Source organism: Serratia sp. NA_13 (genome assembly GCF_052691735.1).
The window spans coordinates 171,860-633,232 of record NZ_JBQZFV010000001.1 but is presented as its reverse complement, the minus strand read 5'-3'; the positions used below and the strand labels follow the sequence as shown (position 1 = coordinate 633,232).

The 461,373-nt window shown below is 53.9% G+C and carries 404 protein-coding genes, 5 tRNA genes, 2 other RNA genes, 12 pseudogenes, 1 riboswitch and 1 other annotated feature (2 of these 425 only partly in view); of the genes and pseudogenes, 213 read left to right on the top strand and 210 right to left on the bottom strand.

Features of this window, described 5'->3' with window-relative positions; translation table 11 throughout:
- From ACUTSU_RS02900 to ACUTSU_RS02880, 5 genes are all read right to left on the bottom strand, one after another.
- Nucleotides 1-74, bottom strand: a tRNA-Tyr gene (locus ACUTSU_RS02900); it reaches 11 nt to the left of the window's first position.
- Between the two features lie 96 nt (nt 75-170).
- Nucleotides 171-297: non-coding RNA, RtT sRNA (locus tag ACUTSU_RS02895), on the bottom strand.
- Between the two features lie 41 nt (nt 298-338).
- Nucleotides 339-423, bottom strand: a tRNA-Tyr gene (locus ACUTSU_RS02890).
- A 158-nt stretch (nt 424-581) separates the two neighbouring features.
- Entirely contained in the window at nt 582-1,430 is an 849-nt protein-coding gene (gene purU, locus ACUTSU_RS02885) for a formyltetrahydrofolate deformylase (RefSeq protein ID WP_012145438.1), read from the bottom strand.
- A gap of 126 nt (nt 1,431-1,556) precedes the next feature.
- Entirely contained in the window at nt 1,557-2,021 is a 465-nt protein-coding gene (locus tag ACUTSU_RS02880) for a YchJ family protein (protein ID WP_445650697.1), read from the bottom strand.
- Between the two features lie 140 nt (nt 2,022-2,161).
- On the opposite strand from ACUTSU_RS02880, the gene rssA reads away from it, so the two are divergent.
- From rssA to ACUTSU_RS02855, 5 genes are all read left to right on the top strand, one after another.
- The gene (gene rssA / locus ACUTSU_RS02875; protein ID WP_445650698.1) at nt 2,162-3,067 is read left to right on the top strand and encodes a patatin-like phospholipase RssA; all 906 of its coding nucleotides are present in this window, start codon (nt 2,162-2,164) and stop codon (nt 3,065-3,067) included.
- Between the two features lie 105 nt (nt 3,068-3,172).
- Nucleotides 3,173-4,186, top strand: a complete 1,014-nt coding sequence (rssB, locus tag ACUTSU_RS02870; RefSeq protein WP_445650699.1) for a two-component system response regulator RssB — start codon at nt 3,173-3,175, stop codon at nt 4,184-4,186.
- A gap of 199 nt (nt 4,187-4,385) precedes the next feature.
- Nucleotides 4,386-5,303 carry a UTP--glucose-1-phosphate uridylyltransferase GalU gene (gene galU, locus ACUTSU_RS02865; protein WP_445650700.1) on the top strand — a complete coding sequence of 306 codons (918 nt, stop codon included), beginning with the start codon at nt 4,386-4,388 and terminating at the stop codon, nt 5,301-5,303.
- Between the two features lie 43 nt (nt 5,304-5,346).
- On the top strand, nt 5,347-6,690 hold the full coding sequence (locus tag ACUTSU_RS02860) for a UDP-glucose dehydrogenase family protein (protein ID WP_445650701.1): 1,344 nt from the start codon (nt 5,347-5,349) through the stop codon (nt 6,688-6,690).
- Between the two features lie 9 nt (nt 6,691-6,699).
- Nucleotides 6,700-7,710 carry an NAD-dependent epimerase gene (locus ACUTSU_RS02855; protein WP_445650702.1) on the top strand — a complete coding sequence of 337 codons (1,011 nt, stop codon included), beginning with the start codon at nt 6,700-6,702 and terminating at the stop codon, nt 7,708-7,710.
- Between the two features lie 217 nt (nt 7,711-7,927).
- Here ACUTSU_RS02855 and hns read toward each other — a convergent pair whose 3' ends face one another.
- Complete coding sequence (gene hns, locus ACUTSU_RS02850; protein WP_006321188.1) at nt 7,928-8,335, bottom strand: histone-like nucleoid-structuring protein H-NS; 408 nt, start codon at nt 8,333-8,335, stop codon at nt 7,928-7,930.
- A 720-nt stretch (nt 8,336-9,055) separates the two neighbouring features.
- On the opposite strand from hns, the gene ACUTSU_RS02845 reads away from it, so the two are divergent.
- A complete protein-coding gene (locus ACUTSU_RS02845) occupies nt 9,056-9,640 on the top strand; it encodes a thymidine kinase (protein WP_445650703.1) in 585 nt (194 codons plus the stop codon).
- A gap of 129 nt (nt 9,641-9,769) precedes the next feature.
- Here the strand turns inward: ACUTSU_RS02845 and ACUTSU_RS02840 are convergent.
- The 3 genes and pseudogenes from ACUTSU_RS02840 to adhE all read right to left on the bottom strand — a co-directional run.
- Nucleotides 9,770-10,456: pseudogene (locus tag ACUTSU_RS02840) on the bottom strand (IS3 family transposase); the annotation flags it as partial.
- Nucleotides 10,429-10,611 (bottom strand): helix-turn-helix domain-containing protein, encoded by a 183-nt coding sequence (locus tag ACUTSU_RS02835; RefSeq protein ID WP_445653742.1) that lies wholly within the window; start codon nt 10,609-10,611, stop codon nt 10,429-10,431. The pseudogene ACUTSU_RS02840 and the gene ACUTSU_RS02835, both read right to left, overlap by 28 nt.
- An 84-nt stretch (nt 10,612-10,695) precedes the next feature.
- Nucleotides 10,696-13,368 carry a bifunctional acetaldehyde-CoA/alcohol dehydrogenase gene (adhE, locus tag ACUTSU_RS02830; protein WP_445653741.1) on the bottom strand — a complete coding sequence of 891 codons (2,673 nt, stop codon included), beginning with the start codon at nt 13,366-13,368 and terminating at the stop codon, nt 10,696-10,698.
- A 524-nt stretch (nt 13,369-13,892) separates the two neighbouring features.
- On the opposite strand from adhE, the gene ACUTSU_RS02825 reads away from it, so the two are divergent.
- The 7 genes from ACUTSU_RS02825 (at nt 13,893) to oppF (ending at nt 22,655) form a co-directional block, all read left to right on the top strand.
- Nucleotides 13,893-14,537, top strand: a complete 645-nt coding sequence (locus ACUTSU_RS02825; protein WP_012145429.1) for a YchE family NAAT transporter — start codon at nt 13,893-13,895, stop codon at nt 14,535-14,537.
- Between the two features lie 690 nt (nt 14,538-15,227).
- The gene (locus ACUTSU_RS02820) at nt 15,228-16,865 is read left to right on the top strand and encodes an ABC transporter substrate-binding protein (RefSeq protein ID WP_445653740.1); all 1,638 of its coding nucleotides are present in this window, start codon (nt 15,228-15,230) and stop codon (nt 16,863-16,865) included.
- A gap of 153 nt (nt 16,866-17,018) precedes the next feature.
- Nucleotides 17,019-18,656 carry an oligopeptide ABC transporter substrate-binding protein OppA gene (gene oppA / locus ACUTSU_RS02815; RefSeq protein ID WP_445650707.1) on the top strand — a complete coding sequence of 546 codons (1,638 nt, stop codon included), beginning with the start codon at nt 17,019-17,021 and terminating at the stop codon, nt 18,654-18,656.
- A gap of 129 nt (nt 18,657-18,785) precedes the next feature.
- Nucleotides 18,786-19,706: an oligopeptide ABC transporter permease OppB gene (gene oppB, locus ACUTSU_RS02810; protein WP_445653739.1), complete on the top strand. Its 921-nt coding sequence runs from the start codon at nt 18,786-18,788 to the stop codon at nt 19,704-19,706.
- 14 nt (nt 19,707-19,720) lie between these two features.
- Nucleotides 19,721-20,629 (top strand): oligopeptide ABC transporter permease OppC, encoded by a 909-nt coding sequence (oppC, locus tag ACUTSU_RS02805; protein WP_020827184.1) that lies wholly within the window; start codon nt 19,721-19,723, stop codon nt 20,627-20,629.
- Between the two features lie 11 nt (nt 20,630-20,640).
- Nucleotides 20,641-21,657, top strand: a complete 1,017-nt coding sequence (locus ACUTSU_RS02800; RefSeq protein ID WP_445650709.1) for an ABC transporter ATP-binding protein — start codon at nt 20,641-20,643, stop codon at nt 21,655-21,657.
- Nucleotides 21,654-22,655, top strand: a complete 1,002-nt coding sequence (oppF, locus tag ACUTSU_RS02795) for a murein tripeptide/oligopeptide ABC transporter ATP binding protein OppF (protein ID WP_012145423.1) — start codon at nt 21,654-21,656, stop codon at nt 22,653-22,655. The genes ACUTSU_RS02800 and oppF overlap by 4 nt, the downstream gene beginning before the upstream one ends.
- 65 nt (nt 22,656-22,720) lie before the next feature.
- Here the strand turns inward: oppF and ACUTSU_RS02790 are convergent, their stop codons facing one another.
- Nucleotides 22,721-23,044, bottom strand: a complete 324-nt coding sequence (locus tag ACUTSU_RS02790) for an HI1450 family dsDNA-mimic protein (protein WP_004945300.1) — start codon at nt 23,042-23,044, stop codon at nt 22,721-22,723.
- Nucleotides 23,045-23,100: 56 nt separating this feature from the next.
- Nucleotides 23,101-24,561: a cardiolipin synthase gene (cls, locus tag ACUTSU_RS02785; protein ID WP_012145416.1), complete on the bottom strand. Its 1,461-nt coding sequence runs from the start codon at nt 24,559-24,561 to the stop codon at nt 23,101-23,103.
- A 252-nt stretch (nt 24,562-24,813) separates the two neighbouring features.
- Here cls and ACUTSU_RS02780 point away from each other — a divergent pair, with 252 nt between their 5' ends.
- Entirely contained in the window at nt 24,814-24,990 is a 177-nt protein-coding gene (locus ACUTSU_RS02780; protein ID WP_071593055.1) for a YciY family protein, read from the top strand.
- A 158-nt stretch (nt 24,991-25,148) separates the two neighbouring features.
- Here the strand turns inward: ACUTSU_RS02780 and ACUTSU_RS02775 are convergent, their stop codons facing one another.
- Nucleotides 25,149-25,640, bottom strand: coding sequence for a Dps family protein (locus ACUTSU_RS02775; RefSeq protein ID WP_445650710.1), 492 nt, complete (start codon nt 25,638-25,640; stop codon nt 25,149-25,151).
- 196 nt (nt 25,641-25,836) lie between these two features.
- A complete protein-coding gene (locus ACUTSU_RS02770) occupies nt 25,837-27,309 on the bottom strand; it encodes an MFS transporter (RefSeq protein WP_445653738.1) in 1,473 nt (490 codons plus the stop codon).
- 122 nt (nt 27,310-27,431) lie between these two features.
- Between ACUTSU_RS02770 and ACUTSU_RS02765 the strand changes: the two genes are divergently transcribed.
- Nucleotides 27,432-27,977 (top strand): TetR family transcriptional regulator, encoded by a 546-nt coding sequence (locus ACUTSU_RS02765; RefSeq protein ID WP_445650712.1) that lies wholly within the window; start codon nt 27,432-27,434, stop codon nt 27,975-27,977.
- A 164-nt stretch (nt 27,978-28,141) separates the two neighbouring features.
- Here the strand turns inward: ACUTSU_RS02765 and ACUTSU_RS02760 are convergent, their stop codons facing one another.
- On the bottom strand, nt 28,142-28,438 hold the full coding sequence (locus ACUTSU_RS02760; RefSeq protein WP_445650713.1) for a YciI family protein: 297 nt from the start codon (nt 28,436-28,438) through the stop codon (nt 28,142-28,144).
- 181 nt (nt 28,439-28,619) lie between these two features.
- Here ACUTSU_RS02760 and ACUTSU_RS02755 point away from each other — a divergent pair, with 181 nt between their 5' ends.
- Complete coding sequence (locus ACUTSU_RS02755; RefSeq protein ID WP_445650714.1) at nt 28,620-29,273, top strand: epoxyqueuosine reductase QueH; 654 nt, start codon at nt 28,620-28,622, stop codon at nt 29,271-29,273.
- A 394-nt stretch (nt 29,274-29,667) separates the two neighbouring features.
- Nucleotides 29,668-30,408: a TonB system transport protein TonB gene (tonB, locus tag ACUTSU_RS02750; protein ID WP_445650716.1), complete on the top strand. Its 741-nt coding sequence runs from the start codon at nt 29,668-29,670 to the stop codon at nt 30,406-30,408.
- Nucleotides 30,409-30,476: 68 nt separating this feature from the next.
- On the opposite strand, the gene yciA is transcribed toward tonB, so the two are convergent.
- Both yciA and ACUTSU_RS02740 read right to left on the bottom strand, forming a co-directional pair.
- Nucleotides 30,477-30,905 carry an acyl-CoA thioester hydrolase YciA gene (gene yciA, locus ACUTSU_RS02745; RefSeq protein ID WP_445650717.1) on the bottom strand — a complete coding sequence of 143 codons (429 nt, stop codon included), beginning with the start codon at nt 30,903-30,905 and terminating at the stop codon, nt 30,477-30,479.
- A gap of 75 nt (nt 30,906-30,980) precedes the next feature.
- Nucleotides 30,981-31,520, bottom strand: a complete 540-nt coding sequence (locus ACUTSU_RS02740; protein ID WP_135316807.1) for a septation protein A — start codon at nt 31,518-31,520, stop codon at nt 30,981-30,983.
- Between the two features lie 234 nt (nt 31,521-31,754).
- Here ACUTSU_RS02740 and ACUTSU_RS02735 point away from each other — a divergent pair, with 234 nt between their 5' ends.
- The gene (locus tag ACUTSU_RS02735; RefSeq protein ID WP_445653737.1) at nt 31,755-33,458 is read left to right on the top strand and encodes a SulP family inorganic anion transporter; all 1,704 of its coding nucleotides are present in this window, start codon (nt 31,755-31,757) and stop codon (nt 33,456-33,458) included.
- 46 nt (nt 33,459-33,504) lie between these two features.
- Here ACUTSU_RS02735 and ACUTSU_RS02730 read toward each other — a convergent pair whose 3' ends face one another.
- The gene (locus tag ACUTSU_RS02730; RefSeq protein WP_012145402.1) at nt 33,505-34,257 is read right to left on the bottom strand and encodes a YciC family protein; all 753 of its coding nucleotides are present in this window, start codon (nt 34,255-34,257) and stop codon (nt 33,505-33,507) included.
- A gap of 355 nt (nt 34,258-34,612) precedes the next feature.
- On the opposite strand from ACUTSU_RS02730, the gene ompW reads away from it, so the two are divergent.
- A complete protein-coding gene (ompW, locus tag ACUTSU_RS02725; RefSeq protein ID WP_445650719.1) occupies nt 34,613-35,257 on the top strand; it encodes an outer membrane protein OmpW in 645 nt (214 codons plus the stop codon).
- A gap of 47 nt (nt 35,258-35,304) precedes the next feature.
- Here ompW and ACUTSU_RS02720 read toward each other — a convergent pair whose 3' ends face one another.
- The 6 genes and pseudogenes from ACUTSU_RS02720 to ACUTSU_RS02695 form a co-directional block, all read right to left on the bottom strand.
- The gene (locus tag ACUTSU_RS02720) at nt 35,305-35,619 is read right to left on the bottom strand and encodes a BON domain-containing protein (RefSeq protein WP_445650720.1); all 315 of its coding nucleotides are present in this window, start codon (nt 35,617-35,619) and stop codon (nt 35,305-35,307) included.
- Nucleotides 35,620-35,838: 219 nt separating this feature from the next.
- Nucleotides 35,839-36,645 carry a tryptophan synthase subunit alpha gene (gene trpA, locus ACUTSU_RS02715; protein WP_445650721.1) on the bottom strand — a complete coding sequence of 269 codons (807 nt, stop codon included), beginning with the start codon at nt 36,643-36,645 and terminating at the stop codon, nt 35,839-35,841.
- Complete coding sequence (trpB, locus tag ACUTSU_RS02710; RefSeq protein WP_445650746.1) at nt 36,645-37,838, bottom strand: tryptophan synthase subunit beta; 1,194 nt, start codon at nt 37,836-37,838, stop codon at nt 36,645-36,647. Before trpB ends, trpA begins: the two co-directional genes overlap by 1 nt.
- Before the next feature lie 28 nt (nt 37,839-37,866).
- The gene (gene trpCF, locus ACUTSU_RS02705) at nt 37,867-39,228 is read right to left on the bottom strand and encodes a bifunctional indole-3-glycerol-phosphate synthase TrpC/phosphoribosylanthranilate isomerase TrpF (RefSeq protein ID WP_445650747.1); all 1,362 of its coding nucleotides are present in this window, start codon (nt 39,226-39,228) and stop codon (nt 37,867-37,869) included.
- Nucleotides 39,229-39,231: 3 nt separating this feature from the next.
- Nucleotides 39,232-40,827 (bottom strand): annotated as a pseudogene (trpD, locus tag ACUTSU_RS02700) (bifunctional anthranilate synthase glutamate amidotransferase component TrpG/anthranilate phosphoribosyltransferase TrpD).
- Nucleotides 40,827-42,389, bottom strand: coding sequence for an anthranilate synthase component 1 (locus tag ACUTSU_RS02695; RefSeq protein WP_445650722.1), 1,563 nt, complete (start codon nt 42,387-42,389; stop codon nt 40,827-40,829). Before ACUTSU_RS02695 ends, trpD begins: the two are co-directional and overlap by 1 nt.
- 25 nt (nt 42,390-42,414) lie before the next feature.
- Nucleotides 42,415-42,518: a sequence feature (Trp leader region), on the bottom strand.
- Between the two features lie 243 nt (nt 42,519-42,761).
- On the opposite strand from ACUTSU_RS02695, the gene rnm reads away from it, so the two are divergent.
- The 5 genes from rnm to rluB all read left to right on the top strand — a co-directional run bounded on the left by rnm (nt 42,762) and on the right by rluB (nt 46,371).
- Nucleotides 42,762-43,649 carry an RNase RNM gene (gene rnm, locus ACUTSU_RS02690; protein ID WP_445650723.1) on the top strand — a complete coding sequence of 296 codons (888 nt, stop codon included), beginning with the start codon at nt 42,762-42,764 and terminating at the stop codon, nt 43,647-43,649.
- A gap of 48 nt (nt 43,650-43,697) precedes the next feature.
- Complete coding sequence (locus tag ACUTSU_RS02685; protein WP_445650724.1) at nt 43,698-44,318, top strand: L-threonylcarbamoyladenylate synthase; 621 nt, start codon at nt 43,698-43,700, stop codon at nt 44,316-44,318.
- Nucleotides 44,319-44,433: 115 nt separating this feature from the next.
- Entirely contained in the window at nt 44,434-44,793 is a 360-nt protein-coding gene (locus tag ACUTSU_RS02680) for a Rap1a/Tai family immunity protein (protein ID WP_135316798.1), read from the top strand.
- Between the two features lie 261 nt (nt 44,794-45,054).
- The gene (locus ACUTSU_RS02675; RefSeq protein ID WP_445653736.1) at nt 45,055-45,258 is read left to right on the top strand and encodes a hypothetical protein; all 204 of its coding nucleotides are present in this window, start codon (nt 45,055-45,057) and stop codon (nt 45,256-45,258) included.
- 216 nt (nt 45,259-45,474) lie between these two features.
- A complete protein-coding gene (rluB, locus tag ACUTSU_RS02670) occupies nt 45,475-46,371 on the top strand; it encodes a 23S rRNA pseudouridine(2605) synthase RluB (RefSeq protein WP_135316797.1) in 897 nt (298 codons plus the stop codon).
- 44 nt (nt 46,372-46,415) lie between these two features.
- On the opposite strand, the gene cobO is transcribed toward rluB, so the two are convergent.
- Both cobO and ACUTSU_RS02660 read right to left on the bottom strand, forming a co-directional pair.
- Complete coding sequence (cobO, locus tag ACUTSU_RS02665; RefSeq protein ID WP_445650726.1) at nt 46,416-47,006, bottom strand: cob(I)yrinic acid a,c-diamide adenosyltransferase; 591 nt, start codon at nt 47,004-47,006, stop codon at nt 46,416-46,418.
- Nucleotides 47,007-47,019: 13 nt separating this feature from the next.
- Nucleotides 47,020-47,781 carry a YciK family oxidoreductase gene (locus ACUTSU_RS02660; RefSeq protein ID WP_445650727.1) on the bottom strand — a complete coding sequence of 254 codons (762 nt, stop codon included), beginning with the start codon at nt 47,779-47,781 and terminating at the stop codon, nt 47,020-47,022.
- Nucleotides 47,782-48,140: 359 nt separating this feature from the next.
- Between ACUTSU_RS02660 and sohB the strand changes: the two genes are divergently transcribed.
- Nucleotides 48,141-49,187: a protease SohB gene (sohB, locus tag ACUTSU_RS02655; protein ID WP_445650728.1), complete on the top strand. Its 1,047-nt coding sequence runs from the start codon at nt 48,141-48,143 to the stop codon at nt 49,185-49,187.
- A gap of 47 nt (nt 49,188-49,234) precedes the next feature.
- On the opposite strand, the gene ACUTSU_RS02650 is transcribed toward sohB, so the two are convergent.
- Entirely contained in the window at nt 49,235-49,486 is a 252-nt protein-coding gene (locus ACUTSU_RS02650; RefSeq protein WP_135316794.1) for a YciN family protein, read from the bottom strand.
- 426 nt (nt 49,487-49,912) lie between these two features.
- On the opposite strand from ACUTSU_RS02650, the gene topA reads away from it, so the two are divergent.
- From topA to acnA, 4 genes are all read left to right on the top strand, one after another.
- Nucleotides 49,913-52,510: a type I DNA topoisomerase gene (topA, locus tag ACUTSU_RS02645; RefSeq protein WP_445650729.1), complete on the top strand. Its 2,598-nt coding sequence runs from the start codon at nt 49,913-49,915 to the stop codon at nt 52,508-52,510.
- Nucleotides 52,511-52,870: 360 nt separating this feature from the next.
- Nucleotides 52,871-53,845 (top strand): HTH-type transcriptional regulator CysB, encoded by a 975-nt coding sequence (cysB, locus tag ACUTSU_RS02640; protein WP_012145383.1) that lies wholly within the window; start codon nt 52,871-52,873, stop codon nt 53,843-53,845.
- Nucleotides 53,846-53,991: 146 nt separating this feature from the next.
- A complete protein-coding gene (locus ACUTSU_RS02635; protein WP_445653735.1) occupies nt 53,992-54,306 on the top strand; it encodes a tyrosine-type recombinase/integrase in 315 nt (104 codons plus the stop codon).
- A gap of 263 nt (nt 54,307-54,569) precedes the next feature.
- On the top strand, nt 54,570-57,242 hold the full coding sequence (acnA, locus tag ACUTSU_RS02630) for an aconitate hydratase AcnA (protein WP_445650730.1): 2,673 nt from the start codon (nt 54,570-54,572) through the stop codon (nt 57,240-57,242).
- Here the strand turns inward: acnA and ACUTSU_RS02625 are convergent.
- Both ACUTSU_RS02625 and ribA read right to left on the bottom strand, forming a co-directional pair.
- Complete coding sequence (locus tag ACUTSU_RS02625; RefSeq protein ID WP_445653773.1) at nt 57,226-57,423, bottom strand: hypothetical protein; 198 nt, start codon at nt 57,421-57,423, stop codon at nt 57,226-57,228. The two genes, acnA and ACUTSU_RS02625, sit on opposite strands and share 17 nt — an antisense overlap.
- 28 nt (nt 57,424-57,451) lie before the next feature.
- Nucleotides 57,452-58,045 (bottom strand): GTP cyclohydrolase II, encoded by a 594-nt coding sequence (ribA, locus tag ACUTSU_RS02620; protein ID WP_012145380.1) that lies wholly within the window; start codon nt 58,043-58,045, stop codon nt 57,452-57,454.
- A gap of 277 nt (nt 58,046-58,322) precedes the next feature.
- On the opposite strand from ribA, the gene pgpB reads away from it, so the two are divergent.
- The 3 genes from pgpB to lapB all read left to right on the top strand — a co-directional run bounded on the left by pgpB (nt 58,323) and on the right by lapB (nt 60,859).
- Nucleotides 58,323-59,096 carry a phosphatidylglycerophosphatase B gene (gene pgpB / locus ACUTSU_RS02615; protein WP_445653734.1) on the top strand — a complete coding sequence of 258 codons (774 nt, stop codon included), beginning with the start codon at nt 58,323-58,325 and terminating at the stop codon, nt 59,094-59,096.
- 284 nt (nt 59,097-59,380) lie between these two features.
- Entirely contained in the window at nt 59,381-59,683 is a 303-nt protein-coding gene (locus ACUTSU_RS02610) for a LapA family protein (protein WP_261093700.1), read from the top strand.
- Between the two features lie 6 nt (nt 59,684-59,689).
- Nucleotides 59,690-60,859: a lipopolysaccharide assembly protein LapB gene (lapB, locus tag ACUTSU_RS02605; RefSeq protein ID WP_112362439.1), complete on the top strand. Its 1,170-nt coding sequence runs from the start codon at nt 59,690-59,692 to the stop codon at nt 60,857-60,859.
- Nucleotides 60,860-60,910: 51 nt separating this feature from the next.
- On the opposite strand, the gene ACUTSU_RS02600 is transcribed toward lapB, so the two are convergent.
- Nucleotides 60,911-61,207, bottom strand: coding sequence for an Arc family DNA-binding protein (locus ACUTSU_RS02600; protein WP_445653733.1), 297 nt, complete (start codon nt 61,205-61,207; stop codon nt 60,911-60,913).
- Nucleotides 61,208-61,374: 167 nt separating this feature from the next.
- Nucleotides 61,375-61,635: a multiple stress resistance protein BhsA gene (gene bhsA, locus ACUTSU_RS02595; RefSeq protein WP_445651678.1), complete on the bottom strand. Its 261-nt coding sequence runs from the start codon at nt 61,633-61,635 to the stop codon at nt 61,375-61,377.
- A gap of 328 nt (nt 61,636-61,963) precedes the next feature.
- Here bhsA and pyrF point away from each other — a divergent pair, with 328 nt between their 5' ends.
- Nucleotides 61,964-62,692: an orotidine-5'-phosphate decarboxylase gene (pyrF, locus tag ACUTSU_RS02590; protein ID WP_445651677.1), complete on the top strand. Its 729-nt coding sequence runs from the start codon at nt 61,964-61,966 to the stop codon at nt 62,690-62,692.
- A gap of 10 nt (nt 62,693-62,702) precedes the next feature.
- A complete protein-coding gene (yciH, locus tag ACUTSU_RS02585; RefSeq protein WP_445651676.1) occupies nt 62,703-63,029 on the top strand; it encodes a stress response translation initiation inhibitor YciH in 327 nt (108 codons plus the stop codon).
- Nucleotides 63,030-63,218: 189 nt separating this feature from the next.
- Here yciH and osmB (ACUTSU_RS02580) read toward each other — a convergent pair whose 3' ends face one another.
- Entirely contained in the window at nt 63,219-63,437 is a 219-nt protein-coding gene (gene osmB, locus ACUTSU_RS02580) for an osmotically-inducible lipoprotein OsmB (protein ID WP_445651675.1), read from the bottom strand.
- A gap of 363 nt (nt 63,438-63,800) precedes the next feature.
- Here osmB (ACUTSU_RS02580) and araD point away from each other — a divergent pair, with 363 nt between their 5' ends.
- On the top strand, nt 63,801-64,496 hold the full coding sequence (gene araD / locus ACUTSU_RS02575) for an L-ribulose-5-phosphate 4-epimerase (protein ID WP_445651674.1): 696 nt from the start codon (nt 63,801-63,803) through the stop codon (nt 64,494-64,496).
- Between the two features lie 48 nt (nt 64,497-64,544).
- Here the strand turns inward: araD and ACUTSU_RS02570 are convergent, their stop codons facing one another.
- Genes ACUTSU_RS02570 through ACUTSU_RS02560 form a run of 3 tightly spaced genes read right to left on the bottom strand, consistent with a single transcriptional unit; the run spans nt 64,545 to nt 68,676 of the window.
- Nucleotides 64,545-65,291, bottom strand: a complete 747-nt coding sequence (locus ACUTSU_RS02570) for a DeoR/GlpR family DNA-binding transcription regulator (protein WP_012145371.1) — start codon at nt 65,289-65,291, stop codon at nt 64,545-64,547.
- 48 nt (nt 65,292-65,339) lie between these two features.
- Nucleotides 65,340-67,772 (bottom strand): formate C-acetyltransferase/glycerol dehydratase family glycyl radical enzyme, encoded by a 2,433-nt coding sequence (locus tag ACUTSU_RS02565; RefSeq protein ID WP_445653732.1) that lies wholly within the window; start codon nt 67,770-67,772, stop codon nt 65,340-65,342.
- Nucleotides 67,773-67,776: 4 nt separating this feature from the next.
- The gene (locus tag ACUTSU_RS02560; RefSeq protein WP_445653731.1) at nt 67,777-68,676 is read right to left on the bottom strand and encodes a glycyl-radical enzyme activating protein; all 900 of its coding nucleotides are present in this window, start codon (nt 68,674-68,676) and stop codon (nt 67,777-67,779) included.
- A 146-nt stretch (nt 68,677-68,822) separates the two neighbouring features.
- On the opposite strand from ACUTSU_RS02560, the gene fsa reads away from it, so the two are divergent.
- A complete protein-coding gene (fsa, locus tag ACUTSU_RS02555) occupies nt 68,823-69,488 on the top strand; it encodes a fructose-6-phosphate aldolase (RefSeq protein ID WP_174352078.1) in 666 nt (221 codons plus the stop codon).
- 243 nt (nt 69,489-69,731) lie between these two features.
- On the opposite strand, the gene ACUTSU_RS02550 is transcribed toward fsa, so the two are convergent.
- From ACUTSU_RS02550 to ACUTSU_RS02540, 3 genes are all read right to left on the bottom strand, one after another.
- Nucleotides 69,732-71,789 carry a carbon starvation CstA family protein gene (locus ACUTSU_RS02550; protein ID WP_445653730.1) on the bottom strand — a complete coding sequence of 686 codons (2,058 nt, stop codon included), beginning with the start codon at nt 71,787-71,789 and terminating at the stop codon, nt 69,732-69,734.
- A gap of 274 nt (nt 71,790-72,063) precedes the next feature.
- Nucleotides 72,064-73,998, bottom strand: a complete 1,935-nt coding sequence (locus tag ACUTSU_RS02545) for an exoribonuclease II (protein ID WP_445653729.1) — start codon at nt 73,996-73,998, stop codon at nt 72,064-72,066.
- A 208-nt stretch (nt 73,999-74,206) separates the two neighbouring features.
- The gene (locus ACUTSU_RS02540; RefSeq protein WP_445651669.1) at nt 74,207-76,513 is read right to left on the bottom strand and encodes an FdhF/YdeP family oxidoreductase; all 2,307 of its coding nucleotides are present in this window, start codon (nt 76,511-76,513) and stop codon (nt 74,207-74,209) included.
- 347 nt (nt 76,514-76,860) lie between these two features.
- Between ACUTSU_RS02540 and ACUTSU_RS02535 the strand changes: the two genes are divergently transcribed.
- A complete protein-coding gene (locus ACUTSU_RS02535) occupies nt 76,861-77,541 on the top strand; it encodes a hypothetical protein (protein ID WP_445653728.1) in 681 nt (226 codons plus the stop codon).
- Nucleotides 77,542-77,621: 80 nt separating this feature from the next.
- Nucleotides 77,622-78,518, top strand: coding sequence for a LysR family transcriptional regulator (locus tag ACUTSU_RS02530; protein WP_445651667.1), 897 nt, complete (start codon nt 77,622-77,624; stop codon nt 78,516-78,518).
- On the opposite strand, the gene ACUTSU_RS02525 is transcribed toward ACUTSU_RS02530, so the two are convergent.
- From ACUTSU_RS02525 to sapA, 6 genes are all read right to left on the bottom strand, one after another.
- A complete protein-coding gene (locus ACUTSU_RS02525) occupies nt 78,519-79,709 on the bottom strand; it encodes a CMD domain-containing protein (protein WP_445653727.1) in 1,191 nt (396 codons plus the stop codon).
- 483 nt (nt 79,710-80,192) lie between these two features.
- Complete coding sequence (gene sapF, locus ACUTSU_RS02520; protein ID WP_099062884.1) at nt 80,193-81,005, bottom strand: putrescine export ABC transporter ATP-binding protein SapF; 813 nt, start codon at nt 81,003-81,005, stop codon at nt 80,193-80,195.
- 1 nt (nt 81,006) lies between these two features.
- Nucleotides 81,007-81,999, bottom strand: coding sequence for a putrescine export ABC transporter ATP-binding protein SapD (sapD, locus tag ACUTSU_RS02515; protein WP_012145360.1), 993 nt, complete (start codon nt 81,997-81,999; stop codon nt 81,007-81,009).
- Nucleotides 81,999-82,889: a putrescine export ABC transporter permease SapC gene (gene sapC / locus ACUTSU_RS02510; RefSeq protein WP_445651664.1), complete on the bottom strand. Its 891-nt coding sequence runs from the start codon at nt 82,887-82,889 to the stop codon at nt 81,999-82,001. Before sapC ends, sapD begins: the two co-directional genes overlap by 1 nt.
- Nucleotides 82,876-83,841 (bottom strand): putrescine export ABC transporter permease SapB, encoded by a 966-nt coding sequence (gene sapB, locus ACUTSU_RS02505; protein WP_445651663.1) that lies wholly within the window; start codon nt 83,839-83,841, stop codon nt 82,876-82,878. Before sapB ends, sapC begins: the two co-directional genes overlap by 14 nt.
- Nucleotides 83,838-85,490 carry an ABC transporter substrate-binding protein SapA gene (gene sapA, locus ACUTSU_RS02500; RefSeq protein ID WP_445651662.1) on the bottom strand — a complete coding sequence of 551 codons (1,653 nt, stop codon included), beginning with the start codon at nt 85,488-85,490 and terminating at the stop codon, nt 83,838-83,840. Before sapA ends, sapB begins: the two co-directional genes overlap by 4 nt.
- Before the next feature lie 205 nt (nt 85,491-85,695).
- Here sapA and folE2 point away from each other — a divergent pair, with 205 nt between their 5' ends.
- From folE2 to zigA, 3 genes are read left to right on the top strand one after another with little or no spacing between them, the layout of a single operon-like run.
- Nucleotides 85,696-86,625: a GTP cyclohydrolase FolE2 gene (folE2, locus tag ACUTSU_RS02495; protein WP_445653726.1), complete on the top strand. Its 930-nt coding sequence runs from the start codon at nt 85,696-85,698 to the stop codon at nt 86,623-86,625.
- Nucleotides 86,615-87,175, top strand: a complete 561-nt coding sequence (locus ACUTSU_RS02490) for a carbonate dehydratase (protein ID WP_445651660.1) — start codon at nt 86,615-86,617, stop codon at nt 87,173-87,175. The genes folE2 and ACUTSU_RS02490 overlap by 11 nt, the downstream gene beginning before the upstream one ends.
- A 12-nt stretch (nt 87,176-87,187) precedes the next feature.
- Nucleotides 87,188-88,375 carry a zinc metallochaperone GTPase ZigA gene (gene zigA, locus ACUTSU_RS02485; RefSeq protein WP_445653725.1) on the top strand — a complete coding sequence of 396 codons (1,188 nt, stop codon included), beginning with the start codon at nt 87,188-87,190 and terminating at the stop codon, nt 88,373-88,375.
- 192 nt (nt 88,376-88,567) lie between these two features.
- Here the strand turns inward: zigA and pspF are convergent, their stop codons facing one another.
- Nucleotides 88,568-89,575 (bottom strand): phage shock protein operon transcriptional activator, encoded by a 1,008-nt coding sequence (pspF, locus tag ACUTSU_RS02480; RefSeq protein ID WP_445651658.1) that lies wholly within the window; start codon nt 89,573-89,575, stop codon nt 88,568-88,570.
- 183 nt (nt 89,576-89,758) lie between these two features.
- Between pspF and pspA the strand changes: the two genes are divergently transcribed.
- From pspA to tyrR, 7 genes are all read left to right on the top strand, one after another.
- Nucleotides 89,759-90,424 (top strand): phage shock protein PspA, encoded by a 666-nt coding sequence (gene pspA, locus ACUTSU_RS02475; RefSeq protein WP_261122262.1) that lies wholly within the window; start codon nt 89,759-89,761, stop codon nt 90,422-90,424.
- A gap of 57 nt (nt 90,425-90,481) precedes the next feature.
- On the top strand, nt 90,482-90,709 hold the full coding sequence (gene pspB / locus ACUTSU_RS02470) for an envelope stress response membrane protein PspB (RefSeq protein ID WP_012145351.1): 228 nt from the start codon (nt 90,482-90,484) through the stop codon (nt 90,707-90,709).
- Nucleotides 90,709-91,068: an envelope stress response membrane protein PspC gene (pspC, locus tag ACUTSU_RS02465; RefSeq protein WP_445651656.1), complete on the top strand. Its 360-nt coding sequence runs from the start codon at nt 90,709-90,711 to the stop codon at nt 91,066-91,068. The genes pspB and pspC overlap by 1 nt, the downstream gene beginning before the upstream one ends.
- A 97-nt stretch (nt 91,069-91,165) precedes the next feature.
- Nucleotides 91,166-91,432 (top strand): phage shock protein PspD, encoded by a 267-nt coding sequence (pspD, locus tag ACUTSU_RS02460; RefSeq protein WP_445651655.1) that lies wholly within the window; start codon nt 91,166-91,168, stop codon nt 91,430-91,432.
- A complete protein-coding gene (locus ACUTSU_RS02455; RefSeq protein WP_445651654.1) occupies nt 91,413-92,810 on the top strand; it encodes a YcjX family protein in 1,398 nt (465 codons plus the stop codon). Before pspD ends, ACUTSU_RS02455 begins: the two co-directional genes overlap by 20 nt.
- The gene (locus tag ACUTSU_RS02450) at nt 92,807-93,868 is read left to right on the top strand and encodes a TIGR01620 family protein (protein ID WP_445651653.1); all 1,062 of its coding nucleotides are present in this window, start codon (nt 92,807-92,809) and stop codon (nt 93,866-93,868) included. The genes ACUTSU_RS02455 and ACUTSU_RS02450 overlap by 4 nt, the downstream gene beginning before the upstream one ends.
- A gap of 330 nt (nt 93,869-94,198) precedes the next feature.
- Nucleotides 94,199-95,770, top strand: a complete 1,572-nt coding sequence (tyrR, locus tag ACUTSU_RS02445) for a transcriptional regulator TyrR (RefSeq protein WP_445651652.1) — start codon at nt 94,199-94,201, stop codon at nt 95,768-95,770.
- A 64-nt stretch (nt 95,771-95,834) separates the two neighbouring features.
- Here tyrR and tpx read toward each other — a convergent pair whose 3' ends face one another.
- A complete protein-coding gene (gene tpx, locus ACUTSU_RS02440) occupies nt 95,835-96,338 on the bottom strand; it encodes a thiol peroxidase (RefSeq protein ID WP_445651651.1) in 504 nt (167 codons plus the stop codon).
- Nucleotides 96,339-96,560: 222 nt separating this feature from the next.
- Here tpx and ycjG point away from each other — a divergent pair, with 222 nt between their 5' ends.
- Nucleotides 96,561-97,532 carry an L-Ala-D/L-Glu epimerase gene (ycjG, locus tag ACUTSU_RS02435; RefSeq protein WP_445651650.1) on the top strand — a complete coding sequence of 324 codons (972 nt, stop codon included), beginning with the start codon at nt 96,561-96,563 and terminating at the stop codon, nt 97,530-97,532.
- A 5-nt stretch (nt 97,533-97,537) separates the two neighbouring features.
- Here the strand turns inward: ycjG and mpaA are convergent, their stop codons facing one another.
- Nucleotides 97,538-98,245, bottom strand: a complete 708-nt coding sequence (mpaA, locus tag ACUTSU_RS02430) for a murein tripeptide amidase MpaA (protein WP_445651649.1) — start codon at nt 98,243-98,245, stop codon at nt 97,538-97,540.
- A gap of 198 nt (nt 98,246-98,443) precedes the next feature.
- Here mpaA and ACUTSU_RS02425 point away from each other — a divergent pair, with 198 nt between their 5' ends.
- On the top strand, nt 98,444-98,794 hold the full coding sequence (locus tag ACUTSU_RS02425; protein ID WP_445651648.1) for a hypothetical protein: 351 nt from the start codon (nt 98,444-98,446) through the stop codon (nt 98,792-98,794).
- A gap of 160 nt (nt 98,795-98,954) precedes the next feature.
- The gene (locus ACUTSU_RS02420) at nt 98,955-100,589 is read left to right on the top strand and encodes a peptide ABC transporter substrate-binding protein (protein ID WP_445651647.1); all 1,635 of its coding nucleotides are present in this window, start codon (nt 98,955-98,957) and stop codon (nt 100,587-100,589) included.
- Nucleotides 100,590-100,657: 68 nt separating this feature from the next.
- Here ACUTSU_RS02420 and ACUTSU_RS02415 read toward each other — a convergent pair whose 3' ends face one another.
- The gene (locus tag ACUTSU_RS02415; RefSeq protein WP_445651646.1) at nt 100,658-101,734 is read right to left on the bottom strand and encodes a hypothetical protein; all 1,077 of its coding nucleotides are present in this window, start codon (nt 101,732-101,734) and stop codon (nt 100,658-100,660) included.
- Nucleotides 101,735-101,879: 145 nt separating this feature from the next.
- Between ACUTSU_RS02415 and zntB the strand changes: the two genes are divergently transcribed.
- Entirely contained in the window at nt 101,880-102,863 is a 984-nt protein-coding gene (gene zntB / locus ACUTSU_RS02410; protein ID WP_445651645.1) for a zinc transporter ZntB, read from the top strand.
- A 218-nt stretch (nt 102,864-103,081) separates the two neighbouring features.
- Here the strand turns inward: zntB and ACUTSU_RS02405 are convergent, their stop codons facing one another.
- The 4 genes from ACUTSU_RS02405 to umuD all read right to left on the bottom strand — a co-directional run bounded on the left by ACUTSU_RS02405 (nt 103,082) and on the right by umuD (nt 106,369).
- Nucleotides 103,082-103,480, bottom strand: coding sequence for a VOC family protein (locus ACUTSU_RS02405; protein WP_445651644.1), 399 nt, complete (start codon nt 103,478-103,480; stop codon nt 103,082-103,084).
- 139 nt (nt 103,481-103,619) lie between these two features.
- Nucleotides 103,620-104,552: a tRNA 2-thiocytidine(32) synthetase TtcA gene (gene ttcA, locus ACUTSU_RS02400; protein ID WP_012145335.1), complete on the bottom strand. Its 933-nt coding sequence runs from the start codon at nt 104,550-104,552 to the stop codon at nt 103,620-103,622.
- A gap of 126 nt (nt 104,553-104,678) precedes the next feature.
- The gene (gene umuC / locus ACUTSU_RS02395; RefSeq protein ID WP_445651643.1) at nt 104,679-105,947 is read right to left on the bottom strand and encodes a translesion error-prone DNA polymerase V subunit UmuC; all 1,269 of its coding nucleotides are present in this window, start codon (nt 105,945-105,947) and stop codon (nt 104,679-104,681) included.
- Nucleotides 105,947-106,369 carry a translesion error-prone DNA polymerase V autoproteolytic subunit gene (gene umuD / locus ACUTSU_RS02390; RefSeq protein WP_445651642.1) on the bottom strand — a complete coding sequence of 141 codons (423 nt, stop codon included), beginning with the start codon at nt 106,367-106,369 and terminating at the stop codon, nt 105,947-105,949. Before umuD ends, umuC begins: the two co-directional genes overlap by 1 nt.
- 306 nt (nt 106,370-106,675) lie before the next feature.
- On the opposite strand from umuD, the pseudogene ACUTSU_RS02385 reads away from it, so the two are divergent.
- Nucleotides 106,676-106,987: pseudogene (locus ACUTSU_RS02385) on the top strand (alginate lyase family protein); the annotation flags it as partial.
- 25 nt (nt 106,988-107,012) lie between these two features.
- Here the strand turns inward: ACUTSU_RS02385 and nifJ are convergent.
- Nucleotides 107,013-110,546: a pyruvate:ferredoxin (flavodoxin) oxidoreductase gene (gene nifJ / locus ACUTSU_RS02380; protein ID WP_445651641.1), complete on the bottom strand. Its 3,534-nt coding sequence runs from the start codon at nt 110,544-110,546 to the stop codon at nt 107,013-107,015.
- 251 nt (nt 110,547-110,797) lie between these two features.
- Between nifJ and ACUTSU_RS02375 the strand changes: the two genes are divergently transcribed.
- A complete protein-coding gene (locus ACUTSU_RS02375; RefSeq protein WP_445651640.1) occupies nt 110,798-111,130 on the top strand; it encodes an SMR family transporter in 333 nt (110 codons plus the stop codon).
- An 84-nt stretch (nt 111,131-111,214) separates the two neighbouring features.
- Here the strand turns inward: ACUTSU_RS02375 and ACUTSU_RS02370 are convergent, their stop codons facing one another.
- Nucleotides 111,215-111,430 (bottom strand): hypothetical protein, encoded by a 216-nt coding sequence (locus tag ACUTSU_RS02370; RefSeq protein WP_445651639.1) that lies wholly within the window; start codon nt 111,428-111,430, stop codon nt 111,215-111,217.
- Between the two features lie 311 nt (nt 111,431-111,741).
- Here ACUTSU_RS02370 and ACUTSU_RS02365 point away from each other — a divergent pair, with 311 nt between their 5' ends.
- Nucleotides 111,742-112,002 (top strand): DUF333 domain-containing protein, encoded by a 261-nt coding sequence (locus ACUTSU_RS02365; protein ID WP_445651638.1) that lies wholly within the window; start codon nt 111,742-111,744, stop codon nt 112,000-112,002.
- A 43-nt stretch (nt 112,003-112,045) separates the two neighbouring features.
- Here ACUTSU_RS02365 and hslJ read toward each other — a convergent pair whose 3' ends face one another.
- Nucleotides 112,046-112,474, bottom strand: a complete 429-nt coding sequence (hslJ, locus tag ACUTSU_RS02360; protein WP_445651637.1) for a heat shock protein HslJ — start codon at nt 112,472-112,474, stop codon at nt 112,046-112,048.
- A 21-nt stretch (nt 112,475-112,495) separates the two neighbouring features.
- Nucleotides 112,496-113,488: a 2-hydroxyacid dehydrogenase gene (locus tag ACUTSU_RS02355; RefSeq protein ID WP_445651636.1), complete on the bottom strand. Its 993-nt coding sequence runs from the start codon at nt 113,486-113,488 to the stop codon at nt 112,496-112,498.
- 548 nt (nt 113,489-114,036) lie between these two features.
- On the opposite strand from ACUTSU_RS02355, the gene ACUTSU_RS02350 reads away from it, so the two are divergent.
- From ACUTSU_RS02350 to ACUTSU_RS02340, 3 genes are read left to right on the top strand one after another with little or no spacing between them, the layout of a single operon-like run.
- The gene (locus ACUTSU_RS02350) at nt 114,037-116,649 is read left to right on the top strand and encodes a YdbH family protein (protein WP_445651635.1); all 2,613 of its coding nucleotides are present in this window, start codon (nt 114,037-114,039) and stop codon (nt 116,647-116,649) included.
- Complete coding sequence (locus ACUTSU_RS02345) at nt 116,646-116,843, top strand: YnbE family lipoprotein (protein WP_012145326.1); 198 nt, start codon at nt 116,646-116,648, stop codon at nt 116,841-116,843. Before ACUTSU_RS02350 ends, ACUTSU_RS02345 begins: the two co-directional genes overlap by 4 nt.
- Before the next feature lie 8 nt (nt 116,844-116,851).
- Entirely contained in the window at nt 116,852-117,175 is a 324-nt protein-coding gene (locus tag ACUTSU_RS02340) for a YdbL family protein (protein ID WP_445651634.1), read from the top strand.
- Nucleotides 117,176-117,299: 124 nt separating this feature from the next.
- Here ACUTSU_RS02340 and ACUTSU_RS02335 read toward each other — a convergent pair whose 3' ends face one another.
- Nucleotides 117,300-117,905: an FMN-dependent NADH-azoreductase gene (locus ACUTSU_RS02335; protein ID WP_445651633.1), complete on the bottom strand. Its 606-nt coding sequence runs from the start codon at nt 117,903-117,905 to the stop codon at nt 117,300-117,302.
- 269 nt (nt 117,906-118,174) lie between these two features.
- Between ACUTSU_RS02335 and hrpA the strand changes: the two genes are divergently transcribed.
- Nucleotides 118,175-122,062 (top strand): ATP-dependent RNA helicase HrpA, encoded by a 3,888-nt coding sequence (gene hrpA, locus ACUTSU_RS02330; RefSeq protein WP_445651632.1) that lies wholly within the window; start codon nt 118,175-118,177, stop codon nt 122,060-122,062.
- On the opposite strand, the gene ACUTSU_RS02325 is transcribed toward hrpA, so the two are convergent.
- Entirely contained in the window at nt 122,040-123,188 is a 1,149-nt protein-coding gene (locus ACUTSU_RS02325) for an MFS transporter (RefSeq protein ID WP_445651631.1), read from the bottom strand. The two genes, hrpA and ACUTSU_RS02325, sit on opposite strands and share 23 nt — an antisense overlap.
- Before the next feature lie 102 nt (nt 123,189-123,290).
- On the opposite strand from ACUTSU_RS02325, the gene ACUTSU_RS02320 reads away from it, so the two are divergent.
- Complete coding sequence (locus ACUTSU_RS02320) at nt 123,291-124,109, top strand: AraC family transcriptional regulator (protein ID WP_445651630.1); 819 nt, start codon at nt 123,291-123,293, stop codon at nt 124,107-124,109.
- Between the two features lie 4 nt (nt 124,110-124,113).
- On the opposite strand, the gene ACUTSU_RS02315 is transcribed toward ACUTSU_RS02320, so the two are convergent.
- From ACUTSU_RS02315 to folM, 6 genes are all read right to left on the bottom strand, one after another.
- The gene (locus tag ACUTSU_RS02315; protein WP_445651629.1) at nt 124,114-124,935 is read right to left on the bottom strand and encodes a trypsin-like serine peptidase; all 822 of its coding nucleotides are present in this window, start codon (nt 124,933-124,935) and stop codon (nt 124,114-124,116) included.
- Nucleotides 124,936-125,235: 300 nt separating this feature from the next.
- Nucleotides 125,236-125,493 (bottom strand): acid resistance repetitive basic protein Asr, encoded by a 258-nt coding sequence (gene asr, locus ACUTSU_RS02310; protein WP_445651628.1) that lies wholly within the window; start codon nt 125,491-125,493, stop codon nt 125,236-125,238.
- A 309-nt stretch (nt 125,494-125,802) separates the two neighbouring features.
- Entirely contained in the window at nt 125,803-127,299 is a 1,497-nt protein-coding gene (locus tag ACUTSU_RS02305; RefSeq protein WP_445651627.1) for a carboxypeptidase M32, read from the bottom strand.
- A 66-nt stretch (nt 127,300-127,365) separates the two neighbouring features.
- A complete protein-coding gene (rstB, locus tag ACUTSU_RS02300) occupies nt 127,366-128,670 on the bottom strand; it encodes a two-component system sensor histidine kinase RstB (RefSeq protein WP_445651626.1) in 1,305 nt (434 codons plus the stop codon).
- On the bottom strand, nt 128,667-129,392 hold the full coding sequence (gene rstA, locus ACUTSU_RS02295; RefSeq protein ID WP_445651688.1) for a two-component system response regulator RstA: 726 nt from the start codon (nt 129,390-129,392) through the stop codon (nt 128,667-128,669). The genes rstB and rstA overlap by 4 nt, the downstream gene beginning before the upstream one ends.
- A 74-nt stretch (nt 129,393-129,466) precedes the next feature.
- The gene (gene folM, locus ACUTSU_RS02290; RefSeq protein ID WP_445651625.1) at nt 129,467-130,189 is read right to left on the bottom strand and encodes a dihydromonapterin reductase; all 723 of its coding nucleotides are present in this window, start codon (nt 130,187-130,189) and stop codon (nt 129,467-129,469) included.
- 125 nt (nt 130,190-130,314) lie between these two features.
- Between folM and ACUTSU_RS02285 the strand changes: the two genes are divergently transcribed.
- The gene (locus tag ACUTSU_RS02285; RefSeq protein ID WP_445651624.1) at nt 130,315-130,731 is read left to right on the top strand and encodes a hypothetical protein; all 417 of its coding nucleotides are present in this window, start codon (nt 130,315-130,317) and stop codon (nt 130,729-130,731) included.
- A 29-nt stretch (nt 130,732-130,760) separates the two neighbouring features.
- Here ACUTSU_RS02285 and ACUTSU_RS02280 read toward each other — a convergent pair whose 3' ends face one another.
- Nucleotides 130,761-132,152, bottom strand: coding sequence for an amino acid permease (locus ACUTSU_RS02280; RefSeq protein ID WP_445651623.1), 1,392 nt, complete (start codon nt 132,150-132,152; stop codon nt 130,761-130,763).
- A gap of 243 nt (nt 132,153-132,395) precedes the next feature.
- Nucleotides 132,396-133,346, bottom strand: coding sequence for a DUF1471 family protein YdgH (ydgH, locus tag ACUTSU_RS02275; RefSeq protein ID WP_445651622.1), 951 nt, complete (start codon nt 133,344-133,346; stop codon nt 132,396-132,398).
- Between the two features lie 538 nt (nt 133,347-133,884).
- On the opposite strand from ydgH, the gene pntA reads away from it, so the two are divergent.
- Nucleotides 133,885-135,414 carry a Re/Si-specific NAD(P)(+) transhydrogenase subunit alpha gene (pntA, locus tag ACUTSU_RS02270; RefSeq protein WP_445651621.1) on the top strand — a complete coding sequence of 510 codons (1,530 nt, stop codon included), beginning with the start codon at nt 133,885-133,887 and terminating at the stop codon, nt 135,412-135,414.
- Between the two features lie 10 nt (nt 135,415-135,424).
- Nucleotides 135,425-136,819 (top strand): Re/Si-specific NAD(P)(+) transhydrogenase subunit beta, encoded by a 1,395-nt coding sequence (gene pntB / locus ACUTSU_RS02265; protein ID WP_445651620.1) that lies wholly within the window; start codon nt 135,425-135,427, stop codon nt 136,817-136,819.
- A 211-nt stretch (nt 136,820-137,030) separates the two neighbouring features.
- Here pntB and uspE read toward each other — a convergent pair whose 3' ends face one another.
- The 13 genes from uspE to ACUTSU_RS02200 all read right to left on the bottom strand — a co-directional run bounded on the left by uspE (nt 137,031) and on the right by ACUTSU_RS02200 (nt 150,116).
- A complete protein-coding gene (gene uspE / locus ACUTSU_RS02260; RefSeq protein ID WP_445651619.1) occupies nt 137,031-137,993 on the bottom strand; it encodes a universal stress protein UspE in 963 nt (320 codons plus the stop codon).
- Nucleotides 137,994-138,120: 127 nt separating this feature from the next.
- Nucleotides 138,121-138,885 carry an FNR family transcription factor gene (locus ACUTSU_RS02255; protein WP_012145310.1) on the bottom strand — a complete coding sequence of 255 codons (765 nt, stop codon included), beginning with the start codon at nt 138,883-138,885 and terminating at the stop codon, nt 138,121-138,123.
- A gap of 237 nt (nt 138,886-139,122) precedes the next feature.
- Entirely contained in the window at nt 139,123-139,641 is a 519-nt protein-coding gene (gene ogt / locus ACUTSU_RS02250; protein ID WP_445651618.1) for a methylated-DNA--[protein]-cysteine S-methyltransferase, read from the bottom strand.
- A 231-nt stretch (nt 139,642-139,872) separates the two neighbouring features.
- On the bottom strand, nt 139,873-140,163 hold the full coding sequence (locus ACUTSU_RS02245; protein WP_445651617.1) for a hypothetical protein: 291 nt from the start codon (nt 140,161-140,163) through the stop codon (nt 139,873-139,875).
- Between the two features lie 324 nt (nt 140,164-140,487).
- Nucleotides 140,488-141,342, bottom strand: coding sequence for a tagatose bisphosphate family class II aldolase (locus ACUTSU_RS02240; RefSeq protein WP_445651616.1), 855 nt, complete (start codon nt 141,340-141,342; stop codon nt 140,488-140,490).
- Nucleotides 141,343-141,351: 9 nt separating this feature from the next.
- Complete coding sequence (locus ACUTSU_RS02235) at nt 141,352-142,518, bottom strand: SIS domain-containing protein (RefSeq protein WP_445651615.1); 1,167 nt, start codon at nt 142,516-142,518, stop codon at nt 141,352-141,354.
- Nucleotides 142,519-142,542: 24 nt separating this feature from the next.
- Nucleotides 142,543-143,313 (bottom strand): transcriptional repressor AgaR, encoded by a 771-nt coding sequence (gene agaR, locus ACUTSU_RS02230; RefSeq protein WP_445651614.1) that lies wholly within the window; start codon nt 143,311-143,313, stop codon nt 142,543-142,545.
- Between the two features lie 332 nt (nt 143,314-143,645).
- Nucleotides 143,646-144,554, bottom strand: a complete 909-nt coding sequence (locus tag ACUTSU_RS02225) for an ROK family protein (RefSeq protein WP_445651687.1) — start codon at nt 144,552-144,554, stop codon at nt 143,646-143,648.
- 19 nt (nt 144,555-144,573) lie between these two features.
- Entirely contained in the window at nt 144,574-145,857 is a 1,284-nt protein-coding gene (locus ACUTSU_RS02220; RefSeq protein ID WP_445651613.1) for a Gfo/Idh/MocA family protein, read from the bottom strand.
- A 19-nt stretch (nt 145,858-145,876) separates the two neighbouring features.
- A complete protein-coding gene (locus ACUTSU_RS02215; RefSeq protein ID WP_445651612.1) occupies nt 145,877-146,989 on the bottom strand; it encodes an ABC transporter ATP-binding protein in 1,113 nt (370 codons plus the stop codon).
- Nucleotides 146,990-147,011: 22 nt separating this feature from the next.
- On the bottom strand, nt 147,012-147,830 hold the full coding sequence (locus tag ACUTSU_RS02210; protein ID WP_445651611.1) for a carbohydrate ABC transporter permease: 819 nt from the start codon (nt 147,828-147,830) through the stop codon (nt 147,012-147,014).
- Nucleotides 147,831-147,842: 12 nt separating this feature from the next.
- Entirely contained in the window at nt 147,843-148,781 is a 939-nt protein-coding gene (locus tag ACUTSU_RS02205; RefSeq protein ID WP_445651610.1) for a carbohydrate ABC transporter permease, read from the bottom strand.
- Nucleotides 148,782-148,862: 81 nt separating this feature from the next.
- Entirely contained in the window at nt 148,863-150,116 is a 1,254-nt protein-coding gene (locus ACUTSU_RS02200) for an ABC transporter substrate-binding protein (protein WP_445651609.1), read from the bottom strand.
- A 464-nt stretch (nt 150,117-150,580) separates the two neighbouring features.
- On the opposite strand from ACUTSU_RS02200, the gene ACUTSU_RS02195 reads away from it, so the two are divergent.
- The 9 genes and pseudogenes from ACUTSU_RS02195 to ACUTSU_RS02155 all read left to right on the top strand — a co-directional run bounded on the left by ACUTSU_RS02195 (nt 150,581) and on the right by ACUTSU_RS02155 (nt 162,611).
- The gene (locus tag ACUTSU_RS02195) at nt 150,581-152,251 is read left to right on the top strand and encodes a DUF4091 domain-containing protein (RefSeq protein ID WP_445651608.1); all 1,671 of its coding nucleotides are present in this window, start codon (nt 150,581-150,583) and stop codon (nt 152,249-152,251) included.
- Between the two features lie 159 nt (nt 152,252-152,410).
- Nucleotides 152,411-154,132 carry an ornithine lipid synthase OlsF gene (olsF, locus tag ACUTSU_RS02190; RefSeq protein ID WP_445651607.1) on the top strand — a complete coding sequence of 574 codons (1,722 nt, stop codon included), beginning with the start codon at nt 152,411-152,413 and terminating at the stop codon, nt 154,130-154,132.
- Nucleotides 154,133-154,231: 99 nt separating this feature from the next.
- Complete coding sequence (locus ACUTSU_RS02185; protein WP_445651606.1) at nt 154,232-155,014, top strand: N-formylglutamate amidohydrolase; 783 nt, start codon at nt 154,232-154,234, stop codon at nt 155,012-155,014.
- A 74-nt stretch (nt 155,015-155,088) separates the two neighbouring features.
- Nucleotides 155,089-155,802 carry a flagellar brake protein gene (locus ACUTSU_RS02180; protein ID WP_445651605.1) on the top strand — a complete coding sequence of 238 codons (714 nt, stop codon included), beginning with the start codon at nt 155,089-155,091 and terminating at the stop codon, nt 155,800-155,802.
- A 201-nt stretch (nt 155,803-156,003) separates the two neighbouring features.
- On the top strand, nt 156,004-156,456 hold the full coding sequence (locus ACUTSU_RS02175; RefSeq protein WP_445651604.1) for a DcrB-related protein: 453 nt from the start codon (nt 156,004-156,006) through the stop codon (nt 156,454-156,456).
- A gap of 9 nt (nt 156,457-156,465) precedes the next feature.
- The gene (locus ACUTSU_RS02170; protein WP_445651603.1) at nt 156,466-160,704 is read left to right on the top strand and encodes an RHS repeat-associated core domain-containing protein; all 4,239 of its coding nucleotides are present in this window, start codon (nt 156,466-156,468) and stop codon (nt 160,702-160,704) included.
- Between the two features lie 16 nt (nt 160,705-160,720).
- Complete coding sequence (locus ACUTSU_RS02165; RefSeq protein WP_445651602.1) at nt 160,721-161,251, top strand: imm11 family protein; 531 nt, start codon at nt 160,721-160,723, stop codon at nt 161,249-161,251.
- 103 nt (nt 161,252-161,354) lie between these two features.
- Nucleotides 161,355-162,261, top strand: a pseudogene (locus ACUTSU_RS02160) (RHS repeat-associated core domain-containing protein); the annotation flags it as partial.
- A complete protein-coding gene (locus ACUTSU_RS02155) occupies nt 162,261-162,611 on the top strand; it encodes a DUF7716 domain-containing protein (protein ID WP_445651601.1) in 351 nt (116 codons plus the stop codon). The pseudogene ACUTSU_RS02160 and the gene ACUTSU_RS02155, both read left to right, overlap by 1 nt.
- Before the next feature lie 133 nt (nt 162,612-162,744).
- On the opposite strand, the gene pdxY (ACUTSU_RS02150) is transcribed toward ACUTSU_RS02155, so the two are convergent.
- From pdxY (ACUTSU_RS02150) to pbpG, 4 genes and pseudogenes are all read right to left on the bottom strand, one after another.
- Nucleotides 162,745-163,584 carry a pyridoxal kinase gene (gene pdxY / locus ACUTSU_RS02150; RefSeq protein ID WP_445651600.1) on the bottom strand — a complete coding sequence of 280 codons (840 nt, stop codon included), beginning with the start codon at nt 163,582-163,584 and terminating at the stop codon, nt 162,745-162,747.
- Nucleotides 163,585-164,096 (bottom strand): annotated as a pseudogene (locus ACUTSU_RS02145) (glutamine amidotransferase-related protein); the annotation flags it as partial. It abuts the gene before it with no gap.
- A 35-nt stretch (nt 164,097-164,131) separates the two neighbouring features.
- Entirely contained in the window at nt 164,132-165,103 is a 972-nt protein-coding gene (locus tag ACUTSU_RS02140; RefSeq protein WP_445651599.1) for an LLM class flavin-dependent oxidoreductase, read from the bottom strand.
- Nucleotides 165,104-165,255: 152 nt separating this feature from the next.
- Nucleotides 165,256-166,089: a D-alanyl-D-alanine endopeptidase gene (gene pbpG, locus ACUTSU_RS02135; RefSeq protein ID WP_445651598.1), complete on the bottom strand. Its 834-nt coding sequence runs from the start codon at nt 166,087-166,089 to the stop codon at nt 165,256-165,258.
- A 146-nt stretch (nt 166,090-166,235) separates the two neighbouring features.
- Here pbpG and ACUTSU_RS02130 point away from each other — a divergent pair.
- Nucleotides 166,236-166,420, top strand: a pseudogene (locus ACUTSU_RS02130) (CorA family divalent cation transporter); the annotation flags it as partial.
- 6 nt (nt 166,421-166,426) lie between these two features.
- Here ACUTSU_RS02130 and ACUTSU_RS02125 read toward each other — a convergent pair.
- Nucleotides 166,427-166,960, bottom strand: a complete 534-nt coding sequence (locus ACUTSU_RS02125; RefSeq protein WP_261109361.1) for an SRPBCC family protein — start codon at nt 166,958-166,960, stop codon at nt 166,427-166,429.
- Nucleotides 166,961-166,963: 3 nt separating this feature from the next.
- Nucleotides 166,964-167,311, bottom strand: a complete 348-nt coding sequence (locus ACUTSU_RS02120; protein WP_012145284.1) for an ArsR/SmtB family transcription factor — start codon at nt 167,309-167,311, stop codon at nt 166,964-166,966.
- A gap of 726 nt (nt 167,312-168,037) precedes the next feature.
- On the opposite strand from ACUTSU_RS02120, the gene ACUTSU_RS02115 reads away from it, so the two are divergent.
- The 3 genes and pseudogenes from ACUTSU_RS02115 to ACUTSU_RS02105 form a co-directional block, all read left to right on the top strand.
- Nucleotides 168,038-171,217, top strand: a complete 3,180-nt coding sequence (locus ACUTSU_RS02115) for an autotransporter outer membrane beta-barrel domain-containing protein (RefSeq protein ID WP_445651597.1) — start codon at nt 168,038-168,040, stop codon at nt 171,215-171,217.
- Nucleotides 171,218-171,331: 114 nt separating this feature from the next.
- Nucleotides 171,332-171,442 (top strand): annotated as a pseudogene (locus tag ACUTSU_RS02110) (sugar phosphate isomerase/epimerase); the annotation flags it as partial.
- Nucleotides 171,443-171,562 (top strand): annotated as a pseudogene (locus ACUTSU_RS02105) (alpha/beta hydrolase fold domain-containing protein); the annotation flags it as partial.
- Between the two features lie 40 nt (nt 171,563-171,602).
- Here ACUTSU_RS02105 and ACUTSU_RS02100 read toward each other — a convergent pair.
- Complete coding sequence (locus ACUTSU_RS02100; RefSeq protein WP_445651596.1) at nt 171,603-173,036, bottom strand: NAD-dependent succinate-semialdehyde dehydrogenase; 1,434 nt, start codon at nt 173,034-173,036, stop codon at nt 171,603-171,605.
- A 213-nt stretch (nt 173,037-173,249) separates the two neighbouring features.
- Here ACUTSU_RS02100 and ACUTSU_RS02095 point away from each other — a divergent pair, with 213 nt between their 5' ends.
- From ACUTSU_RS02095 to ACUTSU_RS02085, 3 genes are all read left to right on the top strand, one after another.
- The gene (locus ACUTSU_RS02095; protein ID WP_445653772.1) at nt 173,250-174,077 is read left to right on the top strand and encodes an AraC family transcriptional regulator; all 828 of its coding nucleotides are present in this window, start codon (nt 173,250-173,252) and stop codon (nt 174,075-174,077) included.
- Nucleotides 174,078-174,453: 376 nt separating this feature from the next.
- Nucleotides 174,454-175,560, top strand: a complete 1,107-nt coding sequence (locus ACUTSU_RS02090) for an ABC transporter substrate-binding protein (RefSeq protein ID WP_445653724.1) — start codon at nt 174,454-174,456, stop codon at nt 175,558-175,560.
- Between the two features lie 179 nt (nt 175,561-175,739).
- Entirely contained in the window at nt 175,740-176,705 is a 966-nt protein-coding gene (locus ACUTSU_RS02085; protein WP_445651594.1) for a DMT family transporter, read from the top strand.
- A 31-nt stretch (nt 176,706-176,736) separates the two neighbouring features.
- Here ACUTSU_RS02085 and fusA read toward each other — a convergent pair whose 3' ends face one another.
- The 4 genes from fusA to ACUTSU_RS02065 form a co-directional block, all read right to left on the bottom strand.
- Nucleotides 176,737-178,842 carry an elongation factor G gene (gene fusA, locus ACUTSU_RS02080; protein WP_445651593.1) on the bottom strand — a complete coding sequence of 702 codons (2,106 nt, stop codon included), beginning with the start codon at nt 178,840-178,842 and terminating at the stop codon, nt 176,737-176,739.
- A gap of 243 nt (nt 178,843-179,085) precedes the next feature.
- Nucleotides 179,086-180,123: an ABC transporter ATP-binding protein gene (locus tag ACUTSU_RS02075; RefSeq protein WP_445653723.1), complete on the bottom strand. Its 1,038-nt coding sequence runs from the start codon at nt 180,121-180,123 to the stop codon at nt 179,086-179,088.
- A complete protein-coding gene (locus ACUTSU_RS02070) occupies nt 180,120-181,703 on the bottom strand; it encodes an ABC transporter permease (protein WP_445651591.1) in 1,584 nt (527 codons plus the stop codon). The genes ACUTSU_RS02075 and ACUTSU_RS02070 overlap by 4 nt, the downstream gene beginning before the upstream one ends.
- A 33-nt stretch (nt 181,704-181,736) precedes the next feature.
- Nucleotides 181,737-182,753 (bottom strand): iron ABC transporter substrate-binding protein, encoded by a 1,017-nt coding sequence (locus tag ACUTSU_RS02065; RefSeq protein ID WP_445651590.1) that lies wholly within the window; start codon nt 182,751-182,753, stop codon nt 181,737-181,739.
- Between the two features lie 583 nt (nt 182,754-183,336).
- Nucleotides 183,337-183,510: riboswitch (M-box (ykoK) riboswitch) on the top strand.
- 30 nt (nt 183,511-183,540) lie between these two features.
- Here ACUTSU_RS02065 and ACUTSU_RS02060 point away from each other — a divergent pair.
- The 4 genes from ACUTSU_RS02060 to ACUTSU_RS02045 all read left to right on the top strand — a co-directional run bounded on the left by ACUTSU_RS02060 (nt 183,541) and on the right by ACUTSU_RS02045 (nt 186,540).
- A complete protein-coding gene (locus tag ACUTSU_RS02060) occupies nt 183,541-184,605 on the top strand; it encodes a magnesium transporter (protein WP_445651589.1) in 1,065 nt (354 codons plus the stop codon).
- 142 nt (nt 184,606-184,747) lie between these two features.
- Nucleotides 184,748-184,840 carry a protein MgtS gene (gene mgtS / locus ACUTSU_RS02055; RefSeq protein ID WP_013813036.1) on the top strand — a complete coding sequence of 31 codons (93 nt, stop codon included), beginning with the start codon at nt 184,748-184,750 and terminating at the stop codon, nt 184,838-184,840.
- A gap of 110 nt (nt 184,841-184,950) precedes the next feature.
- Nucleotides 184,951-185,130 carry a hypothetical protein gene (locus tag ACUTSU_RS02050; protein WP_315902500.1) on the top strand — a complete coding sequence of 60 codons (180 nt, stop codon included), beginning with the start codon at nt 184,951-184,953 and terminating at the stop codon, nt 185,128-185,130.
- A 27-nt stretch (nt 185,131-185,157) separates the two neighbouring features.
- Nucleotides 185,158-186,540 (top strand): cation diffusion facilitator family transporter, encoded by a 1,383-nt coding sequence (locus ACUTSU_RS02045; protein ID WP_445653722.1) that lies wholly within the window; start codon nt 185,158-185,160, stop codon nt 186,538-186,540.
- 51 nt (nt 186,541-186,591) lie between these two features.
- Here the strand turns inward: ACUTSU_RS02045 and ACUTSU_RS02040 are convergent, their stop codons facing one another.
- Entirely contained in the window at nt 186,592-188,319 is a 1,728-nt protein-coding gene (locus ACUTSU_RS02040; RefSeq protein ID WP_445653721.1) for an ABC-F family ATP-binding cassette domain-containing protein, read from the bottom strand.
- A gap of 491 nt (nt 188,320-188,810) precedes the next feature.
- On the opposite strand from ACUTSU_RS02040, the gene ACUTSU_RS02035 reads away from it, so the two are divergent.
- Nucleotides 188,811-191,237 carry a DUF3772 domain-containing protein gene (locus ACUTSU_RS02035; protein ID WP_445651585.1) on the top strand — a complete coding sequence of 809 codons (2,427 nt, stop codon included), beginning with the start codon at nt 188,811-188,813 and terminating at the stop codon, nt 191,235-191,237.
- A gap of 54 nt (nt 191,238-191,291) precedes the next feature.
- On the opposite strand, the gene ACUTSU_RS02030 is transcribed toward ACUTSU_RS02035, so the two are convergent.
- Nucleotides 191,292-191,465, bottom strand: coding sequence for a hypothetical protein (locus tag ACUTSU_RS02030; protein ID WP_445651584.1), 174 nt, complete (start codon nt 191,463-191,465; stop codon nt 191,292-191,294).
- A gap of 830 nt (nt 191,466-192,295) precedes the next feature.
- Between ACUTSU_RS02030 and ACUTSU_RS02025 the strand changes: the two genes are divergently transcribed.
- The 5 genes from ACUTSU_RS02025 to ACUTSU_RS02005 all read left to right on the top strand — a co-directional run bounded on the left by ACUTSU_RS02025 (nt 192,296) and on the right by ACUTSU_RS02005 (nt 197,259).
- Entirely contained in the window at nt 192,296-193,573 is a 1,278-nt protein-coding gene (locus ACUTSU_RS02025) for a lysine N(6)-hydroxylase/L-ornithine N(5)-oxygenase family protein (protein ID WP_445651583.1), read from the top strand.
- A gap of 78 nt (nt 193,574-193,651) precedes the next feature.
- On the top strand, nt 193,652-194,530 hold the full coding sequence (locus tag ACUTSU_RS02020; RefSeq protein ID WP_445653720.1) for an ATP-grasp fold amidoligase family protein: 879 nt from the start codon (nt 193,652-193,654) through the stop codon (nt 194,528-194,530).
- Nucleotides 194,531-194,872: 342 nt separating this feature from the next.
- The gene (locus tag ACUTSU_RS02015) at nt 194,873-195,226 is read left to right on the top strand and encodes a DUF1428 domain-containing protein (RefSeq protein ID WP_445651581.1); all 354 of its coding nucleotides are present in this window, start codon (nt 194,873-194,875) and stop codon (nt 195,224-195,226) included.
- A gap of 12 nt (nt 195,227-195,238) precedes the next feature.
- Nucleotides 195,239-195,709 (top strand): VOC family protein, encoded by a 471-nt coding sequence (locus ACUTSU_RS02010; RefSeq protein ID WP_445651580.1) that lies wholly within the window; start codon nt 195,239-195,241, stop codon nt 195,707-195,709.
- A gap of 212 nt (nt 195,710-195,921) precedes the next feature.
- A complete protein-coding gene (locus tag ACUTSU_RS02005) occupies nt 195,922-197,259 on the top strand; it encodes a D-serine ammonia-lyase (protein WP_445653719.1) in 1,338 nt (445 codons plus the stop codon).
- Between the two features lie 29 nt (nt 197,260-197,288).
- Here ACUTSU_RS02005 and ACUTSU_RS02000 read toward each other — a convergent pair.
- Nucleotides 197,289-197,749 (bottom strand): annotated as a pseudogene (locus ACUTSU_RS02000) (helix-turn-helix domain-containing protein); the annotation flags it as partial.
- A gap of 23 nt (nt 197,750-197,772) precedes the next feature.
- The gene (locus ACUTSU_RS01995; protein ID WP_445651685.1) at nt 197,773-198,417 is read right to left on the bottom strand and encodes a TetR family transcriptional regulator; all 645 of its coding nucleotides are present in this window, start codon (nt 198,415-198,417) and stop codon (nt 197,773-197,775) included.
- 194 nt (nt 198,418-198,611) lie between these two features.
- Between ACUTSU_RS01995 and ACUTSU_RS01990 the strand changes: the two genes are divergently transcribed.
- Complete coding sequence (locus ACUTSU_RS01990) at nt 198,612-198,902, top strand: FAD-dependent monooxygenase (protein ID WP_445653718.1); 291 nt, start codon at nt 198,612-198,614, stop codon at nt 198,900-198,902.
- An 81-nt stretch (nt 198,903-198,983) separates the two neighbouring features.
- Here the strand turns inward: ACUTSU_RS01990 and ACUTSU_RS01985 are convergent, their stop codons facing one another.
- From ACUTSU_RS01985 to ACUTSU_RS01975, 3 genes are all read right to left on the bottom strand, one after another.
- Nucleotides 198,984-200,420 carry a 6-phospho-beta-glucosidase gene (locus ACUTSU_RS01985; protein WP_445651577.1) on the bottom strand — a complete coding sequence of 479 codons (1,437 nt, stop codon included), beginning with the start codon at nt 200,418-200,420 and terminating at the stop codon, nt 198,984-198,986.
- 123 nt (nt 200,421-200,543) lie between these two features.
- A complete protein-coding gene (locus tag ACUTSU_RS01980; RefSeq protein WP_445653717.1) occupies nt 200,544-201,278 on the bottom strand; it encodes a MurR/RpiR family transcriptional regulator in 735 nt (244 codons plus the stop codon).
- Between the two features lie 147 nt (nt 201,279-201,425).
- Complete coding sequence (locus ACUTSU_RS01975; RefSeq protein WP_445651575.1) at nt 201,426-201,752, bottom strand: DUF1493 family protein; 327 nt, start codon at nt 201,750-201,752, stop codon at nt 201,426-201,428.
- Nucleotides 201,753-202,041: 289 nt separating this feature from the next.
- On the opposite strand from ACUTSU_RS01975, the gene ACUTSU_RS01970 reads away from it, so the two are divergent.
- Genes ACUTSU_RS01970 through ACUTSU_RS01960 form a run of 3 tightly spaced genes read left to right on the top strand, consistent with a single transcriptional unit; the run spans nt 202,042 to nt 206,092 of the window.
- Nucleotides 202,042-202,515 (top strand): (2Fe-2S)-binding protein, encoded by a 474-nt coding sequence (locus ACUTSU_RS01970; RefSeq protein WP_445651574.1) that lies wholly within the window; start codon nt 202,042-202,044, stop codon nt 202,513-202,515.
- Entirely contained in the window at nt 202,512-204,797 is a 2,286-nt protein-coding gene (locus tag ACUTSU_RS01965; protein WP_445653716.1) for a molybdopterin cofactor-binding domain-containing protein, read from the top strand. Before ACUTSU_RS01970 ends, ACUTSU_RS01965 begins: the two co-directional genes overlap by 4 nt.
- Nucleotides 204,794-206,092, top strand: a complete 1,299-nt coding sequence (locus ACUTSU_RS01960) for a c-type cytochrome (RefSeq protein WP_445653715.1) — start codon at nt 204,794-204,796, stop codon at nt 206,090-206,092. Before ACUTSU_RS01965 ends, ACUTSU_RS01960 begins: the two co-directional genes overlap by 4 nt.
- Before the next feature lie 86 nt (nt 206,093-206,178).
- Here the strand turns inward: ACUTSU_RS01960 and ACUTSU_RS01955 are convergent, their stop codons facing one another.
- On the bottom strand, nt 206,179-207,084 hold the full coding sequence (locus ACUTSU_RS01955; protein ID WP_445651571.1) for a DMT family transporter: 906 nt from the start codon (nt 207,082-207,084) through the stop codon (nt 206,179-206,181).
- Between the two features lie 129 nt (nt 207,085-207,213).
- Here ACUTSU_RS01955 and ACUTSU_RS01950 point away from each other — a divergent pair, with 129 nt between their 5' ends.
- Nucleotides 207,214-207,783: a helix-turn-helix domain-containing protein gene (locus ACUTSU_RS01950; RefSeq protein ID WP_445653714.1), complete on the top strand. Its 570-nt coding sequence runs from the start codon at nt 207,214-207,216 to the stop codon at nt 207,781-207,783.
- Nucleotides 207,784-207,801: 18 nt separating this feature from the next.
- On the opposite strand, the gene ACUTSU_RS01945 is transcribed toward ACUTSU_RS01950, so the two are convergent.
- Nucleotides 207,802-208,359 (bottom strand): GNAT family N-acetyltransferase, encoded by a 558-nt coding sequence (locus ACUTSU_RS01945; RefSeq protein WP_445653713.1) that lies wholly within the window; start codon nt 208,357-208,359, stop codon nt 207,802-207,804.
- 194 nt (nt 208,360-208,553) lie between these two features.
- On the opposite strand from ACUTSU_RS01945, the gene ACUTSU_RS01940 reads away from it, so the two are divergent.
- Nucleotides 208,554-210,497 carry a DUF3857 domain-containing protein gene (locus tag ACUTSU_RS01940; RefSeq protein ID WP_445653712.1) on the top strand — a complete coding sequence of 648 codons (1,944 nt, stop codon included), beginning with the start codon at nt 208,554-208,556 and terminating at the stop codon, nt 210,495-210,497.
- 46 nt (nt 210,498-210,543) lie between these two features.
- On the opposite strand, the gene ggt is transcribed toward ACUTSU_RS01940, so the two are convergent.
- Both ggt and ACUTSU_RS01930 read right to left on the bottom strand, forming a co-directional pair.
- Nucleotides 210,544-212,217, bottom strand: a complete 1,674-nt coding sequence (ggt, locus tag ACUTSU_RS01935; RefSeq protein ID WP_445651567.1) for a gamma-glutamyltransferase — start codon at nt 212,215-212,217, stop codon at nt 210,544-210,546.
- A 152-nt stretch (nt 212,218-212,369) separates the two neighbouring features.
- A complete protein-coding gene (locus tag ACUTSU_RS01930; protein ID WP_445653711.1) occupies nt 212,370-213,233 on the bottom strand; it encodes a LysR family transcriptional regulator in 864 nt (287 codons plus the stop codon).
- A gap of 148 nt (nt 213,234-213,381) precedes the next feature.
- Between ACUTSU_RS01930 and ACUTSU_RS01925 the strand changes: the two genes are divergently transcribed.
- Complete coding sequence (locus tag ACUTSU_RS01925; protein WP_445651565.1) at nt 213,382-214,509, top strand: agmatine deiminase family protein; 1,128 nt, start codon at nt 213,382-213,384, stop codon at nt 214,507-214,509.
- A 156-nt stretch (nt 214,510-214,665) separates the two neighbouring features.
- On the opposite strand, the gene ACUTSU_RS01920 is transcribed toward ACUTSU_RS01925, so the two are convergent.
- Nucleotides 214,666-215,235, bottom strand: coding sequence for a DJ-1/PfpI family protein (locus ACUTSU_RS01920; RefSeq protein WP_017892877.1), 570 nt, complete (start codon nt 215,233-215,235; stop codon nt 214,666-214,668).
- A 214-nt stretch (nt 215,236-215,449) separates the two neighbouring features.
- Between ACUTSU_RS01920 and ACUTSU_RS01915 the strand changes: the two genes are divergently transcribed.
- Nucleotides 215,450-216,988, top strand: coding sequence for a long-chain-fatty-acid--CoA ligase (locus ACUTSU_RS01915; RefSeq protein ID WP_445653710.1), 1,539 nt, complete (start codon nt 215,450-215,452; stop codon nt 216,986-216,988).
- 56 nt (nt 216,989-217,044) lie between these two features.
- On the opposite strand, the gene ACUTSU_RS01910 is transcribed toward ACUTSU_RS01915, so the two are convergent.
- Complete coding sequence (locus ACUTSU_RS01910) at nt 217,045-218,319, bottom strand: Glu/Leu/Phe/Val family dehydrogenase (protein WP_445651563.1); 1,275 nt, start codon at nt 218,317-218,319, stop codon at nt 217,045-217,047.
- A gap of 618 nt (nt 218,320-218,937) precedes the next feature.
- On the opposite strand from ACUTSU_RS01910, the gene ACUTSU_RS01905 reads away from it, so the two are divergent.
- On the top strand, nt 218,938-220,395 hold the full coding sequence (locus tag ACUTSU_RS01905; protein WP_445651562.1) for an amino acid permease: 1,458 nt from the start codon (nt 218,938-218,940) through the stop codon (nt 220,393-220,395).
- Between the two features lie 90 nt (nt 220,396-220,485).
- Nucleotides 220,486-221,223 (top strand): thiamine pyrophosphate-binding protein, encoded by a 738-nt coding sequence (locus tag ACUTSU_RS01900; RefSeq protein WP_445653709.1) that lies wholly within the window; start codon nt 220,486-220,488, stop codon nt 221,221-221,223.
- Between the two features lie 118 nt (nt 221,224-221,341).
- On the opposite strand, the gene ACUTSU_RS01895 is transcribed toward ACUTSU_RS01900, so the two are convergent.
- The 4 genes from ACUTSU_RS01895 to ACUTSU_RS01880 all read right to left on the bottom strand — a co-directional run bounded on the left by ACUTSU_RS01895 (nt 221,342) and on the right by ACUTSU_RS01880 (nt 225,884).
- Nucleotides 221,342-223,375 (bottom strand): TonB-dependent copper receptor, encoded by a 2,034-nt coding sequence (locus ACUTSU_RS01895; RefSeq protein ID WP_445651560.1) that lies wholly within the window; start codon nt 223,373-223,375, stop codon nt 221,342-221,344.
- 243 nt (nt 223,376-223,618) lie between these two features.
- Nucleotides 223,619-224,086 carry a DUF2946 domain-containing protein gene (locus tag ACUTSU_RS01890; RefSeq protein ID WP_445653708.1) on the bottom strand — a complete coding sequence of 156 codons (468 nt, stop codon included), beginning with the start codon at nt 224,084-224,086 and terminating at the stop codon, nt 223,619-223,621.
- Between the two features lie 777 nt (nt 224,087-224,863).
- The gene (locus ACUTSU_RS01885) at nt 224,864-225,253 is read right to left on the bottom strand and encodes a nuclear transport factor 2 family protein (protein ID WP_445653707.1); all 390 of its coding nucleotides are present in this window, start codon (nt 225,251-225,253) and stop codon (nt 224,864-224,866) included.
- 313 nt (nt 225,254-225,566) lie between these two features.
- Nucleotides 225,567-225,884 (bottom strand): cupin domain-containing protein, encoded by a 318-nt coding sequence (locus ACUTSU_RS01880; protein ID WP_012145173.1) that lies wholly within the window; start codon nt 225,882-225,884, stop codon nt 225,567-225,569.
- Between the two features lie 628 nt (nt 225,885-226,512).
- Here ACUTSU_RS01880 and ACUTSU_RS01875 point away from each other — a divergent pair.
- Nucleotides 226,513-227,019 carry a hypothetical protein gene (locus ACUTSU_RS01875; protein ID WP_445651557.1) on the top strand — a complete coding sequence of 169 codons (507 nt, stop codon included), beginning with the start codon at nt 226,513-226,515 and terminating at the stop codon, nt 227,017-227,019.
- Nucleotides 227,020-227,096: 77 nt separating this feature from the next.
- On the opposite strand, the gene ACUTSU_RS01870 is transcribed toward ACUTSU_RS01875, so the two are convergent.
- Nucleotides 227,097-228,971 (bottom strand): PAS domain S-box protein, encoded by a 1,875-nt coding sequence (locus tag ACUTSU_RS01870; RefSeq protein WP_445653706.1) that lies wholly within the window; start codon nt 228,969-228,971, stop codon nt 227,097-227,099.
- 610 nt (nt 228,972-229,581) lie between these two features.
- Between ACUTSU_RS01870 and ACUTSU_RS01865 the strand changes: the two genes are divergently transcribed.
- Together ACUTSU_RS01865 and ACUTSU_RS01860 are read left to right on the top strand one after the other, a co-directional pair.
- Entirely contained in the window at nt 229,582-230,973 is a 1,392-nt protein-coding gene (locus tag ACUTSU_RS01865; protein WP_445651684.1) for a diaminobutyrate--2-oxoglutarate transaminase, read from the top strand.
- A gap of 5 nt (nt 230,974-230,978) precedes the next feature.
- The gene (locus ACUTSU_RS01860; RefSeq protein ID WP_445651555.1) at nt 230,979-232,451 is read left to right on the top strand and encodes a pyridoxal phosphate-dependent decarboxylase family protein; all 1,473 of its coding nucleotides are present in this window, start codon (nt 230,979-230,981) and stop codon (nt 232,449-232,451) included.
- A gap of 113 nt (nt 232,452-232,564) precedes the next feature.
- Here ACUTSU_RS01860 and ACUTSU_RS01855 read toward each other — a convergent pair.
- A pseudogene (locus ACUTSU_RS01855) lies at nt 232,565-232,657 on the bottom strand (phenazine biosynthesis protein PhzF family); the annotation flags it as partial.
- A 91-nt stretch (nt 232,658-232,748) separates the two neighbouring features.
- On the opposite strand from ACUTSU_RS01855, the gene ACUTSU_RS01850 reads away from it, so the two are divergent.
- The 5 genes from ACUTSU_RS01850 (at nt 232,749) to ACUTSU_RS01830 (ending at nt 242,586) form a co-directional block, all read left to right on the top strand.
- On the top strand, nt 232,749-233,681 hold the full coding sequence (locus tag ACUTSU_RS01850; protein ID WP_445653705.1) for a LysR family transcriptional regulator: 933 nt from the start codon (nt 232,749-232,751) through the stop codon (nt 233,679-233,681).
- A 356-nt stretch (nt 233,682-234,037) separates the two neighbouring features.
- Nucleotides 234,038-236,473, top strand: coding sequence for a glucose/quinate/shikimate family membrane-bound PQQ-dependent dehydrogenase (locus ACUTSU_RS01845; RefSeq protein WP_445651553.1), 2,436 nt, complete (start codon nt 234,038-234,040; stop codon nt 236,471-236,473).
- A gap of 281 nt (nt 236,474-236,754) precedes the next feature.
- The gene (locus ACUTSU_RS01840; protein ID WP_445653704.1) at nt 236,755-238,848 is read left to right on the top strand and encodes a bifunctional diguanylate cyclase/phosphodiesterase; all 2,094 of its coding nucleotides are present in this window, start codon (nt 236,755-236,757) and stop codon (nt 238,846-238,848) included.
- Nucleotides 238,849-238,908: 60 nt separating this feature from the next.
- Entirely contained in the window at nt 238,909-241,443 is a 2,535-nt protein-coding gene (locus ACUTSU_RS01835; protein WP_445653703.1) for a heavy metal translocating P-type ATPase, read from the top strand.
- A 216-nt stretch (nt 241,444-241,659) separates the two neighbouring features.
- Nucleotides 241,660-242,586, top strand: a complete 927-nt coding sequence (locus tag ACUTSU_RS01830) for an ABC transporter substrate-binding protein (protein ID WP_445651550.1) — start codon at nt 241,660-241,662, stop codon at nt 242,584-242,586.
- A gap of 44 nt (nt 242,587-242,630) precedes the next feature.
- Here ACUTSU_RS01830 and ACUTSU_RS01825 read toward each other — a convergent pair whose 3' ends face one another.
- Entirely contained in the window at nt 242,631-244,427 is a 1,797-nt protein-coding gene (locus ACUTSU_RS01825; RefSeq protein WP_445653702.1) for a sigma-54-dependent Fis family transcriptional regulator, read from the bottom strand.
- Between the two features lie 280 nt (nt 244,428-244,707).
- Between ACUTSU_RS01825 and exaC the strand changes: the two genes are divergently transcribed.
- The gene (exaC, locus tag ACUTSU_RS01820; protein WP_445653701.1) at nt 244,708-246,228 is read left to right on the top strand and encodes an acetaldehyde dehydrogenase ExaC; all 1,521 of its coding nucleotides are present in this window, start codon (nt 244,708-244,710) and stop codon (nt 246,226-246,228) included.
- A 93-nt stretch (nt 246,229-246,321) separates the two neighbouring features.
- Here the strand turns inward: exaC and adhP are convergent, their stop codons facing one another.
- From adhP to ACUTSU_RS01805, 3 genes and pseudogenes are all read right to left on the bottom strand, one after another.
- Nucleotides 246,322-247,335 (bottom strand): alcohol dehydrogenase AdhP, encoded by a 1,014-nt coding sequence (gene adhP, locus ACUTSU_RS01815; protein WP_445651547.1) that lies wholly within the window; start codon nt 247,333-247,335, stop codon nt 246,322-246,324.
- A 153-nt stretch (nt 247,336-247,488) separates the two neighbouring features.
- Entirely contained in the window at nt 247,489-247,689 is a 201-nt protein-coding gene (locus tag ACUTSU_RS01810) for a hypothetical protein (RefSeq protein ID WP_445651546.1), read from the bottom strand.
- 355 nt (nt 247,690-248,044) lie between these two features.
- Nucleotides 248,045-248,221 (bottom strand): annotated as a pseudogene (locus ACUTSU_RS01805) (succinylglutamate desuccinylase/aspartoacylase family protein); the annotation flags it as partial.
- Between the two features lie 14 nt (nt 248,222-248,235).
- Here ACUTSU_RS01805 and ACUTSU_RS01800 point away from each other — a divergent pair.
- The gene (locus ACUTSU_RS01800) at nt 248,236-248,691 is read left to right on the top strand and encodes an Lrp/AsnC family transcriptional regulator (protein WP_085116755.1); all 456 of its coding nucleotides are present in this window, start codon (nt 248,236-248,238) and stop codon (nt 248,689-248,691) included.
- Nucleotides 248,692-248,697: 6 nt separating this feature from the next.
- On the opposite strand, the gene ACUTSU_RS01795 is transcribed toward ACUTSU_RS01800, so the two are convergent.
- The 6 genes and pseudogenes from ACUTSU_RS01795 to arsH all read right to left on the bottom strand — a co-directional run bounded on the left by ACUTSU_RS01795 (nt 248,698) and on the right by arsH (nt 252,852).
- A complete protein-coding gene (locus ACUTSU_RS01795) occupies nt 248,698-249,420 on the bottom strand; it encodes an ABC transporter permease (protein WP_445653700.1) in 723 nt (240 codons plus the stop codon).
- A complete protein-coding gene (locus tag ACUTSU_RS01790) occupies nt 249,420-250,118 on the bottom strand; it encodes an ABC transporter permease (RefSeq protein WP_445653699.1) in 699 nt (232 codons plus the stop codon). Before ACUTSU_RS01790 ends, ACUTSU_RS01795 begins: the two co-directional genes overlap by 1 nt.
- A gap of 36 nt (nt 250,119-250,154) precedes the next feature.
- Nucleotides 250,155-250,928 carry an ABC transporter substrate-binding protein gene (locus ACUTSU_RS01785; protein ID WP_261094860.1) on the bottom strand — a complete coding sequence of 258 codons (774 nt, stop codon included), beginning with the start codon at nt 250,926-250,928 and terminating at the stop codon, nt 250,155-250,157.
- A gap of 27 nt (nt 250,929-250,955) precedes the next feature.
- A complete protein-coding gene (locus ACUTSU_RS01780) occupies nt 250,956-251,717 on the bottom strand; it encodes a dimethylarginine dimethylaminohydrolase family protein (protein ID WP_445651544.1) in 762 nt (253 codons plus the stop codon).
- Nucleotides 251,718-251,854: 137 nt separating this feature from the next.
- A pseudogene (locus ACUTSU_RS01775) lies at nt 251,855-251,956 on the bottom strand (hypothetical protein); the annotation flags it as partial.
- Nucleotides 251,957-252,153: 197 nt separating this feature from the next.
- Nucleotides 252,154-252,852: an arsenical resistance protein ArsH gene (arsH, locus tag ACUTSU_RS01770; RefSeq protein ID WP_445653698.1), complete on the bottom strand. Its 699-nt coding sequence runs from the start codon at nt 252,850-252,852 to the stop codon at nt 252,154-252,156.
- A gap of 88 nt (nt 252,853-252,940) precedes the next feature.
- On the opposite strand from arsH, the gene ACUTSU_RS01765 reads away from it, so the two are divergent.
- The 3 genes from ACUTSU_RS01765 to arsC are packed head-to-tail and all read left to right on the top strand — an operon-like array spanning nt 252,941 to nt 255,040.
- A complete protein-coding gene (locus ACUTSU_RS01765; RefSeq protein ID WP_445651542.1) occupies nt 252,941-253,261 on the top strand; it encodes a transcriptional regulator in 321 nt (106 codons plus the stop codon).
- A 45-nt stretch (nt 253,262-253,306) separates the two neighbouring features.
- Nucleotides 253,307-254,596 carry an arsenic transporter gene (locus ACUTSU_RS01760; protein WP_445653697.1) on the top strand — a complete coding sequence of 430 codons (1,290 nt, stop codon included), beginning with the start codon at nt 253,307-253,309 and terminating at the stop codon, nt 254,594-254,596.
- Between the two features lie 12 nt (nt 254,597-254,608).
- Entirely contained in the window at nt 254,609-255,040 is a 432-nt protein-coding gene (gene arsC / locus ACUTSU_RS01755; protein ID WP_445651540.1) for a glutaredoxin-dependent arsenate reductase, read from the top strand.
- Between the two features lie 40 nt (nt 255,041-255,080).
- Here arsC and ACUTSU_RS01750 read toward each other — a convergent pair whose 3' ends face one another.
- Nucleotides 255,081-256,553, bottom strand: coding sequence for a serralysin family metalloprotease (locus tag ACUTSU_RS01750; RefSeq protein ID WP_445651539.1), 1,473 nt, complete (start codon nt 256,551-256,553; stop codon nt 255,081-255,083).
- 312 nt (nt 256,554-256,865) lie between these two features.
- Between ACUTSU_RS01750 and ACUTSU_RS01745 the strand changes: the two genes are divergently transcribed.
- From ACUTSU_RS01745 to ACUTSU_RS01730, 4 genes are all read left to right on the top strand, one after another.
- Nucleotides 256,866-257,360: a TIGR00645 family protein gene (locus ACUTSU_RS01745; protein WP_012145114.1), complete on the top strand. Its 495-nt coding sequence runs from the start codon at nt 256,866-256,868 to the stop codon at nt 257,358-257,360.
- A gap of 251 nt (nt 257,361-257,611) precedes the next feature.
- On the top strand, nt 257,612-258,067 hold the full coding sequence (gene fabZ, locus ACUTSU_RS01740; RefSeq protein WP_153860461.1) for a 3-hydroxyacyl-ACP dehydratase FabZ: 456 nt from the start codon (nt 257,612-257,614) through the stop codon (nt 258,065-258,067).
- A gap of 38 nt (nt 258,068-258,105) precedes the next feature.
- Entirely contained in the window at nt 258,106-258,894 is a 789-nt protein-coding gene (locus ACUTSU_RS01735; protein WP_445653696.1) for a spermidine synthase, read from the top strand.
- A gap of 56 nt (nt 258,895-258,950) precedes the next feature.
- A complete protein-coding gene (locus ACUTSU_RS01730; protein ID WP_012145111.1) occupies nt 258,951-259,145 on the top strand; it encodes a ribbon-helix-helix protein, CopG family in 195 nt (64 codons plus the stop codon).
- A 45-nt stretch (nt 259,146-259,190) separates the two neighbouring features.
- Here the strand turns inward: ACUTSU_RS01730 and ACUTSU_RS01725 are convergent, their stop codons facing one another.
- Entirely contained in the window at nt 259,191-259,571 is a 381-nt protein-coding gene (locus ACUTSU_RS01725; protein ID WP_445653695.1) for a hypothetical protein, read from the bottom strand.
- 488 nt (nt 259,572-260,059) lie between these two features.
- On the opposite strand from ACUTSU_RS01725, the gene ACUTSU_RS01720 reads away from it, so the two are divergent.
- From ACUTSU_RS01720 to ACUTSU_RS01680, 9 genes are all read left to right on the top strand, one after another.
- A complete protein-coding gene (locus ACUTSU_RS01720) occupies nt 260,060-260,584 on the top strand; it encodes a hypothetical protein (protein WP_445653694.1) in 525 nt (174 codons plus the stop codon).
- Nucleotides 260,585-260,673: 89 nt separating this feature from the next.
- Nucleotides 260,674-262,275 (top strand): Hint domain-containing protein, encoded by a 1,602-nt coding sequence (locus ACUTSU_RS01715; protein ID WP_445653693.1) that lies wholly within the window; start codon nt 260,674-260,676, stop codon nt 262,273-262,275.
- A 3-nt stretch (nt 262,276-262,278) separates the two neighbouring features.
- Nucleotides 262,279-264,030 carry a hypothetical protein gene (locus ACUTSU_RS01710; RefSeq protein WP_445651534.1) on the top strand — a complete coding sequence of 584 codons (1,752 nt, stop codon included), beginning with the start codon at nt 262,279-262,281 and terminating at the stop codon, nt 264,028-264,030.
- Nucleotides 264,027-265,451 carry a hypothetical protein gene (locus ACUTSU_RS01705; protein ID WP_445653692.1) on the top strand — a complete coding sequence of 475 codons (1,425 nt, stop codon included), beginning with the start codon at nt 264,027-264,029 and terminating at the stop codon, nt 265,449-265,451. Before ACUTSU_RS01710 ends, ACUTSU_RS01705 begins: the two co-directional genes overlap by 4 nt.
- A gap of 21 nt (nt 265,452-265,472) precedes the next feature.
- On the top strand, nt 265,473-267,614 hold the full coding sequence (locus ACUTSU_RS01700) for a hypothetical protein (RefSeq protein WP_445651532.1): 2,142 nt from the start codon (nt 265,473-265,475) through the stop codon (nt 267,612-267,614).
- A gap of 66 nt (nt 267,615-267,680) precedes the next feature.
- Nucleotides 267,681-269,516, top strand: coding sequence for a hypothetical protein (locus ACUTSU_RS01695; RefSeq protein WP_445651531.1), 1,836 nt, complete (start codon nt 267,681-267,683; stop codon nt 269,514-269,516).
- Nucleotides 269,517-269,525: 9 nt separating this feature from the next.
- A complete protein-coding gene (locus ACUTSU_RS01690) occupies nt 269,526-271,178 on the top strand; it encodes a hypothetical protein (RefSeq protein WP_445653691.1) in 1,653 nt (550 codons plus the stop codon).
- 10 nt (nt 271,179-271,188) lie between these two features.
- The gene (locus ACUTSU_RS01685; RefSeq protein ID WP_445653690.1) at nt 271,189-273,105 is read left to right on the top strand and encodes a hypothetical protein; all 1,917 of its coding nucleotides are present in this window, start codon (nt 271,189-271,191) and stop codon (nt 273,103-273,105) included.
- Nucleotides 273,086-274,507 (top strand): hypothetical protein, encoded by a 1,422-nt coding sequence (locus tag ACUTSU_RS01680; RefSeq protein ID WP_445651528.1) that lies wholly within the window; start codon nt 273,086-273,088, stop codon nt 274,505-274,507. Before ACUTSU_RS01685 ends, ACUTSU_RS01680 begins: the two co-directional genes overlap by 20 nt.
- Nucleotides 274,508-274,789: 282 nt before the next feature.
- Here the strand turns inward: ACUTSU_RS01680 and ACUTSU_RS01675 are convergent, their stop codons facing one another.
- Nucleotides 274,790-276,217, bottom strand: coding sequence for an MFS transporter (locus ACUTSU_RS01675; RefSeq protein WP_445653689.1), 1,428 nt, complete (start codon nt 276,215-276,217; stop codon nt 274,790-274,792).
- Nucleotides 276,218-276,317: 100 nt separating this feature from the next.
- Here ACUTSU_RS01675 and ACUTSU_RS01670 point away from each other — a divergent pair, with 100 nt between their 5' ends.
- Nucleotides 276,318-276,467, top strand: a complete 150-nt coding sequence (locus ACUTSU_RS01670) for a hypothetical protein (protein ID WP_445653688.1) — start codon at nt 276,318-276,320, stop codon at nt 276,465-276,467.
- A 37-nt stretch (nt 276,468-276,504) separates the two neighbouring features.
- Here the strand turns inward: ACUTSU_RS01670 and ACUTSU_RS01665 are convergent, their stop codons facing one another.
- Nucleotides 276,505-276,639, bottom strand: coding sequence for an AcrZ family multidrug efflux pump-associated protein (locus tag ACUTSU_RS01665; RefSeq protein WP_017892788.1), 135 nt, complete (start codon nt 276,637-276,639; stop codon nt 276,505-276,507).
- A gap of 597 nt (nt 276,640-277,236) precedes the next feature.
- On the opposite strand from ACUTSU_RS01665, the gene osmB (ACUTSU_RS01660) reads away from it, so the two are divergent.
- Entirely contained in the window at nt 277,237-277,449 is a 213-nt protein-coding gene (gene osmB / locus ACUTSU_RS01660; protein ID WP_017892786.1) for an osmotically-inducible lipoprotein OsmB, read from the top strand.
- A gap of 433 nt (nt 277,450-277,882) precedes the next feature.
- Entirely contained in the window at nt 277,883-279,121 is a 1,239-nt protein-coding gene (locus tag ACUTSU_RS01655; protein WP_445653687.1) for a hypothetical protein, read from the top strand.
- Nucleotides 279,122-279,155: 34 nt separating this feature from the next.
- On the opposite strand, the gene ACUTSU_RS01650 is transcribed toward ACUTSU_RS01655, so the two are convergent.
- Entirely contained in the window at nt 279,156-280,874 is a 1,719-nt protein-coding gene (locus ACUTSU_RS01650) for a penicillin-binding transpeptidase domain-containing protein (RefSeq protein ID WP_445651524.1), read from the bottom strand.
- A 102-nt stretch (nt 280,875-280,976) separates the two neighbouring features.
- The gene (gene mrdA / locus ACUTSU_RS01645) at nt 280,977-282,902 is read right to left on the bottom strand and encodes a penicillin-binding protein 2 (RefSeq protein ID WP_445653686.1); all 1,926 of its coding nucleotides are present in this window, start codon (nt 282,900-282,902) and stop codon (nt 280,977-280,979) included.
- Between the two features lie 283 nt (nt 282,903-283,185).
- Between mrdA and ACUTSU_RS01640 the strand changes: the two genes are divergently transcribed.
- Nucleotides 283,186-283,467 (top strand): YjcB family protein, encoded by a 282-nt coding sequence (locus tag ACUTSU_RS01640; protein ID WP_445651522.1) that lies wholly within the window; start codon nt 283,186-283,188, stop codon nt 283,465-283,467.
- Nucleotides 283,468-283,566: 99 nt separating this feature from the next.
- On the opposite strand, the gene ACUTSU_RS01635 is transcribed toward ACUTSU_RS01640, so the two are convergent.
- From ACUTSU_RS01635 to ACUTSU_RS01625, 3 genes are all read right to left on the bottom strand, one after another.
- The gene (locus ACUTSU_RS01635; protein WP_445653685.1) at nt 283,567-284,430 is read right to left on the bottom strand and encodes a GNAT family N-acetyltransferase; all 864 of its coding nucleotides are present in this window, start codon (nt 284,428-284,430) and stop codon (nt 283,567-283,569) included.
- 99 nt (nt 284,431-284,529) lie between these two features.
- The gene (locus ACUTSU_RS01630; protein WP_445653684.1) at nt 284,530-284,967 is read right to left on the bottom strand and encodes a glyoxalase; all 438 of its coding nucleotides are present in this window, start codon (nt 284,965-284,967) and stop codon (nt 284,530-284,532) included.
- Nucleotides 284,968-284,982: 15 nt separating this feature from the next.
- Nucleotides 284,983-285,852: a helix-turn-helix domain-containing protein gene (locus ACUTSU_RS01625; RefSeq protein ID WP_445651683.1), complete on the bottom strand. Its 870-nt coding sequence runs from the start codon at nt 285,850-285,852 to the stop codon at nt 284,983-284,985.
- A 180-nt stretch (nt 285,853-286,032) separates the two neighbouring features.
- Between ACUTSU_RS01625 and ACUTSU_RS01620 the strand changes: the two genes are divergently transcribed.
- On the top strand, nt 286,033-286,938 hold the full coding sequence (locus ACUTSU_RS01620; protein ID WP_445651519.1) for a DMT family transporter: 906 nt from the start codon (nt 286,033-286,035) through the stop codon (nt 286,936-286,938).
- 337 nt (nt 286,939-287,275) lie between these two features.
- On the opposite strand, the gene ACUTSU_RS01615 is transcribed toward ACUTSU_RS01620, so the two are convergent.
- Genes ACUTSU_RS01615 through ACUTSU_RS01605 form a run of 3 tightly spaced genes read right to left on the bottom strand, consistent with a single transcriptional unit; the run spans nt 287,276 to nt 290,506 of the window.
- Nucleotides 287,276-288,649, bottom strand: coding sequence for an FAD-binding oxidoreductase (locus ACUTSU_RS01615; protein WP_445651518.1), 1,374 nt, complete (start codon nt 288,647-288,649; stop codon nt 287,276-287,278).
- Between the two features lie 40 nt (nt 288,650-288,689).
- Nucleotides 288,690-289,730 carry a GNAT family N-acetyltransferase gene (locus ACUTSU_RS01610; protein WP_445651517.1) on the bottom strand — a complete coding sequence of 347 codons (1,041 nt, stop codon included), beginning with the start codon at nt 289,728-289,730 and terminating at the stop codon, nt 288,690-288,692.
- A gap of 38 nt (nt 289,731-289,768) precedes the next feature.
- On the bottom strand, nt 289,769-290,506 hold the full coding sequence (locus ACUTSU_RS01605) for a class I SAM-dependent methyltransferase (RefSeq protein ID WP_445653683.1): 738 nt from the start codon (nt 290,504-290,506) through the stop codon (nt 289,769-289,771).
- 366 nt (nt 290,507-290,872) lie between these two features.
- Here ACUTSU_RS01605 and ACUTSU_RS01600 point away from each other — a divergent pair, with 366 nt between their 5' ends.
- Together ACUTSU_RS01600 and ACUTSU_RS01595 are read left to right on the top strand one after the other, a co-directional pair.
- Nucleotides 290,873-291,235, top strand: a complete 363-nt coding sequence (locus ACUTSU_RS01600) for a GNAT family N-acetyltransferase (RefSeq protein ID WP_445651515.1) — start codon at nt 290,873-290,875, stop codon at nt 291,233-291,235.
- Between the two features lie 141 nt (nt 291,236-291,376).
- Complete coding sequence (locus ACUTSU_RS01595) at nt 291,377-291,736, top strand: AprI/Inh family metalloprotease inhibitor (protein WP_445653682.1); 360 nt, start codon at nt 291,377-291,379, stop codon at nt 291,734-291,736.
- Nucleotides 291,737-291,775: 39 nt separating this feature from the next.
- Here the strand turns inward: ACUTSU_RS01595 and ACUTSU_RS01590 are convergent, their stop codons facing one another.
- A complete protein-coding gene (locus ACUTSU_RS01590) occupies nt 291,776-292,297 on the bottom strand; it encodes a chromate transporter (protein WP_445653681.1) in 522 nt (173 codons plus the stop codon).
- Nucleotides 292,294-292,866 (bottom strand): chromate transporter, encoded by a 573-nt coding sequence (locus ACUTSU_RS01585; protein ID WP_445651512.1) that lies wholly within the window; start codon nt 292,864-292,866, stop codon nt 292,294-292,296. Before ACUTSU_RS01585 ends, ACUTSU_RS01590 begins: the two co-directional genes overlap by 4 nt.
- Nucleotides 292,867-292,965: 99 nt before the next feature.
- Between ACUTSU_RS01585 and ACUTSU_RS01580 the strand changes: the two genes are divergently transcribed.
- The gene (locus ACUTSU_RS01580) at nt 292,966-293,886 is read left to right on the top strand and encodes a LysR family transcriptional regulator (RefSeq protein WP_445653680.1); all 921 of its coding nucleotides are present in this window, start codon (nt 292,966-292,968) and stop codon (nt 293,884-293,886) included.
- A gap of 3 nt (nt 293,887-293,889) precedes the next feature.
- Here ACUTSU_RS01580 and ACUTSU_RS01575 read toward each other — a convergent pair whose 3' ends face one another.
- Nucleotides 293,890-294,015, bottom strand: a complete 126-nt coding sequence (locus tag ACUTSU_RS01575; RefSeq protein ID WP_445651689.1) for a hypothetical protein — start codon at nt 294,013-294,015, stop codon at nt 293,890-293,892.
- A gap of 339 nt (nt 294,016-294,354) precedes the next feature.
- Between ACUTSU_RS01575 and ACUTSU_RS01570 the strand changes: the two genes are divergently transcribed.
- Nucleotides 294,355-295,524, top strand: coding sequence for a cupin domain-containing protein (locus tag ACUTSU_RS01570; protein WP_445653679.1), 1,170 nt, complete (start codon nt 294,355-294,357; stop codon nt 295,522-295,524).
- 36 nt (nt 295,525-295,560) lie between these two features.
- Here ACUTSU_RS01570 and ACUTSU_RS01565 read toward each other — a convergent pair whose 3' ends face one another.
- The 3 genes from ACUTSU_RS01565 to ACUTSU_RS01555 are packed head-to-tail and all read right to left on the bottom strand — an operon-like array spanning nt 295,561 to nt 299,556.
- Complete coding sequence (locus tag ACUTSU_RS01565) at nt 295,561-296,865, bottom strand: c-type cytochrome (protein ID WP_445651510.1); 1,305 nt, start codon at nt 296,863-296,865, stop codon at nt 295,561-295,563.
- 11 nt (nt 296,866-296,876) lie between these two features.
- Entirely contained in the window at nt 296,877-297,335 is a 459-nt protein-coding gene (locus ACUTSU_RS01560) for a (2Fe-2S)-binding protein (protein WP_020826797.1), read from the bottom strand.
- A gap of 13 nt (nt 297,336-297,348) precedes the next feature.
- Nucleotides 297,349-299,556 carry a molybdopterin cofactor-binding domain-containing protein gene (locus ACUTSU_RS01555; RefSeq protein ID WP_445651509.1) on the bottom strand — a complete coding sequence of 736 codons (2,208 nt, stop codon included), beginning with the start codon at nt 299,554-299,556 and terminating at the stop codon, nt 297,349-297,351.
- 320 nt (nt 299,557-299,876) lie between these two features.
- On the opposite strand from ACUTSU_RS01555, the gene hpxO reads away from it, so the two are divergent.
- The gene (gene hpxO, locus ACUTSU_RS01550) at nt 299,877-301,034 is read left to right on the top strand and encodes an FAD-dependent urate hydroxylase HpxO (protein ID WP_445651508.1); all 1,158 of its coding nucleotides are present in this window, start codon (nt 299,877-299,879) and stop codon (nt 301,032-301,034) included.
- A gap of 102 nt (nt 301,035-301,136) precedes the next feature.
- Here hpxO and dcp read toward each other — a convergent pair whose 3' ends face one another.
- The 6 genes from dcp to ACUTSU_RS01520 all read right to left on the bottom strand — a co-directional run bounded on the left by dcp (nt 301,137) and on the right by ACUTSU_RS01520 (nt 310,866).
- On the bottom strand, nt 301,137-303,338 hold the full coding sequence (gene dcp / locus ACUTSU_RS01545; RefSeq protein ID WP_445653678.1) for a peptidyl-dipeptidase Dcp: 2,202 nt from the start codon (nt 303,336-303,338) through the stop codon (nt 301,137-301,139).
- A gap of 140 nt (nt 303,339-303,478) precedes the next feature.
- Nucleotides 303,479-304,243 carry a xanthine dehydrogenase accessory protein XdhC gene (gene xdhC / locus ACUTSU_RS01540; RefSeq protein WP_445651506.1) on the bottom strand — a complete coding sequence of 255 codons (765 nt, stop codon included), beginning with the start codon at nt 304,241-304,243 and terminating at the stop codon, nt 303,479-303,481.
- Nucleotides 304,227-306,629, bottom strand: coding sequence for a xanthine dehydrogenase molybdopterin binding subunit (gene xdhB, locus ACUTSU_RS01535; RefSeq protein WP_445651505.1), 2,403 nt, complete (start codon nt 306,627-306,629; stop codon nt 304,227-304,229). Before xdhB ends, xdhC begins: the two co-directional genes overlap by 17 nt.
- A complete protein-coding gene (gene xdhA / locus ACUTSU_RS01530) occupies nt 306,622-308,052 on the bottom strand; it encodes a xanthine dehydrogenase small subunit (RefSeq protein WP_445651504.1) in 1,431 nt (476 codons plus the stop codon). The genes xdhB and xdhA overlap by 8 nt, the downstream gene beginning before the upstream one ends.
- Nucleotides 308,049-309,380 (bottom strand): guanine deaminase, encoded by a 1,332-nt coding sequence (guaD, locus tag ACUTSU_RS01525; protein ID WP_445651503.1) that lies wholly within the window; start codon nt 309,378-309,380, stop codon nt 308,049-308,051. Before guaD ends, xdhA begins: the two co-directional genes overlap by 4 nt.
- Nucleotides 309,381-309,693: 313 nt before the next feature.
- Entirely contained in the window at nt 309,694-310,866 is a 1,173-nt protein-coding gene (locus ACUTSU_RS01520; protein ID WP_445651502.1) for an ROK family transcriptional regulator, read from the bottom strand.
- A 100-nt stretch (nt 310,867-310,966) separates the two neighbouring features.
- Between ACUTSU_RS01520 and ACUTSU_RS01515 the strand changes: the two genes are divergently transcribed.
- From ACUTSU_RS01515 to ydfG, 8 genes are all read left to right on the top strand, one after another.
- The gene (locus ACUTSU_RS01515) at nt 310,967-312,217 is read left to right on the top strand and encodes an extracellular solute-binding protein (protein ID WP_445653677.1); all 1,251 of its coding nucleotides are present in this window, start codon (nt 310,967-310,969) and stop codon (nt 312,215-312,217) included.
- Between the two features lie 9 nt (nt 312,218-312,226).
- On the top strand, nt 312,227-313,135 hold the full coding sequence (locus tag ACUTSU_RS01510) for a carbohydrate ABC transporter permease (protein WP_445651500.1): 909 nt from the start codon (nt 312,227-312,229) through the stop codon (nt 313,133-313,135).
- The gene (locus ACUTSU_RS01505) at nt 313,125-313,964 is read left to right on the top strand and encodes a carbohydrate ABC transporter permease (RefSeq protein ID WP_445651499.1); all 840 of its coding nucleotides are present in this window, start codon (nt 313,125-313,127) and stop codon (nt 313,962-313,964) included. The genes ACUTSU_RS01510 and ACUTSU_RS01505 overlap by 11 nt, the downstream gene beginning before the upstream one ends.
- Nucleotides 313,965-313,984: 20 nt before the next feature.
- The gene (locus ACUTSU_RS01500; RefSeq protein ID WP_445651498.1) at nt 313,985-314,938 is read left to right on the top strand and encodes a carbohydrate kinase family protein; all 954 of its coding nucleotides are present in this window, start codon (nt 313,985-313,987) and stop codon (nt 314,936-314,938) included.
- Nucleotides 314,938-316,017, top strand: a complete 1,080-nt coding sequence (locus tag ACUTSU_RS01495; RefSeq protein WP_445653676.1) for an ABC transporter ATP-binding protein — start codon at nt 314,938-314,940, stop codon at nt 316,015-316,017. Before ACUTSU_RS01500 ends, ACUTSU_RS01495 begins: the two co-directional genes overlap by 1 nt.
- Before the next feature lie 177 nt (nt 316,018-316,194).
- Complete coding sequence (locus tag ACUTSU_RS01490) at nt 316,195-317,634, top strand: MFS transporter (protein ID WP_445651496.1); 1,440 nt, start codon at nt 316,195-316,197, stop codon at nt 317,632-317,634.
- Between the two features lie 97 nt (nt 317,635-317,731).
- The gene (locus ACUTSU_RS01485) at nt 317,732-318,253 is read left to right on the top strand and encodes a GNAT family N-acetyltransferase (protein WP_445651495.1); all 522 of its coding nucleotides are present in this window, start codon (nt 317,732-317,734) and stop codon (nt 318,251-318,253) included.
- Nucleotides 318,254-318,442: 189 nt separating this feature from the next.
- A complete protein-coding gene (gene ydfG / locus ACUTSU_RS01480) occupies nt 318,443-319,192 on the top strand; it encodes a bifunctional NADP-dependent 3-hydroxy acid dehydrogenase/3-hydroxypropionate dehydrogenase YdfG (protein ID WP_012145018.1) in 750 nt (249 codons plus the stop codon).
- 35 nt (nt 319,193-319,227) lie between these two features.
- Here ydfG and ACUTSU_RS01475 read toward each other — a convergent pair whose 3' ends face one another.
- Complete coding sequence (locus ACUTSU_RS01475) at nt 319,228-319,554, bottom strand: YnfA family protein (RefSeq protein ID WP_012145017.1); 327 nt, start codon at nt 319,552-319,554, stop codon at nt 319,228-319,230.
- A 148-nt stretch (nt 319,555-319,702) separates the two neighbouring features.
- Between ACUTSU_RS01475 and ACUTSU_RS01470 the strand changes: the two genes are divergently transcribed.
- Together ACUTSU_RS01470 and ACUTSU_RS01465 are read left to right on the top strand one after the other, a co-directional pair.
- Nucleotides 319,703-320,071, top strand: a complete 369-nt coding sequence (locus tag ACUTSU_RS01470) for a DUF1283 family protein (protein ID WP_012145016.1) — start codon at nt 319,703-319,705, stop codon at nt 320,069-320,071.
- Between the two features lie 90 nt (nt 320,072-320,161).
- Nucleotides 320,162-320,461 carry a DUF1161 domain-containing protein gene (locus tag ACUTSU_RS01465; RefSeq protein ID WP_445651492.1) on the top strand — a complete coding sequence of 100 codons (300 nt, stop codon included), beginning with the start codon at nt 320,162-320,164 and terminating at the stop codon, nt 320,459-320,461.
- 34 nt (nt 320,462-320,495) lie between these two features.
- Here ACUTSU_RS01465 and ACUTSU_RS01460 read toward each other — a convergent pair whose 3' ends face one another.
- The gene (locus ACUTSU_RS01460) at nt 320,496-321,983 is read right to left on the bottom strand and encodes an MDR family MFS transporter (RefSeq protein WP_445651491.1); all 1,488 of its coding nucleotides are present in this window, start codon (nt 321,981-321,983) and stop codon (nt 320,496-320,498) included.
- 275 nt (nt 321,984-322,258) lie between these two features.
- Here ACUTSU_RS01460 and clcB point away from each other — a divergent pair, with 275 nt between their 5' ends.
- Entirely contained in the window at nt 322,259-323,539 is a 1,281-nt protein-coding gene (clcB, locus tag ACUTSU_RS01455; protein ID WP_445651490.1) for a voltage-gated ClC-type chloride channel ClcB, read from the top strand.
- Here the strand turns inward: clcB and bioD are convergent.
- The 3 genes from bioD to ACUTSU_RS01440 all read right to left on the bottom strand — a co-directional run bounded on the left by bioD (nt 323,536) and on the right by ACUTSU_RS01440 (nt 326,757).
- Complete coding sequence (gene bioD, locus ACUTSU_RS01450; protein WP_445653675.1) at nt 323,536-324,207, bottom strand: dethiobiotin synthase; 672 nt, start codon at nt 324,205-324,207, stop codon at nt 323,536-323,538. The genes clcB and bioD overlap by 4 nt on opposite strands.
- Before the next feature lie 283 nt (nt 324,208-324,490).
- Entirely contained in the window at nt 324,491-325,708 is a 1,218-nt protein-coding gene (gene mlc / locus ACUTSU_RS01445; RefSeq protein ID WP_445651488.1) for a sugar metabolism global transcriptional regulator Mlc, read from the bottom strand.
- Between the two features lie 158 nt (nt 325,709-325,866).
- Nucleotides 325,867-326,757: a LysR substrate-binding domain-containing protein gene (locus ACUTSU_RS01440; protein ID WP_445653674.1), complete on the bottom strand. Its 891-nt coding sequence runs from the start codon at nt 326,755-326,757 to the stop codon at nt 325,867-325,869.
- A gap of 146 nt (nt 326,758-326,903) precedes the next feature.
- Here ACUTSU_RS01440 and ACUTSU_RS01435 point away from each other — a divergent pair, with 146 nt between their 5' ends.
- Nucleotides 326,904-328,169 carry an MFS transporter gene (locus tag ACUTSU_RS01435; RefSeq protein ID WP_445653771.1) on the top strand — a complete coding sequence of 422 codons (1,266 nt, stop codon included), beginning with the start codon at nt 326,904-326,906 and terminating at the stop codon, nt 328,167-328,169.
- 155 nt (nt 328,170-328,324) lie between these two features.
- Nucleotides 328,325-329,263 (top strand): DNA replication terminus site-binding protein, encoded by a 939-nt coding sequence (gene tus / locus ACUTSU_RS01430; RefSeq protein ID WP_445653673.1) that lies wholly within the window; start codon nt 328,325-328,327, stop codon nt 329,261-329,263.
- Here tus and ACUTSU_RS01425 read toward each other — a convergent pair.
- From ACUTSU_RS01425 to ACUTSU_RS01410, 4 genes are all read right to left on the bottom strand, one after another.
- Nucleotides 329,253-329,621 (bottom strand): VOC family protein, encoded by a 369-nt coding sequence (locus tag ACUTSU_RS01425; protein ID WP_445653672.1) that lies wholly within the window; start codon nt 329,619-329,621, stop codon nt 329,253-329,255. The two genes, tus and ACUTSU_RS01425, sit on opposite strands and share 11 nt — an antisense overlap.
- 91 nt (nt 329,622-329,712) lie before the next feature.
- The gene (locus ACUTSU_RS01420; protein WP_445653671.1) at nt 329,713-330,402 is read right to left on the bottom strand and encodes a helix-turn-helix transcriptional regulator; all 690 of its coding nucleotides are present in this window, start codon (nt 330,400-330,402) and stop codon (nt 329,713-329,715) included.
- A 179-nt stretch (nt 330,403-330,581) separates the two neighbouring features.
- The gene (gene fumC, locus ACUTSU_RS01415; RefSeq protein ID WP_445653670.1) at nt 330,582-331,979 is read right to left on the bottom strand and encodes a class II fumarate hydratase; all 1,398 of its coding nucleotides are present in this window, start codon (nt 331,977-331,979) and stop codon (nt 330,582-330,584) included.
- 375 nt (nt 331,980-332,354) lie between these two features.
- A complete protein-coding gene (locus ACUTSU_RS01410; protein ID WP_445651482.1) occupies nt 332,355-332,534 on the bottom strand; it encodes a hypothetical protein in 180 nt (59 codons plus the stop codon).
- 450 nt (nt 332,535-332,984) lie between these two features.
- Between ACUTSU_RS01410 and manA the strand changes: the two genes are divergently transcribed.
- On the top strand, nt 332,985-334,163 hold the full coding sequence (manA, locus tag ACUTSU_RS01405; RefSeq protein WP_445651481.1) for a mannose-6-phosphate isomerase: 1,179 nt from the start codon (nt 332,985-332,987) through the stop codon (nt 334,161-334,163).
- 141 nt (nt 334,164-334,304) lie between these two features.
- Nucleotides 334,305-335,834 carry a YdgA family protein gene (locus ACUTSU_RS01400; RefSeq protein ID WP_445651480.1) on the top strand — a complete coding sequence of 510 codons (1,530 nt, stop codon included), beginning with the start codon at nt 334,305-334,307 and terminating at the stop codon, nt 335,832-335,834.
- 36 nt (nt 335,835-335,870) lie between these two features.
- Here ACUTSU_RS01400 and ACUTSU_RS01395 read toward each other — a convergent pair whose 3' ends face one another.
- A complete protein-coding gene (locus ACUTSU_RS01395; protein WP_445653669.1) occupies nt 335,871-337,028 on the bottom strand; it encodes a serine hydrolase domain-containing protein in 1,158 nt (385 codons plus the stop codon).
- 102 nt (nt 337,029-337,130) lie between these two features.
- On the opposite strand from ACUTSU_RS01395, the gene ACUTSU_RS01390 reads away from it, so the two are divergent.
- Entirely contained in the window at nt 337,131-338,060 is a 930-nt protein-coding gene (locus ACUTSU_RS01390) for a LysR family transcriptional regulator (protein ID WP_445653668.1), read from the top strand.
- Nucleotides 338,061-338,071: 11 nt separating this feature from the next.
- Here ACUTSU_RS01390 and ampC read toward each other — a convergent pair whose 3' ends face one another.
- On the bottom strand, nt 338,072-339,208 hold the full coding sequence (gene ampC / locus ACUTSU_RS01385; RefSeq protein WP_445653667.1) for a class C beta-lactamase: 1,137 nt from the start codon (nt 339,206-339,208) through the stop codon (nt 338,072-338,074).
- Between the two features lie 191 nt (nt 339,209-339,399).
- On the opposite strand from ampC, the gene ACUTSU_RS01380 reads away from it, so the two are divergent.
- Complete coding sequence (locus ACUTSU_RS01380) at nt 339,400-340,287, top strand: LysR substrate-binding domain-containing protein (RefSeq protein ID WP_445651476.1); 888 nt, start codon at nt 339,400-339,402, stop codon at nt 340,285-340,287.
- Nucleotides 340,288-340,302: 15 nt separating this feature from the next.
- Here ACUTSU_RS01380 and ACUTSU_RS01375 read toward each other — a convergent pair whose 3' ends face one another.
- A complete protein-coding gene (locus ACUTSU_RS01375) occupies nt 340,303-341,334 on the bottom strand; it encodes a Mal regulon transcriptional regulator MalI (protein ID WP_445651475.1) in 1,032 nt (343 codons plus the stop codon).
- A 225-nt stretch (nt 341,335-341,559) separates the two neighbouring features.
- Between ACUTSU_RS01375 and malX the strand changes: the two genes are divergently transcribed.
- Nucleotides 341,560-343,179, top strand: a complete 1,620-nt coding sequence (malX, locus tag ACUTSU_RS01370) for a maltose/glucose-specific PTS transporter subunit IIBC (protein ID WP_445651474.1) — start codon at nt 341,560-341,562, stop codon at nt 343,177-343,179.
- Entirely contained in the window at nt 343,172-344,353 is a 1,182-nt protein-coding gene (locus tag ACUTSU_RS01365) for a MalY/PatB family protein (protein ID WP_445653666.1), read from the top strand. Before malX ends, ACUTSU_RS01365 begins: the two co-directional genes overlap by 8 nt.
- Before the next feature lie 205 nt (nt 344,354-344,558).
- Here the strand turns inward: ACUTSU_RS01365 and ACUTSU_RS01360 are convergent, their stop codons facing one another.
- Nucleotides 344,559-344,789 (bottom strand): hypothetical protein, encoded by a 231-nt coding sequence (locus ACUTSU_RS01360; RefSeq protein WP_445651140.1) that lies wholly within the window; start codon nt 344,787-344,789, stop codon nt 344,559-344,561.
- Between the two features lie 54 nt (nt 344,790-344,843).
- Between ACUTSU_RS01360 and add the strand changes: the two genes are divergently transcribed.
- On the top strand, nt 344,844-345,842 hold the full coding sequence (gene add / locus ACUTSU_RS01355) for an adenosine deaminase (protein ID WP_445651139.1): 999 nt from the start codon (nt 344,844-344,846) through the stop codon (nt 345,840-345,842).
- Nucleotides 345,843-345,879: 37 nt separating this feature from the next.
- On the opposite strand, the gene ACUTSU_RS01350 is transcribed toward add, so the two are convergent.
- From ACUTSU_RS01350 to ACUTSU_RS01325, 6 genes are all read right to left on the bottom strand, one after another.
- On the bottom strand, nt 345,880-346,878 hold the full coding sequence (locus ACUTSU_RS01350) for a bile acid:sodium symporter family protein (protein WP_445651138.1): 999 nt from the start codon (nt 346,876-346,878) through the stop codon (nt 345,880-345,882).
- Between the two features lie 66 nt (nt 346,879-346,944).
- Nucleotides 346,945-347,985, bottom strand: coding sequence for an oxidoreductase (locus ACUTSU_RS01345; RefSeq protein ID WP_445651137.1), 1,041 nt, complete (start codon nt 347,983-347,985; stop codon nt 346,945-346,947).
- An 81-nt stretch (nt 347,986-348,066) separates the two neighbouring features.
- Nucleotides 348,067-348,984 carry an arabinose operon transcriptional regulator AraC gene (gene araC, locus ACUTSU_RS01340; RefSeq protein ID WP_445651136.1) on the bottom strand — a complete coding sequence of 306 codons (918 nt, stop codon included), beginning with the start codon at nt 348,982-348,984 and terminating at the stop codon, nt 348,067-348,069.
- Nucleotides 348,985-349,082: 98 nt separating this feature from the next.
- Complete coding sequence (gene araH / locus ACUTSU_RS01335; protein ID WP_445651135.1) at nt 349,083-350,066, bottom strand: L-arabinose ABC transporter permease AraH; 984 nt, start codon at nt 350,064-350,066, stop codon at nt 349,083-349,085.
- Between the two features lie 17 nt (nt 350,067-350,083).
- A complete protein-coding gene (gene araG, locus ACUTSU_RS01330) occupies nt 350,084-351,619 on the bottom strand; it encodes an L-arabinose ABC transporter ATP-binding protein AraG (RefSeq protein ID WP_445651134.1) in 1,536 nt (511 codons plus the stop codon).
- 60 nt (nt 351,620-351,679) lie between these two features.
- Complete coding sequence (locus ACUTSU_RS01325; protein WP_261430446.1) at nt 351,680-352,663, bottom strand: arabinose ABC transporter substrate-binding protein; 984 nt, start codon at nt 352,661-352,663, stop codon at nt 351,680-351,682.
- A gap of 361 nt (nt 352,664-353,024) precedes the next feature.
- Between ACUTSU_RS01325 and ACUTSU_RS01320 the strand changes: the two genes are divergently transcribed.
- The 6 genes from ACUTSU_RS01320 to rsxC all read left to right on the top strand — a co-directional run bounded on the left by ACUTSU_RS01320 (nt 353,025) and on the right by rsxC (nt 360,726).
- Nucleotides 353,025-354,698, top strand: coding sequence for a ribulokinase (locus ACUTSU_RS01320; RefSeq protein ID WP_445653665.1), 1,674 nt, complete (start codon nt 353,025-353,027; stop codon nt 354,696-354,698).
- A gap of 167 nt (nt 354,699-354,865) precedes the next feature.
- Entirely contained in the window at nt 354,866-356,371 is a 1,506-nt protein-coding gene (araA, locus tag ACUTSU_RS01315) for an L-arabinose isomerase (protein ID WP_445653664.1), read from the top strand.
- A 394-nt stretch (nt 356,372-356,765) separates the two neighbouring features.
- The gene (locus ACUTSU_RS01310; RefSeq protein WP_445651131.1) at nt 356,766-357,206 is read left to right on the top strand and encodes a DUF2569 domain-containing protein; all 441 of its coding nucleotides are present in this window, start codon (nt 356,766-356,768) and stop codon (nt 357,204-357,206) included.
- Nucleotides 357,207-357,351: 145 nt separating this feature from the next.
- Nucleotides 357,352-357,933 (top strand): electron transport complex subunit RsxA, encoded by a 582-nt coding sequence (gene rsxA / locus ACUTSU_RS01305; RefSeq protein WP_004938443.1) that lies wholly within the window; start codon nt 357,352-357,354, stop codon nt 357,931-357,933.
- Nucleotides 357,933-358,505 (top strand): electron transport complex subunit RsxB, encoded by a 573-nt coding sequence (gene rsxB, locus ACUTSU_RS01300; protein WP_445653663.1) that lies wholly within the window; start codon nt 357,933-357,935, stop codon nt 358,503-358,505. The genes rsxA and rsxB overlap by 1 nt, the downstream gene beginning before the upstream one ends.
- Nucleotides 358,498-360,726 (top strand): electron transport complex subunit RsxC, encoded by a 2,229-nt coding sequence (rsxC, locus tag ACUTSU_RS01295; protein ID WP_445653662.1) that lies wholly within the window; start codon nt 358,498-358,500, stop codon nt 360,724-360,726. Before rsxB ends, rsxC begins: the two co-directional genes overlap by 8 nt.
- 302 nt (nt 360,727-361,028) lie before the next feature.
- Here the strand turns inward: rsxC and ACUTSU_RS01290 are convergent, their stop codons facing one another.
- On the bottom strand, nt 361,029-361,922 hold the full coding sequence (locus ACUTSU_RS01290) for a helix-turn-helix domain-containing protein (RefSeq protein WP_445651129.1): 894 nt from the start codon (nt 361,920-361,922) through the stop codon (nt 361,029-361,031).
- 381 nt (nt 361,923-362,303) lie between these two features.
- Here ACUTSU_RS01290 and rsxD point away from each other — a divergent pair, with 381 nt between their 5' ends.
- The 5 genes from rsxD (at nt 362,304) to dtpA (ending at nt 367,483) form a co-directional block, all read left to right on the top strand.
- Nucleotides 362,304-363,389: an electron transport complex subunit RsxD gene (gene rsxD / locus ACUTSU_RS01285; RefSeq protein ID WP_445651128.1), complete on the top strand. Its 1,086-nt coding sequence runs from the start codon at nt 362,304-362,306 to the stop codon at nt 363,387-363,389.
- Between the two features lie 9 nt (nt 363,390-363,398).
- The gene (gene rsxG / locus ACUTSU_RS01280) at nt 363,399-364,028 is read left to right on the top strand and encodes an electron transport complex subunit RsxG (protein ID WP_445653770.1); all 630 of its coding nucleotides are present in this window, start codon (nt 363,399-363,401) and stop codon (nt 364,026-364,028) included.
- A complete protein-coding gene (locus tag ACUTSU_RS01275; RefSeq protein WP_017892693.1) occupies nt 364,025-364,723 on the top strand; it encodes an electron transport complex subunit E in 699 nt (232 codons plus the stop codon). The genes rsxG and ACUTSU_RS01275 overlap by 4 nt, the downstream gene beginning before the upstream one ends.
- Nucleotides 364,723-365,364: an endonuclease III gene (gene nth, locus ACUTSU_RS01270; RefSeq protein WP_445651126.1), complete on the top strand. Its 642-nt coding sequence runs from the start codon at nt 364,723-364,725 to the stop codon at nt 365,362-365,364. The genes ACUTSU_RS01275 and nth overlap by 1 nt, the downstream gene beginning before the upstream one ends.
- 598 nt (nt 365,365-365,962) lie before the next feature.
- Nucleotides 365,963-367,483: a dipeptide/tripeptide permease DtpA gene (dtpA, locus tag ACUTSU_RS01265; RefSeq protein WP_445651125.1), complete on the top strand. Its 1,521-nt coding sequence runs from the start codon at nt 365,963-365,965 to the stop codon at nt 367,481-367,483.
- A gap of 234 nt (nt 367,484-367,717) precedes the next feature.
- Here the strand turns inward: dtpA and ACUTSU_RS01260 are convergent, their stop codons facing one another.
- Nucleotides 367,718-369,808, bottom strand: a complete 2,091-nt coding sequence (locus tag ACUTSU_RS01260; RefSeq protein WP_445651124.1) for a prolyl oligopeptidase family serine peptidase — start codon at nt 369,806-369,808, stop codon at nt 367,718-367,720.
- 164 nt (nt 369,809-369,972) lie between these two features.
- Entirely contained in the window at nt 369,973-370,536 is a 564-nt protein-coding gene (locus ACUTSU_RS01255; protein WP_445653661.1) for a helix-turn-helix domain-containing protein, read from the bottom strand.
- A 113-nt stretch (nt 370,537-370,649) separates the two neighbouring features.
- Between ACUTSU_RS01255 and ACUTSU_RS01250 the strand changes: the two genes are divergently transcribed.
- From ACUTSU_RS01250 to ACUTSU_RS01240, 3 genes are all read left to right on the top strand, one after another.
- Nucleotides 370,650-371,843: a benzoate/H(+) symporter BenE family transporter gene (locus ACUTSU_RS01250; RefSeq protein ID WP_445653660.1), complete on the top strand. Its 1,194-nt coding sequence runs from the start codon at nt 370,650-370,652 to the stop codon at nt 371,841-371,843.
- Between the two features lie 104 nt (nt 371,844-371,947).
- Complete coding sequence (locus tag ACUTSU_RS01245) at nt 371,948-372,427, top strand: MEKHLA domain-containing protein (RefSeq protein ID WP_445651121.1); 480 nt, start codon at nt 371,948-371,950, stop codon at nt 372,425-372,427.
- Nucleotides 372,428-372,503: 76 nt separating this feature from the next.
- Nucleotides 372,504-373,007 (top strand): cupin domain-containing protein, encoded by a 504-nt coding sequence (locus ACUTSU_RS01240; RefSeq protein WP_445651120.1) that lies wholly within the window; start codon nt 372,504-372,506, stop codon nt 373,005-373,007.
- On the opposite strand, the gene ACUTSU_RS01235 is transcribed toward ACUTSU_RS01240, so the two are convergent.
- Nucleotides 372,972-373,826 (bottom strand): aminoglycoside phosphotransferase family protein, encoded by an 855-nt coding sequence (locus ACUTSU_RS01235; RefSeq protein WP_445653659.1) that lies wholly within the window; start codon nt 373,824-373,826, stop codon nt 372,972-372,974. The two genes, ACUTSU_RS01240 and ACUTSU_RS01235, sit on opposite strands and share 36 nt — an antisense overlap.
- 143 nt (nt 373,827-373,969) lie before the next feature.
- Here ACUTSU_RS01235 and ACUTSU_RS01230 point away from each other — a divergent pair, with 143 nt between their 5' ends.
- Together ACUTSU_RS01230 and ACUTSU_RS01225 are read left to right on the top strand one after the other, a co-directional pair.
- Nucleotides 373,970-374,347, top strand: coding sequence for a RidA family protein (locus ACUTSU_RS01230; protein WP_445651118.1), 378 nt, complete (start codon nt 373,970-373,972; stop codon nt 374,345-374,347).
- Nucleotides 374,348-374,460: 113 nt separating this feature from the next.
- The gene (locus tag ACUTSU_RS01225) at nt 374,461-374,730 is read left to right on the top strand and encodes a hypothetical protein (RefSeq protein WP_445651117.1); all 270 of its coding nucleotides are present in this window, start codon (nt 374,461-374,463) and stop codon (nt 374,728-374,730) included.
- Here the strand turns inward: ACUTSU_RS01225 and ACUTSU_RS01220 are convergent.
- Entirely contained in the window at nt 374,727-375,122 is a 396-nt protein-coding gene (locus ACUTSU_RS01220) for a nuclear transport factor 2 family protein (RefSeq protein WP_445651116.1), read from the bottom strand. The genes ACUTSU_RS01225 and ACUTSU_RS01220 overlap by 4 nt on opposite strands.
- 233 nt (nt 375,123-375,355) lie before the next feature.
- On the opposite strand from ACUTSU_RS01220, the gene ACUTSU_RS01215 reads away from it, so the two are divergent.
- From ACUTSU_RS01215 to gstA, 4 genes are all read left to right on the top strand, one after another.
- A complete protein-coding gene (locus tag ACUTSU_RS01215; protein WP_445651115.1) occupies nt 375,356-376,021 on the top strand; it encodes an HD domain-containing protein in 666 nt (221 codons plus the stop codon).
- Nucleotides 376,022-376,122: 101 nt separating this feature from the next.
- Entirely contained in the window at nt 376,123-376,389 is a 267-nt protein-coding gene (locus ACUTSU_RS01210) for a DUF3811 domain-containing protein (protein ID WP_445651114.1), read from the top strand.
- A 201-nt stretch (nt 376,390-376,590) separates the two neighbouring features.
- Nucleotides 376,591-377,475 carry a 4-hydroxy-tetrahydrodipicolinate synthase gene (gene dapA, locus ACUTSU_RS01205; protein WP_445653658.1) on the top strand — a complete coding sequence of 295 codons (885 nt, stop codon included), beginning with the start codon at nt 376,591-376,593 and terminating at the stop codon, nt 377,473-377,475.
- Between the two features lie 92 nt (nt 377,476-377,567).
- Complete coding sequence (gene gstA, locus ACUTSU_RS01200) at nt 377,568-378,173, top strand: glutathione transferase GstA (protein WP_445651112.1); 606 nt, start codon at nt 377,568-377,570, stop codon at nt 378,171-378,173.
- 48 nt (nt 378,174-378,221) lie between these two features.
- Here the strand turns inward: gstA and pdxY (ACUTSU_RS01195) are convergent, their stop codons facing one another.
- Complete coding sequence (gene pdxY, locus ACUTSU_RS01195) at nt 378,222-379,082, bottom strand: pyridoxal kinase PdxY (protein ID WP_445651111.1); 861 nt, start codon at nt 379,080-379,082, stop codon at nt 378,222-378,224.
- Between the two features lie 229 nt (nt 379,083-379,311).
- On the opposite strand from pdxY (ACUTSU_RS01195), the gene ACUTSU_RS01190 reads away from it, so the two are divergent.
- Both ACUTSU_RS01190 and ACUTSU_RS01185 read left to right on the top strand, forming a co-directional pair.
- Entirely contained in the window at nt 379,312-379,599 is a 288-nt protein-coding gene (locus ACUTSU_RS01190; RefSeq protein WP_445651110.1) for a hypothetical protein, read from the top strand.
- Between the two features lie 148 nt (nt 379,600-379,747).
- A complete protein-coding gene (locus ACUTSU_RS01185) occupies nt 379,748-382,843 on the top strand; it encodes a DUF4214 domain-containing protein (protein WP_445653657.1) in 3,096 nt (1,031 codons plus the stop codon).
- 97 nt (nt 382,844-382,940) lie between these two features.
- Here ACUTSU_RS01185 and tyrS read toward each other — a convergent pair whose 3' ends face one another.
- The 4 genes from tyrS to anmK all read right to left on the bottom strand — a co-directional run bounded on the left by tyrS (nt 382,941) and on the right by anmK (nt 386,565).
- On the bottom strand, nt 382,941-384,215 hold the full coding sequence (gene tyrS / locus ACUTSU_RS01180) for a tyrosine--tRNA ligase (RefSeq protein ID WP_115184778.1): 1,275 nt from the start codon (nt 384,213-384,215) through the stop codon (nt 382,941-382,943).
- Nucleotides 384,216-384,354: 139 nt separating this feature from the next.
- Nucleotides 384,355-385,008, bottom strand: coding sequence for a pyridoxamine 5'-phosphate oxidase (pdxH, locus tag ACUTSU_RS01175; protein ID WP_445653656.1), 654 nt, complete (start codon nt 385,006-385,008; stop codon nt 384,355-384,357).
- Nucleotides 385,009-385,095: 87 nt separating this feature from the next.
- The gene (locus ACUTSU_RS01170) at nt 385,096-385,398 is read right to left on the bottom strand and encodes an MliC family protein (RefSeq protein ID WP_017892676.1); all 303 of its coding nucleotides are present in this window, start codon (nt 385,396-385,398) and stop codon (nt 385,096-385,098) included.
- 45 nt (nt 385,399-385,443) lie between these two features.
- On the bottom strand, nt 385,444-386,565 hold the full coding sequence (gene anmK / locus ACUTSU_RS01165; RefSeq protein ID WP_445653655.1) for an anhydro-N-acetylmuramic acid kinase: 1,122 nt from the start codon (nt 386,563-386,565) through the stop codon (nt 385,444-385,446).
- Nucleotides 386,566-386,933: 368 nt separating this feature from the next.
- Here anmK and ACUTSU_RS01160 point away from each other — a divergent pair, with 368 nt between their 5' ends.
- Nucleotides 386,934-387,398, top strand: coding sequence for an outer membrane lipoprotein (locus ACUTSU_RS01160; protein ID WP_445651106.1), 465 nt, complete (start codon nt 386,934-386,936; stop codon nt 387,396-387,398).
- 87 nt (nt 387,399-387,485) lie between these two features.
- On the opposite strand, the gene slyA is transcribed toward ACUTSU_RS01160, so the two are convergent.
- Nucleotides 387,486-387,920 carry a transcriptional regulator SlyA gene (gene slyA, locus ACUTSU_RS01155; RefSeq protein WP_445651105.1) on the bottom strand — a complete coding sequence of 145 codons (435 nt, stop codon included), beginning with the start codon at nt 387,918-387,920 and terminating at the stop codon, nt 387,486-387,488.
- 180 nt (nt 387,921-388,100) lie between these two features.
- Here slyA and ACUTSU_RS01150 point away from each other — a divergent pair, with 180 nt between their 5' ends.
- The 3 genes from ACUTSU_RS01150 to ACUTSU_RS01140 are packed head-to-tail and all read left to right on the top strand — an operon-like array spanning nt 388,101 to nt 391,235.
- A complete protein-coding gene (locus tag ACUTSU_RS01150) occupies nt 388,101-388,337 on the top strand; it encodes a DUF1656 domain-containing protein (protein WP_445651104.1) in 237 nt (78 codons plus the stop codon).
- A gap of 3 nt (nt 388,338-388,340) precedes the next feature.
- The gene (locus ACUTSU_RS01145; RefSeq protein ID WP_445651103.1) at nt 388,341-389,198 is read left to right on the top strand and encodes an efflux RND transporter periplasmic adaptor subunit; all 858 of its coding nucleotides are present in this window, start codon (nt 388,341-388,343) and stop codon (nt 389,196-389,198) included.
- 9 nt (nt 389,199-389,207) lie between these two features.
- Nucleotides 389,208-391,235, top strand: a complete 2,028-nt coding sequence (locus ACUTSU_RS01140) for an FUSC family protein (protein ID WP_445651102.1) — start codon at nt 389,208-389,210, stop codon at nt 391,233-391,235.
- Nucleotides 391,236-391,244: 9 nt separating this feature from the next.
- Here the strand turns inward: ACUTSU_RS01140 and sodC are convergent, their stop codons facing one another.
- Complete coding sequence (gene sodC, locus ACUTSU_RS01135; RefSeq protein WP_445651101.1) at nt 391,245-391,766, bottom strand: superoxide dismutase [Cu-Zn] SodC; 522 nt, start codon at nt 391,764-391,766, stop codon at nt 391,245-391,247.
- A gap of 240 nt (nt 391,767-392,006) precedes the next feature.
- On the opposite strand from sodC, the gene ACUTSU_RS01130 reads away from it, so the two are divergent.
- The gene (locus tag ACUTSU_RS01130; protein ID WP_445653654.1) at nt 392,007-393,857 is read left to right on the top strand and encodes a polyurethane esterase; all 1,851 of its coding nucleotides are present in this window, start codon (nt 392,007-392,009) and stop codon (nt 393,855-393,857) included.
- A gap of 67 nt (nt 393,858-393,924) precedes the next feature.
- Here ACUTSU_RS01130 and ACUTSU_RS01125 read toward each other — a convergent pair whose 3' ends face one another.
- The 3 genes from ACUTSU_RS01125 to ACUTSU_RS01115 form a co-directional block, all read right to left on the bottom strand.
- Nucleotides 393,925-394,821: an aldo/keto reductase gene (locus tag ACUTSU_RS01125; protein ID WP_445651099.1), complete on the bottom strand. Its 897-nt coding sequence runs from the start codon at nt 394,819-394,821 to the stop codon at nt 393,925-393,927.
- A 99-nt stretch (nt 394,822-394,920) separates the two neighbouring features.
- The gene (locus tag ACUTSU_RS01120; RefSeq protein WP_174352483.1) at nt 394,921-395,160 is read right to left on the bottom strand and encodes a DUF1289 domain-containing protein; all 240 of its coding nucleotides are present in this window, start codon (nt 395,158-395,160) and stop codon (nt 394,921-394,923) included.
- A gap of 21 nt (nt 395,161-395,181) precedes the next feature.
- Nucleotides 395,182-396,111: a LysR substrate-binding domain-containing protein gene (locus ACUTSU_RS01115; RefSeq protein ID WP_445653653.1), complete on the bottom strand. Its 930-nt coding sequence runs from the start codon at nt 396,109-396,111 to the stop codon at nt 395,182-395,184.
- A 123-nt stretch (nt 396,112-396,234) separates the two neighbouring features.
- Here ACUTSU_RS01115 and ACUTSU_RS01110 point away from each other — a divergent pair, with 123 nt between their 5' ends.
- The 4 genes from ACUTSU_RS01110 (at nt 396,235) to ACUTSU_RS01095 (ending at nt 400,702) form a co-directional block, all read left to right on the top strand.
- A complete protein-coding gene (locus ACUTSU_RS01110) occupies nt 396,235-396,876 on the top strand; it encodes an NAD(P)-dependent oxidoreductase (protein WP_445651097.1) in 642 nt (213 codons plus the stop codon).
- Between the two features lie 156 nt (nt 396,877-397,032).
- A complete protein-coding gene (gene eptA, locus ACUTSU_RS01105) occupies nt 397,033-398,670 on the top strand; it encodes a phosphoethanolamine transferase EptA (RefSeq protein ID WP_445651096.1) in 1,638 nt (545 codons plus the stop codon).
- 226 nt (nt 398,671-398,896) lie between these two features.
- The gene (locus ACUTSU_RS01100; RefSeq protein ID WP_012144934.1) at nt 398,897-399,517 is read left to right on the top strand and encodes a TetR/AcrR family transcriptional regulator; all 621 of its coding nucleotides are present in this window, start codon (nt 398,897-398,899) and stop codon (nt 399,515-399,517) included.
- An 87-nt stretch (nt 399,518-399,604) separates the two neighbouring features.
- A complete protein-coding gene (locus tag ACUTSU_RS01095; protein WP_445651095.1) occupies nt 399,605-400,702 on the top strand; it encodes an alkene reductase in 1,098 nt (365 codons plus the stop codon).
- Between the two features lie 69 nt (nt 400,703-400,771).
- Here the strand turns inward: ACUTSU_RS01095 and idi are convergent, their stop codons facing one another.
- Nucleotides 400,772-401,311: an isopentenyl-diphosphate Delta-isomerase gene (gene idi / locus ACUTSU_RS01090; RefSeq protein ID WP_445651094.1), complete on the bottom strand. Its 540-nt coding sequence runs from the start codon at nt 401,309-401,311 to the stop codon at nt 400,772-400,774.
- A 338-nt stretch (nt 401,312-401,649) separates the two neighbouring features.
- Between idi and gloA the strand changes: the two genes are divergently transcribed.
- Together gloA and rnt are read left to right on the top strand one after the other, a co-directional pair.
- Nucleotides 401,650-402,057, top strand: a complete 408-nt coding sequence (gloA, locus tag ACUTSU_RS01085) for a lactoylglutathione lyase (RefSeq protein WP_153860638.1) — start codon at nt 401,650-401,652, stop codon at nt 402,055-402,057.
- Nucleotides 402,058-402,135: 78 nt separating this feature from the next.
- Complete coding sequence (rnt, locus tag ACUTSU_RS01080) at nt 402,136-402,816, top strand: ribonuclease T (RefSeq protein WP_135316354.1); 681 nt, start codon at nt 402,136-402,138, stop codon at nt 402,814-402,816.
- A gap of 70 nt (nt 402,817-402,886) precedes the next feature.
- Here rnt and ACUTSU_RS01075 read toward each other — a convergent pair whose 3' ends face one another.
- Nucleotides 402,887-403,234 (bottom strand): Grx4 family monothiol glutaredoxin, encoded by a 348-nt coding sequence (locus ACUTSU_RS01075; RefSeq protein WP_012144929.1) that lies wholly within the window; start codon nt 403,232-403,234, stop codon nt 402,887-402,889.
- 414 nt (nt 403,235-403,648) lie between these two features.
- On the opposite strand from ACUTSU_RS01075, the gene ACUTSU_RS01070 reads away from it, so the two are divergent.
- Together ACUTSU_RS01070 and sodB are read left to right on the top strand one after the other, a co-directional pair.
- The gene (locus tag ACUTSU_RS01070) at nt 403,649-404,470 is read left to right on the top strand and encodes a C40 family peptidase (protein WP_445651093.1); all 822 of its coding nucleotides are present in this window, start codon (nt 403,649-403,651) and stop codon (nt 404,468-404,470) included.
- 192 nt (nt 404,471-404,662) lie between these two features.
- On the top strand, nt 404,663-405,241 hold the full coding sequence (sodB, locus tag ACUTSU_RS01065) for a superoxide dismutase [Fe] (RefSeq protein WP_445651092.1): 579 nt from the start codon (nt 404,663-404,665) through the stop codon (nt 405,239-405,241).
- Nucleotides 405,242-405,294: 53 nt separating this feature from the next.
- On the opposite strand, the gene cydH is transcribed toward sodB, so the two are convergent.
- The gene (gene cydH, locus ACUTSU_RS01060; protein WP_004943739.1) at nt 405,295-405,384 is read right to left on the bottom strand and encodes a cytochrome bd-I oxidase subunit CydH; all 90 of its coding nucleotides are present in this window, start codon (nt 405,382-405,384) and stop codon (nt 405,295-405,297) included.
- Between the two features lie 323 nt (nt 405,385-405,707).
- Here cydH and purR point away from each other — a divergent pair, with 323 nt between their 5' ends.
- Complete coding sequence (gene purR / locus ACUTSU_RS01055) at nt 405,708-406,733, top strand: HTH-type transcriptional repressor PurR (protein WP_135316351.1); 1,026 nt, start codon at nt 405,708-405,710, stop codon at nt 406,731-406,733.
- Here the strand turns inward: purR and punR are convergent.
- Complete coding sequence (punR, locus tag ACUTSU_RS01050) at nt 406,730-407,674, bottom strand: DNA-binding transcriptional activator PunR (protein ID WP_445651091.1); 945 nt, start codon at nt 407,672-407,674, stop codon at nt 406,730-406,732. The two genes, purR and punR, sit on opposite strands and share 4 nt — an antisense overlap.
- Before the next feature lie 123 nt (nt 407,675-407,797).
- Between punR and punC the strand changes: the two genes are divergently transcribed.
- Nucleotides 407,798-409,006: a purine nucleoside transporter PunC gene (gene punC / locus ACUTSU_RS01045; RefSeq protein ID WP_445653652.1), complete on the top strand. Its 1,209-nt coding sequence runs from the start codon at nt 407,798-407,800 to the stop codon at nt 409,004-409,006.
- Between the two features lie 340 nt (nt 409,007-409,346).
- On the top strand, nt 409,347-410,498 hold the full coding sequence (gene cfa, locus ACUTSU_RS01040; protein WP_445653651.1) for a cyclopropane fatty acyl phospholipid synthase: 1,152 nt from the start codon (nt 409,347-409,349) through the stop codon (nt 410,496-410,498).
- 225 nt (nt 410,499-410,723) lie between these two features.
- Here the strand turns inward: cfa and ACUTSU_RS01035 are convergent, their stop codons facing one another.
- Entirely contained in the window at nt 410,724-411,020 is a 297-nt protein-coding gene (locus tag ACUTSU_RS01035) for an I78 family peptidase inhibitor (RefSeq protein WP_174352494.1), read from the bottom strand.
- 29 nt (nt 411,021-411,049) lie between these two features.
- A complete protein-coding gene (locus ACUTSU_RS01030; protein ID WP_135316347.1) occupies nt 411,050-411,700 on the bottom strand; it encodes a riboflavin synthase subunit alpha in 651 nt (216 codons plus the stop codon).
- 242 nt (nt 411,701-411,942) lie between these two features.
- On the opposite strand from ACUTSU_RS01030, the gene ACUTSU_RS01025 reads away from it, so the two are divergent.
- From ACUTSU_RS01025 to ACUTSU_RS00995, 7 genes are all read left to right on the top strand, one after another.
- Nucleotides 411,943-413,319, top strand: a complete 1,377-nt coding sequence (locus ACUTSU_RS01025; protein ID WP_445651088.1) for an MATE family efflux transporter — start codon at nt 411,943-411,945, stop codon at nt 413,317-413,319.
- Between the two features lie 193 nt (nt 413,320-413,512).
- Nucleotides 413,513-413,589: transfer RNA gene (locus tag ACUTSU_RS01020), tRNA-Val, on the top strand.
- 21 nt (nt 413,590-413,610) lie between these two features.
- A tRNA-Val gene (locus tag ACUTSU_RS01015) sits at nt 413,611-413,687 on the top strand.
- A gap of 21 nt (nt 413,688-413,708) precedes the next feature.
- Nucleotides 413,709-413,785, top strand: a tRNA-Val gene (locus tag ACUTSU_RS01010).
- A gap of 140 nt (nt 413,786-413,925) precedes the next feature.
- Nucleotides 413,926-414,231, top strand: coding sequence for a cupin (locus ACUTSU_RS01005; RefSeq protein WP_445651087.1), 306 nt, complete (start codon nt 413,926-413,928; stop codon nt 414,229-414,231).
- A gap of 401 nt (nt 414,232-414,632) precedes the next feature.
- Nucleotides 414,633-416,045, top strand: coding sequence for a pyruvate kinase PykF (gene pykF / locus ACUTSU_RS01000; RefSeq protein WP_445651086.1), 1,413 nt, complete (start codon nt 414,633-414,635; stop codon nt 416,043-416,045).
- A 307-nt stretch (nt 416,046-416,352) separates the two neighbouring features.
- Complete coding sequence (locus tag ACUTSU_RS00995; protein WP_005165631.1) at nt 416,353-416,589, top strand: major outer membrane lipoprotein; 237 nt, start codon at nt 416,353-416,355, stop codon at nt 416,587-416,589.
- Between the two features lie 147 nt (nt 416,590-416,736).
- Here the strand turns inward: ACUTSU_RS00995 and ACUTSU_RS00990 are convergent, their stop codons facing one another.
- The 7 genes from ACUTSU_RS00990 to sufA form a co-directional block, all read right to left on the bottom strand.
- Complete coding sequence (locus ACUTSU_RS00990; RefSeq protein ID WP_445651085.1) at nt 416,737-417,750, bottom strand: L,D-transpeptidase family protein; 1,014 nt, start codon at nt 417,748-417,750, stop codon at nt 416,737-416,739.
- A 294-nt stretch (nt 417,751-418,044) separates the two neighbouring features.
- A complete protein-coding gene (sufE, locus tag ACUTSU_RS00985) occupies nt 418,045-418,458 on the bottom strand; it encodes a cysteine desulfuration protein SufE (protein WP_445653650.1) in 414 nt (137 codons plus the stop codon).
- 95 nt (nt 418,459-418,553) lie between these two features.
- A complete protein-coding gene (sufS, locus tag ACUTSU_RS00980) occupies nt 418,554-419,774 on the bottom strand; it encodes a cysteine desulfurase SufS (protein WP_445653649.1) in 1,221 nt (406 codons plus the stop codon).
- Nucleotides 419,771-421,057: a Fe-S cluster assembly protein SufD gene (sufD, locus tag ACUTSU_RS00975; RefSeq protein WP_445653648.1), complete on the bottom strand. Its 1,287-nt coding sequence runs from the start codon at nt 421,055-421,057 to the stop codon at nt 419,771-419,773. Before sufD ends, sufS begins: the two co-directional genes overlap by 4 nt.
- Entirely contained in the window at nt 421,032-421,778 is a 747-nt protein-coding gene (gene sufC, locus ACUTSU_RS00970) for a Fe-S cluster assembly ATPase SufC (RefSeq protein WP_115184789.1), read from the bottom strand. Before sufC ends, sufD begins: the two co-directional genes overlap by 26 nt.
- Nucleotides 421,779-421,820: 42 nt before the next feature.
- Nucleotides 421,821-423,317 carry a Fe-S cluster assembly protein SufB gene (gene sufB, locus ACUTSU_RS00965; RefSeq protein ID WP_026142350.1) on the bottom strand — a complete coding sequence of 499 codons (1,497 nt, stop codon included), beginning with the start codon at nt 423,315-423,317 and terminating at the stop codon, nt 421,821-421,823.
- 14 nt (nt 423,318-423,331) lie between these two features.
- Nucleotides 423,332-423,703 carry a Fe-S cluster assembly scaffold SufA gene (sufA, locus tag ACUTSU_RS00960; RefSeq protein ID WP_174352502.1) on the bottom strand — a complete coding sequence of 124 codons (372 nt, stop codon included), beginning with the start codon at nt 423,701-423,703 and terminating at the stop codon, nt 423,332-423,334.
- Between the two features lie 50 nt (nt 423,704-423,753).
- Between sufA and ACUTSU_RS00955 the strand changes: the two genes are divergently transcribed.
- Both ACUTSU_RS00955 and ACUTSU_RS00950 read left to right on the top strand, forming a co-directional pair.
- Nucleotides 423,754-424,113 carry a hypothetical protein gene (locus ACUTSU_RS00955; protein WP_445651080.1) on the top strand — a complete coding sequence of 120 codons (360 nt, stop codon included), beginning with the start codon at nt 423,754-423,756 and terminating at the stop codon, nt 424,111-424,113.
- Between the two features lie 145 nt (nt 424,114-424,258).
- Nucleotides 424,259-424,663, top strand: coding sequence for a hypothetical protein (locus ACUTSU_RS00950; RefSeq protein ID WP_445651079.1), 405 nt, complete (start codon nt 424,259-424,261; stop codon nt 424,661-424,663).
- A gap of 52 nt (nt 424,664-424,715) precedes the next feature.
- Here ACUTSU_RS00950 and menI read toward each other — a convergent pair whose 3' ends face one another.
- A complete protein-coding gene (menI, locus tag ACUTSU_RS00945) occupies nt 424,716-425,132 on the bottom strand; it encodes a 1,4-dihydroxy-2-naphthoyl-CoA hydrolase (RefSeq protein WP_445651078.1) in 417 nt (138 codons plus the stop codon).
- On the bottom strand, nt 425,129-428,185 hold the full coding sequence (gene ydiJ / locus ACUTSU_RS00940) for a D-2-hydroxyglutarate dehydrogenase YdiJ (RefSeq protein WP_445653647.1): 3,057 nt from the start codon (nt 428,183-428,185) through the stop codon (nt 425,129-425,131). The genes menI and ydiJ overlap by 4 nt, the downstream gene beginning before the upstream one ends.
- A gap of 293 nt (nt 428,186-428,478) precedes the next feature.
- Here ydiJ and ydiK point away from each other — a divergent pair, with 293 nt between their 5' ends.
- Nucleotides 428,479-429,579 carry an AI-2E family transporter YdiK gene (gene ydiK / locus ACUTSU_RS00935; RefSeq protein WP_445651076.1) on the top strand — a complete coding sequence of 367 codons (1,101 nt, stop codon included), beginning with the start codon at nt 428,479-428,481 and terminating at the stop codon, nt 429,577-429,579.
- Nucleotides 429,580-429,831: 252 nt separating this feature from the next.
- Nucleotides 429,832-429,942, top strand: an RNA gene (gene rprA / locus ACUTSU_RS00930) — antisense sRNA RprA.
- A 111-nt stretch (nt 429,943-430,053) separates the two neighbouring features.
- Here rprA and ppsA read toward each other — a convergent pair.
- Nucleotides 430,054-432,432: a phosphoenolpyruvate synthase gene (gene ppsA, locus ACUTSU_RS00925; protein WP_445651075.1), complete on the bottom strand. Its 2,379-nt coding sequence runs from the start codon at nt 432,430-432,432 to the stop codon at nt 430,054-430,056.
- Between the two features lie 533 nt (nt 432,433-432,965).
- On the opposite strand from ppsA, the gene ppsR reads away from it, so the two are divergent.
- From ppsR to ACUTSU_RS00880, 9 genes are all read left to right on the top strand, one after another.
- On the top strand, nt 432,966-433,787 hold the full coding sequence (gene ppsR, locus ACUTSU_RS00920; RefSeq protein WP_445651074.1) for a posphoenolpyruvate synthetase regulatory kinase/phosphorylase PpsR: 822 nt from the start codon (nt 432,966-432,968) through the stop codon (nt 433,785-433,787).
- A gap of 196 nt (nt 433,788-433,983) precedes the next feature.
- On the top strand, nt 433,984-435,030 hold the full coding sequence (locus tag ACUTSU_RS00915; protein WP_445653646.1) for a 3-deoxy-7-phosphoheptulonate synthase: 1,047 nt from the start codon (nt 433,984-433,986) through the stop codon (nt 435,028-435,030).
- A gap of 103 nt (nt 435,031-435,133) precedes the next feature.
- On the top strand, nt 435,134-435,619 hold the full coding sequence (locus ACUTSU_RS00910) for a glutathione peroxidase (RefSeq protein ID WP_445651072.1): 486 nt from the start codon (nt 435,134-435,136) through the stop codon (nt 435,617-435,619).
- Between the two features lie 168 nt (nt 435,620-435,787).
- A complete protein-coding gene (hemP, locus tag ACUTSU_RS00905; protein ID WP_445651071.1) occupies nt 435,788-435,973 on the top strand; it encodes a hemin uptake protein HemP in 186 nt (61 codons plus the stop codon).
- A 93-nt stretch (nt 435,974-436,066) separates the two neighbouring features.
- On the top strand, nt 436,067-438,112 hold the full coding sequence (locus tag ACUTSU_RS00900) for a TonB-dependent hemoglobin/transferrin/lactoferrin family receptor (RefSeq protein WP_445653645.1): 2,046 nt from the start codon (nt 436,067-436,069) through the stop codon (nt 438,110-438,112).
- Between the two features lie 63 nt (nt 438,113-438,175).
- Nucleotides 438,176-439,210, top strand: a complete 1,035-nt coding sequence (locus tag ACUTSU_RS00895) for a hemin-degrading factor (protein ID WP_445653644.1) — start codon at nt 438,176-438,178, stop codon at nt 439,208-439,210.
- A complete protein-coding gene (locus ACUTSU_RS00890; protein ID WP_445653643.1) occupies nt 439,207-440,037 on the top strand; it encodes a heme/hemin ABC transporter substrate-binding protein in 831 nt (276 codons plus the stop codon). The genes ACUTSU_RS00895 and ACUTSU_RS00890 overlap by 4 nt, the downstream gene beginning before the upstream one ends.
- A complete protein-coding gene (locus ACUTSU_RS00885; RefSeq protein WP_445651067.1) occupies nt 440,037-441,041 on the top strand; it encodes a FecCD family ABC transporter permease in 1,005 nt (334 codons plus the stop codon). Before ACUTSU_RS00890 ends, ACUTSU_RS00885 begins: the two co-directional genes overlap by 1 nt.
- On the top strand, nt 441,034-441,819 hold the full coding sequence (locus ACUTSU_RS00880) for a heme ABC transporter ATP-binding protein (RefSeq protein WP_445653642.1): 786 nt from the start codon (nt 441,034-441,036) through the stop codon (nt 441,817-441,819). Before ACUTSU_RS00885 ends, ACUTSU_RS00880 begins: the two co-directional genes overlap by 8 nt.
- Nucleotides 441,820-441,868: 49 nt before the next feature.
- On the opposite strand, the gene ACUTSU_RS00875 is transcribed toward ACUTSU_RS00880, so the two are convergent.
- The 18 genes from ACUTSU_RS00875 to pheS form a co-directional block, all read right to left on the bottom strand.
- A complete protein-coding gene (locus ACUTSU_RS00875) occupies nt 441,869-443,311 on the bottom strand; it encodes a protein adenylyltransferase SelO (RefSeq protein WP_445653641.1) in 1,443 nt (480 codons plus the stop codon).
- A gap of 253 nt (nt 443,312-443,564) precedes the next feature.
- Nucleotides 443,565-444,302, bottom strand: coding sequence for an EAL domain-containing protein (locus tag ACUTSU_RS00870; protein WP_445651064.1), 738 nt, complete (start codon nt 444,300-444,302; stop codon nt 443,565-443,567).
- Nucleotides 444,303-444,855: 553 nt separating this feature from the next.
- Complete coding sequence (locus ACUTSU_RS00865; RefSeq protein WP_445653640.1) at nt 444,856-445,869, bottom strand: lipoate--protein ligase A; 1,014 nt, start codon at nt 445,867-445,869, stop codon at nt 444,856-444,858.
- Between the two features lie 57 nt (nt 445,870-445,926).
- Nucleotides 445,927-446,391, bottom strand: a complete 465-nt coding sequence (locus tag ACUTSU_RS00860) for an NlpC/P60 family protein (RefSeq protein ID WP_012144893.1) — start codon at nt 446,389-446,391, stop codon at nt 445,927-445,929.
- 170 nt (nt 446,392-446,561) lie between these two features.
- Nucleotides 446,562-446,954 carry a 4-amino-4-deoxy-L-arabinose-phosphoundecaprenol flippase subunit ArnF gene (gene arnF, locus ACUTSU_RS00855; RefSeq protein WP_445651062.1) on the bottom strand — a complete coding sequence of 131 codons (393 nt, stop codon included), beginning with the start codon at nt 446,952-446,954 and terminating at the stop codon, nt 446,562-446,564.
- Nucleotides 446,951-447,298, bottom strand: a complete 348-nt coding sequence (gene arnE / locus ACUTSU_RS00850; RefSeq protein ID WP_445651061.1) for a 4-amino-4-deoxy-L-arabinose-phosphoundecaprenol flippase subunit ArnE — start codon at nt 447,296-447,298, stop codon at nt 446,951-446,953. Before arnE ends, arnF begins: the two co-directional genes overlap by 4 nt.
- On the bottom strand, nt 447,295-448,962 hold the full coding sequence (arnT, locus tag ACUTSU_RS00845) for a lipid IV(A) 4-amino-4-deoxy-L-arabinosyltransferase (RefSeq protein WP_445651060.1): 1,668 nt from the start codon (nt 448,960-448,962) through the stop codon (nt 447,295-447,297). Before arnT ends, arnE begins: the two co-directional genes overlap by 4 nt.
- Nucleotides 448,959-449,864 carry a 4-deoxy-4-formamido-L-arabinose-phosphoundecaprenol deformylase gene (gene arnD, locus ACUTSU_RS00840; protein ID WP_445651059.1) on the bottom strand — a complete coding sequence of 302 codons (906 nt, stop codon included), beginning with the start codon at nt 449,862-449,864 and terminating at the stop codon, nt 448,959-448,961. The genes arnT and arnD overlap by 4 nt, the downstream gene beginning before the upstream one ends.
- Nucleotides 449,861-451,843, bottom strand: coding sequence for a bifunctional UDP-4-amino-4-deoxy-L-arabinose formyltransferase/UDP-glucuronic acid oxidase ArnA (arnA, locus tag ACUTSU_RS00835; RefSeq protein ID WP_445653639.1), 1,983 nt, complete (start codon nt 451,841-451,843; stop codon nt 449,861-449,863). Before arnA ends, arnD begins: the two co-directional genes overlap by 4 nt.
- Nucleotides 451,843-452,823 (bottom strand): undecaprenyl-phosphate 4-deoxy-4-formamido-L-arabinose transferase, encoded by a 981-nt coding sequence (arnC, locus tag ACUTSU_RS00830; protein ID WP_445651057.1) that lies wholly within the window; start codon nt 452,821-452,823, stop codon nt 451,843-451,845. The genes arnA and arnC overlap by 1 nt, the downstream gene beginning before the upstream one ends.
- Nucleotides 452,810-453,964 carry a UDP-4-amino-4-deoxy-L-arabinose aminotransferase gene (gene arnB, locus ACUTSU_RS00825; protein WP_445651056.1) on the bottom strand — a complete coding sequence of 385 codons (1,155 nt, stop codon included), beginning with the start codon at nt 453,962-453,964 and terminating at the stop codon, nt 452,810-452,812. The genes arnC and arnB overlap by 14 nt, the downstream gene beginning before the upstream one ends.
- Nucleotides 453,965-454,361: 397 nt before the next feature.
- Nucleotides 454,362-455,117, bottom strand: coding sequence for a vitamin B12 ABC transporter ATP-binding protein BtuD (btuD, locus tag ACUTSU_RS00820; RefSeq protein ID WP_445651055.1), 756 nt, complete (start codon nt 455,115-455,117; stop codon nt 454,362-454,364).
- Nucleotides 455,118-455,145: 28 nt separating this feature from the next.
- Nucleotides 455,146-455,697: a glutathione peroxidase gene (locus ACUTSU_RS00815; RefSeq protein ID WP_445651054.1), complete on the bottom strand. Its 552-nt coding sequence runs from the start codon at nt 455,695-455,697 to the stop codon at nt 455,146-455,148.
- A 41-nt stretch (nt 455,698-455,738) separates the two neighbouring features.
- Complete coding sequence (btuC, locus tag ACUTSU_RS00810; RefSeq protein WP_445651053.1) at nt 455,739-456,746, bottom strand: vitamin B12 ABC transporter permease BtuC; 1,008 nt, start codon at nt 456,744-456,746, stop codon at nt 455,739-455,741.
- Between the two features lie 175 nt (nt 456,747-456,921).
- Nucleotides 456,922-457,347 (bottom strand): DUF2502 domain-containing protein, encoded by a 426-nt coding sequence (locus ACUTSU_RS00805; RefSeq protein ID WP_445653638.1) that lies wholly within the window; start codon nt 457,345-457,347, stop codon nt 456,922-456,924.
- Between the two features lie 572 nt (nt 457,348-457,919).
- Nucleotides 457,920-458,216 carry an integration host factor subunit alpha gene (gene ihfA / locus ACUTSU_RS00800; RefSeq protein ID WP_004943604.1) on the bottom strand — a complete coding sequence of 99 codons (297 nt, stop codon included), beginning with the start codon at nt 458,214-458,216 and terminating at the stop codon, nt 457,920-457,922.
- 4 nt (nt 458,217-458,220) lie between these two features.
- Entirely contained in the window at nt 458,221-460,608 is a 2,388-nt protein-coding gene (gene pheT, locus ACUTSU_RS00795; protein ID WP_445653637.1) for a phenylalanine--tRNA ligase subunit beta, read from the bottom strand.
- A gap of 14 nt (nt 460,609-460,622) precedes the next feature.
- A protein-coding gene (pheS, locus tag ACUTSU_RS00790; RefSeq protein WP_012144881.1) for a phenylalanine--tRNA ligase subunit alpha crosses the window boundary here: on the bottom strand, nt 460,623-461,373 show its 3' portion. Its footprint extends 233 nt past the window's final position; the window shows 751 of its 984 coding nt (coding positions 234-984); its start codon lies off the right edge, out of view; the stop codon is at nt 460,623-460,625.

Below are 461,373 nucleotides of genomic sequence, written 5' to 3'. Positions count from 1 at the left end.
GAAGGATTCGAACCTTCGAAGTCTGTGACGGCAGATTTACAGTCTGCTCCCTTTGGCCGCTCGGGAACCCCACCATGGTATTCATGGTTTTACAAATTGTAGTTCCGGTTTTATCCGGAAGAAACCTGGCCGGTTCCTTTACTGCGTCTTCACTCGTTGCAGAGAGAAGATGGTGGTGGGGGAAGGATTATTCGTCACTTCGCTCCTCACCCTGCGGGCCGCGCTAAAGCGCGTTGTCTCACTGCGTGAGACTCGAACCTTGGCGAAGCTTCTCATCCTCCCCCTCAGTGTTTTATGTAGTTTCAGCTTTCGCTGTGCTTTCATCAACAGAGAGAAGATGGTGGTGGGGGAAGGATTCGAACCTTCGAAGTCTGTGACGGCAGATTTACAGTCTGCTCCCTTTGGCCGCTCGGGAACCCCACCACTGGCCTTGCTTGCGAAACGTCTGTCTCGGTAAGCGGGGCGCATCATATCAAATGAAACGAGCGTGTAAAGCATTGAAATGCAGAAAATGAATCGTTTGCCGATTTTTTACTCGTGGCGGCGCATCCCTGAACGAAAGGCACCGCTTTATTGAGCAATTACAGGATAACCGTCCGGTTGCCGTAGACAAATACCCGTTGTGCCAACACATGATACAGCGCCCGGCTAAGTGCATTTTTCTCGACGTCTCTCCCGGCACGCATCATATCTTCAGCCGAATAGGTGTGATCAACATGAATCACGTCCTGCATGATGATTGGGCCTTCGTCCAGATTATCGTTAACGTAATGGGCAGTAGCGCCGATGATTTTCACCCCACGTTCGTAAGCCTGGTGGTAAGGGCGTGCACCGATAAAGGCCGGCAGGAACGAGTGGTGGATATTGATCACCTGGTTTGGATAGTGCTGTACGAATGCTGGTGTCAGCACGCGCATGTATTTGGCCAGCACTACGTAATCCGGCTGATACTGATCGATCTGGGCCATCATTTTCTGATCGTGTTGATCGCGTGTCAGGCCTTCATGGCTGACCAGATGGAACGGGATATCAAAACGCTCTACCAGCGTTTGCAGCGTATCGTGGTTACCGATAACTGCCGCAATCTCCACATCAAGACCGCCGTAGGCGCTTTTCATCAGCAAGTCGCCAAGGCAATGCGCTTCTTTGGTCACCAGCACCACAATACGACGACGGCCAGAGTTATGCAGTTCGCGAACAGAACCCACCGGCAGTGCACTGTCGAGATCCGCCAGCAAGGTAGTATCGTTAAAAATGCCTTCCAGTTCGGTACGCATAAAGAAGCGGCCGGTGCGGTGATCAACGAATTCATTGTTCTGAACAATGTTGAGTTCATGCTTGTAACAAATATTGGTGATCTTGGCGATCAGTCCTTTGGCATCAGGACAAATGGTGCGCAAAACTTTTCTTTGTACATTTTGGTGTGGCATGGGAGTGAGGATCCTGTCTGATACTGAACGTCCTGTCTTTGCAGGCGAGAGTTTTTATCATCTATATCTTCAAGCGGCGACTCGATAGTGAGCCGCTTGAAGTCTTTTGGTTACTTTGAGCCTCGGCTAGCGTCCGCAGCATTTTTTATATTTTTTCCCTGAGCCGCAGGGACAAATTGCATTTCTGCCGGGTTGGGGTTTGGTTCCGTCAATATAATACCAGCGTTGGTCAAGCTGAAGGAAGCGTGAACGCTCGTGCATCGCCTGGTGCTGACCGGTGTTGCCGTCGACGAATCGGGCAATGAACTCGACAAAACCTTCCCCGGCCTCATGGCCCTGTTTTTCTTCAACCACCGTCAGACCCAGCCATTCGGTATGCTTGAAACTGTCGACGATCGCGTTACGCCATTCCGATGCATGACAGTCGGGATGCCAGGTAGCAATCAGATAGTCCACATTGTGTTTTACGTAAGCGCTAAAGCGTGAACGCATTAATTGTCCGGGTGTGGCCGGCGTTTGAGTGCCGTTAACGTAGGGTTCGCAGCATGCGCTATACTCCAGTCCGCTACCGCAGGGGCATAATTCGGGCAAGGTGACTCCTAAAATGGCCGGAACGAAATGAACGGGCCGATGCCGAAAGTGATTTAGCGCATATGTTACCTAACATCATTCGACCCTGACAATCTACGCTGACGACAGGATCGAAACAATTCACCGAAAAGGCGGTAATTATGCGGAAAATCAAGGTTGGATTGGCATTGGGGGCAGGGGCGGCTAAAGGCTGGGCACATATTGGCGTAATCAATGCACTAAAGAGGTTGGGTGTTGAAGTCGAGATAGTAGCCGGTTGTTCGGTTGGCGCATTGGTGGGGGCTGCTTTTGCCAGCCATCGTCTGCCAGCCATGGAAACCTGGGTGCGTTCATTCAGTTATTGGGATGTGATCCGTTTGATGGATTTGTCCTGGCAACGCGGTGGGCTGCTGCGTGGTGAGCGGGTATTTAATGCAGTAGGGCAGTTGTTGAAAATTGATGACATCGCCGAGTGTTCATTGAAGTTTGGTGCCGTGGCGACCAATCTGAGTACCGGACGGGAACTGTGGCTGACCGAAGGTGACATTCATCAGGCGGTGCGAGCGTCGTGCAGCATGCCCGGCCTGTTGGCGCCGGTGTGGTTTGACGGTTATTGGCTGGTGGACGGCGCCGTGGTGAATCCGGTACCTATCTCATTGACACGGGCGTTGGGGGCCGACATTGTTATTGCCGTTGACTTGCAACACGATGCCCATCTGATGCAACAGGATTTGTTCTCGGTACGCAGTCCTGATATGGAGGCGGCAAAAGATCTCCCTGCCCGTAACTGGCGAGGACGATTAAGGGAACGCATCAGCAAAATGACCACCAGAAAACCTAATTTCACGCCAACGGCGATGGAAATTATGGGAACCTCTATTCAGGTACTGGAAAATCGATTGAAACGCAACCGCATGGCAGGCGATCCGCCGGATGTGCTGATACAACCCTATTGTCCGCAGATTTCAACGTTGGATTTCCATCGCGCCGAAGAGGCGATTGAAGCCGGCAGGCTGGCAGTTGAAAAACAGCTGGATAAACTGTTGCCCTTGATAAAAAACAAATAATTTACGGTTCTTGACTGTATAACCTGCGATGGGAGCAATTTCCGACAGGCATAAAAGGTCTTTTTGAGCCACTATTACACTATGAAAAGGGAAGAGGCTCGGCTGATGGCATTACCATTGACTCACAAGCGCATTTTGGTCGTTGAGGACGAACTGGTTTTTCGCTCCGTGCTTGTTGGCTATTTGAAATCGTTGGGGGCGGAAACCAGTGAGGCCCCTAATGGTTTGCAGGCGTTGAGTCTGGTGGATGATGTGCATCCCGATTTAATCCTGTGCGATCTGGCGATGCCGGAAATGGATGGGATTGAGTTTGTCGAACATCTGCGGCTGCAAGGTGTGCAAACTCCGGTGTTGGTGATTTCGGCTACCGATAAAATGGCGGATATCGCCAAGATGTTGCGGTTAGGCGTTCAGGACGTGTTGCTAAAACCGGTGACCGACCTTAATCGTTTACGTGAAGCGGTGCTGGGCTGTCTGTACCCCAATATGTTCACTTCTCCGGCCATTGAGGAGGTGGAACTGTTCCAGGACTGGGATGCGCTGAGTAAAAATCCTTCCGAAGCGGTGAAGTTGCTCAAACAGTTACAACCCCCTGTTCAGCAGACCGTGGCTAATTGCCGGATTAATTATCGGCAATTAACCACTAGCGAGAACCCGGGATTGGTGCTGGATATTGCGGCACTGTCGGATAAAGACCTGGCGTTCTATTGTCTGGATGTAACCCGCGCAGGAGATAATGGCGTAATGGCGGCCCTGCTGCTGCGTGCATTATTTAATGGATTGTTGCAAGACCATTTAGCTAATCAGCGTCATCGGCTACCGCAAATGACCGCATTGTTAAAGCAGGTTAATCAATTATTACGTCAAGGCAAGCTGGAAGGGCAATTTCCGCTGCTGGTCGGTTATTATCACACCGAATATAAAAACCTGATCCTGGTCTCCGCCGGCCTGCATGCCAATGTAAATACCGGTGATAATCAAATTCAACTGAGCAACGGTGTGCCACTGGGAACGCTAGGGGCGACCTACATGAATCAAATCAGCCAGCACTGTGCTGCCTGGCAGTGCCAGGTTTGGGGCTCGGGTGGTAGGCTACGCTTGATGCTCAGTGCTGAATAATTCTCCTGGGTCAAAATAGTATTTGAAATTTATATATTTGAGATGCTTATTTTTACCTCAGTTAGTCAATTGGGTAATTGTCCTAAAGTTTTTCTATTTGTGCCGCGGTTAATGCCAGTCAGTCATAAGCTGGTATACTCCGAGGGTTTTTGTATGGCGGATGAAGCTCATAAACTGAGCGCTATTAAGAGAGGAAATAATGCCTGCTGTAAATCGTAAAGTCAGAAAGGCTGTGATCCCGGTTGCAGGCTTGGGAACACGGATGTTACCGGCGACAAAAGCCATTCCTAAAGAAATGCTGCCGTTGGTTGACAAACCCTTGATCCAATACGTTGTCAATGAGTGTATTGCGGCAGGGATTAACGAAATTGTGTTGGTTACCCATTCCTCCAAGAATTCGATCGAAAACCATTTCGATACCAGTTTTGAACTGGAAGCGATGCTGGAAAAACGCGTTAAGCGTCAGTTGCTCGATGAAGTGCAGTCTATCTGTCCCAAGGGCGTTACCGTGATGCAGGTGCGTCAGGGGGTGGCTAAAGGGCTGGGGCACGCGATTATGTGTGCCTATCCACTGGTGGGGGACGAACCGGTGGCGGTGATTTTGCCGGACGTGATCCTCGATGAGTACAGCTCCGATCTGAAAAAAGACAATTTGCACGAAATGCTGCAGCGTTTTGAACAAACGGGTATCAGCCAGATTATGGTTGAACCTGTGCCGCATAAAGATGTTGGCAACTATGGCGTGGCCGATTGCAAAGGTTATGAACTGCAGCCGGGCGAAAGCGCCCCGATGGTCAGCGTAGTCGAGAAACCTTCGCCGGATGAAGCCCCTTCCAACCTGGCCATTGTTGGCCGCTATGTACTCTCTGCCGATATCTGGCCGCTGCTTTCGAAAACCCCTCCGGGCGCGGGTGGTGAAATCCAACTGACCGACAGCATTGAAATGCTGATGCAGCAAGAGACGGTAGAGGCGTATCACCTGAAAGGGATCAGCCATGATTGCGGCAACAAGCTGGGTTATATGCAGGCATTTGTCGAATATGGTATGCGCCATGCAGGGCTGGGCCAAGAGTTCACTCAGTGGTTGAAACAGTTACTGACCGTTGATAAGAAATAATTTATTTATCTTTCGTCTTAAATTGAAAAACTAGGATTTTCCCATGAAAGTAACAGTTTTTGGTATTGGCTATGTTGGCTTGGTGCAGGCTGCGGTGTTGGCTGAAGTCGGCCACGACGTTATGTGTATTGATATAGACGAGCGTAAAGTCGAAAACCTGAAGAAAGGAAATATCCCTATTTTTGAGCCAGGCCTGACGCCGTTGGTACAGCAAAACTATGAAGCAGGTCGCCTGCAGTTCACCACCGATGCTAAAGCCGGCGTTGAACATGGCACCATTCAGTTCATCGCCGTGGGGACGCCACCGGATGAAGACGGCTCTGCCGACCTGAAGTATGTGACGGCCGTAGCTCGTACCATCGCAGAACATATGACCGATCATAAAGTAGTGATCGATAAATCTACTGTGCCGGTCGGCACCGCAGATAAAGTTCGTCAGGTTATGGAAGAAACGCTGCGCAAACGCGGCAGCCAGATTCCTTTCGATGTGGTTTCCAACCCCGAATTCCTGAAGGAAGGCGCGGCAGTAGCAGACTGCATGCGTCCTGAGCGCATTGTTATCGGTACCGATAACAAAGATGTGGTTGAACCTATTCGCGAGCTGTATGAGCCGTTCAACCGCAACCACGATCGCATGATCATGATGGATATTCGTAGTGCTGAACTGACCAAATATGCTGCCAACTGTATGCTGGCGACCAAAATCAGCTTTATGAATGAAATGTCTAATCTGGCCGAAATGCTGGGTGCAGACATTGAGAAAGTGCGTCAGGGGATCGGTTCTGATTCCCGTATTGGCTATCACTTTATCTACCCAGGCTGTGGTTATGGTGGCTCCTGTTTCCCGAAAGACGTTCAGGCTTTGATCCGCACCGCTGAACATATCGGCTACCAGCCAAAACTGTTACAAGCCGTAGAGCAGGTTAACTATCAGCAAAAATTTAAGCTGACCAAGTTCATCAAACATCACTTTGGTGAAGGTCTGAAAGGTAAAACCTTTGCGCTTTGGGGGCTGGCATTCAAGCCGAATACCGACGACATGCGTGAGGCTTCCAGCCGGGTGCTGATGGAGCAACTGTGGGAAGCGGGCGCTACCGTTCAGGCGTACGACCCTGAAGCCATGAACGAAGTTCAGCGCATCTACGGTCAGCGTGACGATCTGAAGCTGGTAGGTACCAAGGAAGCTGCGCTGCAGGGTGCTGACGCACTGGTTATCTGTACCGAATGGCAGAACTTCCGCGCACCAGATTTCGACGTGATTAAAGGTTCGTTAAAGCAACCGGTGATCTTTGATGGTCGTAACCTGTTTGATCCTGAACGTTTGGAAAGTCGTGGCTTTACCTATTATGCTATTGGCCGCGGTGCGTCCATTCAGCCGGTTATTTAAGGGATAAATATGAAATTCCTGGTTACAGGCGCGGCAGGGTTTATTGGTTACTACACCGCTGAGCGTCTGTTGGCCGCTGGGCATCAGGTTATCGGTATCGACAACCTGAATGATTATTACGATGTGAGCCTGAAAATGGCGCGCCTTGAGCTGCTGGCGGATAAACCTGCTTTCCGGTTTATCAAGCTGGATTTGGCCGACCGTGAGGGCATGGCGCAGCTGTTTGCCGAGCATAAGTTTCAACGGGTGGTTCATCTTGGTGCGCAAGCCGGGGTGCGTTATTCATTGGACAACCCGCTGGCGTATGCAGACTCGAATCTTATCGGGCATTTGAATGTGCTGGAAGGGTGCCGACATAATAAAGTCGAGCATTTATTATATGCATCTTCCAGTTCGGTATATGGTCTAAATCGTAAGTTACCCTTTGCGACCGAAGATTCTGTTGATCACCCGATATCTTTGTATGCGGCAACCAAGAAAGCCAATGAGCTGATGTCGCACAGTTACTCCCATTTATATGGTCTGCCTACCACCGGTCTGCGTTTCTTTACCGTTTATGGCCCGTGGGGGCGTCCGGATATGGCGCTGTTTAAATTTACCAAGGCCATATTGGCAGGTGAGAACATCGATGTATATAACCACGGGGAGATGCACCGTGACTTTACTTACATTGACGATATCGCAGAGGCTATTGTGCGGTTGCAGGCGGTTATTCCGCAACCGAATGCAGCCTGGACGGTGGAACAGGGGTCTCCGGCAAGTAGCTCTGCGCCGTACCATGTCTATAATATCGGCAACAGCAATCCGGTGAAGTTGATGGAATACATCAGCGCATTGGAGCAGGCTCTGGGGATTGAGGCGCATAAGAATATGTTGCCGATGCAACCTGGCGACGTGTTGGATACTAGTTCCGATACTGCGGAGCTTTATCGCGTGATTGGCTTCAAGCCTGAAACCGGCGTGGAAGAAGGTGTAAAACGCTTTGTTGAATGGTATAAGTCTTTTTATAAAGTTCAGTAATTGAGCTTTACGTAAATGCTATAAGGGGCCACGGCCCCTTTTTTTATGCTTTGCTAAAGTCAGAAAAGGCCAGATAGCCGAGAGGCAAGACCAATGAGGTAGAAGGTTACCTACATAGGATAATTACGCATAGCCTGACTTGGGTTCTACTACTTCTTAAAATAAGCGTAACAAAAAGGCTCCCAAGGGAGCCTTTTTAACTTGCAGCGGAATGCTATTACAGCAGGAAATCGTCCAGAGATTTACCTTGCTCTTCGATAGCTTTCTTAATCACTGCTGGGGTACGGCCCTGGCCAGTCCAGGTTTTCAGTTCGCCGTTTTCGTCTTTATATTGGTATTTAGCCGGACGTGCTGCACGTTTAGCTTTACCAGCGGCTTTAGTTGCAGCCATAGTTTGCAGCAGTTCATTAGGATCAATACCGTCAGCAATCAGCATTTCACGATATTGCTGCAGTTTACGGGTGCGTTCTTCAACTTCTGCTTGAGCCTGGCTGTCTTCTTCGCGACGTTCGTTCACAACAACTTCCAGTTTTTCAAGCATTTCTTCCAGCGTTTCCAGGCTGCATTCTCTTGCCTGTGCGCGTAGAGTACGGATGTTGTTCAAAATCTTTAATGCTTCGCTCATTGTCCTAGTCTCAAATTATATTGGTGGGGGCGTCGGGGTAATAATAGAGTGCTCTTTTCTTTTCTGCAATAGCCAAATTGAAAAGGAAGGCTCAAATTTACCTTTTAAAACACAAAACCAGAACACTCTGGCTAATATAGGCAGGGGAGATAAGTATTACAACCGTCATTTTTAAGTCAAATTTTCAACAGTGACGGTATGTTTGCTATGCCGAAATGGCTTTCATGGTTAAGTTATAATTGTGTTTTATATCAATATTACGTCGAATTATGTGGGTTAAAGCACGCGACCAAGTATGCAAACACTGTAAACAATGGGGGTATACGAGTAAAGATAACGTCAAGAACTGTACCCAGGCTGTTTTCTGTCATTAAATACTCTGGCATGGTGCCAAGTGGTGTTAATAGCTTTAATTCCTCCCGGCTCGGACCTGTTGGGGCTTTACTGTGTTGGCATAACCATTAATGCAGGGTGTTGGCATAACCATTAATGCCGCGTGCTAATCATTAGCCGTAATTAAATGTGATGTCAGACTGAAGTCATCCTGTAAATAGATGTAAAAGTACGTTGTACAGAAAACGGAATGTTTCACTTGAAAGTTGGCATTCGTTTTGCGGGATGTTGATTAACCCAGAGGCGTGAGCAGGTCGGCAGGTTATGGTACACTTTACCTCTGAATCAACCTTCGAATATTTCTTATACCATTGGAGTTGCGGGCCCATGGCTCAACTTTATTTTTATTACTCTGCTATGAACGCAGGGAAATCTACTGCGTTGTTGCAATCTTCATATAATTATCAAGAGCGTGGTATGCGTACGCTGGTGTTTACCGCCGAAATAGATCATCGTTTTGGTGTCGGCAAGGTCAGCTCGCGGATCGGGCTGTCGTCACAGGCGCAGCTCTATAATAATGAGTCGATGATCTATGCGATGATTGCACAGGAACATCAACAGCAACCGGTACATTGCGTGTTGTTGGATGAAAGTCAGTTCCTGACGAAACAGCAGGTTGAGCAATTGTGTGATGTCGTCGACCAACTGGATATTCCGGTTTTGTGTTATGGCTTGCGCACCGACTTCCTGGGAGAGCTGTTCATTGGCAGCCAATACTTGCTGGCTTGGGCAGACAAACTGGTAGAGCTGAAAACTATCTGTCATTGCGGACGCAAGGCTAATATGGTGTTACGGCTGGATGAGAACGGACAGGCGATGCATGCTGGTGAGCAGGTCGTGATAGGGGGGAATGAGAGCTACGTCTCCGTTTGCCGCAAGCATTACAAGGAAGCCATACAGGCACTGGAGTAGCGTTTAGAACGTTACAGGGAGCCTTGTGGCGTGTTTAAACGCTATTGCGCACTCAGGTAAATACTGGTCAACGTACTGCATAAAAAAACCGCCTTTCTGAACTGACCCCATAGAGTTGGACGGTTTACATCAGGCGGCTATTTGGGCCTGGGTTCGGTACTCTACCTGACTCAGGCCTTTCAGTTTCTGTTTTATTCTTTCATGGTTGTAATAGTAGATATATTTGTCGATTGCTGTTCGTAACTCACTAATATTACTGTAGTCACCCAGATACAGGCACTCCGATCTCAGCGTGCCGAAGAAGCTTTCTATCACCGCATTGTCATAACAGTTTCCCTTTCGTGACATGCTTTGTTTCAGCCCTGCTTCCTTAAGCCGCTTCTGATAATGCGCCATCTGATACTGCCAGCCCTGATCTGAATGCAGTAACGGATATTCACCTTCATTCAGCGCTGACAGTGCCTTAGTCAGCATTTCGTCCACCATCGACAGGCGCGGATGAGGTTCCATATGATACGCGACGATTTCACCGTTATACAGCTCAAGGACCGGCGATAAATACAGTTTTTCCCCACTAATTTTAAATTCCGTCACGTCCGTTACCCACTTCTGGTTCGGTTTGTCCGCGCTGAACCGACGGTTCAGTACATTACCCGCGGCTTTTCCGTATCGGCCTTTGTAAAAGGCATATTTCTTCCTTCTGATACAGGAAGTTAACTCCATTTTCTGCATCAGACTCTGAACCGTTTTATGATTCAACTGACTTCCTTCCCGGCGAATGGCAAGCGCTATCCTGCGGTATCCATACCGGCCTTTAACCCTGCGTCGCCATGAAGCCTCCAGGCTGCAGACCACTTACGAACGGCGCTGTGATCGATACCAAAACGCTTTGCCGTCACCTTCTGACCTTCCCGGCTGGAAAGATAGTTCTGCACGACCTTAAGCTTGAAGCTGAGAGAATACTTGCTCATAAAAAACTGCACCTTACTCAGTTGGGTATCCAACTTTTGGGGTGCAGTTCATTTCGGCGGTTTTTTTATTGGTTCAATGAACCGTTATTTTTTGGACTTTTTTTCTGCTTTGGCCGCCGCTGGAGCTACCAAAACTTCTTCATCTTCCGCTTCACTAAACTTACGGCCGTAGAAGGTATCCAGCATGATTTGCTTCAGTTCGGCAATCAGCGGATAACGCGGGTTGGCACCGGTACATTGGTCGTCAAAGGCGTCTTCAGACAGTTTGTCGACTTTCGCCAGGAAATCGGCTTCTGTTACACCGGCTTCACGGATTGATGCCGGGATACCCAGTTCAGCTTTGATCTCATCGAGCCAGGTCAGCAACTTCTCGATTTTCTGCGCGGTACGGTCGCCTGGTGCGCCCAGACCGAGGTGGTCAGCGATTTCAGCGTAGCGGCGACGAGCCTGTGGGCGGTCGTACTGGCTGAAGGCCGTTTGCTTGGTTGGGTTGTCGTTCGCGTTATAACGAATAACGTTGGAGATCAGCATGGCGTTGGCCAGACCGTGCGGGATGTGGAACTCAGAACCCAGTTTGTGGGCCATTGAGTGGCAAACCCCCAGGAAGGCGTTGGCGAACGCGATGCCGGCGATGGTCGCTGCATTGTGCACGCGTTCACGGGCGACCGGGTTCTTGGCACCTTCTTTATAGCTGGCTGGCAGATACTCTTTCAGCAGTTTCAACGCTTGCAGCGCCTGACCATCAGAGTATTCGTTCGCCAGTACTGAAACGTAAGCTTCCAGTGCGTGTGTCACAGCATCCAGGCCGCCAAAGGCGCACAGGGATTTTGGCATGTTCATCACCAGGTTGGCGTCAACAATGGCCATATCCGGAGTCAGAGCGTAATCCGCCAATGGGTATTTCTGGCCGGTCACGTCGTCGGTCACTACTGCAAACGGGGTCACTTCTGAACCGGTACCTGAGGTGGTGGTCACGGCGATCATTTTCGCTTTGACGCCCATTTTCGGGAACTTGTAGATACGCTTACGGATATCCATAAAGCGTAGCGCCAGGTCTTCGAAATGGGTTTCAGGATGTTCGTACAGCACCCACATGATTTTCGCCGCGTCCATCGGTGAACCACCGCCCAGCGCGATAATCACGTCTGGTTTAAAGGAATTCATCTGCTCAGCGCCTTTACGCACGATGGACAGCGTTGGGTCTGCTTCAACTTCAAAGAACACTTCTGTTTCAATGCCGTGAGACTTCAGAACGGAAGTGATCTGGTCAGCATAACCGTTATTGAACAGGTAGCGGTCGGTCACAATGAAGGCGCGTTTTGCCCCGTCGGTCGCTACTTCTTCCAGCGCGATAGGCAGTGAGCCACGGCGGAAGTAGATTGATTTCGGAAGTTTATGCCACAACATGTTTTCTGCTCGCTTCGCTACCGTTTTCTTGTTGATCAGGTGTTTTGGACCGACGTTTTCAGAGATGGAGTTACCGCCCCAGGAACCGCAGCCCAGCGTCAGAGACGGAGCGAGTTTAAAGTTGTACAGGTCACCGATACCCCCCTGAGACGCTGGGGTGTTAATCAGGATACGTGCGGTTTTCATCTTGTCGCCGAAGAAGGCAACGCGTTCTGGTTGGTTATCCTGGTCGGTATACAGGCAAGAGGTATGGCCGATACCCCCCATGGCAACCAGTTTTTCCGCTTTGCTGACGGCGTCGGCAAAATCTTTGGCGCGGTACATGGCAAGCGTAGGAGACAGCTTTTCGTGAGCGAAAGGCTCGGTTTCATCAACCAGTTTCACTTCACCGATCAGTACCTTGGTGCTTGCCGGTACTGTGATGCCTGCTATTTCAGCGATTTTCGGTGCAGGCTGGCCAACGATAGCCGCGTTCAGGCCGCCGTTTTTCAGGATAATGTCCTGTACGGCTTTCAGTTCTTTACCCTGCAGCATGTAGCCGCCGTGGGTAGCGAAACGTTCACGAACTGCATCATAGATGGAGTCAACCACGATGACCGACTGCTCAGAGGCGCAAATCACACCGCTGTCGAAGGTTTTAGACATCAGAATTGAGGCGACAACGCGTTTGATATCCGCAGTTTCGTCAACCACAACCGGGGTGTTACCTGCGCCAACGCCGATAGCCGGTTTACCGGAGCTGTAGGCGGCTTTAACCATGCCTGGGCCACCGGTCGCAAGGATCAGGTTGATGTCAGGGTGATGCATTAACTGGTTGGACAGTTCAACGGTAGGTTGGTCGATCCAGCCGACGATGTCTTTCGGTGCACCGGCGGCAATCGCGGCCTGCAATACAATATCCGCTGCCCTGTTGGTAGCGTTTTTCGCACGTGGGTGCGGAGAGAAGATAATGCCGTTACGGGTTTTCAGACTGATTAACGCTTTGAAAATGGCCGTAGATGTTGGGTTGGTGGTAGGCACGATACCGCAAATCAGGCCAATAGGCTCTGCAATGGTGATGGTACCGAAAGTATGGTCTTCGGCCAGGATGCCGCAGGTTTTTTCATCTTTATAAGCGTTGTAGATAAACTCTGATGCGAAGTGGTTCTTGATCACTTTATCTTCAACGATCCCCATACCTGACTCTTCAACGGCCAGTTTGGCCAGAGGAATACGGGCATCGGCAGCGGCGAGGGCAGCAGCGCGGAAAATCTTGTCAACTTGTTCTTGGGTGAAGTTGGCATATTCGTGCTGGGCTTTTTTGACACGTGCAACTAGCTCGTTCAGTTCAGCGACATTTGTTACAGCCATAATGCTCTCCTGATAATGTTAAACTCTTTCAGTAAATCAGTCGTGCGAGCAAGTAGTATAGACAGACCGATGGGCAATGCCGTTTAAAAAACAAAGGCTTTCCGCCATTTTTTGTCGCATGCTGCTGATTTGCTTAAAGAGCTTTACCCGATGCTTCAGCAGGAGAAGACAGCGGGCCGAACAGAGATGCCACTTTTTCCTTAACCTGTTCTACTCCCTGACTACGACTAAGAGCTTAACTACTATTGGTTAGCTATTTTGTGATTTAAATCATAAAAAATGCAAGCTGACACCATTCAGCCATGGTTTTTGAGAATCATTCTTGATAACTGCGATGTAGGCACTTTTCTCAACATAAAAAATCATAAACCGTACATTGCTATTAACAATAGAGAATTGTCTTATCGAAGTGGATGTAAATAGAGATAAATCTCGCCCATGAACAATGGATTACCCGTGGCAATTCTATTACATTAGCGCGCGAAGGCAGTGTCACTTTTAGAGCTATTAAAGCGGAGTCATTTGTGGGCCAATCTCTGTTGGATTTTTCCGGCTTCATTAAGTTTTTTGTCGGCCTGTTTGCATTGGTAAACCCGGTGGGTATTTTGCCGGTATTTATCAGCATGACCAGCTACCAGGCGGCGGCTGGACGTAATAAAACCAACCTGACCGCCAACCTGTCAGTTGCCATCATCCTGTGGACCTCGTTGTTTTTGGGGGAAGGGATTTTGCGCATGTTCGGTATCTCTATTGACTCGTTCCGCATTGCCGGCGGTATCCTGGTGGTCAGCATTGCCATGTCGATGATCAGCGGCAAACTGGGTGAGGACAAACAGAACAAACAGGAAAAATCAGAGAGCGCGATCCGTGAGAGCATTGGGGTCGTGCCATTGGCATTGCCGCTGATGGCCGGACCGGGCGCTATCAGTTCCACCATTGTCTGGAGTTCCCGTTACCATAGCTGGCAGAATCTGCTGGGGTTTAGCCTGGCTATCGCGTTGTTTGCCTTTTGCTGCTGGTTGTTGTTCCGGGCAGCACCTTTACTGGTACGTTTGTTGGGGCAAACCGGCATTAACGTCATCACCCGTATCATGGGGTTGCTGCTGATGGCGTTGGGTATCGAGTTTATCGTGACTGGCATCAAGGCGATATTCCCCGGCTTGTTGTAATCAGCCGAATGAGTCGCGAATAGGATGATTCGCGACTCAAATTAATTTTAAAAATAAAAACTATTATTAACTCGCATTAATATAGTGCGAAATATGAATGAATTTTCTTCACTTGCACCATAATGTGGCATAAATCTCAACTTGTTGCTCAATAAAAGCTCTAAGCGTTGTTTTTACCCCTTATCTTCCTCACTTTCTGCCCTTTTTTGCCTCCCGGATATCAAATTTGTTGTTAATTTAATCACATCATTCTGTAGGGCTTGTCTCGCTTTCATCCAGGTGTTATTAGTGATTAACCGCACATAAGCAGGTGTTTGTTCTTTGAACGACGTCTTTGTTAAATGAATGTTTCTTTATCTGGTGTGTGGGTTCGCTGCGTACGGCTTTGATAGTGCCAATTTCAATTTTAATGATTAAAATCAATTGGTTGATTTGAGGATTCGTTACCCCTTCGTCAGGGGGACAAAACCCGCCTGGTGCAATAAAAGAGAATTGCTTAACATTTCTGTAAAAATTATTGGCTATGGAAATTGCCTTCTGCTAATTTCCGAGCAACTTTCTACGCGTAATTAATGGTCTCGCGTCGACAAAGTGGGAATGATTTTTGCTGGTGTCTGTTTATTTAGAATTCTTATAAATACTTCACGAATATCGATAAGCAATGCTTGTTGGTGAAAAGGAGCCTCGACCATGCAGCAAACCCTAAAGTACACTCCATTGGCTATGTTGATTGCCGGCTTGCTGAGTATCAGCGCTGTTTATTCTGTTCAGGCGGCTGATGTTCCGACCGGGGTGCAATTGGCAGAGCAGCAGAAAATTGTCATTAACAACGGCTCGGAAGTGGCTTCATTGGATCCGCACAAGGTTGAAGGCATACCGGAAAGCAATATTATTCTGAACCTGCTGGAAGGACTGGTCAGCACTGACGCTAATGGCCACGTGGTCGCGGCTGCGGCGATCAATTGGGAAAACCAGGATTTTATAACCTGGACTTTCCACCTACGTCCCGACGCAGTTTGGAGTGACGGATCGCCAGTTACCGCGCAGGATTTTGTCTACAGTTGGCAGCGCCTGGCCGATCCGAAAATTGGCTCACCTTATGCCAGCTACCTGCAGTACGCCAAAGTTGAAAATATCGACGCCATTCTGACAGGCAAGCAAAGCCCGCAAACGCTCGGGATTAAAGCTGTCGATGATAAAACGTTGCAGGTCACGCTGAGCGAGCCGGTGCCGTATTTTATCAGTATGCTGAGCCACACTTCATTGAAACCGGTAAAACGCTCGGTGGTTGAGAAGTTTGGTGACAAGTGGACGCTGCCGGCAAACTATGTCGGTAATGGTGCCTATCGCTTGAAAGATTGGGTGGTGAATGAGCGCATTGTGCTTGAACGCAGCCCGAGTTACTGGAACAACAAGAAAACGGTTATCGATCAGGCCACTTTCCTGCCGATTTCCTCAGAGGTCAGTGACGTCAACCGCTTCCGCAGCGGTGAAATCGATATCACCAACAGCGCCATCCCGCCGAACCTGTTTGCGAAAATGAAAAGCGAGATCCCTGAGCAATTGCACGTTAACCCTTACCTGTGCACCTTTTATTACGAGATTAACAACCAGCGCGCACCTTTTACCGATGCCCGAGTGCGAGCTGCAGTGAAACTGACGTTGGATCGCGACATCATTGCCAACAAGATCATGGGGCAGGGGCAGATCCCGGCCTACAGCTTTACCCCGAGCTTTACCGAAGGTGCCAAATTCACGACGCCGGAATGGGCAGGGTGGAGCCAGGAGCAACGCAATGCCGAGGCGAAAAAACTGTTGGCCGAGGCAGGCTTCAGCGCGACTAAACCGCTGAAGTTTACATTGCTGTACAACACTTCAGATCAAAATAAACAACAGGCGATCGCTGCCGCGTCAATGTGGAAGAAAAACCTCGGCGCGGATGTCACGCTGCGCAATCAGGAGTGGAAAACCTCGCTGGAAAGCCGCCATCAGGGGCAGTACGACGTGGCACGGGCCACCTGGTGCGGGGACTATAACGAGCCCAGCGCTTTCCTGAATCTGGTTGTCTCCAATAGCAGTATCAATACCATTTTCTACAAGAGCCCGGCGTTTGACTCCCTGATGGCCAGCACGCTAAAAGCGCCGGACGAGGCTGCGCGTGCTGCCCTTTATCAGCAGGCGGAGGCTCAGTTGGATAAAGACTCGGCGTTAATCCCGGTGTATTACCGCGTCAGTGCACGCCTGATCAAACCGTCGGTGGGGGGCTTCACCGGTAAAGACCCTCTGGATTACACCGATGTGAAAAACCTGTACATCATCAAGCAGTAACGAGGGGTATTACGCCACGCCAACAGGGGTGAGTAATACAAGGGAGTCCGCCTGCCGTATTCGTTCAACGGCAGCCGGTATAACAAGGTCCGCTCACGGGGCAACACAGGCTCTTTGATGAGCCTGTGATAATAAAAACTGGAGTATACACACATGACCAACATCACGAAAAAAACCATCCTTGCGGCCGGCATCATTGCCGCGCTGGGTATCACAGCAACCGGAAGTGCTTTTGCGGCCGTTGTGCCGGCGGGCGTACAACTGGCAGAGAAGCAAGTGCTGGTACGAAACAACGGTGCAGAAGTGCAGTCGTTGGATCCACATAAAATTGAAGGGGTGCCAGAGTCCAATGTTTCGCGTGACTTGCTCGAAGGCCTGACCATCAACGATCAAAACGGTGCTATCGTCCCTGGCGTGGCAGAAAGCTGGGATAACAAAGATTTCAAAGTCTGGACCTTCCACCTGCGTAAAAATGCCAAGTGGTCGAATGGCGATCCGGTAACGGCGCAAGATTTCGTGTATAGCTGGCAGCGCCTGGCAGATCCTAAAACGGCATCGCCTTATGCCAGCTATGTACAATATGCACATATCACCAATATCGATGACATCATCGTCGGTAAACAAAAACCTGATGCCCTCGGCGTGAAAGCGATTGATGATCATACCTTCGAAGTGACGCTCAGCGAGCCGGTACCTTACCTGCCGAAACTGTTGGCACACCCATCCATGTCGCCGGTAAATAAAACCGCAGTAGAAAAATTTGGCGAGAAATGGACCCAGCCGCAGAACTTCGTGGCTAATGGTGCTTACAAATTGAAAGGTTGGACGGTGAACGAACGTATTGTCCTGGAGCGTAACCCGGAATACTGGGATAACGCGAAAACCATCATTAATCAGGTGTCCTACCTGCCAATCTCTTCGGAAGTGACTGACGTTAACCGTTACCGCACCGGCGAAATCGACATGACCTATAACAACATGCCGATCGAGCTGTTCCAGAAACTGAAGAAAGAGATCCCGACTGAAGTTCATGTCGACCCGTATCTGTGTACCTATTACTACGAAATCAACAACCAGAAATCACCGTTGACTGATGTGCGTGTGCGTACCGCCCTGAAATTGGGCATGGACCGCGACATTATCGTCAATAAAGTGAAAAACCAGGGCGACCTCGCGGCCTACGGTTACACCCCACCTTATACCGATGGTGCCAAACTGACGCCGCCAGAGTGGTTTGGCTGGACACAGGACAAACGTAACGAAGAAGCGAAGAAACTGCTGACCGAAGCGGGTTATGGCCCAGGTAAGCCGTTGACACTGAACCTGCTGTACAACACTTCGGATCTGCATAAGAAGCTGGCGATCGCCGCTGCCTCTATCTGGAAGAAAAATCTGGGTGTGGATGTGAAACTGGTGAATCAAGAGTGGAAAACCTTCTTGGATACCCGCCACCAAGGTAACTTTGATATCGCGCGTGCCGGCTGGTGTGCGGATTATAACGAACCTTCCTCTTTCCTGAACACTATGCTGTCCGACAGCAGCAACAATACTGCACACTATAAGAGCGCAGAATTCGACAAGCTGATCGGCGATACGCTGAAAGCCAAAACTGACGAAGAACGTGCAGCCCTGTACCAAAAGGCCGAAGTGCAACTGGATAAAGATTCAGCCATCGTACCGGTTTATTACTATGTGAACGCTCGTCTGGTGAAACCTTACGTTGGCGGTTATACCGGTAAAGACCCGCTGGATAATATCCACGTTAAAGATCTTTATATTATCAAACATTGATTTTAATGGCGGGGCGCTGCGGCGCTTCGTCACTGATCGACTGATAATGATAAAGCTGATGTAAAGGCTAGAAATCTGTCGCCGATGTGTATATCGACGGCCAGCAGATTCATGGAACAGGTACGGGCAATGTTAAAATTTATTCTACGCCGCTGTCTGGAAGCGATTCCGACGCTGTTTATTCTGATCACCATTTCATTCTTTATGATGCGCTTGGCACCGGGCAGTCCATTTACCGGCGAGCGTGCATTACCGCCTGAAGTGATGGCCAACATTGAGGCGAAGTATCACCTCAACGATCCTATCTACAAACAATACTTCAATTATTTGGGGCAGCTTGCGCAGGGCGATTTCGGCCCGTCGTTCAAATACAAGGATTACTCGGTTAACGATCTGGTCGCCGCTTCATTCCCGGTATCCGCCAAACTCGGCCTTGCCGCATTCTTGTTGGCGGTCGTCTTGGGGGTTAGTGCCGGGGTAGTGGCTGCACTGAATCAAAATACCAAATGGGATTATACGGTGATGGGCTTTGCCATGACCGGGGTGGTGATACCCAGTTTCGTGGTGGCGCCGTTACTGGTATTGATTTTCGCCATCACGCTGAAATGGTTACCTGGCGGTGGTTGGAACGGTGGCGCGCCGAAGTTTATTATCTTGCCGATGGTGGCGTTGTCACTGGCCTATATCGCCAGTATCGCCCGTATCACGCGTGGCTCGATGATTGAAGTGCTGCATTCAAACTTTATCCGTACCGCGCGCGCCAAGGGTTTGCCTATGCGCCGCATTATATTGCGCCATGCGTTGAAGCCTGCGTTATTGCCCGTGCTTTCCTATATGGGCCCGGCGTTTGTCGGCATCATCACGGGGTCAATGGTTATCGAAACCATTTACGGCCTGCCGGGTATCGGCCAGCTGTTTGTTAACGGCGCGCTTAACCGCGACTACTCTTTGGTATTGAGTCTGACCATTCTGGTTGGCGCTCTGACTATCCTGTTTAACGCGATCGTCGACGTGCTGTACGCCGTTATCGATCCAAAAATTCGTTATTAAGCTGGAGCACGCAAATGATGTTGACGAAAAAGAACAGCGAGGCTCTGGAGAACTTCAGCGAGAAGCTCGAAGTGGAAGGACGCAGCCTGTGGCAGGATGCCCGTCGCCGCTTTGTGCACAACCGGGCGGCGCTCAGCAGCCTGTTCGTATTGGCTTTGATTACTCTGTTTGTGATTGCGGCGCCGTGGCTGTCGCAGTTTGCCTATGACGATACCGATTGGGCGATGATGTCGGCCGCGCCAAGTCTCGAATCGGCGCACTACTTCGGCACGGACTCATCGGGGCGCGATCTGTTGGTGCGCGTGGCAATTGGCGGGCGTATCTCGTTGATGGTTGGCGTTTCCGCTGCGCTGGTGGCGGTCATCGTCGGCACCCTGTACGGTGCAATGTCGGGTTATCTGGGCGGTAAAATTGACTCGGTCATGATGCGCTTGCTGGAGATCCTCAACTCCTTCCCGTTTATGTTCTTCGTGATCCTGCTGGTGACCTTCTTTGGTCAAAACATTCTGCTGATCTTTGTGGCGATCGGCATGGTGTCCTGGCTCGACATGGCGCGTATCGTGCGTGGCCAAACCCTGAGCCTGAAACGCAAAGAGTTTATCGAAGCGGCGTTGGTATGCGGGGTTTCCAGCCGCAATATCGTACTGCGTCACATCGTGCCGAACGTGCTCGGCGTGGTGGTGGTATACGCTTCATTACTGGTGCCGAGCATGATCCTGTTCGAATCCTTCCTTAGCTTCCTGGGGTTGGGTACCCAGGAGCCGTTAAGCAGCTGGGGTGCATTGCTGAGCGATGGCGCCAACTCGATGGAAGTTTCACCGTGGTTGCTGCTGTTCCCGGCGGGTTTCCTGGTTGTCACTCTGTTTTGTTTCAACTTTATCGGCGATGGTCTGCGTGACGCCCTCGACCCGAAAGATCGTTAAGGAGTGCAATCATGAGCACCATTGAAAATCCGCAGTTGCAAACCAGCACCGCCGCTAAATCGCCGTTGTTGCTGGATGTCAAAGATTTGCGCGTGACCTTCGGTACTCCGGACGGTGATGTGACGGCCGTTAACGACCTGAACTTTGACCTGCGCGCCGGCGAAACGCTGGGGATCGTGGGGGAATCTGGCTCCGGTAAATCCCAGACCGCTTTCGCGCTGATGGGGCTGTTGGCCAGCAATGGCCGTATTGGCGGCTCAGCCAAATTTAATGGCCGTGAAATCCTCAACCTGCCGGAAAAACAGCTCAACAAGCTGCGGGCAGAAGAGATTTCGATGATCTTCCAGGACCCAATGACTTCGCTCAACCCTTATATGCGCGTTGGCGAGCAGTTAATGGAAGTGCTGATGCAGCACAAGAAAATGAGCAAAGGCGAAGCCTTTGAAGAGTCGGTTCGCATGCTCGATGCGGTTAAAATGCCGGAAGCGCGTAAACGCATGCGTATGTACCCGCATGAGTTTTCCGGCGGTATGCGCCAGCGTGTAATGATTGCCATGGCGCTGCTATGCCGGCCGAAGCTGCTGATTGCTGATGAGCCTACCACTGCATTGGACGTGACGGTTCAGGCGCAGATTATGACGTTGCTCAATGAGCTTAAGCGCGAGTTCAATACGGCCATTATTATGATCACTCACGACCTGGGTGTTGTGGCCGGTATCTGTAACAAAGTGCTGGTGATGTACGCCGGGCGTACCATGGAATACGGCAGCGCGCGTGACGTGTTCTATCACCCAAGCCATCCTTATTCCATCGGTTTGCTGAGTGCGGTACCGCGCCTGGACGCCGAAGGTGAGGCGCTGATGACCATTCCAGGTAACCCGCCGAACCTGTTGCGCCTGCCGAAAGGCTGCCCGTTCCAGCCGCGTTGTGCGTACGCAATGCCGCAATGTTCTAGCGCTCCGCCATTGGAGCAGTTTGGTGAAGGGCGCTTGCGTGCCTGCTTTAAACCGGTGGAGGCGTTGGTATGAGTACGGTAACCGACAAGAAAGTTCTGCTTGAAGTGGCCGATTTGAAAGTGCACTTTGACATTCATGATGACAAGCAGTGGTTCTGGCAGCCGCCGAAAACGCTGAAGGCCGTTGACGGCGTGACGTTGCGCTTGTTCGAAGGGGAAACTCTGGGTGTGGTGGGTGAGTCTGGTTGTGGTAAGTCAACCTTCGCCCGCGCCATCATCGGTTTGGTGAAGGCCACCAGCGGGCGCGTCGCCTGGCTGGGTAAAGACCTACTCGGTATGAGTGACGTTGACTGGCGCAAAACCCGTAGTGATATCCAGATGATCTTCCAGGATCCGTTGGCTTCGCTGAACCCGCGCATGACCATTGGTGAAATCATTGCCGAGCCACTGCGCACCTATTACCCAAAAATGCCGCGTCAGGAAGTGAAGGACAAGGTCAAGGCGATGATGCTGAAGGTTGGCCTGCTGCCAAACCTGATCAACCGCTATCCGCATGAGTTCTCCGGCGGTCAGTGTCAGCGCATCGGCATTGCCCGTGCCCTGATCCTGGAGCCGAAACTGGTGATTTGCGATGAACCGGTTTCGGCACTGGACGTGTCGATTCAGGCTCAGGTGGTGAACCTGTTGCAGCAACTGCAGCGCGAAATGGGCCTGTCGCTGATATTTATCGCCCATGACCTGGCGGTGGTAAAACATATTTCTGACCGCGTGCTGGTGATGTATTTGGGTCATGCGGTGGAATTGGGCACCTATGACGAGGTGTATCACAACCCTCAGCACCCTTATACCAAAGCGTTGATGTCAGCGGTGCCAATCCCGGATCCGGATAAGGAAAAGGACAAACAGATCCAACTGCTGGAAGGGGAACTGCCTTCGCCAATTAACCCGCCATCCGGCTGCGTGTTCCGCACCCGTTGCCCGATTGCCGGGCCGGAATGTGCCAAGACGCGTCCGTTGCTGGAGGGCAGCTTCCGCCATGCGGTTTCTTGTCTGAAGGTCGATCCGCTGTAACCGGTGTTTTTCGCCAACAAAAAACCCGCCAAAAATTGGCGGGTTTTTTTATGCCTTACGGCCGCTTACTCTTTCCACAGAATGTGGCAAAGCTTGTGGTCTTTCTCACGGCACAACAACACGCGGGCAAACACGTCGTTGATCGGTTCTCCATCGCTATCCGCCAGGCCAATCACCACTTCGGCGAAAAAGTCAGGGTTCAGGTCAAAGTCCACATGTTCCGACCAGTCTTCCGCCGGGTCATACAACTCTGCGCCGCCACGCTCCTCAAACTGCAGGTTGAACAGCAGAATATCCGCCGGATCCAGATTGTCGCCAGCCAACTCCAAAAAGATGTCGTAAGCCTGTTCCAGCGTTTCGTCTTCAGTAAGGCGGTTATTCAAATCCATAATTAAATCCCGATAACAAATGATTTGGCATTATTAAAGCATGCTCGCTACGGCATTTATAGCAGCGGGCTGAAAAAGTAGAACAGGCGCTCAACAATACGGTGCCAGAACGGCCGTTTCTGCCACTCTGCGGCATTCAGTAACTGCGAACGAGCAATATAGTCGTCCTGCACGCAGGCCAGATCGCTGCCGAAACCGTCATCGTCGATCACCAGAGTTATTTCAAAGTTCAGCCACAGGCTGCGCATGTCCAGATTCACCGTGCCGACCAGGCTGAGCTGGCCATCAACCAGTACGCTTTTGGTATGCAGCAGGCCGTCTTCAAACTGATAGATGCGCACGCCAGCCTCCAGAAGTTCGGAGAAGAATGAGCGGCTGGCCCAACGGACCATGGTTGAATCGTTGTCACGCGGGACAATGATGCTGACTTCAACCCCGCGCAGGGCGGCGGTACAAATCGCATGCAGCAAATCGTCGCTGGGTACGAAGTAGGGGGTAGTCATGATCAGCTGTTCACGTGCTGAGTAAACCGCGGTCAGCAACGCCTGGTGGATCATTTCTTCCGGGAAACCCGGGCCTGAGGCGATAACCTGGATGGTGTGGCCGCTTTCCTGTTCAAACGGCATGATATTGACGTCCGGCGGCGGCGGCAGGATCCGTTTACCGGTTTCAATCTCCCAGTCACAGGCATATACGATGCCCATGGTACTGGCGACCGGGCCTTCCATGCGGGCCATCAGGTCGATCCACTGACCGACACCGGCGTCCTGTTTGAAATAACGTGGGTCAACCATGTTCATACTGCCGGTGTAGGCAATATAGTTGTCAATCAGCACCACTTTACGGTGCTGACGCAAATCCATTCGGCGCAGGAATACGCGGAACAGATTTACCTTGAGCGCCTCCACCACCTCGATACCCGCATTGCGCATCATGCCAGGATAGGGGCTACGGAAGAATTGCAAACTACCGGCAGAGTCCAGCATCAGGCGGCAATGTACGCCACGGCGCGCAGCGGCCATCAGCGATTCGGCCACCTGATCGACCAACCCGCCGGGCTGCCAGATGTAAAACACCATCTCAATATTATGACGTGCCAGCTCAATATCACGGATCAGCGCTTTCAGCGTTGCGTCGGTAGTAGTGAGCAATTGAAGTTGGTTGCCCTTAACGCCATCGATGCCCTGACGGCGATCGCACAGTTGGAACAGGGGTCTGGCGACCTCGCTGTAATCGGTGGCGAAGATGCGCTGGCTCTCTTTTAATTCGCTCAGCCAGCGTGCGGTAGAAGGCCACATTGCCTTGGCGCGTTCGGCCCGGCGTTTGCCCAGATGCAATTCACCAAAAGATAAATAAGCCACAATACCGAACAGCGGCAGGATATAGATCACCAGCAGCCAGGCCATAGCGGAAGGTACGGCGCGGCGTTTCATCAGAATACGCAATGTCACACCAGCGATAAGCAGCCAGTAACCGAACACCATGAGCCAACTGATTACGGTATAAAATGTTGTCATAAAGGCGAAAAATCCCGTTCGCAAACCACCAACGATGAGTGTACGCACAGAACGCTAAAGGGGAAACCTTTTCTCGGCGCTTATGTTGCAAAAATATGATTGGCTTAAGGCACTTGCTGTAAACAAAAAAACATTTTGGCTGGGAGAGAAGGTCGCCCAGTCTGATTAAAATAGACGGCACTGTGGCTTGGATCCTGTAATGAAAGGACTATAATGCCCGCCGTTGGCATTTGACGAATGAGTGACAAAACGATGAGACGCAGTAGAAACGAGGTGGGTCGCTGGCGGATGCTGCGGCAGAGTCAGCGCCGCAGGCATCGCTGGTTGGAACGCCAGTCTTGCAGCAATCGGCATATTATTCGGGTGCGCCGTCGCCTGGATGACCAGCACCGGCGTTCATTGCTGTTTGTGGTGGCCTACGAGTGGTAAAACAAAAACAGTCCCCAAGGGGACTGTTTCAGACTGATGACAAACCTCATTCCTGCCCAGAGCGAGTAGAGGCCGATAAACAAAAATCAGGAAAATCAATTTATTGATTTTCGGCTGCTCACCACAAAGAAGGAAAACCCGGCTTTGGCTGCAGGGGGTTATTTCCCCAGATAGGCGTTAAGCATCCACACCTGTTTTTCCTGCTCTTTGATGTAGTCACTCATCAGGGAAGCGGTGCCTTCGTCCCCCGCATCGGCGGCCAGAGTCAACAGGTCACGCTGCTGTTGCAGCAGCACCGAATAGCCGTGCAGCAAACCACCCAGCGTGCCTTTATCGTTGGTGACATTAGTGTCTTCCTTGATATCCGAAGTTTTCAGATAATCGCTAAAGGCATGACGCGGTTGCGACCCCAGAGTCAGAATACGTTCTGCCAACTCATCAACCTTGGTTAACAGATCGTTATAGGTTTCTTCAAATTTGACGTGCAGTTCAAAGAAATGCGGGCCGGAAATGTTCCAGTGGTAGCCGCGCACATTCATATACAACACCTGATAATTTGCCAGCAGCGCATTCAACGCTTCCGATAGTTTTGCCGCTTGTTTGCTGTCCAGGCCGATATGGTTTTTCGCTGTTTTCTTCGTCGTTGCCATAATAATCTTCTCCTGATTATTTGATTCGATGATTTACACAATATCCATAACAAACACAGTAACCGGATTTATCGCAGGGTTAAAGACGTTCCAAAGCATCAATGCAATCGCTGAAACCAATAACGATAAATCCGATAAGCAAATTGCCCATTAAGTTTAAGCACAATGCGTTAACAACAACAGCGGCTTGGTATCATTACTTGCGTAAGACCATTTTTGCCACGCCGGCACTTAGCGTCATCAGTAATGCCGCCGCAATCAGCACCACGATAAATGCGCGGTCGAAAGCCAGCCGGGCGAGTTGCCTCATTTGTTCAGCCTGATCGACAGCCAGATTGGCGGCCAGCCGTAGGGCTTCATCAATGCTGTCGTAGGCGACGTTGCCCGCCGGCAGACTGTCAGGTAACACCAGGCTGTGGCTATAGATAGCGGTCATCAACCCACCCAGCAAGGTAATACCGAGCACGCCACCCAGCTCATAGGACACGTCCTCGATCGAGGCAGCCATACCGGATTTTTCTTCCGGAGCATTGAGCATGATGGCGGTCGACGCGGCGGTTATGGCACCACCGATGCCAAAACCGGCGATAAACAGACAAACCAACTGCGACATCAGGCTGTTCTGGTAAAGCAGGGCCAGCCCGGCGATGCCCAGGCCGGTCAGGAACAATCCACCGAATATCATTTTGCGCTCGCCGTAGCGCGGCAGCAGTAAACCGGCCAGCGGGCCAGCCAGTGCGGACGCCACCGGAATTGGCAGAATAAACAGCGCGGCCTGTAATGGACTCAACCCAAGCACCAGTTGCAGGCGTTGAGTCAGTACCAGCTCCACACCGACTAGCACAATCATCGACACCAGCGCCACGCCGACACCGCCGGCAAACAACCGATTCTGGAATAACGAGAAGTCGATCATCGGGTAGCGCGCCTGACGCTGTCGACGAACAAACAACCAGAGCGACAAAACGCCGATGGCGGCGGCGATCACCAGCGCAGAAAGGGAGGGCATTGCCTTGCTCAGCTCTTTCAGTGCATAGATACTGCCCACCAGACCGGCCATGATCTGCACTGACCCGATGATATCGTAAGGGCTTTTATTTTCCCCACCGCAGTGTGGTATCAATCGCCAGGCCAGCGGCAGCACCACCATGACGACAGGGACGTTGATCAAAAATACCGATCCCCACCAGAAATACTCCAGCAAGACTCCACCGACCACCGGGCCGATAGCGGCACCACCGGAAGCGACCGCAGCCCAAATGCCAATCGCCAGGGCGCGTTCGCGTTCGTCAGTAAACACATGGCGGACAATGGACAGGGTAGCCGGCATCATCATCGCCGCACCTACCGCGAGAAATACGCGGGCGGCGATCAGCCATTGGGCTGAAGGAGAAAAGGCCGCACAAAGGGACGCGACGGCAAACACCGGTAATCCGGCCATAAACAGCCGTTTATGACCAATGCGATCGCTCAGCATACCCGCACCGGGCAGTAAACCGGCGACCACTAGCGGGTAGGCATTCACAATCCATAATTTTTGTGAGGCGCTGGCGTCCAGCGCCTGGGTCAGCCGTGGCAATGCGGTGTATAGCACCGTCATATCGATAATGATCAAAAATAGCGCGCTGGAGATCATTGCCAGGATCAACCAGCGGTTGTTTGCGTGCATAATATTATTCCAAAAAAGCAGGCGACGCGGATGCGTTGCTATAAGGTCACCCCCCGAACGTGCCGGGTGGTATACTGGTGTAATATATATCCATACGTATGTATTTAAAAGAGGGTTTCTCAATGGGACGGCAACGGAGCATCGATCGCGACAAGGTTCTGGATATGGCCGAGGAGATTGTCGCCAGGCAGGGTGCGGCCGGGTTGACCATTGATTCTGTCGCCAAGGCGATGGGGATTTCCAAGGGCGGGGTGCAGTATTGCTTTGGCAGCAAAGACGCGTTAATTGATGCGATGTTCGAACGCTGGGGTAAGGTCTATGACCGGGTATTTGATGCTATTGCCGGGGAAACCCCCTCGGCCACAACGACAGTGCAGGCACATATGCAGGCCACCCGAAGCTCCGATCAGGCATCCAGCGCCAAGGCTGCAGGGCTGATGGCAACCTTGATCCAAACGCCAGAGCATCTGGACAGCACGCGAGAGTGGTACCACAGTCGGATCGCCGGTCTGGATTTAACCACCGAGGAGGGCAAACGGGCGCGGTTGGCTTTTCTGGCTACCGAAGGGGCATTTATGTTGCGTTTCTTTGGCCTGATGGAGATAAATCAAGCGGAATGGGATGCCATGTTTGCGGATATGCAGACGCTGATTCTGGCGAAAAAATAGTTCACCTATCACAGCGATAGCTGGCAGACCGGCAAGCGAAGAGTGTAACTTTATCTAACAATATATGCCCTCGAAGAACCCTTTGGCCAGCCTCTCCGTGCTGGCTTTTTTTGTCTGGAATTAGCGGGAAGGTAACAATGCCTTACCCGCGTGTCGTGATTGAATTACAGCACTTGCTTAAAGGGTTTGATCGTCACCTCAGCATAAACGCCGGCGGCGACGTAGGGATCCTGCTCGGCCCAGGCTTGGGCCTCCGCCAATGAAGCGAACTCCGCAATCACCGTAGAACCACTGAATCCCGCACTGCCTGGGTCGTTGCTGTCGATGGCCGGATTGGGGCCTGCAATGACCAGGCGGCCTTCATCACGCAGTGCCTGCAAGCGTGCCAGGTGTGCCGGGCGTACCGACAGGCGATTTTCCAATGAATTGGGTACGTCTTGTGCGTAGATAAGATAAAGCATGTTTCACCTTTAAAATCATTGCTATAGAACGGTAAATCTAAAGTAGCGCAAAAGGGGATTCATGGGAATGCCTGGCCGCTGGAATTTGCCTGCGGCTGGCGCTTATACCTTGAAGCGACTAGCTTTTATTCGTATAGTGCGGCCGCGTGATTTAATGGGAAAAGGATTCAGCGGTGAGGAAATGACGGAACTGGTTAGAGATAAACTCGCGTTGCCTGAGGGCAAAAGCAAACTGCTGCTGCACTCTTGCTGTGCGCCCTGTTCCGGAGAGGTGATGGAAGCTATTCAGGCTTCTGGCATCGAATACGCCATTTTCTTCTATAACCCGAACATTCATCCGCAAAAAGAATATCTGCTGCGCAAGGATGAGAACATCCGTTTTGCCGAGCAGCATGGGGTGCCTATCATCGATGCCGATTACGATACCGATAACTGGTTTGCCCGTGCCAAAGGCATGGAGCACGAACCTGAGCGTGGGATCCGTTGCACCATGTGCTTCGACATGCGTTTTGAACGCACCGCGCTGTACGCGCATGAGCATGGCTACGACACCATATCCAGTTCGCTGGGAATTTCCCGCTGGAAGAATATGCAGCAAATCACCGACTGTGGCGTGCGCGCAGCGGAAAAATATCCAGATTTGGAGTATTGGGATTACAACTGGCGCAAAAAGGGCGGTGCCTCGCGGATGATTGAAATCAGTAAGCGTGAACGCTTTTATCAGCAGGAGTACTGCGGCTGCGTCTATTCGCTGCGTGACACTAATTTGCATCGTAAGGCGCAGGGCCGGCCGCTGATCAAACTGGGCGTGTTGTATTACGGCGATGAAGAATAATGCTGCATTGGTCAAAGATAACCCGCTACGGCGGGTTTAGGTTGCTGACAAAGCAGGAAAAAGCGTGGTTTTTCCTGCTTTGTGGTGAGCAGCCGAAAATCAATAAATTGATTTTCCTGATTTTTGTTTATCGGCCTCTACTCGCTCTGGGCAGGAATGAAGTTTGTCATCAGTCTGAACCCGCTACGGCGGGTTTTTTCGTTTTGGCCAGGTAAATCAAGTTAATGAAGCGTGTGAATGCTTCAGTAAATAGGCAAACGAAAGGTTAATATCACCATGAGCTTGCAGGTTTTAGCGATGAATAATGACGATTAGAGCGATAGTTTGCCATTCGTTATTGAATATGATTGCTATTTGCATTTAAACTTGGCGAACCAGAGGAAGCAGAATCATTATGTCGCTAAAAAAGATGTTCCTTAATCGCCGTTTGTCCGTGCCAATTATCCTGTCTGTTGGCTTACATAGCGCCCTGGTGGCGGGTCTGCTCTATGCTTCTGTCAAGGAGGTGATGGAGTTGCCGAAACCTGAAGATGCGCCGATCAGCGTCATGATGGTTAATACCGCCGCGATGGCAGAGCCGCCTCCTCCAGCACCGGCCGAACCTGAGCCAGAGCCGCAGGTAGAGCCAGAACCCGAGCCAGAACCGCTCCCAGAGCCACCGCCGAAGGCGATACTAAAACCTGAGCCGGTAAAACCCAAGCCCAAGCCAAAACCGAAACCGAAGGTCGAAAAAACGGTTAAGCGTGAACCACAGAAAACCGAGCCGCGTGAGCCGTCACCGTTTGAAAATAACCAGCCGGCCAAGCCTGTCGATAGGGCTCCGGTGAAGCAGGCGCCGTCAGCACCGGTTGCGGGCAATTCGCGAGATGTGACGCCGAGAGCGCTCAGCCGTCCCGACCCGATTTATCCGCCGCGTGCCAGGGCATTGCAGATTGAAGGCAATGTGCGGGTGCAGTTTGATGTCGACAGCGATGGTCGTGTGAGTAATGTGCGTATTCTGGCTGCAGAACCACGCAATATGTTCGAGCGAGAAGTGAAGCAGGCAATGCGTAAGTGGCGTTATGAAGCGAAGGAAGGGAAGAATCTCACCATGAATATCCGCTTTAAAATTAACGGTACCACTGAAATGAACTGATTGAAATCATTGCCAATAAAAAGGGTCGTCATTGATTAGGCGACCCTTTTTGCTGTTTGCATTCCGGCTTATTCTTCAAAACCCACGCGGAAGTTCATCTTGCCATCGGGCAGGGCGCGTGCATTACCTTCATCATCCACTGCAACATAGGTAAACACCGCTTCGGTTGCGCGGTAGCGCTGGCCGATAGGGGCCGAAGACACTTTTTTGACCCACACTTCAATATTGATGGTGATTGAGCTGCGCCCGGTGCGAATACAGTGCGCGTAGCAACATACCACGTCACCCACCGCGACCGGTTTCAGGAAGGTCATACCGTCCACTCGCACGGTGACGACGCGGCCTTCGGCAATTTCTTTCGCCTGAATAGCGCCGCCAATATCCATCTGCGACATCAGCCAGCCGCCAAAAATATCGCCGTTGGCGTTGGTATCTGCCGGCATCGCCAGCGTTCGCAGCACCATTTCGCCACTGGGTAAAGGTCGTTGTTGAGTCATAGATGTCTGCTTATCAAAGAAGGGATTTCACTATACTGCCCGTAGCAAAGGCTACGGGCATTAACAATTTTGTAACTATTTTTTCTGTTCTTCCGGCATGTGCCGATAAATATAAACGCCGCTGAGCAGGGTAAATACTAGCGTCAGCGCGGTCAGACCGAAGACTTTAAAGTTAACCCAAACGCTCTGGGGCAACCAGAAGGCAACGTAAATATTCGCCAGACCACAGGCCAGGAAAAATACTGCCCAGGCCAGGTTGAGGTTATTCCAGACTTTATCCGGCAACGTCAGCTCTTTGCCCAGCATGCGTTGAACCAACGGCTTTTTTAGCACCAGTTGGCTAATCAGCAGCGCCAGCGCGAACAGGCAGTAAATGATGGTCACTTTCCATTTGATAAACAAATCGTTATGGAACACCAGCGTCAAAGTGCCGAACACCAGCACCATCAGGAAGGTGATCAACGTCATCTTCTCAATTTTGCGGTATTTGAACCAGGTGAACACCAGCGCCAGCGCGGTAGCAACAATCAATGCGCCAGAGGCAACATAGATATCGTAAAGCTTATAAAAAGCGAAAAAGACAATTAACGGGAGGAAATCAAGAAACTGCTTCATAAATCAATCCATCATCTGTTCATCGGCCGACTATACCGGATTTGGCGGGCTCTGTGTACCGCTGGCAACTGCTGATTATCGGCGTTTGGCCGCCGGATTTCCGCCATGAAAGTAGGAATTTGCATAAACTTACGATTGAGATCCCCAGTTCGCGGCGGGCAGATTGCCAGCACGGCATTGGCATCGCATGATATGCGCAATAATAGCCGGATAATTTATAACGGAAAACAGTTTATGCAGTGGAAATCTCTCCTGGCGCTTACGCCCGGTTTGACGCATTTATTAGGGTATCAACGCAGCTGGCTCAAACCGGACATCCGCGCCGGGCTTTCTGTCGCCGCCGTGGCATTGCCGGTAGCGATTGCCTACGCCGAATTGGCCGGAGTCAGTCCGATAGTGGGGTTATATTCCTGTATTCTGCCAATGGTAGCCTACGCATTTTTTGGCTCATCACGCCAACTGATTGTGGGCCCGGATGCGGCGACCTGCGCGGTCATTGCCGCCGTCGTGACCCCATTGGCAGCGGGTAATATGGAACGCCATTGGCAATTGACCATTATGATGACTGCGATGATGGGCGCCTGGTGTCTGTTGGCCAGCCGCTTCAAGCTGGGTGCACTGGCTGACTTACTCTCACGGCCGATACTCAGCGGTTTACTGAATGGTGTGGCGATTACCATCATGGTCGATCAGATTGGCAAGGTGTTCGGATTTGGTGTGCATCCGGCGCAGTTGATCGAGCGTATTTATGCGTTGCCTGGCAACCTGATGCACAGTGATTGGCTGACGATGGCGGTCTCCTTACTGGCGCTGGTTACGCTGATCGGGTTTAAAAAATGGCGGCCCAACTGGCCGGCACCTTTATTTGCCATTGTTCTGGTCACTTTTGTTACCTGGGCTGGTGGGTTGCAACAGCATGGTGTGGTGACGGTCGGCGGGTTTAGTGATGTGTTGCCGATAGTGCAGTGGCCGGATTTTCAACCGGGTTTGCTGCGTGACATGGTGATCCCGGCGCTTAACTTGGCCGTGGTCAGCTTTGTCAGCATGATGCTGACCGCCCGAAGCTTTGCGGCGAAAAACGGCTATGAGGTGAATGCGGATGCCGAATTTCGTGCGCTCGGCCTGGCGAATATCGTCTCGGCGCTGTCGCAGGGGTTCGCCATCAGCGGGGCAGATTCGCGCACTGCGGTCAATGATGCCAACGGCGGCAAGAGCCAATTGGTGTCGATCATTGCGGCGGCGGTGATTGCCTTCGTACTGTTGTTCCTGATGGCACCGCTACAGTTTATTCCAGTCGCGGGGTTGGGCGTAGTGCTGATGTATGCCGCCTGGTCGCTGCTGGATATTCGTGGCATCTGGCTCATGCGGCGTCGCAATGCTCAAGCCTTCCGTCTGGCGATGTTTACCTTCCTTAGCGTACTGCTGGTGGGGGTGATCAGCGGTATTGGCCTGGCGGTTTTACTGGGCCTGATGCAGTTCCTGCGCACGGTGTTCCGCCCAACGGAACAACTGCTGGGCGTTAATGACGAAGGCATGATCCATTCGATGGGCAACAATAACGGCATTAAAGCGGTACCCGGTGTGATGATGTATCGCTTCAATTCGCCTCTGACCTATTTCAATGTGGCGTATTTCAAACGGCGGATCCTGAACCTGGTGGACAGCACACCGTTCCAGCCGCGTTGGGTAGTGGTGGACGCCGTTGCCAGCTTTACCCATGCTGATATCAGCGTACTGGCGGCCATCGATGAATTGAAACGTGATTTGTTACAGCGTAACGTGAAGTTGGTACTGGCAGGACGGCGAACCGAGCTGACGCGCTGGTTCCGCATCAATAGGTTGGGGCGCGATCGGGAGTTGATACTGGTGCCGGACTTGTACCTGGCGCTGAAGCTGATTCAAAGTAAGGAGCAGGCGGAACCTGCTGTGGCTCAATAAGCAAAAGGCACGCCGAAGCGTGCCTTTTGGATTTCTACCGCAAGATTTAGCTGCGCAGCAGCATATACAAACGGAACAGGTAAATCAGCAACAAGGCCGAAACCAGGTTGCTCAGGGCGGTCAGCACCACGCTGGCGACGTTCGGGGTAAGCACCGAAAGATGGCTCACCATAAACAGCACCAGCAGCTTGGCTGCCAGCCACAACATCATCGCCGGAACAATCACCCGCGCATTGGCGAACGCCAACTTGCAGCTCAGCTTAATCGAGGCGAACACGCCTTTCTTGTCGGTAGCGGTAATCACCGGTGCCAACGAGAAGGCGATCGCCATGATCACGCCCGGCACCACAAACAGCGTCAGGCCCAGCTGGATCAACAGCGTGCAGATAAACAGCAGCAGCAGTAAACGCGGCAGTTCCGGCGCGGAAGCACCGATAGCGCGCAGGGCGCTAATGCGCTGCCCCTGAGAAACCAGACGAATCAATGTCAGCATCCCGCCAACCAGCAACACGTTGCCCACTAATGCGGAAAAGGTGGCGGCGGCTGAAACCTTCAATAACACCATCTGTTGCTCAGGCGTCATTTGTTGAATGATTTCCTGGATCCCCATACCGGCGGATGCAGCAAAGTCACCTTCCGTTGCGCTCAGGATCTTCAACTGTTCGACGTCAGGGCTGAAAGCCTGGTTGAGCAGCACAGAAATGAACGCGGTCAACAGCGCCAGCATCAGGATACTGGTCAGTTGGTTACGGAAAAAATTAAAACTGTCACGGTACAACGTGTTGGCCGTGATAGGCATGCAGACTCCTTGGCATTGAGAAACAGAGATAAAGCAAAATCAGTGGGCGATTGTACCCTGTTCCAGGCCGCTGTGGCACCCCGCGAAGTGCACTGTGACGATTTCTTCTGCAATCGGCTTTATCGCCATCCTTTGCCACCTTTCAAGCTGTGTTCTTGAGCCTGAACATGCAGATAATTTGCAACAAAAGGCATTTTTTGATTCAGATCAATCCTTGATTTATTAGCCTCTTAGGTAGTCTTGTTTTTAGTAGAAATTAAAACTTTTACACATAAGATGTGATCTCGATGGGATCATAAACACCCGTAAGTAGGTATATTCCCTCTGGATGATAACCATACAAATGGAATGGATAATGAAAAAGACAACTCTGGTGGTATTGGCGGCAATGATGACGCCTATGTTGGCAAGTGCGCATCAGGCAGGTGATTTTCTGTTCCGCGCAGGTGCTGCTACTGTGCGGCCAAATGCCGGATCGGACGACGTGTTGGGGCAAGGCTCATTCAGTGCCGACAATAATACTCAGCTTGGTCTGACCTTCGGCTATATGGTAACGGACAATATTGGCGTCGAACTGCTGGCCGCAACGCCGTTCCGTCACAAGGTAGGACTGAACGGTTCCGCGGTGAACGGGAATATCGCGACGGTACGCCACCTGCCACCGAGCTTGATGGCGCAATATTATTTTGGCGACAAGCAGGACAAACTGCGTCCGTACCTGGGGCTTGGCGTTAACTACACCACCTTCTTCGATGAAAAATTTAACGATAACGGCAAAAGCGCCGGGCTGAGCAACCTGAGTTTGAAAGACTCCTGGGGCGTAGCCGCGCAGGCGGGCCTGGATTACAACCTGGATGAGCACTGGATGCTGAATATGTCAGTGTGGTGGATGAACATCGAAACCAAAGCTCGTTTTGACGATGCGGACGGTAATCATCACAGCATTGATACGCGTTTGGATCCGTGGGTGTTTATGTTCGGGGCAGGGTATCGCTTCTGACAGGGATGAAACAGGGAGGCGCATGCAGCGCCTCCGTTTTATTTTTACTACTTGATATTCATGACGTTTTCAACGGATTTTACACCCGCGATGCCACGAGTCACCTGCACTGCGCGGTTGGCATCGGCGCTTGAACTGACAAAGCCGCTCAGTTGCACACGACCTTTAAAGGTCTCGACACTGATTTCGGTGGACTTGATGGTTTTATCCGCCAGCAGCGCTGACTTCACCTTGGTGGTCACTACCGTATCGTCAATATAACCACCAGTCCCTTCAGATTTCGCTGTTGGCGCGCAGGCACTCACTGCGAATGCCACAACGGCTGCCATGCATAAGACCGAAAGAGTTTTAAATAGCTTCATAAATTACTCTCCATGCAATGTTATTGTTGAAACTATATTCGGGTTTTCACCTGAAAACGTAGCGCATTTCCCCAAATAAAGAAATGCCCGACGCGCAGGGTTAATTGTGAGACAAGAATCAGGTTTGTTCAAATCGAAGGTGTAAAAAAATAGCACAACTTTGAAGAGAAACAATATGTTAACAACGGGCGTAGATTATCTATGCCCGTTGCTGGTCAATCATGCCCGGGTTGCGGCTTTCATTTCACTGACGAAGGTCGCCAATTGCGCCAGCATTTCGGCCGGTTGCGTATGGTTTTGTTCGATAATCTTGACGATCGCGGAACCGGATATCGCCCCTGCAGCCCCTGCCTGCAGCGCATCACGCACCTGGGCCGGCTCAGAGATACCAAAGCCTTGCAGCGGTGGTGCAGCATGGTATTCACGCAGTTTGTTCACCAGATGATGCAGCGGCAGCTGGGCACGGCTTTCGGTTCCGGTTACGCCTGCACGTGACAGCAGGTAGGTGTAGCCCCGGCCATGTGAGGAGATTTCACGCAGTAAATCGTCGTCTGCATTTGGCGGGCAGATAAAGATTGGCGCGATACCATGACGGATAGCGGCGGCGCGGAAGGGCGCTGACTCTTCATACGGCACGTCGGCAATCAGCACTGAGTCTACGCCCACTTCGGCACAGCGTTGGTAAAACGCATCGATACCTTTATGGAATACCAGGTTGGCGTACATCAGCAGACCGATAGGAATGCCGGGGTGTTTCTGGCGGATGGCGGCCAGCATTTCGAAACACTGAGTCGGCGTGACGCCAGAGGCGAATGCGCGCAGCGCCGCACTTTGAATGGTTGGGCCGTCAGCCAGTGGATCGGAGAAGGGGATACCTAGCTCCAGTGCGTCGGCACCGGCTTCAACCAGAGTATCGATGATTTGTAATGACAGTGCCGGGTTAGGATCGCCGAGAGTCACGAACGGGACGAAGGCGCCTTCCTTGTTGCTTGCCAGGCGGTCGAACAGTTGCTGGTAACGTTCCATCAGATTTCTCCCCGTGCTTTCAGAATGTCGTGAACGGTAAATATGTCTTTGTCGCCGCGGCCGGACAGGTTAACCACCAGGATCTGTTCCTTTTGCGGCGTTTCACGGATCATTTTCAGCGCATGAGCCAGGGCGTGTGAAGATTCGAGCGCCGGGATAATCCCTTCGCTACGTGACAGCGCTTTGAATGCGTCCAGCGCTTCGTCATCGGTAATCGACACGTACTCGGCGCGACCGATACTGTTCAGGTAGGCGTGCTGCGGCCCAACGGAAGGGAAATCCAGCCCGGCGGAAATGGAATAGGACTCTTCAATCTGGCCTTCGGAAGTCTGCATCATCGGTGCTTTCATGCCGAAATAGATACCGACGTGGCCGTGTTTCAACGGCGCACCGTGTTGGCCGGTTTCGATACCGAGGCCGGCAGGCTCAACGCCGATCAGCCCTACGTTGGTATCATCGATAAAGTCGGCAAACATACCTATGGCGTTGGAGCCGCCACCGACGCAGGCCAGTACCGCATCCGGCAGGCGGCCTTCACGTTCCAGCATCTGCGCTTTGGTTTCTTCACCGATCATACGTTGGAATTCACGCACGATAGTAGGGTACGGGTGTGGGCCGGCAGCGGTGCCTAACATATAGTGGGCGGTTTCGTAGCTGCCGGACCAGTCGCGCAGCGCTTCATTACAGGCGTCTTTCAGCGTAGAAGAACCGCTGTGCACCGGGATCACTTCCGCCCCCATCAGGCGCATGCGGAATACGTTTGGTGACTGGCGCTCAATATCTTTGGCACCCATATAGATGCGGCATTTCAGACCGAGCAAGGCGCAGGCCAGGGCCGAGGCCACGCCATGCTGACCTGCACCGGTTTCGGCGATGATTTCGGTTTTACCCATGCGTTTGGCCAACAATGCCTGACCCAACACCTGGTTGGTTTTGTGCGCGCCGCCGTGCAGCAAGTCTTCACGTTTCAGATACAGCTTGGTTTTGGTACCGGCAGTGAGGTTTCTGCACAGCGTCAGCGCCGTTGGACGACCGGCGTAATTTTTCAGCAGGTCGATAAATTCAGCCTGAAACTCTGGATCGCGCTGAGCGCTGACAAAGGCTTCTTCCAGTTGTTTTAAGGCCGGCATCAGAATCTGCGGCACATATTGGCCACCAAATTCGCCGAAGTAGGGGTTAAGCAGCGTCATTATAGTTCCCGTTATTATCCGTTAATGATTTTCAGTAAGCGCGCAGGGTTTGGAACACCGCCGACAGGCGGGCAGGATCCTTAATGCCGGGCTGGCTCTCAACGCCGGAGTTAAAGTCCAGACCGGCACAGCCAAGTTTGGCCGCGTCAACACAGTTATCCGCGCCCAGGCCACCGGCCAGCATTACGTTTTCAAGGTTTTCGCCGTGCAGTACCGACCAGTCGAAGCGCTGCCCGGTACCGCCCGCGCCGTTATCCAGCAGGTAGCGGTCAACGTGCTGCAAATCGCGCTTTGGCAAATGGTCTTTCACGCTCAGCGCCTTCCAAATTTGGCAGTCGGTCGGCAGTACGGCACGCAAGGCGGTGATATAGGCCTGATCTTCTGCACCGTGCAGCTGCACTGCCTTCAGACCCAGGCGCTCGACGGTCTGAACTACCGTTTCTACCAGTGCGTCACAGAACACGCCGACGTATTTTAGTGGTGCACCGGAAATCACTTCGCGGGCACGATTGATATCAACATAGCGCGGCGAGCGTCCGACAAAAATCAAACCACCGTAGACGGCACCGGCCTGATAAGCCGCGGCAGCATCCTGCGGACGGGTCAATCCGCAAACTTTATTGTCGCCGAGTATCACTCTGCGTACGGCAGCACGCAGGTCGGTTTCCGACATTAATGCGCTGCCAATCAGGAAACCGTTGGCAAAGTGGCTCAATTCGCGGATCTGACCGTAATTGTTGATGCCGGACTCGCTGATCACCGTCACGCCGTGTGGCACACGTGGCGCCAACTGACGAGTGCGCTCCAGGTCGATACTAAGGTCGCGCAGGTCACGGTTATTGATGCCCACCACGCGTGCTTCCAGAGCAATGGCCCGTTGCAGTTCTTCAAAACTTATCACTTCAGTCAAAACGCCCATATTCAGGCTATGGGCCACTGCGGCTAACTGGCGGTATTGATCGTCATTAACCACCGACAGCATCAGCAGGATGGCATCGGCCTGATAGAAGCGCGCCAGGTAAATCTGATACGGATCGATAATGAAATCTTTACACAGCACCGGCTGTGTCACCGTTTTACTGACCAGCGGCAGAAAATCGAAGCTGCCCTGGAAATATTTTTCGTCGGTCAGCACCGAAATTGCCGAGGCAAAATCCTTGTAGACCGAAGCTATTTCTACCGGATCGAAGTTTTCGCGGATCAGCCCTTTGGAAGGGGATGCCTTTTTACATTCAAGAATAAACGCCGTTCTGGCTCCCTCTAGCGCGTGGTAAAAACCGCGTTCACTTGGGACGATTTCATTTTGAAAACTGGCCAGTGGCTGTTGTTGCTGTCGTGCTGCGACCCATTGCGCTTTATCACGAACAATCTTGTTGAGCACGGTTTCCTGCATCATTTATCCTCTTACTGCCAGTGCGGTGACACGCTCGTAAGCCTGCCCGCTGTGAATCATGTCCAGTGCCTGCTGCGCATTTTGGCGCAGGTCTTCTTGCCCGAATAACTTCAACAGCAGCGCCACATTAGCGGCTACCGCAGCGGCGTGCGCCGGGTCACCTTTACCTTGTAACAACCTTGCCAGAATGTCACGATTTTCTTCTGGCGTGCCGCCCAGCAGGGCTTCCAGCGGATAGCTTTGCAGCCCGAAGGACTGTGGCGTCAACTGATAGCTTTCAATTTCGCCGTTGTTCAGCTCGGCCACGTGGGTTGCCGCGTGGATCGCCACTTCGTCCATACCGCCACCGTGTACCACCGCCGCCCGCTGATAACCGAGTACGCGCAGGGTTTCAGCAATCGGCAGCACCAGTTCCGGGCTGTAAACGCCGATCAGCGCCAGAGGTGGACGCGCCGGGTTGATCAACGGGCCGAGCACGTTGAACACCGTGCGGGTTTTCAACTGCTGACGAACCGGCATCGCATGGCGGAATCCGGTGTGGTACTGCGGGGCGAACAGGAAGCACACGCCCAGTTCGTCCAGTGCCTTACGCGCTTCGTCTGCCGGTAAATCCAGACGAATACCAAATGCTGCCAGCAGATCCGATGACCCCGACCGGCTGGATACGCTACGGTTGCCGTGTTTGGCTACTTTTGCGCCGCACGCCGCCGCTACAAAGGCGCTGGCGGTGGAGATATTAATGCTGTTGGTACCGTCACCCCCAGTGCCGACGATATCGGCAAACGGGTAGTCCGGGCGCGGGAACGGCAGGGCATCGGCCAGCAATGCCTTGGCCGCACCGGCGATCTCTTCCGGGTGTTCGCCGCGGATTTTCATGCTGATCAGCGCGGCGGCCAATTGGCTTGGCTCCAGTTCACCACGCACGATGGCGCTGAATAACTGCTGGCTTTCCTGCTGGTTCATCGATTCTGAACGGTACAGTTTTTCAAGAATAGTTTGCATCGTCGTTTCCCCTCATTGTTTCGCCAGCGCCCAGGCCAGAGTTTGCTCAAGCAAACGTGCGCCATGGGTGGTCAGGATCGATTCCGGATGGAACTGGAAACCGCATACGCGATGCTGGTCATGACGGACTGCCATCACCATTTCGCCAAACTGGGCGTTAACGGTGAGCTCGGCCGGGATATTGCTGCCAACCAGTGAGTGGTAGCGTGCCACCGGCAGGGGATTCACCATACCGGCAAACATGCCTTCGCCATCGTGGCTGATGGCCGAGGCCTTGCCGTGCAAGATCTCACCGGCCGGGCCGACGTGACCACCGTAGGCTCCGACAATCGCCTGATGCCCCAGACAGATGCCGATAATCGGCAACTGTCCGCGCAGGCGCTGCAACAGTTCCGGCATGCAGCCGGCCTCGGACGGGGTGCCTGGACCCGGTGACAGCATCAACACCGGCTGTTCCAACTGATGCAGGCGTTCGATAATCACGTCGGCAGAGATCTGGTTACGGTAAATCACTACCTGATGACCGCTGGCGCGCAGTTGATCGACCAGGTTGTAAGTAAAGGAATCGACGTTATCGAGCAGCAAGATATCGGCCATCAGAACACCTCCTTGGCATGGTGCGCGCTGGCAATGGCACGTAGCACGGCACGTGCCTTATTACGGGTTTCATCGGCTTCCGCCTGAGGAACAGAATCCAGCACCACGCCAGCGCCGGCTTGCACGGTAGCAATGCCGTCTTCAACATACGCGGAGCGGATGACAATACAGGTATCCAAATCGCCGGTGGCGGTGAAATAACCGACCGCACCGCCGTAGCTGCCACGACGGGTGCCTTCAGAGGCGGCGATTAACTGCATGGCGCGCACTTTGGGGGCGCCGCTCAGGGTGCCCATATTCATACAGGCCTGATAGGCGTGCAGCACGTCGAGGTCGGCGCGCAGGGTGCCGATCACACGAGAAACCAGGTGCATCACGAAAGAGTAGCGGTCCACTTTGGTCAGATCGGCCACGTAGCGACTACCGGCCTGACAGATGCGCGCCAGATCGTTACGCGCCAGATCGACCAGCATCAGATGCTCGGCCAGTTCTTTATGGTCGGTCCGCATTTCCAGTTCGATACGGCTGTCGAGATCCAGATCCAGTGACCCGTCGGCATGACGGCCGCGAGGACGGGTACCGGCAATCGGGTAGATCTCGATCTGGCGGTTGCCGGCGTCGTATTTCAGCGCGCTTTCCGGCGAAGCACCGAACAGGGTGAATTCGTCATCCTGCATAAAGAACATGTATGGGCTTGGGTTGTTGTCTTTCAGCGTCTGGTAAGCGGCCAACGGGGCCGGGCACGGCAGTGAGAAACGGCGTGACGGCACCACCTGGAAGATTTCGCCCTGACGGATGGCCTGTTGCAATTCGCTAACCACCGCACCGTATTCTTCGTCGGTCTGGTTACAGCTCAGTTGCATATCTTCCAGCTTCTGGTGCGGGATAGGCTGCGGTGTCTGTTTCAATTGCACACGTAGCTGTTCCAGGCGCTGTTGCAGGCGCTGTTCTTCCGCCATATCGGCCGTGAAAACGCTGGCCTGCAGACGGGCAACGCCGCGCTGATGATCCAGCACCAGCAGGGTTTCCGCCAGATAGAAGCAGAAGTCCGGGCAGCGGCTTTCCTGGCGCAGTGCCGGCAGTTCTTCGAACCCGGCGACCAGATCGTAGGCAAACAGGCCGCCAAGCATCACCGCTTCACGTTCGTCAGCCGGGGAATCAACCAAGGTTAACAAGGTGCGTAGTGCGTCAAACACTGACAGCGAACGCAGGCGGGCATCTTCATCCTGAATGGCGTCAATCACCGGGAAGGTCAGTTCTCGTCCATTAGGGCGCACCTGGATCTGGACTTCTGCCGGCAGGGCCTCATCCAGCAGTGTCAGCATCGCCGCGCCGTTGGCGGTCAGCGCCTGTAGCGTCACGGTGCGGCCCAGTGCGGTGATGCGCAGAGCGCTGTCGAGCACCAACAGACTTTGCAGGTTTTGCTTGCTGTTGATCTCAGCCGATTCCAGCAGCAGGGTAGCCGGACGAGCGCCACACAACTGGTGGAAAATAGTGGTTGGATCGCCCCGGTAACTGGCCTCCGCCTTCAGTAATTTGAGTTGTGGTTTGATGTTCATCATTGGTGGTTCCAGTTAAAATTTGTCCATAAAAAAGCCCGCGTTACCAGCGAGCTTAGGAAATCTGCAGTGTCAGATGACAGGTATGCGTGATTACTCCGCCCGAGAAAGGGAGTGGCGCCACCAACTAAGAAGAGAAGTTTGCTTATTCATTTCTGTGCTCTCTTATTTATCATCCAACCAGGGAACTGCCCTGAACTTGTGTACTAGTTAACTGGTTCGCAGGAACAAAGTCAACCCTCTTTTCGCACAATGTTTTAGCACCAGGCGTGAATTGTTTTCATCAAGGGGAAGGGGCCGTGACCCAGAATAGATTTCCGTCCGGTGGGCGATCGCGGGTATGATAGAAGGCCAAGCCATTGCCGGATATTCCTTTTGACAGACAGCAGCCCCCAGCCCTCCGCCTTTACTCTCTACGACTTACACAGCCACACCACTGCCTCTGACGGCTATTTGACGCCGACGCAGTTGGTGCAGCGAGCGGTTGAAATGCGGGTGGGTGTATTGGCGATTACCGATCATGACACCACCTCCGGCCTGGCCGCTGCGGCCGCCACCATTGCTGAATTGTCGCTGCCGTTGCAGCTGGTTAACGGGGTGGAGATCTCCACGCTGTGGGAAAATCACGAGATTCATATCGTGGGCCTCGGGATTGAGGCCGAACACCCGGCGATGGTGCAACTGTTGGCCGAACAGACCGAACGCCGTAACTTGCGTGCTCAGGAAATAGGCGTGCGGCTGGCTAAAGCGCGTATCGACGGTGCTTTTGAAGGTGCGCAAAAGCTGGCGGACGGTGGTGCAGTGACCCGTGGCCACTTTGCCCGTTATCTGGTGCAGATCGGCATGGCCGATAATATGGCTCAGGTGTTCAAGAAATACCTGGCCAAAGGCAAAACCGGTTACGTTCCGCCACAGTGGTGTACAATAGAACAAGCCATTGATGTGATTCATCAATCCGGTGGCCAGGCGGTGATCGCTCATCCGGGTCGTTACGATCTGACGGCCAAATGGCTGAAGCGGTTGCTGGCGCACTTTGCTGAACATGGCGGTGATGCCATGGAAGTTGCGCAGTGTCAGCAGGCACCGCATGAGCGCTCGCAACTGGCAAAGTATGCGCAAGAATATCAATTACTGGCATCGCAGGGTTCTGATTTCCATCAACCCTGCTCGTGGATCGAACTGGGCCGCAAACTGTGGTTACCCGGTGGTGTTGAACCCGTGTGGCGTGACTGGCCGCAGCCACAACTGGCCAAGATCGATTGATTTAACGTGGGTGACGCCGCCCGCGTGCATCATTTTTAGGAGCAAGTCATGAGTCAGCTTTTTTATATTCATCCCGACAATCCGCAACCGCGCCTGGTTAATCAGGCTGTGGATGTGCTGCGTAAGGGCGGGGTGATCGTCTATCCCACAGATTCAGGTTACGCACTGGGTTGCAAGCTGGAAGAGAAGTCGGCAATGGAACGTATCTGCCGCATCCGTCAATTGGACGGCAATCATAACTTTACGCTGATGTGTCGCGACCTGTCCGAGCTGTCGACCTACGCTTATGTCGACAATACCGCGTTCAGACTGATCAAGAACAACACCCCCGGCAACTACACTTTCATTCTGAAAGCGACCAAAGAAGTGCCGCGTCGTTTGATGAACGACAAACGTAAAACCATAGGGTTGCGTGTGCCGTCTAACCCGATTGCGTTGGCGTTACTGGAAGTCTTAAACGAGCCGATGATGTCGACCACGTTGATGTTGCCGGGCAATGATTTTGCCGAATCCGATCCGGAAGAGATTAGCGATCATCTGGGTAAGCAGGTGGATCTGGTGATCCACGGCGGCTTCCTGGGCCAGCAGCCAACTACAGTCATCGATCTGACCGAATCCGCGCCGGAAGTAGTGCGCGAGGGCGCGGGCGATCCAGCGCCTTTTCGCTGATTCATTGCCGGGATTTTTGCTCATTATTCTGAAAAGTGGCTGAGACAGCGTCATTTAGGGTTAAAGCAGCTATTCTACAATATCAAAAATTGATAATCAGGCAGGATGCATAGCGATGATTAAACGCGTTTCTCTTTTAGCCGCCATATTGTTTTCCTCTGCGGCCAGTGCAGGTTTTTATTCTGGCAGCGCCTTGCTGTCTGAGACCAGCGGCTATGTGAAAAATAAAGATGGGGCAGCCACCGTTGCCGAAGCGCTCGATGGCGGGTTGTTTATGGGCTATGTGGCTGGAGTATTCGATACCTTTACGATGCAAGGCAACCGCAATATTTGCCCGGATGCCGGTATGAGCGTTGGCATGGCATCGGATGCGGTCATGCAGTATTTAAATGAACACCCGGAACAACTGCACTATTCAGCACCTTCGGTGATTATGCTGGCGTTAACCTCCGCCTATCCATGCGAACGTCATTAAAATTGTTCGTTTAGTGCGTATTATTTCATTAGGTGCGAAGCCTGTTTGTTAGCACCATTTTCCATAGATGAGCTCGATAAACGCTGTCATTTTACCCCTAGCACACAAGCCCCTGTTTGATTTAGGGGCAGGACGTTTAGGAGACAAAATGACAGCGTTTCGCCATGGCACTCTTTCTCTCGATTATCACGATTCCGGTTCAGGCCCACTGACGTTGCTATTGAACAAGCCTATCGGCAATATTCCTCGCCGCTTAACCGGTTGAGCGAATTAAGCTCCCCTCCAGCTTGTCGGCATATTTATTCACTGGATCGTGACGAAGATAACCTGCGTCAACAACAGGCATTTGCTGCTAACCATCCTTTCTTCTCGGTGGCGCGGCTGGAGCATGCTCGTACCCATCTTGGTATTCTCGAACAGCCGGAGGTGGTGTATCGCGAGGTCGTCAATTTCCTCGATAATTAATCGACCGCGGTTATTAATCTAAACGGCTCCGTGCCTGTTTTACCCTCGCGTGCTGATATTTCGATAATCGACCCGCAATAAAGTGGGTTTCAACCCCATAGAAAGCCTGTATAATGTGCGGTTCGATCTATGTAAACGTATTGTTACTGCTGTGGCGCCTGACGCCGCAGCAGTCATCCCCCCGACGCCTGTGAAGGCGACACTAGAGGTTGCTCAATGAGCGAGAAGTTACAGAAAGTTTTAGCGCGCGCCGGCCATGGTTCGCGTCGTGAAATCGAAACCATTATTGAAGCCGGCCGCGTCAGCGTCGACGGTAAAGTCGCCAAACTAGGTGATCGCGTTGAAGTGACCGCTTCAATGAAAATCCGTTTGGATGGTCACGTTGTCTCGATTAAAGAATCCGAGGAAGAAGTTTGCCGTGTGCTGGCGTATTACAAGCCGGAAGGTGAACTCTGCACCCGTAGCGATCCTGAAGGCCGCCCGACGGTGTTTGACCGCCTGCCTAAGCTGCGTGGCTCACGCTGGGTGGCAGTAGGGCGCCTGGACGTCAATACCTCAGGCTTGCTGCTGTTCACCACCGACGGTGAACTGGCGAACCGCCTGATGCACCCAAGCCGTGAAGTTGAGCGTGAATATGCGGTGCGTGTTTTTGGTCAGATTGATGACGAAAAAATCAAGCAACTGAGCAAGGGCGTTCAACTGGAAGACGGCCCGGCCGCTTTCCGCACCATCAGCTTCCAGGGTGGCGAAGGCATCAACCAGTGGTACAACGTGACCCTGACCGAAGGGCGTAACCGTGAAGTTCGTCGTCTTTGGGAAGCGGTTGGCGTTCAGGTTAGTCGCCTGATCCGTGTACGCTACGGTGATATCGATCTGCCAAAAGGCCTGCCGCGTGGTGGCTGGACTGAACTGGATTTGCCGGCGATTAACTATCTGCGTGAACTGGTTGAATTGAAGCCGGAAACCGTTAGCAAGATGCCGATTGAGCGCGAACGTCGCCGCGTGAAAGCCAATCAGATCCGCCGTGCCGTCAAGCGCCATACCCAGGTTGCCGGCAGCGGTCGCCGCAGCACGGCAGGCAGCAAGCCTGGTAAACCAAGCAAGCGCAGTTAATCATCACGCCGCAACCCTCTTCGGGCTGCGGCGTTTTCGTCCTGTTACCAGTCAATTCCCTGCTGTGCCTTGATACCTGCGTCAAACGCATGTTTCACCGGCCGCATTTCCGTGACCGTATCCGCCAGTTCCAACAGCTCCCGATGGCATCCTCGCCCGGTGATAATCACCGTTTGGTGCGCGGGACGTTGTTGTAATGCCTCCAGCAGCTCATCCAGCTCAAGATAGCCGTAGCTGACCATATAGGTCAGTTCGTCCAGCAGCACCAGATGCAGGCTGCTGTCGGCCAGCATGCGCTTGCCGTGTTGCCATACGCTCTGACAAGCTGCGGTATCGCTGGCTTTATCCTGGGTTTCCCAGGTAAATCCGGTAGCCATTACCTGAAATTCAACGCCATGTTGCTGCAACAGGTTTTTTTCCCCGTTTGGCCATTCACCCTTGATAAATTGAATAACGGCGGCTTTCATTCCGTGGCCGACGGCGCGAGTAACGGTGCCAAATGCGGCGGTGGTTTTGCCCTTGCCATTGCCGGTGAAGACCAGCAGCAAACCCCGTGCGTCCTGGGCGGCAGCGATACGGGCATCGACCTGTTCTTTCAGGCGCTGCTGACGTTGTTGGTGGCGATCTTCAGCCATGGTAAAGCCCCTTTTATTCGGCGGCGCCGGGTTTACGGTTTGGCTGGGCGTCGAAGCTCATGCCGGTTTTACGGCGGCTGTCATCGCCCATCAGATAGAGGTAAAGCGGCATAATATCCGTCGGGGTTTTCAGCTTGCTTTTGTCTTCATGCGGGAATGCAGTTGCGCGCATTTGAGTGCGCGTTCCACCAGGATTGATGCAATTTACCCGAAGATTGCGACTTTTATATTCATCGGCCAACACCTGCATCATGCCCTCTGTGGCGAACTTGGACACCGCATAGGCCCCCCAGTTAGCGCGCCCACTACGGCCTACGCTGGAGCTGGTAAATACCAGCGATCCGGCATTGGATTTCAATAGCAGCGGCAACAGCGCCTGGGTGAGCATCAAGGTCGCGTTGACGTTCACCTGCATCACCTCGTTCCACATCTCCATCGACAGTTCGGCCATCGGGGCGATATCGCCCAGCAGTCCGGCATTATGCAGCACACCGTCGAGGCGGGGGACATGAGTAGCCAATTTATCGGCTACCTGTTGGCATTGTTCCTGAGTGGTATGCAGCAGATCCAGCGTGATGATGTAGGTTGGCGCACTGCTGAGTTTGGCGATTTCGGCTTGCACCGCCTGCAGTTTGCTTTCGGTTCGGCCTAACAGCACCAGTTGCGCGCCGAACTTGGCGTAAGTGAGTGCCGCTTCGCGACCGATGCCATCACCGGCACCTGTGACCAAAATAATACGTTTTTCCAGCAAATCTTGTTTAGGTTGGTAATGCACAATAATTCCTCGCGCCTTGGTGGCTGGTCTCCCGCTTGTATCGGGGAGCGGAGTGGGTTGAGAGGCCATAACAGGAGCTAAGGCTCGACCGCATGCAGGCCCCACAGCGAATTTGGCTCATCATGTTGATGAATAATCCGTGTTATATGCCTTAAATGGATCGTATTTTCAATGATTAGGCTGCAGAATCGGCATTCTTTTGTAACAAAAATGGAACAGCAGCAGCTTGGTTAAGCCCCAGTGCGCCCACATAGTAAAGAGGTATCACAAGGAATTTTTATTTAGCCGCGACAGCCACTGCGTCGGTTGGCTAGAATGAATGAGATCATACTAACAACCTGTTAATAAAGGCGGAATCTGTGGAGTTTATATCTGTTTACGGCCTGTTTTTGGCCAAAGTCGCGACGGTAGTGATTGCCATCGCCGCGCTGGCGTTGCTGGCGGTCAGCCTGGGGCAACGTAAGAACCGCCAGAAAGGGGAACTGCAGCTGACAGACCTCGGCGAGCAGTATCGGGACATGCAGCGTGATATGCGCCTGGCGCGCATGGGCGATGCGGAACAAAAGGCCTGGAACAAGCAGTTTAAAAAACAGACCAAGGCCGACGATAAACTGAAGAAACAACGCGCTAAAGCCGGTGCGGTTGAAGCCACCAAGCCTTGCTTGTACGTGCTGGATTTCAAAGGCAGCATGGATGCCCATGAGGTGGCCTCTCTGCGTGAGGAAATCTCGGCGGTGCTGGCGGTGGCGACGCCGCAAGACGAAGTGTTGCTGCGGTTGGAAAGCCCGGGTGGGGTGGTACACGGTTACGGCCTGGCGTCATCGCAACTGGCACGTTTACGCACCGGCGGTATTCGCCTGACGGTAGCGGTAGACAAAGTGGCGGCCAGCGGGGGCTATATGATGGCCTGCGTGGCGGATCGCATTGTTGCGGCTCCCTTTGCCATCATCGGCTCAATCGGCGTCGTGGCGCAAATCCCCAACTTTCACCGCCTGCTGAAAAAGAACGATATTGATGTAGAGCTGCACACTGCCGGTGAGTTCAAACGCACGCTGACGTTGTTTGGTGAAAATACTGAGCAGGGGCGTGAGAAATTCCGTGAAGATCTGAACGACACCCATGAGTTGTTTAAACAGTTTGTGCATCAGCAACGTCCATCGCTGGATATCGACAGCGTGGCGACCGGTGAACATTGGTTCGGTACCCAGGCAAAAGAGAAAGGACTGATTGACGCCATTGGCACCAGTGATGATTTACTGATCGCTGAAATGGAGAATCACGAGGTGGTCGGGGTGCGCTATGCACGTCGCAAACGCATGATGGATCGTTTTACCGGCAGTGCGGCAGAAAGTGTCGATCGTCTGCTGTTACGCTGGTGGCAGCGTGGTGAAAAGCCACTGTTTTAAACCGGATGATTAAACATCAAGGGGGGCTAACACCCCCTTTTTAATGCTTAGTCGACTAAATGATATTTATCAGAAAACACGTGGGCCAAGTGTTTAAACATATTAAATACTGCGGTAGTTTTTATTGTTGGCAATCCATCCGGATCCAAAAAGAATTCACCGCGGAAAACTAAAACGCTGCCTTTTTGTTCAACATCTGTGGCAACCATACCTTGCAGATAATCATCATGCTGACGAATTAGATTATTGGCTTCTTCCAGCAGGGCTTCACGGGCAATAGGTGAGGTTTCAGTGCGCATTTATTACACTCCAATGAAAAATTCTGCACATATTCTAACGCCAGTTCGCATTTATCCGCAAACAGACTAAGGGTTATTTGCCGTCTGGATGGCCAGCACAATCTGCCGATTGGCGAAATCTGCCTTTCCGTGCTAATTAGGTTGCGTGACGCTTTTTATCAGGTACAGTGTGGGATTTTGCGGCGTCGGGTGGAAGGTTTTGTTTACGCCATAAATGAGTTTCACACAGCCATACTTCTGGGGCATGGGTGAATAGCGGCCAGGATCAACAACTTGCGTTCAGGTTGAGCAGTTAAGCAGCCAATAGAAAAAAACATGTTGATCTCTTGCCAGAGTGCCGCAATATAAAAAAGAGATACGAATCGCTGCGGCAAGGCGAGATAAATGACTTCTTTTTAGAAGAAATAAAATTAGGTAAAGGTAAATATGGGTAAAGCTCTCGTAATAGTTGAGTCCCCGGCAAAAGCCAAAACTATTAATAAATATTTAGGTAATGACTACGTGGTGAAGTCCAGCGTCGGTCATATCCGTGATTTGCCGACCAGTGGCTCAGCCGGCAAAAAGAGCGCTGACTCAACCGAAGACAAAGCCAAGAAGAAAGTTAAAAAAGATCCAACGACGGCGCTGGTAAATCGTATGGGCGTCGATCCTTACCATGGCTGGAAAGCACATTACGAAATCCTGCCGGGTAAAGAAAAAGTTGTTGCCGAGTTAAAGTCGTTAGCGGAAAACGCCGACCATATTTATCTCGCAACCGACCTTGACCGCGAAGGGGAAGCCATTGCCTGGCACCTGCGGGAAGTTATCGGTGGTGACGACAAACGCTTTAGCCGCGTAGTGTTTAACGAAATTACCAAGAACGCGATCCAAAACGCGTTCAAACAGCCCGGCGAACTGAATATCGACCGTGTCAACGCACAGCAGGCGCGTCGCTTTATGGACCGCGTTGTGGGTTACATGGTCTCGCCACTGCTGTGGAAAAAAATTGCCCGTGGCTTGTCCGCTGGGCGGGTGCAATCCGTTGCGGTTCGACTGGTGGTGGAGCGTGAGCGCGACATCAAAGCCTTCGTGCCGGAAGAATACTGGGAGTTACACGCCGATCTGTTGGCGAAGGGTGATACCGCGCTGCAGATGGAAGTGACGCATGTCCACGACAAACCCTTCAAACCGGTTAACCGTGAGCAGACTCACGCCGCACTCAAAGTGCTGGAAAAAGCCCGTTATACGGTACTGGATCGCGAAGACAAGCCGACCAGCAGCAAGCCGGGTGCACCTTATATTACTTCTACGTTGCAGCAGGCGGCCAGTACCCGTCTGAGCTTTGGCGTGAAGAAAACCATGATGATGGCTCAGCGCCTGTATGAAGCTGGTCACATCACCTATATGCGTACCGACTCCACCAACCTGAGCCAGGATGCGCTCGAGATGGTGCGTGGTTACATCGGTGACAACTTCGGCGACAAGTACCTGCCGAAAGCACCGAATCAGTACAGCAGCAAAGAAAACTCGCAGGAAGCTCACGAAGCCATCCGTCCGTCGGATGTCAACGTGCTGGCCGAGCAGTTGAAAGATATGGAAGCGGATGCGCAAAAACTGTATCAGCTGATTTGGCGACAGTTTGTTGCCTGTCAGATGACGCCGGCGCAGTACGACTCCACCACGCTGTCGGTGAAAGCCGCTGATTACCAGCTGCGTGCCAAAGGCCGTACGCTGCGTTTCGATGGCTGGACCAAAGTGATGCCTGCTCTGCGTAAGGGTGATGAAGACCGCACCTTGCCGTATGTTGAAGTAGGCAGCGATCTGGAACTGCAGAAGCTGATCCCAAGTCAGCACTTTACCAAGCCGCCAGCGCGTTTTAGTGAAGCGTCATTGGTAAAAGAGCTGGAAAAACGGGGTATCGGGCGTCCATCGACCTACGCTTCGATCATTTCCACCATTCAGGATCGTGGTTATGTGAGAGTCGAAAGCCGCCGTTTCTACGCTGAAAAAATGGGTGAGATCGTTACCGATCGTCTGGAAGAAAATTTCCGCGAGCTGATGAACTATGACTTCACCGCACGCATGGAAAACGGTCTGGACCAGGTAGCCAACAACCAGGCTGAGTGGAAAGCGGTGCTGGATGAGTTCTTTGCCGAGTTCAGCGAACAGCTGGAAACTGCCGAGAAAGAGCCGGAAGAAGGCGGTATGCGCCCGAATCAGATGGTGATGACCAGCATCGATTGCCCAACCTGCGGTCGTAAGATGGGTATCCGTACTGCCAGCACCGGCGTTTTCCTGGGTTGCTCCGGCTATGCATTGCCGCCGAAGGAACGTTGTAAAACCACCATTAACCTGGTGCCGGAAACGGAAGTGCTCAACATTCTCGAAGGGGATGACGCGGAAACCAACGCGTTGCGTGCTCGGCGTCGCTGCCAGAAATGCGGCACGGCGATGGACAGCTACCTGATCGATAACCAGCGCAAACTGCACGTGTGCGGTAACAACCCGGCGTGCGACGGCTATGAGATCGAAGAGGGTGAATTCCGCCTGAAAGGGTACGACGGTCCTGTTGTTGAGTGCGATAAGTGCGGCTCTGAAATGCACCTGAAAATGGGGCGCTTCGGCAAGTACATGGGTTGCACCAACGAGAGCTGCAAAAATACCCGTAAGATCCTGCGTAATGGTGATGTTGCACCGCCGAAGGAAGATCCGGTTCCATTGCCGGAACTGCCATGCGAAAAGTCGGACGCTTACTTTGTCCTGCGTGACGGCGCTGCCGGTGTGTTCCTGGCGGCCAATACCTTCCCTAAATCGCGTGAAACCCGTGCGCCCTTGGTGGAAGAATTGGCCCGCTTCAAGGACCGTCTGCCTGAAAAACTGCGTTATCTGGCCGATGCGCCGGTGGCAGATGCAGAAGGTAACAAAACGCTGGTGCGTTTCAGCCGCAAGACCAAGCAGCAATACGTCTCTGCAGAGAAAGACGGCAAAGCCACCGGCTGGTCCGCTTTCTACATCGATGGCAAATGGGTTGAAGGCAAAAAGTAAATTTGCAGCCTGCATGCAACATTAAAAACCAGCCCATGTGGCTGGTTTTTTTATTGGCCAAAGAGGGCTAACGGATCTATTCTTGGCTGTTTTTTTCCTCCTGGGGCCAGGGTTCCATTTTGATCGCAATGCAAAATAATCGTTACCACAGTGTGACGTGGATCTATACTTGAAGCTGTAGCGTGATATAGTGGTTATATAAAATTTTTTTTTATGATTAAAGCTTATTAACAACGGCGGTTTCTTCAGCGTCTGGGTGAAACGCGGGGTTTAGGGCTTGTTACTTTTCAGCATACCGGGGCGACACCGATATACCTGGCTGCGGCTCAACGCAGTGTTTAACCTAGGATGGTATAAGATATGAAATTGCAGCAGCTTCGTTACATCGTGGAAGTGGTTAACCACAACCTGAATGTCTCCTCGACGGCCGAAGGGCTTTACACTTCACAACCCGGTATCAGCAAGCAGGTGCGGATGCTGGAAGATGAACTGGGCATCCAGATTTTCGCCCGTAGCGGTAAGCACCTGACTCAGGTGACTCCGGCAGGCCTGGAAATCATCCGGATCGCCCGTGAAGTCCTGTCCAAAGTAGATGCCATCAAAGCCGTTGCCGGCGAGCACACCTACCCGGACAAAGGCTCACTGTATGTAGCCACTACCCACACCCAGGCACGTTACGCGCTACCTAACGTGATTAAAGGCTTCATTGAGCGTTATCCGCGTGTTTCGCTGCATATGCATCAGGGGTCGCCGACGCAAATCGCCGAAGCCGTATCAAAAGGTACCGCAGACTTTGCCATTGCCACTGAAGCGCTGCACCTCTACGACGATTTAATCATGCTGCCGTGCTACCACTGGAATCGCGCGGTGGTAGTAAAGCCCGATCATCCATTAGCCGGTAAAAGCCACATCACCATTGAAGAGTTGGCGGCTTACCCGATCGTCACCTATACCTTCGGTTTCACTGGCCGTTCCGAGTTGGATACTGCGTTTAACCGCGCCGGTCTGACGCCACGCATCGTGTTCACCGCGACCGACGCCGATGTTATTAAAACTTACGTGCGCCTGGGGCTTGGTGTGGGGGTGATTGCCAGCATGGCTGTGGATCCGGTTCAGGATCCAGATTTGGTGACGGTGGATGCGCGTGATATCTTCACCTACAGCACCACCAAAATCGGTTTCCGCCGTAGCACCTTCCTGCGCAGTTATATGTACGATTTCATCCAGCGCTTCGCTCCGCATCTGACGCGCGATGTGGTCGATAGCGCCGTTGCGCTGCGTTCCAACGAAGAGATTGAAGCGATGTTTAAAGACATCAAGCTGCCGGAGAAATAATCCGATAAACCAATTACTTACCGAAGGTTTCGATTCTCTGGTGTTCGCTCACCTGTTTGTGTCCTGTTTCGATCCTGTTGATCTAAACAGGCGGTGAGCTTGCCTCAACGGGAAGGGGAATTCAACCCTTCCCATTTCGCTTATCGTTGGAGCACAGTGCTACGGCGTTGTCGACACGTTACCCATCTAGCTACACATTCCCTCCAAAGCTCCAAAGCTCCAAAGCTCCAAAGCTCCAAAGCTCCAAAGCTCCAAAGCTCCAAAGCTCCACAGGCAAGCCGGTGAGCCGTTCTAAACTACATGAGGAGATTAGTCACGCGGGGTATAAGCTGGGGCTGAACCTGTCCACTCACAGCATGCGGAAATCTAAACCTACAATCGGATATGAAGATGGGGCGGATATCGCTGTAATCAGTAAGGCGTTGGGCCATAAATCGTTATCGTCTAATGCTGCACGGTAAGTCGCAAGTTGTTCATCGAACGGCTGGAAAGGAACCTTAACAGATAGCTATCGACGCGGGAACATGACTCCCTTGCTTTTCTGTGCTCAGTGCAGACCATGTCTAACTCGTTGGGAAAAAACGACTTCTCCATTCTTGATTACTTCTGCCTATCGTTATGATCAAAACGAGTTGTTATCAAAACGTTACATCATCTTTGTGTTATCTTTAAGTAAGACCTCAGTGATTACCCTGTTTTATGCATAATAAGAAATGGAGGAGCTATGTCGTCCGATCTTCGTGAAACGAGTATGGATAAGCTGGTTGCGCTCAATAGTGAGTATCACTATTACAGTCTGCCACTGGCCGCGAGACAGCTGGGTGATATCGACCGGCTGCCAAAATCAATGAAAGTTCTGTTGGAAAACCTGTTACGCCATGTGGATGGCGACACCGTGCAGATTGACGACCTGAAAGCTATCGTTGACTGGTTACAGACCGGCCATGCCGACCGCGAGATTGCCTACCGCCCGGCCCGCGTACTGATGCAGGACTTTACCGGCGTGCCTGCGGTGGTGGACCTGGCCGCGATGCGTGAAGCAGTGCAGCGATTGGGCGGCAATGTTGACCAGGTTAACCCGCTGTCACCGGTCGATCTGGTGATTGACCACTCGGTCACCGTTGATGAGTTCGGTGATGATGAAGCGTTTGAAGAAAACGTGCGTATCGAAATGGAGCGCAACCACGAGCGCTATACCTTCCTGCGTTGGGGGCAGAAAGCTTTCAACCGTTTCCGCGTAGTGCCGCCGGGCACCGGTATTTGTCACCAGGTTAACCTGGAATATCTTGGCCAAACGGTGTGGCACACCGACGAAAACGGTCAGCGCATTGCCTATCCGGATACGCTGGTGGGCACCGACTCCCACACTACCATGATTAACGGCCTGGGCATTCTTGGTTGGGGCGTGGGTGGTATCGAAGCAGAAGCGGCGATGCTTGGCCAGCCAGTGTCGATGCTGATCCCGGACGTGGTGGGCTTTAAACTCACCGGTAAGCTCAGTGAGGGCATTACCGCTACCGACCTGGTGTTGACCGTCACCCAGATGCTGCGTAAGCACGGAGTCGTGGGCAAGTTTGTCGAGTTTTATGGGGATGGCCTGGCGGATTTGCCGCTGGCTGACCGAGCGACCATTGCCAACATGTCGCCGGAGTTTGGCGCGACCTGCGGCTTCTTCCCGGTGGACGAAGTGACGCTGGGCTATATGAAACTGAGTGGCCGCAGCGATGAGCAGATCGCGCTAGTGGAAGCCTACGCCAAAGTGCAGGGCATGTGGCGTAATCCTGGCGACGAACCGGTGTTTACCAGTACCCTGGCACTGGATATGTCGACGGTGGTCGCCAGCCTGGCAGGGCCGAAGCGCCCGCAGGATCGCGTGGCGCTGCCAGAGGTGCCCAAGGCATTCAATGCCGCTACCGAACTGGAGATCAGCAATCAGCAACGAAAATCCGAATTCAAGCCCTTCACCCTTAATGGGCAGCAGCACGACCTGCATAACGGCGCTGTGGTGATCGCCGCCATTACCTCCTGTACCAACACTTCCAACCCCAGCGTAATGATGGCAGCCGGCCTGCTGGCGAAAAATGCGGTGAAAAAAGGGCTGCGAACCAAACCCTGGGTGAAAACCTCGTTGGCGCCGGGATCCAAAGTGGTAACCGACTATTTCGACAGCGCCAAGCTGACGCCCTACCTGGAAGAACTTGGGTTTAACCTGGTGGGTTACGGCTGCACCACCTGTATCGGTAACTCTGGGCCATTGCCTGAGCCTATTGAGCAGGCGATTAAAGAGGGCGATCTGACCGTAGGTGCGGTGTTGTCAGGCAACCGTAACTTCGAGGGCCGAATTCATCCGCTGGTGAAGACCAACTGGCTGGCCTCGCCACCGCTGGTGGTTGCCTATGCACTGGCCGGCAGTATGAAGATTGATCTGACCAAAGAGCCGTTGGGTGAAGGCCGTGACGGCCAGCCGGTTTATCTGAAGGATATTTGGCCGAGCAGCCAGGACATTGCCCTGGCAGTCGAGGAAGTGCGTACCGAGATGTTCCATAAGGAATACGGCGCGGTATTTGACGGTGACGCCAACTGGCAGTCGATTCAGGTTGCCGGTTCGGCCACCTATCCATGGCAGGCGGAGTCTACCTATATTCGCCATCCACCGTTCTTCAGCAGCATGAAAGTGCAGCCGGATCCGGTGCAGGACATCAAGGACGCCCGCATCCTGGCAATTCTGGCCGACTCGGTGACCACCGACCATATCTCACCGGCAGGGAACATCAAACGCGACAGCCCGGCAGGCCGCTATTTGAGCGATCACGGCGTTGCGGCGCTGGATTTCAACTCCTACGGTTCACGCCGTGGTAACCATGAAGTCATGATGCGTGGCACCTTTGCCAACATCCGCATCCGTAACGAAATGGTGCCGGGAGTTGAAGGGGGTTATACCCGCCATATCCCGTCACAGAATCAGTTGTCGATCTACGATGCTGCGATGCAGTATCAGCAGGAGCAGGTACCGCTGGCGGTGATAGCCGGTAAAGAATACGGTTCCGGTTCCAGCCGTGACTGGGCTGCGAAAGGGCCACGTCTGTTGGGGGTTCGCGTGGTGATTGCCGAGTCCTTCGAGCGTATTCATCGTTCCAACCTGATTGGTATGGGCATTTTGCCGCTGGAGTTCCCGGCAGGTGTGACGCGCAAAACCCTGGGGCTGAGTGGTGATGAGCAGATCAGCGTCAGCGGGTTACAAACGCTGAAACCAGGGCAAGTGGTGCCTGTGCTGATCACTTATGCCGATGGGCGTAAGGAAGTGGTTAATACCCGTTGCCGTATCGATACCGGCAATGAGCTGACCTACTATGAAAATGACGGCATCCTGCACTACGTGATCAGGAAAATGCTGTAATAAAAAGGGCGCCTTTCATGGCGCCCTCAGACTGATGACAAACCTCATTCCTGCCCAGAGCGAGTAGAGGCCGATAAACAAAAATCAGGAAAATCAATTTATTGATTTTCGGCTGCTCACCACAAAGCAGGAAAAACCACGCTTTTTCCTGCTTTGTCAGCAACCTAAGGGCGCCTTTCATGGCACCCTGATTCTTCCCCGCAAGGAAATTACTCTTGGTCCAGCAAATGGCCCATTTTTGCAGCCTTGGTGGCCAGGTAACGCTCGTTCTTCGGGTTGCGACCGACGATCAGTGGTACACGCTCGGTAATGTTGATACCGGCTTCGGTCAGGATCTCGACCTTTTTCGGGTTGTTGGTCAGTAAACGCACCGCATCCACGCCCAGCAGTTTGAACATATCCGCACACAAGGTGAAATCACGTTCATCCGCAGCAAAACCCAACTGGTGGTTGGCTTCTACCGTATCAGCGCCCTTGTCCTGCAGGGCATAAGCGCGGATCTTGTTCAGTAAACCGATATTACGACCTTCCTGGCGATGGTAGAGCAGGATACCGCGACCTTCTTCCGCGATATGCTCCAGTGCGGCTTCCAACTGAAAACCGCAGTCGCAGCGCAGGCTGAATAAGGCATCACCGGTCAGACACTCAGAATGTACCCGTGAGAGTACCGGTGTTGCACCAGAAATATCCCCGAACACCAGTGCCAGATGATCGTGCCCGGTCGCCAGTTCTTCGAATCCTACCATCAGGAAATCGCCCCAAGGTGTTGGCAATTTGGCCTCTGCCACCCGTTTAAGCTGCATGTTGCTCTCCACAAATACTTCCGATTCAATCATGGTTGCGCATCCTACTTCCGGGTCAGTTAGCTGACCAGTATTAAATGCGCAACGATGATCGGCATTTCATTAATTATCGGCTATTTTGCCATAACTTCTTGCCCTGAGGTGCTTAGCAAATCAGCATCCGGCGTTTTCAGCCAACTATTATTGCAATAGGCCGTTTATCTGTTTAATTTTTCGAGTGTTATCAATATTGCAAGATTGTTACACTGCAAATTGGCTTATGCAAAGGACTATGGGAATGTTTGAGATGGCAAAACGTACGGCGGCAGGCGCACTAGTGCTGTTGCTGATGCCGCTGGCGGTATGGATTTCCGGCTGGCAATGGCAACCGGGTGGCGACGGCAAACTGCTGAAAGGTCTGTACTGGCTGACTGAAACAGTCACTTCGCCCTGGGGGATCCTCACCAGTATTATTCTTGGTGCCTGGTTTTTGTGGTGTCTGCGTTTTCGTATCAGACCGGCCATTGGATTGTTGGTGCTGCTCAGCGCATCGATTCTGATCGGACAGGGCGTGAAGTCGTTGATCAAGGATCGCGTGCAGGAGCCACGGCCATTTGTGCTGTGGTTGGAGTCGGCCCACCAGATTGATGAAAAGTACTTTTATTCGCTCAAACGTAAAGAGCGGGGTGCATTGGTGAAAGAGCAACTTCAGGATCAAGCGCTGGTACCGGTATGGTTACGTGAGCACTGGCAGTTTGAGACCGGCTTTGCGTTCCCTTCCGGCCACACGATGTTTGCCGCCAGTTGGGCGCTATTGGGCGTAGGGCTGTTGTGGCCAAGACGCCACTACAAGACCGTAGCGGTCTTGATGGTGTGGGCAATCGGTGTCATGGGCAGCCGCTTAATGCTGGGCATGCATTGGCCACGGGATCTGGCTGTGGCGACCTTGCTCAGTTGGCTGTTGGTGACGATAGCTTGCTGGTTGGTCCAACGCTGGTTTGGCCCTTTAACGCCACCGCCGCAAGAGCAGCAGGAAATAGCGGAAAGAACCTCGGAAGATAAAACCAGGTGACGCCGTCACTTAATGCGGTGTCGCTATGGCACCGCATTAACCGCTTACATTTCCTGTCATTGCAATTCTTATTAATGCCCCCACATCCTTATTAATCTATTATTTTGAGAAGCTTTCTCATTAATTTGGTCGGGAGCGTCGTTTACTGTCGAATATGCCAGCAGATATGTGGTTTTATCGTGCAGCAGGGTTTCCCTGCCACGATGGGAAATGCTAACTTAAAGGTTAGGGAAGCCACGTATTGGCATAATTCATCCGATTAACTCGGCATCGCGGGAAAGAATGTGAAATATTTGCTGATTTTTTTGTTGGTTCTGGTGATTTTCGTGATTTCTGTCACGTTGGGCGCGCATAACGATCAGGTCGTAAGTTTTAACTATCTGGTTGCGCAGGGCGACTATCGCGTATCGACCCTGTTGGCGGCGTTGTTTGGCGCCGGTTTTGTTATCGGCTGGGTCATTTGTGGCCTGTTTTATCTGCGTACCCGCATTGCGTTGGGGCGAGCCGAACGCAAAATCAAAAGGTTGGAACTGCAGCTTGAACAACCTGCTGAATCGGCAGTTCCGTCCGTTGTCAGCAAGGAATAACCTTCTATGTTAGAGCTGCTGTTTCTGTTGTTGCCCGTGGCTGCCGCGTACGGCTGGTACATGGGGCGCAGAAGTGCTCAACAGGACAAACAACAGGAAGCCAACCGTCTGTCGCGTGAGTATGTGGCCGGGGTTAACTTCCTGCTTTCCAACCAGCAGGATAAAGCGGTCGATCTCTTCCTTGATATGCTGAAAGAGGACAGCAATACCGTAGAAGCCCACCTGACGCTGGGTAACCTGTTCCGTTCGCGCGGCGAAGTAGACCGCGCAATCCGCATCCATCAGGCACTGATGGAAAGCGCCTCCCTGACCTTCGAGCAACGTCTGCTTGCCGTGCAGCAGCTGGGCCGCGATTATATGGCCGCCGGCATGTACGACCGCGCCGAAGATATGTTTGGCCAGTTAATCGGCGAAGAAGATTTCCGCATTTCCGCGTTGCAGCAACTGTTGGTGATCCACCAGGCCACCAGCGATTGGCAAAAAGCCATCGATGTGGCGGAAAAACTGGTCAAATTGGGTAAAGATAAACAACGTATCGAGATCGCCCATTTCTACTGCGAACTGGCATTGCAGGCGATGGGCAGTGACGATCTCGATAAGGCGATGGGCTTGCTGAAAAAAGCGGCCTCGGCAGATAAACAGTGCGCCCGGGTGTCTATAATGGTGGGCCGAATTTATATGGCGCAGGGTGAATACGCCAAGGCGGTTGAATCGCTAACGCGTGTGCTGAACCAGGATAAAGAGCTGGTGAGCGAAACCTTGCCGATGCTGCATGAGTGTTACCAGCATCTGGAACAGCAACAGGATTGGGCGGATTTCCTCAAACGCTGTGTTGAAGAAAATACCGGTGCCACCGCAGAGCTGATGCTGGCGGAAATTATTGAGCAGAATGAAGGGCGTGACGTGGTGCAGGTGTATATCAACCGCCAGCTCCAGCGCCACCCGACGATGCGGGTATTCTATCGCCTGATGGATTATCACTTGGCAGATGCGGAAGATGGGCGTGCGAAAGAAAGCCTGTTGTTACTGCGTGATATGGTCGGTGAACAGATACGTACCAAACCGCGTTATCGCTGCCATAAGTGCGGATTTACCGCACACTCGCTGTATTGGCATTGCCCGTCATGCCGGGCATGGTCATCGGTTAAACCGATCCGAGGGCTGGATGGCCAATAATCTGCAATAAAAACGGGGCTAAAATAGTCCCGTTTTTATTATGTTAGCGCTTTATTTTTTCTTGCCGGCTTTGACGCCGCCTTTCAGCAGCTGACGCAGCTTCTTCAATTCTTTCTGGTTCAGCGGCTGCTCGATTTCTTCTTCAATTCCCTGATTGTCAATTTCACCGTGATGCAATTCCGCCGATTTTTTAGCGGTTTTGTCCCCCTTGGCCGGTAAGTCGAAGCTATTTTCAAGACGTTGACAGACCTCGGCGCTCAGAGAAAGTTGGTTATCGGCGGCAATGGCACGAATTTTCTCTTTGAGTTCCAGAGGGATTTTAATCGTTAGTGTAGATATCTCGCTCATTTTGAAGCCTTTCTGCGGGAAGATTGTCTTCAAGCTAAGCCAGTCGTGAGTGAGAGTCCAGTGTGTAATAAAAATTTAATATTTCCGTAACATTAGCGAGGGGTAATGAACGACAAGACGGGGGAATTGAGGGAGAGCCCGGCGTGCCGGGCTCTATACCAGAGTGCTTATTTGTAGATGACGGCGGTGCCACTTAGCATGTTATTACCACCGGCAGAGATAATGCGGTAGCTGCTGGCGCCCTGGGCTTTGGCTTTGGCAGCCAGTTTGGCTTCCAGGCTGCTCAGAGTGGTGGCATGGCCTGCAGAGACGACACCGGATGCGGTCAGGCTGGTGGCCTGCTGCAGGTCTACCGGCTCAGCGGCGAAGGTAGCAAAAGAGGTCATGGCGATAGCGGCTGCTGCTGCAAAATATTTGATGTTTTTCATAAGAAACTCCAGTCTATTTATTTAGGTTGGAAGTCGTTCGATTCCGATGTGTTGAATAATAAAGCACCCATATAGATTTAAAATCTGATAATGCTGAATATCTAATTCAAAATATTTGATTAACAATTTACGCATCTTTACGGCGCTTTACGCAGCCAGGGTTAATGGCATCGGGGCTATATTGACGCTTGATGACGAACCTGGGGATAACATTACTTAACTGCAGGCTGCGCTGCGGCTGGGATTTCTGTCGGCTGGCATGTAGAATGCGGCGGTCAGTTTGGCGGGTTGTTACCTGGTTATGTCCATTTTACAGAAGGTAGAAGAAATGAAGTCTGAAAATAACATTAATAACAATGACTTAAAATCATCTCCGATCATCGTTGCGCTTGATTACGCAGATATTGGCGCAGCATTGGCATTTGCCGATCGTATTGATCCGCAAGACTGCCGGCTAAAAGTGGGTAAGGAAATGTTCACCCTGTTTGGACCGCAACTGGTGCGCGACTTGCACGCCCGCGGGTTCGACGTATTCCTGGATTTGAAATTCCACGATATTCCCAACACCACCGCTCGTGCGGTCGCGGCGGCGGCTGAACTGGGCGTGTGGATGGTTAACGTCCACGCCAGCGGAGGTGCGCGTATGATGACCGCCGCCAAAGAGGCGTTGCTGCCTTATGGCGCGCAGGCGCCGTTGTTGATCGCCGTGACCGTGCTTACAAGCATGGAGGCGGAGGATTTGCAGGCTATCGGCATCGACCTTTCTCCGGCCGATCAGGCGGAACGTCTGGCGCGTCTGACCCGCGATTGTGGACTGGACGGCGTGGTCTGTTCTGCGCATGAGGCCGAGCGCCTGAAAGCAGCCTGTGGCCAACAGTTCCAACTGGTTACGCCGGGTATCCGTCCTGAAGGCAGCGATGCCGGCGATCAGCGCCGCATCATGACGCCGGTACAGGCACAGGCGGTGGGTGTTGACTACATGGTGATTGGGCGCCCGATCACCCAATCTGCCGATCCTGCCGCTACGCTGAGCGCCATTCGCGCTTCACTGGCCTGAGGAGATACTGATGAAGGACGATAACAGCCGTCTGGTTTATTCCACCGACAGCGGGCGTATCAAGCAGGAAGAAGTTAAGCCACAGCGCGACAAGGGTGATGGCATCGTGCGTATTCAACGCCAGACCAGTGGGCGCAAGGGGAAGGGCGTTTGTCTGATCTCTGGTGTTGATCTCGATGATGCGGGGCTGGAAAAACTGGCGGCTGAACTGAAGAAGAAGTGTGGCTGTGGCGGTTCGCTCAAGGACGGCGTGATTGAGATCCAGGGTGATAAGCGTGATTTGCTAAAACAGCTGCTGGAAGCCAAAGGGATGAAGGTCAAACTGGCGGGCGGTTAATCACTAGGGAAATTGCCATGCCGCGGTGTAATGCTGCGGCATGGCAGTGGGTGATGCTGCCGGGCGTTGACCCGTTAATGGCAATGATGCCATTGACTAAAAGTAAAACAGACCTGAAATATTCTTTATTATGGTTAATACGTCAAAGCGTAAACGCTTTTGCCAGCCTGTCGGCTAGTGGCGGTCAGGTTATTTACCTACCTGATGACCAATGATGCCCCCAACGGCGGCTCCGCCGAGCGTACCCAGTGCGCTACCATCGGTTAACACCGCGCCGCCCACAGCCCCAGCACCGGCACCGATAGCGGTGTTACGGTCACGTTTGGACATGTTGGAACAAGCGCTGAGTGAAAACGCCAGCGCAAGCGCCAGAGCGGCAGTGGCGAAACGTTTATTGATAATCATCATAGTGACTTCTCCTTAGCATTGGCTTATGGGAGTGCCCTATAAGTATAGGCATGAACCCTAAATTTGGCCTGCTCTTGGCTCCCAAAGCGTATCGATATAAAAAATGGCATTTTTTGTTAAAGGCAGAACAATTGAAAAGCTAAAGGCGCTCTCTCTGCCAATATCCACTATAAGCCTCTGCTTGACGATAAATAGGTAAATAGTCCTAAAGTCCATTTTCCCGCCTTTTGCAGGCTATTTCCTCTGTGCCCCACAGTTCTCGGTTTCCAGCCGAAGGCTACGCGGTCTTTAGCGATTTACGCCATACCCTCTAAGGGACAGCCTACCGACAATATTCCCAACAGTCTTAACCGGGAAAGACAAATGCTTAACGATCTCAAGCAGCAGGTATTAGAGGCCAATCTGGCCTTGCCACGCCATCATCTGGTGACATTCACCTGGGGTAACGTCAGTGCTGTTGCTCGCCGCGAGGGGGTGATGGTGATCAAGCCGTCGGGGGTAGAGTATGCATTGATGACCCGTGACGATATGGTGGTGGTGGAGCTGGAAAGCGGCAAAGTGGTGGAGGGGAATAAAAAGCCGTCATCGGACAGCGATACCCACCGGGCGCTGTACCTGGAGTTTGCCGCTGCCGGGGGGATTGTTCACACTCATTCGCGGCATGCCACCATCTGGGCACAGGCGGGGCTGGATATTCCTGCCTGGGGCACCACCCACGCCGATTATTTTTATGGTGACATCCCCTGTACCCGCCAGATGCACAATGCGGAAATCAATGGCCGCTACGAGTGGGAAACCGGCCGGGTGATCGTCGAAACTTTTGCAGAACGCCAGTTGGATCCGGCGGCGATACCGGCGGTGCTGGTGCACTCACACGGACCCTTTACCTGGGGAAAGGATGCGGAAAACGCAGTGCACAATGCGGTGGTGCTGGAAGAGATTGCCTACATGGGGATTTTTTCGAGCCAACTGACACCGGGGCTGGCGAACATGCAGCAGATGCTGTTGGATAAACATTACCTGCGCAAGCACGGTAAAAATGCCTATTATGGTCAGTAACCCTCAGGTAGGCCGTCGTGTGACGGCCACCACTTTCTCGCCTGACACCTAGTCGTTTACTATATCCAACTGAATTCCCTGGCGTTTTAATTGGTGCTGATAGTCCAGCGACAGCCGGGAATCGGTGATCACCCGATGCACTTTCCCCTGCTGAGTCAGCGGATTGGGTTGGATTTGTCCAAACTTGGACGAGTCGGTCAGGACAATATTTTCTACGCCTTTTGCCAGTACGGCATTAACCACATCGGCGCGCATCATATCGCGACCGGTAAAGCCGGTGTCCGCATGGTAGCCGTCAATGCCGATAAACGCCTTGCTGAAATGCACCTGCTGAATGCACTGTCGCGTTAACGGCCCGACCACGGTTTCGCTTTTTTTCTGATACAGGCCGCCCAGCACGATCACTTCGCAGTCGGTCTCTTTCAGCAGGTTGGCGATATAGTGGCTGACGGTGATCAGCGTGATGCGCTTGCGTTCGGCAATGTAGCGAGCCAAAAGCGCGTTGGCACTGCCGCTTTCGATAAAGATGGTTTCATCGTCGTTAACCAGCGATGCGGCATATTGCGCCAGCTTTTGCTTGAGAGTGAAGTTGGACATCATGCGTGCATCGACGTCGTCACTTTCCAGCGCCAGTGCGGAACCATGCACCCGCTTCAAGTAACTGCGCTTCTCCAGCAGGTTCAAATCCTGACGGATTGTCACCTCAGAAACGCCGGTAGCAGCAGCTAAATCGCTGACGCTGATGCGCCGACGGTCGTTAACCAATTGCAATATTGTCTGTTGTCTTGAATTCATATCAACCTGATGTGCGGCCACCAAGGTGCGGCCGCTAATATTTGTTGTTTAAATAGTATGTTCTGTTCGCGCAATAATATCATCCTGCGCGTCAGGGGATAATGCGGTAAAGAACGCGGAATATCCAGCAACACGAACCACTAAATCACGATACTGGTCAGGATGTTGCTTCGCTTCCAGCAGGGTTTCTCGCGGCACAATGTTGTACTGTACGTGCCAGCCCTGATAGTCCTCAAAGAAGGTGCGCAGCATCAGCATCAGCTTTTCACGATCGACCGGGTTTTCCAGAGTGGCCGGGTTGAGTTTCTGGTTCAGCAGCACGCCACCGAGGATTGAGGCGGTAGGTAACTTTGACAGTGAATTAAACACGGCAGTCGGCCCCAGGTGGTCGGTACCTGATGCCGGGCTGGCACCTTCCGCCAGCGGCGTATGCGCTTTACGCCCATCCGGTGTTGCCAGGGTAGCCGCGCCAAAGGGGACGTTAGCCGAAATGGACGAAGTACCGGCGTAGTAAGTGCCGCCGATCGGGCCACGACCAAAGCGGGTATTGTGGTACTGCCCGAGTTCGTCAATGTAGGTTTGATAAGCGCGCACCAGTAATTGGTCGACCTCATCCACGTCATTGCCGTATTTTGGCGCGGCGTTGAGCAGCCGCTGACGTAACTGCTCACCGCTTAACCCGTCAAAGTCATTGGCCAGCGCTGCTGCCAACTGCTGCTGGCCGATCGCACCCTGATCGAACACCAGTTTACGCACTGCTGCCAGACTGTTGCCCAGGTTGGCAATACCGACCTGTAGGCCCGAAACCCAGTCGTATTTTGCACCACCTTGCTTAATGCTTTTACCGCGTTCAATGCAGTCGTCCACCAATGCTGAGCACAGAATGTCGTGAGCATTTTCTTCCAGCACGCTATCGACCACGCACTCAATTTCAATCGACTTACGGGTGTAGTAGCGGATCTGGCTGTCCCAGGCGTCAAGCACCTGATCGAAATGGCTGAAGTTGCCTCGCGACAACGCCAACTCCTGGTGCAGGAACACCTTGCCAGAGGTGGCATCACGCCCTTGATCCAGCGCCGCCAGCAATACTCGGGCGAAGTTGATAAAACTCATGCCGGTGCAGCGATAACCCCATTTCCCGCCAACGGCGGTTTCGATACAGCCAATCGCCGCATAATCATAGGCATCCTGTACCTCCACCCCCAGCTTGATAAATTCGGGAATGACGATCTCATCGTTGTTGAAGGCCGGCATGCCGAAGCCACAACGGATCACCTGCACGCAGGCATCGAGAAAATCGCTGCTCATCCCGGCATGGTAACGAACGCTGAGGTTAGGTTGGGTTGAGCGCAGACGGCCACAGGACTCCAGAATGGTATAGGATAAAGGATTCACCGCGTCGCAGGGTTGGCCATCGATCAGCTTCTGTCCGCCAAGAGTGACGTTCTGATACAGCGGGCTGCCTGCCGAGGCTTTGGAGTGCGAACCAGAACGGATCTTGTTGATCTCCAAAAGTTTCAGCCAGCAGCTGTGCAGCATTTCAATCGCACGCTCACGCGGCAGAGTCTGCTCCAGCTCGACATCGCGGCGATACCAGGGGTACAGGTATTGGTCGAGACGGCCAAAGGACACCGAATGGCCGTTGGACTCAATTTGTAACGTTAACTGAATGAAGTAACACAGTTGCAGCGCCTGCCAGAAGGTCTGCGGTGGGCGGTGAGCGATTAACTCGCAGTTTTCCGTGATGGCCAGCAGCTCTTCACTCCGCCAGTGGCGACTTTCCGCCAGTGCCATGTTGCGGGACAGTTCGGCAAAGCGCAGGATATGGGCGCTCAGTGCCTCCAGAGTCAGGTCGATAGCCTTCAGGAATTGTTCCTGCTGTAACTCTTGCCAGTCGGTGAGGCGAAGGCGGCTGCGGCGCTCGTCCACCTTGTCGCGTAGCCCGTCCAGGCCTTTTTCCAGCAGCAGTGGGAAATTTACCGCCAGGTGGGCATCTCCCGAAGTCATATTGCCTTCGGCCTTGATGATGCCGGTGGCCAGCAGCGCCTGTTGTTCATCGGTGAACATGCCGTAGCAGCGGTCTTGTACCGTCTGGCCGCGCCACCACGGGCATATCCGGTGCAGGATGGCCTTATTCTCTTCGCTGATGGAAAAACCGGCGCCTGGGCGGCCGGCCAATTGGTCAATCTCGTCTTCTATCCAACTGACGGTATATTCCGGGAAGATCGGCGCGGCGCGCAATTCGCTGGCCTGGTTGCCGATAATCAGCTCATCGTTGTCGATTCTCAGGGTGCGTTTGGCCAGATGGTTAGTTAATGCCAGCGCCCGACGCACCGGCAAGGGTTTGTCCAGGTGTTGCTGATAGGCTTCGGTATAGTGCTGTGCGCGTTCGGTGCAAACCGGCGGTTTGACGATATGGATCAGCGCTTTCTTGTGGGCCAGGGTGCGTGCAGTCAGGGTGGTCAAGTCCAGCGTGGTCATGATGTTATCCTCGCAAAATAGCGGTTAGCCCTTTGGTTTTGGCGTACTGCTCGGCATAGGCCAGCAGTTCGGGTGTATCCAGTGGGGTACGGGCTGCGTGATAGGGTTCGCCGAGCAGGTGGTATTTGTTGATGCCCAGTGTGTGATACGGCAAAAAATGAATCTCTTTGGCACCGGCTTCATCGGCGGCGAAATCGACAATCGTGCGGACAGAGTGGTGATCGGCGTTAAACTCCGGGATCAGCGGCACGCGCACAATGGTTTGGGTGCCGCGCTCAGCCAGCCGACGAAAATTGTCCATTACCCGTTTGGCGGATCCGCCGGTCCACTGTTTGAAACGCCGTTCATCGACGTGCTTCAGATCCGCCAGCATCAGGTCAAGCCAGGGCAGTGAAGGGACGATGTACGACCACGGGGTATGGAGGCATGACTCCACTGCGGTATGAATTCCAGCCTCACGACTGCGGCGCAGTAGTTCTGCCGCCACGGTCGGTTGCATAAAGGGTTCGCCGCCGGACAGCGTCAGGCCACCGCCGGTCCTTAGATAAAAGGGGCGATCGCGCAGGACCTCGGCCATGATTGCGTCGATATTTATCGCGCTGCCGCACAGGCTGAGCGCGCCAGTTGGGCAACGGGCAGCCAATGCGGCATAATCTTCATGGCTGAGTAAATCGCGCTGGATCACCAGATTATCGTCTATCCGCCGGACAGCCTGCGGATCCTCTTCGCTGCATAGCGTGCAGCCGCCAAGACACAGGCGTGGGTCGAACAACAGGTCTGCCTTTCGCGCCCGGCTTTCCGGGTTTTGGCACCAGCGGCAGCCGAGCGAGCAGCCCTTCAGAAACACTACGCTGCGAATACCTGGGCCATCATGGGTGGAATAGCGCTGCAGATTGAAGATCACGAGTCACCTGTCATTCGATTGCTTTTCTGTTTTTATTAAATTTGTTTCGAATGAAAGTTGATTTGATTTCGATCACATATAAACGTATTGCATGTCCTACTATGCTCAGAGTTTGAATTCGCCCACAGAAGATTCAGGAGTCCGTAATGGAGCTATATCTCGATACCGCTGATGTGAACGCCGTGAAACGCCTGGCGCGCATCCTTCCGTTGCATGGCGTGACCACTAATCCAAGTATTGTTGCCAAAGAGGGGAAGCCGATTTGGGAGGTGTTGCCGGCTCTGCGTGATGCGATGGGGGGCACCGGCAAGCTGTTTGCTCAGGTGATGGCCAACGATGCCGAACTTATGGTGGCTGAAGCGGCGCTGCTTCATCAGCGAGTGCCAGGGCTGGTGGTGAAGGTGCCGGCGACCGCTGAAGGGCTGGCAGCAATTAAGAAACTGAAAACGATGTCGATCCCGACCTTGGGGACGGCGGTCTACGGCGCGGGTCAGGGATTGCTGGCGGCGTTGGCCGGGGCAGAGTATGTTGCCCCTTACATAAACCGTCTGGATGCGCAGGGCGGCGACGGCATCAAGATGGTGCAGGAGCTGCAACAGTTGTTGACGCTGCATGCACCAGGAGCCAGAGTGCTGGCCGCCAGTTTTAAAACGCCGCGTCAGGCACTGGAGTGTTTACTGGCAGGTTGCCAGGCCATCACCTTGCCGGTCGACGTTGCCGAGCAGTTCCTTGCCGCACCTGCGGTACAGGCGGCGGTAGAGAAGTTCGAACAGGATTGGCAGGGGGCCTTTGGGACTAACTTATTGAACTGAGCTGTAAACAAAGAAAAGGGCACTGATCAAGTGCCCGCAGACTGATGACAAACCTCATTCCTGCCCAGAGCGAGTTGAGGTCGATAAATAAAAATCAGGAAAATAAATTTATTGATTTTCGGCTGTTCACCACAAAGCAGGAAAAACCACGCTTTTTCCTGCTTTGTCAGCAACCTAAGGGCACTGATCAAGTGCCCGGTTGTTTAGAAGTAGGGGCGCTGCATGCCGCGTCTAATCGCAGGTTTAGCTATTCTCACGCAGGACGATCGGTGACTCCTGCGCCGTAGGCTGGCTGGAGTTCAGCGCACGGCGGATCACAAAGAAGGCGGAGACCAGCATGGTAACCGCCACCAACATAAAGAAAGCACAGAGTGCGGCGTTAATCTGGTTGCTGAACACGATGGTTTCCATATCCTTTAAGGTCTTGGCCGGTGCGATTAACGTACCTTGCTCAATACCGGTAGAGAATTTCTTCGCCTGTGCCAGGAAGCCGATACTCGGTTTTTCATGGAAGATCTTCTGCCAACCGGCGGTCATTGAGGTGATAAACAACCAGACGGTGGGGAGAATAGTCACCCAGGCGTAGCGCTGTTTTTTCATTTTGAACAGCACCACGGTGCCGAGGATCAGCGCCATTGACGCCAGCATCTGGTTACCGATACCGAACAGCGGCCACAGAGTGTTGATGCCGCCGAGTGGGTCGACCACCCCCTGATAGACAAAGAACCCCCAGCCGGCGACCGCCACCGTCGTTCCCGCCAGATTACCGAACCACGAACGGTTGTTGGCCAACCGAGGGATCGCCACGCCAACTAAATCCTGCACCATAAAGCGGCAGGCGCGGGTCCCGGCATCGACGGCGGTCAGAATAAACAGGGCTTCGAACAAAATGGCGAAATGATACCAAAACGCCATCATCGCGCGGCTGTTAAACACCTCGGTAATGATGTGCGCCATACCTACCGCAAAGGTCGGTGCGCCACCGGCCCGCGACAGAATCGAGTGCTCTCCGACGTCTTTGGCAATCATCGTCAGGGTTTCCGGGGTGATCATAAAGCCCCAACCGTTAATCACCTGCGAGGCATTTTCCACCGTGGTGCCGATCAGCGCCGCCGGTGAGTTCATGGCGAAGTAAACGCCCGGATCGATAACCGAGGCGCAGATCAGTGCCATGATGGCCACGAAGGACTCCATCAACATGGCGCCATAGCCGATAAAGCGGATATGGCTTTCACGCTCCACCAGTTTCGGTGTTGTACCGCTGGATACCAACGCATGGAAGCCGGAAATTGAGCCGCAGGCGATGGTAATAAACAGGAACGGGAACAGCGAGCCGGCGAACACCGGGCCACTACCGTCGATAAAGCGCGACACCGCTGGCATTTTCATTTCCGGCATGGCAAAGACGATGCCAATCGCCAGCCCGATAATGACGCCAATCTTCATAAAGGTGGACAGATAGTCACGCGGCGCCAACAGCAGCCACACCGGCAGTACCGAGGCGACAAAGCCATAGACCACCAGCACCCAGGTCAGCGTAGTACCGTGCAGCGTGAAGAACGGGCCCCAGTAGGGGTCTTGTGCCACATTGCCGCCGTAAATAATCGCCAGCAGCATCAGGGCAAAACCCACCACCGAAATTTCGGCGATTTTACCCGGCCGAATAAAACGCATATACACGCCCATAAACAGCGCGATAGGAATGGTAGCGGCGATAGTGAACAGGCCCCATGGGCTGTCGGCCAAAGCTTTTACCACCACCAGCGCCAGCGCAGAGAGAATGATAATCATCACCCCCAGCGCACCCAGCATGGTGATCACCCCGGCGAAGGCGCCCAGTTCCTGCTTGGCCATTTCACCCAGCGAACGGCCGTCACGGCGAGTGGAGATAAACAGGATCAGGAAGTCCTGCACGGCACCGGCCAGCATCACCCCAACCAGGATCCAGATGGTGCCGGGCAGAAAGCCCATTTGTGCAGCCAGGATCGGGCCAACCAACGGCCCGGCACCAGCAATAGCGGCAAAGTGGTGACCAAACAGCACCCATTTGTTGGTGGGCACGTAGTCCAATCCGTCGTTGCGACGTTCCGCCGGCGTCATGCGGCGATCGTCGAGCTCAAAGACTTTCCTGGCAATAAACAGGCTGTAGAAGCGGTAAGCGATGCTGTAGCAGGCGACCGCCGCTACCACTAGCCAAACCGCATTAACATGCTCCCCACGGCTTAGCGCCAGCATGGCGAAGGCAAATGCGCCCACCAACGCCACCGCCAGCCAGACGATCCCGGACTTGACGTTTTTCATGATCAACAACTCCTTGGTGTGCAGAAATAAAAAAGAGAAGCTCTTATTGGAGAATGGATACAAATTAAAAGTAGGAGTTTTGTGCGTGAAAAACAGCAGGTCGGATGAGAAATGTGAAGCTGGTTGAGTAATAGCGTAAAAACAATGTGATGGTGTTGTAGCGTTCTCTCTCTTTTATGACGCAAAGACATCGGCGTTGTTATTCAATCGACGAAAAAAAACACCGGAGGTTAACCCGTCCGGTGTTTGTCTGACCTCAGTGAATCTTGCGAGCTTAGGCCGCCGGTCTGGCGATCACGCTGCGGGTTTCCATACGCACTTCGGCGATGGTGACCTGCAGGTTATCACCCTGGCGATAGACGACTTCGCCTTTGATCTGAACGGTGCCGGTCTCCTGGCTGCAGACCATTTCATCACGCACCGCGTGAATAAAGGGAGCCGGGATAAAGGCCACTGCGCCGTTGTCCAGCAGGCGTACACGCAGGCCGCCGCGGGTCACGTCGATGATCTCTGCATTGAAGCGCTCATCGGTGCCGGCTTTATCTTTCAGGTAGCGGGCATACAACCAGTCGCTCACGTCGCGCTCTGCCATGCGGTTCAGACGACGGCGCTCTGCCAACTGGACGGTAACTTCGTCCTGCGGCTTCTCCGCGGACTGCTCGGCGATAATGGCTTTCAGCAGACGGTGGTTAACCATATCGCCGTATTTACGGATCGGTGAGGTCCAGGTGGCGTAGGCTTCCAGCCCCAGGCCATAATGCGGGCCCGGTGTGGTGCTGATCTCGGCATAGGTCTGGGAACGACGGATGCGGCTGTCGAGGAACTGGGTCGGCTGTGAATCCAGGTGACGGCGCAATTCGCAGAACCCTTCCAGCGTCAGCAGTTTCTCGGCATCGGCTTCCACGCCGTTGGCCTGCAGCACGGTAACCGCCTGTTCAACCAGCAGCGGATCGAAACCGGTATGCACGTTGTAAATGCCGAAGCCGAGATGGTCGCGCAGCACGATAGCGGCGCAAACGTTGGAAGCAATCATGCACTCTTCAACGATACGGTTGGCCGTGCGGCGTTGCTCGGTGACGATCTCCAGCACTTCGCCTTTTTCGCCCAGAACAAAGCGGTAGTCAGGGCGATCTTTAAATACCAGAGCGTGCTGGTGGCGCCAGGAGTTACGCACATCGCACACGCGATTGAGCAGGGTGATTTGCTGTGCAATGTCGCCACTTGGCGGTTGCCAGCCAGCAATGTCTTCCAGCCAGTCGGACACTTCGTCATAAACCAGTTTGGCTTTTGACTCGATCTCGGCGGCGAAGAAGCGAATGTCGTCAGCCAGGGCGCCGTCGGCACCGATGGTCACGCGGCAGGCCAATACCGGACGGCGTTGGTTCGGGCGCAGTGAACACAGGTTGTCTGACAGATCGCGTGGCAACATAGGGATGTTGAAGCCTGGCAGGTAGTTGGTGAAGGCGCGCTTGCGGGCGATTTCATCCAATGGGCTACCTTGCTCGACGTAGGCGGTCGGATCGGCAATGGCGATGGTCAATTGCAGTGAGCCGTCGCCGTTGTCCTGTACGAACAACGCATCGTCCATATCTTCGGTGCTGGCACTGTCAATGGTGACAAAATTCAGCGCAGTCAGGTCTTCACGCGGCAGTGAAGCATCCGGCTCGCTGATGGCGATCATCTCCGGAGCTTCTTTTTCCAGATTATGACGGGCCAGCGTGACCCACCATGGCGCCAGGTGATCTTCACCATCGGTAATAAATTGGGTCAAATCGGCGTTGAAACCGCGGTCGCCTTTCAGCGGGTGGCGACACATTTCTGCCACTGCCCAGTCACCGGCCTGGAAATTGTGGTTCAGACCACGCGCGGGACGACACTGAATCGCGTCTTTCAGCAACGGATGATCGGGCACGATCGACAAACGGTCATCGCGCTTTTGCACTCGGCCAACAAAGCGCGACAGGAATGGCTCGATCAGCGTTTCCGGTTCGGCGATTTCGCGCTCTTTTTCGGTATGCAGAGTCGCGCTCACACGGTCGCCGTGCATGACTTTCTTCATGTACGGTGGCGGAATGAAATAACTTTTTTGACCGTCTACTTCAAGAAAGCCAAAGCCTTTCTCAGTCCCTTTTACTACGCCTTCAACGCGCGGGGTCTGAGAGTGAAGTTGCTGTTTAAGCTGCGCCAGCAGCGGGTTATCTTGAAACATATCGTCCAGTGAATGGGTTGTGAGTGGCAAGATTTGCGGCTGACAGTTTTACGCGAATCACCCGCTGCGGGCAAGCCAAACGTCACGGTTTTACCGTGTTAGCGCGTGAATTTAGGGAATATTCAAAAAACAAAAGTCGTCACGGAGCAAAGTGGTACGGAAGGCGATTGAAATATTAGCGCGCCCGGCGTAAACCGGGCGCTGCAGGTCAGGCGATACGCAGCGTTGACTGTGCGATGCAGCGGCGTATTTCTACCGGTATCGATTTGGAGGTCGGCGTGCCAGTGCCATCACCAAAGCTGGCCAGTGGCACCAGTGGGTTGGTCTCGGGATAATAAGCCGCCAGATTGCCGCGTGGGATATCGTAGCTCACCAGTTTGAAACCGCTCACCTTGCGGGTGATGCCGTCATTCCACAGGGTTTCGATCTCTACCAATTCGCCGTCCTGCATATCCAGAACGGCCAGATCTTCCGGATTTATAAACAGCACTTCTCGTTGGCCATATACGCCACGGTAACGGTCATCCAGCCCGTAGATGGTGGTGTTGTACTGATCGTGCGAGCGCAAGGTCTGCAGTGTGAAGGGGGCCTGGCGACCGTCTAACTGCGGGAACAGGCTGTCTGGCAACGGGGCCGCGCCGAATTCCGCTTTGCCGCTGGGGGTCGCGAAGCGTAGTTCAGCGGCGGCGTTACCCAGATAGAAACCACCCGGTTGCTCGCAACGACGGTTGAAATCCTCGAAGCCGGGAATGGTGGCGGCGATGTGATTGCGGATCAACGAATAGTCATCTGCCAATTCCAGCCAGTCGAGTTGTTGGCTGCCCAGTACTGCATCGGCAATTCCGCAGACAATGGCGGTTTCCGAGCGCTGGGTATCCGCCAGGGGTTTCCCGACGCCTTCAGATGCATGCACCATACTGAACGAGTCTTCCACCGTGATGTACTGCGGGCCGCTGGCCTGCAAGTCCTGTTCGGTTCGGCCGAGGGTCGGCAGGATCAACGCGTCCTTGCCGGTCACCAGATGGCTACGGTTAAGCTTGGTACTGATATGCACCGTCAGGTCGCAGCAGCGCAGGGCGCGGGCGGTGCGTTCGGTGTCCGGTGCGGCGGCGGCCAGGTTACCGCCCAGTGCCAGCAACACCTTCACTTCGCCACGCAGCATGGCTTCAATCGCCTTTACGGTGTTATGGCCCGGCTCGCGTCGCGGTGAGAAGTTAAAATGTTGTTCCAGGCTGTCGAGCAGCGCCTTGGGCGACTTCTCATCGATCCCCATGGTGCGGTTGCCCTGCACGTTGCTGTGGCCGCGTACCGGGCACAGACCGGCCCCCGGTTTGCCTAACTGACCGAACAGCAGTTGCAGGTTGGTGATTTCACGTACCGTCGGCACCGAGTGTTTATGTTGGGTCACGCCCATTGCCCAGGTGCAGATCACGCGTTCGGCACCCTGATAAATGGCCGCCGCCTGGCGTAGTTGCGCTTCGCTGAGGCCGGACTGCTGGGTGATTTGCTCCCAGGAGGTGGCATCCACCTGGGCCAGATAGTTCTCCACGCCGACGCTGTGCTGTTCAATAAAAGCCAGATCGAACAGGCCTGGCTCACCGGCAGCCAGGCACTGACGGTGGCCTTCTAGCAAGGCTTTCACCATACCGCGTACCGCGGCCATATCTCCGCCGAGGTTGGGTTGGAAATAGGACGAACTGATCGGTGATGACTTGGGCGTCAGCATTTGAATCGGGCTTTGCGGATCGGCAAAGCGCTCCAGCCCACGTTCGCGCAGGGTGTTAAAGCTGACGATACGTGCACCACGGCTGGCAGCGTTTTTCAGGCTGTGCAGCATGCGCGGGTGGTTGGTGCCGGGGTTCTGACCAAATACGAAGATGGCGTCGGCCTTTTCAAAGTCATCCATACGGATGGTGCCTTTACCCACGCCGATACTTTGTTTCAGCCCGACGCCGCTGGCTTCGTGGCACATGTTGGAGCAGTCAGGAAAGTTACTGGTGCCGAGCATGCGACCAAACAGTTGATACAGATAGGAGGCTTCGTTACTGGCGCGTCCCGAGGTATACAACTCGATCTGGTTCGGATTATCCATTTGCCTGATGTGCTGGGCAATCAACGCCAGCGCGTCTGGCCAACCGATCGGCTCATAGTGGTCGGTTTCGGCGTTATAGCGCATCGGGTGGGTGAGGCGGCCCTGATATTCAAGAAAGTAATCGCTTTGTTGCTGCAGAGTGCTGACGCTGTGGGCGGCAAAAAATTCCGGTTCGACCGCATTACGCGTGGCTTCCCAACTGACCGCTTTGGCACCGTTTTCGCAGAAGCTGAAGGTGCTGTGATTATCATCGCCCCAGGCACAGCCCGGGCAGTCGAAACCGCGGGCCTTATTTACGCGCATCAGGTTACGCAGGTTTTTCAGCGTCTGTTTGCTGTCGAGCACATAGCGAGTGGTGGCTTCGAGTGAACCCCAGCCGCCCGCCGCACCGGTATAAGGCTTTATTGACGGTTTAAATTTCATCTTGGTCTTCGCAGGTGGTTGTAGCTAAAAAGTGAACGCTTTTTTAAGCGCTTTCAGTATTTATGTCACAAGTTTAGGAGGGCGCGGCTTCAGCGTCTAATCGAATGGGGCTATGGCGGCATAGAGCCGGTTTATCGCATGCGCGGAGCGGGCAAACAAATGGTTGCATAATGACATGGGCTGAAAAAGAGTAATGATTCCGCTTTCGTCACAACTAATGCATTCTATACCTATGATTATATTGGTATTTTATTTTACCCGTAGAGCCTGAGGAACAGCAATTGAAGCGTTCAGTATTGGTGGTGATAACCGGAATTTTGCTGCCTTCGGCGGTATAGGCGGCAGATGTGCCACTCAACTTTCCCCTCATGACACCACCGGCGATAGACGCCGCCTCTTACGTGCTGATGGGTTACACCACCGGCCAGGTATTGGCACAGGAAAATGCCGATCAAAGGCGTAATCCGGCCAGCCTGACCAAGCTGATGACCGGGTTGGTGATTGATCACGCGCTCGATCACAAGATAGGTCTGGATGATGTGGTACCGGTGGGGAAAGATGCCTGGGCTGAAGGTAATCCGGTATTCAAAGGGTCATCGTTGATGTTTTTAAAACCCGGTGACAGGGTCACGGTTCGTGACCTCAGCCGTGGCATTATTATTGCCTCCGCGACCGAAGGCGACCGTCGGCTGATTGCTGTGGTGATGGGCGGCAAAAGTTCGAAAGGGCGCAAAGAACAGGCGCGTAAACTACTGACCTGGGGTCTGCGTGATTTCGTTACCCTGCATTTGTTCAGTGCCGGGCAAAGCCTGGGGCAGGAGAAAGTGTGGGACGGCGATCGCCATGAGGTTGCGGTGGGCAGCCGGCAGGATCAATATCTCAGTCTGCCGAAAAGCGAAGCGGACAAACTGAAGGCGCAATATGTGATCAAGATGCCGCGTCTTGATGCCCCGCTGGCTCAGGGGCAGCCGGTCAAGCAGGGCGGCATGTTCTCGAGCCTGATGGACTATGTGAAGTTGAAAGTCTAACCCTCGGGGCGCAGTGCTCTGCGCCCGAAATCCTGCAGCGATGATATACTCAGGCCAGTGATGACTTGTTGAGCCGTTTTATGGATATTAAGCAACTGATCTACCTGTGTAATCTCGAGCGTGAGCGCCATTTCGGGCGTGCGGCGCAAGTTAGCTTTGTCAGCCAGCCAACGCTATCCATGAGGCTGAAAAATCTGGAAAAAGAGCTGGGTGTCTCGTTGATCAATCGCGGTAACAATTTCGAAGGTTTTACCGCCGAAGGTGAACGAGTGCTGTCGTGGGCGCGTGAGATTGTCTCAGTCTATCAGGGGCTGAAGCTGGAGGTGGAGTCACTTAAGCACGGCCTTAACGGTACGCTGCGCATCGGTGCCGTTCCTCAATGCAGCATTTCGTTGGCTCAAATGTTAAAGGCGGTCAGCGAGCGTTTTCCGCAGTTGGACTACCGGGTGTCAGTGTTGAGCGCCGATCAGCTGCTGGAGGCGTTGACGGCGCATACTGTGGATATCGGCATCGGCTTCTTTGAGCTTTCCACATTGCAGGAGCTGCATTTCCAGTCGCAGCCATTGGCGGACGCCGGCGTTGAATTGGTATTCCACCCTGAGTACTTCCCCGAACTAACAGGGGATGCACCAATGACGCTGGAGGAGGTGGCCGCACTGCCGCTGTGCCTGGCGGAACCGACGCGCTACTTCCGCCGCTACCTTGATCAAAACTTCCGTGAAGCGGGTTTGACGCTGCATGTACGTATGGAAACCACCTCGATATTCCAATTGCTGCAGGGTATTTTTGTTGGCCTGGGCTGCGGATTGTTTCCGCCAGGCAACCTGTTGCCGTCGATGATGCCGGAGCTGCAACACCGGCCGATTACCATCGCAGCCATGTCACGCCATGCCGCCGTGGTCACCGCCGAACCGGGGCGTGCATCGCCATTGGCGCAGCACTTTTTTGATGCCGCACGCGGTTGGCTGTTGCGGTAACTATTCCGCCTGGTTTTCGCTGAGGTGCTGTGTGTCCCCCAGGGTTTGGCGTAAGCGGTTCTCCCAGGCGTAGAGTGCCCCGGTGAGGATCACGTCCAGCGCCTGAGCCTGATTCATCCCACTGTTAAACAACGGCTGCACGCTACGCGGAGTAAATTTTTCCGGCGTGCGGGTCAGATCTGCAGCTACGCGGATCACCGCCTGATGAACCGGGTTATCGGTGCTCTCCAGCCCATGATCAATATTGTCGAACAGGGCACAGACCAATACATCATGCTCAATATCCTGCGCTACGGTGGAGGCACAGTAGCGGCTGCCGTTAATGCGGGAAACCGCTAGCGTCGCCAGTGCCTTCAGCCGCGCGGAAAGGCCATAGCCATCGGCGTTGATGCTGTTAAATACGCCGTTGCGTTCGCGTAGCGCGGGGGCATCGTGGGCCAGTAGCAGATAATAAGACTCGCTGCGGGCGTCGGGGTGGCTTTGATCCAGTACGTCAAGCTGTTCAGCGCATGCCTCTTCCAGCACCACCGATGACAGCCGTGCTTGCCATGCCAGTTCTTCCGTCGTGAAGGCCACACTTTCAGCCTCCGCTATATTCGGGAAACCGGGCACCACGCCAGTGGGCCGCCCGGCTAATGCGGCCACGCCGGCCACCACCCGTGCCTGATAGCTGACAAAGCCGATAATCTGCGAAAACGTCACAATATCCGCCGGGCTGAGCCCGACGTCGCTGAGCTGCTGCAATGCTTTCGGGCAAATCAGGGTCGGCTGACCGGCAAGCTGGCGGGCATATTGGGTGATTTGCGCCAGGCGGATATTGCTTTCACGTGAGGCATCAGGGCTGTGCAGCGGGGCGAGGCGGGCAGCGTAATGACTACAGAGGGATTGCACGCCGGTCACCTGTGCCACCGTCAGCGCAGTGCTGAGACGGTCGTAAGGTGACAATGTCACTAATCGCGTTAATTCTACCCGATCTGGGAACAGTACGTGGTAACTGGCCAGCGAGGCGTTAAACACCCCGGCGCGTGCAGTCAGTGCTGTATTCAGCGCTTCGTCGGCAAAAGCGCCCAGCCCCAGCAGGAAGCGATCGCGGATACCGGCCACCTGGGGTTCCAGCGGTTGGTCACCGCGCACGCTGCTTTGGGTTTCGTGATACCACTGGGCATTATGTTGTCGACGTAGTAGTTCCATAGGGGATAGTCCTTAATCAAGCACAATAGCCACCGCTGCAAAAGGCAACGGCGGCAAGATAAAAAGGCAATCTGCCCGCAGAGAGGCGCGGCATGGCAGGATCAACGCTGACCGTCGCAACATAGTGCTTGGCCATAAACAGAGAAACCTGCGGCTAAAGCGAGCAAAAACTGCGCGAGTTGGCGATGGCGAGGGCTGTTCATCAGTGTGATATCCTGTCGTTTAAGAAGCTCAACGTAGGGGATATCCTCACCGATTCAATTGACGAGATAAAATAATGTTAAGTGCTAATCAATAACTGAATGGAATAAAATATAATGAGATATAACAAAAATGTAATTTGTATTTGAGGATATTGGCTAAGCCATGCCGGGTAGATCAACAAGTCTGTCCGGCATGGCTTAAGCGGACGTCACCCTCTCCAGGGGGAGAGGGCTGGGGTGAGGGGCTCATGCATCGCAGGCGTTCAGGATAACCGAAGGATCAGAACCTGCCGCCATCGCGCCGCCAGGCGTCCGCGGTGAGGGCTTCCCCAAAGTGGCTGGCGATCAGGCGTTTGGTCAGTTCGTGCAGAGGGGAAGCCAGTACTTCAGCGGTACTACCACGTTCGACAATTTCCCCTTCGTGCATCACCATCACCTGATCGCTGATATGCTTCATCATCCCCAAATGCTGGGTCACGTAGATATAGGAGATGCCGTGTTTCTCCTGCAGCTCCAACATCAGGTTGATGATCTGCGAGCGCATCGACATATCCAGGGAGGCCAGTGCCTCATCGGCAACGATCACCTTGGGTTGCAGGATCAGCGCACGGGCCAGCGCAACTCGCTGTTTCTGTCCAGAGGCCAGCATGTGCGGGTAATAATTGGCGTGGTCCGGCAACATACCTACCTGGCGTAGCGTCTGGTTGATGTGTTGCTCGCGCTCCGGGGCCGCCATTTCAGTATTTAGCCGCAGCGGAGCATCCAGCAGTTGGCCAATCCGCTGGCGCGGATTGAGCGAAGTGCTCGGATCCTGAAATATCATGCGAATGCGCTGGCTACGATAGCGATAGTCACCATAGTTGAGTCGATGATCGTCGATCAGCAGTTCACCGGATGAAGGCTCAACCATGCCGGATAACATCTTGGCCAACGTCGATTTGCCGGAGCCGTTCTCGCCTATGATGGCCAGCGTTTGTCGCTCACGCAGGGTAAAGCTGACCGATTTCACCGCCTCAACGTGCTGGCGGCGAAACAGCCCGGTGCGGTAGCGGTAGGTTTTGCTCAGATTACGCACTTCCAACAGCGTTTCCATGTTATTGCTCCTCCATGTTCAGCGGGAAGTGGCAGGCGAACAGGTGGTTTTTTACCGGGCGCAGGCGGGGTGTTTCAATGCACTTTTTCTGGGCATAAGGGCAACGCGGCCCCAGGCGGCAACCGATAGGTAAATGCTCCAGCGACGGAATGGCACCCGGTAGAGTGTTGAGACGGCTTTTATGCGGCAATGCGCGGCCGAAGTCCGGCATTGAGCGGATCAGTGCCTGGGTGTAAGGATGGTGCGGTGCGGCCAGCAGGTCTTCGCACTGAGCGCTTTCCACCGTTTGGCCGCAGTACAGTACGTTGACCCGATCTGCCCATTTACTCATCATTTGCAAATCGTGGCTGATCAGCAAAATGGTGGTGTTATTGTTTTGGTTCAGGCGCGCCAGCAGGCGGAAAATCTGGGCCTGGGTGGTCGGCTCCATGGCGTTGGTGGGTTCGTCTGCAATCAGCAGGCGTGGTTGGTTGGCCAGGGCGATGGCGATCATCACTTTCTGGCATTCGCCGTCGGTCAGCTCATAGGGGAAGCTGCCCATAATGTCCTTGTGATCCTTGATACCCACGCGGTGCAGTAGCTCAATGGCGCGGCGTTTACGCCAGTTAAAACGTTGCCACCAACGACCTTTATAGGTCCAGCCAGGGATCGCCTGCGCCAACTGGCGGCCAATGCTCTCGGACGGATCCAGACAAGACTGCGGCTCCTGGAAGATCATCGAAACGTTATGCCCGACCAGTTTGCGCCGTTCACGCGGGGTCAGTTGCAGCAGATCGATATCGTCAAAACGGAAACGGTCGGCGGTAACGCGCCAGTTGTCTTTGGTGACGCCGCAAATTGCCTTGGCGATCAGGCTCTTGCCTGAACCGGATTCGCCCACCAAACCACGGACTTCTCCTTCGCTCAACGTCATGCTGACACGGTCAACCGCTTTGACCGGCCCTTCGGCCGTCATAAATTCAATCGTCAGGTTGCGGATATCAAGTAATGGCATTATTCCACCCCCGTATTGATTGCGCGGCGCATACCATCGCCCAACAGGTTAACCAGCAGCACGCTGATCAGGATCGCGGCACCGGGCAGCATCACCGTCCAGGGTGCAACATACACTAGCTCCAGTGAGTCGCCGAGCATGGCTCCCCATTCCGGAGACGGGAGTTGTGCACCGAGATCGAGGAAGCCGAGTGCGGCAATATCCAGGATCGCCATCGACAGCGCTCGGGTGAATTCAGTCACCAGCACCGCCACAATATTGGGCATTACGGCATACCACAGGATTTGCAGCGTAGAGGCGCCATCCAGACGCACCGCAACCACGTATTCTTTCTCCAACTCGTCATGTACTGCGCTGTAGATAGTGCGCACCATGCGTGGCAATAACGCCAGCCAAACGGCCAGCATGGCGTGTTCGAGTTTGGGGCCGAGGAACGCCACTACCACAATCGCCAGCAGCAGCGAAGGGATCGAGAGCAAGGTGTCGAGAATATGATTGAGCACCGCAGAGCGAAAACCACGGGTTACGCCGGCAAATACCCCCAGGATCACCCCGACAAAGGATGCGGCCACGGTGACCAGTAGTGCGGCACCGTAAGTGGCGGCGGTACCGGTCAGCAGACGGCTGAGAATATCGCGGCCCAGGTCGTCAGTACCCAGGAAGAAGGAAACGTTGCCGTAACGCGACCAGGAGGGTGGTAGCAGCTGATAGCCCAGGAACTGTTGATCGAGCGCATAAGGCGCCAGCAGGCTGCCGAACAGGGAAAGCAGCAACAGCGCTATCACGCCGTAAAAGCCAATCATCGCCAGTGCATCACTGTAAAAAATCCGCCAGGTGTAGAGCAGCGGACTCGGCATTTTCTTTTCGCGGTATACGTTATCTAAGGGCATACCATTCCTTATGTTTCAATGGGTTGGTGGCCGCGCCCAAGATATCGGCCAGCACGTTAATGGTGATCACCAGCGTGCCCACCACCATGACGCCGGCGGAAATCGCCGCGTAATCCTGCTGGCGGATGGCGTTAATCATCCAGCGCCCGAGGCCCGGCCAACTGAACACAACTTCGGTGATCATCGCCAGCGTCAGCATGGTGGAGAACTGCAGGCCCAGTTTGGGCACGATCGGCGGCAGTGCATTATGCAGCACGTGGCGGCGGATAATGGTAAAACGGGACAGCCCACGGGTAGCGGCGGCCTTAATGTAGTTCTGGTTGAGCACGTCGTCGGTGCTGATACGCATCAGGCGCACTACCTCGGTGGTCGGTGCCACCGCCAGTGCGGCAATCGGCAGGATCATATGACGTAGCGCGCTGCCAACCATTTCGCTGCGATAGGGCGAATCAGATAGCCAGGCGTCAATCAGGGCAAAGCCGGTGATCGGTTTAACCTGATACAGCAGATCGAAACGGCCGGAAACCGGTAGCCAACCGAGGTGCAGTGAGAAAAACAGCATCAGTAGCAGCGCCAGCCAGAACACCGGCATCGAGAAACCGAGCAGCGCAAAGGTACTGATGGCGGTGTCCTGCCATTTGCCGCGCATCACGCCGGCAATAATCCCCAGGGGAATGCCAATAAATAACGCCAGGGTGAAAGCCAGAATGCACAGCTCCATGGTCGCCGGGAACACTTCACGAAGTTGTTCGCTGATGGCCTGACCGTTAATGCTGGAGACGCCAAAATCCCAGTGCAACAGGCTGACAAAGTAAAACTGATAGGCATCCAGCAGGGCGGCGCCGTTCAGCGGAGCACGCGGTGTGAAATAGCTCAGGCTAAAGCTGACCAGCGTCAGGAAGAACAGCGTGATCAGCAGCAGCAGGCAACGGCGTAAGGTAAAGATAATCACTTTTTCTGCCCCTGGGCAGATTCACGGAACACGCCGGCAAATGACGCATTGCCGAACGGGCTCAGAACCAGTCCCTTGATGTCGTAACGATAGGCCTGCAGGCGCAATGAAGACGCCAGCGGCAACACTGGCAGTTGTTGTTCGAGAATTTTCTGCGCCTTCTGATAGTTTTCGATTCGCTGCGCCAACTGCTGCGACAGCAGGGCATTTTGCAGCACTTCGTCAAACCCCGGGTCACACCAATGAGCATAGTTGGTTTGTGAGCGGATTGCCGCGCAGCTCAGCAGCGGCCGGAAGAAGCTGTCCGGGTCGTTACTGTCGGTGGCCCAGCCGGTCAGGGTCAGGTCGTGATTCATCTCCATCAGCCGGGCTTCTTGGAAGCGACCTTCAACCGGCACTATGGTGACTTTGATCCCCACCTGGGCCAAATCGGCCTGGATCAGCTCGGCGGTCTTCAGCGGGCTGGGGTTGTAGGATTGCGACGCGGTAGGTACCCACAAGCGCAGGTTGAGTGACTCAGCGCCTGCCTGTTTCAGCATTTCTCGTGATTTGGCCGGGTCAAACTCGGTGATGTGCGCATCATTGTCGTACGCCCACGAAGCGCGCGGCAAAATCGAAGCGGCGGTTTCTGCCGTGCCGTAGTAAATCGACTGCATCAGACGCTGGTTATTGATTGCCAGTGAAATTGCCTGGCGGACTTTCAGGTTGTCCAGCGGCGGTTTGCGGGTGTTAAACGCCAGGTAAGCGATGTTCATCCCCGGACGCAGCGTCAGGCGCAGGCGTGGGTCATCACGTAAAATAGAAAGCTGGCTGGCGGCTGGATAGGCCAGCACATCACACTCGCCGGTCAGCAGCTTCGACAACCGACCGGTGCCACCGGCACCCAGATCGATCACCACCTGCGGCATACGTGGTTTACCTTTCCAGTACAGGTCGTTGCGAGCCAGACGAATATATTGCCCGGAGCGATATTCATTCAGCAGGAAGGGACCGCTACCGACAGGTTCACGGTCGATCATCTCCTGACGGCCTTCACGCGTCAGGTTGTCAGCATATTCCGCCGACAGCACCGGCGCATAGTGGGTCGCGATATGCCACAGGAAGGAGGCGTCCGGTACCTGCAGGCGGATCTCAACCGTGTACTCGTCGAGCTTTTTCACGCTTTGCACCGAGTCGCCGAACTGAAGACTGTCGAAGTACGGATACTCGCCACCGTTGACGTCATGGTATGGGTGCTTCTGGTTAAACACGCGCTCAAAGCTGAATACCACGTCGTCGGCGTTCATCTTACGGGTCGGCGTGAACCAGGCGGTGGCCTGAAAGGGCACATCTTTTCGCAGATGGAAGCGGTAGGTCGCGCCGTTATCCAGCACTTCCCAGCTTTGCGCCAGTTCGGGGATCAACCGATAAGTGTAGGGGTCAACATCCAGCAGACGGTCGTACAGCTGTGCGGCCAGGGTATCGACCGTCAGGCCGCTGCTGGCCATCTGCGGGTTAAAGGTGTTCAGTATGCCGCTGACACAATAGACAAAGCCGCTTTGGCGGATGTCCGGCAGCGGGGAGTCCACGGCGGGCGCAGGAGGTGTTGAGGCCAGGGCGGTGCTCGCCAGGCAACTCAGCGACAAAATCCAAAGGGGTAAACCACGCATAGAGGCTTCATGGGTTAATAAGCAATAGCCTTAGTGTATCGCACTCTGACGAACAGCCCAATCCATTGAGCAAAATGGCTGAGTTTTCTGCTACTTGATTGAACAATTCGCCGTCACGGGCAAAAATAACTAAATTGATATGTTATAACATAACAAAATAATGTTACCTTTCTCTGGCAATGTATCAATAATCGCAAGGGGATGTATGAACAAGGTTGCACTTCCGCCAACCCAGCCGCTGCCGGATGCACAGGCCTGGCAGGGGGCCATGAGTGATGTCGGACTCGATTGGGTAGGGATGCAAGGGATCGCGCTGCCGCTGGAGTTGGTGGGCAAGCCGCTAATGGCAAAGGTTAATGCCGGGCTCAATCTGCGTGCCAGTCGCTATGGCGCGCGTGGAATACATATGTCGCGTCTGTACCTGATGCTGGATGAATTGACTCAGGGCGAACTGACGCCACAACGTATTGCTGACACGCTGCGGGCTTTTCTGGCGTCGCAGCCGGAACACAGTGACAGTGCCGGCCTGAGTATCAATGGCGAATTGTTGTTGTCGCGTCCGGCGCTGCTGTCGGCACATCGCGGCTGGAAAGCTTATCCACTGAAAATTGACGCCAGGCTAAGCGCCGGGTTAACCCTGTCGCTGACGGTGGGCGTGCCCTATTCCTCTACCTGTCCGAGTTCGGCAGCGCTAAGCCGTCAACTGGCGCAGCAGCAGTTTCAGTTTGATTTCGAACAGACCGCGGACAAAGTCTATCAACAGCAGGTTATTGATTGGCTGGGTGAACAGGGCATGCCTGGCACGCCGCATAGCCAGCGCAGTTGGGCCTGGGTGACGGTCACGCTCAATGAGGGCGAAACCGAATTGCCGGTGGTCAATTTAATCGATCGCATCGAGCATGCGCTGGGCACACCGCTACAGACGCTGGTGAAACGTCAGGACGAGCAGGCATTTGCCTTGGCTAATGGCCAGAACCTGATGTTCTGCGAGGATGCTGCGCGCCGCTTGTATCGGATGCTGCGCAGTCAGTGCAATCACCGAGCTTTTTCATTGCGTGTGGAGCATCAGGAAAGCCTGCACGCCCACAATGCGGTGGCGGAGTTAAGCTGGCAGGAGGCTGAAAATGTTGCGTAAAAACCCCAGTGGTCATCTGCCCCAGGTTTCATCGAAAGCCTACATCGATCCTACCGCCATTATTTGCGGCCGGGTGATTGTCGAAGATTTTGTCTACGTCGGCCCCTATGCCGTGATCCGTGCGGACGAACTGAATGCGGCCGGAGACATGGAGCCGATCATTATCGGTTCCCATTCCAATATTCAGGACGGCGTGGTGATCCACTCGAAAAGCGGCGCCGCGGTCACCATCGGCCGCTTCAGTTCAATCGCCCATCGCGCCATTGTCCATGGCCCGTGCCGCATTGAAGATCGGGTGTTTATCGGCTTTAACAGCGTGCTGTTTAACTGCCATATCGGCTCCGGCTGCGTGGTGCGCTACAACGCGGTGGTAGACGGCGTGACGTTGCCGGAAAATCGGTATATCCCGTCAACCGAGCGTGTCGGTGCCGACAGCGATCTGTCGCTTTACCCGCAGGTCGATCGCGGCGCACTGCAATTTTCTGAAGAAGTGGCCGCTACCAACGTTGAACTGGTGCGCGGTTACCAGGCATTACGCAATGAGTTTTGAATGAGGCCCTCCATGAATCCATTACCCGTAACCGTGCTTTCCGGCTTTCTCGGCGCCGGTAAAACCACGGTGCTGAACCATATTTTAAATAATCGCCAGGGTATGCGCGTGGCGGTGATCGTCAACGACATGAGTGAAGTGAACATCGATGCCGCGCTGGTCGAGAACGAAGTCCAGCTCGACCGCCAGCAGGAAAAGCTGGTGGAGATGAGCAATGGCTGCATCTGCTGCACGCTGCGTGAAGACCTGTTGATTTCGGTACGCGAACTGGCGCAGGCCGGCCGCTTTGATTATCTGCTGATCGAGTCCAGCGGTATCTCCGAACCCTTACCGGTAGCGGAGACCTTCATCTTTGAGGATGAGCAGGGCGAAAGCCTGTCGCACTTTGCTCGTCTGGATACCCTGGTCACTGTGGTGGACGGGGTCAACTTTATCCAACAGTACCAGCAGGCGCAGTCGCTGCAGGAGGTGGGGCAAAGCCTGGGCGAGGATGATTTGCGTAGCGTGGCCGATCTGTTGATCGAACAGATTGAGTTCTGCGACGTGATGCTGGTAAGTAAAACTGATTTGCTGACCCCGGAACAACAGGGCGAAGTGATGGCGCTGCTTGCCAGCCTGAACCCGGATGCCAAAATCATCGCTATCTCTCCCGGCAAACTGCCGCTGGAGGCGGTATTAAACACCGGCAGTTTCAGCTTTGACAAAGCGCAGCAGGCGCCAGGCTGGCTTAAGGAACTGCGTGGTGAGCACCTGCCTGAAACGGAGAACTATGGCATCAGTAGTTTTGTTTATCGGGCGCGTCGACCTTTTGCACCGGATAAATTCTATCGGGTGATCAACGGAGACTGGGGCGGTGGCAAGCTGCTACGCTCCAAAGGGTTCTACTGGTTGGCGACGCGTCCGCGTCAGGCCGGGCAGTGGAGCCAGGCCGGTGGCATCGCCCATTATGGGTTGGCAGGGACTTTCTGGCGTGCTATCGCGCAGGAAAACTGGCCGCAGGATGAAGAGACCCAGGCACAGATTATGGAGAAGTGGGTGGAGCCTTTTGGCGATATGCGCCAGGAACTGGTGTTTATCGGGCAGAACCTGCCGCAGGCCGAAATAACCCGTTTGCTGGATGCCTGCCTGCTGAACGACGAGGAAATGGCGGCGGGTGTCGGCTACTGGCATGAGATGGCCGATCCCTTCCCTGAGTGGTAATTGCACAATGACAGTGTGGTAATGAGAAAAATTCTCAACAAAGTGCTTTACAGGTGATACTGATAACTATTATCATCGCCAGGCAGTTCACGGAAGGCTACAGCTTGTGGCTCTGCTGTGAAAGGCACGACATTGCTCACATTGCTTCCAGTGTTTTTTAAGCCAGCTCGGGTGCTGGCTTTTTTTTGCCCGTTATTCCTCCTCTGCCTCGCCATTTTGCAACAGCGCGTGCTTTTTCAGCATGCCGCGCAACTGGTGATAGGTCAGCCCCAGCAGCTCCGCCGCCTTACGCTGATTAAATCTTCCTTGTTGCAGCGCGGCCTCGATTAGCGATTTTTCCTGCGCCAACTGCCAGGCTTTTAAATCCAGCGGCAGGGCTGGTCGCTCCGCGAGCGTTTCGCGCTCCATGGGCAATGGCATAGTTTCCCTCTGGGCGAAGGGGTTGATGATTATCTGATCCAACGCGCTGTCACTGGTACCGTGCCGATACACCGAACGCTCCACTACATTTTTCAGTTCACGTACGTTGCCCGGCCAGTGATAGCCGAGCAGGGTGTCTCTGGCACGTTCGGTAAAGCCAGGGAACAGCGGCAGCGACAACTCGCGGCACATCTGAATCGCAAAGTGCTCTGCCAGCAACATGATGTCTTGCTGTCGCTGGCGCAGTGGCGGTAACTGCACCACGTCGAATGCCAGTCGATCCAACAGGTCGGCGCGGAATTTGCCCACCGTCGCCAATGCGGGCAGATCGTCGTTGGTGGCACACACCAGCCGCACGTCAACCTGCAGCGGCTGGCTGCCACCGACGCGCTCCAGGTGGCCGTATTCAATCACCCGCAGCAGTTTTTCCTGCACCAGCATGGGTGCAGTGGCCAGTTCGTCGAGAAACAGCGTGCCGCCGTCGGCCCGTTCAAAGCGGCCCAGATGGCGCTTCTGCGCGCCGGTAAAGGCCCCGGCCTCGTGACCGAACAGCTCGGAATCCAGCAGGTTTTCATTCAGGGCCGCGCAGTTAAGTGAGATAAACGGCCCCTGCCAACGGTTGGACAGGTAATGCAACCGGTGGGCAATCAGTTCTTTACCGGTGCCGCGCTCACCGATCACCAACACCGGTTTGTTCAACTTTGCCAGTTGTGAGACTTGCTCCAATACTTCGACAAAGGCATTCGCTTCGCCCAACAGGTTTTCTAACTGTTCGCTCATGATGAAATTCGCCAATGTTTGGTGAAAATAATCACTCTACAGTAAGCTCATAGAGAGTCAAAAATAAATAAGCTTTGTTATTCAATGAAGTAAAAGTTGGCACGGGTTTTGATTAACTATTAAGGAAATCTGTATGACCAACGCGGCGCTTCAGACGCCATCAGAACCAAGAGGAAGTGAATTATGGGTATTTTTTCTCGTTTTGCCGACATCGTGAACGCCAACATTAATACGCTGCTGGATAAGGCGGAAGATCCGCAAAAGCTGGTGCGTTTGATGATCCAGGAAATGGAAGACACGCTGGTTGAAGTCCGTTCTACCTCAGCGCGTGCGCTGGCGGAGAAAAAACAGTTACTGCGTCGTATCGAGCAGGGTGAAAACCAGCTTAGCGATTGGCAGGACAAAGCTGAACTGGCACTGCGTAAAGAGAAAGAAGATCTAGCCCGTGCGGCATTGATCGAAAAACAAAAAGTGGCCGACCTGATCACTACGCTGACGCATGAAGTGTCCGTCGTAGAAGAAACGTTGGCACGTATGAAAAGCGAAATCGGCGAGCTGGAAAACAAGCTGACCGAAACCCGCGCTCGTCAGCAGGCGTTGACCTTGCGTCACCAGGCGGCATCCTCTTCCCGTGACGTGCGCCGTCAGCTCGACAGCGGCAAGCTGGATGAGGCGATGGCGCGTTTCGAGCAGTTCGAACGCCGTATCGACCATATGGAAGCCGAAGCGGAAAGCGTTATCATCGGTAAAAAGAAATCTCTGGATCAAGAGTTTGCCGAGCTGAAAGCCGACGACGCCATCAGTGAGCAACTGGCTGCGCTGAAAGCCAAAATGAACCGCTCTGAGTAAGGCGACAGCGGCCACGGTGGGTGGCCGCCCACCAAGACGCATTAAGAAGGAAAAGAAATGAGTGCTCTATTACTTGCCATTCCGTTGACAATCTTTGTGTTGTTTGTCGCACCGATTTGGCTTTGGCTGCATTATAGCAATCGGCAACAAAACGGCATTCAACTGAGCCATCAGGAGATGCAGCGACTGGCGCAACTGGCCGAAGATGCCAAGCGCATGCGTGAACGTATTCAGGCGCTGGAAGAGATCCTTGATGCAGAACACCCGAACTGGAGACAGTCTTGATGAACAACACTCTGGGCAGTAAAAAGCTTTATCGCGTTCCTGAAGAAGGCATGCTGAAGGGCGTCTGCGCCGGTCTGGCCCATTATTTTGACGTGCCGGTACGCCTGATCCGAGTGATCGTGGTGTTGTCGATGTTCTTCGGACTGTTCTTCTTCACCCTGATCGCTTATTTCGCACTGGTATTTGTGCTGGATGAAGCACCGGCCAGCCGATTTGAGGGCGAGCAGCAAAAAACACCGCGCCAATGGCTCGACCAGTTAGAGTACGAACTGGGCAGCGGTGAACAGCAACTGCGACAGGTTGAACGTTATGTTACGTCGGACACTTTCGGCGTACAGAGTCGCTTCCGCAAGTTGTAATCCCCGCCTTTGCGCGTAATGACCTGCGCTCGGCGCAGGTCAGGCATCGGACCTGACATCATCCTTTTGAACCAAACCGTGCCGGAGGGCTTTGATAATGAAAAAAACCTATGCCGTAAATGCCGTTAAATCCGATGGATTTAAACAAGGGGCAGGTGCAATGTTGAAGACATTGTCTAAAGTCATCATCATAGCGCTACTCAATTACGGCCCGGCTGGGGCGGCCGGCTGGCTGCTGCGCACCGTCGGTCGCAAACCGCTTCGCTTTGTCCTGGCGCTGGTGCTGGAACCGCTGTTCCGCAAAGGGCTGAACAAGGTATTTGGGCGTTATGCCAAGGAGAACAATGAAACGACTGCAAAATGAGTTAACGTCTCTGGTCAACCGCGGGATGGATCGCCATCTGCGTCTGGCGGTGACCGGCCTGAGCCGCAGCGGCAAAACCGCCTTTATCACCGCTTTCGTCAACCAATTGCTGCATGTTCACAGCGGTGCCCGCATGCCGCTGTTCTCGCCGGTGCGTGAAGAACGTCTGCTGGGCGTGAAGCGCATTCCACAGCGCGATCTCGGTATTCAGCGTTTTACCTATGATGAAGGGCTGGCACAGCTTTATGGCACTCCGCCGAGCTGGCCGACCCCGACACGTGGCGTCAGTGAAATTCGCCTGGCGTTGCGTTATCGTTCCAACGATTCACTGCTGCGTCATTTCAAAGACACTTCAACGCTGTATCTGGAGATTGTCGATTACCCCGGCGAATGGTTGTTGGACTTGCCGATGCTGGAACAGGACTATCTGGCCTGGTCGCGACAAATGGCCGGTTTGCTGCAGGGCGATCGCGCCGAGTGGGCTAGGCCTTGGCTGGAACTGTGCAAAAGCTGCGATCCGCTGGCACCCGCCGATGAAAATAAACTGGCGGCCATCGCCCAGGCCTATACCGATTATCTGCTGCGCTGCAAAAGTGAAGGGCTGCATTTTATTCAGCCGGGCCGCTTTGTGTTGCCGGGCGATCTGGCCGGTGCGCCAGCATTGCAATTCTTCCCGTGGCCAAACGTCGACAGCCTTGGTGAATCCAAGCTGGCGCAGGCGGATAAACACAGCAACATCGGCATGCTGCGTGCGCGTTTTAACTATTACTGTCAGACCATCGTTAAAAACTTTTATAAAGAACACTTTGTCCGTTTCGATCGCCAGATTGTGCTGGTGGATTGCCTGCAGCCTCTTAACAGCGGCCCACAGGCATTCAACGATATGCGACTGGCGCTGACCCAACTGATGCAGAGTTTCCACTATGGGAAGCGCACACTATTCCGCCGCTTATTTTCACCAACCATCGATAAACTGATGTTTGCCGCCACCAAGGCCGATCACATCACCGCCGATCAACATGCCAATTTAGTGTCGTTGCTGCAGCAACTGGTGCAGGAAGCCTGGCAGAACGCGGCGTTTGAGGGCATCAGCATGGACTGCGTCGGACTGGCCTCGGTGCAGGCGACCGAGAGCGGTATCGTCGACCATCAGGGGCAGCGCATCCCGGCGCTGAAAGGCAATCGTCTGGACGACGGCGCACCGCTAACGGTGTTCCCCGGCGAAGTGCCGGCCCGTTTGCCGGGGCCGGCGTTCTGGCAAAATCAGGGCTTCCATTTTGATGAGTTCCGTCCAAGAGCGATGAGTGTGGACAGTCCATTACCGCATATCCGTCTGGACGCGGTGATGGATTTTTTACTGGGGGATAAATTGCGATGAGCGAGCCGATAAAACCACGTATCGATTTCGAACAACCGTTGGAGCTGCCGCAGGAGCCGGTGCTGCGTGCCAACGTTGCTTTTGACGAACAGCAGGCGGAACACTTTTTCCCGGCGGCACCGGAGCTGCAGCAGGAAGAGGAAGAAGGGCGTGCCGAAGGCATTATCAATGCAGCCCTGAAACCCAAACGCAGTCTGTGGCGCAAAATGGTTACTGCGGGGTTGACGCTGTTCGGTGTCAGCGTGGTGGCGCAGGGCGTGCAGTGGGTGCATACCGCCTGGGTACAGCAGGATTGGATCGCCATGGGCGGTGGCGTGGCGGGTGGGTTGATTGTTTTCGCTGGGGTAGGTTCGGTAGTGACCGAATGGCGTCGCCTATACCGTCTGCGTCAGCGTGCAGAAGAACGAGATGTGGCACGCGAGCTGTTACACAGCCACGGATTGGGCAAAGGGCGTGAATTCTGCGAAAAACTGGCGCGCCAGGCCGGTCTCGATCAGGGGCATCCGGCGTTGCAACGCTGGCAGGCTTCACTGCATGAAACTCAGAACGATCGCGAAGTGGTAGCGCTGTACGCCAAGCTGGTGCAACCGGTGCTGGATAACCAGGCGCGGCGTGAAATCAGCCGTTCGGCGGCGGAGTCTACCTTAATGATCGCCGTCAGCCCGTTGGCGGTGGTGGATATGGCGTTTATCGCCTGGCGTAATATCCGGCTGATCAACCGTATCGCCGCGCTGTATGGCATTGAACTGGGTTACTTCAGCCGTCTGCGCTTGTTCCGCCTGGTGCTGTTGAATATCGCCTTTGCCGGAGCCTCTGAACTGGTACGCGAAGTGGGCATGGACTGGATGTCGCAAGACCTAGCCGCCCGACTGTCCGCCCGAGCGGCGCAGGGCATCGGTGCCGGTTTGCTGACCGCCCGACTCGGTATCAAGGCGATGGAGCTGTGCCGTCCGCTGCCCTGGCTGGAAGGGGAAAAACCGAAGCTGGGTGATTTCCGCAGCCAACTGATTGGCCAGTTGAAAGACACCATGAAAAAGAGCGATAACAAAGCCAAATAATCTGCCCACGGCGTCTATTCAGGCGCCGTGGTTATTTTTACCGCAATGACTTTCCCCGCTAACGCCGATACGTAACCCGCACTTGACGGAAGACGATCCCCCTGTAAATACATTATATTTATCTGCAAATTTACTGGCGGTTATGATAAATCTCTACTGATAAGCTAAAATGACGCCGATGGTGTTATTCACTTGCGTTTAAAATCATCAACAACAGCGATAAATCAGAGTTCTGTCAACTTTTGCTGACAGATTGCTTCTACCGCTTGGGGTGAGAGAGTATCATCATCTTCAGTCATCCCCGCACCTGCAGAGATAAGGCCAATACTGATGCGTTTGGAAGTTTTTTGCGAAGACCGGATCGGTCTGACTCGAGAGTTACTCGATCTTTTGGTATTGCGCAGCATAGATTTACGTGGCATCGAAATCGATCCCATCGGCCGCATTTACCTCAATTTTTCCCAACTGGATTTTGACACCTTCCGCGCGCTGATGGTGGAAATCCGCCGCATTGCCGGCGTGACCGATGTGCGCACCGTGAATTTCATGCCGTCTGAACGCGAACATCGCGCACTGCGCGCGCTGTTGGAGTCTATGCCTGAGCCGGTGTTCTCGATCGATATGAAAGGCAAAGTCGAACTGGCCAACCCGGCAGCGCAGGCGCTGTTTGGGCTTAGCGAAGACAAAATCCGCAACCAGACGGCCACCGCATTGATTGGCGGTTATAACTTCAATCGGTGGCTGGAGAGCGAACAGACGGCGCCACAATCGGAGCGGGTGGTGATCCGCAGTCAGGACTTCCTGATGGATATCACGCCAATCTACCTGGAAGACGAAAACCAGCAGAATGCCGCCGTAGGTGCGGTAGTGATGCTGAAGTCCACGGCCCGGATGGGGCGTCAGTTACAGAATCTGTCGGTGAACGACGATACCGAGTTTGATCATATCGTTGCCGCCAGCCCGAAAATGCGCCACGTGCTGGAGCAGGCGCGCAAGTTGGCGATGCTGGATGCGCCACTGTTGATTGTCGGCGACACCGGCACTGGCAAAGATATTCTGGCCCGGGCCTGCCATTTGCGCAGCCCGCGTGGCAAGCAGCCGTTCCTGGCGTTAAACTGCGCCGCATTGCCGGATGATGTAGCGGAAAGTGAGCTGTTCGGCCATGCGCCGGGAGCTTACCCGAATGCGCTGGAAGGCAAGAAGGGCTTCTTCGAACAGGCGAATGGCGGTTCGGTGTTGCTCGATGAAATCGGTGAGATGTCGCCGCGCATGCAGACCAAACTGCTGCGTTTCATTAACGACGGTAATTTCCGCCGCGTGGGTGAAGAACACGAAGTCCATGTGGATGTGCGGGTGATTTGCGCGACGCAGAAAAACCTGACCGAACTGGTACAGCGTGGTGAGTTCCGCGAGGATCTCTATTATCGCCTTAACGTTTTGACCATCACCATTCCGCCGCTGCGTGAGCGTCCGCAGGACATCATGCCGCTGACCGAACTGTTTGTGGCGCGTTTTGCCGATGAGCAGGGCGTAGCGCGGCCAAAGCTGGCGGGCGATCTGGGTAGTTTCCTCAGCAAATATGGCTGGCCTGGCAACGTGCGACAGTTAAAGAACGCCATTTACCGGGCATTGACGCAAACCGAAGGTTTCGAACTTCGTCCGCAGGACATTGTACTGCCGGAGTTCGAGGTTGAAATGTCGCTGGGCGATGAGGTGATGGACGGCTCGCTTGATGATATCAGCAAACGTTTTGAGCGTTCGGTGCTGACCCGTTTGTACCGTACTTATCCAAGTACCAGAAAACTGGCAAAACGCCTGGGCGTTTCACATACCGCGATTGCCAATAAGTTGCGCGAATATGGGCTCAGTAGCCGTAAGCCTTCCGGGGAAAACGAAGAATAAAAAAACGGGCGCCATAAGCGCCCGTTTCAACGTTTAGAGGCCGGCAATCGTCGGCCTTCTGGCATTACTTCAATGCAGCCAGCGCCGCATCGTAGTTCGGCTCGGTGGTAATTTCATTTACCAGCTCGCTGTACAGCACGTTGTCCTGGCCATCCAATACCACAATCGCACGTGCGGTCAGGCCTGCCAGCGGGCCTTCAGCGATTTCAACGCCGTAAGCCTGTTTGAATTCTGCGCCACGCAGCGTGGAAAGGGTGACTACATTGTTCAGGCCTTCTGCACCGCAGAAACGTGATTGGGCGAACGGCAGGTCGGCCGAGATGCACAGCACCACGGTGTTATCCAGGCCGCTGGCCAACTGATTGAATGTACGTACCGAAGTTGCGCAAACGCCGGTATCAATACTTGGGAAAATGTTCAGAACTTTACGTTGACCCGCGAAGCTGCTCAGCGCCACGTCCGACAAGTCTTTGGCAACCAGTGAGAAGGCTTTGGCTTGTTCGCCGGTTTGTGGCAGGTGGCCTGCAACGCTAATCGGGTTGCCTTGAAAATGTACTGTCTGAGTCATTAGCTTGATTCCTTTTACAGGTGTTTATACAAAGGGCATGAACCTAATAAAAGGGCTTTATGGCCACTTTTAACATTAGGTTCACACCCTGGCATCAGTTTATGTCAACAATTGTGGGTTGGATAGATAAAGTTTGCTAAATAGTTGTATATATTAGAATGTGTCCAAAAAAAAACCACGCGTTTGCCCGATTTTATGCGCAATTTCCGTTCAGGAGCCATTATGAGAAGCATGCGTTTTTACCCAGAAGCCTGGCCGTTGCATACCGCCTTTGTTATTGCCCGTGGCAGCCGCACTGAAGCCAAAGTAGTGGTGGTCGAAATTGAGCAGCAGGGCGTGCGGGGTATTGGTGAATGCACACCTTATCCGCGTTATGGTGAAAGTGAGACTTCGGTGATGGAGCTTCTGGCCGAAGTGGCTACGGCTGTCGAGCAGGGCGTGACGCGCCAGCAACTGCAGCAGCTAATACCGGCCGGCGCGGCACGTAATGCGGTGGATTCCGCCTTATGGGATTTGGAGTGTCAACTGAGCGGTCAGAGCCGCTGGCAACGCAGCGCTGTTGCCGAGCCGGAACGCATTCTGATGGCGCAAACCGTCAGCATAGGTTCGCCAGAAGCCATGGCCTTTGCCGCGCGTGAACTTGATCAGCAAGGGGCACGCGTGCTGAAAATCAAACTGGACAATCATCTGATCAGCGAACGGCTGGTGGCGATCCGTGCGGCGGTGCCGGATGCCACGTTGATTGTTGATGCCAACGAGTCCTGGCAGGCGGAAGGGCTGGCGGCGCGCTGCCAACTGTTGGCAGATCTGGGTGTGGCGATGCTGGAGCAACCGCTGCCGGCGACGGATGACAGCGCACTGGAGAACTTTATTCACCCGTTGCCCATTTGCGCCGATGAAAGCTGCCACACCCGTAGTGATTTACCCAAGCTGGCCGGTCGTTATCAGATGGTCAATATCAAGCTGGATAAAACCGGCGGCCTGACCGAAGGACTGGCGCTAGCGCAGGAAGCGCGGCAGCAAGGGTTCGCTATTATGCTTGGTTGCATGTTATGCACTTCGCGGGCGATAAACGCCGCATTGCCGCTGGCACCGGGCGCGCGATTCGTCGATTTGGACGGCCCGACCTGGCTGGCTAATGACGTTGAACCGGGGTTGAATTTTGAATGTGGGGCGATTAATCTCGCCCCATAGCCGATTTAGCCTGGGTAAGTCAGCAATTCTACCATCGCGTTAAGGTATTTTTCGCTGGCGGCATCGGCCGAGATCGGCGGGAACTCTGCGGTAATGCAAGGCAGTGACAAATCGGCGCACCAACTGCCGAAAGATCCCGGCGTTTCGTAACCGACGCTGGTGACCAGCGGCAGGGCAAACTTATGCGAAAGCCAGACGCCGAGCTGGGAACTGGCCGGGTCTTCAATACAGGCCAACGGCTCGTGGAACGACACCACCCAGTGTGGTTTCAACCGATGGATCAGATGACACAATCCCTGGGTTTCCGGTTCGGAGCCTGGGCGGCCACCGGTGGAGAGTTTTACATCCCGCGCTTGCGCCGCACTGTTCCAACGATAAACCGTATCCCCGGATCGCCAGTTGGCTGCCGGGAAGTTACGGTTCAAATCGACCCCGTTAGCGTTGGCGCGCAGCCCGAGCTGGCAACCGTCGGGATTGACTGCCAGTACCACATGGTGACGCAACTGGTTGGGTGCAATGCTGCGCAGTGCGCAGGATAGGGTAACGATAGCGGCGCTCTCATCACCGTGGGTGCCGGCAATAATCAGCCCGGTTTCCGGGCCGTTAACGGCCGCCGGGAAATAGAGCAGCGGTGCACCTAACAGCGAACTGCCGTAATTCTCTCCTGCAACGGCCAATTGGCCACGTTCACTGCGCGGTCGATGCTGGATCATGATGTAGTCCCTGATTTAAAGGTCGAGAGTGATTATCATTTTATTCAGTGTATTACGCTTTCACTTAACTTTCCCAGAGCAATTGTTCGCTATTGCTTGATATATGAACTGTGCGTTAGCGCAGGTAACAATAAAACCCCGCCATCTATTTCGCTGTTGTTATACTATCGGCAAAGCTAACCAAACAGGGGATTTAACATGCCAGTAGCCAGAATAGTTGCCAGCTATAGCGAAAATGATAAGGATACCATCACGCTGCTGTGCGGCGTGGACGAGGAAAACCAGATCCGTCAGGGTGAATGGTTTGGCGTGGTGAAGAATGACGACGGGCGTGGCGATGAGTCCAACTATCCGTTTACCTTGCACGTCGATTACCAGAAAAACAGCTTCTATCTCGACTATGGTTTTGACGATGCCGAGTCGCGCCAGATGCAGAAAACCGATATTCATGCCAAGCCATTGACCGAGAAAGGCTTCTTCACCATTTTTGATGAAGAAGAGGGTGAAGAATTTAGCTACCGCATCAATAGCATTCACCTTTACGACTAATAAAGCCGACTAACAGAAAATGCCCGTATCGACATCGTCGTACGGGCATTTTTATTGCCTGGCCCCCAGTTTTTACATCTTGTCCGCCGGGAACTCTAGGTGAGACTAATCTTGTGCTATAAGATAAAAAATTCAGATGGTTAACGGGGGATGAATCAGAATGACGAGAAAAAAAATTCAACAGGGTTTTCGTTTGGCGCTGTGTGCCGTGGCGATTGGCGCAGGATTGAGCAGTGCAATGGCGGCTCAGGTTCCCCCAGGTACTACGCTGGCGGAGAAACAGGAAATAGTTCGCCATATCAAAGATGAGCCGGCCTCACTCGATCCGATCAAAGCGGTTGGTCTGCCGGAAGCGCAATTGGCGCGCGATCTGTTTGAAGGGCTGGTGAACCAGGATGCCAACGGCAAGGTGATCCCCGGCGTCGCCACCCGCTGGCAAACCACCGATAACCAAACCTATATTTTCACCCTGCGTAAAGATGCGCGCTGGTCTAACGGTGACCCTGTCACGGCGAAAGACTTCGTTTACAGTTGGCAGCGGCTGGTTGAGCCGAAGAACTTGTCACCTTTTGCCTGGTTTGCCCAGTTGGCCGGCATCCAAAACGCCGATGAGATCATTACCGGCAAGCTGCCCGCCGATAAGCTGGGCGTCACTGCGCTGGATGATTACACCTTCAAAGTGCAATTGAACAAACCGGTGCCGTATTTTGTCAGCCTGACGGCTAACTTCAGCCTGTTCCCAGTCAACAAGGCAGTGGTAGAGAAATTTGGCAACGACTGGACCAAGGTTGGTAATTTGGTCGGTAACGGCGCGTTTAAACTGCAGGAGCGGGTCGTTAACGAGAAGCTGGTACTGACGCCAAACGATTACTATTGGGATCATGCGCACACGGTATTGACCAAAGTGACCTTTGTACCGATCAACCAGGAATCCAACGCCACCAAGCGTTATCTGGCCGGCGATATTGACATCACCGAGTCCTTCCCGAAAAACATGTACCAAAAGCTGCTGAAAGATATTCCGGACCAGGTCTATACCCCGGATCAGCTCGGCACCTATTATTATGCTTTTAATACCCAACGCGCGCCGACTAACGATGTGCGGGTGCGCAAGGCATTGTCTTACGCTATCGATCGCAAAATTATCGCCGAAAAAGTGTTGGGGACCGGTGAAAAACCGGCTTACCACTTCACTCCGGATGTCACCGCCGGGTTTAAGCCGGAAGTGAGCCTGTTACAGCAGCAATCACAGACGGAGCTGGATGCCCAGGCCAAGGCGTTGATGCAGGCGGCCGGCTATGGCCCGAACCATCCGCTGAAGCTGACGCTGCTATACAACACTTCGGAAAGCCATCAGAAAATTGCGATTGCCGTGGCTTCCATGTGGAAGAAAACGCTCGGTATTGACGTTAAGCTGCAAAACCAGGAATGGAAAACCTATATCGATAGCCGTAACACCGGCAATTTCGACGTAGTGCGTGCTTCCTGGGTCGGCGATTACAATGAAGCCTCGACCTTCCTGTCGCTGTTAAGCTCTACTCATAGCGGTAATATCGCCAAATTCAAGAGTGCGGATTACGACAAACTGCTAGCGCAGGCCAGCCGCGAAACCAGTCCGGCAGCCTTGACCACAGACTACAACAAACTTGAGCAGATCATCGCCGAGCAGGCACCGATCGCGCCAATTTATCAGTACACCAACGGCCGACTGATCAAACCCTGGGTGAAAGGCTACCCGATCACCAATCCGGAAGACGTGGCTTACAGCCAGACGATGTATATTTTGAAGCATTGATTTTGCGCTAGTCCCATGTGTTGCCATAAAACCCCGCATTAGCGGGGTTTTTAACTTAGGTGGCAGGATTATGGGGCATCAAACAATGCGCTGCGGCCAGTCGCCGAAGAAAATACGCAGGTGACGTCGTGGGCACAGTCGGAAACTATCAGTAAATCACGTTTGGCGTGCGGCGCAATAAAGCGACGGTCGTAAGCGGCATAGGCGATAGCGCGCTGCAGTCGGTAGGGGCCTTGCGCCTGAGCTGCGCAAGATTTATCGAGTATTTTGTAAAAGGTACCGGGCGTGCTGCCGGTATCTTTCTCGCCTTCAAGATAGGTGATATCCGCCGTTGCATAGCGCTGGCGCACCCTTGCACGATTTTGCCCGAGAAAGACCGGAACCGCTTCAATGCCGTATTTCCAACGATCGACGTTCGGGCAGGTATCGTTCCTGATCTTAACCCAATCAAAGCTACAGTCGCCTTGTTGGTTACAGTCGCGCCAGTCGGCAGGGTGACCATTCTTTACCGGCTGCGGTCGTCGGCTATCGAAATAGAGCCAACTGCCGGGGGCGGCGATAACGTAACGCAGCTTCACGCCGGACGGCGGATGGGCGAACCCGATATAGTGCTGCACAAACTGTGCTCCGGCGGAAAAGCCGGCGATAGTAACCGACTGCACTGTTGGCCATTTTGTTTTCAGCTCGGCAAGCAGACTATCCAATGCAGTAAATGAGCTGGTATTTCCCTGGTTGTCCAGACCCCCTTCGAGCCAGGAACTGCAACTCCAAAGTGCGTCACCTGGCTGTGCGGGGGGCACTCCGGGGGAATGACAGTGTGCGGCCTGCGCATTGCTAACCGGAAACAGCGGGGCGACCAGCAGCCGGTGATCGGCTTTGGCTGTGCGCTGGGCCGCCGTTAAGGCAGCGAGCAGCGTTTTGCCTACATCTCTGGGGTGCCCGTGCAGTACGATTAACGCGCTGTATGGTGTGGGGCCATGAGATTTCGCCACGAAGTAAGGCAGCTCACCCGCTGAGTCAGCTAATTTGACCCGGTATGCATCAGCGATAGTGTTGAGTGAATTATCTGCGGCAAACATCGGATGAAACAACGCGGGAGCAAACGCCAAAACCGAGGCTAACAAAAATGTCGAAGTGGATTTCATTGGATGTCCGGCCGCGCGTTGTGCGTTATTTATCCATATTAGCGCATAAGACTCTTCCTGGTGCAGCATTCGCACGGCTTCATCTTTGATCCGTTTGGCTTTAACGCTAGACTCTGGAATAACTGAAAAGCAGAGGGTATGAGGAATGGAAGTCATTGAGGGGCGCGAGTTACAGGTTCCTGACGCAGTGTATGCCTACCAGCTCGATGGCAAGGGCGGTGTAACATCGATTGATTACGATGATAAAGCCACCTGCAATGAGCCTTGCTGGCTGCATCTCGATTATGCGCACCCTGCAAGCGCTGAATGGCTGGCCACCACACCGCTGCTGCCGGATGCGGTCAGAGAGGCGCTGTCCGGAGAGAGTTCACGGCCACGCGTCAGTAAGGTGGGCGATGGCACCATGATTACACTGCGCAGCATTAACTTTAACGCCAATTCGCGGCCGGATCAGCTGGTGACAATTCGTGTCTACATGACGGATAAACTGATCGTTTCCACCCGCCATCGCAAGGTTTATTCCATCGACCAGGTGGTGAACGATCTGCAAAGCGGCAGCGGGCCGACCAACAGCGGTAACTGGCTGGTGGAAATTTCGGATGCGTTGACCGATCACGCCAGCGAGTTTATCGAGGATCTGCATGACAAGATCATCGATCTGGAAGATTCGCTGTTGGAGCAGCAGGTTCCTGAACGCGGGCAACTGGCGCTGATCCGCAAACAGCTGATCGTACTGCGCCGCTATATGGCACCGCAGCGAGATGTATTCTCCCGGCTGGCTAGCGATCGTCTGCCCTGGATGAATGATGACGACCGTCGTCGCATGCAGGATATTGCCGATCGGTTAGGGCGCGGCCTGGATGATTTGGATGGCAGCATTGCCCGTACCGCGATCCTTTCTGACGAAATCACCACCGTAATGGCCGATGCCATGAACCGCCGCACCTACACCATGTCATTATTGGCGATGGTGTTTTTGCCGACGACCTTTTTGACCGGGTTGTTCGGCGTCAACCTGGGCGGTATTCCCGGCGGCGGTAATCCTTTTGGTTTTGCTACGTTTTGCCTGACGCTGACCGGATTGGTGTTTGGTCTGGGCTGGTGGCTGAAGAGACGCCGCTGGCTGTAGCCAAAAAAACGTTGATAACCCGGTTAACATTGAGCGATATCAACTTTTGCCGGGGGGAAATGGGGCATGATCTATCTCGCAGGTGAATGCAACGTCAAGCGATGGGCGTTGTGCTCCATAATTGTCTTACTTTCTTATATTTAGAATTACTGTATAGCATATTGATTCATACGATGCCGGTTTAATCACCGGCATTTTTTTGTCTGTAATTTGCCCCATCAGACTGCACTCTCATCCCAGAAACTGGCCTCGATCTTATGTCCGTCCAGATCCCGAACAAAGCAGCCATAATAGGCTTCGCCATAGTGTGGTCGTGAACCGGGGGCGCCTTCATCTGTCGCACCGGCCTGCAGCGCCTGACGGTAAAAATCATCGACCTGCTGTTTGCTGGTGGCGAAAAAACCCACGTGCACACCATTGCCGGTAGTGGCCGGTTTACCGTCGATTGGCGCCTGTAACCAGAACTCCGGATAGTCACGTCCATAGCCAATGGCACCAGGGTGTTCCAACACCCGTCGGCAACCTAATGCGGCAAGAGTGCGATCGTAGAAGTCGGCTGCGGCGTCAAAATGATTGCTGCCGAGCGAAACGTGAGACAAGCAAGGGGTGATGTTCATCGGTAATCTCCAGTGACTGTATAAAAACACAGTACAGGATAAAAACGGCACTGTCCGATGAATTCTGCTGAAATTGCGAGCGGGATCAAAAACTGATGAAGGGAAATTTCCGCCCACCACGTGTGGGCGGAATAACGAGTTACTTGATTTCGAGTACGTCCAAACGTACCGGGGCGGCGTCATCTGCATCCTCCGGTTGCCAGCCGATCGGCTGCATCGGAATATCTTCACGGTCAAAGGCCAGATCGCCACCGTCCACCACTTCGCTGCCGTGGTGAATTCCTTTGAAATCAAAAAGGTTGTAGTCGCTCAGGTGCGAAGGCACTACGTTTTGCATCGCGCTGAACATGGTTTCCAGACGGCCCGGGTAACGTTTATCCCAGTCGCGCAGCATGTCGCCAATGACCTGACGTTGCAGGTTAGGCTGCGAGCCGCACAGGTTGCACGGAATAATCGGGAAGCCTTTGGCAACCGAGAAACGCTCAATGTCTTTTTCACGGCAATAAGCCAGCGGGCGAATAACCACGTGTTTGCCATCGTCGCTCATCAGCTTGGGTGGCATGCCTTTCAGCTTGCCGCCGTAGAACATGTTGAGGAACAGCGTCTGCAGAATGTCATCACGGTGGTGACCAAGGGCAATTTTGGTAGCCCCCAGCTCGGTAGCGGTGCGGTAAAGGATACCGCGGCGCAGGCGTGAACACAGTGAGCAGGTGGTTTTACCCTCAGGGATCTTGTCCTTGACGATGCTGTAGGTGTTTTCCTCAACAATCTGGTATTCCACCCCCAGGCTTTCCAGATAGGCCGGCAGAATATGCTCGGGGAAACCGGGCTGTTTCTGATCGAGGTTGACCGCAACCAGCGAGAAATTGACCGGGGCGCTTTGCTGCAGGTTGCGCAAAATCTCCAGCATGGTGTAGCTGTCTTTGCCGCCGGACAGGCAAACCATGATGCGGTCGCCTTCCTCAATCATGTTGAAATCGGCGATCGCCTGGCCCACGTTACGACGCAGGCGCTTTTGCAATTTGTTCAGATTGTATTGCTCTTTTTGACTAACTGTTTGTTGTTCTGACATTTAAATCGTGCTCGTTCTCAATTGGGGGCACTATGGGCATAAAGTTTTAGGCAGCGAGTTTAGCATTCTATGGACTGCTTGGGTATTTCATCCATTCGCCCGGAGAGCAAAGGCGGTTTGTTTACCTCAGTACACGCGGGCACGCGGCAAATCTGCCACCCGCGTGGTGTAAGCAGGAGAGAGAAACTCACGTTTCATTGACCATGTCTGTTGGTTTCCTTGCCCGGCAAACCAGACCCCGGCATGCCTGGACTGATTGATTTTATCCAACGCGGCCATCAAGCGTTCGCTGTTGGGGCGTGGCTGATACTCATCGAACAGGTCTGGCTGAGCAACGCCTTGCGAGTAAAAGTCCTGCAGCATAATGCCGGCTTTTAGATAGCGGTGACCGGGTTGCCAAATCTTGTCAAGACATCGAGTCGCGGCGGCGATGATGTCGCGCGTATCCTGCGTTGGGGTACTGAGCCTGATGCTCGCGGTGTTGCCGTAATATTTTTCGTTGACCGAAAAGGGGCTGGTTTTAACCCATGCATTGATATTCCGACAATACTGATGTTCTGCACGCAGTTTCTCTGCCGCTCGGGATGCGTGCATACAGATCGCCTGATGCATATCCTGGTATTCAGTGACGCGTTCGCCAAATGATCTGCTGCAAATGATCTGCTGTTTGGTTGGGGCAAACTCCTCGAGTGACAAGCAGGGTTCACCACGCAGTTCACGCACTGTGCGCTCAATCACCACGCTGAAATGCTTGCGGATCATCGTGGTACTTGCGTCCGCCAGCTGCAGGGCGCTTTCGATCCCCATATTTTGCAGCTCTTTGGTTATGCGGCGTCCGATACCCCAGACTTCTGCCGCCGGTACTCTCTCCATTAATTTTCGCTGCCGCTCCTGGTTGGAAAGGTCAACCACGCCTTGGGTCTGACTCCATTTTTTCGCCGCGTAGTTCGCCAGCTTTGCCAGCGTCTTGGTCTGGGCAATACCGACGCCGACGGTGAGGCCAGTGCATTGTAAAACGCGGGCGCGAACCTGGTGCCCAAACGTGGCCAAATCGACACAGTTTTGTACCCCGGCAAGCTCAAGGAAGCTTTCGTCGATAGAGTAAATTTCGGTCCGGGGCGCCATTTCTTCGAGCACGGCCATCACTCGCATCGACATATCGGCGTACAGCTCGTAGTTGCTGCTGAATGCGATACCCCCGGCACGCTCAAAGCTGTGTTTTATCTTGAAATAGGGCGCGCCTGTTTTCAGGCCCAGGGCCTTCGCCTCTTTGCTCTGTGCCACCACGCAGCCGTCGTTGTTCGACAGCACAACTATCGGCCGACCACGCAGGTCCGGACGCCACAGCGTTTCACAACTTGCATAGAAGTTGTTTACATCGGCCAGGGCGTACATTATTTCAGCCTGGTGATGGTTGAAACCACCACGCCGACGATGTCCAATTCTGCACCATCATCCGAGAGTGGTATCGGCCTGAATGTCGGGTTCATCGGCTCAAGCTGTTTGACAGGACGAAGACACAGTCGCTTAACCGTGAACTCGCCTGCGATGCTGGCAATCACGATATCGCCGTGACAGGCACCAATGCTTCGATCGACCACCAGCATGGATCCATCGGTGATCCCGGCTTCGATCATGCTTTCACCTGAGGCGATCAGGAAGTAAGTTGCCGAAGGGTGGCTAATGCAGTACTCATTGAGGTCGATCCGCGCGTGTATGTAGTCTTGTGCGGGGCTGGGAAAGCCCGCCGGGACGTTATCGGCGTAAAGCGGAATGAACTGTTTCTCTGGGGTTGGCGTGGGGAAAAAGTGTTTCATGGCGCATTTCTCTTTACTGTTTTTATATACAGTATAATCGAGTTTTAGCCATTACAACCATAAAGAAAGTCAGGGGCGAGATGATCCACAGCTATCCCCTTGTTGGGCAAGATGATCCTCTCGGAAAATTTTTAGGGTGTGGTTTGCAGAGCCGAATGTAGCGGTGTTTTTACGCTCGGAAACGTTTTTTATCAGCCGGGAAACACAAAACCGGGCAGGATAATCTCAATCACCTCTGATGATAATGGGGAACCCGTTTGATGATCCGCATCTGCCTGCAGGCTGGCCTGTTGTTTTGCCTGACGTCGCTGGCCGCCGAGCGGAGGCAAGCATGACTATCTGAGCTTGGGGGCTTATTGGTGGCCGGATGCGAGCAAAGCCAACGGGCTGCCCTGGGTCCGCCGCGATGGACAGGTGAATCCGGCCAGTAAGAATGAGCAAAGTGACGATGTGCGTTTGGCGGAGTTCACCCAGTGGGTTCAGAGGCTGGCACTGGCGGGATATTTCTCCGGTCAACGGCGCTATAGCGATCGGGCGATGGAATTGATCCGTACCTGGTTTATTAACCCATCAACGCAGATGAATCCTAACCTCAACGACGCTCAGGGCATCCCGGGGCGCGAACCAGTCGCGCCCCGATGACTTACTCGGCGGAGGATTTTTCCCCTTTGCCGGCCAGCAGGCTGAGGAAGTCGTACTTCTCTTTCAGCTCTTTCTCTGCGGCCTGATACAGCGCGCTGGCCATCTCCGGCTGCTGTGAGTTCAGGCGGCGGAAGCGCTGTTCTTTCAGCAGCGTTTCGGTCAGGTTGCTGTTTGGCGGCCGGGAGTCCAGCGCCAGCGCAGGTTTGCCCTCATCGGTGCGGCGTGGATCGAAGCGGTACAGCGGCCAGAAACCGGTGGCGGTCAACTGCTTCATCTGGTCGTGACTGAGCGCCAGATCGTAACCGTGCTCTTCGCAGGGGCTGTAGGCGATAATCAGTGATGGACCCGGATAGGCCTCGGCTTCCTGAATCGCTTTCACCGTCTGATTGAGCTGGGCACCCAGCGAGATTTGCGCCACGTACACATGGCCGTACATCATCATGCTGACGCCCAGATCCTTACGCGCCTTGCGCTTGCCGTGTTCACCGAACTTGGTGACAGCGCCCAGCGGGGTAGCTTTCGACTGTTGGCCACCGGTGTTGGAGTAACATTGAGTATCCAGCACCAGTACGTTGACGTTCTCGGTCAGACTGAGGACGTGATCCAACCCACCAAACCCAATGTCGTAAGCCCAGCCATCGCCGCCAATCAGCCAGATGGACTTATCCACCAGATAATCGGCGTCGGTTGCCAGTTGGCGTGCATCGCTGCCTTCGATTTTTTCCAACAGGCCGCGCAGTTCAGCGATCTGCAGGCGGCGCGGTTCCGGTGCAATATCTTCCATTTTCAGGGCATTAACCAATGGTGTCGGCAACTGCGGTGCCAGCGTGTTCAACAGGCGTAATACGCGGCTGCGGTGTTGGTCGACAGTCAGGCGGAAGCCCAGACCGAATTCGGCGTTGTCCTCAAACAGCGAGTTGGCCCAGGCCGGGCCGCGCCCTTCGGCATTGGTGGTGTAAGGTGTGGTGGGCAGGTTGCCGCCGTAAATGGATGAGCAACCCGTGGCATTGGCAATCAGCAGCCGGTCGCCATAAAGCTGGGTCAACAGTTTGATATACGGCGTTTCGCCGCAGCCGGAACAGGCGCCGGAGTATTCGAACAACGGTGAAATCAACTGTGAGGTACGAATATCGATCCGCTCGAGCTGTGCCGGGTCGATCTCCGGCAGTTGCAGGAAGAAGTCGTAGTGCTCTTTTTCCACTGCCAGATGCTCCAGCCGTGGCGCCATGTTGATGGCCTTGATGTCCGGATCCTGGCGGTCTTTCGCCGGACACACCTCAACGCACAGGTTGCAACCGGTACAGTCTTCCGGCGCCACCTGCAGCACATATTTCTGACCGCGCATATCTCGCGCTTTTACATCCAGCGATTGCAGCGAGGCAGGGGCATGTTCCATCGCATCCGGCTGAACCACTTTGGCGCGAATGGCGGAATGCGGACAAGCGGCAACGCAGTGGTTGCACTGGGTGCACAGATCCGGCTGCCAGATGGGGACCGCTTCGGCGATATTGCGTTTTTCCCACTGAGTGGTGCCCACTGGCCAGGTGCCGTCCGGCGGGAAGGCGGACACTGGCAATGCATCGCCCAATCCGGCCAGCATCGTAGCGGTGACGGTTTTGACAAAGTCAGGCGCGGCGTCGGACACCACCGGCGGTCGCATTGGGCTGCTGTCGTCTATCGGCTGCAGTGGGATCTCAATCAGTGCATCGAGCGTAGCGGCCAGTGCCTGCCAGTTGCGTTCAACAATATCCTGCCCCTTGCTGCTGTAGCTGCGGGCAATGGCGTCTCGCAATTGCTGCAGGGCCACATCGCCCGGCAGGATCTGGGTCAGGTGGAAAAACGCCATCTGCATCACGGTATTGATGCGCGCGCCAAGTCGGCATTCACGCGCCAGTTTGGCGGCGTTGATGATGTAAAATCGTGCCTGGCGCTGTTGCAGCACCGCCTGCACTTCCTGCGGCAGTCGCGACCAGGCCTCTTCAGCACCGTACGGGGTATTGAGCAGGAAAATGCCGCCGGGTTTCAGGCGCTCCGCCATCTGGTAGGTATCGATAAACTGCAATTGGTGACAGCCGACAAAGTCAGCGCGACTGACCAGATAGGCCGAGTTAATCGGCTGCTCACTGACGCGCAGATGCGACACCGTCAGGCCACCGGCCTTTTTCGAGTCGTAGACAAAATAGCCCTGTGCGTACAGCGGCGTGCTGTTGCCGATGATTTTGATGTTGTTTTTGGTGGCGGAAACCGACCCGTCGCTGCCCAAACCGTAGAATAACGCCTCCAGTGAGGCACGCTGTGGGAGGGTCTCTTCACTGAGGGGCAGGGAAAGGCCGGTCACATCGTCAAAAATACCGACGGTAAAACGCGGACGCGGTTTGTCCAGCGTCAGTTCTTTAAATACCGCCAACGCGCAGTCTGGCCCAAATTCTTTTGAGGACAACCCATAACGGCCACCGATCACCTTTGGCATGCTGGCGCGTTCACCCCGGCTGAAGGCTTCGGCCAGCGCGGTCATCACGTCCAGATACAGCGGTTCCGCCAGCGCGCCTGGCTCCTTGGTGCGATCCAATACGGCGATTTTGGTTGCGCTTTCCGGCAGTACGCTGAGCAGGTGTTGCGCGGAAAATGGCCGGAACAGCCGTACTTTCAGCACACCGACTTTTTCGCCGCGAGTCAGCAGGGCGTCGATCGCTTCTTCGCAGGTCCCGATAGCGGACCCCATAAGGATCACTACGCGTTCGGCTTGCGGATGGCCATAATATTCAAAAGGCTGATATGCCCGGCCGGTGATCTGGGCAAACTTGTCCATCGCATCAATCACGTGCTGGCCGGCACCGTCGTACCAGGGATTGGTGGCTTCACGCGATTGGAAGTAGGTATCCGGGTTGGCGGAGGTACCGCGCACCACGGGATGGTCTGGCGACAACGCGCGGCTGCGGTGCGCATCAATTGCCTCCTGCGGTAGCATCTGGCGCAGGGCATCATCACTCAGCGGGACGATTTTGTTGATTTCATGCGAGGTGCGGAAACCATCAAAAAAGTGAATAAACGGCAGGCGACTGTTGAGGCTTGCCGTTTGAGAAATCAACGCAAAGTCCTGCGCTTCCTGCACGTTACTGGCGCACAGCATGGCGCAGCCGGTCTGGCGGACTGCCATCACGTCGGAATGGTCGCCGAAAATCGACAGCGCGTGCGTGGCGATGGTACGTGCGGCGACGTGCAGGACAAACGGCGTCAGTTCGCCGGCCAGTTTGTACAGCGTCGGGATCATCAACAGCAGGCCCTGCGACGAGGTAAATGAGGTCGACAGTGCGCCGGTTTGCAATGCACCGTGCACCGTGGCGATGGCACCGCCTTCCGACTGCATTTCCACCACCCGCGGTACGTCGCCCCAGATATTCTGACGGCCATCGCCGGACCAGGCATCGGCCTGTTCCGCCATGGTCGAACTGGGGGTAATCGGGTAGATGGCAATCACTTCGCTGGCGCGATAGGCGACGGAAGCGACTGCGTTATTACCATCTGTAGTAATCATCGACTTTACCTTTCATTGCTCAAAAAACCGCAAAAGTCATTTCTTGCAGTAATTAACAAAGTCTAGCAGAGGGATATATTGGCCCTTTATCGCATTTGTGTGGCGGTGGAAAAATCGACCAAAGTTACTGTAAATTGATATTTCCCGCATTAAAATCACGCCGCGAAGACGAATTGTCATGGTTGTTTAACGACAATTTATTTCCAGCGCGTCATACTGTCGAACAGGTGAACTTACGGAAGAAAAAAACGATGAGCGGATTTATGTATTTAACCATGGCGATTGTGGCGGAAGTGGTCGCCACCACCATGTTGAAAGCCTCTGAGGGCTTTACCCGCCTGTGGCCGTCGCTGGTGGTAGTGGTCGGTTACGCGGTCGCTTTTTGGGGACTGTCGCTGGTGGTTAAAACTATGCCTCTGGGCATTGTCTACGCTATTTGGTCAGGGATGGGCATTGTGCTGGTGTCCATTGCGGCAGTATTTGTTTATCAGCAAAAACTGGATCTACCGGCAGTTTTCGGGATGGGGTTAATTATTGCCGGCGTATTGGTGATTAATTTACTGTCGAAAACAGCGGCGCACTAATTGTTATTTTAAGGTAAAAATAGTCAGCGTGACATTCAGTGACGCTGGCTGAAAACCTCAGTGATAATAACTGAAAATAATGAATCAGGTATATTCATCCAGTAACAAAATCAACGCTATTTTTTTACTATTGTCTGACAATTCCCAGTCCGTCCATTGCTCCCAAACCCCTCCTTCAAACCTGTCATCGCTCTTGTCGCCCAGAGCGCTCGGTGGCTGCTCCTTGAACCGCGTGAAAGCCCCGGTGACCATAAGAATGATAACAGCGTGCAAATAAACGCCAAATAATTGCAGGAACATATTTTCATTATTTATATATCAGGCTAGATTAAATAGGTTTGCATCAAAGATAACAAAACGTGTCCGTATAAAGTGACGCGAGTTATACCCTTTGGATTTCGAGTTGGCCGCTCTAGCGCGTCCATGCGCTCGCGGCATTTGTACATCCCTGTACAGCACCGCTAGGCGACCAGCTTGCTCATCCCCAGGTGCTTACTTGAGTAAGCAACTGGGGTGAGTGAGTGCAGGTAACAACGCTGCGGCTTGAAAGACGACGGGTATATCGGCAATGGCGATTTTACACAGCGTAGTCCGGGTTCAGGAGTGGAATAATGACAACATCAAAATGGTTGCTGGCCGGTGCCGTATTGCTTTTGGCCGCATGCAGCAGCAAAAATGAAGAGCCAGTACAGCAGGGCAACAGTGCCAGAATCAATACCTTACAGACCAGCGCGAACTGCGCCAGCGTGGGCGGTATCACTACCGTGACGCACAATTTAAACGGCGAGGCGGTAAGAATGTGCCAAATGCCGAATGGCAAGCAATGCGAAGAATGGACTCTGGGTCAGGGGGCCTGTTCAACCGCCGGTTAAGCAGGAAAGCACACCAGGCCACCAGGGCCTGGTGTATCGGGGGTTACTGCACCCAGTCTCGCTGGGTATAGACCAGGACGTGGCCGCTGCCGCTCAGTGTTAATTGTTGAGCGCTAAGGGTGACTTTTGCCCCTTTGCCCAGCACGTCGCCAATCAGCCGATCCCACTGGTTGAGCTGCGGATCTGAGCAGAGCATGCGGGTCGAAGCCAGCCCTGGCACCGTCAACACGCCGTCCTGCAACTGGCCACCACCAAAGAAGTGGTTACACATGGCGCCGGAAACGTGCATTTTCTCACCGAACTCAAGGTTGGGCCCGTTACCGGGGCGTGATTTCACCGCCACGCCATCGACGCTCTGCAACGCAAAATTGTGATGCAACAGATCGCTTTCTGTCACCGTTTTACCGTTCTGGCTCATTCCACACCCCGCTAACATCAGCGCCGTTAACGCCACTGAGATGGACTTTTTCATCGGCTTTCCTTGTTAAAAATATCAGGTATTGAGCTGATTAGGGCAGTTCTCACCCTGTTCCAACTGGTGAAGGTTTTTCAACGTGGTTTCCGAGATGCTGGTCAGCGCCTCTTCGGTCAGGAAAGCCTGATGGCCGGTAAACAGCACGTTGTGGCAGGCTGACAGGCGGCGGAAGATATCGTCCTGGATCACGTCATTGGATTTGTCTTCAAAGAACAGGTCGCGTTCATTTTCATACACATCCATACCCAGTGCGCCGATTTTCTGCTGTTTCAAGGCATCAATCGCCGCCGAGGAGTCAATCAGGGCACCACGGCTGGTGTTGATAATCATCACGCCATTTTTCATCAGGGTGAATGCATCACTGTCCAGCAGATGGTGGTTTTCCGGCGTCAACGGGCAGTGCAGGGTGATCACGTCGGACTGGGCGTACAGCGTTTTCAGATCGACATATTCGGCACCCATCTCCAGTGCTTGCTCGCTTGGGTAGGGATCATAAGCCAATAGCTTCATGCCAAACCCTTTCAGGATCCGCATGGTGGCGATGCCAATTTTACCGGTGCCAATTACCCCGGCGGTGCGGTTATGCATATTGAAGCCGATTAACCCCTCGAGCGAAAAGTTGGCATCGCGGGTACGCTGATAGGCGCGGTGAATACGACGATTCAGGCACATCATCATACCCACGGCGTGTTCAGCGACCGCTTCCGGTGAATAGGCCGGTACGCGTACCACTTTGATGCCCAATTCTTTGGCGGCGTCCAGATCCACGTTATTGAAACCGGCACAGCGCAGAGCCAGGATTTCAACCCCCAGCGCCGCCAGTTCTTCAAGGACTTCACGGCTGCCGTCGTCATTAACGAAGATACAGATGGCTTTGCAACCGGCGGCGTTTTTGGCGGTTCTTTTACTGAGCAGGAAGTCGAAAAATTCCAGTTCGTAGCCAAACTGCTGATTCACCAGCTCGAGATATTTACGGTCATACTGTTTAGTGCTGTATATCGCCAATTTCATCGTGGTTTCTCCAGCGTCATTTTTGTGATCAATTTAACAGATTTTAGTAAATTCTACAATTGGTTAGCCGGTTTCGGTAACGCTAAAAAGGGGTAACGACTATCGCTCGAAGCGATATCAATTAAGGGTAGCTGGCGATGCCGGAGCATGGCGGATATTCGTGGTGGGCGGACTGGAAAGGTAATGGGGGGCAAGGCTCTCGACCAGAGCAAAAAAAATCCCCACGGGGGGGTGGGGAATGGCTTCTCTAGTATAGTTAGCTAGCAGCTGACTTTTGTTAGAATGCTTGCAAGACTATTAATGATCAAATGTAACGACAATAACAAAAGTCTGAAATAGGTCATATTCATGTGATGAATGTGTAACTAAAACTTACAGCATCCGCAACAATGGCTATAAAAGCCCCGGTACAAGGCATCTTCTTCGGTCTCAGCTTCACCCTATGTCAAATTCATGCCATCATTATTGCCAATTCAGGCATAGACTTAGCCTAAATGGCCTTTGGCCCGACTAAAGGGCGCCTAACTCAGGAATGAAGCAATCATTTAATGACTAAGCGATTGAAAGTATTCATAGGGATTGTGGTGAGTGTGCTGCTCCTGCTAGTGGCGCTGTGGCAAACTCTGCCGCGCTGGCTGCCGCGTGTGCTCTCGCACTGGTTACCGCAGGGCAGCCAGTTGGTTTTACAGGGCAAACTACAGTGGCGGCAAGGTGCTTTGCAGCTGGATGGCGCCCGCTTTTTAGCGCAAGACTGCCTGCTTGCCAGCGCCGGCCCAACCCGATTGGCTTATCAGCAGGGCCGCTGGCAACTGATCGGCGAAAAGTTGCATGTCGATACGGCCTGCCTATCAAAATTGCGTGCCGGTGAGGCTAACAGTGCCCCACTGGCGCTCGACCAATTGCAAAAACAACTGCCGCTGCTGGATATCACCATCAAGGATCTCTCGGTGCTGCCGTGGCAATTCTATGCCGGTAAACTGCAGATACACGCCACGCCAGAAGGCCAGAGCCTGCAATATCAAGGTCCCAACATCAGCGTTGACGCGCTGCTGGATCAACATCAGCAACTGACGCTGAACAGCCTGACGCTCAAGGCGCCAAACAGCCCGCAGCCGCTGCATCTGACCGGCAAGATTAGCATTCCGCTGGATTTGGACAGTATGCCGACGCAAGGCGCACTACAGGGTGAACTGCAGACCGCTTATCTGGAAAAACCTTTGCTGGTGGATATGCGCTGGCAACAGCAGCAGGGGGTGATGACGCTGACGGAAAAGGGGGCAGAGAAACCTTTGGCCACCTTGCCGTGGGAAATCAATTCGCAGCAGGTCAGTATCAAGCAGGGCGAGTGGCGCTGGCCCTACAGTCAGCAACCGCTTAACGGCGGATTGAGCATCGCGCTGCATGACTGGAGTAAAGGCTTTGATGAAGCCCAAATCAGTGCCCGTTTAAATGTGATCACCGACGGCCACAACGGCAAAGGCAACGCGGTGTTGACGCTGGGGCCGGGTAAGGTCGGGCTGATCGACAGCGACTTAAGCTTCCAACTGACCGGTCAGGCAAATATGACCGATTTTTCCATGACTGCTTCCATCCCAGGTATCATCAGCGGCACTATTCTTAACCCGACGCTGATGTTGCAGTCCGGGTCACTGCTGCGTTTGTGGGGCAATGCCACACCGGAAATGAAACTGGAAGAGGCGCGGTTGCCGCTGGCCGGCGTGAAGGTCACCGCGGGGGGGATTACTGGCCGCCTGCAGGCGATCATTAATGCCAGCGACAGTTACTGGGGCCGTTTTAAACTGCATCTGGACGGCAAGGCCCAGGATTTTTGGCCGGATCACGGTAACTGGCAATGGCGCTACTGGGGTAACGGCCAGTTGCCGCCGCTACAGGCTGCCTGGGACGTCGCCGGCAGCGGCAGTTGGCAGGACAGTACCTTGGTGCTCGATCGTCTCTCTACCGGCTTTGATCAGTTGAAGTACAGCATGGTGAGGGTAGACGCACCGCGCCTCAGCCTTAGCCAACCGCTGCGTTGGCAGCGTGACCAGCAGGCCCCGGCATTCAATGGTGAACTGCAACTGGTTTCCGGCAAGGTTAGCTTCACCAATGGGGGTTACCTGCCGGCGCCGGTGCTAGCGCTGCAGCTCAAGGGCAAGGCGCCGGACAGCTTCCAGTTACAGGGTAAACTGCAGGCGGAACAGATTGGGCCGATAGCGCTGTGGGGCCGCTGGGACGGTGAGCGTTTGCGCGGGGAAGGCTGGTGGCCGAAGCAGTCGCTGAAAGTGTTCCAACCCTTGATCTCACCCGATCTGAATATCAAACTGCGCGACGGCGAATTTTATGCCCAGTCGGCCTTCTCTGCTGCCCGGGAACAGGGCTTTGAAGCCGGTGGTCACTGGGTGGTGAAAAATGGCGGCATGTGGCTGAAAGACGGCGAGATGAGCGGCCTGGATTTTGTGATGTCCTACCGACTGAAAAATCATCTCTGGCAGTTGGGGGCCAAAAAGCCGGTGATGTTACGCATCAAATCGTTTAGCAACCTGTTTGAAATGCAGAATATTACCGCCGATTTGCAGGGGACTTACCCTTACAGCGAACAGGCACCGCTGACGCTGAGCAACGTTGGAATGGATGCATTAAACGGCCATATCAGCCTGTCGGCGCTGCGCATGCCACAGCATGACGCCGCCGTGTTGAAACTGGATAAAGTCGATCTCAGTGCCTTGTTTACCGCGCTGAAACCAAAACAGTTTGCCATGTCCGGGCGGGTGGATGGCGAACTGCCGTTGTATCTAAATCATCCCAAATGGCTGGTACGCAACGGTTGGATCGCCAACTCGGGCATGCTGACGCTGCGGCTGGACAAGGATATGGCCGATGCCATCGGCAGCAATAATCTGGCGACCGGCGCGGCGATCGACTGGCTGCGCTATATGGAGATTAACCGCTCGAAAGCCAGGGTTGATCTCGACAACCTCGGTGAGTTGACGCTAAAGGCGCGCATTGACGGGGTTAATCCGCAAAAAAGTGCCAAACGAGAAGTTATCCTGAACTATAGCCATCAGGAAAACGTGTTTCAGCTGTGGCGCAGTCTGCGCTTTGGCGACAATTTACAGGAGTGGCTGGAACAGGCCCTCTCAAAACCTGGGGAACAACCATGAAAATCATCAGCGGGCCATTGCTGGTCGCCGTGCTGGGCACGTTTTTGCTGAGCGGTTGCGTGCCGCGCATCGAGGTCGCAACGCCTAAAGATCCGATCACCATCAACATGAACGTGAAGATCGAGCATGAGATCCACATCAAGGTGGATAAGGACGTCGATAATCTGCTGAAAACCCAAAGCGGCCTTTTCTAGGAGCCAACATGAAGAAACGTTATTTAGGTTTGATGGCCGTCGCCTGGATGTTCAGCAGCATGGCGATGGCGCTGACGCTTGATGAGGCCAAACAGCAGGGCCGAGTGGGGGAAACGCTCAGCGGTTATATCGCGCCGGTGAAGCAGGATGCCGAAACCTTGACGCTGGTGAAAAACATTAATGCCGGGCGCACCGAAAAATACCAGCAAGTGGCAGACAGCAATCATATCGCCATCGACGATGTGGCACGTATGGCGGGGCAGAAGCTGGTAACGCGAGCCCCGGCTGGGGAATACGTGCGAGGTATTAACGGCCAGTGGCTGAAGAAATAAAAAAACGCGCCGTTGGGCGCGCAATAAAATACAGCATTGGATTTTTATGAGGGTAGTGCAGGTGTGACAGGACTTTAGTCATACGGTGGTGACTTCGCGGGGCATTACGTCCCCGCGAGTGATATCAGGCGGCAACCACATGAGTCAGTAAGGTCTTGGCGTCGGTCTGCGCTTTGGTCGCGACGTCCGGGCCGTAAGCGATGCCTTCTGCGAACACGAATTCAACGTCGGTGATACCGATAAAGCCCAGGAATAGACGCAGGTAAGGTTCTACCAGGTCAGTCGGGGTGCCTTTATGAATGCCGCCGCGGCTGGTCAGGATGATGGCGCGTTTGCCTTTCACCAGGCCTTCAGGGCCGTTTTCGGTGTAACGGAAGGTCACGCCGGCGCGGGCAATCAGGTCGAAATAGTTTTTCAACTGGGTCGGGATGCTGAAGTTGTACATCGGTGCCGCCATAACGATGGTGTCATTGGCCTGCAGTTCAGCGATCAGTTCATCGGACAAGGCCAGTGCTTCGGTCTGACGTGGGGTCAGCGGCGTATCGGAAGGGCGCAGTGCACCAACCAGCTCACCGTCCAGTACCGGAATTGGCTGGGCAGCCAGGTCACGCACGGTAATGGTGTCGTTGCCATGAGTGTTTGCCCATTGCTCAACGAAGAAATCGGCCAATTGGTTAGACTGAGAGTAGCCCGCCAGGATGCTTGATTTAAGAACCAATACTTTGCTCATCGGTAATTCCTTAGGTTAAGACAGTGACATCAGGACGGTGCGTCCCTTGCATGCAGTACACTGTATTCACATTTTACCGGCAGTGATAGCGCAATATTTCGAGACTTTTGTTCGATTTTATTGAATAACATTTTCGGCCTTAAGCGGCGGGATTATGGGGAAAAAGCGGCTTGTGCTATTCTTCGCGTCCAAAGCTAAAAACTGGCTAATTCATTACCAAACCGTTGCTGATGCTTGATACAGCAGCGATGAAACAAGGAATACCGAACGTGAAATCTCCGCTCGCGGCATTGTCTGCCCAACTGGGCGAGCTGATGCTCCGTGATCAACAGCGCCTGCAACGTCGGCTGCAGGGCGCACGAAAAATCAAAAATTCCGATGCTCAATTGGCGGCTGCCGTTGAAATCGAAAGTGACATGGCGCTGGCGTTGCGTAAGGTGCAATCCCGCGCTGCAACCTGCCCGAAAATAACCTATCCTGAAAGCCTGCCGGTCAGTCAGAAAAAACAGGATATTCTGCAGGCGATCCGTGACCATCAGGTGGTGATTGTTGCCGGTGAAACCGGTTCGGGGAAAACCACCCAGCTACCGAAAATCTGCCTGGAATTGGGGCGTGGGGTCAAAGGTCTGATCGGCCACACCCAACCCCGGCGTCTGGCTGCGCGCACAGTGGCCAACCGCATTGCTGACGAACTGGAAACTCCATTGGGCGGCAGCGTCGGTTATAAGGTGCGTTTTAACGATCAGGTTGGGGAAAATACCCTGGTCAAGCTGATGACCGACGGCATCCTGCTGGCGGAAATCCAGCAGGATCGGCTATTGATGCAGTACGATACGCTGATCATCGATGAAGCGCATGAGCGTAGCCTGAATATCGACTTTATCCTCGGCTACCTGCGCGAACTGCTACCCAAGCGCCCGGATCTGAAAGTCATCATCACCTCGGCAACCATAGATCCGCAGCGGTTTTCGCGTCACTTCAACAACGCGCCGATTATCGAAGTTTCCGGCCGCACTTATCCGGTGGAAGTTCGTTATCGCCCGGTGGTGGACGATGCTGACGATACCGACCGCGATCAACTGCAGGCGATTTTCGATGCGGTGGATGAACTTGGCCGCGAAGGGCCGGGGGATATCCTGATCTTTATGAGCGGTGAGCGCGAAATCCGTGATACCGCCGATGCATTGAACCGTCTTAATCTGCCGCATACCGAAGTCTTGCCGCTGTATGCCCGGCTTTCCAACAGCGAACAGAACCGGGTATTCCAGTCGCACCATGGTCGGCGCATTGTGCTGGCAACCAACGTGGCGGAAACCTCATTAACCGTCCCGGGCATCAAATATGTGATTGATCCGGGGACGGCGCGCATCAGCCGCTACAGCTTCCGTACCAAGGTCCAGCGCCTGCCGATTGAGCCGGTGTCTCAGGCCTCGGCCAATCAGCGTAAGGGCCGCTGCGGCCGCGTGTCGGACGGTATTTGTATTCGTCTGTATGCGGAACAGGATTTCCTGTCGCGACCGGAGTTTACCGATCCGGAGATCCTGCGCACCAACCTGGCGTCGGTGATTTTGCAGATGACCTCGCTGGGGCTGGGGGATATCGCCGCTTTCCCGTTCGTCGAGGCGCCGGACAAGCGCAATATTCTGGACGGCGTACGCCTGCTGGAAGAGCTGGGGGCGATTAAAACGGCAGAAAATGGCCATTACCAGCTTACTTCGCAGGGCCGTCAATTGGCACAGTTGCCGATCGACCCACGCCTGGCGCGTATGGTGCTGGAAGCGCAGAAGAGCGGTAGCGTGCGCGAGGTGATGATTATCACCGCGGCGTTGTCGATCCAGGATCCGCGTGAACGGCCAATGGACAAACAGCAGGCGTCGGATGAAAAGCACCGTCGCTTCGCGGATAAAGACTCGGACTTCCTGGCCTACGTGAACCTGTGGGACTGGCTGAAAGAGCAGCAAAAAGAGCATTCCTCCAGCCAGTTCCGTCGGCTGTGTCGCAATGATTTTCTGAACTACCTGCGGGTGCGCGAATGGCAGGATATTTACACCCAACTGCGCCAGGTGGTGAAAGAGCTGGGGCTGCCGGTTAACAGCGAACCCTCTGATTACCGCAGCGTACATACCGCGCTGCTGACCGGGTTGCTGTCGCACATCGGCCAGAAAGATGCCGACAAACAGGAATTCACTGGTGCCCGCAACGCGCGCTTCTCCATTTTCCCGGGGTCCGGCCTGTTCAAGAAGCCGCCGAAGTGGACCATGGTGGCCGAACTGGTGGAAACCAGCCGCCTGTGGGGGCGCATTGCCGCACGTATCGAGCCGGAGTGGATAGAACCGCTGGCTCAGCATCTGGTGAAGCACAGCTACAGCGAGCCTCACTGGTCTAAATCCCAGGGGGCGGTGATGGCCAGCGAAAAAGTGACGCTGTTCGGGCTGCCGATTGTTGCCGCGCGCTCGGTCAATTACAGCACCATTGATCCGCTGCTGTGCCGTGAGCTGTTTATTCGCCATGCGTTGGTGGAAGGTGACTGGCAGACGCGACATGCGTTCTTTGCCGCAAACCTGAAACTGCGTGCCGAAGTGGAAGAGCTGGAACATAAATCGCGCCGCCGTGACATTTTGGTGGACGACGAAACCCTGTTTGCTTTCTACGATCAGCGCATTCCAAACGATGTGGTGTCCGGACGCCATTTCGATAACTGGTGGAAAAACGCCGGTAAGCAAAATTCAGACCTGCTCAGTTTTGAAAAAGAAATGCTGATCAAAGACGGTGCCAATCAGGTCAGTGCGCTGGACTACCCAAACACCTGGTACCAGGGCAACCTCAAACTGCGCCTGACTTACCAGTTTGAACCGGGCACTGACGCCGATGGCGTTACGGTACACATTCCGCTGCCTATTCTTAATCAGGTTGAACAACAGGGCTTCGAATGGCAGATCCCGGGCATTCGTCGGGAACTGATCATTGCCCTGATCAAGTCATTGCCGAAGCCGGTACGCCGCAACTTTGTACCGGCGCCGAACTACGCCGAAGCTTTCCTGGGGCGGGCGACGCCGTTGGAAATGCCGCTGTTGGATTCGCTGGAGCGCGAACTGCGCCGTATGACCGGCGTGACGGTGTCACGTGAAGACTGGCAATGGGATCAGGTGCCCGATCACCTCAAGATGACATTCCGGGTGGTGGGGGAAAAACACAAAACCCTGCGTGAAGGCAAAGATCTGACGGCATTGAAGCTCAAGCTGAAGGATAAGGTGCAGGAAACGCTGTCGGCAGTGGCGGACGATGGGCTGGAACAAAGCAATCTGCATATCTGGAGCTTTGGCAAACTGCCAGAGTTTTATGAGCAGAAGCGCGGTGGCTACTCGATGAAGGCTTACCCGGCGCTGGTGGACGAAAAAGACAGCGTGGCGATCCGCCTGTTCGACAGCGAGCAAGAGCAGCGACAGGCGATGTGGCAGGGCACGCGTCGCCTGCTGCTGTTGAATATTCCTTCGCCTATCAAATATCTGCATGAAAAGCTGCCGAACAAGGCCAAACTGGGGCTGTACTTTAACCCTTACGGCAGAGTGCTGGATCTGATCGACGATTGTATCTCGTGCGGCATCGACAAACTGATCGCAGAACACGGCGGGCCGGTGTGGCAGGAGGAAAACTTTGCCCGTCTGCAGGAACTGGTGCGCGGCGAACTGAATGAAACGGTGGTGGGCGTGGCCAAACAGGTCGAACAAATCCTGACTGCGGTGTTTAACATCAACAAGCGCCTGAAAGGCCGGGTTGATATCTCGTTGGCGCTGGCGCTGTCGGATATTAAAACTCAGCTCGGCGCTCTGGTTTATCGTGGGTTCGTCACCAACAACGGCTGGAAACGCCTGCCGGATACCTTACGTTATCTGCAGGCGATTGAACGTCGGCTGGAGAAGCTGGCCATCGATCCGCACCGTGACCGCGCGCAAATGATACGGGTGGAGCAGGTGCAGCAGGCCTGGCAGCAGTGGCTGAACAAGCTGCCGCCGAAACGCCTGCAGGATGACGAGGTGAAAGAGGTGCGCTGGATGATTGAGGAGCTGCGCGTCAGTCTGTTCGCCCAGCAACTGGGCACACCTTATCCGATCTCAGACAAGCGTATCCTGCAGACTATCGAGCAGCTTTCGGGTTAGGCGGCGCACGCAGGCAGCCTGCACAGCTCAGGCACAGCAGGCTGCACAGTAACAGCGTTGCAGTCAGACTTTGTCCAATGGCGGCCAGAGACAGCCCCGCGCCAATCAACAGATAGTAAAGCAGGCCAAAGACGGCCCCGGCGGTGCCCAGGCGCTGCCGGTAGCGGTTCAGCGCCTGGCTCAACACGTTGGGGATAGCCAATCCGAAAGCCAGAGTGATCAGCATGCAGGGCAATAGCATCATCAGGCTGTGCTGCCAGTAACTTAACGCCAGCGCGGCACCGAGTGCCAGCAGGCTACCCAACAGAATCTGGGTTTTGGCGCAGACGCCTCTGGTCAACAGATAACGGTTCAACAGTGATCCAAGTAAGCTACCCAGTGCTAATACGATGCCGGAATAACCAAACTGCTGGCTACTTAACCCCAGTTGTTCGAAAATGAACGGTGCCAGGCTGAAGTAGCTGAAGACCATGATATTAAAGCCCGCGACCAATAACGCGGAATACCAGATTTGTCGATCGCACAGAATATCCCAGCCGCTGCCTGTGGCGGTTGCAGCCACTGCTACGGTTACCGGCCGCGTTTCCGGCAGGACCCGCCAGCACCAAATCAATAGAACTAGCGCCAGTAGCCACTGGGCGGCAAATATCGCCATACTGCCGCCCCAGGCGACTAACACCCCACCGGTCAACATGCCCAGCACTGGGCTGAGCGACAAGGCGATGCCGAGGATCGAAAAGACTTTTCCCAGCGCCTGTCCCTGATAGACATCACGCAGCATGGTTTGCGTCACTATGGAGCCGACCGCAGCGCCGAACGCGATGCTCGCGCGAGCTATCAGCAACAGCGTGAAGTGCTGACTCAGCAGCGCCATCACGGCCCCGATGAGATAGACCGCCAGACCCGCCAGCATGGTTATCCTGCGGCCCAGGCGATCGCATATTACCCCCCAGAATGCGACACCCAGGGCAAAAGCGAAGAAATAGACTGACAGAGTTTGGCTGGCCTGAGCCGCACTGACGTTGAAGTCGCTACGTATCGCCGTGAGTGCCGGGCTGTAGAGGGTTTCGAGCACCTGGGGCGCCATAATGGTGGCCACCATCAACGGCAGGGGTAAACGTGACATGAGAATTAACCTTTACGGGTGAAGAATCGCGCCAGTATAGGGAAATACTCAGTGTTCAATTACAATCATCAGGACAAAGAATAACGAAAAAAGGACATTGTGATGGCATGGCTCTCCCAACAAGATAGCTTTGATCCGGACGTCTGGTCAGCGCCGGTGTTGGGCATGGCTGCCGAGTTAGTCGGAGGGCATGATTCTGCTGAGCATAGGCATCGCCGTGCACAATTACTCTATGCCCCTCGCGGTTGTATGACGGTGACCCTTACCGATCGCTGGTTGATCCTGCCGCCAACGCGCTGCCTGTGGATCCCTGGTGGCATCCGACACCGGGTGCAACTCCGGGGGCAGGTGGCTTATCGTTCCGTCTGGCTGGACCCTGAGTTGACATCCGTTATGCCGCAAGAATGCGCGGTGCTGGCGGTAAATCCCTTGTTGGCGGCGGTGGTTGAACGTATCGCCTATTGGCCATTCAATCAGGCTGTCAATTGCCCGGCTGCGCGTGATTTGCTGCCCGTATTGGTCAATGAGCTACATGCGGCAAGGTTGGAGAGTACCGGCCTGATATTACCGCGAGATCGGCGGTTGGTTCACTGGCTGGAGGGGCTTGATCGGCGAGATGAACTGCCGGGATTGGCGGTTTTGGCGCAGAGCCTGAACCTACATGCCAAAACGCTGACGCGCATTTTCCAGCGCGAGAGCGGGCTGAGTTACCAGCAATGGAGCCAGCAATGGCGGCTGATGCGGGCAATTGAATTGTTGGCAGAGCTGCCTTCAGTCAGCTCAGTCGCCCAACGCCTGAGTTTTTCCAGTGACAGCGCCTTTATTGCGTTTTTCCGTCAGTTCACCGGTACCACGCCCAGGCGCTTTATGATGGGGGATTTGCCTACGGAGACCGGCGAGGAACCCCACGCCGGTACATGACTGTTTACTTTCCTGCCGCCAGCGCGTCCAGCGCATCGCGAATGCCGGTCACTGCCAGCGCACGGTTATCGGCGCGGTAACGATCTTTGGCTGCCGGTGCAGAACTTTGAATGGCAATCAGCCGCCAGCCGTCGGCAGTTTTCAGTAGTAACGGCGAACCGCTATCGCCGGGCAGGGTATCGCACTGGTGTGACAGGACGCCTTGTTGCGCCCAGCCGGTCACTTTGCAGTTCAGGTGGCTGTAGAGATCGTCCAGATGATCCTCCGGATATCCCGCCTGGGTAATCAGCCGTTTGGCTTGTTTCATTGCCTGGGTCAGCGCCTTGCTGTCGCCTTGCCACAACGGCAACGGCTTAATCGGCAAGGTTTGTTTATCCTTCAGACGGATCAGGGCAAAGTCATAGGCCGCCGCCGCAGGTGGTACAATCCAGCCTTCACCGTCAGGTTTGAGTTTTTTGCCCAGTTTGCGATCAACCAGCGTCTCAAGATTGTCGGTTTGGTATTTCCAGGTCTTATTGCCGGCCACAAAACGTAGCGCAATGGCTTTGTCCAGTTGGCCCGGTGGTGCCAGCACGCAGTGGCCTGCGGTGAGCGCCAGATGCGGAGAGATTAACGTAGCGGTGCACAAATTACCGCTGGCGGTTTCCACCTGTCCAATTGCCTGCCACGGCCAACCGTCGGTTTCCGTCACTTTTATGCGTTCATCCTTGCCAAAAAATAAGCGGGTTTGCTCAGCAGTCGACGCATCGGAAGGGCTGTCGGCCCGTGCTGAGAGGGAGAGTGCGAGCGGGAATGAGCACAGCAACAGCAAAACGGTTATGCGCATAGGTTTCTTGCCTGGAAAATACGGATCATCCATAAACACACGGAATGGTAACTATAGACTGATTTAGTCGCCGTGTGGATGGACAGTGATTGATTTTTCAATAATTTTCAATCCAGAGGGCTGTGCGGCTACAGATAAAAAAAGGCGGCAATCAGTCCGCAGAGGATAAGCGTGGTCAAAATTATTTCAAATAAGTAGCGGCGCAGCATGATGAGAACCCCCGATGAAAAAACACCCGGCGAACCGGGTGTTGGATAACTCAAGCCTGAACGGGTGAGGGGAGCCTCACGTTAGTTGCTGTTATGCCGCTTTTTTGTGGTGTTTTTTAGTTGCCTGGGCTTTCTGAGCAGGTGCTTTTTTGTGGTGTTTTTTGGCTGTCTGAGCTTTTTGAACCGGCGCTTTCTTCACGTGATGTTTTTTCACGTGAGTGGTCTTGGCTGGTGCAGCCGTGGTGGCGGTCGCCGTCGCCGCTGGTGCGGTAGTGGCAGCGTCAGCAGCGAAGGCAACAGAAGACAGACCCATTGCAGCGGCAACAACCAGAGCTAATACTTTTTTCATTGTTGATTCCTCAAATTACTCATCATGTATCAAGCCCACTGCGGGGCCGGTGATAAGATAGTAGGCAAACTGCGGAATGCTTTCCGTAAGTGATTGGTTTCGGCGTGTAACCTAATGTACATCTCGAAAACGGGTGGCTTGACTAACCGGGTACATCGTTCTTTTTGATCCATTTTAGTTACAACATACTTTAAGTGGATAGCCAACCCGCACTCTGCGGCCTGGGTGTCTTGGATAGGGGCCGTACACTATGGAATACTCATGGCAAAGCAGGGGAAAAAGGCACGGGGTTAGCCGTGCCAGGGGATCTTACAGGTAACGGCTTTCCAGATGCTTACGGAAATAGTCTGGGTTCAGGCTCTCACCTGTCGCATTGGCGATCAGGGTATTGGTAGGGAAACGGCTACCGTGCCGCCAGATATTCTGTTTCAGCCAATGGAACAACGGGGTCAGGTTGCCTTCGGCAATGTCACGGTCCAGTGTTGGCAGAGCTTTGCGTACGCTGTGGAACAGTTGTGCAGCATACATGGCACCCAGGGTGTAAGTCGGGAAGTAACCGAAGGCACCGTCGGTCCAGTGAATATCCTGCATACAGCCGTTACGGTAGTTGCCGATAGTATCGAGGCTCAGGTAGCCGTGCATTTTCTCGCCCCATAGCGCCGGGATATCTTCTACCTCGATCTCGCCTTCGACCAGAGCCTTCTCGATTTCATAGCGTAGTATCACGTGCGCTGGGTAGCTCACTTCGTCAGCGTCTACACGGATCAGACCTGGCTTCACGCGTTGATTTAGTCGGATGAAGTTACTTTCTTCCAGCGCCGGTTGCTCGCCGAATTTTTTGACCACCAGTGGACGCAAGATCTTCAGGAAATCGCTGCCGCGTGCCAGTTGCATTTCAAACAGCAGGCTTTGTGACTCATGGATAGCGGTAGAACGTGCCTGGGCTACCGGCTGACCCAACCATTCGCGTGGCAGATTTTGTTCGTAACGAGCATGGCCGGTCTCATGCACGATACCGAGCAACGCGGTCAGGAATTCTTTATCGTTGTAGCGGGTGGTAATACGAACATCTTCCGGTACGCCGCCGCAGAATGGGTGGGCGCTGACGTCCACGCGACCGCTGTCGAAGTTAAAACCGAGCAGTTTCATCACGCTCAGGCTAAGTTGACGTTGAGTTTCCACATTGAACGGCCCCTGCGGAACCAGACAAGGCTCCTGAGCCTGTTTAGCCACTACCTTTTGCAGCAGGTCGGGTAGCCAGGTTTTCAAATCGCCAAAGATGCGGTCAATATCGCGGCTGCGCATCCCCGGTTCGTAAAGGTTCAACAGGGCATCATAGCGACTGCTACCTACCGCTTCGGCACGGATCTGCGCTTCCTGACGGCTCAGCTTGACCACTTCACGCAGATTTTCCGCGAAGCCTTCCCAGTCGTTGGCAGGGCGTTGGGAGCGCCAGGCGTGCTCGCAGCGTGCGCCAGCCAGGGATTTAGCTTCGACCAATGATTCTGGTACCAGCACGGCGTTGTCGTAATGTCGACGCATTTCCAGCAAATTAGCCTGGTCCATGTCGTCCAGCGTTTCTTGCTGCGCGCGTTCAAACAGACGACCGGTTTTATCCGAGGTTAAAATCTGATGTTGCAATACGCTTAGCTCAGCCAGTGCCTCTGAGCGTGCTTTGCTGCCGCCCGGTGGCATCATGGTCTGCATGTCCCAGCCGGCAATGGCGGAGAGGTGACCGAAGCGTGACAGGCGGGTGAAAATGGTACGCAGTTCGTCGTAGGAAGAAGGGGAATGTGCAGATGTCATCGTTTAGCTCCATTTTTTGTAAACCGGATAACTCTTTCGCGTGTTTATGCTGCCACCTAAACGGGGTTACACCGGGTCTGCTTTTAAATTGAAAGTGGGCTTTAGCGGCCAACAGAAGCGGAAGCTGGCACCGCCCAGAGGACTGGCGTCAACGTAGACCTGGCCCTGATAGGCCACGGAAATGGAATGAACAATCGCCAGACCCAGCCCGCAGCCGCCAGTAGCGCGATCGCGGCTGGGATCGAGACGTACAAAGGGCTCGAATACCCGCTCACGTTCTTCCGGTGGAATGCCTGGCCCATCGTCCTCTACCTGCAGGCAGGCGTTGTCACCGTCAAACCACAGGCCGATGCGCAAGCGTTGCTCACTATAACGCAGCGCATTATTCACCAGATTATCCAGCACCCGTTCCATTAGCCGTAAATCGACGCCGCCAAAATCACCGACGTGCGGGATGTTCAATTCGATTTCACGTTCCGGGTGGATCAGGCGCAGGTCGTCAGCCTTGTCTTCCAACCATTTGGGTAAATCCAGCGGTTCTATATTGAGTGTTACCTGCGGACGGTCCAATCGTGCATAGGTCAGCAGTTCGTCAATCAGTGACTCCAACTGACCGATATCGCGATTCAGCGCCTGCTGTTCACTGTCGGAAAGGTTATCGCTCATCGCCAGACGGTAACGTAGCCGTACCAGCGGGGTGCGCAGTTCATGGGCGATACCGTCTATCAACTGTTTCTTGCTGGCGATCAGCGTATTGACGTTATCCGCCATCTGGTTAAAGGCCACGCCAAGCCGGTTTAGGCTGGAGGTAGGGTCGAAATGGGTTCGCTCATCCAGATGCCCGGCCCCCAGACGTTGAGCCGCGTTTTCCAACTTCAGCATGTCCTGCCAGTGCGGACGCATCCACAGAAATACCGGCAGTGCCAGAGACATGCCGATAAACACCAGCAGCGCCAAATCCAACAGCCGCATTTGGTGCAGGTAGAACAGATAAGGGATCGGGCCGACTACCAGCACGTAGTGGCTACGTGGGATGCGCTGCATAAAGGTGTATTGGTCGTCAAGCGCGATGATTTCCCCAAGACGCAGCCGTTTTTTTAAATCTTCACTCAAATCCTGTTTACCGAGCGGCTCGATATGCAGTTTAAACGACAGATTTAAGTCCAGCGTGGCGATGGTCTTGTTCCAGTCTTTCAGCGGAATTTCCCGCAGTTCGCTGCGCATCAGGTACAGCGAGCTTTTCATCAGGTCGTCCATCGACTGGCGGCCTGCGCGTTCGGCGGTGACTTTGTACACCAGACCCACCAGCATCGCCATCACCAGGAAACACACGAAAAGCAGCAGAAAGAACTGCACAAAGAGCTTTCTCATTGCTGCACGAACTCCCAGGCATTTGGAGCGAACAGGTAGCCTTTATTACGGACGGTTTTGACGCGGAAGGGTTCCAGGGCATTGTCGTACAGCTTGCGGCGCAGGCGGGAAATAGCCACGTCGATACTGCGATCCAGGCCGTCGTAACTCACGCCACGCAGGTTTTGCAGCAGGGCTTCTCGATCCATTATTTGCCCGGCGTGGGTGGCCAGTTCCCACAGCAGATCAAAGTCTGAGGTGGAAAGGGTGATGACCTCTTCACCCAGTGTCACCTGCCGGTTGACCGGGTCGATGCATAACAAGCCAAAGTGCAGGGCGTTGTGTTGCGTGAGCGGTTGCGTTGACTCTTCCTTTGGCTGGCCGCCATGCTGACGCAGGTGTAAACGCAGTCGCGCGAGTAACACTGCCGGTGGCGTGGTCTTCAGGATGTAATCGTTAGCGCCCATTTCCAGCGAAAGAATATGGTTCATATCGCTGTCGAGTGAGGTGAGCAGCACGATCGGGCCGGGGAAGGTTGGACGCAAATCACGGCACAGCGTCATACCGTCCTTACCGGGCAACATAATATCCAGCATTACCAGATCCGGCTGCTCCAGCTCGATGCGCGCCTGTGCACTGTCGCCGCGTGGCTCAATCAACACTTCAATGTCGTGCTTGCCCAGATAGGCGGCAATCAGTTTGCCGACTTCGGGATCGTCTTCTACAAAAACAATTTTATGCATATTCAGCGGTTTTATCAGAATAACGAAGTTCAGCATAACGCGGGGTTCCGCGATACGCCATGCAGATCCTGGTGTTAGCGCAGTGGACGTCCGCCGTCGACACCATGGGTGCGGCCGGTGACATAGCGGCTGTCCAGCAGATAGTTCACCAGATTAACCACTTCGCTCTCGCCTGGGGCGATTTTCATCAGTGATTTTGCCAATGCCTGTTGCCGATAATGCTCGTCGTCACCCGGATTGAAAATAATCAGCGCCGGTGCGATGGCATTGACTTTCACTTCGGGTGCCAGCTTGCGGGCAAACGAACGGGTCATATTGTCCAGCGCAGCCTTGCTGGCAGCATAGGCAATGTGTTTGTCGCTGCCTTTCTCCACCACATAGTCGGTCAGATGGATGATATCCGCGCCGGCTTGCCCCTGGCCCAACAGACAAGATTCCAGCAGTTGATTGAGCAGATAAGGCGTATAAACGTGAATTTGCAGCATGGCCGCCATCACTTGCTCCGGCGGCACTTCCGGTGATTCGGCCTGCCAGGCGCTGGCGTTGTGGATCACCGCGCGCAGTTTGGGGGCAGCCAGGCGAACCTGCTCGGCGAAATGATAGATACCGTCGTGCGTTGAGAAATCGCACTGAATGCAGGTTGCTCCCAGTCTTTTCAGTTCGCTCAGCGCCGGGTAGTCGCTGCGATAGGCAATGATCACGGGAATATCGCGTTGCAAGAATGACCTGGCCAAGGCTAGTCCAATCCGGCGTGCGCCGCCCGTAATCAGCACCGGTGCAGAGTTGTGAAGTTCCATCGATTAAAGCTCCTGGACAGACTGGCAAACAATAGGGGAATTATGCCATTATACGGCGGAAATTCGTTAAAGCTTCGCATCGATTATCCATTTCAGGATGTAATACACGGCAATGAGAGGAAGGGATGAACAGCAGTCACCTTGCACCCGTCGCCCGCAGTGAGAAAATCTGTTTTGATTACATGGATTTTCTGTCCGCATCGTGCAAGAAGCACTGGCGCTTTGTTGATGCAATTTATGGCGTGATGCCATTTTTTGGCATGGTATTGAAATCACAGGCTTCCGCTTCGCAAACACGGAAAGAGCAGTTGAAAGCGTTGGCGCTGCAGGTGGTTTCCACCCAGGTTAGCGATGAAACCAACATCGTGCGCCTGATCGATCTGGCCCAGCAGCAGGGGCTGGCAGTATTCGACATTAAGCTGCCTTACGCTTTGGACACGCAGCAGTTGGCGACCATTCAACAAGAGTGCGTTGAGGGAGTGATTATCTCTCAGGTTGGGGAACGCATGACCATCAGTCTGCGCACATCTCAACGTAACTGACCGGGTGATCCCACCCGGCCATTCTTCACTTACTGCAGCATAAACCAGCCGGCCGGGATCGTGGCCATCAACAGCAGAAAGATACTGCTTTTTTCCAGCCGATTCAGCAATTTGACGTCATTATGTCCGCTTCGGGCATAGATAAACACCAGCAGCCCCGGTGCATACAGCAACACCGACATCAGCAGATGCATTAACCCAGAAGCGTAGAGCAGCCAAATACCGTACAGGCAGGCACCTGTGGCGGCGAACATCAGCCGTTTGTCCTGACGACGGATCGCCACCTTAAACAGGAAGGCACCGACCAGGAAATAAGGCACCAGGATCATTTCCGAGGCGATGGTCAGCAGAGAATTATAATTGCTGCCGGTCAGCCAGATCAGCACCAGGGCGAACTGCACGGCAATATTGGTCAGCCAAAGTGAAGCCGAAGGAGCGTGATTCTTGTTCTGCTTGCAGAAAATTTTTGGGAAGGCGCCGTGTTGTGCCGCCAGCAGCGGGACTTCGGCGGCCATAATCGTCCAGCTCAGATAGGCCCCGCAGACCGAAACAATCAGCCCGGCAGCGATAATCACGTCACCCCAGGGGCCAATCAGGTCGACCATCAGCACCGCCATTGAAGGATTGCGCATTTCGGCCAGTTCGCTGCGCGGCACCACCCCCAGGGACAACAAAGTCACCAGCAGGTAAACCGCCAGTGCGGAGATCACCGCCAGCATGGTGGCACGGCCGACATCCTTTTTATGACGCGCCCGTGCTGAAACTACCACTGCGCCTTCCACACCGATAAATACCCACAGGGTAATCAGCATGGTGTTTTTTACCTGTTCCCACACCGGCTTACCGAGAGCGACGCCGTGGAAATCCAGCGTAAAGACGTCCATGTTGAACGCCATTGCCGCCAACACGGCAAACATCCCCAGCGGTAACAGCTTGGCCAGGGTCGCCACCAGATTGATGCTGGCTGCGGTTTGCACGCCACGTAACACCAGCGCGTGGACGATCCACAGCAATACGGACTCCGCCAGCAGCGCCTGCCAGGTATTGCCATCACCCAGAATGACGTTACCGCCGCGGTCGGTGAATAAACTCAGTGCGGCGAACACGATCACCAGATAAGAGACATTGGCGATCACTGCGCACAGCCAGTAACCCCAGGCGGAACAGAATCCCACCAGTTCACCAAAGCCTTCTTTCGCATAGGTAAAGATGCCGCCGTCCAGATCGGGACGCAGGCGGGTAAGCAACAGCATGGCAAAAGCCAGAAACAGGATGCCGACGCCGGTGATCGCCCAACCCAATAGCAGGGCCGCCGGGCTGGCAACCTGCGCCATGTTTTGTGGCAGGCTGAAAACCCCGGCGCCCAGCATTGAGCTCAGCACCAATGCGGTTAACGCGGTAAGACCTAGTTTTTTTTCCAATGACGGATCCTGAACGCAGAATAAACAACTGGAAGGGAACTGCTTGGCAGTAATAACCTAATGACAATTACTGAACGAATAGACAATAGCCCTAAAAATTGGCGCAAATTCTACGGCTGGATGCGTGTGGATGCAATGATTAACTATGCGTGATTTACAAAAAACTATTCAACTGGCAGGGCGGTGGACGACAAAAAAACGGGCAGCTCAATGGCTGCCCGATGGTAAACCGCAAATTGAAACTTATTTGAACAGGTCAGCGCTGACGGTTAGGTTGCCGCCGCTCTTGTTCTGCCACTGGCGGGTCACGTGATAATATTTGGCGCCTTTCTCGGCCGCACGTTTGGCAACTTCGCTAGAGACATCAGTCATGCTGTTGAAGTGGCCAGTGAAGGTCACGGAATCAAACGGCACCATCTGCGCGGCTGTCACATTGTTCACTTCCTGAATCTGAGTACCGTTCGGTAAAGTGACAGTATAACGTTTTCCGGTAGAAGACTGGGTTTCGAAGAAACGGCCTACGTCACGACTTGGTGAGCCAGAAGAGGCAACACCCGGAATTTCAACCTTGGCAGCAGCAGCGCCACCGGCAGCCAGTGCGGCCTTACCGGCTTCAGAGTCGGCTGGAATGGCATCCGGGCTCTGAACGGTACGTTTAGGGGCATCGGCTTTATAGATATAGGCGGTAATGAACTGGTTACCCCCCTGGTTGGCATCAACCTGACGCACGATAAAGTAGGAGGCTGCACCTTTCTTTTTCGCTTCTTTAGTGATGGCATCGTTGATGTCCGGCTGGCTGCGGTAGAAACCGCTGATGCTCACCGTGTCGTACGGCTCCAGCAGGAAGGCCTGTTCCTTCGGCAGCTCGGTCACCCCGTTAATCACGCGGTATTTCGGTTCTTTGCTCACTTCCGGCGCATCTTTATGATAAAGATCTGCGGTGACGCGCCAGTTGCCGCCATTGTTACTGTTGTTGCTGTCCTGGATATAGAAGGAGTCTGCACCCAGTTTGTCTGCACGGCGGGATACGGCATCAACGGCTTCATTGATGGCATTAAAGCGGCCGGTAATCGTGATGCGATCAAACGGCTTCAGCGCCGCTGCTTTTTCAGGAGTTAACTCTTGTGCCGCCTGAGCAGACAGCGCAGTGAGTGATAACAAGGCTGATGCGATGATCGTGTTCTTCAGCTTCATAAAAAATCCTTTCGCCTAGCGCATTAACGTTTATAACGTGCTGAACTGTTTAGGTGTAATTCAGCCGCCGATTATTACATGTAATCTCGGCAGGTGTCTCAGCATTTTATGTCATCGCATGAGACAAATCCCATGAAGGATTGTTTACGTCATTTGCCGTGTCATCGCCATAAGTTTCAATAATAAAGCCTTTGATGGCATAAGTGTTAATTATTCACAATTTTATAACTTCCATTCATTTTTACCGCGCAGGGCCAGATTTCTCCAGGTAAGCGCCCGTCACAATTCTGCAGCAAAAACGGTGTTGTATACGGCTTTTTGACTTTAAATTGCGATTTGTCATGTCGTTGTTTGAATTTTTATGTAAAAACAGACCTGAATGCGTAAGCAATTATGGATCATCGACCATATTTTCAGTAGGTTATAGATGGTGCCTTAATTCGTTGCCGACAAGGTTAATAAAAACCTGTCGGCCGGGGCCATCGCTATGGGTAGGAAGATAATAAACATCATCATAGACAGGTGAGAAGGGAACATTATGCGTATTGGTGTACCAAGAGAACGGTTGGCCAATGAAGCCCGGGTCGCAGCAACGCCGAAAACGGTGGAACAACTGCTGAAGTTGGGCTTTACCGTCGCGATTGAAAGCGGGGCGGGTAAACTGGCAAGTTTTGACGATAGCGCTTATGAAGCCGCTGGGGCAACAATCAACGACACCGCTGATGTCTGGCAGTCGGATCTGATTTTAAAAGTAAACGCACCGCTTGAGGACGAGATTGCGTTAATGCGCGAGGGCAGCACCCTGGTCAGCTTTATCTGGCCGGCGCAAAACCCGGAGCTGATCGCGCAGCTGGCCGCTCGCAACGTCACTGCGATGGCGATGGATTCTGTACCGCGTATCTCTCGCGCACAATCCATGGACGCACTGAGCTCAATGGCCAACATCGCCGGTTACCGTGCAATTGTTGAGGCCGCGCATGAGTTTGGCCGCTTCTTCACCGGGCAAATCACCGCTGCCGGCAAGGTTCCCCCCGCCAAGGTTATGATTATTGGTGCCGGCGTAGCGGGCCTGGCGGCCATCGGTGCTGCAGGCAGCCTGGGGGCGATTGTTCGCGCCTTCGACACCCGTCCGGAAGTCAAAGAGCAAGTACAGAGTATGGGCGCGGAATTCCTCGAGCTGGATTTTGAGGAAGAAGCGGGCAGCGGCGATGGCTATGCCAAAGTGATGTCCGAAGCCTTTATCAAGGCCGAGATGGCGCTGTTCGCCGCCCAGGCGGCCGAGGTCGACATTATTGTCACCACCGCGTTGATCCCGGGCAAACCCGCACCGAAGCTTATCACCAAAGAGATGGTAGCCTCGATGAAACCGGGTAGCGTGATCGTCGACCTGGCGGCGCAAAACGGCGGCAACTGTGAACTGACCGTGGCCGACCGCGTGACCGTTACCGACAACGGCGTGAAAATCATTGGCTATACCGATTTGCCAAGCCGCCTGCCGACGCAATCCTCACAGCTTTACGGTACCAACCTGGTTAACCTGCTGAAACTGCTGTCGAAAGAGAAAAACGGCGAAATTGACGTTGATTTTGAAGATACCGTCATCCGCGGCGTTACCGTGGTACGCAGTGGTGAAGTCACTTGGCCGGCACCGCCAATCCAGGTTTCTGCCCAGCCTAAACTGACGCAGGCCGCAGCACCGGTTGTCAAACCGGCAGCAAAACCGGTTTCACCCTGGCTGAAATATGGCCTGATGGCGCTGGCCATTATCCTGTTTGGTTGGTTGGCCAACGCCGCACCCAAAGAGTTTCTGTCTCACTTTACCGTGTTTGCGCTGGCCTGCGTGGTGGGTTACTACGTGGTATGGAACGTCAGCCATGCATTGCACACCCCGTTGATGTCGGTCACCAATGCGATCTCAGGGATTATCGTGGTCGGTGCGTTATTGCAGATTGGCCATGGCGGCTGGGTGAGTTTCCTCTCCTTTATCGCCGTGCTGATCGCCAGCATCAACATTTTTGGTGGATTCACCGTCACTCAGCGCATGCTGAAGATGTTCCGCAAGAACTAAGGGGTAGCATATGTCTGGAGGATTAGTTACAGCTGCATACATTGTTGCCGCTATCCTGTTTATCTGTAGTCTGGCTGGCCTGTCGCGTCACGAAACGTCAAAGCGGGGCAATCTGTTTGGCGTTGCCGGGATGGCCATTGCGCTGATCGCAACCATCCTCGGACCGGATTCCGGCAACGTGGGCTGGATCATCATCGCGATGATTATCGGGGGCTCCATCGGGGTTTACCTGGCGAAAAAGGTCGAAATGACCGAAATGCCAGAGCTGGTGGCGGTGCTGCACAGCTTTGTTGGCCTGGCAGCGGTGCTGGTGGGGTTAAACAGTTACCTGGATCACGGTGCGCCAATGGAGCCGGTGATGGAGAATATCCATCTGACCGAAGTGTTCCTCGGCATCTTTATCGGTGCGGTCACCTTTACCGGTTCGATTGTCGCGTTCGGCAAGCTGCGTGGCATCATCTCTTCCAAACCGCTGGCACTGCCAAATCGTCACAAAATGAACTTGGCGGCACTGGTAGTCTCCTTCCTGCTGCTGGTGGTGTTTGTTCGCGCCGACAGCGTGGGTTGGCAGACAGTGGCGCTGGTGCTGATGACCGTTATCGCGCTGGCGTTTGGTTGGCATCTGGTGGCCTCCATCGGCGGTGCCGATATGCCGGTAGTGGTGTCGATGCTCAACTCCTATTCGGGTTGGGCGGCAGCGGCAGCAGGCTTTATGTTGAGCAACGATCTGCTGATCGTGACCGGTGCGTTGGTGGGTTCTTCGGGGGCCATCCTGTCTTACATTATGTGTAAGGCGATGAACCGTTCGTTTATCAGTGTGATCGCCGGTGGCTTCGGTACCGATGGATCTTCGACCGGTAATGCGGAAGAAATGGGCGAATATCGCGAAACCACCGCGGAAGAAGTTGCTGAGCAGTTGAAGAACTCCACTTCGGTGATCATCGCCCCAGGCTACGGCATGGCGGTAGCGCAGGCGCAGTATCCGGTGGCAGAAATCACCGAGAAACTGCGCGCTCGTGGCATCAAGGTGCGTTTCGGCATTCATCCGGTTGCCGGGCGTCTACCGGGCCACATGAACGTGTTGCTGGCCGAAGCCAAGGTGCCATATGACGTGGTGCTGGAGATGGACGAAATCAATGACGATTTCGCGGATACCGACACCGTTCTGGTGATCGGTGCCAACGATACGGTGAACCCGGCTGCACTGGAAGATCCGCGCAGCCCAATCGCCGGAATGCCAGTGCTGGAAGTGTGGAAAGCGCAGAACGTCGTTGCCTTTAAGCGTTCAATGAATACCGGCTATGCTGGCGTGCAGAACCCGCTGTTCTTTAAAGAGAACACCCAGATGCTGTTTGGCGATGCCAAAGAGAGTGTGGAAGCGATACTGCGTGCGTTGCAGGCGTAATGCTAAGAAATAAAAACGGGCCTTTTTGGCCCGTTAGGTTGCTGACAAAGCAGGAAAAAACGTGGTTTTTCCTGCTTTGTGGTGAGCAGCCGAAAATCAATAAATTGATTTTCCTGATTTTTATTTATCGGCATCTACTCGTTCTGGACAGGAATGAGTTTTGTCATCAGTCTGACGGGCCTTTTTGGCCCGTTTTTTTATGCGTCAATCATCAATCCTCGTCGTCATGCTCATCGTCTTCGTCGGCTTCGATCGGGCAATTGAAGTTTTCGGGCTTAATCACCAGTAGGTCACATTTCAGATGGTCGATCACATGTTCTGCCGTGTTGCCGATAAACGCTGCCGAAATGCCGGTACGACCGAGCGTGCCCAATACCACCACACCCGCTTGCAAGTGCTCGGCCAAATCGGGGATTACTTCTTCGGGCAGGCCTTTTTCAACGTGGGTAAATTCTTCTTTAATGCAGAACTTTTGCCTTAACGCCTTCATGGCGATCAGGTGCTGCCCGCGAATGGCGTCGTTGTAGACGCTGGGGTCAAAGTCCGGTAGTTCGATAGCAATATTGATGGGGGTAACGGGGTAGGCACCAACCAGGTGAACTTCAGTTTGGTTGACGTTTTGCGCTAGTTCAACGGTTTCCTGCACCAGCTTGATGTTCAATGGGTCATGGTAAGGTTCTTCGCTGGCAAGATTGACCGCCACCACCGCTTTGCTGCCTTCCTGCCAGGGTTGGTCTTTGACCATCCACACCGGGCAAGGGCATTTTCGTAACAGATGCCAATCGGTTGGGGTGAAAATAACGGATTCGAGGCGGTCGTGTTGATGGGCCATTTTTAGCAGCAGGTCGTGCTTGCCGGCGATCACTTCCAGAATAATCGCTTCATAAGGGCGGTTATGCCAAACCACTTTGATTTCAATAGGAACGCCTTCGTCGAGGTAAAAACGGCATTGCTCGTTGATCCATGCGGCACGTTGGCTGATAACGCCTTGTCGCATCGCCGTCCTTTCATCCGGGGAGAGCAAGGTCGTCATCTCGTAAGAGAAGTCGTAAATAGGGAGGAAGGCCTTAATGCGCCCGCCATTTCGTTTAATCAGGTACACCGCCCGGCGCAGCGCCGGCTGGTCATCCTGGTTGGGGTCAATAGCCACCAGAAGATTCTGATACTTCGCCATAGGGCCTCCTTACAGCTGAAAATCAAACAGTCTGTCAATTTACAGAGTAACCCAACATTGAAAAACAGAACAGCAGCAGAGATGTGCCGGGTCAATAATTCTGTTGAATTACTAACCCAGCTTGGGATCAGGCGTTTACGGTCACGTTAATGCGTGGCGTACCGGCCAGCACCGACAGGGCGTCGACGTTTTCGATAGTGATGTATTTGCCTTTAACGCTGAGGATTTCGCTTTTCTGGAAGCGGCCCAGCAGACGGCTGATGGTTTCTACCGTCAGGCCAAGGTAGTTGCCGATGTCGCCACGAGTCATGGTCAGGCGGAACTCACGTGGTGAGAAACCGCGTTCTGCAAAACGGCGCGACAGGTTATAGACGAAGGCGGCCAGGCGCTCTTCGGCATTTTTCTTCGACAACAGCAGGATCATGTCCTGATCGCCTTTAATCTCGCCGCTCATCAGACGCATGATTTGCTGGCGCAGGTTAGGCATTTTACCGGACAGGTCATCCAGAGTTTCGAACGGGATCTCGCACACCATGGAGGTTTCCAGCGCCTGGGCGAAACTTGGATGCTTCAGGCCGCCAATGGCATCAAAACCGACCAGATCGCCCGCCAAGTGAAAACCGGTGATCTGCTCATCGCCTTGCTCGGTGATGGTATAACTTTTGATGGTCCCGGAGCGGATAGCGTACAGCGATTTCAGTTCATCGCCAGCCTTGAACAGGGTCTGGCCCTTCTGGATAGGTTTTTTCCTTTCGATAATGTTGTCGAGCTGGTCCAACTCATGAGCATTAAGGGTAAAAGGAATACACAGTTGGCTGATACTGCAATCCTGACAATGGATCGCACAACCACCAGACTGGATACGACGAATCACGCGTTTTTCCGGGATCATAGATTACGCTCATTCAATAATTGATATGCGTCAATTTTAACATCTTTTGCGGCAGGTGATAAGGGTAGCATTAATAACAACGGGGGAATTCTGTGCGAATTACACGCAACCATACCGCAGTATATTCTGTGGTTTCCTGAAATGTTTTATTTCTTTGGTAGTTATATCAATGTGTAACGCTTACCGCAGTTGGGGTGTTTTGCGATGTCCCGGCTGCGGTGCGATTTGCGATTAAAGCTATTCGTTCTGCAAATAGCCTTCATGCTTTAACAGCCACTGTTTGCGCTGAACCCCGCCGGCATAGCCGGTCAAGGCGCCTTGCGAGCCAATCACCCGGTGACAGGGCACCACGATGCTGATGGGGTTGGAGCCGTTGGCCATACCGACCGCGCGTGAGGCCGTCGGGCGACCTATGCGTTTTGCGAGTTCGCCATAGGTAATGATCTCCCCACAAGGGATCTGGCGTAGTTGCTGCCACACGCTACGTTGGAATTCGGTACCGGCAGTCATCACCGGCAATTGGTCAATAACATCCAGTTCACCTGAAAAATAGCGCTGCATGGCATCGGTCAGACCGCCAGGGTTGGATGTGTCTACCAGTTGGAAGCGATCGGCACGGTAGTGGGTATTCAGCAGTTTCATCAGGCGTACTTCATGCTCAGTCCAGTCGATAGCGCGTAACCGGTCCTGTTCATCGGCAATCAGTACCAGTTCACCTACTGGTGTCGCCATACGGTCAATAAAAAAAGTTTGCATATGATTACTCCTTTCGTTTGATGAGGGGATTATTACACGAAATGCGGGGGAGCGATGGCGGATTCCGGACATGAAGATGGGGCGATAAGAAAGTTCGCCCCATCTCAAGGTATGTTTCGTTCAGCTCGGGATGAACACCATTAATGAATCTGCGGATTGATAAAATAACACTGTATTTCTTCTTGGCTATATTAACACTTATTATCTGCTTTCAAGAATGTGATTTCGTGGTTAATTATAACTTACGGTCACTCTCTTAAGTGATGAGTTATTATTAACGAGTTCGGTAGTTGCGGAGGAAACTAATTCTGATGACATCATCTCTAAAGGCCTTGTGATAAAGCCAAAGGTTTCATCACTGATTTCACGGTAACAGGATGAGATGAGTTTTCCATTATTGTGGCTTATTTCACAGGTGGGGGCGGCTATCTTCCCGGTGAAATGGATCGTCCCGCCCTGTACTGCCTGCAGGGGGGCGGGGAGGAAAGCCAAAAGAGCCAATGCCATGAGAGAGTAGAACATTATTAATTCCCTTTTTAAATGAAGTGATAAAATAAGTATTTCCAATTAAACAAACTTTAAACACCTGTGTGGCGGATATCTATACTCGAAAGTTTTCCGAATGTCCGTGTTAAATGGTTTATATACTATTCTTAATTTTTATTGCCGAAAGACTTGATAATAGAGAGGGAGAGGGAAAAAACTATGATTTAGATCATGGTGACGGTGGCTTAATGATTAGCCGGCGAATGTAGCGGATATACTGTGAACTACGTCACGTTAAAAAAATGGTTATGGCCGCAGTTGAGTCTGAAATGGCGGCCAGGTCTGGTGCTTTATCCTGAGTTACAGCATGCCACTGCTGCCACAGATGCGGATTTTCTCGGCTACCACTTCTTTCATCGCCAGTTTTCCGGGCACGATATACTTGCGCGGGTCGTTAGCGTCCGGGTGCTGAGAGAAATAGCTTTTTACCGCATCGGCAAAGGCGATTTTTAGCTCGGTAGCCACGTTGACCTTGCAAACGCCCAGTGAAATGGCGCGTTTGACCATGGCTTCAGGAATACCGGAAGCGCCGTGCAGTACCAGCGGAATATCGACCTGTTCGCGGATTAGCGCCAGACGTTCAAAATCCAGTTTGGGTTCGCCGTGGTACAGTCCGTGGGCGGAACCAATCGCCACTGCCAGTGAATCGATACCGGTCGCGTTAACAAATTCTCGTGCGGCGGCCGGATCGGTAAAGAAGCTGTCGGTAGAATCGACAATCAGGTCATCCTCCTGGCCGCCGAGCCGGCCCAGTTCCGCCTCCACGCTGGCACCGTAGCGGTGGCACAGCGCCACGGCCTCGGCAACCTTGGCAATATTTTGCGCGAATGGCAGGTGTGAACCGTCGATCATCACCGAGCGGATACCGCTTTTGACTTTATATTCGATGTCATCCATTTCTTCGTGATGGTCCAGGTGCAGCGCCAATGGTAGATCGTAACGATGGGCGGCGGCCTGGCAGATGCCGATCAAATAGTCGGTGCCGGCATAGCTAAAGGTGCCGGGCGTACCCGCCATAATCACCGGTGAGCCCAGTTCGGCGGCGGTTTCTGCCACCACCTGTACGGTTTCCAGATTATGGACGTTGAACGCCGGCACGGCATAACCCTGGCGCTGCGCTTTTAACAGCATTTCGCGGTTGGATATCAGGTACATAGAGACTCCTCACGCCACAGAAGACGGGTAACGGTAAATGGTAACGCCTTTCACCACCCGGTTAACTTCACCGGTCGGGCACGGATTATCCGGCGTCAGGCCAAGTGCCAGCGAACTTTCAAATGCCAGCATCTGGGTGAATAACAGGTAAGGGAACAACAACCAGACGTCATCTTCGGCGTGGTGCAGGTTCAGCATTTGTTCGCACAGCGCCTGAGTACTGCCAGTCAGGCCGACCATCTGCATTGCCAGGCCGTCGCGTTGCAGCTCGTTCCACAGATCGCGATCGTACTGACGGGCATAACCGCCGCTGGAGAACATCAGCAGTACCAGCGTTTGGTTATCGACCATAAATTTTGGCCCATGACGCAGGCCGAGCGGCGAGTCGTAGCGGGTGACAATCTGCCCGGCCGTCAGCTCCAGCATCTTCAGCGAAGCCTCTTCCGCCAGACCGGTAAAACAGCTACCACCCAGTGTGATATAACGCCGGAAACCGTTGGCCGCCAACGCCTTCACCTGAGGTTGCAGACTGTCACGCAGCTCATGGCAGCGCGCTACCATTGCCGTCAGTGGCCGTTGGGCTTCGGCGAGAGAATAGGGGCCGAGCAACAACGCGGCGGACATCATCATGCAGCTAAAGCTGGAGGTCATGGCGAAGCTTTGATCGTTGGAACCCTGTGGCATCACAAGCGAACAGACGTTATCGCGTTGGTGGGCATATTGCGCCAACTGGCTGTCCGGGTTGCATACCAGCATCAGGTGATAGCTTTCCGGCAGCAATTGATCGGCCAGTTCCACCGTCGCCACGCTTTCCGGGCTGTTGCCGGAGCGAGCGAAAGACACCAGCAGCGTAGGGCGAGTGAGGTCGAGATATTGGTGCGGGTTGGCGACAATATCGGTGGTGCCGTAGGCCACTACGTCACGGCCGGTTTTCTCACGCAGCCAGGGGGCCAATGCACGGCCGGCGAAGGCAGAGCTGCCTGCGCCGCACAGCACAATCTGCAGGCGCGGATTAGCCAGCAATGGGGCCAGGAAAGGCTGCCACAGCGTTTGTTGCTCCTGCAATTGCCGGTGCAGGGCGGCCCATAAGTCCGGCTGCTGCCAGATCTCACGTGCGGTATGCAGTGCATGTCGTTGTTCCAGCCAGCCCGCATCGTAAGCAAAATAACCGTTCATGTTGAAACTCCTTAAAAACCGCGGTTAACGGTCGGCGATAATCACGTCGACCCCTAAATGGTTCAGCGCATGCAGGTAGCTTTCCGGGATGCGGCTGTCGGTGACCAAACGCTGGATTTGGCCGATTTCACGGATCATGCAAAAGCTGGTGCGCCCGAATTTGCTGGCGTCCGCTACGGCGATCACTTCACGCGCTACGTCGCACATGGCACGGTTGAGTTGTGCTTCACCGGGATCCGGCGTGGTGATGCCGCTTTGCAAATCAAAACCGTCGACGCCGAGAAACAGCTTGTCGAAGCGGAACTGACGCATGTGCTGCTCGGCGACCGGGCCATACAGTGACCAGGATTTACGTCGTACGCTGCCGCCAACCACCATCAGATCAACCTGTTCGTTATTGGCCAGTTCGAAAGCGATATTCAACGCATTGGTCATCACCACCAGATCCTTTTTACCGACCAGTTGCTGCGCCATTTGGCTGGTGGTCGAGCCGGAGTCGAGAATGATGGCATCACCGTCGTTGACCAGTCCCGCAGCCGCGCAGGCAATGGCGTATTTCACGTCGCGATTGAGACGTCCCTTGTCCTGTAACGGGCGATCGAAGGCGAACTGTTTATTGAGCATCGCGCCGCCATAGGCACGGACTGCACAGCCGTTTTTTTCCAGTTGGCGCAGGTCGCTGCGGATAGTGACGCTGGAAACCGAAAACTGGGCACTGAGTTGCTCGACGCGCACTGAGCCTTCGCGACAAAGCTGGTCGATAATTAATTCCCGTCTTTTTAGGGTATTGATCATTAACGCGTGACTCCTGATTTAGCTGTAGCCATACCCGGCCGCGGCGCAATGCGTCGCAGTTAATCTGGCAGGAGTGCTTTCAGTTGTTCGTGGCGAATTACAGCAAACGAAACAGTGAAATGCAATCGGTTATTTTATTAAAATATATATTTATCAAATGTTTATGTTGTTGTTTTCTTTCGGTTGGCTCCCAACCGAAAGCGACCAGGGAATAAAGTGAAAAGCCGTAATCCGTTATTTATCAGGCGACAACTTGCCGCCTGGGTTAATTTGTCAAAAGCAGGATGAAAGCTGCGCCACTGATTTTTTCCTGGTGATCTTTGCACTATTTTTTATTGCCAATTTGGGCGTAATAACGCAGCTCCTCGTACACCGCTGCTGTCGCCATGCACCGGTGGGTAGATTGCTGCCGGTTCGGTTCCGGGTAACAACCAATGGCTCATGGCTGGGGGCAGCAGTGAATACAGTTCGCCAATGTTGGACAGCCCGCCACCCAGTACGAAAGCATCTACATCCAACAACAGTTGCAGGCTGGCCAGTGCGCTGGCCAGAATATCGACGTACATGGCCATCAGCCGCAGCGCCAGCGGGTCGCCCTGTCGATAACTGGCGATCAACGCCGGTACGTGGTCGGCGTGATGGCCGAAATGGCGGCTTAATGCCAGCAGACCGCTGCCGGAAACGTAGCGTTCAAAACAGCCAGTCAGCCCGCAATTGCAGGTGAATAACGGTAAGTCGTAGCGCTGCGCCAACTGGGCGGAGATCGGCGTGTGTCCCCATTCTCCGGCCAGCCCATTGCGGCCCTTATGCAGCTGCTTGTTCATCACCAGGCCCCCGCCGGCCCCGGTGCCGATAATGGCGCCGAACACCAACGCCAGATGCTCGGTTTGCGGTGTACTGGCCTCGGAAAGGGCAAAGCAGCGGCAGTCATTTTCAATTTCAACCGGTCGCGCCAACTCTTGTGCCAAATCGTCAGCCAGACAGTGGCCGGTGAGGCAGGGGACGTTAACCGCCAATTGCCGGCGGCTGCGTGGATCCGTCACGCCCGGTAAACCGATGCCGATACTGCCCCGGGTGTGCAATTGGTTGTCGGCACTGTCGACCAATTGATGGAGGCAGGACAAGAACTCGCGGTAATCGCCGGTGGGGGTGCTGATCCGCTGGCACAGTACCTGTTTGAACTGCCGGTCGTAGGCCGCCATCTCGATCTTGGTGCCACCGATATCGAAACCGTAGCGTATTTGTGATATTTCCACGTTTTCAGGCTCCACTCAGGGTGATCACCGCAGACTCGCGGCGTGCGCGTTCCGCCGCAAACACCATCAGGTGGCTTTCCAGCGTTTCTGCCGGGCCGGACAGCACCTGTGAAGGATCGTTGGTGCGAATGGCGTCGATAAAATGCTGCATCAGATAGTAATCGCCACCGCCGTGGCCGGACATGGCGTGCAGATCTTCTGCCTCATCGACGTCGTAGACCTTTTCACTGTCGTCGACGAATGAGGTAATGCGAATGTGGCGTCCGTCTCCCTCGAGACAGCCATGACTGCCGAAAATGCGAGTCTGACGATCTTCCAATCGGGTAAAGGCGGTCATGGTGAATGAAGCAGTGCGGCCACCGGCAAATTGCATGTTGACCACCTGATGATCGACCACGTTATTGTCGCAACGATAGACGCAGCGGCCATATTGACCGTAACGCAACGCTGCCTGTAGATGCGGCTGGCTGACTTCTGGGGTTAGCACCCGCAGGAAGCCCGGTGTCGCCTTGTGGTCGTCTCCCAGGTAGATGCGTTTGGCAGAGTAGGGGCAACTGGCTTCCACCGCGCAGTCCAGGCAGTTATCCGCTGCTCCGGCCGGTTGATTTTCCTGGCGAAAATGGCGTAGGCCACCGAATGAGCTGATCTGCTCGCACGGTAATTCCATGATGTAGCGGATCCAGTCGATGTCGTGACAGGACTTCTGCAGCAGCATAAAGGCGGCTTCGCCGTCGTTGCGCCAGTTGCCGCGGACGAAAGAGTGAGCCTGGTGCCAGTAGCCCACCGGTTCCAGATGCTGCAGGCTGACGATGTCGCCAATCACGTTATTGCGCAGCAGCTGTTTCAGCTTTTGTGTATAGCGCGTATAGCGCAGTACGTGGCCGACAGAGAAAATCAGCTTCTGGCGTACCACTTCCTCGACGATGATGCGGCATTCACTGGCGTCCGGCGACAGCGGTTTTTCCAGCAGCATGGCATAACCCTGTTTGGCGAAGGCCAGTGCCGGTTCGAGGTGCAAAGTATCCTGGGTGCAGATCAGCACGGCATCGGCCAATTTGCCGGTTTCGGCGGCCTGCCGCCAGTCGGTGAACACCTTATCTGCCGCGATGGCATGCTGTTCGACAAATTGCTGACGGTAGACATCGCGCGGCTCGGCTACCGCCACAACCTGCATTAAATCCGGGTGTGCCAACGCGTAGCGCGAATAAATTTCTCCACGTGCCCCGGCACCAATCACCAATACCCGAACCGGGCGACCGGCAAAACCATTTTGTTGAGCTGACGACATTGCAGATTCTCCGATCTAATTATTTGAGGTTTTGGCCGCTGATCTGGTCGAACAGGTGGGCACGGGACAGATCGAAAGCCAGGTGGATCTGTTCCCCCAGCCGTGGTTCCCAGTCGGGCTGCGACGCCATGCGCAAAACAAAGCGCAGTCCAGCCAGTTCGCAGTGCAGCAACTCTTCATTGCCCATGCGTTCGATGGTGACAATCTTCGCCGGGAAGCAGTTATTGCTGCCGGGCGCACACAGCCGCAGGGACTCCGGGCGAATGCCAAGGCACACGCGTGGGTGCGGGTAATTTTCCAACTGCTCTTGCAGCGTCGCCGGTAGTTCCAGTGGATGTTCGTCGCCAATGCGTAGCCCGATACCCTGCGTGTTGCGGGTAATCGCCATATCGTGCAGGTTCATCGACGGGCTGCCGATAAATTCGGCGACAAAGCGGTTGGCCGGTTGATGGTAGAGATTGATCGGTTTATCCACCTGCATAATGGCACCCCGGTTCATCACGCAGATGCGATCGCCCATGGTCATTGCCTCTACCTGATCGTGGGTGACGTAGACCATGGTGGCGGCAGCACCTTCCTGCTTGAGTTGGTTGTGCAGTTCAATCAGTTGAACGCGCATCGAGACCCGCAGCTTGGCATCAAGGTTGGACAGCGGTTCATCGAACAGAAACACCTTGGGCTTGCGCACAATGGCGCGGCCGACCGCTACGCGCTGGCACTGGCCACCGGATAACTGGCCTGGTTTGCGCTGCAGCAGATTGGTGATTTCCAGTTTTTCGGCTGCATCCCGCACCCGGCGGTCAATTTCGGCTTTGCTTTCCTTGCCGATCAGGCCAAACGCCATGTTTTTGTAGACCGTCATGTGCGGATACAGCGCGTAGTTCTGGAACACCATAGCGATGCCGCGATCTTTCGGCATAGTGTCGTTGACGCAGCGGTCATGGATTAATATCTGACCTTCACTGACGCTCTCCAGTCCGGCGATCATCCGCAGCAGGGTGGATTTGGCGCAGCCTGATGGCCCGACAAACACCATAAACTCGCCGTCTTTAATATCCAGATCGATCCCGTGCAATGCATTGAATCCGTTGGGATAAACTTTCTTCACACTGTTTAACTGTATACCGGCCATATTATTTACCTTGTGTACGCGGTTAGCCTTTTACCCCAGCGCTGGCGATGCCCTGGATGAAGTAGCGTTGGAAAAGAATGAACAGCATCAGCATCGGGATCACCGCCATCAGTGCACCGGCCATCAGCAGCGGGTATTCCACCCCGGCACGGCTCGATAGCGATGCCAACCCGACCGGCAGCGTCAGTTTCTCGGTGGTGGTGTTGACGATCAGCGGCCACATCAGGTTGTTCCAGCTCCACAGACCGTTGATGATGATGCAGGCGATAATGCCGGGACGGATCAGCGGCAGCATGATGCGCCAGAAGATAGCGAAGTAGCTGTAGCCGTCGATCAGCGCCGCTTCTTCCATCTCTTTTGGCACCGCCAGGAAGAACTGGCGCAGCAGGAAGGTGGCATAAATACTGAAGATGCCCGGCAACACCAGCCCGGTGATGCTGTTCACCAGCCCCAACTTTTGCACCACCAAAAATTGCGGGATCAAAAAGGCTTGCCCGGGCACCATCAGGATGGAAATGCACACCAGAAACACCGCATCACGGCCGCGAAAATGCAGTCGCGAGAAACCGTAGGCGGCCATGGTGGCGATCACCATTTGCAGGGTAACGGTGAAAAAAGTGGCCAACAGCGAGTTCAGGTAAAAATCGGCAAAGGGGATTTCGCGCATGATCTTACCGTAGGCCTGCAGGCTGGGGTGGCCCGGCAGCAGCGTCAGCGGGATCTGGATACTCTCGGCCTGAGTTTTCAGCGAGGTGACCAGCATCCAGATAAACGGCACGACCGAAGCCAACGCCGCCAACACCATAAACAGATACACCAGCGTTCTTTTACTTATGCTCATCGTCGCGGCTCCTCAGCTGACTTTCAGGCGTTTGCCAATCATCATTTGAATCAGGGTGATCAGCAGGGTGACGGCGAACAGCACCACGGTGATGGCGGAGGCGTAACCTTTCTCCTGCAGGTAAAAGGCATACTTGTAGAACAGGTTGGTGACGGTCATCACGTCGCTTTCCACCAGCGCGCGGTCGAACATCAGGAACACCACGTCGAATATTTGCAGGATCTCGATAAAGCTCATCACCGAAACGAAGAACAGCGTTGGCACCATCATCGGCAGGGTGATGCAAAAGAAGCGGCGCAGGGTGCTGATACCGTCAATGTCGGCTGCCTCATACAGTTGACGTGGAATACTTTGTAGCCCGGCCAGCAAAATGATGATCTTCAATGCCAGCGACGACCAGATAATGATGATGGAAACGCTGATGCGCACCACGTCCGGATCGGACAGCCAGGCCACCGGCGAAATCCCCAGCAGGCCAATCGCCTGGTTGATCAGACCGAAATCCTTGTTGAACAACCATTGCCAGACCATCGCCACTGCGGCAGGCATGGTGACTGCCGGCAAGAACAGCAGGGTGCGCAACAGCGCCTTGCCACGGATATTTTGGTTGAGGCCAATGGCCAGCAGTAGCGACAGGCTCAGGCTGACCGGTACACACACCACCACATAGAACAGGGTGTTGCCGGCGGCGGTGTAGAAATCGTCATCTTCAAACAGATTGACGTAGTTATCGACGCTGAGGGTGCTCCAGCGCATAAACTGATTGAGGTCGGTAAAGCTGTAAAAGATGTTCTGCAAAAAAGGGATGAAGTAAAACACCGTCAACCCAATCAACAGCGGTAAAATCATCACCCAACCCCAAAAACGCTCGGCGCGCTCCAGGCGGTTGAGTACCGGGCGTGGGACACTTTTTTGTTGTAGGGGGACCCTGGTTGTTTCTGCCAGCGACATGTTGCCTTTCCTCACCGGTAACTGCTCTGCGGTATTCCGCAGCCGGTGCGCCTTCGGGCAGGCGCTACCGGCTCGGGGTGATTACTGCTCCATCACGCGTTCGATCTTCTTGACCGATTTGTCCATCTCGGCTTTGGCGTCTGCGCCCATAAAGATTTTCTTCAGGCTGGCAATCCACATGTTTTGCCATTTCGGCGTATTGGTACCGGCCGTGGGGTAGGCTTCGGTCACGTTGAGGGTGTCGATATAAGGCGTAACATCGACCTTCTTGATCTCCGCCGCCCAGGCTTTGGCCGCCAGTTTGTTGGCCGGGATCACCGCTTTTGCCAACTCGGTTTGCGAGGTTTCGGAGCTCATAAACTCGATGTATTTCCAAGCTTCCTGCTTGTGGGCACTGTTGGCGGACATGGCAAAGGCCAGGCTGTGTGCCACGCCGGACTGGCGCTCGATTTTCGGCATCATGACCACGCCGATGTGATCGTTGATCAGCGGATTGTTGGCGAAGGGAGCCGCCAACCATGAACCGGCATACACCATCGCCGCGCGGTTGGACTGGAAGATGTTTTCGGTTTTGACTTCGCTCATCTGTTGGGCGCTTGGCATCAAGCCATCTTTCATCATGGATTGCAGCTGTTGATAGACCCAGATGGATTTATCGTTAGCGATGTCGGTGGGTTGACCGTCTTTCGGGACTATGTGGTTGCCGCTCTGGATCAGCAGGTTCATATAGCTGTCCTGACCGTCAATGCTCAGATCCATCACCAGCGGGAAGGCACTGCCTTTCAAGCCGGTTTTCAGCGCGGTGGCTTTGTTTTTCAGATCATCCCAGCTCCAATCGCTGGTCGGGTAGCTGACGCCGGCCTGGTCGAACAGTTTTTTGTTGTACCACACGGCGATCGAGTCAACGTCGCGCGGGATGGCCATCTGTTGGCCGTCATACTGATAGGCTTTTACCGAACTGGCGACCACGTCATTTAGCTTGACGCTGCTGCCGCTAATATAAGGTGTTAAAGGTTGCATAATGCCGTTTTTGGCATATTGAACAAAATAAGGCATATTTATCCAGAATATATCTGGCGCTACGCCTCCGGCTGCGGCGGAATCCAATTTAACGAAGTATTGTGCCGACGGCGTTAATTCTATGGCTATTTTAATGTTTGGGTTTTCTTTTTCAAAGCGCTTGGCGATTTCCTGCTCGGCCGGTAATTGATTCCTGTCCCATACGGCATAGCGCAAAGTTATTTGATCTGCGGCATATAACATGGTCGGCAATAATAATGCCGTCGCAATGGCAGAATGCACCAGAAAACGGCCGGTATTTTTTATCGGTGACATTGCTTTCCCCTCGGTGAACGACGAATAAATATTTTCGTAACGTGAATTCTTTCTATCCCTTAACTTTCAATGTGTCAATACGCCCCGATCTGCCCAAAAAAGGGGCAGGAATGTTTCGTTATTGTTAAAATCGAAAGGGTTGAAGCCTAAAGCGAAAGCGTTCCTTGTTCACAATTTGTTAACCTGCTGGGCCGGTTTTGGCCCTGCCGTCCAGCAACTCCGGGCTGCTGGGGGCATAGGAATAAATGATAACCCTTGCACCATAATGGGGATTAAAAACATTTTTATTGTGCATGCCGGATTATCTTTCATTTTTGTGATGCAAATAAACAAAAAAAACGTATAGGGCAGCCTTTGTCACAGCGTATTGCCGATTTTTGATTGGACTCTATTGTTTACATCGATAAAAGGGTTTAGCCTGAAAATCACTCGCCGGTATTTACCAATAAAAGAGATCTCACCCTATGCGTCTTTCATTGACCTTTACCCATTGTCTGGAAAAGATATTCCACAGCCATAATTCGCCGCAGATTGATCAAATAAATAAGTTGATTGGCCTGAGCAATGAAATGATTTCCTGGCAGGGGGTTTATTGCCTTCACCGGGCAGATAACGAAACTCGACGTGAATTAAGCTACCGTCTTGAGGGATCACTGGCAGAGTATATCAGCGTGCGGCAGGTGCAATCGGTACCCAGCCACTTCCCCTGTTATGCCGAGACCGACGAGAACTATCTGCGCACCGAACCGGGGTTATTTCCCGATCCGCTGATGCCCCTGGTCGATTGGCGTTTCTTTGTCGCCAACAATTATTACGGCTGCCTTTGGCTGACCTATACACCGCCGTCGACGCCTGTGGCAGGCGGGGATTACCCGCTGAACCTGATCTTGTTTGATGTTAGTAGCGGCGAAGCCCTGGCCAGCGCCGCCCTGACGCTACATATTGTCCCGGTCGAACTGCCGCCGCAAACCCTGTTGCACACCGAATGGATGCATACCGATTGTCTGGCGGATTATTACCGCGTGCCGGTGTTCAGTCCCGAATACTGGCTGGCGGTGCGCAACTTTGTTCGCTGTGCGGTCAACAGTGGAGTCAACATGCTGCTGACGCCGATCTTCACGCCACCGCTGGATACCGCCGTCGGCGGCGAGCGCACCACGGTACAGTTGATTGGCGTACAGCGTTCCGCGCAGGGTTATCGGTTTGATTTCCAGCGGCTGGCCCAGTGGGTGGATATGGCGCAGGAAGAGGGGATTGAACATTTTGAGATTGCCCCGTTGTTCACCCAGTGGGGAGCGGCGCATGCGCCAAAAATTCTGGTGGAGATCGAGGGCGCACTTTGCCCGTTGTTCGGTTGGCACACTGACGCCCACGCGCAGGAGTATCAACAGTTTTTGCAGGCGCTGTTGCCGGCGTTGACCGGCTGGTTCCGCGAGCGGCAGTTGCAACAGCGAGTGTGGTTTCATCTCTCTGACGAGCCGACGCTGGAGAACATCGCCGTTTATCAGCGTGCCAGCGCCGCCTTGCGCCCACTGCTGGTCGGTTTTCATACTTTTGATGCGCTATCTGATTATGCATTTTACCAGCAGGGGCTGGTGGAAACGCCGGTGGCTGCCACCGATCATATCGAGCCATTTATTGAAAATCGGGTGCCAGGCCTGTGGGCCTACTACTGCTGCGTACAAAAAACCGAGGTGGCCAACCGCTTCTTCGCCCAGCCTTCGGCGCGCAACCGAATTTTGGGCATCCAACTTTATCTGTACCACATCACCGGCTTTCTGCATTGGGGCTTCAATTTCTATAACAGCGGCCATTCGCGGGAGCGGCTCAACCCCTACGCGGTGACGGATTGTCGCAATGCCTTTCCCTCCGGCGATGCTTTCGTGGTCTATCCCGGTGAGAATCTGACGCCGGTGGAGTCCCTGCGATTGAGGGTACTGCACCAGGGACTGCAGGACATGCGAGCCTTACAGTTGCTGGAAAGCCTGACTGACCGCGCGACGGTAGAGGCTTTGATTGAACAACAGTTGGGGATGAACATCACTTTTAAACGTTATCCACATCAGGCGGAGCCGCTATTGCGGTTACGGGAAGTGGTGAATCAGCGCATCGAAAGTTTAATTTCGGTGGCATAAAATGTGGCGTTGGTGGCGATAGGGGTCACTTCGTCACCAAATTTTCAATAATTTGCTATACCTGATAGTTGAGGGATTTCATTTTTCTGTCATGTTTCTGACATGTTAGGGTCATAGCGCTGGCTTAAGTTTGCAGCGACTAAGCCAGGAGATAACGCGATGTTTAGCTTGGACTCTCTTTTGCATGATGCATTTCCGCACCGCAAGACCCCTGCCTGGCAGCGTAGCCTGCTGAGAACTTTACTCTTCGAAAAAGAATTCAAACAATTTGCCGCCGACTATCCACACCTGAAGGGACTGGATTTGATAGAGCAGGTGGTGGACTACTTTAACCTCAGCTGTGAGTTGGTCGATGGCGACCTGGAAAATATTCCGAGCCAGGGGCCGGTGGTGCTGGTAGCCAACCACCCGATTGGCTCGCTGGACGGACTGGTGCTGCTGCGTGCCGTGGCGGCAGTGCGCCCGGATGTCAAAGTGGTCGCCAGTCAACTGTTGACCTATATAGAACCGTTGCGCAATCTGTTTGTGCCAGTGGACAACGTCGGTAACAAGACCAACCGCAAGCAAATTGAAGGCATGCAGGCCCAGTTGAATAAGCAGGGTGCCCTGATCCTGTTTCCCGCCGGAGAGGTGTCGCGGATGAGCCCGAAAGGCATTCGTGACGGCCATTGGCATACCGGCTTCTTGCGGCTGGCGGCCAAGGCCCGAGCGCCAATCGTGCCGATCCACATCAGTGCGCGTAACAGCAACCTGTTCTATTTCACCTCGCTGGTTTACCGACCGCTGTCCACACTCTTACTGGTACGGGAAATGTTCCAGCAGCAGGGCGGTCGTATCAAAATCCGCGTGGGCGGCCGTATTCCGTTTAGCAGTTGGCACGATGGCCACACCAGCGCCAAAGATTTGGCCGAGCGTTTCCGCCGTCACGTCTACCGTCTGGGTCAGGGCAAAGAAGGACTGTTTTCCAGTGAGTCACCCATCGCCTTACCAGAGGATCGGTTGGAACTGAAGAAGGCGCTGGCAAACTGTGAGCGTCTTGGGGTGACGCCGGACGGGAAAATTATTTTCCTGTATCGCCGTCAGGGTGAGGCGCGAGCGCCTATTTTGCGCGAACTTGGTCGCCTGCGTGAGATTGCCTTCCGCGCTGTGGGCGAAGGTTCCGGTCGCCGTCGTGATTTGGACAGCTATGACGACGACTATTACCACCTGGTGCTGTGGGATGCAGATGAGCTGGAGATTGTGGGTGCTTACCGCTTTATTCCGACGGCCGAGCAGTTGGAACAGAAGGGCCTGGAAAGCATCTACAGCAACAGCCTTTTCCATTATGACCGCGATATGGCACCGATTTTGGCGCAGGGCATCGAACTGGGGCGTAGCTTTATTCAGCCGGCCTATTGGGGTAAACGCGGTCTGGATTACCTGTGGCTGGGGATTGGCGCTTACCTGGCAAAATATCCGCAGTACCGCTATCTGTTTGGCCCGGTTTCCATCTCTGGCGGCATGCCGGTGACGGCGCGTGATCTGTTGATTGCCTTCTACCGACTGTACTTCTCGCCTAATCATGCCCTGGCGCAGTCTCGTAAGCCTTATCCTGCTTCGTTGCCGCAGGTATTGGCACAGTTTTCCGGCGATAACTATCAGGAAGATCTGGTCAGGCTGAAAAGCCTGCTGAGCAACATCGGCTGTTCGATACCCACGCTGTATAAACAATATACCGAGTTGTGTGAGCCTGGCGGGGTGCAGTTTATTGATTTCGGTACCGATCCTGCCTTCAACAACTGTATTGATGGCTTGGTACTGGTCGATCTTTCCCGGCTTAAACCGGCGCGGTTCCAGCGTTATATTGCGGTGCATCAACCACAGGACGCCTGTATAGAGTAATTGGCATGCGCTTCATGCTTTTTTGATCTAACCCGAAACTTGGCAACGGTGGTGGGGTATAGCCTAAGATAAGGCTTTGTTCCGCCACCGGAGTTGTTCATGCCACAGTCGTTCGTCTCGTCTTTGTTATCCGCTGAAGATCCCGCCGCCGTGGCGATTGAAACGCCCAACGGTGTCGCGCCCTTTTTATTGCTTTGCGATCACGCCGGCCGGGCGATACCCCGGCAGTTGGGCGACCTCGGCCTGCCGCCCGGAGAAATCGACCGTCATATCGGCTGGGATATCGGCGCATTAAAGGTTTCACGCCATCTTGGCCGCCAGTTGGACAGTACGTTGATTCATCAGCGTTACTCACGTTTGGTGATTGACTGTAACCGCACGCCTGGCATCAATAGTTCTATCCCGCCGCTGTCGGAATTGACACCGATTCCCGGAAATATCGGCATTGATGATAATCATGCTCAGGCACGCGAACACGCCATTTTCAGGCCTTATCATCAGGCAATAACCGACCATCTGGATGAGCGGCAGCGCAGCGGGTTGCCAACGGCGGTTATCGCTATGCACAGCTTCACGCCGGTATTTAAAGGCAACGAGCGGCCGTGGCAGGTGGGGCTGCTGTTTAACCGTCAACCGGAGTTTGCGTTACTGCTGGCAGAGCTGCTGCGAGAGGAAGGGGATTTACAGGTCGGTGTCAACGAGCCTTATGCCATGACTGACGCAACGGATTACACCCTGCCGGTGCATGCGGAACGCCGCCAACTGCCTTACGTTGGCATTGAGATCCGTCAGGATTTAATCGCCGACCAACAGGGACAGCAAGCCTGGGCCAAACGCTTCGCCAGGCTGCTGCCACAGGCCTGGCATCGCTGGCAAATTTGACTTTAGGAATATTCCCAGTGATGATAACTGTAAGGAACCTGTAAAGCGTCATTGGGAAGAGTCAGGAGCGACGAGTGGAGCAGAATGATTACGGATTGTTTATCAAACAGGAGCGTTTTGAGGTACTGGCGATACTGCGTGAAATTTGTAAACAGCGCACGCCACTGAAGGTGATCAACGATCAGCAGCAGTTTCAAAGTCTGTTGTTGAGCGTCGGGCCGGATAATATTGTGTTCAGCAGCAATGGGGCGGACACAACGCTCGATGGCGAATGTACCATTGTAATTGAAAGCCACGACGCAAAGATCGAATTCTCCGTAGGTCAGGCCGAGTTTACCGAGCATCGAGGGGTTAACGCCTGTTCAACTCGATTACCGAAAGAACTGGTTTACATCCAGCGCCGTCGTCAATTTCGTGTCACTACGCCCCACTGGCGTGAGTTTCTTTGCAGCGGCGAATATGCCGATGGCAGTGAGTACCAGTTGAGGATCCACGACCTGTCTGCCGGTGGCGTTGGTTTGCGTGTTGACGGCCCACTGCCGGAAAACCTCCAGCCCGGTTTCCAGTTTAAAAAGGCCTTGTTGGATCTGGGCAGCTACGGCAGTTTCAAGGTCAATATGGAACTGGTGGTGATCAACGAAGCTCACGAACTCGGTGATGACGACAACATGGTGCACTTCTCGCGCCTGTCGTGCCGTTTTTTGAATCTGGGCCTGGCAATGGAAAGAAAAATTCAGAGCGCAGTGTTTGCTTTCGAATTGGATTTCAATAAAAAGAAAAAACGCTGATAGGCGGCGTCGCGTTTGCCATCTCCTTTCATTGAAACGCATTATTCAGAGGGGTTCCGATGCCCAGACGCGTCTGGCATAGTGCGGAACCTCATCCTCTCCCCCTCCATTAAAATTAATCATACCGATTAATTTTGAATTTTCATTTGTCCTTTTGTTATGCAATGCTTAAGACTTCGTTAAGAAAAAGGATTCTGCGTGATGCCTGACTGTTCCCGTTGTACCTTTACCGAAGGCAGCGTTGCTCTGCCGGAAGGCTACAGCGATCGCACCGTCAACGTGCTGTTGGCCGGTGATGATATCTCCCCCTCTCTAAATATTTCCCGTGATGCATTGCAACCTGATGAAACCCTGAACGGTTACATTACGCGTCAGCTTGAAACCCTGTCCCTCAGCCTGAAAGGCTGGGTGCTGAAGGGGCGGGAGTCTGTGACTTTAGGCCGCAATGGCTTGCCAGGGGAGTCTGTGCACGCCAGCTATCTGCGTGATGGCAAACGTATCTGGCAACGACAGGCGGTGTTCGCGCTGATGGATGGGCGTGTACTGGTATTTACCCTTGCGCAACCACGTAAACTGGCTCCTCAAGATGAAACCTTATTGCTCCAGGTTTTGGACAGCTATCAGCAGATACCGGACGTAAGTGGTCAGCGATAAGGAACATTTATGAGTGAAGCGGCACGCGTCGGCGATACCATCGGGCATTCCCATGCCCTGGCCGGTATGATTGGCGGCACAATAGTCGGTGGCCTGATCGCGGCCGCCGGAGCGGTAGCGGCCGGGGCCCTGTTCGTCGCCGGGCTGGCCGCATCCTGTATCGGAGTCGGTGTGTTGCTGATTGGTGCCAGCCTGGCGGTGGGTTATCTCACCGGGGAGGCGGCCACCGCAGCCCGAGACGGCATTGCCGATGCCGGTGCCGGCAGCCTGTCGCCGACAGGCAAGATCGTTACCGGTTCCCCCAATGTATTTATCAACAGTAAACCTGCCGCAATCGCTACCCTTAGTCAGGTCGCCTGCAGCGATGACGGCCCGAGCATGCAGATGGCACAGGGCTCCGACAAAGTCAGCATCAACGACCAGCCTGCTTCCCGCGTGGGTGACAAAACCAACTGCGACGCGCAGGTGATGGAGGGGGCGCCCAATGTGTTGATCGGTGGTGGAACCGTCACCACATTGCCGATTAAACCCGAAGTGCCGGACTGGCTGTACAAAGCCTCTGACCTGACGCTGTTGTTCGCCGGCTTGGTCGGTGGCGTCGGCGGTGCAGCAAGCAAATTGGGCGCACTGGGTAAAATGCTGAGCAAGCTGCCCGGCATCAACAAACTGGGGCGGATCGCCTGCCGTTTTGGCACCTTGATGACCGCCACGGCCGCCGCAGGCATCATTGCCCGCCCGGTGGATATCATCAGTGGCCAGAAGTTTTTATCCGGCGATGACGAACTGGATTTTGTGTTGCCATCACGTCTGCCGGTAGCCTGGCAACGTTACTGGCGCAGTGGCAACCCCGGTGACAGCGTATTGGGTCGCGGTTGGAACCTTTTCTGGGAGAGCAGTTTGCAGCCGTACCAGGACGGCCTGGTGTGGCGCGCGCCGTCCGGTGATTATGTTTCCTTCCCGATGGTACCCCGTGGTCACAAAACCTATTGCGAAGCCGAAAAATGCTGGCTGATGCACAACCCCGACGGCAGTTGGCAACTGTTCGATGTTGGCGAGCAAAGCTACCACTACCCGCGCCTGGACGGTGAACAGCCGAGCCGGTTATCTATGCTGACCGATGCCACCGGCAACACCACTTCGCTGTTTTATGATGACCACGGCCAACTGATTGAGTTGGTCGACAGTGCCGGCCAGCGCTTAACCTGCCGCTATTTGACTACCGTTAACGGTCTGCTGCGCCTCAGCGGCGTATTGCTGCATGCCCCAAACGGTGAACGGCCGTTGGTCAGCTACGGCTACGACGATGAAGGACAACTGATCACAGTGACCAATGGTTCCGGCGAAATCTGCCGGCGCTTTAGCTGGCGTGATGGGCTGATGGCCAGCCATCAGGATCAAAATGGGTTGCTCAATGAATACCTGTGGCAGGAGATTGAAGGATTACCCCGGGTCAGCGCCTGGCGTCACAGTGCCGGCGAAGAACTGACGTTGCACTACGATTTTGTCGGTGGTGTGCGGCGAGCTGTGCGGGATGACGGTAAACAGGCGTTGTGGCAACTTGATGACGACAACAACGTGGCGCAGTTTACGGATTTTGACGGCCGTAAATCGGCATTTATCTATGAGCGAGGTGAGTTGTGTGGCGTGGTATTGCCGGGCGGCGCTCAGAGATACAGCGAATGGGATAACTATGGTCGCTTGCTGAGTGAAACCGACCCGCTGGGCCGTAAAACGACCTACCAGTATTCCCGCAACAGCGGCCGCTTGTTCTCTGTGACCTCCCCAGACGGCAGCCAGACGTTTCAGCATTGGGATACCCAGGGGCGGCTAACCAGACAGATTGATGCGCTGGAGAATACAACTTCCTACGACTACCCTGATACGGAAGAGAGTTTGCCGGTGCGCATCACCGACGCTCTGGGGGGCGTGGTGAGACTTGACTGGAACAGTCAGGGGCTGTTGACGCGTTATACCGACTGTTCCGGCAGCGTCACCGCCTATGCGTATGACGTGCTCGGCCAGTTGATACAGCGTACCGACGCGGAAGGCCACCTGACCCAATATCGTTGGGATGCTGCCGGTCGCCTGCAAGCGTTGCTTCATCCGGACGGCAGCGAAGAGCGGTTCGTCTGGAATGCGCAAGGCCAGTTGGCTCGCCATCAGGACTCGCTCGGTAGCGAAACCCGCTGGGTGTATAACCTGCTTGGCCAACCTGTCAGCATCACTGACCGCATCAACCGGACGCGCCACTACCATTACAATAACCGGGGCTGGTTGACGAACATTGAGAACGGCAACGGTGGGAGCTATCACTTCAGCCACGATGCCGTCGGCCGGATAATGGGTGAGAGGCGTCCAGACAATACCGACCACTTTTATCGTTATGGCCCCGATGGCCAACTGACCGAGCATCGGGAAACCGGGCCGCTGGATACCTCGGTATCTCCAGCTCAGCGCCTGCATCAATTCCGTTATGACGAAGCGGGTCAACTGGTCTGGCGCGGGAATGACTGCGCCCAATGGCAGTATTGCTATGATGCTGCGGGCAGGCTGAATACGCTGACGCGTACGCCAACAGCCGTTGGCGCGGCGTTGGGTATTGAAACCGACTGCGTGCAATTGCAATACGATGCCGCCGGCAATCTGCTGACGGAACAGGGCGTAAACGGTGAGTTGCGTTATCAGTGGGATGCGCTGGCCAACCTGCAGGCGCTGACGTTGCCGCAAGGGGATCGTTTACAGTGGCTGTACTATGGCTCCGGCCACGCCAGTGCCGCAAAGTTTAACCAGCAGCTGGTGAGTGAATTCACCCGTGACCGCCTGCACCGGGAAACCGGCCGCACGCAGGGCGCGTTGCAGCAACAGCGTCAGTATGATGCGCTCGGGCGCAGAACTTGGCAGAGCAGCACCTTCAGCCATGGGCAGATAGCCAAACCTGAAGATGGTGTGTTGTGGCGGGTATTCCGTTATACCGATCGGGGTGAGATTGAGGGCGTCAGTGATGCGCTGCGCGGCGAGGTACACTACGGTTATGATGCCGAAGGGCGTCTGTTGCAGCACCGGGAGCAGAGCCTCGGCAAGCCAGGTAACCGGCTGGTGTATGACGCCGCCGATAATTTGTTGGGTGAGAAAGGCCCGGACAGTGACGTCGAAAGGTATTTACCGCTGGCCTCCATCGTCAGCAACCGCCTGACACACTGGCAGCAGTTATTCTACCGTTACGACGCCTGGGGCAATCTGGTCAGTCGGCGCAACGGGATGTATGAACAACATTATCGTTACGATGCCGACAACCGGCTGATACAGGCCCATGGTCGTGGCCCGCAGGGAGAGTTTGAGGCGCAGTACCATTACGACGCGCTGGGCCGTCGCAGCCGTAAGCAGGTGCGCTACAAAGGTAAACCGGAACAAACCACGTGTTTCCTGTGGCAGGGGTATCGCTTGCTGCAAGAGCAGCGCGACAACGGCACGCGCCGGACATGGAGTTACGATCCCGCCAGCCCATGGACACCGCTGGCGGCGCTAGAACAGGCCGGCAGCAGCCCGCAAGCGGACATCTACTGGCTGCATACCGATCTCAACAGCGCACCACTGGAAGTGACCGACGGCGCTGGCAATTTGCGCTGGTCTGGGCAGTACGATACTTTCGGTAAGTTGCAGGGCCAGACGGTTGCCGGTGCGGAACGCCGCAAAGAGGCTGTCTACGACCAGCCGCTGCGCTATGCGGGGCAATATCAGGATGATGAAAGTGGATTACACTATAATCTGTTCCGTTACTACGAGCCGGAGGTCGGCAGATTCACCACACAGGATCCGATTGGCCTGAGTGGTGGGATGAACCTGTACCAGTACGCACCTAATCCTTATGGTTGGGTGGATCCACTGGGTTTAGATCGCTTCCCTTCGTGGATGGATACCACTCAAGGGTACCAACGTCAGCATTTAATTCCTTACTCACTTAGGAATCATCCTGTTTTTGTGCAATCAGGGATGAGTATTAATGGTGCATCAAATATGATGCGGCTTCCTGTTGCAAAAGGAATAGATCCTAATCCAGACTTGGGACTTCATCGTGGCTGGACAAAAGAGCATGCAATATATAATGAAATGATGAAGTCAAAACTAGATGCTTTGGAGAGAGTTGCAAATAAAGAAAAATGGGATTATCGCCGAATACAAAATGAAGTGTTGAGCCTACAGCATGAGGCTCGTAAAGGATTCAAAACAGGAAAACTTACATGTGCTTGATTACGAGGATAATGGCATGAACATCTATACTATTAGTAGTTTCTCATTGGGCAATGGTGTTATTGACTTCTCAGACCCAAAGTCAAGATTGTCAAATTTTTTCATTTGGAATGAAGGGGATGGTAAGTTTCTCTCATATTCACTACCAAAAGGTAAGGTACAAAGCACTATGCGGAGTGATAAACTGATGGTTTCAGATTATTTTCCTGCCAATATCGGAGTTCCAGTTTTTTCGCAGAGAGCGAATTCTATATTTGAACGTAGAATTTCCTCTGAAATGTCCTTCTATAAGTGTACTGTGGAAAATACTAGTGAAACGATGTTTTTATGTAAAGTGAACAATTACCTTCCAATTATTGATGAGGAGAGAACAATATTTAGAGAGCTTATTGATGGTGCTAAAATAATCGATGTTCCCGTTTACAAATGTGATAAAGATTTCTTTATAGCGAGAGATGGTGTCTTTTGTGAGCGAATGATTGTCTCTCAATTATTTGTCGATTTATGTAATGAAGAAGGATTGAATATTGAATTTTTACAATGTTAATGAAGTATCTGGTTTCTAATGGAAAATGGTTTTTTTAAATTGAGAAAAATAAGGAGGGTTTAAAGAAAAAATCAGATTACGAGACACGCTCTTTAAAAATAAGAATGAACTGGTCTATACAACCCCCCAGAGCGACATCGACGCGCACCTGGCACCGATCGTCGATAACCGGCTGACGCACTGGCAAAAACTGTTTTACCGTTACGATGCCGACAACCAGCTGATACAGGCCCATGGCCGTGGCCCGCAGGGTGAGTTTGAGGCGCAGTATCATTACGATGCGCTGGGCCGTCGCAGTCGCAAACAGGTGCGCTACAAAGGTAAACCAGAACAAACCACCTGTTTCCTGTGGCAGGGATATCGCTTGCTGCAAGAGCAGCGCGACAACGGCACGCGCCGGACCTGGAGTTACGATCCTGCCAGCCCATGGACACCGCTGGCGGCGCTCGAACAATCTGTTCCGTTACTACGAGCCGGAGGTCGGCAGATTCACCACACAGGATCCGATTGGCCTGAGTGGTGGGATGAACCTGTACCAGTATGCGCCGAACCCGCTGATGTGGGTGGATCCGCTGGGTTTGGCCAATCGACCAGCTAACGGCAAATATCATATATTCCAAGAGCACACTATTGCTCCTGGGAATATTTACTCCAGTGATGCGGTTCAATTTAACCGCGCAAACACAGAGTTTATTGCAAGAATGGATGCTGATCCTTCTTTCAGACGGGATATGTTGGGCCGATATCCGGAATTGGGGGAATGGATGAAAAGCCCGAATAAAGCCTCAAGTCCACCAATATTAACTTGGCATCATCATGAAGATGTAGGTCGTTTGGTGTTGGTTGATCGCGTAGATCATGCAGATAATCACGCTCTTTACCATCCTACGGGTAAAGGCGGACGCGAAATGTGGGGTGGTGGAGAGCCCGGAAGACGAGGTAAGCTGGATGGTGCCACGGGTAATCCTAAGCCCGCCAGAGCCAGGAGTAGAACCGGAGGGGGATGTTAATGAAAGAGCTAGAGTACATGACGCCTTACAGCCTAGAGAACCTGATGACTAAAATCGTTCAAGAGGGTTATACAAAGGATAATTTCTGCCTTTATACCAAAGAGTACGAGGCCACTGCTGCACCCGGACTGACATGCTATCTTGAGCGTTATCCACAAGTCAGTGATGATGATGAAGAAGTGTATCCTGACTATGTAGTACAAAATGAGTTGGAGCTGTTTTTTTATGGTGATCAGTTCATGGATGTGCTCAGAAGCGCGCTGAATCAAAAGCCAAACGCAACTATGGAAGAGCTGATATCGGGGTTGAATTATTACCTGGAGAATGATGCTTTTATTACGTATTCATAGGCATAAAAATCTTCGTACTTCAGTAAAGTCTCCTTTACTGCCTTCTGAGCTATCCGTAGCACCCTGTGTGGAGCCTATCCACGCAGGGTGAATGATACTCATCTACTGATGTCGGTATATCCGTGACTACGGCCTATTTCAAGGCACGCAGGCTGCCGATTTCCTCCAAACCGAAATGCTGCGCTTCAGTCAGCACATCGCAGACCTCACCGCTGGCGGTCAGTATCGCCTCATAGAGGCTTTTACCGTGCAACAAATGGCTGACCAGCAACGCGGCGAACATGTCACCGGTGCCTTTAACCTTCGACTGGATCCTGGGATGGGTATAGCTTTGCACCTTGTCGTGGCTGACCAACAGTAAGCCAATCTGCTCGTCATTTTCCGCCACGCCCGGTGCACTGGTCACCAGCACCCACTCGGTGGTGTCATTCAATAACGCCTGTGCGGCATGCTGCGTTTGCTCTAGGCTGGTCAGCGGATGCCCGCAAAGCTGCTCCAGTTCGAAACCGTTGGGGGTGAGGCCATTAGCCAGTTGCAGGAAAGGGGAGCGATAACAACTGACGATACGTTCATCCACGTAAACGCCTTCACCGTAATCGCCCATCACCGGGTCGATATAGATTTTTATCTGTGGATTGATAGCGCGCACGCGCTGTAGCCAGGTATGCAGGAAATGGCATTGGCCGACGTCGCCCAGATAACCGACGATCACCGCCCGGGTGCGTTTCATCACGCCACGGGTCAGTAAATCCTCGAGAAAACCGCTGAACCACTCGGCCGGTATCACGCCACCGCTGGGCGCGCCATAATAGGGCGGGCAACCGAACAGCACGCTGGGCACCTGTAGCGCTTCCAGCCCCTTTTTCAGCAGGGTGCGATAGGCGATACCGTTGCCGACGCTGCCGTACACTACCTGCGATTGAATACTGATCACATCAATCTGTGGGGGTTGTAATTGAGAAACCTGTTGCATCTATAACATCCTTGGTTCGATTTTACCCAGCCACCGCGTAAATACCTGACGGGCGCGCTGTTCTAATTTTGTACCGTAGCGAGCGGCCTGTTGACGCAAGCGTTGTGGCAGAATACCGGCCAACTCAAGCTCACAGGCATGGCCCACCAGCCAGCGTTCCAGGTCCTGATGTTCGGCTTCCAGATGGAACTGCAGACCAAGGGCGAAGTCCTGATATTCAAATGCCTGATTAGGGACGATTTCAGTACTTGCCAGACAAGTCGCCCCCCGGGATCATAAACATATCTCCATGCCAGTGTAACACCGGCGTGGTTGCCAGAGGTGCCAGCACCGAGCCTTCATGTTCTGCCAATGTTAAGGGTTCGAAGCCGATCTCTTTCACGTCGAGCGAAACCACGTCGGCCCCCAGGGCATGAGCCATCACCTGTGCGCCGAGACAGACGCCCAACGTAGGCCGTTTTGGTTACCAGTGCTAATTCATCGGTGAGAAATGCATAGTGCTGCTGGCCTGCTGGTGCGGGCGCCGTAGTGAACTGATTGGGCAGGCTCAGGCCTGCGCCAACAGTTGCAAAGAGGTCAAACGGGCGACAGGTTCGCTGATCGGCGTGTCTATCACAAACTCTTCCACGCCATATTGCTGCTGCAATTGATCCAACTGACTCCGTACCTGCCGGGCAGTGCCGAGCAGGATGTGGCTTTCGCGCGGCTCAATACGGTAATCGGTAGCTCCGGCCTGCTGAACATAACTCTCTGCCTGCTCAAGGCTGCCGACCGTCACGCTTTGTCCGCCGGTCACATGCACCCGGTATTGCTGGAACCCGGCGGCCAACGCCTGAGCCTGCTCGGGGGCGTTGGCAACGATCACCGCGACGGCCAGCAGGGCTTTGCGTCCACCGCTTTGTTCGGCGTAATGAGCCAGCGCGCTCTGAATATCGGCCGGGTTACCATTGAGCTGCGCGGCAAAGACAAAGGCCCAGCCGTGTTCTGCAGCCAGTTGAGCACTTTCTTTGCTGGCGCCCAGCAGGAAGCGTTGTGCGGGCTGCGACGGTTGCGGTGTGGCACTCAGGCCGGGTTGCGCGTCATCATTGAGGTAGGCGTTGAGCTGGGCAAGCTGCTGCGGAAAGTCCGGTTTATTCTGCTGATCGTGGGCGGCTTGCAACGCCTGGGTAGAGAGCGGTAGGCCGCCGGGGGCTTTACCCACCCCCAAATCGACCCGCCCCGGTGCCAGAGTCGCCAGCAGATTGAAGTTTTCTGCCACTTTATAGGCGCTGTAATGTTGCAGCATGACCCCGCCGGACCCAATGCGGATGCGGGACGTTTGCCCGAGTAAATAAGCGATCAGCACTTCGGGGGAAGGGCAAGCGAGCTGCGCGGTATTGTGATGCTCGGCCAGCCAAAAACGACGGTAGCCCCAGATTTCCGCCTGCTGCGCCAAATGCAGCGTGCGCGTCAGCGCCTGGGCGGCGCTCTCTCCTTCGGCAATCGGACTTTTTTCCAACACGCTCAGGGCATAAGCCATTTTCCTGCTCCTTTATCATCATTTATTGATGACAAATACCATGCCCGGTCCCACAGGCTTAATATTGATTGGAGATAGGATATTCCATTGATAAAAAAAGGATTTAGATATGCACAGAACGGTAAAGAGGCACGTGATTAACGCGGCCCAAATCAGGATTCAAGCCAGGCTTTCAGGCGAATGGCGTCTTTATAGTGGCCGTAGCGTTGCTTCGAACCGAGCAGGATGATCACCACCGGTTGCCCTTTAATCAGGGTACGCATCACCAGACAGTGCCCGGCTTCGTCGGTGAAACCGGTCTTTTGTAACTGGACTTTCCAGGCGGGATTGTTGATCAGTCCATTGGAGCTACGGTAGACCAATTGACCCCGGCCAGGACGCACGATTTGCTGTTTGTCGGTACTGAAACGGCGAATGGTCTGATAACGGTAGGCGTGATTAACCATTTTCAGCAGGTCATTGGCACTGGCGACATTGCGCGGTGTCAGCCCGGTCGGATCGTAGAAGCGAGCGTGTTTCATGCCAATGGTGCGCGCTTTCTGATTCATTTTCGCCACGAAGGCTTTACGACCACCAGGATAGTTGCGGCTCAGTGCCGAAGCGGCGCGATTTTCCGACGACATCAGCGCGATATGCAACATGTCACGGCGGCTGAGAGTAGAGCCGATCGTCAGGCGTGAGTGGGTTTTCTTCAACAAATCACGGTCGGCGGCGGTGACCATCATCCTGTTGCCCAGCGGGCGCTTACTGTCCAGCGTGACCATGGCAGTCATCAATTTGGTTAGTGAGGCAATGGGCTGCACCCGATTGGCTTGTTTCTGATACAGGGTTTTCCCGGTTCGTTGATTGACCACCAATACCGATTTCGAGTATAGCGCCAGCGGCGCAGCGGCTTGTGCCGCGGGCAGAATGAACAGCAGAGTGAGAACCAAAATGGCGCCTAAGCGGCGTGCGGGAAAACGGATGAGGGAATTAAATAAAGACATGGCAGACGTGACTATGATCCTGAAAGGTGAATGAATATCAGCAAGAGTCTGCACGGCAAATGTGGAGAAAATAGGGGGGGGTTGTAACGGGATGATAATCCGGCAGAGGCCAGGGTTGACGAAATTCGTCACGGTTCCCATACCACACGCTGTACGTCCTGACGGTGATCACCGTATTGGCATTGCCGATCAATATCGCTGCCGGTTTCTTCGGTATGAATGTGGGCGGGATCCCGCTGGCCAGCAATCACCACGGTTTTATCCTGTTGGTGTTGCTGGTCGGTGGTTTACGCTGGTGACCGGCTATCTGGCATTCAGACGCCGGGATGAAGGGCGATCAGAGTCTGGCCCGGTACTCCTCTTCCAGCCTGGCGTGGGTACTCCAGAAGGGTTGAGGTTGCCGGTCATGCAGACGGTCGACCAGAATATCCAGATGGGTATGCCAGCCGCCGGCCACGCTGAGCATTTCGTCACGGTTGGCCAGGCGACGATGGGTCACCGTCAACAGCACCGCGTTCCCCTGTTCGGTCAACTCGAAGGTCACTTCGGAAGGACGGTTTTGCCCCTGTTCCGCCCAGGTAAAGCTCAGCAGCCGCGGCGGGAACAGGCAGGTGATATGGCCGACGTTGCTGACGCTGCAACCGAGGTTTTTATATTTGGCCGGCGCGGGTTCATGCTCACCGGTCAGGTCGGAATTGCGGAACACCAGCTCAACCTGGGCACCGTTTTCCAGCTTCATATCGCCAGCGGCCAGCCAGGTGGCGCGTTTGTCGGATTCCGTCAGATAAGCCCAGACCCGTTCGATCGGGCCGGGCAGCAGCCGCTGAATGCGCAGCGTGCCGGTTTCAATAATCATGCCGTAGTCGTTCATAGTTCACTCCTTGGGAGGATTCGGTTCGGGCTGCAGCAGCGCTATTTCCAGCGCGTCCAGCCGCTCTGTCCAGAAATGCTCGTATGTTTTCAGCCATTGCATGGCCTGTGCCATTGGTTCGGGTTCAAGCCGGCAGATATGGTTTCTTCCCTGCACGGTACGCTGCACCAGCCCAGCAAGCTCCAGTGCCTTGATATGCTTGGATGCGCCGGCAAACGACATCTGCAGCGGCGCGGCCAGTTCACCAATGCTGTGCTCACCGCCGGCCAACGCACGCAGTATGGCGCGCCGCGTTGGGTCGGAAAGTGCACGAAAAATGGCGTCCAGCTGTGAGGAAGATAATTTAACCATATGGTTGAATATAGAACAGGTGGGCTAATATTCAACCAGTTTGTTGAATATTTTTTTCCAGGCCCCGGGTGAACCAGCGGGGCAACGGGGTCACGCACGGGTCTCAACCAGTCAGCAATCTCTCGATATTCAGATCAGGGTGCTCAAAGATGCGGGCGTGAAAGCCAATCGTATTTTTACCCACAAGGCATCGGGCGGTTCAACCGATCGGGAAGGTCGGGGGGCATCAGAATATCCCGGCAGCTTAACAGTGCCCACTCAACTGTTTATAAAATATAGAAGGTGATGATACGTAATAGAGATATTTATTCAGAGCACCTTTTGCAAAATACTACTCTCCTCGAATAAACTATTTAACTAAAACTTTTGTAGTGTGATAATGAAGGGGGGGGTATTAATGGTTGGCATCATTATTTTAAAGATAAGGTGAATATTTTAGTTGTTATGAATTCCATTTTATTTAACCCTCTCCCCGGCAGGGAAGCATTAATACAAACCAATCAATTGTTAGCAATGTTAAAGTTAAGTTGGTTTTTTATTGTAATAGTTAATAAGGTGTTGGTTGGATTTTTTATTTAAAATACCATCGTGCATTAATAAACAAATTACTTAAATCATATAAAAACCTTAAATTACATGTGGTTACTTTATTTGATAAAAGTAACTATTTTTTTAATGGCAAATAGTGTGTTAAAGTTTGTTTTATTTAAAGGGATGTGACTATTGATGAAGAACACACCGAAATTAATGATACCATTATTCTTTCTGAGTTGCTCAGTGGAATCAGCCCCATTATATTTTAACTCTACAGAAGTAGTTGAGACTGGCACTTGGGACTGGAAAAGCAAAGGATATATCATAGGTGGAGGAGATGGTAATTATGGTAATCTTACATTAAAAGGTTCATCTGGTTATAATCACTCATTCAATGTTGGTGTTGATGGCGGAAATGGTTTTTTAACTATATCTGAATCCACTAAAAACTTGGAAAAAAACACCTATTTTTCAACAGGGACTGTATCAAATGGTAATAATTCAGTTAGTAATACAAAAGGAACGATTAATATTATAGGCTCAGAAACTGGGCCTATAACTACACTTGACCTAAGTGTAGGGAGTAGTGGCCTTATGGACTGGAATACACAGCGCAATAGTCAGGTGACAGGTTCGCTAAACATTTTAGACGGTGCAGTTCTAAATGTTGGTGAGTCTGAAAATTTCTCAAACAATAGAGCTTATATAGGGTTTGGAAATACCAGTAATACGGGAGTGATTAACGTTTCGGGTTCTGGAAGTGAACTTAATTTAATAAATAACGCTCCGTATCTTGGGGATTCTGCAGAGAATGGTTCATTATACCTTGGATTTATTGGTTCAGGCATCCTTAATATAACCGAAGGCGGTATGCTGTCGGCAGGAAGAATAAGTGCTTCAACTACACTTGTTCAGGATGATTCAGTTTCTGCACTGAAGCCTCCTTCAGCTGAAATCAATGTTTCCGGTGCGAACAGTCAACTCATCGTCCGGAGCCAGATGTCACTTGCAGCAGATGCCCTTGATACCCTCCAGGCGATTGACGTTCATTATTCCCAAAAAGGTGCCGGCTCAGCCGTTCTCAATGTAGATAACTACGCTGACGTAATATTTGAGGGCAAGGCTAACACCGATCTGGATGGTTTCGAAAATCCCGTCTCAGGCCTTTTTATGGCCAGTGGTGTAGAAACATCTGCAACTGTTAATCTTAATCAAAATGGTTACATGACGATTGCAAACAGTAACTTGTCGCCTGAAGAAGATGCTATCGTTGCAGGTGATGGCACATATGCTTTTAATTTGAACGGCGGCACCCTTCGTGTTAATGATTGTAAATATTGCGATAACCGATTATCCACAAAAATTAATATGAACGTTCTCTCTGAATCTGTTCTTGAAGCCGGTGACGCGAAAGAGATGTATCTTAACGGCTCATTATCGGGTAAAGGGGGGATAGTAAAATCAGGCGAAGGTCTGGTGGCGTTATCCGGAATGAATAGCTATTCGGGTGGAACCCGGATTGAAAGTGGGGAACTACGTTCAGATGGTGAAGGCGCATTCGTTAATAATACCTCCTATACAGTGAATGCAGGGAAGCTGAATCTCAATAATCATAATTTAATTATGTCACTGCTTTCTGGTAAAGGAGGGGTTGTCGATGTAACAGAAGCTAGCCTTATTATCGATCAGAATGTCGATAGCCTTTATGTTGGTTCATTTGCAGGAACCGGTCAGTCTGAAAAAAAAGGAACATCAACATTATATCTTAGCGGTGACAGCAAAAATTACAATGGAGATTTCTCTGTCACCGGAGGAGGTGTAGACTCATCAGTAGCCCTGGGGGGAAATATCTTTGTTCGTAATGGAGGTATATTATCTGCTGAGGGGTATCTTGGGAATACTGATGTTAAAGAGGGCGGTGTATTAAGAGTGGGTAGTTATTATTCTGAAAAATTCAATCCATCTCGGCTTGTTATCGATAATAAAATTATAAATGACGGGAGCATTATCCTGGGCAAGAGCGGGAATATATCAAAAGAACACGTCGGTAACGAACTTATTGTATCTGGTGATTATAAGGGTAATCAGGGACATATCTATTTCAATACTGTACTGGGTGATGATTCCTCACCGACTGATAGGATGAAAATCGGTGGTGATACATACGGGACAACTTATGTGCATGTGAATAACGTTGGTGGGTCAGGGGATTATACAACTCGGGGAATCGAACTTATAAGTGTTGGCGGTCAGTCCAAAGGAGTTTTCTTGCAGAAAGACCGTATTGTCGGGGGGGCCTATGAGTATTTCTTAAGTCGGGGCAAAGATGCTGACTACAGTAACTGGTATCTTGTAAATACCAAACCAGAGCCGAAGCCTAATCCAGAGCCTAACCCTCCAATAATTCGCCCGGAAGGAAGCGAGTATGCAGCAAATCTTCTGGCCGTAAATACGTTATTTGTTCACAGATTACATGATCGACTGGGCGAAACTCATTATGTTGACGCGCTGACCGGTGAACAGAAAGTAACCAGTATGTGGTTACGAAATATCGGTGGACACACCCGGTTTAAGGACAGTACTGGTCAGTTGAAAACTCAGGCAAATCGATATGTTATGCAATTGGGAGGGGACGTTGCCCAGTGGAGCAGTAATGCTAACAATCGCTTTCATTTTGGTGTTATGGGTGGATACGCTAATCAACAAAGCAATACCCGTAGTAGTTACAGTGGTTACAGGGCTGATGGGAGCGTCAGCGGTTATAGTGTTGGCATGTACGGGACCTGGCTTCAGGATAACCAAGAAAAAACGGGGGGGTATGTTGATTCCTGGATGCTCTATAACTGGTTTAACAATTCTGTGAGTGGCGAGAAACTAGCGTCAGAAAGTTATAAATCAAAAGGGATAACTGCATCTGTTGAAGCAGGTTATACCTGGAAGACCGGTGAGAAAAATACTCGAGAAAGTTATTACGTTCAACCTGTGGCACAACTGACATGGATGGGAGTAAAAGCTGATGACCACCATGAATCTAACGGAACTTTGGTGAGTGGTAAAGGGAACGGAAATATTCAATCCCGACTAGGTGTAAGAGCCTTCATTAAAGGACATAGCGTTATTGATGAAGGTAAAAACAGAGTATTCGAACCCTTTGTGGAAATTAACTGGCTGCATAATACAAAAACTTTTAGTACGCAAATGGATGGTGTCGAGGTTAAACTGGCCGGGACCCGAAATATTGGTGAGATTAAAACGGGTGTTGAAGGGCAGCTCAGTCCAAATGTTAATCTGTGGGGTAATATTGCCCAGCAGCTCGGCGATAAGGGGTACAGCGACACACAAGCTATCATAGGTATAAAGTATATTTATTGATATGCGAAAAAGAGCCTGTCAGTAATTCTGTATAACTGCCAATATATTAAAGGTGATCGCTCAGGCGGTCACCGAACTCGATAATAAAACGGCTCATTGCTAACCTCCAGTTTTGAGCGCATTGGGGCATATCCGCGCTGCCAGCTCCTGTTCGATCCGAGCCACTTCGTGCTGCAGCAACTGAACTCTCTGGATTACATCGATATTTACAAGGACTTCATCCGCACGTTACGACAGTTGCCACCGGCGACCATTCTGAGTTGTGAGTACGATCCGTTGCGCGATGAGGCCGAGCATTATGCCCTGCGTCTGCGGGAGGATGGGGGCACGGTGCGCTGTGAGCGGAAAGAGACAGAACCCTCTCCCAAAGGAGAGGGACTGTTAATTAGCGCCCGGCAACGGTGACAAAGCGGGTTTCCAGATAGGACTCGATGGCTTCGCTGCCGCCTTCGGTACCGTGGCCAGAGTCTTTAACCCCGCCAAACGGCGTTTCCGGCAGGCCGAAACCGATATGGTTGATGCTGAGCATGCCGCTTTCCACATCCCGGCCCAACGCCGTCACCGTAGCGATACTCCGGCTGTAGGCATAGGCCGCCAGACCGTAAGGAAGGCGATTGGCTTCGGCAATGGCTTCCTCATAGCTGGCGAACGGGCGCAGCAGGGCGATCGGGCCAAAGGGTTCTTCAGACATCGCTCGCGCACTCAGTGGCACGTCGCGCAATACCGTCGGTTCGAAGAAGTTGCCGGGGCCGGCCACGCGCTTGCCACCGGTGGTGGCTTTGGCGCCTTCGGCGATGGCATCCTTCACGAAGGCCTCAATGGCGTCCACGCTGCGTTGCAGCACCATCGGCCCCATAGTCACACCGTCCTGCAACCCATTGCCCATTTTGATTTCACGCACCGCAGCGGTGAACTTCTCGACAAAGGCCTCATAAACGCCTTGCTGGATCAGGAAGCGGGTTGGGGCGATGCACACCTGGCCAGCATTACGGAACTTGGCCTGCGCCAGTTCTTTCGCAGCCGTATCAAGATCGGCATCGTCAAAAATCAGCACCGGTGCATGACCGCCCAGCTCCATGGTGGCTTTTTTCATATGCTGCCCGGCCAGTGCCGCCAAATGCTTGCCCACGCGGGTTGAACCGGTGAACGAGATTTTGCGAATGGTCGGATGCGGGATCAGGTACTCGGAGATTTCAGCCGGGGTACCGTACACCAGTGCGATCACACCGGCAGGAATGCCCGCGTCGGCAAAGGCTCTGATCAGTTCCGCCGGCGAAGCCGGGGTTTCTTCCGGGCCTTTAATGATGATGGAACAACCTGCGGCCAATGCGGCAGAGAGTTTGCGGACGATCTGGTTGATCGGGAAGTTCCATGGGGTAAACGCGGCAACCGGCCCCACCGGCAGCTTCAGGGTTTGCTGCTGAACGTCCTGGCTGCGGGACGGGATTATCTGGCCGTAGGTGCGGCTGGCTTCTCCGGCAAACCAGTCAATCACGTCCGCCGAGTTAAGAATTTCCACCTTGGCCTGCGCCACAGGTTTGCCTTGTTCCTGGCTCATGATTGCGGCAATTTTATCTGCACGCTCACGAAACAGTGCCGCGGCTTTACGCATCAGATTGGCCCGCTGGTAAGCGGAAGTTTCGCGCCAGACTTTAAAACCGCGTTCGGTTGCGGCCAGCGCCAGATCGAGGTCGGCTGTGGTGGCGTGTGCCACGCTGCCAATCACCTCATCGGTAGCGGGGTTGGTGACCTGCGTGGTTTTACCGGCGACTGCGTTGCGCCATTGTCCGTCGATATAGAGTTGAGTATCTGGATACATTGTTGCCTCTTACTTTCAGGGGGTTAAAGACTGGTTTCCCACTCTGCGGCAGGATAATCAAGGCGTCGATGCTGACTGGCAGGCATTGAACATCGGATAAAACACCCTACGCGTAATGAACCGCAGCGTCCAGCGCACCGCGTGCGCCACTACTCAAACTATGCCGCTTTGACTATCATACAGCCATCAATGGCATTGAAGCAGGGCGGTACGGTGCAGGGTGTTCCAGAGCAGTTTCCCTTTGAAAAGGACAGTGCGCAGTTCCGGCAGTTATCGCAGGTGCCGGGCGTGGAGCTTTATCACGCCCATATAGAACGCTATGCCTTTGAACCCCATAGCCATAATGCTTTTGCTATAGGTACCGTCGATTTTGGTGCCGAGCGTTTCCGCTATCGTGGCGCGCAGCACCGGGCGGCACCAGGTTCGCTGGTGTTGATGAACCCGGACGAACTGCATACCGGTGAAGCCGAAACCCCTGGTGGCTGGAACTACCGCATGCTTTATCTGGAACCGGATACGCTGGAGTTGCTGTCGGGTGAACAGGGATTCTGGTTCACCGATGCGGTGCGCCAGGACGTGCAGGCGGCACAACAATTGTCCGCCACGCTGGTCGCACTATGGCAGGCCAACGATCCGCTGACCATTGATCATTTGCTGGCGCAGGTGGTAGACATCATCCGCCCGCATATCCAAGTGGCGCGCCCATTAAAGGCAGAAGCGGCGCACCGTTTTGATATCGTCAAAAGTTACCTGCAGGATAACTTCTCTGCCGTAATTACTCTGGATCAGTTGGCGGCACTGGTTTCCCTCAGCCCTTATCATTTTTTGCGTAAGTTCAAAGCCCAATATCATGTTTCCCCTCAGCAAATGCTGATGGCGATCCGCCTGTCGCAGGCCAAGCAGATGCTGGCGCACGGTATGCCTGCGGCACAGGTGGCGGCGGCGGCGGGGTTAACCGATCAGGCGCATTTGACCCGTGCTTTTGCTAGTCGTTACGGTGTCACGCCAGTGCGTTATCAAAAACAGGTCAGGAATCCTTGAAAAGATGGGCCAGCGGAAGCACCACCTGAAGGGTGCCAAACAACCTGCAATAATTTAAGGCCAATTAGTGGCCTTATATTGTTTCCGCCTTTACTGTCAAAGTTGACCTAAGTATGTGACTGCTGATTGTTCTCTCTCCAGGATGTATTTGTCGTTAACGTTATAATTCTTTTTTATGCTGCATTAGCAAAATTATCTGGCAACTCATGCTGGAGTGTTTGCTATGCACAGAATTTTAACTTTAGCCGTGGATAGTCTCTGAAATTTTAGTTGATATAAATCTTAATGGAAATTATTATCATTTGCGTTTTTGCATTCAGAATAATGAAATGAAAAATGATTAAGAACACTCCCAACTCCTGAGGATCTCCATTTTATGGGCGCTCGAAATTTTAGAACCTTTATGATGCTCGCCATTTTTTTAATCATGCCTGGTATCACCAGCGCGGCCACGACCACATTAACCGATGTTCTGGGGCGGCAGGTTACGCTTGATACCCCCGTCAAAAGGGCGGTTTTGGGGTTTTACTTTGAAGACTACATGGCCGTGGGTGGGGAGGCGGCATACGAGCGTGTCATCGGCATTTCTCGTGAAGCCTGGCGGGGAAAGGTGCCCGCAAATTGGAATATGTATGTTAAACACCAGCCATCACTGGCTCGTATCGCTGACATTGGCGAGGTAGATCTCCATAATATCTCTCTTGAGAATATAATATCATTGAAACCGGACGTCATTATTTTGGCTGAATGGCAATACGTTGCTTTGAAACATGAGGTCTCACGCCTGGAGGAATTAAAAATCCCAGTGGTCGTGGTAGATTACAACGCACAAACTGTCGAAAGGCATGTCAGCTCTACAAAAATATTCGGCATACTCACGGGGCAAGAAAAACGTGCTCAGGAATTATCAGAATTTTACGCCAACAACATTGCTGACGTGCAGCGTAGAGTTAATGCATCAGGATTAAAGAAACCCAAGGTTTATATTGAGTTTGGGAATAAAGGGCCTGGCGATTATTCGTTCACCTACGGTAAGAATATGTGGGGGGCGATGTTGAAGCTTGCCGGAGCAGACAATATTGCCGAACCCTTTTTTGAGTGGTGGGGTGTGATTAACCCAGAACAGCTTCTGTTTGCCAAGCCTGATGCTATTTTTATCTCCGGCAGAGAAAACAATCAGGTTTCGTCAGCGCTATCAATGGGGGTGGGAGTTGATAAAAATAAGGCTGTTCAACAGCTTATGGGTTTTTCCACTCGTAATGGCTGGAGTTCATTGCCGGCGATAAAAAACAAGCAATTATTCGGTGTTTACCAGGGCGCATCAAGAACGCTTTCCGACTTCGCCATGATTCAGTTTATTGCAAAATCACTTTATCCAGAACAATTTAAAGATGTTGACCCGGTCGAGAATTACCTGGATTACTACGGAAAATATTTACCGGTAAAACCGGAGGGGACATTTGCTGTTGCCGCATGGGAATAAAGTCATCCGACCCCATGATGAGATGAGACCTGCAAATATTCAGTTCGATTTGCGAAGTGTTTACCAGACCGACTAAAACAGCAATTTGCTACAATATTCCTCTGCACGAGCAGGTTAGGCTGGCGCCAGATTTAATTCATGGGGCCAGCCTGCTGCGCCTGGTCGTTGATGGAGTCACTATGTTTATTGGCGTGTTATTTGCCCTGTCTGCAGGGTTGATGTGGGGATTGATTTTTGTCGGTCCGGTTATGATCCCTGAATATCCGGCGGCGTTGCAGTCTACCGGGCGTTATTTGGCCTTTGGGTTGATCGCTTTGCCGCTGGCGTGGTTTGATCGTCAGCGTCTAAAAAAGTTACAACGTAACGATTGGTTGGAAGCGTTGAAACTGACGGCGATCGGTAACCTGTTGTATTACCTGTGCCTTGCCAGCGCCATTCAGCGCACCGGGGCGCCCATGTCCACCATGATTATCGGGACGCTGCCGGTGGTGATCTCGGTGACCGCCAACCTGTTTTACAGCCGGCACGACGGGCGACTTTCGTGGCGTAAACTGACACCGGCGCTGGTATTGATCGCCTGCGGGTTGGCGTTGGTTAACCTTGCCGAGTTGCGGGGTAATACGGCACCGATGGATGTCTGGCGTTATATCAGTGGGTTTGGGCTGGCATTGCTGGCGGTGGCTTGCTGGACCTGGTTCCCGCTGCGCAATGCCCGCTGGCTGCGAAACAACCCGAGCCAAAGGCCTGCCACCTGGGCGACCGCGCAAGGGCTGGTCACCTTACCGCTGGCGTTGGTGGGCTATCTATTGGTTTGCGGGCAATTGGCTTTAACCCAGCCGACGTTTGCGCTGCCGTTTGGGCCAAAGCCGGAAGTGTTTGTTCCCTTGATGATCACCATTGGCATACTGTGCTCGTGGATTGGTGCCCTGTGCTGGAATGAGGCGAGTCAACGCTTGCCGACGGTATTGGTGGGGCCGCTGATCGTCTTCGAAATACTGGCCGGACTGGCTTACACCTTTATGTTGCGTCAGGCCTGGCCACCGCTGTTGACGCTGGGCGGTATCAGTTGCCTGATTATCGGCGTGATTTATGCGATGCGGATTAAGCCGCAGCCAGTGGTGGTGGCTCTGGCCACCAAAGAGTGAAGCCTGCCGCTGGCAGCGGCAGGCAGTCAACTCAAGATTTCCGGTGATGAATGATCTCTTCGGCCACGTTGCGCGGTGCCTCTGCGTAGTGGCTGAACTCCATGGTGTAGGTGGCGCGTCCCTGTGACATGGAACGCAGCGTGGTTGAATAGCCAAACATCTCGGATAACGGCACCTTGGCGTGGATCCCCTTACCGCCGCCGCCCGGAATGTCCTCCATGCCTTGCACCAGACCGCGCCGCGATGACAGGTCGCCCATGACGCTACCGGCGTAATCCTCGGGTGTTTCCACTTCTACCAACATGATCGGCTCAAGGATAACCGGGTCGGCCTGGCGACAAGCTTCTTTAAAGCCGAAGATCGCCGCCATGCGGAAAGCCTGTTCCGAAGAGTCGACGTCGTGGTAAGAGCCGAAGGTCAGATGTACCTTGACATCCACCACCTGATAACCGGCCAGTACGCCGGTATTTAGCGCTTCCAGCACGCCTTTTTTCACCGCCGGGATAAACTCGCCTGGGATCACGCCGCCCTTGATCTCATCGAAAAACTCGAAGCCCTTGCCAGGCTCATTGGGTTCCACGGTAAACACCACGTGGCCGTACTGGCCTTTACCTCCGGACTGGCGCACGAACTTGCCTTCTACATCGGCCACGCGCTTGCGGATGGTTTCGCGGTAAGACACCTGCGGTTTGCCGGTGGTGGTCGCCACGCCAAACTCACGCCGCATGCGGTCGACGATGATTTCCAGGTGCAGTTCACCCATGCCGTAAATAATGGTCTGGCCAGAATCCTCGTCCGTGCGAACGCGGAACGACGGATCTTCCGAAGAGAGGCGTTGCAGGGCGATCCCCATCCTTTCCTGGTCGGCCTTGGTTTTAGGCTCAATCGCCTGAGCGATCACCGGTTCAGGGAACACCATTTTTTCCAGCGTGATAATGGCGTTAGGGTCACACAGCGTGTCGCCGGTGGTGACGTCTTTTAGTCCCACGCAGGCGGCGATATCACCGGCATGCAGTTCTTCGACATCTTTACGGTCATTGGCGTGCATTTGTACGATACGGCCAATGCGTTCTTTCTTGTCTTTCACCGGGTTATAGACGCTGCTGCCTTTGGTCAGCACGCCGGAATAGACCCGCACGAAGGTCAGTTGGCCGACGAAGGGGTCGGTCATCAGCTTGAAGGCCAGCGCCGAGAATTTTTCGTCGTCGGCAGCCCGGCGAATGACAATCTTGTCTCGCTCGTCATGGCCTTCCATCGGTGGAACATCGAGCGGCGAAGGCATCAGTTCAATCACCGCATCCAGCATGCGCTGAACGCCCTTGTTACGGAAGGCCGAACCACACAGCATCGGCTGGATTTCGCCGGCCACGGTGCGCAAGCGCAGGCCACGGACGATCTCTTCTTCGCTCAACGGCACCTGATTGAGGTATTTGTCCATCAGCTCTTCCGAGCCTTCGGCGGCGGCTTCGATCATTTTATCCCGCCACTCCTGCGCGGAGTCGCGCAATTCTGCCGGGATCTCTTCAAAGCTGAAGCTCATGCCTTGCGTTGCCTCATCCCACAGGATGGCCTTCATGCGCACCAAATCCACCACGCCGGTGAAATGGTCTTCGGCGCCAATCGGGATAACGATTGGCACCGGGTTGGCTTTCAGCCGTTCAATCATCATTTTGCGCACGCGGAAAAAGTCGGCACCCACGCGGTCCATTTTATTGACGAACGCCAGCCGCGGAACCTTGTATTTATTGGCCTGACGCCAGACCGTCTCCGATTGCGGCTGTACGCCGCCCACAGAGTCATAGACCATTACCGCGCCGTCCAGCACGCGCATGGAACGTTCGACCTCTATGGTGAAATCCACGTGCCCTGGGGTGTCGATAATATTGATGCGATGCTGCGGATAATTATGCTGCATGCCGTTCCAGAAACAGGTGGTCGCCGCCGAAGTAATGGTGATGCCGCGTTCCTGCTCCTGTGCCATCCAGTCCATGGTGGCGGCGCCGTCGTGCACTTCGCCCAGCTTGTGACTGACCCCGGTGTAAAACAGAATCCGCTCGGTAGTAGTGGTTTTTCCGGCATCGATGTGCGCCGAGATGCCGATATTGCGGTAGCGTTCAAGGGGGGTAGTACGTGCCATAATTAACCTTTCTTAGCCGCGATAAACCGCTGCGGCTCAAACAGTATGAATAATTATGATAATCCTCTGTGGGTTATCTCCGGACGGGTGAATGTTTACACCGATCACAGACTAATCGTAGTTGATGAAAGGGGTTTTGGTATTCGATAGCTGCGATAGGTTTTTCATTCGGACGTGCGGATAATAAAGCGCGAACGGGATCAAAATTCGAAAATGACAGGGGCACCAAGGCACCCCTGAGTTTTATTCGGCAAAGATATGCGCCTGGCCAATGATATTCAGATTGACGTGTGAACCGGGGCGGAGACCTTCGCGGCTGATGGTTTTAATCTCTATCGCGGTATTACTGCCGGTCATATGCAGATTTAAGGTCGAGACGAAACCGGCAAAATCAATACCGGTCACCACCGCCTGGCTCTGTTGCTGTGGCTCGGACTGGTTAATCTGGATCTGCTCAGGGCGAAGCATGATGCGAGCCGGGCCACGGCGCTGACGATCGTCAACGGCAATCCGTCCTAATGCGCAATCGGCCCAGCCTTGTTCCAGCTCAGCGGAAAGCACCAGTGTTTCGCCTAAAAAAGTGGCGGTCGGTTCGTCCACCGGCCTTAGGTAAAGATCTTGCGGCGGCCCGATCTGCGCCAATCGGCCATTGCGCATTACGGCCACCTGATCGGCAAACGACAAGGCTTCGGTTTGATCGTGGGTCACCAGAATCGACGCGACTTTGGCTTCGGCCAGCAGTTCCGCCACCGCTTTGCGGGTCGCGGCCCGCAGGCCGGTATCCAGCGCGGAGAAGGGTTCGTCCAGCAACATCAACTTGGGTTGCTGAGACAGCGCACGGGCCAGCGCCACCCGCTGTTGTTGACCACCGGAAAGCTCATGCGGCCACAGCGCCCCCAGGCGGCGATCCAGCGCCACCATCTCCATCAGGGCATCAATACGCAATTGCTTGTCACGCTTGCTGCCTTTCAGGCCGAAACCGATATTGCCGGCCACGGTAAAGTGCGGAAATAATGCGCCGTCCTGGGGGACAAAACCAATGCCGCGCAGGTGTGCCGGTACCCAGCCGCTGCCGTTGGCCATCGTTTGCCCTTGCAGCATCACCTGGCCGCTGTCCGGTATTTCAAAACCGGCAATAATACGCAACAGGGTGGTTTTCCCCGAACCGGAAGGGCCGACAATCGCTGTACGACTGCCTGGTACCACGTTTAAATCAACATGCTCCAGCACCTTGACCGAGTTATAGGATTTACCGATGCCTTGCAGTTCAAGCGTGCTCATAATCCCGCCGTACGTTTGGATTGAGAATAAAGAAGCCAGGTCAGTGGCAATGACAACACCACCATAATCAGGGCGTAGGGTGCGGCCGCCACATAGTCGATCTCGCTGGTCAGCGCCCAGAAGCCGGTGGCCAGTGTGCGGGTACCATTGGGAGCCAGCAGCAGCGTGGCGGTCAGCTCATTGACGATCGCAAGAAACACCAAGGCGGCACCAGCGGCCGCACCGGGGGCTGCCAGACGCAGCGTGGTGCTCCATAATGCTGCCGCCGGCGAACGCCCGAGGCTACGGGCCACGTTTTCCAGCTCGACCGGTGCCTGGGCAATACCCGCGCGCAGATTGATCAACGCCCGTGGCATAAACATCAGCAAGTAGGCCAGCAGCAGGGTGATTTCAGTCTGATAAATCGGCCGGAAGCTGTGAATGGTGATGGTCACCAGCGCCAGTGCTACCACAATGCCGGGCAGTGAACTGGTGATGTAATTACAACCTTCCAATACCCGATATATCCGTGCCGGGTAGCGTACCGACAGCCAGGCCATAGGGATGGCGCACAGCGTGATCAGCAGCGCACCACTGGCGGCCAGTGACAGTGTTTGCAGCAAGGCAGGTAGCAATTCGCTGTTGCGCCACACTTCAAGGCCACCCAAGGTCAACCAACGAGTCAAGGTGATGAAAGGCACACCCAGCGCCAACGCGGTGAGGCTCAGGGGAAGCAGCAGGCTGAACAGGGTGGTGATAGGCCCAAGGCGATAAGCCGTTTGACTGCGAGCGCTGCCGGAACCGACGCGGGCATAACGTGCCCGCCCACGGCTGATGGCTTCCAACATCAATAATCCCAGGCAGCACAGTACCAGCACCCCTGCCAGCATATTGGCCGCCGGGCCGTTAAATGTGGACTGGAACTGGTCGAAAATAGCGGTGGTGAAGGTGTCAAAGCGGATCATGGCATACAGACCGTACTCGGCCAGCAGGTGCAGCGCGATCAGCAGCGAACCGCCCCAAACCGCCAGCTTTAGCTGTGGCAGCACCACGCGGAAAAACACGGCCAGCGGACGTGTACCGAGCGAAGTGGCGACGTCTTCAATACCGGGATCCAACCGGCGTAATACCGCAGCGGTCGGCAGATAAATAAAGGGGAAGTAGGCGATGACCGAAATAAACACCCCGGCCCCCAACCCATGCATCGAAGGTACCAGGCTGATCCAGGCGTAGCTTTGCACGAAAGCCGGCACCGCCAGCGGCGCGGTGGCCAATAATGACCAAACGCGACGGCCTGGCAGCGTAGTGCGTTCGGTTAGCCAGGCCAGCGCTACCCCCAGAATGGCGCAAATCGGCAGGGTGAACACCACCAACAGCAGAGTGTTCAGCAGCAGTTCGGCCACCCGGGGGCGAAATACCAGAGCTTTTACCGTTGGCCAACCGGTTTCAAACGCCACGCTAATGACAAACCCCAGCGGCAATAGCGCCAGCAGAGAGAGTAAAATGGCGACAGCCACGATAAACAACCCGGGCCGTTGATGGCGGCGGGCCGAAGTATACCGTGGCTTTAAGCTGGCGGCGTTGAAACCTGTATTCGACATAGGGCTAAAAACTCTCTGTACCAATCAACCGGTTTACATCAGCCCGGCTTGAGTCATCAGTTCGACCACTTTTTTACCGTTCAATGCAGAAGCGTCAACTTTTGGCGCGTCCAGTTCTTTCAGCGGAACCAGTTTCGGATTAGAAGCTGCGTTGACGCCAACTGCATATTCAAAGGCATTGTTGGTGCGCAGGATCTCTTGGCCGTTTTTACCTGTGATCCACTTGATGAATTCTTGTGCCTGCTTTTGGTGCTTGCTGGAGGCCAGCACGCCACCGCCGGAGATGCTGACGAACGCACCCGGATCCTGATGTTTAAAGTAATACAGTTTAATATTTTTACTGTTCTCGCCAGTCTTGGCACCATCGACGAACGGATAATAATGGTAGATCACGCCGCTGTCGATTTGGCCGGCATTAACCGCTTTCATGACGGTGCTATTGCCTTTATAAGCGGTGAAGTTGGTTTTCATCGCCTTCAGCCACTCCAGCGTGGCTTTTTCGCCTTTCAGCTCCAGCAGTGCGCTGACAATTGCCTGGAAATCTGCCCCTGAAGGTGAGGCGGCCCAGCGGCCTTTCCATTCTGGCTTGGCCAGATCCAGCAGTGACTTGGGCAACTGTGCCTCGGTCAGCTTCGCCGGGTTGTAGACGAATACCGTTGAGCGGGCGGCAATGCCAATCCAGCGACCGTGTTGCGGACGGTACTGAGGTTCAACCTGTGCCAGCGTCGCAGCATCCAGCGGCGCAAACAGCTTGGCGTTATCCACCAATACCATCGACGGGGAGTTTTCCGTTAAAAAAACGTCGGCAGGGGATGCGCTGCCTTCTTGCACCAGTTGGTTGCCCAACTCGCTGTCGCCGCCGTTACGTAGGGTCACTTTAATGCCGGTGTCTTTGGTAAAACCGTCCACCCAAGATTTCACCAGGTTTTCGTGTTGGGCGTTATAAATAATAATGCCTTCATCCGGGGACGCCCCATTGGCCGAGAAGGCCAGCATCATGGACGATGCCAACAGGGCAATCGGGCCGAGAGAAGAGAAACGCAGCTTCATACAGTCATCCTTTTTAGAGAGTGCAAAGAAGAAGAAAAACCTAATGTGCCTAACGGGCGTTGGGCTGCCCCGATTGTATATAAGAACATTAATAATGATAGTGAAAACGATTCGTATTAGTTTATTTTTGGTTTTAGCTCCAATAATCATCTCGTCTTAAGGAAAAATTAAGCTTCTCGGATATGACTGAGTCTGTCACCTAATTTCATAAGTATTTATAATGTATGAAAAATAGCTAAAGGCAGGCTGGAGTAAGGGTTTCGGCAGCCCAGCCACACGGCAGGGGCAACAACCTTGCCAACAGGCCGAAGATTGGTTGGGGAAAAGCTACTCTGGAGGCTTCGGTTGACGACAAAACCAAAGCTACGCGGTCAAACCCTATGCGAAGGGCATCGACTTTACCCGCCAGGGGCCGCTGTACGATAAAAACGTGTATATCATCGCGCACTGACGATTTAATAATGCGGTTTAGGAGGAATCCGGCCCGCTGTTAATAGTTTTTTCTAAATGTTTCATAAACGGTCAACCATATTTTTACCCGAAAATAAAAAACCGCGCCTATACTGCCCCCCGTAGTTTATATGCAGTATCTCGTTTGGCGAGGCTCCTATACAAACACAGGTTACTGATCTGACGACATCGAGAGATGCCCAAGGTTAAGACAGGCTTTATCGGATTAAGGTTCAGCCCAAGGTAACTTCTGATGAATACATCAGATACGTTGTATAGTGCTAAAACCTGGACGCGGAGATAGGCTGTCTGCACTCCCTCTGTGGTTAACGCCCCTATGCGATTCGCTGTTGAAGTTCAAACAGAAATAGGGACTAACATAATGAAGTCACATCACAACACACCATCCCCGGCGCTGATCTCAGCTGAAACTCTTGATGAGTCTTCGGTGGCAGGCTATATGAACGCCGATTTCATTACCATTCCTGGTAATATGACGGTCAATAAGGCAAAAGAATATTTTCTTTCGCAACTTAAAACCGACGAAATTCCGACTCAACTGTTTGTTACCGCCGACGATTATCATTTGCGCGGCACACTTTCGGTAAAAAAATTACTGCAATGCGAAGATAACGATAAAGCCGTTGGCGTAATGATCAACCACAGCTATTTTCAGGTTTCACCCGATGATGACCGCAACGATGTTGCGCATTTATTGGGTAAGGGCGGGCTGGACGTGGTGCCGGTGGTGGTCAATAAAACCCTGGTAGGCGTGTTGGGTGAAAAAGAAATTGCCCGGCTGATTGAAGACGAAAATACCGAGGATGCACAGCGCCAGGGTGCCAGTCTGCCGCTGGATAAACCTTATCTGGAAACCAGCCCTTGGGCATTATGGCGCAAGCGTTCGGTATGGTTACTGATGTTGTTTGTCGCCGAAGCCTACACAGGGAATGTGCTAAAGGCATTTGAAGAACAGTTGGAAGCGGCGATCGCGCTGGCGTTCTTTATTCCCTTGTTGATCGGCACTGGCGGCAACAGCGGAACCCAGATTACCTCCACGCTGGTTCGCGCCATGGCTCTGGGTGAGGTCAGTCTGCGTAACCTGGGCGCGGTGATCCGCAAAGAGGTTTCTACCTCCTTATTGATCGCGGTCACCATCGGTGTCGCCGCCTGGGTCCGCGCCTGGATCATGGGGGTGGGCATGGACGTGACGATGGTGGTCAGCCTGTCGCTGGTGGCGATCACCGTCTGGAGCGCCATTGTCTCCTCGATTATCCCAATGCTGCTCAAGAGGCTGGGGATTGATCCGGCAGTGGTGTCGGCCCCCTTTATCGCCACCTTTATTGATGGCACTGGCCTGATTATTTACTTCAAGATAGCTCAGTATATTCTGGGGATTTAAACCGCCATCCGCTCCGTGTCGTAGCCGGGGCGGGTATTTTATCTCACTGAAAAGGAGGAACGTAAATACTCATGAGTAATGACAATCCCCGTTTTTTAATTAAAGGGGCTTCTATCGATAATAGTTAACCGAGGAAAAAATAATGGGAAATATGACAATTTTTGTAGGATTCCTGAGCATTATCAGCTCACTGGGCTTGTTAGCGGCCTATATGAGCACTAAATGGGATGATTAATGAACGCTAAAGATCCGCCTGGATGCATCCTCCCCGAAGGTTTTATTTACTACGGGGAGGATGCGATTAAACTCTGACCGCCCAATGGGGACTTTGGGAGTATAACCACCATGATCCTTCTTATTCTTGGCTTACTTTATGCCATTTTGATGATCTCTGTCGGTGTGAATGAGATTTATTTTTATTCAACCGGAAAATCAGAATTCCTGTCTAGTTTAATACTGACATTCTCGGGTACTATGCTGCTGGTTGCTTTTGTCTGGCAATGGTCGACTAAAATAAAAAAATGAAATACCTATTTGAATGTGAGCCGTAAAATGCAAAACGAAAAAGAGTCCGTTGCCAGAAATTCCATGATAGCCAGCGGGCTATTGGCAGCCGGTAAATTTATTGCCGGTATTTTTACCGGCAGTATTGGACTTATTTCCGAAGGGATCCACTCGCTTACCGATTTTGTTGCCACCAGCATTACCTGGCTGGCGGTGCGTATCAGCGACAAACCGGCCGATGATGACCACCATTTTGGCCATGGCAAAGTCGAAAACCTGGCGGCGTTGTTTGAAGTGCTGCTGCTGTTGGGGGCGGCGGGCTGGATTGTTTATGAGGCCGGTAAAAGTCTGTTGGGGGAGGCCCATGAAATTGTCGCCGCTCCGGTGGTGATTGTCGTGCTGTTGATCTCGATTGTGGTCGACTTTTTCCGCGTCAGGGCGCTTAATCGCGTAGCTAAGGCTACCGACAGTGCGGCGCTGGAAGCCGATGCACTGCATTTCTTCTCCGATATGCTTGCCTCTGTCGTGGTGCTGTTAGGCATGGTGTTTGTGATGCTAGGCTTCACCCGCGCAGATGCCATCGCCGCGCTAATCGTCGCGGGTTTTATCGTAGTGGCGGCGGTGAAATTGGGTAAGCGCTCGTTTGATTCGCTAATGGACACGGCACCGGCCGGCACCAAGGAAGAGATCGGTGTCTTGCTAGAGTCCTTCCCGGCGATACTGGCCACGGAAAATATCCGCATTCGTAACGCCGGTGCCATCTTGTTTATTGAGGTTACCGTCGCTGTCTGTCGCACTTTACCGCTGGAGCGCATCAACGCGTTGAAGCAGTCAATTGCCGAACGGCTGGAACAGCAATATGCCAATGCTGAAGCCACGGTAATCGCTAATCCACAAACCCGTAGTGACGAAGACATGGCGACGCGCATCCGGGTGATCGCCGCCAACCACGGCGCGGTTGTGCAAAATCTGGCGTTGCAGCAACTACCAGAACGCATGTCGATAAGCATGGATCTAGCCGTGCCGGCCAGTGCCAACGTGGCGCAGGCGCATGAAATTGCCAGTGAGATTGAAACGCTGTTACGGCAGGCGATTGGTGAGGATACGGAGATCGAAACCCACCTGGAACCCCAGACAAATCACTGGATCGCCAGCGAGGATGTCGCGCCGGAGCAACTGGCGAGCATTCGTCAGATATTGGAAACGGTGGTGGAAAAAGGCGAAATGGTGCAGGACGTTCATAACATCCGCGCACGTAAAACCGCTGGCGGTATTATCGTCAATTTCCATTGTCGGGTTTCCCCGGCGGTTTCCATCGCGTCAGCGCATGCGGCGGTAGACAGCATAGAGCGCCAGTTACGGGCGCTTTACCCGAGCATTTCGCGGGCGGTGGGACATGTAGAACCGATTAAACCCAAATCGGTTGTTTGAATCCGGTACCGCAGCTTCCTGGAAAGGCCGCCCGCAGGCGGCCTGGAAAAGTTAGTCCAGATTCAGTCGTGCAGTAAGGGTGGAAATCTCACGGCGCCATTGCTGCTGCAACTGCGTTTTTTGATGTTTTGGCTTGCGAGCCAAATCCTCCTGTAGTTTGCTTTCCAGTTCAAACAGCGCGGCCAACAGCCGTTCCTCGTCATCGTGCTGCAACGGACGATTGACGGTATCCTGACTTGGGACAGTCATAGTGACAGCGTCACGTTCTTCTGCCAGGCGGGCGTAAACAGGTTCCAGATCCTGCCACTCTTCCAGCCGCTGATGGTCAATCAACCAGAAACGGTTGCAGCTATTTTCGATCAGCATTCGGTCATGAGTGACCAATATGACTGCGCCGTCAAACTGGCGTAAAGTCTCCGCCAACTCCTCCTTGCCTTCCATATCCAGATGGTTGGTGGGTTCGTCGAGTAACAACAGCGAATGGTTAGCCAGCGTCAGGCCGACAAACAGCAGGCGTGAACGCTCTCCGCCGCTCAGGGTGCTGATGCGTTGCTGATGACGCAGATAGGGGAAACCGGCACCAATCAACGCCATCTTCCGCTGCTCTTCGGTCAACGCTGCAAAGTGGGTTAATGCTCCACTCAGCGTGTCGTCATCGTGCAGTTGCTGCAGGCTTTGATCGTAATACCCAATGCGTACCCGCGGGTGGAACACCGTTTCCCGCAGGGTTACGTCCTGATATTCCCGCCACAGATGATGCAGCAGGGAAGATTTTCCACAGCCGTTGCGTCCGACGATGGCGATGCGGTCACCGCTTTTGACCCGCAATGGGTCGAGGCGGAACAGCACCGGTGCGTCAACTGCCGGGCGAACTTCCATGGGTGGCAGGGCCAGCAGGCGATCGGCATCCAGCGCTTCACCTTTTAGCCTGAGCCGCCACTGGCTGCCTGCGCTCAGCGTGGTTTGCTCCTCCTTGAGTCGGTCAACGCGCTTTTCCATTTGCTTGGCCTTGCGGGCCAGATCTTCGTTGTCGTAAACCTTGCCCCAAATGGCCAGCCGATGGGCGCTTTTCGCCACCCGATCGATCTCTTTTTGCTCCGCCTGACGGCGATGGGCATCCGCCGCATCCTGTTCCTCCAGCGCCTTGCGTGCAGCAGTGCAGGGTAAGCGGAAGAATTGCAGGGTCTTGTCGCGTAAAATCCAGGTGCAGTTAGTGACCTGATCCAGTAGATAGCGATCGTGGGACACCAGCACAAAGCTGCCGGGCCAGCTTTGCAGGAACCGCTCCAGCCACAGCAAAGTAGGAAGATCCAGATGGTTGCTGGGCTCATCCAGCAGTAGCAGGTCCGGTTGACAGATTAATGCTCGTGCCAGCAGCAGACGCGTGTGCTGGCCGCCACTCAGGGTACCTGCGGTCAGCGTCCATGACGGTGGCGCAAAACCCAGGCTGGAAAGCAGAACCTCAGCCTGCCAACTTTCACTGATACGCTGATTTTCAGGCAGCCGTGCCAGTACCGCATCCAGCAGGGTACGGTCGTGCAGGGCTTCAGGTAGGTGCTGTTCTACCCGTGCCATCAGACACTGGTGGGAAGGGGTGACGCTGCCGGTACCGGCACGCAGATCGCCGCTGAGGATTTTAAGCAGGGTGCTTTTGCCACAGCCGTTATGGCCGATTAAACCGATGCGGTCACCTTTCTTCAGGCTGAAGGAAACCTCAACCAGCAGAGGGCCGAAATTGTTGTCGTAACCGACAGATTGTGCAGATAGTAATGTGGTCATTGCTTACTCAAGAGTTACAGGCATGCAGATGCCTATCGTCAAACATCGCTGACGACAACCCGGTAAGCCGGAGGGAAGGAACTTCAGATTTTAGTCAGCTTCGCTCAAGCCTGGGTTATCGCAGCACGATACCGGTAATGCTTGAGCAGCAGCGATTACTATAGAAGTGTGAGTAAAAAAACAATTCACACATCGGCATAGTAATCCTCCTTTTATTTCGTTGGTTAATGAGTGAGCTGAGTATAGAGTGCTTTGACCGCTTACGCCACTGTAAATCCTTCAGGTTATCAGTGTAGTAAGCGGAACACTCTGTCGGGAATATGCAGACAGAGGCGACGGTGCGGATAATCATGCTGAATGGGAGTAATACTGATATTTAAGCGCAGATTAAGCAGTTATCATAATCACAGTTTATGATTAGCCAAGCTTGACGGTAAATACCGGCCAGCTTGTTTCGTCTGTCTATCATGCAAACGCTGAGCACCGAATTTATGTTAAAGCCCCGTCAGATTATTCTTTTCCTGTTCCTGCTGTTTGGCTTGCAGTTAGCGCCGTTGGTCAGCGTCGCTGCACAAGATGGTGCCCCAGTGGCAGAGAGCCCGCCGGACCCTGCGACCGCACTGAAGAGTTATCAAAAGCAGTTGGACAGCATCAAGCAGCAGGTCTCCAAAGCCGATAACGATAACCAGCTTAGTAAACTGAAGCTGGCTACCGACGATCTGGCCGCAGGGCTTGATAAACTGGCAACTGCTCTGCAACCGGCACAAGAGAAACTGCAGGGGCAACTTGACGTATTAGGCCCGCAACCGGCCGCCGGTTCGATGGCTGAAACCACCGCCGTGGTGCAGCAGCGTAATACATTGAACAACAGTAAAAAACAGTTGGACGATGCGGTGAAACGCGCAGAGGCCATGCGGGCTGGCGCGATTGACCTGGGCCAACAAATCAGTGATTTGCGTCGCGTGGCTTTCAAAACCCAATTGGCATTGAATACCGGTAGCGTGCTTGGCAGCAAGTTTTGGTCGCCGGTGGTGCAACCTGCTGCCAGTGACGTGCAGCGATTGGACGAGTTTAATACGGCCATGAAACAGGCCTGGGATACCAGTTGGCAGGAAGAGTGGCGCTACGGTACCCTCACTCTGTTGGTATTGGCGGTGGTTATCTGGTCATGGGGCCGTTATTTCTCCGAGCGTTTTCTGGCCTGGGTGAGTATTCGTTTTCTGCCGGACGGGCGTTTACGTCGCAGCTTTATGGCGATGATGACCGTCACTGTTACGGTTATCACCACCAGTATTGCGCTGAATCTGCTGTATTTCACTTTTACCCGCGTGCAGCCTTTGTCGGGAATGTTGGAAGACTTCGCCGAAGGCTTTTATCGGTTGGGGATCTTCTGCGCACTGATTGCCGGTCTGGGCCGAGCGACGCTGTCCCTTAACCGTCCGTCATGGCGTCTGGGCACCATGGATGACGCGGTAGCCACGGGTTTACGTTATTTCTCGCCGCTGCTGGCCGGGTTAGCTTTGGCGTTTGGCTCGATTGAGCTGATCAACAACGTGGTGAGTGCCAGCCTGGGCACGACCATTTTCGGCAACGGTCTGGTTGCCGGATTAATCGGTATGGTGTTGTTGGCGATGCCGTTGCGTTCCCAGCGCATTCGTCGCCAACTGGAACAGCAGGGTGAGCACGTAGAGAAGCGCTCTACCCTCAGTGGCGTGTTGCACATGAGCACCCTGGTGTGCTCGGTGATAATCCTGTTTTCACTGCTGGTGGGGTATATCGCATTCGCCCGCTTCCTGACCTACCAGGTGATCTGGATCGCCCTGGTACTGATGGCGTTTTATTTTCTGCTGATGTTTGCCACCGATCTGTGCGGTGCGATATTTTCTTCGCAGACCGCCAGCGGCAAGATGCTTAAAAAGTCCTTCAACTTCAAAGACCGTCACCTGGAGCAAATGGCGATAATCTTCACCGCCATTGCCAAATGCTCTCTGTTGCTATTAATGATTGTCTCGCTGTTTAACGGCTCGTTCGGCACCACCACGCCCAACTCGTTGCTGGACAAGATCATTGCCATCCTCAGCGGTGAAGGGCTGCAACGACTGAATATTGTGCCGGGCAACCTGATTAACGCGGTTATTTGTCTGGCGATTGGTATCTATATTCTGCGGGTGACCCAGCGCTGGCTCAGCCAGGAACTGCTGCCGAAAACCATTTCAGACATTGGTATTCGTGCATCACTGGTCACGCTGTTCAGCAATGTGGGATACGTGCTGCTGATCCTGATCACCCTGGCGGCGCTGGGTATCCAGTGGAACAATCTGGCGTGGATCGTCAGTGCGTTGTCGGTGGGTATCGGTTTTGGTCTGCAGGAGATTGTGAAGAACTTCATTTCAGGCTTGATCCTGCTGACCGAACGCCCGGTAAAAGTGGGCGATATGATCGGTATTGGCGGTGTGGAAGGGGATGTGCGCCGTATTAACGTGCGCGCCACCGAGATCCAGCTCAGTGACCGTTCGACCATGATCGTACCCAACTCGCAGCTAATTTCTCAAAACGTGCGTAATGCCACCATGGGCAATGCACAGGGTGTGGTGACCATCGCGCTGACCTTCCCGACGGATATCGATCCGGAGCAGGTACGTAATATCTTGCTGAGTGCTTACCAGGAGTATGAAGCCATTCAGGAAACGCCTGCGCCTTATGTTCGTTTTAGCCAGCTCGGCCCGGACGGCATTATTCTTAGCGTGACCGGTTATGTAGCCAGCCCGCGCATGGTGGGTTCTACCAAAAGCGAATTGCTGTTCAATATCCTCAAGCTGCTTCGCGCGCAACGGGTCAATATGTCCAGTCCGCAAGAAGTGGTGTTTATGAAGCAACAGGCGAAAAATCTTACCAACGACGAAGAACAATCTTCGTAATAATACCCTCTCCCACAGGAGAGGGGGCTAACGACACTGAGGTGCAGAGCAAACTCAGTGCATCGGTGGTACCACGGACTGCGAGCAGCCGCTGTTGGCACTGGCGGAAGTGTTATTGCAGGTTTGTGGATCGTTATGTACGGGCGGTGGCGGTACATCCTGTGGGCCGCCTCTACCCATACAGCCGGAAAGCATCAGCATCAACAGCACAGGGAGCATTGTTTTCATCGCAGTTGTCTCCATCCTGAACACTCCCTTAAGTATAGCCATGTATCAGCGGCGATAATCTTGCCAGATGTTCCTCCTCAGGAATTTCCCCGGATTTGTGAATATGTGGGACCACGGAATGCCCGGCGCCATTCGCTTGGACTGACGCTGAAAGTAGAAGAAATATCGCAATAGATTGAGCCAGGCCCTAAATTAATTTCTACGGGAAGTTATTTTAAATTGTCAACTTTCCCAGTTAATGCATTCCCAGAAGAATTGCAAAAATACTGTTTGATCCACTAAGGCGTATGGGATGTCTTAAATGGTCAGAAACCATACAGACTTTTGTTTGATTCCTCACTTTATCGTCGTGGAATTTATTAATTCATTGATACTTAATGTATTTTATCTATTTCATTTCTGAGTTGAGGGCATTTCACGGGCTGTGTCCCAACCCTAACACCATCTAAACCAAGGTGAAATTTTATGATTTCACTTTTAATTTCACATTAACAACCCGTGTCTTGGCCTTAATGTTATTTTTTTTCACATGCCAGCGTGCAACTTTAGCGCTACTCTGACCAGGCCGTGTCTAATTAAGGAAGATGCCATGTGGAATATGCAAACTAACATAGGGATATGTTATAAATTCCTCTGTTGCCCCATTGAGATTCTTTCCCAAAGCACGCCTTTTTCATGATTCTGCGATAATACTACTGGCTTAAGGATTAATGGGTCTTTAATTATCGGGGTAACAATAATAATATCATTTCGTGATTATTATTTAATTATTCTTTTCCCGACCCGATAAATCTCTCTGTCAGCCTATTTATTCAATCAGGAGTACACTAATGAACCCGTGTTTGGACTTTATCGGTATTGGTATCGGTCCGTCCAACCTCAGTATTGCTGCGCTTGGCAGCGAAATCGAAGGTTTTAATTGCAAATTCCTCGAGCGCAAACCGAAGTTTTCCTGGCATCCAGGCATGATCCTGGCGGAATGCAGCATGCAGACCAGCTTTTTGAAGGATTTGGTGACCGCCGTCTCGCCAACTAACCCTTATAGTTTCCTCAACTATCTGGTGAAAAGGAAAAAATTCTACCGTTTCCTGACAACGGAACAACGCACGGTGTCACGTGAAGAGTTTGCCGATTACCTCAACTGGGCTGCTACGGGTCTGGATTCGCTGGTTTTCAACCAGGACGTTCAGCGCGTAGAGTTTGATAGCCAACAGCGGCAGTATGTTGTTACCACCCAGAACAAGGTGTTTTACGCTAAACACGTCTGCGTGGGCATTGGCAAGAAAGTCAAACTGCCGGACTGCGTGACGGAACAAAATGATCGGTGTTTTCACGCCAGCGAAATGATGTTTCGCCAGTCAAACCTTAGCGGAAAACGCGTGGCTATTGTGGGCGGCGGTCAAAGCGGAGCCGACCTGTTCCTTAATATTTTTCAGGGCGAGTGGGGCCAGCCAGAGCAACTGAGTTGGATCTCCCGACGTAACAACTACAACGCTCTTGATGAAGCGGCATTTGCTAACGAGTATTTTACGCCTGATTATGTCGACGACTTCTACACGCTCAGTAACACGGCCAAACAACAGATGTTACGCGAACAAAAAATGACCTCCGATGGCATCACCAGCGAGTCTCTTTTGGCTATTTATCGCGCCATGTATCACCGCTTCGATGTTCTGCAAGAAAAACGCTGGGTACGCTTGTTACCCAGCCGCTCCGTGACTGCCCTTAATAGCCAGGATGATTATTATCGGTTGGAAACACAGCATCATCTTGATCGTGGGCGTGAGACCCTGGATGCTGATGTGGTTATCTTTGCTACCGGTTATGAACAGGCTCAACCGGCTTTTCTTGCCTCCCTGACGGACCGGGTGTTAACCGATGCCGATGGGCAATATCGTCTTGCCGCTGATTTTACTCTTGAGCGCGAGGCGGGGGGTGAGAATGCTCTGTTTGCCGTCAATGCCAGCATGCACCATCACGGGATTGCCGATCCTCAGCTCAGTCTGGTGGCCTGGCGATCGGCCCGCATCCTCAATCGGGTTCTGGGCGAGAATAAATTTGATCTGAGTACCGCCCCGGCGATGATTCAATGGCGCAGTGAGCAATAACAGCCAATAGCCTTAAACCTCCTTTGGTTCCTTTCGGGAGCCGTTTTAATACTTTTTTCAAGTTATGAGACAGGTTGTATGAAAAAGAATATTAATAAATTTATCATGAACCAATTGGCTACATTCACACCGACTTTTAAAACCAGGTTAATATATAAAAAAGCGTTTGGTAAAAGAATAAATCTTAACCCGCCAGTGACCTGGAACGAAAAGATAAACTATCTAAAACTTAACGATTACAGCAACAATACGCTGGTTACGCAATGTGCGGATAAATACGCAGTCAGAGAGTATTTGAAAGCGAAAGGGTGTGAGGAAATTCTCAATGAACTTTACTTCGTATGCGATTCAGTCGCTGAGATCCCTTGGGGTTCCTTGCCAGATAAGTTTGTGATTAAGGGTAACCATGGTTCAGGTTACAACCTGATTTGTCAGGATAAAATGTCTCTGGACGTTACCCACGCCACTAAAACCATTGATAACTGGATGAAAGAGGACTACTGGAAGGTCTATGCAGAGCTGAACTATAAGCAGATAAATAAAAAAATAATAGGTGAAAAATTTATAGAGTCATCCAGTGGGCATGGCCCTGATGATTATAAAATATACTGTTTTCATGGCGTCCCTTACTGCACATTACTTTGTGTTGGCAGAGAGACAGGTATGCCGAAATATTACTTTTTTGATAAAGACTTCAAGTTTCTTTGCTACAGCCAGGATTGTTTAGCACTTAGTCAGCAGGAGATAAATGCTTTTGTGAAACCTGAGGGTTATGATGCTCTCTTCGAGTACGCCAGTAAATTATCTTCACCTTTTGAATTTGTCCGTGTTGATTTCTATATTACCAACGGCAAACCCATTTTCGGCGAATTAACCTTTACGCCCTCCGCAGGTATCGATACGGATATGCTCGAATCAACCGATATTTTGCTCGGGAAGATGCTGAAACTGAAATAGCGGCACGCCGCAGACAACGATTGTAACTGTCTTTCCTGCTGGTTCACTCTGGCATGACAGTTGACCTCTCGACACCCTGTGAACACTCCTGGGTGTCTTTAATTTGCTTACAGATAACCCCATAACGGATGTCAGGCCCACAAAAAGTAGCAATAATATCAGCCTGGCTGCGGCCGTAACCGTGTCGCTACGCCAGAATTCCTGCCGCATCATTCCCCCGAAATCTAAAACCCGGCCGCCCTCGTTAATGGTTGACCCTGCTAATGGGGTCTAAAATGGAAGAGGGCACAGGCAGTTCCGCCAGTGCCAACCCGACTGTCTAATCGACAAGAGGAAACTCCGATGAAATATGTTGATGGTTTTGTCGTGGCGGTTCCGGCCGCCAATAAGGAGGCGTATCAAAAACTGGCCGCCGCAGCTGCACCACTGTTTAAAGAGTTTGGGGCTACGCGGGTCGTCGAATGTTGGGGCAATGATGTTCCCGACGGAAAACTCACCGACTTTCGCGGTGCGGTTAAGGCTGAAGCCGGCGAAGTAGTGGTGTTCAGTTGGATTGAATATCCGTCAAAAGAGGTTCGCGATGACGCCAACCAGAAGATGATGGCCGACCCGCGCATGAAAGCGCTCGGCGATCAAATGCCGTTTGACGGCAAACGTATGATCTTCGGCGGCTTTGAACCTATTCTGGACCAATAGCGGAGGGATATCGTGAACATCACCCAACACCTGTGGTTTGAGAAGGATATGGAAGCGGCGCTGCGTTGCTATATCGCCTTGATTCCCGGCTCTTCTCTGACCTGGCAATCCACCTTGCCGGCCGATACTCCCAGCGGCCCAGCCGGCAGCGTAAAACTGGCATCTTTTACCCTTGGCGACCAGCGCTATGCCGCGATTGAGGCCGGCCCGTTGGATCCCTTCAATCACAGTTTTTCCATTATGGTCGAATGTGCCGATCAGACAGAGGTAGACCGGCTTTGGCAAGCGCTGAGTGACGGTGGCCAAGTTGAGCAATGCGGCTGGCTGCGCGATCGCTGGGGGCTGAGCTGGCAGATAGTTCCCAAGCGGTTGGCCGAGCTGATGAGTGATCCCGACAATGCGAAGGTGCGCAGAGTCACCGAAGCAATGCTGCAGATGGTCAAATTGGATATCGCCGGCCTGGAGGCGGCGGCACGCGGATAAGATTACCCGGGTTGATGCCCCGCAGTTTCTTCCTGGCTGCGGGGCGCTTAGGGTGACGCAGTATCACTCAAGGCGTTAATGTATGTGACAAATTGAAGTAAATCATCTTTTTGCATCAATCCTGCTCATGCAAGGCTCAAATTTTATCATTTGTCAGCCTGGGAAAATCGCTGCACCCTAGGGCATAACCTTATGCAGCGCAGAGAACAACCATGGAAAAGACACAGATTCAGCAGTTGGTTAAGCAATTCCCGCTGGTGCAGGAACTGATCGAACTAAAACCGGTAACCTGGTTCAACCCACGAGCGACCAGTTTACAGGTAGGCCTGCCGTTTGTTGGGCTGGACGCCGCAGACGTGGCCGACGCAGAACAGCGTTTGGCGCGTTTCGCCCCTTATCTGAGTGCCGCCTTCCCGGAAACCCGAGCCGCAAATGGCGTGATTGAATCCGCCGTGGTCGCGATGTCCGCCATGCAAACTGCGCTCGACCAACGTTACGGCTTGCCGCTAGCCGGTCGTTTGTTGTTGAAAAAGGACAGCCATCTGCCAATTTCCGGCTCGATCAAGGCCCGTGGCGGTATCTACGAAGTGCTGGCGCATGCGGAAAAACTGGCGCTGGCAGCCGGGCTGCTGCAGTTGACTGACGATTATGCCAAGCTGTTCTCGGCGGAATTTCGCGAATTCTTTGGCGGATACCGCATTGCCGTCGGTTCGACGGGTAATCTGGGAATGTCGATTGGCATCATCAGCGCCCGGCTGGGGTTTAGCGTCAGCGTGCATATGTCAGCAGATGCCCGTGAATGGAAAAAACAGAAGCTGCGTGACAATGGCGTCAACGTGGTGGAGTACGAACAGGACTATGGCGTTGCCGTTGAACAGGGCCGTTTGCAGGCGGCGAGCGATCCGCGCTGTTTCTTTATCGATGACGAGAACTCCCAGACGCTGTTTCTGGGCTATGCCGTGGCCGGTGGCCGCCTGAAGCGTCAGTTTGCCGAAAGTGGTGTTCAGGTTGATGCTCAGCACCCGTTGTTTGTTTATTTGCCTTGTGGCGTTGGCGGTGGCCCGGGTGGCGTGGCCTTTGGGCTGAAACTGGCCTTTGGCGACCACGTACACTGTATCTTTGCTGAACCGACGCATTCGCCTTGCATGCTGCTTGGCGTGCATACCGGCCTGCACGATGGTATCTCGGTACAGGATCTGGGCATTGATAACCAAACCGCGGCGGACGGGCTAGCGGTTGGGCGCGCATCCGGTTTTGTCGGCCGTGCTATGGAGCGTCTGCTCTCCGGTTTTTATACCCTTAGCGACCGCGAGATGTTTGCACTGTTGGGGCTGTTGGACAGCCATGAGCATATTCAGCTTGAACCATCCGCCTTGGCGGGTATGCCGGGGCCGTGGCGCGTAACGGCTGACACTGAGTGGCTGGCGAGCCAGGGGCTGAATGCACAACAGATGAACAATGCCACCCACCTGGTGTGGGCGACCGGTGGCGGCATGGTGCCGGAGGCGGAAATGGCCAAGTACCTGGCCAGCGCGCGTCAGTCGGTCTAATGGGTTAACAGCGAAAGCTCCTGCGCGCCTTCGAGCAGGATCGGCAGGGTGCGTTCGGCAGAGGCATGGGCAATATACAAAATATTGTCGCCGTCCAGCGTGGCGATAGAGCAGGACTCATTCAACAGCTGGCTGATGTGCTTCAGCACCGGCTGGGTGGCTTTAGCCAGCGGCGTGGCACCGAGATAGGTATGCGCCAGCGTCAGGATCCGCGGGCGCAGTTCAAAGTTTTGCCGCCCTGTGCGTAAACAAACCCCAGTTTTTTCAGGGTATACAGGCAACGACGCACCGCAGCGCGTGGAATGCCGGTTTTCTGGCTGATTTGTGAAATCGACATCAGACGACGCTGCGGAGTAAAAGCCTGGATCACCTCAAGGCCCTGGGCCAGCGAGGCCATAAAATTGGGGACGCCCTTAAAGGGATCGCCGCTGGCGGCGGACACGAAACTATCAGGTGCAGTCTTCTCTTCACCAACTGAGGTCTTGGTCATCTCAATCTCCCGAAAAGCCGTGTTTACAGTGCCAGATAGCGCAGAGTCGCCGCGACGGCCAACTGACGAATATGGCGAACCTGTTCTTGCGGTGTTTCATGACTTTCAAACAGGGTATTAAAGGTGTACTGGTTGGCAACGTAGTGGAAACACAGGCTGCTGATCAAGCGATGCACGTCGGCGGCGCTGGCATCCGGGGTGAACAGTTTTTCTTGCTTGCCGCGCAGCAATATATCTTCCAGCAGGGTTAAGGCAATTTGATTCAGCGCCTTAATGCGTGATGACTGGCGGATATACTGGCCACGCATCATGTTTTCCATGCAGATCACCCGGATAAAATCGGGGTGCTCCGCATGGTAGTTGAAGCTTTCTTCTACTAAACGAGTCATGGCGGCTATGGGGGGTAATGCTTGTAGATCCAACCCGGTTTCGTGTGCACGGATATGCTGATACACGTGTTCCAGCACCTCCAGATACAGTGATTCCTTGGTCTTGAAATGATAAACCACCATGCGTTTGGTGGTAGCCGCGTGCTCGGCAATGTTTTCCATGCGGGCACCTTTCAAACCGGCCTCGGCGAACTCGGCCAGAGCCGCAGCGAAAATGCGCTGTTTCAGACCAACGGGGTCATTTTTGCGTTTTGTCACGGGGATATCATCATTGTTCAAAACATCAGTCACTTATCTTGGAGGAACACCAGTTAAGAGTAACTGGGGTGACCCGGTAATACAATCCGCGTCAGGTTATCAATAATCTCCTTTGCCGAGCCGCACGGGAGTTCTGACAGTAGACGCCAGAATATTTAATATCGGTTCGATTATCGAACATTTGCATTTATTGGCGTCTGTACCAAGGAAAAATTGTGGCTTCAAACGAAATTGATGTTCGAACGCTGATCAACGATCGCCCGATATGCGGTTACCAAAAACTGATTATTCTGCTCTACGCCCGCCACCCGCGAGGATTGGCGCTGATCAGCATCTGTTCACCTGGCGTTCAGCGGATGTATTTCCAGTGCGATCCGGCGGAAGATGTCGATCAATGGTCTGACGCTCGCATCTGGAACGAACTGGAGAGCCGGCAAGAGAAAAGGGCCGCATATTCCAGAAAAACGTGGTCGGCACGCGCAGCTTTGTTACCGAACTTTACATAACCTTAGGTTATGTAATGGGAGGCTATCTGGATAAAAATGAGCCACAAGGATGTGGCTCATAATGGATTATTGGGCAGATGATTAAAGCTGTTCGCCGTTGCTGGCGATCACGACGCGGTACCAGTCGAAGCTCTTCTTGCGTGAACGCTCCAGCGTGCCGGTGCCGTCGTCGTGTTTGTCGACGTAGATAAAGCCATAGCGCTTGCCGTATTCACCGGTGGTGAAGGAAACACAGTCGATACAGCCCCATGGGGTGTAGCCGATCAGATCCACGCCGTCTTCGATCACCGCTTTTTTCATCTGTTCGATATGCGCACTCAGGTAATCGATGCGGTAGTCATCGTTAATTTGACCGTCGGCCTCTACCTGGTCGAAGGCACCAAAGCCATTTTCAACGATAAACAGCGGTTTCTGATAGCGCTCGTACAGCACGTTTAACGAATAACGCAGGCCAACCGGGTCAATCTGCCAACCCCAGTCGGAGGCTTTAACATGCGGGTTAGGCACATTGCCGGGGAAACCGAACATCGGGTCGCTGCTGCTCACCGCATCGGCCTGCAGGGCATTACTCATGTAGTAGCTGAAACCGATGTAATCCGCGCAGCCTTCACGCAGGGTTTGCTCGTCCTGTGGCTGCATTTCAATCTGGAAGCCTTTGCGCTGCCAGTCACGCAGCAGGTACGACGGATAGTAACCGCGCACCTGAACGTCGGTGTAGAGATAACGCTGGTGCATGGCTTCGACGCTGTACATCACGTCGTCCGGCTTGCAGGAGAACGGGTAGAAGGGCACGCAGGCCAGCATGCAGCCGATTTTGAACTCCGCGTTAATCTGGTGGCCCAGTTTCACCACCTGGGCGCTGGCGACAAACTGATGGTGCAATACCTGATACAGCGTTTGTTCCGGGTTTTGTTCTTCGCTATAGACCACGCCGGAGCAGCAGTAGCCGAACAGCGGATATTGATAGTTGCTCTGGTTGTTGATCTCGTTAAAGGTCATCCAGTATTTAACTTTGTGCTGATAACGGCGCATTACCACTTCACTGAAACGCACAAAGAAATCGACCACCTGACGGTTTTTCCAGCCGCCATACTCTTTCACCAGGTGATAAGGCATTTCAAAGTGGGAAAGGGTGATCACCGGCTGGATATTGTATTTCAGCAGTTCATCGAACAGATCGTCATAGAATTGCAGACCGGCTTCGTTTGGCTCAAGTTCATCACCATTAGGGAAGATGCGCGTCCAGGCAATAGAGGTACGGAAGCATTTGAAGCCCATCTCGGCGAACAACGCGATATCCTGCTTGTAGCGACCATAGAAATCCACGGCCTCATGGTTAGGATAGCGATAACCCTCCAGTACGCCATCGGTCATTACGCGATCCACGCCGTGCGCGCCACCAGACAGCACGTCAGCAATGCTTGGACCTTTGCCGCCCTGATCCCAGCCGCCTTCAACCTGGTGTGCGGCAACCGCGCCACCCCACAGAAAATCTTTCGGTAACTGTTGCTGTTTCATCGTTGGTTTCTCATTCGCTTATTAATGAAAGGTAATGAGAAGATATTAGCAAGCCGGAAGTGAATGTCACGATATAACAAAATAGGGCTCAGGTAACTTGTCACATTGAAAAAACAGCCTGTTTTATTTGGCGGCGTTAATATGGCCCAACCGCTTGCCGATGGTTTCGATAATGTAAATAACCGGGATCTGGGTGGTGATATTATGTTGCCCGGCGATCAGTTGTGGAGGAACGTGATAGGAGAGGTTAAAGTCTGCCATACGCGCCAGCGACGAGGTTTCGTTGTTGGTGATGCTGACGATTTTGCAGTGGTGCAGGCTGAACTGGCTGGCGAGGCGCAAGATCTCTTCGGTCTCACCGGAAACCGAAAGTATAATCGCCACCGCGCTTTTATACATGTCGCTATTGATTGGATAATAAGGATCATCAATATGGGTGCTGAATTTCCCCACGTTGGAAAAGAAACGTGCGCCATATTTACCTAAGGTTCCTGAAGTGCTGACACCGACGAAAATAATGCGTTCGGCGGCGGCAATATGCTGCACCGCCTGGTCAATCAGCAGATTAAATTCGTCGTTGTTAATGCTCTTAAAGAAACTGATTATTTCGTTGGTGCCAAAATCTACCGGCGGCGCTTCATTTTGCTCTAGATATAACTTAAAGCGAATACGGAATTCGGAATAACCCGCGCAGCCCATTTTCTTGCAAAAACGCAGCACGGTAGTAGTGGACACCCCGGCGGCCTCGGCCAGCTCGCGGATGGTCATATACATCACCGCGTTTTTGTTTTTGATGACGTAGTTATAAATCATCAACTCCAGCGAATTGAGTTCGGCAATGGCTTTATGGGTAAACATAGACCTATCCGGCGAGTAACAACAGACCTTAAGCAGAGCAGGTAAACATAGCAAATTTTACCGTTGCCCGCTTGTGGTTTTCGTTGTTATTGGGGTTTTGTGCACATTTGCCCGGGAAGTGCCATTTGAAAAGCTCCTTGCTTATGTTTAGTCATATAACCAGCGCCGGACTTTTGCTGATTCGATCAGCATACTGATAGTGAAATCAGGTACAGGTATAGGCGGGGATTTTTTGAATGGATTCCATGAGAAAGGTTCGGCAGGATAGTAAGTTTCAATCTTGAAATTACCCCGTCCAACATTGAATTTTTCGAAAAAGTCATTCATCAGATCTTCAACTTCAAGCTCATCAATGCTCAGATCAGTATCCAGGTCAGTTTCAGGCGTTAACTCCACCTTCTTTAAGTTAAACAGATATGTGCCAGCATAAGGCCGCACAAGCTCATAAACTCTCTGCTCGATACTGTCTACCATAACTTATCGTTGCCTCGTGCTTATCCGTAGTGTGCTAGACGGGGAAAATGCGGTAACAGCAAGCCGTAACATGCCGGAACGAAAGGTAAAACTTTCGTATTCGGATTGGTGAATACGATTACGGACATCTATCAGAATTTAATAATAAATACACACTTTTCGGTAAAGCAATTTGTGCTACATCACCTTAACATTGCTAAGTCTTTCAATGATTATAATTAGTATGCTTTGAATTATTCATCGCAGTGATATTACGGAGAAATCCGTTTGGCTAAGGATATATTTCACCATGGAAATCAAAATAAACGGCCGGATGGTCGCCCTTGACGACGTCTCGCCCGAGACGCCTTTACTCTACGTGTTACGCAACGATCTTGGCCTAAACGGTCCCAAATACGGCTGTGGTCTGGGGGAGTGCGGTGCCTGTACGGTGCTGATCGATGGCGTTGCTGCCCGTTCTTGTTCCATCCCTCTGAGTGGTACGCTCAATAAATCCATTACCACGCTGGAAGGCCTCAGCGAAGCAGGACAACTGCATCCGGTTCAACAGGGGTTTATCGATGAACAGGCCGCGCAGTGCGGTTATTGCACCAACGGCATGATCATGACCCTGGTGGCGCTGTTTGAGCGCAACCCGCAGGCTGATGAGCAACAAATCAAAAGCGAACTGGCCTATAACCTGTGTCGCTGCGGCACCCATATTGAGATTTTGCGTGCCGCCGCCAAAGCCCGACAGCTGTTGGCTGAAAGGGGGCAGGCATGAGTCACCTGGAAATAACCCGCCGCCGTTTGTTACAGGCCGGCGGCGTGGTGATGGTCAGCAGCCTGTTGCCCGTTTCGCTTAATACCTTTGCCGCAGAGCCTGCCACCCCGGGCAGCCTGCCGCTTGATCGCGTGGACAGCTTTATCGGCCTGACCGCCGACGGCCGGGTTACTGCCTTTAACGGCCATGTGGATCTCGGTACCGGCATTCGCACGGCGTTGGCGCAAATCGTTGCCGATGAAATCAGTGTCCCTTTTGACTATGTTACGGTCATTCTGGGCGATACCCAGCGCACGCCGGATCAGGGCCCCACCATCGCCAGCGCCACCATTCAGGTGACCTCGATACCGCTGCGTCAGGCGGCGGCGCAGGTGCGGCAATTGCTGTTGGGGTTGGCCGCTCGCGCATTCGCGTTGCCGCTGGACAGGCTGCGTGCAGAAAATGGTCGGGTGTTCGCGGTGGATGAACCTCACGTCAGCCTGAGTTATGGCGATCTGGCCAGCGGACAAAACTTACAGGTGGCCCTGGATAAAACGATCAGGCTGAAAAGCGTGGCGGAGAGTCACTACGTCGGCAAAGCGGTACCACGGGTGGATATCCCGGCCAAGGTTACCGGCCAACTGACCTATGTGCACGATCTTCGCCTGCCGGGCATGCTGCACGGCAGAGTTGTGCGGCCGCCTTATATCGGGGCCGACAGCAGTGCGCCTCTGGGCAATGGGCTGCTGTCGGTGGACAAAGCTTCCATTGCGCATTTGCCAGGCATCGTAAAACTGGTAGTGATTAACGATTTTATCGGCATCGTGGCCGAGCGTGAAGAGCAGGCGATCGACGCCATGCGCCAATTGAAGACCGTGTGGCGCCCATGGTCCGGGCTGCCGGATCTCTCGGGGGATGGCCTGCATGCGGCGTTGGTGGCTAACCCGAAAACCGATCGTGTACTGCGTGACGATGCCGGGTTCGATGCCGCGTTGGGGTCGTTGCACACCGAGGTTAATGCCGATTACGTCTGGCCCTATCATCAGCATGCTTCCATCGGGCCTTCCTGCGCGGTGGCCGATGTCACCAGTGAACACGCAGAAATCTGGTCGGGCACGCAAAACCCTCATGACCTGCGTAAAGACATTGCCCATTTGCTCAACTGGCAGCCGGAGCAGGTGCACATCAACCGTATGGAGGCCTCCGGCTGTTATGGCCGCAACTGCGCCGATGACGTCTCTGCAGATGCCGCGCTGTTATCGCAGGCCACCGGAAAACCGGTCAGGGTGCAGTTGATGCGCGAGCAGGAGTCGGGCTGGGAGCCCAAGGGCACCGGGCAGTTGATACGGGTGCGCGGTGGGCTGGATCAGCACCGGCAGGTGGCGGCCTATGAGTTGAAAACCAGTTATCCCTCCAATAATGCCGTGACATTGTCACTGGTATTGACCGGCAAGGTGGCCAATCGGGCCGACGTACAGCAGATGGGCGACAGAACCGCCATTCCGCAGTATGAATATCCGAATATGCGGGTGATTTGTCAGGATGCTGCGCCGATCGTTCGGGCTTCTTGGATGCGCGGGGTTTCGGCGCTGCCCAACGTGTTCGCTCACGAGTCGTGGATTGATGAACTGGCATGGCATGCAGGGCAGGATCCGATCGCTTTCCGCCTGCAATACCTGAAAGACCCGCGCGCGGTCGCGTTAATCAATGCACTGAAGAAACAGGCTAACTGGCTGGAGGGTCCTTCGCATCGCAACCCGGCACCGGATACGCAGGCGTGGGTCAGTGGACGTGGCTTTGCCTATGCACGTTACATCCACAGCAAATTCCCCGGTTTCGGCGCTGCCTGGGCGGCTTGGGTGTGTGACCTTAGCGTCAATCGCCTCAGCGGCCAGATCAAGCTTGATAAAATCTTCGTTGCCCATGACTGCGGACGCATCATCAACCCGGCCGGAGTGCGCCATCAGGTGCATGGCAATATTCTGCAGTCCGCCAGCCGGGTGCTGAAAGAGTTCGTCACCTTTGACGCTTCGGCGGTGACGTCGCTGGACTGGGGCGGCTACCCGATCCTGCGTTTTGACGAGTTGCCGCAGGTGGATGTTCAACTGCTGGACTATCCGGATGAGCCGCCGATGGGGGCGGGAGAATCGGCTTCGGTGCCGAGTGCGGCTGCCATCGCCAATGCGTTATTTGATGCGCTGGGGGTGCGCCTTCGGGAAGTGCCATTTACTCCCGAGCAGGTGCTGAAAGCGTTAAAACAGCAGGCTCCCGGCAACGCAGCAACCAGGGGTAAGGCATTATGAGCAAATTAAAGAAAGCCGCCGGATGGGGCAGCCTGGCCGTCATCGCCGTAGTGGTCGCTGGTGCCATAGTCAGCTGGCAGCCGGAAATTGCGCCACGTGACGCCAATGAGAGCCACGTTTTTAGTCAGCAACAGATTGCGCGTGGCAAAATGCTGGCCGATCTCGGCGACTGTTCGGTTTGCCATACCCGGCCGGGCGGTAAACGCAACACCGGCGGACTGGCGATGGAGATCCCCTTTGGAACTATCTACACCACCAACATTACGCCGGATAACGAAACCGGCATTGGCAAATGGTCGTATGCTGCTTTTGAACGGGCAATGCGTCATGGGGTCGATCGCCAGGGGCGCTATCTCTATCCTGCCTTCCCCTATACCGCCTTTACCCGTACCAGTGACGAAGATCTGCAGGCGTTATACGCCTATCTGATGTCACAACCGGCGGTGAACTACCAGCCACCCGTTACCGCATTGAGTTTTCCGTTTAACATTCGCCAGGGCATAGTGACCTGGAACTGGCTGTTCCTGAAGCCGGGCGCGATGAAAACCAACCCTGAGCAAAGCGCCGAATGGAACCGGGGAGCTTATCTTACCGAAGGCCTCGGTCATTGCAGCGCCTGTCACTCACCGCGCAATTTGATGTTTGGCGAAAAAGGCGGCAGTGCGCACTTGACCGGCGGCGTGGCGGAGGCCTGGACGGCACCGTCGCTGACAGGCAGTTCTGCGGCACCGCTGGATTGGACCCGGCAGGATTTGCTCAACTTTATGCGCAGCGGATATTCGGCGAATCACGGCGTAGCGGCAGGGCCGATGGCTCCGGTAATTGAAGAGGGGCTGTCACGCCTGCCGGAGCAAGACTTGCAGGCCATCGCTACTTATCTTCGCAGCTATCACCCGCAGCAACCCAGGGCCGCAGAGGCTAAACGGCTGAACGACTGGGCCGAATTAAAAACGGAGCCGTTAACCACCGAAGGGGCACGTATTTTCTCCGGTGCCTGCATGGCTTGCCATGCTCAGGAAAAGGGGGCACAAATGGCTGGTGTCAGGCCTTCACTGGCGCTGAACACCAATCTGTTTGCCGATACGCCAGACAATGCGATTCGGGTGGTGCTGGACGGGATCCAGCGGCCGGCCAATATCAATCTGGGATATATGCCGGCATTCCGCCATAACCTGAGCGATGGGCAGATTGCGGCGTTGCTTGATTTCCTGCGGCAACGTTACGCCGGAAAAGCGCCGTGGCCTGACCTGCGGGCGCAAGTCAGCCGCATACGCAGCGAAACTGAAGATAGATAGGATTGTTAAGTAGACAGGATTACTAAATTAGTGGGGGTCATTGCAGGCCCCCGATTTAGTGAGTCACGCACAGCTCATTAAAGCGTTTAGATCTCGTCTGCCAGACAGGACTTTTTCTTTGCCCGCATCAGCCGCCAACCAAAGTTCATACCCGCCGCCGCCAGCAAGATGGCCGCAGCGCCCAACAGCTGCATCAGGCTCAGGCGGTGGCTGAACACCGCCCAGTCGACGATAATTGCCACCAAGGGATAGATAAACGACAAGGCACCCACCAGGCTGGTCGGGATTTTCTGGATCGCGCTGTACAACAGCGAGGACATCAACCCGGTATGCACCAGGCCAAGGGTCGCCAGCAGCAGCCAGGCATTGGCCGTTGAAGGCAGGGCACCCAGCCCGGCGAAGGGGGCCAACAGCACCACGCCAACGGTGAGCTGAATCAACACAATCAGATGCGGCGGCACCCCTTTCAACTGTTTGACGATTGCTGCCGCCACCGCATACATAAAAGCAGCGCCCAGCGCCAGCATCACACCGGTAAAGTAATGGGAACCGGGAGCGCCGCCGTTAGGTTTGCCGGTAATGATCAGCAGCATGCCACCAAAGGCCAGCAACAGCCATCCGATTTTATTCGCCGTCAATTTTTCACCAAAGAACAACATGCCCAGTCCGACTAACATAAAGGGCTGCACGTGGTAAGTGACCGTTGCCACGGCGATAGAGGCGTAAGAATAGGCAGCGAATAGCAGCGTCCAGTTCAACACCAGCGCGACCCCACCCAGTACCGCTATTGCGGCCTGTCGCCGGGTTAACCGGCCCTTTTTCAGCAGGCCGAGCAGAGCGCAGGCAACCAGCATCGCCAGCGCGCCAAAGGCACAACGCCAAAAGACCACCGTGGTTGCCGGTTGCCCCAGCATCACCACCGGCCAGCCTACGGTGCCGGAAATTATCATGGCGAGCGTCATCTGCCATACGCCGCTGGTTTTCACTTTCATTCACCTTCTCCCCGTTTGTGCTCAATGCTTGCCGGTGTCGGCAGTTACCATTAAAATGAACAACTGAGCATTATGATGAACATGCCGCAATCGTTCGTCAAGTCGAACAATCGGATGATATGGTGAACAATGAGCGATAATACCAGCAGTAACGTCACCCCCATTGGCCTGCTTTCCAGCGCTATTCGTCGCGAACGCGAACGACTTGGGCTGTCGGTTACCGAGTTGGCGCGGCGGGCGGGTATAGCAAAATCGACGCTTTCACAGCTGGAAACCGGCAACGGCAACCCCAGTCTGGAAACGCTGTGGGCGTTGGCAATGGCGCTGGATGTGCCGGTCAGCCGGTTAATTTCTCAGCCGCGTCAGCATGTTCAGGTGATCCGCGCCAATGAAGGGGTGACCACCGTTTCCGAGCAGGCCAACTACGCCGCAACCTTGTTGGCAACCTGTCCGCCGGGAGCGCAGCGCGATATTTATCGCCTGAGCGTGCAACCCGGCGAAGTCCGCATTTCGCGTCCGCATATGCCGGGCACCATTGAGCATGTGATTATCAGTAGTGGCAAGGCGCTAGTCGGGCCGAAAGACCAGACGGTGGAGTTGAGTCCGGGGGATTACATCAGCTACTCCGCCGATCGGGAGCACATTTTCGAAGCCCTGGCCGCGGATACCACGGCGGTGATGCTGATAGAGCAAGGCTAGGGCGCAAGAGCCATTGGGTCACTCAAGCGGAGGTTCGGTGTAAAAGGTCATCTTTTGATAATGGTCGTTAAGCAGATTAACTTCCGCCGTCACGTTGAACCCCAGCGTTTGATACATTCTGCCCAGATAGGGTTTACTCTTGTCGGCCAGCAAGCCAACCTTTTTGAAACCCTGTTTTCTGGCCTCAAGCGTCACCTGATTTACCAAACGTTTCGCAATTCCCTTACCCCGACATTCCGGTAACACCGACAAAGAATCAATATAGATTTCATCCGGATCAGACTCATTTTCCATCTCGGGCAGAGATTCGGTTATGGCCTGAAAACCAGACTCATCTTCACCGCGAAAGTAGAGGATACAACCCAGAATCCCGCTGTTGCTTCTGGCGACAAAGATGTTTCTGTAACTGAAGTAGATGTCATCACGACTGAAATTTATTTCATACTGATGGAGGGCATCGTTAATATCATCCTTACCGGAAAGCGCCAGTACGGCATCTTTATCTGCCAGGGAGATGAGCCTTACAATTTCTGCGGCATCGGTTTTTTTCGCTTTTTCGATAATGATATTTTCCATAAATAACCTTCCTTTTAAAACGTGGCCTTTGTATTTTGAAACTTGCTGCCCTGAATGATACCTCGGATCCCGTCAGGCGAATCGGTATTTTATTGAAAGCGCTTCTCATTTACACTACTGTGCCCGCCCGTTGTGACGGTGAACCTCGCCTGATTAAGGCCATCGTCTGGTTTAAAAACCTTCAAGGAATGAAGATGAAAATTGTTATTCCCTCAATACTGTTGCTTGCCGGCCTGACTGCTGCGCAACCGGCAACGCTGCTGGCCGCAGAGGCCACGACGGCTACCGCGCAAGAAAACGCTGCCCGTAATGACTTTAGCTTTGTGCGTTATCGCGCCGATTATCAAGTGCGGGCCAATGCCAGCAATGTGAAAACCGAGAGCTACGAAGTCCTGCTCAAAACCAAAGCCGCAGTCGAAAAATTCAGCCAAATTCGCCTGAGTTACAGCGAGAAAATGGAAACGCTGGAGGTAGTCTCCGCCTATACGCTGACTGCCGATGGCCAGCGCCATGATGTGGCCCCCGATCGTATCTATACCCAGGAAAGTTATTCCAGTGCCTCGGCTCCCTTGTATGCCGATCGCAAGGTGCGGGTCATCGTCTTCTCTAACCTGGCACCGGGTTCGCGCGTGGTGTATGAACTGCGTCGCACGCAAAACACGCCGTATTTCCCGGACTACTTCGGCCTGTGGGAAACCTTCAGCGTATTCGATCAATTTGATGATGCGGAAGTTAACCTGCAGGCGCCGGCAGATTTGCCAATGCATGTGTTTACCCGTGGCGTGGAAGGTGGCAATGCACCGCAGGTGCGTGATGGTCAGGCACACTGGCGTTGGCATTATCAGCGCAGCGAACCGCTGAAGGCCCAGAACTGGTCGGCGAACAGCTGGACGTTCAGTCCAACCATCATGGCCAGCACCTACCGCGAATGGCCACAGTTGGCCAAAGCCTACCAACTAAAGGCCAGCCAGGCGGCGAAAGTCACCCCGGCAGTGCAAACCCTGGCGGACAAAATCACCAGCGGTATCAGCGATCGTCGTGAGCAGACGGCGGCGATCTACCGCTGGGTGGCACAAAATATTCGCTACGTTGCCGTGTATTTGGGCAACGGCGGGCTGGAGCCCAATACGGCACAGAGCATCCTTGATAACCATTACGGGGACTGCAAGGATCACGTAGTGCTGCTGGAGGCATTGTTGGCGGCCAAGGGCATCGTCAGTTCGCCGGTGCTGATCGGCATGGATGAAGGGCCAACTCTGCCAACGGTGCCGCTGTTGGGGCGCTTCAACCACGCGATCACCTACGTGCCGGAATTCAAGCTGTATCTGGATTCCACCAATCCCTGGGCCCGTTTTGGTCAACTACCGGGGGCTGACCTCGGGGCGCCGGTGCTGATCACGCGCGAAGCGAAATTAGCGCGTACTCCGGATAATGACGAACTGCGCAATAACACGTCACTCAACGTGGACTTTGTTTTCGACAAAGCGGGCAATATGCGTGGGCAGACGGAGCGCAAACTGGGTGAGGTGGATGAGATTGACCTGAGGGGCTATTTTTCCCAACTCAACCAACAAAACCAGGCGCGGGTAGAAGAAACCATTATGGCTTCCTCCGGTATTGATGGCCGTGGGGAAATTGCGTTACACGGCGATCCTTTCGATCTCAAAAAGCAGTTTGGTTACAGCTATCGTTTCAAGGCCGAGGATTATGTCGATTTTGGCGTGGTAGGCGGGATGACGGTGCCAACGCCGCCAGGGGGTAAATCTTTCCGTACCCTTTACTCCACGACGTCGGCAACGACCAACGAAACGCCGTTCTATTGCACCGCACAGCGCTATGACGAAACCTATCGACTGAATTTACCCGCTGGCGTGCCGATCATTGCGGTTCCAAAGAACCAGCAGTTCAATAATGCCGCCGGTGAATACCGGGTGACATGGCAATTGGACGAGCGCCAGGTGGTGGTTAACCATCGGCTGCAGATGAATGCCATTCGCGGCAAGGATGCACTCTGTCAGCCGCAGGACTATCCGGCATTCCGCGAGCTGTTCCAGCAGGTACGTCGCGGTTTTCGTGGCCAGGTGGTTTATGGTGAGTTGACTCCAGGGGCCGTTAACGCCGTTACTGCAGAGAAGTAATAAAGCCAACCGGGCGAGCTTATTGCGAAGCCGCCCGGTTTTATCGTTATTTTTTCACTACCAAACCCATCCCGCGGCCACGAGGATCAGACGCCGTCTCTGGCGTATCGCCATTGACGCGGATCACCTGAATATCCCCCATAGACCAGCCCTGATCTTCCAGCTTATAGCCCATGGCTTTCAGTTGTTCCGCCACTTTACCGGTCAGTGGGGCAACGCTGTCAAAGAAGATGGTGTCTTTAGGCAGCAATTGGTGATGGACGCGCTGGGCGGCTACGGCCTTGTCCAATGGCAGTTGATAATCATAGATGTTGTTTATCACCTGAAAAATCGAGGTGAAAATACGCGAGCCGCCGGGGGTACCAATCACCAGGCTGACGTTACCGTCACGGGTGATAATGGTCGGGCTCATGGATGAAAGCATGCGTTTGCCCGGTTCAATGGCATTAGCATCGCTGCCGACCACGCCAAAAGCGTTGGCCACGCCCGGTTTGGCGCTGAAGTCATCCATTTCGTCGTTCAGCAGGAAGCCGGCACCTTTCACCACCACGCCGCTGCCAAAGTCCCAGTTCAGCGTATAAGTGTTGCTGACCGCATTGCCCTGGGCGTCAACAATCGAGAAATGGGTCGTCTGGTGCGGTTCCAAACCAGGCCGCACTTTTTCGGTTGGCGAAATGGCGGTGGGGTTGATCTCCGCAGCACGTTTTTGCAGATAGTCCGGTGCGACCAGTTGAGCTACCGGAACCTTGGCAAAGTCCGGATCGCCGAGGTAATCGGCGCGATCGGCAAACACGCGTTTCTCAATTTCCGACAGCAGGTGAATATAACGTGCAGAATTGAGTTCTACGCCTTTGAAGTCGGCGGCGCGGTTTTCTTTTATGCCAAGCAACTGCGCCAACGCGATGCCGCCAGAGCTGGGCAGCGGGGCGGTGTAAAGGGTGTTGCCGCGCCAGGAGATTTGCATTGGGTCACGCCATTTCACCCGATAGTCAGTGAGATCGGCCTGGGTAATCAGGCCACTATCGCGCTGCATCTGGGCCACCAGCAATTTGGCCGTTTCCCCCTGATAGAAGTCTTCGGCACCTTTATTGGCGATGCGCTCCAGCGTTTTGGCCAGCTCCGGTTGCTTAAACACCGCACCGGGTTTCATGCTGCCAAAATAATCGCCAAAGTTGGTTTTTCCGGCGAACAGCTTGTTGGCGTCTTCACGGTACTGATATTGCTGATCGGCCACCTTAAAACCCTGCTGTGCGTAACCGATGGCCGGGGTCAACAATTCCGACCAGGGTAATTTACCAAAGCGTTTATGGGCCTCCCACAGCCCCAGTACCGTGCCTGGCACACCGGCGGCTTTGGTTCCCACCAGGCTGAGGTTTTCAATCACTTCGCCTTTTTCGTTCAGGTACATGGTTTTGGTGGCGGCTTTGGGGGCGATTTCACGGTAGTCGAGGAAATAGGGTTTACCGTCGACGTACAGCGTCATAAAGCCGCCGCCGCCAATGTTACCGGCTTCTGGGTAGGTTACAGCCAGGGTAAAAGCGGTGGCGACTGCCGCATCGACGGCGTTACCTCCGGCCTGCAAAATTTGTGCGGCCACTTTGGCACCGTATTGATCCGGTGCCGCTACGGCGCCGGCATTCAGATTTGCGGCCAACACCGAGGGGCTAAGGGTAGCAAGTGCCACGCTGAGTGCTAAGGTTTTTAATAAGCCAGAATGCATAGCGGTTCCTTTTCGAATTGAACGATGGCAGGTGACTTCAATCTCAACAATTACTTAGCGCCATTGTGTACAGGTTTTCGGGCGCCTGATTGAAGGTAGCATTGCTCAATCCTCACTGCTTTATCCGCGGTACGGATCCGTGAGCTGGAACATTAAACGGTGGACGGTAACTGGGTTAGCAACCACTCACAAAACTGCCGAGTATGCGGGCTATGTTCGCTGTCGCGGTGGACAAGCCAGGCCCAGTTGGGCCCGCGGACGCTTTGTTCCGTCAGCGGTTGCAACACGCCTTTTGCCTGTGCCTGCCGTGCCAGCAATTGGCTGACCAGCGCGATACCCAGACCATCGCAGGCGGCGTCCAGTAACAGGCCAGGATCTGAGAAATTCAGCCCTTGGCTGTTTTGGCCGACATTGACGCCGCCCTGAACGGCCCAATGGCTCCAATCCATCTCACGTTCACCGTGCAGAGTGGTTCGTTGCTCTGCGTCCAGTTTCAGGACATCAGGATGGCAAGCCGGATAGAGTCGGTCCTGATGTAATACCCGGAGGCTGCATTCGGCTTGTGCACCGAGATCGTCACGGATCGCCAGATCGACGGTTTCCGTCGCCATCTCCGGCGGTTCGAAGGTGGTGAACAGCCAAAGGTCGATATCCGGATGCTGCCGATTAAAGCTCTTCAGGTTCGGCACCAGCCAGTGGCGGGCAAACGCCGGGGTGGTATTGACGATCAGTTGGTTGGGTTTGCGGTACTGATCCAGACGGCGGATGCCGACCGCCAGTTGTTGCAGCATCACCTGGGCGGTGCTGTAGAGATCGTGCCCGGCATCGGTCAGGCTGACGCTACGACCACTGCGGAAAAACAACGGTTGTTCCAGATAGGCTTCCAGGCTGCGTATTTGTTGACTGATTGCCGACTGGGTGAGGTGCAGCTCATCGGCGGCCTGGTGGAAACTGCCCAAGCGGGCAGCGGCTTCAAAACCACGTAATGCGTTCATCGGAGGCCAGTGTTTTAGCATTATTGATAAGCCTATCTAATCAGGTGTCTGCTAAATCTATCCTTTGTTATGGCAGCAATGGAAGCTTTAAAATGTATTAAATCGGAATCACGCCGTCTTTCACTGAACAGAATATCTTATTTCAATGACGGCAATACAGGAGCAAACCATGTCAACGCGTCGTGAATTTATTAAGCAGGCATCCCTGATTGCCGGTATGAGCCTAACTGCATCCATGGGGCTGACGTTACCTGCCCATGCCACGTCAGCGGTGCGTGGAGAAGGCTGGCGTATGCCGGATGAAGGCGAAGAGCAGCAACGAGCTTTTATCGCCTTCGGTGCGCAGCGGGCCATTTGGGCTGATTATACTGCGGGTGTGCAGGATGCTTTGGGGCGCATCGCACGGGCGATCGCTCAATATCAACCGTTAACCGTATTTTGCCGTGAAAGTGAACGTCGACTGGCGGAAGAGAAATGCGGCAGCCACAATGTGACCTTTATTGTCACCGAACTTGATGATATTTGGATGCGTGACATTGGCGCCAATTTTGTCGTCAATCAGGCGGGCAAACTGGGGGCGGTGGACTTTAACTTTAACGGCTGGGGCAACAAACAGCAGCACAAATACGATGCGCGTTTGGCGGCATTTGAAGCCAGCCATTACGGTGTGGCCAACATATGGCGCAGCGGACTGGTGGGGGAAGGCGGCGGTATCGAAGTAGATGGCCACGGCACCGGTATCATGACCGAGAGCAGTTGGGTCAACAAGAACCGTAACCCAGGCTGGAACCGTGATCGGGTGGAGCAAGAGTTGAAAGAGATGCTCGGACTGCGCAAAATTATCTGGCTGCCGGGGATTAAGGGGAAAGATATCACCGACGCCCACGTTGATTTCTACGCCCGTTTTGCCAGCCCAGGAGTCGTGGTGGCCAATCTGGACACTGATCCCGACTCTTACGACCATAAAGTGACCCAGGCACATTTGGCGATCCTCAAACAGGCGACCGATGCCGATGGCCGCAAGTTGCAGATACATACCATGTCGCCGCCGATGGATCCGCGTCTCAGTCGTTTCAACAAGGGTAATCCGGACTTTGCTGCGGGATACATCAATTACTTTGTGATCAACGGCGCGGTCATTGCCCCCGAATTTGGCGACCCGGAAGCGGATGGCGAAGCGTTGCGATTATTAACCGAGCTTTACCCGGAGCGTGAAGTCGTGCAGTTGAATATTGACGCCATTGCCGCGGGCGGCGGGGGCATTCACTGTGTGACCAATCAACTGCCGGCGGTTTAAAAATCAGTGTCATTATTTTCCCCACCATCCCGACGTCGTAATCATTGGGATCTTGAGATGGAAAGGATCCGGCCCTTGTATGGTTGGCGGAGTAATTAACCCACGAACGGTCAAAATAAAAAGGCCCGCAGCTGTGTTGCGGGCCTTTTTATTGCATTATTCCGCCAGCAGTTCGGCAAATTTCGCCAGCCATTGCGGATGTGCAGGCCACGCCGGGGCGGTCACCAGATTGCCATCAACATGGGCCTGATCAATGCCGATGTCGGCAAAGTGTCCGCCAGCCAGCTGTACTTCTGGCGCGCAGGCCGGGTAGGCGCTGCAGGTTCTGCCTTTCAACACGCCGGCGGCAGCCAGCAGCTGTGGGCCATGGCAAACGGCGGCGATAGGCTTGCGTGCGGCGTCAAAAGCCTGCACCAGTTTGATGACCTGTGGATTCAGTCGCAGATATTCTGGCGCTCGGCCTCCGGGGATCAATAAGGCGTCATAGTCTGCTTCTTTGGCTGCCGAAAAATCAGCGTTCAGGGTGAAACGGTGGCCGGGTTTTTCGCTGTAGGTTTGTGCGCCGTCAAAATCATGGATCGCCGTCATGATGTAGTCGCCTATGGCCTTATCGGGGCACACGGCATCCACCTGATGACCTATCATTTGTAACGCCTGAAACGGCACCATGGTTTCATAATCTTCAGCGTAATCGCCGACCAGCATCAGGATCTTTTTCTTGCTCATCAGGGGCTCTCCGGGAGGGGAAATGATCCCTAACATATAGCCTATCAGGCAGCGGAGCGCGAACCTTTACACTGGTATGACCTCGTCTATACTGATTACTGCCGTGGTTTTTTCCGCCGCAGGCTGTTCAGGGAGAGCAACCTCAGCGAGGTCGCGCAGTATCTCAGTCGATGACTCACCGGGCATGCCCGGTTTCTGCTTTCGAGAAAACCTCATGCTAAATTTGGCTACATTGCTTGAAGAGAGTGCGCGTTCGTTTCCGGATCGGCTGGCGTTGGTGCAGGAGGGGATTGAGTTTAACTATGCCGCGCTGAATCAACGGGCTAATCAGGTGGCTAACCTGCTGATGGCCAGGGGAGTGCAGCCGGGTGAAAGGGTGGCGCTGGCTTGCCCGAACTGTTGGGAATTCCCGGCAATTTACTATGGCATCCTCAAAGCCGGTGCGGTGGTCGTGCCCTTGAACACACTGTTGAAAGCCGGTGAATTTGAATATTACCTGCAAGACTCGCAGGCGGTGGTATTCTTCTGCTTTGAGGGTGGCAATGGATTGACGTTGGGAGAAGAAGCTCGACGCGCGTTTGAAACCACAGGACATTGCCGTGATTTTATTATTATCGGCGATAGCCTTCCGCTGGTGGGTGACCGTTTCAGTCAGGCGCTCGGCAGCCAGTCCACCGATTTTGACAGCGTCAGCACGGTGGAATCCGACACCGCCGTGATCCTCTACACCAGCGGCACTACCGGCCGTGCCAAGGGGGCGGAACTGACCCATTCCAATCTGGTGCTGAACGCACTGGGCTCGGTACAGTTGTTCAATAGTTCGTTAGAAAATCCCGATCGCCATTTGGTGACGTTGCCGCTATTCCATACCTTTGGTTCCACCGTACAGATGAACGCCGGTTTTGCCCTGGCGGCGACGTTGGTCATGGTGCCGCGTTTCGATGCGAAGCAGGCCATTGCGCTGATGCAAAAGCACGCTATCACTTTTTTTGCCGGTGTCCCCACCATGTACTGGGCATTGCTGAACGCACTGGACGATACGGCAGATCTTGCCCTGTTACGTAAAAACATGCGCATGGCGGTCTCCGGGGGCGCCAGCTTGCCCGTACAAATCATCGAGGACTTTGCCCGACGCTTCGGCATTAATATTCTGGAAGGTTACGGTTTATCGGAAACCAGCCCGGTTGCTACCTTTAACCATCCGGGGAGGGTCAATAAAGTCGGCTCTATTGGCCAGCCAATTTGGGGGGTGGAAGTCCGGTTAGTCGATGTCACCGGTAAAACGGTAGAGGGCATCGATCAGGTTGGTGAGATTGCGGTGCGTGGCCACAATGTGATGAAGGGCTACCTTAACCGCCCGGAAGCCACGGCCGAGGTGCTGGAAAAAGGCTGGTTCAGAACCGGTGACCTGGCACGCCGTGATGCCGATGGCTTCTATTTTATCGTCGACAGGTCGAAAGATGTGATTATCCGCGGCGGATTTAACGTCTACCCGCGTGAAGTTGAGGAATTGATGATCCGCCATCCGGCCGTGTCATTGGTGGCAGTGATTGGCGTACCGCATCAGTCGTTGGGCGAAGAGATAAAAGCGGTGGTGGTGTTGAAGGATGTGGACGAGACGGTGAGTGAAGAGCAACTGATCGCCTGGACCAAAGAGCGGCTGGCGGCGTTTAAATACCCACGCATCGTTGAGTTTGTCGAACGGCTGCCGATGACCAGTACCGGAAAGGTGATGAAACGGTTGCTGCGTTGAAGGGGGTAATTTTGAAATAATCCCGGCCTGCAGAGCAAGCCGGGAGAGATAACGCATTAACCTGGGTAAATGCCACGCTCTTTACGTGCGGTCAGGATACGTTCACAAGCGACGATATATGCCGCGGTGCGCAGGCTGCACTCTTTCTCTTCGGACTTGTTCCAAACGTGAATCATGGCGTCGGTCATGATCTTGTCCATACGCTCGTTGATTTCGCTCTCGCTCCAGAAGTAGCTGGCCATGTCCTGCACCCATTCGAAGTAACTGACTGTTACGCCGCCGGCGTTACAGATAACGTCAGGTACCACGGTGATGTTGCGTGAACGCAGCACGTCGTCCGCATCTGGGTAGGTTGGGCCGTTAGCGCCTTCCAGAACCAGTTTGGCGCTGAGGATTTCTGCACGTTGACGGGTAATCTGACCTTCCAGCGCGGCTGGGATCAGGATATCCATGTCTACGGACCAGAAAGCTTCGCTTTCAATTTCGCTGGCACCAGGGAAGCCGGCGATTTGCTTGTTCTTGGCCTGCCACTCGGTCAGTGCGGTCAAATCGATACCGTTGGCGTTGAACAGGGTTGCGGAGTGGTCCTGAATCACCACCACACGCGCACCGATACCAACAAACAGGCGGGCGGCTTCGCTGCCCACGTTACCAAAGCCCTGAACCGCAACCTTGGCACCTTCGATTTGCACGCCCAGACGTTTCGCCACTTCACAGCCGGTAACGAATACGCCGCGACCGGTGGCTTTCTCACGACCCAGAGAGCCGCCCAGGTGGATAGGCTTGCCGGTAACCACGCCGGTGATGGTAGTGCCGTGGTTCATGGAGTAGGTATCCATCATCCAGGCCATGACTTTGGCGTTGGTGCCGACATCGGGTGCCGGGATATCTTTCTGTGGCCCGATGATAAACCCGATTTCGCTGGTGTAGCGACGGGTCAATCTTTCCAGTTCGCCTTCAGACAGTTTGAAAGGATCGACGCGGATCCCCCCCTTGGCACCACCGTAGGGCAGGTTGACCGCCGCACACTTGATGGTCATCCAGGCTGACAGCGCCATGACTTCATCGAGATCAACGTCTGGGTGATAACGGATGCCGCCTTTGCCCGGGCCGCGCGACAGGTTGTGCTGAACGCGGAAGCCTTCGAAATGGCGGATTGAACCGTCGTCCATCTGCAGTGGGATATCAACGATCAGCGCACGCTTCGGGTGACGCAGGGTATCAACCCAACGCGACAGATCACCCAGGTAAGGTGCAACGCGGTCGATTTGTTGCAGATAGGTGGCCCAGGCCGTTGTGCTACTTTCTGAAGCGTAGGATAGCTTTTCCATAACCAACCTTTTTTATATAGAGGTGTTTATTTTGTTTAACCGTGGTTTACCAAGTGCATAACACTTTTGCGATGCCAAATTTACCATTAAAAGCGCGGCTTGTTAGCCCCCCCTGGCGGGCTGCGGAGCGGTTTTCAGCGGTTTTTTCGTCGCAAAAATGAATAGTTAATTACTTTTTCAGAAGGGGTTGGCTGACTACGCATAATTTATGCATAAAAAATGCATAAAACCCGTTTTTATCTATTTTTCAGAACCTTGAATGTGATCAAAAAGTTTCATTTTATTTAAGTGTCGTGTTGACAATGCGGTTTCCTGACGCCAGAGTTAAATTCATGTTAAATCTGCGGTGGCCGCATTTTTTTCTTGACCGGGAATGATAATAACCCACTGATATAAAGCCATTTATCCTCCATGCTCATGTTTCGCATGCTAAATGTGGGCTGGTACTCAGTTCGAACAGTCGTTTTCTGAGACGTACAGATATTTACTTCCCTTTAACAAAAGGGCAGGCAGCGTTTGGCCTGAATTTCTTTTTTGCCGGTAGAACGCCAACGGCGTTTCACTCCTGCTGCAGCGGTGAAAGCTGCTTAATCGCCTTAATGACGGACAGGTAACACCATGACAAAAAGTAAACAACATCGGTTGAATACCCATTCAACCGAGGGGCACGACTGTACCCAAACATTGCAACGGGGTTTGAGCGAGCGCCATATTCAGCTTATTTCCATCGGCGGGGCCATTGGCACCGGGTTGTTTATGGGCTCGGGTAAAACCATCGCGCTTTCCGGCACTTCTATTGTTTTGACCTACGTCATTGTCGGCTTCTTTATGTTTATGGTGATGCGGGCGATGGGCGAATTGTTGCTGACCAAGCTCGACTATCGCTCATTTGCCGATTTCGTCTCCGAATACCTGGGCCCCAAAGCCAGCTTCTTCCTCGGTTGGTCTTACTGGTTGAGTTGGGTGGTGACCTGCATTGCCGACGTAGTGGTGTGCGGGGGGTACGTGCAGTACTGGTACCCGGAGGTTTCGCCCTGGCTGCCGGCCTTGCTGACCCTTGGGCTGCTGTGCCTGTTCAATATGCTGTCGGTGAAGATGTTTGGTGAAGCAGAGTTCTGGTTTGCCATCATTAAAGTGATTGCCATTATCGCGCTGATCCTGACCGGTGCCTGGATGGTATTTATTGGCTGGACCTCGCCGGACGGGGTTAAAGCCTCGGTGAGTAATATCACCGACCCCAATATCTTTATGCCGCACGGCATATTCGGTTTCTTTGCCGGCTTCCAGATTGCCATTTTCTCCTGCACCGGTATCGAGCTGCTGGGCACTATGTCGGCAGAGACCAAGAATCCGCAAAAGGTGCTGCCTAAGGCGATCAACGTGATCCCGTTGCGGATCATCATTTTCTATGTGTTCTCGATGCTGGCGATTATCGCCGTGACCTCATGGAGCCACGTTTCGCCGGACAGCAGCCCGTTCGTTATGCTGTTCGACCAGGCCGGTTTGCCTGCCGCGGCCGCGGTGATTAACTTTGTCGCCTTGACCTCCGCCATGTCTTCGGCCAACAGCGGGGTTTATTCCAGTACTCGCATGCTGTATGGCCTGTCGATGGAGAAACACGCGCACGGACAGTTCAAAATCCTGTCACGCACCACGGCAATTCCGATCCGCAGCCTGATGTTTTCCTGCTTCTGTATGGTGGTGGGAACCATGCTGTTGATCCTGATGCCTAATGTCATGACGTTGTTTACCATTGTTTCTACCGTGGCGGCAATATTGGTGGTTTACAGTTGGGGAATGATTCTGGTGGCCTATCTGGTTTATCGCAAACAACAGCCCGAACTGCATGAGCGTTCTACCTTCAAGATGCCGGGCGGGGTGATCATGACCTGGCTGACGTTGGCGTTCTTCGCTTTCACGCTGGTGCTGATGGTCTTTGACCGGGATACTCTGATAGCGCTGTGCAGTATGCCGCTGTGGTTTATCGCCCTGGCGATAGTTTGGCGCTTCAGGATCAAAAATAGCCTGGCGCGGGAAGGCTATGTGTATTACCAACCTGACCAACAGGCCGAGTAGGATCGGAGAATCAAAATCCTGAAAAACACCTTTAAACTGAATTTCAATAGCTATCCTTCATGTAATGAATTATTTCTGAAGGTGCTAATTTTGAATAAGGTAATTGCTGGTAATGATGTATCCATAGGATATCAACTCTTACTGGAGACGCTCTCTAAATGGGGGGTTACCCGTTATGTTGGCGTTACTGGTGGAGGGGTTGTTCATTTTTTAAAACATATTAATCCCCTTGTAAATTTCTGCTCTGAAGAGTCAGGTTTTCTCTCTATTGCTGAATACAGTGCCGGGTTTATTCCATTAGGATATTATCTGAGTAGCGGTAGAATGGCGGCCGCAGTCGCAACGACAGGAGCCGCTAGCAAACTACTCAGTTGCGGTATAAGCGATGCGAAACTGCATGATATTCCAGCCATATACATAGTCCCCCTCACCGGAGAGGAAATACAGGGACACTCCCCATTGCAAGATACTTCAGAGTCTGGCAGTAATCTTGTCGCCCAATTACGCAGCGAGTTGCCTGAATCCGTCTTTGTGCTTGACTCGCCAGAAACCCTTGCCGAAAAATTATCATCTGCCCAGGTCCAGTTGGAAAGGGCAAAACCGGTTGTACTTGAAGAAAAAAATTATCACGCCAACCTCAAGCCGTTGGATTATTGCGCAATAGCACGAGCTTGCGGCTGGGAGGCCGAGCAGCTTGCACCTGATTTGAGCAATCTGAGTATTTTGCTGGATAAAGCAACGGGTAATACAATGAAATCTTTGCTTATTGATATCCCAGTCGATGCGTCACAAGTACTGGGTCGTAATCCTCGCGTAAAAAATCTCTAAAAAGAAGAGCAGAAAGACAGAATGAGAAGCCCCAGAACGAAACATTGAAGGGACCTTTCAGTGAGAACAGGCTCGAAATGGGCTTTGCCGGGCGATGATCATCACCCGGCTCCGTTAGTTAGAAGGTGACATTGACCTTGGCCCAAAGGGTTCGCCCTGGTTCATTCACCGAAGTATTCGATGAATAGCCGAAGGTGCTGTTGCCTGCCAGATTGAGATGCTCGCTGTAGGTTTTGTTGAAGATATTATCCAGGCCGGTACTGAGTTTGACCTGCGGATTCACCTTGTAGGCCACATTGGCGGAAAGCACGCCAAAGCCCGGACTGTCGGCAAAGTCTTTACCCACCACGTTACCCTGATTGATCGCTACACGGTGCTGGCTACTGACCAGACGCCAAAGACCGGTACTGCTCCAGTCACCACGCTCGTAGGTCAAACCCAGGCGTGCTTCCAGTGGCGGTATTTGCGGCAGTGGCTGGTGGTCAGTGGTGTTCTTACCCCAGGCATAGGCCAGACTGGCATCGGTTTTCCAGTGCTCGGCAAGTTGGTAACCCATGCCCATTTCACCGCCCATAATGGTGGCGTTCACGTTATCGGCCTGACTGATACGAGCATGGTGCGGATCGTATTTGAACAGGATAAAGTCATTCACATGACCCAGGTACGCGGACACCCAACTGTTAAAGCGTTTATCGGTGTATTGAGCGCCGATATCGATCTGCGTGGTCTTTTCACTTTTCACGCTATCAAACGGACTTTTACTGCCGTCCGGCCCCAGAGTCGGGGAGAACAGTTCCCAGTAGTCAGGGAAACGTTCGGTATAGCCAATCCCGGCGTAAACCATCAGCGGCATACCGGCAAGCGTATGCTCAATGCGGGTAAAGCCGCTTGGCAAGGTATCGGAACGTTCACGTCCATTAGCCGATTGATAGTTATCCACCAGGCTGCGATCAAGGCGCGCACCGCTGATAACCTTGTTTTGTTCGGTCGCGGTCCAGGTCAGTTCACCAAAAGCGCCGTAGTTATGAAATTGCGCATCCTTCTGCCAGCCGTCGCCCTGTTTATTGCGGTGAGTGTTGGTTTGCGTATCCATACCGCTTTCCAATTTGAAATCTTGCCATAGCCAGGTACCCATGACGCGCCCACCGACGGTGCGGCGATCCAGTTGCATCGTCATCCCCATATTCATATGACCCATGCCCATATGTCCCATCGCCATGCCACTCTGACCGGGGGAGCGAAGGGTGACGTTATCCATAATATGGTCGGCGTAGTTGTAATAAACCTGAGCTTCGAGCTTATCCAGTACCTCGCCAATGTTGGATTTTTCAAATCGCATGCCCAGACTTTCACGCTTGAACTGTGAACCGTCCATGCTGCGCCCGGCATAACGTGCTTCGCCATTACCTCGGCCCATGGTCACTTCCAACAGAGTGTCGCTGTCTGGCGTCCACCCCAGCGCCAAATCACCATTCCATTTATCCCAGCGCGATGGCACGCGGTCGCCATTGCCATCCTGATAGTCGTTGGAACGCGATTTGTTGCCCATCAGGCGCAAATAGCCTTGTTCCCCCCCCAGACTAGCGTCGATATTTTCATCCCAGCGACCGTTAGAGCCGGCCAATACGCTGGCATTGCCCTTTATGCCTGGCTTGTCAAAGCGCGGACGCTCACGTTCGAAGCGTACCGTTCCCGCTGAGGAGCCTGGCCCCCAAAGCACCGTCTGCGGGCCTTTGGTGATGGTCAGCAGATCATAGCTTTCTGGTGAGATATATGAAGTCGGAGCATCCATTCTTGCCGGGCAGGCACCCAACATTTCGCCACCATCAGTCAGAATTTTCAGTCGTGAGCCAAACATGCCGCGGAACACCGGATCGCCATTGGTACCGCCGTTACGGATCTGTGAGAAGCCCGGAATGGTTTTCAGATAGTCCGAGCCATCGCTGGCCGGCACCGGCTGACGAGGTGTTTTAGGCGATGTCACTATGGTCATCGGTGAATAAAGTGGCGCAGTCACGGTAATGACGTCACCGTCGTTGGTTTTGACAGCAGCATGGCCGTTGAAGGGCGCCAGAGCAAACAAAGACATCGCCGCAGTAATATGCAGTGACAGAGGGTGTTTTTTATAATTCTTGGTTTTATCGAACATCATCGTTCCTTAATGCAAATTTTGACGCTAAACGTATTTTTATATCGCAACCGATTATTATTTAGGCGTAGTCATGCCCGGAGCATAATGCTGCCGTAAATAGGGGGGCGTCCTCGCCATAGCGGATTAATAACGCCAGCCGAGTTGCGATAAATAATGTTCTGCAGCAGTAAATCTGACCGGCGTGTGTCCACCTCCTGATTGAATTATCTCAACAGGAATAATTTGGCTGCAGTCTATTAATTTTTAAATCAGAGAAAGTGATGCTGGCGGGGCGCGAGGTTGTGCCTCGGAGTGGGCCACATGGGCGAATAACGAGAAGATATAATGCGCTGGCGGAGCGCGGGACAGCAACGTGCCAGACCAGAGCAACGGAGAATAGGCCAGCTCCAACAACGGCACATGGATCAGCAGCACGCAGTAACCGCAGGCACTGTCATCCATCATCATCGCCATATTGTGGCTGCCGGTCTGCATGGCCATTGACATGCCCGGCATGCTGGCCTTAGCGCTCGGTGCAGACGGTGGTGAGTGATGCATATGTGTCGACATATCCATACCACAGTCTGCCATGCTGGCGGTTTCAGACTGACCGACGCGCACATGCTCCAGCGATCGAGATATCACTGGAGCAATGAACAACATCAGGATCGCAAAAATCCCCAGACAGGCGGGGAGGCGGCTTTGCGATGTAGCAGTCCTAATTAACGACACATATATCCTAAAACAGTGCGAAATTAACGGGCGGAATTGTACTGTCTTATGCTGAAAATGTTAAAACATTTTATTCACGGTTAGTATATTGATAAATTAAAAGGCCCTGCGGCAGGCAAACCGTTCTGCCAAATGATAGGCGATTGATGCCCCCATAATTCCCGCGCCGATAACAATCATATGTTTCTCTGTGGTACACATACGGAGTTCCTTGTGTGAAAACTGGCCTGACTATCCCATAGGCTACAGGAAGAAACGGGAATTGTGTGCAATGAAGTTGGTCAGTATGTGGCGCAAAGAAGCTTTGAGATGATGTTGCCGAATGGCGAGATGGTTGATAGAGATACCTGATAAAGTCCAGAACCTCAGATTCTACGTATATCCACCTTTGTCAAAGCTAAGTTAAGATGTCCGCATGTCAGCAAAGTAGAAATGTCCTTTGATTACAGGAGAAGGAAGCCCAGTTCGTAGCCGTATACATGGCCGCTCAAAACGGTAATGAGTCGGTTAAAAAAAACTCCGCTGCATGAGCCGTCATGGTGATCTTCTTGTTGATTATACATGACGGACATCTTAACTTAGCCCAAGGCGGACATTACAACTTTGCTGTTACAGCATTGGTGCGCATAATGTATATTATGTTAAATTGAATTTATAGCTACGCACCCGGTTCTCCAACCTGGCCATAGCTCACCTCGCCTTTCTCTTTACCGGTTCTTTCAGCAGCTAACTTCTGTTCATTGATGACTGTTTGCTTGTGGCTCAACATCGCCGGTGTCAGCAATTCGTCGGCGTCCCCTGATGAAAACGAATCTGCCATCGACCGCCATTGTCATTTGCAGATAATTGCCAGATCGACGAACGCAATGTGCATCGAGTAACGCCACCATCGTCACCATGTTGAAAACTACGGTACGTCAGCAACACCGCACCTTCGGTAATGACGGCCAGCTTAAAGCCTTCGGAAAAAATCGATGCCTTATCACTTTCTATTTGTAGTGCAGCCAGGGTTTGCTGTTTATCATAGTAATGACCTGAACGCCCAATCTCTTCAAAGTCGTCATGCAGCAACTCACTGACCACAGCAATGTTGTTCCTTGTTGCCGGCAGATGCAGCTTAACTTCCAGGGATTGGATTAATGCCAAAAGTTGTGTCGAATCGGTCAAAATGCCCTCCTTTTTTGATCGCGCTACGTGAAATCTGAAAAAAACTGGCAATAATCCCCCTGCAGATCTCGTCAAAACGCGCCTTGTCAGCTTACAATTTTCGGTGTCAGCCCAGCTGTGTTTTCAGGAACGGGATCACCTTATCCAAGGCTGCACGTACCGCATTGTTCTGAAGGGAATATCCGGGGGTATAAGTTATGGCGTCACGAAAAGCTCAAAAAATAAGTTTTGAATCAGAACTCCCCGCTGAATGACGGGGAATTCCACCAGATAAGCCAGTGTAGGCACCAACCTGGCTTATTTGCAAAGAGCCCTAGCGGGCCAGTTCCACCCCGTCCAGTTCAGAGATGGCCAGGCAGAAAACTTCGGTGATGGCATCCACCGTGTAGGCGGTTTTAGCCGGGATCATCAACATCTCATGAGCCTGTAGAGTCTGATCGCCAATTTTCAGCTCACCCGACAGAACCATCAGTTTGACCCAGCCCGGATGCATTCTGGCTGACTGATGACTGCCAGCATCAAGTTTCAACAGCGCCGTGTGCCCCTGCGCCTCACGTTTCAAGATATGGTAGTAGACTCCATCGTAAGGCATTTTCTCGTAGTGCAATGTCGCCAGTGTTCTTTTATGCATGATAGCTTCCTAGTAATCGGTGATTAGTTGGATCAAGTATCACAATTCCCTAACGGCCTGTGGGCCTGTTAATAAATATATAGGACGTATGCCTCATACGCAAAAACTCACTTGTTTGAAGCGCTGGCGCACCAAAGTGGGCCTTGTCCGCACTCAGTGACATTGTCACTAAAAGGCGAGTAATAGCACTTCATTCGTTATTAAATTCTTTCAGTTAATATTATAACCCAGGATATTAATCAACCTGCTCAGAATGTTATCTTTATCAACCAATAACAATGAGTTATTTAAATAACGGAAAATTACCATAGAAATAATTAAAAAAAAACGACGTATCATTGCAATTCAGACTATGTTTATTAATGTTGTAACTCACCCGTGACCAAATAAATTTCAAATCAATTGCTATTTTATTTGGTCATTATGTCATTGTTGTCGGCGCAGCCCACCTGGAGCCACGCACGGACGTTAAGGGATGGGTAGTTCTGAAAAATAACGGGGGTGATTTTTATGGTTCCAACTGTCAAATAGCCGTCAGTATTCCAGATTAGAATCGCATTTTCACACTGCTCGTCACCACCGAACTTCAGGTAATATTCAATCATGACTTATTAATACAGGTGATATTATGTCCATTGATAAAAAACAGATGACCAATGCCATTAATGCAGCTTTAGCTGAACTTCACTCCGCAATAAGAATCGACAATTTAAATTCAGATAAAACCACCGATGGTTCAATTGGTTGCACTCAATTCGCCGGTGCCGTTTATGAAAAGGCAGGAGGAAAAGACACGGATAAAAGTTACAGAATCAAAGTCGATAACCTGAACGGAAATGAACTGAAAAAATACAAAAACGGCGATCTGGTTAATATATTGCTCAACTATGAAAACTGGGATTACACTCATGCATGCTGCATTTACTTCTCTTCAGATACCTCTTATGTTATTCAGACCTATCTTAATCACACCGTACGCATCGTCACTTCATTTGAACACGCTGTTTTAAATCAACGTTGGCATCAATACGCAGAGACAAAAGGCGGCAATGCCGAAGTCTTTAATTCACTGTTTTCAGTAAAGCCACTGAACCTGCCCAATGTGGTCGAGGTTATTATCACTGAATTGCTTTGACGACGGCTTGGCACATTCACTCCTTTTAACGGCAGCCCAGCTATCCTTGGTTGGGCTGACACCAGCGAAAGCTCTGATTACCGGATGTTATAGGTCCCTTTCCCTGCGGATTTGGCCCGATACATGGCATCGTCCGCTTTGGTCAGCAGGGCCTCAGCGGTAATATCGCCGCCAGAAGTAATGGCTGCACCGATACTGGCAGAGAGACTCACTTTTTGATTGCCGACCCGTTCCAATGCCGCCAGCTTGACCAATACGCTCTCGCAAAACGCGCTGACCTGCAGCTGCGGATGCGCCAAAGGCCAGAGGATAACCGTAAACTCATCACCGGCGAGGCGTGAAACGCTGTGATGAGGCCCGGCACAGGCATTGAGCAATTCTGCAAAGGTTTTCAGGATAAGATCGCCGAAATCATGGCCAAAGCTGTCGTTAAGCATTTTGAAACCATCAAGGTCGATAAACAACAACGCCATCTGCTGCTGTGGGCAACAAGCCTGCAGCGTTGCTCCCAGCCGAAGCAGGAAAGCCCGCCGATTGGTTAGCCCGGTCAGCATGTCATGAGAGACGTCGTACTCTAACTGCCGCTGCAAACGTTTAAGTTCGGTAATATCCATGGAAAGAATATAGAAGCCCTGGGTTTCACTGGGTACCAGGGTGGTATGGATGATCGCTGTCCCTTGGCGCGTTTGGAGTTCACTCTCAAAACTGACCGTCTCCCCACTCAGCGCCCGTGTAATCATTGGCTTGGCTATTTCATAGGCACTATCACCCATAAATGCCTGCACGCTCATTCCCTTGAGACGTTCTTCATCCAGACCAAACCAGGTTTTATAGGCGCTGTTGGCAAACAGATACCGCTCATTGGCGTCAATCTGACTGATCAGCGCTGGCATATTATCGGTAATGGCCCGCAGACGTTCTTTTTCATTGCTCAGTTGCAGCTCGGTGAGCGCCCGATTGGCAATTTCCTGATTGAGTTTATTGACGGCAGAATTCAATTCACGGGTCCTTGTCACTACCCTGTCTTCCAGCTCATGTTGCAGTGCATAGAGGTCAGCTTCTGCCGCTTTGCGCTCGCTGATATCGACAATGACCGAGATAAAATGATGAGGCTCTCCATTCGGCATACGATTGAGCGACACCGTCAGTTGAACCCATATTGTTGAACCATCAGCGCGGATATAGCGCTTTTCCATCGAATAGGTGTCTATCTCATTGGCCAATAACTGTTGCAACATTCCTAGGTCGTTGTGCAGATCTTCACGATAGGTGATGTCCTGGAAGGTACGCTCCAACAGTGCCCGCTCAGAGTACTGCAACATTTCACAGATCCGCGGATTCACCCGAAGCCAATACCCTTCCAGCGAGACCAGAGCCATGCCCACTGCCGCCTGTGCAAAGGTCTGCTCAAACAGGGCTTCGGTACGTTGCAGGTTTGATTTCAGACTTTCGGTATAGATATCACGTTCAATACTGTGCAGATACTCTTCGATAACGGCGGCAAAATCGCGTAAATCATGCACCATATCAGAAGATAACGCCTGTGGGTGACCATCGATAATGCATAAGGTGCCCAACGGCAGGCCGTCCAGTGACAACAAGGGGTGCCCGGCATAGAAACCAATTTTTGGCCCGCCAGTGACCAGGGGGTTGTCAAAGAAACGCGGGTCAACCGCAGTATCCGGCACGACCAACGTGTCACACTGCAAAATGGCGTGACCGCAAAAGGAAATATTGCGAGGTGTTTCCCGTACATCCAGACCCGAGCGAGAAAGGAACCATTGGCGCTCACGGTCGATTAACGAAATCAGGGCAATACTGACGCCAAAATATTTGGCGGCCAGGCGCGTGACCCGGTCTAATTTCTCTACTGAATTCGTGTCCAGTATGTTTAGTGAATGCAGAACCGATAGCCGTTCGGTTTCATTTTCTGGAAAACAGGGTTCGTACATAGGTTACTCCGGCTTATCTTTGCTGGGCGATGCTGATTCACAACCTGCATGGCTAGCCGTTACCCTTAATGGCTTAACACCGCACCGTAAATGACTTATTTCATTCAGCTTAGACGGTTCTGCTGGTTTTACTGGCCCTTGGGAGGAATTAATCATGCCAACTAAACATCAATAAAACCTTCGATACTTAACTTCAACAACCATAGACCCTGCTCTAGCTCCGGTTATGCCAGCCTAAATGCGCTTAATTTCTAAGCAGCGATTTATTTATAATAAGTTGTTGCTTAAAAAACGTTCAGGCGTCAACCCGGCGACAATCACAAAATTGTCAGCAAAATAAATGCATTGGGCTAGTACCCCTACTTTAATTGAGGGAGCTTTACGTGCCTGGTCAACTCCCCTGTCGCGGCCATACGGCGGCATTATTGACCAATAAACCAGCAATTTATTGTTTTTAATAGAAAAAACATTAAATTTCATGCAGCCAAATAACTATTGAGCCGGGGGGTAAAAAGCCATATATTGGGCGCGTTTTTTCACGGTAGTTACTTATTCATTTTAATAATTCAACTAGGGCGTTACTGATACCCCCAGTTGTAGGAGAGATATGATGACGGATAAAGTCCGTATTGATAATTTCGGTGTGAGTTTAGAAAATGTAAACAATGAAACATATTTGGCGAGACAAGCCGAATTTGAATCGAATGTCAGGAGTTACCCCCGTAAATTGCCATTGGCAATTGCGAAAGCCCAAGGTGTGTGGATCACCGATGTTGAGAATAATCAATATCTTGATTGCCTGGCGGGTGCGGGTACGCTGGCTCTGGGTCATAACCATCCTGATATCCTCCAAAGCATCCAAAATGTCATTACCAGCGGCTTGCCGTTACATACCCTCGATCTTACAACACCGTTGAAAGATCAGTTCTCAGCTTATTTGCTCTCTTTATTGCCAGGACAAGGCCAGGAATACTGCCTGCAGTTCTGTGGCCCTTCGGGCGCAGACGCGGTTGAAGCCGCTCTGAAACTGGCGAAAAAGCACACCGGTCGTTCTGGCGTGATCAGCTTCTCCGGCGGATATCATGGCATGACCCATGGCGCGCTGGCGGTCACAGGCAACCTGTCACCGAAAGAAGCGATTAACGGCATGATGCCGGAAGTTCAGTTTATGCCTTACCCGCATGAGTACCGCTGCCCGCTGGGTATCGGTGGCGAAGCCGGCGTTAAAGCACTGACCTACTATTTTGAAAACCTGATTAACGACGTCGAAAGCGGCGTGCGCAAACCTGCGGCAGTCATCCTGGAAGCGGTTCAGGGTGAAGGCGGCGTCAACCCGGCTCCGGTCGAATGGTTGCAGCGCATTCGCAAAGTCACACAGGAACACGGCATTTTGCTGATTATCGATGAAGTTCAGGCCGGCTTTGCCCGTACGGGTAAACTGTTCGCCTTCGAACACGCCGGTATTGAGCCGGACATCATCGTGATGTCCAAAGCGGTCGGTGGCGGCTTGCCACTGGCGGTATTGGGCATCAAGAAAGAATTTGACGCCTGGGAACCAGGTCATCATACCGGCACCTTCCGCGGTAACCAGCTGGCGATGGCCACCGGTCTGACCACCCTGCAGCACCTTAAAGATAACAATGTGGCCGGTAAGGTCGCTGCACAAGGCGAGTGGCTGAAAGCCAAGCTGGCCGAGCTGCAAAAACGTTATCCGGCCATTGGCCACGTGCGCGGCCTGGGCCTGATGATTGGTATGGAAATCGTTAAACCGGACGAAGCTCAGGATCATATGGGGTGTTACCCGGCAGATCCTCAATTGTCTGCCCTACTGCAGAAGAAATGTTTCGAAGCCGGGTTGATCCTGGAGCGTGGCGGTCGTAACGGCAACGTGTTGCGTCTGCTGCCTTCGCTGTTGATCACCAACGACGAACTGGGCATTTTCCTGGATAAATTTGAACAGGCCCTGTTAGCCGCCGGCGTCAAGCCTGTAGGTATGGAGTGAATTCGATGTCCCGGTTAAACCCGATTCTGGCCGCTTCGGCGCAAAGCACCGAAGCCTACCAGCAAGCGATCGAGCAAAGTAGCCAGGCAGTAGTACAGTGGCTGCAACAACCCGAGATGTATCAGGGGAAAACCGTTGCCGAACTGCGTGAACGCATTACGCTTGATTTTAATCCTCAGGGCCTGGGCAACCAGGCGGCGATCGAACGCGCGATTGAGTACTTTTTAAAGGACAGCCTGTCGGTGCATCACCCACAGTGCGTCGCGCATTTGCATTGCCCAAGCCTGGTGATTAGCCAAGCCGCGGAAGTGCTGATCAACGCCACCAACCAGAGCATGGACTCCTGGGATCAAAGCCCGTCTGCCACCATCATCGAGATGAAGCTGATCGAGTGGTTGCGTACCCAGGTCGGCTATCAGCCAGGCGATGCAGGCGTATTCACCAGCGGCGGTACCCAAAGCAATCTGATGGGGCTGATGCTGGCTCGCGATGCCTTCTTCGCCAAACAGGGCCACTCTGTGCAGCAGGATGGACTGGTCGGTAACCTGCGCAAGATTAAAGTTTTGTGTTCTGAAAATGCCCATTTCTCGGTGCAAAAGAACATGGCGCTGCTTGGTCTGGGTTATCAATCCGTTACGCTGGTGAAAACCGATCAATTCGCACGGATGGATGTAAACGACCTGGCCGAAAAGCTGGCGCAAGCCAAGGCCAATGGCGAACAGATCCTGGCGATTGTTGCCACCGCAGGCACCACCGATGCCGGTGCTATCGACCCGCTACGTGCGATTGCGCAGTTGGCGGCAGAACACCAGATCTGGGTGCATGTTGATGCGGCCTGGGGCGGCGCGTTGTTGCTTTCCGAGAAGTACCGTGACTATCTGGACGGTATTGAATTAGTGGATTCCATTACCCTGGACTTCCATAAACAATTCTTCCAGACCATCAGTTGCGGTGCCTTCCTGTTGAAAGAAGCCCGCCACTATGAGCTGATGCGCTATCAGGCGGCCTACCTGAACTCCGAATTTGACGAAGCTCAGGGCGTGCCTAACCTGGTGTCCAAATCCTTGCAGACCACCCGCCGTTTTGACGCGTTAAAACTGTGGATGGGGCTGGAGGCATTAGGGCAACAGCAATACGCCGCGATCATCGATCACGGGGTGACGCTGGCACAACAGGTTGCCCACTATATCGGCGACCAACCGGCGCTGGAACTGGTGATGCAGCCTCAGTTGGCCAGCGTGCTGTTCCGCTACCGTCCGCAGTCATTAGCCGCTAGCGGCGATGCCGCCGTGGCGTTGCTGAACCAGCAAATTGGTGATGCATTGCTGGGATCCGGCCGTGCCAACGTCGGGGTAACCGAGTTTAATGGCGTAACCTGCCTGAAGATGACGTTGTTAAACCCAACGGTCAGCCTGGACGATATCAAAGTTCTGCTGGCACTGGTGGAAAAAACCGCGCAGCAGCTGCCAGCCGTCTAATCCCCCCTGACCGGCAGCGAAAAGCCGATAACCTTTACGGGTTATCGGCTTTTTATTTATTGATGAATACCCACTGTGAGATCAATGATGCCTATCAGTGAATTATTCTACGCCTAAATGTTCAACCAGCCATTAATCAGCGTGCAACTTTGCCCGCCAATCCATGGCTCATCGTAAATAAAATGAACGCTAAACCGGCCTTGCCGGCGAAAGATTGCGGAATTGCGGAAGGCGCAGCATTTGCACTTATAACATGCAGCAAACGCCTGCTTTCATTGATAGCTCAGGATGCCCGACATGACAGACCCCGATCTCAATTTACTGATTGCTCTCGATGCCCTGCTTACCCTGGGCAGCGTGGCGGGTGCTGCCCGCCGACTTAAGCTAAGTGCTTCTGCGATGAGCCGCACGCTTAGTCGCCTGCGAGCGGTCACCGGCGATCCCTTATTGGTGCGTGCCGGCCGCAATATGGTGTTGACACCCTATGCCGAAGAGATACGCGAGCGAACGCAAAACGCCGTGTTCGAAGCCCGCGCGGTACTTCGTCCTGCGGTATCGGATCTGAGTTTACCCAGCCTGGAACGAACCTTTACCCTGCGCGCCAACGAAGGTTTTGTCGAAGCCTTTGGCGCTGTGCTGATCGCGGCGGCGGCACAGGAAGCCCCTTTGGTGCGCCTGTGTTTTGCCCCCAAGCCAGAGAAAAGTTCCACCCATTTGCGCGAAGGTCTGGTCGATCTTGAGATTGGCGTGCTGGGGGTAATGGGGCCGGAAATTCGCTTGCAGGCCCTGTTCCGTGACCGATTTGTCGCGGTAGTCCGCAAAGGCCATCCGTTTGAACAACAGCCGGAGATTACTGCCCGACAATATGCCGCCTGGGGTCATGTGGTTGCCTCACGCCGTGGGCTATTAACCGGGCCGGTAGACCAGGCGCTGGCCGACCTGGGACTGGAACGCAAAGTCGCCGCAGTGGTACCGAGTTTCCCCGCCGCGCTGGCAGTGGCGCAGGCCTCTGATTTGGTGGCATTGGTCCCGGCCTCTTTCCTGCTCAATCACCCGGTGGGCTGTGACGCTACCGCTACACTCTTTGCTTTTGAGCTGCCGGTTAAAACTCAGGGCATAACCGTCTCGCAAATGTGGCATCCACGTTTGGAAGCTGACGCGGCTCATCGCTGGCTGCGCCAGTTAGTCTTGCGCGTGGTTAAACAGCGTTTTGAAATTCGGGAGTTTTAAGAAGGCGATCTCGGGGTCATTAATACCGGAGGGAACGTTGAGCTTATTGACTAACAATGGGCAATGGAGAAATAGGTTATTAAATCTACCCCTGGATTTTTACCCCTTCACTTTAAAGGGTTTCGGATCGGGGTAGCGTCCACTATGCAGTGCAGGTAAAACGATGACGCCCAATCAATCGAAACACATTACCGCCAAAAAGCAACATATCCTTAACTTGCTAACGAATCAAATGGTACAATGTGATTATTCCGTCGTTTGATCCTCGCTTTGCAACTCCGTTTTGATCGGGAGGACGCTGATCGTGGTCATCGAGGTAAACATGAAGAAAAACATTATCCTGGAGTCTATCAGCCATGCCTGAATCAAATACCCGTCCGGGTATAAAAATTAAACTATGGTGTTGTTTATTGGGAATAATCCTTACTCTGGTCGGCTTATTCTTTACCATTGCCGGTGGCAAACTGGCCTCGTTAGGGGGCAGCAGCTACTTCCTGATTGCCGGTATCGTCACCCTGCTTTGTGCGGTGCAATTCTTCCGCCGTAAATCTTCAGCGGTGGCGCTGTTCCTGCTGGTGTTTATCGGCACGCTGATTTGGTCGGTGTACGATGCCGGTTTCGATTTCTGGCCACTGGTTTCACGCTTAATGGTCCCTGCCGGTTTGACGCTACTGGCCTTGCTCAGTTGGCCGACACTGCGTAAATCGGAAGGCAAGGCACCGCTGGCGAAACTGTCCTACCTGCTCAGCGCGGTACTGGCGGTGTGCATGGTTGGTACCTTTGTGCAGATGTTCCAGCCACACCCTACCGTCGCTTTCAGCGGAAAACCCTTACCGTTGATCCCGGTAGATAAAGCCAAACAGCAAAAAGACTGGGACAACTACGGCAACACCCCAGGTGGCAGCCGCTTCGTGGCCCTGGACCAAATTACCCGCGACAATGTGAAAGAGCTGAAAGTCGCCTGGACCTTCCATACCGGCGATACCCCACTAAGCCCGGACGGCAATGGTGCAGAAGATCAACAAACGCCTCTGCAAGTCGGTAGCCGCGTCTTCCTGTGTACGCCGCATAATAATGTCATCGCCGTCGATGCCGACAACGGTAAAGAAATTTGGAAGCGTGAGATCAACGCGAAATCTCAGGTCTGGAACCGTTGTCGCGGTCTGGCCTACTTTGATGTCACCAAGCCAATACCGGCACCGACGGTGCCGGGTTCAACCCCAGCCATCCCTGCTACTCTGGCGGCCGGTGACAATTGCCAACGCCGTATTCTGATGAACACCATCGATGCGCGCCTGGTGGCGATCAACGCCGATAACGGCGAGTTCTGTCAGAACTTTGGCCATCAGGGTGTGGTTGATCTTAAGGCCGGTCTGGGGGATGCTGCAGATCCCAAATACCAACTGACCTCTGCCCCTACACTGGCCGGTACCACTATCGTGGTCGGCGGCCGCGTAGCCGACAACGTGCAAACCGATATGCCTGGTGGCGTACTGCGTGGTTTCGACGTGATCACAGGTGAAATGCGCTGGGCGTTTGACCCGGGTAATCAAGATCCAAATTCAGCTTTGAAACCGGGGCAGACCTTCGTGCGCAGCACGCCGAACTCCTGGGCGCCAATGTCCTACGATCCGGCAATGAATACCGTGTTCCTGCCAATGGGCAGCTCTTCGGTTGACCTGTGGGGCGCTAATCGCAACGCACTGGATCACAAATACGGTGCCTCTATCCTGGCGCTGGATGCCACCAGCGGTAAAGAAAAATGGGTTTATCAGACCGTTCATAACGACCTGTGGGACTTCGATCTGCCCATGCAGCCGAGCCTGATCGATTTCCCAATGAAGGATGGCACCAGCAAACCGGCGCTGGTGATTGGTGCCAAAACCGGGCAGCTCTTCGTGTTGGATCGCCATACCGGTAAACCCTTGACCGAAGTTAAAGAGCTGCCGGTGAAAACCCGCACCATCCCTGGCGAGCAATACTCGGACACTCAACCCTTCTCTGTCGGCATGCCGCAGATCGGCAATCAGAAACTCACCGAATCCGACATGTGGGGGGCAACGCCGTTCGATCAACTGATGTGTCGTATCAGCTTTAAATCGATGCGTTATGACGGGCTGTTCACCGCCCCAGACACCGATATCTCGCTCAGCTTCCCCGGTTCGCTGGGTGGCATGAACTGGGGTGGTCTGTCGACCGATCCCAACAACCACTATATCTTTGCCAATGATATGCGTCTGGGCCTGTGGGTACAGATGATCCCGCAGAAAACCGATGCAAACGCGCCAGCCAGCAACGGCGGTGAGTCGGTCAACGCCGGGATGGGGGCCGTGCCGCTGAAAGGAACCCCTTACGGCGTGAACAAGAACCGCTTTATGTCACCGCTGGGCATTCCATGCCAGAAACCGCCTTTCGGCACCCTGTCCGCTATCGATCTGAAAACGCAGAAAGTAGTGTGGCAAGTCCCGGCTGGTACGGTGCAGGATACCGGGCCATTCGGCATCAAAATGCGCGCACCAATGCCGGTGGGCATGCCAACGCTGGGCGGCACGCTAGCCACTCAGGGCGGCCTGGTGTTCATTGCGGGCACTCAGGATTACTACCTGCGAGCATTTGATTCTTCCACCGGCGAAGAAGTCTGGAAAGCACGTTTGCCTGTCGGCAGCGGCGGCACGCCAATGAGCTATGTTTCGCCGGTCACCGGCAAACAATACGTTGTGATCTCCGCCGGTGGCGCACGCCAGTCGCCAGACCGCGGCGACTACGTCATCGCTTATGCGCTTGATAAATAAATCCTCCCATAAGTTATCATTACACCAGCCCCCGCTAAATCACGGGGGCTTTTTTATATCCGCCGATATAACGGTTTTAATGATATTTAACAGTGAGAACACTCGGAGAAAATTGGATGAGTTAAAAACATAAATACGAGAGTATTCCTAATGTGTTACTCAGGATTATATCTCATTCTTTCTGGTGGTTTTTTATTGCACAGGCCAGGCTACATAATGATTTCCGCTGGCAAAAAATATTTTTGACGTGGATGCCGAGCGGTTTTCAGAGGAAATGACAAATGAGTGTTTTACCCGAGCGCAGTGATGGTAATCATCCTGTTGATATGGCTAATGAAATATTTGACGGTTTGCCGAATCTCATTGGCGTAGGTAATAGCCTCGGGGGACATTTCAATAGGTTATGGTGTGAATATACCGGCCTTACTTCATTTGATAACCAGGACGCCTGCTGGTTGAAAGTGCTGCATCCGGATGACTATGCGCACATCGATTCGTTGTGGCAACAGTCGATAACCGCCATCACCTCGTTCGTTTATCAGGCCCGTCTGCGCCATTGCAGTGGTGAGTATCGTTGGTTTTTACTGTCGTTCGGCGTTAGAAAAGCCCCAAATTCCTCACAGAATCATTGGTTTCTCAGCTGTACCGATATCCATCAGCAAATGCTGGAAAAACAAATCATTGCCGAAAAGCTGGCGGCGCAGAAAAACATGCTTGATGCCAGCGTCGACTGTATCAAAGTGATTAATAATGACGGCTCATTGCTGCATATGAACAAAGCGGGCAGCATCGCTTTGGGCGTAGATGAGAACCGGCAGCAGTTTGGCATGCCCTGGTTGAGTCTGTTACAGCCCGAAGTTCGCCAGCGTGGCAAAAAAGCGCTACGTAAGGTGTTAAGCGGGAGAAATGCCAGATTCGCCGGCCTTAGCGCCACCCCGGATGGCAGATTGCAGCATTGGGATAATATCCTCACTCCGGTGATCGACAAGGACTCCCGGATACAAAATATATTGTGCGTTTCGCGCGATGTCACCTCTCAACGGATAGCTGAAAAACGCTTACTGATCGCCAGTGAATATGACGAACTGACCGGTCTGCCCAACCGGCGGTTATTCAAGAAAAGATTAAAACAGGAAATGAAACGCTCGCTGGCCAATAATAAATCGCTTGGGCTGATTTTGCTGGATCTCGACCACTTTAAGCTGGTGAACGACACCCAGGGGCATGATGCCGGCGATCATCTGTTGCGTGTACTAGCCCGGCGACTCAAGACTGATTTAAACCCTAACTCATTCGTCTCCCGATTGGGTGGCGATGAGTTTGCCGTAGTGATCAGCGATGTAGAAAACGAGCAGGATATTTTCAAAATCGCCAATAACTTTCTGCTGCAGCTTGAAACACCGGTCACCTATGGCGGTAAAGCGCTTCATTGTGGCATGAGTATTGGCGGAGCCCTCTACCCGCAGGATGCCCGTGACGCGTCAGAATTGATGAAATGTGCCGATACCGCCCTGTACGAACTCAAAGACGGTGGCCGTGGCGGCGTTTATATGTTTAATCCGCAGATGATGGATAAAGCCAGGGAACGTGCGACACAGCTTAATCACGCCCGTCAGATTGTGCGTCACAACCAGATCCGCCCCAGCTATCAGCCCAAGGTCAATCTGGCAACCGGTACCCTTGTCGGCTTTGAGGCCCTGCTGCGCTGGTGTTGCCCGCAAAACAGCATCCAGACGCCGGATAGCGTCTGCGAAGCGTTTAACGACTACGAATTGGCAACCAAAATCGGCGAAGCCATGCAGATGAAGGTGTTTGCCGATATCTCGGCCTGGCTTGCTTCTGGCGCCGAAGTTTTGCCAGTGTCACTGAATGCTTCCCCTATCGAATTTTTACGCGATAGCTACGCCGAAACATTCCTGCAGCGCTTGCAGATGTTTAACATCCCTCACCATCTGATTGAGCTGGAAGTGACCGAGCACGCCTTCAATAAGCACGGTTCGAAGTATGTGCTGCGGGCTTTGCAAATGCTCAAGGAAATGGGGATCCGCATTGCGCTAGATGATTTTGGTACCGGGCACTCTTCCTTAACCCACCTGATGAACTACCCACTGGACTGCATAAAACTCGATCGCGACTTTATCCGCCGCATGAACAACGAAGCAGCTATTTTGGGCATTGTCGAAAGTATGGGTATTCTGGGGCAAAAGTTATCCATCGATATCATTGCCGAAGGGATTGAAACCGAACAGCAGCGGCAAACGCTGCGCAACTCCGGATATCATTTGGGCCAGGGTTTTCTTTTTAGCCAGGCCGTTGAGGCGCCCCTTGCGCTCAGTATGTTGCTAAAGAACCCCTCCTCCAAAATAACCGCTTGACCTTCCCGTGGTGGGAAGCTTTAAGCTTTCCACCAACAGACAGCATAAAGGGACAGCTCAATGACTTCCGTTTCTCTCAAACCCAACTCCACCCCGACAATGTCTCAGGTCACCCGACTGAGCCTGCCGGTCGATGGCATGACCTGCGCTTCGTGCGTAGGCCGTGTCGAACGTGCGCTGAAGACCGTACCCGGTGTGGATAGCGCTTCGGTCAATCTGGCCACCGAACGCGCCGATCTCACCTTCAGCGGCGCGGCTGACCCGCAGGCGGCGGTTCGCGCCATTGAGAACGCCGGATATAACGTGCGTGAAGAGACCACCGAGCTGGCAATAGAAGAAATGACCTGTGCGTCCTGCGTCGGCCGGGTAGAAAAAGCACTGAACCAAATACCCGGTGTGCTTGAGGCCAATGTCAATCTGGCGACCGAGCGTGCGCGGGTGCGTCACCTCGCCGGTGTCGTCTCTATTACAGACCTTGAGGCCGCAGTTGAAAAAGCAGGCTACCGACCACGCCGCCTGTCCACCGCCACTGCCAGCACAGAAGATCAGGATACCGAGCGACGTGAGCATGAGGCCCGTGGATTACGGCGCTCGTTACTTATTGCCGCCATCCTCACCTTGCCGGTGTTCATTCTCGAGATGGGGTCGCACCTGATCCCCGCCATGCATCACTGGGTGCTAGGCGTGCTGGGTGAACAAACCAGCTGGTATTTGCAATTTGTTCTCACCACCCTGGTGCTGTTTGGGCCGGGGCTGCGTTTCTTCCGCAAAGGGATCCCGGCGCTGTTGCGAGGCGCTCCCGACATGAACTCGCTGGTGTCGGTCGGCACGGTGGCGGCGTACGGCTATTCGGTGGTGACGACTTTTATTCCCGAGGTGCTGCCGCAGGGGACCGCCAACGTCTATTATGAAGCTGCTGCGGTCATCGTTACCCTGATCCTGCTTGGCCGGACTTTAGAGGCTCGCGCCAAGGGGCGGACCTCACAGGCCATCAAGCGGCTGGTCGGCCTGCAGGCCAAGACAGCCCGCGTCGAGCGTAATGGCGAAACCATCGAAATCCCGCTCGATCAGGTAACCCTCGGTGACATCGTGCTGGTTCGTCCTGGCGAAAAGGTGCCGGTTGACGGCGAAGTCGTCGAAGGAACCTCTTACGTAGACGAGAGCATGATCACCGGTGAACCGGTGCCGGTACAAAAAGGCATGGGCGCCGCTGTTGTCGGTGGCACCATCAACAAAACCGGGGCTTTCAGTTTCCGCGTTACCAAAATCGGTGCCAATACGGTGCTCGCGCAGATTATTCGTCTGGTCGAGGAGGCTCAGGGTTCCAAACTGCCGATCCAGGCGCTGGTTGACAAGGTCACCATGTGGTTCGTGCCGGCAGTAATGGCCGCCGCCGCGCTGACCTTCCTGGTTTGGCTGGTGTTTGGCCCGTCCCCGGCCCTGACCTTTGCGCTGATTAATGCGGTGGCGGTGTTGATTATCGCCTGTCCTTGCGCCATGGGATTGGCTACGCCAACCTCCATTATGGTCGGGACCGGCCGCGCCGCCGAACTTGGCGTGTTGTTCCGCAAGGGTGAAGCCCTGCAGGCACTGCGCGATGTCAGTGTTATTGCCCTCGACAAGACAGGTACCCTGACCAAAGGTCGTCCTGAACTGACCGATCTGGTGCCCGCCGAAGGCTTTGAATACGAGGAGGTTCTGGCTCTGGTGGCGGCGGTGGAAACTCGCTCCGAACACCCGATCGCCGAAGCGATTGTAGCGGCAGCCAGGCAGCAGAACATGACGCTCGCCGCGATAGAAAGCTTTGATGCCACACCGGGCTTCGGCGTCTCTGCCAGCGTCGCTGGACGCACCGTCGCAGTCGGTGCAGACCGCTTTATGACCCAGCTTGGCCTTGACGTGAGCAGCTTCCAACAGTCCGCTAAGCGTCTGGGTGAACAGGGTAAAAGCCCACTTTATGCGGCCATCGACGGCCGTCTGGCGGCGGTGATAGCGGTCGCTGACCCGATCAAGGAAAGTACGCCAGAAGCAATCAAGGCGCTGCATGCGCTTGGCCTTAAGGTGGCGATGATCACCGGCGACAACACGGCTACCGCTGCGGCGATCGCCAAACAACTGGGAATTGATGAAGTCGCCGCCGAGGTTCTGCCCGACGGCAAGGTCGCAGCGCTGAAGAAATTTCGCAGCGGCGGTGCCCGGGTGGCCTTTGTGGGCGATGGTATCAACGATGCACCGGCACTCGCCGAAGCCGACGTTGGCCTGGCCATCGGCACCGGAACCGATGTGGCCATTGAGGCCGCTGACGTGGTGCTCATGTCGGGCGACCTGCGCGGCGTCCCCAATGCCATTGCGCTCAGCCAGGCGACCATCCGTAACATCAAGCAGAACCTGTTCTGGGCCTTCGCCTACAACGTGGTGCTGATCCCGGTAGCGGCCGGCGCGCTCTACCCGCTGAACGGCACATTACTTTCACCGATCTTCGCCGCCGCGGCGATGGCGCTCTCCAGCGTCTTCGTGCTCGGCAACGCACTACGGCTCAAAGGCTTTCAGGCCCCGATGGCGGTTGAAGAAAAGATAAGCGCTGACACTCAGTAATCCCCCCTAACCGACCGCCCGGCAATGCTGCCGGCGGTCGGTTTTTTTATTGCAGCATTATTTCCTCTTCAAACACTCAATGACCAGCCCCCGCCAAGCCATCCTGCAACCTGACATTTCTAAAATTGGTTAGCCAATTTTGTTCGTTCACAGATTTAGCGGCATAAAGGATAGTGAGTCGACCGCCCCAACCACCTAATAATGCAGGTAATAATAATGATGTATAGCGCAAAACTCACCGTAGCGGTGGCACTCCTTAGTCTTTCTGCCCTGTCCCATGCCGCATCGGGCATTGACCTGGTTGCCAACGAAACGCCGATCCATACGCAAAAAAGCCCTGAAGCGGCGGCCAGGATCCCGGCCGGGTTTAAATTTGTCGAACCAGGCACGCTAACCGTGGCCGTATCGATACTGGGCAGTGGCCCACCGTTTGGGCTATACGCCCGTGATAATAAAACGGTGATTGGCAGTGAGTCGGATATTGCCCGCTTGGTGGCCGATGGCCTGGGGCTGAAACTCAAGCTGGTACCCACCTCGTGGGAAGACTGGCCCCTGGGGGTCACGTCAGGTAAATACGACGCGGCGATTTATAATATTACCGTCACCCAGGAGCGTAAAACCAAGTTTGACTTCGCCACTTATCGCCAGGATACGCTGGGGTTCTACGTCAAAACCGGCAGCAAAATCACCTCGATAAAATCGGCCCCGGATATTGCCGGCAAGAAGATTATCGTCGATTCCGGCACCAATCAGGAAGCCGTGTTGCTGGCCTGGGATAAAGAGAATCAGGCCAAAGGGCTACCTGCCCTACAACCGATCTACGTGACCGACAAGGCGGCCGCCACACTGGCCATTCAGTCCGGCCGGGCTGACGCAACCTTTGGACCGAACGTCTCTGGGGCTTATCAGGCAAAATTGAACGGTAAAACTACCTTGGTCGGCATTGTGCCGGGCGGCTGGCCACGCAGCGCCAACATTGCCGTTACGGTGAAAAAAGGCAATGGTCTGGTGGATGCGGTGCAGGCTTCGCTCAATAGCGCTATCGCCAATGGCAGCTACCTGAAGGTGTTGGATCGTTGGGCAGAAAGCGACGAGAAAATCGAACATTCTGAAATTAACCCACTGGGATTAGGCGACAAATAACACTCCGTCCAAGGCCCCTTAAATGGGCCTTGGCTTTTGGGCAGTCATTGTACTGTCCGCCCCCGGCTTTTCTCTATTTTGCGATAAAGCGTACTGCGTGAAACCCCCAGCCGTTTCGCCGCCAGGCTGATATTGCCATTAGCGTGACGGATAGCGTCCAGCATCTCCTGCGGCGCAGCGCGGGAGCCAGGGGCGGTCGATAAGACGCCAAACTGTTCGGGCAATGCGTCAGGCGTAATCAGCTCGCCATCATCCGCCAGGGCCAACAGCACCTTCAGCGTGCTCAACAACTGCCGAACGTTGCCGGGCCACGGATAGCGAGCCAGTGCCGCGACGGTCTCCGGCGCCAGCCGGAGACTCCTAGACTCGGCACCCAATTCACGCCACAGATTAAGGATAAAACCATCGACATGCGCTCGCTGACGAAGCGGTAAAATGCGCAGATTAAACTCCTGGATCCGATACATCAAATCCTCACGGAACGCCCCCGCAGCCACCTGCTGCGCCAAATCCTGATGGGTGGCGCAGATCAACGAAAAGTCGACGGCATAGCTGATACGGCTGCCGAGCGGCGTGACCGTTTTTTCCTGTAGCACCCTCAGCAGCCGGGTCTGTAAACTCAATGGCATATCACCGATTTCATCCAGGAACAATACGCCGCCATCGGCCTCTCTGATCTTGCCGAGGTACCCTTTGGGGTTGGCGCCGGTAAAAGCGCCGGGTGCATAGCCAAAAAGCTCGGATTCGATCAGGTTCTCGGGCAAGGCAGCACAGTTGATCGCCACGAAATTACCCTGCCGCCGGTGACTTTCCTCAAACAATCGCTGGCTAAAGTACTCTTTGCCGCAGCCGGTTTCCCCGCTAATGCACAGCGCTAGCCCAGCATTTAAAATACGTAATGCTTTTTGTCTGTCCGCACCGTCACGATCAATGGGAGACAGCAGCGGCCGGAACGTCTGCGAATGCCGTTTAGGCATCTGCAACTGCGAATAATAATGGCGATTATTAACTGCCAGCGTTTGACGTGGCGCGTTCAGCGTTTGCCGCTGCATTTCCGGGAACAGGCTGGCAAAATCCAGAGTGCCAAAACAGGCTGCGGTAAGATTGAACTCTTGCATTGCCAGCCGGTTGGCGGCGGTGAGGATCTCATCACGAAACACCAGTAGCAGCTCATGGGCGCTGCCGAGCATTCGCGCATCGCTGTGCAGGCGCAGCGTCCAGTGTTGAGCGGTGACGCACCCCATTACCCACTGATGCTCTATGTGCCTGACAGCCTGCAAAATCAGAGATCGGGCGTTATCAAAAGGGCGTTGCGCCGGCGTAGAAATGTCCAGCACGCCGGCAATCAGGCCGTCTGGCCGATAAATTGGCGCTGCCGCGCAGTAAAGCCCGGTGTTCTGATTAAGAAAATGCTCGTCGCCATTGACCTCGCACAAAGCACCGAGCGCCAGCGCGGTACCTATTGCGTTAGTGCCACGTTCCTGCTCGCCCCATAAATTGCCCGGTGCCAACGAGATACGCGACGCCTTACGCAAAAAATGGCTATTGCCGCAGGTTTCCAGCACCAGCCCCTTGGCATCCGAGATCACCACTATTGAGGGTTGTCGGTTAATTTCGCCGCCCAGACGCTCGATCAGCGGCTGCGCCAACTGTGCCACCCAGCCATTTTGCCCACGCACTTCATTAAGCAAAGTCGGCCGGATAAAAGGAACCAAATCATCGGCCCGGTTAAGGCCATAACCTTGGCTGCGTAGCCAGGATTCTGACAGTGGGCTGGATGCAGACTGGTTATCGCGCTCAGAGGCAAACCTGGCTTGGGTGGTCTGGTCTTTATGCAACATCCCCAACTCCCGCCAATAAAGTGTTGCATTTTTGTATCATGAATGTGTCGAATGCGTTGCGACATGGAACACAAAAAATAATAGAAATGGAGAGTAAGTCCTCGGTTTTATTGCTACTGAAAGCGTTTTTTAATATTCAACTTGCTGATATGAATCATTTTTTGTTTTTACGCTTCGGTCATCGTCGCAATGTGGCACAGGCAATGCTTAGGATTACGATGATGGCGTCACTCAGTCAGGCGTCAACCCTACACAGTCTGTTCTCATAAGAGGTGTTTACATGAAATACGTTCATCCCGGTTTACCTGGCTCGCTGCTTTCATTCAAGCAACGTTATGGCAATTACATTGACGGTAAATTTGTCGCCCCCGTTTCAGGCAACTATTTCACCGACACCTCCCCGATAACCGGCCAGATGGTGGCCGAGTTTCCACGCTCCGACGCGAAAGACATCGAGCTGGCATTGGACGCCGCCCATGCCGCGGCCGAAACCTGGGGCAAGGCCAGCGTGCAGGAGCGCTCCAGCGTGTTACTGGCTATTGCTGACCGTATGGAGTCAAAGCTGGAGTTACTGGCGCTGACCGAAAGCTGGGACAACGGGAAGCCGATCCGCGAAACGCTGAACGCGGATATCCCACTGGCGATTGACCACTTCCGCTACTTTGCCGGTTGTCTGCGTGCGCAGGAAGGCACCGCCGCAGAGATCGACCAAAACACCGTCGCCTACCATATTTACGAACCGCTGGGCGTGGTTGGGCAGATTATCCCCTGGAACTTCCCGCTGCTGATGGCGGCCTGGAAACTGGCCCCGGCGCTGGCAGCCGGTAACTGCGTGGTGCTCAAACCGGCGGAACAGACTCCGCTCAGCATCTGTGTGTTACTGGAAATGATTGGTGACCTGTTGCCACCTGGGGTACTCAATGTGGTTCAGGGCTTTGGTAAAGAAGCCGGTGAGGCACTGGCGACCAGCAAGCGCATCGATAAAATTGCCTTTACCGGCTCCACCCCGGTAGGCCGACATATCCTCGCCTGTGCAGCGGAAAATATCATTCCCAGTACCGTCGAGCTAGGTGGCAAGTCACCGAATATCTTCTTTGAAGACATCATGCAGGCCGAACCGGAGTTTATCGACAAGGCGGTTGAAGGCCTGATCCTCGGCTTCTTCAACCAAGGGGAAGTCTGTACCTGCCCTTCACGCGCCCTGATCCAGGAATCTATCTACCCACAATTTATGGAGAAAGTGCTGGCGCGCATCACCACCATTCGCCAGGGCGACCCCTTCGATACCGACACCATGATCGGCGCGCAGGCCTCTCAGCAGCAGTTCGACAAGATCCTGTCTTATATCGAGATCGCCAAGAACGAAGGTGGGAAAATTATCGCCGGCGGCGAGCGTGCCAGCCATCAGCAGACGTTGCAGAGCGGTTTCTATCTCCAGCCCACGCTGATCACCGGTAATAACAGCATGCGTTTCTTCCGTGAAGAGATCTTCGGGCCAGTGATTGGCGTCACCACCTTCAAAGACGAAGCTGAAGCACTGGCATTGGCCAACGACAGTGAGTTCGGGCTGGGTGCCGGTCTGTGGACACGCGACGTCAACCGCGCTTACCGCATGGGCCGCGCCATCAAGGCCGGACGGGTGTGGACCAACTGTTACCATCTCTACCCGGCGCATGCCGCCTTCGGCGGTTATAAAAACTCCGGCGTCGGCCGCGAAACCCACAAGGTGGCGCTATCGCATTATCAGCAGGTGAAAAACCTGTTGGTCAGCTACGATGCCAAACCGCTCGGGCTGTTCTGATTTGTTGTTGTGACAGGAAGGCCTGTTATCAATTAATGCCGGTCACTTAAGGTGATCGGCATTGGCCCAAAAGTGGCCTTAGTTTTGGCAGGATCAAGAGTTGGACAGATCGATAACCATACGGCCACGGATGGTGCCGGACTTCATCTCTTCAAAGATGGCGTTGATATCCCCCAGCGGTCTTTTGGTCACTTTCGGCGTCACTTTGCCTTCAGCGGCAAACTGGAAGGCTTCTTTCAGATCTTCCCGAGTCCCCACCAACGACCCCACCACCTGAATACCATCCAGTACCAGGCGCGGAATGCTCAGATCCATACTCTCTGGCGGCAGACCTACGGCAACCACCTTGCCCCCCGCGCGAACCGCATTCACCGCAGAGTTAAAGGCTGAGCAGGCTACCGCAGTGACCACGGCGGCATGGGCGCCCCCGGCTTTCTGCTGAATAATTTCTTCGGCGTTCTCGGTTTTTGAATTGATAACCAGATCCGCGCCAATTTCTTTGGCAAAATCCAACTGGCCCTGATTAACGTCAATGGCGATCACTTTGGCGTTGAACACGTTCTTGGCATACTGCAGCGCCAGGTTGCCCAACCCGCCCAGGCCATAAATCGCGATCCACTGCCCCGGTTTGATGTCGGAAATTTTTACCGCTTTATAGGTGGTAACCCCCGCGCAGGTGATACTGCTGGCGGCAAAAGGATCCAGGCCATCAGGCACCTTGACCGCATAGTCCGCCACCACAATGCACTCTTCGGCCATGCCGCCATCAACACTGAAACCGGCATTTTTGACCGAGCGGCACAGGGTTTCGTTACCGTTGACGCAGTATTCACAGTGTCCACAGCCCTGATAGAACCAGGCGACGCTGGTACGGTCCCCGACTTTTAACGAGGTCACCCCCTCGCCAATGGCAGTAACAACGCCGACCCCTTCATGACCCAGGGTGATGCCGGGGACTTCGCCGAAATCGCCATTTTTGACGTGCAGATCGGTATGACAAACCCCACAACACTCCATCTTGAGCGCCGCTTCGCCATATTTCAGTGGGCGAAGCTGCTTTTCCTGAATATCTACGCTGTGATTTTTGGTGACTACGGCAGCTTTCATAGGATGTCCTTCCTCAGGTGAGTTGAAGTACAGTTGTTAATGTAGTGACTGTCCCCTCTGAGGGCAAGCGGTCTGGCGTTTTCTTTAAAAACAGAAAGTTAATTATTATTTCTTTCGACATAGTTAAACGAAATTCTTGAGCCGAAATAATGATTAACGCTTGGTTTTAGCGATTTTTATTGCCTTGGCGGGGTTACCGGCAACAAATTCCAGAGTGGGCGAATAGTAAAACGGCAACCAGGCGTGGAAACTGCTTTCCCACTCCCATTTGACCGGGCAAGGCCACAGAATATCTTCATGCAGAATATAGTAAACCCAACGTCCGTGTGGGCGACGTGGTTTGGCTGTGCGCATAGACCCTGACTTCTTTGGCACAGGTAGCCGTTTTTCCATATGAAATTCTCTTTGTCATCAGGGGCTACGGAGTGGCAAAGGTCAAATTTAACATGGACGACGGTCGGCAAGCCATCTTTCCCGCAGAGACATTCGCCAGGTACGACATACAACTGCCATTAATTATTCATACCAGATAAGTTCGGCCACTATCCGCTGGCACCGGCCAATGAACACAATCTGTGGAACTGCGATGCGCTGGTGGTCCTGCTGTGCCGTTATCAGGTTCGCGACTACTTTGCCTTTGGGGGATTAGGTGCGGGTGGAAAACACCGACTTTATCACCCTAAAGGGCATGGTCGATGGTGACTATCTGCTGCCGTTCCGCCTGGCTGAGCAATCTTTTAAGATAGTGCAGCACCAACATACAGGGCAGTTCATCGGCATGCAGGTGAATTTTTTCGCCTTTACCCGGCTGGCCGAAATGAAAACTGGTGAATTGGCGCTGCCCACCCTGGGCATGTTCAGGTAACTTATGATGTTTACTTTTCATTGGACGCCCTATCTGTGGAAAAGAAAGCCCGGCTTGATCGCATCGACAAAAAAATCCTTGAAATACTGTGCAGGGATGGCCGAATTTCGTATCAGAAACTGTCCGAGCAGGTCAATCTGACTGCCCGCCCTTGCCTTGAGCGGGTTCGTGGGCTGGAACGCGACGGAATTATTCGAGGCTACAGCGCCATTATCGAATTGCCGGAGCCGGAACATGCATTTGTGATCCAGGCGCAGATCGCGTTGGCCGACCACGGCCACTCCCAACCGGCGTTCGAGCAGGAAATGCGCAATACCCCTGAGGTATTGGACTGTTGGCTGGTCAGCGGCAACTTCGATTTTCTGGTGCGTATCGGCTGCCGCAGTATGGAAAACTATCGGCTGCTGGCCGATACCTGGCTGACCAGCAAAAAGTTTCGGGTGGATAAAATCGTCACCCTGACCGAGCTGCAGTCGATCAAACGATCCTGAACGGCATCAATCGCGGCGGATAAAGGCCAGCCAGCGACGCTCCGCCCGTGAGAACATGAAGATCAGCAGGAAAGTACACAGCAGGTATAGCGCTGCCGCCATCAGAAACGGAATAAAGGGTGAATAGGTGGCGGCATAAAAGGCACGAGCCACGCCGGTAATATCCAACAGCGTGACGGTACTGGCCAGCGAGGTGGCATGCAGCAGGAAGACCATCTCGTTATTCAGCGCCGGAATGCCGCGGCGTAGCGTTGCCGGCAGCACAAGGCGGCGGATGATCTGCCACTGGCTCATGCCATAGGCTTCACCGGCAATCCACTCCTGACGCGGGAAGGTCTCCATCATGCCTGCCAACAGCTGGGCTACGTAAGCGCTGGTATTGAGTACCAACGCCAGCGTGGCGCAGAAAGTGGCGTCGCGGAACAGCAGCCAGAAAGGCTGGTCGTTCTGCCAGCCCAACTGCACCACGTCAAACTGTGACAGGCCGTAGTAAATCAGCATCAACTGCAGGTAGAGTGGCGTGCTACGGAAAAAGTAAGTCACGCTGCGGATAATCCACGACAACGGGCGCGGGCCATAGACCTGGCCGATCGCCATTAACGCCGCCAGCAGTAATCCCGGCACCACCGATAGCAAAAACAGCCTGGCGGTCATCACCAGCCCGGTCACGTCGGAACCGTCGCTCCACAAAAAACTCGGTGCCGCCTCCAGCATATTTTGCAGATTCATCAGCGTGCTCCTGCCGAATGTGAGGAAGCCAACGCGTAGCGCCGTGCCAGCCTACTAAAGCCCCAACTGGAGACGGCGGTAATCGCCATATAAATCAACGCCACCAGGAAATAGAACAGGAAAGGCTTTTGCGTGGCCCGCCCGGCCTGCTCCGCCAGCCACACCATGTCTTCCAGCCCGAGAATTGACACCAGCGCGGAGGCTTTCATCAGCCCAAGCCAGTTGTTGTTGATACCGGGAATGGCAAAACTCAGCATCTGCGGCAACAGCACGCGGCGAAACACCTGGCCCGGCCGCATGCCATAGGCCATTGCCGCCTCGAGTTGACCCCGTTCAACGGTAAGAAAGGCGCCGCGAAAAGTTTCGGTGTAGTAAGCGCCAAACACAAAGCCAATGGCCAGCACGCCAGAGATGAAGGTGTTGAAACGCAGCGGCCCCAATCCCACCAGGCCAAGTAAGCCGTTGACCAGCATTTCGCCACCAAAGAACAGCAACAGCATGATCACCAACTCGGGAATGCCGCGCACCAGCGTGGTGTAACCCGTCGATACCCAGCGCAGCCAGAGCGGACCAAAGAGTTTGATCAGCGCATTGATCATGCCAAGCGTCAACGCCACCGCCACCGCCAGCGAAACCAGCATCACGCACAGCGACAGCAACGCGCCATGTGCCAGCAACGGTATATACTCTGCGACCATTTATGACCTCCCCTGGATGACTGGATCCGAGCCGGATTAGTTGCCGTAAATGTCGAAGCTAAAATATTTTTTCTGGATCGCCTGATAAGTCCCGTCGGCGCGTATCGCCTTGATGGCCCCGTTTAGCGCATCGCGCAACGCCGGATTATCTTTACCCACTGCAATGCCAACGTCAGAAGAGATAGTGCTGTCTTCAATGACCGGCCCGGCGAAGGCAAATTTCTGCCCGCGCGGGGTATCGATAAAGCTGCTGGCGGCCTGAGTGTTGTCCTGCAGTGACGCATTAATGCGCCCGGACATCAGATCCAGATAGACATTATCTTGGTTGGCGTAAGAGACAATTTTCACCCCTTTTCCTCCCCAGTGCTGTTTGGCATAGGCCTCATGAATAGAACCGGTCTGCACGCCAACGGTTTTGCCTTTCAGGCTGGCGACATCCGGCAGCAACGCGCTACCTTTACGCGCCACCAACTGGGCAGAACTGCGGTAATAACGGTCGGTAAAATCGACCTCTTTCTTGCGTTCATCGGTAATGGTTAACGACGCGATAATGGCATCGAACTTATGGGCGTTGAGCGCGGCAATCATGCTTTCAAAGGGTTGTTTGACGAACACGCATTTGGCATGCAGCTGGGTACACAACGCATTGGCAATATCGATATCGAAACCGGTGATCTCACCGCTGGGTGCCAACACGTCAAACGGCGGATAGCCACCGTCAACGCCAAAGCTGATGGTGTCGAAGGCCTGTGCCGCTGCTGGGCCGCCCAATGCCAGACTGGTCAGTAAAACTGCTAATGTTTTTTTCATGGCTGAGATCCCCGGTAAAAGAAAGTATCAGAAACGCAGTGACAGACAGGTCAGGCCGCCGTCCATTTTTTTAAATTCGCTGGTGTCGAGTTGAACGATGGGCATGCCCAGCTTTTCTATTTGCGCCAGCGTTTGCGGGTAACCCTGCGGAGTGAGCAGCGTATCGTTGATCCACAGCGTATTACCGGCGTAGGACTCCGCTTCCGCAATGACGATGCTGTTAAAACCGCTAAAGGCAGCATGATGCTGGTAGTCTTCCGTCAGCAACAGGGTATTACGCCCCACGTAATTGACGATTGATTTCAAATGCAGCCCGGCGCTCACCTCAATGGCCGTGACCCGGTAGCCATAGGGCTCTACCGCCGCAGCAAATTCGCCGATACCGGCCTCATCAGTGCGAGACGTCAGGCCGACAAAAAACTGGCGATCGACCAGCAGCACATCTCCACCATCAAGATGGCCGCGCTGGCTCATCCGCACTACCGGGCGTTCCCCTTCGAACAGCGGCGCAATGGTAGTCACTTCACCCTGGCGGCTTGGCGCCCCCGGATGGGTGATCACCGCCAGCTCCGGCATCACTACCGCCGTATCTTCAACAAAGTGGGCGTCAGGAAATGCCGGGGCAGCCGGTAACACTGTCACTTTTAACCCCAGGCGGAGCAAAGTGTCCACATAGGCCAAAAACTGGCGGCCGGTGACGGCAATATCCGGCGCCCCCAATTGGGCGGTGGTCTGGCCGCTGGCGCAGCTATCGGCAGGGAGTCTGGCAATGGCTTGAGTAAAGTGCATGGGCGATTCTCTCTGTTGAAGGGACGGTCACTGTTGTTTCGATTATCAAACAGATAGCATCGTCAAACCGGTTGAATCCGCCCGTTGGCACTCTGGATTTACGCTGTTTATTATCGCAGCGACGACCTATTCTGCTGTCAGGCGCCCTTGTACACCACAGGTGCCAGACGCATGCCCACCAGGGTGATCACACAGATGGCGGCACCGGCGTAAAAGGTCGAAGCCGTGCCCCAGGTTTGTCACATAACGTTGAATATAGGGTGAAATGATCGCGGAACTGGTGCAGCGCCTCGGTACTGTCACCGGATGCCCAGCCTTATTGCCGCCACCCATTGGGACCTGGTGCAGGCAGTAGAGACGGGTGCGTTTCGCCGCGATCATTCGCCCCTGAGTGCTCTGGAGAGAAGCAATTTTACGCCTCAGGCATTAAGCCCGGTTATATTTTTGTCTGATTAACGCGTGCTGACAGCTCCTGATGGCTTTCTTTCCGCTCGCTGTATCTGTCTGCGAGATAATCAGTATGCCCCTTCAACAGCAGGGTGACTTTGAATAACTCTTCAGTGACATCGACGATGCGATCATACCAGGACGAGGGTTTCATCCGCCCATGCTCATCGAACTCCTGCCAGGCTTTCGCCACTGATGATTGGTTGGGAATAGTGAACATCCGCATCCATCGGCCAAGAATGCGCATCTGATTTACTGCGTTAAATGACTGTGAACCGCCGCAGACCTGCATCACCGCCAGTGTTTTGCCCTGAGATGGGCGGACAGCGCCTTCGCTTAACGGGATCCAGTCAATCTGGGCTTTCATCACTGAACTCATTGCGCCATGTCTTTCTGGAGAACTCCAGACCATACCATCACACCACCTGACCAGTTCGCGCAGTTCAGCGACTTTCGGATGTGTTTCTGGCGCATCGTCAGGCAGCGGCAAACCCGATGGGTTAAAGGTTTTGACTTCGGCACCCAACGCGGTCAGCAGGCGCCCTGCCTCCTCAGCAGCAAAACGGCTGTATGAACGTTCTCTTACCGAACCATACAGAGTCAGGATCCGTGGTGGTTCTTGCAGATGCAAACGCTCGGCAATGTGCTTGTCAAAGCACTCAGCGTTCAGGGCTGGAAATTTATCCACTTTTTCGTTCCTCATTTCGCACTCGGTGATTTAAAATCCAACACATATGAATTATCATATGTGTAGTCTAAGCGCATTGGGGTTCAAAATGCTACAACCCGTTCAGCTTTTCAAAATTTTGTCGGATGAAACTCGACTGGCCATCATTATGCTTCTCAGAGAATCGGGGGAGCTATGCGTTTGTGATATCTGTGGGGCCACTTCAGAGTCACAGCCTAAAATATCCCGCCATATGGCGATCTTACGCAATGCGGGGCTGGTCATTGATCGTCGTGAGGGGAAATGGATCCACTATCGACTCTCGCCACATATCCCTGCCTGGGCGGCAGAAACCATCACGGCATCCTGGCAGTGCCTGCGTGATGACGTTCGCGGCTGGCTGGCACAATCAGCGACATCCTCCTGTTAATCCATACGAAACACATCACTTTAATCATATGTAATGGAGTCTGACATGTTACTGGCAGGGAGTATTTTTTTACTGACGCTGGTTTTGGTCATCTGGCAGCCCAGAGGGCTTGGCATTGGCTGGAGTGCAAGTATTGGTGCCGTGCTGGCATTAGCCTGTGGTGTTATCCATCTTAATGACATTCCTGTCGTCTGGAATATCGTCTGGAACGCCACAGCAACCTTTATCGCATTGATAATTATCAGTTTGCTGCTCGACGAGTCGGGCTTCTTTGAGTGGGCCGCTCTACATGTTTCTCGTTGGGGCAATGGGCGAGGACGTTTGCTTTTCACCTGGATTATATTGCTGGGTGCGACGGTCGCAGCTTTGTTCGCCAACGATGGTGCAGCGCTAATCCTGACGCCAATAGTCATTGCTATGTTGCTCGCGCTGGGTTTCAGCCAAGGAACAACGCTGGCCTTCGTTATGGCAGCCGGGTTCATCGCGGACACGGCCAGTTTGCCGCTTATCGTTTCAAATCTGGTCAATATTGTCTCTGCTGACTTTTTCCAGCTCGGTTTTACACAATATGCTTCGGTCATGATCCCCGTGGATATTGCCGCTATCGCCGCTACGCTGGGCATGCTGCATCTCTTTTTTCGCAAGGACATTCCGGCGACCTACAACGTAGCGCTACTGAAAACACCGGCCAGCGCCATTAAAGACCCGGCAACGTTTAAAGCCGGCTGGATTATCCTCGTACTGCTGCTGACCGGTTTTTTCGTTCTTGAACCATTAGGGATCCCCGTCAGTGCGATTGCCGCAGTGGGTGCCGTTGTCCTGTTTACCGTGGCGAAAAGAGGTCATGCCATTAATACCGGGCGAGTGTTGCGAGGGGCGCCATGGCAGATCGTTGTCTTCTCGCTGGGGATGTACCTGGTGGTCTACGGGCTGAGAAATGCAGGGCTGACGGAATATCTTTCCGAAGTTCTTAATGTGCTGGCGAATAATGGCCTATGGGCAGCGACATTGGGCACCGGCTTCCTGACGGCAGTACTTTCGTCAATCATGAATAATATGCCTACCGTGCTGATTGGCGCATTGTCGATTGACGGGAGCACGGCCTCCGGTGTCATCAAAGAGGCGATGGTTTATGCCAATATCATAGGCTGCGATTTAGGTCCAAAAATTACGCCTATTGGTAGCCTCGCAACACTGCTGTGGCTACATGTGCTTTCACAAAAAAATATGACGATCACCTGGGGATATTACTTCCGTACCGGCATCGTCATGACCCTGCCCGTTCTGTTTGTCACCCTTGCCGCGCTGGCGTTGCGGCTCTCCGTTACTTTCTAAAGAGATACCGATATGAGCAACATTGTCATCTACCACAACCCGGCCTGCGGCACCTCACGCAATACGCTGGCGATGATCCGCAACAGCGGTAACGAACCGACGATTATTTATTATCTCGACACCCCCCCTTCATATGATGAACTGGTTAAACTCATTGCGGATATGGGAATTAGCGTCCGTGCGTTGCTGCGCAAAAACGTTGAACCCTATGAGCAGCTTGGCCTTGATAATGGATTATTGACGGACGAGGAGTTGATTGAATTTATGCTTCAGTATCCGATCCTGATCAACCGCCCCATCGTCGTCACCCCCATCGGAACCCGATTGTGCCGCCCTTCCGAAGTGGTGTTGGAAATCCTTTCAGATCCGCAACAGGCCGCATTCACCAAAGAAGACGGTGAAAAGGTGACCGACCAGGCGGGCAATAGAATCAAACCGGAGTAAAGGCCTTAAAAAACGGTGGGCTTAGCCCACCGTGACTGATTTAAACAATAAAGTCAGTGGCAGTATTTGCTTGCCCGACAATATTAACCAGGAAATCCGGAGTAGCCTGGCCATTTATATTTAGCGCCAACTCGCTTAAATTACTTTGTGAGTCATAGGTTAGCAATGCCTCCCCCGCCTGACCGCTAAAAGCGTCAACGAAATGAATAAAATCTGCGCCTTTATCGCCATGATTAAAGAACGACAGATCAATTTTGTCGATGCCGGTTTCAAAATCCATAATCTTATCCGGAGACTTGAACGACGAATCACTTACCGCAGAGAAAACAAAGATATCTTTGCCAGTGCCACCGAATAGCTGATCTTGCCCGCCACCACCGTAAATAACGTCATTACCCGCACCGCCATGGATAATATTCGCCGCATCATTGCCGACAATCACATCATTACCTGAACCACCAACTGCATTTTCAATCACAGTGCCCAGAGCGATGGAAACGTTGCCCTTCAACCCACCGACGTCAGAGAAGGATCCCTCCGTCAGATTGATGCGTTGGTTCTGCATATAACCCGAGAAATCAAGCGTGTCGTTGCCGCCTGCATCCCAGACAGAAAACACCAGCTTCTGGTTGCTGTCTGTCAGCGTGTAAAAATCCCGCCCGGTATTGGAATTGAACCCGTACACCGTGTCCCCGGTGCGCGTAGTGGTATTAGCGCCATACAGATGTTGAATAGCGGCAATATCGTCAACCAGCGGCGCGGCGGCAAAATGACCGCCGTTATCACCACCGGTATATGACTCATCCCAATAGCTCATTATGCTGAATTGACGCGTGTCCTCGGCGTAATTCGCCATGCTGTAGTTGGGTGGATTTTTTTCATCCGCATTATATTTACCGGGATGATCCAGTCCCAACGTATGCCCCAGTTCATGGGTAATGCTCAGGCGACCATAGTTACCAAGATTTGGGTGCAGATTGGCGTAAACCCCATAACTGGGATCCGCGTAATCGTAATTGATGTTGAACCAGCTTTGACCATCGGTATTATGCCCACGATAGTCGTTACCCGCCCCACTGAATGGCTTAATTGCATAAGCCTGGCCAGAACCCTCATAATTTCCGAAGGTAATATTGGATTTTTGATCCGGAGCAACTTCAACAAACTTAAGGTTGGCTACATCAGCCCAGGATTGCAGAGACAGCTTGGCCTGAGCTTTTTGCTCTGCGGTAAAGGCGCTAAGGCCGGTATCTTGATTATTAGTGCCAAATCGGAAATTTAAATTACTCTGATTATAATCCCAGTCTGGGAACGAATAAGTGACGGTGGCGCCGTTGCCGATGACATGAGTACCATTCCAAGTCTGTTCACTACGTGCTATTTGCTTCCCGGCCTCTTCCACGCCAAAAGAAGGCTTATTATTGATGATTAAATAATTACCTCTATTATGATATTTCAGCAAATCATTAACATCATCCCAACCGCTGGTCTTTCCATTTAGGGAATTATCCATATCCATCTCCAGTAGGTTAATTCACTTCCGTTATATAGAAATAAAATTTCGATATAAAGAATTACCGCAACATCATATCGCAGCATTTAAATGCTAGTATGATTTTCAGATAGCTCAATATATTTTAATGACATAATTTATCGCGGAGTAATCATCTTTTTAATATCTAATTATCAGGGTGAATAACCCAATCGCACCGTTCAGTGATCGGTCCAGGGTGATACCTCCCCTAGTCAAGCGACCGCCACTTGCCATTTGCCAGGCCTCTTGCGTTATACTGTGCCCCACTTTTTGTAACTAACTCAGATAACTATGGAACGCTTTCTAGAAAATGCCATGTACGCCTCTCGCTGGCTGCTTGCCCCGGTTTACTTCGGCCTGTCGCTGGCCTTGCTGGCGCTGTCGATAAAATTCTTCCAGGAGATCATTCATGTTCTGCCGAATATTTTCGCCATAGCCGAGGCGGATCTGGTTCTGACGCTGTTGTCGCTGATCGACATGGCGCTGGTGGGCGGATTACTGGTGATGGTGATGTTCTCGGGCTATGAGAACTTTGTTTCGCAACTGGACATCAGCGACGACAAAGAAAAGTTGAGCTGGTTGGGCAAAATGGACTCCACTTCGCTAAAGAGCAAAGTGGCCGCATCGATTGTCGCCATTTCATCCATCCACCTGCTGCGGGTGTTTATGGATGCCAAGAACGTGCCGGACAATAAGCTGATGTGGTATGTGATCATCCACCTCACCTTTGTGCTTTCCGCCTTCGTAATGGGCTATCTCGATAAGCTAACACGCGACAAAAAATGATCCCCCGTTAGCCGTCGCCCTCTGCTGGCGGCTAACCCCTTCCGTTTAAACCTATTATCAATCAATATATTGCGTTGTATTTTAAACCTCACTTCTTAGTGACGTTGTCACCAATAAGCCTTTACCCACTTATGTACCTAATTTCATTTGGTGCATCCAATGATAATAACATTATAATGTTATTATACTTCGATAGGCACAGACGCCGGCACAAGCTGAACTTTGTCCCGCTGACAGGACCTGAATCAATCATGCCGCTCAATGGTAAACCATTACAGTTTCAGGATGTTCAATCAATCCTGCCCCACCGCTTCCCCTGTCTGCTGGTTGACCGCATTGTGCCTGACGGCACCTCCGTTGCCGAAGGCCGCTTAAGTGCCATCAAAAATATCACGGCCAATGAACCCACCTTCTGGACTGGCCACCACCAGACCACGGTGTTTCCCGGTATCTTAATGGTGGAGGCACTGGCACAGACCACTGGCTTGTTGGCGCATTACTTTCTCAGCCCGCTGTTACCAGGTGAACATTACTATTTTGCCGCCATTCATCACGCTCGATTCTATCGCTCGGCACGGCCTGGCGATCAGCTTCGCATGGATGTCGCCTTTGTCCGACAGCGCTCCGGCCTTGCCCGCTTTACCGGTCGTGCCACGGTAAATGGCCGCCGCATCTGTACCGCCGAGTTTATGTGCGCTCGTAAATAGACCCGCCGTTTTTTTGATGGAGGCTTAAACAAATTACTATGTCTATGGTTGATAAATTACTCAATAGCCTGGATTTTTCTCCTCGTGGTCAGGTGATTGCTCGCGAGCAAGACCACTGCGGTGAAATTATTGTTTCCGACCACAAGGGCTACCGAACCCTGCGTTTTGACGGCATTTGCGAACAAAGCAAAATGTGCATCGATGCGCCACAAGTTCCGGTTCACAACTACATCAAAACCATGCTGATGGCCGTGGCCTGGCAGCCGCCTTCGGCGGCGCTGATCCTGGGACTGGGCGGCGGTGGTCTGGTACGGGCATTACATGCCTATGACCCCAATATGCTGCTTGAAGTGGTGGAACTGCGCGAGGCGGTGGTCTCTGTTGCACAAAGTTATTTTACCTTACCCACCGACGACAGGGTTGTCTTGCGGGTTGCTGATGCGGGCGATTTTTTACGAGCCCCGGTCACTCGGCTATATGATTTGATTTTTTCCGATCTCTACAGCGCCTTCAGCATGGATCCGCAACAGGGTACGCAAAGCTTTCTTCAGCGGTGTGCCGGAAGGCTTTCACCACAAGGTTGGCTGGTGCTGAACTACCATGAAGTGCCCGATGAAGATTCGTTGCTGTACCACAGTTTGCATCGGGTGTTTAACAGCGTGTTGTATTGTGTTGCGCCCAGCGGCAACGTAATTATCTATGCCACATTGGCTGAAATCGACACGCCGCTAAATCTGCTGCGTCGCCTTAGCGCCGAAGTCGGGCCGAGTTTTAACTGTGACCTCGGCTATCTGTCACGCAAGATTGAACGCCTGCGCTTTAGCTGAGCCGGTAGGGCCATTTCACTATTATCATTTGATTATTATTCTCTGGAGTCACCATCATGGAAAAGAAAACGGCGCGCCTGACCGTACTCATTGATCCTGATAAGAAAAAAGCATTGGAAGAGCTGTGTTTGCAGCAGGACGTCACTCCCTCCCAGGTGATTCGCCAACTGATACGCGACTATCTGCACAAACACCAGGTTGAATACCCAAGCCAGCCAACGCATTCCAATCCGCGCGTGGATAACGCCTGAATTCAGATGGCGCAAGATTCGCGCCATCTGTAACCGCTACGGTGATTACCCCTTGCGTGCCTCAGCAGAAAAACCATGCCGTTTAGCCACCATCGTGAGCGCCAAACCACCCAGCACTAACGATGCCCATGGGAAGGACACCGCCCCAAAGTGATCAAGCAACAGGCCGCCTAAAAAGCCGCCGACGGCAATGGCTCTGTTCCAAATGACGACGTTCATCGCCAACGCGGCGTCCGCCAGTGCTGTTTGCAATAATGTCGCCGCCCCGCCAAAACTCAACCCCCATAGACTCATCCCGACATAGATCGCAGTCGCGGAATGAATACCGATACCCAACAACAACGCCGTCACGGCATTGATGACGGTTTGGGATGCTAATGCCCAGGCATGAGTGATACCTAATGGTAACGATTCTGGAGTGTTCACCGGCGTCAATCCGGCGAGCACTTTGGCAAATCATCGCCCTTTCATTAGCAAGGTATAAATATCATTTCATAACTATCATGATGACTATTTCAACTGTTTAATTAGTTATTCACAGCCTTTATGATTAAAGAAATTCATACCATTAAACTAATTTCTCAGCTAATGATATGCCCTATTTTAACAATACCGTCCCAAGCGACATAACCGCCATGTACAATTCATTGATTTGTTTTACTTTATAAACTCCGTTTACAAAAACAAAACAATTAACCGTTGTTTATTTGATTCTTTGAATAATTTTTCCATCGTTTGGTTAACGCCGTGATTTTCTTGATTATCTCGAACTCAACAAAAAAATACTTCATTTATTTTTAAGTGTCAGTTGATTTTTTAGTCGCCATTGCTATTGTTGAAGTTGAGTAATTCATCGCTCCAGACCCGAAAAGTAAATTCTATTTTTATACTCATAAATGTATAAGGATCAGATCATGCCCATTAAAAAATACGTCATTCTTGACAGCAACCCAGCAGCTGTTGGGAACGATGACTTTATTCTATTAGGTTTGAAAAATGAAGGTTTTGCCCGAGGTTGTCCGATGCTATTTGGCGGAACTGCTGATGCAAAAGACGGCCCGATTGACGGCAAGAACTTTGCCTTAAACGTTATCAAAAGAGAGACCTGGGAAGAAACCCTGCATAATATTGAAGTTCAGCAAGTTGTTCGCTATAAAGTTTTTCCAAATGATATTACTTTCTACACCAGCAAGGTATTTACCTTCACTGGTACAGTAGCGCTTGGCGGCGAGTTCGCCTGGATACGTAAAGTCAGTAAGGGAAAATTAAAAAATTATTTTAAAAGTAAACCCTCTGCCACCAAAGATATGTTTGCTCAAGAACTGTATGCCATGACATTGGATCCCCGTATAGATCCTACCGATGCTCAATTCGAAGAGTATCTTGGTTCTGACACTCTGAGTGCTATTTACGCTTATTGCAAAGAAACCTGTAAATAACTCATTAACCGTTTAATTAGCTATGGTTTAATTCATTGCCACCATTGTTTGCGCACGTTTATGTCTGAAACTTATTGGGTACTGATATTATGATCACACAAGGTTATACATCAGACGAGAAGACTATTGTTAAAAATGTCATCGAAAAATATAGCAATACCGGTCTATTTATTATTGAGCCTAGCGATCACTTGCTGGTCAGTTTTTACGATATTCAATTAAAACTTGCCGGTCTTACCACGGGCAATACTCCGCAGTTTACTCAATGCTGGCAACAGACAAAACGGCTTAAACTCAGTGCCGGCCGGTTGAGCGATGCCGGTAATGGTTCCGCTCAACCGGTATACAGCATCGTCAGGTTGGACTCTACCGACGGTCGAAATTATCGCGCCAATGCCATTGGCTCCCTGCCTGTCTCAGCGACTAACGTCACGCAGACCCTTGGGCTATTTGACGGCGAGGCCGGCAATGTCGGGCCGGTTAACTACAACCAGGCCTATGTCTACGCCGCAGACTGCACCCTGAGTGCCGACGGGGTTTATCCGGGTAGCCAGATCGCTGCGGGTTATCCGGTCACGGTGATTTATACCTTTGCTCAAACTATTGGTAACCAGACGGTCTACGGGGCAGAAATCATTACCAGCCAGAGTTATCCAAAAATTATCTATAATGAGTCACCGCGGAGTCTTATTAATCCAAATGAAATCAAGATCTGCTTGACCCGCGATGAGGCCGACTGTGATTACCGCAATAATTATGACGGTTCGGTCAGGGTACCTATCAAAGGCAATATTACCTACCTGGGGAAAATTGAGCTCAACGGCGGGCAGCCGGTTAAAGCCAGTAACACCATTTATTTGATACGTACTCGTGCCGGCGGCGATCCCGTCACCCCTTTCGGCAACTACAACATATTCAATTCAGCCAACACCAGAATTAATGGTGACAATATCTCCTGGGATCTGGACTGGCTAAGGTTCAATCAGGTTGACTTTGAATCAGGCGAATGGGTTTATTATGTTTTCAAAGTTATTCTCAATGTCGATGGGAAAAGCATTGCGACCTTTATCACCAACGCCCCTAAAAGCCTTGAGCCAGACCAGCGCTTTCTAAACACAGAATTATTAAAACCTATGCGTATTGTTTATGGTTGTCTGGCTGAGAACACAAAAATCCTGATGCAGGATGGCAGGGAAAAAATGATTTCCGAGCTTGCTATCGGTGACTCCGTATTATCGAAAAACAATATACCGCTCAGAATTGAAGCTATCACTAATGGCCAGGAACGTAATTTTATCGAAATAACCACAAAAAATAGCAAGGGTGAAATAAAAAAAATCACCTCCAGCCTTGGCCACCCTTTCATCACCTCAATCGGCGTGGTGATTGCTCGCGAATTAAACCACTTAACTAAATTAATCACTCTGGATGGTGAGTGCGAAATTATAAGCATGGTGCAACAGCAAGGAGAATTGAAGGTATATAACCTGCAGCTGGCGGCTGAAACGCTCACTGACAAAGGTCTGTACGATGACAATACCCTGTATGCCAATGGCATATTGGTCGGCGATCTCCAGATGCAACGTATCTATGAAGATGAGTATTACCAGCGCCCAGCGAATATCCTGAGCAAACTGCCAAAAGAATGGCATCAGGATTATCACAACCATCTCAATACGGCGGGTAAATAACTCATGTATCAGGGCTACCCGGATTTTCAGCAGATTATCATTAGCGATCAGCTTAGGTTTATCGCCACCTATCAACAGAATGACGGCTATTTCTTATACCCGGACTCCGTCAGCATTTTGGTTGCGGATCCACTGGCTTTCTCGCTGGATATTGTTCGCAGCCCCAGCACCGACAGCATTTACGGCTGGCTAAATTTCACTACCGAACTGCAGTATGCCGCAGGCCAAAGTCTGGCAAATTTCAAGCAGCAACACCCGGATAAAGCGGTGAAGGTGTTGCCGGTGTTACCCGGCAGCCTGGGGTTTGATGTGCCGATTGAATATCACAGTGCCCTTCGCGGGCAAAGCTATGACGCCACCTGGTATTCGGCTCAGTGTATTCAGTTTATTATTTTGCTGAACTCGGCCAGCACCCAACTGATAGAGAAAACCCTGCTTGACGATACCATCGGTTTTAATGCCCGACTGGACGGTTTTGTCGAGGGTGTGTCACCGCGCCTGGCGTATTCCGTCGAGTTTGATCCCCGCGCGCTGATGCAAGTTCTGGCCGACGGAGCCAAAGGCACGCACCTTGTTGGCGATGACCGGGTAGCGTTTGACTATGGCCTGCTGACGCAATATCTCTACCAAAATCTGGCGCGGTTGCCGTTGCAAATCAGTCCCCCCTTACCGGAGAACCAGCCCGAGGAAAATCTGCTTTTCAGCCAGACGTTCCTTGACCGACTCTACAATCTGTTGGGCTCTCCCTACGCCGGTCCGGCATCCAGCAATACGGCGATGATCGCCCTGCGGATGCCCGCTCAAGGCGGCCGGGTGATCTTTAAACTCGACTCGGTGGTGCTGAGCCAACGCCCGCTGTGTTTTATACTGGATCCTTTTGCCGCCGCACAGCAAATCGCCAAAGTCTCGCCCGATACCATTATTCACCGCACTACCGCCCCACCAATCCCACAGGGTGAACGGGAGATAGACGTTTTCTACGCCTTCCCGCTGGGGTTGAAAAGCAACGTCACTATAGATATTCAACTTACCGTGCCACCGGGGGATATTTACCCGCTGGAACAGAGCCAAACCAAGCTGCTGCGCCCCGACCAGAGCCGGTTGACCTTCCGTTTTACTACCAGCTCACTGGAGACCGAACCTTTCTTCTACCAAATCCGGGTTAATTATCCGCAAGATGGCGACTGGCGTACCCTAAGTGGTGAACGACAATCGTGCGAACAACAGGCTCTGGTGCTCGATTACGCCGCGTTACCCTGCCAGTTTCTGACCATCAATATTGATCCGGGTTTTGCCCGGGAAAGCCGAATTAGCGGGCTTTATCATTCTGCCGGCTGGCAGCAGGATTTGGCCTTAACCGCCGCCGCTCCCTACTTCAGCTGCCCGATCCTCGGTGACGAAACCTACGCCGAAGCAACCGCCTATCAGCTTGCCGGCAGCGGCGTCGTGCCGCTGCCGATGCCGATTGCCCAGCCCACCACCATCGGGGCTTACAGCTTCCCGCAGTTTGGCTCACAGCGAGCGCGGATCACCGTCATTCTGCCTACTGAAATGCTCAAAGCCACGGTGGTCTTTCAACCCCAGGGCACTGACCGCACTACGGAGCACACCTTTACCCACCAACAAAACAGTTTCGATTACCCGTGGACTGTCACTTCTATCTTTGCCTGCGGATTCCGCTACCAGCCCCCTTCGGGCCAATGGTCGGCGTATGTGACCGGCGATCAAACGATTGATATAAAAGGTGAAAAATGAACGCTGAAGATTTGAACCCTCAACAAACGCTACAAAACTTTTTTCTGCTTGGCCGAGCCTTCGCTTTTCACGACCAAACGCAGCCGCCGGAATACTTTACCTATGGCAACTTTACCCCGCAGGTAGTGCTGGACGGCAAGGTCAGCGCGTTGCATTTGCTGACCAGCCCAGGTGGCGGTCTGGCGACCTTTATCGCGCCCAATTTGCCGGTAGATACAGCGGCGATTGAAACTTATATCCGCCAGCATTTCATCCCGGCCCCGGGGAAAATAACGCTGCAACAGGGCGAGATACGTCAGTCGCTATTTCTGCGCTTTGTCCACCAGCCGGATTCTGGCAGTTATAACGTCGAATTCGAACAGTCAAAAATGCCGCTGACCCATGAAGAAACCGGCCTGCTGGACAACGCCATTCGCGGAGCAAAGAGCCAAGTTTATCTGGTGACCCACAGCCGGTTTAGCGTTAGCAGCCGCGTTGCTGCCAGGTTGGAAACCGACTGGGTGGCTTTTTTAACCCTGGCCTTTAACCAACAGGCGCGGCAACCGGAAGTTATCGCCGTTTTGCTTAATCAGCAGATCGACGCCGGGGTGATCACCCTGCTGGAACAGTTCGATAATGATCCTTCGCAACAGACCCGCGAACTGGTCAGAAACGCACTGGTGAATACCGCTGCGCTGCTGGTCAGCAATACGCTACGTAACATCCATTCCATCGATGAGATCCCCAGCAAGATCAACTACGACGTCAGCTACAGCAATAGCGTTCCGCAACGCTATTTGCTGGCTCAGCAGCAGGATATTGCCGCCTTGCTTGGCCAACTGCCCGCCGACAGCATTATCACTTTTACGCCGACGCCGTTGCCCGAACCTAGCCGGCCGGATAAGCCAATAAAGCAACGAGAGTGCGTGGTAAGTCTGGGGTTCAACCCCAAGAGTTTTAACATCATGTCGATCGAGCTGCGCTATGCCCAGTCGCAAACGCCGATGCAGTGGCCCAGCTTCCCCCCGGTCACCTTGAAAACCACTGAAGAGGTCAGCGTTATCACCCTGAAAGTGACGTTTTCCGACTACACCAGCTATGAAAGCCAACTCGGCTGGCAAGACAACCTGGCGCTCACCCCGCAAGACCTGGGTTTCTATAGCCTGCTGTTCGAGGCCGAACAACTGAAGGCAAAATTTAAGTCGATTAGCGGCACCGCCACTTATCAGCCGGCAGGTCAGGCAAAAAAACAAAACTTCAGCTTTTCGTTTGCTGCCCAGCAATGGCAGGCCAACTGGTGGATTAATGCCCATGCCGCCGGTTTAAACGGCCGCGTTGACTACCAATGGCAAGGCAAACTCGACTCGATATTCCCCAAAACCTACGACTCTGGCCCACTACAGGCCAGCGCCAGCCCCGTCAAACTGCAATACAACAAGTAACATAAACAAGAGGAACACCCTATGTTAACCACCGCTTTGCAGCAATCGGTCAAGATCGCCACGGATAAGTATCTGGGCATTAAGGAATATGCCTTTACCTGCTATGGCGACAGCATTGATAAGAATACTTTTTATGTGGTACCCGAGATCCCGGTGTTTGTCGCCAGGGATCCCAAAAGCCCCTATTTCATGTTCTACAAGTATCGTAGTGAAGACACCCAGGGCGGCTATGCGCAATTTACCGTAATGCTGCCGCAGCCTGATTCTGAGATGAAAAGCAAGATCGCTATCGAGTTGCTCGGCAAGCTTAAAGATCCGCTGATCGCGAAATCCACCCTGATCGTCAAGTATGTTCAAGCTGAGCAGGCCTCGGTGGCCGATCCCGAAAATGCGACCAAAAAAGCAGCCATGGATACCGCGCTGCGCAATACCGGTTTAAATGATGATCAGGCTGCCAGGTTTGTCGCGTTATATGACAGCAACAAAGGCAATGACCAATTTGTGCTGGAATTGACGCCGACAGAAATCAAGCTGGAAGTCCCAAGACTCACCTCGGCGCAGGCTTCATTGATTCTGGACAGCAACGAAAAATTCTACCGCCAAATCCCCACCACGCTGTCGCCATCAGGCCTGGGTGATAACAATACCGTTTTCAGCCTGTCGTTAACCGGCCAAGGTGCCACCCTGTTCGAACAGGTATTGAAAGGCACCGATAAAAACTCCAGCGTTGGTATTCGTTTTGATTTCAACCTGGATGCTTCCCTGCCAGCGGCCAAAGTTACGGTCAGCTACGACAGTGAAATCACCAAATCGGTGACGCAAAACATCACCTCCCACACCTGGTCGGCCGATGAGAAAAAAATTGAGCGCGAATATATCGAAAAAGGCGCGATCAAGATTGACGTTCAGGTCGGGCTGACCGCCGCAGAAATGGGCATGACAGCGGATCAGTACATTAAATGGAAGGACGGGCTGGCCGCCTGGGGGCAAAAGCAGGTAGAGCAAATTTTAAGTAGCCAAACCGGGTTGGACATGAGCCTCGAATTGCTTAATGAAGCCGACGGTTTTGATAAATTCAAATCCAGCCTCAGCGAAACCAAAAGTTTTACCCGCGTCTATGATGAAAACTCGGTGGTCTCCTTCTCCATCGCCCCCCAGACCCAGTTGCCGTCTATCCAATCTATCGTCGGCGAAGACAATCTGAAAGATTACTTTAAAGAGTACGATCTCAACGATCCTTTCTATCAGTACATTCAGCCCGAGTTTTTTGTCACTCAGGACCTGGCGAAATACAACGTGGCCAATATCGTGGTGACTGCCATCTACGACAAAGACAATCAGAGCACTCTGCATTTTTCCCCTGGCGACAGCGAACCGAAAAAAACCGGCAAATGGTTTATCAACCCCGAGCTGGGCCGGACATTTAAATACTCCTACACCGTCAACTTCACCGGCATGCAGGCCAAGCCCTATCACTCTGGCGAACTTAAGAGCGATCAGGAGCTGGTTATCTCCATCAACGTGGCCGAATGCGGCATCGTTTATGCCGACATTTCCACGCTGCTCGATCCTATGGGATGGAAAGTCTTCAGCCAGGTGGTGATCAAAACGCAATATTCCGATCCGGATAAGGGCATCAAAATCAAAACCGACAGCCAGGTAGTCAAAGAGTCGACGCCTCCTCACCCCTTTATTTACCCGATTGGTGTTGATGTGGATAAGCCGATTTATTTCTCCACCGATTACTATGCCCTGGATGGTGACAGCCTGACCTACATCCCCGACGGTGTTGAGACCAACCCGCAGCTACCGGGTTATGGGCTGATCCGTGGCCACCAGATCCTGGTCGCCAATGCCCTGCCGAAAGCGCAGAAATACACCATTATCTTCAAGCCAAGCCAGAAGGAGATCACGCTGATCACCTATGAAATGGTGGTGTATTACCCGAAATGGGACTTTACGCAATCCCAATCCCTTGCCCTGACCGAGTTTGATTCTAAATCCCTCACCCAGTATCTGACCTTCAATCTGATGCAGGTTGAAAAAGACAACAAGGTGGAGATCAAATACATCGCTACGGTGTATTACGGCGAAGATAACCAGGAAAAAACCGTTGAGAAGGAAGTGACAGGAACCAGCACCATTGTGGTGGTGACTTTCTGATGCGTTGAGCCCCCCAGGGCAAAGCTTCTTTGCCCTGGATCACCTTCACCAAATGGGATAGTCGCTATGAACACTCAGGTCGTAGTGCAAAATATCTGTTTTATCCGAGCCGACCCGGAGAGGCCCATTTATTATTATTGCGCGGCCGCGCCGGGCATTAGCGTTATTAGCGGTGACGAACCGGCAGTCCAGCTACAGATATTCAGGAACAGCAGCCAACCGGCCACGGTTTACTATGCCATGTTGTCGTTGCAAACCCAGTTAACCAGCAGCCCCGAGGCGGCGCGAGTGGCGGCAGCGGCCAGCCCCGACATGCCGCGCGACGCGGTGTTATTGCCCATGCAGGCGATCGCTTGCAGCGCCACGCTGAACATTCCCGGCTTTATCGATGGCCAAACCAGCAAGACCTCACTGAGCGACCAACAAAACTGCTATCTGTTGGCCAAATTACCGGCTGACGCGGATATCGCTCTGCTGGCCAGCCTGATGGCGACCCCCGCCACTACGCCCATCACCATCAGCTACAAAATTGACTATCTGCTGCAGTTGCCGCCAGCCACCTTTGAGCTGGAAGCCCGTTGGGATCAGGTTTATCAATTTCTGCAACAGTCGGTCGGTTTCAACCTGCTGATTTTTTCCGTCGATATCGAGGAAACCTCATCGCAGTTAATCAGCAAAAAAGTGGTGACCCTTAAAGTCAGGGACAATGACCCCGATGGGCATTTCAGGCAGGCGGTGGCCGAGTTGACGCAGATCCTGACCGGCGAGTTCTTTACCCCGGTGTTTGCCGAAGTGCCGCAGCAAGACAAGCCTAAGGCCGGTTTTTATCTGCAAAGACTGTCGGTAGAAGATATTGATCAGCGGCGTTTAAGCGGCAAGCTGAGCGAAACCACGGTGGTCAAGCGTTCGCTTTATCCGCAGGCCCTGTTTGCCGAACTGGTCGCCGGCACCGACTATCAGGCCGACCGGGTGATCAGCCAGACTGACCTGCAGGATGACTTCTTCGCCCACCGTGAAGTTCGGATCAGCCTGCTGTCCGATGAACTGGACGTTAACGTCCAATTGGTGATGGTGCGCCTGCGCTATGGCTCGGACAGCAAGCAATACACCTTCCGCCCGGGTGATATCGGGCCGAAATTATTCAGGTCACCGAGTATTACTGACCCTATAACCGGCAAAATGCTGTGGCCGGTCGAATACAGCTTCACCGTCTATCTCAATCAGGCGGTAGGCGGCGTAAGATCGGTCAGCTCCGGCGTAATGCAAACCGAACTGAACGATGTCTACCTGGATATTGAGTCAGTCTACGGCCGCTACGATTTTGTCATTGAGGCCGCCAGCCTGTTCGACTGGCGTTGGTACCAGTCGGTATTGGTCACCCTGCGCTGCCGCCATATTGGACAGCCGGTAGCCAGCCTGTCGAAAAGCTTTCAGATTAGCCAGACGACGCAGCAGGACAGCTACCCGGTGATGCTGCCCAACCCGGATCAGTATTTGTTTGACGTCACCAAGGAATACAGCAGCGCCGTTAACTCACCCCATATCTCTGCGCTGTTAAACGAACCGACCAGCCAGGATGTGTACCTGGTCTCCAGCCTGTATCACCAACGGGTGTTAATGATTGCCGCCAACATGGACTGGCAACAGGTGGCGGCGGTGCTGGTTTCTGCCAGTTATGCCTATTTGCCCGGTGATGACGCCCCACCTCTGCAGCAAATTTTTCAGTTTACCGCAGTCGATTCCGCCCCTCAGCGTTTCAGTGCCGACCAAATCGACCCCGAACGACGTAGTGTCGATCTGGACATTTGGTTTACCTACCAACCGGACCAAGGCGGGGATAAGCCCGATTACGTCCAAACCGCAACCGTTCAAGACGATATCGATATCGCCAACCTCATTTAAGGAACCATCATGTTATTACTCAGAGCAAGAACTGCCACTATCAACAACATTACCTTCTTTGCCGACGACTCCGATGACAAGCAGTTCTGGTATTTGCCCGGTGATATCCATATCGCAGAAAAAGACGGGAAACCCATTTTTTCATTGATCAAATACACCGGCGACGGCAGCGGTCAGCAAGGGGGATACATCAACTTCGAGGTCAATACCTCGATCGATACCGCCCAGCTGGATGCCGCCTTCAACGAATACCTGCGCAAACTCAACGTTGATCCGAAAACCGCCCGCAAGGCTCAGGTGCCGTATGACAAAGGCACGGTAAATTTCTTCGTGCTTGACGTCGGCAGCAATGCCAACGGTGAGTTGATCAGCGCGCAGTGCCCCAGCCTGTTTGGCAACAATAGCGCCATTTTCAGCGCCAAACTGACGCCGCAGCAGGCGGTGATCCTGGAAGCAGCCTTTAACCAGGCACAGGCACCGGCGGCCGTGGCCTATAACCTCAGCTTTACCGGCATCACTCCGGCGTTAAAGGTCGAGGTTGAGGCCAAGTTTGAAAGTATCTACAAAGAGTTCGATGTTAAATTTGGCGCCAATATCCCGATCCCGGTGGAAACCCCGGCCAGTTTTTGGTTGGGCTTTGACAGCGTGATTAAGAAACTGCAGCAGGATCAGAAGTTGATCATCAAGGTCACCGAGAACATACCGAGCGAGGAGGAAGCCAAAGAGAAAGAATGGGCGCTGCAGTTTGTCAAAGAGGAGATCCTGAAAAGCTTCTTCACCGCATCGCTCAAACCCAATGATGACAGCAATACCCAGGCAAAATCAGCCAGCGACTCCATCCTGGAATCTCTGCTCGCCAGCGGCAAAGAAGACGGCGGCAAAGGTGGACTGTTCCCCAGCGCCTCGCTGGAAATAAAACTGGTGCGGATCGAAGAAACCAAAAGCCTGAACTTCAACTACACCTCATCAAAAGCCCTCAGCCAGTCGGCGGTACCGCAAAACTTTATCGGCAGCGACATTCTACGTGCCAAAAAAGAGCCGCCTTACTTTATTGAAGTTAACGTTAACGATCCCTTCTTCCAGAAAATCGACTTTACCGTGCTGGGGCCGGACGGTTTTGCCGAATACGGCATTAAGGCCGCAACCTTCAAAATCGAATATAACAAACAGGTTTATACCGCCGAGCCGTTTATCGCCGATGACGGTAAATGGAGCAAGGTCATCTCTCGCAGCCCTGACAGAAATGAGCTGTTTGTGATCAACAGCGAGTATGCCTTCAAGTCTGCCGCCACCACCGGCTGGGAAGGCAGCACCAGCTACAAGCAGCCGTCGGCTTCAGCTTCAACCCTGCTGAATTTGGATCCTGGAGCGGTGCTGACCTTTAACGAGATCTCCATCTTCCTCGACCGGAAATTCTCCTGGGAGAATTACAATCAGGTGATCGTCGAACTGACTTACCTGGACGACAAACAAAGTCGCAAAACCAAGAAGTACCAGTTTAATCCGGATAAAACTGAAGAGCAGACCTTTAAGTATCGCTGCCTGACCGAGAAGCCCTGGACGGTCGATTACAAAATCACTTACCTGCTGGTCGGTGGTGACAGCGTCACGCGTGATGGCAGCGAGAATCCGCCGGCCATTGTTATTCCGGCCGTGGCATAGGTGACTGGCGATGGTCGAACGCAATACGGTATTACCAGCGGCATGGAACGCCCTGGTAAGCGCCTTGTGTCAGGAGGCGCCCTATTTACGCCACTCACTGGTGCCCGAAATCGCGCGCTTTAGCCAGGCACGCCAGGCTTCAGGCTGTTTGTCCGCGGCCTTTAACACCAGCCTGTTGGGATATAACGGCTGTCCACTGGAGTTCACCGTCTCGTCGTCAAAACCGCAGGCACTTTCCTGCACGCTGGATCCTTTTTTGCCACGCTATGCCGAAAATCGTGGGATCGAGGCTTTTTATCGGCACTACCAACAGATCACGGACTCGCCCGCACAGGACGGTGTAGAGGCATGTTTGGCCAGCGTCAGCCAGATGCAGCGCCAGGCGGCCCACCCCCTGCGGTTTGGCTCTTGGCTGGGGCGAAAATATAGCCCCGAGACGGTTAAAACCAAGGTCTACTCCGAGGTACCACCCGACAGTACGGTAGAGATTGTCTGGCCTGATTACTCCGCCGCGGCCTGCCAGCAGGCCGGCTTATCACTGCTGATGCTGGGTTATTACCCGCAACAGATAGACTCGCCTCGAGAATATTACTTTCAGTGGCACAGTGCGCTAATCACTGAGGCTGATATTGCGGCAGTCATGGCCTTTTTTGACTGTGAACGGCTGTTTCCAGCGTTGGCACCGCTGCTGGGACGTGCCCGGCAACAAACCCTGAGTCGCGAAGGTTTTCCACCCACCACCTACGGTTTTAGCCTGGTCTACGGCCCCGGTGGTGAACTGGAAAGCTTCACGCTGTTCACCATGGCGGCCAGTTTCTTTGGTGATAACCCGCGAGTTTTCCCCGCGCTGCAAGCCTTGTTGTCCCAAAGCCAACAAGCCATGCCCTTGTTGCAATCTGTCATGACCGCGCAGGTTCCTCTGCAGTTCAACGTGGTGGGGTTTTCTGTCGATACCCAGGGACGTCATGCCATCAGCTGTACTTTTAGCCCGCAAAATACTCGTTTCGAAGTGCAGCCGCAGCAACCGATTTCATCCGCCGCCAATAATAATGAGGGTTCCAGTTTAAGCGCCTTACTGAGCCAACAGTGTGCCAGCGGTGCCTTTACCGCCCATGTCAGAACCCCGGACGGACGCTGGCATCAGGATGAAAACGCCTTTGTGACCGCGCAAGTGCTACGCACTCTGGAGCACACCTCGCAGACCGAGCCTTATATCGAGAAAGCGCTCGATTTTTTAATCGCCTGTGAAACCCGCCCGTGCCATTTCAGCTTTTGGCCGCCCACTGCCCATCCGCAGTGGATGGCGAACCAGAGTATCTGCGCCGATATTGACGACACCGCGATTATCACCGAACTGCTGTACAAGTTTGGGCGCATTTCACTGACGCAGGTCAGGGAGACGATTTCGCACATGAACAGCTATCAGCTACGCCGGGTCGATCCCCGTCAGGCCGCCGAGCAGCACCAATGGGCGGAGTGCCAAAGTTTTCACACCTGGATGAAAGATGACAATGACATCCGCCAGTTGGATTGCTGCGTGAACACCAACGCGCTGATCCTGCTCCACCGGCTTGTGAGCGGTAGCGATGCCGTATTACCGGCTTACCGACGCATTATTCAAATGCTGAATCAGGCGGTGCAATGGAGTGACAACCGTTACGACCGGCTCAGTTCGCTAACGCCCTATTACGCTCACCCCAACGAATGGCGCATTGCCCTGGAGTACGCCAGGCTGGTGGGGATCCCGCAACTCACGCCGCTGATTGATGCATTGACCCACTGGCAATGGCCCGCCGGCCAGTTGGAAAGTCCGCTCTACCGTCGGCATGACGGGCACTTTCTCTGGACCTCGTCCTGCCTGAACCAATTCAGAACTCTGGCCCAAACAGAATGCACTGAGGATAACCATGAATACCTTTCTCAATGACCTGGTAACACTGAACCAAATTATTCTGCTCAATGCCCGTGAGCAGTTTCCTGACGTTGAGGGTAAAAAGCTACGCTACCGGGCGGCAGCGCCAATGCGGGAAGACGACCTGACCGCCGAAGTCTGCACCGAAATCGTTTCAGGGGAAACCCGCTACCAGATTGCCACCAGCACCGACGGCAGCAGTTGGCGCATGCAACTGGACTTTGCCCTGAATCACTCTATCCCGCAAATTCCCTATGTGGTGCTGAGCTACACCCGCTTTGGCAGCGTCGAAGAAATGATTTTTGACCAGGTCTTGCTGACACCACAGGAAAATCGCTATCAGGCACAGCTGGATCTGTACAAACTGGAGCAACGCGACGCCTTGCTGCAGGCCTTGTCGGATTACGATGCGCAAACCACGCTGGTGGTGACCGTCAAAACCGAGCACGGCCTCACCAACACCGTCACCGACCCTAAAGTTTTCTATTTTGCCGAAAACTATTATCCGTATATCTATCAGGGTATTGTGCCGCCACCGCCGCGCCTGCAGCTGATCCTCACGCCATTGCAGTATCAGCAACTCTGGTATAACTACTATCAGGACTACGTGCGCAAGAATTACCTTTATTACCTGCCAGATACCTTCCTGCTGGGCACCGATACCGATGGCAAGCCGATGCTGTCGATATCCTTTTCCGCCGGCGAGCACGCAACCTCGCTGGGGGATATCAAAGTGACCTTTGACTACTTCCTGTCGCCCAAAGTGAATCAGGGGCGCATTGCCGATGCCACGGCACAGTTTTCACAAATGCAGCCGGACGCCCGACTGGCGCCCTTCGCCAATGCGGACTCACTGGCGTTGCAGTTGGCGTTGCCTGAAGGCAAAACCGAGGAAAAAAATGCGCTGATCAACCTGCAAAGCGGCATTGTCGATTCATTCACGCTGCCCGCTCAGCAGTTCGCGTTGATCTGGGACGCGCTATTTGATCGATCGCCGCAAAACCTGTTGCTGAAAGGCTATTTGGCGGTGCAGTTTATCGGTTTTAACCCGGATAACCTGCCGGTGGTACTGGCGTTGGATGCCAAATATCAGAGTAAGGTACGGGACTTTATCAAACAGACGGCACCGGTCGATATCTACAAAACCATTGAATTCAGAAGCGATAGCGGAGCTTACGACCCCTCTGGGCCACGGCCGATCAAACGCATTTTGGTGAATATCGATAACCAAACCGTCGAATTGAACAGGGAACACCCCAACCATGACGTCACGGTCAAAGTCTCGGCATTGGATCTGATCCTCAACCCGGATAAAAAGCTGATTTATCATTACGACCTGCAGGTTTTCTACGTCGAAGGCGGCATGACGCCCTACTACGATAAAACCTCCAGCTTTGAGATCATTTACGTCCCCTGAGGAGCGATCAGTCTGCTGTTGGCATCTGCAGCAGACTGCGCAGAGACAGCATAATCAACCGACCCGAGGGATCGGCCCCCCACTGAAAAGAGGCCAATCGTTCTCATTTCAATCACGGCAAAAGTGAACGTGACCTGGGGTTGACATTCCGACCGTTGGAACAAACGCTTCAGGATACGGTGGCCTGGTTGAGCTATCAGCGCAAGCCCGGCTGATCCGCCAGACTTTGTCCATTAAGCCGTTGTGTTTCGAGTTAGTCGGCCCAGCCCGCCGACTAAATCACTACCTGCCGTAATCCGCGTCCGGTTTAAAAGCGGCAGGGTTTTTGATGGTCATCACCAGCGCGATGGCCACCAATACGCCAGCCGCCAGGTAAGTCACCCGCATGCCATGGGATATCACCTCTGCCGTCGCCAACTTGATATCGTCGGTGTTCGCCGCCAGCATAAACAACGCGCCCATGGCAGAAGCGCCGGTGATCAAACCAAGATTACGTGACAGGTTAACCATGCCGGAGATCACGCCGCGCTGCTCAGGGGCTGCGTGCTTCATCAGCGCGGTATTATTGGCGACCTGAAATAGCGAGTAACCCAGCGTAATCAGGCAAAGGGGAGTCACATAACTGAAAACTCCCTCACTTAACGACATCATTGACATCACGCCCGCCCCCAGAGTCATGACGGCCAGCCCCACGGCAGTGATTTTTTTTGCCCCCAGACGATCCACCAGTCGGCCGGCAGGCACACTGAACAAAGCGGCTACCAGCGGCCCGGCTGACATCGCCAGCCCGGCCTGTCCTACCGTCAACCCCAAACCGCGCGTCAGATAAAACGGCCCCACGACCAGCGACGTCATCATCACCGTCATCACCAGTGCGCTCATCATCAACCCACGCCTCAGCCCTGGCTGGCGGAACAGCGCCGGCTGTATCAGAGGAGATGCCGAGTTGTTTTCCAGCCGTATGAACAGCCCGGTTCCCAGCCCCGCGCACAGCAACAACAGCAAATTGATGGCGCCGAAATCACCATGCCCCAGCGTCATCGACAGCGCGTAGCATGCCAGTGTCACACCAAGCAACAAAGTGCCGGGTAAATCAAACCGGTCGCTCTCCGATTGCGGTTGCGGCCGACCGTGCGGCAGATAACGGTAAGCCAGCAGCAAGGCCAGCAGGCCCAGCGGAAGGGTAACCAAAAACACCGCACGCCAGCCAAAGCCAAAAATCAATGCCCCCCCCAGTGAAGGGCCAAGCGCGGTGCCAATCGCCGACATGCTGCCAAGCAGCCCCATGGCACGGCCGGTATTTTCTTTGCCCAACGTCTCACCAACCAGCGCCATGGTCATCGCCATCATTACTGCCGCCCCCAACCCCTGTGCAATGCGGGCCGTCAGCAGCAGCCAGATATCAGGCGCAATGGCACAGAGTGCGGAAGCGACGCTGAACAGGCCAATCCCCAGCAGCAGCAGGCGGCGTCGGCCAATGCTGTCTCCCAGACGCCCAACAGCGATGATAGAGGTGGTAATGGTCAGCAGATAGACGAGCATCACCCACTGCACCGCCTGAAACGAAGTGTTGAACGCCTGTGCCAACGTGGGTAAACCGATGTTGGCGATGCTGGCCCCCAGTGATGAAACCAGCATCGACAAGGAAAGGCTGGCGAGGATCCCACCGATATGGGGGCTGGGGGCGGTATGCTGAGTAATTAGCTTCATAGTCTGACTCCTGAAAAGAACCTGTCAGTAGCCTATGTCAGCCAATAACCTGGCGGAAGACGCAGCATATGCAGTTTATTAGTGCATACGACGCCATGTTATGGCCGAGTTAATCGGCTTTGCGCGCGAAGTGGCGGATCAAATCATCTTTGTGGATCAGGGAAAAGTGGTGGAGACGGGGACGGCGCAACCGATGCTGGATGCACCACAGCACCAAAGAACGCGTGATTTCCTGGCAACGGTACTCTAAAACTGCATCGGGGGCATTGCGCCCCCGATCATTAAATTCAGTCTTTTTTCCGGCCAATGGCAGAGAAAAGATTACACAGCTCACCCAGACCATAAATCGAGCCAAGCAGTACGGCTATCATTACCGGCACCAGGATCACCACGGTTGCCAAACTCTCAATCATTTCTAACATCGTCGTTTCCTGGTTTTAAACAGAGAACCCTCTTCCGAACCTGAGGCCTTCCCCTTGTATATCATAAGGTTATTTTTTGGCTGATTTCAATGTGTGATACAGGTCACAACCAACTTCGCTAATGTAACTTACACAGTTACATTACCACAATATAAAAAAATGCTTTCTTCCATGCTCCTGCGGTCTCCCTGCCGCGCTCACACAACGCCTTCCACAGACTGGCGGTTGCCCATATTTTGATAACGTTAAGTTATCATTTTTTAAGCAAGCATTGAATCAACCAATAGAATAAACATATGTTTTCCAGAAGAGTCTCTCTTGTGTACTGCGTCGATAAGTCGTGAGAACGACTAACTGGCGTAGCGGCAGCGGTATACCTGCGATAGGTCGCTCATCTTGGTTGGTCAGGCTGAGAAACTGTCTGTTTTATCGCCAGCCCAGAACATGGTAACCGCGAAATACAATCCGGTCGCTCAAAATTAAGAATATTTACCTATTCTATTTTCCTGTGCAGGAATACATTCATCTCAACTTTTACCGGCCGATTAACCCGCGCTTTATTTTTCCGTTAATTAGGCAATTTACCAGGAAACTCTTATGAACTTTAAACGTGCCGCAGGTGTGATGGTTGTTGTTATGGCAACCCTTTCTGTAACTGCATGTGGGAATATGTCCCACCGCGATCGCAACACCGCGATCGGTGCCGGCGTCGGCGCATTGGGTGGTGCCGTCTTGACCGACGGCAGCACGCTGGGGACCTTGGGCGGCGCAGCATTGGGCGGCATCATCGGTCACCAGACCAGCCGCTGATCCCACCAGCAAAAATATCCGTCTCAGATCGGTTATTATCTTAAAAATAACCGATCTGAAATGTACACCACTCCATTATTTTACCCATGCCCAATAATTAATATTATCAGCATAATTTTAACCCAATAAAATATACTCCACTGATAAAAAAACCTGATACCGCCACCACTCCCCTTCGCTTCCCAACGACGCCACAACGGATGTTACTGCTGTTCTTACCCGGCCATTTTTATTTCTTGACTTACATAACTTCAGGATTATAGTTTCAAAATGAAATGTGAAACAAAGTTTCGTATTTGAAACCTTGCCAAATTTAAAATAATAAACACTTAACTAAAACTTGTCTCATATATAAAACCTCGCGAGAAATTCCATTATTTTGTGGCGGAATACGCTCGCTTTATTAAACGTCAGGTGTCATCAGGGGAAAGTCATGCGCAAAGTCTTTATCGCATTTTTACTATTTTCACCAATGAGTTACGCCAACACCCTCACACCAGCCAGTGAGAAGCCTGTCACGAAACCCGAGGTAAAAAAGAGTAGTCCGGCATTCCCCCATCTGCATTGGCAAAATGAGGATAATAATAAAAACATTGATATCGGTGGTGCATTACGCGCCAACTACCGTTATGAAGACTGGGGTAGCAGTAATTACCGTAATCCCCCCCACTTGCGTTTTGATGCCTTCCGCATTGATGCCAATGGCAATTATAACGACGCCTTCTTTGATTCCGGCTTTTGGTTTCAGGACCGCCGAAAATACGCCATCGACCGTGCCTATGTCGGCTATCACCTGAGCGGGAACTCTGACCTGCAGCTCGGCGCACCTTTCAAACCCTTTGGTTTGCAGCCTTATCCCCAGTTCGGCTGGTCCTACGGCATCCCGTTTTATCTCGGTTTCGGGGTCAATAACGGGTTAGGTGCCAAATACCAATTCCATGACCATGGCTGGGCGCTGGATGCCGCCTATTTCCCCCGCATGATGCCGGCAGGCGTGCGCTATGCGCCGGAAGTGGGCAATTTCGACGATCTGAAAAATACCAACTATGGTTCGCAACATTTGCAAACCAACGAGAAGCGCGATCAGGTGAACCTGCGTCTGGCGCGTGAATTCCATCAGGGCGACTGGAACAACGAGCTCGGCGGTTCGCTGGCGGTTTCCCGGCTCTATAATCATGACACCGGGGATAATGGCACCTACTGGGCGACAGGCCTGCATGCTTTGGTGAACTACGAGCCGTGGCATCTGTCGACGCAAATTATCCGTTATTCTTATGACGCCAAAGGGCCTGAAGGAGCCAACAATTCGGTAATTTTAATGGGGGGTAATGGCCTGACGCCAGCCTATTTGATTCCGGCGCAGGCCACCACTGCGTCAATCAATCTGGCGCGTGATGTCGAAGTGGCCTGGGGAGCAGTGAAAAAACTGCGTTTTTATAACGACTACAGCGTGTTGTGGAAGGATAAGGACGGCGGTTCCGACTCTAAAATGAACACCCTTGGAGTGCAGGTCTTTGCCCTGCCGGTGATGGTGTGGGTTGATCTGACCTGGGCGCAAAACGCCAACCCCTGGGGGGGTGCCGAAAACGCCACCGGCTGGACCAGCGCCCAGTCCTCCGGCAGCAATAAATGGTATTTCCGCACTAACCTGAACATCGGCTACTACTTCTGATCCGTTCCCCCTCCATCGAGGGGGAAACATTACATTAGCCCTTAACTTGAGACACCACGTTCAACGGCTGAGCATCAGGCAGAATGTTCATGTGTTCCAGCACCTGAGCCATAATTTTGCCAAATACTGGGCCGGCCACCGAACCACCGAAGTGTTTGCCGGCTTTCGGGTTATTAACCATCACCACCAGCGCTACCTGCGGATCGCTGGCCGGTGCCACACCGGCGGTGTAGTTGATGTAACCGCCGTCGTATTTGCCATTAGGCCCCATCTTCTCTGCGGTACCGGTTTTAATCGCCAACCGGTAGCCAGGCACTGCGGCGCTGAGCCCGCTGCCACCTGGCAAAGCATCGCTTTCCATCATATGCACTACGGTTTTTACCGTATCTTCCGGCAGGATCCGTTGCCCCATTACCGGTGGCGTGACTTTGGTTATCGACAATGGCCGATAAACGCCGTAGGAACCAATAGTGGCATATTCACGCGCCATCTGTAACGGCGTGACCCGCAGACCGTAGCCAAAGGAGAAGGTAGCACGTTCGATATCCGCCCAGCGCTCACGGTGCTGAGGCAAGTAGCCGCTGCTCTCGTTACCAATCCCCAGGTCGGTCGGCAGCCCGAGACCAAAACTTTTGTAAACCGCCGGTAACACGGTAGCAGGCAGTGCCAGTGCAATATGTGAAACGGCGATGTCACTGGATTTTTGCAGTACTCCGGTAATGGTCAGTTTCGTCCAGTGGCCCACGTCCTTGATTAAATGACCATTTACCCGGTAAGGCGTGGTATCCAGCACGGTATCCGGCCTGATTAGGTGGTGCTCCAGCCCGACCATCACCACCACGGGTTTCACCGTGGAGCCGGGTTCGAAACTGTCGCTGCTGCATACGTTGCGAATATCTTTTGTCGGCGTACCTGCAAAGTTGTTTGGATTAAATGACGGGTAGCTGGCCATGCCCAGCACCTCGCCGGTATTCACCTTCACCAACACCGCACAGCCGGAGTCTGCCTGGTTGGCCACCACGCCATCACGGATCTGCGCATACAGCACGTACTGGATAAATTTGTCGATGCTCAACGTGACGTTCGGCGGAGGCACAGGATCGACATTTTTGATCACGCCAATCACCGCTCCGCTGCCATCCTTCTGGTAAACGCGCAGCCCGTTCTTGCCCTGCAGCAGGTGGTTAAAGCCCAGTTCGATGCCTTCCAACCCCTGATTATCCTGTCCGACAATACCGATCAGCCCAGCAGCATCCTGACTCATCGGATAAAAGCGGCTGAAGTCCTGCTCGGTGCTGACACCGGTCAAATGCAGCTTGCTGATATAGCTGGCATTATCATCTTCAACCTTACGTGCCAGATAAACAAAACGCTTGTGGGCATTAGTCTGAATCAGCTTCTGCACCTCGGTCAGCGGCATCTTCAGCACGTTGGCCAGGCTCTGCCAGCGTTCATTGGTGATATCGGTATGGCTATCGAGAATATGTTTGGGATCCAGCACGATATCGCGTGAAGACACGCTCACGGCCAGCGCTTCACCATTGCGGTCGGTGATCATTCCCCGGTTGGTCGGCAACACCTGGGTGCGGATCGAACGCTGATCCGCCTGGTCAGTCAGTTGCTGATGCTCCAACAGTTGTAAATAGCCCACTCGAAACGCCAGCAGGAAAAAGCAAACCAGTATCCCGGCGCAGATCCAGCCAAAGCGAAGGGTTGAATAATTTTTACCGCTTTTTTTTATTAATGGCGCCACTGTTAACCCTGCGTTTTTATTAAAGTTATGTAATGATTTCAGTCTACCCTGACGAAAATCTTTAGAAGATTGCAGTTTGTAAGAAAGTAAAAACAAACGCGTTTACTGTTGCACATCCGCGCTGTCGTTTAACTCCGGCTTAACTTCCTGTCCTTGCTCAGGCTGCGGAGCGTTGGCCGGGTCAAATATATGGTCGAGGATCGCCCGCGCCGTCGGCCCTGCTACCACACCGTCACCACCGCCGTTTTCCAGAATCAGCGCCATCGCTACCCGTGGATTTTTATAGGGGGCAAACAGCGTATAGAAGATATGATCACGCAGCCGCACCGGGATCATTTTGGCGTTATAGGTCTGATTTTCTTTCAGCCCAAACACCTGTGAAGTCCCGGACTTGGCGGCAATTTGGTACGGCGCGGTATGGAACAGCTTGTAGCCGGTCCCGTTTGGCAGGTTGGCCATACCATACATGCCGTTGCGCACAATGCCCCAATACGGCGATTTGGCATCGCCAATCTGCGCGGCCTGCTTCGGCGGTTGATAGAGGCTCACCTGGCGACCCTGGCGCAGGGAATACAGCAAATGCGGGGTTTTCACCTTGCCGTTATTGATAAGCGTAGTGAGTGCCTTCACCATCTGGATTGGCGTGGCGACCCAATATCCCTGGCCGATACCCACCGAGATAGTATCCCCCTGGTACCAGGTTTTTTTATGCACCCGCTGCTTCCATTCGCGGCTTGGTAAGACACCGCGATATTCTTCGTTAAGATCAATGCCGGTAGCCTGGCCGTAACCAAACCTGCTCAGCCAGCTATGAATGCGGTCAATGCCCATTTCATACGCCACCTGATAGAAGAAAGTATCAGCAGACTCTTCAATCGCCTTGGTCACGTTCAGCATCCCATGGCCGCTTTTCAGCCAGTCACAATAGCGGCGCTGAGTCCCCGGCAATGTCCAAGTCGGTGCGCCAAAGAAGGTGGTATTGGGAGTGATCACTCCGGCGAACAGAGCAGAAGTCGCCATGTAGGGCTTCACGGTAGATGCCGGTGGATAAAGCCCCTGGGTTACGCGGTTAATCAGTGGCAAATCGGGGTTAGCCAACAAGGATTTATAGGCGGAATAACTGATGCCCTTCACGAAAGGATTGGGATCATAGCTGGGGCTGGAAACCATCGCCAGAATACCGCCGTCACGCGGATCCTCGACCACCACCGCCGCTCGCTGCCCCTTCAATACCGACTCGATATACTGCTGCAGCGACAGGTCGAGCGTCAGATAGATATTCTTGCCCGCCTGTGGCGGCTGCTCCTTCAGCAGGCGAATGACCCGGCCGTGGTTATCCACCTCCACTTCCTGATAGCCGGTAGTGCCGTGCAGTTCAGACTCATAATAGGCCTCAATGCCCTGTTTGCCGATATTGTGGTCGGCGGCGTAGTTCTCACTAAGACCGGCTTTATCCAGCCGCTTCAAATCAGCGTCATTGATTTTCGATACGTAACCCACCACATGAGCCAACTCGGCACCGTACGGATATTCCCGTTGCTGATAGGTATCGATGGTTACCCCATCAAAGCGGTACTGATTGACCGCAAAGCGCGCCACCTCAGTCTCGGTCAGTCCGCTTTTCAGCGTCACCGGCTTGTAGCGACCGTTATGGTGCATATCATCTCGAAAGGCAGTGATGTCTTCGGGGCTAAGATCGACAATCGGCGTCAGCTGTTGCAGCAACGCGGTCATGTTTTCGATTTTGCTGGGGACGACCTGAAGTTGGTAAAGCGTAATATTACGCACTAATGGGATGCCGTTGCGGTCGAAGATCAACCCACGACTCGGGGCAATCGGCACCATTTTAATGTCGTTCTGATTGGAGCGAGTTTGGTAGAACCCATGCTGTTTGACCTGCAATCGATACAGGTTGGCGACCAGCACGCCAAAACAGGCGACGACCAGCACCATGGCCACGCCGGCACGGCGAATGAACAGCATTTCCTCTGCGGAATGATCACGAATTTTATCTTTTAATCGGGCCATGCGTGGCGAGTTACCTGTCAGACGTCACAATTTCCCAAGATAAATCAGGGTCGTGAAAAGTCGGCAAGCATAGCGTTATTGGCAAAGTCTCCCCATGAAAAGGTTGCTAATGAAATGGCATAAATGTTTCAGCATGTTGGAATGTTACCAAATGCCGATTTTTCTGCCGCTCAGGGATTGAGACGTAATTTATGCCAGTGCTACAATGTGACGCAGATCACACTAATTAATTTTTGCCCGCACAGCCCCCACCGGTTGCGGATTTTTCCAAGGACCATGTTCGATGAGTGCCATTGCCACAGGTTTTATCATGATGCGCTGGGAATTACTGAGCGCCGTTATGATGTTTATGTCCAGCCAGCTAAACGTCGTTTGCCGTAAGACCAGCCGCAACGGCATGGCATTTATGTTCAGCAGCCTGGGGCTGTTCACCACCTGCTGGTTCGTCATGGGCCTGATGGGCATCAGTTTCAGCCAGGAAGGTTTTACGCAATTCTGGTCACACGCCTGGGATATTTATGTCGAAGTGGCCAGCAACACCCCCACCAACTGGCCACTGCCGTAAATACCGCTGCCCGGCAGTTGAACTCAAGCGCCGGGCCAGAAAGAACTACCGCTATGCCACCTTATGGCAATGCACCGCCGCGAACCCTTAATTTCAATTCTATGACCAGGCTTGCGAAACCAGTGCAAAAGTCTGTGCAAGATGACAATCCTGTCTATGAGGTGTGCCACGAACCATGATGGTGGGCGTATCAATACAGGGTAAACCCCGTCCAATCAGCCATTCGCCAAGACCGGTATCCAGCGGTGTATCTACCCGTACAAACTGACCGCTGCAAGGCTGGCACAAGGCATCAATCAGGGCAATGGCCCCGGTAAGCTCAGATGCAACCACCGGGCCGATCACACTGCCATAACCAAAACGACGTCGCAGGGCAAAACCCACAGCAATACCCTGTCGTTCCAGCACCAACACCTGCTCGGCATTTGCCAACAATGCTACCCACAACGGCTGACGCTGCAGGCCACTGGCGGCAAAATCCAGCTCAGTCAGTAAGGCAATGTCCGCTGGCAATGCCGGGCGCAGGGTTAAAGCTGGCGGCAAAGGCTCGGTATTGCGCATTGGCAGCTCCCGGCATTGATGTTGCGCCAAGGGCCCCAGATCGATAAACCCCAACTGCCGATACAGCGGTTTGCCTTGATCGCTAGCCACCAGGTGAAGCTGATAATCGCCCAGGGGTGTCATCAGTCGCTGCATCATCGCCCTGGCAATACCTTGCCCACGATGCTGCTCGGCAACAATCACCAACCCCAGCGTGGCACGTTGTTCACCCCACAACCAACGCAGCGCACAACCCACCACCTTATCTTCGGCCTCGGCTATCACACCGGCCCCCAATGACCACGCCAGTTGCCAATCTTCCCCTCGATGAGGCCACTGCGCCTGCTGCGACAGCTCGAACGCGGCCGGAAGATCCTTTTCAAGCATTGGGCGTAGCTTTATGCTCGGTTTTGCCTGGGGCACCTTTATCTCCTGATTCAAATACCGTGAATGTAATACGCCAAACGGCTACCGCGTCATCTATTCCCTCGAAGATTCTCTGGGGAGAACGTTGATTAACGATTAATCACGCAACCAAGGGGTAAAGGTCACGCCGATCAACAGCCCTTCCGGGCTGAGCAAGCGGGTGACGCTCTGGCCCCAGGGTTCTTCACGGTTAGCTACCAGCAGGCGATAACCGCGATCAATCAATCCCTGAGTTGCCAGTGCCATATCGGCAACGTCAAACTCCATCCAGGCCTGTGGTACCGGCAAATCGGCCGGCCATTGCTCACTGCCGAAGCAGGACTGTGCGGCCTGCGCCAACGGCCACAGGGCGAAGTGTTTCACGCCCTCCAGCACACCATGTTCAGTCAGCAAATAATCGGCATTGCCGTCCATCGGCTTCAGCGGCAGCCCCAGCGCATCCGCGTAGAACGCTTTACTTTGTTCCGTTTGCTGGGTAATCGGCCCAAATCCGGCGATAAACAACACGCCCAGTCCTGCGAACTGCTGTTCCATGTTCTCTCCTGTTGGCTAACGCCCCCGACGCATTTGCGTCGGGGAAAATCCATAGGCCGCCTTAAAGCGGTTACTGAAATGGCTGGAGGAACTAAAACCGCATTCCAGCGCAATCTGCGTCAGTGGCAGCAGGCTGTGACGCAGCAGTTTTTCTGCCTGCTGCAGCCGCGCGCGCATCACAAACTGGTGTGGTGCCAGACCGGTGTCATGTTTGAACATCCGGGCAAAGTGGAACTCACTCAGCCCCGCCTGCGCCGCCAGGTCTGCCAGCAACAACGGTTGGTCTAGATGCTGCTCAATATATTCTTTCACCCGTCTGGCAACCGCTGGAGACAGGCCGCCGCGGACCTGCGGCAACGCCCATTGCAGTTGGCTGTAGCGCTGGATCAGGTGCGACATCAACAGGGTTGTGGCACTGCTGAGTGCCAATTGGTTGCTGCGCTCCTGCCAGTTACAGTTAAGTAAAAACTGGCGATACAGCAGTGTGATCTGCGGATCCTCGCCAAAGGCGCATGATTCGAGGTCAATCGCCGCCGGGCTGCGATCCCAGGTTTGCTCTGCCACCTGACGCAAATGACGATCGGTGCAGTAAAGGTGCACAAAAGACAAATCGCTGCGCACGTCCCAGGTAGATTCATACTGACGCGGCATAATACAAAAGCGATCCGGCCCGCCGCCGTTCTTCCAGCCACCGGGGACTTTTTGATAACACTCATAACCGTCGGCAACATACAGACTCAAAGTATGGTGATCGGCGCTTTCCTGGGTAATACGGTCGTTGCAGTTGGACCAAGCGGCCAGTTCCACGCCAGAACCCAGCCGCACGCTGTTGTGCAACCGCGCTTTATGTTCCCGCAGTGTTTCAAACGCCTTGTAGCCGGACATCGCCGCCTCCCTTTTCACCCATCCCTCCAGTGTAGAGAGTGGCGCAGCGCCACACCAGCCGTCAGTCCGCGCTATTGCCAAAAAAAAGCGCAAGAATATGCAATTGCCAGCAAAGCACGGAAAGCACGGCGGCGTGCAGTGGCTGATACTGCCTTTCTATTGTTTTCGCCGGAGTTTATTATGAACACGCTGCTGTACCTTGCTGTGGTGCTGATTTGGGGCACCACCTGGATTGCGATTACCCTGCAACAGGAAGGGCCAGTGGCCATTCCCGTGTCCATCAGTTACCGCTTTGTGGTCGCCGCGCTGGTGATGTTGGTCATTCTGCTACTGGCACGTCGCCTGCGCCGCATTGCTCTGGGCGACCATCTGTTTTGCCTCCTGCAAGGCTGCTGCGTGTTCGGGTTTAACTTTTACTGCTTCTACCATGCTGCGGCCTATATCAGCAGCGGGCTAGAGTCGGTGATTTTCTCAATGGCGGTATTGTTCAACGCGGTCAACGGCATGATTTTCTTCCGCCAGCGCCCCAGCCCGAACCTGCTACCGGCGGCGGTGCTGGGTATCACCGGGATCGTCGCCCTGTTCTGGCAAGATCTGGTCGCAACACAAATGGCACCGGAGCTGTTGAAAGGCATTGGGTTAAGCGCGCTCGGCACTTTCGGTTTTTCACTGGGCAATATGATCAGCTCCCGTCACCAGCGGCGCGGACTGGACATTTTGTCCACCAATACCTATGCCATGAGCTACGGCGCAGTCCTGATGGCGCTGATCGCCCTGGCTCAGGGCGCGTCATTTCAAATTGAATTCAGCACCCGCTATATCGGTTCGCTGCTGTATCTGGCAATTTTCGGTTCGGTGATTGCCTTTGCCGCCTATTTCAGCCTGCTGGGCCGTATTGGTGCCGGTGCCGCAGCCTACAGCACCCTGTTGTTCCCACTGGTGGCACTGAGCATTTCAACAATCTATGAAGGCTATCAGTGGCACCTGAATGCGGTGATTGGCCTGTGCCTGATCCTGCTCGGTAATCTGGTGATGTTCGCCAAACCGGGCCGGTTCACGGCTTTCTGGCGACGCCGGGCGGTGTAAATAAAAGCGTCTTTGCTACCCGTTGGTAACACCTGACTAACGACCGACCCGGCTTACCGCCTTAAAAAAATCCCCCGAAATGTTCGGCTCCTTTTACGCGCTTGAGGCTGAGAAACCGCTACAATTTTTTGCGGACAGACTCACCAACTGTGCCGTATTGGGTTTTAGGGAGTAGCGGAACCAGAAACACTGTTAACTGGTCAATTTAAATGGGTATTTATTGTTAAATCATTAAATTACCGTCTAATAGGTGCTACTGATAAACTTTGCTATGCCGAAGAAATAACGCCCCTACATGTATACCCAGATGCCAGAGGCGAGCGTTTAGTCAGATCGGCTACTCATCTTGCAAAAATTTGACGTTAATAAAAATTTCAAAGGGATCATATTGTTGACGTAACTCACATAGTCGTTGCCAGTTTTTCGGCAGATAACAACATTCAACTTGTTGGGCGCGAGATTCAAGATCGAACTCATTGATATAACTGCCGCAAGAGAGTTCAGCCAGTTTGTCATAAAGAGAGAGAAGCCATTGACGATTAGCTAGATCGTCTTGCTCTTCATACCATTGCAAATAAGTAGAGACAAAAAAACGACCTTTCACCGAGTAAGCTGCATCGGGGAAGGTTTGTTCCCCACGCCAGGTTAAGAGTGTAATGCCTGCTGGTGAAGGCTGTTCTGGCAGAGCCACATCAAACACACGACCTACAGCCTGGATGCGATCGGTTATGATATTGTCACTACGAAAGTGCCGTCCAATCAGCATTCCTTCACCTTGTAGATAAATATCTTCAAAACTGCTATTCGGAAGTTCTGTTAGTACAGTGATGAGGTAGGAAGGGATCAATTGTATTAGACTTCGTTGAAGTGCAGCACTTTCCTGTTCATTATCAGTGAAAGCAATGATATTCAGTATCAATGTATGAGGTTGATCGGGTTGAGGGTGCATTAACCCAATCATGATTTGAATTCGAGGATCCCAAGTTTGACCTTCAATTACTTCCAATAATATGCTTAGTGCATTATAAGGTAATTGATATACGTGGTTGGCAATTGCTTTTGGCATGGGGTGGCATTTAAGGTAAAAACGAACGACAACGAAAAAAGCATTAGGCCCTGCACCACGTGCAGCCCAAAAAAGATCAATGTTTTCTTCCGCGCTAGCATGACATAATTGCCCATCAGCGGTGATCAAATCCACCGCTTCAATATTAAACACGCTCATACCTCCCCAGGCTGTAGTGTTAATACCCATCCCACCGCCGAGGAGAAACCCACTAAGCGCGACCTGACCCGCATGCCCGGTGGGAAACGCCAATCCATAGCGTTTTAATTGATGGCTAAGTTCACGTGCAGTGACGCCAGGACCTATCTGAGCCAAAGAATTATCAGGGTCAACCTGGATTTCACGTAATGCTGAAATATCCAACAGAATACTATTATTACGTAGAAAGCAACCCGAATAGCTGTGCCCTCCTGCACTCACACTGAGCGGATGACGATGTTGATACGCAAAATTTATCGTATCAACGACATCTTCTACGGATTGGGCCCGTACAATCATTTCGGGCATACGTCCAAAATTTCGTTTATTCCAGGCCGATTGTCGCAACCACCCAGGATACTCAGGATGATAGCGTGAACGTACTCGTCCGGCCAGTTGGAGAGTAAAACTACGGTAGGAATCGGCATAACAGTTTGTCTCTTTCATAGATAGCTCCTGTCATGAATTAAATGGATCTTTTCAGCTATTACAATGGAATAGCTTTATTCAGCCGCCCGCTCGTGAGGGTATATAATCGTTCAGGTTGTAGTCCTAACCGTGTTTTGATTTTGGCATTGAGACGACCCGCTTCCAGGCGCTTTAACTGATGAGAAAAGGCATAGCGATAGGCATTGGCAAAAGCCAGTGTATAGGGACTAAACTCCACGTCGTCATAACGCATACCTGCCGACCATAAATGCAAAGTATCCTGTTGTTGGAAACAAATCATTCCCGCTATCAATTCTCCTTCCCGTTCAATCAAATTAAGACGGATAAGATCACCGCAGATTCGAATAAATCGGGCCAGGAGGTCAGCAGGAAAATACCCTGGAGTTCCATGACGAGCTGTTGTTTCCTGGCAAAGTACTGCAAGTTTTTCTAATCGTTTATCAAATGGTGGTGCCAACATCGACAAAGTAGCACCACTACTTTCAAACTTACGGATTTGTCGGCGCATTTCATTCCGGCCTTTATAGGGCAGGTTTTCAATAAAATTTTCAAAATCAATAAAATCAGAGAGTTCTGCATGCCAACGATCTAACATGAAATTGACGTTTAAATCGAATGCCCCTGCATGCTGGATTAAAAATGGTTCTTGCACGTTTAGTAAGCCGAAATATCTGGCTCCCTCTATCATTGCCAGGTTGCGCCATCGACAAAATAATGCGTCATACAACTCCAATGAGAGTTTACTACTCGGAATAGTGCTATCAAAACAATGCATCGTATGACTGAAAATCCCATATTCATCACCATGGTCAATAATTCCTGAATTTTCAGCAAAGACTTTAAACGGATCTACAATTGATAACCTTTGTAAATAGGCAGGAACAACCGCGAGTAATTGTCCATGCGTACGAGCAACCAGATAATAAGTTTTTTTTACAGGTAATAACGATGCATTTTCAGAGGCGTTGAGAAATCGCCAATCATAAAATAGCGTTCCATTCCGGCATTGATGAAACTGGTCATATTCAGACTTTGATAACTGACTCAATGATGAATAAACTTCAATAGTTATTTCCATAGTCCTCCACACCATGTATGAATATTTAATGGTTGATTTTATTTCTTGTGGCCCGTGTAACGCCCCTCAACCAGCATCGTATGTGGCTTATCAATATATGATTTCAAATTCATTGTGGATGAAAAATTTTGCGGGTGAGGGACTGTCCATCGAATGTCGGTTAGCCCGGCCATTTCAAAGGCCTCATTCATGCTAGCTTGAGACCAATACCAGGCTGTAATCGTAGTTTTTTTATCACCTTGGGGTAAATGTAAGTAAACCTCACAACCATCTTGATAAGGAATGTCAGCCGAGAGGTTAAAACCATAAGGTACGTAATAATCGTGATCGGTAGCATATTGTGGATTTAACGGCAATGTTATTAATCGCCCTTCGGGACGAACTAGCTTAACCATACTATTTGCCATAACATGCAATTGCTCACGATTGCAAGCATAAGGAAGAACATAAATCCCCAATACCAAATCAAACTGATGTTCTAACCCGGGCAATGTTGAAATGTATTCCACGCCTTGAGGATCCATTAATTCCCTTTCCCTCGCATGATCCAACATACCGCCAGCCACGTCGTATCCGACGACGCGTTTAGCCCCAAGAGACTTTAATAATCTGGCGTAATAGCCAGAACCACAACCGAAGTCAAGAACACTTAATCCGGATACATCACCAATATTTTCTAATACCGCAGGTATTTCGATTTCTTTTCTGAATGGCCAATTCATCATATCATCATACAAAGTGGCCAAAGCATCAAATTGGGATATGTGATTACTCATAGGATGTTTAGTACCTCTTACATTTAATCTTTTATCAGGTATAGGTAAAGAACAAAAAAAATACAAATATAAAATTAAATTAAGTATCTAACACGAGAAAAAATATCAAGGGAATTACTTTCATGATAACAGCTTCAATTGAATTAATATTTACTATAAACAATTAATATATAAACATTTAATGATGGCATTACTCTGCATCTTAGTCCACGGCGTGACGGGATGACCAAAAGGTCATTTTAGCAAGGGCGTTATTCCTTCACGGTGCAAGAGTCTGTGAGTAGAGGAGAGTTAAGAGCGTTTAATGAAGAGTAATTATTTGATTTTAAAATAAGTAGCCATTTAGATTGGCTATTTAACGGCGTTTTGAGTTCCGTTGCTCCTCAAACCCCCGTATTCGGCGCCTATTCAAACGGCAGGATCGTTGGGGTCATGGTATTCAAACAGGCCGAGGGCATTAAAGATGCGCATAAGGCCTCACTGACCGGGGTATTTGTTGAACCCGAATTCAGAGGCCAGGGGATCGCCAATGCGCTGCTAAAAGCGGTTATTGATCATGGCTCCAACCAGGTTGAGCAGATACTGCTTACCGTTGTAGCAGACAACGATGCCGCAATTAGCCTCTATAAGCGGTTCGGTTTCGAACCTTATGGCGTGGAGCCTCGTGCGTTGAAGACCGAGCAGGGCTATCTCGACGAAATGCTTATGGTACTTATTTTTCGCCGGTAACGAGCATTAAAACCCCTTGCCCTTCGCTCACCCAGAATTTGGGATCGTGCTATGGTGTTAACGGATTTCAGTAAGGAGTGGCCGATGCCGAGATTTCTCTCTTTGCGCGCAGTACGGCGCGTTGCCCTGACAGGAGTTGTTATGAGCCTTATGTTAAGCAGCACTACCTTGGCCAGTTCACTGCCCCTGCTGGCCCCCTCTGCGCTAAAGGGCCACTGGCAATTGAATGACGCCGAAAACAAAGCCGCCGCCTGCGAGGTTGAGTTAAGCGATGAATTGATCGAAGGCACTAACGCCTACCGGTTTACCGCCTCTGCACAATGTCTGCAGCCGCTGGCCCTAGCCGAACTGCCGGTTGCCTGGCGCCCAACGCCGGACGGCATGACGCTGACCAACGCCGACGGCAGCATGGTCGCGTTCCTGGCGCTGACGGCCCCCAAACACTACGAAGTGATAAATCATCATGGCAAGCCGCGCTTTACGCTGACGCCACGCCAATAGTCGGCTTTTCTGGCGTGACGACAGCGTAAAAACCTGTCGTCACGCCACCAACAACCCCATTAACGCACCGCCCGCCAGCACCCACAACGGATGAATACGCTTGCTCATGCTCACCACCGTGGCCAGCAGAATAATCGCTGCCAACGGCCAGCTTGGCGCGGAAGCTTCGGCGATCAGCACTCCACTCGCCGCGACCAAACCGACGGTAACCGGCACCAGGCCACTCTGCACTCTGCGCCGCCAGGGTTTATCCTTGAAGCGTCGCCAGGCCCCCATCACCAGCAGGGTGACTATCGACGACGGGCCGAACTTGGCAACCGAAGAGACCAGCAGCCCGGACCAGCCGGCCACGTGCCAGCCTATCAGCGGCACGATCATCATATTCGGCCCCGGCGCGGCCTGAGCCATAGCGAACAGCGCACTGAACTCCTGCGCGTTCATCCATTGATGAACCTCCACCACCTGGCGCTGCATCTCCGGCAGAATGGTCATGCCGCCACCGAACGCCAGCAGCGACAACTCGGTGAAAATCAATGCCAGTGAGAGCAAGATGGCAATCATGATGGGTTCCTCCACCACAGCAACAGAATGCTCAGCGGTGCCAGCACCAGCATAGTCGGTAATAACGGCAGACGCAGCCAGGCGATGGCAATCAGACTGATCGCCACAATCGCCAGCGACAGCCATTTACCGCGCAGCGGTAACAGCATTTTTATCCCGGTGGACAACAGCAAACCGGCCGCCGCCGCTGCCAGCCCGGCAAACACGTGTTGCACATGCGCATCGTTCTGAAAACGGGCGTAGACCACACCTAACCCAACCACAATCGCCGTTGGCGCGCTGATCAGCCCCAGCAACGCGCACAAGGCACCGCGTACCCCGCGAAACTCCATGCCCACGGCCACCGAAAGATTGATCACGTTACCACCTGGCAAAAACTGACACAGGCCCAGCAATTCGGTGAACTGTTCACCGCTTAACCAGCGACGGTCTTCGACCAGCATGTTACGTGCCAGCGGCAGCACGCCGCCAAAACCGATCAGCCCCAGCATCAGAAAGCCCCAAAATAGCTCACCGTTGCCCGGTGGGGACGCCAGTTCGCGGTTTTTTACTGCATCAGATTCAGACATTGCCGCTTCCACATTGCTTTTTATGATGGCTGGTATGATGCGCGCCGCTATGTCATGCTGTCTAATGCATTTCATAAGCAAAAAAGATACCTTTGAGGTATGGCTATGATCGAACTTCGTCGCCTGCGGGCATTCGTTATCGTGGTGGAAGAAGGCAATATCACCCGCGCCGCCGAACGGCTGTTTATTCAGCAGCCCCCGTTAACCCGCCTGTTGCAAGGGCTGGAAGATGAGCTGGGGGTAAAGCTGTTGCAGCGCCTGCCACGCGGCGTGCGCGTCACCGAAGCCGGCAATGTGCTGTTCAATGAAGCTCGTGCCCTGTTGGCACGGGCAGAACATCTGACCGAGGCGGTGCACCGTGCCGCACGGGGCGAACAAGGGCATATCGCCATCGGCTTCACCAGTTCTGCCGCTCTGCACCCGTTTGTGCCCAATCTGCTGCGCCGCTACCGCGAGATCCTGCCGGGTATTACCACCCAGTTGGAAGAGGCAGGCAGCGGTGAGCTATTGGAGGCATTGGTGGATGAGCGCCTTGACGTGGCCTTTGTGCGCTCACCGGTGGGTGGCATTCCAGGGTTGACGATTGAACCGGTGCTGCGTGAATCGATGCTGGTCGCCCTGCCTGTCGGCCACCCGCTGGCCGTCACCAGTGAGCCCCCCCTGCCGCTGGAGGCATTAATCCACGAAGCCTTTATCCTTTATCGTCGGCCTGCGGGTCAGGGTTTATACGACGCTATTCTGGCAGCCTGCCACCGTGCCGGTTTCAGCCCACGCGTGATTCAGGAAGCCCCGCGCCTGCCCGCGACCCTCAGCCTGGTGGGTGCCGGTTTAGGGTTGTCCATCGTGCCTGCCTCGATGCGCCGTTTGGGGGGCGACGGCATTGTCTACCGGGCGATTAACGATCGGGCCCAGCTCAGTGCGCCGCTTTATCTTGCGCTGCGCAACAACCGAACATCGGCCATCATCACGCGTTTTCGCGATTTGGTGGCTGAAGCGGTCAGTGAGCAGCCGTCCGGCTAATCGTTAATCCGCCCATTGAGCTGGCGATTTGATCATCCTCGGCGAAACTTTTTCGGCAAAGCGCTCGATATAAGACATCAGCCAGACGGTGAAAATAATCGGCAGCACCGAACCGGCATAGTCGACCATTCGCCCCACTTTAGCCCATTGCTTGAATTAACCGATTAAAATAACACTGACAAAAAAACCTGCCTAAATAAATTAATTCTGTTTATTATTTATTGAACAAAAAACAAAATTAAATTGATACCGCCTGATTATTATTTAACAGTAAAACCAATAATTACAGCCTCTCTCAATTGGTAACAAAAACAAATAAATTATTCGCAACGTTCGAAAACTAACAAACTATGATTTAACCGTCGCCAAACATTTTCAACGCGGCAATAACACACCTGCAGTCAATAAAACCAACAGATAAATCCTGCCGGCCTTGCGGCAGGTATTCTATATATTGGAGAAAGTTATATGTTATCGCGTCGTGATATATTAAAGGCCTCTGCGGTCAGCGCAGCAGCAGCCAGCGTAATGGGCGGTATGATTAAATCCGCCAGCGCTGACGATCATCGCAATATTGTCCCGTCCAGTACTTTCCAACCCGCCGCCGATGCACAAAACCTTTATAAATATGTCTTTGCCAACAGCAAAAAACGCAGTCTGCCCAGCGGCTGGGCCAGAGAGGCTACTGTCGAACAATTCCCGATTTCTGAAGGCGTTGCCGGGGTGGATATGACGCTGGAACCGGGCGGCGTACGCGAGCTGCACTGGCACGCCATTGCCGCCGAATGGGCATTTATGCTGGAAGGTCATGCCCGTATCACCATCATCGACCCGGAAGGAAAGTGCGAAGTGGCGGACTTCGCCGCCGGGGACGTTTGGTATTTCCCCAAAGGCTACGGGCACTCGATCCAGGCATTGGCGGACGGCGCGCACTTTGTCTTGACCTTTGATAACGGCCATTTTTCCGAGTTTGGTACTTTCAGCATTACCGACTGGGTGGCGCACATGCCCAAAGAAGTGTTGGAAAAAAGCGTCAATATGCCTGCATCAGTATTTTCCAAAGCCAAACAGGGTGAGGCCTATATTGTCGGCGGTGCGGTTCCCCCGCCTCTGCCCCTGCCCAGCAACGACGGCGGTTTGAATAATGCCCCGCTGGCTCACCGTTATGAATTAATGAAACAAAAACCTTTTTTTGAAAATGATGCAGGCAGCGTTCATTTGGTTTCCTCAAAAGAATTCCCCATTTCAACCACCATGACCGGCATTATCGAAATCGTCAAACCCGGTGCCGTGCGGGAATTGCACTGGCATCCCAACGCCAATGAGTGGCAATACTATATTTCCGGTCAGGGCCGCATGACGGTATTCAGTTCACACGGCCATGCGCAGACATCAGAATATGCGCCGACAGACGTCGGTTATGTCCCGCAGGGGTTTGGTCATTACATTGAGAATATGGGCGATGAGGATTTCAAGGTGTTAATCGTACTGGACAACGGTATTTACCAGGATATTTCGCTGTCTGACTGGCTGGCGAAAACCCCGGCCTATCTGCTGGCAGATAACTTCAATAATCAGATTGCCGACTGGCAAGCTCGCCCCAGAGATAAACTGGTGATGTCCCGACGCAAAAGCTGATGGCTAGCGAGGGGGCGTTAACCCCCTCGCCAAAGGTTACTGCTTACGCTGCTCCGCCACCTGTTTGGCGGTCACCTTGCCCTGTTTTTCACCAAACTGGCCCACCACGTAGTTGGCTACCGCAGCCACTTCTTCGTCCGAGTATTGGCTACCAAAGTCCGGCATAAACTCGTGCTGCTCACCAATGCTGATACGCGTACCTTTGAGGATTGCCTGCACCACGCTACGGCCCTGCGGATCGTTAACTGCGGTGCTGCCGACCAGCGAAGCATATTTGCTCTGGCGGCCGGTGCCGTTCCACTGGTGACACCCGCTACAGTCTCCGGCGAACAGCCTGCGGCCCAGTGAGTCTTCCTGCCCACCCGGCAATATCGCACTGGATGACGCCGCACCTTTCGGTTGCAAATTCACCGCACTGGCACTGTCGGTGGCGATCGGCTCGATATTACGCAGATATTTCACCAGCGCCTGATTGTCCTCCGGCGTCAGGTACTGCAGGCTGTTTTCCACCGCTTCCGCCATCGGGCCGGAAGCGCTGCTGCGCCCTTCCGCATGGCCGGTGGCCAGATATTGCGACAGTTGCTGCTCGCTCCAGCCACCAATACCGGTCTGAGAGTCCGGGGTAATATTGCCGGCGAACCAGCCCTGGATCACTTCACCGCTGAGGTTTTTACTCTGATTAATGCCGAAGCCCAAATTGCGCGGGGTATGGCACTCGCTGCAGTGGCCCAGTGCGGTCGCCAGATAGGCCCCACGGTTCCATTGCTCATCCTGATTGAGGTTCGGCTCGAAGCGTTTTTCGTTGAAGAACGCCAAATTCCAGAATTTCATGCCCCAGCGCTGGTTGAAAGGGAACGACAGGTCGTTTTCCAGATTGGCCTGCTTCACCGGCGGCAGGCTGAACAGGTAGGCCTTGATCGCCAATACGTCGTCACGGCTTAACGCAGTGTAGGAAGTATATGGCATTGCCGGATACAGATTCCCCTGTGGGCCGACGCCTTCACGCACCGCACTCACAAACTGATCGTCACTCCAGTCACCGATCCCGGTTTCCGGGTCGGCAGTAATGTTGGTGCCATAAATGGTTCCGAATGGCAGTTTAAAAGCAAAACCCCCGGCGAAAGGTTTACCGCCAGGTGCGGTGTGGCAGGCCACGCAGTCGGCGGCACGGGCTAGATATTCACCACGGGCCAGCTTATCGTTAATGCTCGCCGGGGCCCCGGCGATAGGGGCCGTCGGCTCGGGGCCGACCGGGCGTAACAGGGTATAAAGCGCGTAGCCTCCCGCTAACACCACTATTGCGACAATCAGCCATAACAGCCATCTCAGGGCGTAGTTCATGGGTTTCTCCCTTAATCCAACGCCTTGGCGGCCTGGTGAATGGCGGCGCGAATGCGCACGTAGGTAGCACAGCGGCAAACGTTGCCACTCATCGCCGCGTCAATATCTGCATCGCTCGGGTTTTTGCTCTGAGCCAGCAGCGCGCTGGCGCTCATGATCTGGCCTGACTGACAGTAGCCGCATTGCACCACGTCCAGATTGACCCAAGCCGCCTGCACCGCTTTGCCCGCCGGCGTCTCGCCAATCGCTTCAATGGTGGTGATTTTCTTGCCCTCGGCGGCAGAGACCGGCGTCATGCAAGAACGCACCGGCACGCCGTCCAGATGGACGGTACAAGCGCCGCACATCGCGATACCACAGCCAAATTTGGTGCCGGTCAGCCCGGCTTCATCACGCAGAAACCACAACAGCGGCATATGCGGGTCGCCATCAAACGTCAGCGGTTGGTCGTTCACGGTTAAAGTTATCATGCTGTTCTCCTTGTCAGACGCTGGCGTCACTGTTGGAACGGTGTAAAGGCAAGCTCAGCGAACTACGGGGCCGCCCGAGCAGTGCCAGAGCATTCCCGACCGCCGGGGCAATGGTCGGCACACCCAGTTCACCCACGCCGGTCGGGGCCTCGGTGGAAGGCACGATAATCACCTCTATTTCCGGCATTTCATCGATACGCAGTGGACGGAAATTGTTGAAGTTGGACTGCTCAACCACCCCGTCTTTTAGCGTAATGTTGCCGTACAGTGCGATGTTCAAACCATAGCCGATGCCGCCTTCAATCTGCGCACGTATCACATCCGGATTGACCGCTACGCCGCAGTCCACCGCACACCACACCTTGTGCACCCGCGGAATGCCCCCTTCGCCGAGCGAGACCTCGGCAATCTGCGCCACCCGGGTATTAAAGGCCTTGGCGACGCCAACCCCCCGCGCCCGGCCATCCACCACCTTCGCGCCCTGCCAGTTGGCCGCTTTCGCCACCGCCCGCAATACGCCGGCCTCACGCGGCGCATCCCCCATCAGGGCCAATCGCCCCTCTACCGGATCCTGCCCGGTTTCCTGCAACAGTTGGTCGATAAAGCTTTCCACCGCGTGACCGGTGTGGGTACTGGCGACCGATCTCAGTGAGGTAGTGGGTACCTTGCCCGGTACGATATGGGTGTCGCAGCGGAAGCTCTCAAAGGTATAAGGAACGTCGCTGGCGCCTTCGATCATCATCTGATCGACACCGTTGGCCACCAATGCCGTCATCGCACTGTTGAGCGCCCAGGAATGGCCGACGACGGTATCGCTCCAGCCTACCACCTTGCCGCCACGGATCGCCCCGCGCAGCCGGTGCAGGATCATCGGTCGATACCAGCCGTTGCGAATATCATCTTCACGCGTCCACACCACCTTAACCCCATGCCCTGGTCCAATCGCCTTGGCGGCCGCCGCCATGTCTGCGATCAGATCCGGCCCCAGCTTCGGGTTGCCAAGATCGATACGGCGACCAAAGCTGCCACCGGCTAAAATGGTTTCAATTTCTACCTTCTCCGGCGGCAATTGGAACAGGTTGCACAGTTGTTGGTGATCGAGGGTTTGGATCTGGCAGCCATAACGCGCCTTGACGCTTTCACCGTCCCAGAACAGATAGCCGTCCAACGGCTCCATCGGCGCATGGGCCACATACGGGAAGGTGTATTCCGCTTCGATCACTTTGTCGGCTTTATCAAAAACTTCGTCCGGCTGACCGTGGCTTTTCGCCACCGCACCGGGCTTTTGCGCCACCTGGCGGAACTCGGCGAAAATCTGCTCGGTGTTGCGTCGCTCGGCCTGCGAGTCGTCCCACTCCACCTGTAATTTTTCACGCCCCTGGATCGCCGCCCAGGTATTTTTGGCGTACACCGCCACGCCGGTATCAGTCTGCTTCACCGCCACCACGCCCGGCACCGTCAGCGCCCGGCTGGCATCAAATGACGCCACCTTGCCGCCGAAACGCGGCGGTTTTTTGATGGTCACGGTCAGCATATCCGGCTCATGAATGTCCTGAGTGAATTGCGCCGAGCCGTTAGTCTTTGCCAGTGAATCCACCCGGTGCAGGCCGCTGGCCTTACCGATCAGCGTAAAATTGGCGGGATCTTTCAGTGTCAGGGTCGCGGGGTCGGGCGGTGGCAACTGGCTGGCTAACACGGCAAACTCACCGAAGCCTGCTTCACGCCCACTGGCCGCGTGGCGGATCTTACCCGCCTGCACGGTAATTTCCTGCGCCGAGGTTTTCCAGCTTTGCGCGGCGGCCTGAACCAGCATCGCACGCGCCATGGCCCCCATACGACGCATCTGCTCATAGGCATTGGCCACCGAACTGGAACCACCGGTGCCCTGGAAACCGAACGACAGATTTTTATAGACGTTGGTATCAACCGGCGCGGCAACCACCCGCACCTGCAACCAATCGGCGTCCAGCTCTTCGGCGACCAAGGTCGCCATGCCGGTATACACCCCCTGGCCCACCTCGGTATGTTTACTGAGCACCGTGACAATGCCTTCCCGGTCAATCTGCACGAAGGCATTGGCTGCATGAGGATTGTTTTCAGGCGCAGTGGCGGTGTTTGCGCGGGCCAGCGCACCGGTGGACGGCAGATAGGCACCGATCACCAGCGCACTGGCGCCGACGATAAAACGCCGCCGGGTAAGCGGGACTTCGGGTAGATTCATTGCTTATAGCTCCAAAATGCCGATCAACTTTAATCAATGCGGCGAAATCATTCTTTTTATGCCCACCGTCTGCATACACCAGCGCGACGGGCTAATAGTTAGAGTAGCCTATTATTTTCTCTTTCTGGCATTCAGGCGAGGTTTTCCGTTACCGATTCGTGCGGTGTGGTTTGATAGGCAACCCTGGTCAAAGTTGCTCCGTCACGGCCCATAGATTGCACCAAATTGCATCAGGCGGCTGCCTGAACCCGCATCAGCGGCCGGTTTGCGGACTGGTATGGAAATTGCTTCTTCCGAGCATGGCTATAAGGGAGAAGCAGATGAAAGCAATTATTATTGGTGGGGGTATCGGCGGTCTGTGTAGCGCCATCGCATTGCAGCGGGTCGGTATCGACACCGAGGTTTTTGAAGCGGTCAAAACAATCAAACCGGTCGGGGCCGCGATTTCCATCTGGCCCAACGGCGTAAAATGTATTAATTATCTGGGGATGAAAGAACCGCTGCGCGCGCTTGGCGGCCCAATGAACTACATGGCCTATCAGGAATACCTGCACGGCCAGACACTGACCCGCTTTAGCCTGGATCCGCTGATTGCCAGCGTCGGCGAGCGGCCTTACCCGGTGGCCCGTGCCGAGCTACAGGCGATGTTGCTGGACACCTATGGCCGCGACCAGGTGCGCTTTGGCAAACGCGTCAGCGGCATTGAAGAAACGCCGCAAGGCGTGACCGCCTGGTTTGCAGATGGCAGCCAGGCCAGCGGTGATTTTCTGATCGCCGCCGACGGCACTCATTCCGCCATTCGCCCTTATGTGCTGGGCCATGGGGTAGATCGCCGCTACGCCGGTTACGTCAACTGGAACGGGCTAGTAACCATTGACGAGTCCATCGCCCCCGCCGACCAGTGGACCACCTTTGTGGGTGAAGGCAAGCGGGTGTCGTTGATGCCGGTTTCCGATAACCGTTTCTACTATTTCTTCGATGTCCCGCTGCCCACCGGGCTGGCGGAAGACCGCAACAGCGCCCGTGCCGATCTGCAACGTTACTTTGCCGGCTGGGCCGAACCGGTGCAAAAACTGATTGCCGCACTCGATCCCGAAACCATCAACCGCATTGAGATCCATGATATCGAACCTTTTGAACAGCTGGTGCGCGGGCGCGTGGCATTACTGGGCGATGCCGGGCACAGCACCACGCCAGATATTGGCCAGGGCGGCTGTGCGGCGATGGAGGACGCGGTAGTGCTGGCGATTGCCTTACAAACCAACTCGCTCGGCATTGAAGACGCGCTGTTGCGCTATCAGGAAAAACGCAGCCACCGGGTGAAGGATTTGGTGCTGAAGGCGCGCAAGCGCTGTGATGTCACCCACGGTAAAGAGATGGCGATCACCCATGGCTGGTACGAAGAACTGAAAAGTGAAACCGGCGAGCGAATTCTCTCCGGCATGAAAGAAACCATTATGGGCGGGCCGCTGGCCTGACTCTTCCCTTCTTCTGCGGCAAGGCCAGGCTTTGCCGTCAAACACTCAAAAAGAGGCGTAATTTCTTACGCCCCTTGCCATTGCAGTTAACACCGTAGCCTATTACTGGTCTTTGAGGCCGCGGTTAATCAGCATCGGTTCAATGCTTGGTGCTTTGCCACGCCAGTCGACGTACAGTTTTTCCAGATCCTGGCTGTTGCCACGCGACAGCACCATGTCGCGGAAGCGCTGGCCGTTCTCCGCCGTCAGGCCGCCATGTTCGGTAAACCACTGGAAGGCGTCATCCGCCAGCATTTCGGTCCACAGGTAGGCATAGTAACCGGCAGCATAGCCGTTACCCCAGATATGCTTGAAGTAGCTGGAGCGATAGCGCGGCGGTACATAGCTGAGGTCGATCTTGTCCTTCATCAGCGATTCGGCCTCGAACTTGTCCACGTCCTGCTGCGGCTGGTCGGCGCTCAACATATGCCAGTGCATATCCAACAGCGCGGCAGACAGCAGCTCGGTCATGTCATAACCTTTGTTGAACTTGTCGGCTTTTTTGATTTTGTCGACCAGTGCCTGCGGCATGGCTTCACCGGTTTTGTAATGCCTGGCGAAGTGGGCAAAGACTTTCGGATCGCTGGCCCAGTGTTCGTTGAACTGCGAGGGGAACTCAACAAAGTCGCGTGCGGTATTGGTGCCGGACAGACTTGGATACTCCTGATCGGCAAACATGCCGTGCAACGCATGACCAAATTCGTGGAACATGGTGATCACGTCGTCGTATGACAACAGCGCAGGCTGGCCCGCTGCCGGTTTGGTGAAGTTGGCGACGTTGTAAATCACCGGTTTGGTGCCTTTCAGCTTCGATTGTTCGACAAAGTTGCTCATCCAGGCACCACCGCCCTTGTTGTCGCGTTTAAAGAAGTCGGTATAGAACAGCGCCAACGATTTGCCGTCTTTATCGAAGACTTCATACACGCGAACGTCCGGTTGGTAGACCGGGATGTCCTTGCGCTCTTTAAAACTGATGCCATACAGCAGGTTGGCGGCATAAAACACGCCGTTGTTCAGCACGTTATCCAGCTCAAAGTAAGGTTTTATCTGCGATTCATCCAAATCGTATTTGGCTTTGCGCACCTGTTCGGCGTAGAACTGCCAGTCCCAGGCCTCAACCTTGAAACCGCCTTTCTGTTGATCAATCACCCCCTGAATGTCTTTGGCTTCGCGTTCGGCGCGCGCGGTGGCCGCCGGAACGATATTGCGCATAAAGCTCAGCGCCGCATCCGGGGTTTTGGCCATCTGGTTTTGTAGCTTCCAAGCGGCGTAGTTCGGGAAGCCGAGCAACCTGGCCTGCTCGGCGCGAATTTTGGCCAAGCGAGCAATGGTCTGGCGGGTGTCGTTAGCGTCGCCCTTTTCTGCACGGTTCCACGAGGCATCAAACAGCGCTTTGCGAGTTTCGCGGTCTTTCAGACTCTGCAATTCGGGTTGCTGGGTGGTATTTTGCAGCACCAGCAGCCACTGTTTGTCCAGCTTGCGCTCACTGGCCGCCTGGGCCGCCGCCGCCTGCTCACTTTCCGACAGGCCGTCCAGCTTGCCTTTGTCAGCGATCGCCAGTGCGCCATCTTTGGTCGCCGCCAACAGTTTGTTGGAGAACTGGGTGCTCAGCGTTGCCGCTTCCTGGTTCAGGGCCTTGAGTTTGGTTTTATCGGCGTCGGACAGATTGGCCCCCGCCAGCTCAAAGTTCTTATAGGTCACTTCTACCAGTCGGCGAGATTCCGCATCCAGTTTTAACGCATCGCGCTGTTGATAAACCGCCTTGATACGGGCAAACAGCTTGCTGTTGAGCATGATGGCGTCATCCAGCGCCGCCAGTTTCGGCGAGCTTTGCTCATCAAGTTTTTGCAACCCGTCGCTGGTATTGGCCGAGGTCATGGCGCCAAAGACGTTCATCACTCGCGACAGCAACGCGCCGCTTTGTTCCATGGCCACAAAGGTATTTTTAAAATCAGGCTTGGCCGGGTTATTGGCGATCTTCTCCACCTCCTCCAGCTTTTGCTTGATGCCGGCGTCGATCGCCGGGGCGTAGTCGCTTTCTTTGATCAGATTGAACGGCGGCGCCTGGAATGGCAGACGGCTCTGATAGAAGAATGGGTTCTCGTTCTTTTTGTTCTCGTGCTGGTTGGCTTCACCGGTCACGTTAGCCTCCTTAGCCTGGCCGCTTGGCAACGCGCTATGACTCGCGTGCGAGTTGGTTTCTGCTGCCTGTGCCTGCGTGCCCAGCGCCATGCCGATCGCCAGCACCAATGTAGATAAACGCATCAAATCGAAACTCCTCCATGTCCACAGAATAATGTCGCGGAGAGCTCATCTCCCCTTGAGTCACATCCTAGCTTAGGCGCAGTTGGCAGTTTGAGCAAAAACAAGTGATTAACCAGACTTAGTGCAACTCATAGATAAGATTAGCCGCCATAACAGGCAATGATCTCCCCGGCCACCGCTACCGCGATCTCCGCAGGCAGTTTGCCTTTCACGTCCGGCAAACCCAGCGGGCAGCGCATGGCGGCGATCGCCGCTTCGCTGATGCCGCGCTGGCCGAGTTTATATTCAAAACGTTTGCGCTTGGTCAGCGAGCCGATCAGGCCGAAGTAACCGGCATCGCCACGGCGCAAAATCCGTTCCGCCAGCACCAGATCCAGCGCGTGGTCGTGGGTCATGACGATGAAATAACTGCCCGGCGGCATCGCATCGACGATCTCCAGCGGCTCATCGCAAATCTCTTGCCGCACGCCCGGCGGCATCGCCGCAGGGAACTCCGCCGCACGCCCATCGACCCAACGTACCCGGCACGGCAGCGTAGCGAGGATATTCACCAGCGCACGGCCCACATGCCCGGCACCAAACAGGGCAATTTCCGGGCGTGGCGGGATCAAGGATTCGAACAGCACGCTGGTAGTACCGCCACAGCACTGGCCCAACCGCGCCGCCAGCGGGAAACGCTCCAACCGCAGCGTGGCGCTACCCTGTTGCAACATCTCACGCGCAATCGCCAGCGCCTGGAACTCCAGGTGACCGCCGCCAATGGTGTTAACTGCCCGTTCGACAGTCACCAACATTTTGGTGCCACGATTGCGCGGCGTGGAGCCCAACTCATCCACCAGCGTCACCAGTACGCAGGGCTCTCCGCGCCGTCGCAAGTCGGCAAGTGCCTCAATCCACTCGTCCATCGTCGTTCTCCCCCGCCACTTCAGTGACAATGTCACTTGATAGCATCTGCTGTACGCCCCACAGCACCCGCTCCGGCGTGGCCGGTGCATCGATATTGGGCTGCAAACGGTAGTCCGCCAGGCTGGCGACCGCATCCTTGATCGCGCACCAAACCGAAATCCCCAGCATAAACGGCGGCTCGCCCACCGCTTTGGAATGGAACACCGTATCTTCCGGGTTTTTGCGGTTCTCCAACAACGTGACACGCAGATCGGCAGGCACATCGCCAATCGCCGGGATTTTGTAGCTGGCCGGGCCGTTGGTCAGCAGCTTCCCCTGTTCATCCCACACCAGTTCTTCGCAGGTCAGCCAGCCCATGCCCTGCACAAAACCGCCCTCTACCTGGCCGATGTCGATTGCCGGGTTCAGCGAATCGCCCACGTCATGCAGAATATCGGCGCGCAGCAGTTTGTACTCACCGGTCAGGGTGTCGATCAACACTTCTGCGCAGGCTGCACCATAAGCGAAATAATAGAACGGATGACCGCTGGCCTTGTCGCGATCGTAAAAGATCTTCGGTGTGCGGTAGTAACCGGTACTGGCGAGTGAAATTTGGTTGAAATAGGCCTGTTCAACCACCTGTTCGAAGCTGAAATAGCGCTCACCCACCCTGACCTGGCCGTTACTGAAGACAATTTGATCGGCGCGGACCTGGTGCTGTTTGGAAAGCATGTCGATCAGCCGTTGTTTAATGATTAGCGCTGCATTCTCCGCCGCCTTGCCGTTCAAATCGGTGCCGGATGACGCCGCCGTCGGTGACGTGTTCGGCACCTTGCCGGTATCGGTGGCGGTGATCTGAATGCGTTCAATATCCACCTGGAACACTTCGGCGACTATCTGCGCCACCTTGGTGTTCAGCCCCTGGCCCATCTCGGTGCCGCCGTGGTTGAGCTGAATGCTGCCGTCGGTGTAAACCAGCACCAGCGCGCCGGCCTGGTTGAGGAAGCCGGCGGTAAAGGAGATGCCGAATTTCACCGGTGTCAGCGCCAGCCCTTTCTTCAGAATCGGGTTCTCGGCGTTGAAACGGCGGACAGCCTCGCGCCGAGCCGGATAATCCGCGCTGTGTTCCAATTCGGCGGTCATTTCCTGCAGCAGGTTCTGCTCCACCGGCTGATGGTAATGGGTGACGTTGCGTTGCTCCTTGCCGTAATAATTGGTCTTGCGCACCGCCAGCGGATCGAGCGCCAGATAACGCGCGATATGGTCCATTATCTGCTCGATCGCCATCATGCCCTGCGGCCCGCCAAAGCCACGATAAGCGGTGTTGGAAGCGATATGGGTTTTACAGCGGTGGCCGGTTATCAAGACATCTTGCAGGAAATAGGCATTATCGGCGTGAAACATGGCGCGATCGACAATCGAACCGGACAGATCGAGCGAGTAGCCACAGTTACCGGCCAGGCTGATTTTCACCCCATTCAACAGCCCCTGGTCATCAAAACCGACGTCATACTCAATATAAAACGGATGGCGTTTGCCGGTGATCAGCATATCGTCGCGGCGGTTAAGCCGCATTTTGACCGGTCGTCCGGTAAGATGCGCCACCACCGCACACAGGCACGCCGGGCCGGCGGCCTGAGTCTCTTTGCCACCAAAGCCACCGCCCATGCGCCGCGTGTCGATAGTTACCTTGTGCATCGGCAAATTAAGCACCGAGGCCACCAGCTTTTGAATCTCGGTGGGGTTCTGGGTCGATGAATACACCAGCATACCGCCGTCCTCGGCCGGTAGCACCGAGGCAATCTGGGTCTCCAGATAAAAATGCTCCTGGCCACCGACGTGCAGCTCGCCCTGAATGCGGTGCAACGCCTTCGCCAGTGCGCCGTCGGCGTCGCCGCGTCGATGGTAGTGCGCTTCCTGCACCACGAAGCCTTCCCGCAGCGATTGTGCGACGTCCAGCTGTACAGGCAGCTCCTGATAGCTCACTTTGACGGCCTGCGCGGCACGCCAGGCGATCTCCGGATCCGCCGCAGCCACCACCGCAATCACCTGCCCGACGTATTCCACTTGGTCTTTCGCCAGCAGCGGATCGCCGTAGGTTAACGGCGCAATATCCAGTTCACCCGGCACGTCCTGCCAGGTGATCACCCGTACCACACCAGGAAAAACGTAGCAGGCGGACAGATCAAGTTTTACGATGCGCGCATGCGCTTTCTCACTCAGTTTTGCCGCCAAGTGCAACTGGTTGGGAAACTCCAGCCGGTCGTCGATGTATTGCGCTTCACCGCTGACGTGCTTATCGGCGCTTTCGTGTTTGCGGCTACGGCCCACACCGCTGGTTAGCGATTGACGAAAGCGTTCGGCCAACTGCTGCTGGGTGTATTCGGTGTGTTTGCCATTACTCATGCGTGGTCACCTCGATCGCCAGTTGTGGCGCGGTCAGCGCAATGAAATAGCGGCGCAACAGATTCTGCGCCACCAGCAGGCGATAAGCGCTGCTGGCACGGAAATCACTCAGCGGAGTAAAATCCTGCGCCAACGCCTGAACCGCAAGCTCAACGGTCGCCCGCCGCCACGGCCGCCCTACCAATAGCTGTTCACACAGCTTTGCGCGTTTAGGCGTCGCGGCCATGCCGCCAAAAGCCAAGCGGGCATCGCGGATCGTCCCTTGTTCGAGGGTCAGGTTGAAAGCACCACACACCGCAGAAATATCATCTTCCAGCCGCTTGGAGACTTTCCAGGCACGGAAATCCGCCGGTGCCTGGGCCGGCAGCACGATGTTTTCAATAAACTCCCCCGGCTGCAGCGCGGTCTGGCGATAGTCCAGGAAGAAGTCGCTTAGCGGCAGTTCACGCCGCACGGCACCACAACGCAGCATCAGGCACGCATCCAACGCCAGCAACAGCGGCGCTGCGTCACCAATCGGCGAGGCATTGGCGATATTGCCCCCCAGCGTGCCCTGATTGCGGATCTGCTGCGAAGCAAAACGCGCCAGTAATTCGCCAAAGGCCGGGTGGTAATTGGCCAGCAGCGGATAAAGATCGCTCAATATGACACCGGCCCCCATGATCAGACGGTCGCCTTGCCGGCTCACCTGCTTTAATGCCTCAATCTGGCCAATAGCGATCATCAAGGGTAAATCCTGATGGCGCTGAGTGACTTCCAGTGCCAAATCTGTTCCCCCGGCCAACAGTCTGGCCTGCGGATACTGTTGATAAAGCGCCGCCAGTTCCTCCAGGGTCTGTGGCAACAGACAGCGTTTGCCCGCCGCCGCTAACGGGGTGGCGGCAGGTATTGCCAGCAGGCGTTGGAGCGTTTGCTGTTGATGGTGGTCGAAACTGTCTGGCATTTTGCTGTCGCACGCCTGCTGCGCCGCTGCCAAAATCGGCCGGTAGCCGGTACAGCGGCACAGATTACCGGCCAGTGCCTGCTGTGCCTGTTCGCGATGATAGCTTTCGACGTTCTTTTGCAGGCAAAACATCGACATCACGAAGCCCGGAGTGCAAAAACCGCACTGCGAGCCGTGGCAGTCGACCACCGCCTGCTGTACGCTGTGCAATTCCCCCTGCTGTTTCAGGTCCTCTACGCTGATCAACTGCTTGCCATGCAGCGCGCTGACAAACGTCAGACAGGCATTAACACTGCGATAGCGCAACTGGTCGCCATCCGGCTCTGCCAGCACCACGGTGCAGGCGCCACAATCACCAGAAGCGCAGCCTTCTTTGGTGCCACAGCGACCAAGCTCGCGGCGCAGATAATTAAGCACCGTGGTATTGGGGTCGAGCGCACTTTCATTTTTCAGCGTTTGATTAAGCAGGAACTGGATCATGCGGCCTCCTGCTGCGTAGCCGGTCGATACACCACTTTGCCGTCGACGTAAGTTCGGTAAACGTTGCGGTCATCACCCAGCGTCATCAGCACAAACAGTTGCTCCGCCAGCTCACGGCTGTTTTCATGGCGCAGTTTCTGTAACGGCGATACCGCCGGATCCAGCACCACAAAATCCGCCTCTTTGCCGACCGCGAAATTACCGATTTTGTCATCCAGCGACAGCGCCCGCGCCCCACCCAATGTGGCGTGGTAGAAGGCTTCGCAGGCCGAAAGCTGATAGCGTTGCAGTTGAGCGACCTTGTAGGCCTCACCCAGCGTTTGCAGCATGTTGAAAGTAGTACCTGCGCCAACGTCGGTCCCAATGCCCAGCTTGACCTGCTTGTGCCAGGCCTTTTGCAGATTGAACAGACCGCTGCCAAGGAAAAGGTTGGAGGTCGGGCAAAAAGCGATGGCCGAACCGGAGTGGTGCAGGCAATCCCACTCTTGCTCTTCCAGATGCAGGCAGTGAGCAAACACGCTTCTCTCTCCGGTCAATCCATATTGGTGGTAGACATCCAGGTAACTGCGGTTGTCCGGGAACAGCTCTTTCACCCAGGCGACTTCTTCCAGGTTCTCGCTCAGGTGGGTGTGCAGATAGGTATCCGGAAACTCTTCACGCAACCTTTGTACCTGAGTCAACAGCGCCGGGGTGCAGGTGGGCGCAAAGCGCGGCGTGATGGCATAGCTGAGCCGCTTCCTGCCATGCCAGCGATCGATCAGTTCGCGGGTTTGGCGGTAGCTCTGCTCTGGGGTTTCCAACAGTTCGTCCGGCGCGTTGCGGTCCATCATCACCTTGCCAGCAATCAGTCGCATATTCAGCGCTGCCGCCTGAGCGAACAGTGCTTCAACCGACTGCGGATGTACGGTGCCGAACACCAGCGCCGTGGTGGTGCCGTTGCTTAACAGTTGCTGCAAAAAGAACGCCGACATCTTACCGGAGTGCTGCTCGCAGCAGAATTGGCTTTCCGTCGGGAAGGTGTAATGCTTCAGCCATGCCAGTAGCCGATCGCCGTAGGCACCGATCATTTCGGTTTGCGGATAGTGAATATGGGTATCGATAAAGCCCGGCACGATCAGCTTGTCTGGATAGTGGGTAACCTCAAAATCCGGTGGCAACCACGGTTCCCCCTGCTGCCAAGGGCCAAACCAGACAATGCGGCCTTCATCGAGCAGCAGCAATCCGTCAGGAATCTGTCGCAATTGCTGCTCCAACTGCTGCGGTTGATCGACGCAGGCAGCAATATCGAAAAAATGGCCACGGATAGCCGTGGTGAATGACAGGCTCATTTTGCTTTCCTTCTCTACCGGCCAGCGCACAGCCCCCGGCTGAGTTAATTCAGCCCGAGGAACCCTGGCGGTCTTTTATCGTTCGCAGGTATTAATTTAAGAATAGCAAGCAGCGTGCCAGTTGGTTTTTTATTGGTCATTTTCTTTTTAAAACAAAAACATAAAAACCAATCTCACAATAATCTTATTCAAGAAAAATAAGCAGCAAATAAGCAAACGGTTGCTTTTAAATAGCAACCGTTTGCTTATATTGCGTTAATTGTGAGCCTGCACCAATAGCGGGCAAGAATACAAATCGGGGGAATGAAATTTATTACTTCAATAACACTTCATAACGCGGGTTAAATTCATCAAACAGCGGTAACGCGGCCGCGCCTAATGCGGCGGTATCCGCACCGGTAGTCCCCAATCGAACCCGCAGGCCATCGAGGTATTTGCTGCGCACCGAGCGGTGCAATGGTGCCAGGCGCTTGATCAGCTGCTCTACGATACTTTCCGGCATCAGCCCGCCAATAATCACGGCCTCGGCATCGAACATACACTCGATGATGTTGATCGCCTGGCGTAATGCCGGCACCGCCGTATCAAGCCAGGTGTCGATCTGCGACTGCGGTAACGTCAGCAGGTCTTGCGGCATGGCGCGCATCGGATCCAGCCCACAGCTCTCGTAAGCCGCCTGCAACGAGACATAACGCTCCAGGCACCCCTGGTTGCCGCAGTAGCAGGCCCGTCCGTCCGGTTGCACAATCATGTGGCCGACTTCACCAGCATTGTGCGCATGGCCGGTATAAATTCGGCCATCGGTAAAAATCCCGGCTCCAAGCCCGGTACCGAGATACAAATAAATAAACGAATTAAGCTGCCTGGCCACGCCGTGCAAACGCTCGCCGATAGCGGCCACGGTGGCATCGTTCTCCAGCGTGACCGGCAGGCCACTTTGCGCGTTAAGCTCAGCCACCACATCGATATCTTCCCAACCGTTAAGCGTGGTCGGCCCGACCGATGAGATCCCTTCCACGCCAAACGGCCCCGGCATCACTACGCCGATGCCCAGCATTTTTCTCCAGCTCAGATCCGGCTGCTGGCGCATTTCTTGCAGTACATCACAAATCAGTTTCAAGGTAGCAGCAGGTTGCGGCTTTTGCACCATAATCAGCCGGTGGAAACGAACGCTGCCTGAGAGATCAACCACGATGATCAGCAGTGACTGGTGATCCAGATGGATACCGATGGAATACGCGCTATCTGGATTCAGGGTCAACGGCGTGGCCGGTTGACCTCGCCCGCCGGCACGACGCGGCAGGTGCGAGGAGAGAATACCGGCCTGTTCCAGTTCTGTTGCAATGTTTGAAACGGTTTGCGGCGTCAGTGAGGTCAGCCGGGCAATTTCGGCACGGGTCAGTTCACCGTGCAGGCGGATAGCCTCTATCACTACGCGCCGGTTGTGTGCACGAGCATGTTCAAGGTTAGTGCCGGAAGTCGTCATAACTGCCTATGCAGAAAGGGAAATCGTCTTTGCAGTATGGTGCCCTCCAATAAAGCAATCAAATTGATTTAAGAATCTTTTTAACACCGGAGAACGCACAATGAAAAGCCATACCCTTGCCGCTACGGCAGTCTGTACCCTGTCGCTCCTGGCGCTTAGCCTGTCATTTGCCTATGCCGCCCCGGCGCAAATCAACGCGTTGTTTATGACCCAGGCGGCGTACAGCGAAAATGATATCCGTGCCATGACCGCCGATTTTAGCAAACAGCACCCGGACATCAGCGTTAACCTGGAGTTCGTTCCTTATGAAGCGCTGCACGATAAAATCGTCGCGGCACGCGGTGCCGGCAGCAACGGCTACGATGTGGTGCTGTTCGACGCCATCTGGCCGGCGGAATTCACCAAGTTCGGCCTTTTGCAGGACGTGACCTCGCGCATCAGCGCCGACGACAGCGCCAATATCTTTGCCGGAGCCATGACCACCGTCACCTATAAGGACAAACGTTGGGGCATGCCGTGGATCCTCGACACCAAATACCTGTATTACAACAAAGCCATGCTGGCCAAGGCCGGGATTGCCGCTCCGCCGAAAACCTGGCAGGAACTGGCGCAGCAGGCAGAAATTATCAAGCAGAAGAACCTGGTCAAATATCCGCTGGTGTGGAGCTGGTCACAGGCCGAGGCACTGGTTTGCGACTACACCACCCTGGTGTCCGCCTATAAGGGCCAGTTTATCCAACAGGGGAAAATTACCTTCTCCAGCCCCGGTTCACTGCAGGCCGTCGACTATATGAAAGCGTCACTGGACAAGGGGCTGACCAATCCAAACTCCCGCGAGTATCTGGAAGAGGATGTGCGCAAAGCGTTTTCCAACGGTGACGCGGCCTTCGCGCTTAACTGGACCTATATGTACAACATGGCCAACGATCCCAAACAAAGCAAAGTGGCCGGTGACGTCGGGATCGTGCCAGCTCCAGGATCGGTGGCAGGTCAGGTCGCTGCGGTTAACGGTTCGATGGGGCTTGGTATCGCCAAGGCCAGCGCCCACCCCGATCAGGCCTGGCAATACATCAGCTATATAACCTCACAGCCGGTGCAGGACAAATACGCCAAACTGAGCCTGCCGATCTGGAAGTCGTCTTACGATGACCCATCGGTGCAGAAGGGTCAGGAGCCGTTGATTGCCGCCGCCAAACAGTCGTTGAACGTGATGCTCTCGCGCCCTGAAACTGCCGATTACTCTCGTTTGTCCAACGGTTTGCAACAGGACTTGCAGCAAATTCTCCAGGGCAAGGTGACACCGCAGGCCGGGCTGGATGCGGCAACCCAAAGCGCTGCGCGGCTGCGTTAAGCGATGACAATGCTCACTTTACTTCAACGTGAGCGGCGTCAGGCATGGGTGCTGCTGGCACCCATGCTGCTGATGATGCTGCTGTTAACCGCCTGGCCGCTGGCTCGGACCCTGTGGCTGAGCTTTACCGATGCGGCGCTGGTGAGCGACGGCGTTACGCCGGCCTGGGTCGGTACGGATAACTTTTTCTACGCGCTGACCGACCCGGATTTCCAGGCCGCACTGGGGCGCACGCTGTATTTCACCCTGGTTTCGGTGGCGTTCGAAGGGGTGATCGGCGTACTGGTGGCGCTGCTGCTTAACCAAAAGTTCCACGGCCGTAATGTTCTGCGGGTATTGGTTATTTTGCCCTGGGCGCTTCCCACCATCGTCAACGCTACGATGTGGCGGCTGAACTTCAACCCGGATTACGGCAGCATCAACGCGCTGTTAACCCAGCTTGGGGTGATTGACCACTACCGCAGCTGGCTGGGCGACCCTGCCTCGGCGCTTAACGCAGTGATGCTGGCGGATATTTGGAAAAACTACCCGCTGATTACCCTGCTGACGCTGGCGGCGTTGCAATCAATCCCGGACGATTTGTACGAAGCCGCGCGACTGGACGGTGCCTCTGCCTGGCGACGCTTCCGGGCCATCACCCTGCCCGCCATTCTGGCCCCGCTGGCGGTGGCGCTGGTGCTGCGAACCATTGATGCCTTCAAGGTGTTCGACATCATTTACGTGATGACGCGCGGCGGGCCGATGGACAGTACCAAGACCCTCAGCTTCTTCGTTTACCAAGAGTCGTTCAGCTATCTGCGGGCCGGCAGCGGCGCAGCCTATGCGGTGTTGATGACCTTGCTATGCGGCCTGTTGATCGCGTTGTACATGCTGATGCTGTTCCGCCAGCGCAGAAGGAGCCTCGCCGATGAAGCGTAAAATCCGCCTGATATTGCGTTACAGTGCCGCGCTGCTGCTGGCTGTGTCGATCCTGGCGCCAATGCTATGGCTGTTTCTGATGAGCGTCAGTTCCTCGGCCGATCTGACCCGCGTGCCGCTGGAATGGTTGCCGCACCATTGGGACTTTTCGCGCTACGGCAGCCTGTTGTCACTGCAGCCCGGCCAGCCGGGGACATTGTTCTTGCATGCGCTGTTCAACAGCCTGCTGGTGGCCTGCGGCGCTACTCTGATTTCACTGTTGTTGGCGATCCCGGCGGCATTCAGCTTCTCGCGTTATCCGGGGCGTGACGGTTGGTTGTTCGCCAGCCTGGCGATTTATATGGTGCCCCCGGTGGCCTTTGTGCTGCCGCTGTACTTTATTTTGCAGCACTTGGCGCTGCTGAACACCCATATCGGTCTGGTACTGGTCTACTGCTCGCTGATCCTGCCGTTCCTCACCTGGATGCTGAAAAACCAGTTCGATGCCCTGCCGATAGATATTGAACAGGCCGCGCGGCTGGACGGACTGCGTCAGTGGCAGGTGCTGCTGCGCATTACCCTGCCCTTGGCCAAACCGGCACTGGGCGCTTCTGCGCTGTTTGGCTGGCTGCTGGCCTGGGACGAATTTTTCTACGCGCTGCTGTTCACCAGCAATATTCAGGCGCAGACGCTGCCGGTGACCATCGCCGGTTTCACCGCCGGGCGCGCCACCGATGACGGGTTGATCGCCGCCGTCGGCATCCTGGCCGCCATTCCACCACTTTTCATTGCCATCTGGCTGCAAAAAACGCTGGTTAGCGGCTTAACCAGCGGCGGCAGTAAAGGCTAATTTTATTCAGGGAAATTAACATGATGAGCACCAACACCCGGCCCACGCTGTACGTGGTGGGTAATATTAACGTCGATGTGATCATGAGTACTTTGCAGCAGTGGCCGCAAAAAGGCACCGAGGCGATGCTGGATCACAGCGAACTGCGTCCCGGCGGTTCGGCCGGTAACTGCGCGCTGGCACTGGCGGCGCTGGAAACCCCTTACCGGCTGGTGGCCAATCAGGGCAACGACTATTTCAGCCCGTGGCTGGCGCAGCTGTTCCCGGAAAGCTCGCTGTACTGGCCGACCTACAGTTGCGAAACCTCGCTGACCTTCGGTGTCACACACCCCGACAACGAGCGCACCTTTTTCAGCAATCAGGGCCATATCACCCGCCTGAGTCAGGACGATGTATTGCATCAAATCCCGCTGCTTGCGGGTAATGGTGACACCATTTTGCTATGCGGCACCTTCCTGTGTACTTCCCTGTTGGCGGAATACCCGGCACTGCTGCAAACCCTGCGCCAACGCGGCTATCGCATTGCGGTTGATACCGGCTGGCCGCCGCAGGGCTGGAGCGATGAGCTGCGTGGGCAAATCGCCGACTGGCTGCCGTTCTGCGACATCCTGTTACTCAATGAAGTGGAAACCTGTGGCATGGCAGGTCATGAAGATTTGTACACCGCCGCCCGTACTCTGAACCGGCAACAACCGGCCGACGCCGCCTGCGTGGTGAAATGCGGCCCGGACGGCGCACGCATGTGGTGCGGCGAACGGCAGTTGCAGGCGGCGGCACACCCGATCAAGGTAGTCGACACCATAGGTGCCGGCGACAGTTTTAACGCCGGTTTCCTGAGCGCTTGCCTGCACGGTCATTCGGCTGCGGTAGCGCTGCGCTGGGGCATTCGCGCCGCCAGCCACGCCATCAGCAGTTCGCCACGCCAGTATTTGGACTGGAACACCCTGAAAACCTGCGCCGGAGAAATGCTCTGATGGCAAGTGTCGAACTGGTAAAAGTCGCCAAATACTATGGCAAGCAGCGGGTGCTGAATCCGTTGGATCTGACCATCCCCGACGGCAGCTTTACCGTGCTGGTTGGCCCGTCCGGCTGCGGCAAGTCCACGCTGCTGCGCCTGCTGGCTGGGCTCGATACGCTGTCCGAAGGAGCTATCCTGCTGGATAAGCAAAAAATTAACGATCTGGATCCGGCCGATCGCGATATTGCCATGGTATTCCAGAGCTATGCGCTCTACCCACACCTGACGGTAGCGGAAAACATGGCGTTCCACATGCAGGTGATGAAGGTCGCCAAAAGCGAACAACAGGCCAAGGTCCTGCAGGCAGCGCGCATTTTGGCAATCGACCATCTTTTACAACGCTACCCGAAAGAATTGTCCGGTGGCCAACGCCAGCGAGTGGCAATGGGCCGTGCCATGGTGCGGAACCCGAAAGTGTTTTTATTCGATGAACCGCTGTCCAACCTCGACGCCCAGTTGCGGATGGAGCTGCGCGCCGAGATTAAATCACTTCATCAGCAGTTCAAAACCACCACGGTGTACGTTACCCATGACCAGATCGAAGCGATGACGCTGGCCAACCAGATCGTGGTGATGAAAGACGGCAATATCGTGCAACAAGGCAAGCCGCTGGAGATCTACGATGCGCCCGCCAACACCTTTGTGGCGCGTTTTATCGGCTCACCGCCAATGAATCTGTTGGAGGGTATCGTTACGCCACGCGACGACCGGCCCGGCGTGACCTGCGGTGAATTGTGGCTGCCGCTGCCGGCCAAATGGCGATTGGCGACGCCCGGCAGCCAGGTGATCCTCGGGCTGCGGCCGCACGATTTCCATTTGGTCGATGTCAGCGAACAACCTGTCGCCACCTTGCGCCTGATGGAGATCACCGGCGATGTCAGCCTGCTGCACCTGACCTGGGGCGGTTACCGCCTACATGTGCAACTCAGCGGACGGGTTAATGCCAAGAGCGGGCAGCCGCTGTGGCTGGCGCCCAACACGGAGGCCATCCACCTGTTCGATGCCGCAACAGGGCAACGACTGAATGAGAATTGAAGCCAGTAAACACCCCAGCGGGCGCCATCAGTGCGCCCGCTAATAATCACTCCCTTAACCTCTTTTTAACCTCTGTGTGATGCGCTATGCTCCAAAACTCTGCCAGCGTTAACATTTTTGAAACGAGGTTGCTGTCATGCCTGCCTGCTGTTTTTGCTCCACCCGGTGCGCTCTGTCATGAGCTTGCTTTCACGCGCCAGCGCGCTACCGCTTCTGGTGGCGGGTGCCTTCTTTATGGAAAACCTCGACGGTACGGTGATTGTTACCGCCATGCCGCAGATGGCGACGGCCTTCGGCGTGAGGCCGGTGGACATGAACATTGGTATCTCGGCTTACATTCTGACGCTGACGGTGTTTATTCCTGCCAGTGGCTGGATTGCCAACCGCTTCGGTGCCCGCAATATCTTTGCCGCCGCGGTGCTGATTTTTACCCTGGCATCGGTGCTGTGCGCCACCAGCGTTAACCTGCCCACCTTCACTGCCGCCCGTATTCTGCAAGGCTTCGGCGGTGCGCTGATGGTGCCGGTGGGTCGCCTGGTGGTGTTACGCAACACCGCCAAACCGGATCTGATCAAAGCTATTGCTACCATCACCTGGCCGGGATTGGTGGCCCCGATCCTCGGCCCGCCGGTCGGCGGTTTTATTACCACTTACGCCTCATGGCACTGGATCTTTCTTCTCAATGTGCCGCTGGGTATCGCCGCCTTGTGGTTGGCCTGGCGGCTGATCCCGCCGGAAGCGCCGCAGAAAGGTGTGCCTTTTGACGCACTCGGTTTTGTGCTAACCGGCATCGCCTGCTTTGGCCTGATGTTCGGTCTGGACTTGATCAACCACCCGCAACTGCCCTGGCTGGTGCCTGCGCTGTGTATTATTGGCAGTCTGGCATTAGGCGCACTGGCGGTTCGTCACGCCAAACGCACTGACTACCCGCTGATCAATCTGTGGGCGATGCGAATAAAAAGTTACGCCGTCACCATTTGGGGCGGCACGCTGTTCCGCATCGCCATTGGTGCCGTGCCCTTCCTGCTGCCGCTGTTGTTCCAGATCGGTTTTGGCCTGAACGCCTTCGATGCCGGGCTGCTGGTACTCGCGGTATTTGCCGGGAATCTGGTGATGAAGCCATTTACTTCGGCGGTGCTGTACCGTTTTCGCTTTCGCACCACGCTGGTGGTCAATGGCTTGTTAAACGCCGCCACTATTTTCGCCTGTGCGCTGTTGACGCCACAGACTCCGACCTGGCTGATTCTGGCGCTGCTGTTCGTCAGCGGGTTGACGCGATCCATGCAGTTCACCGCGCTCAATACGCTGGCATTTTCCGAAGTGCCGCAGCCGCAGATGAACGGTGCCAATACCCTGTTCAATGTGTCGCAGCAAATGGGCAGCGGGTTGGGGATCGCCATTGGTGCGCTGGCGCTGCGGTTGGCGGAGATGTTGATGCCGCAATCGGGCGAACGCATCCCCTTGGTCGATTTCCAGTGGGCGTTTGTGGTCATCGGCGTGATTGCCCTGCTGGCCGTGGTTGACTGCTTTACCCTGAATGCCAATGCCGGCAGCGAGGTTCGCCAGAGAAAACCCGCCGCCACGCTGCCAAACTCACCCCAACGATTGCAGAAATAAGTCGCATCTGCCGCCAATCAACGTAATATCAATGATCCGCCCCGTTTCACCGGTGCGGATTTTTTGCCGTTTTGGCCTGAAAAGCGAGGTAATAATAATGATTCACAGTGACCTTTCTCAGTGCCGCGTTAACACCGACCGGTTGTTGATTGCCCCATTTACCGCAGCAGACGCCGACGATGTCTACCAGGCGATCACCCCTACCTTGACGCGCTTTATGAACTTTGAGCCAGAGGAGTCGCCGGAAGCCTTTGCCAACGTTTGGCAAACCTGGCTGCCGCTGATACGCGAAGGTGAGGAAATGATTTACATCGCCCGCCTGCGCGCTACCAAACAGTTTGTCGGTATGGGCGGCGTGCACGACTTGTACAACACCACGCCTGAACTGGGCATCTGGGTGAAAGAGAACCTGCACGGCAAAGGCTATGGGCGCGAGATCGTTCACGCCATGGCGGTGTGGGCAAGCGAACGTTACCATCCGCGCCACTTTATCTACCCGGTGGCGGAACAGAATATGCCTAGCCGACGTATCGCCGAATCTCTGGGCGGTGTAGTGGCCGGCCGACGCGAAAACACCAAATACGACTGCGTGGTCTATCACATCCCTTCGCAGTTATAACTGCAATTTCCAGGGCCGGATCTACCGGCCCACAGTTCGCCATCACCCATGTCAACTGTTCAAAAAACCGTCCACCTGGCAACAGCGATGGCGGTTTTTCGGCGTGGATGCCGATAACCACTGCCACTTGAAGTAGGATTATGCTAATGCTAGTAGCATTCAGGTTAAAAACAGTTGAGGAACAGCAACATGATCATTTTTGTCACGGGTGCCACATCCGGATTTGGTGAGGCCATTACACGGCGTTTTATCCGCGAAGGCCATCAGGTGATTGCCTCCGGCCGTCGTATCGAACGTCTGGAAGAGTTGAAAGACGAACTGGGTGAAGCACTGCATATCGTCCGCCTCGACGTGCGTAACCGCGCGGCCATTCAGCAGGTGATTGATGAGCTGCCTGCAGCACTGCGCCACATTGACATACTGGTCAATAACGCCGGGCTGGCGTTGGGTCTGGAGCCGGCGCACAAGGCCAACGCCGACGACTGGGAAACCATGATCGACACTAACACCAAAGGCCTGGTGAACATGACCCGCGCCCTGCTGCCGGACATGGTCGAACGTAATATTGGCCATGTAATCAATATCGGCTCGGTCGCAGCCAACTGGCCGTATGCCGGTGGCAACGTTTATGGTGCGACCAAAGCCTTTGTCAAACAGTTCAGCCTCGGCCTGCGTGCCGACCTGCATGGTACCCGCATCCGTGTGACCGATATTGAACCGGGCCTGGTGGGCGGCACTGAATTTTCCAACGTGCGCTTCAAGGGCGACGACGGCAAGGTGGATAAGGTCTATGACGGTGCCAATGCGCTGACGCCGGAGGACATCGCCGAGTCGGTGTTCTGGGTGGCAACCCTGCCGGCCCACGTCAACATTAACTCGCTGGAAATCATGCCGGTCAGCCAATCCTTTGCCGGGTTGAATATCCACCGCGAGTCTTAATCCTGAGCGGCAGGGCCTGTCCCTGCCGTCGTTTCTCAGGCCGCACGCCAGCCGGAAACGATAATCAACATCCCCGCTAGGGCCACACCGGCCCCCAACCAGTCCAGCGCTGATAGTTTCACTCCGTCCACTACCCGCAGCCACAGTAACGCCGTCGCCACATAGACCCCACCATAGGCTGCGTAGACCCGCCCACTGGCCGCCGGGTGCAGCGTCAACAACCAGACAAACAGCATCAGACTGGCCGCTGCCGGTAACAGTAACCAGGCACTGGCGCTTTTTTTCAGCCACAAATAGGGCAAGAAACAGCCGATGATCTCGGCCAGTGCGGTGGCGAAAAATAACAGGGTGGTCTTTAACATGGGGGAAATTTTCTCTCCGTAAACTAAACAAAGCTGTGCTTGACTGGTGCAGTCCGACAGCGCGATGGTATATTTATTAACACGCCTGCGGGCGCGGCAAAGCCAGTGTTGCCGTTATCAGGCAACACTAACTCATAAGGATGAAACGATGAAAACACTTTCGACTCAACGACTGCTGCGCGGGATGCTGCCGGTCGCCATGCTGATGCTGATGGGGGCCTGGCAGGCTCCGGCGCTGGCCGCCAGCTGCACTCAGGGCAGCACTTGCGTTACCGTCGATGGCAGCAACAGCGGTGCCATGAGCACCGAAGCGGCGCGTCAGAGCAAACAGCAGTTTAACGATACCAAATCCCTGCGTAATAAGGTTAACACCCGCGTGGAGAAAGAGTTCGACAAAGTAGACAAGGCGATTGACAGCGAAGAGCGCTGCGATGATAGCCTGAACGTTAACGCTTATTGGGAACCCAACACCCGTAAATGTCTGGATCGCCAGACCGGTCGTCAGATTAATCCTTAATCTGGTCGCAGCAAGTCGGTGGCCGTGACTCTTCGCCACCGTTGCTGCTATCCTGACAAAGGAAGCTCATTTACAAATAAGGACGAATGGATGAAAAAAGCGTTTATCTTGGGGGCACTGCTGATGGCCACTGCGCCGTTGGCCGCCCTGGCCTCATGCGAAAGCGTGAAGGCAGACATTTCGCAGAAAATCGTCAAAAACGGCGTGCCTGAGTCTGGTTTCAAATTGGATATCGTACCGAACGATCAGGCCCAACAGGCCGGCGGTCTGGTCGTTGGCCACTGCGAAAACGACACGCAGAAAATTGTTTATACTCGCCTTGGCAACGGCGATGACAACGGTGACGCGGCTCAGACCGGCACCAGCCAGGATACGAAAACCTCGCAATAATTACTGTTTAGGGCGCTCTGTGCGCCCTTCCCCTTTAAGCCTGTTCTGCCTCTTCTCCTTCACCCTGTGGTCTGTGCCGCGCAGGGATCAGCATCGCCGCCGCCAGTGCCAGCAATGACAACAGTGCGGAAACCAAAAACACCCAATGCAACGAAGCGGCAACCTGCTGCGTCATGTTCGCCAGTAGCTCTGGCGTCATCGCAGTACGCGCAGCCGGTTCCATCAATTGCTGTACCGGATCGGTCGTTTGCGGCAAACGAAGCTGCAGGTTGATATTCAGCGTCGCACCTAAAATAGCAGTACCAATGGCCGAGCCCATCATCCGGGTAAACACCGTGCAGGCGGTGGCAATGCCACGGATACTGTGGTGAGCCGCGTTCTGCACCGAAACCAGAAACGTGGTGTTGCATAACCCCATACCGGCACCGACCATAAACGCCGCTACCCGTCCCCACAATAAGCCGCTGGTCGGCTGCAGCAACAACAGAATCAGGCCGCCGGCCAGTAATAACAACGCCCCCAGTAGCGCCGTGGTGCGATAAGACGTCATCAGCATCAGTCGGCCGCTGAAGGTACTGGCCAACGGCCAGCCAATCGACATCAGCGCCAGTGTGGTACCGGCTTCCAAAGGGGTTCCGCCCATCACGCCCTGAATAAAGGTCGGCAGAAAGGCACTGATACCCATCATCGCCGCGCCAATCACCAGACCGCCAATATTACCGGCGACAATCACCCGGCTTTGCCATAACGCCAACGGAAACAGTGGCTCCGGCGCTCGCCGTTCCTGACGGATCAGCAACCTCAGCGAAACGGCCGCCAACGCCAACAACGGCAGCACCCACCAACCGAGGTTTTCGGCCTGCAGCAGTGACAGCAACAGCGCGGTAACAAACAGCGTCAGCCAGGCGGTCCCCGCCAGATCTAGCGCGTGTTTACGCACCTGTTGGCGAGAAGGCAGATAACGAGCCAGGAAAAACATCGCCAGCAGACCGATCGGCAAGTTGACCCAGAATACCAGCGCCCAGGGCAAGTGCTGGACGATAAACGCCCCCAGCAACGGCCCAATAATCGCTGATACACCCCAAACGCTGGAAATATAGCCCATCACCTTGGGCCGCTCGGTAGGGCTGTAGATATCACCAATAATGGTGGTCGCTGTTGGCATAATCGCCCCGGCCCCCAGCCCCTGCAACAGCCGAAAACCAATCAGCCAGTACATGTTCGGCGAGAAACCGCACAGTACCGACCCCAGTAAAAACAACGACGCGCCAAAGAAAAACACCCGTTTGCGCCCCAGCAGGTCCGCCAACCGACCATAAATGGGAATGGTGATGGCCTGCGCCAAAAGATAGACCGCGAATACCCAACCCAGCAGGGAAAAGCCGCCAAGATCGCCGATGATGGTTGGCATCGCCGTGGCGACAATGGTCGCCTCTATGGCCGACATGAACATCGCCAACATGCAGGCAATCAGGATTAAGGGGCGATGAGCGATTGGAGCAGGTGTGTCGTTATTTGTCATAGCGTTATTACAAACCGTGGATTCTTGTTTGCCTTAAATTATACCAGCCGAATTAGAGCTTGCCGTTACCGGTGTCTATTTCCCTGTTTTTACAGGCGATAAACGCACCATTTGAACTAAGCGTGACGGTGTAACAAAAATTCCACTCGTGGCTCGCCGCAACGAGCAAACCGCGATGCTGCTGGCGAATCTGTAAATATTCACTGGCCTTCGGCCGGGCCGGCAAGCACAATGTTCAGCTGAACCTTTCATTTTTCTCACGATTTTACTGACGCATGAAACGATTGGTCCACCTGCACCACTATCGCGCCCTGCTGCGCCGCCTGTTTATCGCCATCTTTCTTGGTATTGCCGCTGCGTTGGTGGTCTGGCTGTTTCACCGAGCGATGCTCGGGCTGGAATGGTTACTGCTCGATCACGAAGAAGGTAGCCTGGTGGCCGCCGCCGCTGCGTTACCTGGCTGGCGTAGAGCGTTAACCCCGGCGTTGGGTGGGCTGGCGGCCGGCCTGTTATTGTGGGTTTATCAGCGCTATCAGCACCAGCGACAGGTTGCCCCAACCGACTATATGGAAGCGATTGAAACCGGTGATGGCCGCCTGGACGTTAGCGCCAGCCTGGTGAAATGCCTGGCCTCACTGCTGGTGGTCTCCAGCGGCAGCGCTATCGGCCGCGAAGGCGCGATGATCCTGCTGGCGGCATTGGTAGGCTCCGTCTTTGCCCAGCGCTTCACCCATGAGAAAGAGTGGAAGCTGTGGGTGGCCTGCGGTGCCGCAGCCGGTATGGCCAGCGCTTATCATGCCCCATTGGCCGGCAGTCTGTTTATCGCCGAAATTCTGTTTGGCACCCTGATGCTGGCCTCATTGGGGCCGGTGGTGATTGCCGCCGTCAGCGCCCTGCTGGTGACCAATTTGCTCAACGGCGGTCAGGCGCCGCTGTATCTGGTAGAGCCGCTGCCTGCCCCTTGGCCGGTGCAATATCTGTTGATGGCGCTACTCGGCGTTTTGGCCGGGGTCTGTGGCCCGTTGTTCCTGTGGGCAATGTCTTCTTCCGGTCGTGCATTCCGTTCGCTACGGCTAAAACCGCCGCTGCAATTGGCATTAGGTGGACTGATTGTCGGGCTGCTGTCGCTGCTGTTTCCTGAGGTATGGGGCAATGGCTACAGCGTGGTGCAGTCGCTGCTCAGTGCGCCGCCCGGCGTATTGCTGGTAGGCGCCATTCTGATCTGCAAGTTGCTGGCGGTGCTCGCCAGCAGTGGCTCCGGTGCGCCTGGCGGTGTGTTCACGCCAACGTTGTTTGTCGGGGCGGCGCTCGGCTCGCTAGTTGGGCAACTCTGCACCATCTGGCCGGAGCTGGGCAGTGCGGTACCGATTCTGATGGCGTTAACCGGCATGGCAACGCTGTTGGCGGCCACCACCCACGCGCCGATTATGGCGGCGCTGATGGTGTTCGAAATGACCGGGGAATATACCCTGCTACCGGGTATTTTGTTGGCCTGTGTGATCGCCACCACCGTCTCACGCGGCTTACGTTCGGTGTCGGTCTATCACAATGCCTAGCGGTTTAGCAGTGGCGAGATATCCAGATAGCGCGCCAGTTCACGCTGTTCGGCACGTGGCAGATAAGGGATTTCACCCAGCAGCGGCGCAGGAATGCGTTGCTGCATCGCATCGATAGTTTCGGCGTAGTGTGCCAGCCCCGGATTGATGCGGTTCGCAACCCAGCCCAGCAGCGGCAAACCGTCATTTATGATCGCCTGCGCCGTTAACAAAGCGTGGCTGACGCAGCCCAGTTTGATCCCCACCACCAGCACCACTGGCAGTTGTTCCTGAATGACCCATTCGGCGTAAGGCCGCATATCGTTCATCAATACGCGCCAGCCGCCGCTCCCTTCTACCACCACGGTATCGGCTTTGGTGAACAAATGTTGTAGCCCACTGCTCATCACGCCGTAGTCGGTATCCTTGGTAGGTTGCGCGTGAAAGACCTCTTCCAGACAGGTAATGGGATTAATTTCCTGGTACGACAGCGCCATGGTCGAAGATGCCTGCAACACCAAAGCGTCTTTATTGCGAAGGCCTTCGCTGGTTTCCTGACAGCGCGTAGCGACAGGTTTGTAGCCGGCCACAGAACGGCCCTGCGCAGCAAGCGCCTGTAATAAAGCGCGGGAAACCACGGTTTTACCGACATCGGTATCCGTACCTGTAACAAATAAACGCGTTAACATGAATTAATTGCCCCGAGATGCACCGTTAACCAAAAAGTCGCCAAGAATGTGGCGAAAGCGACGAACGGGAAAAGTCTAGAGGATGCCGGGGAGACGGGGCTTGAGGTAGCTCAACCTTTTGTCGTTAAACGATAAGAATTACTGATTGGTGAAAGGCTGTGCCCCATGATTGACCGTGGCACCGTCGCAGACCCAAAAAACCGTAATCAAGGCGGCGGATGCTGAGCATAGCGGGTCTACGTTCAAGGCCGACAACGCAGAGTACGGCTTTTTGGGGCGCAGCCTACCCTTGCAGCAACTGCACCAGCAGCGAACCATTGTATAACGCTTCTTTCACCAGTGCCGCGCCGGGCATGGTGCCTTTATTGAAGAACTGAGTGGGCTCCACCTGAATCTGCTCACTGTAGGCCGGTAGCGACTGCTGACGTATACAGGAGGCAATGGCCGGATGTAGAATTTCTGCCGCCCGGTTCAGCGGGGAACCGACCAGGATTTTTTCCGGATTGAACAGGTTAACCATGATCGCCAGGATGCGGCCCACGCTGTGCCCCACCCCAAGGATAATGTCTTTCGCCAGTTGGTCGCCCGCCAGCGCCGCATCACACAGAGACTCGACCGTCAACGGTGCCCCGTGCAGGCTGGAGCTCATTGAGCTTCCGAGGCGCGCACGAGCAATTTCCAGCATATTTTCGATGCTGGCGACGGTTTCCAGGCAACCGTGATTGCCGCAGTAACAGCGTTTGCCGTAAGGATCGACCTGGGTATGGCCAATCTCGACCACGCTGCGGCTACCGGCATGCAGCACCCTGCCACCGGTGATCACCCCAGCGCCAACGTTGTGGTCGATCACCACCTGAATCACGTTTTGGCTGCCGCGCGAAGCGCCGTATAAGGCTTCGGCCATGGTCCAGGCGCTGATGTCGTGTTGCAGGTAAACCGGCAGACCGGTACGCGTTTCCAACGCCGGGCCTAATGGCATATCTTCGACATCGTAAAACGGCATACGGTGTACCACGCCGGAAATCGCGTCAACCATGCCCGGCAGCGTAATGGCGATCGCCGTCAGGCGTTCAAGCTTGCTTTGATGGCGGATAAAGAACTGGTCGACTTCAGCAAGAATGCGTTTTAACAGTGGGTCGGGGTGTTCAGCGGCCAGTGGCAACAACTCCTCCACCACCAGTTTGCTGCTGATATCGCGCAGCGCCAGCGTAATGGTGCCACGGCTGATACGGGCGGAAAGGTAGTGCCAGGCTTCGGTGTCCAGCACCAGCCCAACCGCCGGACGACCACGGCTGCCGACTTCCTGGAACTCGGTTTCTTTAACCAGATGGGCTTCCAGCAGTTCACGGACGATTTTGGTGATACTGGCGGGAGCGAGCTGCGCCCGTTTTGACAGTTCGATGCGCGAAATTGGGCCCAGTTGATCGATTAGCCGATAAACTGCCCCTGCATTTGTTTGCTTGATTTGATCGATATGCCCAGGCTGCCCAACCGCAATCACAAACCTGCTCCTACTATTTTTCGCGCTTCTAAATAAAGACTATCGGCTATGGTGGGGCTTTTGTAATACAGCGTCAACTATTTGATTCGTTATGTGATTTGCTGCACAAATTCACCCTACTTTGCCTGCGGATTGCGTTTTATTTACCCAGTTGGCTTTCAGGGTAACAGTAACGCCATCAGGGATTTGGCCGCAGCTGTCAGGGGGCGTTGGCGATGATGTACCAACCAAACTTCGGTCGTCGCCTCAGGTTCCGCCAGCGGTAAATATTGCACCCCGTCGATTTTAACCCGTGCGAAAGACGCCGGCAGAATCGAGATGCCCAATCCGGAGGAAACCAGGCCGATAATGGTCATCGCCTCACCGACTTCCTGGGTGATATAAGGGGTGATCCCCGCTTTGGCCAACAGCGACAAAATCTCGTCATGCAGCGCGGTTCCCACTTCACGGGAGAAAAAAACAAAAGGTTCTTCCGCCAGATGGTGGAAGCGTAACGTACCGGGTGCCACATGGGTTAACGGATGCCCTTCCGGTACCACCGCCACCAGGGGTTCACACAGTAAAAGCTGATGCTTTAACACGTCCGGTAAGCGGGTGTTGCGCATCACGCCCAGATCCAGCTCGCCATTGAGTAAGGGTTCAATCTGCTGCTTGGTGTTCACTTCGCGCATCTTGATATGCACCTGTGAGTGCTGCTGACGAAAAGCTCGCAGACTGCGCGATACCACGCTGATAAAGGGGGCCGACGAGGTGAAACCTATGGTCAATTCGCCCAGTTCGCCACGTTCCAACCGTGCCGCTTTCTCGGCAGCGCGATTCACCTGATCGAGCACCTGATAGGTCTCTTTCAGAAACAATTCCCCCGCCTGGGTCAGGCTGACATTGCGGTTGTTGCGCGCCAGCAGGCGTGCGCCGACCATTTCCTCCAGCGCCTGGATTTGCTGGCTGAGCGGCGGCTGAGAAATACGCAGACGTTCTGCGGCACGACCAAAATGCAACTCTTCCGCCACGGCGACAAAATAACGCAGATGCCTCAATTCGATATTCATACTTTAAACATCTCAATTTTAATTATTAATATATTAGACAAAAAACTGCCCTCTCCCTATGATTTTGTTAATTCATAATGTGTTGATATATACCCGATGTTCGGTAAGGAAAGACTGTGACAACCCCTGTGCGCTCTGCGGCCGATATGCCGTCGACGCGGGCCGCCAACGATAACGCGGCCACTGCGCCAAAAACCCAACGTTCCACCATTAACAAACTTCCCTACATCGAACGCGGAACACCGCAGTTTATGCGCGTCACTCTGGCGTTATTTTCCGCCGGCCTTGCCACTTTCGCCTTGCTGTATTGCGTGCAACCTATCCTGCCAGTTCTGTCTCAGGACTTCGGCATCTCCCCGGCACAAAGCAGTCTGTCGCTGTCGGTTTCTACCGGGCTATTGGCGATCGGTCTGATGTTTACCGGCCCGCTGTCCGACGCCATCGGCCGTAAATCAGTGATGGTAGTGGCGCTGCTGCTGGCGGCTATTTGCACCCTGATTTGCGCCTTTATGACCAGTTGGCATGGCATTCTGCTGATGCGCGCACTGATTGGCCTTTCGTTAAGTGGCGTCGCCGCCGTTGGCATGACCTACCTGAGCGAAGAGATCCATCCCAGTTTTGTCGCCTTTTCGATGGGACTGTATATCAGCGGTAACTCCATCGGCGGTATGAGCGGCCGCCTGGTGACGGGGGTGCTAACCGACTTCTTCTCCTGGCGGGTATCGCTGGCGGTGATCGGTCTGTTCGCGCTGGCCGCGGCCTGCATGTTTTGGCGCATTTTGCCCGAATCAAAACATTTTCGTGCCAGTTCATTGCGTCCGCGCACCCTGCTTATAAACTTCCGCCTGCATTGGCACGACAAAGGCTTACCGCTGCTGTTTGCCGAAGGTTTTCTGCTGATGGGCAGTTTTGTCACCATGTTCAACTATATTGGCTACCGCCTGCTGTCGGAGCCTTATCACCTCAGCCAGGCGATAGTAGGTCTGCTGTCGGTGGTATACCTGACCGGTTCTTACAGTTCGCCGAAAGCCGGTGCTATGACCTCACGTTTCGGCCGCGGGCCGGTGCTGTTGGCGTCGACCCTGATAATGCTGATCGGGATCCTGATTACCGCACTGGCACCGGTAGCGGTTATTTTTATCGGCATGATGCTGTTCACCGCCGGTTTCTTTGCTGCCCACTCGGTTGCCAGCAGTTGGATTGGTCGCCGCGCGCGCCGCGCCAAGGGCCAGGCATCTTCACTTTACCTGTTCTGTTATTACGTGGGTTCCAGCGTCGCCGGTACCCTCGGTGGCGTGTTCTGGCACAGTTTCGGCTGGAATGGCGTGGTGGCCTTTATCAGCGTGATGCTGTTGCTGGCCCTGTTGGTGGTGCATTACCTGAAGAAACTGCCGGAAGCGACCCGCGTTTAATCCCTGCCTTACCGCCTGCACGAGAGGCAGGCGGTAACTCCCCTAAAAACGCTGCCTGGCTGGACAGCTCGGTATTGCCGTTAACACCGTTGCTGATGTTGCCCTTTCGTTTACTACTCTCTTATTGTATGTTGTAACTAAAATAGGAGCGCGTGATGGATAAATACGATTTAATCGGTAGGATGAATGCTTGCTTCAGCGAACTGGAACAGGCGCTAACGGGTCTCCACCAGCAGATCCAGCCATTGCACTTGCTGGCTGGGCGGGTGTTTAGCCTGCCCGAAATCGAGAAAGGCAAGGAACATGACACGGTGGCGCAGATTGCCGTCGAACAGCATGTTGGCCTGGCCGCTCGCGATTTGGCGCTGGAACACTATCAGCGGCTGTTTATCCATCACAACAAGCACAACATCAGTAGCAAAGCGGCTGTGCGCCTGCCCGGTGTGATTTGTCTGGCGGTGGAACAACCTGAATACCTGGCGCTGCAACAGCAAATTGCCCTGATTAACCGGCTGAAGGCCGAACTGGAACAGATCATCACCGTCGACTCTGGCCTGGCACCAGAGCAACGTTTTGACTTTGTCCACACTCATCTACATGGCTTAATCACCCTTAGTGCCTATCGTACCCTCACCCTTTTAACCAATCCGGACTCGGTGCGTTTTGGCTGGGCAAACAAGCACATTATCAAGAACGTGAAACGCGACGACATTCTGGCTCAATTGGAAAAGAGCCTGAAGGCCGGACGCGCCGTGCCCCCCTATAATCGCGAGCAATGGGCCGAACTGGTCAGCCGTGAGATCGACGACGTCAGCCGCCTGCCACAGCAGGCCGTGTTGAAAATCAAACGGCCGGTAAAAGTGCAACCCATCGCCCGGGTGTGGTATCAGCCGCAGCAAAAACAGGTGCAACACCCCTGCCCACTGCCGCTGATTGCCCTGTGCCAGGTAGAAAACGGTGCTCAGGTACCGAAGATTGGCGAATTACTCAATTACGACGTCGCGGCGGTCAAACATAAATACAAGCCGGATGCCAGACCGCTGCGGCTGCTGGTCAAACGGCTGCATTTATATACCGACGTTCCTACTCGCTGAGGCTGTATACCCGCAGACGATGGCCATCCGGATCGCAGGCAACGAAGCTATAGCCGAAGTCCAGCATCACTGGCGGCTGAATCACCTTCAGCCCCTGTTCGCACCACCGCTGATAGAGCACGTCCACCTGCTGCGGCAATTCGCACATAAAGCCGATTTCGCCGCCCCCACCGGTCGCCGCTGCGGCAGGTTCGACGCTATGTTTCGACCACATAGCCAGTTTTAGGCCGTTGCTCAAGACGAACAGCGCGAAAGTGGGCGAAAGCTCCACCGGTGACTGCCCCAATAATCGACGGTAGAAAGCGGCGCTGTTTTCTGGGTTATCAACATAAAGAAGGGTCATGTTTGGAGTTGTCATCGCTGTAACCTCTTGGCTGAGGGGAACCGGCCGGCTCCCGATAACCCAAGGCTAAAGCGCTCTACTGACAGTTTTTGGCAGCAGCGAAGAATTATTGTGGCGCAATGCCCTGAACCTCATGCCACTCTTTCATCAGCGAACGGCGGCCACGGGGATAACGTTGCGCCAACGGCGTCGCCAGACGGATACGGTCGAGGCGGAAATGGCGAAATGACTGGCGCAGCTCACACCAGGCAACCAACATCCGTGCCTGTTCAAAATAACCCAGAGCAAAGGGCCAGAGAATACGTTCGCTAGGGTTACCGTCTCGATCGCAATAATCCACCACCAGTTTGCGTTCCTGGCGGATCACCTCGCGGATCAGCACCAGCGTTTCGTCTGCCACCTTCACCAGATCTACCGGGCCAATCAGCAGGGTGCTGGCCTCCAACTCATTGCGTAGTGCAGCAGGCAGAACGTCGGCGATTTTGGCCAGAGCATTATTGGCCGCACCGGCCAATTGGTTGTCACCACGACGCCCCACCCAACGCATTCCCAACACCAGCGCTTCTATTTCATGCTGCGAGAACATCAGTGGCGGCAACATAAACCCGGGCCGCAGTACATAACCGACCCCCGCCTCGCCGACAATCTCAGCCCCTTGCTGTTGCAGCGTGGCGATATCGCGGTACAGCGTACGCATGCTGATATTCATTTCTTGCGCCAACGCATGGCCGGCAACCGGGTAGCGATGCCGTCGCAGGATCTGCATCAGGTCGAGTAAACGCTCGGTACGTGACATTTATTTTTTTCCAAAAAAAGGGCTTACCCAAGTAAGCCCACAGACTGATGACAAACCTCATTCCTGCCCAGAGCGAGTAGAGGTCGATAAATAAAAAGCAGGAAAAACCACGCTTTTTCCTGCTTTGTCAGCAAGCTAAGGGCTTACCCAAGTAAGCCCATTGCCGCTGACGCAATCAATTACTTTTTCATGCTACCGACCATGTCTTCCGGGCGTACCCACAGGTCGAATTCTTCTTCGGTCAGGTAGCCCAGCTTCAGCGCCGAGGTTTTCAGCGTCAGGCCTTCCTTGTGTGCTTTCTTGGCGATTTCTGCCGCTTTGTCATAACCAATATGGGTATTGAGCGCGGTCACCAGCATCAAGGACTCATTCAGTAACTGGCTGATGCGGTCACGGTTAGGTTCGATGCCCACCGCACAATGCTCATTAAAGCCCTGCATACCGTCAGCCAGCAGACGAATGGATTGCAAATAGTTGTGGATCACCATCGGCCGGAACACGTTTAACTCAAAGTTGCCGGAAGCGCCGCCGATGTTCACCGCTACGTCATTGCCCAGCACCTGTGCGCACAGCATAGTCATCGCTTCGCACTGGGTTGGGTTGACCTTTCCCGGCATGATGGAACTGCCCGGTTCGTTTTCCGGAATAGAAATTTCCCCGATTCCACAACGCGGGCCGGAGGATAACCAGCGTACATCGTTGGCAATTTTCATCAGCGAAGCCGCCAGCCCTTTCAGCGCACCGTGGCCGTGCACCAATGCGTCGCAGGTGGCCAGCGCTTCAAATTTGTTGGGCGCGGTAACGAACGGCTGCCCGGTCAGGTCAGCCAGCGCTTTGGCAACGCGAACCGCGTATTCCGGATGGGTGTTCAAGCCGGTACCCACGGCGGTACCGCCCAGCGCCAGTTCACAGATATGCGGGATGCTGGCTTCAATATGCTGCAGGTTATGCGCCAACATGGCTGCCCAACCGGAAATCTCCTGGCCGAGGGTCAGCGGGGTCGCGTCCTGCAAATGGGTACGGCCAATTTTGACGATATCGCGATAGGCCTCTGCCTTGTCGCTCAGGGTTTTATGCAGCACTTTCAGTTCGGGGATCAAATGCTCACGCACCGCGATCACCGCGGCCACGTGCATCGCGGTCGGGAACACGTCGTTGGAACTCTGGCTCTTGTTGACGTCGTCGTTCGGGTGCACCCGACGCTCTTCGCCCCGCAGCCCGCCCAACAGCTCACTGGCGCGGTTGGCCAGCACTTCATTCATGTTCATGTTGGTCTGGGTACCGGAGCCGGTTTGCCAAATCGACAACGGGAATTCTTCAGTATGCAGGTTCGCCAGCACTTCATCGGCGGCGCTGATAATGGCATTGGCACGCTCGGCGGGCAGCAACCCCAGGTCCATATTCACATTGGCCGCCGCGCGTTTGGTCAACGCCAGCGCATGGATCAAGGCGGTCGGCATCTTTTCAGTAGAAATACGGAAGTGCTCCAAAGAACGCTGAGTTTGCGCTCCCCATAGCCGATCGGCCGGCACTTCAATCGGTCCCATAGAGTCTTTTTCAATACGAACGGCTGCCATCACGATCTCCTTAGTACAATTCCTAAAAATGTACGATTACGCCAACGCACCCATGCCCGCCGGCACACCCCAAACAGTATAGTGACATAATAACTATTCGCATTAAGAGAGTTGGCTCACAGCATTTTTCCTCCGTATGCCCCGTTTATTGTACGGCCATTATTGGTTGGTGAATTTTCTGGTCTACCCGATGTACGTCGGTAATAAAAAAGCGCCGTCTGGCGCTCTGATTATTTATTTTCAGTCAGAAGATTAATGGTGATGTTGATTATATGCATTAATTCTCTGGTCCTGTAGATGATTGATTTCATCATAAGCGTCCTGACGTTCATTGTGGCGATAGACACCTGCCCCTACAGCAACCGGGTGAGCAACCTATGTTGCCACCACCGACGCAGCAGACACCACCACTGGCACCGGCGTGACTACCACCACCGGACGTGGCGCTATGATCACCGGCCGGGCAATCCCATAACCATAGGCATGAGTCACCATCACGGCCGCATTGGCACCGGAAGTACAGAGCAACAGGGCCAGTAACAATTTTTTCATCATCGCCTCATCATTAATAATATTCAAATGGGTTTATAGACGAGCCCTGTATAGCGGCACTGCCTATTAAATTTAGCTAGCCGTGTGGTTGCCCATAGAAACGGAATAATTATGATAAGAAATATATTCAGCCGGTAATAATTAAATGCAAAAAACACAGTTTGAAATATACGGTAGTGATATGGGCCAAAATATTCAGACCTGCACTTTCCTCCAGAAGATATATTCAACAGCAAACGCATTGGCGTTTTTTTAAACTCCGTTTGCTCTGTTGTAACCGAGGGCACAATTGTGACGCCGGTTGCTATCACGTTATACTTTGCCGGCCTTGGGCCACTTGTTTGTTCGCGTCCGGCTTATACGCCACAGTTCGCGTGTAGGATAAGGCGCACAAGGTTTTTAACAGTCAGCTACTACCGCCCCTGGCGGCGAACGCAAAGGATGTTTATCAAGATGCAAAAAATGACCAACGCAGTGCAAAACTACGCATGGGGCAGCCACGACGCGTTAACCCGGCTTTATGGCATCGCCAACCCACAAGGGCAGCCAATGGCGGAGCTGTGGATGGGCGCTCATCCGAAAAGCAGCTCCCGCGTGGCCGGTGCCGATGGCAATTTGCGCTCGTTGCGCGACGTCATTGATGAAGATCAGCCCAAACATCTGGGTGCCGACGTTTCCCGCCGCTTCGGTGAGTTGCCGTTTCTGTTCAAGGTGCTGTGTGCCGATCAACCGCTATCGATTCAGGTGCACCCGAGCAAATCGGCAGCAGAAACGGGTTTTGCCAAAGAAAACGCCGCCGGTATTCCGCTGGACGCAGCTGAACGCAACTATAAAGATCCTAACCACAAGCCGGAGTTGGTGTTCGCCCTGACGCCTTTCCTGGCGATGAATGGCTTCCGCGAACTGTCAGACATTGTTTCCCTGCTGCAGCCGATCGCCGGTGCCCATCATGATATCGCCGCCTTCCTGCAACAGCCGGATGTCAGCCATCTGTCTTCCCTGTTTGCCAGCCTGCTGGCGATGAACGGCGAGCAGAAATCGCTGGCGCTGGGCGTGCTGAAAGCCGCGCTGAATAACCAACAGGGCGAAACCTGGGACACCATCCGCTTTATCGCCGGTTTTTATCCGGACGACAGCGGCCTGTTCTCACCGCTGCTGCTGAACGTGGTGCAGCTCCAACCGGGTGAAGCGATGTTCCTGTACGCCGAAACACCGCATGCCTACCTGAAGGGCGTGGCGCTGGAAGTGATGGCCAACTCGGACAACGTGCTGCGTGCCGGTCTGACACCTAAATTCATCGATATTCCGGAACTGTTAGCCAACCTGCAGTTCCGTCCACAGCCGGCATCCGGCCTGCTGACCCAGCCGCAAAAGCGCGGTGACGAACTGTTCTTCCCGATCCCGGTGGAAGACTTCGCTTTCTCACTGCATGACCTTTCCGCCGCCCCACAGGCGCTGACGCAAAATAGTGCAGCCATTGTGTTCTGCGTTGAGGGTGAAGCGGTATTAACCAAACAGGACCAGCAACTGGTGCTCAAGCCAGGTGAATCCTGCTTTATCGGCGCGTTCGAATCGCCGGTCAGCGTCAGTGGCAGCGGTCGAATCGCTCGCGTTTATAACCAGTTGTCGTAAACACTCGGTAAATTTCCGCAAATTGGTTGCTGAAAGAGTGGCTTACCTTCACAATTAAACGCCTGCGGGCGTTTTTTTATTGGCCCAAATTTGCCCATCCATCTGTTTGAGACAGATGGCTTAATAAGGATGAACAGAACTATGAAAAAATCGTTAGTCGCTGTTGGCGTCATTGTGGTTATTGGCGCAGCATGGACTGGGGCTTCCTGGTACACCGGCAAACTGATCGAACAACGGATGGGTGAAGTGGTTGATAACGCCAACAGCCAACTGAAAGCCTATCTGCCGAAAGCCGGCGTCAAACTGGGTTATGAAAATTACCAACGCGGTATTTTCAGCAGTAAAATTCGCTATGTCCTGCGCGCCGATGGCAGCGTCACCACCGACGATGCTCCGCTGAAAGCCGGTGATGAAGTGGCGTTTATGGAAACCATCGACCATGGTCCCTTCCCGTTTGCCCAGTTGAAAAAATTCAACCTGCTGCCAAGCATGGCGTCGGTGCATACCGAACTGGAAAATACCCCAGCCACCAAGGGCCTGTTTGAAATCACCAAGGGCAAAGCGCTGTTCACCGCCGATTCCCGCATCTCCTACAGTGGTGATACTTCGTCAGCCATTAACGTGATCCCGCTGGAATACCAGAAAGACAAGTCCTCGCTGAAATTTAGCGGTGCGACCATCAATGCCGACGTGTCCCGCGATATGAAAGCCATCACTCTGGACGCCAACAGCGACAACGCGGTGATCAGCGGCCCGAACCAGTTTGGTCAGACCGAGCAGGTTCAGTTGCAGGGCTTCTCGCTGAAAAGCCAGTCCCACGCCGGGCAGTTCGATCTCAGCCTGGGCAACCAGAACATGGAGATAAAACAGATCAAGGTTGCCGTTGACGGTAAAGAGACCCTGACGCTGGAAGGCTTCAAGCTGGCGAGCCAATTCGGTGAGAAAGACACTAACCTGAATGGCCAGATTGATTACACCATGGACGCGCTGAAGATCCAGAACAGCGACTTCGGTTCTGGCAAACTGTCACTGAAAATCAACAAGCTGGACGCCAAATCGCTGAAAGAGTTTGCCGACCGTTACAACCAGCAGGCTATGCAGATGCTGCAACAGGCGCAGACCATGGATCCGGTTGCCTACCAGCAACAAACCACCGATATCCTGCTGCAGAACCTGCCGCTGCTGTTGAAGGGTAACCCAAGCATCAGCATTGCACCGCTGAGCTGGAAAAACAGTAAAGGCGAAAGTACCTTTACCCTGAACCTGGACCTGACAGATCCTGCGCAAGTCGGTTCCCCGGCAGAATCACCGGATCAGCTGATTGCCCGTTCAGTGAAAAAACTGGACGCTAATCTGAGCATTCCAGTGGCGATGGCGACCGAAACCACTTCGCAAACCGCGTTACTGCAAGGCTATAGCGCCGAAGAAGCACAGAAACTGGCACAGCAGCAGGTGCAGGGTCTGGCGGCCATGGGTCAGATGTTCAAACTGACTACCCTGAAAGACGGGGTGATCGGCAGCAGCTTCCATTACGCCGACAACCAGGTTGATCTGAACGGTAACAAGATGTCGCTGCAAGAGTTCATCGGCACCTTCGGCCTGTTGGGGGCACCTGGCCCGGTCGAAACGCCGGCGCCTGACGCAGCCCCTGCTCCGGCACCAGCCCAGTAATATTTCCCCTCGGGGCCCGCTTGCCGGGCCCCTTTTTTATCCCTGAACGCCGTACACCGCATCGCGTATCTGCTGTGGATAGATCCCGCTCATGCCTTCAAACGCCGTATTGGTCAGCGCCACCACGCTTAATGCCGCCTGCGGATCGTAAAACCAACTGTGTCCATAAACACCTCCCCACTGCAGGGTGCCTTTGTGCTGTGGCGTCGCCGCCAATTGAGCATCTACCAGCACCGCACCGCCGAAACCAAAGCCCCAGCCCGGCCCCTGAGTTTCAGCTTCGGCCCCGACATGCGCCTGCCGCATCAGTTCGACGGTGGCCGGTTGCAACATTCCCTCTCCACCATTGCGCAACGTTTCGACCAGTCGCAGCACGTCATCGGCATCACCGACCATACCGGCCCCGCCGGAGGCATAGGCATGAGGGTCAAATGCACGTGATGGGGATAATGCTATGTCAAAACCAAAACCTTCAGGTAGCTTCAACTGCATACCGTCATAAATCGGTTCCGGCCGGGCAGTGGTATCCTGATAAGCCGTCGACATGTTTTCGCTGTCGGTGGTGTAAAAACCGGTATTCCCCAACCCCAAAGGCTGCGCAACCCAACGATTGAACAACTGCGGCAAAGGTTCACCCGCAGCCACCTCCAGCACCGCACCCAGCACGTCGATCGCCAGTGAATAATGAAACTCTCTGCCCGGTTCCACGAGCAGCTCCGCCTGTGCCAGCAGACGCAAATTCTGCTCCAGCGTCAGCGACGACGATGTCATCCCGTCTTGAATCCCTAACCGCTGATACGGCCCATCCTCAGGCTGGGTAAAGCGATAATCCAGCCCGGCAGTATGGCTCAGCAAGTGGCGGATTTTAATTTCTGGCTGGCGGCCATCGGCCAGTACCGGGGTAAACCAGGGGAGCCAGCGACTGACCTCATCATCCAGCCCCAGCTTGTGCTGTTCTACCATGCGCATCGCCGCCAGTGTGATATAGGGTTTGGACACCGATGACAGCCGGAACTGCGTCTCGCGCCGCATCGGCCGCTGTTGCTCACGGTCGGCGTAACCACTGGCCTCGGCATAAATCACCTTGCCGTGCTGGGCCACCAGCACCACGCTGCCGACAATACGTTCTTCGCTAATCGCCTGCTGGCTGACCGCCTGTATTCTTTCTGCTAATGACTGATTCAGTGTCGTCATGCTTTGATACTCTCTGAAGGGGTATCAAAACACTTTAAAGCGATTATTATAAAATTAAATACCCGATAACTTAACGAATCATTAAGCAGGGGTTACTGATAGATGAGTTCACTATTACAGTTACTGCCGTTCTTCGAAGCCGTCGCCCGCCTGGGCAGTTTTACCCAGGCGGCAAATCAGCTGGGCGTTACCCCCCCTGCGGTGTCGCAAAACATTCAGGCATTGGAAACCCGCTTGGGTGTACGGCTGTTCAACCGTACCAGCCGATCGGTACGACTGAGCGATGAAGGCCGCCTCTTTTTCCAACGGGTAGCACCGGCGATGGGCCAGATCGACATGGCAGCAGAGGAGCTTCGAACCCTGCACGGCCACCCTTCTGGTCTGTTGCGCATCACCCTGCCGCAGTTAGCGGCTTCGCTGTTGGTGATGCCTTATCTGGCCGAATTTCAGGCGCTTTATCCCGAGGTGCAGCTTGAGCTGTTTACCGACGACCATTTTTCCGATCTGGTATTGGACAGTTTCGATGCCGGTATTCGCATGCGTGCCATGGTGCAAAAAGACATGGTTGCGGTGCCGCTCGACAACGACCAACAGCGGGTGATTATCGCCACTCCCGCTTATCTGGCGCAGCACGGCACGCCATTAACGCCACAGGCACTGAGCGCGCACAACTGCCTGCGCTATCGTTTCCCCGGCAGCGGCAAGTTTGAACCCTGGTATTTTCGGCAGGAAGGCGGGCAACTCACGCTGGAAGTCAGCGGTAACCTGATATTCAACGAAGACAGGCTGATTAAGGATGCAGCGTTGATGGGGCTGGGGCTCACCCAACGTTTTGTCAGCACGGTACAACGCGAGCTGGACACTGGGCAACTGGTGGAAATACTGGCGGAATATCGCTGTAATTTTCCCGGTTTTTTCATCTACTTCCCGGCCAGCCGGCATATGCCACTCAAACTGCGAGTGTTTGTTGATTTCATACGGGAAAAACGGGCACTACAGTTATCTTCTCAGGACGCCATTACAGCGCCCTGAGAAAGCATGAATTAACGCTTATCCAACGCCTGTACCAACTGGTAGGTTGCCGCGACCCGATCGTCGTTCGGGAACCATTTGTTGGCCAGCATCACCACGGCGATTTTCTTCGATGGGATGAATACTGCGTAGGTGGAGAACCCTCCGGTCGAGCCGGTTTTATTGTACCAGGCAGCGCTTTGATCTTGCTGCGGCGGCGTGATGACGGTGGCCGGAGTGCCGTTCATGATCATCCCGGCGTTGTTGCCTTCCGTCAGCTTGGGCAATGCCACCGGATAAGCGTAGCTTTCCCACATCAGATCCTGGGTGAACACCCCGGCCCGGTAGTAACCGGTATGGGTAGCCGCCAGTGCCTTGCGCCACTTATCCCCCACTTTGGCTACCTGCATGTTGGCTTCAAGGTAACGGATCAGATCTTCGGCATTGGATTTGATGCCGTAGGATTCTGCGTCCAACGGGCCAGGCGTGACTCGCACCGGTTGGTCTTTCTTGTTGTAGCCCTGAGCGTAATTATCCATCTGCGCAACCGGAACATTAACGTAGCTGTGGTTCATACCCAAAGCCGGCAGCAGCTGTTTTTCCATCGCCTGCGCAAAGGGTTGGTTCAGGCTTTTGGCGGTGATCATCCCCAGCATGCCAATACCCAGGTTGGAATAAACCCGATAGGTCCCCACGGCATGTGGCGGCTGCCATTTTTTGTAATACGCCATCAATTGCGCGTCATTGGTCACGTCGTCCGGGACAAATAGTGGCAAGCCGGAGGTATGCGTCGCCAGGTTCAGCAAGCTGACATGGTCAAAGGCGCTGCCACGCAGTTCAGGCAGGTAATGGCTGGCCGGTTCGGCGAACGACAGTTTGCCCTCATTTTGCGCGTAGGCCGCCAGCGTGGCGGTGAAGGTTTTGCTCAATGAGCCCACTTCAAACAAGGTTTGATTGGTGATTGGCTTGCCGGTCTGTTTGGACGCCACGCCATAATCATAAAACTGCTGTTTCCCATCCACAGACACGGCGATAGCCATGCCGGGCACGCCATATTTTTGCATCAGCGGCTGAATAATAGCGTCAATATCGGCTTTGTCGGCGGCCTGGCCTGCCGGCAGGATCATTGCGGCCAACAACGCGGCCGCCAGGCGATTTATTTTGGTCATGTGAAAGCTCTTGGGTTGCAGGGTATCGGCCGATGGCAAAAGATTTTATTGCCTGTCGACGCGAGGATATCCTTGGATGATGGTGTTATTCCTTTTCTGACTGCGTTGATTTCGCACCAGCAGGCTAAATATCAGGGTTTATCCTTGGGTTGACAAGCGATAAGAATTTCAGCCAGCATAAAGAAAAACTTATGGCTAACTTTATGCGTAATCGACTTCCCCTCAATGCCCTGCGGGCGTTTGAATCCTCCGCCCGTCACCTGAACTTTACCCGCGCCGGGCTGGAGTTGAGCGTCACCCAAGCTGCCGTCAGTCAGCAGGTGCGTATGCTGGAACAGCAACTGGGCATTCAGCTGTTCCGCCGTCTGCCGCGTGGGTTGGATTTGACCGAAGAAGGACAGGCACTGTTGCCGATATTGACCGACGCTTTCGACCGCATTGAATCGGTATTGCAACAGTTTGAGGGGGGGCATTTCCATGAGGTGCTGACGGTCGCGGTGGTCGGTACCTTTGCCGTCGGCTGGCTGATGCCCCGTCTGGCAGACTTCAGAGAATCGCATCCGTTTATCGATCTGCGGGTGTTAACCAACAATAACCTGGTTAATTTGTCCGCCGACGGAATGGACTTTGCTATCCGTTTTGGCGAAGGCCGCTGGCCGGCGACCCACAACCTCAAACTGTTTGATGCCCCGCTGACGGTGCTCTGCCCGCCGGAAGTGGCCAGGCAGCTGCGCACGCCGCAAGATCTGCAACACCAACGGCTGATGCGCAGCTACCGTAAAGACGAATGGGAACGCTGGTTTGCCGCCGCCCAGGTAACCCCATGGCGCATCAACGGCCCGGTGTTCGACTCTTCCCGACTGATGGTGGAAGGAGCGATCCACAGCGGCGGTGTCGCGCTGGCCCCTGCGCGCATGTTTGCTCGGGAGCTGCGTGAAGGTCTGTTGCAGCGCCCGTTCAGCGCTGAAGCGGATCTCGGTGGCTACTGGCTGACCCATCTGAAATCACGTGATATGACCCCGGCAATGAAAGTGTTTGTCAGTTGGATCCAGCAACAGGTCACTGATGAACAACATTGATGAACAACAATGAGGTCAGGCCGAGCCGCGCTTGATCAACAAGGGCGGCAGAATCACGTTTTGCGGTGGTAAGTCGGCGTCGGCAATCCGTTGCAGCAGGCGTGAGGCGGCGCTGCGCCCCACTTCGCGCGCGGAACTGGAGACCAGCGTCAGCGGCGGCTCGGTCAGTTCGGCCTCTGGCACGTCGCCGAAACCAATCAACGCCACCTGTTGCCCGTAGTAGGTATCCACACCATCAGAACCGATGCTGCGCCCACTGCGGACAATGCCAAAATAGGCCCCCAGCGCCACCGAAGCCTTGTGGCAAACCAGCGCGCTGATATTGGGATGTTGCCGTAGCAGGTTTTCCGCCGCCTCCGCCGCCGCACGTTGATGGCAGTCACATTCGACAATCCAGTCGGAGCGGAAAGGCAGACCATATTGCACCAGCGTGGCACAAAAGCCCCCCAGCCGTTCGGCGCGGGTCAACGAACTGCTTTGTCCTCCCAGATAAGCAATTTGGCTGTGGCCGCGTTTGATCAAAAATTCGGTGGCCATTTTAGCCGCCTGCATATTGTCCGGCCGCACCACATCAACCCCTTCCAACCCATTCGAGCGCGCTGCACACACCAATGGCACCCCCTGTTCGGCGGCTTTTTCCTTCAGGCCCTCGGCCGAGCGTACGCCGCCCGCCAGCACCATGCCGTCGACCCCGTGCTCCAGCAGCGTATCGAAACAGCGCATCAGCCCTTTGCCTTCACGACCGCTTTGGGTCAGGAACAGCACTTTGCCGTGCGCCTCCAGCACCTCGCTCAGACCCGCGGTCATTTCCGCATAAAACGGCTCGCAAATATCACGCAGGATCAAACCAATCACGCCCGACTCCCCGCCACGCAACGTTGCCGCCTGACGGTTACGTACGTAGCCAAGGCGCTCAATCGCCTGGTTCACCCGTTCCACGGTGGTGGGTGAAATACGCCCTTTGCCGCTCAGCACCAGCGAAACGGTAGTGACGGAGACGCCGGCCTGTTGTGCGACATCGGTGATGGTGATCTTTTTGATGGTCATAACCTCTGCTAGCCCGATCCTGGGCATTGAGCACCTTGCAGCAAATGGTATACCGAATCGGTTTGACCAGTAAAACGTTTTACTGGCATCAGCATTGTCGCCGCAAAGTGCAGGCTGAAATTGTGATTAGCGGCGCATTTTTGCTAGGTAAAACGTTTTATCTTATTTTTACCTAACAGGGGTACACACCACTTTCGCACGTTTTTTCGCCAGGAGCCGCCGGTTATGCCAGCATCTAAAAAACAAAAAATCACGCTTTGGGAGTTTTTCCAGAGCCTGGGCAAAACATTCATGCTGCCCGTCGCCTTGTTGTCGTTCTGCGGCATCATGCTGGGCATCGGCAGTTCGCTAAGCAGCCGTGATGTCATCACCCTGTTACCGTTTATCGGTCACCCGGCCTTCCAGTTGCTGTTCACCTGGATGAGCAAGATCGGTTCCTTTGCCTTTAGCTTCCTCCCGGTGATGTTCGCCATCGCCATTCCGTTGGGCATGGCGCGTGAAAACAAAGGGGTCGCCGCGTTCTCCGGCTTTGTCGGCTTTGCGGTGCTGAATCTGGCCACCAACTTCTATCTGACCACCACCGGCATTTTACCCACCACCGATCCGCTGGTGCTAAAAGCCAACAATATCCAGAACATCCTCGGTATTCAGTCGATTGATACCGGCATTCTGGGGGCGGTGATCGTCGGGATTATCGTTTATAAATTGCATGAGCGTTTTCATACCATTCGCCTGCCGGATGCGCTGGCATTTTTCGGCGGTACCCGCTTTGTGCCGATCGTCACCACGGTGGTGCTGGGCCTGTGTGGTCTGGTGATCCCGCTGATCTGGCCGTGGTTCGCCGCCGGTATTACCGGTCTGGGCTGGGTAATTAACAGCGCCGGCGCCTTTGGCCCGATGCTGTTTGGCACCGGTGAACGTCTGCTGCTGCCCTTTGGCTTGCAGCATATTCTGGTGGCACTGATCCGCTTTACCGAAGCGGGCGGCACGCTGGACGTTTGCGGCCATAGCGTGAGCGGCGCGCTGACCATTTTCCAAGCACAACTCTCTTGCCCGACCACCACCGGCTTTGCCGAAAGCGCCACCCGCTTCCTGTCCCAGGGCAAGATGCCGGCATTCCTCGGCGGCCTGCCAGGGGCGGCGCTGGCGATGTACCACTGCGCCAAGCCGGAAAATCGCCATAAGATTAAGGGGCTGTTGATCTCCGGCGTGGTGGCTTGCGTGGTCGGTGGCACCACCGAACCGATCGAATTCCTGTTCCTGTTTGTCGCGCCTTTCCTGTACCTGATTCACGCTGTCCTGACCGGGCTGGGCTTCACCGTGATGGCGCTACTGGGCGTGACCATCGGCAATACCGACGGCAATATCATCGACTTCGTGGTGTTCGGCATCCTGCATGGCACCGCCACCAAGTGGTATCTGGTACCCGTCGTCGCGGCCATTTGGTTCGCCGCTTACTACGCTATTTTCCGCTTCTCCATCCAACGCTTTAATATCAAAACGCCGGGCCGTGAGAGCGAAACTGCTGCCAGCCAGAGCGCATCTGCAGGCCCGGTCGGCAAATCCGGCTATAACGTACCGGCCATTTTGGCGGCGCTGGGCGGCAGTGAGAATATTGTTTCGCTGGATAACTGCATCACCCGTCTGCGTCTGTCGGTCGACGACATGAGCAAGGTTGATGACGCCGCACTGAAGGCCAATCGCGCCATCGGCGTGGTACACCTCAACGAACACAATCTGCAGGTGGTTATCGGTCCGCAGGTGCAATCGGTGAAAGATGAATTAGACTCACTGATAGCGGCAGCGCCTCCTGCTGCGGCCCTGCAGGGAGCGTCAAATGTTTGATTTTTCCACCCCGGTCGATCGGCACGGCACCTGGTGCACGCAATGGGATTATATCGCTGACCGCTTTGGCAGCGATGACCTACTGCCGTTCACCATTTCCGATATGGACTTCGCCACCGCCCCCTGCATTCTCGAGGCGCTGCAACAGCGCCTGCAGCACGGTGTGCTGGGTTATAGCCGCTGGCAACATGAGGATTTCCTCGGTGCGGTGCGCCAATGGTATCAACAACGCTTTGATACCCTCATCAACACCCAAATGGCGGTGTATGGTCCGTCGGTGATTTACATGGTAGCGCAGTTAATCCGCCTGTGGTCAGCACCGGGGGAATACGTGGTCACCCACACCCCGGCGTATGACGCTTTTTATAAGGTGAACCTTGGTAATCAGCGCCAACTGCTGGCCTGCCCGTTGCAAAAACACGGCAACGACTGGCGTTGTGATATGGCCCATCTGGAGGCATTACTGGCGCGGCCGCAGACCAAAATTCTGTTGCTGTGCAGTCCGCACAACCCGACCGGTAAAGTGTGGCGCACCGAGGAATTGCAGCAAATGGCCGAGCTGTGTGAACGCCACGACGTGCGGGTAATCAGCGATGAGATCCATATGGATATGGTGTGGGGTGAACAGCAACATACGCCGTGGAGCCAGGTTGCTACCACCTCCTGGGCACTGCTGACTTCCGGTTCCAAAACCTTCAATATCCCGGCGCTGACCGGGGCCTACGGTTTTATCAGCGACGATGCGACGCGCGATGCCTACAGCCAGCAACTCAAGGCGCGCGATGGGCTGTCTTCCCCGGCGGTGCTAGCGGTAGTGGCACATATTGCCGCTTATCGCCACGGTGAACCCTGGCTGGACGCGCTGCGCGATTACCTGCAGGACAACCTGACCTACGTCGCTGAAAGGCTCCATCAGGCATTCCCGCAACTGGGCTGGCAACCGCCGCAATCCACCTACCTGGCCTGGATTGATCTGCGCCCGTTGGGCATTGACGACCAACAGTTGCAACAGGTGCTGATCGAGCGGGAGAAGGTCGCCATCATGCCAGGCTTCACCTATGGCGAAGAAGGCCGTGGCTTCCTGCGGCTGAACGTCGGTTGTCCACGCAGCAAGGTGGAGGCCGGCATGGATAAGCTGATTAGCGGGCTGCAATTTGTGCTGAACTCGGCTTAATAACTTCAACAGTGTGAACGCCCTCTCTCCAGAGAGGGCGTTAGGTTGCTGCGAAATACCGTCCCCCATTCAAACTTAAACCGGTGGGATCTCTGCGAGACATTGATACACCGTCAATCCTCGCTCATAGGCTATACGTACGTCGTTATCTGCGCCTTATGCTGCCCGCCTCAGACAGCGTTCGGCAAGCCGCGTTGATCAAGCGCTACCGCTGGAGATCGGTAAAATTACGGATTGGCTGGCGCTGCATGGCGTAGCCGATAACAACGATGGAAATATCACTAAACTGAGGGGCGGCTGATGGGGTCAGCCCGCCGTTTTCCTGCCGGGTCGCGGGGGGGATTCTTCTCCCGCCATCGCCTGAAAATGCGGCACCGAACGCAATCGGTGTGACTTTTGTCACTTTTTTATGTAACGGAATGGCAATTTTCATCATTTTGTTTTTATACTGATCTGCACTTTACCTACAACAAAATAACGAGTGCACACCATGATTGACTCCCGCCTTCCGCTGACCGACATCCACCGTCACCTCGACGGCAACATCCGTGCGCAAACCATCCTCGATCTGGGCCGTCAGTTTAACCTTGCCCTGCCGGCCGACGAACTGGAAGCCCTGCGTCCACATGTGCAAATTACCCATGCCGAACCGGATCTGGTCAGCTTTTTGCAAAAGCTCGACTGGGGAGTGGCGGTGCTGGGCGATTTGGAAGCCTGCCGCCGGGTCGCTTATGAAAACGTTGAAGATGCTGCCAACGCCGGTCTGCACTATGCCGAACTGCGTTTCTCGCCGTATTACATGGCGATGAAGCACCAGTTGCCGGTGGCTGGGGTGGTGGAAGCGGTAATTGATGGCATTCGTTCCGGTTCTCGCGATTTGGGTATTGATGTGCGCCTGATCGGCATCATGAGCCGAACCTTCGGCGAGGCCGCCTGTTTGCAAGAGCTGGAAGGCCTGCTAGCCCACCGTGACGGCATTACCGCCCTGGATCTGGCCGGTGACGAACTCGGCTTCCCAGGCGGCCTGTTCCTCAACCACTTTAACCGCGCCCGTGACGCCGGTTTGCGCATCACCGTGCACGCCGGTGAAGCCGCCGGCCCGGAGAGCATCTGGCAGGCGATCCGCGAGCTGGGTGCCGAACGCATTGGTCACGGAGTGAAAGCCGTTGAAGATCCGGCATTGATGGACTTCCTGGCGGAACAGGGTATTGGTATCGAATCCTGCCTGACGTCCAACATTCAGACCAGCACCGTGCCGTCACTGGCGCAGCATCCGCTGGCGAAGTTCCTGCGCCACGGCGTCATGGCGTCGATCAACACTGACGATCCGGCGGTTCAGGGTATCGAAATTGAACATGAATATCGGGTAGCAGCACCACAGGCCGGGCTGACAGAGGCGGAGATCCGCACAGCTCAGGAAAATGGCCTGAAAATGGCGTTCCTCAGCGAGCAGGAAAAGCAGGCGCTGCGCGATAAAGTTCGCGGCTGATTGCATTGAATAATGGGCGCTATTTCGCGCCCATTTTTTACTTCGCTGCCAGCGCTTCTGCCCGCTGTTTGGCGGTTTTGCGCGCATAGCGTTGGGCCAGTACGGCACACACCATCAATTGCACCTGATGGAAAATCATCAGCGGCAACACCATCGCACCCACCGCGGCCGCTGGGAACAGCACGTTAGCCATCGGGATACCGTTTGCCAGGCTCTTTTTCGAGCCGCAGAACACAATGGTTATCTCGTCCGCAGTATTAAATCCCAGCCAACGTGCGGCATAGGTGTTGATAATCAGTACCACCGTCAGCAGCACCAGAGACATCACCAAGATGGTCAGCAGCGACCAGCCGTCAATCTTGTGCCAAATGCCCTCTACCACTGCGGCGCTAAAGGCGGTATACACCACCAGCAGAATCGATGACCGGTCAGTGAGATTAATCAACTTGCGGTGGCGATCGACCCATTTGCCGATCAGCGGCCGCGCCAGATGCCCCACCACAAACGGCACCATCAGTTTCAAAATGATCGAACCAATGGCGTGCAACACGTCAGTATCACCGCCCTGGGTGTGCATCAGTGCGCCTACCAGCAGCGGCGAGAGGAAAACGCCGAGGATGCTGGATGCCGAAGCGCTGCAGACCGCCGCCGCCACGTTACCGCCCGCTGCCGAAGTGAAGGCAATGGCCGATTGCACCGTAGCCGGCAGCGCACACAGGTAAAGGAAGCCCATATAGACCGTCGGGGTCATCAGCCCTGGCACCATCAAATTCATCGCCAGCCCCAGCAGTGGAAACAGCGCAAAGGTGCTGAGGAACACCACCAGATGCAGTTTCCAGTGGCCCATACCGGCGATAATCGCCTCACGCGACAGCTTGGCACCATGCATAAAAAACAGCAGCGCGATGGCGGCGGTGGTCAGGCGATCAAAGAAGGTTTTCCATATCCCTTCGCAGGGGAAAACCGAGGCGACAATCACCACCAGAATCAAAACCAGCAAAAATTTATCAATGCGAAGACGTTGTAACCAGGACATGGAACCGGATCCTTCGAGGAGTATGGCGGGTTCGGTCAGCCGAACCCGGATAAGAAAGCGCGGCGGTTAGGCTACCGGCAGTGCTCTTTGCTGTTTTGCCGATTCCAGGCCCAGCTCAATCAGTTCCATCACCTGGATGGCATCGGCGGCCGGTACCGGGTTTTCACCTACACCGTTAATCGCATCGCGCACCGCCGCGTAATAGGCCGGGTAGTTGCCCGGAATACTCAGCAGCGGTTTTTCCGCCAGCACACCATCACGTGACAACGTCACCACGCCGTCGCGCATGTCATAGCCCCAGTCTGCCTGCGGCAGGCGCTCACCGGCTTTTAGCCGGTCTTCCTGCGGATCCAGACCAAACTTGATAAAGCTGCCCTGGGTGCCATGCACGATATAACGCGCGGTTTCCGCCGCCGCCAGCACCGTGCCATGCAGCACCACCCGGCGCTTGCCGTAGTTAAGCACCGCGTGGAAATAGTCCACCGACTGCGCGCCCGGACGCAGTTCGGCCAGATCGACAAACAGCGTTTCCGGCTTGCCGAACAGTTGCAGCGCCTGGTCGATCAGGTGCGGCCCCAAATCGTACCAAATGCCGCTGCCTGCGCCGCCCAGCTCACGCCAGCGCTGACGCACTTCTGGCCGGAAGCGATCGAAATGAGATTCGAAATAAACCACCTCGCCGAGCGCACCTTCTTTCAGCAGCGTCTTAAGCGTCAGAAAATCACTGTCCCAGCGACGGTTGTGGAACACCGATAACAACTTGCCGCTCTGCTCCGCCTGTTGTTTTAACGCCTGAGCCTGTGACAACGTCACGGTAAACGGCTTATCCACCACCACATGTTTACCGGCGGCCATGGCCTGCTGCGCCAGCGGGAAGTGGGTATCGTTGGGGGTAGGAATGACGATCAGATCGATAGAGGGGTCGTTAAACAGCGCCTGCGGATCGTTGACTACCGTCATCGACGGCCAGTCTGCATGCACTTTACCGGCATCGCTGCTGGAAACGGCAGTCAGCTCTACGCCGGGAGTGCCAACGATCAGTGGCGCATGAAAGGTTTTGCTGGCATAGCCGTAACCGACCAGCCCAACCCGAAGTTTTTCTGCCATGGTGTTTCCTCTTACTGGCTCGCAATAGACCCATCAGATTTGACACCATGATGCAGACGGGAACAAGAAGTAAATTTAATGTTAATTTGAGGCCGCCACATAAGGCTGTTCACGTTGATTTCTGGCCGGATAGTTTATCTCCAGGCTGCGGCGGCGGAAATCGCTCGGGCTAACGCCCACCCGCTTGCGAAATACCCGTGAAAAGTACAGCTGATCGTCATAACCCACCACCCGACCTATGGTGGCGATCGACTCCTGGGTAGTCTGCAACAGCAGTTTGGCGCGGATCACCCGCTGATCTTCGCGCCAGCGCAGAATATTGATGCCCACCTGCTCGCGGAACAGATGCGCTAACCGTGATGGCGACAGGCAGACATGCCGCGCCACCTCGTCAATCCGCAGCTCTCCCGCCAAGTTGCCGGTGATAAACTGGCAGGCTTCAATCACTCGCGGATCCATAATTTTCTGCGGGCTGAGCGGGTCTTCCTCCATCGCGCGCAACAGCAGACGCTCCAGCAGGTTCATCCCCAGCTCTTCGGCAAAGCGGCGGCCGGAACGCTGAGTCTGTTCGATATTGGCGAACAGCCGATCGAACTCTAGCAGCAGGTTATTGTTCGGCAAGGTCAGCCGCCCCACTTCATGGGTTTTGCTGTGCCATTCCAGCCAGTCGGCCCAGTAGGCACGCGGCCGGAAATACACCCAGCGGTGATACCAGCAGTCGCTGTCCGGCGAACGACCGTAGTAATGCGCCGCTTTGGGCGGAAACAGCAACAGATCGCCGGGATTACAGTAAAGGGTATCTTCGCCGTCAAACACCTTGCCCTGCCCCTTGATGGTCAGGTTGAGAATATAGCCCTTCATGCCGCCGGGGCGGTCGATAAAGAAATCCAGCGGACCGTCCGCCATGATCGGGGTCAGCCCCGCCACCAGATAGGCGTTAAAGGTGTAACCCGGTAACAGCGGATTGGGCTGAGGTTCCTGTGCCATGCGATGATACATCTGTCCTCCCGGAACGGCTTTGGTAACAATACTCCAGCTTAGCGGCCCGGCGGATAACTGCCCGGGCCGATAACAGAACTGTGAACAGGGTTGGCAATTTAAACGATGCGCTTGGCCTGCTGTTTGTAACGGTCGAAAATCACCGCCGCCAGCAAGATCACGCCGCGCACCACATACTGCGAGAACGGCGAGATATTCAACAGGTTCATGGCGTTCTCCACCGTGCCGAGGATCAGAATACCGGCGATAACGTAGGAAATTTTACCGATACCGCCTTTCAGTGACACGCCACCCAGCACGCAGGCGGAAATCACGATCAGCTCATAGCCAATTGAGGTCATCGGTTGGCCACTGGTCATGCGCGAAGCCAGAATGATACCGGCGGCGGCGGACACCAGCCCGGACAGCATAAAGATCACGATTTTGGTGCGTACAACCGGCACCCCGGCCAGCCGTGCGGCCTCTTCGTTACCGCCAATCGCCAGTGTATTGCGGCCAAAGGTGGTCTTGTTGAGCAGGAAGCCAAACAGGATCAGACAGGCAACGGTGATCCAGATCGGGGCCGGCAACCCCAGCCAGTTGGCGTAACCCAGGGTGAAGAAGCGTTCGTCCTCAATGCCCACCGCTTTACCGTCGGAGATAATGTAGGCCAGCCCGCGGAAAATCTGCATGGTGGCCAGGGTAGTGATCAGCGCGTTGATTTTCAGCCTGGCGATAACGAAGCCGTTAATCAACCCGGAGACCACGCCCAGTAACAGGCCGGCGGCCACGCCGATCCACAGGCTTTCGGTCATGTTGATCACCACCGCGGTGGTGACCCCGGCGCAGGCAATCACCGAGGCGACCGACAGGTCAAAGTCACCGGAGGCCAGACAGAACAGCATGCCACAGGCCACCATGCCGGACATCGAAATCGCCAGCCCCAGCCCTTTCATATTGATAAAGGAACCAAAGTTGGGCACAAACAGCGCGCAGGCTAAAAAAAGAACCGCAAATACCACCAGCATGCCGTAGCTGTCCCAAATTCGCGCCAGCCCCAGGCCGTTACGTTTTTTCACCGAATGGGTCGTTATGGTCGACATCTCTTTCTCCTTCACAATCAGGCCACCGCCGCAGCGGCATCAGGGGCTATATCGGGGGTACGTAGCATCGCCAGGCTAAGGGCTTTTTCCTCGCTGGCCTCGTCATGCAGTAATTCGCCAGACAGTGCGCCTTCACGCATCACCAGGATACGGTCAGCCAGCCCCAACACCTCTGGCAGGTCACTGGAGGCGAACAGCACCGCAATGCCGCGCTGCGCCAGTTGGTAAATGACGTGGTAAATTTCATGCTTGGCACCGACGTCAATGCCGCGTGTGGGTTCATCGAGCAGAATCACTTTCATCTCTTCCGACAGCCAGCGGCCCAGGATGGCCTTCTGCTGATTGCCGCCGGACAAATGCATAATCAACTGCTCAGGGCCAGGCGTTTTGATATTCAATGCACGAATATGATGATCGGCATTACTGGCCTCCCACCCCTTGTTGATTAGGCAACCGGCGCGGAGGCTATTACGCCGTGCGCTGATGTTGATGTTGTCACGTACCGAGTGCACCGGGATGATGCCGTCCGCCTTGCGATCTTCCGGGCACAGCATGATACCGGCACGGATCGCGTCAATCGGTGAACCAATGGCGATCGCCTGTCCATCCAGCATCAACTGGCCGGCACTGACCCGAGTGGCGCCAAAAACCCCCTTCATCAGTTCGCTGCGCCCGGCCCCCACCAGGCCGAAAAGCCCGACGATCTCTCCGGCCCGCACCCTCAGGTCGATCGCCGTTTTGACGCCCGGCGCTTTCAGCCCCTTGAGCTCCAGCCGCACCGGCCCCAGCTCGCGTGGCTGGTAGCCATAGACGTCGCCCAAATCGCGCCCGACCATCGCCTGCACCAACTGCGCGTTATCCACCTGCTGCATATCGTCAAAGGTGCGCACGTAGCGGCCATCTTTAAACACGGTAATGGCGTCGCTGAGGGCAAAAATTTCTTCCATACGGTGCGAGACGTACAGGATCACCCGCCCTTCGGCACGTAATTCCCGGATCACCCGAAACAGTTGTTCAATCTCTCTGGCCGACAGCGAACTGGTGGGTTCGTCAAAGGCGATCACCTTGGCGTTGCGCGCCAGCGCCTTGGCGATTTCCACCATTTGCCACTGGCCTATCGACAAATATTTCAGCGGCGTATCCGGATCAATATCCAAACCGAGGTGTTGGAGCTGCAAGCGGGATTCGTAGCGCAGCAGTTTTCTGTCCACCAGCCCACGTTTGGTCGGCAACTGGCCGAGATAAATGTTCTCCGCCACCGTCATTTCCGGCACCAGATGCAGTTCCTGATAGATAATCGCCACCCCGGCATTCAACGCATCGGTGGTGTTGGCGAACTGCACCGGCCGCCCCTGCAACTGAATTTCCCCCTGGGTCGGCGCGTAATTGCCACTGAGAATTTTCAGCAGCGTGGATTTCCCGGCACCGTTTTCCCCCATCAGCGCGTGGATCTGCCCGGCCTGACAGCTAAAGCTGATGTCATCCAGCGCCTTCACGCCCGGAAAGGTTTTACCTATGCCTTTAAACGCCAAATACGGCAATGCGGCGGTCATGGTGTGCTCCTCCTGCAGTCAAAAATGCCGCCCGACAGAGTGCTGTGGGCGGCTCGCTTATTACATCAGGCCTTTTTTCTGCAGTTCGGTTTTAAAGTTGTCGCGGGTGATCAGCACCACGTCGGTCACTTCGGTGAACTTTTGTGGCTCTACGCCCTTTTCGACCCAGTCATGCAGCATCTGGATACTCTTGTAACCGTGAATATCCGGGCTTGGCAGCAGCGAACCGTAGAAACCGGTGGCCTGTGCCTTGGACAGCTCGCTGACCGCATCCACCCCGTTGATGCCGATGCCGATCACGTTCGGCGCTTTGAAGCCCTGGCCTTCGGTGGCGCGCACGCCCCCCAGCACGGTGTTGTCGTTCATGCCGACAATCAGCCAGTTTTTCACTTCAGGATGCTGCACCAGCATTGAGTTGGCAGCGTCAAACGCCCCTGGGATATCGTTGGATTTGGTCGGTACGCGATAAATTTGTTTCTCCGGGAAGCCGGCCGCCTTCAGCGCGGCGATCGAACCGCCGGTGCGACGACGCGCGGTGTCCAGCTCATCGGCGGTGATCGCCATTACCGCGGTATCCGCCAATTTCCAACCACGCTTATTCTGCTCTTTCCACAATTCCTGCCCCTGGCGCTCACCGATTTTGGTGGCGGCCATCATCACTAACGGAACGCTGTCCATAGGTTTGCCCTTGGCGGTCACAAACTGGTCATCCACCGCAATCACTTTCAGGTTGTAACTACGCGCCTTGGCGACAATCGCCGAGCCGAGTTTCGGATCTGGCGTACAGATAACAAACCCCTTGGCCCCGCTGGCCGCCAGGCTGTCGATGGCATTGAGAGTTTTCTCTCCGTCCGGCACGGCGATTTTTATCACTTCAAAACCGAGGTCTTTACCGGCCTTGTCGGCAAACTTCCACTCGGTCTGGAACCAGGGTTCCTCCGGCTGCTTGACCAAAAAACCCAGCTTCATGGTCTCGGCGATAGCTGAATGTGACATAACGGCCGCCAGACTCAGTGTCACCAGCGCCTTAGTGAATTTATGCATGATGCTCTCCGCTAGTTTGTTCTCCGTGGCGACAAAAGCCGCTCGCCATGAAAACGTTATCATTAGAGTGTCTGCTGTCGGCACGTCGCTTATCTCGCGATATTCACCCACAACAGGAGTAAGACGGCTTAAGTTTTAGCGGGTATTTGTTACTGAAATGTAGAGCGCTATCACATCCGTGGAATACAGCAGATATGTGCATATATTTAGCGAATTTCGCCAAGCGATAACTTATGACAGCCGTCACAAAACCACTGCGGGAAGCAGAAAAGTGCATACTTCCAGCTAACGGCTCCTCACCTGCCCAGCGCTTCGGCTCCTATGGTTGTCACAGCGTATTAACACATCAGGAGTCAACATCATGACGGCAGGTGCTATTGCCCTGGGATTGGACTTCGGCAGCGACTCGGTGCGGGTGCTGGCGGTCGATTGCCATAACGGCGCGGAACTCGATACCGAAGTGGTTTATTACCCTCGCTGGCAGCGCGGCGAATTCTGCAACGCGGCGGAGAACCGTTTCCGCCACCATCCGCTCGACTATATAGAAGCCATGGAACAGGCGATCGTCACTCTGGTGCAGCGCATGCCCCCGCAACAGCGGCTGCAGGTGATTGGCATTGGCGTTGACTCCACCGGTTCCACACCGGCACCCATCGACAGTCAGGGTCAGGTGCTGGCACTGCGTCCGGAGTTTGCCGATAACCCCAACGCCATGTTTGTTTTGTGGAAAGATCACACCGCCATTGAAGAGGCTGACGCCATCAATCGGCTCTGTCGCAGCGGCGAGTTTCCCGATTATTCGCGCTATATCGGCGGCGTTTATTCCTCTGAGTGGTTCTGGGCCAAGATCCTGCACGTCACACGCCAGGACGCCGAAGTACGTCAGGCCGCCGCCTCCTGGGTTGAACTGTGTGACTGGGTACCGGCGCTGTTGTCCGCGACCACCGCGCCACATCAGTTAAAACGCGGGCGCTGTAGCGTCGGCCACAAAACGCTGTGGCACCCGGACTGGGGTGGCCTACCGCCCAAAGCCTTTTTTGCCGCACTCGATCCTCTGCTGGTTGAACACCTGCCCTGGCCGCTGTTTGATGATTGCCATACCGCTGATCTGCCGGTAGGCACCCTGAGCGCCGAATGGGCGGCACGCCTCGGGCTACCCACCACGGTGGTGCTGTCCGGCGGAGCCTTCGACTGCCATATGGGGGCCGTCGGTGCCGGTGCCCAGCCCTATACCCTGGTGAAGGTGATCGGCACCTCCACCTGCGACATTCTGATTGCCGATCGCCAGCGAGTAGACGGCCGCGCCATCGAAGGTATCTGCGGTCAGGTCGATGGCAGCGTTGTGCCGGGGATGATCGGCATGGAGGCCGGGCAGTCAGCCTTTGGCGATATGTACGCTTGGTTCAGCCGCCTGCTGAGCTGGCCGTTGCATGCAGCGGCAAAAAACCAGCCTGAACTGCAACCGCAGCTACAAAAGATTGAAACCGGTCTGCTGGCGGCGCTGACCGATGCCTGGGTGGAAAACCCGTCGCTGGATCATTTGCCGGTGGTACTGGACTGGTTTAACGGCCGTCGGACCCCGTACGCCAATCAGCGGTTGAAAGGCGTGATCGCCGATCTGAACCTCGGCACCGATGCACCAACACTGTTCGGCGGCTTTATCGCCGCCACCGCCTTTGGCGCTCGCGCCATTATGGAATGTTTTGAACAGCAGGATATTCCGGTCGATAACTTACTGGCCCTGGGTGGCATTGCGCGCAAATCTCCGGCAATTATGCAGGTCTGCGCCGACGTGATGAACCGACCGCTGCAAATTGTGGCCTCCGATCAGTGCTGCGCGCTGGGTGCTGCCATCTTCGCCGCCGTCGCCGCCGGCCGTTTCACCAGCGTGCCCGAAGCCCAGCGCCAGATGGCCTGCGGCATCGAACGTACCTTGCAGCCCGATCCGCAGCGCGTCGCTCACTACCAACAACTTTATCAACGCTATCAACAATGGTGCCAGGCCGCCGAGCCACGCTATACCCTGCATATTTGAAGCTGCCTCTTTGTTGGCTTCCTGCGCTTACCCCGGTCACGTACGACTTGTACGCCCTCGGGGATGCGCTTAGTTACCGCCGCGATGCAGCCCCAATTATTTTTGGGTACCCGTTTCAATCAACAGTTCAGTAAGTCGAGTCCCAATACACAATTCAGGAGTTTTTAATGGACGCATTCAAGCAGCGCGAAGTCTGGTTTGCCATCGGCAGCCAGCACCTGTACGGCCCGCAAACCCTGCAACAGGTCAGGGCACACGCCGAACAAGTGGTGGAAAGTCTCAACCGCGAAGCCGGCTTACCGGTAAAACTGGTGCTGAAACCGCTGGTCACCACGCCGGATGAAATCACCGCCCTGTGCCGTGACGCCAACTATCAGCCGCAGTGTATTGGCATCCTGGCCTGGCTACACACCTTCTCACCGGCCAAAATGTGGATCGCCGGTCTGTCCGTGCTGCATAAGCCGCTGTTGCAGTTCCATACCCAGTTCAACGCCCAGGTGCCCTGGGACAGTATGGATATGGACTTTATGAACCTCAACCAAACCGCCCACGGTGGCCGTGAGTTCGGCTTTATCGGCGCCCGTATGCGCCAGCAGCACAGTGTGATTGCCGGTCACTGGCAGGATCCCGATGCACACCGGCGCATTGGCCAGTGGATGCGTGTCGCCAACGCCAAACAAGCCAGCCAACAGCTGAAAGTGGCCCGTTTTGGCGACAACATGCGTGAGGTGGCGGTGACCGATGGCGACAAAGTCGGCGCGCAGATCCAGTTTGGTTACTCGGTCAATGCCTATGGTATTGGCGATTTGGTCAGCGTCATTAACGAAGTCAGCCGTGGCGATGTCGATACGCAGATTGAAGAGTATGAGGCCAGTTATGTGCTGAGCGATGCGGCCAAACTCAACGGCGCAAAACGCGAAAACCTGACTGACGCGGCGCGCATCGAGCTGGGCATGAAACGCTTCCTCGAACAGGGCAACTTCCAGGCTTTCACTACCAACTTTGAAGACTTGCACGGCATGAAACAGTTGCCGGGGCTGGCGGTACAACGTCTGATGCAGCAGGGCTACGGCTTTGGCGGCGAAGGCGACTGGAAAACCGCCGCGCTGCTGCGAATCCTTAAAGTGATGGCCGATGGGTTACACGGCGGCACCTCGTTTATGGAGGATTACACCTATCACTTCCAGCCTGGGAACGATCTGGTGGTCGGCTCGCATATGCTGGAAGTCTGCCCGTCGATCGCCAAAGAAGCCAAACCGCTGTTGGATATCCAACCGCTCGGTATTGGCGGCAAGGCCGATCCGGCACGGCTGATTTTCTCGACTCCGGCCGGCCCGGCGGTCAACGCCAGCCTGATCGACATGGGCGATCGCTTCCGCCTGCTGGTCAATCAGGTGGACACCGTGGAACAACCGCACCCGCTGCCAAAACTGCCGGTAGCGCGCGCCATCTGGCGGGCCCAACCCACGCTGGCGACCGCCGCCGAAGCCTGGATCCTGGCGGGCGGCGCCCACCATACGGTGTTCTCCCAGGCGCTGGACGCCGATATGCTGCGGCTGTATGCCGAAATGCATAACATCGAGTTCTTGCTGATTGACCAAGACACCACCCTGCCGGCGTTCAAAAACGAACTGCGCTGGAACGAAGCCTACTATCAACTCAACCGCCGTTAATCGCCCGGCTACCGGTGGCAAAAATCGCCTGCCGGTAGCCAAACGCTTTCCTGACATCTATACCCAAAATAATTGGGGCTGCATTGCGGCGGCAACTAAGCGCATCCCCGAGAGCGTACAAGTAGTACGTGACCGGGGTAAGCGCAGGAAGCCAACAAAGAGGCAGCTTCAAGTATGCAGGGTATACCCAAAATAATTGGGGCTGCATCGCGGCGGCAACTAAGCGCATCCCCGAGGGCGTACAAGTAGTACGTGACCGGGGTAAGCGCAGGAAGCCAACAAAGAGGCAGCTTCAAGTATGCAGGGTATAACTTGATATTGATGACGAAGCCCGCATTACCCGCTAAGCTAGGCGGCTGTCACGTTGGATCATGTATTACCCAGGAAGCCGTTTATGTCTCAAGCTGATTACACCCGTATCGGCGGTTGGTTGCTGGCCCCGATGGCCTATCTGATTGTCACCCTGCTTAGCGCCAGTCTGATGCTGCTCCTGTATGGCATGGCGATTTTCGTGCCGGAATCGCGCGAATATCTGCTCACCAACGCCCAGGCGTTTAGCATGCAGTGGTATTTCTCGGTGCTGACCACCCTATTGATGTGGTGCTTTACCCTGTGGCTGCTATTACTGTTCTGTCATCGTTCGCAGCGGTTCCCCAAATTGTTCCTGTTGTGGCTGCTGATTACCGTATTGCTGGCGGTGAAAGCCTTTGCCTTTGCACCGGTGCCGGATGAATTGGCGGTACGCAGTCTGGGTTGGCCACTGTTGATGGCGGCATTGCTGGTGCCCTATATGAAGCGTTCCAAGCGCGTCAAAGGCACATTTACCGAGAGCTAAGCCCTCCTGTGGCACGTTTTGTGCGGATGATTGTGTAAATATTCGCCAAAAATGGGCGAAAAGGGCAATAACCCTGCTTTCCCTATGTTGTGATCAAGCCGCCAATTCCCGATAATAGGCGGCTTTTATTTTTTTAGGCATCGCAATGACCGAATACCTGCTCCTGTTTGTCGGCACCGTACTGGTGAATAACTTCGTCCTGGTGAAGTTTCTTGGCCTGTGCCCGTTCCTCGGCGTTTCCAAAAAGCTGGAAAGCGCCATTGGCATGGGGATGGCCACCACTTTTGTTATGACGTTGGCCTCGGTCAGCGCCTGGGTGATTAACACCTTTATCCTGGTTCCGTTGGATCTGGTATATCTTCGCACGCTGTCATTTATTCTGGTGATCGCCGTGGTGGTGCAATTTACCGAGATGGTGGTACGCAAAACCAGCCCGGCACTGTATCGCCTGCTGGGCATTTTCCTGCCGCTGATCACCACCAACTGTGCGGTCCTCGGCGTCGCACTGCTTAACGTCAACCTCGGCTACAACTTCCTACAGTCTGCGGTGTACGGCTTCAGCGCCGCCGCGGGCTTCTCACTGGTGATGGTGCTGTTTGCCGCCATTCGTGAACGTCTGGCGGTTGCCGATGTGCCTGCGCCCTTCCGAGGCTCTTCCATCGCGCTGATCACCGCCGGGCTGATGTCGCTGGCCTTTATGGGCTTTACCGGGCTGGTGAAATTCTAATGACCGCGTTATGGATTGCGATTGCTGCGTTAAGCGCCCTTGGCCTGCTGTTCGGTCTTGTGCTGGGCTATGCTGCTCGCCGCTTTGAAGTGGAAGAAGATCCGGTAGCCGAACAGGTCGATGAGATCTTGCCACAGAGCCAGTGCGGCCAGTGCGGTTACCCCGGTTGCCGTCCTTATGCCGAAGCCGTCGCCAACGGTGAGATGATTAACAAATGCGCGCCGGGTGGCGAGCAGGTGATGCTGAAACTGGCTGAATTGCTCAACGTCGAACCGCAGCCGCTCGGCAGCGAAACCGCCGCCGAACCGGTGCGCCAGGTGGCCTACATTGACGAAGCCAACTGCATCGGCTGCACCAAGTGCATTCAGGCCTGTCCGGTTGACGCCATCGTCGGCGCTACCCGCGCCATGCACACCGTGATTACCGATCTTTGTACCGGCTGCGACCTGTGCGTTGCGCCGTGCCCTACCGACTGTATTGAAATGAGACCGGTCGCCACCACTACCGCCAACTGGAAGTGGGACATGAAGACGATACCGGTGCAAGTGATCCACGTGGAGCAACATGCTTAATCTGTTCGCCGCCTTCAAAAAAGACCGGATTTGGGATTTCGACGGCGGGATCCATCCACCGGAAATGAAGACCCAGTCCAGCGGTGTACCGCTGCGTACCGCCCCGCTGCCGGATAAATTTATTATCCCGTTGCAACAGCATCTGGGGCCGGAAGGTGAACTGTGCGTCAAGGTCGGCGATACCGTGCTGAAAGGCCAGCCGCTGACCGTCGGCCGAGGCCGTACCGTACCGGTGCACGCACCGACCTCCGGCACCATCTGCGCCATCACACCACATATCACCGCTCACCCTTCAGGGCTGGCAGAACTGTGCGTGATTATTCAGCCTGACGGTGAAGACCGCTGGTGCGAGCGTGCGCCGGTAGCCGACTACCGTCAACTGACCACCAGCGAGTTGCTCCAACGTATTCATCAGGCCGGCATCGCCGGGCTGGGCGGCGCCGGTTTCCCGACCGCCAGCAAGCTGCAGGGCGGTATGAACGGGGTGGAAACCCTGATCCTCAACGCCGCAGAGTGCGAGCCTTATATCACTGCCGATGACCGTTTGATGCAGGAACATGCCAATCAAGTGATTGAAGGCTCGCAGATCTTACGCCATCTGCTGCAACCCAAGGTCACGCTGATCGGCATTGAGGACAATAAACCCGAAGCGATCGCCGCGTTGAAACTGGCGCTGCGCGATCAGCCCGGTATTGCCCTGCGGGTGATCCCAACCAAATACCCTTCTGGCGGCGCCAAACAACTCACCAAAATACTGCTTGGCAAAGAGGTGCCGCACGGCAAGCACTCCTCCGCGATTGGCGTGCTGATGCAGAACGTCGGGACGGCCTTTGCCATTAAACGTGCGATTGTCGACGGCGAACCGCTGATTGAACGCGTGGTGACCCTGACCGGCGAGGCACTAAGCCAACCGGGCAACCTGTGGGCGCGCATAGGTACACCGGTACAGCACCTGTTGAAATTTGCTGGTTTCCAGCCTCAGGCTCAGCAAATGGTAGTGATGGGCGGCCCGCTGATGGGCTTTACCCTGCCCGCGCTCCATGTCCCCATCGTCAAGATCAGCAACTGTATTCTGGCCCCCTCGGTCAGCGAAATGGCACCACAAGAGCCGGAGCAGTCCTGTATTCGCTGTGGACTGTGCGTTGACGCCTGCCCGGCGGGCCTGTTACCACAGCAACTTTACTGGTTCAGCCGCGGCGAAGAACACGAAAAGGCCCGCAATCATAATCTGTTCGACTGCATTGAATGTGGTGCCTGCGCCTTTGTCTGCCCGAGCAATATTCCGCTGGTACAGTACTACCGCCAGGAAAAGGCCGAGATCAAAGCTATCGATCTGGAAGCGGCACGCACGGCTGAAGCCAAGGCGCGTTACGAAGCCAAACTGGCGCGTCTGGAACGGGAAAAACTGGCGCGCGAAGAGCGCCATAAGAAAGCGGCAGTCAAACTGACCGATGACGACCAGGATGCGGTTCAGGCTGCCCTGGCGCGAGTTCGCAGTAAAAATGCGGTACCGGCGACCGGCACCATCAGCGGCGACGCACCGGACAACAGCGAGATGATCGCAGCACGCGAAGCCCGTAAAGCACAGGCTCGTGAACGCCGTGCCCAGCAGGAAACTGCTGTAGCACCGGTAACGGCATCGGCTACTGAAGATCGAGATCCACGCAAGGCGGCGGTTGCCGCCGCACTGGCGCGAGTCAAAGCCAAGAAAGCGGCACGGCAGACCACGACGGATGAAACCCCGACCGAGCCGTCAGCCGCAGTGACAGAAGAGGATCCGCGCAAGGCCGCCGTTGCCGCCGCTATTGCCCGCGCCAAAGCCAAGAAAGCCGCACAGCAGGCCGCAGCGGTGGAAGAGCCGGTCGAATCGCCAGCAGTGGTGGCGGAAGAAGATCCGCGCAAGGCCGCGGTGGCAGCCGCCATTGCCCGCGCCAAAGCCAAGAAAGCGGCCCAGCAGGCCGTAGCGGTGGAAACGCCGGTCGAATCGCCAGCAGTAGTGACGGAAGAAGATCCGCGCAAGGCCGCGGTGGCAGCCGCCATTGCCCGCGCCAAAGCCAAGAAAGCGGCCCAGCAGGCCGTAGCGGTGGAAACTCCGGCCGAATCGCTGGCAATGGTGACGGAAGAAGATCCGCGCAAGGCCGCAGTCGCAGCCGCCATTGCCCGCGCCAAAGCTAAAAGAGCGGCGCAAAATCTGACCACGACGGATACGGATAAAGCGTGACAACGAAAAGTGCCTTGCAGGACGCAAGGTGCCACAGGTTGTGCCCCTCAATGATACGTGAGCACCGCTGGAGGTCATTTGAGCGCGCAGCAAGGCGCGAGTCGTGAGGTTTGGTGGGCCAAATAAGCGGCTCGTAACACAGGTGCGCGTTCAAATGGCCCAGCCCTTCGGGTCGCGCCCCAAAAGCCCGTACTCCGCGTTGTCAGGCTTGAACATAGGCCCACTATGCCCTGCACCCTCCGCCTTGATTACGGGCTTTTGGGTCTGCGACGGTGCCACGCATCATTGAGGGACGCAACCTACTAATCAATAGAAATCAAATAGGTATAATCAACGTCAATCTGACGCATCTTCGAGTCCTGATTCCATTCCTTGGCTTGAATAATTTCCATCTCCACACTGCCCTTCACCTCATGGCGCAACCCTGGCATCACGTGGGTGATCAGATAAGCGAAGAATTTCGTACACTCCATGGCGCTTCCCTGATGGTTGATAGAGATATATTCGCGCCCGGCAAGAGGAATATTGTCGATCTGGTAGCCTGACAGAATATCCTTTTTGTTCTCAGGCTCCACCGCCATGATATGATTAGCCGAACACTCATTCTCCCCCCGATTATGGACGGAATGGATGCTGTACACCCGGCGGCACTCCACACTTAATCCACGGAAGAAATCAGTAAAAATCTCATCCTTCATCGCCATACAGGACGAATGTTCGATACCGTTCTCTCCAGTAAAATCCAGCTGGCGCGAGTATCCCACCAACTGCATATCCGGCAACGTCAGGCGCTTCACTTCGGGATAGAAGTCGGCTGCAAAGTTGGCATCAAAACTGAAACGTGGCATCAGATTCTTCACATCCCAGCGTTCCATCGAACGGTAACGATTGGGCGTGGTTTCAAAACGCTGTTTGAACATGCGAGTAAAGGTTTGCTGCGAGTCGAAACCCAGTTCGTCTGATATATCGATAATAGAGCGATGAGTAATACGCAAAGCCACTGCGGCACGCGTCAGAATGCGTGAACGGATATAGGTGGCGAGCTGAATTCCGGTGATGCGTTTGAACTTGCGTTGCAGGTGCCATTTGGAGTAGCCGGAAATGCGCGCGACTTCGTCCAGGTTTGGCCGTTTCTCCAGATGTATCTCAACCCACTCAATTAGCTCTTCAATAAAAAATACATCTTCATTTGTCATTAATTTGCATTCACTAACTCAACAATACTCGACATAATAACCCACATAGATTATGTGAAAGTTGTTATTTTGTGCGAAAAAACGAACCAAAAAGACCATGTCAACCATAAGGTTATAGCCTGTCACCGCCCATTCATGCCGACAGTTTCGCTGTTGCGCTACCAATCTAGCCCGATTATTTAACCAAGAAAAATCCGATCGCGCCATAGGCCGGAGAAATTTCGGAGTACATCCAGTGCTAAAAGGCCAATAGCCCTACAATTAAGACGTATTACCCTCAGGGTGATTCAGGTAGAATGCAGCGCTATAATTTTTCCTGCGTCTCCGCCGAGAGGCGCGTTGAACCTGCCGATGTCCGGCAAAGATAGGTATAGTTATTCTATGAAGTTCAGGCCGGTACAACCCACAGCCACCAAAGGCTTGCACATCGCCAGCTCCCCCTTCACCCATAACCAGCAGAACACCAGCCGTATCATGCTGTGGGTGATGCTGGCCTGCATTCCCGGTATCGCTGCGCAGGTATGGTTTTTTGGCTATGGCACGCTAGTCCAGACTGCACTGGCGATGATCGTCGCCCTGCTGGCTGAAGGCATCATCCTTTCCCTGCGCAAATTACCGGTGCGCACCCGCCTGGCGGATAACTCGGCCCTGCTGACCGCCCTGTTGCTGGGCATCAGTCTGCCACCGCTGGCCCCCTGGTGGATGATTGTCATCGGCACCTTCTTCGCCATCGTTATTGCCAAACAGCTGTATGGCGGCCTCGGGCAGAACCCGTTCAATCCGGCCATGGTGGGTTATGTGGTGTTGTTGATCGCCTTCCCGGTGCAGATGACCAGTTGGTTACCGCCGGATGAACTGCGGGCTACCGCACTGTCATTCCAGGATACCCTGTTTGCTATTTTCAGCGGCCACACGACGCAAGGTGCCACCATCCATGAACTGCAAATGGGGATTGACGGCATCAGCCAGGCCACCCCGCTGGACGGCTTCAAAACCGGCCTGCGCAGCGGTCATAGCGTTGAGCAGGTTCTGCAACAGCCGCTGTTCGGTGGCGCATTGGCCGGTATCGGCTGGCAATGGGTTAATCTCAGTTTCCTGGCCGGTGGCCTGTTTATGCTGGGGCGTCGCCTGATCCACTGGCAGATCCCCTTCAGCATGCTGGCGGCCATCGCCCTGTGTTCCGGCGTGGCCTGGTGGATTGACCCGGCGCAACAGGCCTCGCCGCTGATCCACCTGTTCTCCGGTGCCAGCATGCTGGGCGCGTTCTTTATCGCCACCGATCCGGTCAGCGCCTCTACCACGCCAAAAGGCCGCCTGATTTACGGCGCCTTGGTGGGCGTGCTGGTGTGGCTAATTCGCGTTTACGGCGGCTATCCGGACGGCGTAGCCTTTGCGGTGTTGCTGGCCAACATTACCGTCCCACTGATCGACCACTACACGCAGCCTCGCGTGTACGGCCATCGCTAAGGAGCCATGATGCTAAATTCAATGAGAAAGCATGGCACCACGTTGGCGGTGTTTGCCGCAGTGACCACCGGCCTGACTGCGGTGGTACACAGCCTGACGCAGAACACCATCGCCCACCAGGCAGCGCTGCAGCAAAAAGCGTTGCTTGATCAGGTGGTGTCACCAGAACATTACGACAACAATATGCAGACCGAGTGTTTTCTGGTCAGCAACCCGGCGTTGGGCAACGATGCGCCACATCGTCTGTATCTGGCGCGTAAAAATGGCCAACCCACCGCTGCTGCACTGGAAACCACCGCGCCGGACGGCTATTCCGGTGCCATTCAATTGCTGGTCGGTGCCGATTTCAGCGGTAACGTGCTGGGTACCCGGGTGGTAGCACACCATGAAACCCCAGGCCTCGGCGATAAAATCGAATTGCGTATTTCGAACTGGATTTCGTTTTTCAGCGGCAAAAAAATTGACGGCCCGGACGATAAACGTTGGGCGGTGAAGAAAGACGGCGGTATGTTCGATCAGTTCACCGGGGCCACCATCACGCCGCGTGCGGTGGTCAACGCCGTTCGGCGCACGGCGTTGTATATGGAAACGCTGCCGCCTAAACTTGATAGCTTACCTGCCTGTGGAGCCAGCGAATGAGTGAAGCCAAAGATCTGATTGTCCAGGGGCTGTGGAAAAACAACTCCGCGCTGGTGCAATTGCTGGGGATGTGTCCGCTGCTGGCCGTGACTTCTACCGTCACCAACGCCCTCGGGCTGGGGCTGGCGACCACGCTGGTACTGATACTGACCAACACCTCAATATCCGCCGTACGCCGCTGGGTACCGAATGAAGTCCGTATCCCGATTTACGTAATGATCATCGCTGCGGCGGTGAGCATTGTGCAAATGCTGATCAACGCCTATGCCTTCGGCCTGTACCAGTCGTTGGGGATCTTTATCCCGCTGATCGTCACCAACTGTATCGTAGTCGGCCGCGCCGAAGCGGTAGCCTCTAAAAAACCGGTCGGTCTGTCCGCACTGGACGGGCTGGCGATTGGCCTGGGCGCTACCGGCGTGATGGTGACGCTGGGTGCGATGCGTGAGCTGCTGGGTAACGGAACCCTGTTCGACGGTGCCGATATGCTGCTGGGCAGTTGGGCCAAGGTACTGCGGATTGAAGTGGTTCACTTCGACAGCCCTTTCCTGCTGGCGATGCTGCCACCGGGAGCCTTTATTGGTCTGGGCCTGTTGTTGGCAGTAAAATACCTGATTGACGAAAGGATGAAGGCGCGCACGGCCAAGGCATTACTGGCCGAACCGACTCAGGGACAAGGACAGGCAGAGAAAGCGTAATGAATAAGCAGAAACGGCTGGAAATTCTTACCCGACTACGCGACAACGATCCACACCCGACCACCGAGCTGGTATACACAACGCCGTTTGAGCTGCTGATTGCCGTGCTGCTGTCCGCGCAGGCGACCGACGTCAGCGTCAACAAGGCCACCGCCAAGCTTTATCCGGTGGCCAATACGCCGGCCGCCATGCTGGCTCTGGGGGTCGACGGCGTTAAAGGCTACATCAAGACCATCGGCCTGTTTAACAGCAAGGCCGAAAATGTGATCAAAACCTGCCGCATGCTGCTGGAATTGCACGGCGGCGAGGTACCGGAAGATCGTGCGGCGCTGGAGGCCCTGCCCGGCGTTGGCCGCAAAACCGCCAACGTGGTGCTCAATACCGCCTTTGGCTGGCCGACCATTGCCGTCGATACCCATATCTTCCGCGTTTGTAACCGCACTAATTTCGCGCCGGGCAAAAATGTCGATCTGGTTGAAGAGAAGCTGCTGAAGGTGGTGCCGGCCGAATTCAAGGTTGATTGCCACCACTGGTTGATCCTGCACGGACGCTATACCTGCATCGCACGAAAACCCCGCTGCGGCTCCTGCATGCTTGAAGACCTGTGCGAGTTTAAAGAGAAAGTTTATCCCGACGCCTGATCTCGAGGGGCACACCCATCGCCCCTTTCAGCCCCCGCCGCTGACCTGGTTTTTATCGGAAATGTGATATCAAGCAGCAGTAACCTTGGTGTTTCCACGGATTTTAGTGAAAAACTCACTCCCCGCTTATTTTCAAGCGAAAAATTAGTTAAAAATTGCGGCAAGTCTCACGTTTTGACGATCACATTGTCGTCCAACCGTAAGAGCCGTTTTCCAAAATTTCTAAAATTTTACAAAGGCCGCCATATGCACAACATTCCAATGGATTATCCAAATCACCTATTAATATAAACCACAAAAAGACAATATAGCAGAATATATCACTATATAAATTCCGTATAGCTTTTAATCAAAATAAAAACTCGGCAAAGTAAATAAAGTCGAAAGTTAATGCTGAATAACATTTTCAACATGGTTGTTTCAGTTCGTGAGCGCGATATGTAACGGGATATGAAAAACGTCTTGCCTCGTTGACAAAGATAGTGAACATTAACCGCCGCCATCCCATCCTATAACAACGCGGAAGGATGCAGTCCTGCATCACCTTTTGCAATTTCCCGTCTTTCTGAGTCGGGGCAGTGAAAAATCAGAGGTACCAGTGTCAACTGCAAACAACAACAGCGAACATCCTGAAAGCGTGAGTCTCAACGCTTTCAAACAGCCTAAAGCGTTTTACCTGATCTTCTCCATCGAACTCTGGGAACGTTTTGGTTATTACGGCCTGCAAGGCATCATGGCGGTTTATCTGGTCAAGATGCTGGGTCTGAGTGAAGCCGATTCTATTACCCTGTTCTCCTCCTTCAGTGCGCTGGTGTATGGCTTCGTTGCCATCGGCGGCTGGCTTGGGGACAAAGTGCTGGGCTCCAAGCGCGTGATCGTGCTGGGTGCGCTGGTGCTGGCCGTCGGCTATGCCATGGTGGCCTACTCCGGCCATGAGATTTTCTGGGTGTATCTGGGTATGGCGACCATCGCCGTGGGTAGCGGCCTGTTCAAAGCCAACCCATCCTCCCTGCTGTCAACCTGCTATGAGAAAGACGATCCGCGTTTGGACGGTGCATTTACCATGTACTATATGTCCGTCAACATCGGTTCTTTCCTGTCCATGTTGGCCACCCCGTGGCTGGCAGCGAAATATGGCTGGAGCGTCGCGTTCTCACTGAGCGTAGTGGGTATGCTGATCACCCTGGTCAACTTTATGGTGTGTCAAAAGTGGGTGAAGAACCACGGTTCCAAGCCTGATTTTAAACCGTTGCACCTGCAGAAACTGCTTATGGTGCTGGTTGGCGTGGTTGCGCTGGTCGCCATTTCAAGCTGGCTGCTGCACAACCAGGTGGTTGCCCGCTGGGCGCTGGCGCTGATCTCCATCGGTATCGTGATCGTATTCACTAAAGAAGCCTTTGCCCTGCACGGTGCAGCACGCCGCAAGATGATCGTTGCCTTCCTGCTGATGCTGGAAGCGGTAGTGTTCTTCGTGCTGTACGCCCAGATGCCAACTTCGTTGAATTTCTTCGCTATCCATAACGTTGAGCACAATATCCTGGGTCTGGCGTTCGAACCTGAGCAGTATCAGGCACTGAACCCATTCTGGATCATGCTGGCCAGCCCGATTCTGGCGGCCCTGTATAACAAGATGGGCGACCGTCTACCGATGCCGCACAAGTTCGCCTTCGGTATGATCCTGTGCTCCGGTGCCTTCCTGGTGTTGCCGTTGGGTGCCAGCTTCGCCAATGAACAGGGTATCGTTTCGGTTAACTGGCTGATCCTGAGCTATGCGCTGCAGAGTATCGGCGAACTGATGATCTCCGGCCTGGGTCTGGCCATGGTCGCGCAGCTGGTGCCGCAACGCCTGATGGGCTTTATCATGGGCTCCTGGTTCCTGACCACCGCCGCTGCCGCGCTGATTGCCGGTAAGGTCGCTGGCCTGACTGCCGTGCCTGCCAACATCAACGATGCGCACGCTTCTCTGGCTATCTACAGCCACGTGTTTATGCAAATCGGTATCGCCACAGCCGTCATCGCCATTCTGATGATGCTGACCGCGCCGAAGCTGTATCGCATGACGCTGGACACCGCAGAACACACCGAGAAGAAAGCTCAGGCGGCCGCTATCACCAACTGATTGCTGAAAAGGTTTCAGACAGGTAAAAGAAATCCGGGGTATTAATTAGCCCCGGCTCAGACTGATGACAAACCTCATTCCTGCCCAGAGCGAGTAGAGGCCGATAAATAAAAATCAGGAAAATCAATTTATTGATTTTCATCTGCTCACCACAAAGCAGGAAAAACCACGCTTTTTCCTGCTTTGTCAGCAACCTAAGCCGGGGCATTAATTTGCCCCGGCTTTTTTATGTCATCAGGCTGTTGGTTTAGCGTTCAGATTGACCCACATAAATTCACTGACCAGTGCGCCGTGGAATGCGGCCTGTTTCTTGTCCGCCGCGGCGCTGTGCCCGCCTTCGGTATTCTCATAGAAGTAGGCCTGCGGATACCCCATCTGCTGCATGCGTGCCGCCATTTTACGGGCGTGCGACGGGTTGACCCGATCGTCACTGGTGGCGGTGTAGAACAGCACCGGCGGGTAGGACACGCCAACTTTGATATTGTGATATGGCGAGAAGGTTTTGATGTAGTCCCATTCTTCCGCCTTGCTCGGGTCGCCGTATTCGGCAATCCAGGAAGCACCGGCAGAAAGTTGGGTATAGCGCTGCATATCCAGTAACGGCACTTCACAGACGATGCAACCGAAAAGCTGCGGGTACAACGTCAGCATATTGCCCACCAGCAAGCCGCCGTTACTGCCACCCCGCGCCCCCAGATGTTGTGACGACGTCACTTTTCGCGCAATCAAATCTTCCGCCACTGCGGCAAAGTCCTCATAGGCGCGATGCCGGTTTTGCTTTAACGCCGCCTGGTGCCAGGCCGGGCCATACTCGCCGCCGCCACGAATATTCGCTACCACATACACCCCACCGCGTTCCAGCCAGGCCGGTGCTTTAGCCCCCATGTACCCTGGCAATAGCGACACTTCGAACCCGCCATAGCCATACAGCAAGGTTGGGTTACTGCCGTCCAGCTTGATGCCCTTGGCTGAAATTTGGAAATACGGCACCCGCGTGCCATCTTTAGACTTGGTGAAATGCTGGCTGACCTGATAACCGCTGGCGTCAAAGTCCTGTGGCCCCTGCTTGAGCAGTTCTGCTTCACCGCCGTCGAGATTGCCCAGATACAGCGAAGTCGGTTGCAGGAATCCGCTGATGGTCAGGAAATAGTCATTGGTTTCGTCATCGACGCCGCCGGCGGAAATGGTGTTGATCGCCCCCGGTTTGCCCAGCGGCTTGCGCTGCCAGGTTTTGCCCTGTGGTGTCAGAACTTCCAGTCGGTTGACTACGTTGTCCATGATGCTGAGGATCAGGTGGTCACGTGTACCACTGTAGCCGCTCAGCGCCGCCTGTGCGGTCGGGGCAAATAACACCGTCAGCTCACGCTTGCCCGCCAGATAGTCGTCGAAATGGGCCGCCAGCAGTGAGCCCGAAGGATAGCGCGTTCCGCCCACTTCCCAGTCGCTGCTCGGTTTAATCAATATCCACTCGCGGTGCGTGCTGAACTCGGCATCGGCGGGAATATCGATTTTGATCTGTTGGTCTTGCTCATTCAGCAGATAGGTTTCACGGCGGTAGAAGTCCAGACTGCGGCCCACGTAGTTCCGTGCAAATCCCGGCGTCTGGTCGTGGTAAGCAAACACCGTCATATCCTGCGGTTGCGCCTCATACAGCGTCTGAGCGGCACTCAGCGGTGTACCGCGCCGCCAGCGTTTGGCAATGCGCGCATAGCCGGACTGAGTCATCGAGCCTGCGCCGAAATCAGTGGCGATAAACAGCGTGTTTTTATCAATCCACGAGGCCTGGCTTTTCGCCACCGGCAGAACAAAGCCGTCTTTGACAAACTGTTTGCTGACCAAATCAAACTCACGGATTTCGGTGGCATCACCGCCGTCCGGCGACAGTTCCAGCAGGCAATAGCGGTATTCCGGTGCCAGCGACTGCGAGCCGTGGAATACCCAGTCTTTGCCCTCCGCCTTGCCCAGAGCGTCAATATCCAGCACCGTTTCCCAAACCGGCTTGGCTTTACGGTATTCCTGCAGCGTGGTGCGCCGCCATAAGCCACGCGGATTGGTTTGATCCTGCCAGAAGTTGTAATAGTAATCGCCGCGTTTGGCGACCCACGGAATTTGGCTCTCTTTATTGAGAATGTCCAGCACCTGTTTTTCCACCCGCAGGAAGCCTTCACCCTGGGCGAAACGCGCGGTGGTGCGCTGATTTTCCTGTTTTATCCACGCCTGTACGGCCTTGCCCTGCAACTCTTCCAGCCATAAAAATTCATCGGTGGCGCTGGCGCCGCCTTCTGCCGCCATCGCCAGGCGGATACTGTTAGGTAATGAAGTCATCGCGAATACGGCTCCTGCGGTTTGTGCGCTGAGTTTAAGAAATTGGCGGCGGTTACTGTGGTTGATGGGCAAAATCAAACTCCCTTTGACAGTTAATACGAATCATTTTCAATAAAGTAGGCGTTTGACGAGGCCGAGTCAAAGCCTGCGCCCATGCCGTTGAGTCAAAATTTAGGATAGTGGATCAGATCGTGAATGCGCACAGTCTGCTGACTGTTATTACGGTAGGCGTGGGGTCGGTCGGCCTGAAAGCGCATCGCCTCACCGCTGGTCAGATGGCGCCATTGGCCGTCAACCGCCAGATCCAGTTCACCGCTGATGACAATCACGTGTTCAATCACTCCCGGCTCATGGGCCGAAGACTCGCTGAGCGCACCCGGCGCCAGATCGATAACAAACATGTCAAAGCCCAATTGTCGGTCGAACGGAAACAGCGGCACCACCCGCATGTCGGCGTTGCCTTGATTGAATACCGGAGCATCGTCATAGCGATGTAGCGTGGCTTGCTGTTGCAACGGCGAGCTCTCCAGAAAGGCGGAAAAAGCCACGTTAAAACCAGTGGCGATTCTCCACAAGGTCGCCACCGTCGGACTTGACTCCCCCCGTTCGATCTGCCCCAGCATCGCCTTGCTGACGCCAGTGTTTTCGGCCGCCTGCGCCAGACTCCAGCCGCGCTGGCTGCGTAGAGAACGAAGCGTTTGTGCCAGATGGCCAGACAGTTCCTGCATGTTTTTCTCCCCTGATATAGCGACTGATTATAGCCACTTGTGCGCTATAACGCACGGTGCTATGCTCGCCACTTATCGTGCGTTATAACGCACAAACTCTGCCGGAGTGTACCATGCGCCCAGCCATCTCTCTGCGTCATCTGTCTCTGCCTGCCGTTATGGCGGGGTTTGTTGCGGTATTGGTCGGCTATACCAGTTCTGCTGCCATTATCTTCCAGGCGGCTGCGGCTGCCGGTGCTACCCCCTTGCAGATTGGCGGCTGGCTGAGCATTTTGGGGCTGGGAATGGGCATTACCTCGCTCGGGCTTTCGCTGTATTACCGCACGCCGATTCTGGCCGCCTGGTCGACCCCCGGCGCAGCGCTGCTGGTCACCAGCCTGCCCGGCACGCCGATTAACGAAGCGATTGGCGTATTTATCTTTGCCTCCGGGCTGATCCTGCTGTGCGGCGTGACCGGGCTGTTCGCCCGGCTGATGGATTATATTCCGCAGGCTATTTCGGCGGCGATGTTGGCAGGGATCCTGCTGCGCTTTGGGCTGGATGCATTTGCCTCGCTACAGGTCAATTTCGTACTCAGCGCCGCAATGGGACTCGTGTATCTGGTGACGCGGCGTTATCTGGCGCGTTATGCGATTATACTGACGCTGCTGGCCGGGCTGGCGATTGCGGCGCTGCAGGGCAACATTCATCTTTCACAACAACCGTTAATTTTCGCCATGCCGGAATTTATTGCGCCGCATTTTAGCTGGTCGACACTGCTGGGGATTGGCGTACCGTTCTTTGTTGTCACCATGGCGTCACAAAACGCCCCTGGCATCGCCACACTAAAGGCGGCCGGTTACAACGTGCCCACTTCGCCACTGATTAGCTGGACCGCGCTGACCGCACTGCTGCTGGCCCCTTTTGGTGGGTTCTCGGTATGTATTGCCGCCATTACTGCCGCCATTTGTATGGGGCCGGACGTGCATCCCAATCCACAGCGCCGCTATATGGCTGCCGTCGCCGCCGGGGTGTTTTATCTGCTGGCCGGCCTGTTTGGCGGCGTTATCGGTATGTTGTTCAGCGCCTTGCCCGTGGCCCTGATCCACACCATTGCCGGGCTGGCCCTGCTGGGCACTATCGCCGGCAGTCTGCAGCGTGCATTGCAGGATGAAAAGCAACGTGACGCCGCACTGATCGCTTTTTTGATCACCGCGTCCGGTGTGACGCTGCTCGGCGCCGGCTCTGCCTTTTGGGGGATTATTGGCGGCGCAATTGCCCATATCATCCTGTCGTTACCGCAGCGCGCGAACCGCTCGGGAGTTTGAGTCGGCACCGTGCTACAACCGGTAATTTTTTCCCCTTTGGCGATCTTCTGCTTAACTGAGAGAGGGACGAACGTTGCCCTCCAGGGATCGTTAAGGGAGTTTCTATGCCATCTTCTGCGCAGATTGACCTGATTCAACAGATAGACGCCGCCTACCGCCACTGGACGGGGGACGGATTGCCAGGCCCACAGACCGCAGTCGGCGAACGCTTGTCCTGGCTGCATCAACAAGCGCCCTACAGCCTGCTGGCCCACACCGGCGGCGGCGATCCGGTGTTTATCTATGCCAACCACTGCGCACAGCAGTGCTTTGGTTATTCCTTCGAGGAGTTTATTGCGCTGCCCTCCCGCCTAAGCGCTTCTCCGGCAGACCGCGCAGAACGCCAACAATTGCTGGATAAGGTCACTGAGCAAGGGATTGCACAGGGGTATCGTGGCCTGCGTGTCGACAAATTCGGTGACACTTTCACTATTTATGACTGCGAGGTGTGGCAGATCCCAGGCGGAGGTCAGGCTGCGCTGTTCTGGCCACAGCCGAAACGCCGACCGGGTTGGTATAACCCTCAGGAACCTGCGATTCGATAATGGCTGGAAACCTTGCTGTTGCCGGGTTGTCTATCGACTTCATCAACCATTAAGTGACAATGTCACGAGGGTAGCCATGAATGACCGAGCCGCGCTGCTAACCCAGCGCCTGATCCGTAATTTCGATCAGGCTGAAAAAAATCACGACTCCCGCCCGCCGCTGTATGACAGCCTTGGTGCCCGTTTGGGTACCGGCACCGCAGCCGGCAAGCTGGGTGCGTCTATTGATATAGTCGCGCCGGGCATGCGCTCCTGCCCCTATCACTTCCACTATGCGCAGGAGGAAATGTTTATCGTACTGGAGGGAAGCGGTACCTTGCGGGTTGCCGGGGAACAGCTGCCAATCAAAAGCGGTGACGTTATTTTTATCCCGCCGGGGCCGGAATACCCGCATCAGATCATCAATACATCGGACGCGCCGTTGAAATACCTTTCCATCAGTACCCGCGAACAACCCGAACTGGTGGAATATCCGGACTCCGGCAAGTTTCAGGCGATGGCCTTGGGCGAAAATGGTGAGCCGGTGCGCTATATACAACGCCCTTCAGCCTCGCTCGATTATTGGCAGGATGAACCCTGAATCCCCTTCCGGTAGCGAAAGCCCTAACGCGCGTGCGGCCTGCTCCGCGACGCGAAAGTCGATATCCGCCGCCTCGCCGTCTTCCATAAACCAGGCTGCGGACAATCCGGCCCAGGCGAGGATCCATCGCAGCAGCCGCTGGCGATCCAGTCTGGCCAACCGGCAGACCTGATCGACCCGGCAAAGGAAAATATCAGGATCGGTGGCAATACCGTAGTTGGGGTTGCAGAAGATATTGGCGTAATCGAAAGCACGCTCGCCATACAGACGTTTGGGATCGATCGCCAACCAGCCGCGCTCAGCGAAGTCCAGCACGTTGTCATGGTGAATGTCGCCGTGCAGCACCGTCTGTTCGCGTGGGCTGGTCAGTAGCTCAGCCGCGATGGTGGCACTGAGCCGCAACATGCCGCCATGCGCCTGCGCCGCCGGCCACAGTGAATTGAACCACTGCTCCAGGGGAATAAGCTCCGGCAAAGGCTCGGCACGCGGCGCATGCAGGCGGGCAACCACCTGGCACAAAATCGCCGTGGCCTGTCGATCTTCGCCATCGCGTACCATCTGCGCCAACGAGAGGCGGCCTTGCGCACGCTCCAATAAAATGCCGTCTTGGTGCCAGGCCAGCACGCGTGCCGCCCCCTCGCCCTGCCACCAGCACATCAATAACCCACCGAACTTTTCTTCCTGTTCGCGGGCAATTTTCAACATGGCCGCGGTGCCCTGATAGCGTACCGGCATCAGTAGGCTGCTGTGAGTTTCAAATGCCTGGCCGTCGGGCTGCAACTGCCAGCGTTGCATATAGGGAATTAAGGCCTGATTCATTACCCTGAAACGTCCTTCACGGTTAGAATTGAATGTCAGTGATATTATTAAAAAACAATATATCCCAGCGTACTTCCGATGTTCATCGCTCCATCCTAACCAAGTTTGTTTATTTTTTTAATTAATCTCTCGGGGTTTTTACCATGACATCATTAAAGCGCATTAATTATCCACAGTTGCCCACGCCGGGCGGGCCCTATGTCCATGCCGTGTGCCATGGTGATACGCTGTACATTTCCGGCCTGACGGCATTTGCCACCGAAGCGCAAGGGCAAGCCACACAACAACAGACGCAGGCCATTCTGGAGCAGTTGGCGACCATCACCGCCGACGAGGGAACGAATTTAAAGGCGCTGATTAAAATCACGGTATTTTTAACCGATATCGGCGATCTGCCTGCCATACGGCCGGTGCTGTTTGATTATTTTGATGGGGCACTGCCGGCCTGCTCACTGGTCGCAGTCAGCGCACTGTTCTCACCGCAGGTCAGCGTGGAGATCGAGGCCGTAGTGGCGTTATGAAATTGGCGGCTAAACGCCCCCTATAAAAACCGACCCGGCGCACGTTTGTCTTTACCACCAACAGGAAACTTCTGCTAACTTACCACTAAGAAATTTATTACCGACGAGACGTTATGCAGCAAAAGCCGGTTATGCACGAAGCCAGACAGTTAAAGCGCCTCAATGCCGCCACGCGACGACAATCCCATATGTACAAATGGATTGCCTTTATCGCGGCGATGGACGCAGTGCTGGTGTATTTTTATGACCGGGATATGCGCAACATTACCTTTTCAGGCACCGTCGCGCTGGTATGTGGCTATTTGTGGATCCGCGATCGCAACAAGGCGCGCGGTTACCGACGGGAGTACGATCGCAAATTTGGCAAACACAGCGGCCTTTAGCCCTGCATGGCTTCCAGCACTTTTGCACTGTCAACGATTTGCACAAACTTGATGATTTTCCCGGCGCGCAGTTGATAAATATGCGCAAAGGATGCGGTAAATGATTTGCCGGTCGCGCCATAGGTGCCATGGTAGAAGCCCTGGGCGATGACGTTCTCACCAGCATCATAGAAATGGTCGACATCGGCGCGGTAGCCCTGCCATTCCGTACCCAGACGTTGATGAACATTTTTGAAAATCGCCTGCGGGCCAATATAGGTGCCGGCATAGGGAAAGCCTGCGGCTTCGGTCCACTGTGCGTCAGGCGCTAATGCCGCCAACAGGTTACGACCATTCTCCTCGGCACTGCCACCTTCATAGGTAGCGCGTACAATTTCAAGATTCGTTGGCATGGGATATCTCCGGTAGCATGAGCGGGATATTCCAGCCATACCCCGCAGACACAGGCTTAACACCAAGCGGGGATGACCGGAATGCGTTCATTGTAAGTTGCTTATTCCGGCATAAAAACCGTGATTACGGCAATAGTCTGTTGCAGTAGAGTAAACAATAGTTTTTTGCAATGTCATACCCCCCTCATCAATGGCCGCTATTATTCGAGGTTTTCGACCACAAGGAGCAAAGCGTGCATTTTTCGACCCTGCCACAGGCCTTACTGCAGCCCTTCTCACCCCATCTGGAACTGGCGCAGGCCTTGTTGCCACTGACACTCGATTCAGATGACGGCTCTCATGACGTAGCTCATTTACACCGCGTATGGAAAAATACCCGTTATATCAGCAGCCACGAAGGCGGTGACAGCCGTATTTTGTGCGCGGCGGTGCTGTTGCATGACTGTGTTGCGGTGGAGAAAAACTCACCACAGCGACACCTGGCCTCACGCATGGCGGCGGAAAAAGCCTCGCTGATGCTGACACAACTGGGTTGGGTGCCACAGGATATCACCAGAACCGCCCATGCCATTGAAGCTCACAGTTTCTCCGCCGCTCTTACCCCGGAAACGTTGGAAGCCAAAATTCTCCAGGACGCCGATCGCCTGGATGCCATTGGCATGATTGGCGTAGCCCGTTGTTTCTATATTGGTGGGCGCATGCGCAGTGCGTTATACGATGCAGCCGATCCGCTGGCACAACAGCGTCAATATGACGATAAACACTATTGTCTTGATCATTTCGAAACCAAGCTGTTTAAACTACAGGAAGGCTTTCAAACCGCAACGGGCAAGAAAATGGCACTGGAACGCAGCGAAAGAATGCGGCGTTTCCTCAATGAGTTGCAAGACGAGATGTAACTGAGTGATTCACGTGACTGGCATTTCCGTTACAGCAACAGCATCTTCAGCCAGCTAATTGCGGTACACTGGCTGACATCTTCACTGACCAGGCTATAACGATGAAAAAACTGACGCTGAAAGACATGACGGAAAGCGAGCAACGTGAAGTAAAAACCGAGCTGGACAAGGCACGCAAAAACCTCGGCAGGGCTTTAACCAATGCCGAAAATAACAAAATCAAGGACGAAGTGGTGGCGCGTATTACTGCCGCCCGTGCGAAAATTGAAAAAGCCACCCGGGCCGAGCGTAAAGCCAATCGTATTCAACCCACTGGCGAAACCTTCAACTGGACAGCCTCGATCAACAACACCCGCCGTCCGCGCTAACCCCCGAAAACCCTGCCAAGGCGGGGTTTTTTATTTTCCCCATTTTATTAGCCAAACTCATCTGTACCGCTAAATCATGATTAACCCTGTTATCAAGCGGTTGTAAATTGACAGCCTCATGCAGAATATTCATTATCAGCGCATCGCTCCTCGCTTGTTTTCTTATCTGGCTTCTTATTGCTCGCACTGAAGGAACTTACTATGGCCTCATTTTCCGGTATTTGGGTGGCGCTGGTTACCCCATTTAATCATCACGCTGTCGACCTGCCAGCCACCCAACGGTTGGCTCAACATCTTATTGCCTCCGGCGTTGATGGGCTGGTGGTCTGCGGCACGACCGGTGAGGCGGCCGCGTTAAGCCAGGACGAACAGTTGGCGGTGCTCGACGCGGTGTTGGCCGTCACCCCGGCTCATCAGGTGATGATGGGCCTGTCCGGCAATAACATGGTCGACACCTTGCAAATGCAGAAAGCCATCCAACTACGTGATATTGCCGGCGTATTGATCCCGGCCCCCTATTATATTCGCCCGTCGCAATGTGGCCTGGTGGACTACTTTACCCAGCTTGCCGATGCCTCAAGCGTGCCGGTGATCCTGTATAACATTCCGCAACGCACCGGCATCACTATCGAACTGGCCACCCTGCGTCAGATCGCGCGTCATCCGCGGGTAAAAGCGATTAAGGAGTGCAGCGGTAATCCTGACACCATGATGGCGCTGATTAATGACGGTGAAATCGACGTGCTGACCGGTGAGGATAATCTGATCCTGACTACACTGTGCCTGGGTGGCACCGGTGCAATCTCGGCTTCCGCACACATTCATCCAGAACGCTTTGTACAGTTGGTGCAACAGGTCGCAGAAGGCGATTTGATTGCTGCACGCGCCAACTTCTACGCCCTGCTGCCGATGATCCATCAGATGTTTAGCTTCCCTAACCCGGCGCCGGTAAAAGCCGCACTGGCGCAGCAAGGGCTGATCCGCAACGAACTGCGCTCGCCAATGCAAGCCGTGCCGCAAGCGTTGCAGCAGCAAATTGGCGATACCCTGGCGCAGTTGCAACCGCAAGCCGCACTGATAAGTTAAATTTGTCGATTAAGGCGCTGTAATTTTGGCGTTATAGGGCTAGGATCAGAGGTTAAGCATGCCTGTCACTCATCACTATCAAGGAGCTTTCGATGAAACTGTTCTATAAAGCCGGTGCCTGTTCTCTGTCTCCCCATATTGTATTGCGCGAAGCAGGCCTGGACTTCACCGCAGAAAAGGTCGATCTGTCACTGAAAAAGACCGAAAGCGGTGCAGACTATCTGACCATCAACCCGAAAGGACAGGTTCCGGCGCTGCTGCTCGATGATGGCAGCCTGCTGACCGAAGGCGTGGCAATTGTGCAATATCTGGCGGATCGCGTGCCGGATCGCGGTCTGATCCCCGCGGCAGGTACGCTGTCACGCTATCATGCGATTGAATGGCTGAACTATATCGCCACTGAGTTGCACAAGGGATTCAGTCCACTGTTTAACCCGAAAACGCCTGATGAATACAAAACCATCGCGCGGGAAAAACTGGACAAGCAGTTCGACTACCTGGATTCAGTACTGACGAAGCAGCATTTCTTGTTAGGCAACAAGTTCAGCGTGGCGGACGCCTATTTGTTCACCATTCTGCGTTGGGCCATCGCCCTGCAGTTTGATATCAAAAAGCGCAGCCAGCTTGCGGCCTATTTTGATCGCGTAGCCGCACGACCTGCGGTGGATGCGACGTTGAATGCGGAAGGTTTGAAATAATACCTGCGCCCCGGCGCGATAGTCCGCCAGGGCACTCTGCCAACAGCGTTATAGTTTTACCGCCTTAAACTCGCAGCTCGGCTGCACGATACGTTCCTGAGCCGCCACCACCTGCAACTCATACTCCCCCATCGCCTGGGTCGTCAGCATCACTTCATACACCGCCGCCGTGACATGCTCGAGTGCTTTGTCCAACGCCTCACCCTTCAGCAAATTAACCAGCAGCAGACCACTGGTCAGGTCACCAACGCCCACCGGTTGACGCTCACCGAAGTCCACCAGCGGACGGCTGATGTGCCAGGCCTGGCTCGCCGTGACCAACAGCATTTCGAAACAGTCGATATTATAACCGGCGCGGCTCAGATGCTTGACCAGCACCAGCTTCGGCCCTTTGGCAATCAATTCGCGTGCAGCGTTGACCGCCTGCTCCACGTTGGCCACGGTGCGCTGGCTCAGCAATTCCAGCTCCAGCAGGTTGGGGGCAATCATGTCACTGCACGGCAACGCCTGCTGACAATGAAATTCCGCTACGCCCGGTGCCACAATGCAGCCTTTTTCCGGATGCCCCATCACCGGATCGCAGAAATACCAGGCGTTGGGATTGGCCTGCTTGACCTGGCGCACAATCGCCAGGATATGGCTACCCTGCTCCAGCGAACCGATATAACCACTCAGCACCGCATCGCAGTGCTTGAGTTGATCGATATCCGCAATACCCTGGGCAATCTCGGTCAGATGGCTGGCCGGCATCACGCAACCGGTCCACTTGCCGTACTGAGTGTGATTGGAAAACTGCACGGTATTCAGCGGCCAGACGTTAACGCCCATACGGCGCATCGGAAACTCTGCCGCGCTGTTGCCTGCATGGCCAAACACCACATGAGATTGAATAGATAGAATGTTTTTCATTGGAACAACCTGACCTCGCCATGCCGTGTGCATCAGCCCGCGGCGAAATAGAATGAATAAATAACGTAATGAAACGTTATGCCGGCGCGTCTAAAAACAAGAAATTAGAGGACTTTTTTATTTTTTTGGCGGCGGGGCATTGTAACGAATGCTCGCGGGCAAAAAAAGCAGATAGCCAGAACATCATTCAGCTTTCCGTCGTGAGCCCACTCTGTCCCTGGACACTCTCATGTCGCAATCAGCAGATTTTGGGCTGTATTTCGTGAAGCAGATCTTTCCAATCCTTTGGTCCCACGGCAAACCGTACCGACTTAACTCATTGAATGTCGGCATTATGAAATTCGGCACCGATGCTTATATTATCATTGATAATAATCACAACCAGAAAATGGACGCCCAGGATATTATTTTCTCATTCAGCAACAAAGATATTCCTGATATTTCTGACAATCCTCATGACCAGACGCCAATTGTGGTGGTAAATGGTAGCAGCCAACTTGCTGCTAATTTTGTCTGAATCTCGCTTTATTTATACGGCCAATTCAGTGTGACCGTTTCTTTTGCGAAAACCAGAATTTCCTTAGTCCCTACTCTATTGCAATCGACAGATTTTGAACTGTACTTGGAGGTGACCCTTCCTCTAAAAAACCACACAGGGAAAGACAATGAGTCTATTAACGTTACAGCAGGATGTTGCCATCCTTTTCTACGCCACTCTGGGAAAAAAAGCCGACGATAAGGCCTTGAACTACTTTGCTAAAAAACTTGAAAGCGGTGCTTACACCCAGAATGAGTTAGCCAGTAAATTTATTCTCTCTCAAGATGGTCAACACCGTTACGATGGCCTGACCACCAGCCAAAAAGTGCAGTACATCTATCAAAATACCAATGGCACCCCACCGGATGCCGCAACGCTAAGCGCGCTGACCGCGCAGGTCGATGCCGGTAAAACATTGGGCAGCCTGACCACCACCTTAATTAGCGAAACCAAAAATTATGCCGGTAGTGATACGCGGCCTCAAAGCCAGCAACAGCATCTGGAAAACGTCATCAACACCACGTTATATCCGTCGCAAGTCGAGCAACCGGCACAGATTGATGCAGCGGCGGACATACAGGGTATTTATTATCTGCTCGGCAGCATGACCAACTCTACGGCCATCAATTACTGGAGCGGCATTCTGGACAGCGGTAAAAAAACTGCCGCAGATATCGCTAATTATTTTGCCGCGTCCAAAAGTTACATCAGCTCTCTTAACAACGAAGACTTTGTGAAGAAAATCTTTTCCGAAGCCTTTGGAACCTCCGCCAGCAACAGCGATGTGCAAAATTACATCACTGGCCTGAATAATCAAAGCGAAACTCGCGGTGATGTGATTATGCGTATGATGGCCGATATCAGAAATGATACCAGCCATGAGGCGGCCAAACAGAACTTCATGGCGGCAACCCATGTTTATGCGCCAGGCGAACTTCCGGCTGCACAATTTACCGAAACCGTGATGTCACTTTATCTGACGGTTGCGGGGGTGGCGGCAGATGCTACCGCATTGGATACTTATAGTCGTCTGCTTGCCAGCGGCACAACAAATGACCAATTGCTAAAAATCCTGTCCGGTGCCTATCAATTCCGCGATGCCGGCAATTTCCAGAATATTTATTTGAAGCTCTATGGCAGTGTACTCGGTAGCACGTCAGCCCAGGCGATCCTGCTCAAGGCCGGGAACGATAAAATCAAAGCCAGTTCGCTGATCATTGACGCGTTCCGTGACGGTAAATATCCTCTGGACAATAACCCAGCACCGCCACCGACGAGTCAACTACATAACTTTGACGTGAAGCTGGGTGAGGCATTAGGTTATCAAAAAGTATTTAACGGCGCATTTAGCCTTTCTGACAGCGGCAAACTGATGGCGGACATCAATGCGCGGGCGTCTCATGAAGTGACATCCACAGAACTGGCCTCCCTGACATCGTTTAGCCAGTTGAATATCAACGCCAACGTCGATATCGCGGTGGACCTAAGTCTGGTTCCACTCAAAGATATTAATAAAATAGTGCTTTCCGGCGACTATGCCACCAGCGCCACGGTCCGGGATTCATTGGGTAATAGAATTGTCGAACTGTTGCTTAACGAGGCAAATATCGCTAATGCGAACACTGCCCTGCCGTTAAAAGCTACGACTGCCACGGTGGAAGCTGACGCCGTTCTGAGCAACGCCAAGATCAATCTGTTGCTCGACAGCGAATTACGTTGGGCAGGAAACGGCGTTAACGGGGGAGCCAATCACATTGGCAGCGAATTCTTCGCCCAGAAAAATACTCAAAGCGATAACTATAGTGGCACTCTATCAGCCAACTTTATTACCAAGTCGGTGTATTTGACCACCAACGATAGCGGTGGCATCGATGGCAGCATCGTCAGTAACCTCAACCAGTTCCTATATTTCACCACCATAGATTTGACCCATTATCGTGGCACGGGTGAAATCTATCTGAATGGTCAGTTGGTCGCTACCGAAGGCAGTAAGGTCTTTGACTTTGGCTTATTCAGCCAAAATGCCAGTATTTATAATCCTGCCTACGACAGCGTCAGTTCATTGCAGCAAGCTGAATTACCAACGATGAGCTCCAGTGGCAAGTTTACCGGCCAGAGTGGCGCCCTGATCTCCGACTACTCCGGAGATTTAACGCTACTCAATTACAGCAGCGCTACGTTTACGATTGGCGGCGAGTTGACCAAGGACAGCAACATCCATATTTACGATACGGCTCAAAGCGACACCAACCTCTTGTTGGACTTCACCCAAACTGCCAGCCAAATTCACTATTTAAATATGGGTACCTTTAGTATCAACTCCGACCATAAAAATTCATTGGAAATCTTTATGGCCAGTAATATCAATACGGTACAGAACCGAACGCTGACACTTAGCGGCGGGGACAACTCGATAGAGGTATTAATGCTCAACGGCCTCATGTATACAGGTGACCGTGCTGTGGCACTCAATCTGAATATTGCCGCCGATTTCAGCGACAACCTGAAAACGATTATAGGTAGTGACTATACCGATCGCAGGTACTATTCCGACATGAAGTTATTACTGGTGGCGGAAAAAGGCGGCACCGGCGGAGGCAGCTTCTATAACACCCTTAACACCCTCACCAACAAAAATGATTTTAGCCATATCATCGACACACTGGCGGGGGACCAACTTAAGGTCGACGACACCGGCCTGACGGTATACACGGCCAATGTTAAAGGCAACACCACCGTGGACACTACGCGGGAGCTGACCTTTACCGACAGTACTATCGATAGCATGGTCACCCTGAATGCCGGCTACCAGAACAGCGTCATTACCGCCGGTGATGTCGGCAATCAATGGGTTTTCTCCAAAACCGGTGACAAAACCGCCACGCTGTACGGCAGCGCGACCACGGCCACTGAGCTTAACAATGCTTTTACCGGCCTGACGGCAACCGACAACGCTCAGGATCTGTTCTCACAGGTATTGGCCAACATCACCAACGGAACCAGCACCAATAACCTGTCTGAAGTCGGCTTGCTTAAGCTGGATAAATCGGTGTACGTCATTGTGGACAATAACCACAACCAGACTTTTGATGCCGATGATCTGGTGTTCTCGATCGGTAATCAGGACCCGTACCTGGCCGCCGTTTCCCTGCACTACCAGGCACCGGCGATTACCATCAACGGCGCAGCGGCAGGAACGCATCTGGTGGAGGAAATGGCCTGAAGACTGATTAGCGATTAGTTAGCCTGTGTCAAACGTCGCTGAAAATAAAAAAAGCCCGGAGGTTATCCCCCGAGCTTCTTCATTCAGACAGACGCGCTTACTGCCAATCGACCAGGCAGTAATGCTTTTTGCCACGGCGCAGCAGCGTGTAGCGACCGAACAGGCGATCGGCATCACTGAAGCTGTATTCGGCGTTGGACTGTTTCTCACCGTTGATGGTCACCGCATTGGAACCGATCATGGTGCGCGCCTGGCCGCGTGAAGGCACCAGCTCGGCGTTAACCAACGCCTGCTGCAGATCGGCATCGCCATCGAGCTTGATGGTCGGCATACCGTCCTGTGCCAATTGGGCAAAGTCTGCTTCGGTCATTTCGTGCAACGCGCCAGAGAACAGGCTCTGGGTGATACGCTTGGCCGCAGCTAAACCTTCCGCACCGTGCACCATACCGGTCACTTCTTCTGCCAGCACATACTGGGCACGCGGTGCCTTGCCGCTGTTCTTGTCTTCTTCTTCCAGCGCGTTGATTTCGGCCAGATCCATAAAGGTGAAGAACTTCAGGAAGCGATACACGTCAGCATCGGCGGTATTGATCCAAAACTGGTAGAACTTGTACGGGCTGGTTTTTTCTGGTGCCAGCCAGACTGCGCCGCCTTCGGTCTTGCCAAACTTGGTGCCGTCAGCCTTGGTGATCAACGGCACGGTCAGGCCGAATACCTGCTGCTGGTGCATGCGGCGGGTCAGATCGATGCCAGAGGTGATATTGCCCCACTGGTCGGAACCGCCAATCTGCAGTTCAACCTGATGACGGTTGTACAGCTCGGAGAAGTCGAAGCCCTGCAACAGGTTGTAGGAGAACTCAGTGAAAGAAATGCCCGAGTCGTCACGGTTCAGGCGCTGCTTTACCGCTTCCTTGTTGATCATCTGGTTGACGGAGAAATGCTTGCCGATGTCACGCAGGAAGGTCAGCACGTTCATGCCGCCGAACCAGTCGTAGTTATTGGCGGCAATCGCGCTATTGCTACCGCAGTCGAAATCGAGGAACGGAGAAACCTGTTTGCGGATTTTATCCACCCACTCGTTCACCGTTTCGGTGGTATTGAGCTTACGCTCAGCCGCCTTGAAGCTCGGATCACCAATCAGACCAGTAGCCCCCCCCACCAAGGCTACCGGCTTGTGGCCTGCAAGCTGGAAGCGCTTCAGGCACAACAGAGGAACCAGATGGCCCAAATGCAAGCTGTCAGCGGTCGGATCGAAACCGCAATACAGTGCAATTGGCCCTTGCGCCAGTCGCTCTGCTAACGCTTCTTCATCCGTAACCTGGGCAACGAGGCCCCGCTCTTGCAGTTGTTTAATCAAGTTGCTGCTTGCCATCAATGACTCCATGTATAAACGAATGCACCTTTGTCGGTACACGACCTTTCGCCCACTGGCGAAATATTAAATTCAGAATGACGCATAGAATAAAGCGCCGGCGACATCAGTGCCAGCGCTTAAGGGGGATTTTCACCGTTCAGGGCGCCAGTCGGTCAATTTTCCAGTCATTACCGTCCCGTTGATACAGGAAACGGTCATGCAGACGGTTGGCGCCACCCTGCCAGAACTCGACGGAGTCGAAATTAACCCGGAACCCCCCCCAGAAACTCGGCAATGGCACTTCGCCCTGTTGGAATTTTTGCTTCAGTTCGAGGAATTTGCTCTCCAGCACGCCGCGCGCAGAAATACGCGATGACTGCTGGGATACCCAGGCACCGATCTGGCTGTCTTTCGGCCGGCTGGCGAAGTACTTCATGACTTCGAAGGTGGACAGGCGCTCCGCTTTACCGAGGAAAATCACCTGACGATCGAGCATGTGCCACGGGAACAGCAGACTGATGTGCGAGTTATTCGCCAGTTGCTGCGCCTTGCGGCTGCCCAGGTTGGTGTAGAACACCAACCCTTTGTCATCAAAATGCTTGAGCAACACAATACGCTGGTAAGGTTGGCCGTTTTCGTCCACCGTGGCCACACACATGGCGGTCGGATCTGCCAGACGGGCATCACAGGCCTGTTTCAGCCAATGTTCGAACAGTTCCAGGGGGTTGGAGGTCAGGTCCTTACGGCGCAGGCCGCCACGAGTATATTCGCGGCGCAGGTCCGCAACATCAAATTCATTATTTTCAATCATTCGGTTATCAACCAACTGAAAAATCGTGATTCTATTCTGCGCCAGCGGCGTCAGGATCTCAATCGCTCTGACGCCGCAACTGCCGGATCAATTCGTCAGCGTACAGTCGCTCATAATCACTTTGCCATTGCGCTCAAGATAGGCGTTTTGGCCCTTCGACCAAAAGGTGTATTTATCATCGCTGTATTTTGCACCGGACATGGCCAGTACCTGTTTCAGCTTCAGTTGCTCACCGTCCATAAGCAGGCTGACGGTACTTTCCTTACCGTCCAGTGACACTGTCAACGGCGTGGTGCCGCACTGGTAATGCAAGGTTTGGCTATTTTGCGGCAGAACATAACTGCAGCCAGCCAGCACCAATGTGCCGGCGGCAATAATGATTTTTTTCATGCTGTTGCTCCTTAGGGAAATCCATTGATTTCTATCCTAACAGAGCTAACGCCCCCTCAAAGGCAAAACCGGATAAATCCCACCCAGCAGGGTTTCACAGCTGGCACCGGTCACCGAAGGCAGGTTGCCGGGCTGCCCGGACAAGGTACGAAACGCCAGCCAGGCAAAGGCCAGCGCCTCCATATCATCGCCGCTAATGCCGAAGTCATCCGTCAGACAGACCTCGGTTCCTGGCAACAACGCCGACATCCGTGCCATCAGCAACAGATTCCGCGCCCCACCGCCGCAGACCAGCAGTCGTTCACAGCCCCCTGCCAACTGAACCTGTTCGCAAATGGTGACTGCCGTCAATTCCGTCAATGTGGTTTGCACATCCACCGGGCTGACTGCCGCCAGACCCGCGAGCTGACGTTCCAGCCAGGTCGTGTTGAAATATTCACGCCCGGTGCTTTTCGGTGCAGGTAGCGAGAAGTAAGGATCGGCCAGCATCTGTTGCAACAGCGGCAAGCAAACGCGTCCCGCCATCGCCCAGCCACCATCCTTATCGTAAGGCTGTGATTGATGACGCCATATCCAGGCATCCATCAGCATATTGCCCGGCCCGGTATCAAAGCCACGCACCGCAGCCCCCGGCAGTAGCATCGACAGATTGGCTATGCCACCGATATTCAGCACCATACGGCGCTCTACCGGGTGCGACAGCAGTGCCTGATGGAAGGCAGGTACCAACGGGGCTCCCTGACCGCCGTAGGCCATGTCACGTCGGCGAAAATCGCCAACGGTGGTGATATTGGTCAGTGCGGCAATGCGATTATTGTCGCCCAACTGCATAGAAAAACGCACATCCCCCTCGGGTTCATGCCAAACCGTCTGGCCATGACAACCGATGGCGGTGATGTCGTGCGCCGCCACGCCGGTTTGCTTCAGCAAGCCCAGTACCGCCTCACCGAACAGCGTACCAAGCTTCGCATCCAGCCGCCCGACCGCAGAAAGCGTGGTCTGCTGGCCCTGGCACATCCCGAGAATATCATGCTTCAGTTGGAGCGGCATCGGATGGCTGTAACTGGCCTGTTGCGCCACCATACGTCCGTCAATCGCAGCGAGTACCACGTCGACACCATCCAGACTGGTGCCAGACATAACACCTATATAGCGGCCTGACTTCATAGCTACATCCTTTACCCTTTATGGGGAAGCAAAAATTTTGACCTGACAAATAAACCAGAATTGCCACATTAACGCCATGAAATATGTTGTATTTTCTCACCTCTGTGAGCAATGTGCCTGTTTTTAGCCCACACCGAATATTGATAAGTACGGCTAAGCAGGGCTTCAACATGCAATGGAATTTCTTCCAACGCTGTTATAAAACTAAACCACCGTTTATTATTGGTTGAACAGAGCAAAGCTAAGCTGCGTGCAGTAGCGGGTTATGGTTATATGCGTGCGTTTAAGCCATACTTTGTCTATCATTTTTATGAATCTGGCCTGGCAAGGTTCCCCAGGTTATGGACTACTACCAACAGGAGTTTTATATGATCAAGCGTCTTCTCGTCGTTGCCATCGCCGCAGTTACGCTGGCAGGGTGCGCCAATGACTCCATGTCCGGCGACGTTTATTCCGCTTCGCAGGCCAAACAGGTGCAAACCGTGACTTACGGCACGCTGGTTTCTGTGCGCCCGGTCAAGATCCAGGGTAGTGAAACATCGAACACCATTGGCACCATCGGTGGTGCCGTGCTGGGTGGCTTCCTCGGTAACACCGTCGGCGGCGGCACTGGCCGTAGCCTGGCGACTGCAGCCGGCGCTGTAGCAGGTGGCGTAGCCGGTAACAGCATCGGTGAAGCTGCCGGCCGTACTTCAGGCTATGAGCTGGAAATCAAGACCGACCAGAAAGAGAACATCGTGGTGGTTCAGAAGGCGGGCGACACCAAGTTCAGCCCAGGGCAACGTGTTCGTATGGCTCGCACTGGCGATACCATCACCGTATCCCCACTGTAAGCTGAACTCAGCAGGTAAAACCGGAGGCTTTAGGCCTCCGGTTTCATTTCCGATGCTGTGAAATCTAATCGTATAAAGAAGAAGTTCTTATTGTTTATTTTGCAGTTCAGTGATGTTTTGTTCCAACTTGCCAATCAGATCTACCAACAATTGCACTTCATCAGTGGAAATCCCACTCAAAATTTCGCCCCGCGTCGAACTGATCACACTGTCCACCTCTCGGATAATGGGATCGGCAGCTTCAGTCAGCTTGATACGCTTCGCACGCCGGTCGTTGGCGCAAGTGTGGCGAGTAATCAGCCCCTTTTCTTCTAACTGGTCCAGGGTACGAACCAATGACGGTTGCTCAATGCCGATCGCCTTGGCCAGCTGGATCTGCGACTGCTCCGGCGGTAAACGATTGATACTGTGCAGGGTTACCCAATGTGTTTGCGTCAGCGCCAGCGGCTTGAGCCGATGATCGATCAGCGCGCGCCAAACACGAACTAATCGTGCTAAATCGGAACCTAATGTTGACTCCACTTACCCCTCCTTATAATTAGCATGCTAACATACCCTCCCACAGTTTAGACTATTTTGAGTAACTAACATTAAAAACACAAATGTATATAATATATATTGTGGAATTAGCCACCATTTTGGCCAGTTATTGTTTATTCTCTATGCAAAAACTCAACATATTCACTCATCGGGATTGTTAATGTGAATACTTCATGGCTCCATGCCTCGTCCCCGCTACCCGATTTGGTGCTGGGCGCCTCGCTTTATTTTCCACCCATATTTAAGGCTGTGTTGCTTGGCCTGGTTTTATGGCTACTGGTACACCACCTGTTGCGAGAATGGATTTATTCCGGCGAAATTTGGCATCCCATGCTGATGGATTTGTCTATTTTCGTCATTGCCGTCAGCGGCGCCCTGTGGCTTTTAGCAAGTTGGTAACCGATGACACATAAAACATTAAAATATTTTTCTACGGTAATCGTCTGCGCCATTGCCATCTGTGCCGGCTGGTGGTTATGGAATTATTATATGCAATCCCCGTGGACCCGTGATGGAAAAGTACGCGCCGAGCTCGTCAATATCACACCAGAAGTTTCTGGAAGATTAGAGAAAATAACCGTTCATGACAATCAGTTCATACCTGCGGGAAGTCTGATTTTTGCGATCGACCCCGTGCCATACCAGATAGCGCTCGACAATGCAGAGGCCGCGCTGGCAAAAGCGCAGTCCGATATGGCCAAAGCCGACCATGAGGCAGCCCGCCGTCGTAGCCTGCCCAAAAATGTTATTTCCGCAGAAGACATGGATGAGTCAAATTTAGCAGCACAGGCAATGAAAGCTGCCTATAAAGCCGCCCAGGCCAATCTGGAACAGGCCAAATGGAATTTAAGTAAAACTAAAATTTATGCCCCTACCGATGGCTATATCACCAACTTACAAACCCGGGTTGGAAACTATGCCAGCGTCGGTATGCCACTGGTCGCACTGGTCGACGTACACTCTTTTTATGTCCTCGGCTATTTTGAAGAAACCAAGCTAAAGCATATAAAAGAAGGCAATAAAGCGGATATCGTTTTATATAATGGCAACACCCCTCTCCAGGGCGAAGTAGAAAGCATTGGCCGTGCCATTTACGATCAGAGCGTTGAAAGCAGCAGTGATTTATTAATGGACGTGAAGCCCAACGTGCCTTGGGTACGGCTGGCACAGCGCGTTCCGGTACGGATAAAACTACTGAATGCGCCCGCTGATTTACCCCTGGTGGCCGGCACCACCTGCACCATCTCCATTCATCAGTAAGGCTAACCAGTGAACCTGCCTTTTTTGGAATGGAAGCGTACCCCCTGGGGGAAAGCCAGCGCTGGGCAATGGCGTTATGCGCTGCGCAATTCGCTGGCGATGTGTCTTGCGTTATGGGTAGCGTTCGTCCTCAATCTTGATGAGCCTTACTGGGCACTCACCTCAGCGGCAGTGGTCAGTTTCCCCACCGTCGGGGGTGTGATCAGTAAAAGCATCGGGCGCGTTTTCGGTAGCCTGGTCGGTGCTGCCGCGTCGGTGGCGATTGCCGGTCATTGCCTCAACGATCCCTGGCTGTTCACGCTGTTCATTGCCGCCTGGATCGGCCTGTGCACCTATATTTCCAATCATTATCAAAACAACGTCTCCTACGCCTTTGCGCTGGCAGGCTATACCGCCGCCATCATCGCCTTTAGTACGGTCAACGTTACCGACACCCAGCAAATCTTTGATATCGCCCAGGCACGCGTTTGCGAGGTGATCACCGGTATTCTGTGCGGCGGACTGATGATGATGATCCTGCCCAGCACTTCGGACGGTGAAGCGCTATTGACCTCTCTGCGGCGCATGCACCTGCGGTTGCTGGAGCACGCGGCGATGCTGTGGCAACCCGAGATTACCGTACAGATGCGCACGTCACATGAAGGGGTCATCGGCCAGATCCTGACCATGAACCTGTTGCGTATTCAGGCCTTCTGGAGCCACTACCGGCTGCGTCGGCAGAATAACCTGCTCAACTATATGCTGCATCAGCAACTGCGCATTACCAGCGTGATCTCCAGCCTGCGCCGCATGCTGCTGAACTGGCCGGAACGCCCGGCCAACCTGGCGACCGTTTTGGATCAACTGCTGAACGAACTGCGTAATCCCCATACCGATAAATACCGGTTGGCCCGCATCCTGCAGCAGATCGCCCCACAGGATCCTGCCGATTACCGCCATCGTGCCTTTTGGCTACGCCTGCGCAATTTCTGCTGGTTGTACCTTAACTGCAGCCGCTGGCTGCAACGGCTGGAGAGCGCCACTCCGGTCAGCGAGATACAACCGCCACGCGTGACTTCTCTGGCTCGTCATACCGACAGTTACGAGGCCGCCTATAATGGCCTGCGCACTTTTCTGTGCATTATCCTCGGCTGTGCTTACTGGATTAACACCCAGTGGGATGCCGGCAGTACGGCACTGACGCTGATTGCCATCAGTTGTGTGCTCTATTCCTCCACGCCGTCCCCTATCAACAGCATCACCACCCTGCTCAAGGCAGTGACACTGCTTTCTATAGTCTGTTTTTTGGTGAAGTTTGGCCTGATGGTTCAGATAGATGACTTATGGTTGTTCTGTGCCTTCCTGTTCCCAGTACTGGTCACCATGCAGATGCTCAAGCTGCAGAATCCCTCCTATGCTGCACTCTGGGGGCAACTGATCGTGTTTATGGGCTCGTTTTTGTCCGTTACCAACCCGCCAAGCTACGATTATCAGTCGTTTATCAATGACAGCATCGGCAAAATTGTCGGCGTGCTGTTGGCCGGTCTGGCATTCCAGATCTTGCGGCCGAGCTCAGACAAGCGCAAAAGCCGGCGCATTATCCGCGCCCTGCGACGAGACTTTATCGATCAGCTGAGTAAAAAGCCGCAGCAAAGCGAGAGCCTGTTTGAATCGCTGATTTATCACCGCGTCAGCCAATTGAATCAAAGCCAGGATCAAGAGGCACGCAGTTGGTTATTACGCTGGGGCGTGGTACTGCTCAACTGCAGCCATATCGTCTGGCAACTGCGCGACTGGCAGACCCGCTCCGATCCGCTCTCGGCGGTGCGTGACGTCTGTATTCACTGTTTGCGGGGCATTATGACGGTAAAAGGCGTACAGCACAGTTCGCTGGACGCCAGCTTACAAGAGCTGCAACGCATGAGTAATGCACTGGCGCACCACCCGGAACAGGCAGCGCGCGATCTTGCCGGATTAATTTGGCGACTTTATTGTTCGTTGCAACAGTTACAGCAGGCTATCACCCCGCCTGACAGTGCAGCGGCAACCGCGGGCTAAGTGGCTTTATCACTTAATAACACCACAGGCGAAACGCTCGCCACCACCCCCCAGGGGTTTCGGATGATCGGAGTGGTTATCGCCACCAGCATGTACCATCAGCGCCCTGCCGGTTACTTCACTGATTTTTTTCAGCCGTGGAGCCAATACCGGATCACTGGCCATGCCATCGTCCGTTACGTAAATCGCCGGCAGGTCGCCCAAATGGCCATCGGCATAGGGACCAAGGTGTTTACCGGTTTTTTGCGGATCAAAATGCCCGCCCGCTGCCAGTGCGGCAACCGCTTTGCCCTCTTTCATCCCCGGCTCGCAACTGCCGTTCTCATGAACGTGGAAACCGTGCACGCCAGCCGGTAACGCTTTGAGTTGTGGAGTAAACAGCAGGCCATAAGGCGTTTCGCTGATCGTCACTTTGCCAATTTCCTGACCAATTCCCTGTCCGGTCACCAGATTCATGTCAACATCCACCGTCGCCGCCTGAGCGGCTCCGCAAGCCATCAAACCGAAGGCCGCATAAAAATAATGTTTCATCAATCAATCTCCTTGGAATACCTGTGAGTGTTCAAGTATAGGGGAATCTGTGACGCAATCGCACAAAATGCGCACAATTTTGCCGATCAAATTCGCATTCTGAATAATTCATACTAATAATAATTCTGCCGATATCGGTCCTCTGACCAGCTGCCGTTCGGTATATCCTCTCTACCAGCACAGCTGCAATAGCTATTCAAAGATCACCCCGGCACTGCAGCTAGTTCATAAGGAACTGATATGGGAATCTTTAATTATCAAGGGCTCGACGAGGAAAAATCCAAGGCGTTATTCACTGACGCTCTGGCGATTTCCACTTATGCCTATCACAATATCGACAATGGCTTTGATGAGGGCTACCACAATACCGGTTTTGGATTGGGTTTACCGTTAACGCTGGTGACGGCGTTAATTGGCAGCACGCAGTCACAGGGTGGGTTACCCGGTATTCCCTGGAACCCCGACTCGGAAAAGGCGGCACTGGAAACGGTAAATAACGCCGGGTGGTCAGTGATAGGGGCCGACCAATTGGGTTATACCGGTAAAACCGACGCGCGTGGTACCTATTACGGTGAAATCCTGGGTTACACCACCGCACAGGCCGAAGTTTTGGGAAAATATGACAGTGAAGGTAATCTCACCTCCATTGGTATTGCTTTTCGTGGCACCAGCGGCCCGCGTGAATCCCTGATTACCGATAGCATTGGAGATTTGATTAATGATTTGCTGGCGGGTTTTGGTCCTGCCGGTTATGCCGATAATTACAGTCTGAAGGCCTTCGGTACCCTGCTAAGTGATGTCGCCAAATTCGCCCAGGCACACGGGCTGAGCGGCGATGATGTGACCATCAGCGGCCACAGCCTGGGTGGACTGGCGGTAAATAGCATGGCAGCACTCAGCGACGATAATTGGGGTGGCTTCTACGCGCCATCGAACTATGTGGCGTTCGCCTCACCAACGCAATACGAGACTGGCGACAAGGTGATTAATATCGGTTATGAAAACGACCCGGTATTCCGCGCGCTGGACGGCACCAACCTGACATTATCCTCATTGGGAGTCCATGATAGCCCACGGGAGTCCGCCACCAATAATATCGTTAATTTCAACGATCATTATGCTTCTGACGCCTGGAATATTCTGCCCTTCTCAATCCTGAATATTCCAACCTGGCTATCCCATCTGCCCTTCTTTTATCAGGACGGGTTGATGCGGGTACTAAACTCAGAGTTTTATTCGCTGACCGGCAAAGACTCAACGGTGATTGTTTCCAACCTCTCGGATGTCACCCGCGGTACTACCTGGGTTGAGGATCTCAATCGCAATGCTGAAAAACACAGCGGCCCGACCTTTATTGTTGGCAGTGACAGTAATGATTTAATCAAAGGCGGCACTGGGAACGATTACCTTGAGGGCCGCGCCGGTAATGACACTTTCCGCGACAATGGCGGTTTCAATATTATTTCCGGCGGCGAAGGCAATAACACTCTGGATCTGCAGCATGAATTGAAAAATAGCGAGGTTGCCTACGACGGCAATACGCTCTACCTGCGTGACGCCAAAGGCGGTATCACCCTAGCCGATGATATTGGCACACTGCGAACTAAAGAAACCTCTTGGGTCATCTTCAGCAAAGAGTTGGATCATCAGGTTACCAGCGCCGGATTAAAATCGAGCGAAGGGCTGAAGGCCTATGCTTCATCACTCAACGGCGGTTCCGGCGATGATATCTTGCAAGCGCGTGCCAATGATAAATGGCTGTTCGGCAACGATGGCAACGACACTCTGCTTGGCCATGCTGGCGGTAATTTAACCTTCGTCGGCAGCACCGGTAACGACGTCATACACAGTCAAGGCGGCAACAATACCTTCCTGTTCAGCGGTGACTTTGGTCAGGACCAGATTTACGGCTATCAGGCGCAGGACAAACTGGTCTTTATGGGCACCGATGGCAGCAGCGCGGGCGGTAACTTCCGCGATTTCGTTTCTGAAGTGAACGACAATCTGGTGTTTAACTTTGGCGGCAATACGGTCACGCTGGTCGGACTGGGGCTAAGCAGCCTGTCGGACGGCCAGGTGGTGCTGGCCTGAGGTTGTGGGATATCAGAAAGTAAAACCGGGCAACCACGGTTGCCCGGTTTCTTATGGTCATAGAGATTTATGGGACGTCGTAACCCAGAGCTGCCTTGCGAATACGGAACCACTGCTGACGACTCAACGTCAACTGCTGTGCTTTCAGCGCCGAACGCACGCGCTCAATCTTGCCGGAGCCAATAATCGGCAAAGGTGACGACGGCAAACGCATCACCCAGGCGTACACCACCTGCTCGATAGTCTCGGCGCCAATCTCCAGTGCCACCGCCTGCAGCTCATCACGCAGCGGCTGGAACTCGGCGTCGTTGAACAGGCGGCCACCACCCAGACAAGACCAGGCCATCGGCTTGATGCGCAATTGCTGGCACTGATCCAGGGTACCGTCCAGAATAGCCGGTTGATGGATCGGCGAAATTTCCAGTTGATTGGTCACCAGGGAGAACGGCAGACGCGACTGCAGCAGCGTAAACTGCGTGGTGGTGAAGTTGGATACGCCAAAATGGCGCACTTTGCCGCTTTTATGCAGCGCCACAAAGGCTTCGGCCACCTCATCGGCGTCCATTAATGGATCCGGACGGTGGATAAGCAGCAGATCAAGGTAATCGGTATGCAAATGTGCCAGCGAGCGTTCCGCGCTATAAACGATATGTTCACGGTCAGTAATGTAGTGGCCAATCAGGTTACCCGGTTTAGCGGTGGTGGCGATGCCAAATTTGGACACCAGTTCCATCGATTGACGCAGTGAAGGCTTCAGACGCATCGCCTCACCAAAGGCTTGTTCGCAGGCATAGCCGCCGTAAATATCCGCATGGTCGGCGGTAGTGACACCCAGCTCAATATGCTGCTCAATAAACGCCAGCAACTGCTGCGGCGACATGCCCCACTCCATCAAACGCCAGTATCCGCAAATCATGCGGGAAAATTCAGGCCCTTGCGGCGCGAGCTGTACACGGTTTACCATTGTTGAAACCTCATGACATTGTTTCATGCCAGCATACACAAGCGGATAACTCGGTGGGAAGCGGAAAGCCGCGCTCACGTGCGGCAGATCAGAAATGACCTAGAACAGCGACGGTTGTTCCGGCAAGGGTTCGTCCGGTTGTTTATTAGCACGCTGCAGGCGCAGCAAGCGTTGGTGGCACAGGCGCAGCACGTCGCGTTTTTGTGCATCGCTCATTTGCATCCAGCCAAAGCGTTCCTCGCGGCTGCGCAGGCAACCACGGCAAAAGCCGCGATCGTCGGCCTGACAAATGCCGCGACACGGGCTGGGGATGTCAAAAAACTCGAGCTGCTGCGCCACACGTCCTCCTGCGTTTTCTTGCTAATTGAAGACGCCATCGGCGCCGCTGGCAAGTAACTTTTCGGCATGACGGTGAAAATAGTCGCGTAAATAACGCAGCGCCTGACGATTTTTCTCCGGCATTGCCCGTTCGAGCGTCATGGCGTGCAGCCGCAACGGTGCCGGTCGCCATTCAGGCATAAGTTGGATCAGTTCACCGCGCTGCAATTCATCCTCTATTTCATACAGCGGTTGAATCGATATCCCCAGACCGCTGCGGGTGAAGGCGCGCATTACGTTCATGCTGTCGCTGACGATCTGCCCCTCCGCCAGGCGCAATTTGAGCTGCTGCCCACTCTGATGATGCAAATCCAGATGCGCGCCGCTGAAAGCGCCGGAGATCCAGCGGTGCTGTACCAGATCCTGCGGCGTCTCGGGTACCCCATGCTGGCTAAGGTAGCGCGGAACGGCACACAGTACCATCGGCCATTCGGCCAACGGATGGGCAATCATATTGGCATCAGCCAGTTGACGATTGACCCGTAATGCAATGTCGATCCTTTGTTCGATCATGTCGACTATCCGATCGTCCGCCAACACCCGCAGAGTCAGTTTGGGATGCGTCTGCAACAGCGGTGCCAGCGCCTCTGCGAGCGGACGGCCGCCGATGCCAATGGTGGTTGCGATACGCAGCTCCCCCACCAAAGTGTCACGCAGCTCGGCCAGCCGTTGTTCAGCCTGCTGTGCCTGAAACAGCATTGCCTCGCAGCCGGGGTGAAATGCCGCCCCTGCCTCGGTCAGCGCCAGGCGTCGCGTAGAACGATGTAATAACGGCACACCGAGCGCTTTTTCCAGCGAACGCATATGCTGGCTGACCGCCGATGGCGTCATGCCCAGCCGCCGGGCAGCTCCGGCAAAGGAACCTTCCGCCACCACGGTAGCAAAAACCGCCATTCGATTCAGTTTATCCACGATTATGAAGTTTTACTTACTCAAGAAAGCATGAATATGGCACTAATCAAGCCTATTGTTAAGTACTACATTGTAGATACGCGCTCAGGTGGATCTGAGCTGATAAACGACAGGAGCAAACAGATGAAAGTAGCCATTATTGGAGCAACAGGTTTTGTTGGCCGCCGCGTGGTGGATGAAGCGCTGAACCGCGGTTTACAGGTCACGGCGATTGCACGTCAGCAAAAAGATTTGCCCGACAATGCAAACCTGACCATCGCTTTGGGCGACGTCGCCGACACCGAATGGCTGGCGAAACAGCTAACCGGTCAGGATGCAATAATCAGCGCCTTTAATCCGGGTTGGGCGGAAGAAAATCTGTATGAGAAAACCACCAGAGGCTCACAACAGATCCTGGACGCGGTGAAAAAATCCGGCGTAAAACGCCTGTTGGTGGTTGGCGGTGCCGGCAGCCTGGAAGTGGCGCCTGGCGTTGAACTGGTCGATACCCCACAGTTCCCGGAAAATATCCGCCCGGGTGCTCAGGCCGTGCGTGATTTACGCAATAAATTGCGCAATGACGCCCAACTCGACTGGACCTATTTGTCTCCTGCAGCTCTGCTGGAGCCTGGCAAACGTACCGGTCAGTTCCGTCTGGGAACCACCAAACTGCTGATGAACGGCCAGGCCCCGGCCGGTATCTCGGTGGAAGACCTGGCGGTAGCGATTACCGATGAAATCGAAAAACCGCAGTTTGTTAAAGCGCAATTTACCGCCGCCTATTAATCATTCTCACCTTCCCCCTACGCCAGACCCGCTCGGTCTGGCGTCTCTCAAACTAAACCCAACTCCCCCCAGAACCATGATAAATCTCTAAGGTTTTCTTAAGTTTCATCCTGTAAATTTCAGCGCATTACTCAATATCAGGATTCAGATTTGGCAATGTCGTTTCGTCAACGCTTACAGTGCAACAGCCTGGGTTTTATCCTCGCCAGTGCCTTATTCTTCACTCTGTTCCAGAATGCGTTATTCCTTCATAAAGCCTGGTCGTATATCACCTTCGATAACGTCCACAGCGTGATTTTCGCCGCCACCATGCCGGTGGTGATTTTCTGTGCGCTGAATATTATCTTCAGCGTGCTGACCGTGCCGTTCTTACGCAAGCCACTGATGATTTTCTTCCTGATCGGCAGCGCGACCGCCAACTACTTTATGTTCAGTTACGGCGTGGTGATCGACGGCAATATGATGCAGAACGCCTTCGAAACCAATCCTCAGGAAGCCACGGCGCTGTTGACGCCACGTATGGGCCTGTGGCTGTTGCTGCTGGGTATTCTGCCTGCGGTATTGGTGTGCTTTATCGAAATCCGTAAAACTCGCCCATGGTGGTACATGGTCGGGTTGCGCGCCGCTAACGTGATGCTCTCGGTGGTGGTGATCCTGATTATCGCCGCCCTGTTTTATAAGGATTACGCGTCGCTTATCCGTAATAACAAAAGCGTGGTGAAAATGCTGACGCCGTCGAACTTCGTTTCCGGCACCATCAAATTTACCCAGCAGCGTTACTTCACCCGCAATTTGCCACTGGTGAAAATCGGTGAGGATGCACGTAAAGGGCCACTGATTACTACACAAAAAAAGAAAACCTTGGTGATCCTGGTGGTTGGAGAAACGGCGCGTGCCGAGAACTTCTCATTAGGCGGTTATGAGCGTGAAACCAACCCACGCCTGAAGCAGGACAACGTGGTGTATTTTAAAAACGCCAGTTCCTGTGGCACCGAAACGGCGATCTCCGTTCCTTGCATGTTCTCCAACATGCCACGCCAGGATTATGACGCCAGCCAGGCTACCCATCAGGAAGGCATGCTTGACGTACTGGTGCATGCCGGGGTCAATGTGTTGTGGCGTGAAAACGACGGCGGATGCAAAGGTGCCTGCGATCGCGTGCCGCACATTGACATGACCAAGTTGAAACTGCCGCAGGATTGCGACAGTGACGTCTGTATGGATAACGTGCTGCTGTATAAACTGAATGACTACATCAACAGCTTGAAAGACGACAGCGTGATTGTGCTGCACCAGATGGGCAGTCACGGTCCGGCCTATTACCGGCGCAGCACGCCAGAGTTCCAGAAGTTTTCACCCACCTGCAACAGCAATCAGATCCAGGATTGCAGCCACGAGCAGTTGGTGAATACCTATGACAACTCACTGCTGTATACCGATGCCATGCTGGACGACACAATCAAACTGCTGGAGCAGTACAGCGGGAAATTCAACACGGCGCTGGTGTACCTTTCCGACCACGGTGAATCATTGGGTGAAAACGGCATGTACCTGCACGGTACGCCCTATGTCTTCGCTCCAAGCCAGCAGACCCAGGTTCCCTTCCTGATGTGGATGTCAGCAGACTATGAGCGCAACTTCAAGATCGATCGCCAGTGTCTGAACAATATGGCGGAAAAGGACGAAGTCTCACAAGACAACCTGTTCCATACCCTGCTCGGCATGCTGAACATACAAACCCGTGAATATCAACCGCAGCTGGATATTCTGCAACGCTGCCGGGGAGCCGCCTAAGGGCTTAACTTCCGCGCTTTATTCAGGCAAAGTATCACTCATCATAACCGGCATTTTTATGCTGGTTATGTTGCTGACAAAGCAGCCGAAAATCAATAAATTGATTTTCCTGATTTTTATTTATCGGCCTCTACTCGCTCTGGGCAGGAATGAGATTTGTCATCAGTCTGACCGGCATTTTATGCCGGTTTTTTTATTGTTATTGACCTAGACCAGTCGGTCTATTATGCTGACACCCATTATGACTAAACATGCGCACTGCCCTACAGATACCCGTGAACATTTGCTCGCTACCGGCGAGACCCTCAGCCTGCGTCTCGGTTTTACCGGTATGGGACTGAGCGAACTGCTGAGCACGGCGGGCGTGCCAAAAGGTTCGTTCTACCACTACTTCCGGTCGAAGGAAGTTTTTGGCGAAGCGATGCTACAGCGTTATTTCGAACACTATGATGCGGCAATGCAACAGCTGTTTGCCGATGATAAAGGTGATGCACGCCACCAATTGTTAAGCTATTACGCTCAGGCGATCAGCTATCACTGCCGCAGCGAATGCCATAACGCCTGCCTGGCGGTGAAATTGTCTGCCGAGGTGAGCGACCTGTCGGAGCCCATGCGTCATGCGCTGGAAACCGGCAGTGCCCGGGTGATTGGTCACCTGCAGGATACGATTGAACGCGGGATCCGCGAAGGTTCATTGTCGCTGGCCATGAGTCCGGCGGCCACGGCGGAAACGCTGTATTCCCTGTGGCTTGGCGCCTCTTTGCGCGCCAAAATCCGCCATTCGGTCGCCCCGCTGACCAGCGCGCTGGAAAGTATTGAACTGTTGCTGCGTCCGGCGCAGCGCTAAAAAAATGCCCTGACTTATCATGAATTGCCACATTGGGCGGTTTTATATTTATCACTAGTCGACCGGTCTATTAATATAGGATGCACTATGAAGATTGAAAAGTTGTTCTCCCCGCTGAAGGTTGGCGCTGTAATCCTGCCAAACCGCGTGTTTATGGCCCCGCTGACGCGCCTGCGCAGCATTGAGCCAGGTGATATCCCGACGCCATTGATGGGGGAATACTATGCCCAACGCGCCAGCGCGGGTCTGATTGTCACCGAAGCCACCCAGATTTCTTTCCAGGCGAAAGGCTATGCCGGCGCACCGGGGCTGCATACCCCAGAGCAGATCGCCGCGTGGAAAAAGATCACCCAAGCTGTGCATGAAAAAAACGGCCATATCGCCGTTCAGCTGTGGCACGTGGGCCGTATCTCCCATAACAGCCTGCAGCCGGGCCAGCAGGCTCCGGTCGCCCCTTCTGCGATCAATGCCGACACACGCACTACCGTGCGTGACGAAACTGGTGCCTGGGTACGAGTGCCAACCTCTACCCCTCGCGCCCTGGAAACTGAAGAGATCCCAGGCATCATTAACGATTTCCGCCAGGCGACTGCCAACGCACGTGAGGCCGGTTTCGACTTTATCGAACTGCATGCGGCGCACGGCTATCTGCTGCACCAGTTTATGGCTCCGGCATCTAATCAGCGTACCGATCAGTACGGCGGCAGCATCGAAAACCGCACGCGTCTGACACTGGAAGTGGTTGATGCCAGCATCGCTGAATGGGGTTCAGAGCACATTGGTATCCGTATTTCACCGCTGGGTCCGTTCAACGGCCTGGACAATGGTGAAGATCAGGAAGATGCAGCCCTGTATCTGGTGGAAGAGCTGAACAAGCGTAACATCGCCTATCTACACATTTCCGAGCCTGACTGGGCGGGTGGCAAGCCTTATTCCGACGCCTTCCGTGACTCGGTACGCGCCCACTTTAAAGGGGTGATTGTCGGGGCCGGTGCCTATACCGGCGAGAAAGCAGAAGAGTTAATTAATAAAGGCTTTATCGATGCCGTGGCCTTTGGCCGTAGCTATATCGCCAACCCGGACCTGGTTGAGCGCTTCAAACTGAGCGCGGAGCTGAACGAACCTAAACCGGAAACGTTCTATGGTGGTGGTGCTGAAGGCTATACCGACTATCCAACGCTGTAAGTAAAATAGCAAAGCCCGCCGGTAGACTAATACCGGCGGGCTTTTTGCCATTGAGGGGATATCTGTCAGTTAGCTCGCCGCCAACCTCGCCCAACGTTCCATTTCATTGGTTCCAAGATCCTTCATTATGGTGAGAAACCAAACGGTAAACTTTTCAGGATTACGCGTTGTTTCATCCATTAATTGCTGAATATCAGTCCACGACCAACTATGGGCCTCTTCAGGCGCTCCCTGCGGCTTGCCATCAAATAAACCCACGTAGATATGATCGAATTCATGCTCAATTAAATTGCCGGGTACCGCAGACTGATAGGTAAAGCTGGAAACTTGTTGTAGTTCAGTGCTGAAACCCATCTCTTCCTGCAGGCGACGCTGTGCCGCAGCCAGCGTTGACTCGCCCCAGCGCGGGTGGCCACAACAGCTGTTGGTCCATAGCCCGGCCGAGTGATACTTACTGAATGCCCGCTGTTGCAACAGCAGGCGGCCCTGGCTATCAAAGATAAAAATTGAAAATGCCCGGTGCAGTAACCCCTGTTGGTGTACCCGCATTTTGCTTTGGGAGCCAATCGGATTATCATCAGCATCAACCAGAATCAGCATTTCATCCATTAAGCGGCTCCTTCGGCAAACCTGATGTTCCTGCTGTGAAAATATAAACCGTCATTATTAATCTGATCCAAATTTATAAATTAGCCCTGTCCAATCCGGGCGCTAAATCGTTATCGTGACGCTCTGTTCCTGACAGCGGTTATAGTACTTATTTCCATGTTATGCACGGCGACAAAGTGTGCGGTAGTGTTACCCTGCCGAATTCCTGAGTGACAACGTCACTGATGTCATAATGCTCCCTGCCGTGGCATACATTGAAATCCCTTATGCGACAACGCTATACTGGATTTGCTTCAATCCATCCGCCATTGGCAACGGCACATCCAATCAGAGGAATTATGCGCTTACTCCATACCATGATCCGCGTCGGTGACCTGCAACGCTCCATCGACTTCTATACCAAGGTATTAGGCATGCGCTTGCTGCGTACCAGCGAGAACCCGGAATACAAGTACTCACTGGCGTTTGTAGGCTATACCGATGAAAGTGAAGGTGCGGTGATTGAACTGACCTATAACTGGGGCACCGACAGCTACGAGATGGGCACCGCATTCGGCCACCTGGCCCTGGGCGTGGATGATGTCGCCGCAACCTGTGACAGCATTCGTCATGCCGGCGGCAAGGTCACTCGCGAAGCCGGCCCGGTCAAGGGCGGCACCACGGTTATCGCCTTTGTTGAAGATCCGGACGGTTATAAAATCGAACTGATCGAGAACAAACACGCCGGCCATGGCCTCGGCCACTAAGGTCAACCAGGGGCGCTTTCTGCGCCCTTGTTTTTTCCGCGTGATAACCGCCTGCAACCGGGCGCAAAATTTGCCATAATGCGCGCTGCATTCGATGAAGATAAGAAACTGATGGCCGAAAAAAGTGATCTTAACGCCCTGAGTGGCCGTTTTCGTGGGTTTTACCCCGTAGTGATAGATATAGAAACTGCCGGATTTAATGCCAAAACTGACGCGTTGCTGGAGATTGCCGCCGTTACGTTAAAAATGGATGAAGACGGCTGGTTGCAGCAGGACGAAACCCTGCACTTTCACGTGGAGCCTTTTGAAGGTGCCAACCTGCAGCCCGAAGCGCTGGCGTTTAACGGCATAGATCCGAGTAATCCCCTGCGCGGTGCGGTCAGTGAGTACGATGCACTGCACGCTATTTTTAAAGCGGTACGCAAGGGCATTAAGGATCGCGGCTGTAACCGGGCGATAATTGTGGCGCATAACGCCAATTTTGATCACAGCTTCTTGATGGCAGCCGCCGAGCGCGCCAGCCTGAAACGCAATCCTTTCCACCCTTTCGCCACCTTTGATACCGCGGCGTTAAGCGGACTGGTGTTGGGACAGACGGTACTGGCCAAAGCCTGCATTGCCGCCGATATTCCCTTCGATAGTGCCCAGGCGCATTCAGCGCTGTATGACACCGAGCAAACCGCTCAGCTGTTCTGCGAGCTGGTTAACCGCTGGAAGCGTCTTGGCGGTTGGCCACTGGCCGCCACTAATACCGACTAAGACAAAAAAATCGGGCGGCCCAGTATTAGCTGGCACCGCCCGATGACTTGCAACAATAAAACCAAGCCGATTATGGCTGCTGGTCTTCCTGCTGTTTGTACTTCTCTGCCGTTTCTTTGATCAGCTGCTGCAATTCACCGCGCTGATACATTTCCATGATGATATCACAGCCGCCGACCAGCTCACCGTCTACCCACAGCTGTGGGAAAGTCGGCCAGTTGGCGTATTTCGGCAACTCGGAACGGATGTCCGGGTTCTGCAGAATATCAACATAAGCAAAGCGTTCGCCACAGGCAGACAGTGCCTGCACGGCTTGCGCCGAGAAACCGCAGTTTGGCAATTTCGGTGAACCTTTCATGTACAGCAGAATTGGGTTCTCAGTGATCTGGTGCTGAATTTTTTCAATCGTCGTCGTCATTATATTGCTTCCTCAAGCCAAATCTCATGGCTACAACATGCATCACACTGGCTATTGTAGCGGCTGGAACAGTTGCAAGAAAACGCCATCTTTTGCAAGGGCATTCCCCCGTTGTCAGTCGCGTCTCACCGGCAAGGCCTTTCCGGTCAAAACATATGCGCAGAATAACATTTTTAATCCGGCCATTTCACTAATATATTTCCTGTCAAAAAACGCCACTTAATAAGTTCCCTGGTGGTCGTTGTTGGTTTTTTATACATCAACGGTTTGATTTTTCGGCAAAAAAAATGCTATTAACGTTTTCTCACAATATGGATTATCATTTATGGGTTCTTCGCTGTTTTATATGGCGAAATTCGGGAATACTGTCACTCATTCGATATCTGTTCCGGGGCCAAGGTTGGTAACGTCGACATGCGTTTAATTCTTACGCTTTTTGTGCTGTTGTTTACACAGCTATTCTTTAATCTGGCGCACGCAGCGCCACAGTCGCGTGTTGCCGCTGAGCAGCGCAAGAGCCACGTAAACGAAGCCCGGCCGGATGACCGCAAGAAAAAGAAAGCGGTTAAAGCCAGCAGCAAAAAAGTGAAAGTCACTACTCCGCAGAAAACCGCCAAGGTCTCCAAAGCCAAAACAGAAAAAGCCGCTAAAAAGATCGTTAGCACAAAATCGAAAAACAAAACTCATAAAATAGCCAAAATTAAAGTGACTCCGCCGAAGAAGGGTTATAAAAAAGGCTATGGCCGCCATCGCAAAACCGGCATGGCAACCGCCAAATTGGTGGGTGACGAAAAGCCGCTGAAGCTCAGCCCGGCACACAAAAAACGCTACCAGCATGCCAAGCAAACCGCGATGGCCAAGCTGATGGATCAAATGGGTAAACCTTATCGCTGGGGGGGCACCTCGCCAAGAACCGGCTTTGATTGCAGCGGCCTGATTTATTACGCCTATAAAGACATCGTTAAAATTAAAATGCCGCGTACTGCCAACGAGATGTATCACCTGCGTGACGCAGCGCCAATCAAGAAGAGTGAACTGGAAAGTGGCGACCTGGTGTTCTTCCGCATTAACAACCGCGGTGTGGCTGACCATGTTGGGGTTTATCTGGGCAACGGTAAATTCATTCAGTCACCGCGTACCGGTGAAGAAATCCGCATCAGCCAACTCGACAACGACTACTGGCAAAACCACTACATCGGCGCACGCCGGGTTGTCACGCCAAAAACCATTCGATAATCTCTTTTGCGGCTGGCGCTGTCAGCCGCTCTCCCCTAATAGTTCCCGCAAACCTCATTGTTGTATTCAATCCCTTACCCGTTCCCCTGTATTTCATCGCGAAAATTGCTAATCTAAATACCCACAATAAAAACAGGTCAATCTATCGCCCATTGTTACGTCGGTGGACTGGCACTGTACAAGGAGAAAGCAATGTCGTTTGAACTTCCTGCATTACCTTATGAAAAAAACGCCCTCGAACCGCACATTTCCGCAGAAACCCTGGAATACCATTATGGCAAGCATCACAACGCCTACGTGGTGAACCTGAACAATCTGCTGAAAGGCAGTAAGTTTGAAGGGTTGTCCCTGGAAGAAATCGTTAAGGCCTCTGACGGCGGCATCTTCAACAATGCAGCCCAGATATGGAACCACACTTTCTATTGGCACTGTCTGTCGCCACAGGGCGGCGGTGAGCCTGAAGGTAAACTGGCTGAGGCAATAAATCAGGCATTTGGTTCTTTCGCCGCCTTTAAGCAGCAATTCAGCGACGCCGCAGTGAAAAACTTTGGCGCAGGCTGGACCTGGCTGGTGAAAACGCCAGAGAGTTCGCTGGCTATTGTTAACACCTCGAACGCGGCGACACCGCTGACCGGTGATGATAAACCACTGCTGACCGTCGACGTTTGGGAACACGCTTACTACATCGATTACCGCAACGCGCGACCTGCCTACCTGGAAAATTTCTGGTCACTGGTTAACTGGGCATTTGTGGAAAAGAACCTGGCGTAACGCGGGGAAAAACAATCAGGCGCAGCGAGCTGCGCCTGTTTTACTTGAGGGGATCAGTTCAAAGCAGCGGTGAAGCTGAAAGCAATAATCACGGCCAGCGCACAAACGGTGGTGAACAGTGACATTTTCAGATCGGTATCCATTACAACTCCTTTTCAGATTGGGTTGCCCAAGGGTAAAAGGCACACAATTAATGCGTCAAACCATTTTCACACAGTTAAACAATAAAATCTTGTTATCATTTCCCGGTTTATTATACCGATTACCTCTTCCACTTTGGCTCAATATGGGACAAAATTCGCAGTTCACAACTGTGTACCGGCAAAATGCCCCTCCTGACCAAGCGCTGACGACTTCAACACACTAAAAACTCAGTTTTCGCTTCTTTGGAGAAGGATCTACGCAGGCAAACGATTAACATCATACTTACATACTGCAACATGTGAGTTCAGGAGTCATTCTTTACATGGCAACGATTAAAGATGTGGCCAAACGCGCTGGCGTTTCCACCACCACCGTTTCGCACGTCATCAATAAGACTCGTTTCGTCGCCGAAGAGACTAAAGCGGCCGTTGGCGCTGCGATTAAAGAGCTGCATTACTCACCCAGCGCCGTAGCGCGCAGCCTGAAGGTCAATCACACCAAATCGATTGGCCTGCTGGCCACCTCCAGCGAAGCCCCCTACTTTGCCGAAGTAATCGAGGCGGTAGAAAACAGCTGCTACAGCAAAGGCTATACGCTGATTTTGTGCAACTCGCACAACAATCTGGACAAACAGCGGGCCTATCTGGCGATGCTGGCACAAAAACGTGTCGATGGCCTGCTGGTAATGTGTTCGGAATATCCAGACCAACTGCTGGGTATGCTGGAAGACTATCGCAATATTCCAATGGTCGTCATGGACTGGGGCGCAGCCCGCGGTGATTTTACCGATAGCATTATTGATAACGCCTTCGAAGGCGGCTATCTGGCCGGGCGTTATCTGATTGAACGCGGTCACCGCGATATCGGTGCCATTCCAGGCCAACTGTCGCGCAATACCGGTGGCGGCCGCCATCAGGGTTTTTTAAAAGCCATGGAAGAAGCCAATATCGAAGTACGCGACGAGTGGATTGTTCAGGGCGACTTTGAGCCGGAATCCGGTTACAAGGCCATGCACCAGATCTTGTCGCAGAAGCATCGGCCGACCGCGGTATTCTGCGGCGGCGACATCATGGCGATGGGCGCGATCTGCGCCGCCGACGAACTTGGGCTGCGGGTGCCACAAGACATTTCGGTAATTGGCTACGATAACGTGCGTAACGCCCGCTATTTCACCCCGGCGCTGACCACCATTCATCAACCCAAAGAGCGTTTGGGTGAGATGGCGTTCACCATGTTGCTGGACCGTATAATCAGCAAGCGCGAAGAGTCGCAGGTGATTGAAGTGCATCCAAAGCTGATTGAGCGCCGTTCGGTCGCTGACGGCCCATTCATCGATTACCGCCGCTAATTGCTATCGCCGGAAGCCGCTGTGGCTTCCGGCACCACTTCGCTTAGCCATTCCTGATTCAGCGTTTCACTGTCCCCCAGGTAATCCAACAGCCAGGCCATCGCCGGTGATGGCCTATTCTGCTGCCAGGTCAGGCAACAGGGGCTGGCCGGAAACGGCTGCTGCAGCTGCAACGCTACCAGTTCCCCACGCTGCACCAATGGCAAGGCCTGATGCGCCGGCATCATGCCAACGCATAGGCCGGCACACAGACAGTCCAGCGCCGAGGCCCAGTCCGGCACCACCAGCCGCCGTTGGTTATCCAGTGTCCAGGTGACCCGCTTGGGCAGATTACGCGAGGTATCTTCCAGACACAGGGACGGGAAAGGCCGCAGTTGATCATCATTCAACAGGCCGTCCAACGCCGCCAGCGGATGTTGCGGACTGACCACACACAGCCAGCGCATGTCGCCCATATCGCGAAAGGCAAAGCCGCCGCCGACCGGCACCGCACGCGTCGCCCCAATCGCCATATCAGCACGTCCGTCCACCAGCGCATCCCAGACGCCGTTAAACACTTCCAGTTGAACCAAAAGTTCTACGTCGGGAAAATGGCGATAAAAATCCAGCACCAGTTGGCGACAACGCTGGGGTTTAACAATGATGTCTACCGCAATTTTTAGTTGACCACGCCAACCGTTAGCCACCTGCTGGCACTGGCGGCGAGTGTCGAGCATTTTTTTGATGACACTGCGCGCTTCCTGCACAAATACCACGCCGGCCGGGGTCAGTTCCACGTCACGATGCCGCCGTTCAAACAGCGGAACTGCCAGCCATTGTTCCAATTGCCGCACGGTATAACTGACCGCCGAGGGCACTCGGTGCAGTTCCTGCGCCGCTGCGCTGAAACTACCTGTGCGGGCGACCGCATCTACCACATCGAGAGAATATTCAGACCACACAATCTTGCCTTCAATTTTTTTAACAGCACTTCGCAAATATTACCGTTTCACAAGCAGAGATCCAGCCGGATACACTTGCCGGCGCTAAAAACCTGCGACATTAAAATATTAACGAGAAATACCATGAGAAATTCCTTTGGTTTTATGTTATACCTTGCCGGCCTGAGTATGCTGGGTTACCTGGCCACCGACATGTACCTGCCCGCCTTTGGTGTAATGCAGCAAGATCTGCAAATTTCCGCCGGGGCGATCAGTGCCAGCCTCAGTATCTTCCTGGCCGGCTTTGCCTTTGCTCAACTGCTATGGGGTCCGCTTTCCGACCGTCTTGGCCGTAAACCGGTATTGCTGATTGGCCTGGCGCTATTTGCGCTGGGATGCCTGGGCATGCTGTGGGTACAAAATGCCGTTCAACTGTGGTCACTGCGGTTTATCCAGGCGATTGGCGTCTGTTCCGCCGCCGTCACTTGGCAGGCACTGGTGATCGACCGCTACCGTGAAGGCAAGGCAAACCGCGTATTCGCCACCATTATGCCGCTGGTAGCCCTCTCACCGGCTCTGGCGCCACTGGTCGGTGCCTGGCTACTGAACCACATGGGCTGGCGTGCCATTTTCGCCGTGCTGCTGGGCATTACCGTCATTCTCTTGCTACCGACTCTGCTGTTGAAAGAAAACGCCAAATCTTTGCCTTCCGCAGAAAATAAAAACGCCCTGACCTTCTGGCAACTACTGAAATCTCCGGTATTCAGCGGCAGCGTTATCATCTTTGCCGCCTGCTCCGCCGGCTTCTTCGCCTGGCTGACCGGTTCACCCTTTATTCTTGGCGATATGGGGTACAGCCCAAATGATATCGGCCTGAGTTATGTGCCACAGACCCTGGCCTTCCTGTTAGGGGGTTATGGCTGCCGCACCGCGTTAAATCGCATTAATGGCAACACCTTACTGCCGTGGCTGCTGGTAGCTTATGGCATCAGTATGGTGACGTTATATCTGGTTGCCACGCTGACCGAACCCACGCTTACCACGCTGCTGCTCCCGTTCTGCGTGATGGCGCTGGCCAACGGTGCCACCTACCCAATCGTAGTGGCAAATGCGTTAACCCCGTTCCCGGCAGGCACAGGCAAAGCCGCAGCGCTGCAAAATACCCTGCAGTTGGGCCTGTGTTTTGTCGCCAGCATGCTGGTATCGGCCTTTATCAGCCAGCCGTTGTTGGCAACGGTGACGGTGATGGTTTCTATGGTAGTATTAGCCGCATTGGGCTATATGCTGCAACGGGGAAAAGTGATGGAGGAACAGCAGGCGACGCGGCAGGAACATGCTAACTCAGCGTCATAATTGTATGTATTAATAATCACTTAAACAATATTTTTGCCGAGTGCGATTTACAGTTGAGTAAGCGTCTCGGCAAGCCTATACTCAAAACGACCTTTTAAAATAACACCTTTATAATTTCTTTATCACAAATTGCTGTTGTGTACGCGAATGGCGTCACACTTTTTTAAGGATTGTCTTTCCAGCGTTTCTTGCGCAGGAACCTTCTTAAAATTTTCCTCTGTTCATAGTCGGATATCAGGCACCACGGAACTTTTTGCCGTAGATAAACGTATGCACCCGCAGAATTTGTCTAAGCTATTTTTTGGCGGGTCATAAGTCAGAAGAAAGTGATGGAGAAGCTATGAGTTCATCGTGTATAGAAGATGTGAGCATCCAGGACAACCAATGGTATCGCATCGCTAATGAAATGCTCAGCATGGCCGGTATTGAAATAAACGGCTCACGCCCTTTCGATATTCAGGTTAAAAATCCCGATTTTTTTAAACGCGTGCTGCAGGAAGGTTCTCTTGGCCTGGGCGAAAGCTATATGGACGGCTGGTGGGAATGTGAACGGCTGGATATATTCTTTCAAAACGTGGTCCGTGCCGGGCTGGAAAAGAAACTCCCCCGCCATTTAAAAGATACCCTGCGTATTGCCGCCGCGCGACTCACCAATTTGCAATCGAAGAAACGCGCCTGGATAGTCGGTAAAGAACATTACGATCTGGGGAACGATCTGTTTACGCAGATGCTCGATCCGCATATGCAATATTCCTGCGCCTACTGGAAAGAAGCCACTACGCTGGAAGAAGCGCAAGAAGCCAAGCTGCGGATGATTTGCGAGAAACTGCAGCTGCAGCCGGGCATGAGCCTGCTGGATATTGGTTGTGGCTGGGGCGGGCTTTCCGCCTATGCGGCGAAAAACTATGGTGTTTCGGTGGTGGGCGTGACCATTTCCGCCGAACAGCAAAAACTGGCACAGGAGCACTGCGTCGGACTGGACGTTGAAATCCGATTGCAAGACTACCGCGATTTACACCTGCAGTTTGACCGTATTGTTTCTGTCGGCATGTTCGAACACGTCGGTCCGAAAAATTACCACACCTATTTTAAAGTGGTGGAGCGTAATTTAAAACCGGACGGTCTGTTCCTGCTGCACACCATTGGCTCGAATCGGACAGATATGAATGTTGACCCGTGGATCAACAAATATATCTTCCCGAATGGCTGCCTGCCGTCGGTCTCGCATATTGCCCAGGCCAGTGAGGGGCATTTCGTGATGGAAGATTGGCATAATATTGGCACCGATTATGATCGCACCCTGATGGCCTGGTACGAACGCTTCAAACAGGCGTGGCCACTGCTTGCCCAGCGTTATTCGGATCGTTTCGAACGCATGTTCAGCTATTATCTGAACGCCTGCGCTGGAGCCTTCCGCGCACGTGATATTCAACTGTGGCAAGTGGTATTCAGCCCTAAAGGGGTCGACGGCGGTATTCGCGTAACACGTTAATTATCCTGCAGCGTAAACGACTATACCCTATGGATTTCGAGTTGCAGCTAGGCGCCCAGCTCGCTCACCCCCAGGCGCTTACTTGAGTAAGTAACTGGGGGTGACAAATCTGCCGGGAGCCGATTTGAACGCTGCTTGCAGCGGCCCCTAAGGGGTGTGGCCCATGGACGGGCCACATAACCGAGTGCAGGTAACAACGCTGCAACTTAAAAGACGACGGGTATATCAGCCGCAATACACCCGGATGATTTTATCATCACTATCGCCGAGGAAATTCAGCCGGCGCAGGTTAAAGTCCATCGTGACCGCAGAGTTATACGGTATAGCGCGCACTTGCGACTCAATCTGCACGCCTTCCAGCGCTGACATCGGTTTGCCGACATAATTCTGATATTGCGCCGCGCCGCAGGTATCGTTCTCTGCATCCGCCGCTGTGTTGGCCGTACCCTGTTCCGGCGAGCTGCTACAAGCACTCAGCGCCAACAGCGCCGTTAACATCAACGTTTTCCCATAAAACTTCACGCGATAGCTCCTCTCTGGTTTGTCGTTCGTCAGATCTTCTGCGCCAGCGCACTCGCCGCCGCCATTGCCGCTTCACGGCTCGCCAACACCCGCTCGACAGTGTCAACCACCGCCTGCGTTTGTGGATCGATCTCAATATTCACCTTATCCCCCAAGCGTTTTTTGCCCAGCGTGGTGCGCTCCAGGGTTTCCGGGATCAAATGTACGCAAAAACGGTTATTCACTACTTCACCGATGGTCAGACTAATACCATCGATGCCAATGAAGCCTTTGTGCAGAACGTATTTCATCAGTTCCGCGTCCGGCATACGCAGCCATATCTGACGATTATTCTCAGAGGTATAAATCTTGGCAACCTCTGCCGTGCAGATAATATGGCCGGACATCAGGTGACCGCCAATTTCATCATTAAATTTGGCCGCTCTTTCGATGTTGACCACGTCGCCCAACGCCAGCTCACCGAGGTTGGTCAGGCGCAGCGTTTCTTTGATCAAGTCAAAACTGACGCGGTTGCCCTCTACCGCGGTGACGGTCAGGCAGCAACCGTTATGAGACACCGACGCACCAAGCTCCAGCCCGGGCAGCAGTTCAGTGGGCATCTCGATGACGTGAGTACGGAAGTTGGATTTTTCATCAATGGCGACCAGCGGCGCGGTGCCTTGTACGATACCGGTGAACATGTAGGCCTCTTCTTTCTAAAAATGTTTAAAGCGCTTGGGGCAGTTTGCCCCAGTTGACGATGAAAACCAAACCCGAGGCGACAAAAAATCTGCAGTTGCGCATTTAATAACTATTTCATCACAGCATTTGCTTAACCCCGCCGAGCGGGTACAATCTTTTTGAGAAAATTCCGCTATTTTTAATTGTTGTCCTTTCACGACGACCCTTCCCTCCATCATAAATAAATAGAAAAGGTGTGTGCGTGCAGAAGTACTTAATTGAAGCGCGTAGTTTATTGGCCCTCGCTATCCCGGTGATCATCGCGCAAATATCACAAACCGCAATGGGCGTGGTTGATACCATTATGGCCGGTGCCTACAGCGCCACAGATATGGCAGCGGTTGCCGTCGGCACTTCAATCTGGCTACCGGCCATCCTGTTCGGCCATGGCCTGCTGCTGGCACTAACGCCGGTGATTGCACAGCTGAACGGCGCTGGCCGACGCGATCGCATCGCTCATCAGGTTCGTCAGGGCTTTTGGCTGGCGGCCGCCGTCTCAATGCTGGTGATTATCGTGCTGTATAACAGCAAGTTTGTCATCGACATGATGCACAACATCGACCCGCAGTTGGCGGATAAGGCGGTGGGCTATCTGCATGCCATTATGTGGGGCGCGCCGGGCTATCTGTTCTTCCAGGTGCTGCGCGGCCAATGCGAAGGCCTGTCGAAAACCAAACCGGGCATGGTAATTGGCTTTCTCGGCCTGCTGGTGAATATCCCGATTAACTATATTTTCATCTACGGTAAATTCGGTATGCCGGAACTGGGCGGCATCGGTTGCGGCGTGGCAACCGGCAGCGTCTACTGGTTTATGTTCCTGGCGATGCGCTGGTACGTAAAACGCACCCCTTCCCAACGCGACATTCTGCCGCACGAAGGCAGCAACCTGCGGCCTGACTGGTCGGCGATGAAACGCCTGTTCGGCATTGGTCTGCCGGTGGCGCTGGCACTGTTCTTTGAGGTCACGCTGTTCGCTATCGTCGCCCTGCTGGTGTCGCCACTGGGTATTGTTTCCGTGGCCGGACACCAGATTGCACTTAACTTCAGCGCACTGATGTTTGTATTGCCATTGTCACTGGGTGTCAGCGCAACTATCCGCGTCGGCTATAGGTTGGGTGAAGGCTCGGTTGAAGGTGCGCGAATAGCCGCCTATGCGGCTATTGCCGTAGGTATCGCCATGGCCTGCTGCACCGCGCTGTTTACCGCCACCTTCCGTGAGCAAATTGCCCTGCTGTATAACGACAGCCCGGCGGTGGTTGCCATGGCCTCGCACCTGATGCTGCTGGCGGCCATTTACCAGATTTCCGACTCTATTCAGGTGATCGGCAGCGGCATTCTGCGTGGCTATAAAGATACCCGTTCAATCTTCTTCATCACCTTTATAGCCTATTGGATCCTGGGTCTGCCGAGCGGTTATGTGCTGGCGCTGACCGATATCCTGGTACCGGCTATGGGGCCAAGCGGATTCTGGATTGGCTTTATCATTGGCCTGACCTTCGCCGCCATCATGATGGCCATGCGCATGCGCTGGCTGCAAAAACAACCGGCGGTACTGATCCTGCAGCGATCCACCCGCTAAGGGTCGCTGTCGACCGGCAAGTCAAACCGGTCGACAGCTTCCTTACCCTGATTTGCAGAAAAAACCACCGCACTGCACATAAGCGCAGCAATCACGTGAAATACCGGATAAAATTGCGTTTTTCTCCTTGCCAGCACGCAGGTTGCTCGTTAATATTCGTCCCCGCTGTCAGCCATGACAGACAGGAAAAGATGCGTCCGTAGCTCAGTTGGTTAGAGCACCACCTTGACATGGTGGGGGTCGGTGGTTCGAGTCCACTCGGACGCACCAAATTCCTAAAAGCAGTACAGTGCGTCCGTAGCTCAGTTGGTTAGAGCACCACCTTGACATGGTGGGGGTCGGTGGTTCGAGTCCACTCGGACGCACCAAATATCTAAAAGCAGTGCAGTGCGTCCGTAGCTCAGTTGGTTAGAGCACCACCTTGACATGGTGGGGGTCGGTGGTTCGAGTCCACTCGGACGCACCAAATCATTGTTTCCCCAGTTTCACCCTATCGACTCGCGCCCCTCCACCGTTAACTCGCCGGTACGATCCCGTAGCTTTGCTCCTGTCACCGCAAGCCGTATCAGGTATCATCGAGGCGAATACCTTATCAGGACCGAATCCATGCTGACATTTACCGCCCAGACCCCGTTCGAAAAACTCGACAACGGCCTCATCCGTCGACAAGGCATCATGAGCAACGGCGCCCGTGCCACCGAAGTGAAATTTGATGCCGGAACCTTTGGCCAGTTGCAAAAGCGCGATTTCGCTCTGCAAACGCAGGTGGTTTCCGGTGAGTTCGAATTCACTCTGGGCAATGACATTCAGGTGGTGGTAGCCGGTGAAAGCATCATGATTCCTGCCAACACCGCCAGCGGTTGTTTCTGTCTGGCGGCAGGCACCCTATGGGAAATTGTCACCACAAACTGATCGGTAATACCTGCATTAATAAAGCGGTTATTTGCGCAACAAACACCGGCTAAGGGTTTGCATTTCGCCATATTTACTACTGATTTGACAGAACCGAGGTTTTGCATCGGTTTTTTATTTTGTTTCCCATAACAATGCCTTTATAATGCGCAACGTCTTTCAGTTGAATGGTTTCAGCCCTTGATCTGCGAAAACGCAATAACAACACATTTTCATCTCATCACGTTGCGCAGCATCCCCGCACCCCGGCGCGGGCTGAATTTTTCCGCCCCATTTCGACTCTGGTCACCTATCCTTAACAGTGTTTTGCACCATCAGGCACGACTCAAATCCCTTATCAGTGGCCTGACCGCTGGTTTTATTCGTTTTATTATCCATCACAACTTGTAGAAAACTCCGTCATGAAAAAGACCAAAATTGTTTGTACCATCGGTCCAAAAACCGAATCGGAAGAAATGCTGACCAACCTGCTGAATGCGGGCATGAACGTAATGCGCCTTAACTTCTCCCACGGCGATTATGAAGAGCACGGCAACCGCATCAAGAATATGCGCGCCGTGATGGCGAAAACCGGTCAGAACGCCGGCATCCTGTTGGATACCAAAGGCCCGGAAATTCGCACCATGAAACTGGAAGGCGGCAAAGACGCGGCGCTGGTTGCCGGTCAGACCTTCACTTTCACCACCGATCAGAGCGTTATCGGCAACAACGAACGCGTTGCAGTAACCTACGCGGGCTTTAGCGCAGATCTGAAAATCGGCAACACCGTGTTGGTGGATGACGGCCTGATTGGCATGGAAGTCACCAATGTGACCGAAAGCGAAGTTGTCTGTAAGGTACTGAACAGCGGCGACCTGGGCGAAAACAAAGGCGTTAACCTGCCGGGCGTTTCCATCCAGCTGCCTGCACTGGCCGAGAAAGACAAGCGCGACCTGATTTTCGGCTGCGAACAGGGCGTGGACTTCGTTGCCGCTTCCTTCATCCGCAAGCGTTCTGACGTGCTGGAAATTCGTGAGCACCTGAAGGCCCACGGCGGCGCGCAGATCCAAATCATCTCCAAAATTGAAAACCAGGAAGGCCTGAACAACTTCGACGAAATCCTCGAAGCTTCTGACGGCATCATGGTTGCTCGTGGCGATCTGGGCGTTGAAATCCCGGTAGAAGAAGTGATCTTCGCTCAGAAGATGATGATCGAAAAATGTAACCGTGCACGTAAAGTGGTGATCACCGCCACCCAAATGCTCGATTCCATGATCAAGAACCCACGCCCTACCCGCGCAGAAGCCGGCGACGTTGCTAACGCCATTCTGGACGGTACCGACGCTGTGATGCTGTCTGGCGAGAGCGCCAAGGGCAAGTACCCGTTGGAAGCCGTTACCATCATGGCGACCATCTGTGAGCGCACCGATCGCGTGATGCCTAGCCGTATCGACAGCCTGCATGACAACCGCAAGCTGCGCATCACCGAAGCCGTATGCCGCGGTGCCGTTGAAACCGCAGAGAAACTGGACGCACCACTGATCGTGGTTGCTACCAGCGGCGGTAAATCAGCCAAGTCCGTGCGTAAATACTTCCCTAATGCCGTGATCCTGGCCCTGACCACCAACGAAACCACTGCTCATCAGCTTATTCTGGCCAAGGGCGTGATCCCACAAATGGTCAAGGAAATTGCCTCTACCGACGACTTCTATCGCATCGGTAAAGAAGCGGCATTGGCCAGCGGTTTAGCTCAAAAAGGCGACGTTGTAGTGATGGTTTCTGGTGCACTGGTACCAAGCGGCACTACCAATACTGCCTCGGTTCACGTGCTTTAATATAAAACGTGACATAATTATTTTGACAAAAACGCCGCTTAGCGGCGTTTTTTTAGCACTGGTAAACCGTTTCCTCAAAAACGCAACCGTGGATTGCTCATTATTTGGCTAATTACAAATCGGAGTTGTCCCATGGAATCCGGCTGTTTTCCCTACATTTTTTAACTACTCCTCAAAAGAAGATGCAAGTTTGAGCGAACGATCAAAATAAAGCACTCCAATCCAAAAAAATTATTCTCTTTCGAAAAAAGTTTGTGTAATACTTGTAACGCTACATGGAGATTAACTCAATCTAGAGGGTGTTATAATGAATCGTACTAAACTGGTACTGGGCGCGGTAATCCTGGCTTCCACTATGCTGGCTGGCTGTTCAAGCAATGCTAAAATCGATCAACTGTCTTCTGACGTTCAGACTCTGAACGCTAAAGTTGACCAGCTGAGCAACGACGTGAACGCAATCCGTTCTGACGTTCAAGCAGCCAAAGACGACGCAGCACGTGCTAACCAGCGTCTGGACAACCAAGCACACGCTTACAAAAAGTAAGATAGCTTCGGTTATTGAAAACGGCGCACAATGTGCGCCGTTTTTTTTGTCTGCAAATTTCCCCCTACTCCCCATGCCCCCCTGTCGACAGACGAAAAAAGGGCCCAGCACGCTGAGCCCCTCAGGATTATCCATTAAGACCGCGTTTTAATTCACCGAACTGATGGGCGCGCTCTTGAATAGGCCTTTTTTCGCTTCCTGTGGGGCTACAGGCGTTAAGCTGACCTCAGATGGGTTCTGCCCCAGGTTAACCAGTACCGGCATGCCAGAGCGGCGTACAACCGCGCTATCGAACACGGCCTTATCGGTCTGCGCATCCCCGACAAAAGCTTTCTCGGTTTTCGACAACGTGATCGGCATGGTCTGCGGATCGTCGCTTTCAACTCTCGACAGTGGCTGATGAACTTCTACGTAACGCTTACCGTCCGGCTCAACGGAGATTTTTACCGGATCATTGATTACCTGCACGCGGGTGCCACGTGGAACCATATTAAACAACGCTTCGATATCCGTTGGGCGCAGGCGGATACAGCCGGAGCTGACGCGCATGCCGATACCAAAGTTGGCGTTGGTGCCGTGGATCAGGTATTCACCGTGCCCCATGGCCAGACGCAGGGCAAACAGGCCCATTGGATTTTCAGGCCCGGCCGGTACGACGGCTGGCAGTTTCACCCCTTTTTCCAGGTAGCGTTTACGGATATTGGCCGTCGGCGTCCAGGTCGGGTTCGGGATTTTTTGGCTGACAGAGGTCACCTCCAGCGGCGTGTGCATCCCCGTCTGGCCGATACCGATAGGGTAAACAATCACTTTATTTTCGCCTTTCGGATAGTAGTACAGACGCAGTTCGGCCAGGTTGACCACGATCCCCTCACGCTTGGTATCCGGCAACAGCATCTGGGTCGGGATAGTTAATACCGAACCTGGCTTGGGCAGGAAGGGATCTGTGCCCGGATTGGCCTCCAGCATGCCCAGCAAACCAATTTTATAGTCAGCGGCAATCGCCTCCAGCGGGCGGCCATCATTGGGTACAGTATAGGTGGTGTTCTCGCCAATCAGACGGCTGTCCGGCGGCGGCAGCGGGTATTCGCTCGCACTGGCGGCCTGGGTGCCGGTCAGTACGGTGGCAAATAACATGCCCATTAAACTCAACGCACGTTTCATTATCATCCCTATTATGCTTATTACGGTTCGGCCACAAGGCTAACGGGCACTTGGTGGCGGGTAAATCAGACAAGACCTGATTAATACTAGCAATGCTGCAGTTAAAGGCAATAAGTTCTCTAAAAATCAACATGTTATAACGTAATCGCTTTATGGATTTGTCAATGTAACGTCAAGGGGTAAGCTGCTGATATGTCACTGATTTGCGGGGCGAACGAACGAGGTGTTGAGGGTTTGTAAAGACTCATTGACACAGGAAATACCAGAAACGTATCAATGAGTCTCACCGCTATGTCAGAATTTGGCAGCCTGACTGCGGATAGCGCGGATCATCGCCTCTAACCCTTGCGAGCGTGACGGCGTCAGGTGCTGGCTCAGCGCCAATTCGGCGAAGAAAGGGCGAACATCCAGATCGACAATCTGCTGCGGCGTCATCTGGTGATAAAGGATAAACACCACGGCCAGCAACCCTTTGACGATGGCCGCATCACTGTCCCCATGGAATTCAACACGCCCTTGATCATCAAGCTGCATCACAATCCATACCTGGCTCTGACAGCCGGAAATCAGATTGCCCGCCTGACGTTCCGTATCGTCAAGCGCCGGCAGCTTGGCGCCCAGCTCAATGACATACAGGTACTTATCTTCCCAATTCAGACAGCGGGAGAAATTACGCACTAACTTATCTTTGTCCGGCAAATTCGCCATGAGGATCCTTTCAATCATTCAGGGGCCGGCATGCCGACCCCATGTCACTGACTACAGGTATTGATTCACCCGGAGGGATTAAGCCCCGGTCTGTCCTATCCCAACAGTTTTTGGATGCGCTGTAACCCGGCCACCAGCCGGTCTACTTCATCGCGCGTATTATATAACGCCAACGAAGCGCGGCACATGCTCGGCACATTATAGAACGCCATCAGCGGCATCGCGCAATGGTGTCCGGTACGAATGGCAATGCCGTACTGGTCCAGGAAACTGCCGACGTCAAAGGCGTGGTGCTCACCCAGGTTAAAGGCGATCACGCCGGCACGCTCTGTCGGGCCGTAGATTTTAAGCCGGGGTACCTGTTGCAGAGCCTCCAGCGCGTAACGCATCAGCGACTGCTCGTAGTCACCAATCGCCTCCAGCCCCAGCGCATTCACATAGTCAATTGCCGCCCCCAACCCCATCATACCGGCTGTGTTGGGTGAACCGGCCTCAAAGCGCCACGGTGGCTCGGCGTAGGTAGTTCCTGCCGTCAGGCTGACCTGTTGGATCATCGACCCGCCCCCTTCCCAGGGAGGCATTTGCTGCAACAGCGCCTGACGACCGTAAAGAATACCGATGCCGGAAGGCCCATACAGCTTATGCCCGGAGAACACGTAGAAATCGCAATCCAGCGCCTGAACATCCACCCGCTGGTGCATCACCGCCTGTGCACCGTCGATCAGTACCTTCAGGCCCGCCGCTTTTGCCTGTGCCGTTATTTCCTGCACCGGGTTCACCGTGCCCAACACGTTGGACATCTGGGTTAGCGCCAATAGTTTGGTGGACGCGTCGATCAAGCCCGGCAACTGAGCCAAATCCAGAGTGCCATCTTGCTGTAGTGGCCAGACGCGCAGGTTCAACCCGCGTTCCTGCGCCAGCATCTGCCAGGGTACGATATTGGCGTGGTGTTCCATCTCGGTGATGATAATGCTGTCACCGGGCTGCAAAAAGTGGCGGCCAAAACTGTTGGCTACCAGATTGATGCCTTCGGTGGTGCCCTTGACGAATACAATCTCTTCCGCCGAGCCGGCATTGATAAACGCCGCCACCTTTTCACGCACCGCTTCCATTTCCTGCGTCGCTTCGGCGCTTAACGTATGGATGCCCCGGTGTACCGCCGCGTAGCCATGACGGTAAAAATCCAGCTCGCGATCGATAACTGCCTGCGGTTTCTGCGCGCTGGCTGCGCTGTCGAGGTAAGCCAGCGGCTGGCCATTGACCTCGCGTGCCAACAGCGGAAATTCACTGCGTACCCGTTCAATTGGAAAACTCATGCAGCCTCCCCCGGCAGGCGCTGCGCAATCCGTGCCAGCACCGATTCACGGATGGTGTCATTGCCAATCCCCTCGGTCAGCTCCGCGGCAAAGGCAAAGATGATCATCTGCTGCGCCGCATGCTTGTCGATCCCACGCGATTGCAGATAAAACAGCTGCTCTTCATCGATGCGCCCGACGGTCGCGCCGTGACTGCACTTCACGTCGTCAGCGTAGATTTCCAGTTGCGGCTTGGTATCCACCTCCGCCACCTTGCCGAGCAGCAGGTTGTGGTTGGTCATCTGACCATCGGTTTTAATCGCGTGTTTGGCCACTTTAATCATGCCGTTAAACACCGCTTTGGCGCGATCGCTGACCACCACTTTGTGCAGTTGGCGGCTCTCGCAGTAACCCTTGTTGTGCTCCAGGTAAGTGCGGGTATCGCAGACCTCTTTACCGACCGGCAGCACCAGGCTGTTGATCGTCAGGTTGGAGCCTTCACCGTTGAGCTGCGCGCTGGTATTATGCCGCGTCAGCCCCGCCCCGAGCAGGAAACTGTCGCTCTTCACCCGTGCGTCGCGGCCAATCACCAGATCGTTATGGGCAAAGTGGTAGCTCGGCTGACTTTCAAATGCCAGTTTGCAGTGCTGCAGTTGAGCATTGTCACCCACGTTAGCGGTCAGGCGTGCGCCAGTGAAATGCGCAGCGTCGTTAAGGCTGACGTAATGCTCGATCACCTCAGCCTGCGCATTACGCGCAATCTCAAGATGATGGCGGTGATGGACGGTATTCACTTCACCTTCAGCGCCGCGTCCGCTGCTGATATGCAGCAGATACAGCGGCCGCTCTGCAATTTTGCCGGCCGCCACGCGGATAATGCTAGTTTCCTGCGCCAGGCTTTCGGTCAGATGCAGGAAGATTTCAGCCTGGATCGGCTCCGGCAAGGCCTGTAGCGTGCCGTAAGGAGCTACCTCAAACTGGTAATCGCCCAGTTCACTGTCGCTCAATGCCACGCTGAAGCGCCCGTCGATAAACACCAGACGGTAAGCGTCGATATCCAGCGCCAATGCATCCCGCTGAGCGGCAGTGACCGACTCGAGTTGCGGCTCAAGAAACTGTTGCGCCAGCAAGCCTTCCAGCGGGGTGTATTTCCAGTTTTCATGCTTGCGGGTCGGCCAGCCCAGTCGCAAAGCCTGTTGCCAGTGTGCCAGCGCATGGGCGGAATGCTCGCCGCCGCGGGCTTCAAACAGACTGTAGAGTTGCTGCAGCGCGCGCGAATTATTGTTCGTCGGTAAGCCAGCCATAGCCCTGCTCCTCCAACTGTTTCACCAGGGTAAAATCGCCGGATTTGACGATGCGCCCCTGAGAAAGAACATGAACGTAATCCGGTTTGATGTAGTCCAGAATGCGCTGGTAGTGCGTGACGATAATGAACGAGCGCTTGCCGTCCCGCAGTGAGTTAACGCCGTTGGCGACAATTTTCAGCGCATCGATATCCAAACCAGAGTCGGTTTCATCCAGAATGCACAGGTCCGGTTCCAGCGCGGCCATCTGCAGGATGTCATTGCGCTTTTTCTCGCCGCCGGAGAAGCCGACGTTAACCGAACGGGTCAGCAGATCGGGCGGCATATTCAACAGCTCGATTTTTTCTTCGATAAAATCAGCGAAATCGAAGCGATCGAGCGGCTCCTGCTCGCGATATTTACGCACCGCATTAACCGAGGTCTGCAGGAAGAAATGATTGCTGACGCCGGGGATCTCCACCGGATACTGAAACGCCAGGAACACTCCTTCACCGGCACGGTCTTCCGGTGCCAGTTCAAGCAGGTCCTTGCCTTTGAAGGTCACTTCACCCGCGGTCACTTCGTACTCTTCGCGCCCGGCCAGGGTCGCAGAAAGCGTGCTTTTGCCCGAGCCGTTCGGCCCCATGATGGCATGCACTTCACCCGGTTTGATTTCCAGATCCAGGCCCTTGAGGATCTCGTTGCCTTCCGCGCTGACTTTTAAATTTTTGATACTTAACATGCAGTGTCCTTAGGTCGCGCTTTCGCGCTGTAAATCCGGCGGTTAGCCCACGCTGTGTTCCAGGCTGATGGCCAATAACTTCTGTGCCTCAACGGCGAACTCCAGCGGCAGCTCGGAGAACACGTCCTTACAGAATCCGTTGACGATCATCGAAATGGCATTGTCTTCGCTGATGCCGCGCTGCAGACAATAGAACAGCTGGTCATCACCAATTTTTGAGGTCGTCGCCTCGTGTTCCAGCTGCGCACTGTTGTTGCGTGCTTCAACATACGGGAAGGTATGAGCGCCGCTATCCGGCCCGATCAGCATCGAGTCACACTGGGTAAAGTTACGCGCGTTTTCCGCACCCGGCAGGATCTTCACCAGCCCGCGATAGGTATTCTCGCTGTGTCCGGCGGAAATGCCTTTGGCGATGATGGTCGAACGGGTGTTCTTGCCGATGTGGATCATCTTGGTGCCAGTGTCCGCCTGCTGATGGCCGCTGGTCAGTGCCACCGAGAAGAATTCACCGATAGAGTTATCCCCCTGCAGGATCACACTTGGGTATTTCCAGGTGATTGCCGAACCGGTTTCCGACTGGGTCCAAGACATCTTCGAGCCAGCACCTTCACACAGCGCGCGTTTGGTCACAAAGTTGAGGATGCCGCCCTTGCTGTCCCCCCCAGAGAACCAGTTCTGCACCGTCGAATATTTCACTTCGGCGTCTTTGTGCAGGATCACTTCCACCACCGCCGCGTGCAGCTGATAGCTGTCGCGCACCGGGGCCGAGCAGCCTTCGATGTAGCTGACATAGCTACCTTCATCGGCAATCAGGATGGTGCGCTCGAACTGACCGGTTTTGGCGGCGTTGATACGGAAATAGGTCGACAGCTCCATCGGACAGCGCACGCCCTTCGGCACATAGACAAAGGTCCCGTCGGAGGCCACTGCCGCATTCAGGGCAGCAAAAAAGTTATCGTTGGAAGGCACTACGCGACCGAGGTATTTGCGCACCAGATCCGGGTATTCATGGATAGCTTCGCCGAACGAGCAAAAAATCACCCCGCTCTCCGCCAGTTTTTCACGGTAGGTGGTCGAAACCGAGACCGAGTCGAAGATGGCGTCTACCGCCACTTCGCTGCCTTCACGCACCGGGACGCCGAGCTGGTTAAACGCCAGTTCAACCTCGCTGGTCAGGTAATTGTTGTCCGTCGGCGCGCCAGGTTGCTGCTCCGCGCCGGGCTGCGAGCCGCAAGCGTCATCACAACTGCCGCAGGACGGCGCCGAGTAATAGCTGTAATCCTGATAGTTCAGGCGCTCATAGTTCGCTTTCAGCCAGTGCGGCTCTTCCATTTGCAGCCAGGCACGATAGGCTTCCAGCCGAAACTCCAGCATCCACTCAGGTTCGTTACGCTTAGCCGAGATCGCGCGCACCACGTCTTCGTTGATGCCCATCGCCAACTCGTCGGTGGCCAACTGGGTAAAAAAACCTTCTTTGTAGCGACCTTCGCTGACCCAAGCCTGCACTTCATTAGGCATTTCTACATTGCTTCGTGTCATGTTGATTGCATCGCTCAAACGCCAAAACTCTCGCCGCAACCGCAGGCATGCTGAGCTTTAGGGTTATTAAATTTGAATATCTGATTCAGCCCTTCACGGACAAAATCCACCGTGGTGCCATCGATAAACGGCATGGCTTTCAACGGCACATACAGCTTGGCACCATCACGCTCAAACAGCAGGTCGTCGTCAGCAGGAGCACGGGTGAGATCCAGCACATAGGCAAACCCGGCGCAGCCTGACTGCTTCACCCCGAGTTGCAGCCCTTTCACCTGCGAGTCCTGCTGCATGAGTTTTGTAATTTGTTGTACGGCATTGTCACTGAGCAAAATGCCTTGCCAGACATTTTCGTCCAGAGAAAAGGTGCCGACATTTTCAGTTTGCATATGGCCTACCTCACACTCGTGTTTTTCCACAGCCAATCTGGGTTGCTACTATGTTAGTGATAACGATTATCACTTCAACCGTTTGTTTTACAGGGGTATCCGCTAAAAGCCTGGATTTTCACTTCGGCATGCGGCAAGCGCGCGGGACAGTCAGCACGCCAGGCGCTGCCGGTCAGAAATGGAATCATTTTATCCTTATGAATTTACTGCACATCCTGTATCACCATTGCGCTTGTCCATTGGCTCGAACGCTTTACAGGGCCGTGCTTTTTCTGTCGATTCAAACATTCATAGAAAATACCTATTTCTGCATTTTGTCTTTCTTAAAAATGCGTTTATCGACAATAAGGCGCATTTCACGCCATTCCACTCACCCAACTGAACCAACAGAAGCGGCCACCTCTGATTAAAGTTTAGTCGTTGCTGGCTATATTGGGTTGCGGCTGCCACTATGCATCTCCTGTCGATGATAAATATTTCAACAGAATGATTGATCACCAACGCGCCAATAAATATGATAATAATTATCATTCAATTACAATTGAGCGCGGGCAAATGAATATCTCGATGAATGCGTGGCTGTTGGGCAAAATTGATGACTACAAATTCAGCGTGCGCGACGCCACGGTAGATTTCTACATGGCGGAGGCGTCGCTCAGGCGGCCGGAATGCAATATCAACCACCTGAAACGGTACAACAATGTCAGTTTGAACATGGCTAATCTGTGTCTGGAGAATGGCGATGATGAAAGTTATCTGCACGCGCTCAGCAAATTGCATAACCGGCTGATCGTGGAAATCAACAATCCTCAGCGCTGCCAGCTGTTCCGGGTTCAGAGCTATCATTTTGCCCGCCGTACCCTGACTCTTATCTGCCAGAAATATGCGATGGAAGGCACCTGGGAGAAGGCCAACGCCTTCCAGAAGGATTTCGTCAAGCGGGTGCCTTTTCAGCTGTAAACCAGCCCAACGAAGAAACACCCGCAGACAGGGCTGCCTGCGGGGGAAACGCTTAGTCGATAATGGCGGTGGTCAGGCGCGAGGTGCAGCAAAGGCGATCGCGCGCATCGAAGATTTCTATCTGCCACACCTGATGACGACGGCCAACGTGCAGCGCACGGCACACGCCGCGAACTTCGCCTTCAAATGCTGCCCGCAAATGGTTAGCGTTGATTTCCAACCCCACCACCTTCTGCTCACCTTCGCAACACAGATAACCGGCCATCGATCCCATCGACTCTGCCAGCACCACCGATGCCCCGCCGTGCAGCAGGCCAAATGGCTGCCGGGTGCGCTGATCGACCGGCATGGTAGCCTCGAGGTAGTCGTCCTCCAGCCGGGTGAACCGGATGCCGACATGACTGACCATGCAGCCTTCACCGGCCTGGTTTAGTTGCTCCAGCGTCGTTTCTCTTTTCCACAGTTTCACTCGATCATCTCCAGAAGTGCCTGTAATGGGTGACGTACCGCGTTACCCTCAATGCGTTTGACCTGGCTACGGCAGGAATAACCGGTCGCCAGGCAACGTTGCCGTGGCAAACGTTGCAGCGCCTGGTGCCATGATAGCTCATAAATGCCGAGTGAATTCTGCAGGTTATTGACTTCATGCCCGTAGGTACCCGCCATACCACAACAGCCAACGCTGACATTTTCCAGCCTGGCACCAAAGCGTGCAAAGATCGACGCCCAATGTTGGCCGCTGGTCGGCAATACCGTGGTCTCGGTACAGTGACCAAACAGATACCAGGCTTCACCGGTCGCCGGCTGCTCGGCACGCTCGGCCAGCAACCGTTGCAGCCATTCGTGCACCAATTGCACCTGGAAGTCGCCGCGAGTTTCCCCGAGGATCTCGTTATATTCGTCGCGGTAACACAGCACCAACGCCGGATCGACCCCCACCAGCGGCATGCCGAGCTTTGCCACCCGGTTGAGAAAATCGGCGGTCTTGCGCGCAGTGCGGGCAAAACGCGTCAGGAAACCTTTGATATGCTGCGCCTTGCCGTTGGGTGAGAACGGCAACAGTACCGGCCGATAACCCAACTTTTCCACTAGCCGTACAAAGTCCGCCACCACTTTGGCATCGTAATAACTGGTAAACGGATCCTGCACGATCAAAACGTGCTGTTCGCGTTGTTGCAGGTTCAGCGCTTCCAGCTGTTCCAGCGTCATGGTGAACGCACCGTGGCCGGAAAGCTGTTGGCGCAGCGTCGGGCTGGAAAGCAGCGGTAAATCAACCATGCCGATACTGTTGCGGCTCAGTTCACGCACCCAAGGTTGCCTGAAGAAGAAGTTGAACACTTTTGGCGCTTTCGCCATCAGTGGGGTGTAACTTTCTACCCCGGCGACCATATAGTCACGCGCCGGTCGCAGATAACGGGTGTGATAAAGCTGCAGGAAACGTGAACGGAAACCAGGTACGTCAATTTTGATCGGGCACTGAGTGGAGCAGGCCTTACAGGCCAGACAGCCGGACATCGCCTCTTTCACCTCGTGCGAAAAATCGTATTCCCCTTTGCCGGCATACCAACTGTTGCGGGTTTTCTCGATCAAGGTCCTGAAGCTGACACGCTGCTGCGGCAGTTGCTTTTCCAGTGCCAGCGGATCGACGCCCTGTTCGGACAGCAGACGCAGCCATTCACGCACCAGCGCCGCCCGCCCTTTTGGCGAGTGAATGCGGCTGCCGGTGATCTTCATTGACGGACACATCGGGCTGCGGACGTCAAAATTGAAACACAAACCGTTGCCATTACACTCCATGGCACCACGGAACGAGGTGCGAACCTCGACCGGAATGCGTCGATCGAGGGTTCCTCGTTTGGCGGCGTCCACTTTCATCATCGGCGCATCGACGCCCAACGGCGAACAGATTTTGCCGGGGTTGAGTCGGTTGTCCGGGTCGAAAGCGGCCTTGATACGGCGCAGCTCCAGGTAAAGCTCGTCGCCAAAGAACGCCGGGCTGTATTCGGCGCGGAACCCTTTGCCGTGCTCCCCCCACAGCAACCCGCCATACTTGGCGGTCAACGCCACCACCTGGTCGGACAGTTGCTTCATCAGCACTTCCTGCTGCGGGTCGCACATGTCGAGAGCCGGACGCACATGCAATACACCGGCATCCACATGGCCAAACATGCCGTAGCTGAGATTATGACTATCGAGCAACTGACGGAATTCAACGATGTAGTCGGCCAGATGCTGCGGTGGCACACAAGTGTCCTCGGCAAACGGGATCGGCTTGGCACGCCCTTTGGCATTGCCCAATAGCCCGACCGCCTTTTTGCGCATGTTGTAAATTCGCTCAATGCCGTCCAGATCGCCACAGATTTGATAGCCAATCACTCCGCCCTGTCGTTCGGCGATTAGCTCGTCCAGCCGCAGGCACAAATCCTCCATCTGCTGGTCGATCAGAGCCTTGTCATCGCCAGCAAACTCAACGATGTTCAGGCCCAGCATCTCTTTATCCGGCACGTTGGTGATCAGTTCATTGACCGAGTGCCAGACAATATCTTCGCGTGCCAGGTTTAACACCTTGGAGTCGATAGTCTCGACCGACAGCGCTTTGGCTTCCACCATAAAAGGCGCGTTGCGCAGTGCGGAATCAAAGGAGTCGTATTTAACATTCACCAACCGGCGCACCTTCGGCAGCGGCGTAATATCCAGCCGCGCTTCGGTGATAAACGCCAGCGTCCCTTCGGCACCGGTCAGAATACGTGTCAGATCGAAGGTTTTCAGGTCATCGCTGAACACATGGCGCAGATCGTAGCCGGTCAGAAAACGGTTAAGCTTGGGAAATTTTTCCAGAATCAACGCCCGCTGATCGCGACAGCTGTTGAGCACCCGGTTATAGATGCGCCCTTCAACCGTGTCTTCGTTGGCAATCGTTTCCGCCAATGGCGTCGGCATGGCGCGGGTGTCAATCATATCCCCACCCAGCAGCACCGCCCGCAAGCCCAATACATGGTCGGAAGTTTTTCCGTAGACCAGCGATCCCTGACCAGAGGCGTCAGTGTTAATCATACCGCCGAGCGTAGCGCGGTTACTGGTGGAAAGCTCCGGTGAGAAAAAATAACCGAACGGCCGCAGATACTGGTTGAGCTGATCCTTGATAACCCCGGCCTCAACCTTGACCCAGCCCTGCTCGACGTTGATTTCAAGAATGCGGTTCATGTGGCGCGACATATCCACCACAATACCGCTGTTGAGCGACTGCCCGTTGGTCCCTGTCCCACCACCGCGTGGGCTGAAGGTCAGCGCAGTGAAGCGCTCTTCGGCCGCCAGACGTGCAATAAGTGCCACATCCGCAGTGGAACGGGGAAACACTACCGCGTCAGGCAGCAACTGATAGATACTGTTATCGGTCGCCATCGTCAACCGATCGGCATAGCTGGTAGCGATATCGCCGTTATACCCGTTTTGCTTCAACGCTTCCAAAAAATCGAGCACCCGTTGAACGAGGCCGGGCGCCTGAGAAATCTGTGGGATCATTCGCTTTTTGACCCTGTCTGTCTAATTTTTATGCGTCATTATGCACGCTGAATCAGGCCTTTATTCAGACCCACCCTGTTTTTTATTAGAGATAAAAACTAACATACTCGTTTAGTGAAGGCATGCAGATTATTAGGTCGCCAGACGACGCACCAAAAAAGGGTGCGTCACATTGTGAAAAGTGGCGAAGATGCACCATGCTTAATTTTTTTCCCCTATGAATTTCAAGTTGCGGCTAACAGTGCTGCGACTTGAAAGGCGACGGGTATACTGACCAGAATGAGAACCCATTCATGACACTCCCACAATCCCGCTATGATTTGCCACGGATTATTTTTGGCGTGCTGTTTATCGCCATAATGATCGTCGCCTGTTTTTGGGTCATTCAACCTTTTATTCTCGGTTTTGCCTGGGCCGGCATGGTGGTCATCGCCACCTGGCCACTGCTGATTAAACTGCAAAAAATACTTTGGGGACGACGTTCACTGGCGGTGCTAGTGATGACGATACTGCTGATCCTGCTGTTTATCCTGCCAATTTCTCTGCTGGTCAGCAGCGTGGTGGACAACAGCGCGCCTATCGTGGCCTGGGCCAGCACGCCGGGCAAACTGCATATTCCCGATCTGGCCTGGCTGCAATCAATCCCGATGATCGGCGATAAGGTCTATCACAGTTATCACACCCTGGTGAACGCCGGAGGCAGTGCGCTGATGGCAAAGGTGCAGCCTTACTTCGGCCAGACCGCCACCTGGTTCGTGGCACAGGCCGCGCATATTGGCCGCCTGCTATTGCATTGCACATTGATGCTACTGTTTAGCGTGTTGCTGTATGCACGCGGCGAGCAAGTGGCTCTGGGCATTCGCCACTTTGCAACGCGTCTGGGGGCCGAAAGAGGCGACGCTGCCGTGGTGCTGGGTGGTCAGGCGATCCGTGCGGTGGCGCTGGGCGTGGTGGTGACGGCGCTGGTGCAGTCGGTACTGGGTGGTATTGGCCTGGCGGTGACCGGCATACCTGCCGCTACCCTGCTGACGGTGCTGATCTTTATCTGCTGCGTGGCGCAGTTGGGGCCGTTACTGGTGCTGGTACCGGCAATCATCTGGTTGTACTGGAGTGGCGATACCACCTGGGGCACCGTGCTGTTGGTATGGAGCTGCGTGGTCGCTACGCTGGATAACGTGCTGCGGCCAGTGCTGATCCGCATGGGCGCCGACCTGCCGATGATCCTGATCCTTTCCGGCGTTATCGGCGGCTTACTGGCTTTCGGCATGATTGGCCTGTTTATCGGTCCAGTGGTGTTGGCGGTATCTTACCGTTTACTCACTGCCTGGATGAATGAAGCGCCAGAACCGACTGTCGACCTGGAAGACGTTGCCAAAGACCTGGAACAGATGTAATCCCGTTTCTGCCCGGGTCACCGGGCAGAAATCCTCTTTCCCCCTCGCTGGCTTCCAGAATACATCATCCGCAATAATAAAATTCACCGCCGTTTTCTGATCTAATGACCATTATTTAAACATACAGAATAAATGCATCTTTTTAGTGCCAAGATAAAAAAGATCCGCCACCAAAAATAAATTCTAATACACAGGTTGATTAAGACGATTCTTAATGACTAATGACGCTTAAATATCTAGTATTATTGCCATCTATTGCTTCAAATACCTGATTTAAAGCAAGATTTCCAAACAATGTAATGCCATACATGTGAATTGCTGTGTGTAGTCTTTGCCCGTCTTTTATGATGGGCTTTTTTTTATTCTTTTTTTGACCGCCTTTATTCACTGCGCCTTTTTATTTACATTCAGAAATAATAAAGCCGTAACCTGAGTTACGGCTTTAGCCTTGAACATTATTCCCTATTGCGAAAATTATGTTCTCTTCGACAAATTAACCCAGGTTTGCACCACGGTATCCGGGTTGAGCGACAGACTGTCGATACCCTGATCCATCAACCATTCGGCAAAGTCTTCATGGTCGGACGGGCCCTGGCCGCAAATACCGACGTATTTGCCCTGACGCTTGGCCGCCTGAATCGCCATCGACAGCAGAATTTTCACCGCTTCGTTACGCTCGTCAAACAGCTCAGACACCACGCCCGAGTCACGATCCAGCCCCAGGGTTAACTGAGTCATGTCGTTGGAGCCAATGGAGAAGCCATCAAAGTGCTGCAGGAACTGATCTGCCAACAGCGCATTTGATGGGATCTCGCACATCATGATCACTTTCAGGCCGTTCTCACCGCGCTTGAGACCCTGGCGTGCCAATTCGGCCACCACCGCCTCCGCCTGTTCCACCGTGCGAACAAACGGCACCATGATCTCAACGTTGGTCAGGCCCATTTCGTTACGCACGCGTTTTACCGCCTCACATTCCATCGCGAAACAGTCACGGAAATTGTCGGACACGTAACGACCGGCACCGCGGAAGCCCAACATTGGGTTCTCTTCATGCGGCTCATACTTCTCGCCGCCGACCAGGTTGGCATACTCATTGGATTTGAAGTCGGACAGGCGCACGATCACTCGCTTCGGCCAGAACGCGGCGCCCAGCGTTGCGATCCCTTCCGTCAAACGGCCGACATAGAACTCGACCGGATGGTCGTAGCCCTGCATCAGCGTCCTGATTTCCGCTTGCAGCTCCGGAGTCTGCTGATCAAACTCCAGCAACGCCTTCGGATGCACGCCAATCATACGGTTGATGATAAATTCCAAACGGGCCAGGCCCACACCTTCATTCGGCAAACGCGCGAAGTCAAAGGCACGGTCAGGGTTGCCGACGTTCATCATGATCTTCAGCGGCAGATCCGGCAGTTCGGTCACTTCGGAACTCTGCACGTTAAAATCGAGGATATCGCTGTAGACGAAGCCGGTATCACCTTCTGCACAAGAAACGGTGACCTGTTGACCTTCTTTCAGCAAATCGGTCGCGTTACCACAGCCAACCACCGCCGGAATGCCCAGTTCACGCGCGATGATCGCCGCATGGCAGGTACGGCCGCCACGGTTGGTGACGATGGCGGCGGCTTTCTTCATGATCGGTTCCCAGTCCGGATCGGTCATGTCAGTTACCAGCACGTCGCCTGGCTCAATACGATCCATCTCGCTGATGTTATGGATGACCTTCACCGGACCTGCGCCAATGCGGTGGCCGATAGCACGCCCTTCCACCAGCACCGGGCTGGTCGCGTTAAGCTGATAACGCTCCATCGTTTGCTCGTTAGAGCGTACGGTTTCCGGACGGGCCTGCACGATCAGCAATTTGCCAGTATGGCCGTCTTTAGCCCACTCGATGTCCATCGGGCGGCCGTAGTGTTTTTCGATCAGGAGTGCCTGATGGGCCAGCCCCTGAACTTCTTCGTCGGTCAGAGAGAAACGATTGCGTTGCTGCTCTGGAACGTCTTCAATTTGGACCTGCTTGCCGTGATCCTGCGATGGCGCATACACCATACGGATTTTCTTCGAGCCGAGATTACGGCGCACGATAGCCGGGTTGCCTCTCAGCAGCGTCGGTTTGTGCACATAGAACTCGTCCGGGTTGACGGCGCCCTGCACCACCATTTCGCCCAGACCGAAGGCGGAGGTGATAAACACCACCTGATCAAAACCGGATTCGGTATCGATGGTGAACATGACGCCGGAAGACGCCAGGTCAGAACGCACCATGCGCTGTACGCCGGCCGACAAGGCCACGCCGCGATGGTCATAGCCCTGATGTACCCGGTAGGAAATGGCGCGGTCGTTAAACAGGGAGGCATAAACATGCTTAATCGCCACCATCACGGCGTTGATACCCTGCACGTTGAGGAAGGTTTCCTGCTGGCCGGCAAAGGAGGCATCCGGCATGTCTTCTGCTGTGGCGGAGGAACGCACGGCAAATGACGCTTCCGGCTCGCCGTCGGCCAGTTGCTGGTAAGCCAGGTTAATTTCACGCTCGAATTCCGCATGGAATGGCGTGTCGATAATCCATTGACGGATTTGTGCGCCCGCCTTGGTCAATTGAGCAATATCGTCAACGTCAGTTTGATCCAGTAACTGATAGATGCGCTGGTTAACACCGCTTTGCTCGAGGAAATCGTTAAACGCCTGCGCGGTGGTGGCAAAACCGTTTGGCACGGCCACGCCCAAATCGGAAAGATTGGTGATCATTTCACCGAGGGAGGCATTTTTGCCGCCGACACGGTCAACGTCGTGCATGCCGAGCTGGTTGTACCAAAGCACATTACGCAAGTCTGGGCCATTGTTGGACATCGAGACAATCCTTATTGCTATCAGTAGGGTATAGACGGATTTAATTCGCTTGCTTTCTCAGCGCCGCTAAAACGGTGCCGAGTCAGACTAGCACAATGATCCATAGGAAATGGAAAGGTGAATCGATCAACCCGGTGAAGAAAGTGGATTTTAGGAAAACTTCCTGAAACGCAAAACCGGCCTGGAATCGTTCCCTGTCGCACTAATAGCTTAAATCTCAACAAATTAAGTATTTTTTAAACTTCAGTTTTAAAACCCCTGTTATTTACGCAGTCTTTGATGAAAATAGCGCCATCCAGACCAATAATTCCTCATTGGAAATAAACCTCCTTTTTTCATAAAATTTAAAATAGTGTTTTAGCCCCGTATTTTTATCGCCATCGTTTATTCCCCGACCGACCTTTTTATTCGTCGACTCTGCCCACACTATCACAATTTTTTTGCCTGCCTCTTTACCGTTGGATCCTCTGCAGCCCATGATAAAGACTAATAGACGTGATAGTGACGTCACTATTTCAGGTAAGGAGCCCAAGGTGGAAAGAAGCGTTTTTTATATTTCGGACGGTACGGCGATCACCGCGGAGGTTTTGGGCCACGCGGTGTTGTCGCAATTTCCGGTGAAGGCCACCACCTTTACGCTGCCCTTTGTGGAAACCGAAGCCCGGGCCCGTGGGGTTTGCCAGCAGATTAATGATATCTATCGTGATACCGGCGTGCGGCCGTTAGTGTTTTACTCGATCATTTCGCCGGAAGTACGCAAGGTCATTACCCAGAGCGAAGGTTTCTGCCAGGACATCGTGCAGGCGCTGGTTGGCCCGTTACAGGGGGAACTGGAAGTAGAACCTACCCCGGTGCCGAACCGCACCCACGGGTTGACCGCCAGCAATCTCGGTAAATATGACGCCCGTATCGCGGCTATTGACTACACGTTAGCCCATGATGACGGCATTTCATTGCGTAACCTCGATCAAGCACAGGTGATTTTACTCGGCGTTTCGCGCTGCGGCAAAACACCCACCAGCCTGTATCTGGCGATGCAGTTCGGTATCCGTGCGGCCAACTATCCGTTTACCGCCGACGATATGGACAACTTGCACCTCCCCACCGCGCTGAAGCCGTTTCAGCACAAGCTTTTCGGCCTGACGATCGATCCGGAGCGGTTAGCCGCCATCCGTGAAGAACGGCGCGAAAACAGCCGTTATGCTTCCATTCGCCAGTGCCGGATGGAGCTTGCAGAAGTCGAAGCGCTGTTCCGTAAAAACCAGATCCGTTATCTGAACACCACCAATTATTCGGTGGAAGAGATCTCGACCAAAATCCTGGATATTCTGGGAATGAGTCGCCGGATGTTCTGATCCTGACAAGATGGTGGGGAAGCCCCTGCCATCTGTTGATTAATTCCCCACAGGCCATGTTTTTTGTGCTTTTTTTAGCGGTTCTGATCAACAGAACACAGTTTCTCCGGTTGAATTCATCGGTTTTTACGTTATTGTGATCGCCATCACTTCCCGGCACTCCTGCCGCAGAGAAGAAAAGTCTTTAGAGAAAATCATGCACAAAACAGATGAACTGCGGACCGCGCGCATCGATAGCCTCGTCACACCGCAAGATCTGGCGGAGAAGTTGCCAATCTCGGCGGAAATCGCGGACAGTGTAACGGCCTCGCGGCAGCGAATTGAAAAAATCCTGACCGGTGAAGACCGTCGCCTGTTGGTGGTTATCGGCCCTTGCTCTATTCACGATCTTGACGCCGCCATCGATTATGCCGGCCGATTGAATGCGTTGCGCATCCGTTACCAGGACCGCCTCGAAATCGTGATGCGCACCTATTTTGAAAAACCGCGCACCGTGGTGGGCTGGAAAGGCCTGATCTCCGATCCGTCACTGGATGGCACCTTCCAGGTCAATCGCGGGATCGAGATGGCGCGCAGACTGCTGCTGGAAGTTAACCAGCTCGGCCTGCCCACCGCCACCGAGTTCCTGGACATGGTGGTTGGCCAATACATTGCTGATTTGATCAGTTGGGGCGCGATTGGCGCACGGACCACCGAAAGCCAGATCCACCGTGAAATGGCCTCGGCACTGTCCTGCCCGGTAGGCTTTAAAAACGGCACTGACGGCAATACCCGTATCGCGATTGACGCTATTCGTGCAGCCCGCGCCGGGCATATGTTCCTGTCGCCGGACAAGCATGGCCAGATGACTATCTATCAGACCAGCGGCAATCCTTATGGCCATATCATCATGCGTGGTGGCAAAACACCGAACTACCATGCTACAGATGTGGTCGCCGCCTGCGACAGCCTGCGCGAATTCGATCTGCCCGAACAACTGGTGATCGATTTTAGCCACGGCAACTGCCAGAAATTGCATCGCCGCCAGTTGGAAGTGGCCGAAAACGTCTGCCAGCAGATCCGCGCCGGTTCTGTCGCCGTCGCCGGCGTAATGGCAGAAAGCTTCCTGGTGGAAGGCACCCAGAAAATCGTTGCCGGTCAACCGCTGACCTATGGCCAATCGATCACCGACCCTTGCCTGAGCTGGTCCGACAGCGAACAGCTGCTGGCCATGCTGGCCGATGCGGTAGACACCCGTTTCTGATCCCATCGCCGGGGCCCCGCCCCGGCTTTTCCGCCCACCACTCACTCATCTATACTGGTAGCAATTCTCTCAGTTCCCCATGGAAAGGATATGGAGTTCCAGCATGATCCACTCACTGTTATCCATCCCCTGTGTCACCCTGCAAGGGGAGCACAAAACCCTGGGCGACTTCCCTGCCCGGGCTTATCTGGTGGTCAACACCGCCAGCAAATGCGGATTTACTCCTCAATACCACGGGCTGGAAAACCTGTGGCAGTTCTACCGCGAACGAGGCCTGATGGTACTGGGCTTTCCCTGCAATCAGTTCGGCGCACAGGAACCCGGCGATCCGTTGGAGATTGCCAACTTTTGCACGCTGAACTATGGCGTCAGCTTCCCGCTGTTCAGCAAAGTTGAAGTTAATGGCCCAGGCGCACATCCGTTGTTCAACGAATTAAAACGCCTGGCACCGGGCGTTCTGGGCACTCAACGCATTAAATGGAACTTCACCAAGTTCCTGCTGACCGCCGACGGCCAGCGGGTAAAACGCTACGCACCGATCACCAAACCCGAACGTCTGTTTGAGCGCATTGAAACCCTGCTGAAATAACCCTGAATTTTACGGGCTGAGCCATCTCAGCCCATCCCACATCCCCTTTCTGTAAAAAGCTTCCATTGGTAAGAAAATTTTCCTTGATGTAACCTTTCACTCACATGATAATGATTCTCGCTTTAATATTAATTACCATTTAATGGTCTGTTTCATAAACATATGACGATGGATAACCACCACCCCAACCTGCCTGCCCAGGCTGTTCACACCGCTGAAAGCGGCCTGACGACGCCGCCTTGCTACGACAGTGCACAACTGCTCGATGCCGATGGCGTGGCGATCATCATCCATCAGGGCCAGCGCTATCAGTTACGACAGACCAAAGCCGGGAAATTGATCCTGACCAAATAATTCCCATCCCTTAACGCCAGCCACCCCGATCCTTTTTGATCCAGGCAGCCAGCAAATCTATTGATATGTTTAAAACATACGGAGAGTTGCGACATGCCTCTGATCTATTCCACCCGGCTGCGTTTATCCGCATTGAGTCTGGCGATTGCCTGTACTCTGCCGACGGTGACTTTTGCACAGACCAGCGAAACCCCTGCTTCTTCTTCCACGACCCCGCAGGTAAAAAAGGACAACGCCAGCGACGAAACCCTGACCGTCGCCGCCACCGGCAACGCACGCAGCAGCTTTGAAGCACCGATGATGGTTACGGTGATCGAGGGTAATTCGCCTGAAAGCCAGACCGCCACCAGCGCCGCCGATATGCTACGCCGCGTACCGGGGCTTACCATCAATGGTACCGGCCGTAGCAACGGTCAGGATGTTTCTATGCGCGGCTACGGTAAAAATGGCGTATTGACGCTGGTCGATGGCATCCGCCAGGGCACAGACACCGGGCACATTGGTGCCACCTTCCTTGATCCGGCGTTGGTAAAACGCATTGAGGTGGTTAAAGGCCCCGCCGCCATGCTGTATGGCAGCGGGGCTTTGGGAGGGGTGATCGCCTATGAAACCGTGGATGCCGCCGATCTGCTGTTGCCGGGTCATGATACTGGCTACCGGGTCTACGGCACCGCCGGCAGCGGCGATCATAGCCTGGGTATGGGCGCCAGCGCCTATGGCAAGACAGACAATCTCGACGGCCTGTTGTCGTTCGGTACCCGTGACGTCGGCGATCTACGCCAGGGCAACGGCTTTGATGCCCCCAACGATGAAACCATCAGCAATGTGCTGGCCAAGGGAACCTGGAAAATCGATGATGCTCAGTCACTGAGCGGCGATCTGCGCTATTACAATAACAGCGCCCGTGAGCCAAAAAACCCGCAGGAACCCAATTTTTCCCGCAGCAATCCTATGACCCAACGCTCGACTATCCAGCGCGATGCGGCGTTGAGCTATAAGCTTAAACCGCAAAATCAGCAATGGCTGGACGCCGACGTTAAGGTGTATACCTCAGAAGTCAAAATTAACGCTCACGATGCCGGCTCCACGGATGAATTCCGTAAGCAAACCACCCACGGCGTCAAACTGGAAAACCGCACCCGCCTGTTTGCCGACAGTTTCGCTTCGCACCTGCTGACCTACGGTTCAGAAAGCTATCAACAAAAACAAGCGCCAGGCGGCGCCACTACCAGCTTCCCACAGGCTAAAATCGACTTCGCCTCGGGCTGGTTGCAGGATGAAATTACGTTGCGTGATATCCCCGTCACCCTTCTGGCAGGAACGCGTTACGACAATTACAAAGGCAGCAGCCAGGGCCATGATGATGTTAATGCGGATAAGTGGTCATCCCGCGGCGCACTGACCTATTCACCTACCGATTGGTTGATGTTGTTCGGTTCTTATTCCCAAGCTTTCCGCGCACCTACCATGGGCGAAATGTACAATGACTCCAGACACTTTCCCGGCAACTATTGGGTGCCCAACCCAAATCTGAGACCTGAAACCACCAGCACCGCGGAGTACGGTTTCGGCCTGCGCTTCGACGATTTACTGATGGCTGGCGATAACCTGCAGTTCAAAGCCAGCTACTTCGACACCGATGCCAAAGACTACATCAGCCTGTACGTCACCCGGACTCAGACTGCCTCGCAAAATATCTCACGCGCTAAAATCTGGGGTTGGGATACATCGCTGAGCTATCAAACCCCGTGGTTTAATTGGGATCTGGCCTACAACCGTACGCGCGGTAAAGATAAGTCACGCAGCGGTGAGTTGAACGGCAACAGCGGCGAATGGCTAAGCGACATCAACCCGGATACGGTTACCAGTTCGCTTGACGTCCCTTTGGGTGAAAGCGGCCTGTCGACCGGTTGGGTAACGACCTTCGCCGAAAGATCCACCCACGTGGCAACCGGCACGGCGGAGCAAGGCGGCTATGGCGTCAACGATTTCTACCTGAGCTATAAAGGCCGCGATCGCCTGCAGGGCGTGACCACCACGGTGGTGCTGGGCAATGCCTTTGATAAAGAATACTACTCGCCACAAGGCATTCCGCAGGACGGGCGCAATGCCAAACTGCTGGTCAGCTATCAGTGGTAACCTTTTGAATCCGGCGGGCATGAAGATTGCCCGCCGCCTGACTCTCACACAGGAGAACCCGCAATGAGCAATACCCTATATGCACGCTACCAGCAGGCAAAAATTGATAATCCAGGCAAATATGCGCGTGACCTGGCTGAAATTCTTGGCGTCAGTGAAGCAGAACTGACCCACGCCCGCGTCGGTCAGGACACCTATCGTCTGCAGGCCGATGCCCGTACCTTGCTGACCGAACTCGAACAGGTCGGCGTCACCAAATCCATTACCCGCAACAGCTACGCGGTGCACGAGCAAATGGGCCGTTATCGCAACCAGCACCTGAACGGCCACGCCGGGCTGATCCTCAATCCGCGCGAGCTGGATCTGCGCCTGTTCCTCAACCAGTGGGCCAGCGCTTTCGCCATGAGCGAAACCAACAAGCGCGGCGTACGACACAGCATTCAGTTCTTCGATCATCAGGGCGACGCACTGCATAAGGTTTACACCACCGATGAAACCGATCTCCCTGCCTGGATGGCACTGGTTGAACGCCACCTGAATGCGGAAAACCCGAAGCTGGAACTGCAACCGGCAGACGCCACGGTCGGTAACACCTCACCAGATGCCGACAAAATTGATCGGGAATGGCGCGAAATGACCGACGTTCACCAGTTCTTCCAGTTGTTGAGCCGCAACAAACTGACCCGCCAGCAAGCCTTCAGCGCCGTCGGTAACGATTTGGCCTATCGGGTTGATAACGGTGCCCTGAGCCAATTGCTTAACGCCGCGATGGGCCTGCAGAACGAAATCATGATTTTTGTCGGCAACCGCGGCTGCGTGCAGATCTTCACCGGTCAGATTGAACGCCTGATGCCGCAGGAAGGCTGGATTAACGTGTTTAATCGCCACTTCACCCTGCACCTGATCGAAGATGCGATCGCCGAAAGCTGGATCACCCGCAAACCCACTAAAGACGGCTTCGTCACCAGTCTGGAACTGTTTGCCGCCGACGGTACCCAGATTGCTCAACTTTACGGCCAGCGTACCGAAGGCCAGCCGGAGCAAACTCAGTGGCGTGAGCAGGTTGCCGCGCTTGAACCCAAGGACATTGCCGCATGAAATCTTCATTGACCCGTCGTCTGGCGCTGTGCATTGCGCTAGCGTTGCCGTTCACCGCTGCGGCGGCAGAACGTATTGTCTCGATAGGCGGTGACGTCACCGAAATTGCCTTCGCCCTGGGCGCGGGCGATGAAGTGATAGCGCGAGACAGCACCAGCCTGCAGCCGGAAGCGGTTAAAAAACTGCCGGATGTCGGTTACATGCGCCAGCTCAATGCCGAAGGTATTTTGGCGCTGAAACCCTCGCTGGTACTGACCACCGAATTGGCCGAACCTGCGTTGGTGCTCAAACAGCTGGAAGAAAGTGGCGTTAAAGTCGTGCGCATTCCCGGCGATACCACCTTGCAAAGCGTGCCGGAAAAAATCGCTGTGATCGCCAGTGCGCTTCAGCGCACCGATCAGGGCAAGCAGCTGAGCACCCGTTACCAGCAGCAATTGGCGGCAGTGAAAACCGATGCGTTGCCGGTCAGGGTGTTGTTCGTCATGAGCCACGGCGGTATTACGCCAATGGCCGCCGGGCAACACACTGCCGCCGACGCGGTCATCACCGCTGCGGGTCTGAAGAATGCCATGCAGGGATTCAGTCGCTATCGGCCGCTGTCACAGGAAGGCGTGATCGCCAGCGCACCGGATTTGCTGCTGGTCACCACTGACGGCATAAAAACGCTCGGCGGCGAACAACAGCTGTGGAAATTGCCGGGCATGGCTCTCACCCCGGCAGGTAAACAACATCGCATATTGGTAGTTGACGATATGGCGCTGCTGGGCTTTGGGCTGGAAACTCCCGCCGCTCTGGCCAAGCTGCGTCATGCGGCGGAGCAAAAGTAATGCGCTGTCGTACCTCTCCCCGTCTGGCGATGACCAGCCTGCTGGTACTGTTGGCAGTGTTGGCTTTGGGCGCTGCCAATATGGGCGCGCTGACGCTGTCATTCCGCACCCTGTGGCAACAGCCTTTCAGCGACACGTCCTGGCATATCTGGCTGAATATCCGTTTGCCACGCGTACTGCTGGCGGTAGTGATAGGCTGCGCGCTGGCGGTATCCGGTGCCGTAATGCAGGGGTTGTTCCGTAACCCCTTGGCCGATCCCAGCCTGTTGGGTATCAGTAGCGGCGGCGCGCTGTTTGTTGCGCTGATTATCGTTATGCCGCTGGCCCTGCCGCCGGTAATTGCCCTGTATGGTCACATGCTGGCGGCATTTCTCGGCAGCATGCTGGTATCGCTGTTGATTTACGGCATCAGCCGCAGCGGCCACGGCAGCCTGTCGCGCCTGCTGCTGGCAGGTATCGCCATCAACGCCCTGTGTATGGCGGCAATTGGCGTGTTGTCTTACCTCAGTAGCGACCAGCAACTGCGCCAGTTTTCACTGTGGATGATGGGCAGCCTGAGCCAGTCGCAATGGCCAACGTTGGCCGTTTCCGCCTCGCTGATCCTGCCAACCACCCTGCTAACGCTCTTGCAGGCGCGCCGCCTGAATCTGCTGCAACTGGGAGATGAAGAGGCTCATTACCTCGGTGTGAATGTTCAGCGTGCCAAGCTACAGCTGCTGCTGTTAAGCGCATTGCTGATAGGTGCAGCGGTAGCGATGAGTGGCGTGATCGGCTTTATCGGCCTGGTGGTGCCGCATTTGGTGCGCATGCGCCTCGGTGGCGACCACCGTTGGCTGCTGCCCTGTTCTGCACTGGGGGGAGCCAGCCTGCTGTTGGTCAGCGATACGCTGGCGCGCACGCTGGTGGCTCCGGCAGAAATGCCGGTCGGTTTAATGACCAGCCTGATCGGCGGGCCTTATTTCTTATGGCTGGTCATGCGCCAGCGGGAGCGCGTGGGTGGATAACACAGCAAGCCTGACGGCGCAGCAGCTACGTTACAGTCTGGGTTCGCGGCGGCTGATCAACGATGTCTCGCTCAGCATCAATAGCGGCGAGATGGTGGCGATTATTGGGCCGAACGGCGCCGGTAAGTCAACGTTACTGCGCCTGTTAACCGGTTATCTGACCCCAGGCTGTGGCGAATGCCAGTTGCTCGGTCGACCGCTGGAACAGTGGCAACCGCAGCTGTTGGCGAAAGTGCGCGCGGTCATGCGTCAACATAGCGATCTGGCCTTCCCCTTTACTGTAGAAGAAGTGGTCAGTATGGGCCGCGCACCCCACGGCAAACGCGACGCGCGACGGGCGGTACAACAGGTGATGGCGCAAACCGACTGTCTCGAATTGGCCCAGCGCGATTATCGCCAGCTCTCCGGCGGCGAACAGCAACGAGTGCAACTCGCCCGCGTGCTGGCGCAGCTTTGGCAACCGCAGCCAACGCCGGCCTGGCTGTTTCTTGACGAACCGACCTCGGCACTGGATCTCTACCACCAGCAACATACGCTCAGGCTGCTGCGTACCCTGACGCGGCAACAACCGATTGCGGCATGCTGTGTATTGCACGATCTCAATCTCGCGGCATTGTATGCGGATCGCATTTTATTGATGCATCAGGGGCAATTGGTCGCGACCGGCACGCCGCAGGAAGTGTTGCAGGCAGATATTCTCACCCGTTGGTATCAGGCGGATCTGGGTGTGGTTCATCACCCGGAAGTGGCGCTGCCACAGGTGTATTTGCGTCAGTAGTTTTTTTACCGGGCGCGCTGTTGCCGCGCCCGTCATCTTTCTTCATCAATCAGCTAGAGCAAGAAATCTCCAGATGTTTGCCCCAATCCGGCGGCAACGCGGCGAGATCGTCATACTCTGGGTTATCCGCAAACGGTGCCAGTAAAGCCTGATGCAGCCGCGCCAGCTTACTGACATCATCCTGTTCAGCACTTTCAATCGCCTGTTGCGCCAAATAGTTGCGCAGGATTAGCTTCGGATTCACCGCCTTCATTGCCTGCTGGCGCTGCGCGTCACTCACCTGTTCCTGCTGCAAACGCTGGCGGTATTGCTGATACCAGCCATCGAATGCGGCGCGATCGATAAATTCATCTCGCAGTGGCGACTGCGCCTGCTGCTGCTCCGTCTGGCTTAGCAAGCGGAATGTCCGGCTATAGTCCCGCCCCTCTTGCGCCATTAGACTCAGTAATCCGGTCAGCAAATCGTTATCCTGCTGCGACTGGGTGAAGAAGCCGAGCTTGGCCCTCATCTGTTCCCCATAGGCACGCATCAGGGCTGGTTCATAGGCTGCCAGCGCATTTTGCAGCTGCTCGGTGCTCATCAGCCCGGACAGGGTTTGCGCCAGGCGGTGAAGGTTCCACAGCGCCACCGCCGGCTGGTTATCATAGGCATAACGCCCCTGATGATCGGAATGGTTACAGATATAGTCGGGCTTATAATCGTCAAGGAAGCCGTACGGCCCATAATCGATGGTGATGCCCAGAATCGACATGTTATCGGTGTTCATCACGCCGTGAGCAAAACCGACAGTCTGCCAATGGGCGATGAGCCGGGCGGTGCGTTCGACCACATCGGTAAACCACAGCAGATAGCCATCGCTCTGATCTTTAAACTGCGGCCAGTGGCGGGCAATCACAAAATCAGCCAACTGCTGCACCTGCTCCGGCTGCTTACGGTAATAAAAATGTTCGAAATGACCGAAGCGCACGTGGCTTTCCGCTATGCGTAACAGCATCGCCCCACGCTCGGCCTGTTCGCGATAGACGGGCTGCTCGCTAGTCACTATGGTCAATGCACGCGTGGTTGGAATGCCCAGATGATGCAATGCCTCGGATGCCAGGAACTCACGGATCACCGAGCGCAGCACAGCACGGCCATCGCCCATACGTGAATACGGCGTCATACCGGCCCCTTTCAGATGCCAGTCCATGCTGCGGCCATCCGCCAGCCGTTGTTCACCCAGCAGAATGCCGCGACCATCACCCAACTGCCCGGCCCAGATGCCGAACTGATGGCCGCTGTACACCTGTGCCAGCGGTCGCATACCCGGCAGCAGCGTTTCTCCCGCCCAAAACGGGGTTTTATCCTGGGTAAACCAACTCTCGTCCAGTCCCAACTCACGCGCCAGTGGCTCGCTGTGATACAGCAGGCGAGTGCCCTTTAACGGCGTGGGGTTCAATTCGGTATAAAAACCGGCTAATTGTTGTTGGTAAGCATTTTCAAACTGCGGCATAGGCCCTCCGTTCCACCTAGTGTAGAGCCTGAACGAAGGGATTAACACGGAAGAAATGCAGGGAGAACGCATCTGCCTGATACCAGGACAGATGCGAGTGGATTGGCTTTTATGTATGCCGATACGGCTTAAAAAACTTTTTGCGCTGATGAATAAAATACTTTATCAGCGAGAGATTGATAATGAATAACAGTACCGGGATAGCAACCACCTCATCCCGTCCATTATTGGAACCATTGTGTGTGCAGTACTCTCAATTATTGTTTTTGAACTCATCGGGTGTTACCCGTAACGCCGCCAAATTATCCACACCAACGCTGGGCCATAAAAAACCTTGCAGGCCAAAAATGCCGGCGTGTCTGAGCTTATTAAAATATTCCTTCCTCTCAATTCCCTCTACGATGACTCCCTTGCACAGCAGATTGATATTCTTTAATAGCGAGTCAATCACCACGTCATAACCCTGGTGGGTAAACAACTGCCAGTAAAAACGCTTATCGATTTTCACGTAGTCGAATAGACCATCATACAATGCGGTTAGCGTTGCCTGACCAGAACCAAAGTCGTCCAACCACAGTGAGAATTTCTCACTAAGCCGACGAATTTTTTCATTGTTTTTCCCCGCCGAAAGATTCGGAAAACCCTCGCTGATTTCAAAGGCGATAAATGACCATTGTCTGATCCGTTCGCACAATTGACCGTCAGCAAGAATCAAATCGGCCAGGGTTTCTTCGACATTAAGCGTCAACAATACCTCATTTTCAAAAAACCAGGCGGCATTCTGCTCCGCCAAACTCAATTGTTCATTAAATAACTCAATCCTTTGATCGGTGGACAATAAATTAATCCCAATGTCAGCCGGCATCGCCAAATCACCGTCCAGACTATCAAAGCGGCTCAGGATTTCCACCGCCAACAGCCTGCCCTCCATTGAGTAAACAGGTTGAAAAACATAGCTACTAATAAAGTCAGCTTCGAGTTGGATTTTCATTTCAATGCCATAGGCTGAATGGCGAAGCTCTCATCGTATATCAATATATTTTATCGATCAATCCCTCTGAGATTAATCGGAAATATCAATGCAGTCAGTCACGATTTATCATTTAATTGATAGATTAAAGCTATATTGGGCGAACGCAACGCGGATATAAAATCAATTTTTCTTAAGGCTACAACCGTCGCCCACGGCATGAATTTGAGAAATATTTAGCTTATGGGATAGGGTAATTCTGAAAATTTTACTTATCGACATTGTTTTAATTAAAGAAATTCCTACTCTACTTTAAATATCAAACCCGTATCTCTGGCCTATGTACAACGCAGTGAGCTTAACTGATTAAGTTTAATAACGCATCAATTCCTGGCGTTATTCCTTGCATTAAATCGGCAAAAAAATGCCCACCTTGATTTTCGGGTAAATATGCTATCTTAATGTTTTTGTTGAATTTTTTTTGAAAAAAAGGATTGCGACATGGAAGAGAGGCAAACTTGTGACATAAAAAAGGGATGAGTTGCCTCATCCCGGAGCATTCAGGATCCACACGTTATTTGATCGTTTCAAGCAACCATTGACGCAGTTCGGTTAATTCTGCGGCCTGTTCTGGGTACTGCACAATCAAAGCATCGCAACAATCAGCCAACGCCTCACTGCGATAGGTGCAGCCCACCAGCATCTCGGCCAACCGTTGCAACGGTGCCGGATTGAGGCTGTCGGTAAAAATCTGCGCCCGGCAAATGGCGCCTTTTTCCACGTCAAAGAAGATCTCTACCCCACCCCAGAAAAACCGCTCATTGAGCAGGTGACTGAACGCAGGCGCCTTGCCGAAATTCCATTCCCAGCTGCTTTGTTTGGCAAACTGAGCGGCAAAATCCGGCAAGTCGGGGTAAACATCGGGAGAAATGATTTCTGCTTTCGCAGCCTCACCATAATAGTCAAAGAACGCCTGAGTTATAGCCTCGCATACCTGCTGGTGGCTGATATCGGCCTTAAACTCCGCCAGATTGGCAACGCGAGAACGTACCGAGGTGATGCCCTTGGCCTGCAGCTTTTTAGGGTCCGGATTAAGGTAATCGGCCAGGCGATTGAGATCCGCGTTCAGCAACAGGGTGCCATGGTGGAACCCGCGATCCTGAGTTTCCCGGTAGGCCGAGCCGGAGATTTTACGCACGCCCTCTGCGGTCTCAATCACCAGATCATTGCGTCCCGATGCGCTGGCCGTAATGCCCAACTGAGCCAGAGCCTGCAGAATAATGCCGGTAGAGACGGTTTTATCGTAACCGGGTTTTCCCGCCATAAAGGTAAAACAGCTATTGCCCAAATCGTGGAATACCGCACCACCGCCGCTGCTGCGGCGTGCCAGACGAATACCGTCCTGCTCCATGCGGCGGGTGTTGCACTCTTTCCAGGGGTTTTGTGACTGACCAATGACCACGGTTTCGGCATTGCGCCACAAGAACAGAATTTTCTGCGTCGTCATTTCACGGAAGATGCACTCTTCCACGGCCAGATTGAACCAGGGATCGTAGGAATCGGAAATCAGCAGGCGTAAGTTACTCATAGCAGTCACCGTTAAGGATATGATACCGCCATGATACACCAAATCAAGAGGTTAGAACTAAATGCGCCGCGCCTGCCAGTAAACCTTCTTCCAGTATACGTTGTTCAGCGAGGAACGTATCACGCCGCGGCTGGTCGAGGCATGGATAAACTGATCGTTGGTGTCATAAATACCAACGTGCAAACCATTCTCACCACCACCGGTTTTGAAAAACACCAGATCACCTGGCATCAGCTCATCGCGCGAGACTTTGGTTCCCAGCGAGGTTTGCTCTTCAGTAGAGCGTGGTAATTGCATATCGAAACGATCGCTGAAGGTGCGATAAACAAACCCAGAGCAGTCGACGCCACCGCGGTCTAACCCGCCATAGCGATAAGGAGCGCCGTACCATTGACGCAGCTGTTCGTTTAACTGAGCGACAACCACAATCGAATCGGCCAATTTACCGCTCGGCGGCGGTGCATGGCTGCTACAACCGGCAAGAATTAAACTGGCTAATAAAAACCAAATACGCATCCGCATAATATCCCTTCATTGAACAGATTGCCGCTTCATGCCCCCGCAAAGCCTACCGCCTGCGAGGCAAAGCCGACACTAGCTAAGGAAAGCGCTGTTTGGGGCTAATTTATCCCCCAGCGGGGGAAAAAGGCAAGCATGGTGAAGGAGATAATCGAATTGACACCGCTTTTGCTCTACTGGGGCGTTTTTACCTTGGTCTGACTGTTAATCAGCCACACGCCAAAAAGGATAAACAGCGTGCCCAAGGTTTTCATCAGCGTGGCGGACTCATTAAACCAGGGCAGAAGCACCGCTGCCAGATAGACCAGCGCGTAGCTTACACTCAACAGAGGATAAGCACGGTTAAGTGGCAAATGGTGCAACGCGAAGAACCAGCACAGCATTGATAGCGCATAGCCGAAAATGCCGCCGCTGACCGTCAGTAACGGCAACCAGTACTGAATAAACAGGTTCAGTGTGACGTCGGCAAATGACATCAGTGGGATCTGGGCCATGCCCCACTTCATCAGCAACTGTGCCAGCGTGACTAGCAGCACGCTGGCCGCGCCCCAGGCATAGCCTCTCATGGATTGATACTCATCAGCAGGATCCCCAGCATGATTGAAGCCACTCCGTACCAATGGCGTGCGGTAGTGGGCTCATTAAACAGCCAGCGGGCGGCCAGCGTTACCAGTACAAAATTCAGGCTGAGCGCCGGATAGGCCAGGCTAAGCGGCAAACGTTGCAATACGTTAAGCCACACCGCCATGCCCAGCCCCAGCAACAAAACGGCCAGCGCCAACCAGCGCAGCGTTACCCCCCGTCTGACGTCGGGGGGTAACTGCCAGCTCAGAGCGGCCTGTTTCTGGCACAGCTGCCCACCACAGGTGAGCAGACTGACCACGACCACCAACAAATAGCCGACTATCATGGCTGCTGTTGGTACCAGAACAACGCCAGGCGGTTCATCACCTCGACCTTATCTGGCTTAGGCAGGTTTTGCTGATCAACGCTTTCTCCACGCGATAACTGCAACACCAGTGAGACATCCCCCTGCTTGCGCGCCTGCGCCAACCACTGCGGGAAATCACTGTCGCTGATGAAATGACTGCGCGCATCCGGATATTCCAAACCATAAGAAACCTCTCCCTTCTGGTTAAACATCAATACATCGCTGCGCTTCAACTCCCAGGCCAAACCTGCCGCCACGCCAACGCTGTCGGTCAGCACGTAGCGGCTATGGCCTAATTCAGCCATATTCACCCGGATAAAGTTTTGCGGCAGCTTGGAGTCGGTCACCTGTTGCGGAATGGCGTAACCAATCAACAGGCACAGCAGTAATGGACAAGCCGCTGCCCAGCTCCAACGTTGCGCATTGTTACGCACCGATACTACGGCAAACAATAACCAACCGGCAAAGGCGATAATGCCGATAACAATCTTCGGCCACTCCTGTGCGGTAAACAAATGCACTTTGGGTAACAGTCCGGAGCCCAGAACCACCAGCGCCAAGATGCCAATTAAGCCAAACAATCCGTTTAATACGGCGTTAACCTTGAATACCTTGCTGCGCAATGCCGCCACGCAATCTTCGGCATAGGCCGCCATCAGCAATGCCAGGGGGGCCATGCACGGCAGAATATAGGTCGGCAGCTTGCCCTTGGCGATGCTGAAGAAGATCAACGGCATCATGACCCAGCTAAGCAGGAAGAACAGTTCCGGGCGCAGAACGCGTTCCCGCCAGCCTTTGAGCAAGGATCCCGGCAGCAGCGCCAACCAGGGCAACACCGCCGCCATCAAAATCGGGATGTAATACCAGAACGGGGCTTTATGTTGCGCGTTGTCCTCGGCGAAACGTTGAATATGCTCCACCCAGAAGAAGTAGTTCCAGAAATCCGGCTCACGCTGTGCGATGGCCAGTGCCCAAGGCAAGCTCAACAGTACTGCCACCACGATAGCCACTGGGCCATAGATCAGCAGATCTTTAATTCGCCGTTGTTGAATGACAATCGGGATCACCGCGATCACCGGCACCGCCAGTGCCAGGAAGCCCTTGGTCATAAAGCCCATACCGCAGGCCAGCCCCAACAGCACGTAGGTGCCCAGCTTGCCTTTGGCCGTGGTCGCTTTCAGCGTCAGATAATAACTGACCATCGCGGCGGCCAGCCACAAGGAAATCATTGGGTCTAACACGCTGTAGGTGCCGATACTGAACACCAGAACCATCGACAGGAAAATCAACGTCGCCAGGCTGGCGCGGCGCGCATTGCGCCACATCAACATCGCCAGTGCAAATACCAGCAACGCCGTTATACCGGTACTGAATACCGAACCGAAACGTACCGCAAAGTTGGTATCGCCAAACAACCATTGGCTGATGTTATTGAACCAGTAGCCGGCCACCGGCTTTTCAAAATAACGCAGACCAAGCAAATTTGGCACTACCCAGTCGCCGCGTTGCAGCATTTCGCGGCTAATCTCGGCGTAGCGGGTTTCATCCGGTTGCCATAGCAGGCGACCGTTGAGCGGAATCAGGTAAACCAAAGAAAAAAAAATGGCCAACAAAATGGCCCATGATCCTTTTAGCGCCTTCATGAATCGTCCTTCACATCGGTTTGACAACCCAGCCAACCTTCGCGGCCAGGGAAAGAAGCACGCTCGACGCGGCCCAATGGCAATGACGCCAAATCTTGAGGCAACAGTGCGCTTAACGGACAGAATTCTATGCCCTGCCGTTGCGCCCGCTGCAGTAACTGCTCAAACATTGCGGCCTGTGACATGCCCTCCACTTCGGTATGAATGGTATACACCGGCACACCACAATCGTTTTCAATCGCCAGCAGAATATAATCGTTGAAGTCGCTCATACTGACTTCACTGCCAATCACCTCATCAAAGGTGGGCAACGTGACCGGGATCTGTACGGTTCCCAACCGACCATCGCTTAACACCGGACGGAAAGGATGGGTGCCACGGCAATCGCTGTTGTAGTGAAAACCAAAGCGCTGCTTCACTTCCAGCACCCGCGTATCGGCACGCCAACCGGCAACCGCCGAACATTTGACAGGCTGACCGGTACTGTTGGCCAACGCATCTACACCGAGCTGAACCTGCTGCATCAGTTGCGCTTCTGACCATCGGCCAACTTTGGCCTGCCAACCCTGGTGATCCCAGGCGTGCAGCCCCACTTCATGCCCAGCCTGGGCAGTCAGTTTCATCAACGGCCCCAGGGCACGGGCAATATTACGCCCCGGCCAGGCCGTGCCTGCCAGCAAAATATCCCAGCCGTACAGTGATGCGGCATTGGAGCGCAGCATTTTCCACAGGAATTTCGGACGTAAAAGGCGCCACAAATGGCGCCCCATATTGTCCGGTCCAACGCTGAAGAAGAAACTGGCCTGAATATTGTACTTGTCGAACAGCTCCAGCAACTGCGGCACCCCTTCCCGGGTGCCGCTGAAGGTATCTACGTCAACTCGCAGACCGACTTTCTTCATGCACCATCACCTTCCTGAACGGTCGTACGCAGGAAGTAATCCAACGTATCAGCGACGGTTTGCTGCATGGCGATGGTTGGCTGCCAATCCAGCAAGCGGCGAGCATTCTTGATGCTCGGCGTGCGGTGCTCAACGTCCTGATAGCCTTTACCGTAATAGCTGCTGCTTTCAACATCCTTGAAGCCGGCAAACGGCGGGAAACGCTCGCGCAGCGGATGGTTATTGAAGCTTTCGAGCAGCATTTCTGCCAATTCGCGAATGCTGGCTTCGTTGGTCGGGTTACCGATGTTAACGATCTGGCCATCGCACAGGCCATCACGGTTTTCGATAATGCGGAACAGCGCTTCGATACCGTCATTGATGTCGGTGAAGCAACGTTTTTGCGCCCCGCCGTCCATCAATTTAATTGGCGAACCTTCCACCAGGTTGAGGATCAACTGGGTAATGGCACGGGAAGAACCGATACGTGCGGCATCCAGGTTATCCAGGCGTGGGCCCATCCAGTTAAACGGACGGAACAGCGTGAACTTCAAGCCTTCTTTGGCACCGTAGGCCCAGATCACTCGATCCAGCAACTGCTTGGATACCGAGTAAATCCAGCGCTGTTTGTTGATCGGGCCGACAATCAGGCGTGAGTGGTCTTCGTCGAATTCCTTGTCGTCACACATGCCGTACACCTCGGAGGTGGACGGGAAGATAATGCGCTTGTTGTATTTCACGCAGTCGCGGACAATTTTCAAGTTTTCTTCGAAATCCAGCTCGAATACGCGCAGTGGGTTGCGGGTGTATTCAATCGGTGTGGCAATCGCCACCAGCGGCAGGATCACGTCACATTTTTTGATGTGGTACTCGATCCACTCGGAGTGGATGCTGATATCCCCTTCCACAAAATGGAAACGCGGGTTATCCAGGAAACGGCTGATGGCATCAGAACCGATATCCAGACCGTAGATATCGTAGCGGTCATCGCGCAGCAGGCGTTCGGTCAGGTGGTTACCGATAAAACCGTTCACGCCAAGGATCAGCACGCGGGTTCTGCGTTTCATCACTGCGTTTGGCTTGGCGGCCAGGCGCACGTCGGTGACGATACCCATTTCCTGCGCCAAACGGCTGCCTTGCACGTACAAACCGACATCGTTTTGGCCGGCCACAATTTCCAGCGCGCCTTCACCGCAGGCAATGATCAGCGGAGAGGTACTGAGCACGGTACCCGGTTGCTTGTCGTGCTGGGTATCCAGCACACGGGCACGCCAAACAATCAGTTTACGCTGGCCAAGGTAGCTGAAAGCACCAGGGTAAGGTTCGGTCACGGCGCGAACCAGGTTGTTGATTTCCTGAGCGGACTTATGCCACAGAATTTCACCATCTGCCGCAGTGCGACGACCAAAATAACTGGCTTCGGCTTCGTTTTGCTTGGTGAATGAGGCAGTGCCGTTTTTCAGCTTCGGCAGTTGTTCTTTCAGCAGCGCCTGTGCCGCTTCCAGCACTTTTTTGTGCAGGCTCAGCGCGGTATCGTCAGCGGCAATCGCCACTTTGTGCTGGCCAACAATATCACCGGCATCCGGACGCTTAACCATTTTGTGAAGCGTGGCACCGGTTTCGGTTTCACCATTTACCAGCGCCCAGTTTACCGGTGCACGACCACGGTAATGCGGCAGCAGTGAGCCATGCAGATTGAAGCCGCCTTTTGGCGCCAGTGACAGCAGTTCTTCGCTCAACATATTGCGGTAATAGAATGAGAAAATAATGTCAGGCTGCATCTCACGGATACGTTCGATCCACAACGGGTGGTTAACGTCTTCCGGCGCATAAACCGGCAACTCCAATTCGGCCCCCGCACGGGCAACGGAGGAGAAAAAGTTGTTCTCACCAGGATCGTCGGTATGAGTGAATACCGCCTGAACCTCATAGCCCGCGTCAGTCAGCGCTTTCAGACCAGCGCAGCCAATATCATGGTAAGCAAATACGATAGCTTTCATTATTCTTCTTCCTGAGTATTGTGGTTCGGCTGTTCACCGACCACTTTCTGAACAAAATAACGGGGACGAGCACGAACGTCGGTATAGATGCGACCGATGTACTCTCCCAACAGGCCCATGCCGACAAATTGGGCGCCGATAAAGGTAAACAGCACGGCAAACAGGGTGAACACCCCGCCGCCCGACCATTCAGGTCCCATAATCAAACGCAGGGCGATCAACAGTACCGCCAGCACAAAACCGGACAGCGCCACCACACTGCCCACTACGCTGAGCAAACGCAGCGGTGTCGTGGTCAGGCAGGTGATCAGGTCATACATCAGGTTGATCAGCTTCATCAGGCTGTATTTGGAGTCGCCAAACTCGCGTTCCGCATGCAGCACATCAATTTCAGTGGTGCGGCGGGCAAAGGTATTCGCCAGAATGGGGATAAAGGTACTGCGTTCGTGGCAGTTCAACATCGCCTCGATAATATGGCGGCGATAGGCGCGTAGCATGCAGCCATAATCACCCATCGTTTTACCGGTGGCACGTTGGATCATCATATTGATGATGCGGGAAGCGCTTTTGCGGAACCAGGAATCCTGACGGTTGGCACGCACAGTGCCCACTACGTCGTAACCTTCTTCCGCCACTTTTACCAGACGCGGGATCTCTTCCGGCGGGTTTTGCAAATCGGCATCCAGCGTAATCACCAGATCGCCGCTTACCTGATTGAAACCGGCCATGATCGCCGAATGCTGCCCATAGTTACGGTTGAGCAACACGGCAATCACACAGCTGCCCGGCTGTTCGGCCGCGGCGGTCAGCATATCGGCAGAATTGTCGCTGCTGCCGTCATCGACCAGGATAATTTCATAAGGTTGGGTCAGTTGTTTACAGGCGGCGGTGGTACGTTCGAGCAAGGCAGGCAAACTTTCCTGCTCGTTATATACCGGGATCACCACCGAAACTTTTTTTATCAGTTCAACGCGAGACACGTAACGACTCCACAACAGAAGACAAGGCTTTAACCACGCGATCAACATCGGCGTCGGTCATATCAGGGAATAGCGGCAAGGTGCATAGACGTGCCGAGTTCCATTCGGTATTGGGCAAGGAAAGCTGCGGATAGCGATCACGATAAAACTTCTGGGTATGGGCGGCACGGAAATGCAGGCCAGTACCGATACCCACTTCTTTCAGGCGTTCCATCAACTGATCGCGATCGATACCGCAGCGTTCAGCGTCAACGCGCACCATAAACAAATGCCAGGCATGGTCGTGCGGATAATCAGGTAATCCCAACGGTAGGAAAGGCGAACCTTCCAGAGCCGTGAGGTAACGCTGCGCCAGTGCCTTGCGGCGAGCATTAAGCTGCGGCAAGCGGGCCAACTGCACCACGGCGATAGCCGCGTGGATATCGGAAAGATTATATTTGTAACCAGGCTCGACCACTTCGGCCTGCGGCTTGCGTCCCAGTTGCTGGCGATCAAAAGCATCAACGGCCAAGCCGTGGAATTTCAGACAGCGCAGGCGATCTGCCAATTCGTCGTCGTCGGTGGTGATCAGACCGCCTTCAGCACAGGTCAGGTTTTTAATCGCATGGAATGAGAATATTGCCGTGCCGCGAGCCCCCACCCATTCACCGTTGTAACGGGCACCCACCGCATGAGCAGCGTCTTCAATCAGAGGGAGATTGTGGTGCTTGGCCACCTCACGCAATGCATCCATCTGCAGCGGTGCGCCGGCGTAGTGCACCGGAACAATGGCTTTGGTTTTCGTCGTAATGGCGGCTTCAACATCACTGGCGCTGACCATCAGCGTATCGCGGTCAACGTCAATCATCACCGGCGTCGCGCCGAGTAATTCAATCATGTTGAGGGTAGAAACCCAGGTCTGGGAGGGGGTGATAACTTCGTCACCCGGGCCAATGTTCAACGCCATCAGGGTGATATGCATGCCCGCAGTAGCGGAACAGACGGCGATGGCGTGTTTACAGCCGAAGGTGGCACAGAACTCACTTTCCAACTGCTGATTTTGCGGCCCGGTGGTGATCCAGCCTGAGCGCAATACCTTTTCTACCGCCGCGATTTCTTCATCGCCAATCGCCGGGCGTGAGAAAGGTAAAAATTGATCCATAGTTAGCCCCAAACGTATCAAATTGCTTTAATGACACTTTAGACCTCTTTTATTTAACGAATATTAAACGCCAGAGAGAATCGTTCCTGGTGGATTAACTGACAATGTACGGCCGCAAGCTTAACTAAACCTTAAGATGCGATTTATTATCAGCTAACCATCTGATCTGCGGGGGGCATCAATAAATTAAATTAATTTGATAATCAATTAGTTATAGTTATATGTAATTATTTAATTATTCTGTTTGAACTTAATCATCGTAGCACGTCAGCGACGGTTTTCAAGATTAACAGGAGGATTTTGAGGAATGGTGGGAAATAAAGCCGGTGCTTACCCGGCTATTTATATCAGGTCCGTTTAATTTTCGTTTATGGTGCATTTTCGATGCACTACTCCATTATGCCGTTTTGGTCATAATCCAGCGCTGGTCGCCCACCGCCTGCAGATGAAAATCCACGTCATAAATCTGTGAAAGAAATACCGGCTCCATCACTTCCCGCGTGGTTCCCTGTGCGACAAGACGCCCGGCATGCAGCAACCAGACCCGATCGGCCTGCTGCAAGGTATGATTAAGGTCGTGCGCACAAACCAACGCACTACGTCCACTCTGACAAAACTCCCGCAGTAGCCGATCCAGCGCCACCTTCTGCGCCACGTCCAGGCTATTGGTCGGTTCATCCAGCAGCAACAGTTGGCTATGAGGATTGACCGTCGGCCATACCTGTAGCAGTACTGCAGCCAAGCGCACTCGCTGCCATTCACCGCCGGACAACTGAGTCAGCATGCGCGACAGCTTGTCCACCAGTTTTAAACGCTGGCACAGATAAAGAATGGTGCTCTCGAGTGCCTGTTCCGAGCTACCTGCAGGCCGGTGCAGTTCCAGATACTGGAATACCGGCATCAGCGCCACTGGCGGCTGCTGTTGGCTTAAATAAGCACGGCGCAGAGCCAGTTCATGGCCCTGATAACCCGCCAGCGGCTGGTCTGCCAGCCGGATCTCGCCCGTGCCGGGCAGTATGCCCGCCAGGCAAGCCAGCAGTGTGCTTTTGCCGGCACCGTTCGGACCAATAAGGTGAAACTGCAACCCAGCATCGACCTGTGCTGAAAATGGGGCCAGACGCCCTTCTACCCCAACCTGACTGAGTTGCAGCATTATGAATTATCGCTCCTTCTTTATAATATTACTTGGCCAACGCCTGTTTGACGGCGGCCACCAACGCAGGATCTTCCGGTGTCATGTCCGGGGAGAAACGTTGGATCACCTTGCCATCACGTCCGATCAGGAATTTCTCGAAATTCCACAGAATGTCACCGGTTTGCTTCGGTGCCCGGCCTTTACTGCTCATGCGCTCCAGGAATTCACTGCCCTGCGGCGCCGCGGCTTGCGGTTCGGCGGCAATCAGTGCCTGGTACAGCGGATGGCGGTTTTCGCTGTTCACTTCAAGCTTGGCAAACATCGGGAACTCAACGCCAAAGGTGCCACGGCAAAACGCCAGGATCTCTTCGTTGCTGCCAGGCTCCTGCCCGAGGAACTCGTTGGATGGGAAGCCCAATACCTCAAACCCCTGGTCACGGTAGGTTTCGTACAGGGCTTCCAGCCCGGCATATTGCTTGGTCAGGCCGCATTCCGAAGCCACATTAACCACCAGCAACACGCTGCCTTTATATTTGCCCAGCGTGGTGGATTGATTTTCGATAGTGTTCAACGGAATGTCATAAATCGCTTGAGTCATGGAGCTTATCCTCTTGTTTTACTTACAGGTGAACAGAGAAACTACCTTAAGCCTTTTACCCGGGTCAGTAACCAGATAAATAGCGGTGCCCCTAGGGTGGCGGTTACCACGCCGATGGGTAATTCAGCTGACAGCAGCGTAATACGCGCCACCACATCGGCCGCAAGCAACACACCGGCACCAGCCAGTGCGCAGCCCGGCAATAAATATCGCTGATTGGTCAAGCCACTGAGACGCAGCATGTGCGGAATGACCAGTCCGACGAAACCAATCACCCCGGCCAAAGCCACACTGACGCCCACCAGCCAGCCAATAGCCAGCACGAGTAGATTACGCCATAGATGCAGGGAAAGCCCGAGCTGACGCGCCTGTACCTCGCCCAGCGCCATAAAGTTTAGCGCCTTTCCCTGGCAACAAAGCCAAAGCAGCACCGGTAATAATGCCAGCACCAGCCATTTTTGCCGCCAGTCGACACCGCCAAAACCACCCATCATCCAATACATCAGTTGGCGCAGATCCAGGCTGGAACTAAAATACACCGCCCAGGTCATTACCGCGCTACACACTATGCCCAAGGCGACCCCCACCAACAGCAGCCGCGCATTGGTCAGACGTTTTCGACGGGCAAAGCTCAGCAACAGAAAGGTCATGAGCAGCGCGCCGGCAATGGCGCTCAAGCTCATAAAGGCTACCGGTAGCAGGCCGTTACCCAGCAGCACCGTTAGCACCAAAGCCACCCCCGACCCGTTGGCGACGCCCAGCAAACCCGGCTCGGCCAGTGGATTTTCAAACAGCGACTGCATTACCGCTCCAGCCACCGCCAGGCTGGCCCCCACCAACATCACGGCCAGCGCACGCGGCAGGCGTAATTGCCAGACAAACAGCTGCGCGGCTTCACCCGCCCACTGTGAGGGCCAAAGCCAAACGTCGCCCGCGCTGAGGCTGAAAACAAAGGCCACGGCAACACCCAGCGTAAGCAGCAACAGTTGGCGTTTATCGCGATGGCGTTGTTTGTGCAGCAATAAGGTAAAGGTCTGGCTGGCTGACATAGGCGTGGCGATTCCCTGCTGGCCGCCAAGGCGGCCGAATAATTGACGTCTGGGTCAAATATTAGGGGGTTAGCGCCCGAAGGGAAAGCATTGCATCAGGTGAATCACAGGAAAACAGCAGCTAATCCTGCCAATCACCCGTAGGTGATGGCAAAATCAGCCGCCGTTAAATCAATTAGCGATGAGGGGCGTTATCGTTTTGCGGGTAAGGTTTACCCTGGTCATTGTCCTTACCACGGCCATTGTCACGACCGCCGTTGTCATGATGGTTACCATTGTCATGGTGGTTGCCGTCGTTACGATTATCACGTTCACCGTGGAACAGGTTACCCCCCCGATCAGGGCCACGATGCTCGTAGCCACGCGGCGGCGAGGATTGCCAGCGGCCGCCATCCCAATACATACCCCGATTGTTGCGTTCCCCCATGCCACGCCCCTGGTGCTCATGCCACCATTGCGGCGAACGCCAGTCATAACCATCCCAATAGTAGCCGCGATGGTCCTGCTCCCCCAGATGCACGTTGATATCGATAGAGACATCCGCCTGGGCAGCCACTGGCAGCAACAGTGGTAAACACACCAGCAACAGGATTTTTTTCATTTTATGCTCCGAATTTATTTTCTTGCTGAGTGGGTTATATCAGCGTGCTTATTTTACGCCTATCTCACCAATGCCTATTTTCGGATCGTTTTCATCACCCTTACACATTCCATACATTCTATTTTTTGAATAAAACAGCCGCTAACAACCTTTAACGAATAGCTGACACACCAAATATCCGACGATATTTATAATAAAGCCAACACCCACCAGAGAGACAATGTTATGATTAAACGCATTGGGCTGCTATTGACCGTTGCAGTACTGAGTACGGCGCTTAGCGCCTGTTGCTTCGGGCCTCACGGTGGTGACCATCGTGGTGGTAGCGGACCGGATCACTACTACAATCATTATTAATCTTCAGGGGCTTCGGCCCCTAGTTTATCTTTCACCCCATCAGAATATTAAATAAATACAAGAATAATCCGCAAGTAATAAATTATTTTAATGTGAAGATTGGAAATCAATTTTATTAGGTGGTCGTATTTATTATTTATGGCCTAAGAATAAACCGAAATTCCCCTCTAAAAAGAAAAAGGCCGCAAAAGCGGCCTTTTTTGGTTTCACGCAACTTACTCTTTCGGGCTTGCGTTCTCTACCCGACTTTTCAGCTTTTGCCCTGGACGGAAAGTGACCACGCGACGCGCCGTAATCGGAATATCTTCGCCGGTCTTCGGGTTACGCCCCGGACGTTGGTTCTTGTCACGCAAATCAAAATTGCCAAAACCTGACAGTTTAACCTGCTCACCGTTCTCAAGAGCACGACGAACCTCTTCGAAAAACAGTTCTACCAGGTCTTTGGCATCCCGTTTGCTAAGCCCAAGCTTTTCAAACAGGTGTTCTGACATTTCAGCTTTAGTAAGCGCCATAGGTTCAATCCCTCAAGGATGCTTGGAATCGCTGTTTTAGAGCCTCTACACATTTTGCAACGGTAACGGCTATCTCCTCTTCTTCCAGTGTACGAGCGGTATCCTGCAATACCAGACTGATAGCCAGGCTCTTATAACCCTCTGCCACGCCCTTGCCACGGTACACATCAAACAAGTTTACGCCAACTACCTGATTTGCGCCAACTTTCTTACACTCTGCCAAAATATCTTCTGCGGGGACGTTTTCAGCCACCACAACGGCGATATCACGACGGTTTGCCGGGAAGCGAGAAATCTCCCGCGCCTGAGGCACGGCGCGGCTTGCGACCTTGTCCCACTCCAGTTCAAACACCACTGTGCGGCCGTTAAGATCCAGTTTACGTTCAAGTTCCGGATGAACCACACCGATGAAACCTACACGTTCACCCTGGAAATAAATCGCTGCGCTTTGCCCTGGGTGCAAGGCCGGATTAGCCTCCGCCTTGAACTGAATTTCGGATAATTTACCGGTCAGCTCCAGCACAGATTCCAGATCGCCTTTTAAATCATAGAAGTCGACCGGCTTACGCGCCAGATCCCAATGTTCTTCATGCGTATGGCCCGCAATCACCCCTGCTAGCATGACGTCCTGACGGATACCCAGATTTGCCGCAGTATCAGGGACAAAGCGCAGGCCGCTTTCAAACAGACGCAGACGCGTCTGCTGACGATTCTGGTTATAAACCACCGCGGACAGCAAGCCGGTCCACAGCGACAGACGCATGGCGGACATCTCTACCGAGATTGGGCTTGGCAGGATCAGCACTTCTTCGCCCGGGTGCAGCAAGGCCTGTACTTTAGGATCAACGAAGCTGTAGGTGATCGCTTCCTGGTAACCGTGATCGACCAGCATGGTCTTCACGCGCTTCAGCGTCAGATCTGCTTCGCGGTGCTTGGTCATGATCAGGTCAGCGCGGACCGGCACGTCAGGAATGTTGTTGTAGCCGTAAACACGCGCCACTTCTTCCACCAGGTCTTCTTCGATTTCCATATCGAAACGCCAGCTCGGCGCGACCGCCAGCCAATTATCGCCCTGCTCAGTCACCTGACAACCCAAACGACGCAAGATGTCACTGACCTGCTCACTTGGCACCACATGACCAATCAGGCGATTTAGTTTTTCACGACGCAAAGTAATGGTAGCGCGCTTCGGCAACTCACTTTCGGTGGTTACATCAATAACCGGACCGGCCTGACCGCCACAGATATCAATCAGCAAACGAGTCGCACGCTCCATCGCTTTGTACTGCAGCGCAGGATCAACACCGCGCTCGTAACGATGAGAAGCATCAGTGTGCAGACCCTGACGGCGTGCGCGGCCGGTAATGGCCAGCGGATTGAAGAACGCACATTCCAGCAGCACGTCCTGGGTGGACTCATTCACCCCTGAGTGTTCACCACCGAAGATGCCGCCCATCGCCAAGGCTTTCTGGTGATCGGCAATCACTAAGGTATCGGCATTCAGTTTGGCTTCGGTACCGTCCAGCAACGTCAGAGGTTCCCCTTTGCTCGCCATACGCACCACGATACCGCCTTCGATGCGGTTCAGGTCGAAGGCATGCATTGGCTGCCCCAGTTCCAACAGCACGTAGTTGGTAACGTCCACCACCGCATCAATAGAACGAATGCCGCAACGACGCAGCTTCTCGCGCATCCACAACGGACTGGCGGCCTTGACGTCGATACCTTTCACGACGCGGCCAAGGTAACGCGGACATGCCTGTGGCGCATCTACGCGGATCGGCAGCGTATCATTAATGGTGGCAACAACCGGGCTCATGTCCGGTTCGGTCAGTGCAACCTGGTTCAATACCCCCACATCGCGCGCTACGCCAATAATGCCCAGGCAGTCGGCACGGTTCGGCGTTACGCTGATTTCGATCGCGTTGTCATCCAGTTTCAGATATTCACGGATATCGGTGCCAATCGGCGCATCTTCCGGCAACTCAATGATACCGTCGTGATCGTCAGTAATACCCAGTTCGGAGAACGAGCACAGCATCCCTTCCGAAGGCTCACCGCGCAGTTTGGCAGCTTTGATTTTGAAATCGCCTGGCAGCACCGCGCCCACGGTAGCAACCGCTACCTTCAGACCTTTGCGGCAGTTTGGTGCACCACAGACAATATCCAGCAAGCGGTCGCCGCCCACGTTAATCTTGGTCACGCGCAGTTTGTCCGCGTTTGGGTGCTGACCGCACTCAACGACATGACCCACAACTACGCCATTAAAGGCACCGGCTACCGGCTCCACGCCGTCCACTTCCAGGCCGGCCATGGTAATTTGATCGGATAATGCTTCGCTGCTGATGGCCGGGTTTACCCACTCACGCAACCAGAGTTCACTGAATTTCATGTAATATTCCCGCCTTACTTAAACTGTTTGAGGAAGCGCAGATCGTTTTCGAAGAACGCACGCAGGTCGGTAACGCCGTAACGCAGCATCGTCAGACGCTCCATACCCATACCGAAAGCGAAGCCGGAGTAAACTTCCGGATCGATACCCACGTTGCGCAGCACGTTCGGGTGAACCATGCCACAGCCCAGAACTTCCAGCCATTTGCCGTTTTTGCCCATCACATCCACTTCAGCGGAAGGTTCAGTAAACGGGAAGTAAGAAGGACGGAAACGAACCTGCAAATCTTCTTCAAAGAAGTTATTCAGGAAATCATGCAGCGTGCCCTTCAGGTTGGTGAAGCTGATGTCCTTATCGACAATCAGGCCTTCCATCTGATGGAACATCGGGGTGTGCGTCTGATCGTAGTCATTACGGTAAACACGACCCGGCGCAATAATGCGGATTGGCGGCTGTTGTTCCTTCATGGTGCGGATCTGCACGCCCGAAGTTTGGGTACGCAGTAAACGCGTAGCATCGAACCAGAAGGTATCGTGATCGGCACGCGCCGGGTGGTGACCCGGAATATTCAGCGCATCGAAGTTATGATAGTCATCTTCAATCTCAGGCCCGGTCTCTACAGAGAAGCCCAGTTCGCCGAAGAAGGCTTCGATACGGTCGATGGTACGGGTCACTGGATGCAGCCCACCGTTTTCCATACGGCGGCCCGGCAGGGAAACGTCGATGGTTTCTGCCGCCAGACGCTCATTCAACGCAGCAGATTCC

Bases quoted from the DNA above. Each gene is read 5' to 3' on its own strand.
- ACUTSU_RS01595 (WP_445653682.1), top strand. From the start codon at position 291,377: ATGAGCCTTATGTTAAGCAGCACTACCTTGGCCAGTTCACTGCCCCTG.
- ACUTSU_RS01760 (WP_445653697.1), top strand. From the start codon at position 253,307: ATGTTACTGGCAGGGAGTATTTTTTTACTGACGCTGGTTTTGGTCATC.
- ACUTSU_RS02155 (WP_445651601.1), top strand. From the start codon at position 162,261: ATGAAAGAGCTAGAGTACATGACGCCTTACAGCCTAGAGAACCTGATG.
- folE2 (WP_445653726.1), top strand. From the start codon at position 85,696: ATGAACAAGGTTGCACTTCCGCCAACCCAGCCGCTGCCGGATGCACAG.
- ACUTSU_RS01245 (WP_445651121.1), top strand. From the start codon at position 371,948: ATGCCATCTTCTGCGCAGATTGACCTGATTCAACAGATAGACGCCGCC.
- ACUTSU_RS02855 (WP_445650702.1), top strand. From the start codon at position 6,700: ATGAAATTCCTGGTTACAGGCGCGGCAGGGTTTATTGGTTACTACACC.
- ACUTSU_RS02215 (WP_445651612.1), bottom strand. From the start codon at position 146,989: ATGGCCGGTATACAGTTAAACAGTGTGAAGAAAGTTTATCCCAACGGA.
- araH (WP_445651135.1), bottom strand. From the start codon at position 350,066: ATGTCGACCATAACGACCCATTCGGTGAAAAAACGTAACGGCCTGGGG.
- ACUTSU_RS02285 (WP_445651624.1), top strand. From the start codon at position 130,315: ATGAACAGCAGTCACCTTGCACCCGTCGCCCGCAGTGAGAAAATCTGT.
- ACUTSU_RS01350 (WP_445651138.1), bottom strand. From the start codon at position 346,878: ATGTCCTGGTTACAACGTCTTCGCATTGATAAATTTTTGCTGGTTTTG.
- ACUTSU_RS00990 (WP_445651085.1), bottom strand. From the start codon at position 417,750: ATGAAACGTGCGTTGAGTTTAATGGGCATGTTATTTGCCACCGTACTG.
- ACUTSU_RS01495 (WP_445653676.1), top strand. From the start codon at position 314,938: ATGGCAAGTGTCGAACTGGTAAAAGTCGCCAAATACTATGGCAAGCAG.
- ACUTSU_RS01980 (WP_445653717.1), bottom strand. From the start codon at position 201,278: ATGTTTACCCATAAAGCCATTGCCGAACTCAATTCGCTGGAGTTGATG.
- umuC (WP_445651643.1), bottom strand. From the start codon at position 105,947: ATGTACGCCCTGGCCGATGTAAACAACTTCTATGCAAGTTGTGAAACG.
- ACUTSU_RS01780 (WP_445651544.1), bottom strand. From the start codon at position 251,717: ATGCACTTTACTCAAGCCATTGCCAGACTCCCTGCCGATAGCTGCGCC.
- ACUTSU_RS02070 (WP_445651591.1), bottom strand. From the start codon at position 181,703: ATGTCGAATACAGGTTTCAACGCCGCCAGCTTAAAGCCACGGTATACT.
- ACUTSU_RS01960 (WP_445653715.1), top strand. From the start codon at position 204,794: ATGAGCAAATTAAAGAAAGCCGCCGGATGGGGCAGCCTGGCCGTCATC.
- ACUTSU_RS01925 (WP_445651565.1), top strand. From the start codon at position 213,382: ATGTCAACGCGTCGTGAATTTATTAAGCAGGCATCCCTGATTGCCGGT.
- ACUTSU_RS02255 (WP_012145310.1), bottom strand. From the start codon at position 138,885: ATGATCCCGGAAAAACGCGTGATTCGTCGTATCCAGTCTGGTGGTTGT.
- nth (WP_445651126.1), top strand. From the start codon at position 364,723: ATGAATAAGCAGAAACGGCTGGAAATTCTTACCCGACTACGCGACAAC.
- ACUTSU_RS01325 (WP_261430446.1), bottom strand. From the start codon at position 352,663: ATGCATAAATTCACTAAGGCGCTGGTGACACTGAGTCTGGCGGCCGTT.
- pntB (WP_445651620.1), top strand. From the start codon at position 135,425: ATGTCTGGAGGATTAGTTACAGCTGCATACATTGTTGCCGCTATCCTG.
- ACUTSU_RS01320 (WP_445653665.1), top strand. From the start codon at position 353,025: ATGACGGCAGGTGCTATTGCCCTGGGATTGGACTTCGGCAGCGACTCG.
- ACUTSU_RS01730 (WP_012145111.1), top strand. From the start codon at position 258,951: ATGGAAAAGAAAACGGCGCGCCTGACCGTACTCATTGATCCTGATAAG.
- ACUTSU_RS02740 (WP_135316807.1), bottom strand. From the start codon at position 31,520: ATGAAGCAGTTTCTTGATTTCCTCCCGTTAATTGTCTTTTTCGCTTTT.
- adhE (WP_445653741.1), bottom strand. From the start codon at position 13,368: ATGGCTGTAACAAATGTCGCTGAACTGAACGAGCTAGTTGCACGTGTC.
- folM (WP_445651625.1), bottom strand. From the start codon at position 130,189: ATGGAACTTCACAACTCTGCACCGGTGCTGATTACGGGCGGCGCACGC.
- ACUTSU_RS01390 (WP_445653668.1), top strand. From the start codon at position 337,131: ATGAGTTCACTATTACAGTTACTGCCGTTCTTCGAAGCCGTCGCCCGC.
- tus (WP_445653673.1), top strand. From the start codon at position 328,325: ATGGATAAATACGATTTAATCGGTAGGATGAATGCTTGCTTCAGCGAA.
- ACUTSU_RS01145 (WP_445651103.1), top strand. From the start codon at position 388,341: ATGACACATAAAACATTAAAATATTTTTCTACGGTAATCGTCTGCGCC.
- ACUTSU_RS01850 (WP_445653705.1), top strand. From the start codon at position 232,749: ATGACAGACCCCGATCTCAATTTACTGATTGCTCTCGATGCCCTGCTT.
- ACUTSU_RS01625 (WP_445651683.1), bottom strand. From the start codon at position 285,852: ATGTCCGGCTACAAGGCGTTTGAAACACTGCGGGAACATAAAGCGCGG.
- ACUTSU_RS02415 (WP_445651646.1), bottom strand. From the start codon at position 101,734: ATGAAATCCACTTCGACATTTTTGTTAGCCTCGGTTTTGGCGTTTGCT.
- ACUTSU_RS02625 (WP_445653773.1), bottom strand. From the start codon at position 57,423: ATGAAAGGCGCCCTTAGGTTGCTGACAAAGCAGGAAAAAGCGTGGTTT.
- ACUTSU_RS02315 (WP_445651629.1), bottom strand. From the start codon at position 124,935: ATGCGCATAACCGTTTTGCTGTTGCTGTGCTCATTCCCGCTCGCACTC.
- ACUTSU_RS01845 (WP_445651553.1), top strand. From the start codon at position 234,038: ATGCCTGAATCAAATACCCGTCCGGGTATAAAAATTAAACTATGGTGT.
- ACUTSU_RS02755 (WP_445650714.1), top strand. From the start codon at position 28,620: ATGACGGAACTGGTTAGAGATAAACTCGCGTTGCCTGAGGGCAAAAGC.
- zigA (WP_445653725.1), top strand. From the start codon at position 87,188: ATGAATCCATTACCCGTAACCGTGCTTTCCGGCTTTCTCGGCGCCGGT.
- yciH (WP_445651676.1), top strand. From the start codon at position 62,703: ATGAAGGACGATAACAGCCGTCTGGTTTATTCCACCGACAGCGGGCGT.
- arnT (WP_445651060.1), bottom strand. From the start codon at position 448,962: ATGAAGGCGCTAAAAGGATCATGGGCCATTTTGTTGGCCATTTTTTTT.
- rluB (WP_135316797.1), top strand. From the start codon at position 45,475: ATGAGCGAGAAGTTACAGAAAGTTTTAGCGCGCGCCGGCCATGGTTCG.
- tonB (WP_445650716.1), top strand. From the start codon at position 29,668: ATGTCGCTAAAAAAGATGTTCCTTAATCGCCGTTTGTCCGTGCCAATT.
- ACUTSU_RS01555 (WP_445651509.1), bottom strand. From the start codon at position 299,556: ATGAATCTACCCGAAGTCCCGCTTACCCGGCGGCGTTTTATCGTCGGC.
- ACUTSU_RS02370 (WP_445651639.1), bottom strand. From the start codon at position 111,430: ATGTTCCTGCAATTATTTGGCGTTTATTTGCACGCTGTTATCATTCTT.
- ACUTSU_RS01400 (WP_445651480.1), top strand. From the start codon at position 334,305: ATGAAAAAATCGTTAGTCGCTGTTGGCGTCATTGTGGTTATTGGCGCA.
- zntB (WP_445651645.1), top strand. From the start codon at position 101,880: ATGGAAGTCATTGAGGGGCGCGAGTTACAGGTTCCTGACGCAGTGTAT.
- ACUTSU_RS01110 (WP_445651097.1), top strand. From the start codon at position 396,235: ATGAAAGTAGCCATTATTGGAGCAACAGGTTTTGTTGGCCGCCGCGTG.
- ACUTSU_RS00860 (WP_012144893.1), bottom strand. From the start codon at position 446,391: ATGCGGATGCGTATTTGGTTTTTATTAGCCAGTTTAATTCTTGCCGGT.
- ACUTSU_RS01275 (WP_017892693.1), top strand. From the start codon at position 364,025: ATGAGTGAAGCCAAAGATCTGATTGTCCAGGGGCTGTGGAAAAACAAC.
- ACUTSU_RS01230 (WP_445651118.1), top strand. From the start codon at position 373,970: ATGACATCATTAAAGCGCATTAATTATCCACAGTTGCCCACGCCGGGC.
- ACUTSU_RS01420 (WP_445653671.1), bottom strand. From the start codon at position 330,402: ATGTCACGTACCGAGCGTTTACTCGACCTGATGCAGATCCTGCGACGG.
- arnE (WP_445651061.1), bottom strand. From the start codon at position 447,298: ATGATAGTCGGCTATTTGTTGGTGGTCGTGGTCAGTCTGCTCACCTGT.
- ACUTSU_RS02075 (WP_445653723.1), bottom strand. From the start codon at position 180,123: ATGAGCACGCTTGAACTGCAAGGCATCGGTAAATCCTATAACTCGGTC.
- purU (WP_012145438.1), bottom strand. From the start codon at position 1,430: ATGCCACACCAAAATGTACAAAGAAAAGTTTTGCGCACCATTTGTCCT.
- ACUTSU_RS00870 (WP_445651064.1), bottom strand. From the start codon at position 444,302: ATGAAAATCCAACTCGAAGCTGACTTTATTAGTAGCTATGTTTTTCAA.
- rsxC (WP_445653662.1), top strand. From the start codon at position 358,498: ATGCTTAATCTGTTCGCCGCCTTCAAAAAAGACCGGATTTGGGATTTC.
- ACUTSU_RS01705 (WP_445653692.1), top strand. From the start codon at position 264,027: ATGAACGCTGAAGATTTGAACCCTCAACAAACGCTACAAAACTTTTTT.
- oppB (WP_445653739.1), top strand. From the start codon at position 18,786: ATGTTAAAATTTATTCTACGCCGCTGTCTGGAAGCGATTCCGACGCTG.
- ACUTSU_RS01490 (WP_445651496.1), top strand. From the start codon at position 316,195: ATGAGCTTGCTTTCACGCGCCAGCGCGCTACCGCTTCTGGTGGCGGGT.
- pspF (WP_445651658.1), bottom strand. From the start codon at position 89,575: ATGAGCGAACAGTTAGAAAACCTGTTGGGCGAAGCGAATGCCTTTGTC.
- ACUTSU_RS02100 (WP_445651596.1), bottom strand. From the start codon at position 173,036: ATGTATCCAGATACTCAACTCTATATCGACGGACAATGGCGCAACGCA.
- ACUTSU_RS01465 (WP_445651492.1), top strand. From the start codon at position 320,162: ATGAAAAAAGCGTTTATCTTGGGGGCACTGCTGATGGCCACTGCGCCG.
- ACUTSU_RS02775 (WP_445650710.1), bottom strand. From the start codon at position 25,640: ATGGCAACGACGAAGAAAACAGCGAAAAACCATATCGGCCTGGACAGC.
- ACUTSU_RS02800 (WP_445650709.1), top strand. From the start codon at position 20,641: ATGAGCACCATTGAAAATCCGCAGTTGCAAACCAGCACCGCCGCTAAA.
- ACUTSU_RS01185 (WP_445653657.1), top strand. From the start codon at position 379,748: ATGAGTCTATTAACGTTACAGCAGGATGTTGCCATCCTTTTCTACGCC.
- oppA (WP_445650707.1), top strand. From the start codon at position 17,019: ATGACCAACATCACGAAAAAAACCATCCTTGCGGCCGGCATCATTGCC.
- ACUTSU_RS02065 (WP_445651590.1), bottom strand. From the start codon at position 182,753: ATGAAGCTGCGTTTCTCTTCTCTCGGCCCGATTGCCCTGTTGGCATCG.
- sufB (WP_026142350.1), bottom strand. From the start codon at position 423,317: ATGACACGAAGCAATGTAGAAATGCCTAATGAAGTGCAGGCTTGGGTC.
- gloA (WP_153860638.1), top strand. From the start codon at position 401,650: ATGCGCTTACTCCATACCATGATCCGCGTCGGTGACCTGCAACGCTCC.
- ACUTSU_RS01955 (WP_445651571.1), bottom strand. From the start codon at position 207,084: ATGAAAGTGAAAACCAGCGGCGTATGGCAGATGACGCTCGCCATGATA.
- araC (WP_445651136.1), bottom strand. From the start codon at position 348,984: ATGTATCATCGCATGGCACAGGAACCTCAGCCCAATCCGCTGTTACCG.
- hemP (WP_445651071.1), top strand. From the start codon at position 435,788: ATGGATAACCACCACCCCAACCTGCCTGCCCAGGCTGTTCACACCGCT.
- cysB (WP_012145383.1), top strand. From the start codon at position 52,871: ATGAAATTGCAGCAGCTTCGTTACATCGTGGAAGTGGTTAACCACAAC.
- xdhC (WP_445651506.1), bottom strand. From the start codon at position 304,243: ATGGACGAGTGGATTGAGGCACTTGCCGACTTGCGACGGCGCGGAGAG.
- asr (WP_445651628.1), bottom strand. From the start codon at position 125,493: ATGAAAAAAGTATTAGCTCTGGTTGTTGCCGCTGCAATGGGTCTGTCT.
- hslJ (WP_445651637.1), bottom strand. From the start codon at position 112,474: ATGAAAAAGTCCATCTCAGTGGCGTTAACGGCGCTGATGTTAGCGGGG.
- fsa (WP_174352078.1), top strand. From the start codon at position 68,823: ATGGAGCTATATCTCGATACCGCTGATGTGAACGCCGTGAAACGCCTG.
- ACUTSU_RS01565 (WP_445651510.1), bottom strand. From the start codon at position 296,865: ATGAACTACGCCCTGAGATGGCTGTTATGGCTGATTGTCGCAATAGTG.
- ACUTSU_RS02050 (WP_315902500.1), top strand. From the start codon at position 184,951: ATGATCCTTCTTATTCTTGGCTTACTTTATGCCATTTTGATGATCTCT.
- ACUTSU_RS01640 (WP_445651522.1), top strand. From the start codon at position 283,186: ATGAGTGCCATTGCCACAGGTTTTATCATGATGCGCTGGGAATTACTG.
- bhsA (WP_445651678.1), bottom strand. From the start codon at position 61,635: ATGAAAAACATCAAATATTTTGCAGCAGCAGCCGCTATCGCCATGACC.
- ACUTSU_RS02770 (WP_445653738.1), bottom strand. From the start codon at position 27,309: ATGCACGCAAACAACCGCTGGTTGATCCTGGCAATGATCTCCAGCGCG.
- araD (WP_445651674.1), top strand. From the start codon at position 63,801: ATGCTTAACGATCTCAAGCAGCAGGTATTAGAGGCCAATCTGGCCTTG.
- ACUTSU_RS01360 (WP_445651140.1), bottom strand. From the start codon at position 344,789: ATGATGAAAATTGCCATTCCGTTACATAAAAAAGTGACAAAAGTCACA.
- ACUTSU_RS02525 (WP_445653727.1), bottom strand. From the start codon at position 79,709: ATGGAACTACTACGTCGACAACATAATGCCCAGTGGTATCACGAAACC.
- sufD (WP_445653648.1), bottom strand. From the start codon at position 421,057: ATGGCTGGCTTACCGACGAACAATAATTCGCGCGCGCTGCAGCAACTC.
- ACUTSU_RS01940 (WP_445653712.1), top strand. From the start codon at position 208,554: ATGAAAATTGTTATTCCCTCAATACTGTTGCTTGCCGGCCTGACTGCT.
- ACUTSU_RS01095 (WP_445651095.1), top strand. From the start codon at position 399,605: ATGAAGATTGAAAAGTTGTTCTCCCCGCTGAAGGTTGGCGCTGTAATC.
- ACUTSU_RS01620 (WP_445651519.1), top strand. From the start codon at position 286,033: ATGAACACGCTGCTGTACCTTGCTGTGGTGCTGATTTGGGGCACCACC.
- ACUTSU_RS01255 (WP_445653661.1), bottom strand. From the start codon at position 370,536: ATGCAGGAACTGTCTGGCCATCTGGCACAAACGCTTCGTTCTCTACGC.
- rstA (WP_445651688.1), bottom strand. From the start codon at position 129,392: ATGCATAAAATTGTTTTTGTAGAAGACGATCCCGAAGTCGGCAAACTG.
- ACUTSU_RS01585 (WP_445651512.1), bottom strand. From the start codon at position 292,866: ATGTCTGAATCTGATGCAGTAAAAAACCGCGAACTGGCGTCCCCACCG.
- ACUTSU_RS02320 (WP_445651630.1), top strand. From the start codon at position 123,291: ATGGCATGGCTCTCCCAACAAGATAGCTTTGATCCGGACGTCTGGTCA.
- sodC (WP_445651101.1), bottom strand. From the start codon at position 391,766: ATGAAACATTATTTTTATGCGGCCTTCGGTTTGATGGCTTGCGGAGCC.
- ACUTSU_RS02550 (WP_445653730.1), bottom strand. From the start codon at position 71,789: ATGAAAAACGTCAAGTCCGGGATCGTCTGGCTGGCGGTGGCGTTGGTG.
- ACUTSU_RS02210 (WP_445651611.1), bottom strand. From the start codon at position 147,830: ATGAGCATAAGTAAAAGAACGCTGGTGTATCTGTTTATGGTGTTGGCG.
- ACUTSU_RS01675 (WP_445653689.1), bottom strand. From the start codon at position 276,217: ATGAAGCTAATTACTCAGCATACCGCCCCCAGCCCCCATATCGGTGGG.
- oppC (WP_020827184.1), top strand. From the start codon at position 19,721: ATGATGTTGACGAAAAAGAACAGCGAGGCTCTGGAGAACTTCAGCGAG.
- pgpB (WP_445653734.1), top strand. From the start codon at position 58,323: ATGTTTGAGATGGCAAAACGTACGGCGGCAGGCGCACTAGTGCTGTTG.
- ACUTSU_RS01100 (WP_012144934.1), top strand. From the start codon at position 398,897: ATGCTGACACCCATTATGACTAAACATGCGCACTGCCCTACAGATACC.
- ACUTSU_RS01170 (WP_017892676.1), bottom strand. From the start codon at position 385,398: ATGAAAAAAATCATTATTGCCGCCGGCACATTGGTGCTGGCTGGCTGC.
- ACUTSU_RS01125 (WP_445651099.1), bottom strand. From the start codon at position 394,821: ATGGTAAACCGTGTACAGCTCGCGCCGCAAGGGCCTGAATTTTCCCGC.
- pspD (WP_445651655.1), top strand. From the start codon at position 91,166: ATGAAAAAAACCTATGCCGTAAATGCCGTTAAATCCGATGGATTTAAA.
- ACUTSU_RS01410 (WP_445651482.1), bottom strand. From the start codon at position 332,534: ATGATGAAAAAATTGTTACTGGCCCTGTTGCTCTGTACTTCCGGTGCC.
- hns (WP_006321188.1), bottom strand. From the start codon at position 8,335: ATGAGCGAAGCATTAAAGATTTTGAACAACATCCGTACTCTACGCGCA.
- mgtS (WP_013813036.1), top strand. From the start codon at position 184,748: ATGGGAAATATGACAATTTTTGTAGGATTCCTGAGCATTATCAGCTCA.
- ACUTSU_RS00805 (WP_445653638.1), bottom strand. From the start codon at position 457,347: ATGAAAAAAATCCTGTTGCTGGTGTGTTTACCACTGTTGCTGCCAGTG.
- nifJ (WP_445651641.1), bottom strand. From the start codon at position 110,546: ATGATTACTACAGATGGTAATAACGCAGTCGCTTCCGTCGCCTATCGC.
- ACUTSU_RS01795 (WP_445653700.1), bottom strand. From the start codon at position 249,420: ATGAATCTGCAAAATATGCTGGAGGCGGCACCGAGTTTTTTGTGGAGC.
- ACUTSU_RS01365 (WP_445653666.1), top strand. From the start codon at position 343,172: ATGTTTGATTTTTCCACCCCGGTCGATCGGCACGGCACCTGGTGCACG.
- purR (WP_135316351.1), top strand. From the start codon at position 405,708: ATGGCAACGATTAAAGATGTGGCCAAACGCGCTGGCGTTTCCACCACC.
- add (WP_445651139.1), top strand. From the start codon at position 344,844: ATGATTGACTCCCGCCTTCCGCTGACCGACATCCACCGTCACCTCGAC.
- osmB (WP_017892786.1), top strand. From the start codon at position 277,237: ATGAACTTTAAACGTGCCGCAGGTGTGATGGTTGTTGTTATGGCAACC.
- ACUTSU_RS01880 (WP_012145173.1), bottom strand. From the start codon at position 225,884: ATGCATAAAAGAACACTGGCGACATTGCACTACGAGAAAATGCCTTAC.
- ACUTSU_RS01605 (WP_445653683.1), bottom strand. From the start codon at position 290,506: ATGAGTAATCACATATCCCAATTTGATGCTTTGGCCACTTTGTATGAT.
- tyrR (WP_445651652.1), top strand. From the start codon at position 94,199: ATGCGTTTGGAAGTTTTTTGCGAAGACCGGATCGGTCTGACTCGAGAG.
- ACUTSU_RS02235 (WP_445651615.1), bottom strand. From the start codon at position 142,518: ATGAACGGTTATTTTGCTTACGATGCGGGCTGGCTGGAACAACGACAT.
- ACUTSU_RS01235 (WP_445653659.1), bottom strand. From the start codon at position 373,826: ATGAATCAGGCCTTAATTCCCTATATGCAACGCTGGCAGTTGCAGCCC.
- ACUTSU_RS01030 (WP_135316347.1), bottom strand. From the start codon at position 411,700: ATGTTCACCGGTATCGTACAAGGCACCGCGCCGCTGGTCGCCATTGAT.
- ACUTSU_RS01720 (WP_445653694.1), top strand. From the start codon at position 260,060: ATGCCCATTAAAAAATACGTCATTCTTGACAGCAACCCAGCAGCTGTT.
- pyrF (WP_445651677.1), top strand. From the start codon at position 61,964: ATGAAGTCTGAAAATAACATTAATAACAATGACTTAAAATCATCTCCG.
- ACUTSU_RS02760 (WP_445650713.1), bottom strand. From the start codon at position 28,438: ATGCTTTATCTTATCTACGCACAAGACGTACCCAATTCATTGGAAAAT.
- ACUTSU_RS01485 (WP_445651495.1), top strand. From the start codon at position 317,732: ATGATTCACAGTGACCTTTCTCAGTGCCGCGTTAACACCGACCGGTTG.
- ACUTSU_RS02790 (WP_004945300.1), bottom strand. From the start codon at position 23,044: ATGGATTTGAATAACCGCCTTACTGAAGACGAAACGCTGGAACAGGCT.
- ydiJ (WP_445653647.1), bottom strand. From the start codon at position 428,185: ATGATCCCACAGATTTCTCAGGCGCCCGGCCTCGTTCAACGGGTGCTC.
- ACUTSU_RS02765 (WP_445650712.1), top strand. From the start codon at position 27,432: ATGGGACGGCAACGGAGCATCGATCGCGACAAGGTTCTGGATATGGCC.
- malX (WP_445651474.1), top strand. From the start codon at position 341,560: ATGCCAGCATCTAAAAAACAAAAAATCACGCTTTGGGAGTTTTTCCAG.
- sodB (WP_445651092.1), top strand. From the start codon at position 404,663: ATGTCGTTTGAACTTCCTGCATTACCTTATGAAAAAAACGCCCTCGAA.
- ACUTSU_RS02035 (WP_445651585.1), top strand. From the start codon at position 188,811: ATGTTAAAGCCCCGTCAGATTATTCTTTTCCTGTTCCTGCTGTTTGGC.
- ACUTSU_RS02565 (WP_445653732.1), bottom strand. From the start codon at position 67,772: ATGACCACGCTGGACTTGACCACCCTGACTGCACGCACCCTGGCCCAC.
- pykF (WP_445651086.1), top strand. From the start codon at position 414,633: ATGAAAAAGACCAAAATTGTTTGTACCATCGGTCCAAAAACCGAATCG.
- exaC (WP_445653701.1), top strand. From the start codon at position 244,708: ATGAAATACGTTCATCCCGGTTTACCTGGCTCGCTGCTTTCATTCAAG.
- rssB (WP_445650699.1), top strand. From the start codon at position 3,173: ATGGCATTACCATTGACTCACAAGCGCATTTTGGTCGTTGAGGACGAA.
- osmB (WP_445651675.1), bottom strand. From the start codon at position 63,437: ATGATGATTATCAATAAACGTTTCGCCACTGCCGCTCTGGCGCTTGCG.
- ACUTSU_RS02170 (WP_445651603.1), top strand. From the start codon at position 156,466: ATGAGTGAAGCGGCACGCGTCGGCGATACCATCGGGCATTCCCATGCC.
- ACUTSU_RS01590 (WP_445653681.1), bottom strand. From the start codon at position 292,297: ATGATTGCCATCTTGCTCTCACTGGCATTGATTTTCACCGAGTTGTCG.
- dapA (WP_445653658.1), top strand. From the start codon at position 376,591: ATGGCCTCATTTTCCGGTATTTGGGTGGCGCTGGTTACCCCATTTAAT.
- ACUTSU_RS01575 (WP_445651689.1), bottom strand. From the start codon at position 294,015: ATGGTCGACTATGCCGGTTCGGTGCTGCCGATTATTTTCACCGTCTGG.
- sufA (WP_174352502.1), bottom strand. From the start codon at position 423,703: ATGCAAACTGAAAATGTCGGCACCTTTTCTCTGGACGAAAATGTCTGG.
- ACUTSU_RS01240 (WP_445651120.1), top strand. From the start codon at position 372,504: ATGAATGACCGAGCCGCGCTGCTAACCCAGCGCCTGATCCGTAATTTC.
- ACUTSU_RS02845 (WP_445650703.1), top strand. From the start codon at position 9,056: ATGGCTCAACTTTATTTTTATTACTCTGCTATGAACGCAGGGAAATCT.
- ACUTSU_RS01615 (WP_445651518.1), bottom strand. From the start codon at position 288,649: ATGAAAGAGACAAACTGTTATGCCGATTCCTACCGTAGTTTTACTCTC.
- rsxG (WP_445653770.1), top strand. From the start codon at position 363,399: ATGCTAAATTCAATGAGAAAGCATGGCACCACGTTGGCGGTGTTTGCC.
- ACUTSU_RS02325 (WP_445651631.1), bottom strand. From the start codon at position 123,188: ATGTCACGTTTACCCCTGCCGTTGATGGTGGCCACCATTATGGCGCCC.
- ACUTSU_RS02195 (WP_445651608.1), top strand. From the start codon at position 150,581: ATGCGTCTTTCATTGACCTTTACCCATTGTCTGGAAAAGATATTCCAC.
- ACUTSU_RS02205 (WP_445651610.1), bottom strand. From the start codon at position 148,781: ATGTCGCTGGCAGAAACAACCAGGGTCCCCCTACAACAAAAAAGTGTC.
- ACUTSU_RS02570 (WP_012145371.1), bottom strand. From the start codon at position 65,291: ATGAATTCAAGACAACAGACAATATTGCAATTGGTTAACGACCGTCGG.
- ACUTSU_RS02085 (WP_445651594.1), top strand. From the start codon at position 175,740: ATGTTTATTGGCGTGTTATTTGCCCTGTCTGCAGGGTTGATGTGGGGA.
- pbpG (WP_445651598.1), bottom strand. From the start codon at position 166,089: ATGTCTTTATTTAATTCCCTCATCCGTTTTCCCGCACGCCGCTTAGGC.
- ACUTSU_RS01440 (WP_445653674.1), bottom strand. From the start codon at position 326,757: ATGAATATCGAATTGAGGCATCTGCGTTATTTTGTCGCCGTGGCGGAA.
- topA (WP_445650729.1), top strand. From the start codon at position 49,913: ATGGGTAAAGCTCTCGTAATAGTTGAGTCCCCGGCAAAAGCCAAAACT.
- ACUTSU_RS01910 (WP_445651563.1), bottom strand. From the start codon at position 218,319: ATGGAAAAGCTATCCTACGCTTCAGAAAGTAGCACAACGGCCTGGGCC.
- ACUTSU_RS02025 (WP_445651583.1), top strand. From the start codon at position 192,296: ATGAACCCGTGTTTGGACTTTATCGGTATTGGTATCGGTCCGTCCAAC.
- ACUTSU_RS01810 (WP_445651546.1), bottom strand. From the start codon at position 247,689: ATGCGCACAGCCAAACCACGTCGCCCACACGGACGTTGGGTTTACTAT.
- pntA (WP_445651621.1), top strand. From the start codon at position 133,885: ATGCGTATTGGTGTACCAAGAGAACGGTTGGCCAATGAAGCCCGGGTC.
- ydgH (WP_445651622.1), bottom strand. From the start codon at position 133,346: ATGAAGCTGAAGAACACGATCATCGCATCAGCCTTGTTATCACTCACT.
- ACUTSU_RS02240 (WP_445651616.1), bottom strand. From the start codon at position 141,342: ATGTACCTGATATCCAACCGCGAAATGCTGTTAAAAGCGCAGCGCCAG.
- ACUTSU_RS02455 (WP_445651654.1), top strand. From the start codon at position 91,413: ATGAAACGACTGCAAAATGAGTTAACGTCTCTGGTCAACCGCGGGATG.
- umuD (WP_445651642.1), bottom strand. From the start codon at position 106,369: ATGAAACACTTTTTCCCCACGCCAACCCCAGAGAAACAGTTCATTCCG.
- tpx (WP_445651651.1), bottom strand. From the start codon at position 96,338: ATGACTCAGACAGTACATTTTCAAGGCAACCCGATTAGCGTTGCAGGC.
- ACUTSU_RS01505 (WP_445651499.1), top strand. From the start codon at position 313,125: ATGAAGCGTAAAATCCGCCTGATATTGCGTTACAGTGCCGCGCTGCTG.
- ACUTSU_RS00885 (WP_445651067.1), top strand. From the start codon at position 440,037: ATGCGCTGTCGTACCTCTCCCCGTCTGGCGATGACCAGCCTGCTGGTA.
- ACUTSU_RS01750 (WP_445651539.1), bottom strand. From the start codon at position 256,553: ATGGATAATTCCCTAAATGGAAAGACCAGCGGTTGGGATGATGTTAAT.
- ACUTSU_RS01655 (WP_445653687.1), top strand. From the start codon at position 277,883: ATGCGCAAAGTCTTTATCGCATTTTTACTATTTTCACCAATGAGTTAC.
- ACUTSU_RS01695 (WP_445651531.1), top strand. From the start codon at position 267,681: ATGAACACTCAGGTCGTAGTGCAAAATATCTGTTTTATCCGAGCCGAC.
- ACUTSU_RS01580 (WP_445653680.1), top strand. From the start codon at position 292,966: ATGGCTATGATCGAACTTCGTCGCCTGCGGGCATTCGTTATCGTGGTG.
- pdxH (WP_445653656.1), bottom strand. From the start codon at position 385,008: ATGATTGAAAATAATGAATTTGATGTTGCGGACCTGCGCCGCGAATAT.
- ACUTSU_RS02060 (WP_445651589.1), top strand. From the start codon at position 183,541: ATGCGATTCGCTGTTGAAGTTCAAACAGAAATAGGGACTAACATAATG.
- ACUTSU_RS02005 (WP_445653719.1), top strand. From the start codon at position 195,922: ATGGAAAAGACACAGATTCAGCAGTTGGTTAAGCAATTCCCGCTGGTG.
- ACUTSU_RS02115 (WP_445651597.1), top strand. From the start codon at position 168,038: ATGAAGAACACACCGAAATTAATGATACCATTATTCTTTCTGAGTTGC.
- ACUTSU_RS00910 (WP_445651072.1), top strand. From the start codon at position 435,134: ATGATCCACTCACTGTTATCCATCCCCTGTGTCACCCTGCAAGGGGAG.
- ACUTSU_RS01460 (WP_445651491.1), bottom strand. From the start codon at position 321,983: ATGACAAATAACGACACACCTGCTCCAATCGCTCATCGCCCCTTAATC.
- rnt (WP_135316354.1), top strand. From the start codon at position 402,136: ATGCGCGCTGCATTCGATGAAGATAAGAAACTGATGGCCGAAAAAAGT.
- arnD (WP_445651059.1), bottom strand. From the start codon at position 449,864: ATGAAGAAAGTCGGTCTGCGAGTTGACGTAGATACCTTCAGCGGCACC.
- ACUTSU_RS01830 (WP_445651550.1), top strand. From the start codon at position 241,660: ATGATGTATAGCGCAAAACTCACCGTAGCGGTGGCACTCCTTAGTCTT.
- ACUTSU_RS01190 (WP_445651110.1), top strand. From the start codon at position 379,312: ATGTCGCAATCAGCAGATTTTGGGCTGTATTTCGTGAAGCAGATCTTT.
- manA (WP_445651481.1), top strand. From the start codon at position 332,985: ATGCAAAAAATGACCAACGCAGTGCAAAACTACGCATGGGGCAGCCAC.
- ACUTSU_RS01260 (WP_445651124.1), bottom strand. From the start codon at position 369,808: ATGACTTCATTACCTAACAGTATCCGCCTGGCGATGGCGGCAGAAGGC.
- ACUTSU_RS02350 (WP_445651635.1), top strand. From the start codon at position 114,037: ATGACTAAGCGATTGAAAGTATTCATAGGGATTGTGGTGAGTGTGCTG.
- ACUTSU_RS01970 (WP_445651574.1), top strand. From the start codon at position 202,042: ATGGAAATCAAAATAAACGGCCGGATGGTCGCCCTTGACGACGTCTCG.
- pdxY (WP_445651111.1), bottom strand. From the start codon at position 379,082: ATGAAAAACATTCTATCTATTCAATCTCATGTGGTGTTTGGCCATGCA.
- ACUTSU_RS01520 (WP_445651502.1), bottom strand. From the start codon at position 310,866: ATGACGACTTCCGGCACTAACCTTGAACATGCTCGTGCACACAACCGG.
- ACUTSU_RS01920 (WP_017892877.1), bottom strand. From the start codon at position 215,235: ATGAGCAAGAAAAAGATCCTGATGCTGGTCGGCGATTACGCTGAAGAT.
- ACUTSU_RS01515 (WP_445653677.1), top strand. From the start codon at position 310,967: ATGAAAAGCCATACCCTTGCCGCTACGGCAGTCTGTACCCTGTCGCTC.
- ACUTSU_RS01250 (WP_445653660.1), top strand. From the start codon at position 370,650: ATGCGCCCAGCCATCTCTCTGCGTCATCTGTCTCTGCCTGCCGTTATG.
- ACUTSU_RS00895 (WP_445653644.1), top strand. From the start codon at position 438,176: ATGAGCAATACCCTATATGCACGCTACCAGCAGGCAAAAATTGATAAT.
- ACUTSU_RS02165 (WP_445651602.1), top strand. From the start codon at position 160,721: ATGAACATCTATACTATTAGTAGTTTCTCATTGGGCAATGGTGTTATT.
- ACUTSU_RS00865 (WP_445653640.1), bottom strand. From the start codon at position 445,869: ATGAGTAACTTACGCCTGCTGATTTCCGATTCCTACGATCCCTGGTTC.
- cydH (WP_004943739.1), bottom strand. From the start codon at position 405,384: ATGGATACCGATCTGAAAATGTCACTGTTCACCACCGTTTGTGCGCTG.
- mrdA (WP_445653686.1), bottom strand. From the start codon at position 282,902: ATGGCCCGATTAAAAGATAAAATTCGTGATCATTCCGCAGAGGAAATG.
- ACUTSU_RS02735 (WP_445653737.1), top strand. From the start codon at position 31,755: ATGCAGTGGAAATCTCTCCTGGCGCTTACGCCCGGTTTGACGCATTTA.
- ACUTSU_RS01005 (WP_445651087.1), top strand. From the start codon at position 413,926: ATGCTGACATTTACCGCCCAGACCCCGTTCGAAAAACTCGACAACGGC.
- ACUTSU_RS01860 (WP_445651555.1), top strand. From the start codon at position 230,979: ATGTCCCGGTTAAACCCGATTCTGGCCGCTTCGGCGCAAAGCACCGAA.
- xdhA (WP_445651504.1), bottom strand. From the start codon at position 308,052: ATGATCCAGTTCCTGCTTAATCAAACGCTGAAAAATGAAAGTGCGCTC.
- rsxB (WP_445653663.1), top strand. From the start codon at position 357,933: ATGACCGCGTTATGGATTGCGATTGCTGCGTTAAGCGCCCTTGGCCTG.
- pspA (WP_261122262.1), top strand. From the start codon at position 89,759: ATGGGTATTTTTTCTCGTTTTGCCGACATCGTGAACGCCAACATTAAT.
- ACUTSU_RS02345 (WP_012145326.1), top strand. From the start codon at position 116,646: ATGAAAATCATCAGCGGGCCATTGCTGGTCGCCGTGCTGGGCACGTTT.
- ACUTSU_RS01310 (WP_445651131.1), top strand. From the start codon at position 356,766: ATGTCTCAAGCTGATTACACCCGTATCGGCGGTTGGTTGCTGGCCCCG.
- ACUTSU_RS01500 (WP_445651498.1), top strand. From the start codon at position 313,985: ATGATGAGCACCAACACCCGGCCCACGCTGTACGTGGTGGGTAATATT.
- ACUTSU_RS02490 (WP_445651660.1), top strand. From the start codon at position 86,615: ATGTTGCGTAAAAACCCCAGTGGTCATCTGCCCCAGGTTTCATCGAAA.
- ACUTSU_RS01840 (WP_445653704.1), top strand. From the start codon at position 236,755: ATGAGTGTTTTACCCGAGCGCAGTGATGGTAATCATCCTGTTGATATG.
- punC (WP_445653652.1), top strand. From the start codon at position 407,798: ATGAGAAATTCCTTTGGTTTTATGTTATACCTTGCCGGCCTGAGTATG.
- mpaA (WP_445651649.1), bottom strand. From the start codon at position 98,245: ATGATCCAGCATCGACCGCGCAGTGAACGTGGCCAATTGGCCGTTGCA.
- ACUTSU_RS02090 (WP_445653724.1), top strand. From the start codon at position 174,454: ATGGGCGCTCGAAATTTTAGAACCTTTATGATGCTCGCCATTTTTTTA.
- ggt (WP_445651567.1), bottom strand. From the start codon at position 212,217: ATGCATTCTGGCTTATTAAAAACCTTAGCACTCAGCGTGGCACTTGCT.
- ACUTSU_RS02030 (WP_445651584.1), bottom strand. From the start codon at position 191,465: ATGAAAACAATGCTCCCTGTGCTGTTGATGCTGATGCTTTCCGGCTGT.
- ACUTSU_RS01700 (WP_445651532.1), top strand. From the start codon at position 265,473: ATGTTAACCACCGCTTTGCAGCAATCGGTCAAGATCGCCACGGATAAG.
- sufC (WP_115184789.1), bottom strand. From the start codon at position 421,778: ATGTTAAGTATCAAAAATTTAAAAGTCAGCGCGGAAGGCAACGAGATC.
- ACUTSU_RS02020 (WP_445653720.1), top strand. From the start codon at position 193,652: ATGAAAAAGAATATTAATAAATTTATCATGAACCAATTGGCTACATTC.
- sapA (WP_445651662.1), bottom strand. From the start codon at position 85,490: ATGCGTGGTTTACCCCTTTGGATTTTGTCGCTGAGTTGCCTGGCGAGC.
- ampC (WP_445653667.1), bottom strand. From the start codon at position 339,208: ATGACCAAAATAAATCGCCTGGCGGCCGCGTTGTTGGCCGCAATGATC.
- sufE (WP_445653650.1), bottom strand. From the start codon at position 418,458: ATGGCGAATTTGCCGGACAAAGATAAGTTAGTGCGTAATTTCTCCCGC.
- ACUTSU_RS02420 (WP_445651647.1), top strand. From the start codon at position 98,955: ATGACGAGAAAAAAAATTCAACAGGGTTTTCGTTTGGCGCTGTGTGCC.
- ACUTSU_RS01790 (WP_445653699.1), bottom strand. From the start codon at position 250,118: ATGGTCGCAGAGTATATACCGTTGCTGGCACATGGCGCGTTGCTGTCG.
- ribA (WP_012145380.1), bottom strand. From the start codon at position 58,045: ATGCAGCTTAAACGGGTGGCAGAGGCCAAATTGCCAACACCTTGGGGC.
- ACUTSU_RS01945 (WP_445653713.1), bottom strand. From the start codon at position 208,359: ATGGAAAATATCATTATCGAAAAAGCGAAAAAAACCGATGCCGCAGAA.
- trpCF (WP_445650747.1), bottom strand. From the start codon at position 39,228: ATGCAGGAAACCGTGCTCAACAAGATTGTTCGTGATAAAGCGCAATGG.
- ACUTSU_RS01160 (WP_445651106.1), top strand. From the start codon at position 386,934: ATGATCAAGCGTCTTCTCGTCGTTGCCATCGCCGCAGTTACGCTGGCA.
- olsF (WP_445651607.1), top strand. From the start codon at position 152,411: ATGTTTAGCTTGGACTCTCTTTTGCATGATGCATTTCCGCACCGCAAG.
- fusA (WP_445651593.1), bottom strand. From the start codon at position 178,842: ATGGCACGTACTACCCCCCTTGAACGCTACCGCAATATCGGCATCTCG.
- ACUTSU_RS01895 (WP_445651560.1), bottom strand. From the start codon at position 223,375: ATGATGTTCGATAAAACCAAGAATTATAAAAAACACCCTCTGTCACTG.
- ACUTSU_RS01765 (WP_445651542.1), top strand. From the start codon at position 252,941: ATGCTACAACCCGTTCAGCTTTTCAAAATTTTGTCGGATGAAACTCGA.
- sapC (WP_445651664.1), bottom strand. From the start codon at position 82,889: ATGCCCTTAGATAACGTATACCGCGAAAAGAAAATGCCGAGTCCGCTG.
- ACUTSU_RS01345 (WP_445651137.1), bottom strand. From the start codon at position 347,985: ATGGCAGAAAAACTTCGGGTTGGGCTGGTCGGTTACGGCTATGCCAGC.
- agaR (WP_445651614.1), bottom strand. From the start codon at position 143,313: ATGATCAATACCCTAAAAAGACGGGAATTAATTATCGACCAGCTTTGT.
- ACUTSU_RS01825 (WP_445653702.1), bottom strand. From the start codon at position 244,427: ATGTTGCATAAAGACCAGACCACCCAAGCCAGGTTTGCCTCTGAGCGC.
- acnA (WP_445650730.1), top strand. From the start codon at position 54,570: ATGTCGTCCGATCTTCGTGAAACGAGTATGGATAAGCTGGTTGCGCTC.
- ACUTSU_RS02695 (WP_445650722.1), bottom strand. From the start codon at position 42,389: ATGATGAACATCAAACCACAACTCAAATTACTGAAGGCGGAGGCCAGT.
- ACUTSU_RS00915 (WP_445653646.1), top strand. From the start codon at position 433,984: ATGCACAAAACAGATGAACTGCGGACCGCGCGCATCGATAGCCTCGTC.
- ACUTSU_RS01915 (WP_445653710.1), top strand. From the start codon at position 215,450: ATGCTAAATTTGGCTACATTGCTTGAAGAGAGTGCGCGTTCGTTTCCG.
- ACUTSU_RS01395 (WP_445653669.1), bottom strand. From the start codon at position 337,028: ATGACGACACTGAATCAGTCATTAGCAGAAAGAATACAGGCGGTCAGC.
- ppsA (WP_445651075.1), bottom strand. From the start codon at position 432,432: ATGTCCAACAATGGCCCAGACTTGCGTAATGTGCTTTGGTACAACCAG.
- ACUTSU_RS02540 (WP_445651669.1), bottom strand. From the start codon at position 76,513: ATGAAATTTAAACCGTCAATAAAGCCTTATACCGGTGCGGCGGGCGGC.
- hpxO (WP_445651508.1), top strand. From the start codon at position 299,877: ATGAAAGCAATTATTATTGGTGGGGGTATCGGCGGTCTGTGTAGCGCC.
- pspC (WP_445651656.1), top strand. From the start codon at position 90,709: ATGAACAACACTCTGGGCAGTAAAAAGCTTTATCGCGTTCCTGAAGAA.
- ACUTSU_RS00875 (WP_445653641.1), bottom strand. From the start codon at position 443,311: ATGCCGCAGTTTGAAAATGCTTACCAACAACAATTAGCCGGTTTTTAT.
- ACUTSU_RS01510 (WP_445651500.1), top strand. From the start codon at position 312,227: ATGCTCACTTTACTTCAACGTGAGCGGCGTCAGGCATGGGTGCTGCTG.
- lapB (WP_112362439.1), top strand. From the start codon at position 59,690: ATGTTAGAGCTGCTGTTTCTGTTGTTGCCCGTGGCTGCCGCGTACGGC.
- ACUTSU_RS01710 (WP_445651534.1), top strand. From the start codon at position 262,279: ATGTATCAGGGCTACCCGGATTTTCAGCAGATTATCATTAGCGATCAG.
- pspB (WP_012145351.1), top strand. From the start codon at position 90,482: ATGAGTGCTCTATTACTTGCCATTCCGTTGACAATCTTTGTGTTGTTT.
- ACUTSU_RS01610 (WP_445651517.1), bottom strand. From the start codon at position 289,730: ATGGAAATAACTATTGAAGTTTATTCATCATTGAGTCAGTTATCAAAG.
- btuC (WP_445651053.1), bottom strand. From the start codon at position 456,746: ATGTCAGCCAGCCAGACCTTTACCTTATTGCTGCACAAACAACGCCAT.
- guaD (WP_445651503.1), bottom strand. From the start codon at position 309,380: ATGAGCCTGTCATTCACCACGGCTATCCGTGGCCATTTTTTCGATATT.
- ACUTSU_RS02120 (WP_012145284.1), bottom strand. From the start codon at position 167,311: ATGGTTAAATTATCTTCCTCACAGCTGGACGCCATTTTTCGTGCACTT.
- yciA (WP_445650717.1), bottom strand. From the start codon at position 30,905: ATGACTCAACAACGACCTTTACCCAGTGGCGAAATGGTGCTGCGAACG.
- ACUTSU_RS02200 (WP_445651609.1), bottom strand. From the start codon at position 150,116: ATGTCACCGATAAAAAATACCGGCCGTTTTCTGGTGCATTCTGCCATT.
- sapF (WP_099062884.1), bottom strand. From the start codon at position 81,005: ATGGAAACGCTGTTGGAAGTGCGTAATCTGAGCAAAACCTACCGCTAC.
- ogt (WP_445651618.1), bottom strand. From the start codon at position 139,641: ATGCAAACTTTTTTTATTGACCGTATGGCGACACCAGTAGGTGAACTG.
- arsC (WP_445651540.1), top strand. From the start codon at position 254,609: ATGAGCAACATTGTCATCTACCACAACCCGGCCTGCGGCACCTCACGC.
- ACUTSU_RS02600 (WP_445653733.1), bottom strand. From the start codon at position 61,207: ATGAGCGAGATATCTACACTAACGATTAAAATCCCTCTGGAACTCAAA.
- ACUTSU_RS02685 (WP_445650724.1), top strand. From the start codon at position 43,698: ATGAGTCAGCTTTTTTATATTCATCCCGACAATCCGCAACCGCGCCTG.
- ACUTSU_RS00900 (WP_445653645.1), top strand. From the start codon at position 436,067: ATGCCTCTGATCTATTCCACCCGGCTGCGTTTATCCGCATTGAGTCTG.
- ACUTSU_RS02140 (WP_445651599.1), bottom strand. From the start codon at position 165,103: ATGGCTTATGCCCTGAGCGTGTTGGAAAAAAGTCCGATTGCCGAAGGA.
- oppF (WP_012145423.1), top strand. From the start codon at position 21,654: ATGAGTACGGTAACCGACAAGAAAGTTCTGCTTGAAGTGGCCGATTTG.
- ACUTSU_RS01070 (WP_445651093.1), top strand. From the start codon at position 403,649: ATGCGTTTAATTCTTACGCTTTTTGTGCTGTTGTTTACACAGCTATTC.
- fumC (WP_445653670.1), bottom strand. From the start codon at position 331,979: ATGGCAGCCGTTCGTATTGAAAAAGACTCTATGGGACCGATTGAAGTG.
- ydfG (WP_012145018.1), top strand. From the start codon at position 318,443: ATGATCATTTTTGTCACGGGTGCCACATCCGGATTTGGTGAGGCCATT.
- ACUTSU_RS01905 (WP_445651562.1), top strand. From the start codon at position 218,938: ATGACAAAAAGTAAACAACATCGGTTGAATACCCATTCAACCGAGGGG.
- adhP (WP_445651547.1), bottom strand. From the start codon at position 247,335: ATGAAAGCTGCCGTAGTCACCAAAAATCACAGCGTAGATATTCAGGAA.
- ACUTSU_RS01950 (WP_445653714.1), top strand. From the start codon at position 207,214: ATGAGCGATAATACCAGCAGTAACGTCACCCCCATTGGCCTGCTTTCC.
- pdxY (WP_445651600.1), bottom strand. From the start codon at position 163,584: ATGCAACAGGTTTCTCAATTACAACCCCCACAGATTGATGTGATCAGT.
- sufS (WP_445653649.1), bottom strand. From the start codon at position 419,774: ATGAGTTTTCCAATTGAACGGGTACGCAGTGAATTTCCGCTGTTGGCA.
- ACUTSU_RS01225 (WP_445651117.1), top strand. From the start codon at position 374,461: ATGCAGCAAAAGCCGGTTATGCACGAAGCCAGACAGTTAAAGCGCCTC.
- rsxD (WP_445651128.1), top strand. From the start codon at position 362,304: ATGAAGTTCAGGCCGGTACAACCCACAGCCACCAAAGGCTTGCACATC.
- ACUTSU_RS02015 (WP_445651581.1), top strand. From the start codon at position 194,873: ATGAAATATGTTGATGGTTTTGTCGTGGCGGTTCCGGCCGCCAATAAG.
- ACUTSU_RS00955 (WP_445651080.1), top strand. From the start codon at position 423,754: ATGTTAGTGATAACGATTATCACTTCAACCGTTTGTTTTACAGGGGTA.
- ACUTSU_RS00995 (WP_005165631.1), top strand. From the start codon at position 416,353: ATGAATCGTACTAAACTGGTACTGGGCGCGGTAATCCTGGCTTCCACT.
- ycjG (WP_445651650.1), top strand. From the start codon at position 96,561: ATGAGAAGCATGCGTTTTTACCCAGAAGCCTGGCCGTTGCATACCGCC.
- ACUTSU_RS02125 (WP_261109361.1), bottom strand. From the start codon at position 166,960: ATGAACGACTACGGCATGATTATTGAAACCGGCACGCTGCGCATTCAG.
- ompW (WP_445650719.1), top strand. From the start codon at position 34,613: ATGAAAAAGACAACTCTGGTGGTATTGGCGGCAATGATGACGCCTATG.
- ACUTSU_RS01425 (WP_445653672.1), bottom strand. From the start codon at position 329,621: ATGACAACTCCAAACATGACCCTTCTTTATGTTGATAACCCAGAAAAC.
- rsxA (WP_004938443.1), top strand. From the start codon at position 357,352: ATGACCGAATACCTGCTCCTGTTTGTCGGCACCGTACTGGTGAATAAC.
- ACUTSU_RS00950 (WP_445651079.1), top strand. From the start codon at position 424,259: ATGAATATCTCGATGAATGCGTGGCTGTTGGGCAAAATTGATGACTAC.
- ACUTSU_RS02045 (WP_445653722.1), top strand. From the start codon at position 185,158: ATGCAAAACGAAAAAGAGTCCGTTGCCAGAAATTCCATGATAGCCAGC.
- rstB (WP_445651626.1), bottom strand. From the start codon at position 128,670: ATGAGAAAGCTCTTTGTGCAGTTCTTTCTGCTGCTTTTCGTGTGTTTC.
- ACUTSU_RS01930 (WP_445653711.1), bottom strand. From the start codon at position 213,233: ATGCTAAAACACTGGCCTCCGATGAACGCATTACGTGGTTTTGAAGCC.
- ACUTSU_RS01835 (WP_445653703.1), top strand. From the start codon at position 238,909: ATGACTTCCGTTTCTCTCAAACCCAACTCCACCCCGACAATGTCTCAG.
- ACUTSU_RS02530 (WP_445651667.1), top strand. From the start codon at position 77,622: ATGGATATTAAGCAACTGATCTACCTGTGTAATCTCGAGCGTGAGCGC.
- ACUTSU_RS02835 (WP_445653742.1), bottom strand. From the start codon at position 10,611: ATGAGCAAGTATTCTCTCAGCTTCAAGCTTAAGGTCGTGCAGAACTAT.
- ACUTSU_RS01715 (WP_445653693.1), top strand. From the start codon at position 260,674: ATGATCACACAAGGTTATACATCAGACGAGAAGACTATTGTTAAAAAT.
- btuD (WP_445651055.1), bottom strand. From the start codon at position 455,117: ATGCTGCAACTCAGTCAGGTTGGGGTAGAAGGGCGTCTGGCCCCATTT.
- sapD (WP_012145360.1), bottom strand. From the start codon at position 81,999: ATGCCATTACTTGATATCCGCAACCTGACGATTGAATTTATGACGGCC.
- idi (WP_445651094.1), bottom strand. From the start codon at position 401,311: ATGGATGAAATGCTGATTCTGGTTGATGCTGATGATAATCCGATTGGC.
- ACUTSU_RS02820 (WP_445653740.1), top strand. From the start codon at position 15,228: ATGCAGCAAACCCTAAAGTACACTCCATTGGCTATGTTGATTGCCGGC.
- ACUTSU_RS02405 (WP_445651644.1), bottom strand. From the start codon at position 103,480: ATGAACATCACCCCTTGCTTGTCTCACGTTTCGCTCGGCAGCAATCAT.
- ACUTSU_RS02355 (WP_445651636.1), bottom strand. From the start codon at position 113,488: ATGAAATTGGCGATATACAGCACTAAACAGTATGACCGTAAATATCTC.
- arnF (WP_445651062.1), bottom strand. From the start codon at position 446,954: ATGAGAGGCTATGCCTGGGGCGCGGCCAGCGTGCTGCTAGTCACGCTG.
- ACUTSU_RS00890 (WP_445653643.1), top strand. From the start codon at position 439,207: ATGAAATCTTCATTGACCCGTCGTCTGGCGCTGTGCATTGCGCTAGCG.
- ACUTSU_RS01670 (WP_445653688.1), top strand. From the start codon at position 276,318: ATGGCCGAGTTAATCGGCTTTGCGCGCGAAGTGGCGGATCAAATCATC.
- ACUTSU_RS01785 (WP_261094860.1), bottom strand. From the start codon at position 250,928: ATGAAAAAAACATTAGCAGTTTTACTGACCAGTCTGGCATTGGGCGGC.
- arnB (WP_445651056.1), bottom strand. From the start codon at position 453,964: ATGGATCAATTTTTACCTTTCTCACGCCCGGCGATTGGCGATGAAGAA.
- ACUTSU_RS02365 (WP_445651638.1), top strand. From the start codon at position 111,742: ATGACAACATCAAAATGGTTGCTGGCCGGTGCCGTATTGCTTTTGGCC.
- ACUTSU_RS02545 (WP_445653729.1), bottom strand. From the start codon at position 73,998: ATGTTTCAAGATAACCCGCTGCTGGCGCAGCTTAAACAGCAACTTCAC.
- ACUTSU_RS01875 (WP_445651557.1), top strand. From the start codon at position 226,513: ATGTCCATTGATAAAAAACAGATGACCAATGCCATTAATGCAGCTTTA.
- ACUTSU_RS01690 (WP_445653691.1), top strand. From the start codon at position 269,526: ATGTTATTACTCAGAGCAAGAACTGCCACTATCAACAACATTACCTTC.
- ACUTSU_RS01470 (WP_012145016.1), top strand. From the start codon at position 319,703: ATGAAAACACTTTCGACTCAACGACTGCTGCGCGGGATGCTGCCGGTC.
- ACUTSU_RS01965 (WP_445653716.1), top strand. From the start codon at position 202,512: ATGAGTCACCTGGAAATAACCCGCCGCCGTTTGTTACAGGCCGGCGGC.
- cls (WP_012145416.1), bottom strand. From the start codon at position 24,561: ATGACAACATTTTATACCGTAATCAGTTGGCTCATGGTGTTCGGTTAC.
- eptA (WP_445651096.1), top strand. From the start codon at position 397,033: ATGTCGTTTCGTCAACGCTTACAGTGCAACAGCCTGGGTTTTATCCTC.
- ACUTSU_RS01865 (WP_445651684.1), top strand. From the start codon at position 229,582: ATGACGGATAAAGTCCGTATTGATAATTTCGGTGTGAGTTTAGAAAAT.
- ACUTSU_RS02680 (WP_135316798.1), top strand. From the start codon at position 44,434: ATGATTAAACGCGTTTCTCTTTTAGCCGCCATATTGTTTTCCTCTGCG.
- ACUTSU_RS02425 (WP_445651648.1), top strand. From the start codon at position 98,444: ATGCCAGTAGCCAGAATAGTTGCCAGCTATAGCGAAAATGATAAGGAT.
- ttcA (WP_012145335.1), bottom strand. From the start codon at position 104,552: ATGTCAGAACAACAAACAGTTAGTCAAAAAGAGCAATACAATCTGAAC.
- fabZ (WP_153860461.1), top strand. From the start codon at position 257,612: ATGCCGCTCAATGGTAAACCATTACAGTTTCAGGATGTTCAATCAATC.
- ACUTSU_RS01210 (WP_445651114.1), top strand. From the start codon at position 376,123: ATGAAAAAACTGACGCTGAAAGACATGACGGAAAGCGAGCAACGTGAA.
- ACUTSU_RS02305 (WP_445651627.1), bottom strand. From the start codon at position 127,299: ATGACATCTGCACATTCCCCTTCTTCCTACGACGAACTGCGTACCATT.
- ACUTSU_RS02040 (WP_445653721.1), bottom strand. From the start codon at position 188,319: ATGACCACATTACTATCTGCACAATCTGTCGGTTACGACAACAATTTC.
- ACUTSU_RS02450 (WP_445651653.1), top strand. From the start codon at position 92,807: ATGAGCGAGCCGATAAAACCACGTATCGATTTCGAACAACCGTTGGAG.
- cfa (WP_445653651.1), top strand. From the start codon at position 409,347: ATGAGTTCATCGTGTATAGAAGATGTGAGCATCCAGGACAACCAATGG.
- ACUTSU_RS01870 (WP_445653706.1), bottom strand. From the start codon at position 228,971: ATGTACGAACCCTGTTTTCCAGAAAATGAAACCGAACGGCTATCGGTT.
- ACUTSU_RS01745 (WP_012145114.1), top strand. From the start codon at position 256,866: ATGGAACGCTTTCTAGAAAATGCCATGTACGCCTCTCGCTGGCTGCTT.
- ACUTSU_RS02650 (WP_135316794.1), bottom strand. From the start codon at position 49,486: ATGCGCACTGAAACCTCACCTATTGCCCGTGAAGCCCTGCTGGAAGAA.
- ACUTSU_RS01985 (WP_445651577.1), bottom strand. From the start codon at position 200,420: ATGAAACAGCAACAGTTACCGAAAGATTTTCTGTGGGGTGGCGCGGTT.
- ACUTSU_RS02730 (WP_012145402.1), bottom strand. From the start codon at position 34,257: ATGCCTATCACGGCCAACACGTTGTACCGTGACAGTTTTAATTTTTTC.
- ACUTSU_RS02185 (WP_445651606.1), top strand. From the start codon at position 154,232: ATGCCACAGTCGTTCGTCTCGTCTTTGTTATCCGCTGAAGATCCCGCC.
- anmK (WP_445653655.1), bottom strand. From the start codon at position 386,565: ATGAAGTCAGGCCGCTATATAGGTGTTATGTCTGGCACCAGTCTGGAT.
- dcp (WP_445653678.1), bottom strand. From the start codon at position 303,338: ATGCGTTTATCTACATTGGTGCTGGCGATCGGCATGGCGCTGGGCACG.
- ACUTSU_RS01630 (WP_445653684.1), bottom strand. From the start codon at position 284,967: ATGGAACAGCAGTTCGCAGGACTGGGCGTGTTGTTTATCGCCGGATTT.
- ACUTSU_RS00815 (WP_445651054.1), bottom strand. From the start codon at position 455,697: ATGACTCAAGCGATTTATGACATTCCGTTGAACACTATCGAAAATCAA.
- ACUTSU_RS02860 (WP_445650701.1), top strand. From the start codon at position 5,347: ATGAAAGTAACAGTTTTTGGTATTGGCTATGTTGGCTTGGTGCAGGCT.
- ACUTSU_RS01685 (WP_445653690.1), top strand. From the start codon at position 271,189: ATGGTCGAACGCAATACGGTATTACCAGCGGCATGGAACGCCCTGGTA.
- pheT (WP_445653637.1), bottom strand. From the start codon at position 460,608: ATGAAATTCAGTGAACTCTGGTTGCGTGAGTGGGTAAACCCGGCCATC.
- ACUTSU_RS01220 (WP_445651116.1), bottom strand. From the start codon at position 375,122: ATGCCAACGAATCTTGAAATTGTACGCGCTACCTATGAAGGTGGCAGT.
- ACUTSU_RS01665 (WP_017892788.1), bottom strand. From the start codon at position 276,639: ATGTTAGAAATGATTGAGAGTTTGGCAACCGTGGTGATCCTGGTGCCG.
- ACUTSU_RS02245 (WP_445651617.1), bottom strand. From the start codon at position 140,163: ATGTTCTACTCTCTCATGGCATTGGCTCTTTTGGCTTTCCTCCCCGCC.
- ACUTSU_RS01290 (WP_445651129.1), bottom strand. From the start codon at position 361,922: ATGACAAATGAAGATGTATTTTTTATTGAAGAGCTAATTGAGTGGGTT.
- ACUTSU_RS01130 (WP_445653654.1), top strand. From the start codon at position 392,007: ATGGGAATCTTTAATTATCAAGGGCTCGACGAGGAAAAATCCAAGGCG.
- tyrS (WP_115184778.1), bottom strand. From the start codon at position 384,215: ATGGCAAGCAGCAACTTGATTAAACAACTGCAAGAGCGGGGCCTCGTT.
- ACUTSU_RS02340 (WP_445651634.1), top strand. From the start codon at position 116,852: ATGAAGAAACGTTATTTAGGTTTGATGGCCGTCGCCTGGATGTTCAGC.
- ACUTSU_RS02175 (WP_445651604.1), top strand. From the start codon at position 156,004: ATGCCTGACTGTTCCCGTTGTACCTTTACCGAAGGCAGCGTTGCTCTG.
- ydiK (WP_445651076.1), top strand. From the start codon at position 428,479: ATGACACTCCCACAATCCCGCTATGATTTGCCACGGATTATTTTTGGC.
- ACUTSU_RS01560 (WP_020826797.1), bottom strand. From the start codon at position 297,335: ATGATAACTTTAACCGTGAACGACCAACCGCTGACGTTTGATGGCGAC.
- ACUTSU_RS01570 (WP_445653679.1), top strand. From the start codon at position 294,355: ATGTTATCGCGTCGTGATATATTAAAGGCCTCTGCGGTCAGCGCAGCA.
- ihfA (WP_004943604.1), bottom strand. From the start codon at position 458,216: ATGGCGCTTACTAAAGCTGAAATGTCAGAACACCTGTTTGAAAAGCTT.
- ACUTSU_RS02720 (WP_445650720.1), bottom strand. From the start codon at position 35,619: ATGAAGCTATTTAAAACTCTTTCGGTCTTATGCATGGCAGCCGTTGTG.
- ACUTSU_RS02335 (WP_445651633.1), bottom strand. From the start codon at position 117,905: ATGAGCAAAGTATTGGTTCTTAAATCAAGCATCCTGGCGGGCTACTCT.
- bioD (WP_445653675.1), bottom strand. From the start codon at position 324,207: ATGTTAACGCGTTTATTTGTTACAGGTACGGATACCGATGTCGGTAAA.
- ACUTSU_RS02375 (WP_445651640.1), top strand. From the start codon at position 110,798: ATGAGCGGATTTATGTATTTAACCATGGCGATTGTGGCGGAAGTGGTC.
- clcB (WP_445651490.1), top strand. From the start codon at position 322,259: ATGAAACGATTGGTCCACCTGCACCACTATCGCGCCCTGCTGCGCCGC.
- ACUTSU_RS01435 (WP_445653771.1), top strand. From the start codon at position 326,904: ATGCCGTCGACGCGGGCCGCCAACGATAACGCGGCCACTGCGCCAAAA.
- uspE (WP_445651619.1), bottom strand. From the start codon at position 137,993: ATGGCGAAGTATCAGAATCTTCTGGTGGCTATTGACCCCAACCAGGAT.
- arnA (WP_445653639.1), bottom strand. From the start codon at position 451,843: ATGAAAGCTATCGTATTTGCTTACCATGATATTGGCTGCGCTGGTCTG.
- galU (WP_445650700.1), top strand. From the start codon at position 4,386: ATGCCTGCTGTAAATCGTAAAGTCAGAAAGGCTGTGATCCCGGTTGCA.
- ACUTSU_RS02220 (WP_445651613.1), bottom strand. From the start codon at position 145,857: ATGTCGTCAGCTCAACAAAATGGTTTTGCCGGTCGCCCGGTTCGGGTA.
- trpA (WP_445650721.1), bottom strand. From the start codon at position 36,645: ATGGAACGTTACCAGCAACTGTTCGACCGCCTGGCAAGCAACAAGGAA.
- xdhB (WP_445651505.1), bottom strand. From the start codon at position 306,629: ATGAGTAATGGCAAACACACCGAATACACCCAGCAGCAGTTGGCCGAA.
- cobO (WP_445650726.1), bottom strand. From the start codon at position 47,006: ATGGCTGAAGATCGCCACCAACAACGTCAGCAGCGCCTGAAAGAACAG.
- gstA (WP_445651112.1), top strand. From the start codon at position 377,568: ATGAAACTGTTCTATAAAGCCGGTGCCTGTTCTCTGTCTCCCCATATT.
- ACUTSU_RS01680 (WP_445651528.1), top strand. From the start codon at position 273,086: ATGAATACCTTTCTCAATGACCTGGTAACACTGAACCAAATTATTCTG.
- ACUTSU_RS01735 (WP_445653696.1), top strand. From the start codon at position 258,106: ATGTCTATGGTTGATAAATTACTCAATAGCCTGGATTTTTCTCCTCGT.
- ACUTSU_RS01475 (WP_012145017.1), bottom strand. From the start codon at position 319,554: ATGTTAAAGACCACCCTGTTATTTTTCGCCACCGCACTGGCCGAGATC.
- ACUTSU_RS01975 (WP_445651575.1), bottom strand. From the start codon at position 201,752: ATGGTAGACAGTATCGAGCAGAGAGTTTATGAGCTTGTGCGGCCTTAT.
- rssA (WP_445650698.1), top strand. From the start codon at position 2,162: ATGCGGAAAATCAAGGTTGGATTGGCATTGGGGGCAGGGGCGGCTAAA.
- araG (WP_445651134.1), bottom strand. From the start codon at position 351,619: ATGACCGCCGCATTGCCGTATTTGGCGTTTAAAGGCATAGGTAAAACC.
- ACUTSU_RS01380 (WP_445651476.1), top strand. From the start codon at position 339,400: ATGGCTAACTTTATGCGTAATCGACTTCCCCTCAATGCCCTGCGGGCG.
- ACUTSU_RS01375 (WP_445651475.1), bottom strand. From the start codon at position 341,334: ATGACCATCAAAAAGATCACCATCACCGATGTCGCACAACAGGCCGGC.
- ACUTSU_RS02780 (WP_071593055.1), top strand. From the start codon at position 24,814: ATGAGACGCAGTAGAAACGAGGTGGGTCGCTGGCGGATGCTGCGGCAG.
- araA (WP_445653664.1), top strand. From the start codon at position 354,866: ATGGACGCATTCAAGCAGCGCGAAGTCTGGTTTGCCATCGGCAGCCAG.
- ACUTSU_RS01075 (WP_012144929.1), bottom strand. From the start codon at position 403,234: ATGACGACGACGATTGAAAAAATTCAGCACCAGATCACTGAGAACCCA.